The organism is Variovorax paradoxus, assembly GCF_040544635.1.
Classification (GTDB): Bacteria; Pseudomonadota; Gammaproteobacteria; order Burkholderiales; family Burkholderiaceae_C; genus Variovorax; species Variovorax paradoxus_R.
This window is the reverse complement of sequence record NZ_JBEPKJ010000002.1, coordinates 112,579-446,603: the sequence shown is the minus strand read 5'-3', so window position 1 is coordinate 446,603 and position 334,025 is coordinate 112,579. Positions and strand designations below refer to the sequence as shown.

The window sequence follows — 334,025 nt, the reverse complement described above, 5'->3', positions numbered from 1 at the left end:
GGCACCTACTCGGTCATTCCCCGCATGTGGGGCGGCCACACCACGCCGGACGAGCTGCGGCGCATCGCGGATGCGGCGGACAAGTACAAGATCCCGACGGTGAAGGTCACGGGCGGCCAGCGCATCGACCTGCTGGGGGTGAAGAAGGAAGACCTGGAAGGGGTGTGGAAGGACATTGGCATGCCCTCGGGCTTTGCCTATGCCAAGAGCCTGCGCACGGTGAAGACCTGCGTGGGCAGCGAGTGGTGCCGCTTCGGCACGCAGGATTCCACCCAGATGGGCAAGGACCTGGAGCGGGCGCTGTGGGCGATGTATTCGCCGCACAAGGTCAAGCTGGCGGTCTCGGGCTGCCCGCGCAACTGCGCGGAGGCGGGGATCAAGGACGTGGGGGTGATCGGGGTGGATTCGGGCTGGGAGCTGTACGTGGGGGGCAACGGCGGCATCAAGACGGAGGTGGCGCAGTTCCTGGTGAAGGTGAAGACGGCGGCCGAGGTGATGGAGTACTCGGGTGCGTTCCTGCAGCTGTACCGCGAGGAAGGCTGGTACCTGGAGCGCACGGTGCACTACATCGGGCGGGTGGGGCTGGACTATGTGAAGAAGAAGATCCTGGAGGACGAGGCCGGCCGCAAGGCGCTGTGGGAGCGGCTGCAGTTCGCGCTGGATGGGGAGCCCGATCCCTGGTTCGAGTCGAGCCAGGCGCAGGTGGATGTGCGGCAGTTCACGCCGGTGGCCGTCGTGGACGATGTGACTCAGGCAGCCTGAAAGGAGCAACAACCATGAACAACAACGAATGGAAAGTGATCTGCCGCGTCGAGGACATCCCGGTGCTGGGTGCACGCCGCGTGGCGCGTCCGGTGGGCGTGGACGTGGCGGTGTTCCGCAATGCCGAGGACCAGGTGTTCGCGCTGCTGGACCGGTGCCCGCACAAGGGCGGGCCGCTCTCCCAGGGCATCGTGTTCGGCACCAGCGTGGCCTGCCCGCTGCACAACTGGGCCATCGGGCTCGATGACGGGTGTGCGAAGTCGCCCGACGAGGGGTGCACGCCGAAGTTCGCGGTCAAGGTGACCGAAGGCGTGGTGCATCTGGATTCGAACGAGCTCGCCACGCATGCGGTCGAGCTCGAGCGCCCCGTTGCAGGACCTGCGAACCGCGCCTGCCTTCAGGCCGAAGACGCATCCGCCTGAGACGACAGACGAAACATGAGCCTCACTCTTACTTCCTCTTCATCCTCGGGTGGCGATCGCGACCCGGGCATGCCGCTCGCGCACGGCCGCTGCACGCTCGTCGGCGCCGGCCCGGGCGACCCGGAACTGCTCACGATCAAGGCGCTCAAGGCCATCCAGTCGGCCACCGTGCTGCTCGTCGACGACCTGGTCAGCGACGAGATCGTCGCCATGGCGCAGCCCGGTGCGCGCGTGATCCATGTGGGCAAGCGCGGCGGCTGCAAGAGCACGCCGCAGAGCTTCATCGAGCGGCTGATGATCATGGCCGTGCGCGAAGGCGAGCATGTGGTGCGGCTCAAGGGCGGCGACCCCTTCATCTTCGGCCGCGGCGGCGAAGAGGTCGAGCACCTGGCGCAGGCCGGCATCCATGTCGAGGTGGTGAACGGCATCACCTCCGGGCTGGCCGGACTGACCTCGCTCGGCGTGCCGCTGACGCACCGCGACCATGCACAGGGCGTCGTCTTCATTACCGGGCATGCCAAGCCCGGTTCGCCGGGCACCGACTGGCACGCGCTGGCCGCCACGGCGCACGCCGCGCGGTTGACGCTGGTCATCTACATGGGCGTGTCGGGCGCGGGGCGCATTCAGAACGAGCTGCTGAGCGGCCTGCCGCCGTCAACCCCGATCGTGGTGGTGCAGAACGCCAGCCTGCCGAACCAGCGGCACGCCGTTGGAACGCTTGCGACGCTGGAGCGCACGATTGCCGACAACGGCCTGTGCAGCCCTTCGATCATCGTGGTCGGCGATGTCCTGCAAGGACTGGCCGCCGCGGCGTCTTCCGCGCATCTTGCGCTGGAGAAGGCAGCCTGAGGCTTCGGCCTCCCCTCGCCTATTTTTCTTTCAGTTTTTTCATCGAACCAAAGTAACGCCATGGCCTATTTGCAGCCTTCCGAATTCGTCACCAAGATGGTGGATGCCGGTGAATCCAAGATCTTCATGTCCACGCGGGACACGCTCATCCGCTCTTTCATGGCGGGCGCGATCCTGGCGCTGGCCGCCGTGTTCGCAGTGACCATCAACGTGCAGACCGGCTACTCGATCATCGGGGCCATCCTGTTCCCGGTCGGCTTCTGCATCCTTTACCTGCTCGGCTTCGACCTGCTGACCGGCGTGTTCGTGCTGACGCCGCTCGCGCTCATCGACAAGCGGCCCGGCGTCACCATCGGCGGCGTGCTGCGCAACTGGGGGCTGGTGTTCGTCGGCAACTTTCTCGGCGCGTTCACCGTGGCCGTGCTGATGGCCATCGTCTTCACCTTCGGCTTCACGAGCCCGCCCGACAAGGTCGGCCAGGTGATCGCCACCATCGGCGAGGCGCGCACGGTGGGCTACTCCGACCACGGCGCCGCGGGCATGCTCACGCTCTTCGTGCGCGGCATGCTGTGCAACTGGATGGTGTCGACCGGTGTGGTGGGCGCGATGATCTCGACGTCGGTGACCGGCAAGGTGCTTGCCATGTGGATGCCGATCATGGTGTTCTTCTTCATGGTGTTCGAACACTCGGTGGTCAACATGTTCCTGTTTCCGTCGGCACTGCTCATGGGCGGCAACTTCTCGATCATGGACTACATCATCTGGAACGAAATCCCGACCGTGCTGGGCAACCTCATCGGCGGCCTCTCGTTCACCGGGCTGACGCTGTACGCCACGCACGTGAAAACGGGCCCCAAGCGCGTGGTCCGCTAAGCAAGGCCCGACCGCTCGCCGCCGGTGACGATGCGCTCCGCACTCGCGGTCTCGATCGGCCAGCACTCCGACAAAGGGCGCAAGGAAACCAACCAGGATTTCCACGGCGCCGCCCTGCCGGAGGGGTCGGTTCGCAATGCCAAGGGCGTAGCAATTGCCATCGCCGACGGCATCAGCAGCAGCGACGTGAGCCATGTGGCCAGCGAGTCGGCGGTCAGGAGCTTTCTGACCGACTACTACTGCACCTCGGACGCATGGAGCGTGAGCCGCTCGGCACAGCGGGTGCTCACGGCCGCCAACGCCTGGCTGCACGCGCAAACCCAGAGCGGCGGCGGCCGATTCGACAAGGACCGCGGCTACGTCTGCACCTTCAGCGCCCTGGTCATCCGGTCGACCACCGCGCATGTCTTTCATGTGGGCGACACGCGCGTCTACCGCTGGCATGCGGAGGCGCTCGAGCAACTGACCGAAGACCACCGGGTTTCGGTGGGCGGCGGACAAAGCTACCTTGGCCGCGCGCTGGGCGTGGGGCCGCATGTGGAAATCGACTACCGCGCCATTCCCGTCGAGCAAGGCGATGTCTTCCTGCTGACTTCGGATGGCGTTCACGAACATGTCGACGCCGCGGTCATCAAGGCCGCGCTGGATGCCCACTCCCGCGATCTGGACGCCGCGGCAAGAAGCATTGCCGAGGAAGCCCATCGCCGCGGCAGCCCCGACAACCTGACGGTCCAGATCGTCAGGGTCGACGCCCTGCCCGATGGCGACGTCAACGAACTGCACGCACAACGCGCCGCGCTGCAGCTACCGCCGATTCTCGAGGCGCGCATGCGCTTCGACGGCTACACCATCGTGCGCGACCTGCACCGCAGCCATCGCAGCCACATCTACCTGGCGACCGACGACGACACCGGGCAACGCGTGGTGCTCAAGACCCCTTCGGTCGATCTGCAGAACGACGAAGCCCACCTGGACCGCTTTCTGCTCGAAGAGTGGGTGGCGCGGCGCATCGACAGCGCGCACGTGCTCAAGCCGCACGCCACCCACCGCAAGCGGAGCCACCTCTACGTTGCGATGGAGTTCGTCGAGGGGCAGACGCTGGCGCAGTGGATGGTCGACAACCCGCGGCCTAGCCTCGAATCGGTGCGCGGCATCGTCGAGCAGCTTGCGAAAGGCCTGCAGGCCTTTCACCGCCTGGAAATGCTGCACCAGGACTTGCGGCCCGAGAACATCATGATCGACCGAACGGGCACGGTGCGCATCATCGACTTCGGCTCCACCTGGGTGGCCGGCCTGGACGACAGCACGCTGGCCGCGCCGAACGAGATACTGGGCACCGTGCAGTACACGGCGCCCGAATACTTTCTGGGCGAAGGCGGATCGGCGAGGTCCGACCTGTTCTCGCTGGCCGTCATCGTCTACCAGATGCTGACCGGGCGGCTGCCCTACGGCGCGGAGGCTGCACGTATCCGCACACGGGCAGACCAGCGCAATCTGCAGTACAGGTCCGCACTGGACGCGCAGCGAGCCATTCCGGCCTGGATAGACGAAGTGCTGCGAAAGGCGCTCAACCCCAACCCGCTCAAGCGCTACGAAGTGCTTTCAGAGTTTGTGCAGGACCTGCGGCAGCCCCACCCGGATTTTTTGAACAGCCGCGGCACACCGCTGGTCGAGAAGAACCCGGTGATCTTCTGGAAATGCACGACCTTGCTGCTGGGCATTGCGGTGGTCGTGCTGCTCGGCGTGCTCAGCCAGCAAGGCTGAGTGTTGATTTTCAAAAACTCGGCTGGCAAGCATCCTACGTAATCCGTCAGTCCAGCCGTACGACCTTCCAATCGCGCGCGGTTAGTTTTGCCCCAGGCGCCAGCGGGCCGCTGACTTTTTTTGTTTAAGCCAATATGTTCAGAACAATCCTGGGAGTTGCGGCAAGCCCTTTGGTGGCAATCGCCCTGTTTTGCGCTGGCATCCTCGCGGCGGCAATGCACTTGCTTGCCTTGCCAGCGCTGTATCTGTGGGAGCGCCATCTGGAGCAAAGGCCTCTCGCGAGCAAGCGAGATCGCGACAAAAGCCCGGATTGACTCGGGGAATCGAACCGGAACATGAGTTCGTATGCCTCTCCCGCCTTTGTCGCGTCCGGCCACGGCGCACCGTCCTTCAGGCGGTTCCTCCGCACGCCTGCAGGCCGCCGCTTCCAAACTGGTGCACGATTTCTGGAACTCCAGGGTCAACAGCCATGACAGACGACAGCACACCCATTTCCGACGGGCACTCCCTTGAATACCGCGGGTTCCGCTTTGAGCTTCGCGCGGAGCCCGTGCCCGGCGGCTATCAGCCCATCGTTGTTGTTGTCCGCACACCTGCGGATGAGGAAGAGACACAACTGCCCAACGACACGGAAGAGATCGTGTATGGGACCGAGGCTGAGGCAACCCGGCATGCAGAGCAGCAGGCAATGCGCTGGGTACATGACCGCACGGGCGACGCGCAAGCGCAGTTCTAAGGCGCAACAGACATCGTCCGCTGCAACCGGTTGCTAGCCGCGCTCGCGCCGGTAATGCATGGCGACCGCGCCGTTGCCAAGCGGCTTCGCCGAGACCAGTTCAAGCCGTCGGGTGTTGGGCAACCCGCTCTGGTACAGGGTCGGGCCGTGGCCGGCGATCCTGGGGTGAACGAGGAATTTGTACTCGTCGATCAGATCCAGCCGGTCCAGCTCGGTCGCGAGCTTGCCGCTACCGAGGAGCACGCCGGCCGGGGTCGCGTCCTTGAGCTTTTGCACGCCCGAGCGCAAGTCGCCGGCGATGCGGTGGCTGTTGGTCCACGGGAAGTCCGTTCGCGTCGACGACACGACGTACTTCGGCTTGGTCTCCAGCTTGGCCGCCCATTCGCGCACGGAGGGCGGCGCCTCCACATCACCGCGTGCGACCGCGGGCCAGTAGCTCTCCATCATCTCGTAGGTGGCGCGGCCCCACAGCATCGCCCCTCCCTCGTCCATGAGGCGGGTGAAGAAGGCGTGCGTCTCGTCGTCGGCGATTCCCTCCTGGTGGTCGACGCAGCCGTCCAGGGTGACGTTGAGGCTGAAGGTCAGAAGTCCCATGCGAGTCTTCTCCGAGTTGGGCGGTCCGCTGGACTGTCGCTTGTCGACGAATACTTCGTCGGTCTGCTGGAACGGACAGCCTCGTCAAGACGACGCGGGCCTCAGCCCGCCCATTTGCCAAGTCAGTTCGCCGCGAAGCAGTACATCAGCCCGGCGCTGCCGCTCATTTTGAGTTGGTCGACGCTGCAGCCGCGCGTACCGTGCGAAGAGTTCCACGAAGCATTGGCTACGGGATCGGGATTGGTGCCCTTGCGGTCATGGTGACCCACGATGGCGGAGCCGCCGTCGCTTTGGGTCCAATTGCCGCATGTGGTGTCCTTGCCCGGATCGGCCACGGCCAGGGTGCCGTCAGGGCGCGAGCCGGTGAGGATGTCGTGGCGGTTCACGGGATCGCCGGCGCCGGAGACAACCTCGCCCTTCTCGGTCAGCGAGGTGTCCTTGCCGACCTTGGCGTTGGCGCTGTGCAGGTCGGCCACGCTGGTGGCGATGACCACTCCCTTGGCATTGGTCCAAGGACCCGTGCCGATCCGGTCGCGCGCATTGACGGCCGGCTGCCCGCTCGCGGCAGCAGTGCTCAAATAAGCACGCCACGTTTTGTTGCCCACCCCCGCACTCGTGGCCAGCGACTGGCAGAAGCGGTCGGCTCCGGCCAAACCTCCGAGGTCGCCGCCCTTGCCGGGGTTGACGCTGGTGATGAAGAAGCTCATGGATTTGCCGCCCGATGAACCCATGGCGCCGCAACCGATGATCAGTGCGGTGGCTGCGACGGCGGCACCAGCGGAAAGAAGTAAGCGACTGGACATGAGAAGACTCCTGGCAGTGTTGGAGCCGGGAGGCTACCGCACCGTCGTGTCAGCGGCAACCCGAGCCGGCCCTCATGCGGCCTGCTTCCACTCCCGCGGCGACAGGCCGCTTTGCGCCTTGAATGCGCGCGACAACGCGGCTTCGCTTCCATAGCCGACCTCTTGCGCAATGAGCTTGAGCGGGCGCCCCTGGCGCAACGCCTGCTGCGCGAGGCCGACGCGCCAGCGCTGCAGATAGACCCCCGGCGTGCACCCCACGGTATCGCGGAACTGGGTGGCAAAGACGCTGCGCGACATGCCCGCCTCGGCGGCGAGCGCGTCGAGCGTCCATTCGAGCGCGGGCTTCTCGTGCATGGCCACCACGGCGTTGCGCAAGCGCGGATGCGACAGCCCCGCGAGCAGGCCCGCTCGGGTTTGCCCCTGCTCCATCAGGTGCCGGAGCACGTGGATGAGCACGACGTCGAACAGACGGTTCAGCAGCACCTGCTTGCCGCAGCGCTGCTCGAAGGCTTCTTCGAACAGCAGTTCCAGAACGCCCTGTGTGCCGTCGATTTCTTCCAGCGGCAGGCAGACGAACGCCGGCAGCGCGGCCAGGATCGGGTTCGCGGCACCGCCTTCGAATTGCAGGTGCGCGCACGCAAAGTCGGCGCCGTGCGCCACGTCGGTGATGAACCGGTGCGCCATCGGCCGCGGGTACAGCAGAAGGCTCGGCCGCTCGATGCGCAGTACCTCGGCGCCGCCGTGGCTCACGCCCACCTCGCCGCGGCGCACCAGATGCAGTTGGCCGGTCGCGCCCTCCCCGTCCAGGTCGTTGATTCCGCACAGCGCGCCGGTATGGAACACCCGCGCGGTGACGGAAAAGTGCGTGAGCAAGGCTTCGAGCCGATCGGCCATGAAATACTCCAAGTCAAGTTATCAGGACTTTTTATCACCAATCGTTTCGCCACACACGTAAAGTTCGTTCTGTCGATTCCGACCTGAAACCTCAACCCGAATCAAAGGAAAGAAACATGAACGCCGTTACCCGCATCTTCGCCGTGGCCGCCCTGGCTGTTGCCGCCAATGCAGTGTTCGCCGCCGACAAGTCGGCCGTTCGCCAGCCGGCCGCCGCAGTGGCAAAGACCGCGAGCTACATCACCACCAAGGACGGCGTGCAGCTCTACTACAAGGACTGGGGCCCGAGGAACGGCCCGGTCGTCACTTTCAGCCACGGCTGGCCGCTGAGCTCGGACAGCTGGGAATCGCAAATGATCTTCCTCGCCTCGAAGGGCTACCGCGTGATTGCGCATGACCGCCGCGGCCATGGCCGCTCGAGCCAGCCTTGGGAAGGCAACGACATGGACCACTACGCCGACGACCTGGCGACGGTGATCAACACGCTCGGCGTGAAGGACGTGACGCTGGTCGGCTTCTCCACCGGCGGCGGCGAGGTGGCGCGCTACATCGGCCGCCACGGCACCAGCCGCGTCAAGAAGGCGGCGCTGGTGAGCGCGGTTCCCCCGCTGATGCTGAAGACCGAGAAGAATCCGGGTGGCCTCCCCATCGAGGTGTTCGACGGCATCCGCAAGGGCGAGCTGGAGAACCGCTCGCAGCTGTATCTCGACATTGCCTCGGGTCCGTTCTTCGGCTTCAACCGGCCGGGCGCCAAGGTGTCGCAGGGCTCCATCCAGTCGTTCTGGGCACAGGGCATGCAAGCCGGCCACAAGAACACCTATGACTCGATTGCGGCCTTCTCGGCCACCGACTTCACCGAAGACCTGAAGCGCTTCGACGTGCCGACCTTGGTGGTGCACGGTGACGACGATCAGATCGTGCCGATCGACGCCTCCGGCCGCGCTTCCGCCAAGCTGATCAAGAACGCGAAGCTGATCGTCTATGCGGGCGCACCGCACGGGCTCGCCGACACGCACAAGGACCGGCTCAACAACGACCTGCTGAATTTCATCAAGGAATAAGCGGGCACGCGGCAAGCCTCGCCGCGGAACCAACGGCCTCCTCGCATGGCGACATGCGCCAGGAGGCCGTACCGCTTGCAAGGGCCGCCGGGGCAAGCCGGCCGCTCAGCGAATGCCCAGCGCGTGGTCCAGCGAAAGACGCCCGGCCCCGCGGCCCACCAAATAAAGCATGAGCGCGGCCCACGAGAGGTGCGTCGGCCATGCGTCCGGGTAGACGAAGACCTGGATCACCAATGTCATACCCAGCAACGCCAGCGCCGAGAAGCGTGTGAAGAGGCCCAGCACCAGCAGCAAGGGGAACAGATGCTCCGCATAGGCCGCAAGGTGCGCCGCAATTTCAGGTGGCACGAACGGCAGTTTGTATTCGGTGCGGAACAGCTCGTAGGCACTGTCGGTCAGCGTGAGAAAACCTTCGACCTTGGTTCGGCCGGAATAAAAGAAGATCGCGGCAACGGCGACGCGCGTGGCCAGTGCGAGCGCGTCGTGCGTCACGATGCGCGTGAGCCGTTCGGCCGCCGCGTTCCACTGCGCGCGAAGGCCGCGAAGGCCGCGAAGGCCGCGAGGGTTGCCATTTGCGATCGGCTCTGCGGAGGACTGAAGATTTGTTCTCATGGTGCTCTTTCGTCTGATGCGAGCTGTGTAGAAGGGTCGGCGAACGCACCGGCGCGCAGCAGGGTCGCAAAGGTGGCGGCAAGGTCCGCCTCCGGGTCGGCAGCCGATGCGCGTTCCGCTGCCTGCGGGAGAGTTGCTCCGCCTGCACAGGCATCGAGAAAGACGCAGCCGGCTTTGGTGATCTCTTGCCAGTCCACGGCGTCTTGAGGCCGGGTCAGCAGTGCGCCCTCGCCCTTCCACGCGAGCTCTTCGGTGGCTTCGCCTGGCCTGCGATTGCGCTCCCAGATGCTGTAGACCGGCTGATCGCCGAACCACAGCCATCGCGCCGTCGGATGAGGGCTGAGCGACAGGGCCGCCATCTGCTCCGGCGTGCGGCGGGCGACCCATGCGGCATCGGCGGCGGGTGAATCCTGTGCGGCATGCGACTCGCGCCAGAGGGTGTCGAGCTGCGCCACGCCGGGCAGGTAGACCAGTTCAGCGGCAGGCTCGAAGCCGCGCAGAAAATCGGCAAAGCCGTCGCCGTAGTGCAGAAGGCGTCCGTCTCGCGGCGCTTCGGCACTCACGTAGAGCGCAGCGGCGGCACGAAACCACTCGCTGCCCACCAGCCGCGCCACCGCCGGAAAGTTGGCTTCCAACGCATCGATGCAAGCCTTCATCACCGTGTTGCGGTACACCGCGAAGGCGGGTTGCATCGCGAGCTCCCGCACCACAGGGTCCACCGTCTCGGGGGGCGCGAACAAGGCTTGCGCGAAGGCTTGCTGAAATCGGCCGTGCGGCGTGTTCATGCCGTGGCCTCTTGCGTCGTGGTGCGCGCGACTTCGGCGGCGGCCTGTTCGCGCTCGGTCATCAGTTCGTCGAAGGCCGGCACATTGCCGTCGCGCTCGATCAGCGTGGGCCGGGCACCGGCGCGTTCGATAAAGCGCCGATACAGTTGCCAGACTTGCGGCGAAATGGGCGCGTCGTGCGAATCGATCAGCAGCGCATCGCCCAGGGTCGGGTCGGCGGCATGGCCCGCAAGATGAATCTCGCTGACCGGCGCCTGCGGAAACCGGTCGATCCAGTCGGCGGCTGAAAAACCCAGGTTGCGGGCGGACACGTACACGTTGTTGATGTCGAGCAGCAGCTTGCAGCCGGTGCGCTGTGTCAGCTCGTGAAGAAAGTCGATCTCGTCCCATTCATGCCCGTCGATGCGCAGGTAGTGAGACGGGTTTTCGATGGCGATTGCGGTGCCCAGCGCGTCCTGGGTGCGCGCCACATTGGCCGTAATGCGGTGCAGCGCGGCGGTGCTGCGCGGAAACGGCAGCAGATCGGGAAAGTACTGGCCGTTCCATGCGGACCACGCCAGATGCTCGGAAACCAGCGCCGGCTGGATGCGCCGGACCAGCGCCGCCAGGCGTTGAAGATGCGCCGCGTCCGGTTCTGCGTCGCCCGCGAGCGAGAGCGAGACACCGTGCAGCGACACCGGACGGCGGGAGCGAATCGCTTCCAGCCATCCGAGCCGCGGGCCGCCGGCCACCATGTAGTTCTCGGGATGCACCTCGAACCACAGGCCCTCGACGCGCGCGCCGAGCGCGCGCTCGTAGTGCTCCGGCTTCAGGCCGACGCCGGCCGTGAGGGTATCGGGCATGGCGACGCAGCGGCCGAGGTCGATCAGGACTTGATCGGCGCCAGCGAACCCATGCCCTTGGGCGTCTTGATCGTGGCGCAGGTGCCGGCCGGCACGTTCTTCCAGGCGTTGCCCTGGTAGTCCACCTTCGAAGTGCCGGCGCAGGTGGTGCCGGGACCGGCGGCGCAGTCGTTCTTGCCTGCCATCGAAACGCCGTAGCACTTCTCCATTACGGCCATTTTGTCGGCCATCGGTTTGTCTTGCGCAATGGCGGAACCGGCGGCAAGGGCGCCCAGTGCAAGGGCGGTAATGGCGAGAGAACGGTTGATCATGGATGAGCTCCGAAGATGGTTGAACATTTGCAACCGCGCCGGAATGCGCGGTTATTTGCTAGTTCGCCACTTCGGAAGCCGGGGTTACAGCGCTCCGCTCGATCGGCAAAAAATTTTTCGCGCGCGAAAACTCAGGCGCCGAACCAATCGCGGGCAGACCTTCCCTGGTCGGGCCCGAGCATCGAGAAGCCGCCGTCGACGGGAATGTCGGCACCGGTCACAAAGCGCGCGGCATCCGAGCACAGAAAGAGCACCACTTGCGCCACGTCGTCCGGGTCTCCCGCCCGTCCCAGCGGATGCAGGGGTGCCGCCATGCGGTCGGCATGCGCCCGGTCGCCGCCGGCCATGCGGCTCAATGCGTCAGACCAGGTCCATCCGGGCGACACCGAGTTCACGCGCACGCCGCGTGGCGCCAGCGTAGCGGCCTGGTTGCGCGTGAGCTGCAGGATGGCGGCCTTGCCCGCGGGATAGAGCGCACGGTTCGCGGTGCCGAACTTGCCACCGACGCTGCCCATGTTGACGATGGCGCCGCGCTGCGCGGCCAGCGCATCCGCGGCCTTTTGCACCAGCACCGCGCCGGACACCAGGTTGACGTCGAGCGCGCGCAGCCACTCGTCGCGTGTCGCCGCCATGCCGTTGTCGCCATAGACCACGGCGTTGTTGATAAGAAAGTCGATGCGGCCTTCGGTGGCGAGCACATCGGCCAAGAGCGCATCCAGCGCCGCATCGGATGCGATGTCGCAAGCCACGAAGCGGCGGCGGCTTCCAAGTTCGGCCTGCAGCGCCTCGCCCCGCACGGCATCGATGTCGACAGCCAGCACCTGTGCGCCGGCTTGCACGAAGGCACGAACGATGGCGCTCCCGAGCATGGCGGCCGCGCCGGTGACGATGGCAACCTTGCCTTGCAGACTCATGGCGTGCCTTTCGGTTCTTTCATCTCCCAGGGACCTTCATTGTTCTTCATGCGTGCAATCGCTTCATCGACGAGCATCACTTCTGCAAGCATCGCCAGCGTCTCCAGGCTGGCCGCGTGCAGGTGCGGTTGCGCGGTGCTGCAGGCATCGGCCACCACCGCCACGTCATAACCCAGGTCGCTGGCGTGCCGCGCACCGTGCTCGACCACATGGTTCGTCGCAATGCCCGCCACGTACAGCCGAGTGGCACCGGTGCTGCGCACCGCCTCTTCGAGGCCACTGGCCCAGAAGGGATTGTTGCGCTTGTGGGTGACGACCGCTTCGCCGGGCAGCGGTGCCAGCTCGGTGTAAAACTCAGCGCCCCACTGCCCGTCGAGCACGGCGCCGGTTTCGGCCACGCGGCGGAACAGCGTGCTGTTGCGCAGGCAATCCGCATACCCAGGCGCGAAGGCAATGCGAACGAAGATGACCGGCACACCGCTCGCGCGTGCGCCGGCAATCAGGCGCGCGGCAGATGCGATCAGGCACGGACGGGCGGGGTCGTCGGCGGCGACGCCCACCCGCACCTTGCCGTCCGCGTGCAGCACGTCGTTCTGATAGTGCATGGCCAGCAGCGCGGCTTGAGTCACATGAACACCTGCAAGGCTTCGTGCGGCGCGTCGCAGTCGACGAGGTCGACGCGCTTCATCTCGATGCGCCAATTGTTTCCGTCGCGGCGCAGGGTGTGCAGCACGCTGCCGCCGAAGGCGCGTTGCTCGGTCTTGCGCCATTCGAGCAGGTGAAAGGTCGAGCGCACCACGCAGCCGGTTTCGCTGCGCGACTCGAGCGAGATGTTGCCCAGCACGTGCACGGTGCGGGTCGGCGGCTGCTGAGAATAGGCGCGGGCCTGTTCGAGCCGCCGCGCCCGCATCGAGCGCAGCAAGGCGTCTTCGCAGAACAGCGAGGCATGGTTGAGGTGATCGGCCTGGCCGTGGACCAGCGGCACCCAGTACAGCCCGTCGGGCGTGAACAGCCGCAGCCATTCGTCCCAGCGGTGCTCGTCGAGCAGGCGTGCCTCGTGGAACAGGAACTGCGTGATGTCCTGCTGCTCTTGCCAGTCATTGAAGTTCATTCGGCGCCTCCGGTCCGCACGCCCATGTACGAAGCCCAGGCGCCGAACATGTTGCGCGCCGGCATTTCGCTGTTGCCGTTGGAGGCGCGGCCGCCGGGCAAAGGCTGGTCGCGCCCTGCCCCCCGGTGCATGCTGACCCAGTCGCCGCCATCGGAAGACAGTCCCTCCTGCACGCGGTTGTAGGCTTCGAGGTCGTCGGGCATCACGTTCGACGACGGCGAGTTGACGACGTTGGTGTACTTGAGCGTGCGCTGAAACGTCGCCTCCGGCGCGCCCTTCAGTCGGAAGCTGAAAATTTCCACCAGCGTGCAATCGACCGAGAGCGGCCGTATCACCCGGATCTGCTGGAACGAGGTATGCGGCGAGCAGCTCGGGTACACGATGGTGTTGTGCCGGTTCACGCGCAGGATCTGGTCGGCACGCGCCGCGCCCTGCCTGGCTTCGAGCGCCGCCACGTAGGCCAGGCTCACCGGATCGGTGGGCGGCACGAAGATGCCTTCCATGAAGCCGTGGCCGTTGTCGTAGCCCTTGAGTTCCAGCTTTTCCCAGAACTCCAGCGGCTCGCCGTTGCCATCGACGATCACCACCTCGAAGGGCTTTGGCGTGCCGGCGGGCATCGATTCGAATTCTTCCTTGGCCGCGCGCCAGGACGATTCATGCGTGGCCACCGCATGGATCGTGTCGTGCAGGTTCTCGAAGAATATCTTCCAGTTGTTGCGCTGGATCACGCGCTGCACGCCGCCGGCCACTTCCACTTCGCCGTCGGGCGCGCGGTCGCAGAAATTGTCGAGCGAGGTCGCCACTCCGCCGAGGAACTCGCTGAGCTCGGGGCCGTCTTCGGACAGGCTCGCGAATACGAAGCCGCGGTGGCTGGCCACGCGGGCCACCTTGCGCACGGAATGCTGCGTGCCCTTCAGGTCGAGCGCCGTGTCTTCATAGCCGCTGCGCAGCGGCACCGAGAGCAGGCTGCCGTCGCACTTGAAGGTCCAGCCGTGATAGAGGCAGCGCAAGAACTTGCCGGCGCTGCCGCTGCCGTCGGGAACGATCTTGGCGCCCTTGTGCGGGCAGCGGTTGTAGAGCACGTTCACCGCACCGTCGGTGTGGCGCACCATCACCACCGGCTCGCGGCCGAGCCGCGTGGTGAAGTAGTCGCCGACGTTGGGCACCTGGCTCTCGTGGCCGACGTAGAGCCAGGCCTGGCCGAAGACGCGGTCCATCTCGAGCTCGAAAATGGCGGGGTCTGTGTACACGCGCTTGTGCACGCGGTCAGGCTGCACGAGCGCCTGCAGGTCGATGGTCATGGGGATGGAACTCCTGAAATGTGGTCACACCATGGCGTCGCCGCCGGTCGTCATCCCAACGGCAAGGCAGGATCGGCGATGGTCAGGCCGGTCGATTTTTCCCAGCGCGGCATCAGCGTGTTGGAAGGCAGGTGCTCGTCCACGAGCTTGCGCGCGGTCTCCACGCCCGCCACGGGCAGCCCCTTCGCATCGAGCAGGCCAATTTGAACCAGCACGCTGGCCTGGTCCCAATAGATGTGCTCGTGATAGAGCTTGTCGCCGCGAAACTTCACGATGGCGACGAGCGGAATTTCCACCGCCTTGCCGGTAGGCGCAATGCCCGGCAGCATCCAGTCGATTTCCACCGTGTGGGTGAAGCAGAACAGCATCTCATCGACGATCTGCGTCGCGCCCACGGTGCGCGAGATGGGTGTGAGCCGCGTGTCCGGCGGTGTGGTCGGAATGAAGTGATGCTTGTAGAAGCGCGAGAGCTCCCTGGCCCCTACCCCGCCGGTCATGGTGGGAATGTGGTTCACATACGGTTCGCTCACCATCGTGCCCATGGTGGCGACCACGTCGCGCGTCGCGAACTCGTATTCGCAATGCTTGTCCCAGAGCGCAGACAGGTCATAGACCGGGCCGATCGCATCCTTGAACAGTGCCATGGAACGCTGGTGCGCCATGAGCGCAGAAGGCTTGTCGAAATGCTCGCCGCCAGTGCGTGCGAATGCGTGGTCGACGCCGGGGTACACATACAACTGCGCGCCGGGCTTGCCGGCAAAGGCGTCGAGCACCTGGTTACGCGCTTCAGCCGGGCAGAACTTGTCGAGCTCCGCGAAGTGCAGCGCAATGGGGCATTCGATTTTCGGCAGCACGTCCAGGTCAGCCTCGATGCCCACGCCGTAGTAGCCCACCGCCGCATCGACGCCTGAATGCGCGGCCGCCAGATAGGCGAGCTTTCCGCCCAGGCAAAAACCGAGAGCGCCAACCTTGCCGGTGCATGCCGGGTGCGCACGCAGCGCCTGCACGCTGGCCGTGATGTCGGCAACGCCGGCGGCCACATCGAATTTCTGGAAGAAGCCGAATGCGCGCTGCCAGTCTTCGGGCGAATAGCCAAGCTCGACATTCGGCTCCATGCGCCAGAACAGGTCGGGCGCGAGCACCACATAGCCTTCCTCGGCGTAAAGGTCGGCAACCTCGCGCACGTAGTCGTTGATGCCGAAGATCTCCTGGCACAGCACGATGCCGGGGCCTTGCCCCGAAGGCGGCAATGCAAGGTAGCCGCGAAAGGTCTGGCCGCCGGCGGCGGCAATGTCGATGTATTGGCTCATGGGGCGAGTCTCCGAAGTGGTGGGGTTCGGCGGACGATTCTGTGGAGCGCTCCGTGCGCTGTCTGTCCACTTCTTGCAGGCGCATGCAGCGCGAAAAGTGGATAGCCCGCCGTTCGCGTGCCGTGGAGACTCGGCCCCCGCGCATACATACCTTTGTTGCAACCCACGCCATCCGAATCACCCCCTGAGGAGATCCTTCATGTCGCAGGCAAGAATCACAACCGGCATTGCTTTACTGGTGCTCGCCGTCACGGCCGCATTCGCATCGCAGGCCCAGGCCCAGGCGCAAACCGTCAAGGTCGGCCTCGCAATGGACCTCTCCGGCCCCTTTGCCGTGGGCGGCGCCGAGGCGAAGGCCGGCTTCGCGGTGGCGACGAAGCAGCTCGGCGGCAAGCTCGGCGGCGTGCCGGTCGAGTTCGTGGAGGCCGACACGGGCGGCAACCCCGACCTGGCCAGGCAGGTGGTGGAGCGCATGCTGCTGCGCGACAAGATCGACCTGTTCACCGGCCCCATCGGCTCGACGGTCGCGCTTGCGGTGGGGGCGCCGCTTTTCGCGGCCAAGGTGCCTTACCTCTCGAGCAACACCGGTCCGAGCGACTACTCGGGGGCCAAGTGCAATCCCTATTTCTTCGGCGCGTCTTACCAGAACGACGCGTATCACGAAGCCGCGGGCAAGTTCGCTTCGGACAAGGGCTTCAAGAAGGTAGCGCTCATCGCGCCAAGCTACCCCGGCGGCAAGGACGCAATCAACGGCTTCAAGCGCAACTTCAAGGGCGCGGTGAGCGACGAGCTCTACACCAAGCTCGGCCAGCTCGATTACTCCGCCGAAATTGCGCAGATTCGCGCGGCCAGGCCCGATGCGCTCTACTTCTTTCTGCCGGGTGCCATGGGCGTGAGCTTCATCAAGCAGTTCGTGGGTGCGGGCCTGTCGAAAGACGTGGCGCTGATCTCGACCGCCTTCTCGGCCGACGAAGACATGATTCCCGCCGTGGGCGAGCCGATGCTCGGGCTCTTCAACACCGCGCATTGGTCATACGACCTCGACAACCCTGCGAACAAGCGCTTCGTGGCTGATTTCCGGGAGCAGAACAACGGCCGCAACCCGTCGTTCTATGCGGGCCAGGCCTACGACGTGCTCATGGCCATGGACGCGGCGGTGCGTGACGTGGGCGGCAAGGTGGCGGACCGGCCGGCTCTGCTGAAGGCGATCAAGGCCGCCAGGTACAAGTCGGTGCGCGGCGACTTCAGCTACGGCACCAACAACTTCCCGATTCAGAACTACTACTTGCGCGTGATCGGCAAGGACGCCAGCGGCCGCATCACCAACAAGGTGATCGGCACGGTGCTGCAGAACTACCAGGACAGCTCGTCCGCCAAGTGCGCGATGAAGTCATCCTGAGGCGCTGGTTCTAGTGCCGCGCCGGCTCGCGCGAAGTTTCGCGCGGGAGTTGGCCGAAGCGCTCGCGATAGCAGGCAGAAAAACGGCTCAGGTGCGAGAAGCCGCAGTTGAACGCAACCTCGGTTACGCTGGCGCCGTCGTGCCGCGCCAGTTGGGCATGCGCGGCGTCGAGCCGCATGTTGCGAAGCACTTCCATCGGCGAAAGATCGCGGTAGCGGCGAAAGAGAAGGCCCAGCGCGCGCCGCGACACTCCGGTGGCTTCCGCCACGTCTTCCAGGGAAAGCGGCGTATCGAGCCGGCCGCGCATGAACTCTTCGGCACGCCGCAGCTGCCGCATGCCGGCCGCCTCCGAACCGAGCCGCATGGCATCGTGCTGCTGCCGCACCGAATTGGGCCGGTGGCACAGCAGGTAGAGCATGAGGTTGTCTTCGTAGTGCGCCAGCCAGCGCGGGTCGTAAGGTTCGTGGCCGTCCGAAGGCAGCAACGATGCCAGACCGGCCACCATGCGGCACCACTGCGTGCCGGCGGCGTCGTCGAGCCGCAGCGGCAACTCGAAATCGATTTCGCCGATGTCTCCCGTCCCTCCTGCATGGCGGGTTGCGAACGTGCGGCGTGCCACTTCCTGCAAACGGCGCAGATCGATCTTCAGCATCAGCTGCTCGCAGTCGGCGTGCCAGCGCAGCCGCACGGGTTTGTGCGCGGACACCACGGCGCCCTGGCCGGGATGGATGAGCACCGACTGGCCACCGGTATGTACTTCGGCATGGCCGCGGAGCGGCATCTGCACCAGCACGAAGTTGCCCAGCGTGTCGGGCTCGATGTCGACATCGCAGCCATAGCGCAGGATGCACAGGGAGAGTGCGCTCAACTCGGCCCGGCAGAAGACCGCATCGACGCTGCCGCGGCCCCAGGTGCTCCGGTGCGCCTTCAGTTCATGGCTCACCAGCGCGTGAGTTTCGTCCGCCTCGCGCGACCGGAATATCTCGCGCCCGTACAGGGTGGAAAGCTGCTGGCTCGACCATGCGTCCACGAACACTCCTCGGGGGCCAAAAGTAGTGATAGCTATCTCTGCCGCTGGGGCAGGAGCGCAATCTACCGCCCCGAGGCCGGGTCCTGCCATGGGGATTGCCCCGGGCGGCGTGCAAGAAGCTTGCCCGGCGGTCCCGGCTTTTTTGTTCGTGGCCCGGTTCCGGCTGCCTACGCCTGCTTGCCGCCGGTCTCTTTCGCTTTTTCCTTGTCCTTGTCCTGCTGCGCCTTCGGCAGCTTGACCTTGGTCACGGTGACCGATACCGGGTCGCTGGCGGGAAAGGACTCCTCGACGCCGCTGTCCAGGGCCTCTTCGCTGGGCGCCTGCTCGACTGGCTTTGCTGGCTCGACCGGAGGCTTGCCGTGGTTCTTGGAGGTGGGAAAGGGGAAAGCTTTTTCCGAAGTCGTCATGGAGGCTCCTCGGCCATGCAAGCCGCTAGGGCTTGCGCGGCTCCTTGTTGGTTTCCGATCGGAGGTCTTCCCGCAACCCGTAGGCCGCGGAACCGTCGTGGCGCGATGCCTCCACGTTCTTGCGCTTGCTCGCCATGCGCTCGGCGGGGGCTGGTGCCGAGTCCTGTTCTCCGGCGGCCGAAGAACTGCTGGTGAACTTTTCTCCCGCGCCGATGTTGTCTGCCCCGCCGCTGGTGGTGGGCCGGGATCCGTCGCCCGAGCCCAGATTTCCGGGTGCTCTGTTCATTTCGTTCGACTCCTGTTCGCTCGGGGAGCAAAGTGGCAATGAATCGATTCTGGGAACTCCGGGGCGCCCGCGCGTAGGACGACGCCAGCGTCCATCAGTCGGAAGCATCCTCGCCTCGGCACCCTTTTCAAAGTGTTGAATGTGTCGGTGCTTCGTATGTGCCGGTACACAACACCTGCTCCGCGGACTCCAAATAGTCCGGCCCATGGGTGCACTATTTAACGTTCGAATGTGATAAATTCACATTTACATACAATCTGACACATCATTACCTTGGCCAGCTGAATGAAAAAGCTCTCGTTTTCGCGCCGGCGCAATGGCTTCACATTGATCGAGGTAATGATCACGGTGGTGATCATCGCGATCCTCGCTTCCATCGCGATACCGAGCTACCAGCGCTACGTGATCCGCGCCAAGCGCTCCGCCGCCCAGGCCCAAATGATGGATATCGCCAACCGGCAGCAGCAATTCCTGCTGGCCAACCGCAGCTACGCCGACAAGACGACGCTGGCGGCCAGTGGCTACTCGCTGCCCGCGGACGTTGCCGCCAACTACGACTACACGATCACCGTAACGACCGATGTTCCGGGCTTTGTCCTGACTTTCACGCCCAGCGGAGCCCAGCAGTCCGACGGCAATATCACCCTCGATAACCAAGGCGCGAAAACGCCGGCCGACAAATGGTGAAGCCGCGTCCGATTGCCACCCAACGCGCCCGCGCGCAACGCGGCGCCACGCTGATCGAAGTGCTGGTCACCCTGCTGATCGTCGCCTTCGGCTTGTTCGGGCTCGTGGGCCTGCAGGCCCGCCTCCAGTCGTCCGAAATGGAGTCTTACCAGCGCTCGCAGGCGCTGATCCTGCTCAACGACATGGCCAGCCGCATTGCAATCAATCGCCGCATGGCCTCCAGCTACGTCACCGCTTCGCCGCTGGGCGCCGGGACCAACTGCCCCACCGGCATGGGCTCGCGCCAGCAGATCGACGCCATGGAATGGTGCAGCGCGCTGCAGGGCGCGGCCGAAACCTCTGGCACCACCAAGCTGGGCGCCATGATCGGCGGGCGGGGTTGCGTGGAGGACTTGGGCAATAACGAGTACCTGATCACCGTCGCCTGGCAGGGCCTCGTGCCCATCGCCGCACCGCCGGAAGGCGTGGCCTGCGGCAAGGACGCGTACGACGTGGCCCCCACGGCGACAACGCCAAGCCCCCAGTGCACGGCCGACAGGTGCCGCCGGGCCGTGACGACGCTCGTGCGCATCGGGACGCTTTCATGATGCGCGCACGCCCGGCAGGAAAAACTCGCCATCTTGTCCGTGCCCCGCAGCACCAGCGCGGCCTGACGCTGATCGAACTGATGGTGTCGGTCACGATCATGCTGATCGTGCTGGCGGCGCTGATTGCGCTGTTCCTCAATGTGAACAACACCCAGCGCGAAATGGTCAAGGTCAACCGCCAGATCGAGGGCGGCCGCCTCAGCGTCTTTGTGCTCGAGAACGAAATCACGCACGCGGGCTTCTGGGAAAACTACATGCCCGAGTTCGACGACCTCACGGTGTCGGGCGTGCCCGCGAAGGTTCCCACCGGCAACGCACCCGATCCGTGCCTGCCCTACTCGGCGGCGAACTGGACGGAAGACTACAAGCGCAGCCTGCTCGACATGCCCGTGCAGGCGTACGACGCCGTGCCCGCCAGCTGCGCCGGCCTGTTGACGAACAAGAAAGCCGACACCGACGTGCTGGTGGTGCGCCATGCCGAGACCTGCATCGCCGGCATGCCGAATTGCGAAGCCGATACACTGGGCAAGCTGTACTTCCAGTCGTCTTTCTGCGGAACGCAGAAGCCGTCCGATTTCGACCTCACCACGGCCGGCTTTGCCACCATGATGAGCAAGAACTGCACGACGCCGTCGCCCAAGCGCAAGTTCATCTCCGACATCTATTACGTGCGCGACTACGCCGAAACGGTCGGCGACGGCATCCCGACCCTGGCGCGTTCGCGCTTCGATCTCTCGGCCACGGGGCTGGCGCAGTTGCCGCCTGTGCCGCTCATCGAAGGTGTCGAGGGCTTTCGCGTGGAACTGGGCCTGGACACGCTGGGCAAGACCGGCGCAGCGGTGAACTACACCCAGGCCATTTCCTGGGCCGACGCGGCCGTCAGGTCCACACCCACCAACCGCGGCGACGGAAGCCCCGACGGCAACTTCGTTCATTGCAGCACGGCTTCGCCCTGCACCGCAGACCAGCTGATCAATGTGGCGGCCGTCAAGCTCTACGTGGTGGCCCGCAGCATCGAGGTGTCTCCGGGCCATACCGATACGCGCACCTACAACCTCGGCAGCGCAACGCTCGGGCCGTTCAACGACCGCTACAAGCGGCATGCCTTCACCACCGCGATCCGCATGACCAACGTGACCGGCCGCAGGGAAACGCCGTGAAGATGCCATCCACGTTCCCCATGCGCCGGCAAGGCGGCGCGGCGTTGATCGTCGGGCTGATCATGCTGGTGCTGATCACCCTTGCCGTCACGGCCGGGTTCACGCTCAGCAACACCAACCTCAAGTCAGTCGGCAACATGCAGAGCCGCAACGAGGCGGTGGCTGCGGCCAACCGCGCCATCGAGGAAGTGGCCTCCTCCCTGCTGCTGCCGGGCGTGGACGGATCGCCTTCGCTGGCCATGCCCCAAGGCACCCAGAGCCAGGTGGACATCAACAACGACGGCACCACCGACTACACCGTGGCCATCGCCGCCCCCACCTGCGTGCGCGCGACCAAGTCGACCGACACGGGTGGCGGCACTGCGGGGCCAGGCGGTATCGGCGGAAATTCATCCACCAGCGGCTCGGGGCTCAATGCCCTGCCCGACCAATACAACACGGTGTGGGACATCAGCACCAGCGTGACCCATGCCGCCAGCGGCACGGTCACGGCGGTACGCCAGGGCGTGCGAGCGCTGCTGACCAAAGAGCAATTCGAAGCCCTGTGCTCGTAGGCCAGACCCCGCACATCTACTGCGAATGATCACGACGATGAACGGATCGACATCATGAAAAAGAACTTCTTCCGGCCGCTCTGGGCCGCCGCGCTGCTGATGTTCGGCCTTACCGCAGCGCAGGCGGAAGACATCGATCTTTTCGTCGGCTACAACCAGACCGTGACGGACGCGCCGAACGTGCTGTTCGTGCTGGACAACACGGCCAACTGGAACCAGCCTTTCACCGCTGAGATCAACGCGCTGGCCAGCGCCTTCGAGAGCCTGCCAACCGGCAAGTTCAAGGTCGGCGTGATGATGTTCAGCGAGACGGGCGGAGGCAACTCCAACATCGACGGTGCATATTTGCGCGCCGGCGTGCGCTTGATGGACGACGCCAACAGGGAAAAATACGGTGCGCTGATCCGCAGCCTGGGCAAGCTCGAGGACAAATCCAACGGCGGCAAGGCCGGCAAGATGATGGCGGAGGTCTACCGCTATCTTGCAAGCGGCGCGCCCATGGGCGGCAACAACAAGGCGAAGGCCGACTACGCAGGCAATGTCTTCGGTACCGCCGCGTCGAAGGCCATCTATGCGCTGCCGGGCAATCCGCTGTCGGCGATCAACAGCAACACCTACATCGGCCCGAACACCACCAACTGCATCGGCACCTACGTCATCTACATCAGCAACGGCGCCGCGCAAGACAACAACAGCGACACCACGACCTCCACCAACGCCCTGCGCGCGGCCGGAGGCACCACCACCATGATTCCGCTGAGCCCGAGCGGCTCGCAAGACAACGTGGCAGACGAATGGGCCAAGTTCCTGCAGACCAGCATGGGCGTGAAGGTCTACACCGTTGAAGCGGCCAAGGCCACCGGCGGCCAGGGGCCGGGCTGGAGCGCGCTGCTCAAGAGCATGGCCGGCCAGAGCAAGGGCGAGTACTACGACCTCAGCGCCAAGGTCGACCTGGGCCTGGCGCTCAAGGAAGCGCTGGACGACATCTTCAGCAAGATCCAGTCGGTCAACAGCGTGTTCTCCTCGGTGAGCCTGCCCGTGAGCGTGAACACGCAGGGCACCTACCTGAACCAGGTGTTCGTGGGCATGTTCCGCCCTGACGATTCCGCCTATCCGCGCTGGAACGGCAATCTCAAGCAGTACAAGCTCGGCCTGGACACCAACAACCAGCTGATCCTGCAGGACGCGGCCGGAACCAATGCCATCAACAACCAGACCGGCTTCATCGCGCCCTGCGCGCGAAGTTTCTGGACACCCGCGCCAAGCACCACCGATGCCTACTGGAGCTTCCGGCCTGCGGGTGACTGCCTCGGCAAGGAGGCCGCCGAGAGCCCCGACGGCAATGTGGTCGAAAAAGGCGCGCAAGGCTACATGCTGCGGCAGGTGCTCACGGCCGACCGCAACGTGAAGACCTGCGCAGCGGACGACTGCTCGATCCTGACGAGCTTTGCCACCGGCAACACGGCGGGCATCACCAAAGAGGCGCTCGGCGTGCCAACCGACGCCGAGCGCACCACGCTGATCGAGTGGCTTCGCGGCCTGGACAACAAGGGTGACGAGCGGCGTGCTGCGGACGGCACGCCCCTCACCTCCGCCACGGCCATGCGCCCTTCGGTGCACGGCGACGTGGTGCACTCGCGCCCGGTGGCCATCAACTACGGCAGCGACGACCAGCCGGAGGTGGTGGTGTTCTACGGTGCCAACGACGGCATGCTGCGTGCCGTCAACGGCAACCAGAGCGCCGCCATCGGCTCCGCGGCGCCCGGCAGCGAGATGTGGTCCTTCGTGCCGCCGGAGTTCTACGGCAGCATCAAGCGGCTGTACGACAACACCAAGCGCATCAACTTTCCCGGCTTGCCGGTCAGCGTGGGCGCCACCGCCCCCAAGCCCTACGGCATGGATGGCGCCATGGCAGCCTACCGCCAAGGCAATGAAGCCTGGCTCTACGCGAGCATGCGCCGCGGCGGCCGCCTGGTCTATGCCTTCGATGTGTCGAACCCCGCCTCGCCCATCCTCAAGTGGCGCAGGGGCTGCCCGAACCAGGACGACGACGTCGGCTGCGACACGGGTGCCAACGACATGACCGGCATCGGCCAGACCTGGTCGGCACCGAAGATCGTCAAGTCGGCCGGCTACGGTTCGGGCAGCTCGCCCATGGTGATGTTCGGCGGCGGCTACGACAAGTGCGAAGACGTCGACACCACCGCTGCGGCCCAGGCCTGCGGCGCGGCCGCCAAGGGCAACAAGGTCTACGTGCTCGACGCCAGCACCGGCAACGTGCTGAAGACCTTCACCACCGACCGCGGCGTCACCGGCGAAGTCACCGTCGTGAACGACAGCGCGGGCCTGGCCAAGATGGCCTATGCGGCCGACCTGGGCGGCAACGTCTATCGCATTGCCATCGGTGCTGCCGCGCCGGGCAGCTGGACGATGACCAAGATCGCCTCGCTCGGCTGCGACGTCGCGAGCACCACCTGCACGCCCAACCGCAAGTTCATGTTCGGGCCCGACGTGGTCGAAGACAACGGCATGAACGTGCTGCTGCTGGGTTCGGGCGACCGCGAAAAGCCGCTGCGCTCCTACTCGGCCGCGGTCAGCGTCTCCAACCGCTTCTACATGATGGTGGACAAACCCGCCGACGCAACCTGGCTCACCAACGAATCGGGCAACTGCGACGGCAGTTCGCTGCTGTGCCACGGCTCGCTGCTGGCCATTACCGGCACTGATGCGCCTTCGCCCACCGCCCTGGCGGCCAAGAAGGGCTGGTACCTGGTGCTCGCGCCGGGCGAACAGGTGGTGACCTCGTCCGTCACCGCTTATGGCAACACCACCTTCAACACCCACACGCCCACCGATCCGACCGTGCGCCAGTCGTGCCGCGCCGACCTGGGCACCGCCAACGTCTACAACCTGGCCTACCTGAACGCCGGTGCGCAGGGCGCACGGTTCCAGAACGTGGTCGGCGGCGGCCTCGCGCCCTCGCCCGTGGTCGGCCGCGTCATGGTGAACGGCAGCTTCCGCGACGTGGTGATCGGCGCCAACCCCGACTCGTTCCTGAGCCCGAAGGGCGCTGCGGTGAAGACCGCCTTCACGCAGCCCAAGGGCCGCGTCTACTGGTTCATCCAGAAGTAACAAGGTGGGCAAGGTGCAGACAACCGCCGGCATGCGCGCACGCGGCTTCACGCTCGTCGAGCTGATGGTCACCGTCGTGGTGCTCGTGGTGCTGGTGTCGGTGGCGGTTCCCTCCTTCGACAACATCCAGCTTTCGAGCCGGCTGACCTCCTACTCGACCGATCTCGTGGCCGGCAGCCAGCTGGCGCGCAGCGAAGCCATCAAGCGCAACGCGCCCGTGACGCTGTGCGCCTCGTCCAACGGCACGGCCTGTGCCACCAACGGCCAATGGGAAGCCGGCTGGATCGTCGTCAGCAACAGCGGGCAGGTCATCCAGAAGCAGCCCGCCACCGCCAGCGGCTACCAGATGCGCGACAGCGGCGGTCTCAGCGCCCTTAGCTTCGAGGCCACCGGCGTCGGCGGCACCGCGGCCAACATCACGATCTGCCGCGCCAGCCCCGTGGGTACCCAGGAGCGCGTGGTCAAGATCAGCGCGACGGGGCGTTCCTCGATCGCGCGGACCACCGCAGGCAGCTGCGGCGCGTGAATGAGGTCTTTTTTGTGCGATCCTCGGCGATGCGGACAATAGTGCACTGATACGGGGCTTGCGGGCCTTGCCATTTCGGTCCACCGTAACGCGATTGCATTACACCAGCAGTAAATACGCTTCATCTCATGGAACACCAGTTGGACTGGGCACTTGCCGCCTGCGCCCGCATCATGCGGCCAGTGGTGAGGCTCGCCCTGGCCATGGGGGTGAAACATCCGCACCTGGAAGTCTTGCTGCGCGACCTGCTTCTGGAGGAAGCCACGCGCTCCTGGCGCAAGCAGGGCGTGGCAAAGCCCAATATCAGCCAGCTGTCGGTCACGACCGGGCTGAACCGCAAGGCCGTGACCGCCAAGGTCCGCGAAACCGTGGACGCCCTGCCCCACACGGAAATATCGGCCGCGGCCAAGACCTTCACGCTGTGGCTGCAGATGGTGTCCGAAAACCAGGCCTACCAGCGGTTGCCGATTACCGCCGACGACGTGGACATGCCCTCCTTCGAAACCGTGGCCAAGCTTGGCAGCCGCGGCAATGTGCACCATCGCACCATCCTCGACGAGCTGGTGCGCCTGAACATGGTGGCCGAACAGAACGGCTGTGCCGAGCTCAAGGTCGACGGCTTCGTGCCGGAGGGCGACCTGCAGGCCATGCTGGCATTTCTGGGAGACAACGGCCGCGACCACCTGCTGGCCGCGGTGTCCAACACCCTTGGCGAGCAGCCGCGCATGCTCGAGCGTGCGGTCTATGCGCGCGGCCTGGGGCTGCAGGATTGCGAGAATATCCATCAACTGGTGCGCGAACGCTGGTCCGCCCTGCACCATGAACTGGCGGGCGAAATGACACGCGCCGTCAACCGGGCCCCGAGCGGCGCCAAAGGGCGCATCCGGGTCGGGATCTACACCTATTATGAAGACGACGCGGCGCCGCTTCCGCCGGTCGTCGCCCCCAAGCGGGAAGAGAGCACTTCATGAAAAACCACAACCGATGGATGCGCGGCATCCTCCTCGCCGGAGCCATGGCCTTGCTGCTCTCGTGCGGCGGCGGCGGTGGCGGCGGAAGTGCCGTGGGGAGCGTGGGCTTTGGCGGCAGTTCGGCCGTGGGCAGCGGAAGCGACAACTCCGGCGGCGCGGGCACGGGCAGCAGCAGCACCGGCACCGGCACCGGCACTGCGGGCGGGGCCGACGGCTCGGGAAGCACAGGCGGCGGCACGAGCGGCGGAACCGATGGCACGAGCACGGCCGGCAACAGCAGTGGCGACGGCGTGGGATCGGGCGGCACCGGCGTGAGCACCGCCGACGCGACCGGCGTCGGTTCCGTGGGCGGACTGGGGAGCATCATCTTGAACGGCGTGCGCTACAACACGGACGCCGCCAACTTCAGCCTCGAAGACACCAGCGAGCTGCAGATCGGCATGAGCGTGCGCATTGCCGGCAAGATCGACAGCGAATTCACCGCGGCCACGGCGCAGCAGGTCGTTTCGGCGGCCGAACTGCGCGGTGCCGTGTCGGCCATCGACCTCGCGGGCGGCAGCTTCGTCGTCATGGGCACCACGGTCACCACCGACAACGCCACCGTGTGGAGCGGTGCCAACAGCCTGAATCAGGTTCCGGCCGGCAGCGTGGTGCAGGTCTGGGGCCTGCCCTCCGCGCCGGGCACCTTGCGTGCCACGCGCGTCGACCTGAATCCCGCTTCGGCCGAACCGCTGGTCACCGGATTCGTGCAAAACCTGGACAGGTTGAGAACGAGCTTCACGCTCGGTCAGCTCACCGTCCAGTACGGCGACGCCGCGTTCTTGAACGGCATCGACGAATCCACGCTGGCCGAGGGCGCGATCGTTCGCGTGCGCGGCAACGCGACGCCGGTTGCGGGCAACTTCAACGCAACCAAGGTGCAGGGCTGGTACGCCATACCGACGCAAAACGCCGCGGCGGTGCAGCTCGCGGGTGTCGTCACCAACTACAACGGGATCGACGACCTCAAGGTGCTGGGTACAGCGATCAACGCGTCGAATGCGCAGATTCCGCCCGGCCAGTTGACTTCGATCGGCAACGGCGTCAAGGTGGAAGTCGACGGCTTCATGAACAACGGCGTTCTGGTCGCGAAAAAGCTGCGCGTCCGCAACGTCCCGGGCGCCGGCGGGCCGGTCGATTTCACGCTGATCGGGGCCATAGGCGGCTACCAACCCCCTGCGGATTTCCGGGTTCAGGGCCGCCAGGTGAACGCCGGCCGCCCCGGAACCGCCTTTGAAGGCGGAACAATCGCTGAGTTGGCCAACGGCCGCCGCGTGACCGTGGTCGGCGACACGGTCGAAAACGGCGTGCTCATCGCGAAGCGCGTCAGCTTCACGCCCTGACGCCCTGCCACGCAGGCGCGCCGTCCAGCCGGCCGGCGCCTGCCCCAAAAACGCCCGAGAAAAGCCAGGGGTTGCATTTGCACCTCCGGCTCGATCGCGGCATCCTGTGAGCTGAGCGCGACGAAAAAGAAGAAGAACGGCCCTGTTCGAACAATCTCTTTTTCGAAAGGTTTGGAATGAACCCCGATCTTGAACTCAGGCACGAGGTCTTCGCCCAGTTGAACTGGGACCCGGCGGTGGTGGGATGCGATGTCGACGTGTGCGTAGAAGGCGGCGTGGTCACCTTGCAGGGCATGCTTGCCAGCGAAGGCCTGAAGACCGCCGTGGAGCGCGCCGTGCGCCGGGCCGAAGGCATCGGCACCATCGTGAACCAGCTGACCACTGTTGACGCGCATCAAGCCGTTGCACCGCCCAAGCCTTGACACTTCGGGTGCCAACCCGAAGAAAGCAGCCCATGCCTCTCACCTCCCCGCCTGCGGCCGAGCAGGACTTTTCACTGCTCGACGCCTGGTGGCGCGCAGCCAACTACCTGTCCGTGGGCCAGATCTACCTGATGGACAACCCCTTGCTTCGCGACAAGCTCGACCTGTCTCACATCAAGCCGCGCCTCCTGGGGCACTGGGGCACGACGCCGGGCCTCAACTTCGTCTATGCGCACATGAACCGCGTCATCAAGGCCCGCGAGCTCGACGCCCTGTTCATTGCGGGACCCGGCCACGGCGGCCCGGGCGTGGTGGCCAATACGTACCTCGAAGGCACCTACAGCGAGGTGTATCCCCATGTCGGCCAAAGCGCGGAAGGGCTGAAGCGGCTCTTCACGCAGTTCTCGTTTCCGGGCGGCATTCCGAGCCACGTGGCGCCTGAAACACCGGGCTCCATCCACGAAGGCGGAGAGCTCGGCTATTCGCTGCTGCACGCGTATGGCGCCGTGTTCGACAACCCCGGCCTGCTCGCCTGCTGCGTGGTCGGCGACGGCGAGGCGGAAACCGGCGCACTCGCGGCAAGCTGGCATTCCAACAAGTTCCTGAACCCGGCAACCGACGGTGCCGTGCTGCCGGTGCTGCATCTCAACGGCTACAAGATCGCCGGGCCCACGGTGCTCGCGCGCATCGGCGACGAAGAGCTGGCGCAGCTGATGCGAGGCTACGGCTACGAGCCCTCTTTCGTGGCCGGGCATGAACCCGCGCAGATGCACCGCCTGATGGCGGCCGCGCTCGACAAGGCGCTCGACGACATCCACGCCATCCAGGCGCGGGCCCGGAAAGACGGGTTCCGCGAGCGGCCGCGCTGGCCGATGATCGTGCTGCGCTCGCCCAAAGGCTGGACCGGGCCGCGGCAGGTGGACGGCGTGCCGGTCGAAGGCACCTTCCGCTCCCACCAGGTGCCGTTGACGGGCTTTGCCGGCAAGCCCGGCCACGTCGGCCTGCTCGAAGACTGGATGCGCAGCTACCGGCCGGAGGAACTGTTCGATGCCGACGGCGCGCTGCGGCCCGAAATTGCCGCGCTCGCACCCGAGGGGCCGAAGCGCATGAGCGCCAATCCGCATGCCAACGGCGGCCTGCTGCTCAGGGACCTGGCGATGCCGCCGTTTCGCGAGCATTCGGTGGCCGTCGATGCGCCCGGTGCGGCGGACGCGGAGGCCACGCGCGTCGCGGGCCGGTTCCTGCGCGATGTGATGCGGCTCAACGCAGCGGCGCGCAATTTCCGTGTGATGGGGCCGGACGAAACCACGTCGAACCGGCTCGGCGACCTGTTCGAGGTCACCGGCCGAACTTCAACCGCCGAGATCCTGCCCGGCGACGACCACGTGTCGCCCGACGGCCGGGTGATGGAGGTGCTCAGCGAACACCTTTGCCAGGGCTGGCTCGAAGGCTACCTGCTCACCGGGCGCCACGGCTTCTTTTCATGCTACGAGGCGTTCATCCACATCATCGATTCGATGTTCAACCAGCATGCCAAGTGGCTCAAGGTGACACGCGGCATCGGCTGGCGGCGGCCGATAGCCTCGCTGAACTACCTGCTCACCAGCCACGTCTGGCGGCAGGACCACAACGGTTTCAGCCACCAGGACCCGGGCTTTCTCGACCATGTGGTGAACAAGAAGGCCGAGGTGGTGCGCGTGTACCTGCCGCCCGATGCGAACACGCTGCTTTCGGTGGTGGACCACTGCCTGCGCAGCCGCAACTACGTGAACGTGATCGTGGCCGGCAAGCAGCCCGGCCCGCAGTGGCTGGACATCGAGGCTGCGGTGCGCCATTGCTCCGTGGGCCTGGGCATCTGGACCTGGGCCAGCAACGACGAAGGCGCCGTGCCCGACGTGGTCATGGCCTGCGCGGGCGACGTGCCCACGCTGGAAGCAATGGCCGCCGTCGACCTGCTGCGCGAGATGCTCCCGGAGCTGAAGGTGCGCGTGGTGAACGTGGTCGACCTGATGGCGCTGCAGTCGCCGGGCGCTCATCCGCACGGGCTTTCGGATGCGGACTTCGATTCGATCTTCACCACCGACCGCCCGGTGATCTTCGCCTTCCATGGCTACCCGTCGCTGATCCACCGGCTCACGTACAAGCGCACGAACCACGACAACTTTCATGTGCACGGCTACTGCGAGGAAGGCACCACCACCACGCCGTTCGACATGACCGTGCTCAACCGGCTGGACCGCTTTCACCTGGCCGCCGATGCCATCGACCGCGTCGAGCGCGTTCGCAACAGCGCGGGCCACGTGCAGCAGCACCTGCGCGACAAGCTGCTGGAGCACCGCGCCTACATCACCGTTCACGGCAAGGACATGCCGGAAATCGAAGACTGGCGCTGGGCGCGCTGAGCCGCAACAGAGAAGAAGCAGCCAGACTCAGGCCACTCAGGCCGCCTGCACCGACACGGCGCCGATGGCGTCGTTCTCGGCGTCGCTGAGCCAGCGCCGCTTGTCGCGCAGCGGCGGCGCGCCGAACATGCGGCCGTACTCGCGGGCAAACTGCGACGGGCTTTCGTAGCCCACGCTGTGCGCCGCGCTCGCCACGTCGGCGCCGGCCATCAGCATCTGGCGGCGTGCCTCCTGCAGGCGAAGCTGCTTCTGGTACTGCAGCGGGCTCATGGCCGTCACGGCCTTGAAGTGATGGTGGAACGACGACACGCTCATGTGCACCGCGCGTGCCATGTCCTCAATCCGCAGCGACTGCGCATAGTTGATGCGCAGCGCGCTGATGGCCTTGGCAATGCGCTGGGTGTGGCTGTCCTGCAGCGCAATCTGCCGCAGCCGCGCGCCCTCGCCGTTCACCAGCAGGCGGTACATGATCTCGCGCTTGATGAGCGGCGCCATGATCGGCACGTCCTCCGGCGTTTCGACCAGCCGCAGCAGCCGCAGCACCGGCTCCAGCACCGGCATGGCGATGCGGTTGACGTACATGCCGCGCGACGCGGGCGCATTGGCCTTCGCGGGCAGCTTCTCGTCGCCGATGAGTTTGCCGATCTCGTCGATGGCCAGCTCCAGCCGCACGCCGAGGTAGGGCTCGTTGTCGCTCGTCAGGCGCACCTGACCGCACACCGGCAGGTCGACCGAGGTCACCAGGTAGTGCATCGGGTCGTACACGTAGATGTCGTCGCCCACGATGATGCGCTTGGAGCCCTGCGCAATCAGCCCGAGCGCGGGGGTGGCGAAGGCGTGCTTGGGACCGTCCGGCTTGCTGATGCAGAACACCTGCAGGCCGGCCACCGGCGTTTCCACAGTGCCGTCCTGCCCGCGCGTGATGCGGTTGATCAGCGCCACCAGTTCCTTCCTGGCTTCGTCGAGTTCGGGATCCAGCGGCATCGGCTGGGCAATGGCGGCAGCGATTTCGGGTGTTTCTTGGGGCATGTTCGGGGCCTTGTCACGGGTTGGGCCGCGGTGGCGGCCGGCGTGGAGGATCGGGTGGTTCAAAGCTTAGCGCCGCTCCCATGAATCTGCACGGGCCGGACAGGAGGTCTGGAGAAATAGGCAAAGACTTTGCAGGAACGCGCTCGCCATGCCTGGTGCCGCGGCCGGATACTTTTGCAGCCGCAGGGGCTTTCGGCCCCTTCGAGTGCAACCGATCCAAAGGACATCTCTCATGCAGTACCGCAAATTCGGCCGCACCGGCCTCTTCGTTTCCGAACTCTGCCTCGGCACCATGACTTTCGGCGGCGCCAGCGGCATCTGGGGCCAGATCGGCAACCTCCAGCAAGCCGAGGCGGAACGCCTGGTCGGCCGGGCGCTGGACGCCGGCATCAACTTCATCGACACCGCCGACGTGTACTCCGAAGGCCTCTCGGAAACCATGACCGGCCAGGCCCTGAAGAACCTCAAGGTGCCGCGCGAGAACGTCGTCGTGGCGACCAAGGTTTTCGGCGAAACCGGCAAAACTCCCAATGCGGCCGGCGCCTCGCGCTATCACATCATGGACGGCGTGAAGGCCAGCCTCAAGCGCCTGCAGCTGGACCACATCGACCTGTACCAGATCCATGGCTTCGACCCGGTCACGCCCATCGAGGAAACCGTGCGCGCGCTGGACAACCTGGTGCAGCAAGGCCATGTGCGCTACGTGGGTGTTTCGAACTGGGCCGCCTGGCAGATCATGAAGGCGCTGGGCATCGCCGAGCGCCAAGGGCTTGCGCGCTTCGAATCGCTGCAGGCCTACTACACCATTGCCGGGCGCGACCTGGAGCGGGAGCTGGCGCCGATGCTGCAGAGCGAAAACCTCGGCCTGATGGTCTGGAGCCCGCTGGCCGGCGGCCTGCTGAGCGGCAAATACGGCCGCCATGTCGAAGCGGGCGAGGCAGAAAAGGGCAGCCGCCGCGCCAGCTTCGACTTTCCGCCCGTGAACGTCGAGCGCGCCTATGACTGCATCGACGCAATGCGCCAGCTGGCCGAAGCGCGCAAGGTGTCGGTCGCGCAGATCGCACTGGCGTGGCTGCTGCACCAGCCGGTGGTGACCAGCGTGATCGCCGGCGCCAAGCGCGTTGCGCAGCTGGACGACAACATTGCCGCCACCGCCATCCGGCTCGATGCCGAAGAGCTGGCCCTGCTCGACAAGGTGAGCGCGCTGCCGTCCGAGTACCCGGGCTGGATGCTCGAACGCCAGGGCGGCGCACGGGCGAAGCGCCTCGCCGAATCAGGCCAGCGCGGCTGAGTGGTCGAATCAGGCCAGCGCGGCTGAGTGGTCGAATCGGGCCAGCGCGGCTGACCGGTGCGCGGCGTGGGCCGCGGTGGCGCGCAATGCGCGCAGGTCGATGTGCTGCGCGGCGCTTTCCGCTGAGGGCTCGGCCAGGTGCGGCACCACGCCGAGCAAGGGCGCGCCGAGCCGGCTGCGCAGCGTCTGCAGGTTGGCCTCGGGTGCCAGCATCCCCGGCTCGGTGACACTCGCGATCCATCCCGCCAGTACGAGGCCACGCGCCCGGATGGCTTCCGCCGTGAGCAACGCGTGGTTCAGGCAGCCGAGCCGCAGCCCGACCACGAGGATCACCGGCAGGCCCAGCGCCACGGCCAGGTCGGCGCTGTCGAGGTCGTCGCCGAACGGCACGCAGAACCCGCCCACGCCTTCGACGACCACCGCGTCGGCGCACTGCGACAGCGCCGCGAAGGCCGACAGCAGCGGCGGCAACTCGATGCGCACGCCCTCCTCCCTCGCCGCCAGGTGCGGCGACATCGGCGCGCGCAGCAGGTACGGGCAGCGCAAGGCTTGCGGCGTATCGACGTTGCCGGCGGCGCGCAACTGCTCGACATCTTCGTTTTGCCAGACGCCATCGACCTGCTCCAGCCCCGCGGCCACCGGCTTCATGCCGACCGCCCGCAGGCCCGATTCGGCCAGCAAGCTCAGCATCGCACTGCTGACCAGCGTCTTGCCCACGCCCGTGTCGGTGCCCGTGACGAACCAGCGGCGGTGCGTCATGCGGCCTCCTTCCACGGCTGCGCCAGTGCCTCGCCCAAGGCATCGATCAGCCGCGCCACGTCGGCCTCGCTGTGGCTGGCCGACAGCGTGATCCGCAGCCGCGCGGTGCCGGCGGGCACGGTCGGCGGGCGGATCGCACCCACGCGCAGGCCGCGGGCATCGAGCTGCGCCATGGTCTGCATGGCGCGCGCGTTGTCGCCGACGATCAGCGGCTGGATGGCGGTGGGCGAATCCGGCAGCCAGGCGCTGCCGTCCGGCGGCAGGATGGCCTCGAGGCCCCGGCGCAGTTGCCCGATGCGCGCCTTCAAACTGGCGCGGCGCACGTTGCCTTCTTCGCCTTCGATCAGCGTCAGGCTCGCGAGCAGCGCGTGCGCAATGGCCGGCGGCGCCGCGGTGGTGAAGATGTACGGCCGCGCCCGCTGCACAAGGTAGTCGATGACGGTGCGATGCGCCGCCACGAACGCGCCCGACACCCCGGCCGCCTTGCCCAGCGTGCCGATGAGCACCAGCCGTTCCGAGCGCAGGCCCATCGCCTGCAGCACGCCCCGGCCGGTGTCGCCGAGCACGCCGAAGCCGTGTGCGTCGTCGAGCACCAGCCAGGCGTCATGGCGCTCGGCCAGCGCGAGCAATCCGGCCACGGGCGCGATGTTGCCGTCCATGCTGAAGACCGCATCGCTCACGATGAGCTTGACCGGCGCATCGCAGGCACCGAGCTGCGCATCGAGCGCGGCCACGTCGCAATGCGGATAGCGCTCGACCCGCGCCTTGGCCAGCCGCGCGCCGTCGATCAGCGAGGCGTGGTTGAGCGACTCGGAAAAGATCACCGCCTCCGCGCCGCCCAGCGCCGACAGCACCGCGAGGTTGGCCATGTAGCCCGTGCAGAAGAACAGGCTGCGCGCCTCCGGGATGAACGGCGCCATCCAGCCGGCCAGCCGCTCCTCGAGCTCGGCGTGCGCGCGCGAATGGCCGAGGATCAGGTGCGAGCCGCCGCTGCCCGTGCCGTAGCGTGCCGCGCCTTCGGCCAGTGCGGCGGCCAGCGCCGGATGCGCGGCGAGGCCGAGGTAGTCGTTGCTGCTGAAGCCGAGCATGGTGCGCTGCGCGCTCGCACCGGCCAGCGTCAGCGATTGCTCGGGTGCGCAGGCCGTTTCGGCGATCTGCCGGCGGCGGCGCAGCGACTGCGCGTCGAGCGCGGTGATCTCGTCCTGCAGGCGTTCAAGCAAGCGCAGCATCGCGGCCCCCTTCTGCATGGTCTGCTCGGGTGGAGGCGGCCACCGCCTGTAGCGTGGCCAGCGTGCCGTCGACCAGCAGGTCGATGTCGCCGTCGCCGATCGCATAGGGCGGCATGAGGTAGACGGTCGCGCCGATCGGCCGCATCAGCAGTCCGTTCGCCCGTGCGGCCAGGTGAAAGCGCTCCGCGAACCGGGCACCGGGCTCACGCACGTCGAAGGCCGTGATCATTCCGCGCTGGCGCAGGTGATCGACGGGCATGCCGCGGAGCCCTTCGCGCAACCGGCCGATCAACCGTTCGGCGCGGCCGCGGTTGCGCCGCAATGCGTCTTCTCGCTCGAACAGGTCGAGTGTCGCGAGCGCGGCGCGGCAGGCCAGCGCGTTGCCGGTGTAGGAATGGGAATGCAGAAAGCTGCGCGCCACGTCGTCGTCCACGAAACCTTCGTAGATCTCATCGCGCGTCATCACCAGCGCAAGCGGCAGGTAGCCGCCGCTGATGCCTTTGGAAAGGCACAGGAAATCGGGCCAGATGCCGGCTTGCTCGCACGCAAAGAAGCTGCCGGTGCGCCCGCACCCCACCGCAATTTCGTCGGCGATGAGGTGCACGCCGTATCGGTCGCACAGCGCGCGCACGAGGCGCAGGTATTCGGGGTCGTGCATTGCCATGCCGGTGGCGCATTGCACCAGCGGCTCGACGATCACGGCTGCAATCGATGCATGCCGTTCGGCGAGCAGCGCTTCGAGTTCGGCGGCGGCGCGCCGCGCGACGGCGGCTGCGTCCTCGCCCGGCAATGCGGCCCGTGCATCGGGCGATGCGACGAGGTGCGCATTGGCAAGAAGCGGCGCGTAGGCGTCGCGGAACACCGGCACGTCGGTCACATGCAGCGCGCCCAGCGTTTCGCCGTGGTAGCCGTGCCGCAGCGCGACGAAGTTCTGCTTGCCGCTGCGACCCGCATTGCGCCACGCATGAAAGCTCATTTTCAACGCGATCTCCACGGCCGAGGCGCCATCGGAGGCATAGAAGCAGTGGCCCAGCGCATGGCCGGTCCGCGCGGCGAGCCGCTCGGCCAGCTCGACGGCCGGCGCGTGCGTGCAGCCCGCGAGCATCACGTGCGAGAACGTGTCGATCTGCTCCTTCAATGCGGCATTGATGGCCGGGTGCGCATGCCCGAAGAGATTGACCCACCACGAACTCGTGGCGTCGAGGTAGCGGCGTCCGTCGTGGTCGAACAGCCAGACGCCCTCGCCCCGCGCAATCGGCAAGGGCGGAACCGCTTCGAGCCGGATGCTCTGCGTGCACGGGTGCCACACATGGCGCCGGCTGCGCTGCTGCCAGTCGGCGTTTTTCGACGCTGCGGAGGTCGAGAGAGAAGCAATCGTTGGCGGCATCCGCGCATCCTTTGTGGGGGCAAGGCGCGGGATCGTATCGGCGCAAATCCAGCGCGGCAAACTGCCGGCGCGGGTGTGAGATGACCCGCACTTGAACGACGTTGGCCGGCGTAGGCCGCTCGTTCAAATCAACCTCGCGCAACAGGGCGGCTTCGCGTGCGGAGGCCACCCCGAAGGGAGAACGCAAGTTGTCTTACCGACGACAAAGATAGCGGTGGAATATCGAGTTCTCACCCCCTGCAAGGCAGCTATTCTTGTTATCGGACGGCTTGATGGCCGATTTCGACTATTGGCAAATCGGGGGCCGGCCAGCGCGCTGCTTTCACCTCCGGGCCTTGCCCGGCATGAGGCTTGGACGACGCCTGCCGTGGGTCTACTCCCACATCATGGGGCGTGCGCTGCGCGGACAAATAAATGTCCATCCATTCTTTTGAAGGAGCAGCCCATGTCCAAGACGAACCCCAACACGCCCGATGAGCGTGGTTCGTTGCCTCCGCAGCACAACAAGGCGGGCAACCAGAGCCCGACGCCGCGCAACGAGCCGCGCCGGACCGTCGAAAGCCGCCACGACCGCGAAAGCCACGTCGGCGGCAGCAACCAGAGCCAGTCCCGGCGGGGCGGCGGGGCGCATTGATGGCGTCTGCGTGAACAGTGCCCGCTGGGAGCGCACGCCACGCCACCCGGTCTTTGAGCCTGCCGCGAAAAAGCCCGCGGCCAGGCCCGCCGCAAGTCACCCGCGCCGCCGCGTGCGCATGGTGATCGAATAGCGCAGGGCCTCGGTCGGCGCAATGCTGTGCTGCCATGCCCAGCGCGCTTCGCCGCGCAGCATGTAGATGGAGCGCGGCTCCATCAGCAACTGAAGGCTGGCGGGGGCGGTGGCACTCGCCGGCGGATACGGCCGCAGTTGTATCACCGCGTCACTCAACAGCGAAACCCCGACGATGTCCTCGAAATCGGGCACGTCGCGGTGCCAGCCGAGCGGCGTGCCGGGCCGGTATTCGGCTACCAGCACGTGCGTGAAATCTTCGGGTGCCATGCCCATCCATGCGGCGACCCTGGCGCGCAACGGATGGAGCACCTCCGGCAGCGCACCACCGGGCCGCAGGCGGTGGTTGGCGAAGTCGTAGCTGCCGCCAAAGCTGATGCCGCGGCGGCGCGCGGTGTATTCCTTGTAGCGCATCTCCCGGAGCTGAAAGCCCCGCACGATGCCCAGCAGCTCTTCTTCCTCGGCACGCGTGAGAAATTCGTGCTGGTACCGCAGGCCCTCGATGGCGGCCGCGGGTACGTCGCCGAACAGATCGGGTTCGTCGGCCAGCTGAATGCGCTTAGCGGACCGCATCGAAGTCTTCCCATTCTTGCGCCGAGCTGCCGCCCAGCCGCAGCTCCCACCAGGGCGGCAACAGTTGCCGGATTTCGGCGCGCGCAAATCGGTCGTCCAGCAGATGCAGCACGCCCCGGTCCTGTTCGGTGCGAATGACCCGGCCGGCCGCCTGCACTACTTTTTGCAGGCCCGGATAGAGATAGGTGTACTCGTAGCCCTTGCCGAAGCGCGCCTGCATGCGTTCGCGGGTGATTTCGTTCAGGGCGTTGTACTGCGGCAGGCCCAGGCTCGCGACAAAAGCGCCGATCAGGCGGCTGCCGGGCAAGTCGATGCCTTCGCCGAATGCGCCGCCGAGCACGGCAAAGCCGATGCCGCGGCCGCCCTCCTCGAAGCGCGCGAGAAAGTCGTGGCGCTCGGCTTCGGCCATGCCGCGCGTCTGCGTCCACACCGGCACGCCGGGGTGCTTCGCCAGGAAAGCCGCGCAGGCTTTTTCCAGGTAGTCGAAGCTGCTGAAGAACGCAAGATAGTTGCCGGGCAGGCGCTCGAACTGGGCGCCGATGATCTCGGCCACGCTGCGCAGAGAGCCGGCGCGGTCGCGGAACCGCGTCGACACGTTCATGGCCACCTCGACGCGCAGCTGCTGGCTCCGGAATGGCGACGCCACATCGAGCAGCACCGTTTCCGGCGGCAGCCCGAGCGCATCGCGGTAGAACCCGAACGGCGACAGGGTGCCCGAAAAGCAGGTGACGGAGGCGGCATCCGCAAAGCGCGCTTCGAGGAACGGCGCCGGCACCAGGTTGCGGATGGCCAGGCTGCGCTGCTGCTGGTCGTGCGCGGGACCCAGGGTGCGCTCGAAAACCGAATGGTCGTCGAACGACTCGGCCAGCCGGGCGAACTGCAGCGCGTCGAAGAAGAAGCGCTGCAGCGGCCCCTGCACGGCGTCGGGCGTGGCCGCGAAGTACTCGCCCATGGCCATGTTGGCGGCCTGCAGCGCGCGTGCAAAGCGCTCGGGAATTTCGTCGGCGGTGTCGTAAGGCTCAGTTTGCGATTGCTGCACCGTGTCCCATTCGCGGTAGAGCCGCCCCAGCGGGCCGCGCACCGCCGCGGGCGCCACGCGGTGGGCTTCTTCCAGCGCAACGCCGTCGAGCTGGGCGGTGTACATGCCGCGCGCACGCTCCAGCAGGTTGTGCGCCTCGTCGACCAGCACGGCTGCGCCCCACTCGGCGTCTTTCATGGTGGCGTAGAGAAAGGCGCTGCCGTCGAAATAGTAGTTGTAGTCGCCCACGATCACGTCGGACCAATGCGCCATTTCCTGCGCCAGGAAATAGGGGCACACGGTGTGCGCCAGCGCAATCTGCCGCAGCGCCTGCCGGTCGAGCCGGGCTGCCCGCGCGGCCTCTTCCCGCGCCGCGGGCAGGCGGTCGTAGAAGCCTTTCGCGAGCGGACATGAATCGCCGTTGCAGGCGCGGTCGGGGTATTCGCAGACCTTCTCGCGCGCCGTGAGTTCGAGCACGCGCACCTGCGCGCGCCCTTTGCCCAGCACGTGCAAGGCGTCCAGCGCCACGGCACGGCCGGAGGTCTTGGCTGTGAGAAAGAAAATCTTGTCGATCTTTTGCGCCGCCCGCGCCTTCAGCAACGGAAAGATGGTGGCCAGCGTCTTGCCGATGCCGGTGGGCGCCTGCGCCATCAGGCAGCGCCCGTTCACGCCCGCGCGGTAGACGGCCTCGGCCAACTCCCGCTGGCCCGGGCGGAATGCGCCGTGGGGAAATTCGAGCCGGCCGAGCGCGTCTTCGAGCGCGGCACGATGCGCCGCTTCGCTTTGCGCCCATGCGCTGTAGCGTGCGCACAAAAGCTCGAAGTGCGCCTGCAGCGCAGCCCGGTCGTGCCGCTCTTCCAGCACGGTTTCCTCGCCGGTGGCGAGGTCGAGGTAGACCAGCGCCACGGCGATGTGTTCGTACCCGTGCATCTCGCACAGCATCCAGGCGTAGGTGCGAGCCTGGGCCCAGTGCAGCGCCCGGTGGTTGCCGCGAATGGCGTCGAAGTCGCCGCGGAAGGTCTTGATTTCTTCGACGCGGGGTTCGCGCGGGTCATGCCCGTCGGCGCGGCCGCGCACCTTGAGTGCACCCCAGTGCGAGACCAGCGGCACCTCGCTCTGGTAGGTGTCGCCGCGCCGCCCCTGCACGAGCGCGTGGCCGGCCATGCCCTCGAGCGCGCTGGGCGCAGGCACGAAACGCAGGTCGAGGTCGCCCGCCTTGGCGCCGAAGGCGCACAGCGCCTTGACGGAGACCGTGCGCGCATCGAGCGAATCGGCCACCCCGTTCTGCGGCTTGATCGAAGGGTTTGCGGTCACTTGGCGTACTGTATGAAACAACAGTATAACGGCGGCCATTTCCTTCGCGTAGAAACGTCGCAGGAAACGTGTCGGGGTCTTCTCCGACACGAAGGACCCTCGGGCTCGGCAAAACTAGAAAGCTTTTTTGCTTACGAAGTTCCTACCTGAATGAAGCCCCCGACCGCGATCGACCCCGACGATTTCGACCGCCTGCTGAGCCGCAACCTGAAGCTGCCGCTGCTCGGAGGCTTGATCGGCGCCCTGGTGTTCGTCGGCCTGATCGTCTTTCTGCTGTCGACCCTCGGTGCGGTCGAACGATCCGACCGCGTGACGCGCAGCGCGAGCGAGTTGCAACGCCGCAGCATCGACATGGAAACGGGCCTGCGCGGCTTCCTCATTACCGGGGACGAAAGCTTTCTCGAGCCCTACCAGAACGCGCTGCCAAGAATCAGGGGCGAGATCGACGCGCTCGGCAAGCAGGTCTCGGACAACAGGCAGCAGGTGGAGCGGGTCGAGCGCATCGCCGCGCTCCAGGAGGCCTGGAACGAATTCGCGCGCGACATGATCGCTTCGCGCAATTCCGGGTCCGACTACCAGCAAGCGATGCGGCAAGGCCGCGGCAAGCAGCTGAACGATGCCATGCGCGCCGAGTTCGCGGCGTTCATGGACACCGAGCAGGGCTTGCGCTTCCAGCGCAACGAAGAGGCCAACCGCACGAGCTGGCTGGTGGTCGGCACCTTCTTGCTGTTCACCCTGTTGTTCACCGGCCTGGTGGCCTATTTCGGCCGGCGGCAGCTCATGCGGCTTTCGAGCAGCTACGACGTGGTGCTGCAGGAGCAAGCCACGCATGCCGAGCGGCTGGCGCAGCAGGCGTGGCTGCGCAGCGCGCAGACCGAACTGGTGGGCGAACTGGTCGGTGAGCTGAGCGCAAACGACCTGGGCCGCAAGGTGCTCGCCTTCTTCTCGCGGCACCTGGGCAGCGCGGTCGGCGCGCTGTACGTGCGCGAGCGGCATGGCGCGCTGCGCCGCGCAGCAAGCTACGGGTTCTCGATGGAAGCCGAGGCTTCGCCGCAGGTGTTCTCGCCCACCCAGAGCCTGGTCGGACAGGCTGCCGCCGAAAGGCGCCGCCTGCTGATCGAGCCGATTCAGGCCGGCTACCTGAAGGTCAACTCGGGCCTGGGCGAAATGGCGCCTTCGGCCGTGCTGCTGGTGCCGGTATCGAGCGACGGCATCGTGAACGGCGTGATCGAACTCGGCCTTCCGGCCGCGCCCGCTTCCCGCGAAAACGAATTGCTCGAGCTGGTGGCCGAGGACATCGGCGCCTCCCTGGCGGCGGCCCGCTACCGCGAACAGCTGCAGGACGCGCTGGCCGAAACGCAGCAGCTCAACGAGGAACTGCAGGTGCAACAGGAAGAGCTGCGCACCGCCAACGAGGAGCTGGAGGAACAGTCGCGCGCGCTGCGGGCTTCACAGGCCATGCTGGAGAACCAGCAGGCCGAGCTGGAGCAGACCAACAGCCAGCTCTCCGAGCGCACCGAGGCGCTGGACCAGCGCAATGCCGCCCTGCGCCGCGTGCAGCGCGACCTCGAAGACCGCGCCGACGAGCTGCAGCGCGCGAGCCGCTACAAGTCGGAGTTCCTCGCGAACATGTCGCATGAACTGCGCACGCCGCTCAACAGCGCGCTCATCCTGGCCAAGCTGCTCGGCGACAACCCGCAAGGAAACCTGAGCCCCGAACAGGTGAAGTTCGCGAAGGCCATCTATTCGTCGGGCAACGACCTGCTGGTGCTCATCAACGACATCCTCGACATCTCGAAGGTCGAGGCGGGCAAGCTCGAAATCGTGGTCGAAGACGTGGCGCTCGAAAAACTCGCGCAAAGCCTGGAGAGCACCTTCAGGCCGCTGGCCGCCGAGAAGCGGCTGGCTTTCCGGCTGGAGATGCAGCCTGGCGCGCCCGCCTCGCTGACAACCGACCGCCACCGGGCCGAGCAGATTCTGAAGAACCTGCTCTCCAACGCAATCAAGTTCACCGACGGCGGCGAGGTGGCACTGGCGGTTTCCGCGGCACCCGATGGTGGCGCCGTTTTCGCGGTTTCGGATTCGGGCATCGGCATTGCACCGGAGCAGCAGAAGCAGATTTTCGAGGCCTTTCACCAGGCCGACGGCACCACCAACCGCCGCTATGGCGGCACCGGCCTGGGTCTTTCGATTTCGCGCGACCTCACGCGGCTGCTCGGCGGCATACTCGCGGTGCAAAGCCAGCCGGGCCGCGGCAGTACCTTCACCCTGCAGTTGCCGGCCATTGCCCCCCAAAGCTCGCACGCGCCGGCCCAGGCACCCGCAAAGCCGCACGCCCCCCTCTCCTTCGCCGGGCACGCCGTTCCCGCGCCGCCGGTGCCGCCGGCCGCCGTGCCCGCACCGCTTTTCTCCGACGACCGCGCACTGCCTCGCGACCAGGTGCGCCGGGTGCTCGTGATCGAGGACGAGCCGCAGTTCGCGCACATCCTCTACGACCTGGCCCACGAGCTCGGCTACCGCTGCCTGGTGGCGCACGGCGCGGCCGACGGCTTCGACCTGGCCCACCAGTTCCTGCCCGACGCCATCCTGCTCGACATGCGCCTGCCCGACAGCACCGGCCTGGACGTGCTGCAGCGCCTGAAGGATTCGCCGCAGACGCGGCACATTCCGGTTCACGCGGTTTCGGCCGCCGACAACGCGCAAGCCGCAGCCCTGCACATGGGCGCCATCGGCTTCGCGCAGAAGCCCGCGACGCGCGACGAACTGATGCAGGTGTTCGCGCGGCTGGAAGAAAAGCTCACGCAGAAGGTCAAGACCGTGCTGCTGGTCGAGGACGACGCGCTGCAGCGCGAAAGCGTGATGCGGCTCATCGGCGACGAAGACATCGAGATCATTGCCGTGGGCTCCGGCGAAGAGGCGCTCGACCTGCTGCGCAAGCGCGTGTTCGACTGCATGATCACCGATCTGCACCTGCCCGACATGCAGGGCAGCGAGCTGCTCAAGCGGGTGGCGGCGGAGGAAATCGTCTCGTTCCCCCCGGTTATCGTCTACACCGGGCGCAACCTCACGCGCGACGAAGAAGCCGAGCTGCAGCGCTATTCGCGCTCCATCATCATCAAGGGCGCACGTTCGCCGGAACGCCTGCTCGACGAGGTCACGCTGTTCCTGCACAAGGTGGAGGCCGAGCTCTCCAGCGAGCGCCAGGGCATGCTCAAGACCGCGCGCGGGCGCGACCGCATCTTCGAGGGCCGCACCATCCTGCTGGTGGACGACGACGTGCGCAACATCTTTGCGCTGACGAGCGCGCTGGAACAACGCGGCGCGGTGGTCGAAATCGGCCGCAACGGCCGGGAGGCGCTCGAAAAGCTCGACCGGGTGCGCGAGATCGACCTGGTGCTGATGGACGTGATGATGCCCGAGATGGACGGCCTGGAAGCCACGCGCCGCCTGCGCGCCGACCCGCGCTTCGAGAAGCTGCCCGTGATTGCCATCACTGCCAAGGCCATGAAGGACGACCGCGAGCAGTGCCTGGCCGCCGGTGCCAGCGACTACCTGGCCAAGCCTGTGGATTTGGAGCGCCTGTTCTCGCTTCTGCGCGTGTGGCTGCCGAAAATGGAGCGGCTGTGACCTCCGCCGCCGCATCTTCGCCCCAGCCCTCCCCGTTGAGCAACACGGAGATCGAGCTGCGGCTGTTGATGGAGGCGATCTACCTCAGGTACAGCTACGACTTTCGCGACTACACAGTGGCTTCGCAGAAGCGCCGCGTGCTGCACGCACTGGCGCAGCTCGGGCTTCCGAGCATTTCGGCGCTGCAGGAGAAAGTGCTGCGCGACCCGGTTCTGTTCGGCCAGTTGCTGCAGTACCTGACGATTCCCGTCAGCGAAATGTTCCGCGACCCGGCCTACTTTCTCGCGCTGCGCCGGCACGTGGTGCCCGTCCTGCGCACCTACCCCTCGGTGAAGGTGTGGGTGGCGGGCTGCAGCACCGGCGAGGAAGTGTTTTCGCTCGCCATCCTGCTGCGGGAAGAAGGCCTGCTTTCCCGCACGCAGATCTACGCGACCGACATCAACCCCGCTTCGCTGGAGAAGGCGCGGCAAGGCATCTTTCCCATTGAATCGATTCGCGGGTACACGGCCAACTACCAGCGTGCCGGCGGCCGGAGTTCTTTCTCCGACTACTACACGGCGGCCTACGAGGCCGCCCGCTTCGACCCTTCGCTGTGTGCCGACGTCATCTTTGCCGACCACAGCCTGGCGACGGACAGCGTGTTTGCCGAGACGCAGCTGGTGTCTTGCCGCAACGTGCTCATCTACTTCAACCGCGAGCTGCAGGACCGGGCGCTGGGCCTGTTCCATGAGTCGCTCTGCCACCGCGGTTTTCTGGGGCTGGGTGCGAAAGAAAGCATCGACTTCTCGAACTATTCGCAACGCTTCGACGCGCATTCGCAGTCCGAGCGCATCTACCGCAAGGCCACATGAAGCTGAACATTCCGCAATCTCCAGGCAGGCGCATCGAGGCCGTTATGCTGGGCGCATCCGCCGGCGGCATCGAAGCGCTGCTGGCGCTACTGCACGAGCTGCCGTCGCCGTGGAGCCTGCCAGTCGTCATCGTGCTGCACCTGCCCGAAGGGCACGAAAGCCACCTGGCGGAGATCTTTGCCGAGCGCCTGCACCTTCCGGTGCACGAGGCCGCGGACAAGATGCCGATCGCCCCCGGCCACGTGTACTTCGCGCCGCCCGGTTATCACCTGTCGGTCGAGCGCGACCGGCAGTTTTCTCTCAGTTGCGAGCCGCCGGTGCACTTTTCGCGGCCTTCGATCGACGTGCTGATGGCCTCCGCCGCCGACGCCTATGGCGCCGCATTGGCCGGCGTGCTGCTGACGGGCGCGAACGACGACGGCGCCGAGGGCCTGCGGCGCATTCACCTGGCCGGCGGCATCACCGCCGTTCAGGACCCCGACGAGGCACGGATTCCCGCCATGCCCCAGGCAGCCCTTGCCCTTCATTCCCCCGATCACGTGCTTCCCTTGCGCAAGCTTCGCGCATTGCTCTTGCAACTGGAGTCTGCCCATGCCCATTGACGTCGAAAGCAAATTGCTGATCGTCGATGACCTGCCCGAGAACCTTCTTGCGCTCGAGGCCCTGATTCGCAGCCCCGGGCGCGCGGTGTACCGTGCAACCTCGGCCGAAGAGGCGCTTGCGCTGCTCCTCGATCACGAATTTGCGCTGGCCATTCTCGATGTGCAGATGCCCGGCATGAACGGCTTCGAGCTGGCCGAGCTGATGCGCGGCACCGAGCGCACGCGGCACATCCCGATCATCTTCGTGACCGCGGCGGGCCGCGAGTCGAACTACGCCTTTCGGGGCTACGAAAGCGGCGCGGTCGACTTTCTGTACAAGCCGCTCGACCCGCATGCCGTGACGGGCAAGGTCAACATATTCGTCGACCTGCATTGCCACCGCAAGGCGCTGCGGCACGAAATGGACGCGCTCGCGGTCGCGAACTGCAAGCAGGAAGAACTGGTGCAACAGCTGCGGCATACGCAACGCGAACTCGAACACGCGGTGCAAATGCGCGACGACTTCATGTCGATGGTTTCGCACGAGTTGCGCACGCCGCTCAACACGCTGTATCTCGAAACGCAGCTGCGGCAGCTTCATGTGTCGAAGGGCAACCTGGAGTCCTTCGCCGCGGAACGCCTGCCCGCGATGATCGAACGCGACCAGCGGCAGATCCGCAACATGGTGCGGCTGATCGACGACATGCTCGACGTCACGCGCATGCGAAGGGACGCGCTGTCGATACAGCCCAAGCCGGTGGATCTTGCCGCCCTCGCCCGGGCCGTGGTGGAAAGCCTGCGGCAGCAGGCCGAGGCCGCGGGCTCGGTGATTGAGCTCGAAGCGCCGCGCGAGCTGCAGGGCGTGTGGGACGAGTTCCGCATCGAGCAGGTGCTGACCAACCTGCTGACCAATGCGCTGCGCTATGGCCGCGGCAAACCGGTTGAAATGGTGCTCAGCGAGGCCGGCGGCACGGCGCGCATCACCGTGCGCGACCAGGGCATCGGGATTGCGCCCGAAGACCAGGAGCGCATCTTCGAGCAGTTCGAGCGCACGGACGACAGCCGCAAGCACGCATCGGGTCTGGGCCTCGGGCTCTACATCACCCGCAAGATCGTGTGCCTGCACAGCGGATGCATCGAGGTGAAGAGCTCGCCGGGCGAAGGGGCCCTGTTCCAGGTCGAATTGCCGCTGCAGGCGGTCGCCAAGACTGCGTCGGAAGCGCGGGCGTAGGTGCCCTCCTACTGCACGCGCGGCAATTGACCGGGATACTGATGGTTGCCTTACCTGATTGAAAGCGTGCCCCCGTGAATGTGCTGATCGTCGATGACAACGAGGCCGCGGCCGACCTGCTGCAAGAGCTCCTGGCGTTGCAGGACCATACCGCCCGCTGCACCTACACCGCGCAGCAGGCAATGGATGCCGCAGCCGAGGAGCGCTTCGATGCGGCGCTCATCGACCTCACGCTGCCCGACTTTCCCGGTGCCGAGGTGGCGCGGCGGCTGCGCTCGAACGCGGCAAGCGGCGGCCCGCGGCTGCTGGTGGCCATTTCTGGTTTCTCGGTGGAAGACGCGGCCGGCGCCGCGGCCCGAGACCTGTTCGATCACCATCTCCAGAAGCCGATCGACATCGGGCAACTCACGGCCATTCTGTCGGCGCCGAACTGAGCGCGGCCACGCCGGCTTCCAGGAGCCGGCGCCGCAAGGCGTTCAGCCCGCAATCCTGCGGGGCGAGAGCAGCATTTCCGTGCCGGCCGTCTTGAAGGCGATGGTGGGCGCAGTGAAATCGCTCAGCGATGCGCCCAAGCCGATCTCGCCGCTGCCGTGCAGCACGCATTCTTGGCGCCGGAGCGCAATTTCATTGCTCGGACCGCCGTTGCCGTGAAACCGGACCCAGGTGCCGTAGGTGCTGAGATCGGTCAGCACGCAGCTGCCGTGCCGCAGTTCGATGCGCGCATGCAGCCGCGAAACGCGGGGGTCATTCACCACGAACTGCGCGTCGTTCACGCGTCCGAGGTGAATCGGCAGCTCTTCGGTGCGAAACATGGAGCGGACGTCGAGCCATGTCAGTTCGATCTGCCCGAAGGAAGAATCGGGCAGCCGCAGCGGCATCAGCGCGGCCGGCACGGTCAGGAACGAGGTCACTTCCTCCTGCCAGTCGATGCGGTGAACGGCCGACATCTCGCTGCGGCCGCGAATGGTGATGAGGCCGAGGTCGCGGTGCCGCACGCCGACCTCGCGCAGTTGCGCAATGACGGCCTCGGTCGCCCAGATCTGGCCGGGCCCCGCCAGGTCGCTCAGGCGCGAGGCAAGGTTGACCGCATCGCCGAAGCAGTCGCCCTCGACCTCGACCACCTCGCCGCTCGCCACGCCGATCTGCAGCGCCATGCGCAACGGCGCCGGCCATGCGATCAGGCGCTTCTGGTGATAGCGCTGCAGTTCAATGACCGCGTGCGTGGCTGCGGAGGCGTGCGAGAAGATGGCAAACACACCGTCGCCCAGCGACTTGACCACCCTGCCCCCGTGCCCCTGGCAGATGCTGCCGATCCATTGGGTGAGCCGCGTCACGGTTTCCGTGGCGCGCGCGTTGCCCATGGCTTCAAAGACCCTGGAGCTGCCGGTCAGGTCAGCGAAAACGACGGTGGAATTGACATCCATGCTGTTGGGAGAACTCGAATGGCAACAGTTGCCGGCGACCATGTATTAGGTGGTCCTGGACAGATCCGGCGCTCAGAAAGAACGTGTTAACCCCATTTCTGATCCGTGGACTTGTCTGATGGAAGGTCAATCGATATTTATTTTTACAACTTTTGTAGTCATTGCCCAACAATTACTTTAAAGGAACCGTAAAGTATGTTGTTTACAAACAAGAAACACTGTTCCAGAACTTGTTAATCGTCGCACTGAGGCTTAAGGTAGCAACCGTCCTTGCTTCCGGCAATACGCTTTTAGTCCTCATGTTGCCTTTTCGTCGCCTTTTTCGCTTCTTCGGAATTCCCGGCATCGGGTCTCCCCGGATGGGGGAAAACCAGTTGGGAAGAATCCGTTCGGCCATGCTGTCGGTGCTGCAGGCGCACGGCGGTCATTCGGTCCAGCGCGTTGCCCAGCGCGTGCGGTTTGCGACCGATGTGGAGGCACTCTGGTATTTGCGTCAGGACGTGATGGTTGCGCTGAGCGCCATCGACGGCGAAGCCGCCGCCCGCCGCCAGATGAAAACCATCAACAGCATGTTCAAGGGCGGCCTGCCCGGCTCGATGGGCCCGCGCGCCCACCAGCGCTTCACTCACTGACGGCACAGCCGCCGTCCTGAAGCCGGCAGCAGCCGGCCGGCTGCTGTTTCTTCCGGTTTCCTTTTTTTGCCCGTTGACGCTGGCCGTGCTCAGTGCGCGTGATCGTGTGCGTGGTGGTCGTGAGTGTCGTCATGCGCGTGGGTATGCCGGTGGCCCCACACCATGAAGACATCGCGGCCTTCGGCGGCCACCTCCACCTTGGCGCCCACGGGGAGCAACACCTTGGTCGGTACATGCCCGAAAGGCAGGCCGGCGAGCACCGGCACCTTGAGCGAGGCGCGCAGCCGGTCGATCACCGTGTCGAACCCGAAGCCGCGGTCGTAGCCCGGAACCTTGCGCATGCCCGTGAACTGGCCGAACACGATGGCGCGCTGCTTTGCGAGCACGCCGGCCATGCGCAGCTGGTCGAGCATGCGCTCGATGCGGTACGGATGTTCGTTGGTGTCCTCGATGAAAAGCACGCCCTTCTCCACGTGCGGGAAATAAGGCGTTCCGAGCAGGCTCGTGAGCACGCAGAGGTTGCCGCCCCACAGGGTGGCGTCGTGCACGGGCTTGACCTTCAGTTGGGCATCGCGCACCGGCATGCGCCAGCCGGTGCCTTCGCCCTGCCCGCACACCAGGTCGTCGAAGCAGGCTTCCATGATGTCGTCGGAACCGCCTTCGGCACCGAAGTCTTCGCCCACGGCCGGACCCGCCCAGGTCACGGCGCCGGTCTTGACGAACAGGGCATTCTGCAAAGCCGTGAAGTCGCTCAGGCCCACGAATTCGGTTCCGCGCTGGATCGCCTTGGCCAAGGCCTTGTACGGAACGGCGTCGAGGATGCGCGTGAGGCCGTAGCCGCCGCGCCCGATCAACGCGATGTCGGCGCCGCTGGCGGCCGCGCGGCTGATCGATGCGAGCCGTGTCGCGTCGTCGCCCGCGAAGCGCTGGTGCACGGCAAGTGCCGCTTCGTCGACTTCGACTTCATAGCCCAGGGCCTTGAGTCTTGCCACGCCGCGGCGGAAGGCGGCCTTGTCGCGAATCGCGCTGGAGGGGGAATAGATGTAGATGTGTTTGGTCACGGCGCCGAGTATCCCATTGCGCTGCGAGCCTCCTGCGCGAGCGACGCAGCCTGCTGCGCATTCGGGCCCGAAGACGACGCCATGGGTCCGAGCGCGCGCAGTGCGGCCTGGTAGCCGCGGTCCGGGAACGGCGCGCGCCATGCATCGCCCACGGGCTCGCCAGCATCAGGGGCGACGAGCATGGCCGCAAAGCGCTCCGGCCTCGCGGCCTGCAGCAACGCCGCGAGCGCGGTGCCTGCGGCGCTGTGCACCAGCACCATCGGCGCCAGAGGCATGCGGTCGAGCCATTCGCTCAACACCTGGCAGTGCCATTGAAGCGTATGCACCGCTTCGCGCTTGGGCTTGTCGCTTTTGCCGAAGCCGACGAGGTCGGGCACCAGCGTGCGCAGCCCTGGCGTACCCACGAGATGGCGAAAGAAGTAACTCCATTCGCCGGGGCCATGGAGGCAAAGGCAACAAGCCGCCTGCCCGTCGTGCGGACCTTCATCGAGGTAATGCATGCGCCAGCCTTGGAGGCTGGGCAGATCGTGAACGTAGCGCGCCTCGAACGCGTAGCCGCCCAGTGCATCGAAGCGCTCGGCCGGCGTGCGCAGCGCATCGTCGCGCAAGGGCTCGGCCTGCTCGCGCGCAGCATCGCGCCGCTGCCTGAAAAACTCCTGCAGCACGGCGCTGCATTCCGCGGCCAGCACACCGCCCTGCACTTGCGTGCGATGGTTCAGCCGGGGCTCGGCAAACAGATCGACCACCGAACCGGCCGCGCCGGTCTTGAGGTCGGCCGCACCGAACACCACGCGCGCGAGCCGCGCATGCAGCATGGCGCCTGCGCACATGGCACACGGTTCGAGGGTGACGAACAGCTCGCAGCCATCGAGCCGGTAGTTGCCAAGCGCCGCGGCGGCAGCACGCAGCGCGTTGATTTCGGCGTGCGCGCTCGGGTCGTGCTGCGCCACGGGCGTGTTGCGGCCGGTTGCGATGACCTGGCCGTTCTTCACCAGCACCGCACCGACGGGCACCTCGCCGGCTTCGGCCGCCCGGCGTGCCTCGGCCAGCGCCAGCGCCATCCGGTGGGCGTCGTTCGTCTGCAAGGGCTGTATGGGCTCAGTTGTCATCCGGCATCTTGCGCGCTTGCGCCGCGGCGTCGAGCGCTTCCTGGACCTGTTTCTGGACCTGTTGGGCTTGCGTGCGCGCATCGGCGGGCACGGGCGAAGCGGCGCCGGGCACCGATGGCAATGCAGGGGCCGCGGCGGTGGTGAGTTGCTTCTTCGCGATCACCCCGACGATCAGGAGCGCCAGCACCAGGCCGAGCAATCCGAACACGCGCATCTCAGCGTCCTTCCGCCACAGGGGCTTCGGCGGTCATGCCGAGCCGGTCCATCCACACGGCCAGCGCCTGCTCGTCCGGCGTGCCGGCGCTGTAGACAGCGCGCATGGCGGCATGCGACTCGCGCCGGTGCTGGTTGAGCTTGAGCTTGCATTGCAGCGCGGTCACGCGCATTTCGAAGCCCACGATGCCGGCCAGCATCTTCAGCTGAAACTCCTCGCCCAGGTCGCGCCATTGCTGCGCATAACCGGGCTCATGGTCGCCGATGAGTTTCTTGAGCAGTGCGTCCTTGGCCGCTGGCTCTTCGATCAGCCGGGCCTCGACGGTGCAGTGCACTGCAAGGTAGTTCCAGGTCGGCACGCGCGCCAGATCGGGGTAGACCGCGGGCGACAGGTAGGAATGCGGGCCGAGGAAAGTAACCACCGCCCGCGGCCGCGCCTGCAGGTAGCGCCAGTGCGGATTCGGCTTGGCGCAATGCCCCCACAACACGAGTTGATCGTCGGCCCCTTGCTCCGCCACCAGCGGCAGGTGCGTGACGAAGGGCAAGCCTTCGTCGTCGTTCGAGATCAGGCTGGCGAACGGGTGTGCACGCATCAGCTCCAGCGCGATGGCCGGATCCTTGGAATTGAACTGCGGGGGCATGTACATGGGCGGGTTCCTCGTGGAGAGACCCGATTGTCCCCGAGCCGCCGCTATCTTGGGCGCGGCGCTTCCAGCAGTTTCACCATCTCCGTGTAGCCGCGGGCCCTGGCCAGCTGCAGCGGCGTGTTGCCCTGGCGGTCGGAAAGCTTCAGGTCGGCGCCGGCCTCGACCAGCGCGGCCAGCGTGCGCTGATGGCGCGGTCCGCCGTCGCCGAGCACGATGGACTCGATCACCGCGGTCCAGTGGAGGTTGTTGACATGGTCCAGCGGCGCGCCGGCGGCGATCAGGCGGCGCACGACTTCGTCGTGGCCCAGGTGAGCCGCAGCGATCAACGCGGTGCCGTCGTAGCGGCTCGTCGTCTGCCCGGCCTTGGCGCCGAGCGACAGCAGCAGCGTGAGCGTCGTGACATCGTCGGCCACCGACGCGATGGTGACCGCGTCGTAGCGGTCGTCCTCGAGCCGGTCGATATTCGCACCCGCCTTGGCCAGCAGCTTCACCGCCTCGCGCTGCCGCGCATGGGTTGCGACATGCAAGGGCGTGCGGCCCCGCGCATCGCGCGCATCGAGGTTCGCGCCGGAGGCGATCAGGCTCTTGAGCTTCGGCAGATCGCCGTGCCAGGCGGCCCGGTGCAGCCCTTCGTAGGCCAGCACTTCGGCCGCGAGCGGAGGCACCTGGGCCGACGCGCCGAACCCGAGCGCAACCGCCAGCACCCCGCACCAGATACCGCGCTTCATCATCAACCCAGCAGGCCCTTGACCTTTTCCAGGGCCGCATTGGCGCATTGTTCGTCCAGGTGGCCGCCCGGCGCACCGCCGACGCCCACGGCACCGATCACTTCGTTGCCCGACTTCACCGGCACGCCGCCGCCCAGCAGCAGCACGCCCGGCAGGTAGACGAGGTTCGCGCCTCCGGGGTTCTTCTGCGAGCCTTCCATCATGGCCTGCGTCGGGCTCTTGGCCGATGCCGAGGTCCATGCCTTGCGCTCGCTCGATGCCAGCGTATGCGGGCCGGCATTGTCGGCCCGTTGCACGGCGCGCACGGTGCCGGCGCGGTCGACCACGGTGGCGGCCACGTTGTAGCCGTTGGCGGCACAGGCGGCCACGGCTTCGGCGGCGATCTGGTTGGCCAGCGCGAGCGAGATGTTCTTTTCGGTGCGCACCGCGGGCGCCGCAGTTTGGGCGTGGGCAGCGGATGCGGCAAGCAGGATGGCGAGGCCGCTGAGGCGAAGGGTGGAACGCATTTTTTTGTTTCTCCGGTGGATGCAGGGTAATGCGCCGGCGTGTTGCCGACGGCTGCGCCACTGTAGAAAGCACCGGCCCCGGCGGCCATTCGTACGGCTACGCGCGGCACTCCGTAGTTGTACGGAGCGCCTCGGGCCGTTCAGCCCTCGGCGTCCACCAGCACCGCATAGCGGCGGATGAGCTGCGCCAGCGAATCGCATTCGAGCTTTGCAAAGAGGTTGGCGCGATGGGTTTCGACCGTGCGCGGAGACAGCGCGAGCTGGCGCGCAATTTCCTTGTTGGTGAGCCCCGCGACGATGAAAGCAAGCACCTCGCGCTCGCGCTCCGACAACTGGGCCACCCGCTCGCGCGCGGCGTTGTCGGCCTGCGAACGCTCGCGCGAACGCACGTGCTGGCGCACCGCCTGCTGCAGCGCCTCCAGCAGTTGCTCGTCGTCCACCGGTTTCTCGAGGAACTCGGCCGCGCCGGCCTTGAAGGCGCGGCGGCACATCTCCACGGTGCCGTGGCCGGTCAGCATGATCACCGGTTGGTCGACGCCCTGAGCCATCAACCGGTCGAGCACCGTGAGCCCGCTGATGCCGGGCATGCGCACGTCGAGCACGATGGCACCCACGCTCGCGCGGTCGAAGCCGTCGATGAAGGCCTGCGGATCGGCCCAGCCCTGCACGCGCAGGCCGACCGTGCCAATCAGCAGCGCCAACCCTTCGCGCACAGCCTGGTCGTCGTCGATGAGATGGATCAACGGCGACTGCGGCGAAAGCACAGTTCCGGCGCTCATGCGGAACGCTCCGTTGCGGTCGGCGCCACCAGCGGCAGCAGCAGCGTGAAGCGCGCCCCGCGCGGCGCCACGTTGGCGGCGCTCAGGCTGCCGCCCATGCCGCTTGCCAGCGTTTCGCTCAGGCTGAGGCCAAGACCCAGGCCGCCTTCGCGCGTGCTGAAGAAAGGTTCGAAGAGGCGCGGCAAGGCTTCCGGCGAAATGCCTCGGCCGTTGTCCGTGACGGTCAACACGCCCTCCTGCCCGTTTCGCCCGACCGAGACCGCCAGCCGCCGCTCGGACGCCGGCACGAGCTCCAGCGACTGCAATGCATTCATCAGCAGGTTGTGCACGATCTGTTCGAGCGCCACCGCGTCGGCCTGCACGCGCACCGGCGCTTGCGCGGTGGCGTCGAACTGCGTGGACACCGCGCGCTTCGCGAACTCTGGCGCCAGCAGATGCATTGCGCTGCGAACCAGTTCCTGCAGCACCAGCGGGCGAACTTCGCCCTCGGCCTCGGGCCGTTCGATGACGCGGCGCAGCCGGCCGACCACGCCAGCCGCCCGGCGCGCCTGCTCGACTGCCTGGCCCATGGCATCGCGTGCCGTGGCCAGGTCGGGCGGGTCGTCGTCGAGCAGCCGGCGCGCGGCCTGCGCATTGGCCAGCACGGCGGTGAGCGGCTGGTTGAGTTCGTGCGCCAGGCCCGCCGAGAGTTCGCCCAGCGCGTTGAGGCGCGCCACCTGGCCGAGCCGGAGCAGTTCTTCGGCCCGGCGCCGCGCAATGCGCTGCCGCTGCGCGGCCAACAGGCCGGCCAGCAGCAACGCCACGGCCGCGGCCCAGCCGGCCATGCTGCGCCAGGGCAGCTCGCCCCAGCCCACATGGCGCTCGGCCACCAGTTCGAAAGGCTGGCTCGGAGACGCCAATGCCTTCGTGAGATCGAAACGCCAGCCGTTCGCGGCCGCCCGGCCGGGCTGCAGCACCATTTGCTGTCCGTCGCGCTGCAGGCTCAGCCGCACCGGGCTGCGCTGCGGGTCCATCGGCCAGTCGCGCCATGGCACGGAGCCGGCCAGATCGATTTCGAGCGCGTAGCTGAACGGCGTGGCACCCATCACGAGCTGGTAGCGGCCATGCGCCAGATCGAGAACGGCCAGGTCGGCGCGGCGCTGGCTGCGCGAACGTGCTTCGGCCGCGGCCAGCGCGCTGGCGTGCTTTTCGTCGGGCCAGGCCTCGTCGCGTTCGCGCCGCTGCACGCGCAGGATCGACGAGTACACAGAAGGCAGGCGCTGCTCGGGCTGGCCTGCCTCGGGGCCGGGCTCCAGCAGCGCGAGCGTTGCCAGCACCGCGTCGTACTGCACCACCTGCTGGCTCATGAGCCGGTGCGCGATGCGCACGTCGGTCTCGAAACCTTGATGCAGCTGCGCGAGTTCCGCGCGCGCCAGCCACACCCCGCCCACGGCGGCAAGGACCAGCCATGCCAGCCACCAACCACCCTGCGTACGCAACCACTGTTTCATGGCGCGGATTGTGCCCGCCGCTGCGGAGGCTGCCCGCTCTTGGCCGAGAATGCGGCCTCAGACATGGCTGAACTGCAGGACTCCCTTTTTCCCGACGATCTTCCGCGCCCCCAGGTGGCGCCTGCGTCTCCGCCGGCGCCCGACGCCGAGCCGCCCGCAGAACCTTCCGCCCGCAAGAAATCGCGAGGCGGCACCGTGGCGCCCGCGCCCGCCGATCCGGCATTGGCCGAGCTGGCGGCCGCGCTCCCGCCGGACCTTCGGCTCGGCACATCGTCGTGGAGCTATCCCGGCTGGGCCAACCTCGTGTGGGACGGTGAATACGCCGAAGCGGTGCTCTCGAAGAACGGGCTCGCCGCCCTGGCGCAGCACCCGCTTTTTCGCACGGTGAGCCTGGACCGCAACTTCTACCGCGCCCTCACGGCCAGCCAGTACGCGCGCTATGCGGCCATGGTGCCCGACGACTTCCGCTTTGTGGTGAAGGCGCCTAGCCTTGTGACCGATGCCACCGTGCGCGATGAAAGCGGCCGCGGCACGCAAGTGAACCCCGTGTTCCTGAACAGCGAAATCGCCACCCAGGAATTCGTGCAGCCCGCCCTCGAAGGCCTGGGCCACCGCATCGGTGCACTGGTGTTCCAGCTGAGCCCGATCCCTTCGCAGCTGCTGGCCGACCAGCCCGCGCTGCTGGCTCGCATCGGAGAAATGCTCGAAGCCTTGCCCGGGTTGCAGCCGGCGGCACCCGATGCGGTCATTGCCGTCGAAGTGCGCGACCCGCAACTGTTGTGCCCCGCCTTCGCCGACATGCTGCGCAGCGTCGGCGCCACCTTCTGCATGGGCCTTCACGCCAAGATGCCGCCCATCGAAGAGCAGTTGCCGATGCTGCGCGCGCTGTGGCCCGGGCCGCTGGTGTGCCGCTGGAACCTGCATCGCCGCCATGGCCGCTTCGGCTACGAAGACGCGGAAAAGCTCTACGGGCCGTTCGACAAGATCGTCGATCCCGATCCCGAAACGCGCGAGGCGCTGGCCAAAGTGATTGCCGGCACGACGCGTGCGGGCCAGCGCGCCTACGTCACGGTCAGCAACAACGCCGAAGGATGCGCGCCGCTGACGATCGCCTCGCTCGCCCGGGACATCGTCGACCTGACGCCGCGTTAGCCCGGATTTGCCAGGGGTAGACCAGGGATTCCTATTCGCGTAGTCAGCCCACCGGTCTTTCAACCCTTGGCAGCCACCGTCATCTCCACCTCGACAGTCGCATTCTTCGGCAGCGCATAGACACCGACCGCGGTGCGCACATGCACACCGGCATCGCCGAACACGCGGTGCAGCAGCTCCGAAGCCGCATCGGCCACCTCGCTCTGCTGCGTGAAATCGGCGGTGCACTGCACGAAGACGCCGACGCGCAGCAGCTTGCCGATTTCGTCCAGAGAGCCGAGCTCGCGCCGGAGCAAGGTGAGGCAGCGCAAGGCGCAGATCTGCGCGGCTTCCCGGGCCTTGTCGAGGGACACCTGGTCTCCCGCACGGCCGGTGACGACAACCGTGGTTCCCACGCGCGGCACCTGGCCGCTGGTGTAGAGCGTGTTTCCATCGCGCACGACAGGGATGTAGTTGCCGCCGGCAACAAGCTCGCCCTCGAAGCTGTGGCCCAGCTCGGCAGCGATTCGGTCGGCAATCTGGTCTCGGGTCTGCGCTGTCATATCGGCTCCATGAAACGGCTTCCATCCAATGAAGCCTCATTGTCGCCATCGGCGTTCCACGGAACAGATACAGATCATGCCGATCCGATGCGCAACAGATCGCCTGGCCGGAGCTCTTGATTGCTGCGGGCGGCCAAGACCCTCACGCGGGCCGAACCGGCGGCCACCGCCCCAGCACTTCGTAGACGCTCTCGCCCACATGGCTGTCGACCAGCGCGAACGAATCGGCGGTCCATCGGACGGGCTCGATCGAATGGGTTTCTATCTTGCGCGGCGTGTACGCAAGCGTCATGTGAGGCGTGAAGCCGCGCTCGGGCTTGAAACCCGCTTCCGCCAGCGCTTCGCCCAGGCGCTGCCTGAACTCCGCCAGCGCGGAAGTGCCGTCGTGGCCGCACAGCACGAAAGCCTTGCTTTTTTCGAAGCGCACGGCCTCGTCGAACACGACCTCGAAAGACGGCGGCGCTACCGCCGCTGCGGCCTCGAGCGCCGCCTGCACCTGCTCGAGGGGCACCGTCTCGAACCTGCCGAGATGATGCAGCGTGACATGCAGGCGGTGCGCGGCGGTCATCTTGCCTTTCAGCGCGTGCTGGTCATCGAGCCGCGCACCCAGCGCAGCGACGCGCTTCGCATCCTCGGGGTGCGGAAAGATCGCGAAGAAGAGCGAGTGCCGCGGTTGCGCCTTTTGCGGCGCTGCGCGCCGGGTTCGGCGCAACGGCAGCGGCGGAGGATCGATACCGGGAAGGAGAAGCTGTTCGGGCATGGGCTAAGTCGGAGTCAGGCATTCGCCTCGGTTCGGTTCGGTACATCCTGGGAATCAAGGACCGATTCTCGACAATATGATTCCCGCCCAGCCGCGTTTCAGTCCATCAGCTTATTCCGCGGAGACGCCCATCGGTCAATTGTTGATTGCTGCTGATGGGCGCAGGAGGTTTGCTGCTGGGCGCGGCCGCCGCCGGCCGCGTGCGCCCGGCAACCGGGTGACGGATTCGCGGAACTTGCGCGTGCGGCGTGGCTCTGACGGGCCATGAACGCCACGCCAGAACCAGCATCTGTTCGGATCGGATTCGCGAGAGGCCAAGCCCAGTCCCGACAGGCGGGCGCCGCGGCCGGCCTTCCCCGGCGCACCGTTGCCGCGGCCATCGTTGCCCTCCCCGCGCTCTGGCTGGGCCCCCGCGCGCAGCCAGCGGCGGCCCGGATCGCCACGCCTTCGCAGACAGAGGGGCCGTTCTATCCCGTCAGCCTGCCGAAGGATTCCGACAACGACCTGCTGCGCAACGGCACGCTGAACTACCGCGGCGGCCAGCCGGCCTGGGTCGACGGCTCGGTGACCGACCTGGACGGCAAGCCGCTGCGCGGCGCACAGGTCGAGATCTGGCAATGCGACGAAAACGGCCACTACCACCACCCGGGCGACGGCGACCGCGCCGACGCGGCCTTTCAGGGCTTCGGCCGCGTCGCGGTGGGCGAAGACGGCCGCTACCGCTTCCGCACCATCCGGCCCGTGCCCTACAGCGGCCGCACGCCGCACATTCACGTCAAGGTGAAGCTCGGCACCCGCGAACTGCTGACCACGCAGCTTTATGTGGCCGGCGACCCGGGCAATGCACGCGACTACCTCTGGCGCAATCTTCCGCAAACTGCGAGGGAGGCCGTTACCGTGCCCTTCGAGCGTGGGGCGGATGGACTGCAGGCGCGCTTTCCGATCGTCGTTGCGGCCTGAGCGAACGTTCAGCCGCGCCGAGCCGCTTCGATTGCGGCGATGTCGATCTTTTTCATATCCATCATGGCCGCGAACGCGCGCTTGGCCGCTGCGCGGTCAGGGTCGGCGATGGCGTCTGTCAGGGCGCGCGGCGTGATCTGCCACGACAGTCCCCACTTGTCCTTGCACCAGCCGCATGCGCTTTCCTGCCCGTCGTTTCCGACAATCGCGTTCCACAAGCGGTCCGTTTCGGCCTGGTCGTCGGTCGCGACCTGAAACGAGAAAGCCTCGTTGTGCTTGAACGCCGGGCCCCCGTTCAGGCCGAGACATGGGATGCCCAACACCGTGAACTCGACCGTCAAGACATCGCCCTGCTCGCCCGCGGGATAGTCGCCCGGCGCGTGATTGACAGCGCCCACCGCGCTGTCCGGGAACGTCTCGGCGTAGAACTTCGCGGCGTCCAGCGCGGTGCCGTCGTACCAGAGGCAAATCGTGTTCTTGCTGACCATCTTGGTTCTCCTGAACTGGAAAAGATAGGGGTTTTCAAGCCGCGCACAGGCGGAATGGAATCGTATTCGCAATGGGGTCGAGCTCATAGTCGACGTGCGTTTTTCAATGTATCGAAGACAGCCCCGCATGGGCCGATCGTGTCACGGCCGGGCGATCCGACCGGATCGGCGCCACCGTGAACGCTGGGTGAATGCACTGTGTCATTCATTCCTCTCATGGCGAGGAGTTGATGGGCATCAAGGATCGCGACGCCGCCGCCTATAGCCTGCGGTGGTCATGCACTCAATCCTGCGCTCCCCGAACAGTCCCGGCCTTTGCCCCGGCGGCGAATTCCTGGCCGGCGATTTCTCGGCCGTCTACGCGCTCGCGCATCGGCTGAAGGCTTCGTCGCTCGCCGGCGCCAGCGGCAACAAGCCGCTGCTCGGCAAGAACATCGCCTTGCTGCGCCTGCGGCCGCCGGAAGCAGAAATGTCGACGCTTCATCGCGCCGCAATGGATCTGGGAGCGCGGGTGGCGCATGTGCGGCTCGGTTCCCCTATCGAGCCGGGCGGTACCCGGTTCCGCAACCTTTCGCAGATGCTGGGCCGGCTGTACGACGCCGTCGATTGCTCTTCGCTCACGCCTGCGGAAGTGCGACAGATCGAACAGCACGCGGGTGTGACGGTGTATGACGATCTCGAAAGCGTCGACCATCCGATGCGGGCGCTGGCGGACCTGATGACGCTGCGCGAGCACGGCTGCGCCCCCGGGACGAATGCGCAGATTGCTTTTCTCGGCGACCCGCTGTCGAAACGGGCAGGCAATTTTTTCCGGCTCGCGCGCGACGCAGGGATCCGCCTGCGCGAAGCCGATCCTTCCGGCACTGCCGGCGATACGGATTTTCTGGTGGATGCGCTCGATGCGGACCACTGGGTGCTCCACGCACCCTCGGGTCCGATCGATGCCGTAGAGTGCTCCGATAACCATCGCTTCGCGTTGCAGGCGATGCTGCTCATCACAAGCGTTGCCGAAGGCCTGAAAACGGGTCCGGCGCCGGGAGATGCAGCATGACCCACAGCAGCCTGATCGTCATCCGCCGCGAACACCGCGCCTTGTCGGCCATGTTGCGTTCGATCACGCTGCTTCTGCGCGAACACCGGCGGCGCAGCACCCTGCCCGACTTCGACGCCCTGCAAGCCATGCTGTTCTACGTCGACGAGTTTCCGGAAAAACTGCATCACCCGAAAGAGAGCCGGCTGTTGTTTCCCAAGCTGCGCGGACGCAGCGTGCGAACCAATGCGGTACTCGACCAGCTCGACCGCGACCATGCGCGCGGCGAGTGCGCCATCCGCGAACTCGAGCATGCGCTGCTGGGGTTCCGCGTCATGAGCGGAACCACGCAATGCGAGACGCGGCGCGACCATTTCGAGCAACTGATGCAGCACTACGCCGACTTCTACCTGAACCACATGCGCGTCGAAGAAACGGAGATCCTGCCGCTCGCCGAGCTGGTGCTCAACGCCGACGAATGGGCCGAACTCGATGCGGCATTCCTGATGAATCGCGATCCGCTGACGGGTCACGAAGCCGACGAACCGTACAAGCCGCTTTTCCGGTCGATCGTGGGGGCACTGCAGAACTCCGGCAATGTCGGCTCGGTGCTCGAGGCGTTCGCGGGCGCCGCACTGCCGACGTTCCCGTCGAACCGCTGACGCGCGGTTCAGCAGAAGGCCATGCCGGGCCTTGATATGAATCAAGCCTTCAGAAAAGCCCGCTTCTAAGCTCCGGTAGCCCTACAGGAGCCCCATCGTGCAGCAGCGCGCAACCGCATCCAATCAAGAACTCTCGTCGCCATCCGCGCATCAGGCCGTGCCCGCGAAAGCTTGGCGCGTGCTGGCGGTAAGCACGCTGGCGTTCACCGTCTGCTTCATGGTCTGGATGATGTTCGGCGTGATCGGCATCCCGATCCGCAAGGCGCTCAACCTCAACGCGACCGAGTTCGGCCTGCTCACGGCAATGCCGGTGCTCACGGGTTCGCTGGTGCGCGTGCCGCTCGGCATCTGGACCGACCGCTTCGGCGGCCGCATCGTGATGACGCTGCTCATGGCCGCCACGGTCCCCGCGATCTGGCTGATGTCGTACGCCACGCAGTACTGGCACTTCATCGTGCTGGGCATGTTCGTCGGACTCGCAGGCGGCTCCTTCTCGGTCGGCACGCCGTATGTCGCGCGCTGGTTTCCGCGCAGCCGGCAAGGCTTCGCGATGGGCATCTACGGTGCCGGCAATTCGGGCGCGGCCGTCAACAAGTTCGTGGCGCCGGCCATCGTCGTGGCCTTCGGCTGGGCCGTGGTGCCGCAGGTCTATGCGGCGATCATGCTCGGTGCCACCGTCCTCTTCTGGATGCTGAGCGCCAGCGATCCCGCGCACCTGACGGGCAAGAGCGCCGGCTTTGCCGAGCAGCTCCGGACGCTGAAGGACCCGCGGGTGCTGCGCTACTGCCAGTACTACAGCATCGTGTTCGGCGGCTACGTCGCCATCTCGCTGTGGATGGTGCAGTACTACGTCGGCGAATACGGCCTGGACATTCGCATTGCCGCGCTGCTGGCCGCCTGCTTCTCGCTGCCGGGCGGCGTGCTGCGCGCCGCGGGCGGCTGGCTGTCCGACAGGTTCGGCGCGCACAGCGTCACCTGGTGGGTGATGTGGGTGTGCTGGATCTGCCTGTTCCTGCTGAGCTATCCGCAGACCGATCTCACGCTCCTCACGGTGAACGGCCCGCGCACCTTCCACATCGGCCTGAACATCTACAGCTTCACCGCGCTGATGTTCGTGCTCGGCATTGCCATGGCCTTCGGCAAGGCCAGTGTCTTCAAGTACATCAGCGACGACTATCCCACCAACATCGGCGCGATCAGCGGCGTCGTCGGCCTGGCCGGCGGGTTGGGCGGCTTCGTGCTGCCCGTGATGTTCGGCGCGCTGATGGACCTCACCGGCATCCGGTCCAGCGCCTTCATGCTGATGTACGGCGTCGTGTGGGTCTCCCTCATCTGGATGTACTGGACCGAGGTGCGGACTACCCAGGTCATGGGCGACGTGCGCGCACGGACCTCGAATCTCAACCTGGAAACAAAATCATGAGCACCAGCACCATCGCGGCTCCCCCGGGCGCGGCCGGCGGCCGCGCCGACATCGCCGACTGGCGCCCCGAGGACGAGCAGTTCTGGGAAAGCACCGGCAGGCACGTCGCATGGCGCAACCTGTGGCTGTCGGTGCCCGCCCTGCTGTGCGCCTTCGCCGTGTGGGGCATGTGGGGAATCATCACCGTGCAGATGAACAACCTGGGCTTCCCCTTCACCCAGGCCGAGCTGTTCACGCTCACCGCCATCGCGGGCCTGGCCGGCGCCACCATGCGCATTCCGGCCGCGTTCCTGATCCGCCTGGCGGGCGGGCGCAACACCATCTTCCTGACCACGGCGATGCTGCTGGCGCCGGCCATCGGTACCGGCATTGCGCTGCAGCACAAGGAGTGGCCGCTGTGGGTGTTCCAGCTCATGGCGCTGTGGTCGGGTGTGGGCGGCGGCAACTTCGCCAGCTCGATGTCCAACATCAGCACCTTCTTTCCCAAGCGCCTGCAAGGCACCGCGCTGGGCCTGAACGCAGGCATCGGCAACTTCGGCGTCACGACCATGCAGATCGTCATCCCGCTGGTGATGACCGTGGGCCTCCTGGGCAGCATCGGCGGCGAGCCCATGACGCTGCTCAAGGACAGCGGCTGGATCATGGGCAAGATCACCGCCGGCACGCCCACCTGGATCCAGAACGCGGGCTTCGCCTGGGTGCTGTCGCTGGTGCCGCTGTCGATCCTGTGCTGGTTCGGCATGAACAACCTCCACACCGTCTCGCCCGATACCGGCGGCGTGGTCCAGGCCTTCCTGAAGATCATCTGGCTCTACACGCTGTCGTTCGCCCCCGCGATCGCGGGCCTGTACCTGTACCTGCCGGCGCCCACGGGGCTGGGCCTGCTCAACATGTGGGTGGCCATGCCGCTGATCATCGTCGTCACGCTGTTCACCATGAAGCTCGCCGCGTTCGGCACCATGAAGGAGAACATCGCCAAGCAGTTCGAGATCTTCCGCGACAAGCACACGTGGTCGATGACTGCCCTGTACATCGTGACCTTCGGCTCATTCATCGGCTTCTCGATGGCGCTGCCGCTGTCGATCGCAGTCATCTTCGGCATCAGCCACGTGCCCGATGCGGCCGGCGTGCTGCAGCACACGCTGAAGAACCCGAACGCGCCTTCGGCCTTCACCTACGCGTGGATCGGCCCCTTCGTCGGCGCGCTGATCCGCCCGGTGGGCGGCTGGATCTCGGACAAGGTGGGCGGCTCCATCGTCACGCAGGTGATCTCCGCGGTGATGGTGGTGGCCTCGGCCGCCGTGGGCTACGTGATGCTGCTGGCCTACAGCTCGCCGCAGCCGGAGCAGTACTTCCTGCCCTTCATGCTGCTGTTCGTGCTGCTGTTCGCGGCCAGCGGCATCGGCAACGGCTCCACCTTCCGAACCATCGGCGTGATCTTCGACCGCGCCAGGGCCGGCCCGGTGCTGGGCTGGACCTCCGCCATCGCCGCCTATGGCGCATTCATTGCGCCCGTGGTCATCGGCGCCCAGATCAAGGCCGGCACACCCCAGTACGCGATGTACGGATTTGCCGTGTTCTATGCGCTGTGCCTCGTTCTCAACTGGTGGTTCTACCTGCGCCGCGGCGCCTACGTGAAGAACCCCTGAGCCAGCCAATCGAACCCATACGAAAGACAAACGATGAGCCACTTTCTGGACCGCCTGACCTACTTCGCCCAGCCGCGCGAATCCTTCGCCGAAGGCCATGGCCAGGTCACCGGCGAAGACCGCACCTGGGAAGACGCCTACCGCACGCGCTGGGCGCACGACAAGATCGTTCGCAGCACGCACGGCGTCAACTGCACCGGCTCCTGCTCGTGGAAGATCTACGTCAAGGGCGGCATCGTCACCTGGGAAACCCAGCAGACCGACTATCCGCGCACCCGCTGGGACATGCCCAACCACGAGCCGCGCGGCTGCGCCCGCGGCGCCAGCTACAGCTGGTACCTGTACAGCGCCAACCGCGTGAAGTACCCGATGATCCGCGGCACGCTGCTCAAGGCGTGGCGTGAAGCGCGCAAGACGCTTGCGCCCGTCGAGGCCTGGGCCGCCATCGTGCAGGACGAGGCCACGCGCCGCAGCTACCAGAGCGTGCGCGGCCTCGGCGGCTTCGCCCGCTCGGGCTGGGACGAGGTCAACGAGATCATCGCGGCCAGCAACATCCACACCATTCGCCGCTACGGGCCCGACCGCATCATCGGCTTCTCGCCGATTCCCGCCATGTCGATGGTGAGCTACGCCGCGGGCAGCCGCTACCTGAGCCTGATCGGCGGCGTGTGCATGAGCTTCTACGACTGGTACTGCGACCTGCCGCCGGCCAGCCCCCAGGTGTGGGGCGAGCAGACCGACGTGCCGGAGTCGGCCGACTGGTACAACTCCAGCTACATCATCGCCTGGGGTTCCAACGTGCCGCAGACGCGCACGCCGGACGCGCACTTCTTCACCGAGGTTCGCTACAAGGGCGCCAAGACGGTTGCCATCACGCCCGACTACTCCGAAGTCGCCAAGCTGTCGGACCTGTGGATGCATCCCAAGCAGGGCACCGATGCGGCGGTCGCCATGGCCATGGGCCACGTGATCCTCAAGGAGTTCTACTTCGACAAGCGCACCGCGTACTTCGACGACTACGCGCGCCGCTACACCGACCTGCCGATGCTGGTGATGCTCAAGGCGCACACCCTGCCCTCGGGCGAACAAGTCATGGTGCCCGACCGCTACGTGCGGGCCTCGGACTTCGACGACCGGCTCGGCCAGCCGAACAACCCCGAATGGAAGACCGTCGCGCTGGCCGAAGACGGCCGCGTGGTGGTGCCGCAGGGCGCCATCGGCTTTCGCTGGGGTGCGGACGGCCGCGCCGACACCGGGCAGTGGAACCTCGAAGCCAAGGAAGCGGAGCACGGCGGTGACGTGAAACTCACACTGTCGCTGCTTGATGGCACAGGCGCGGCAAGCCAGACGGCGCGAATCGGATTCCCCTACTTCGGCGGCATCGAGAGCGAGCACTTTCCCAGCAACACCCAAACGGATGTGCTGGTGCGCACGGTCCCGGTCCAGCTCATCGCGCTCGGCGCCGAAGGCCAGACCGCGCTGGTCGCCACGGTGTTCGACCTGCAGGCCGCCAACTACGGTGTGGCGCGCGGCCTGCCGGGCGAAATGGCGGCCGCCAGCTACGACGACGACGTGCCCTACACGCCGGCCTGGCAGGAAAAGATCACCGGCGTGCCGCGCGACCAGGTCATTACCGTGGCGCGCGAGTTCGCGGCCAACGCCGAGAAGACGCACGGCAAGTCGATGGTGATCATCGGCGCGGCCATGAACCACTGGTACCACAGCGACATGAACTACCGCGGCGTCATCAACATCCTGATGATGTGCGGCTGCATCGGTCAGAGCGGCGGCGGCTGGGCCCATTACGTGGGCCAGGAAAAGCTGCGCCCGCAGACCGGCTGGACCCCGCTGGCCTTTGCGCTCGACTGGATCCGCCCCCCGCGGCAGATGAACTCGACGAGCTTCTTCTACGCCCACACCGACCAGTGGCGCTACGAGAAGCTCGGCATGGAGGAGGTGCTGTCCCCGCTGGCCGACAAGGCCGCGTTCGCCGGCACGATGATCGACTACAACGTGCGCGCCGAACGCATGGGCTGGCTGCCGTCGGCGCCGCAGCTGCAGACCAATCCGCTGCAGGTGGCGCGCGACGCGCAGGCCGCCGGCATCGACGGCGCAGCCTATACGGCGGCGGCGCTGAAGGACGGCACGCTGCGCATGAGCTGCGAAGACCCCGACCACCCGTCGAACTGGCCGCGCAACATGTTCGTGTGGCGCTCCAACATCCTGGGCTCCTCGGGCAAGGGGCACGAGTATTTCCTCAAGCACCTGCTGGGCACCACGCACGGCGTGCAGGGCAAGGACCTCGGGCCCGACGACGCCAAGCCGACCGAAGTGGTCTGGCACGACAAGGCGCCCGAAGGCAAGCTCGACCTGCTGGTGACGCTCGACTTCCGCATGAGCACGACCTGCCTCTACTCGGACATCGTGCTGCCGACCGCCACCTGGTACGAGAAGAACGACCTCAACACCAGCGACATGCACCCTTTCATCCATCCGCTGTCGACGGCCGTCGACCCGGCATGGCAGGCACGCAGCGACTGGGAGATCTACAAGGGCTTCGCGCGCACCTTCAGCGCCATGTGCCCGGGCTATCTCGGCGTCGAAAAGGAAGTGGTGCTCACACCGCTGATGCACGACTCGCCCGCCGAGCTGGCACAGCCCTTCGGCGTGGCCGACTGGAAGCGCGGCGAATGCGAACTCATCCCCGGCAAGACCGCGCCGCAGATCGCGGTCGTGGAACGCGACTATCCGAACCTCTACAAGCGCTTCACCGCCTTGGGCCCGCTGCTCAAGAAGATCGGCAACGGCGGCAAGGGCATCGGCTGGAACACCGAGGTCGAAGTGGACGAGCTCGGGAACCTCAACGGCCGCGTCACCGATGCCGGCGCCACCGAGGGCATGCCGAGCATTGACACCGACATCGATGCCTGCGAGGTCGTGCTGCAGCTGGCGCCCGAAACCAACGGCCACGTGGCCGTGAAGGCGTGGAAGGCCCTCGGCAAGCAGACCGGGCGCGACCACACGCACCTGGCGATCTACCGCGAGGACGAGAAGATCCGCTTTCGCGACATCCAGGCGCAGCCGCGCAAGATCATCTCCTCACCCACCTGGAGCGGCATCGAGAGCGAGAAGGTCTCCTACAACGCCGGCTACACCAATGTCCACGAGCTGATTCCATGGCGCACGCTGACGGGCCGCCAGCAGTTCTACCTGGACCACCCATGGATGCGCGCGTTCGGCGAAAGCCTGGCGGTCTACCGGCCCCCGGTCGACCTGAAGACCACGAAGGACATCCACAACATCCGCAGCAACGGAAACAAGGAGATCCAGCTCAACTTCATCACGCCGCACCAGAAGTGGGGCATTCACTCGACGTACACCGACAACCTGCTGATGCTCACGCTGAACCGCGGCGGGCCGGTGGTGTGGCTGTCGGAGGACGACGCGAAGAGCGCCGGCATCGTCGACAACGACTGGGTCGAGCTGTTCAACATCAACGGCGCCATTGCGGCGCGCGCGGTGGTGAGCCAGCGCGTCAATCCGGGCATGGTGATGATGTACCACGCGCAGGAAAAGATCATCAACACGCCGGGCTCCGAGATCACCGGCACGCGCGGCGGCATCCACAACTCGGTGACGCGCATCGTGCTGAAGCCCACGCACATGATCGGCGGCTACGCGCAGCTGAGCTACGGCTTCAACTACTACGGAACCATCGGCACCAACCGCGACGAGTTCGTGGTGGTGCGCAAGATGAACAGGATCGACTGGCTCGACACGCCCGCGGACGTGGCCGACGCGCCCGCCGCCACGGCGGCCTGAACGAGGTACCCACGATGAAAATACGCGCGCAAATCGGCATGGTCCTGAACCTGGACAAGTGCATCGGCTGCCACACCTGCTCGGTCACCTGCAAGAACGTCTGGACCAGCCGGCCCGGCGTCGAGTACGCCTGGTTCAACAACGTCGAGACCAAGCCCGGCATCGGCTACCCCAAGGAATGGGAGAACCAGGGCAAGTGGCAGGGAGGCTGGGTGCGCAAGCCCGACGGCTCGATCGAGCCGCGCCAGGGCGGCAAGTGGAGCCTGCTCATGCGCATCTTCTCCAACCCCAACCTGCCGCAGATCGACGACTACTACGAACCCTTCACCTTCGACTACGAGCACCTGCAGTCGGCGCCCACGATGAAGGCGCCGCCGACGGCGCGCCCGCGCAGCCTGATTACCGGCAAGCGCATGGAGAAGATCGAGTGGGGCCCGAACTGGGAGGAAATTCTCGGCGGCGAGTTCGCCAAGCGCAGCAAGGACGCCAACCTCGACAGCTTCGACGCGGTGCAAAAGGAGATGGTCGGCCAGTTCGAGAACACCTTCATGATGTACCTGCCGCGGCTGTGCGAGCACTGCCTGAATCCGGCGTGCGTGGCCTCCTGCCCCTCGGGCTCGATCTACAAGCGCGAGGAAGACGGCATCGTGCTGATCGACCAGGACAAGTGCCGCGGCTGGCGCATGTGCGTCTCGGGCTGCCCGTACAAGAAGATCTACTACAACTGGCAGAGCGGCAAAGCCGAGAAGTGCATCTTCTGCTACCCGCGCATCGAGGCCGGACAGCCCACCGTCTGTTCGGAAACCTGCGTCGGGCGCATCCGCTACCTGGGCGTGGTGCTGTACGACGCCGACCGCATCCAGGAAGCGGCCAGCGTGCCGGACGAGAAGGATCTGTACGAAGCCCAGCTCGGCATCTTCCTCGACCCGCACGATCCGGAAGTGATTGCGCAGGCGCGGCGCGACGGCATCCCCGAAGCCTGGCTCGAAGGCGCGAAGAAGAGCCCGGTCTACAAGATGGCGATGGAGTGGAAGGTGGCGCTGCCGCTGCACCCCGAGTACCGCACGCTGCCGATGGTCTGGTACGTGCCGCCGCTGTCGCCGATCACCGCGGCCGCCAACGCCGGGCACGTGGGCGCCAAGGGCGCGATTCCCGACGTCACGCAGATGCGCATCCCGGTGCAATACCTGGCCAACCTGCTGACCGCGGGCGCCACCGAGCCGGTGATCCGGGCGCTCGAGCGCATGCTGGCCATGCGCACCTACCAGCGCGGCAAGCACGTCGACAACTTCGCCGACCCGGCCGTGCTGGCGCAGGTCGGCCTGAGCGCCGCGCAGGTGGAAGAGATGTACCAGGTGATGGCCATTGCCAACTACGAAGACCGCTTCGTCATCCCCTCGACGCACCGCGAGTACGCAGAGAACACCTTCGACATGAAGGGCGGCTGCGGCTTCTCGTTCGGCAACGGCTGCTCCGACGGCAGTTCCGAGGCCAGCCTGTTCGGCGGAGCCAAGCGCCGCACGATTCCCATCCACGCCAAGGTTTGACGCCGGGAGCGCAACAATGAAAACCCAACGCCACACCCTTCGCGCACTCGCCCTGCTGCTCGGCTACCCCGATGCGCAGGCGCGTGCCCTGATGCCCCAGTTGGCCGATGCGATGGACGCCGAGGCGGCACTGTCGCCGGCACGCCGCAAGGAGTTGCGGGCACTGGCCCGCGCGCTGGTCTCGATGGACCCGATCGAGGCCGAGACGCAGTTCGTGGAACTGTTCGATCGCGGCCGCAGCACCTCGCTGCACCTCTTCGAGCATGTGCACGGCGACTCGCGCGAGCGCGGCCCGGCAATGATCGACCTGGCCCAGACCTACGAAAAGTCCGGGCTGCTGCTCGGCCCGCACGAAGTGCCCGACCACCTGTGCGTGGTGCTCGAGTTCGCGTCGACCCAGCCGCCGGCGCTGGCACGTGCGTTCCTGGGCGAGATGGCGCACATTCTTGCGTCCATCTTCAGCGCGCTGCGCAAGCGCGAGAGCGCCTATGCGAGCGTGCTGGCGGCAGTCATCGAACTGGCGGGCCACAAGGCCGAAGCGGTGGCGGTGGCCGACGACCAGCCTATCGACGAGAGCTGGGCCGAGCCCGTCGTCTTCGACGGCTGCAGCACGAAGGGCCAGGCCCGGCCCGGCGATGCGCAGCCCATCCACATCGTCCGCAAGCCGGTGGCGCCCGCCGCCAGTGGAGCCCGCATATGAACGCCCTCGACAATTTCATCTTCGGCATCTATCCGTACATCTGCCTGAGCGTCTTCTTCATCGGCAGCCTGATCCGGTTCGACCGCGACCAGTACACCTGGAAGAGCGACTCCTCGCAGCTGCTGCGCGCCGGCCAGTTGCGCTGGGGCAGCAACCTGTTCCATGTCGGCGTGCTGTTCCTGTTCTTCGGCCACAGCGTCGGCATGCTGACGCCGCACTTCATCTACGAGCCCTTCATCGGTGCCGGCAGCAAGCAGCTCATGGCGATGATCTCGGGCGGCATCGCCGGCCTCCTCGGCTTCGTCGGCGTCACGATCCTGCTGCACCGGCGGCTTTTCGACGAGCGCATCCGCATCAACTCCAGGACCAGCGACATCGTGCTGCTGGTCGTGCTGTGGCTGCAGCTTGCGCTCGGCCTGGCAACCATTGCGCTGTCGGCGCAGCATCTGGACGGCAGCATGATGGTGTTGCTGGCCGAGTGGGCGCAGCGCATCGTCACCTTCCGCGGTGGTGCGGTGCAACTGCTCGACAGCGCGAGCTGGGTGTTCAAGGCGCACATGTTCCTCGGCATGTCGATCTTCCTGATCTTCCCGTTCACGCGGCTGGTGCATGTCTGGAGCGGCTTCGCCACGCTAGGCTATGTCTTCCGGCCCTATCAGGTGGTGCGCAGCCGCCGCGCGCTGGCGCCCCGCAAGCCGGCATCGGCGGCAGCACCGAGTGCCGCACCTCATTCGCCGCCGAAGACAGTGCCGGCCGGTGCCGTCGCCAAGTCGACGGGGGTGGCCTCGTGAGCGCCGGCAGATGCGGCAGCGGCGCCTGCCAGTGCCGCGAAACCGCGGCACCCGTGCCGGCCCTAACCCCGGTGGCCGTCGAGGCGGCCGCGAGCGTGGCCCCGACCGAGACCGTATGCGCGGCGATCAACGGCGTCGCGCTGCACCTGCCGGGCGAACGTCCGGACGAATACAGCCTGCGCGAGCTGGCTTGGGCCGAGCTGCTGCGGCAGGAGGCCGTCGCACGCCGGTTGCTGCCGCATTCGGATGCGCGCCTGGCACCCCGCCTGGGCAGCGGCGAGCAGGCGGTGATCCAGCAGATGCTCGAGGACGAAATCGAGGTGCCCGCGGCCAGCGAGGACGAATGCCGCCGCTACTACACAGCGCGAAGCGCGCACTTCGCCATCGGCCGCCGCGTGCATGCGCGCCACATCCTGTTTGCCGTGACGGAGGGAATCAACGTCGCGGCGCTGGCCGCGCGCGCCGAGCAAGCCCTGCTCGAACTGCGCCACAGGGAGGCCGCGCCCAGCCGCTTCGCCGAACTCGCGCAGACGTTGTCGAACTGCCCGAGCGGCGCCGAGGGCGGCAACCTCGGCTGGATCGGCCCGGACGATTGCGCCGACGAGCTCACGGCCGAGCTGTTCCACAACACCGAACGGCTCGACGCACTGGGCCTGCATCCGCGCCTGGTCCATAGCCGCTACGGCTTCCACATTGTCGAGGTGCTCGCGCGCGATGCGGGGCGCCAGCAATCCTTCGAAGAGGTGGGCCAGCGCATCGCGGTGCAACTCGCCCAGCAGTCGCGCGCCAAGGCCCTGCACCAGTACATGCAGCTGCTGGCCGGCCGCGCCGAGGTTGGCGGCCTCGTCCTCGAAGGAGCGGACTCCCCGCTGGTGCAATGACCGCACAGGAACCGGACGACCTGAAGTCGTGGCAGGGGCTGGCCGACGAGGCACTGCTGCCGGTGCGTCCCAGCCCCGCCGCGCTGCGCCGCAGCGAACAACGCGCGGTGGTGCTGCAACTCGAGCGCCTGATGGACTACCCGATGGTGCGCAGCCGCGTCGAACGCAACGCACTCACGCTGCATGGCTGGCACTACGTGATCGAGGAAGGCGAAGTCCATGTGTTCGATGTGCAGGCGGGCGACTTCGTGCCGGCCTCGCTCGCCTCCAACGCCGGTACCGGCCCCTATCAACCTTATGTGGAACATGATGGATCGATACTCTGAGACAGCAGCCGCCCTGCAAGCGCTTTCGCGCGATTCGGGCCTGCGCAACTGGCGCCTCAAGGGCACCGAACTCCTCCCCGTCATCCAGGGCGGCATGGGCATCGGCGTGTCAGCCGGCGGACTTGCCGGCACGGTCGCGGGGCTGGGCGGCATGGGTACGATCTCGGCCGTCGACCTGCGCCGGCTGCATCCCGACCTGATGGCCCGCACGGCTCACCTGAATGCCGAGCCGGACGCCGGACAGCGCATCGATGCCGCCAACCTCGAGGCGCTGGGCCGCGAGATCGCACGTGCCCGCGAGCTCTCCGGCGGGCGCGGCCTCGTGGCCGTGAACGTGATGAAGGCGCTGACCGCCTATGAAGCCTACCTGCGCCACGCGATGGCCTGCGGCGTCGATGCGTTGGTGGTGGGCGCGGGCCTGCCGCTGGACCTGCCCGAACTTGCGCGCGACCACCCCGAGGTGGCGCTGATTCCCATCCTCTCGGACGCGCGCGGCGTGCAGCTGGTGGTGCGCAAGTGGGAGAAGAAGGGCCGCCTGCCCGATGCCATCGTGATCGAGCATCCCCGGCTGGCTGGCGGCCATCTGGGCGCCTCGAAGATCGGCGACCTGAACGACACGCGCTTCGACTTCGACGTCGCCATTCCGCAGGTGCTCGAGTTCTTCAAGACGGCCGGCATCGAAGGTCGCATCCCGCTTATCGCGGCCGGCGGCATCGGCAGCCTGCAGGACATCCGGCGCCTGCAGGGCCTGGGCGCCTCGGCGGTCCAGCTCGGCACCGCGTTCGCGGTGACCACCGAATGCGATGCGCATCCGGCCTTCAAGCAGGTGCTGGCCGACGCCCAACCCGCCGACATCGTCGAATTCGTCAGCACGGCGGGCCTGCCCGCACGCGCGGTACGCACGCCGTGGCTGGACAAGTACCTGCGGCTGGAGCCGCGCCTGCAGCACAAGGCGCACAAGAAGGAGCAATGCACCATGCGCTTCGACTGCCTGGCGCACTGCGGCCTGCGCGACGGCACCGCGAGCTGGGGCCAGTTCTGCATCGACAAGACGCTGGGGCACGCGCTCGAAGGCCACGTCGACCAGGGTCTTTTCTTTCGCGGCGCGGGCACGCTGCCGTTCGGCAGCGAGATTCGCCCGGTCCGTGACCTGCTGCAATGGCTGCTCGGCGGCATCCGTCCCGCCATCCCGAATGGGGGAGCCGCGGCATGAAGCGCGAAGACGCCAGGATGGAGCCACTTCCCGTGCAACCCATCAGCCGCGATGTGCTGCGTGAAAAATACCTGAAGCCCGGCGAAGACGATGTCGAGGACCTGTTCGCGCGCGTGGCCCATGCGCTGGCTTCGGTCGAAGCCGAAGAAGGGCGTGCGCAATGGGAAGCGCGCTTCCTCGCCAACCTGCGCGCCGGAGCGATAGGCGCCGGCCGCATCATGAGCGCCGCCGGCACCGACCTGCAGGCCACGCTGATCAACTGCTTCGTGCAGCCGGTGGGCGACTGCATCCAGGGCCAGGATGCCGGAGGCTACGCGGGCATCTACGAGGCGCTGCGCGAAGCAGCCGAAACCATGCGCCGCGGCGGCGGTGTCGGCTACGACTTCTCCCGCATCCGGCCGCGCGGTGCCGAGGTGCGCACCACCGCGTCCACTGCGTCCGGCCCCTGCAGCTACATCGACGTGTTCGACCGCTCGTGCGCCACGGTCGAGAGTGCAGGCGCGCGCCGCGGCGCGCAAATGGGCGTGCTGCGCATCGACCATCCCGACGTGCTGGACTTCATCACGGCCAAGCGCACGCCGGGGCGCTGGAACAACTTCAACGTGTCGGTGGCGGTGACCGACAAGTTCATGCACGCCCTGGCGGACGACGAGGATTGGCCGCTGGTGCACAGCGCCAGGCCGGGCACCGAACTGATCGCGCGCGGCGCGGCCCAGGCGAGCGACGGCAACTGGGTCTACCGGAGCCTGCCGGCACGAGACCTGTGGGATGTGGTGATGCGCTCGACCTACGACTTCGCCGAACCCGGCATCCTGTTCACCGACCCCATCAACAACGACAACAACCTGCGCTATTGCGAGCACATCGAGGCGACGAACCCCTGCGGCGAGCAGCCGCTGCCGCCGTACGGATGCTGCGATCTCGGGCCCATCGTGCTGACGCGCTTCGTGGACCATCCGTTCGGCATCGGCGGTGCGGCGCAGTTCGATTTCACACGCTTCGCCGAAGCCGTGGCGCTGCAGGTGCGGGCGCTCGACAACGTGCTGGACCTCACCTTCTGGCCCCTGCCCCAGCAACGCGCCGAAGCCATGGCCAAGCGCCGCATCGGCGTGGGCTTCACGGGCCTGGGCGACACGCTCGTCATGCTGTGCCTGCGCTACGACCAGCCCGAGGGCCGGGCCAAGGCGGTGCGCATCGCGCGCTGCCTGCGGGACGCCGCCTACGCCGCCTCGGTGGCGCTGGCGCGCGAGAAAGGTGCCTTCCCGCTGTTCGACGCGGAGCGCTATCTCGCGCGCGGCACCTTCGCCAGCCGGCTGGACCAGGCGCTGCAGGAACAGATCCGCATGCACGGCATCCGCAACAGCCACCTGGTGTCCATTGCGCCGACGGGCACCGTGAGCCTGGCGTTCGCCGACAACGCATCGAACGGCATCGAGCCGGCGTTCTCCTGGACCTACCGGCGCAAGAAGCGCGAGGCCGACGGCAGCCTCTCCGAGTACGACGTCGAGGACCACGCCTGGCGGCTGTACCGCTTCCTGGGCGGAAATACCGAGCAGCTGCCGGCGTACTTCGTCTCGGCCCAGTCGATGCCCGCGGCGGGCCACCTGGCCATGATGGAAGCGGTGCAGCCCTTCGTCGACACCGCCATCTCGAAGACAGTGAACGTGCCCGCCGACTATCCCTACGAGGACTTCAAGGGGCTCTACCTGCAGGCCTGGACCGCCCGCCTGAAGGGCCTGGCCACCTACCGGCCCAACAGCATCCTGGGATCGGTGCTGGAGGTCACGCCGGCAGCGCAGCCGGAGGCTCGCCCCGCGGCCGATAGCGCCGCGGCCGACCCGATGCGCGCAATGATCGAGAGCCGGCCGAAGGGCGCACTGGATGCGGTCGCCGAAAAGATCGAGTACTGGACGCAGCAGGGGCGGCAGACGCTCTACCTGGTGGTGTCGTTCCTGCCGCTGGCCGACGGCCGCGAGCGGGCCGTGGAATTCTTCATGCCTGTGGGCCAGAGCGGCGAATCGCAGCAATGGATCACCGCGAGCATGCGGCTGCTGTCGCTCGCCGCACGGGGCGGTTTTCTCGAACGCGCGCTCGCCGACATGCGCAAGGTCGCGTGGGATCGAGGCCCGGTACGCCTGGGCCACCACGTGAAGGCCGACGGCACCCAGGTGCCGATGTGGCACGACTCCGAAGTGGGCGCCATCGCCTATGCGATTCAGCAGCTGATCGCGCGCCGCGGCGGCCAGGTGTCTGCGGCACCGGACGCGCCCGTGCCGCTGGTTACTGCCGCGACCCCGATGACGGGTGCCAAGTGCCCCGAATGCGGCGCCCACGCCATGATCCGCAAGGACGGCTGCGACTACTGCACCCAGTGCGGGCACCTGGGGAGCTGCGGATGAGCCCAGAGACTTGCGCGCCATGTCTCCGAGCTGGTCCACACGCGGTGGAGCTAACGCGGATCGAACTCACGCAGCTTGCGATAAAGCGTATTGCGACTGATGCCCAGGGAGCGCGCAGCCTCCGAGAGGTTGCCGCCGCTGGCCTGCACGGCCTGCTTCACCGTTCGTCCTGATTGCGCCCGCAGATCGACGGCATCGTCGATTGCACAGCGCATCGTCGCTGCGCCGTGCAGGTCGTCGACCAGATCGTCTGGCAAGTGGAGCCAATCGACCATCGCGTCGCTGTCGTCGAGCAAGGCGCATGCGGTGCGCAGCGCGTTGTTCAGCTGACGAAGGTTGCCCGGCCAGCGGTAGCGTGACATGGCGGATGCCAGGTCGGGCGCAATCCGGAGCTCGCGATCGGGGAGGATGTCGCGCAGCATTCCGGCCACCATTTGCAGCTTGTCTTGCCGCTCGCGCAGCGGCGGCAATTGCAGCGCCAGGCCGTTGAGCCGGTAGTACAGGTCTTCGCGAAAGCGCCCTTTCTCCATCTCGGCGCGCAGATTGCGGTGAGTGGCGCAAACCAGCCTGAAATCCACGGCGACCGGTTTGCCTCCCCCCAGCGGCATCACCTGGCGATCTTGCAGAACGCGAAGCAGCCGCGTCTGCAGAGCCAGCGGCATGTCGCCGATCTCGTCGAGAAGCAGCGTGCCGCCGTCGGCCTCACGGATGCGGCCTGGCGCACCATCGCGGCCCGCCCCGGTGAAGGCGCCCGGCCGGTAGCCGAAGAGTTCGGCCTCGATCAACGTCTCGGGCAGCGCAGCGCAATTGACCGCAACGAAAGGTCCCGCGCGACGCGTTCCGCTTGCATGAACGGCTTTGGCGAATACTTCCTTGCCGACGCCTGATTCGCCCAGCAGGAGCAGCGAGATCGGCTTGTCCACCACGCGCCGCGCGCGACCGATTGCCGCCTGCATCACCGGATCTCCCGTGTCCAGCTGCGCAAGCGCGTCGGCCGGCGCAGCTGCATGCGGGCGGGCGGCGCTGCCGCCATGGCTTGCAGCCAGCACGCCGCGGCTTGCCTCCACCCGGGCCCAGAGCACGCTTCCGTCATGCCGGCGCACCGCCCGCGGCGCGGCAGCGGGGCGGCGGCACCAGTCGCAAAGCATCTCCATGTCCAGCTGCAGCACCCGCTCGATGGTGCTGGCGCCCACGTCGGCTCGCGAGAGCCCCAGCATCGCCAGCGCTGCCGCGTCGGCGCCAATGAGCCAGCCGTCGTCGGACAGGGCCAGCAGGCCCTCGGTCACGCTGCCGATGCCCTCGGGCTGTGCGTGCAACCGCAGACGCAGGCTTGCGGCGTGGCGCGTGTCGAACAGCTTCTGCTCGATCGTGCGCGCCGCCAAACGCACCAGGCCCAGCGTGTGGCGGTGGTAGCTGCGCCGGTCCCCCGAAATATCGAGCACCCCGAGCACACGGCCGCCGGGGTCGACGATCGGGGCGGCAGTGCAGGTCAGGAAACCGTTGCGTTCGAGGTAGTGCTCTCCGCCGTGCACCTCCACCGGTACGCCGTCGGTCAGCGCGGTGCCGATGGCATTGGTGCCGCGCCACTGTTCGTGCCAGTTGGCGCCCGGCCGCAGCGCCACGCGCTGGGCACGGCTTGCGAAGCTCGCATCGCCCATGGCCCGCAACAGCGTGCCCTGCGCATCTGCAAGTATGACCATGCTGCCGGTGTCGCGCACCTGCTCGAGCAGGAACTCCATCATCGGCTGGGCGTGAGACGCCAGTTCGCGCTGCCGGTCCAGTGCCCGCACCAGTTGCGCTGCGGAGGCATGCGGTGCACCGGGAACGCGGCCCGCGGGGACCAGGCCGAAGCCGCGGCTGCGCTCCCAGCTGCGGCGCAGCGAAGCGTCGATCAGGCCGTCCGCGACCTCGCCGGCACCCAGCAGCTGGAGGCGCGCTTCGCGCAAGCGCGAGTCCCGCGTTCGAGCGACGAGAGAATGAGCATGCATCTTGTCTCCATGCGGGCTTTGCGAGCCTCGGTGTGTACTGTTGCCGGCTTCCGTCCGGCGCAACAAGCGATGTGTCTGCAGGTGGTTGAGCGCGTATGCGGCACCGGACTGTCCCGTTTCGTGACAGGTGTTCACCGCAAGGCGCCTCTTGCACAGTCTGGCGCCTGGAACTGACGCGGCTCTTGCGCCAGATCAGGGGAATTGCCGCCCAACCCGGGTTGGCACGCCACGTGCGATATGCCATCCCGGGTCCGCACAGCATCCGGTTTGCGCGGTCGCCATTCCAGCCTCAACAGACGGAGACACAAGACCATGCAATACGCCAATCCCAACACCCCGGGCGCGAAGATCGACTTCAAGCCTGCCTACGACAACTTCATCAACGGCAAGTTCGTGCCGCCGGTGAAGGGCCAGTATTTCGATGTGATCACGCCGATCACGGGCAAGCCCTACACGCGGGCGGCCCGCTCCGGTGCGGAAGACATCGAGCTCGCCCTCGACGCGGCCCACGCGGCTGCGGACCTATGGGGCCGCACCTCGCCGGCGGAACGCGCCAACGTGCTGCTGAAGATCGCCGACCGCCTGGAGCAGAACCTCGAGCTGCTTGCCTATGCGGAGACGGTGGACAACGGCAAGCCGATCCGCGAGACGCTCAACGCGGATATCCCCCTCACGGTCGATCACTTCCGCTACTTTGCCGGTTGCCTGCGGGCGCAGGAAGGTGCACTGAGCGAGATCGACGAGAACACCATCGCGTACCACTTCCATGAGCCGCTGGGCGTGGTGGGCCTGATCATCCCGTGGAACTTCCCGATCCTGATGGCGGCCTGGAAGCTTGCGCCGGCCATCGCCGCGGGCAACTGCGTGGTGCTCAAGCCGGCCGAATCGACGCCCGTCAGCATCATGGTGATGGCCGAACTGATCGCCGACCTGCTGCCGCCGGGCGTGCTCAACATCGTCAACGGCTACGGCCGCGAAGCGGGCATGGCGCTGGCCGGCAGCAAGCGCATTGCCAAGATCGCGTTCACCGGCTCGACCGCCACCGGACGCGTGATTGCGCAGGCCGCGGCCGGCAACCTCATTCCGGCCACGCTGGAGCTCGGAGGCAAGAGTCCCAACATCTTCTTTGAAGACATCGCCGATGCGGATGACGACTTCTTCGACAAGGCCATCGAAGGCCTCGTCCTGTTCGCCTTCAACCAGGGCGAGGTCTGCACCTGCCCCTCGCGCGCGCTGATCCAGGAGTCGATCTACGACAAGTTCATGGCGCGTGCGCTGGAGCGCATCAAGGCCATCAAGCAGGGCAGCCCGCTGGACACCGAGACGATGATGGGCGCGCAGGCGTCGGCCATGCAGATGGACAAGATCATGACCTACCTCGAGCTCGGCAAGCAGGAAGGCGCGCAATGCCTGATCGGCGGCGGGCGGGCCGAACTGGGCGCAGAACTGGCCGGTGGCTATTACATCCAGCCGACGCTGTTCAAGGGCCACAACAAGATGAGGATCTTCCAGGAGGAGATCTTCGGCCCCGTGCTCGCCGTTGCAACGTTCAAGACCGAGGCAGAGGCGCTGGAGATCGCCAACGACACCCCCTACGGCCTGGGCGCCGGCGTGTGGACACGCGATGGCAGCACCGCCTACCGCATGGGCCGGGCCATCAAGGCGGGCCGGGTGTGGACCAACTGCTATCACGCCTATCCGGCGCACGCCACCTTCGGCGGCTACAAGGAGTCCGGCATCGGCCGCGAGACGCACAAGATGATGCTCGACCACTACCAGCAGACCAAGAACCTGCTGGTGAGCTATTCGCCGAAGAAACTCGGCTTCTTCTGAGGTTCGGAGAAGCACTCGAACAAGGGCGGCGCGGCCGCCTTTGTCTTGGGTGCAATGTGGGGGGCCGTCAGCCGAACAGCACGGGCCGGCCTTTGGTGTCGAGTGCGAGATAGTCGCCGAAAGCACCGCTTCGCACGTTTTCGACCATGGCCTGCAACGCACTGTCGATGCGTTGCGGCGACGGCGGCTGTCCGTTCGCGCCGGACAGGCCTGCTGCGAACATCACCCGCCAGGACAAGCTGGTACGGCGCGATTCGGCCACCAGCGCGGCAAAGCTGGTGAGCTCTGCAACGCCTTTCTCCACGCACGCTACGGGTGTCAGCGCCCCGCCCTGCCCCGCCTCGAAACGGGCGCGCTGCGCCGCATCGGCATCGCCGGGCAACTCGGCTTCGGCAAACACGAACAGCAGGCGCTGGGGTTCGGGCTGGGCCGCGGCAGCCTGCAGCAGTTGGTCGAAGTAAGTTGGAAGTGCCATGCCGCGAGCGTCGCCGCTTTGGCGCTTCAGGGCATTGCGCTGAATCAAGCCAATGCGTTCAGCCGAGGCAACAAGTTTGTCGCTCGGCGCGATGCTTGCCGCAGCTGTTGATGCACATCAACCGCGGCCGCCCACGCTTTCCTAGCATGGGTGCATCTGAAAGACACCTTTCAAGATTCACCGCGCTCAAAGGGAAAAACCCCATGAGATCTGCTCCGCTGCTGATCCTGCTTCGCTGAACTGACGCTCGAAATGAAGTCCTTTATTCCGCTCGAACCTGCACAGCCCCCTGCCGCCCAAGCGCCGGCCTTTGCCCTGTGGCAGCTCGGCTTTCGCCCCTTCTACCTGCTCGCCAGCGCCTTCGCGGCGCTGTCCATCGCGCTGTGGGCGGTGCAGTTCGCCGGCTGGCTGCCCGGCGCCTACCTGCGCGGGCCGATGTGGCATGCGCACGAGATGTTGTTCGGCTTCACGCTGGCGGTGATCGTCGGATTCCTGTTTACTGCGGTGCGCAACTGGTCGGGCCGGCCCACACCCGCCGGCCTGCCGTTGGCAGCGCTGGTGGCGCTGTGGGTGGCGGGCCGCATTCTCGTGCTCACGCCCTTCGCCTGGACGGCCGCCGTGGTCAACGCGGCATTTCCGCTGGCCTGCGCGGTGGCCCTGGCCCGCCCGCTGGTGGCCGCGGGACACCGGCGCAACTACTTTTTCGTCGGACTGCTGCTGCTTCTGGCGGGTGCTGCGCTTGCCTTTCATCTGTCGGCGCTCGGCGTGATCGAGGTGCCGGCATGGCTGGGCATTCAGGTAGCGCTGGATGTGCTGCTGTTCATCATGGCCGTCATGGCCGGGCGGGTGATTCCGATGTTCACCAACAACGGCATTTCCGGCGCCGGTGCCACGCGGCATGCGCTGGTCGAGAAGATCGCGCTGGGGTCGGTGCTCGGTCTGCTGCTGGTCGACGCATCGGGCCTGCCGCCGGCGGTGGGGAGCACCGTCGCAATGCTTGCGGCGTTGGCGCACCTCGCGCGCTGGCTGCTCTGGCGACCCTGGAAGGCGCCGGCCAACACGCTGGTGCTCGTGCTGCACGTGGCCTATGCATGGATTCCGGTTCACCTCGCGCTGCGGGCGCTGGCGCTGCATGGCCTGGCGCCTGCATCGCTCGCCATCCATGCGCTGACGGTGGGAGCGGCCGGCGGGCTCATCATCGGCATGATGGTGCGCACCGCGCGGGGCCACACCGCGCGCGTGCTGCGGGCCGACCAGGTCGACACCGCCTGCTTCGTGCTGGTCCTGCTCGCCGCGCTGATCCGGGTTCTTCTGCCGCTGGTCTCGCCGGCCCACACCGTTGCCGCGGCGCTTTTTTCCGGCGCATTCTGGAGCCTCGGTTTCGGTCTCTATGCCGTGCGCTATTGGCCCGTGCTGACCAGGCAGCGACTGGACGGCAAGCCCGGCTGACCGATTCCCCGTGGTGCCGCGCTCAATCGGCGTCGGTGCGACGGACCGGCAGCGCGTTGAGCGGAATGCGCAGGTAGGAAACGCCGTTGTCGTCGGGCGGCGGCAGCCTGCCGGCGCGCACATTCACCTGGATTGACGGCAGGATGAGCGTCGGTACCTCGAGCGTGGCATCTCGCGCGCGCCGCATGGCCACGAACTCGTCTTCGGTGATGCCGTCGCGCACATGGATGTTGCGTGCGCGCTGCTCGGCCACCGTGGTCTGCCATTGCGCCGGTCGCGATGCCGGCGGGTAGTCGTGGCAGACGTACATCGGCGTCTCGGGCGGCAGGTCCAGCAGCCGGCGCATCGACGCATACAGCTGGCGCGCATCGCCTCCCGGGAAGTCGGCGCGCGCGCTGCCGAGGTCGGGCATGAAGAGCGTGTCGCCGACGAACACCGCGCCGCCTATCAGGTAAGCCATGTCGGCGGGCGTGTGCCCGGGCACGTGGATCGCGGTCGCTTCGATCGCGCCGATGCCGAAGGTCTCGCCGTCCTTGAACAGGTGGTCGAACTGGCTGCCGTCGGGCAGAAAGCCGCGCTCGAGATTGAAGAGCTTCTTGAAGGTGGCCTGCACCGTGCGGATGTTCTCGCCGATGGCGATGCGCCCGCCGACCCGCTCCTGAAGATAGCCGGCACCCGAGAGGTGATCGGCATGGGCATGGGTCTCCAGGATCCATTCGACCTGCAGCCCGCGCTTGGCCACGCATGCCAGCACCCGGTCGGCAGACGCATGGCCGGTGCGGCCCGACTTGAAGTCGTAGTCGAGCACCGGGTCGATCACGGCCGCGTCCAACGTGGCCGGATCCCACACGACGTAGGAAACGGTTTCGGTGCGGGGATCGAAGAAGGCCTCGATGGAGACTGGGGTGTTCATGATGCGCTCTCTCAGGTTCGGATTCGATCAATGATCTATTGATAGATATTTTATAAATTTATATATTATTATCAAGCCTAGCGACAGACCGACACCCCGAACCCATGAAATCACCCCACCCCGTCTTCGATCCCGAGGTCCTGCGCGGCGCCGCCGCCCAGGCGGTGGGCGTGCTGAAGGTACTGGCCAACGAGGATCGCCTGCTGCTGCTGTGCCAGCTCTCGCAGGGCGAGATGTGCGTGAGCGAACTCGAAGCGCAGCTCGACATCCGCCAGCCGACGCTGTCCCAGCAACTCGGCGTGCTGCGCAACGAAGGCGTGGTCACCACGCGGCGCCAGGGCAAGAACATCTTCTACGCTGTGGCAGACCCGGCGCTGCTCGAGATCCTCGCCCTGCTCTACCGGATCTACTGCCCCAGGGAAAAACGATGACGATTGACTGGCAAGCATTCACCCCGTGGTCCGCGCTCGCGGGCGGCGTGCTCATCGGCGCGGCCGCGGCGATGTTCGTGCTGCTCAATGGCCGCATTGCCGGCATCAGCGGCATCGTCGGCGGGCTGCTGCGGCCCGTCAGGGGCGACGTATCCTGGCGCCTCGCGTTTGTGGCGGGCCTCGTCGCAGCGCCGGCGCTTTATGCGCTGTTCGCGGCATTGCCGGCATTGCGCATCGACGCGCACTACGGCGCGTTGATCGTGGCCGGCCTGCTGGTCGGCATCGGCACTCGCTACGGCTCCGGCTGCACCAGCGGCCATGGCGTTTGCGGCTTGTCCCGCCTCTCACCGCGCTCGATGGCGGCGACCCTGGTTTTCATGGGCGCCGGCTTCGCGACCGTGTTCCTGATCCGCCACGTTTTCGGATTCTGAGGCGCCCCTGCCATGGCTGCTTTTACTTCACTGCTTGCCGGCCTGGTATTCGGCCTGGGCCTGCTCGTTTCGGGCATGGCGAATCCGGCCAAGGTACTGGGATTCCTGGACGTCGGCGGCGCGTGGGATCCTTCACTCGCATTCGTCATGGGAGGCGCCATCGGTGTCGGGGCGGTGGCATTCGCCGTTGCCCGGAAGCGCACGCATTCCCTTCTTGGTGCAGCAATGAAGCTGCCCGCCTCGCGCGAGATCGACCGCCGCCTCTTGGCCGGCAGCGCCTTGTTCGGCATCGGATGGGGTGTGGCGGGATTCTGTCCGGGCCCGGGTCTGGTGGCACTTGGCATGGGCGAAGCCAAGGCGCTGGTGTTCGTGCTCGCCATGGTGGCGGGCATGGGTATCTTCGAGTGGATCGAGCGTCGCGCCGCGTGAGCGCACGTCACTGCAGCATGGCGGGCGCCGGCGCAAGGCAGCGCTGCACAAAGGCCGACAACGCGCTCACGTCCGGAATCTGCACATCGCGGCGCCCTTTTTCCACGAACTCGATGACCTTGTCGCGCGCGAGCCTCGACAGGGCCCGGCTCACGCTCTCGAGCGTCATGCCCAGGTAGTTGCCGATCTCCGCGCGCGTCATGCGCAGCGTGATCTGGTCGGTGCGCATGCCGCGATCGGCCAACGACTCGGCCCAGTAGCGCAGGAAGTCCGCCACGCGCGCATCGGCCGGCAGCGTGCAGACCGACATCAGCGAGTCCCGGTCGTGGGCGATTTCGCGGCTCATCGCGGTGTGGAATACCTGCAGCAAGGCGGGCTCGGCGAGGCAGGCGGCCAGCAGCGACTGGTACGAAACCACCCACACCTCGCCGGTATCCATGGCCACGGCGTCGCAGGAATACTGGTTGGCGGCAATGCCGTCGAAGCCGAGCCAGTCGCCGCGGAACTTGAGGCCGACCACCTGTTCGCGGCCGTCCGCCGACATGTTGACGATCTTGAAGAAGCCCGAATTCAGAATGTAGAGATTGCCGAACCGCTCACCGGCCTGGTAGACCACGTCGCCGGCGTGCACCACGCGGCGCTGCGGCGCCAGGCGCTCCTGCAGCAGTTTTTGCGTTTCCGTCAGCTTCTGGCTGGCCCGCTCGTGAGCCGCCATGCCTGCCGGCGGCAATGCACGCGCAGCGAGAAATCCGGTCATGGTCGGTGCGGCGGCTTGGGTCTGGGACGGATTGAACATTTGAAGCGCTCCTGGATGTGGGTCGGTGTCGATGGAGGGATGCTATGAAGCGCCCGGCAACACAGTGACAACGGCCGAAATCGATGGGTAACGCTCGGTGAACGGTTTGTGTCCGGCGTGTATCAACGCGGGAGCGATGGCCTCCTAGATCTGCATCAAACCAGGCACGCTGCCGCGGCTAGCATTGCCTGATGCGCGGCGCGGGAGGCGGCTCGCAGCTCAGGCTGCGCGTCCCGCCCTGCGCTTGCGGCGGGGCCGGACCGGGCCTGCGTTCAACGCAGCGTTCAGTGTGCGCACGGCGTCCTGCACCACTGCATTCCGAGACGGTGAAGTGCCTGCCGCATGTTCCAGGGCGGAAGCCGGCGAGGCCTGCTCCGGCGGCAGGCGCCAGAATGCACGCGCCTGCGCCATCGCCAATGCCTGCCAATCGCCGGCGCGCGCAATGGCATCCGCATCGCCGCGGATTTGCGCACTGCTGTCCTCCAGCATGTGCGCTCCGAGTGCCAGGCACTCCGTAGCGCAAGTCTCGAGCATGGCGAGCCCATGCAGGCCGATGCTCCACTGCGCCTTGCAAAGCGCCAGCGGGAAGGTGAATTCGTTGTCCATGATCGAGCGGATCATCAGTCAGCGCACCAGCAGCACGGGCACCGTGCAACGAGCCAGCACCTTCATCGCCACCGAACCCAACACGAGGTTCGTCAGCGCGCCGTGGCCGCGCGATCCCATGATCACGAGGTCGAACTTTCCGTGCTCCGCAAAGGCGGCGATCTCGTCCGCCGGGTGGCCGACCTTGTGTGCGAAGAATGCGGCCTCGATGCCGCGCGCGGCCAGCGCGGCGCGCACCGGCTCCAGGACGACGCGCGCTTCGTCGTCGTAGTAGGTGTGCACAAGGTCCGGCCCCGCGAATGCCGCGGCGCGATGCGGTACCGGAAGCACGGCATTGAAGACCGTGAACGCATGGCCGGCGTTGGACCATTCCTTGTGTGCGCCCAGGTAGTCGAGCATGCGAGCCGTGTATTCGCTGCCATCGACGGCGAGGAGGATTTTCATGATGTTCCTTTGTTGTCCCGGTGGAGATGGGCAGATGTTCGCCCGCGGCCGGAGATTCGCCTTGCTCCAGATCAACGCAGCGACGCATCGCCCACAGCCTGCCCTTGCCGAGGCCTCCTAGGCAGCCGACCCGAGGCCGATGGGTGCGGGCACGATGTTCACGATGCGGGTGAAAAGCGCCTCGTATTCCCGCTCCGGCGGATAGCCGGTGAGCGGATCGCGGTTCCTGCCGAAGGCCTCGTCGAGCTCGCGCCAGTCTTCGGCGGTCAGCACCTTTTCGGCCAGCGGAAGAATCTCGCGCTCTTCCACAGCCATGTGGTCCAGGTAGAAATCGACGTAATGGGACATGGCTGCCTCGAAGGCAGCCCGGCGCGACTCGCCCAGCATTTCGAACGCCAGCAGCGCGTGCTCGACCTTGCGGACCCTTCGCTCGCCCCAGGCATGGTCGTTGTCGAGCCGGTCCATCAACTCGCGGGATATCGGCGTTCTTGCGCGCAGCTTCGGAAACAGCAGCTCGCTTTCCTTGCGGTGATGGCGCTTCTCGGGAAATTCGTCGACGTAGAACAGCATCGCCCGCAACGCCGCGAAGTCGGGCGTGGTTCCCTTGCGGCGGTGCTGCTCGAGCAGCATGTTGATGGAACGCAGCATGGCGGCAAGTGCCGCGTGCTCCTGGCGAATGATGCGGATGGTGGCGTGTGTCATGAATGGCTCCTGTGCGTACCCGAGGGTCTCAAATCCGGACACACACGGAGTTGCTGCAGATCAAACCAAATGCGCCCGTCCGGTCCCGGTCGCCTTCAAGGACACGCCCGCTTGATCGATATCAAGCGACGTCTCGCCCCGGGGCCGGATACTGGCCTGGCCGATGACCACTTCAGATCCAAGCGAGGACACCATGTACCAGCGAATTCTTGTTCCTGTCGAAGCCTGAGGAACAACATCATGCAAACAATGAAGGCTGCCGTCGTACGGGAATTCGGACACCCGCTTCAGATCGAGGACGTCGCCGTTCCCGATGTCGTGCCCGGCCAGGTGCTCGTGAAGGTGGTCGCATCGGGCGTATGCCACACCGACCTGCACGCCGCCGACGGCGACTGGCCGGTAAAGCCCACCCTGCCCTTCATTCCGGGACACGAGGGCGTCGGCTTCGTCGCGGCCGTTGGCGCCGGCGTCAAGGACGTGAAGGAAGGCGACCGCGTGGGCGTGCCCTGGCTTCACACGGCTTGCGGGCATTGCGAACATTGCATCACCGGCTGGGAAACCCTGTGCGACCACCAGCAGATGACCGGCTACACCGTGAACGGCGGTTACGCCGAATACGTGCTGGCCGACCCCGGCTACATCGGACGGCTGCCCGCGAACGTGGGCTTCACCGAGATCGCGCCCGTACTGTGTGCGGGCGTCACGGTCTACAAGGGCTTGAAGATGCTCGACTGCAAGCCGGGCGACTGGGTGGTGATATCGGGCGTGGGAGGCCTCGGGCATCTCGCCGTGCAGTACGCAAAGGCCATGGGCTTTCACGTGGTGGGCGTCGACATCCACGACGGGCAACTCCAGCTGGCAAAAGCGCTCGGCGCGGACATGGTCATCAATGCCGCCACGCAGGACCCGGTGAAGGAATTGCAGCGCACGTTGCGCGGTGCGCACGGTGTGCTGGTCACGGCGGTGTCGCGCAGCGCCTTCAGCCAGGCGCTCGGCATGCTGCACAAGCGCGGCACCATGGCGCTGGTCGGCCTGCCGCCGGGCGACTTTGCGTTGCCGATCTTCGACATGGTGCTCAACGCCAAGACGGTGCGAGGCTCGATCGTCGGTACGCGCAAGGACCTGCAGGAGGCGCTGGAATTCGCCGGCGAGGGCAAGGTGCGAACCGTCTGCACCGAAGACCGTCTCGACAACATCAATACGGTGCTGGACCGCATGCGGCAGGGCCGGATCGAGGGCCGCGTCGTGATGCGGATAGCAGATGGGGAGTAATGCCCGGTAGTGCCGGGGAAGATTCTCTATTGGGATATGCCTGGACCCGAGGACCGGCGCTCGATGCGCCATGCCATCGCAACGCGCAAAGAACAGGCGCAGCCACGACGTGCGTGCTACGCTAGTACGGCCCCAACAACGCTTGGCATTTGCGCCCCTAATCCAAGTCCTCTCTCCGAATGAAATCCGCATTTCACATCGCGGTCCTCGATGACGAGGTCGACATCACACAGCTGCTGGCCAACTACCTTCAAAGCCACGGCTTCCGCGTGACCCAGCTGCACGACGGCCCCTCCCTCATGACGCTGATGGGCAGCGACCCGGCCGACCTCGTGCTGCTCGACCTGGGTTTGCCCGGCGAAGACGGTTTTTCCATTGCCCGCCGTATGCGCGAAAACTGGCGCTGCGGGCTTGTCATCGTCACCGGCCGGGGCGATGCGGTGGACAAGGTCGTCGGCCTCGAGGTGGGTGCGGACGACTACGTGACGAAACCTTTCGACCTGCGCGAGCTCGTGGCGCGGGTCAAGGCCGTGCTCCGGCGCCTTGCGCCCGACGATGTTTCCGCTGCTCCGGCGGCCGCGCCCGCCTCGGCCGCACCGGGCATTGCCGAACGGCTGCGCTTCGCCGGCTGGCAGCTCGACCTCGCGGCGCGCAACCTGACGAACCCGCAAGGGCAGAACGTGCCGCTCACCGGTGGCGAATTCGATCTGTTGTCCGCATTCGCGCAGCATCCGGGGCGGGTGCTCTCGCGCGACTTCTTGCTCGAAAAGACGCGCGGACGCGAAGCCGCGCCCTTCGATCGCACCATCGACGTGCAGGTCGGCAGGCTGCGCAAGAAAATCGAAGCCGACGCGGACGATCCGCAGATCATCAAGGCGGTGCGGGGCGCGGGCTACATCCTGGTTCCGTCCGTCACGCGCGGTTGACCCATGAAAACGCCCTCTTCCCCGATCACCGCCGCGCAGCCCGCGTTGCCCGGGCTGCCTTCGGGCATTGAAGAGAGCAGCGTCTTCCGTTCGCTCTTCATCGCCTATCCCGACGCGCTGCTGCTCGTCGACCAGGCGGGCGGCATTGCGCTGGCCAACCCCTCGGCAGCCAATTTGCTGGGCTACGCAGTCGGCGAACTGGTGGGCCTGAACGTGGACGTTCTTGTGCCCGACAGCATCCGGCCGCGCCATGCTTCCTATCGCGAAGCCTATGGCCAGGCTCCTCGCCCGAGACCCATGGGCACGCAGATGGAACTCGTCGCCAAGCGCAAGGACGGCAGCGAGGTAATGGTCGAGATCGCGCTCAGCCCGCTGCAGAACCAGGGCCTGCCGTTCGTGGTTGCCGCCATCCGCGACATTGGCGCCTACCCGCGCGTGAAGCAGGCGCTGCAGCGCGCGCGCTACAGCGACTATCTTGCGCAGTTGGGCCGCCTGGCCGTGGACACGCGCGACCTGCAGGTGGTGCTCAACCATGTGCCCACCATCGCCGCGGAAGCGCTGGAGGTCGAGGTGGCCATGGTGCTGCTGCTGGAAAACAGCCGGCTCGAATTCCGCGTTGCGAGCGGCGTGGGCCTGGTGCCCGGCGAAGAAATCGGGGCGCGCATTCCGAGCCACGCCAACACATCGCCCGGCTTCGTGTTCGCCGAGGGACAGGCCGTCGTCGTTTCCGACTACAGAGAAGAGCGCCGCTTTGCCGTGCCGCAGGCCTACCTCGATGCCGGCCTGGTCAGCGCGCTGGCAGTGCCCTTCTACGACAGGGGCCAGTTCATCGGCGTGCTGACGGTACGCTCGCGCGAGGCCAAGCGCTTCGGCGACGAGGAACTGCGGTTCCTCGAATCGCTTTCCAACCTGCTGGCCACCAGCCTGCAGCGGGTGCAGACCGAGGAGGCGCTCAACCACGCACAGCGGCTCGAAAGCGTCGGCCAGCTCACCGGCGGCATCGCGCATGATTTCAACAACCTGCTCACCGTGATCCAGGGCAACCTGCAGGTGCTGGAAGAGCTGCCCGCCATCGCTCAGGACGGGTACGCCCAGCAACTGGTGGGCGCCGCGGCACGGGCATCGCGGCGCGGCGCCGAACTCACGGGCAAGCTGCTGGCCTTCTCCCGCCGGCAGATGCTGCAGCCCGACTCGGTGGACACGCATGCGCTGCTGCAATCCCTGGCCGACATGCTGCGGCGCACGCTCGACCAGCGCATCGGCATCGCGATCGACACCACACCCGGATGCCCGCCCGTACTCGCCGACCCCGGGCAGCTCGAGTCGGCCTTGCTCAACATTGCCATCAATGCACGCGATGCGATGCCGGAGGGCGGCACGCTGCACTTCCGCACTGAGGCCTGCGGCGGGCTGCCGCCGGAAGTGCGCAATGAACTGAGCGATAGCGATACGCACGGCGGCTTCGTCGCCATTTCCATCACCGACAGCGGCATGGGAATGACGGAGGAAGTGAAGGAACGCGCGTTCGAGCCCTTCTTTACGACCAAGGAGGTGGGCCGGGGCACCGGGTTGGGCCTGAGCACGGTGTACGGCTTCGTGAAACAGTCGAAAGGCGCCGTCGCCATCGCGTCGCGTCCGGGCGCGGGCACGACCGTGACGCTCTACCTCCCGCAGCTGTACGACGCGGCGCCTCCCGCTGCGGACGAAGAAGACAGCGAACAGGCAATTCCTGCGGGGCTGCGGGTCATGCTGGTCGAGGACGACCCCGAGGTGCGCAATGTCGTTCATACATTTCTCGCCACGCTCGGCTGCAGCGTGGTGACAGCGGATACGGCCGAACAAGCCCTTTTGAGCATGGAATCGGATGCGGAGGCATTCGACGTGCTGCTGAGCGACATCGCACTCGGCCCGGGCATGCGCGGAACCCGGCTCGCCACCGAGGCGCAGCAACGTTTCCCCGGGCTCGCCGTTCTCCTCATGTCGGGCTTTTCGTCGGAGCTGCTCGATGCCGACCGGGATGTACCGCAAAGCTGGGAGCTGCTTCGCAAGCCCTACTCGCGCGCCGAACTGGCGCGCGCCCTGGCCCGGGTGCTGGCAGCACGGCCTTAGGCCCGCCGGGCGGCGCCGGCCTTGCGCAACATCAAACCGGGCGGATCGCCGCTCAGCGGCACCAGATCTCGATCTGGTGGCTGAGGTCCGACCAGAGCGCCTGCAACGCCACGGCCGCGAGCAAGGTGCCCGCCAGCCGCGCACCCCAGGCCTGGGCGCCGCCAGCCCCGCTCCAGCGCAGCCGCTGCCAAAGCCAGGGCGCCAGCACCAGGGAGAGGCCGCTGCCAATGGCGAACAGCAGCATTGCCAGCCCGCCCTGCAACGGTCCGTTGCCCAGGCTGGCGAGCAACAGCGCCGAATAGAGCAGTCCGCAGGGCATTGCCACCCAGAGCGCACCGGTCGCCAGGACGCCCCAAGGCGTGCTTGCGGCGAGTGGACGGAGACGGGCTTCCAGCGTGCGGCCGATGCGCTGCGCCCACACCGGCTGCCGGCCCGCGACCGCCAGCATTGCGCCCCAGGCGAAGACGAACACGTGCAGCAGCATCCAGAGCGGCTTGAGCGCGGCGACCTGGGTGCCGGCCTCCGCCAGGCTGTTCACGCTCGCCGCCGCAACGGCGCCGGCCACGGCGTAGCTTGCGATGCGGCCGATGTGGAAAGCTGCCTGCGCCGCCAATGCCGTGCTGCCTGCCGGGCGGGCTCCCGCCGGGACAGCAACCGGCACGATGCGGATCACCGCGGCCGAGGCTGCACCGCACATGGCCACGCAGTGCGGCCCGCCGGCCAGGCCCATCAGCAAAGCGGCACCGGCAAGCGCGGTCTGCATGGTCAGACCACGCGCGAAAAGCGGGTGTGGTTCTTGCGGCAATAGCGGTCGAACACCATCGCGATGGCGCGCACCACGAACCAGCCCTGCGGAGTCACTTCGATGTCGTGGTCGCTGACCCGCACCAGGCCCTGTGCGGCGAGTGGTCCGAGCGCCGCGAACTCGGCAGCGAAGTAGTGCCGGAAATCGATGCCGAGTGCTTCGCCCATCGCATCGAAGCCGACGCGCCCCTTGCACATAACCGCCATGATGACCGCGCGCCGCACAACGTCGTCGCGCGAGAGCGCAATGCCGCGAACCACCGGAAGAAGGCCCTGGTCGAGAAGGTCGTAGTACATCTCCAGGGTCTTGGCGTTCTGGCTGTAGGTGGGGCCGATACGTCCGATGGCGGAAACCCCCAGCGCCACGAGGTCGCCCTCGGGCTGCGTGCTGTAGCCCTGGAAGTCGCGCTGCAGCCGCCCTTGCTGCTTGGCCACGGCGAGCGGGTCATCGGGCAACGCGAAGTGGTCCATGCCGATGTACACATAGCCCGCGGCGGTGAGCGTCGCAATGGCGCTGGAGAGCATCCGAACCCGCGCCGCGGCATCGGGAAGTTCCTCCGCGGCGATGCGCCGCTGCGGCTTGAAGCGTTCGGGCAGATGGGCGTAGGCGTAGAGCGCAATGCGGTCGGGCCGGAGCTGGCAAACCTGCGTCATCGTGCGCTCGAACGACGCATCGTTCTGGCGCGGCAGGCCGTAGATCAGGTCGACGTTGATCGACGTGAAGCCCAGCGCCCGCGCATCGGCCATCAATCCGAACACCTGGTGCGCGGGCTGGATGCGGTGCACGGCCTTCTGCACGTCGGGATCGAAGTCCTGCACGCCGAAGCTCAGCCGGTTGAAACCCAGCGCCGCCAGGTGCGCGAGCCGTGCCGCGTCGACCGTGCGAGGATCGACCTCGATGGACTGCTCACCGCCGGGAAGAAAATCGAACGCCTCGCGCAGCATGGCGAGCAGCTCGCCCAGTTCCGCGTCATTGAAGAAAGTGGGCGTGCCGCCGCCCAGGTGCAGCTGGCTCACGGTGGCGCGGCGCCCGAGTTGCGCGGCCTGGAGCCGGGTTTCGCGGGCCAGATAGGCCAGGTACTGGGTGGCCCTCTCGTGGTGCCTGGTCACGACCTTGTTGCACGCGCAGTAGTAGCACAGCGACTCGCAGAACGGAATGTGCACGTAGAGCGAAAGCGGTGTCGCCGAAGCGTTCGCGTCGCGCCGTTCGCGAAGCGCCGACGCATAGTCGTCCGCGCCGAAGGCCTCGACGAAGCGGTCGGCCGTGGGGTACGAGGTATAGCGCGGACCGGCAACATCGAACTGCCGCAGCACGGCGGCCGACAAAGGTGCGGCATCGGAAACGGCGGGGTCGTGGATGAAAGCGGTGGAAGTCGTGGTCATTGCGAATGCCCGGAAAGTTCGCGCGGCGACGGCCTGGCCAGCAGCGCGGTGAACGCGCCCGACGCTGCCGCCATGCCCCAGAAAATAAAAAAGGCTACGGTGTAGACGCCCAGGCGCGACATGCGAAGCGCTTCGCCGCCCCAATGCAGATCGGACGGATCGACCAGCGCGAACACCAGGATCTCAAGGGCGCAGGCCAGCAGGAAAGCGGGCCACAGAATGCTGATCGGCTGGCGAGCCCTGCTCATGGTGCGGCCTCGCGGCGCGGCGGCGGCACGGCTTCGGCCGGCGTTGCCGCGTGGTTCCGCCCGGCGAGCGCGGGCATCAGCTTCTTGTCCGCCAGGGTCTTGTTGATCTCGACGCCCCGGCGGTAATAGTCTTCCGCCACCAGCGAGTCGGGGCTTTGCCATGCGTACCAGAAGGTCACGAAGCTCGCGACCACCACCAGCGCCGGCCCGGCAATCACCATCCAGAGCAGCGGATACCGCCACCACCGATCTTCCGGCGCGGGCAGTTCGTTCTTTGTCGTGTTCATTCCGTTTCCTTCAGCGCGGCACCAGGAAAGCCGCTTTTTCCGACACCTGAGCCCCGCCGGCCTCTTCCCGGATGTCGAAGTGCACCGTGTGCGAACCGGCCGGAACCGCGTCGTAGGGCACCTGCAGCCGCACGGCAACCCAGCGCGACTGGGCCGGCCCGACCGTGACGCGCTCGTCGGGCGAAACGCTCAGCCCCTGGATGCCGTGCGCGGCAATGCGGTAGTGGCGCGGCTCCTCGGTGGCATTCATGATCTGGAGCCGGTAGACGTTCTCGAGCCGGCCGCCCTCGACGATGCGGGCGAGCGATGCACGGTCGCGCACCACGTCGACCTTCAGCGGCGTGCGCACGACCAGGCTCGCGAGCAGCCCCGCCACCAGCAGCGCCAGCACGGCGGTGTAGACCAGCACCCGCGGACGCAGCACGCGGTGCACCAGCTGGCGGCGCGACCAGCCGGCCTCCATGCCGTTCTGCGTGTCGTAGCGGATCAGCCGCGGCGCATAGGACATCTTCTGCATCACCGTGTCGCACGCGTCGACGCAGAGGCCGCAGCCTATGCATTCGTATTGCAGCCCCTGGCGAATGTCGATGCCGGTCGGGCACACCTGCACGCACAGGCCGCAGTCGATGCAGTCGCCCAGCGCCATGCTGCGCGGGTCGACGCCCTTGCGCCTCGGTGCACGCGGCTCGCCGCGTTTCGGGTCGTAGGTGACGATGAGCGTGTCGCGGTCGAACATCGCGCTCTGGAAGCGCGCATACGGGCACATGTACTTGCACACCTGCTCGCGCATGAAGCCCGCGTTGCCGTAGGTCGCAAAGCCGTAGAAGAAAACCCAGAACACCTCCCACGAGCCCATGTGGGTCTGCAGGAACGCCATGCCCAGCTCCCGGATGGGCGTGAAGTAGCCCACGAAGGTGAAGCCGGTCCACAGCGCGATGCCGATCCACACCAGGTGCTTGAACCACTTCTTCACCAGCTTCTCGAGCGACATCGATCCGGCATCGAGCCGCATGCGCGCGATGCGGTTGCCCTCGATCTTGTGCTCCACCCACATGAAGATTTCGGTGTAGACGGTCTGCGGGCAGGCAAAGCCGCACCACAACCGCCCAGCCACGGCCGTGAAGAGAAAGAGTGCCAGCGCGCTAACCACCAGCAGGCCCGAGAGATAGATCAGGTCTTGCGGATACAGCACCAGGCCGAAGATGTAGAAGCGCCGCGCGGCCAGGTCGAACAGCACCAGTTGCCGCTCGCCCCACTCTGCCCAAGGCATGCCGTAGAACACCAGTTGGGTGAGGAAGACCATCGCCCAGCGCCAGCGGGCGAACATGCCGCGAACGCTGCGCGGATAGATCTTCTTCGTGGCCTCGTACAGGCCTACCGAGTCGGCGCCGGCCGGAACAATGGGAATGATCTTGCGGGAGGCCGGCCTCGCAGGTGCGGATGAGTCCATGATGCGACCGGCGTCAGGGGCCCGAGACGGGCGCATTGGAGAACCCCCAGACATAGGCGGCGAGCAGCTTGATCTGCGCCTCGGTCAGCCGGCCTTCCTGCGCAGGCATTGCACTGTGCTTGCCGGTGTTGATGAGCTGCACGATGGCCGTCTCGCCATAGCCGTGGAGCCAGACTTTGTCGCTGAGGTTGGGCGCCCCTACAGCCTGGTTGCCGACACCGCCGATGCCGTGGCAAGCGGCGCAGGTCGTGAACTTCGACTTGCCCAGCCCCGCGCGCACCGAGTCGTGCGGCTCGCCCGAAAGGCTCAACACGTAGTTCGCCAGGTTCTTCACGTCGTCCTGCGTGCCGACTGCCGCCGCCATCGGCGGCATCACACCGATGCGCCCCTTGGTGATGCTCTCGGCGATCTTCTCGGGCGTGCCGCCGTGCAGCCAGTCCTTGTCGGTCAGGTTCGGAAAGCCCTTGCTGCCGCGCGCGTCGGAGCCATGGCATTGCGAGCAGTTGTTCATGAACAAGCGCTCGCCGATGGCCATGGCCTTCGGGTTGCGGGCGATGTCTTCCGCGGGCATGTTGTCGTAGCTGGCGTAAACGGGCGCCAGGGCCTTGGTTGCCTTCGCCACTTCGGCCTCGTACTCGGACTGCGTGCTCCAGTCCGCCTGGCCGCGGAAGCTGCCCAGCCCGGGGAAGATCACCAGGTATCCGGCTGAAAAGACGATGGTCAGCACGAAGAGCCCGATCCACCACATGGGCAACGGGTTGTTGGCCTCGCGCAGGTCCTCGTCCCAGACGTGGCCGGTGGTGTTGTCCGCATCGGACGGCACGCGCTTGCGGGCCGTGAGCCACAGCAGCAGCATGCATCCGAGGATGCTCAGCACCGTGCCGGCCGCAATGTAGTTCGACCAGAAGTTATTGACGAAATCGCTCATCGTGGGCCTCTCTTCTTCAGTCTTGCTCGAACGGCAGGTGGGCGGCTTCCTCGAAGCGGCCCGTGTTGCGGCGGGCATAGGCCCAGGCCACGATGCCCAGGAAGAGCACGAAGCACAGAACGGTGGCGGCAACGCGCAAGGTGGTGATGTCGGTCATGGTTCGGTGCTCCCTACTTGAGCGTGAGGCCCAGCGATTGCAAATACGCCACCGTGGCATCCATCTCGGTCTTGCCGCGGACTTCTTCGGTGGCACGGGCGATTTCTTCGTCCGTGTACGGCACGCCGACACGGCGCAGCGCCCGCATGCGGCGTGGAATGGCTTCGGCATCTACCAGGGTCTTGCCGAGCCAGGAATAGGCCGGCATGTTCGATTCGGGCACCAGGTCGCGCGGGTTGTTCAGGTGAATGCGCTGCCACTCGTCGCTGTACTTGCCGCCTACGCGGTGCAGGTCGGGCCCGGTGCGCTTGCTGCCCCACTGGAAGGGATGGTCGTAGACGAACTCGCCCGCCACCGAGTAGTGGCCGTAGCGCAGCGTCTCCGAGCGGAACGGCCGGATCATCTGCGAGTGGCAGTTGTAGCAACCTTCGCGCAGGTACACGTCGCGGCCGGCGAGCTGCAGCGCCGTGGGCGGCTTCAGGCCCTGGATGGGCTCGGTGGTCGACTTCTGGAAGAACAGCGGCACGATCTCGACCAGCCCGCCGATGGCGACGACCACCAGAATCAGCACGATCATCAGCAGGTTGTTGGTCTCCACCTTCTCGTGAGTGAAGCCGCTCTTGGTTTCTTTTTTCGGGTTCATGGGTGCTTTCTCAGGCGTGGGCGACGGCGATGGCCGGGATCGACGCCCGCACGGAGCGCCCGGAGATGACAGTCATCCACACGTTCCACGCCATCACCAGCATTCCGCCGAGATACAGAAGGCCGCCGACCAGCCGCACCACGTAGAACGGGAACGTGGCCTTGACGCTCTCGACAAAGGTGTAGGTGAGCGTGCCGTCGGGGTTGATGGCGCGCCACATCAGGCCCTGCATCACGCCGGCGATCCACATGGCCGCGATGTAGAGAACGATGCCGATGGTGGCGACCCAGAAGTGCGCCTCGATGGCCTTCACGCTGTACATCTCGGTGCGGCCGTACATGCGCGGGATCAGGTAGTAGAGCGACCCCATGGTGATGAAGCCCACCCAGCCGAGCGCGCCGGCATGCACGTGGCCGACGGTCCAGTCGGTGTAGTGGCTCAGGGCGTTGACGGTCTTGATGGACATCATCGGCCCCTCGAAGGTCGCCATGCCGTAGAACGAAAGTGCCACGATCAGGAAACGCAGGATCGGGTCGGTGCGCAGCTTGTGCCAGGCGCCCGAGAGCGTCATCACGCCGTTGATCATTCCGCCCCAGCTCGGCGCGAGCAGGATGAGCGAGAACACCATGCCCAGAGACTGGGTCCAGTCCGGCAGCGCCGTGTAGTGCAGGTGATGCGGGCCGGCCCACATGTAGGTGAAGATCAGCGCCCAGAAGTGGACGATGGAAAGCCGGTACGAATACACCGGCCGGCCGGCCTGCTTGGGGATGTAGTAGTACATCATTCCGAGGAAGCCCGCGGTGAGGAAGAAGCCCACCGCGTTATGGCCATACCACCACTGCACCATGGCGTCCTGCACGCCCGCATAGGCCGAATAGCTCTTCATCCAGCCCGCCGGAATTTCGGCGCTGTTGACGATGTGCAGCAAGGCCACGGCAATGATGAACGCGCCGAAGAACCAGTTGGCCACGTAGATGTGGCGCACCTTGCGAACGCCGATGGTGCCGAAGAACACCACAGCGTAGGACACCCACACCACCGCAATGAGGATGTCGATGGGCCATTCGAGCTCGGCATATTCCTTGCCCGTGGTGTAGCCCAGCGGCAGGCTGATGGCGGCGGCCACGATCACGGCCTGCCAGCCCCAGAACACGAACGATGCAAGCGCCGGCGCGAACAACCGGACCTGGCAGGTGCGCTGCACCACGTGGAAGCTGGTGGCCATGAGCGCGCAGCCGCCGAATGCGAAGATCACCGCGTTGGTATGCAGCGGCCGCAGGCGGCCGTAGCCGAGCCATGGAATGCCGAGGTTGAGCTCGGGCCATGTCAGCTGCGAGGCGATGATCACGCCGACGAGCATGCCGACCACGCCCCAGACGACGGACATGAGGGCGAACTGCCGTACGACGGTGTCGTCGTAGACCGCTGCGGGAGGATTGGGTTCTTGCATCGTGCTGCCTCTTGATGGACTGCGGGCAGTGTCCCGTGGCACCCGCCCGGAGGGTTTGATGCAGATCAATCGTTGCGCAGGATCCGGTCGCCTTCGACGTCGACGTCTTCGAACTGGCCCCGCTCGATGGCCCACCACAGGCCGCCGAGGATGGCGAGCACCAGCATGACCGACAGCGGTATCAAGAGAAAAAGGATGTCCATCAGCCGGCCGCCCTGCCCTTTGCCTTGCCACTTCCCGAGAGCCGCGCCGCGTTCAGCACCACCACCAGCGAGCTCGCGACCATGCCGAGACCCGCGAGCCATGCAGGCAGCCAGCCCGCAACGGCCAGCGGCACGCACAAGGCGTTGTAGCCGGCCGCCCATGCGAGGTTCTGCCGCACCACGCGCAGCGTTCGGCGCGCCTGCGCGATGGTGCGTGGAATGGCCGTGAGCGCATCGCCCAGCACCACGAAGTCGGCCCGCGCACGCGAGAGCGGCACTGCGTTTCCAAAGGCGAAAGATGCATTCGCGCGCGCCAGCGAAGGGCCGTCGTTGAGGCCGTCTCCCACCATCGCGACTTGCCGGCCCTCCGCCTGCAGCCGCCAGAGCGCCTCGAGCTTGTCTTCGGGCTTGCAGTCGCCCTGGGCGAATTCAATGCCGGCACGCGCGGCGATTTCCCGGGCGGCGCTGTCGCGATCGCCGGAAAGCAGGCGCACCGTGATTCCTTCCGCCTGCAGCGCGGCCACCGCGGCTGCGGCGTCCGGGCGCAAGTCCTCGGCGAGCACGAAGCTCGCAATCCAGCCCTGTTCGTCGCAAAGGTGCACCTGCGGCGCGTCGACCTGCAGCGGCGCCACGCCGCAATAGCTGGCGGACCCGAGCCGCACACGCCGCGCGGTGCCGCCCGCGCTGGCGCGGCGGCGCAGCAGGCCTTCGAGCCCGAGGCCTGCCAGTTCGGCCGGCTGCGTCACATCCCACGCGGGCGGCGAGCGAAACTGCGCATTCCATGCGTTCACGAGCGCGCGTGCACCCGGATGGAGCGAGTGCACGCCGAGCGCTGCGCCTATCTCCAGCGCATCGCCGGGACGCAAACCCTGGCGGCAGTACACGCGTTCGAGCCGCGGCGTGCCGCCGGTCAACGTGCCCGTCTTGTCGAACACCACCGTATCGACCGCGGCCAACGCCTCCAGCGCCTGCAGGTTGGACGTCAGCACGCCTGCGCGCGCCAGCGCACCCGCACTCGTGAGCATGGCGGCCGGCGTGGCGAGCGAGAGCGCGCATGGGCAGGTCACGATCAGCACCGCAACCGCCACCATCAGGGCCTTGCCCGAATCAACGTGCCACCAGAAAGCCGCGGCACCGGCGGCCGATGCGAGCACCACGATGAGAAACGGCCGGGCGATCCGGTCGGCGAGCTGGGCCAGCCGCGGCTTGCTCAGCGCGGCGCTTTCCATCAACCGGACGATCTGCGCGAAGCGCGTGTCCTCGCCCACCGATTCGATGCGCGCCTGAACCGTGGCCGAAAGGTTATGGCTTCCCGCCAGCACGCGCTCGCCGCAGGCTCGCGGCACCGGGCGCGACTCGCCGGTAAGCAATGCTTCGTCGGTGCTGGTGCCGCCGTCGACCAGCACGCCATCGGCCGGAAAAGCCTCACCGGGGTGCACCCGCACCACGTCGCCCGCGGCCAGGCGCCGAACGGCCACGCGCTGCCAGCCGCCCTCTGCATCGAGGCGTTCGATGCTGTCGGGCAGCCGGTTCATCACGGCCTCGAGCGAGCCGGCGGTGCGGTCCCGCAACCGCGCCTCGAGCCAGCGGCCCGTGAGCAGGAAGAACACGAACATGGTCAGCGAATCGAAATACACCTCGCGGCCCAGCGCGCCCGCGCCGCCGAAAGTGGCCGCGGTGCTGACCGCGAAGGTGATGGCAACGCCGAAGGCCACCGGCACATCCATGCCGATGCGCGCATGGCGCAGGTCGCTCCATGCGCTGCGGAAAAACGGGCCGCAGGAAAAGAACAGCACGGGCAGCGTCAGCACCCAGGAGGCCCAGCGAAGCAGCTGCGCGGCGTCCGCCGTCATCTCGCCGGGCTGCGCGATGTAGGCCGGGTAGGCATACATCATCACCTGCATCATGCAGAAGCCTGACACCAGCCAGCGCCAGAGCGCGAGCCGCAGCTCCCGGGAACGGTGTTCGCGCGCGGAGCTGTTCGAAGCAGGCACCAGCGGATACCCGGCGGCGGCGGAAGCCTCGAACCAGGACGAAGGACGCGTGGCCGCGCCCGACCACACCACGCGGGCACGCCGGCTCGCGGCATTGACCTGCGCTTCGAGGACTCCGGACACTTTCAGCAAGGCGGCTTCGACCGTGAAAGCGCAGGCGGCGCAATGCATGCCCTCCACCGCGGCGCAGGATTCCCACCGCCCCGTGGCCGCATCGCCCTCCATGAGACGACCGAACGCCGGCCACTCGACCGGATCGTCCAGCACCCGCCACGCCTCATTGGAAGCAGGCATGGACGACGAGGGCGAAGAAAACGAGGCGAGCGCAGCTTGCATCGGGCAAGGCTAAAGGCGGCCGCTGCGACGCCCTTTGATCTGCATCAACCATCGGGCCCCTCGCCTGCCTAAGCTCGCGGCACAGACTCCCGGAGGCTTTTCATGTTCAAACGCATCCTCGTCGCCACCGACGGCTCGACGCTCTCGAAGAAGGCGGTAACCAGTGCAATCGCACTCGCCGTTCAGCACGACGCCGACCTCGTGGCGCTCACCGTGGTGCCGCACTACCCGAAGAGCTATTTCGACGGCGCCATGTCCTATTCGCCCGAGGACATCGGCCGCATCGAGAAGCAGTGGGCCGAAAAGGCACGGACCATGCTCGACACCGTGAAGGCGCGCGCCGAACAAAGCGGCGTGCGAATCAAGACGGCGACCGCCAATTCGGATCTGGTGGCGGAGTCGATCGTCGCCGCGGCAAAGAAGCACAAGAGCGACCTGATCGTGATGGCCTCGCATGGGCGCAAGGGCATCAAGCGCCTGCTGCTGGGCAGCGAGACGCAGCACGTGCTGACGCACTCGATGCTGCCTGTGCTTGTGCTTCGGTAGAAGCAGCCCGCCGCGGCAAGTCGAGATCGGGAGGCCGGTCGACCCGTCTCCCGGGCTTGCCCGCGGTATCGCGTCGCGGAAGCGGCTGTTGTTCGAGCGACCCGTGCAAGCGGGTAGCATGAATCTCGCCACCTCAACTTCCGTCGCCAAGCACCACCATGGATACCAGCAATAGGCCCCCGGCCTCGGTCACCGCCCTGTTCGTACCGCAGACCCTTTCCCCCACGCAAGAACAGCACGCGATTCAAACCGCGGCCGACCGGACAATCATTGTCGAGGCCAACGCTGGTGCCGCAAAGACGACAACCCTGGCCCTGCGAATGGCCGAAGCGTGGAAGCGCGGAACAAGCCCCGAATTTTTTACCGCGCTCACCTATACCCAGACCGCCTGCGACGCCTTGAGGGCCGCCCTTCGCAAGATTGGAATTCCCCATGCCGTGATAAGTCGTTTTCGCATTCAGACCTTCGAGGGCTTCTGCGAAGAAGTGCTCGACGAGATGCTCGATGCGACTGTCCCCAGACTCCATCACGCGGAAGAGCTGAGGCCGTTCGTTTGGGAGGCGGTCAGGCGCGTTGAAGAAAATGAGTCCGAGAGATGGCGCTCCGACCTTCTCATGCCGTCTTTGGGCGACAACGGACTGGTGGAGGAGTTTCTCGATCTGAATGCCTTGCTCAAAGGCAGCATGCGCGACCTGCTGGAACGAGGAGACAGCGCGGCTTCGCCGGACTATGCGGCGGCCATCGGGGTTGAGTACACGCAGCTGAAGATCTTTCTCGCCTACGAAAAAATCCGCCGAAGAGAAAACGCGGACAAGCCCCGGTTCCGAGGTCCTTCAGACGCCACTTACGACCTGGCGCGGTTGCTCTGCGAAGACGAATCCATCGAAGGCCTCAAGGCGTGGCCCTTCTCCACAAAGGTGCTGATGGTCGACGAGATGCACGACCTGAACCACGCCATGTTCAGGGTGCTGCAAAAGCTGTTGAATACGACACCGAGCCTCTTCTGCGGCGTCGGCGACCTGGATCAGGTGATCCATCAATCCGCGGGCGCGGATGCCCGCTTCATGGGCGACGCCATTGAAACCGTCACCCGCCGCAGGGTGAGGCGCTATCCCCTCACCCACAGCTACCGGTTCAGCCGTGCGCTCGCGCTCAAGGCCGGGCGCATTGCCGAAAAGCCCTACAGCTCCATGGCGGAACACGAGACAAAGATTTCGCTGGCCGGCTACGAATCGCCCGAGGACTGTGCTCGCATGGTTGCCGAAGAGGCCGGGCGGTGGCAGGCCCGGCCGAGAGCGAAGATGAATGAATTCGCGATCCTGCTGCGGCATTCCTACCAGTCTGTGCATGTCGAAAATGCCCTTCTGGCCCGGGACATCTCCTACACCACGAGCGGTCTGGAGAGCTACCTGCTACGCCCCGAAGTCCTGTTCATTCGCGGTGTGCTTGCGGTAGCCACGGACAGCCTGGGCAGCGTCGCGGACGATCTGACGCGAGAAAAAGTAATGCAGGCGCTCTTCTTCTTCAGTGGAAGCCGCATCGAAGTGAAAGGCCGGGAGCACGAAACGCAGGAAGCGCTGCTCGCGGATGCTGTTCGAAGCGTCAAGGATGCCCCCGGGTTCCTGACTCATTTCTTCGACAACCAGATCTTGCGCAATGCGGAGCCGTCGATGAAGAGGCGGCTCGAGCGCGCGGTCAAATTGGCCAGGGAACAAACCGGGCCGCAGTTGCTGACCGAGCTCCTGGGTGTCCTCAAGGTCGAGTCGATCGTCAATGAGGTCTATGTCTCCAGACAAAGGCGCAGGGATGCCCTGGGCAACCTCGAAGGGCTCCAGCTTGCGGCGGCGCAATTCGATACCGCGAGCGAGTACTTCCAGAGCCTCAATGATGCGGAGCAAAAGCAGCGGCAGTTGAAGAAGTCCGACAGCCTGGTGATCGCCAGCATCACCAACGTGAAAGGACTCGAGTTCGACCATGTCGTGCTGCCTTACCTGGCACAGGGCGAGTTCCCTGCGTCATCTGCAGCGGACAGCGACGAGCGGAACATGTTCTATGTTGGCATCACTCGTGCGCGCAGATTCCTCACCATGCTTGCCAGGGCGGATGCGCCGAGCTCCTTGGTACAGAAGATGGGATACAAGCCCGCTACGGCATCACGACTGCCCGAGCCCTCGGCATAAAGCTGCCGTTGCTTGGAATGTGATTGGCTTCCGAGCCGGGCAACTGAATCGGCATCTAGTCTGCGACGACGTGCAGGCTGTGTTTCTGGCGGCGCGCGCGGGCGCATATCCTTGCCAGCTGCATGAGGAATTCGAGCACGGCCGGTTTGCTCGTGCAGTTCTGCGCGGCGGCCATGATCTCCTTGCGGAACCCTGTCAACTGCTGCCCTGAAATCACCATTTCGGCGGACGCGCCGTAATAGTGCATCCAGAACGTCTGCAGCGTTCCGTCGGCCAGTTCGTCGATGACGAGCGAATAACCTTCCTCCCAGACGGACTCCGCCATCGCGAGGCTGGGAAGGCCCGGCGTTTCAGGCCGTGCTCCTTCCGGTACCTGGATGATTCGGCGCATTTCTTCAGCCGTTACCGGCAGTTGCCCGGCGCGCCCGCGAACTCTGGGAATTCGGTGACAACTGTGCCGTTGGTCTCGATGACGAGGCGGCCGCATTTTTCGCCAGCCGTTCCGACGATCTGGTTGAGGTTGGAGTCATAGCGGATACGGTTGTCGGGCTGCACGATGCGGTACTGGTTGGGGGCATTCTGGACCATGCGGCAGAAGGTCTGGGCCGCGGCGGCATTGGTGCAGTACTGCGGCAACAGCTGGCTCGCGCCCGATGCGGCCGTGCAGTGGCGCGCAAAGATGTGTGCGTAGCCGGCCGGCGTGACGACGCATTGCGCGTCCACGCCCACCTGGGCTTCTCCCACCTTCGACCCGACGCTCTGGCAGCCGCTCAGAACGGCCATCGAGATGGCGCAAAGGATGAAAAGTTGGCTCGTATTTTTCATGATCTTCTTTCTCAGCGAAATTTGATGATGTAGTTGATGGAGAGATTCTTCGGCCGCGTCTCCGAGGTCAGACGCGCGGGCTTGGTCGGCACGCTGGTCTCCACGTCGCCCGAGGCCTGAGCAGCCGCATTGCCGCTTTGCGACACTGCCGCCAACACCACCGCCTTGTAGGTGTGGGTGTGCGTCTGCATGGCGTCGCACTGGTAGGAGCCCACGCCGTTTTCCGTGCCGCTGCCGGTCGGGCCGACACGCGATGCGGCATCCGGGTCCATGCCCGAGCCCGCGTCGTTGCCGCGCAGGAAGAGCCCGCGGTAGTCGGGAATGCAGAAGTCGTCGCTGATACCGCCGTACAGGTAGCCCAGTGCCGCGAACAGCTCGGGGTACGCATCGACCCTCAGCTTGCGTCCGTCACACAGCATCCAGCCCTGCGCTTCGAGGTAGCTGGTTGGGATGTCGTCGCGCTTGGGCGGCGTCACCGAGTTCTGGCTTGCGCACCCGGTGTTCTTCCAGATGTTGTTGGCGTCGCCCGAAACAGGGTTCACCTGTCCGGCAAAACCACAAACGCTGCCTACGCATGTATCGAACATGTCGGATTCCTTTGCGATCGGGCCCGTTGCGGACGCGGCGTCGGGACATCGACGCCGCCGTCACGCATCGGGCGGCGGGCTGTGTGGCGGGCCGACGATCAGCGGGAGAGCAGGCGCAGGCGCTGCTCGTTGGACTTGGCCACCGACTGCGGCGCATCCCAGCTGCCATCGGCGTTCAGCGTCGTGGCGAGCGCGAAGATGCCGGTGGGATACGGCAGTTCGAGCGGGTTGTTGATCGAGTTGACGTCAATCACGTCGCCTTCCTCGTAGTCACCGTAGGCGATGAAGTACTTGGGGTGCGGCGAGAAGGTCAGGCTCTGGTTCGGGCGCGCCTGCACCGCGTACACGGTACTGCCCGACATGGTCACGCCGACCGAGGCGCTCGACTTGATGGGGATGTTCGGCGATTCGCTCAGGTAGAACCGCGCCGGATCGGGACCCTTGGTGGGGTTCACGAACTGGTAGGCGTTGTTGTAATCCAGCGTGATCATGTTGTTGCCGCCGGTGGGGTCGTAGGTTTCGGCGGTCGCGTACTCGATGCCGGGCTGCAGCTCGCCCGTATCGGCCCAGGAGAAACCGGTGTCGACGGTCCACGAAAACTTGATGCGCGTGGTCGGCCCCGGATTGGAAAACTTGGAGAACCAGGCGAGCGACAGGGCATTGGGTGCCCAGTTGGTCGGATCGCTTTGGAACACCATGAAATAGGCCGAATGGCTCGCGTGGTTGTTGACGGTGACGGAATAGATCTTGCCCATGACGCTCTCCAGAAGAAGTGGTTGGTGGAACAGTCCGGACCGCTATGGCACCGAACTGGAACCCACTCTAGGGAGCCATCGCACCGAACGGAATTACATGCGATTACACGGAGCGACGTCTCCGCGTAATGAGGTATTCAGCTCCGTGCGCCGCCTTGGATCAGGAAGGGGTAGCTGCCGAAACGCACGTCCCCGCGCCGGCGCTCGACCAACGGCGCGTTGGCCGAGTGCGTGGGCAGCGCATTCAGGATCTGATGCTTCGCGCGGAAGATCTGGATGTTCACGTAGGACGGTTCCACGCCGAGCATGCGCGACAGTTCATCCAGCGCAATCCAGCCCTGGCTCTGCGGTGCAAGGCCTCTTTGGGCATCTTGCGAGCGCACCCGCGCGAGGGTCACGAGGGTGTAATGATGGATGCGCTCGCCCAGGGAAACCGACTTGCCGTCGGTCACCAGGCTCAAGCTCGTGTGCTCCTCGTTCTGGCTCACGTTGAAGTGAAGGGCAACCTCCACGGGCTGCAGCGGCACCGATGCGATCTGGTTCTCCGCCGTCGATTCCAGGTCGTCGCACAGCACGAACTCCCAGGTGTTGGCGGAGGTCCGCACCATGGCGCCATCGCTCAGGTGATCGATACCGTCGATGTGCTCGAGCACCCACTTGCCTTCGTGAAAATAGACGTTCACCTCGGGCTGCTGCGCATCCGGCAGGAGGTTCTCGCGCAGCCCCAGTGCCAGCGCCGATCCGTGTCCCTCGCTTGGGTAAAGACAAGTCACTGGAGGCGCCAGATCGTCGGCGATCCAGACCGACTCCTCGCCGAGGCCCAGGCGGACTTCGGCGCCCGGTGGCACGACGGTCCATCGGCCGCTCGGCAGGCGTTCGCCATTCAGGGTGGTTCCATTGCGGCTTTGATCGACGATTTCCCAGGCCAGCCGATTCCATCGGACCAGCGCATGGATCTGCGACACATCGGGCGCCTGCAGCACGGTCTGGCAGGCCGATGGGCGCCGGCCGAAGGCATGCATGGGGCGCAGCACGGTGCCGCGGTCGTCGAGCTTGTTCCGGAAGATGGCCATCGGTTGTTTTTTCCTTTGTCGTGTTCAGACATACAGCGCTTGGGAATTCAAGTCGCTTTCCTGCAAGGGGGTATCGCGCCATCCCATGGCAACGGGCACGCGGTAGAGTCGCTGATTGCCCAGCTCGGGCCAGATGTGGCACAGGCCGGGCACAACCACCTTCACGGTGCGAAGCGGGATGTCCGGCCGCGTGTAGTCGAGAACCACGGTCTCCATGCCAAGGGACGCGGCGATGCGCACGCACCGCGCGATCTCTTCGGCAATGTCCATACTGGCCGCCATGGCCCCGAGAACAGGCCGGCGCTTCGGTGCTGCATCGCCCTCTTCTCCCTCCTCCCCCTCTTCCACCGGCATGAGAAAGCGTGGCACGCCTCCGAGATCGCCTGCTGAAGGCGGAACGGAAAACTTCTTTCCGGCCGCGATCAACTGGCTCATTTCGGTGAGTGCACGCTCGCAGGCCAGCACGGGGTTCGGACTGCAGCCGAAACCGATGGCCCAGTCGCCCGTCGCACGATGCCGGCCGATGGCCGCCATGACAGGAATGCCGAAGTCATGGGTGATGTCCAGCACCCAGCGCTGCCATGGCGGACCCAGGGCGCGCTCGATGCGCGCAAGGCTTTCTGCGGGCAGGCTGCCCAGGTCGATGGCGGGCCTGCGGATTTCCCCGTACCACCAGATGGCCGCCGCATCGCGCTCCACCAGCTCGAGAAAGCCTTGAAGGATGGCCTCCTCCAGCGTGTTCCCGGCGGCGCAGCCGTTCGATGTCCACACCGAGTGCCGCTGGCTCTCTGCCGGGGCGTTGGCATAGCAGAAGGCCAACGGGAGGTAGCAACGCGCGTTGGATGTCAGCGACCAGGCCGGCGCCCACCACGCCGGATCGTGCACCGGCAGCGCGGGGGCAGCCACCGCATGCGGCGGGCTGTGCGTTGCGAAATGCGCGCGCTGCCTCGCGCTGAAAAGTGCGAGGTCTTGCGGCGGTATGCAGCGCGCATCGAGCGCCGATGCCGCCGTGAACACCGCGGCCTCGTCGCCCTGGTGAAAGGCAGCGTACCGCTCGACCGCCTCGCACATCGCGCTGGCACGTGACTGGTCCGTGGACATTCCCTTGCCAAGGCACACCTGCACCAGCGCGCCCGCGGAAAGGTCGCCGTGCAGGTTCGGCGTCTTGAAGATTTCGCTGCGGTAGACCGTCAACGCGTCTTCTGCTTCAGCGCCCAGTGGCACGACTCGCGTGACGACGCCGCACAGCGGATCGACGTACGGGGCCAGCTGATCGACCGTGGCTGACGCTGGCATCGTGCGCCAGCCGCCATCGGGTCGGTTGCCCGACAGGCAAGGCGCGAGCGCGATCGGCTGGCGCTGCAGATGCGCCATGAGCCCTGCGTCGCCGCACTGCGGGCATTGAGGCCGTGCCACGACGGCATGCGGCTGCAAGGGCTCCAGCGTCCACAACTGCTGGCTGGCCCGTTCGACGACGTTTCGCGCCAGCGGAAGCAGGCTCTTCAATCGCGCCCCTACAAGCTCTGCATCGGCCTGCAGCGGCACGCCGATGGCTTGGCCGCCATGCCTGTCTTGCCACCATGCCCGCACCGGCTTGTTCCGGATCAGGCGATGCGCCAGGCAATGCCAGCACGCCGTTGCAGCGGCTGCGTGCGGCGTGAACAGCGGCCCGACCATGGCCTGCTCGCCCGCAGGCTTGGCCAGCAGCCACGGGCGCTTCGACGTGCGCTGCTGCGCGTCGATCAGGTTGAGCCTGGGATCGAGGTAGTCGTCGCAGAACACGATGGTGAGGTTCGCATCGCCTTCGGCCACGGCCTGCCCCCAGCGCGTGGCCGCATCGCGGTCCATCGCATCCGACAGCACGATGGCGTCTGCGTGTTCGTTCACGTGGATGCGCGCGAACGGAGAAGAAAAATCCGGAACGACATAACGTGCTGCGTCTCCGCCCCCCACCGGCCTCGCCAAGCCTTGCCGAACCAGCGCTTCGAGGGCATGCAGCATCTCCGCCAGCAACACGGGAGCGCCCTCGGTCCTGCAGTGCGAGGCAAGGCTAATGCCCTCGCGCAGCATGCGCTCGACGGCCAGCACGCCCGGCGAGCCGAGCATCGACACCTCGTTCTCGCTCAGCAGCAGCAGGCCGTCTTGTTGCACGAGCGGCGGCAGGTATCTGTCGTGCCACTGGAAAACGTCGCTGAAGAAGTCCATCGGCGGCGAGTTACGGATTACGCGTCATGCGGCAAGCCCAGCGTCAAGCGGGCGACGGTGTAAGGCCACCGGCCGGTCGTTGCCCGGAAGGCGGTCTCGAAGAGCCGGTGCTGTTCGGAGAACCGTGAATAGAGATGGTCTTCGGAGCGCACGCGAATCGATGAATGAATGCCCGCGACCTGGGCCGAGTCTTCGAACCCCGACACGACCGGCAGATGCATGCCGCCCACCTGCACCGGCATGCTCGCGAGGATCGGGTGCACGAAGTCCAGCACCACCATGCATGCGGATTGGCACCGTGTGAAACGTTGGGCCAGCCGGCGCAGCATGGCCTCCAGCGGCGCCTGCGGCAGGTAGGGGCAAACACCCTCCAGCATCACGAGCACCGGCCGGTCGCCCGGCAGGCCCGCGACATCCAGCCATTCGGGGTCGAGGATCGAGCACGCAAGGTTGCGCTCTCCGTCATCGGCCGTCACATGCTGCTCGCGCAGGCGAATGGCATCGGGCAGATCGACGCTGAGCCAGTCGACACCGCCGCTGCGCGCCACGCGTGAACCGAGGCGACTGCGGCGCGTGCACAGCCCCGCTCCCAGCGTGATGCCCATGCCGGACGGATGCGCCGCGAAGAACTCGGCCGCGAAGCCGTCGATCAGCGCGGCCCGCAGGACCACGCCCCTGACGAATGCCGCATCGTGCGCATAGACCGAGAGATCGAACGGCAGCGCCGCAGCGATGCGACGCGCCTCGGGGTCGGAGAACTCCGATGCGGCGACGACGCCTTGCGACCCGGCGCGGGCGGCCAGCGTCAGCAGCAGCGTGGCCGAGGCGCCCTGCAGCGCGATTGGTGTCACCCCTTCGACGGGGGATTCAGCAGGTGAAGGGATAGGCGCTGCCCGTGTTGTTGTACGAGGTGAGCGCAATCGCGCGCATGCCTTCCTCCGCCGGTGCCTGCGGATAGTTGAGCTGGATCGCGTTCTTGATCGGCGAGCCGTCGGCGGTCTTCAGGTTCCATTCGCCGCGCGCGGCATCCCAGGTGAGCTGCGGGTTGGTGACAAACCGGATCTGGAAATTGAACGGGTTGTTGTAGCCCAACCATTGGCTCAGCACCGGGGCCTTGTCGCCGCTCGGGTCGCGCGTCAGGTCGCCGAGGAATTCCGGCGATTGCCACGCCAGGGCAATGGCGCGCAGCACCAGGCCACCGAACGCGAGCAGGGAATCGGCGCCACCACCCGGAATGCCGAGGCCCGTGGGCAGTGCGCCCTGTGGCGGTCCGACGGGCTTCTCGGGCTTGTCGAAGGCGGCGGCGGAACCCATGAAGTTCGGAAACAGCTGGTAGTACGCGGCCAGTGCTTCGGTCGCATGGGAAGACGGCGCCTGCGGCAGCACGATGACGAAGGCATCGTCGGGGCCGATCCAGCCCGCCGTCAGCATCGGCTTCCATTCGGCCCGCAGCGCCGGGTCGCTGTTGAGGTACAGGCCGATGTCCAGCATCGGCCACAGCGTCGGCATGCCGAAATCGCGATGCAGCAGCGGCTGGATGTCTTCCTGGTCGAGCAGTTCTCGCCGGTACGCATCGTCTTGCCACGACCGCGCAATGGCCCGGAGGTAAGCGAGGCGGAATTCGAGCAAGGGCTCGGCACTTTGGCGCTGGGTCATGATGACTTCTTCCTTGTTTAAGAAAAATGCGCAGGCGTTGGCTTGCGCTGGGACAACTCCGGCCGCATCGCGGCCAGATCTTTCAATCGCTCGGCAACCCCGTGGCGGGCCGGCGCCAATGTCCGCAGTGCGGCCAGCGCATCGAACTCGGTCCGATGTTTTCCACCCTCCCGCGCCAACGACGCGGCGCGGGAGAGGCTCTGCATGGCGGCCACGCGCTTGCCACCCGCGCCCAGGAGGTAGTGGGCCTTCTTCAGGTGGAGCTCGGCGCTGTACAGCCCTTCATTGAGCTCCGCCACCAGGTGCAGGCATTCGTCGATCCGGTCGATCGCCTCGGCCCATCGCTGCTGGCCCGCCAGGGTTTCGGCGGCGAACGCGCGGTAGTAGGTCTGGCAGTAGCGGCAGCCCATGTTCCACAGGGCCTGCACGGTGCCATCGGCCTGGGCGATGTCAGCAGCGTCTCCTGTCGACCAGCAACGGATGATGTCCGCATAACCCTGGAACGCCGGCAGGCCGTAGCGCGCCGTGATGTCCAGCAGCTCGGTGGTGCTCGCCAGCGCCGCCGCCTTGTCGCCGCGGGCCTGGTGGCCCAGGCTCTGGTACAGAAGCGCCATGCTCAGCGAAGGGACGTGCGACATCTCCCTGGCCCACTGCACCGCCTGCGTGGCATCGGTGAGCGCGGCCTCGTCGTGGCCGGCGAACCAGCGGACCAGCGAGCGTCCCGTGGTCGCCCACACGCGCGTGTCGAAACCGAAGTCGGCCGCATGGTGCGCGTGTGTCTCGGGGCTGTAGCGCTCGACGGCATCCGTCAACGCCCGCTCCGCCAAGGCAAAGCGGCCATCGGAATAATGCGCAAGGCCCAGGTAGGTTTGCGCGGCGACGAACACGCCCTGGTCCTGCTGATGCCGCGCGTGGTCGAGCAGCCTGTGGCTCAGCCGGCGGACTTCGTCGCGGTTGCTCGCGACGTGGTGAAAGGTGATGAGGGTCCACAGGTGCTGCACCTGCTTCTCCCTGGCCACCGTGTCGCTCAGCAGTTCCTGCGACAGGGCGATGCGGTCTACCACCTGGGGGTGGGCCCAGCCGTGCTTGTTCATCATCGCGTGCGTGACGTAGCTGTTCACGTCCAGCCGGGCTTCGCGCTGCGCGATGCCACTCAGATGCCCGACCCACCCGTCGATGTGCCGCGCATAGGCGATGGTCTCGTCGTTGAGCGAACGGTGCTGCGTGAGGCGCAACTGCCGCACCGCATGGGCGACCGCCTGCGCATGGTCGCCGGCGTCCGCCCAATGCTGCGCAACGCTGCCCGGCTCGTTGGCGACGCGTTGGGGATGGGCACGCACCAAGGTCTGCGCCACCTTCTGGTGCTGCTGGCGACGCTGCGCGACGAGCATGCATTCGTAGGCGGTGTCACGGATCAGCGCATGCCGGAAGAGAAAGGCGCCGGCCCCTGCGCCAGACAACCCGGCCTGCATGACGAGCCCTGCATCGCGCAAGGTCTCCAGCTCCTTGTCCACCGTCTCGCGGCTCTTTCCCGAGCAGGCGCACAACAGCTCCGCATCGAACTGCCGCCCGATGGTGGCGGCCAGTTGCAGCAGGCTCTTGGCGGGCCCCAAGCGATCGAAGCGGCTGACCAAGGAATCGCGCAGCGTCACCGGAATGGCGGCCGGCTGCGCGGTGTCTTTGAACACCCAGGCGCCGTCGACTTCGACCAGGTAGGTGTCGAGCAGCATGCGCGCCAGCTCCTGCACGAAGAGCGGCACGCCGTCGGTACGCGCGACGATATTCCGGATCACCGCGGCGTCGACTGTTCGCGGCGCGAGCACCTGGCGGGCCAGCTGTTCGGCCTGCGCGTCGTCTAGCCTTCGCACCTCGATGCATCCGGCCTCCAGGCCTTGCGGCTTGACCCATTCCGGCCGCGCCGTCAGCACGAGCAGGATGCGCTGGTCCGCCAGTTGCCCGATCAGCCCTTCGAGAAATTCGATGCTCGTCGGATCGGCCCAATGCACGTCCTCGACCACCAGCAGAAGCGGCGCCGGGGCGGCCATGTGCAACAGCCACTGTGCGGTCGACTGCAGCAGCAGCGCCTTCTGCATCGCGGGGGAAACCTGGCTTGCCTGATGGCGACCCAGCGGAAGCGAGAGCCACGAACAGAAGATCGGTACTACCGCCTCTGCATCGCAGCCGGCCGCCTGCAGGGCCTCTTGCACCCACTCGCGCCGGCCGTCTGCCGATGCGCCCGGCACCGCTTCGAGTTGCTGGCGCAGCAGCGTAAGAAAAGGCGTCAGCGCGTTGTTCTGGTGTTCCGGATGGCACTGCGCGCTGACGGACTTTCGGCCTTCCTGCGCCACGTGCTCGCGCAGCACGTCGACGAGGCAGGACTTGCCGATGCCAGGCTCGCCGCGGATCCACACCGCGCGTCCGCGGCCTTCGCTGGCTTGCGTCCATTCGGCGCGCAGCAGGTCGAGCTCGCGATCGCGCCCGACGCACATGCGGCTCAACGCACCCGGAGTCGGCGCGAGAAGCGATGAAGATGGCGCGGCGGCCGCATTCAGTCGGTAGGTCTGGATACCGGCGGACTGCCCCGGCAGGCTCACGCTGCCGGCCTGGTCGAAACGCGCATGGCGGGACAACAGGCGGTAGCTGCTTTCGCTGGCCAGCAGCGTTCCCATGTCGGCCAGGCCTTCGAGACGCATCGCAACGCTCACGGCATGCCCCGACGGAATTTCTCCGCCGGCCACCACGGCCATGCCGGTGTGCATGCCCATGCGAATGCCCAGGTGCGCGCCGTGCGCCTCCCTGATGGCCGCCGACCGGCTGTGCCCAAGGGCAATGAGCTCGAGCGCCGTCATGCTCGCCTGCCTGGCGTCGGTGTCGCTGGCATGCGGATAGCCGAACAAGACGATCATCCGATCGCCCAGCGTGCCCGCCAGCTTGCCGCCACGCCGCGTGGCCGCTTCGAAAAAGCGGCCGAGCTCTTCGCGCTGCAGCAGTTCCAGGTTTTCGATGTCCGAAGGCGGTGCGGCGCCCCCGCTCCCTTCGCCTTCGTCGCCCTCGCCCGCGTCCGGCCAGACCGCGACGCTGCAGCACAGCACCGTCAGTTGCCGCTTCTCGGAAAAGCTTCTGGCAGTCGCTACGGTGCGCGTCAGTGGATCGTCTCCTTGCTGCTGCGCCGACTTGAGGACACCCACGAGGTCATCGAGCCTGAGACCTTCGAGTTCGGCGAGCAACGCAGCGGCCGAACCGCAGCGCTCGTCGACCCTCTTCTTCAGCGTATGCCGCAACAGGGCTGCTACCGGATGCACGGCAATCTCCGCCGGAAGCGGCACTTCCGAAGGACTCAGTTGCTGGTGGAAAATCTCGGCGGCCGAATTTCCGCGGACCGCAGGCACGCCCATCAGGCATTCGAGGAACATCAGCCCCCACGCGTAGAGATCGGACTTGACACTCGGCAGCTCCCCGCGAAGCTGCTCCGGCGCGCTGTACGCCGGTGTGCCGAGGCATTCCTCGGCCATCGTGAGCGTTGAAAACTGGAGATCTCTGTGCAGCGAGACCACGGTGCTGATGCCGAAGTCCAGCACCTTCGCATGCGGTATCGCACCGGTGAACGTGACCATCACGTTCTCGGGCTTCAGATCGCGATGCACGATGCCGGCCCTGTGCGCGCAATCCAGCGCATCGAGCACCTCCGCCATGAGATGGCGGGTCTCGGTTGCAGTCAGCGAACCTCTGCGCCGAATGAGACTGCCGAGCGTTTCTCCAGGCACGTATTCGAAGACGCCATAGACGCACCCGCCCTGCTCGCCCTTGTCGAGCAGTTGAACGATGTGCGGGTGATGCAGCGCTGCGCACAGCTTTGTCTCGCGATGAAAACGGGCCACGCGCTGCTTGCCGTCCTGCAGCTTGACGACCTTGACCGCGACGATGGTTCCCGTATGGCGCTGCAAGGCGCGATAGACAGTCCCATAGCCACCCGCGCCCAACTCCTCCAGCAAGTCGTAGCCGGGGATGGGCGACGGATTCGAGGGAGCAACCTGCTGAATTGCATCAGTGCGGCCAATGACGGCATCCTGCATTTCAGCCCCCTCTGGTTGATCGGCCAACGCTATCCGGCGTGCGGTCCAACAACGATTCGCTATTCAGCCAACCGATCGAACACGATTTGTTACTGTACCGGACAGAGGGATTTTTTCCGTCAAGAAATCTCTGAAAGAAACCGAAGTCACAAGGGCTATGGCGGTCTTTTTGGTACGTGTGCTTGACGTTGTAGGCTGAAAGAACTCGGCGAGCAATCACGCGGCCCCAGCCGCGTGAGCACGTCTTTCAGATAGGCATCGGGATCGTGATCCGAATGTCCGCGAAGCAAATCACTCCCACTCGATCGTCGCAGGCGGCTTGCTCGACACGTCGTAAGTCACGCGGTTGATGCCGCGCACTTCATTGATGATGCGGCCCGAGACCTTCTTGAGCAGCGCATACGGCAGCTCGGCCCAGTCGGCAGTCATGAAGTCGCTGGTCTGCACGGCGCGCAGCGCCACCACGTAGTCGTAGGTGCGGCCGTCGCCCATCACGCCCACGCTCTTCACGGGGAGAAACACGGTGAAGGCCTGGCTCGTGAGGTCGTACCAGGTCTTGCCGCTCTCGTCCTTGAAGTTGCGCAGCTCTTCGATGAAGATCGCGTCGGCGCGGCGCAGCAGGTCGGCGTATTCCTTCTTCACTTCGCCGAGGATGCGCACGCCCAGGCCCGGGCCGGGGAACGGATGGCGATACACCATCTCGGGCGGCAGGCCGAGCGCCACGCCCAGTTCGCGCACTTCGTCCTTGAACAGGTCGCGCAGCGGCTCGAGCAGCTTGAGGCCCAGTTGCTCGGGCAGGCCGCCCACGTTGTGGTGGCTCTTGATGGTGACGGCCTTCTTGCTCTTGGCGCCGCCCGATTCGATGACGTCGGGGTAGATGGTGCCTTGCGCCAGGAAGGTCGCGCCCTTGTGGCCTCCGTCGCCGGCCTTGAGCTTGGCGGCCTCCTGCTTGAAAACCGTGACGAACTCGCCGCCGATGATCTTGCGCTTGGCTTCGGGGTCGCTCACGCCGGCGAGCTTGCCGAGGAACAGGTCGCTGGCGTCGACGCGAATCACCTTCGCGTGCAGCTTGCCTTCGAACATCTCCATGACCATGTCGCCTTCGTTCAGGCGCAAGAGGCCGTGGTCGACGAACACGCAGGTCAGCTGGTCGCCGATGGCACGGTGAATGAGCGCGGCCGCCACGCTCGAATCGACACCGCCCGAAAGGCCGAGGATGACTTCTTCATCGCCCACCTGCTCGCGGATCTTTTCCACGGCTTCGGCGATGTGGTCGCGCATGACCCAGTCGGGCTTCGCCTCGCAAATGCCGAGCACGAAGCGATCGATGATTGCCTTGCCCTGCACGGTGTGCGTCACTTCGGGGTGGAACTGCAGCGCGTAGTAGCGGCGTGCCTCGTCGGCCATGCCGGCGATGGGGCAGCTTTCGGTGCTGGCCATGAGCTTGAAGCCCGGCGGCAATTCGGTGACCTTGTCGCCATGGCTCATCCACACGTTGAGCATGCCGAAGCCTTCGGGCGTGGTGAAGTCGGCAATGTCTTTCAGCAGCGCGGTGTGGCCATGGGCGCGCACGGACGCAAAGCCGAACTCCCGCTTGTGGCCTCCCTCGACCTTGCCGCCAAGCTGGTGCGCCATGGTCTGCATGCCGTAGCAGATGCCGAGCACCGGCACGCCCAGGTCGAACACGGCTTGCGGAGCCTTGTCGGTGGTCTCTTCGTACACGCTGGCGTGGCTGCCCGAAAGAATCACGCCCTTGAGGTGGCCGTCGGCCGCGTATTCGCGTACCCACTCGTCGGTGACGTCGCAGGGGTGCACTTCGCTGAGCACGTGTGCTTCACGCACGCGGCGCGCGATGAGTTGCGTAACTTGCGAGCCGAAATCGAGGATGAGGATCTTGTCGTGTTGCATGGAGAAGACTCGGTCAGAGCGTTGAAATGTCGAACAGCTTCACGCCCGCCTTGGGCGCTGCCTGGATGAGTTGCTCGTCGAAAGTGGCGAGCGGGAGATTGAGCGATCGTGCGAGCCAGAGGTATCCCGCGTCATAGAGCGAGACGCCCACATCGATGGCCACGGCGAGCACGGCCTTGTGTTGCGCCGGCGCGAGTTCGTGCAGTTCGACGCGATGGCGGATGGCGTCGAGCACGCTCCACAGCCCTTCGACCGCCGACGACGGAATGCGGCCGCTGCGCACGCCGTTGGCAAGAATGTTGGCGCACTCCCACTGCCAGGCATTGGGCGCCTGCGGCTCGACCTCGTCACGGCGAATGGCGGCGTAGAGCTTGCGGGTGTGTTCGCTGGCCTGGTCGGGCAGCAGCCAGGCGGCGGTGACGGAGGCGTCCATGACGAAGGCTGTCACGATTGGCGCCCTTCGTCGAGCAGTGCGCGCATGGAGAGGCCGGGCTGGATGGTGGCGTGCAGCGCGTCGATCTGGCCGAGTTCGCGCTCGATCTGCTCGTCGGTGATGACCGGTTTGCGCCGCACCGGCAGCATGCGCACGACTTCCTTGCCGTGGCGGGTGATGCGAACCTCCTCGCCCTTTTCGACCAGGTCGATCAGGGCCGAGAAATTGTTCTTGGCTTCAGCGATGCCGATGGATTGCATTTGGGCCAGAAAAATTGAATCTGGCCCAAATTCTAATGCCAATCTGGCCTGACTTTCAAGATCTGGCCAGAATGGACTTATTCAGACCGGTAGTTCGGTGCTTCCTTGGTGATCTGCACGTCGTGCACGTGGCTCTCGCGAATGCCGGCCGTGGTGATCTCGACGAACTCGGCCTTGTTCTTCATGTCTTCGATGGTCGCGCAGCCGCAGTAGCCCATGCTGGCCCGCAATCCGCCCGACATCTGGTAGACGATGGAAACCATCGAGCCCTTGTAGGGCACGCGGCCTTCGATACCTTCGGGCACCAGCTTGTCGGCGTTGGGGTTGCCGGTGGTGGATTCCTGGAAGTAGCGGTCGGCACTGCCCTGCTGCATGGCGCCGATGGAGCCCATGCCTCGGTAGCTCTTGTAGCTGCGCCCCTGGAACAGCACGATTTCGCCGGGCGCCTCTTCGGTGCCCGCGAACATGCCGCCCATCATCACGGTGCTGGCGCCCGCGGCAATGGCCTTGGCGATGTCGCCCGAATAGCGGATGCCGCCGTCGGCGATCAGCGGAATGCCGGTGCCCTGCAGCGCGGTGGCCACGTTGTCTATCGCCATGATCTGCGGCACGCCGACACCGGCAACGATGCGCGTGGTGCAGATGGATCCGGGGCCGATACCGACCTTGACCGCGTCGGCGCCGGCATCGGCCAGCGCACGGGCCGCGTCGCCGGTGGCGATGTTGCCGCCGATCACGTCGACCTGCGGATAGTTCTTCTTGACCCAGCGCACGCGCTCGATCACGCCGGCGCTGTGGCCGTGCGCGGTGTCGACCACGATGGCGTCGACGCCGGCCTTCACCAGCGCCTCGACGCGCTCCTCGGTGCCTTCACCCACGCCGACCGCGGCGCCAACACGCAGGCGGCCCGAGGGATCGCGCGCGGCGTTGGGGAAACTGGTCTGCTTGGTGATGTCCTTGACGGTGATCAGGCCCTTGAGCTCCCACGCGCCATTGATGACCAAGAGGCGTTCGAGCTTGTGCTTGTTGAGCAGCGCCTTGGCCTCGGCCAGCGTGGTGCCGTCCGGCACGGTGATGAGCTTGTCGCGCGGCGTCATGATCTCGCTCACCAGCACGTCGTAGCGGTTTTCGAAGCGCAGGTCGCGCCCGGTCACGATGCCGACCACCTTGCCGCCGTCGAGTACCGGGAAGCCCGAAATACCCAGTTCGTCGGACAACTGCATCACTTGCAGCACCGTGTGCGTCGGCGTGATCACCACGGGATCGCGCAACACGCCGGATTCGTAGCGCTTCACCTTGGCGACCTGCGCGGCCTGCTCGGCCGCGGTGAAGTTCTTGTGCACGATGCCGATGCCGCCTTCTTGCGCGATGGCAATTGCGAGGCGCGCTTCAGTCACCGTATCCATCGCGGCGGATACCAGCGGCAGATTCAGCGCGATGTTGCGGGAAAAACGGGTGGCGAGGGAGGTGTCCTTGGGCAGGACCTGGGAGAACGCTGGCACCAACAACACATCGTCGAAGGTGAGCGCTTTGCCGAGAAGGCGCATGGGTGAAGCTCCAAAAGACGGATTGTAACGATGCCCGGTACTTACCCGCCCCTCAGGGGGCTTCAGCCGGTATCGACATGCGCCGCGCGAACGCCAAACGTCGCCAATTTCCAACTCGACCGCAGCGAAAGCGAGGGTCGGCCATGTTGCAAAACGTAAGGCGCAGCTAAACTCGCTGTATGAAATTCGCGCATTGGCTCGTACTGGGATGTGTTTGCCTGCTGCCGCTGTCGGCCAGCGCGCAATGGCAATGGATCGACAAGAGCGGCAAGAAGGTCTTCAGCGACCAGGCGCCGCCTTCCGATATTCCCGAAAAGAACATCCTGCGCCGCGCAGGCTCGCCGCCGCCGGCCCGCACGGGCTTCAGCTCGGCTCCCGCCGACGGCGCCGCCTCCTCCGACGAAGCAGCCGCACCCCAGGCCCGCGAAGCCGCGGCGGCGCCCAAGCCGCCGGCCGTCGACAAGGAGCTCGAGGAAAAGACCAAGAAGGCGAAGGCGGAAGAAAAGACCAAGCAGGAGGCCGAGACACAGAAAAACGCCAAGATCAAGGCCGAGAACTGCGAACGTGCGCGCCAGGGCAAGGCCACGTTCGACAGCGGCATCCGCGTGGCCAAGGTCAACACCAAGGGCGAGCGGGAAATCATGGACGACGCGGCCCGCGCCGCCGAGCAGAAGCGCCTTCAGTCGATCATCGAAAGCGACTGCAAGTAAGTTCGCCGGTTCAATAGCCGGCCTTGCCGCCCTTGCGGCGGTTCGCAAACAGGCCGGTACCCTTGGCGCCCTGGCGCTGAAAACGTTCGCGGCGCGCCACCTTGGGGTCGACGGCCAGGGGCCGGCACAGCTCGACGCGGTCGCCGTCCTTGAGCGGCTGGTTCCAGTCGACTTCCCTGCCCCAGATTCCCGGCGTCATGGACTGGCGCCAATCCAATTGCGGGAAGCGCTGCGCGAGGTCACTGGCCTTCACGGCATCGTCCACGGTGGCCTCGGGCGCCAGCCGCAGGATCTGCTCGAACACCTCGCGTGGCGCGGGCGAGCAGCTCAGCGTGACTTCGATCATCCTTCCTTGCCGTAGACCTGCTCGGCGCGCTTCACGAAAGCCTCGACCAGGCTGGAGGCAATGGTGTCGAACACCGGCCCCACCAGTGCCTGCAATGCAAAATTGCTGAAGCCGTAGCTCATGTGCAGCTCGACGCGGCAGGCGCGATCGCCGGGCTCGCCCACGGGTACGAATTTCCAGTGGCCGTCGAGGTTGGAAAATGGTCCGTCGACGAGCTTGAGGTGCACTTCGCGGCCCGGCACATGGCTGTTTCGGGTGGTGAAGCTCTGGTGAAGGCCGGCGAAAGCGAGGCCGACTTCGGCAGTCATTCCGGCCTCGTCCTCCTCGATGACGCGCGCCTTGTCGCACCAGGGCAAAAACTGCGGATATTTCTCCACATCGGTGACGAGCGCGTACATCTCTTCGGCGCTGTACCAGATGAGGACGGACTTGTTGACGGTTTTCATAGAATCGGGACAGCGTGCGCGACGGATTGTATTGAAGCCATGCGCCCCCACCTTTCCGAGCCATGGCCACCAAGAAACAAGATACTTCCACCCGCATTGCCGACAACAAGAAGGCCGCGTACAACTATTTCTTCGAAGAACGCTTCGAAGCGGGCATCGTCCTCGAAGGCTGGGAGGTGAAGTCCCTGCGCGAAGGCAAGGTCCAACTGACCGACGGCTACGTGGTGATCCGCGACGGCGAGCTGTTCGTCGTGGGCCTGCAGATCAACCCGCTCAAGAGCGCCTCGACCCACGTCAACCCTGATTCCATCCGCACCAAGAAGTTACTCCTGCACAAGGAAGAAATTCGCCGGCTGGTCGGCAAGGTCGAACAAAAAGGCTACACGCTGGTGCCGCTCAACCTGCACTGGAAGGCCGGCAAGATCAAGCTCGAAATTGCGCTGGCCAAGGGCAAGGCCGAGCACGACAAGCGAGACACCATCAAGGACCGCGAAGGCAAGCGCGAGGTCGAGCGCGCAATGAAGAGCCGCAGCCGCTAGTTCTTTTTTTGCGCGGCATGGAATAAAACGCCGGTTGCAGGCGTTTGTGCGGTGTCATCGAATCGTCGATGCCACCAACCCAGGAGTCTTCCATGTCGCCTTTTCGTATTTCCTCCGCCGGTATCTCCTCCGCCGGCATTGCCGCCGCGCTCTTGAGCAGCCTGCTCGCGCTTCCCGCACTCGCGCAGCCCAAGGCCGCCGACGGTGCGCTGGTCGGCCCGAACGGCATGACGCTCTACACCTTCGACAAGGACACCGCCGGCAATGGCAAATCGGTGTGCAACGGCACCTGCGCGACCAACTGGCCGCCCTTCATGGCTGCCGACAGCGACAAGCCGGCCGGCGACTTCACCATCGTCACGCGCGACGACGGCAAGAAGCAATGGGCCGCCAAGGGTTGGCCGCTCTACTACTGGGCCAAGGACACGAAGCCGGGCGACAAGACCGGCGACGGTGTCGGTGGCGCCTGGAAAACCGCCAAGCCCTGACCGCACGCACCTGCGCCATTCATGGACGCCCGCCTGCTGGCCGACCAGATCCCGAGCCTGCGCCGCTATGCGCGCGCGCTCACGGGCAATGCATGGGCGGCCGATGACCTGGTGCAGGACACCCTCGAGCGGGCCTGCAGCAAGTGGCGTCTCTGGGTGGTGGGCAGCGACCTGCGCGCATGGCTGTTCACGGTCATGCACAACATCTTCGCGAGCCAGCTGCGGCGCACGCCGCCGCCGCACAGCGTCGTGCCGCTGGACGACGTGGCGCACGAGTTGCAGGACGACGCCGACCCGGGCCGGGACCTCGGCACCGGGCTCGACCTGCAGCGCTGCCTGATGCAGTTGCCGGAGGAACAGCGGGCCGTGCTGCTGCTGGTCACGCTCGAAGACCTCTCCTATGCCGAGGTGGCCAAGGTGCTCGGCATTCCCGCGGGCACCGTGATGTCTCGCCTGTCGCGCGCCCGCGCCCGGTTGCACGAATTGATGGACGGCGGCGCCTCTGTGCCGAATCGCCCCGGCCTGCGCCTGCTCAAGTGAAACCTGCCGAACCATGAACCGCCCTGCCCCGCCCCCCACCGACGACGAGTTGCATGCCCTGGTCGACGGCCAGTTGGCACCGGATCGCCGCTCCGAGGTCGAAGACGCAGCGGCGCGCGACCCCGCCATTGCCGCACGAATCGCGGCCTGGCGCAGCCAGCGCGGCGCTTTGCGCCGACTGCACGGCGATCTGCTCGGCGAGCCCATCCCTGCGCCCTTGATGACCGTGCTCGATCGCAACCATCCCCGGCAGGCCCGGCAAGGCAGCTGGGTGCAATGGGGCGGCATGGCGGCGGGCGTGCTGGTCGCCTTTGCCGCAGGCTGGCTCGGCAACGCCCAGTGGTCGGCCCAGCGCGCCGCGCCGGCCCAGTTGGCCAAGGCGCCTGCGATGCGCGAGTTCGTGCACGATGCGTCGATTGCGCATGCCGTCTATGCGCCCGAGAAAAGACACCCCGTGGAAGTGGCCGCCACAGAGCAGCAGCATCTCGTCCAGTGGCTGTCCAAACGCCTCGACAGGCCGCTCAAGGTCCCAGACCTGACGACGATGGGCTATACGCTCGTCGGCGGACGCCTTCTGCCCGGGGAAAGCGGCGCGCGCGCCCAGTTCATGTTCGAAGACCCCACCGGCGAACGCGTGACGCTCTACATCGGCACCCTCGACAGCCAGGCCGCCGGCACGGCCGCATCGCGCGAAACAGCCTTCCGGTTCGCGTCCGAAGGGCCAGTGCCCAGCTTCTATTGGGTGGACCACGGCTTCGGTTATGCCGTTGCCGGCAAGCTGCCGCGTGATATTTTGCTGAAACTCGCGACGCTGGCCTACCGCGATTTGTCTTGAGCCCGGCATAAACTGCCGGGTCGCACAACAACTGGCTTGTTTTCGCGATTTATCAACTGAAGGAGAAACTGCATGAAATTGCTCAGCGCCTCGATCCTCGCGGCGGCATTGCTCGCCGGCTGCGGTGGCATGTCCAACAAGACCGCCAGCGCACCCGACACCCCCACCCGCACTGCCGACGGCGTGCTCGTCGGACCGAACGGCATGACGCTCTATACCTTCACCAAGGACACGGCCGGCGCCGGCACTTCCGTCTGCAACGCCCAGTGCGCGGCCAACTGGCCGCCGCTCCCCGTCGCCGAAACGGCCAAGCCCATCGGCGGCTACACCATCATCGTTCGCGAAGACGGCAAGCGCCAATGGGCCTACAAGGGCTGGCCGCTCTACTACTGGGCCAAGGATGCCAAGCCGGGCGACAAGACCGGTGACGGCGTGGCCGGCTCCTGGAAGATCGCCCGCCCCTGATCCCGTGATCTCCTGATCGCGAAGGCCCCGCCAGATGACGGGGCTTTTTTTTCGTTTGCCTAGTGCGCGCCGGGGAGCGCGCTGTCGGGCGCCGCAATGCGCCGTCCGCGCAGCGCCAGCATTTCGTTGAACACCAGTGCGCCGATGACCAGCGCTCCTCCGGTGAGCACGCTGGATGCAGGCGTTTCGCCAGCACCGAGCCAGGCCAGCGCAATGCCGAAGATCACCTCGAGCAACGCGAGCAAGGCGACTTCAGGCGCCTTCAGCACCCGTGCGCAAAGCACGGAGAGCACGCAAGGAATCGCCAGCTGGAACACGCCCAGGAAGGCAAGCAGGCCGAGGTCGTGCACGTTCGCCTGAAAAGGCAGCGCAAAGGGCAGCGTGAACAGCGCGCTGAGCGCCGCGCCGATCAGCACCGCGGGAACCAGGTCGATGTCATGCCCCTTGGCATGCGCATGCTGAACCACCGTCCAGTTGGTGGCGCCGGCCAGCGGCACGCAAAGCGCCACCAGCGTTCCGAGCAGCGATCCGCCCGCCGCCCCGCCTTGCATCAGTTGCGTGCCGTACATCCAGGCAATGCCGAGCCCGGCCACCACGATGGCGACCCAGGTCCGCACGGGCAGCCGGTGGCCGATGAAGAGGCGCGCGGCCAGCGCAGTGAGCAGCGGCCCGAGCGCCATCGTGACCAGCACGCTGGCGGTGGAAGCCAGCGTGAGCGCCACCATGAAGGCCGTGAACATCACGGTCCAGCAGACGCCCGAAATCCAGAGCTCGCGTCCGCCGCGCCGTATCTGGGCAAACACGGCCCGGCCGCGCCAAAGCGGCAAGATCACCAGCAGCGCGAGCAGCGTGAAGAAGCTGCGCCAGAAGGTGATCTCGAAACTGTGCGCCTGAGCAAGGTGCCGCGTGACGACGCCCGCCGTGGCCCACATCAGGGTCACGGCAACCATCAGCCACACAGCCCCGCCGTGCGTCAGGCGCAGCATCGGTCGATGACGGCGATCAGCTCGCCGTTTCGCGGCCGGCCCGCTTGCGCTCGTGCTCTTTCAGGTAGCGCTTGCGCAGACGAACGCTCTTGGGCGTGATTTCGACCAGCTCGTCGTCCTCGATGAATTCCACGCCGTATTCGAGCGTGAGTTCGATCGGCGGCGTGATCTTGATCGCGTCCTCCTTGCCCGAGACGCGGAAGTTGGTCAGCTGCTTGGTACGCGTGGCGTTCACCACCAGGTCGTTGTCGCGGCTGTGAATGCCGACGATCATGCCTTCGTACACCGGGTCGTTGGCGCGCACGAACATGCGGCCGCGGTCGTCCAGCTTGCCCAGCGCGTAGGTGAAGATTTCACCGTCGTCCATCGAGATCAGCACGCCGTTCTTGCGGCTGCCGATGTCGCCCTTGTGCGGTTCGTAGCTGTCGAAGATATTGCTGATGAGGCCCGAGCCGCGCGTCAGGTTCAGGAATTCGTTGGTGAAGCCGATCAGGCCACGCGCCGGAATGCGGTACTCCAGGCGCACACGGCCGCGGCCGTCCGGTTCCATGTTGACCAGCTCGCCCTTGCGCTCGCCCAGTGCCTGCATCACGCCGCCCTGGTGCTGCTCTTCGATGTCGGCCGTGACCAGCTCGATGGGTTCGTGCTTCTCGCCGTTGACGGTGCGGAACACCACGCGCGGCTTCGACACGGCCATTTCATAGCCTTCGCGGCGCATGTTTTCCAAGAGGATGGTCAGGTGCAGTTCGCCGCGGCCCATCACCTCGAAAATGCCTTCTTCGTCGGTTTCGTTCACGCGCAGCGCAACGTTGTGCTGCAGTTCCTTCTGCAGGCGGTCCCAGATCTGGCGGCTGGTGACGAACTTGCCTTCGCGGCCGGCCAGCGGGCTGGTGTTGACGCAGAAGTTCATGGTCAGGGTCGGTTCGTCGACCTTGAGCATGGGCAGCGGCGCCGGGTTGGTGGGGTCGGTCACGGTCACGCCGATGCCGATATCCGCAATGCCGTTGATCAGCACGATCTCGCCCGGGCCGGCTTCGGTTGCCTGCACGCGCTCGAGGCCCTGGAAAGTCAGGACCTGGTTGACGCGGCCCTTGACGGCCTTGCCGTCCGGACCTTCCATCACCACCACGTCCATCATGGGCTTGAGCGTGCCCTGGCTGATGCGGCCCACGCCGATGCGGCCGACGAAGGTCGAGAAATCGAGTGCCGAAATCTGCAGCTGCAGCGGCGCTTCGGGGTCGCCCGTTTGCGCCGGCACGTGCTTCAGGATGGTGTTGAACAGGGCCGACATGTCGGGACCCCACTGCTCACCGGCAGCGCCTTCTTCGAGCGACGACCAGCCGTTGATGCCCGAGGCATACACCACGGGGAAGTCGAGCTGTTCATCGGTGGCGCCGAGCTTGTCGAACAGGTCGAAGGCGGCGTTGACCACCTTGTCGGGGTTGGCGCCCGGCTTGTCGACCTTGTTCACGACCAGGATGGGCTTGAGGCCGAGGGCCAGTGCCTTCTTGGTCACGAAGCGGGTCTGGGGCATCGGGCCTTCTTGCGCGTCGATGAGCAGCACCACGCCGTCGACCATGCTGAGCGCACGTTCCACTTCGCCGCCGAAGTCGGCGTGGCCGGGGGTGTCGACGATATTGATGTGCGTGCCTTCCCAGGTCACGGCGCAGTTCTTGGCCAGGATCGTGATGCCACGTTCTTTTTCGATGGCGTTGTTGTCCATCACCGTGTCGACCACTTTCTCGTGCTCGGCAAAGGTGCCCGACTGGCGCAGCAGTTGGTCGACCATCGTGGTCTTGCCATGGTCCACGTGGGCAATGATGGCGATATTGCGGATTTGCTTGGTACTCATGGTGTCGCTTCGGTCTGTTGTGCGTTCAAAAGAATTTGCTGGATTTCGATGGGGTTCAGCAAGCGCCCCGGAATCAATTCGTTGGCCGTGATGTGGGCCGTTCCCAGAAAGGCCGGCGGCTCGATGCCGAACACGGCCACCTCGTCGGCATCGGCCCAGTCGCCCCGGCGGCGCAGGCCCGAGAGAAAACGTGCCGCATCTTCGTTGCCGAGCATGACGCGGCTGTGGCCGTCCACCAGCGATTCGGCAGGCAGGAGTTGTGCCAGGCGCTCTTCTTCGTCCATGGCCTCGAGCGCTTCGAGCGTGACGCACTGGGCCTCGCCGAAGCCGCCCGTCGCCGTGCGGCGCAGCGACGTCAGGTGCGCACCGCAACCCAGAGCTTCGCCGATGTCTTCGCCAAGAGTGCGAATGTAGGTGCCTTTGCTCACGGTGGCGACAATTCGCACGGCGGTGTCGTCCGTTCGCGTCAGGCTCAGTTGGTGAATCACCACGTTCCGGGCTTCGCGCTCGATCTCGATGCCTTCGCGCGCGTATTCGTACAGCGCCTTGCCGTCTTTCTTGAGCGCACTGTGCATCGGCGGAACCTGGCGGATCGGGCCGGTGAACTGCGCCTCGACACGCGCCAGGTCTTCAGGCGCAACGTGCACCGCGCGCTCGGCAATCACCTCGCCCTCGGCGTCGCCGGTGGCGGTCTTCACGCCCAGGCGGGCCGTGGCCACGTAGGTCTTGTCGGCATCGAGATGCAACTGGCTGAACTTGGTGGCCGCGCCGAAGCACAGCGGCAGCACGCCGGTCGCGAGCGGATCGAGCGTGCCGGTGTGGCCCGCTTTTTCGGCGCGCAGCAACCACTTGGCCTTTTGCAAGGCCTGGTTGCTGGAAAGTCCCAGCGGCTTGTCGAGCAACAACACCCCATGCACAGGGCGCCGCTGCACCCTTGTGCGTGGCGCGTTCATGCTAGTCGTCTTTCGAGCGCGAAGCGACGGCCTGCGCGATGAGCGCATTCATGTCGGCCGCACGTTCGGTGGTGCGGTCGAACAGGAAGTGCAGCGTCGGCACGGTGTGGATGTGCAGGCGCTTGAACAGGCCGTTGCGGAGGAACCCCGCGGCCTGGTTCAGCGCTGCGGTGGTCTCGTCCACGTCGCCCGTGAGCATGCTGAAATAGATCTTCGCGTGCGCATAGTCGGGCGTGACCTCGACCGCCTGGATCGTGACCATGCCCACGCGCGGATCCTTCAACTCGCGCGCGATCAGCTCCGTCAGATCCCGCTGGATCTGGTCGGCAACCTTGAACGCGCGGTTGGGGGTGGCGGCTTTTCTTTTCGGCATGGACTCTCTCGCATCGAACGCTTACAGCGTACGGGCGATTTCCTTGATTTCAAAGAACTCGAGCTGATCGCCCTCTTTGATGTCGTTGTAGTTCTTGAGCTTGATACCGCACTCGAAGCCTTCGCGAACTTCGCGGACGTCGTCCTTCATGCGCTTGATCGAGTCGACTTCGCCGGTGTAGATCACCACGTTGTCGCGCAGCAGGCGGAAATGCGCACTGCGGTTGACCGAACCCGAGGTGATGTACGAACCTGCGACCGTGCCGATCTTCGAGGCCACGAACACCGTGCGGATTTCGGCCGAACCGATGATTTCCTCGCGGCGCTCCGGTGCCAGCATGCCCGACATCGCAACCTTGATCTCGTCCACAGCGTCGTAAATGATGCTGTAGTAGTTCAGCTGCACGCCATTGCCTTCGGCCAGCTTGCGCGCACCGGCATCGGCGCGCACATTGAAGCCGATCACGACAGCCTTGGAGGCGATGGCGAGGTTGATGTCGCTTTCGCTGATGCCGCCGACGCCGGCGTACACGATCTGCACCTTGACCTCTTCGTTCGCCAGCTTGAGCAGCGACTGGGCCAGCGCTTCCTGCGAGCCCTGCACGTCGGCCTTGATGATGATGCGGAGCGTCTGCACTTCGCCGGCCGAGAGGTCGGTGAACATGTTCTGCAGGTTCGCGGCTTGCAGCTTCGCCAGCTTGGTATTGCGGAACTTGCCGGCACGGTAGGTGGCGATTTCGCGCGCACGGCGCTCGTCGGCCATCACCATGAACTCGTCGCCCGCTTGCGGCACTTCGGTCAGGCCCTGGATCTCGACCGGAATCGACGGACCCGCGGACTTGATGGCCTTGCCGTCTTCGTCGAGCATGGCGCGCACGCGGCCATAGGTCGAACCCGCCAGCACCACGTCGCCGGTCTTGAGCGTGCCGGACTGAACCAGCACGGTTGCGACCGGGCCGCGGCCCTTGTCGAGTTGGGCTTCGATGACCAGGCCCTTGGCGGCGGCATCCACCGGCGCCTTGAGTTCCAGCACTTCGGCCTGCAGCAGCACCTGTTCGAGCAGGTCGTCGATGCCCTGGCCCGTCTTGGCGGACACCGGCACGAACGGCACGTCGCCGCCGTACTCTTCAGGCACGACCTCTTCGGCCACCAGTTCCTGCTTCACGCGGTCCGGGCTGGCGTCGGGCTTGTCGATCTTGTTGATGGCAACCACGATCGGCACACCAGCGGCTTTCGCGTGCTTGATGGCTTCCTTGGTCTGGGGCATGACGCCGTCGTCGGCCGCCACCACGAGGATGACGATGTCGGTGGCCTGCGCACCGCGGGCACGCATGGCCGTGAAGGCCTCGTGACCCGGGGTGTCGAGGAACGACACCATGCCGCGTTCGGTTTGCACATGGTAGGCACCGATGTGCTGCGTGATGCCGCCGGCTTCGCCCGCGGCCACCTTGGCGCGGCGGATGTAGTCCAGCAGCGAGGTCTTGCCGTGGTCGACGTGACCCATGACGGTCACGACCGGTGCGCGCGGCAAGGCTTCGGCGGTTTGCGCGCCCACGTCCTCGTCGGTGAAGGCTTCCGGGTCGTCCAGCGCGGCAACGACCGCGTTGTGGCCCATTTCCTCCACCAGGATCATTGCGGTGTCCTGGTCGAGCGACTGGTTGATGGTCGCCATCTGGCCCAGCTTCATGAGCTGCTTGATGACTTCCTGCGCCTTGACGGCCATCTTGTGCGCGAGCTCGGCCACCGTGATGGTTTCAGGCACGTGCACTTCGAGAATGCGCGCCTCGACCGGTGCGGCCTGCACATGCTCTTCGTGACCACCGCGGTCGTTGCTGCCACGGCGGCCGCGCGGGCCTCCGCGCCAGTTGCCGCGGCCAACACCACCGCTGGCATCGCCGCGGGTCTTGATTTCTTTCTTCTTGGCCGGATCGCCAGCCCAGCTCGACGAGAGCTTGGCCGACTTGACTTCCTTGCCGGCGCCGGCGGCGCCAGGCGCAGCAGCACCCGGTGCGGCGGGCGCGCCGGGGCGCGCTGCGGGCGCGGCCGGCTTGTGCAGCGTGCCCTTGACCGCGGCCTTTTCGGGCTGCGGCTTCTCGGGCGCCTTGTGCGGCACCAGCACACGGGCCGGTGCATTCATCATGGCGCGAATGGCTTCGGCTTCGGCGAGTGCCTTGCGGCGACGCTCGTCGAGATCCTTGGCGCGGGCGGCCTCCTCGTCGGCACGGGCCTTCGATTCGGCGGCGGCCTTGGCCTTCGCGTCTTCCTTGGCTTGCGTGGCGGCGGTCTGGGCGGCCAGCTTGGTGTCTGCGGCTTGCTGCTCCGCGGCAGCGGCAGCGGCGGCCACGGGTGCTGCCACCGGCTTGGCCGCTTCCTTTGCGGGCGCGGCGGCGGCTTCGGCAGCGGCCTTCTTCTCGGCGGCGATGCGTGCGGCTTCCTGCTCGGCCTGTTCGGCGCGCTCGGCCTTTTCGGCCTGCTCGCGTTCGCGGGCTTCGGCTTCTTCGCGCAGGCGGCGCTTTTCGACCAGTTCTTCTTCCTGGCGGCGGATCAGCTCGGCCTGGCGGCGCGCCTCTTCCTCGCGGCGAGCCAGTTCGGCCTCGTCGATGCGGGGTGCGGCGGGTGCCGCGGCGGGCGCCTCGGCCACCGGTTGCGCTTCGGGCGTGGCCGGATGGCCGTCTTCGCGCTGGATGAAGGTGCGCTTCTTGCGCACCTCGACCTGGATGGTGCGGGCGCGGCCGGTAGCGTCGGCCTGCTTGATCTCGCTGGTCGACTTTTTCGTCAGCGTGATCTTCTTGCGCTCGGGCTCGGCGGTGCCGTGGCTGGCTTTGAGAAAGCCGAGCAGGCGCTGCTTGTCAGCCTCGGTGAGCGCATCGGTGGGTGCCGCTTTGGGCACGCCTGCGCTCTTGAGCTGGTCAAGCAAGGTTTCGGGAGTCTTCTTGAGCTCGTTCGCGAACTCGGCGACAGTGGTACTGGACATATTGATTTCGTGCCTCCATGACCGTCACTCTTGGCCGGCGAACCAATGTTCGCGGGCTTTCAAGATGAGGGCTTTGGCGTCATCGGCGCTGTGGCCGGTGATCTCGGTGAGTTCATCGACCGCGAGGTCGGCGAGGTCGTCGCGGGTGTGCACACCCGCCTCGGCCAGCTTGGGAATCAGCTCGGGGTCGAGGCCTTCGAGGTCGCGCAGATTCTGCGAGACGGTCTCGACGCCCTCTTCCTTGGCAATTTCCATGGTCAACAGCGCATCCTTGGCGCGCGTGCGCAGCTCGTTGATGGTGTCTTCATCGAAAGCTTCGATCTCCAGCATTTCGGAGATCGGCACATAGGCCACTTCCTCGAGGCTGTTGAAGCCCTCGGAGATCAGGATGTCGGCGATTTCCTCGTCGACGTCGAGCTTTTCCATGAAGAGCTTGCGGCTGGCATCGGTCTCGACGGCCTGCTTCTGCGCAGATTCGTTCGCGTCCATGATGTTGATCTTCCAACCGGTGAGGTCGGAAGCCAGGCGCACGTTCTGGCCGCCGCGGCCGATGGCGATGGCGAGGTTTTCCTCGTCGACCACCACGTCCATGGCGTGCTTTTCCTCGTCGACCACGATCGACGACACGTTGGCCGGAGCCAGGGCGCCAATCACGAATTGCGCCGGGTCTTCGCTCCACAGCACGATGTCGACGCGCTCGCCTGCGAGCTCGTTGGTCACGGCGTTGACACGGGTGCCGCGCACACCGACGCAGGTGCCGATCGGGTCGACACGCTTGTCGTGCGAAAGCACGGCGATCTTGGCGCGCGAACCCGGGTCACGGGCGCAGCTCTTGATTTCGAGCAGGCCTTGTTCGATTTCGGGCACTTCCTGGCGGAACAGCTCGATCATGAACTCGGGCGCCGAGCGCGACAGGATGATCGGTGCGCCGCGCAGCGTCAGGTCGACCTCCATGATCATGGCCCGCACGCGGTCGCCGTTGCGCAGGTTTTCCTTGGCGATCATTTCGCTGCGGCGCAGGCGCCCTTCGACGCGGCCGGCCTCGACGATGATGTCGCCCTTGTCCAGGCGCTTGACGGTGCCCACGAAGATCTTGTCGCCGCGCGACATGAAGTCGTTGAGCAGCATTTCGCGCTCCGCGTCGCGGATCTTCTGCAGGATGACCTGCTTGGCCGCCATGGCGCCGATACGGCCGATGGGCACGGATTCAACCGCTTCCTCGATGTACTCGTCGACTTCGATGTCGGGCATTTCTTCCTTGGCTTCGAACAGGAGAATTTCCTGGTCGGGCAGCTGCAGGCCGGCCTCGTCCGGAACGACGTGCCAGCGGCGGAAGGTTTCGTAGTCGCCGCTGTCACGGTCGACCGAGACGCGGATGTCCACGTCGCCCTGGTGGAGCTTCTTGGTGGCTTGCGCCAGCGCGGATTCGACCGCACCGAAAACCACGTCGCGCTCGACGTTCTTCTCGCGCGAGATCGCATCCACCAACATCAACATTTCGCGATTCATGCCACCACTCCTCTAGTCAGTCCGGAACATTCGTTCCGTCGTCAATATCCGAAAAACCCGGTTGGGTTTTGGCCCTGCGGCCCTTGAAATCCACAATTGGCGCGAGCCGCGCATCGCGCAGCTCGTCCAGCACGAAGCCGAGCGCTTGCAACTTGGCAGGCGCGCGCTTCTTGCTCACTTTTTGACCCGGTTTCGGCTCAGGCGCATCGCTCCAGACGATTTGCCAGCCCGGGGCTCCGTCGGCCCCTTCCGCTTTTTCAGCACGCTCCAGCGTGCCGCGAAATTTCTTGCGGGTGGCAGACACCTGCCCCGCCGCCGCAGCACCCATGGGCGCCTTGAGCGTGATGTCGATGATTTCACCGACGAAACGCTCGAAATCCTGCTCATTGCGAAGCGGACGGTCAATACCCGGCGAGGAAACCTCGAGCCGCTTGTAATCGGCACCATCGACCTCGAGCGCAAACTGCAGCTGCCGCGTGACCTTTTCGCAATCTTCAACCGTCACAAAAGGCTCGGGAATACCGGCAGCCACAGCTTCCGATGTGGGGGCCGTCCAAGGCAAATCAATCGTTACGCGCAGCAATCCCCCGGCCGAGCGTTCGATCTCAACCAGGTCGTAGCCAAGTCCGGCTACGGTTTGTTCCACTGTCTGCTGCAATGCCACGTGTTCGAAAATGCCTTGTAAAAATGCTTATGCGTGCCACCCGCCCGCCACGGGTGCCACGCATCGAGAATGCATAGACCAAAAAAAACGGGCGGTTGGTACCCGCCCGTTTGGTCGTGAGCCTCGAATTATATGCTATTCCTGTGATAAATGAAGGGCTGGAGCGCCTCAAAACGCCTATTGGCGCCGGGATTTCGACCAGACCAGTGCAAACAGCAGGGAACCTAGCGCCAATGCGGCTGCGGCTACCAGCAAGGGCAATTGAAAAGAGCCGGTTCTCTGCGCCAGTGGCGCGGCAAACAGCGGCCCGATGATCTGCCCGACACCATAGGACGCAGTCGCATAGCCGATCAGCCCGGCGGCGGCATTGCCTCGCAACCGGCGGGCATCTCGCATCGCAAAAAGAGTGATGGCCGTAAACGGCATCCCGAGCAGCAAGCTCCCGAGGGCAAAACCCGTGATCGTGGGCCACGCCACCGACAGCACCACGCCCAGCGCCTGGAGCGCATAAGCCACCGCCAGCAGCAACCGGTTGTCCCAGTGAACAGGCGCTCGCGCGCCGATCAGCGCGCCTGGAATGATCGCCAGCCCGAACAGCGGCCAGAAGAAATCGGGCCAGGGCGAGCCCGGCAGCGCCTGGCGTGCAATCACCGGGAGGAACGTGGCGGTAATGATGTAGCCGAAGCCCGCCAGGCCGTACAGCGCGACGAGCCAGATTGCGTCGCTGCGCGCGGAGGCCGATGCAGCCGCCCCGGTCGCGGCAACCGGTGCCGCCGCAGCGCTGCCTGACGCGGGCAAATCGCCATCGTCGAAAACCCGCCAGATCAGCGCCACCAGCACCACAGCCAGCAAGCCCAGGCCGATCCACCCGGCTTCCGAGCCCCAGCGCCCCAGGGCGCCCCCGAGCAGGCCGGTCATGGCAATGCCGATGCCGGGGCCGGTGTAGATCACGCCGGCCAGTGCCGGGGAATTGGTTTCGGCCAATCGCCGCAAGCCCCACCCGGATGCAAAAACGAAGACCCAGGCGCTCATCACCCCGGCCGCCGTGCGCAGGATGCCCCAACTCGTGAAGCTGTGGAGCACACCCATGCCGACCAGCAACACCGCCGTCGCGGCCAAGCCGCCGCGCACCATGCTCTTGGCCTTGATGCCGATGGCCGCGCAGCTGACCGCACCGAGAAAGTAGCCCAGGTAGTTGAGCGAAGCCAGCACGCCTCCGGCCTCGAGCTGGAGCTTTCCCTCGTGCAGCATGATCGGCAGCATGGGCGTGAAGGCGAAGCGCCCCAAACCCATGGCCACAGCCAAAGTAACCATGCAGGCCAGCGCCGCGCGCCAGGCGCCGCGCCGGTTTTGTCCGACTCCCGACATTTTTTCCGATTCCGTTTGTTATTCCAGCAGTGCCGCAGCCACCAGTTTCTTGGTGTAGGGGTGCTCGGGCGCATCGAGCACGCGCTCGACCGGGCCGGCTTCGAGGATGGCGCCATCCTTCATCACGATGACCTGGTGCGCCATGGCACGAATCACTTCGACGTCGTGCGTGATCAGCAAATAGCTCAGGCCCCGCTCGCGCTGCAGGCGCTGGAGCAGGCCGAGAACCTGCTTCTGGATCGTTACGTCGAGCGCGCTGGTGGGCTCGTCGAGCACCAGCAGTTGCGGGTCGACGATCAACGCGCGCGCAATCGCGAGCCGCTGGCGCTGCCCGCCCGAGAACTCGTGCGGGTAACGGTCGAGCAGCGACGGAAACTGCGCCTCGCTCAGGCCTACATCGGCCAGCGCCGCCAGCGCCCGCGCCCGGCGCTGCTCGATGCCAAGTTCAGGAGCGTGCACGCGCAGGCCCTCGCCCACGATCTGTTCGACCGTCATGCGCGGCGAAAGCGAAGAAAACGGGTCCTGAAACACCACCTGCATGACCCGGCGCAGGGCCAGGTCGGACGTTCGATCCACCGCCCAGCCCTTGCCGTCCACCTTCAGTGCGCCGCGGAACTTCAGGAGCCCGAGCGCGGCCAGTGCCAACGTCGACTTGCCCGACCCCGATTCGCCGACCACGCCCATCGTTTCGCCGGGCGCGATGCGGAAATCGGCGTTCTCCACCGCGATGAATTCGCCCTTGCGGAACCAGCCTGCAATGCCGGGCCTGGACACCGGATAGCTCACCCGCAGGCCCGTGGCCTCGAGCACCGGCTGCGCACCGGCGCCCGCGGCCACCGCAACGACGTTGCGTTCCGGATGGCTGTCGATCAGCTTGCGCGTATAGGCATGCTGCGGCGCTTCGAACACGGCAGCAACGGCGCCATGCTCGACGATGTGGCCGTTTTCCATCACGGCGACCCGGTCGGCAAACCGGCGCACGAGGTTCAGGTCATGCGTGATCAGCAGCACGGCCATGCCGTGCTTGCGCTGAAGGTCGGCAAGCAAGTCGAGGATTTGCGCCCGCACCGTGACGTCCAGCGCGGTGGTCGGTTCGTCCGCCAGCAGCAGGCGCGGCTTGCAGGCGAGCGCCATCGCAATCATGGCGCGCTGGCGCTGGCCGCCCGAGAGCTGGTGCGGAAACGCCCTCGCCCGCCGCTCCGGTTCAGGAATGCCGGTATCGGCAAGCAACTGGACGGCGGCCGCCTGCGCCGCTCGCGCCGAAAGGCCTTCGTGCAGTTCGAGCACTTCGGCAATCTGATCGCCCACGCTGTAGAGCGCATTGAGGGCCGTCATGGGCTCCTGGAAGATCATCGCGATCTCCTTGCCGCGGATGCCGCGCAGCTCCCGCTCCGGAATCGACAGCAGTTCGCGCGCCTTGGACGCGCTTCCCGCGTCGAACAGCTTCGCGCTGCCGGTCAGGTCGGCGTTCTGCACCAGCCGCAGCAGCGACAGCGCCGTTACGGTCTTGCCCGAGCCCGATTCGCCGACCAGGGCGAGCTTTTCGCCGGCTGCAATGCGGAAGTCGATGCCATGCACTACGTCCTTGCCGCCGAAGCCGACGCGCAGGCCCTTCACGTCCAGCAACGGCCGAGGAGAGGTCATTTCGCTCATTTGTCGGCCTTCCGCGGATCAAGCGCGTCGCGCAGTGCGTCGCCCATGAAGGTCAGCAGCATCAGTGTGACGACCAGCACCCCGAAGGTGGACAACGAAATCCACCAGGCATCGATGTTGGCCTTGCCCTGGCTCAGCAGTTCGCCGAGCGACGGCGTGCCCGGCGGCACGCCCAGCCCCAGAAAATCGAGCGAGGTCAGCGCCAGGATGGCCGCGCTCATGCGAAACGGCAGGAAGGTGACAACCGGCACCATGCTGTTGGGCAGGATGTGCCGCCACATGATCTGCAGGTTGCCGACACCCAGCGCGCGCGCAGCGCGCACGTAGTCCATCTGGCGGTTGCGCAGGAACTCGGCGCGCACGTAGTCGGACAGGCCCATCCATCCGAACAGGCTCAGCAGGATCAGCAGCAATGCCACGCTGGGCGTAAAGATCGCACTGAAGATGATCAGCAGGTATAGCTCCGGCATCGATGCCCATATCTCTATGAAGCGCTGAAATGCCAGATCGGTCTTGCCGCCGAAGAAGCCCTGGATGGCACCCGTCACGATCCCCAGCACCACGCCAATGGCGGTCAGCGCCAAGGCGAACAGCACGCTCACGCGAAAACCGTAGATCAACTGGGCGAGCAGGTCGCGCCCGCGGTCGTCCGTGCCGAACAGGTTGTCGCGCGAGGGCGCCGACGGATTCGGCAGCTTGGCAAAGTAGTTGAGCGTTTGCGGACCATAGGGGTTGGGCGCATAGATCGCCCAGTTCTTGCCGGCCGTGATCCGCTCCCGGATGAAGGGGTCGAGGTAGTCGGCTGGGGTCTCGAAGTCGCCGCCGAAAGTTTTTTCGGCGTAGTCGCGCAGCACGGGGAAATAGGTTTGTCCCTCGTAGCGCACGACAAGCGGCTTGTCCGTAGACAACACTTCGGCAAACAAGCTCAGCACGACGAGCACCGTGAAGATGGCGAGGCTCCAGAATCCGAGCGGATTCCGGCGAAAGCGGCGCCAGGCGCGGCGCCCCGGGCTGAGCGAGACGGGCAATACGTCAGTCAAATTTCACTCTCGGGTCGACCCAGACGTAGCAAAGGTCGGAAATGAGCTTGGTCAACAGGCCAATCAGCGTGAACAGGTACAGCGTGCCCAGCACCACGGGATAGTCGCGCCGGATCACGCTCTCGTAGCTCAGCAATCCGAGCCCGTCGAGGGAAAAAAGCGTTTCGATCAGCAGCGCGCCCGTGAAGAAAGCGCCAATGAAGGCAGCCGGGAATCCGGTAATGATCGGAATCAGCGCGTTGCGGAAGATGTGTTTCCACAGCACCTGCCGCTCGGCCAAGCCCTTGGCACGGGCGGTCAGCACGTACTGTTTGCGGATCTCTTCCAGAAACGAATTTTTTGTGAGCATGGCGGTGACGGCGAAGCTGCCGAGCACCATGGCCGTCACAGGCAGGGTGATGTGCCAGAGATAGTCAACGATCTTCGCCCCCCAGCTCATGGTTTCCCAGCTGGGCGATGTCAGCCCGCGCAAGGGAAACCACTGCAGCTGCCCGCCGAAGATGACGAGCAGCGCAACCCCCAGCACGAAGCCGGGAATCGCATAGCCGACCAGCACGATGAGTGTGGTGACGAAGTCGAAGCGTGAACCGGCCCGCACTGCCTTCGCGACGCCGAGCGGTACCGCGATCAAGTAGCTGATGAAAAAGGTCCAGAGGCCCAGGCTGATCGATACCGGTAGCTTTTCCTTCACGAGGTCCCAAACGGCCTTGCGCTGATAGAAGCTCTGCCCGAGATCGAGTCGTGCAAAAGACTTGAGCATCTGCCAGAAGCGCTCGTGCGCGGGCTTGTCGAAGCCGTAGAGTTTCTTGATCTCCTCGATGCGCTGCGGGTCGAGTCCCTGGCGACCACGGTAGCCGGCGCCTCCCGCCGCGGCCCGCTCGCCGCCGGAGTCGCGGCCCTGCAACTGCGACACCATCTGCTCGACAGGCCCTCCGGGCACGAACTGGATGACCGCGAAGGTGACGACCAGCACGCCCAGGAGCGTCGGGATCATCAGCAGCAGGCGCTTGAAGATGTAGCTGGCCATCAGGGTGCGGTGCTCCAGGACACGTGGGCCTCGTTCACTTGTTTGCGGGCGAGGCCCACCACGTAGAGAGGGCCCAATCGCCGGCATCGTAGTACGGCGGAATGGTCGGCGGCAGGATGACGCCGGCCGGCCGGTAGCCGATCAGGAAGGCGCTGCCGTAATACATGGGAATCGAGTAGTGGCCGTGCGACAGCACGCGGTCGAGCACTCGCATGGCTGTAGCGAGTTCTGGTCGCGTGGTCGCGGCAACCACCTTGCCAAGGATGGCGTCCACCGCCGGGTCTGCGATACCCCAGGAATTGCTCGACCCCGTGGTTTCCGCGGCCTTCGAACCGAACAGTTCGAAGAGTTCGCCTCCCGGCGCAGTGCTGCCGGGAAGCCGCCGGCTCGTCATGTCGAAGTCATGGTTGTCCATGCGCTGCTGCGCCAATGAGAAATCGACCGTGCGAAAAGTCGTTTCGATGCCCAGCTTCTTCAGCGCGGTCTGCAGCGGCGTCACGACGCGGATCATCGTGGGCTGGTCGTTCAAGAATTCGATCGTGAAGGCCTCGTTCTTGTCATTGCGCAGGGCGCCGTCGCGGTAGGTCCAGCCGGCTTCGGCGAGCAGCGCCCTCGCCTCGCGCAGGTTGTCGCGCAGGCTGCCCGGAGGCTCGGTGCTCGAGGGCTTTGGCGCGGGCCCGAACACCTCGGGCTTGAGCTTGTCGCGCAGCGGTTCCATCAGCGCCAGCTCGTCGGGCTTGGGCAGGCCGTCGGCGTGGAACTCGCTGTTCGGAAAGTAGCCCTGCACCCGCTTGTAGAGCCCGTAGAACAGCTGCCGGTTGAGCCACTCGAAGTCCATGGCAAGGCCGATGGCCCTGCGAACGCGCACGTCCTTGAACTTGTCCCTTCGGGTGTTGAAGATGTAGCCCTGGAAATCGCCCGGGTTCTGGTTCTCGAAGGCGCGCTTGACGATCTCGCCGCTGTCGAACTGCTTGCCCTTGTACTGGCGCGCCCAGTTGCGCGAAGTGAATTCGCGCATGAAGTCGAACTCGCCGGCTTTCAGCCCCTCGAAGCGCGCGGTCTCGTCGAGGTACACCTTGTAAGTGATGCGGTCGAAGTTGAAGAGCCCCTTGCGCACCGGCAGGTCGGCGCCCCAATAATCGGCGCGGCGCACATAGCTGATGTCACGGCCGAGGCGGTCGCTGGCGGGCTTGTAGGGGCCTGACGCGATGGGCACCTCGGTGACGATCTGGTCGAAGGGCTTGCCCGCGCCCCACTTGCGGCTGAAGACCGGCATGCCGCCGATCACCAGGGGCAGCTCCCGGTTCGGGCTTGCGAAATCAAAGCGCACCGTGCGTTCGCCGACGGCGGTCGCCTTCTTCACCTCGGCGTAGATGGTGCGGAACTGCGGCGCGGCGAGCTTGCCGGTCAGGGTCTCGAACGAATGCACCACGTCGGCGGCCAGCACCGGCGAGCCGTCATTGAAGCGGGCCTTGGGATGGAGCCGGAAGGTCGCCGAAAGCCGGTCGGCTGGAACATCCACATCTTCGGCCAGCAGGCCGTATACCGTGGTTGGCTCCTCCAAGTTGCCGGTCATGAGGCTCTCGAACATGAGAGGGCCAAGGCCCGAGGGCGCAGTGCCCTTGAGCGTGAACGGATTGAACTTGTCGAAATTTGTCGGCCGGGTCGGCGGCACCAGCCTGAATTCGCCCCCTTTGGGCGCTTGGGGGTTCACGTAGTCGAAGTGCGTGAAACCGGGCGGATACTTGATATCGCCGAATTGCGCATAGGCATGGGCGGCCCACGAAGGAGCCGCCGAGAACGCCAACAATAAAAGCAGCCAACCTCGCATGCGAGAATTCTGCCCAAGATTTTCACGAGGCAACTTCATGGGCTTTCTTTCCGGCAAAAAACTGTTGATCACCGGCGTGCTGAGCAATCGCTCCATCGCCTACGGCATTGCCAAGGCATGCCACGAACAAGGCGCGGAACTCGCCTTCAGCTATGTCGGCGAGCGATTCAAGGACCGTATCACCGAATTCGCCGCCGATTTCGACTCCAAGCTGATTTTTGACTGCGACGTGGGCGACGACGCGCAGATCGACAAGCTCTTTGCCGATCTGGCGCAAACCTGGCCCAAGTTCGACGGCTTCGTGCACAGCATCGGCTTCGCGCCGCGCGAAGCCATCGCTGGCGACTTTCTCGAAGGGCTGTCGCGCGAAGGCTTCAAGATTGCCCACGACATCAGCGCCTACAGCTTTCCGGCCATGGCCAAGGCGGCCCTGCCCTATCTGAACGACAAGTCGGCGCTACTGACGCTGACCTACCTGGGTGCCGAACGCGCGCTGCCCAACTACAACACCATGGGCCTGGCCAAGGCCTCGCTCGAAGCGTCGGTGCGCTATACCGCGGCTTCGCTCGGCCCCAAGGGCATGCGGGTCAACGGCATCAGCGCCGGTCCGATCAAGACGCTGGCGGCCAGCGGCATCAAGGGTTTCGGCAAGATGCTGTCCGCCGTGGCAGACGCCTCTCCGATCCGGCGCAACGTGACCATCGAGGAAGTCGGCAACGTGGCCGCCTTCCTGCTGAGCGACCTGGCCAGCGGTGTGACCGCCGAAATCACCTACGTGGATGGCGGCTTCAGCAACGTGGTGGCGGGAATGGCCGAATAAGGGCGTCGCTCCCGGCTTCGACAGAGCATTTCTTCATCGATTGGCAACGGCTTCTTGCTGACCCGACGCTCGCTCCTGCTCGCCGGGCTTGGTGCGCTGGCAGCCCGTGCGGCTGCGGCGCGCGAAGCCGCGCCAGCGTTGATGCTGGCCGAGGTCTACCGCCCCGGCATGTCGCTGGCCGACTACTGGGTCAGCGAGAAATACGACGGGGTGCGCGGCTACTGGGACGGCAAGCGGCTCTGGACGCGCGGCGGCGAGCCGGTGACAGCGCCCGCCTGGTTCACCGCTTCGCTGCCGAAGCAGCCGCTCGACGGCGAACTGTGGGCCGGCCGGGGCCAGTTTTCGCATGCGGTTTCTACGGTGCGCAGCCAGACGCCCAACGACACGGCCTGGCACAGCATGCGCTTCATGGTGTTCGACCTGCCGGCCCAGGGCGGTGATTTCACGGCGCGGCTCGCGGCCCTGCGCAAACTGCTGCCGATCACCGATGCGCCATGGGTGGTGCCCGTGCCCCAGGAGCGCGCCACCACGCATGCGGAGCTGCAGGCGCTGCTCGACAAGACGGTGAAGATGGGCGGCGAAGGCCTCATGCTGCACCGGGGCGGATCGCTCTACCGCGCAGAACGCAACGCCGACCTGCTCAAGGTGAAGCCGCATGAAGACGCCGAAGCCCGCGTGGTCGGGCACGTTCCTGGCAAAGGCAGGCACAGTGGCCGGCTCGGCGCGCTGCTGGTCGAAACGCCAGAAGGCAGGCGCTTCAAGCTCGGCACGGGCCTGACCGACGCCGAGCGCGAGAACCCGCCCGCGGTCGGAAGCTGGGTGACTTACCGCTTCAACGGCACCAACCCCGGCGGCCTGCCGAGGTTTGCCCGCTTCATGCGGGTGCGGCTCGACCTGTCCTCCTGAAGCGCAGCGCGCGAGCGCGCGCCGCCCTGCTTTCTTATTTCTTCGTCTTCGGCGCGGCCACGCAGTCCGCGTAGTAGCGCTTCTTGCCGGTTTCGTCGACGCGAGCCACCAAGCCGTGGATGTCGGTCTCGAAGCCCGGGCACTGCAGGTTGAATTCGCGCGAGAACTTAAGGTAATCAACGATCTTCTTGTTGAACACTTCGCCTGGAATCAGCAGCGGAATGCCCGGCGGGTACGGCGTGATCAGGCTGGTGGTGATGCGGCCTTCGAGCTCGTCGATTTCCACGCGCTCGGTCTTGCGGTGCGCGATGTGGGCGAAAGCGTCGCTGGGCTTCATGGCCGGCGTGAGATCACTCAGGTACATCTCGGTCGTGAGGCGCGCCACGTCGTAGCGTGCGTAGAGCTGATGAATGTGCTGGCACAGGTCGCGCAGGCCCAGGCGCTCGTAGCCGGGGTGCTGCTGGCAGAACTCGGGCAGGATGCGCCACATCGGCTGGTTGCGCGCGTAGTCGTCCTTGAACTGCTGCAGCGCCGTGAGCAGCGTGTTCCAGCGGCCCTTGGTGATGCCGATGGTGAACATGATGAAGAAGCTGTAGAGCCCGGTCTTCTCCACGATCACGCCGTGCTCGGCGAGAAACTTGGTGACCACGCTCGCGGGAATACCGGTCTCGGCGAAGTTGCCTTCGAGGTCGAGGCCGGGCGTCACGATGGTCGACTTGATCGGGTCGAGCATGTTGAAGCCGTCGGCCAGCTCACCGAAGCCATGCCAGTTGCGCGGCGACTTCTTATTCTTAGGCTTGCCGTTCTTCTCGCCCGTCATGATCCAGTCTTCGGCGCGGCCAATGCCCTCGTCGACGAGCTTTTCGGGACCCCAGACCTTGAACCACCATTCGTCCTTGCCGAACTCGGCCTCGACCTTGCGCATGGCGCGGCGGAAGTCGAGCGCTTCGAGAATGCTCTCCTCCACCAGCGCGGTGCCGCCGGGCGGCTCCATCATGGCGGCGGCCACGTCGCAGCTCGCGATGATGGCGTACTGCGGGCTGGTCGACGAGTGCATCAGGTAGGCCTCGTTGAACAGGTCGCGGTCGAGCGCGCGGTTCTGCGAGTCTTGCACCAGCACGTGGCTGGCCTGGCTGATGCCGGCGAGCAACTTGTGGGTCGACTGCGTGGCGAACACCAGCGATTCCTTCGGCCGCACGCGGCGTTTGCCCATCGCGTGATAGGCGCCGTAGAACGGGTGGAAGGCCGCATGCGGCAGCCATGCTTCGTCGAAGTGCAGCGTGTCGACGTAGCCGTCGAGCATGTTCTTGATGGTCTCGGTGTTGTAGATCACGCCGTCGTAGGTCGACTGGGTGAGCGTCATCACCCGCGGCTTGACCTTGTTGGGATCCACGTCGGCGAGCAGCGGGTTGGCCTTGATCTTGGCCTTGATGGCGCTCTGCTCGAACTCGCTCTTCGGAATCGGCCCGATGATGCCGAAATGGTTGCGCGTGGGCTTCATGAACACCGGAATCGCGCCGGTCATGATGATCGCGTGCAGGATCGACTTGTGGCAGTTGCGGTCGACCACCACCACGTCGTCCGGCGCCACCGTGTGGTGCCACACCATCTTGTTGCTGGTGCTGGTGCCGTTGGTCACGAAGAAGCAATGGTCGGCATTGAAGATGCGCGCCGCATTCCGCTCGCTGGCCGCCACCGGACCGGTGTGGTCGAGCAGTTGGCCGAGTTCTTCCACCGCGTTGCAGACGTCGGCGCGCAGCATGTTCTCGCCGAAGAACTGGTGGAACATCTGGCCCACCGGGCTCTTCAGGAACGCCACGCCGCCCGAGTGGCCCGGGCAGTGCCAGGAGTACGAACCGTCTTCGGCGTAGTCGATCAGCGCCTTGAAGAACGGCGGCTGCACGCCCTCGAGATAGCTCTTGGCCTCGCGGATGATGTGGCGCGCCACGAATTCCGGCGTGTCCTCGAACATGTGGATGAAGCCGTGCAGCTCGCGCAAGATGTCGTTCGGAATATGGCGCGAAGTCTTGGTTTCGCCGTAAATATAGATCGGCACGTCGGCGTTCTTGCGCCGCACCTCGCCGATGAAGCTGCGCAGGCTGAGCACGGCCGGGTCCAGGTCCGGACCCACGGTAAATTCCTCGTCGTCGATCGACAGGATGAACGCGCTGGCGCGGCTTTGCTGCTGAGCGAATTGGCTCAGGTCGCCGTAGCTCGTGACGCCCAGCACCTCGAAGCCCTCGCTTTCGAAGGCCTGCGCAAGCGCGCGAATACCGAGGCCCGAGGTGTTTTCGGAGCGGAAGTCCTCGTCGATGATGACGATGGGGAAGCGAAATTTCATGAGCGGGGCTCCGGACAGGCAATGAGGCGCGAAGTGTACGGAATTCGGATGAAGGATTGCGTGAGCTTTTGACTCAGAATGTCGAGCGTCCAACAAAGAGGAGAAGTCATGGCGAATTCCACCATCTGGTGGCTGATAGCGGGAGCGGCCATCGTGCTCGAGCTGCTCTCGGGTACGGTTTACCTGTTGCTGCTGGCCGCCGGCTTCGCGGCCGCCGCCGTTGCGGCCCACATGGGTGCCGGCACCGTCGCGCAACTGGTCGTGGCGGCCGTGGTGGGCGTGGGCGCGGTCCTGGCCTGGTATGCCGTGCAGCGGCGGCGACCGGCAGCACCGGCCACCGGCGCAAATCGCGATGTCAACCTGGACATCGGTGAGATCATCCACATCGAGGCATGGAACCCCGACGGCACGGCCACCGTACGCTATCGGGGTGCCCAGTGGACCGTCGTTCAGCGTGCGGGCCGTACCCCTTCGACCGGCGAGCATCGCGTGGTCGAGGTCATCGGCAGCCGTCTCGTGGTCGAGAAGACCTAATCAGAATTCAAGAGGAGAAACATCATGGAATTTTCGATTCCCATCATCATCCTGGTCATTGCGATCATCGTCATCAGCCAGTCCGTCAAGTTCGTGCCGCAGCAGAACGCATGGGTGCGCGAGCGCCTGGGCAAATACCACAGCACCATGACGCCGGGGCCCAATTTCCTGATTCCGTTCATCGACAAGGTCGCCTACAAGCACAGCCTGAAGGAAATTCCGCTCGACGTGCCCAGCCAGATCTGCATTACGCGGGACAACACGCAACTGCAAGTCGACGGCATTCTGTATTTCCAGGTGACCGACCCGATGCGCGCGAGCTACGGCTCGTCGAACTACATCGTGGCCGTGACGCAGCTGGCGCAAACGTCGCTGCGCAGCGTGATCGGCAAGCTCGAGCTCGACAAGACCTTCGAGGAGCGCGACGTCATCAATGCGCAGGTGGTTGCCGCCATCGACGAAGCGGCACTCAACTGGGGCGTGAAGGTGCTGCGCTACGAAATCAAGGACCTGACGCCGCCCAAGGAAATTTTGCTGGCCATGCAGGCGCAGATCACCGCGGAGCGCGGCAAGCGCGCGCTCATCGCGGCTTCCGAAGGCCGCCGCCAGGAACAGATCAATATCGCCACCGGCGAGCGCGAAGCCTTCATCGCACGCTCCGAGGGCGAGAAGCAGGCCCAGATCAACAACGCCCAGGGCGAGGCGGCCGCCATCACGGCCGTGGCCACCGCCACGGCGGACGCCATCGAGCGCGTGGCAGCGGCTATCCAGAAGCCCGGCGGCGAACAGGCCGTGCAGCTCAAGGTGGCCGAGCGCGCCGTCGATGCCTATGGCAAGGTTGCGGCCGATTCCAAGACCACGCTGATCGTGCCCAGCAACATGACCGAAACCGCCGCGCTCATCGCTTCGGCCATGCGCATGGTTCAAGCCGGCAAGCCGCAAAATCCGGCCTGAGCGACTGCTACAATCGAAGGCTCAGGAGCGGTGGATGAGCGGTTTAAGTCGCACGCCTGGAAAGCGTGTGAGGGTTAATAGCCCTCCGCGGGTTCGAATCCCGCCTGCTCCGCCAGAGATTGATTGTTCGTAACCGTTCGCGAACATGTAGACAGAGAAAAAAGCCCGAGTTGCCCCCAAAGCATCTTGGGCTTTTTTGTTGCTGCGTTGTACTTCAGCAACGCGGCCTGTCGTGCCGGTCATGGTCGTCTGGCGGTACCATCCAAAGGTCTTACTTTTTTCGCCTGCAAAGGAGCCCGGATGGCCGGACAACAACAAACCTCATCGCGTGGCGACACGTCACTCGAACAGACATTGGAGAAAACCGAAGCGGTTGCCGCCGATGTGCAGCGGGCATCGGACAACCTCGCGGTCGTGAACACGGTTCTCGAGCAGGGGCTGCCTGAAGAGGTACAGGTGGGCGACGTGGCCCAGGCCATCGAGCACACCAGCCAGCTCGAGGAAAAGCTGGCCAAGTCGGCGGAAACGCTGGCCGAGGTGAACGCCGCCTTGAGCGAAGAAATCGAAAAGCGCCTCGAGATCACTGCCGAGCGCGACGAAAGCCAGGCACAAGCCGAGGAACTCAAGGCAAGAATCCGAACCGGCGCTGCGGACTGACCGTTTCCACGGTCTGTCCCGGCGGAATGGATCGCTCCTTATCCCTTCTCCTACGCTGCGGACCGCTCCGGCACGCTACGCTATTGGTTCTCAAAGCGAAACCACGGCATGGCCCTCATCACGTTCCTCGTCGAGGACAACAAGACCATCAGAGACAACCTGGTCCCGGCCCTCGAGGATCTGGTCAATGGCCAAGTCGTCGGGTTTGCTGAAACCGAGTCGGCCGCGCTTGCCTGGCTCGCCGCACACCCCCACGACTGGCAGTTGCTCATCATCGATCTGTTCCTGAAGGAAGGTTCCGGCCTTGGCGTGCTCTCGGGCTGCAAGACCCGCGGCCCGGGCCAGCGCGTGGTGGTGCTGAGCAACTACGTCACAGCCGACATCCGCGCCCGCTGCGAGGCATTGGGCGCCGACGCGGTATTCGACAAATCGCGGGACCTCGACGCCTTCATCGAATACTGCAACACCGACCGGCCCTCGGGGCTTGCCGCCCTGAACTGACACGACCTGATCCGACCTGGCTGGCGCAAGCAGCAGGCGGACATGAAAAAAGGGCCCGAAGGCCCTTTTCTTTTTGGCGCATTGCTGCGCGCACTGTCGTGGAGCCGATCAGCGCACCACGGCGATTTGCGTACGCACGCCACCCTTGTAGGTGAAGAGCGTCAGCGCGCCGTTCTTGATGTCGCCCTTTTCGTCGAAGGCGATCGGGCCGGTCACGCCCTTGTATTGCACCTTGCCGACTTCCGGCAGGTACTTTTCAGGGTCGGAAGAACCGGCCTTGACCATGGCTTCGGCCAGCACGTTGACCGCGTCGTACACGTACGGTGCATAGATCTGAACTTCCACGCCGTTCTTGGCCTTGAACTTGGCCTTGAAGTCTTCCAGCGGCTGCTTGAAGTCGCCGTCGACACCGCCGGCTTCGGCGCAAACCACCATCTCTTCGCCGATGGCATCGCCAGCCAGCTTCGGCAGTTCGCCGGTGCACAGGCCGTCGCCGCCCATGAACTTGACGTTCAGGCCGAGTTGCTTGACTTGCTTGAGCATCGGGCCGCCCACGGCGTCCATGCCGCCGAAGAACAGCACGTCGGGCTTGGCAGCCTTGAGCTTGGTCAGGATGGCGTTGAAGTCGGTCGACTTGTCGGTCGTGAATTCGTGGCCGACGATGGTCGCGCCGGCCGCCTTGGCGGCCTTCTCGAATTCTTCGGCAACGCCTTGGCCGTAAGCCGTGCGGTCGTCGATCACGGCAATGTTCTTGCCCTTGAGCGTTTCGACAGCGTACTTGCCCAGCGTGCCGCCGAGCTGCGTGTCGTCGGCCACCACGCGGAACGTGGTCTTGAAGCCTTGGCGCGTGTACTTGGGGTTGGTTGCCGACGGCGAAACCTGCGGAATGCCGGCGTCGCTGTAGAGCTTCGATGCGGGAATGGTGGTGCCCGAATTCAGGTGGCCCACGATGCCGTTGACCTTGCTGTCGACCAGCTTCTGGGCCACTGCCGTGCCTTGCTTCGGATCGCCGGCGTCGTCTTCTGCCAGCAGTTCGAACTTGGCAACCTTGTCGCCGATCTTGAGGCCCTTGGCATTGAGGTCTTCGATGGCCATCTTGGCGCCGAACTCGTTGTCCTTGCCAAGGTGGGCAATGGCACCGCTGGTGGGGCCAACGTGGCCGATCTTGACGATCAGTGCGTCTGCCGGAGGCGCTGCAGGTGCCGGAGCCGCTGCCGTGGGCGCCGGTGCGGCGGGCGCAGCAGCTTCTTCTTTCTTGCCGCAAGCCACGAGCGTGAGAGCAGCCAGTGCGACCGCAGTCCATTTCAATTGCATGAGAACCTCCAGAACATTGATAAAAAACTAAAAACCGGTCGTGTGATCCGGGCGCGCAGACCTCGCAAGTTTCGCGCCGCAGACCAGCGGCACCCTCACGCCTACCGACCTGGCGCGCAGTTTAGCTGAAGCTTTATCCTCTGGAAGCTGGCGTAGACCCTGTGTTTTCCGAGAGCTCGGCGGCCATCGCCTCTATCACTAAAGCACGCAATACGGCCTCGATTTCTTCGCGCAGCCGAGGCACCATCGCATCGAGTTGCTGTTGAACGGCTGCCGAAACCGTATCGCTCAAACGCTCTTCCAGAGACAGGTCCACGCGCTGCAGCACCCGGTGCAAGAGCTGCTCTTCGAGGCGCACGATTTCGGCGTCGGACCGCTGCTCGGCCGGCGGCAATGCAACGGCTTCGGCGGGGTCGACCGCCGGTGCCGGCGAGATGGAGGGGGGTTTGGCCGCCTCGGCTGCCACGGGCTCGGTCGGCAGGTCGAGCACCGTGGTCAACGTGGGAACGAACTTGGGCGGTGTACGCAGGGTGCTGGCCATCAGGAAGCGCTCCTCGCAAAGTCGTGCGGCTGGATGGTGTAGCCCCGATCGGCATAGTGGCGCCACCGCGATCGGCCGATTTGCCGGTCGCCGGCCTCGTCGCTCACGATGTCGATCAGGCGCTCGAAGCGCTCGAAGCCCGCCGGAACTTCGGGCCCCAGGTTCACGAGCATTTCGCGGTGCGGGAGCGATGCGGCATCTGCACCCTCGGCCGAAAGAATGACCGGCGAGCGGGCCACCATGTGCGCTTGCGCGTCGCCGCGGCAATGCGCAATGAAGTCGGAGGGCGCCAGTTGCCAGAGCGCGGCATCGACCGCCTCCAGCATTTGCGCTTCGCCCACCACGACGACGCGCAGCCCGCGCGCGCTCACGGCCTTTCGAACCAGCCGGCAGGCGTAGTTGACCTTGTCCGGCGTATTGAAATGAAAACCGATTTCCGTCACTGCGCGGACCGGGCTTTCCGGGCGGCAGCCCCGGTGCTCTTGCGCCCAGCCTTCGGCGCGGCAGTGCCGGCTGCCCCGCTGCGTGCGCGCTCCATCAAATAGGAAACCAGCAGGCCCACCGGGCGCCCGGTCGATCCCTTGGCGGCCCCGCTCTTCCAGGCCGTGCCCGCGATGTCCAGGTGGGCCCAGACGAAATCGCCAGCAAAGCGCTGCAGGAACTTGGCCGCTGTAATGGCACCGCCGGCACGGCCCGCCACGTTGGCAACATCGGCAAAATTGCTTTTGAGGCCGTCGGCATATTCGTCGTCGAGCGGCAGGCGCCAGCAGCGGTCTTGCGATTCTTCTCCGGCCGCCTGGAGTGCGGCGGCCAGCGCTTCGTCGGCCGTGAAGAGGCCGCTGCGCACGCCGCCCAGCGCCACCACGCAGGCGCCGGTGAGCGTGGCGATGTCGATCACGGCCGCCGGGTCGAATCGCTTGGCGTAGGTCAGCGCGTCACACAGGATGAGGCGCCCTTCCGCGTCAGTGTTCAGCACCTCGATGGTCTGCCCGCTCATGCTGGTGACCACGTCGCCGGGCTTGATGGCGCGGCCGTCGTTCATGTTCTCGCACGAGGGCACCAGGCCCACCACGTTGATCGCCGGCTGGATTTCGCCCAGCGCACGGAAGGTGCCGAGCACGCTGGCTGCGCCGCACATGTCGAACTTCATTTCGTCCATTTCGGCCGCCGGCTTGAGCGAGACACCGCCGGTGTCGAAGGTAATGCCCTTGCCGACCAGCACCACGGGCGCCTGGTCCTTGGGGCCGCCCTGGTAGCGCAGCACGATGAAGCGCAGCGGCTCGGCCGAGCCTTGCGCCACGGCGGCGAACGAGCCCATGCCGAGTTTCTGCACTTCCTTGGGGCCCAGCACCTCGCATTTGATGCGGGGCAACTTGGCCAGGTCCTTGGCGGCCTCGGCCAGCAAGGTGGGCGTGCAATAGTTACCGGGCCGGTTGCCCCACTCCTTGGCAAGCTCGATGCCTGAGACCGTGGCGCGGGCTTCGTCGAAGGCCTTGCTCACGGCCGCGGCGTCGGCCACGCCGAGCGTGAGGTTGCGGATGGTGCGCCCGCCCTCGCCGTTGGTGGCCTTCGATTTGGTCGTGGTGTAGACGTAGCTGGCATCGGCCGCCGCAGCAACGGCGCACCCCACCGCCGCGCTGCCGGCGTCGTGCGCGAACACGACCACCACTCGCTTCGGCCCGTGGGCCTTGGCCGCGTTGACCGCCGCGATGACGCCGCTGCGCACCGACGCGGGCTTGCCGTCGCCGATGGCGGCGAGCACGACGCGCGACGCCACCACCTCGTCCGGGTGGTACAGCGCAAGCAGCTTTCCGGCCTTGTCGGGCAGGTCGCCGGCCTTGCGGGCGCTGGCAATCAGCGCGGAAAGCGGGTCCTTGGCGGTGATGGGCGCACTGCCGACGAGCACGATGAGTACGTCGGATTTTTCGGCCGCGGCGCGGGCGACGGTGAGGGTCTTGAGCTGAAAGTCCATAATCCTTTTTTTCCTCGAACGATGTTATTCCATTCTTCCCTACGCAAGGAGCTGTCGCGCAGCTTCGGAGCGACCCTCGTGGTCCTGGTCACCATCGTGATGACCATGATGCTCATCCGCACGCTCGGGCTCGCCTCCAAGGGCAGCGTGAACCCGTCCGAAGTGTTCCTCGTGATGGCCTACACGGTGCTCGGCTACATGCCGACCATCCTGAGCCTGAGCCTGTTCATCGCCATTGTCGGCACCTTGTCGCGCATGTACCGCGACAGCGAAATGGTGATCTGGTTTTCCAGCGGGCGCGGTCTCGCCGATTTCGTCCAGCCGCTGTTCCGCTTTGCCTGGCCGGTGCTCGCGCTGATCGCGGTCATGGCGCTGCTGGGCTGGCCCTGGGCCAACTCCCAGACCATCGGCATGCGTGCGCAGTACGAACAGCGCAGCGACATCGAGCGCGTCACGCCGGGTGAATTCCGCGAATCGTCCGGGCGCATCCGCGTCTTTTTCATCGACAAGGACACGCCGGACGGCGCCACGGCAACCAACGTGTTCATCTGGGCCATCGAGCGCGGATTGCAGATCACCACCTCCGCGCGCAGCGGACGCATCGAGAACGTCGGCGAGCACCGCTACCTGATGCTGAACAACGGCCAGCGGCTCGAACGCCCGCTGCTGCCCACCGCGACCTCGGGCCTCAAGATCAGCGAATTCGAGACGTACGGCACCCGGGCAGGCGGCAACAACGCCTTTACCGCAGACACCACGCCGGCACGCGCCAAGCCCACGCTTCAGCTCCTGCGGGAGCCGAGCGATGCGAATCGGGGCGAATTGGCCTGGCGTATCGGCATGCTGCTGGCCGCCATCAACTTCGTGCTGCTCGCACTGACGGTGTCGAGCGTCAACCCGCGCGTGGGCCGCAGCGGCAACCTGCTGTTCGCGCTGTTCGCCTTCGTCGTCTACTACAACATGCTCAACCTCGGCCAGAGCTGGATCAGCTCCGGCCGCTACGGCATGGGCTCCTTCATGCTGGTGCTTCACGGCGGCGTGCTGTTGATCGGCGTCGCATGGCTGGTTTTGCGCAACAACAACTGGGGCCGGCGACGCAAGGTGGAACGCGTCATTGCCGGCGGCTTGCCGTCCCAGCCCACCAAAATCGACCCGACCACGTGAAAACAATCCGACGCCTGATCTACGTCGAGGCACTGAAGGCCGTGGCCTTCGTGACGCTCGGCTTCCTGAGCCTGTTTTTCTTCTTCGACTTCGTCGACGAACTGCAGTCCATCGGCAAACCCGAGAGCCTGGCCTACGGCCCCGCACAGGCACTGGTCTACGTGACATTGCTGATTCCGAGCCACCTGTACGAGCTGCTCCCGATCACGGTGTTGATCGGCTGCATCTTCGTGATGGCGCGGCTGGCGCAAAGCTCCGAATACACCATTCTTCGCACCAGCGGCCTCGGCCCCTGGCGCGCGCTGCGCACCTTGCTGCTGCTGGGCGTCGGGTTCGTCTTTCTGACCTTTGCCATCGGCGACTACATCGCGCCGGCGTCCGAACGCACGGGCCAGTTGCTCAAGTCGCGCTACCAGGGCACCTTTTCGCTGGTGGGCAATACGGGGGCGTGGCTCAAGGAGAAGCGCGACAACGTGTCCTACGCCGTCAATGTGCTGTCCATTTCGCGCGACGGCTCCCTCAGCAATACGCGCATCTTCGAGTTCGATGCCAACGGCTACGTGCGCAAGCAGCTCCTCGCGACTTCCGCGCGCATCCTCGGCGACCGCTGGGTGCTGTCGGACGTCGAGCTGCAGGACTACGACACGCGCAGCGACGCGAACAAGGCGCATATCGTGACGACGAGAGTGCCGCAGCTCGACTGGCCGACCACGCTGACTGCCGAGATGGTGTCGGTCGCCCTTTTGCGGCCCGACCGCATGAGCACCATCGACCTGTTCGACTACATCAGCCACCTCGAAGCCAACGGGCAGACCGCGCAGCGCTACGAGATCCAGTTCTGGCGCAAGGTCTTCTACCCGCTCTCGTGCCTTGTGATGGTGGTGCTCGCCCTGCCCTTCGCGTACTTGCACTTCCGCCAGGCCGGCATCACCACCTATGTGTTCGGCGGCGTGATGATCGGCATCAGCTTCTTCCTCCTGAACAACGTGTTCGGCTACCTTGGGAACCTGAGCAACTGGTCGCCATGGCTGACGGCCGCGGCGCCGGGGCTCATCTACTCGGTCATGTCGCTTGCCGCGTTCAGCTGGCTGGTTCTTCGAAGATAGAAGCCAAGAGAAGAAAGCCGGACATGACGACGGGGAACGCGAGGGGCATCATCCTTCTGGCCCATGGTTCGCGCGACGAGCGCTGGCGCGAACCCATCGAGGCCGTGGCCGCGCGCGTCACTGCGCTCGACCCGCAGGCCCGGGTGGTTTGCGCCTACATGGAACTGGCTGCGCCCGACCTGCGCACCGCCGCGGCGGCCTTGATTGCCAGCGGCGCACGGGTGCTCCGGGTCGTTCCGCTGTTTCTCGGCATGGGCAAGCACGCCCGTGAAGACCTGCCGCTACAGCTCGAAGCACTGCGCGGCACCTGGCCCCATGTCGAATTCCAACTTGCCAATATCGTCGGCGAAGAGCCCGAGCTGATCGATCTGCTGGCCAAAATCGCAACCAAATCTTGAAGTCCCGGGCATTTCCATAGACTCCGAAGGCATAATGAATTCCGCAATAAGACGGAATTTGATATGAATCTGCACCAATTCAAGTTTGTTCAGGAGGCCGTGCGGCGCAACCTGAACCTCACGGAGGCGGCCAAGGCGCTCCACACCTCACAGCCAGGGGTGTCGAAAGCCATCATCGAGCTCGAAGAAGAACTCGGCGTCGAGATCTTCGCCCGCCATGGCAAGCGCCTCAAGCGGGTGACGGAGCCGGGCCAGCATGTCATCGCCAGCATCGAACTGATCATGCGCGAAGTCGGCAACCTCAAGCGCATCGGCGAGCAGTTCAGCGCGCAAGACAGCGGCACCCTCTCCATTGCCACCACGCACACCCAGGCGCGCTATGTGCTGCCGGTGCCCGTGGCCAGGTTGCGCGAGGCCTACCCCAAGGTCAATGTGAGCCTGCACCAGGGTTCGCCCGACCAGGTGGCACGCATGGTGATCGATGAAATCGCCGAGGTGGGCATTGCCACCGAGTCGCTCGCGGACTACACCGAGCTCGTGACCCTGCCCTGCTACGAATGGCAGCACGTGCTGGTGCTCCCCAAGGACCACCCGCTGGCGGCCAAGGAGCGCATTTCGCTCGAAGACCTGGCGCTCGAGCCCATCATTACCTACCACCCGTCGTTCACCGGGCGCACGCGCATCGACCACGCCTTTGCGCAGAAGAAGCTCACGCCGCGCATCGCGCTCGAAGCCATCGACTCCGACGTGATCAAGACCTATGTGCGTCTCGGCCTGGGTGTGGGCATCGTGGCGGAAATGGCGGTACGCGACGAATCGAATGCGGACCTCGTGGTGCGTCCCATGGGCCATGTGTTCGGCCAGAACATCGCGCGCGTGGCGTTCAAGCGCAGCGCCTATCTGCGCAACTTCGTGTTCAAGTTTGCCGAGCTGCTGTCCGACCGGCTCGACCGCAACCTGATTGCCAAGGCCCTGAGCGGGCATCAGCAAGACTACGATCTTTGATATTCAGCAGCCCCAGCTTTCGACCACGACCATGAGCACCGTTCTTTCTACCCCCCGCACGCCGGAGATCACCACCAAGCTGCCCGCCGTCGGCACCACCATCTTCACTGTGATGTCCGCGCTGGCGACGGAGAAAAACGCGGTCAACCTCGGCCAGGGCTTCCCCGACTTCAACTGCGACCCCAAGCTGCTCGAAGACGTGACGGCCGCCATGGCCGCGGGCCACAACCAGTATCCGCCGATGCCCGGCATTCCGGCGCTGCGCGAAGCCATTGCCGGCAAGATCAGCGCGCTCTACGGCCACAGCTACAGCGCGGCCACGGAGATCACGGTGACCGCAGGCGCCACGCAGGCAATCATCACGGCCATTCTTGCCGTGGTGCGGCCGGGCGACGAGGTGATCGTGCTGGAGCCCTGCTACGACAGCTACGTGCCCAACATCGAGCTGGCCGGCGGCAGCGTGGTGCGCGTGCCGCTCACCCCGGGCACCTTCCGCCCAGACTTCGACAAGATCGCCGCTGCGCTCTCGCCGCGCACGCGCGCCATCATCGTCAACACGCCGCACAACCCGAGCGCCACGGTCTGGACCGCGGCCGAAATGCGCAAGCTCGAAGAGCTTCTCGCCCCGACCGACGTGTTCGTGATTGCCGACGAGGTGTACGAGCACATGGTCTACGACGGCGCCCAACACGAAAGCGTGGCGCGCTTCCCCGGCCTGGCGGCGCGCAGCTTCATCGTGAGCAGCTTCGGCAAGACCTATCACGTCACCGGCTGGAAAGTCGGCTACGTCGCGGCACCGGCACCGCTCATGGCGGAATTCCGCAAGGTGCACCAGTTCAACGTGTTCACCGTGAACACGCCCATGCAGCACGCGCTCGCGCAATACATGGCCGAGCCCAAGCCTTATCTCGAGCTTCCAGCCTTCTATCAGCGCAAGCGCGACCTGTTCACGGCCGGCCTGGCCGAGAAGACCCGCTTCAAGCTGCTGCGCAGCGAAGGCAGCTATTTCCAGTGCGTCGACATCTCGGCGGTCAGCGACCTGTCCGAAGCCGACTTCTGCCTCTGGCTTACCAGCGAAATCGGCGTGGCGGCAATTCCGCTGTCGGCGTTCTACGGCAACGGCTTCGACCAGCGCGTGGTCCGTTTCTGCTTTGCCAAGAAGGACGAGACGCTGATTTCCGCGCTCGACCGCCTCGCGCGGCTCTGAACGGACAGGCGCGGCTCCAAGGCCGACGCTGACGGTAGGATAGTCCTGACCGCCGAAGGAGCGGCTTTCCGGCGTGCTTCTCACTCCTGGACACCGAGCATCGATGCTCGTAACAACAACGTCCAGGAGATAAGTATGTCCCTCTCGTTCATTCTGCTGATCGTTCTCATCCTGCTGCTGATCGGCGCACTGCCGAGCTGGGGGTACAGCCGAAGCTGGGGCTACTGGCCAAGCGGCGGCGTGGGCCTGGTCGTGCTGATCGTGGTTATCCTGGTGCTCATGGGACGGATATGACGCTCCGGAGCGTTTGGCACTTATCGCCAGACAGATAGAAAAAAGCCCGCGACAAGCGGGCTTTTTCTTTGGTTGCGCCCCGCGCCGCGTGTCGCTCGCTGCTTCTTCAAGCCTGCAACTGGGTCCAGGCCTTGTCGAGCCGCTTGATGCTCACCGGTTGCGGCGTGCGCAGCTCCTGTGCGAAGAAGCTCACCCGAAGCTCCTCCAGCAGCCAGCGGAATTCGAGCATGCGATCGTCCATCACACCCTTGCGCTCTGCCACCAAGCGCCAATAGCGCTGCTCTTGCGGCCGGAGTTCGGCCAGCTTGGCGGCATCGCGCGCGGGATCGGCGCGCAGCTTGTCGAGCCGCAGCACGATCGCCTTGAGATAGCGCGCGAAGTGCTGCAACTGCGTCCACGGCGCGTCAGCGATGAACCGCTTGCCGACCAGACGCTGCAACTGTTGCGCGGCGTCCTGCACGGCCTCGGGCTGGATCTTGGTGTCCTTGATCTTGCGCGCGGCGGCCGCGTACTCGGTCAGGATGGTCGTCGCCAGCCGCGCCACCTCGTTCGCAATCAGCGTGAGCCGGCCCCTGCCCTCTTCCAGCCGGCGCTTGAATGCAAACTCGTCGGTGGGCAGCGGCTCCTGAAGAAAGGCGCGGTCGATCGCCACATCGATGATCTGCGTGCGCAACTCTTCGGAGGTGCCGAGCGGCATGTAGGCCACGGCCATCTTCTGCAGATCGGGGATGTTCTTCTCGAGGTACTTGAGCGCGTCTTTCAGCTGCAGCGCAAACAACCGGCGCAAACCGGCGCGGTGCTTCGCGGCCGCCACGGCGGGTTCGTCGAACACCTCGATGGTGACGGCATCGCCCTCGTCCCGCAGGGCCGGGAACCCGATGAGCGATTGCGCGCCGCGGCGCACTTCCATCAGCTCGGGCAGTTCGCCGAAGCTCCATGTCGTGTAGCGCTGGCCCGCGGGCAGGCTGGGTGCGGTGGGCGCAGGCGCAGCGGCACTTCCCTTCCCCTGCGCATGTCCCTCGGCGCCGTCCGCCGGCTTTCGCTCCGCGGAAGCCTTGACGTTGAGCCCCGCCAGCGCCTGGAAAGCGCCTCGCGCCTGCGCGCCCAGTTCAGCCTTGAGCGCCCCGAGATTGCGCCCCATGCCGAGCTGGCGCCCATGCTCGTCCACGATGCGCAGGTTCATGAACAGGTGCGGCGGGAGCATGTCGAGCTTGAAGTCGGCGCGCTTCACGTCGATGCTCGTCGCATCGCGCACGCGCTTGAGCAGCACGTCGGTCAACGAGCCGTGGCCGAACATCTCGGGCGCCGAGAGTTCTTCCGCCAGCTTCGCCGCAGACTCGGGCAACGGCACCAGCCGCGATCGCGGACGCTGCGGCAGGCTCTTGAGCAGCGCCTGGATCTTGTCCTTCAGCATGCCGGTGACCAGCCACTCGCAGCGTTCTTCGCTCACCTGGTTGAGCACGAAGAGCGGCACGCTGACTGTCAGGCCGTCTTTCGCGTCGCCCGGTTCGTGCAGATAGCTCGCCGCGCAATCGACGCCGCCGAGCTTCAGCGTGGCGGGAAAGGACTGCGTGGTAATGCCCGCCGCCTGGTGGCGCATCAATTCTTCGCGCGTCAGGAAGAGCAGGCGCGGCTGCTCCTTCGAGGCATGGCGGTACCAGTTCTCGAAAGTGATGCCGCTCGCCACATCGGCGGGTAGTTGCGCGTCATAGAAGGCAAAGATCAGCTCTTCATCGACCAGCACGTCTTGTCGGCGCGCCTTGTGCTCCAGCCCTTCGACCTCGCGCACCAGCTTGCGGTTGGCCGTGAGGAACGGGAACTTGCTTTCCCATTGCCCGCCGACCAGTGCTTCGCGGATGAAGATTTCGCGCGCCGCCACGGGATCGACCTTCGTGAAATCGACGCGGCGCCCGCTGTAGACCACGAGCCCATACAGCGTCGCACGTTCCAGCGCCGAAACCTGCGCGCCCTTCTTCTCCCAATGCGGATCGAGCAGCTGCTTCTTCAACAGATGGCCGGCCACCTGTTCGAGCCACTGCGGCTCGATGTTGGCAATGCCTCGGCCGAAGAGCCGTGTGGTCTCGACCAGCTCGGCCGCGACGATCCAGCGGCCCGGCTTCTTCTTCAGGTGCGCGCCCGGATGACGGTAGAACTTGATGCCGCGCGCACCAAGATAGGCCTCGTCGTCCTCGAGCTTCCAGCCGACGTTGCCGAGCAGGCCAGCCAGCATCGACAGGTGCAGCGGTTCGTAGCCGGCGGGCTCCGCGTTGATGCGCCACTTGTGCTCCGTGACGACCGTGAGCAGCTGCGAGTGGATGTCGCGCCATTCGCGCACGCGGCGGATGTTGATGAAGTTCTGGCGCAGCAACTGCTCGTACTGACGGTTGCTCAGCTTGTGCGTGTCACCGTGACCGCCGCGCGCATCGGCGATCCATTTCCACAGACGCAGGTAGCCGCTGAATTCGCTCTTCTCGTCGTCGAACTTCGAATGCGCCTGGTCGGCCTGCTGCTGCGCATCCATCGGCCGGTCGCGCACATCCTGCACGCTGAGGGCGGATGCGATGACGAGCACCTCTTCCAGCGCGCCGCGTGTGCGCGCTTCCAGGATCATCCGGCCCACGCGCGGATCGAGCGGCAGCTTGGCCAGTTCGGCGCCCGTGGCGGTGAGCTCGTTCGCATCGTCGACCGCGCCCAGCTCGTTCAGCAGCTGGTAGCCGTCGGCAATCGCGCGCGGCGAAGGCGCCTCGAGGAACGGAAAGCGCGCCACGTCGCCCAGGCGCAGCGACTTCATGCGCAAGATGACGCCCGCCAGCGACGAACGCAGGATCTCGGGATCGGTAAAACGCGGCCGGCCTTCGAAATCCTTCTCGTCGTAAAGCCGGATGCAGATGCCGTTGGCCACGCGCCCGCAGCGGCCCGCGCGCTGGTTGGCCGCGGCCTGGCTGATCGGCTCGACCAGCAGCTGCTCGACCTTGCTGCGGAAGCTGTAGCGCTTGACGCGCGCCGTACCGGTGTCGATCACGTAGCGGATGCCCGGCACGGTGAGCGAGGTTTCCGCCACGTTGGTGGCGAGCACGATGCGACGGCCCGAATGGCTGTCGAAGATGCGGTCCTGCTCGGGGCCCGAGAGCCGTGCGAACAGCGGCAGCACCTCGGCATTGCGCAGCAGCGGCTGATGGCTCAGGTGGCGGCGCAGATGGTCGGCCGCCTCGCGGATTTCGCGCTCGCCGGGCAGGAAGACGAGGATGTCGCCCGCGTTGTGCGGATCGCGCCAGAGTTCGTCGACGCCATCGGCGATGGCGTCGTTCAGGTCGTGTTCGCGCGACTCCTCGAACGGCCGGTAGCGTTGCTCGACCGGAAAGGTGCGGCCCGATACATAGATGATCGGTGCCGGCCCCTTGCCCGACGCAAAGTGCTGCGCAAAACGGTCGGCATCGATGGTGGCCGAAGTCACGATCACCTTCAGGTCGGACCGGCGCGGAAGAATCTCGCGCAAGTAGCCCAGCAGGAAGTCGATGTTCAGCGAGCGCTCGTGCGCCTCGTCGATGATGAGCGTGTCGTAGGCCTTCAGCAGCGGATCGGTCTGCGTTTCCGCCAGCAAGATGCCGTCGGTCATGAGCTTGACCGAGGCGTCGCGGCTCAGCCGGTCCTGGAAGCGCACCTTGAAACCGACCACGTCGCCCAGCGGCGTTTTCAGTTCTTCGGCGATGCGCTTGGCCACCGAGCTTGCCGCAATGCGCCGCGGCTGCGTGTGGCCGATGAGGCGGCCCTTGCCCGGCGGTGCATTGAGCTTGCCGCGGCCGAGCGCCAGCGCGATCTTCGGCAGCTGCGTGGTCTTGCCCGAGCCCGTTTCGCCGCAAACGATCACGACCTGGTTCGCCTCGATGGCGGCCATGATTTCATCGCGCCGGCCGGAGACGGGGAGCGATTCGGGAAAGTCGATGCGCAAGGGAGCGGAAGGTGTCGTGGTCGTCAAGGGAAAGCTATTCGGGGAAGGCGCGGCAGGCAAACCGTCGATTATCGGCGCGCGCCGCCAGTGTTGCACGGCTCCCACAATGCGCGGCCATTGCGCAACACGCCGAGTAAATAGTCTTTACTCCGACTCAGCCCGCCGCTACGATTGCGCCCATGACCTCCTTCCTCGTACCCCCCACTCTGCGCAGCCGCCGCGCAAGCCATGCCTCGGTGCATGGCGGGGTCGAGCTGCCGCGTCCGGCCTGAAGAAGAAGCCCGCGCGTCCGTTGCACCGGACGCCCTGCTCGCTTCCAAGGCCGAAGCGCAGCAACCGACCCTCTCACAGCGTCTGCATTGCCGCCTCCTCGTCGCAAGGGAGCGGCGGCTTCTTCCTTTCCGTTTTTATTTTCAAGAATTTCCATGTCCAACGACATTCATTCAGACCTGCATGCAGCGCTGTCCGAGCGGACGCGCCATTTGCAGGCGGTTGCCCAGGCGCTCAAGGCCGAGCTCTTCGGCATCGACGACATCATCGATCGCGTGATCGATTCGCTGCGCGCGTGGTACGTGTTTCCGCAGCTCATCAGCCGCCCGGTCATCGTGTGCCTCTGGGGCCTCACGGGCACCGGCAAGACGCAGCTGGTGCGCAGGCTCGCGCAGCACCTGGGTTTTTACGACCGCTTCATCGAGGTGCAGATGGACGGCTTCAGCCACGGCTCGGGCTACAGCAGCCGGGGCTCGATTTCGGCCATGCTGGCCGAATCGGGCATCGACGAAGGCACGCCGGGCATCCTGGTGCTCGACGAGTTCCAGCGCTTTCGCACGCTCGACGGCAACGGACACGACGCCAAGGTCGAGCGCTACCAGGACGTGTGGGCGCTGCTCTCCGACGGCCGGCTGCCGCCGGCGCTGTCGATGCTCGGCGAAATCGAGGCGTCGCTCGCGCAGGCCGAATACGAGCAGGACCGCGACGGCCCCGCCAACAAGAAGAAGGCAAAGAAGCGAAAGCTTCACCTCGCCCCCTGGGAAGCGCAGGAGATCAAGCGCTGCCTCAAGTTGCCCGAAACGCTGCTGCAGATCATGGCCTGGAAGCCCTCCGAGGTGCATGCGCGGCTGCGCGCCTTCCGCGACACGCAGCAAAGCTGGGAAACCGACTACAGCAAGCTGCTGGTGTTCGTCTCGGGCAACCTCGACGAGATGTATGCCGAAACCGCGCGGCGCGTGGAAGACTGCGACACCGATGCCGACATCTTCCATGCGCTGACCAAGAAGCTCTCGCTGATCGACGTGAAGAAGGCGCTGGCCGAACGCTTCAAGCCCGAACAGGTTGCGCGGCTGGGCAACAACCACGTCATCTATCCGTCGTTCAGCCGGGCCACCTATGTGCAGTTGATTCTGTCCATCTGCGACCGCTATGTGGAAGAGATTCACGAAAGCTCAGGCGTGCGCTTCATGCTCGAGTCCAGTGTGTACGAGCAAATCTACGCCAACGCCGTTTTTCCGGCGCAGGGCACGCGCCCGCTGTTCTCGTCGATCCATGCGATCTTGAGCGCGACGCTGGTCAACGCGGCGCTCTGGGCGCTCGAGCAAGGCGCGCGCGGCGGCGAGCCGGTGTGGCTGTCGCTGGAAACGGCGGCGGACAAGTCCTGCGTCGTGGCGCGATATCGGGAAGGCAAGCGCGAGGCGCGCCGCAGCTTCCCGGTCACGCTCGAACTCAACCGGCTCAAGCAGCGATCGAACGAAGACTTTCGGGCCCTGCTCGCCGTGCACGAGGCGGGCCATGGCGTGGCCTACGGCCTGCTGTTCGGCCGCGCGCCGCAGGAGATCAAGATCAACGTGGCGTCCTTCGAAGGCGGCTACAACAGCTACGAGGAGCGCAAGACGTGGTCGCGGCAGAACCTGCGCGACCGCATTTGCGTGGGCCTGGCGGGCCGGGCGGCCGAGCAGCTGGTGTTCGGCGAGCAGGCCTGCACCTCGGGAGCCTCGCAGGATTTCCGCCAGGCCACGGCCAATGCCGCGCAGTACGTGCGCCACTACGCCTTCGGCACGCGGCTGAGCCGCACCGACGTGGCCAACGACGCCGAGGACAACCTCAACACCGACCTGAAGGCCACCAACCCGGAAATCGAGGCGCTGCTGGCGCAGGAACATGCGCGCGCGCTGGCGCTGCTCGAGGCGCACACGCCCGCCTTCATGGCCGTGGTCGATGCGCTGATGCGCGAAGGCTCGGTGGCGCCGTTGCAACTGGCCGAAATGCTCGACCTGCCCGCCGACGCGGGCGAATCGACCGACGCCTATGCTGCCCTGCTGGCCACCTTCAGGGCCCGCAAACTGCCCGGCTCGGAGCCCGCGGGGGCCGAGACAGGCGCCGACGCGGCGGCCGGCGCCGCCCGGCTGCTACGCGCGTTGGCCTGAGCTGCGCGAACCTTCGTTCAAGAATGCACAATCACACTCCATGTCCACCGTTTTCAACTTCACTTTCGTGCCCTGGTTCCGCTCGGTCGCGCCCTACATCCACACGCACCGCGGTAAGACTTTCGTGGTCGCCCTGGCGGGTGAGGCGATCGCGGCGGGCAAGCTGCAGAACATCGCACAAGACCTGGCGCTGATCCAGAGCATGGGCGTCAAGATCGTGCTGGTGCACGGCTTCCGCCCGCAGGTCAACGAGCAGCTCGCGGCCAAGGGGCACGAAGCGCGCTATTCGCACGGCATCCGCATCACCGACGAGGTGGCGCTCGATTCGGCCCAGGAAGCCGCGGGCCAGCTGCGCTACGAAATCGAAGCCGCATTCAGCCAGGGCCTGCCGAACACGCCGATGGCCGGGTCGACAGTGCGCGTGATCTCGGGCAACTTCATTACGGCGCGGCCCATCGGCGTGGTCGACGGCGTGGACTTCAAGCATTCAGGCCTGGTGCGCAAGGTCGATGCGGTGGGCATCCGCCGCACGCTCGACTTCGGCGCCATGGTGCTGATGTCGCCCTTCGGCTTCTCGCCCACGGGTGAGGCCTTCAACCTGACGATGGAAGAAGTCGCCACCAGCGTGGCCATTTCTATCCAGGCCGACAAGCTGATCTTCCTGACCGAAATTCCGGGCATCCGCATCGACAGCGAGCTGCCCGAGAGCGAAGACAACCCGATCGACACCGAACTGCCGCTTGCCGCGGCCGAGAAGCTGCTGGCATCGCTGCCGCCGCCGCAGCGGCCGACCGACACCGCCTTTTATCTGCAGCACTGCGTGAAGGCCTGCAAGGCCGGCGTGGAGCGCAACCACATCCTGCCCTTTGCGCTCGACGGCTCGCTGCTGCTCGAGGTGTATGTGCACGACGGCGTCGGCACCATGGTCATCGACGAGAAGCTCGAGAGCCTGCGCGAAGCCACGGTGGACGACATCGGCGGCATCCTGCAGCTGATCGAACCCTTCGAGCGCGACGGCACCCTGGTGAAGCGCGACCGCACCGAAATCGAGCGCGACGTAGGCCACTACACGGTCATCGAGCACGACGGCGTGATCTTCGGCTGCGCGGCGCTCTACCCCTACCCCGAGGCGCGTACGGCCGAAATGGCGGCGCTGACGGTGTCGCCCCAGTCGCAATCGCAAGGCGACGGCGAGCGCATCCTCAAGCGCATCGAGCACCGTGCCAAGGCCATGGGCCTGGAAAGCATCTTCGTGCTCACCACCCGCACCATGCACTGGTTCCTGAAGCGCGGCTTCCAGCAGGTCAACCCCGACTGGCTGCCCGAAGCCCGCAAGCGCAAGTACAACTGGGACCGCAAGAGCCAGGTGCTGGTCAAGAAAATCTGAACCTGAAAAAAGGACGCCTGCCGCCATGACGCTCGCCACCGCCCTGCTGTTCTCCATTGTGGCGCTGGCCGCCATTGCCACGCCCGGCCCCACCGTGCTGCTGGCGCTGAGCAACGGCTCCAGGCGCGGCGTGCGCGGTGCGCTGCCGGGCATCCTGGGTGCCGTGCTGTCCGATTTCGTTCTGGTCGGCGCGGTGGCGCTGGGCCTGGGCGCGCTGCTGGCCGCCTCGGAGTTCTGGTTCTCCATGCTCAAGTGGGTGGGCGCCGTGTACCTCGCCTGGCTCGGCGTTCGCATGCTGCGCTCCAAAGGCGGCAGTTTCGACGCACCGCAGCAGGCCAATGCAGGCGAGCCGGCTGCGGGAATGCCCAAGGAAAGCCGCAAGGTTTTCCTCAAGTCCTTCCTGGTGGCGGTCACCAACCCCAAGGGCTACCTGTTCTGCTCGGCGCTGATGCCGCAGTTCATCGACCCGGCAGCCGCGCAGGGCATGCAGTACGCCATCATCGCCGTGCTGTTCGCCTCGCTCGATGCAGCCGTCATGCTGGTCTATGCCTTCGTCGGTGCGCGGGCGATGCGCCTGCTGACAGCCGCCGCGGCTCGCTGGATCGACCGCACCTGCGGCGCGATGCTGCTGGCGCTGGCCGGGTCGCTCGCGTTCTACCGGCGCAGCGGCACCTGAGGAGGCCGGGGCGGACGGCGACCCGTCGCCGATAATCGCTCTCCATGAATCCCCTGCTTTCCAAGCTCCAGCCCTACCCCTTCGAGCGGCTGCGGCTCCTTTTCGAGGGCGTCAAGCCCAATGCCGATTTCGCCCCCGTCAGCCTGGGCATCGGCGAACCCAAGCACGCCACGCCCGAGTTCATCAAGGAAGCGCTGGCCGCCAGCATGTCGACATTGGCGGCCTACCCCGCCACGGCCGGCAACCTGAAGCTGCGCACCGCGTTTACCGACTGGCTGCAGCGCCGCTACGCCCTGCAACTGGATCCGGCCGCGCAGGTGCTGCCGGTCAACGGCTCACGCGAGGCGCTGTTTTCGCTGGCGCAAACGGTGGTCGACGCCACCAAATCCCCCACGCCGGTGGTGGTTTCGCCCAACCCGTTCTATCAAATCTACGAAGGCGCGGCCCTGCTCTCGGGTGCCGAGCCGTATTACGTTCCCAGCGTGCCGTCGCGCAATTTCGCCGTCGACTGGGACAGCGTGCCCGAGGCGATCTGGGAGCGCACGCAACTGGTGTTCGTCTGCTCGCCGGGCAACCCGACCGGCGCCGTGATGGCGCTGGACGAATGGAAGAGGCTCTTTGCGCTGTCCGACCGCTTCGGCTTCGTGATTGCGGCCGACGAGTGCTACAGCGAAATCTACTTCCGCGACGAGCCGCCGCTCAGCGGGCTGGAAGCCGCCGCCAGACTCGGCCGGAGCGACTTCAAGAACCTGATTGCGCTCACCTCGCTGTCCAAGCGCAGCAATGTTCCGGGCCTGCGCAGCGGCTTCGTGGCGGGCGATGCCGCCATCATCAAGAGCTTTCTGCTCTACCGCACCTACCACGGCAGCGCCATGAGCGGCACCGTGGCCGCGGCCAGCATCGCGGCCTGGGGCGACGAAACCCACGTGATCGAGAACCGCGCCAAGTACTGCGCCAAGTTCGCCGCCGTGACGCCCCTGCTGGAACCGGTGCTCGACGTGCGCCTGCCCGACGCCAGTTTCTACCTCTGGGCGGGGGTGCCCGAAGTGTGGGCTGGCGACGACGAATCCTTCGCCCGCGCGCTCTACGCTCAATACAATGTTACGGTTCTGCCGGGGAGCTATCTGGCGCGCGACACGGCACACAGCGCCAACCCCGGCCGTGGCCGCATCCGCATGGCCTTGGTGGCCGAAACGGCCGAATGCGTGGAAGCTGCCGAGCGCATCGTTCGCTTCGTGCAATCCGGCCCGCCAGGCCGGGGCTGAACCGCTGCTTTCCCGGCTCCCATTTTTTACCCGAGACTTTCTCCATGACCCAGCAACTGCAACAGATCATCGACGCCGCGTGGGAAGACCGCGCCAACATCTCGCCCAGCGCAGCCTCGGCCGAAGTGCGTGACGCCGTCGAGCACGTGATTTCCGAGCTCAACAACGGCAAGCTGCGCGTTGCCACGCGCGAAAGCGTGGGCAAGTGGACGGTGCACCAGTGGATCAAGAAGGCCGTGCTGCTGTCGTTCCGCCTGAAGGACAACGAGCAGATGCAGGCCGGCTCGCTCGGCTTTTATGACAAGGTGCCGACCAAGTTCTCGCACCTGTCGGCCGGCGAGCTGAAGGAATCGGGCGTTCGCATCGTGCCGCCGGCCGTGGCCCGTCGCGGCAGCTACATCGCCAAGGGCGCGATCCTCATGCCCTCTTACGTGAACATCGGCGCCTACGTGGGCGAAGGCACCATGGTCGACACCTGGGCCACCGTGGGCTCGTGCGCGCAGATCGGCGCCAACGTGCACCTGTCGGGCGGCGTCGGCATCGGCGGCGTGCTCGAGCCGTTGCAGGCCGGCCCGACCATCATCGAAGACAACTGCTTCATCGGCGCCCGCTCGGAAGTGGTCGAAGGCGTGGTCATCGAAGAAAACTCGGTGCTCGGCATGGGTGTGTACATCGGCCAGAGCACCCCCATCTTCAACCGCGACACCGGCGAGACCTTCTTCGGCCGTGTGCCCTCCGGCAGCGTCGTCATCAGCGGCAATCTGCCCAAGAAGACCAAGTCGGGCCAGGACTACAGCACCTACGCGGCAATCATCGTCAAGACGGTCGATGCGCAAACGCGCTCCAAGACCAGCCTGAACGACCTGCTGCGCGACTGATCGACAGGCTCCCGCCTTTGTCCCGATAGAAAACAACAGCACCCGAGGAGAAGAGACCGATGAACATGATGGAGCGAATTCTTCGTTTGATGGCCGAGCGCAAGGCCTCCGACATCTACCTCTCGGCGCACTCCCCGGTGCTGATTCGCATGAACGGCACCTGCGTGCCGATCAATGCGCAGGTGCTGCCCGCCACCGCGCCGCTCGCGCTGCTGGCCGAAGTGGTGCCCGAAGCCCGCATCCAGGAGTTGGAAAGAACGGGCGAACTCAACATGGCCGTAATGCTCGAGGGCGCCGGCAACTACCGCATCAGCGCCATGCGCCAGCGCGGCAGCTATGCGGTGGTGGTGCGGCACATTGCCTCGACCATTCCCAGCTTTGCCGACCTGAACCTGCCCGACATTCTCAAGACGCTGATCATGGAGAAGCGCGGGCTGATCCTGATGGTCGGCGCCACCGGCGCGGGCAAGACCACCACCCTGGCCTCGATGCTCGACTACCGCAACGAGCACGCCACCGGCCACATCCTCACGGTGGAAGAGCCCATCGAGTTCACCTACACCAACAAGAAGTCGCTGGTGAACCAGCGCGACGTGGGCAGCGACACCGAGTCGTTGCAAATCGCGCTCAAGAACGCGTTGCGCCAGGCGCCCGACGTGATCCAGATCGGCGAAATCCGCGACCGCGAAACCATGACGGCCGCCATCGCCTATGCGCAATCGGGCCACCTGTGCGTGGCCACGCTGCATGCCAACAACAGCTACCGGGCGCTCAACCGCATCCTGAGCTTCTTCCCGGTCGAGGTGCGCCCCACGCTCTTGGGCGACCTGGGCTCGGCCCTGCGCGCCATCGTGTCGCAGCGGCTGCTGCGCACGCCCACCGGCGGCCGCGTGCCGGCGCTCGAAGTCATGCTCAACACGGCCCTGGTGGCCGAGCTGATCGAAAAGGGTGACTTCTCCGCCGTCAAGGAGGCCATGGAACAGTCGATGGCCGAAGGCTCGCAGACCTTCGAGGAAGACATTGCCCGCCTCATCACCGAAGAGCGCGTGACGCGCGAAGAAGGCCTGGCCCAGGCCGACTCGCCGACCAACCTGATGTGGCGCCTGCAAAACCGCGCCGCGCCCAAGCCGAAGACCGAAGACCGCCACCTGACGGACCAGGTCGACGAACCGACGTTTACCGACATCACGCTCGACGTCAAATTCTGACTCTCCCCAGGCCTGGCGGCTGCGTGTCGCCTCGCCTTATTTTTTGTGCCATGTCCCGTACCCTCCAGCTCGCCGAACAACTCATCTCGCGCCCCTCCGTCACCCCCGAGGATGCGGGCTGCCAGCAGATCATCGGCGAACGGCTGGCGCAACTGGGCTTCACGCTCGAAACCATCGAAAGCGGCCCGGCCGACTTTCGCGTGACCAACCTGTGGGCGGTGCGCCGCCCCGCCAACGCCACGGCAGCCACGGCAACAAAGACGCTGGTGTTCGCCGGCCATACCGACGTGGTGCCCACCGGCCCGGTCGAGCAATGGACCAGCCATCCCTTCACGCCCACCCACCGCGACGGCAAGCTCTACGGCCGCGGCGCGTGCGACATGAAGACCTCGGTCGCCGCCTTCGTGGTGTCGATCGAAGAATTCCTGAAAGCCACGCCCGAGCCGAAGCTCACACTCGCGCTGCTGCTCACCAGCGATGAAGAAGGCCCCGGCATCGACGGCACCGTCGTCGTCTGCAACGCCCTCGCCGCGCGCGGCGAAACCATCGACTACTGCATCGTCGGCGAGCCCACAGCCGTCCAGCGCTGCGGCGACATGATCAAGAACGGCCGCCGCGGCACCATGAGCGGCAAGCTCACGGTGAACGGCGTGCAGGGGCACATCGCCTATCCGCACCTGGCGAAAAACCCGGTGCACGCGCTGGCGCCCGCGCTGGCCGAACTGGTGGCCATCAATGCGGCCGGCTGGTGGGACGCGGGCAATGCTTACTTCCAGCCCACCAGCTGGCAGATCAGCAATTTCCATTCGGGCACCGGCGCGAGCAACGTGATTCCGGGCAGCGCGGTCGTCGACTTCAACTTTCGCTTTTCGACCGAATCGACACCCGAATCGCTGCAGAAGCGCGTGCACGCGGTGCTCGATGCCCACGGCGTCGACTACACGCTCGCCTGGACCGTGGGCGGCCTGCCCTTTCTCACGACGCCCGGCGAACTGGTGGCGTCGGTGCAGGCGGCCATTGCGGACGAAACCGGCATCCAGACCGAGCTCTCGACCAGCGGCGGCACCAGCGATGCGCGCTTCATCGCCAAGATCTGCAAGCAGGTGGTCGAGCTCGGCCCGGTGAACGCCAGCATCCACAAGATCGACGAGCACATCGACGTGGCGGAAATCGAGACGCTGAAGAACATTTACAAGCGCACGCTGGAGCGGCTCGAAGCGTCGCTCGCCCGATGAGCACCGTCATCGAACTCATCGAAGCCGGCGCCAGGCAGCTGGAAGAAGCCGGCGTCGCCTTCGGCCACGGCACCGCCAACGCCTTCGACGAAGCCGCCTGGCTGGTGCTGTGGCGCCTGAAGCTGCCGCTCGACGACATCGATGCAGTGGCCGACACGCCCGTCTCGCCGGCCGACGCAGGCAAGGTTGCCGCGCTGCTGGAGGAACGCATCGCCACGCGCAAGCCTGCCGCCTACCTCACGAAAGAAGCCTGGCTGCAGGGCGTGCCCTTCTATGTGGATGAGCGCGCCATCGTGCCGCGCAGCTTCATCGCCGAGCTGATTGCCGACGGCAGCATCGATTACTGGCTGGGAGAACACACGCAGCGCGTGCTCGACCTGTGCACGGGCAACGGCAGCCTGGCCGTGCTCGCGGCCCTGACCTACCCCGACGTGACGGTGGACGCCGCCGACCTGTCCGTCCCGGCGCTCGAGGTGGCCGCCATCAACGTCACCCGGCACCAGCTCGATGCGCGCGTCAAGCTGGTCGAATCCGACGGCTTGGCCAACTTGCCCGGCCCGTACGACCTGGTGCTGTGCAACCCGCCCTATGTGAACAGCGCGAGCATGGCCGCGCTGCCCGCCGAATACCGCGCCGAGCCCGAACTGGCGCTGGCCGGCGGTGCCGACGGCATGGACTTCGTGCGCCGGCTGTTTGCCGACGCCCCCTCACGCATGAGCGAAGAGGCGGTGCTGGTGCTGGAAATCGGTAACGAGCGCGACTACTTCGAGACAGCCTTTCCGCAGCTCGAAGTCGTCTGGCTGGAAACCTCCGCAGGCGAGGACCAGGTCTTGCTCGTGACCCGAACCGCGCTGCTGGCCGGCGTCGGCGCGCGTTAGCTGCGCCCGCCCGAGCCTCTTCCGCCGCTTTTTTCGCAGCCACGGCTGCGGCCCTCCTTTCACCGGCCGGTGTCCCCATTTGCCCCTTCGCGCCAAGCTGCCGGGGATGGACGGGATAATCCCCCCTACGGTTCCTATTTCATGATTACTCTCAAAAACGTCATTCTTCGCCGCAGCGCCAAGAAACTTCTCGACGGCGCCACCGTCACCATCAATCCCGGTGAAAAGGTCGGCCTCGTCGGGCGCAACGGTGCCGGCAAGTCGACGCTGTTCGCGCTCTTCAACGGCTCGCTGCACGAGGACGGCGGCGATTTCTACGTGCCCAAGCAGTGGCGCATGGCCCAGGTGGCGCAGGACATGCCCGAAACCGAGGAATCGGCCACCGACTTCGTGGTTGGCGGCGACACCCGGCTCGCCGAGCTGCGCGCAACGCTGGCGGCCATCGAGGCCGCCTACGAAGCCAACCCCGAAGACGCCGACATCGGCATGGAGCTGGCCCACGCCTACACCGACCTCGCCGATGCCGGCGAGCACGACGCCGTGCCGCGGGCCCAGGCGCTGATCCTCGGGCTGGGTTTCAAGTCGCACGAGCTCGACGGTCCGGTCAACAGCTTCTCGGGCGGCTGGCGCATGCGCCTGCAGCTGGCGCGCGCGCTGATGTGTCCGAGCGACCTGCTGCTGCTCGACGAACCCACCAATCACCTGGACTTGGACGCGTTGGTGTGGCTGGAAGCCTGGCTGCAGAAATACGCCGGCACCATGATCGTCATCAGCCACGACCGCGAGTTTCTCGATGCCGTGACCGATGTCACCCTGCACATTGCCAACGCCCAGCTCACGCGCTACGGCGGCAACTACAGCGCTTTCGAAACCCTGCGCGCGGAGCAGATGGCGCTGCAGCAAACCGCCTTCTCCAAGCAGCAGGACAAGATCGCCCACCTGCAGAAGTTCATCGACCGCTTCAAGGCCAAGGCCAGCAAGGCCAAGCAGGCGCAAAGCCGGGTCAAGGCACTGGAGCGCATGGAAAAGGTCGCGCCGCTCCTGGCCGAGGCCGACTTCACCTTCGAGTTCAAGGAGCCGGGCAACATCCCGAACCCGATGCTCTCGATCAGCAACGCGAGCTTCGGCTACGAGATAGAGGACGCCGAGCCCAAGACCATCCTGCGCGGCGTGAGCCGCTCGGTGCTGGCGGGCCAGCGCATCGGCATCCTGGGCGCCAACGGCCAGGGCAAGTCGACGCTCGTGAAGACCATCGCGCGCGAAATGGGCGCGCTGGCCGGCGAAGTCACCGAAGGCAAGGGCCTCAACATCGGGTACTTCGCGCAGCAGGAACTCGACGTGCTGCGCCCGCAGGACAACCCGCTCGAACACATGGTGCGCATGGCCCGCGAGCTGGGCAGCGCCGTCAAGGAAAGCACCGGCGAGCAGGCCTTGCGCGGCTTCCTCGGCAGCTTCAACTTCAGCGGCGACATGGTCAAGCAGCCCGTGGGCACCATGAGCGGCGGCGAAAAGGCGCGCCTGGTGCTCGCAATGATGGTCTGGCAGCGCCCCAACCTGCTGCTGCTCGACGAGCCCACCAACCACCTGGACCTCGCTACCCGCGAAGCCCTGGCCGTGGCTTTGAACGAGTTCGAAGGCACGCTGATGCTCGTGAGCCACGACCGTGCGCTGCTGCGTTCGGTGTGCGACGAATTCTGGCTGGTGGGCCGCGGCGTGGTCACCGATTTCGACGGCGACCTCGACGACTACCAGCGCTACCTGCTCGACGAAGCCAAGCGGCTGCGTGAAGAGGCCAAGATCGCCGTGCGCGAAGCGGCCAGCGTCGTCGCTCCCGTGGCAACCGCACCTGCTGCGCCCGCGCCTGCCCCCGCCGCCGGCGAAAACGCGGCCGCCAACAAGAACCCGCAGCAGCGCAAGCAGGACGCCCAGGGCCGCCAGCAGCGCAGCGACCAGGCCAAGCCCATCAAGCGCGAAATTGCGCAGATCGACGAACGCCTGGCCGCGGCCGGCATCGAACGCACCGCCCTTGAAGCGCGCCTGGCGCAGCCTCTGCCGTCCGCTGAAATTGCCGAAGCGGGCAAGCGGCTGAAAGCCCTCAACGACGAAATCGGCCGACTCGAAGAGCGCTGGCTGGCCCTGTCGGACCAGCTCGAGGCGCTGGCGGCCTGAACCTGCACAGGAGACATGCCGCATGCCGTCCGCCATCGAACTGGCCCGGGGTGACGAAAAACTCATTGCCGCGGTCCACCGCAGCCGCCGCCTGATCGGGCGCAAGGCCTTGATGGCCGCTGCCGCCAGCGCCATTCCGGTGCCCGGCATCGACTGGGCGGCCGATGCCGCCCTGCTCTCGCGGCTCGTGCCGCAGATCAGCGCCGAGTTCGGCCTTTCCGCGACCCAGGTCGAAACGCTCGCGCCGCACCAGCGCGAGCGCATCCAGAAGGCGGCCACCACCGTCGGCGCCTTGCTGGTGGGCCGGCTGGTCACGCGCGACCTGTTGATCAAGCTGGCCCGGCACGCCGGCGTGAAGCTCACGGCCAAGCAGGCGGCCAAGTACGTGCCGATTGCCGGGCAGATCGTTTCCGCCGCCCTCGGCTACGCGGCCCTGCGCGCCTTGGGCGAGCAGCACATCAAGGACTGCGTGCGCGTCAGCGCGACGCTCGCCTTATCGCCTCCCGAACCGCACGCGCCCGCTTGAAGGCACAGTCGTCGAACAGCGCAACACCGACGCAACCCGCGGCCACCAGGCCCGAAACGGCCAGCCCGCCCAAGCCGTAGTCGCGCAGGCGAAATCCATAGAACAGCGCCCCGGCAGACAGCAGCGCCAGGAGCGCACAAAGCGCACGGTCGAGCCACAAGCCTGACGGCGATGGCCTTTGCACCAACTTGCGTGGTTTCATGGCAAATACTCCCTTTCAACTATTCTAAAGTCCAAGTTGAATATTCGCCTGCGCTTAAATCTGCGCCCATGGAGACTATTGCAGCGCGTGCACTGGCAGCACGCAAATACGCCAAGATGACCCAGAAGCAGGCCGAAGCCGCTTCAGGCGTCAAGCAGTCGAACATCTCGAAGATCGAACGCGGCGACACCGGCCGCTCGATGGGGCTGCTCGCCTTGGCACGCGCTTATCGCGTCGACCCCAACTGGCTCGACACCGGCGATGGCCCGGCTCCGTGGGACAAGGTGCAGGTGCGCCCGGCACGCGACAACGCCAATGAACCTCCTGGCCCCTACCGGGTCACGCGCACGCCGCCTTCGAGCCCCTCGTTCAATCCGGGCACGCCCGGCACGGTGCCGCTCATTGCATGGGCACAGGCCGCCTCGTGGAACAGAGCCGCGCGGGAGACGATTCAGGCCGAGCGGTGGATTCCGTGCGTCGCGCATCACAGCGCCGGCAACACCTACGCGCTGCGTGTGCGCGGCGACAGCATGACCGCGCCGAGCGGCCACATGAAGAGCTATCCCGCGGAGTCGATCGTCTTCGTCGACACGCTGCAAACAACGCCCGCGGACGGCGAACGCGTCATCGCCAGGCTCGAGCCGAGCAACGAGGTCACCTTCAAGGTTTTCAAGGAAGAAGACGGCCGCCGCTGGCTGCTGCCGCTCAACCCCAAGCACGAGCCCATACGCACGGCGTTTACCGTGCTCGGCACCGTCATCGGCAAGTGGGAAGACGAGGACTGAGGATCGCGCTGCGCCCATCTCCTGCCATGCCGAAACACGCTAGCAGCTAGCGCGTTTTCGCACTCGCCGCGCGCCGAAATTTTGCGCAAGATGCAGCGCTATGCAAACAGGATGCACCGTGGCAGCCAGCACGATGGACAAAGACTGGCTATGTTTTCACCCCGCGCCGTCGAAGCCGCGCTTCACTCCGCCGCCCGGCGCGGTGGACGCGCACTGCCACATCTTCGGCCCGGGCGCCGTGTTCCCCTATGCGCCGCAACGCAAATACACGCCGTGCGATGCCTCGAAGGAGCAGCTCTTCGCGCTGCGCGATCTTCTGGGCTTCGAGCGCAACGTGATCGTGCAGGCCACTTGCCACGGCAACGACAACCGCGCCCTGCTCGACGCCATTGCGCATTCGAACGGGCGTGCGCGCGGCGTGGCCTCGGTCGCCCCGGGTGTGAGCGACGCCGAACTTCGCCGCTTGCATGAAGCCGGCGTGCGCGGTGTGCGCTTCAACTTCCTCAAGCGGCTTGCCGACTTCACACCGCGCGAAGTGCTGATGAACATCGCCGAGCGCATTGCGCCGCTGGGTTGGCACGTGGTGGTGTATTTCGAAGCGCAGGATCTGCCCGAACTCTGGGATTTCTTCACCAGCCTGCCGACGACCGTGGTGGTCGACCACATGGGCCGGCCCGATGTGAGCCAGCCGGTCGACGGGCCGCAGTTCGAGCGCTTCGTGCGGCTGCTGCGCGAGCACCCGAATGTCTGGTCGAAGGTGAGTTGCCCCGAGCGCCTGTCGCTCTCCGGCCCGCCCGCCTACGACGACGTCGTTCCTTTTGCGCGGCGCCTGGTCGAGGAGTTTCCGGACCGCGTGCTGTGGGGCACCGATTGGCCGCACCCCAACCTGAAGACGCACATGCCCGACGACGGCACGCTGGTCGACATGATTCCCCGCATTGCGCCGACGCAGGAACTTCAGCGCAAGCTGCTGGTGGACAACCCGATGCGGCTGTATTGGGCGTAGGTTCCCGAGGTGCCGAAGGCGCGGGCAGCCCCTAGACTCCGCTCCATGGACCTCAAGCAGCTGGAGTATTTTGTTCACGTTGCGGAGCTGGGGAGTTTCACCCGGGCTTCGATCGTGATCGACGTCGCGCAGCCCGCGCTCAGCCGGCAGGTGCGCCAGCTCGAAGTGGAGCTGAGACAAAATCTTCTGACGCGCAACGGCCGCGGCGTCGCCCTCACCGATGCGGGCAAATTGCTGCTGGAACACGCCAGAGGCATCCTGCATCAGATCGAACGCGCCAAGGAAGATCTCGGCCTGCTGCGCGGCGCGCTGGCCGGCCGCGTCGCCGTCGGGTTGCCGCCCAGCATCTCGAAACGAATCGCCGTGCCCTTGACCCGCGCCTTTCGCCAGCAGCTTCCCGATGCCAGCCTGTCCATTACCGAAGCGCTTTCAAGCGCCCTGCAAGAGTCGGTGACGGCGGGCCGCATCGACCTGGCGCTGCTCTACAACCCGGCACCTTCGGCCGACATCGACAGCGTCGTCATCCTGGAAGAAGACCTGTACCTGGTCGGCCCGGCGCAGGCCGGTGGCAAGGCCGATGAAACTGTTTCGTTGCGCGAGGTGGCTTCTGCGCCGCTGGTGATCCCGACAAAGCCCAACTCCATTCGCATGCTGGTCGAGGCGGAAATGGCGAACATCGGATGCCGCCCCGCCATCTCGATGGAGATCGACGGGGTTGCCGCCATTCTCGACCTGGTCATCGAAGGGGTGGGGCTGGCCGTGCTGTCTTCGAATGCGATTCTTACCGCGCCGCGTCCGGAGGCCTTTGCAATCCGCCGGATCGAGAACCCTCCGCTGCGCAGCCGGCTGGCCCTTGCGCTCAGCTCTCAAAGGCCGACCACCCTCACCCAGCAGGCCGTGCTCAAGCTGATCCGCGAGGTGGTGAGCCAGACGATGGGCATCTCTCCCTCGTCCGCAAAATCTTGAGCCCCGACGGACCCGCGAACATTCACTGCTTCGGAATGCCGGCCAGGCGAATGACCTCCGACCAGCGCTGAATTTCGTCCCTCAGCAGATCCGCCTGTTGTTGCGCAGTGCTCCCCTGCGCTTCAACACCGAGCTGGCGCAGCCGCTCCTTGACCTCCGGCGAGGCCAGCGCTGCATTCACTTCCTTGTTGAGCCTGGCGATAACGGCGGGCGGTGTCTTGGCAGGCACTGCAAGCGCGTTCCATGAAGCGACCCTGAAATTGGGCGCACCGCTCTCCGCCACGGTCGGCGTTTCCGGCAGCGCGAATGACCGCTTCGCTCCCATTACCGCGAGCGGCCGCAGCGACTTTCCGCTGATCTGCCCCAGGATGGGCGCGAGAATTTCCACGCCGGCATCGATCTGCCCGCCGCGCAGCGCAGTGATCATTGCGGGCGATCCGTTGAAGGGAACCACCTGCGCATCGATGCCCGTGCTGCGCTTGAACAGCTCGGCCGCCAGGTGCTGCGTGCTGCCCATGTTGATCGTTCCGATGTTCACCGTGCCGGGGTGCGCCTTCGCATGCGCCAAAAGCTCCTGCACCGTCTTGAATTTCGAATCCGCGGCGGTCACCACGGCCATGTCGAAATAGCCGAGTGTCGAGACCGGCGCGAAGTCTTTGACCGTATCGAACGGCAGTTTCTTGAACAGCCCTGCGCTCACGGCATTGCCGTTGGACATCAGCAGAACGGTCAATCCGTCTGGCGGCGCCTTGGCCACCGTGTCGGACGCGACCACGCCCCCTGCGCCCGGCTTGTTGTCCACGATGATGCTTTGCCCCATGGACTCCGACATCTTCTGCGCAACGGTTCGCGCCGTGAGGTCGGCAACGCCGCCGGGGCCGAAGGGCACCACGAGGCGAATCGGCTTCGTCGACGACGGCTGCGCATTCGCGCTTGCGCAAATGCAGAGTGCGGCAAGCGCGAGCGCCGAACGCCGGGTAATTTTCGGAATGAGGGTGTTCATGGAATTCGATTCACTGTAAGACAAGCGTTCGGAAATCTCAGAAGCGGTGCCGCACGCCGAGCGCTACGTTGCCTCGCCTGTCGAAGGCGGTGAGCTTGTCCGAGAGGTAGACCGCATAAAGGTCCGTGCGCTTGGAAAGATAGTGGTCGTAGCCAACGGCCGATGTGGTCCGGCGCGTATCCGTGAGCGGCATGTCTCTTCGCGTGCTGGCGACGGACGCCATCAACCGCCCCGCACCAATGGGCACCGCGAAGCCAAGCTGCGTCGTCCGCGTCTTGGTGCGGATGTCGGGCGTGTCGGTATGAAAGTACTGGCCGTAGACCTTCACCACATTGAAGTCGTAAGAGAGCCCGGCCATCTGGGCTTTCTGGCTCGTGATCGGGGCCGCGAGCCCTGGCCCCACATCGACCTCCTGCGCCGAAATTGCCGCTGCAAACGGACCGTTCGCGTAGTTGAGCGTCAGGTTCAGGTTGTGCCGACCGGGCCGGTTCGTGACCTCGCCAAAGCCGTACGCCGCGGAAGCACGAAAGCCCGCAACATCAGGCGACGTGTACTGCACGGTGTTGTCCCAGACGCTGTCCCCCAGCACCGCGCGGTTGTAGCCCGTGTTCCAGACCTGCAGCATGACCGGGCTCAGATTGGCGGATGCAAGAAACGGATTGAAATTGCCCGTTGCCGCATAGAGCGCATTGGTCTGCCGCCCCACGCTCACCTGGCCGAAGGCTCCGCCGAGCCCCACATAGGAATTTCGCGAGAAGTAAGGGTCGGCGGATGTCCGGCCGAACGTGCCGGTGTCGGCTTGAATGAAGCTTTCCAGCGCGAAGAACGTTTGCAGGCCCCCACCCAGGTCTTCGGTGCCCCGAACACCCCAGTAGGAAGTCGTCATGCCGCCGCTGTTCAGCACCTTGGTGCGGCCTGCTTGATCGCTTCGGCGCAGCGACCCCACATACGCGTCGAGCACGCCATAAATGCTCACGCTGTCCGCCGAGGCGCTTTGCGCGAATGCCGGGCAAGAGCCAAGCGAAGCCGTTGCAATGCCCGCAGCCAAGCAGGCGCGAGTGCGCATATCCATTTTTGTCTCCTGATCGATTTGTTCAAACCACCGGTGCTCGTCATGGCCCCGGTGTCGTGAACTATCTCAACTCCCCCCTCGGCCCGCTATCTGGGCCGGACACTTTTAGATATGTCGCAGCGGCATAGCTGGCGCGCCGTTCGGAGAAGTCGGGAGACGAAAATGGATGTATCGGCGGCAAGCCCTATAAGCCCAATAAGCCCTATATATCGCTGAGCACGCCGAAGTCGCTGTCGCCCTGCTGCACCGCGTTCACCAATTGCACGCGGTTGCGTGCGGCAAAGCGGCGGCGCAGTTGGCGCATGTGGTAGTCCACCGTGTGGGCCGAGAGATCGAGGCGGTTGGCAATCTCCTTGTCGCTGCGCCCCTGCAGCAGGTGCTGGAGGATGTACTGCTGCGTGGTCGAGATCTCGATGCGTGCGGCCGCCCCCGCTTCGCTCGGCATGCGCGAATGGCGCAGCAGGTACTCGTGCACGCTCAGGCCCAGCGTCAAAGCCTGGCCGACGATGTCATCGGTGATCCAGCGGCGGCCCGGCTCGCTCGACTGCAGGCTGATGACGGTGTATTGGTTCACCTGCGTCGGCGACGCCAGGCGAAACATCAGCCCGCTTCGAATGGCGCTGGCACGCAGGTCGTCCAGAAAGCGCTGCCTGCGCCCTTCAGGGTTCTCGGCCGCGGACGCGGCTGCGGACGTTGCAGCGGAAAAAGGCAAGGCCTCGATCTGCTCGATGTCCCACACCAGCGGAAGGCTCGACGCCGGCACGCCCGGCTGCCGCAGGTCCACCTCGTAGAGGCGATGCGAAAAGTAGCGCTGCGTCCACTCGGGGTTTGCATGCGCGGTGAAAAAGCTCAGGGGCCACCAGCGGCCGCGCAGGAAGGTAATGGTGCCGTAGCCAAACCAGTCGAAGCCAAGCGCATTCAGCAAGGCCTGGATGAGATCGCGGCGCTCCTTGTTGCCCGAAGCATTCAGCAGGTCGCCCACGATGCCGGGTACGCCTTCGGCATGCCGGTGCGCCGATTCCGGCAAATAGAGTTGCTCCTCCGAATACAGTTGCGGAAACGGTCCGTCGAGCGGCGGCTCAGCGCCATTGGCCTGTGCACTTGATGGTGCGCACGCAGGCGCGGTCGAATCGAAATCGCTAGCTTCCGGCAGCGTTACCGCCCCGGCTTGTTGCAACAAACTGGCAAGAATCATGAGAGGCCTGATGGAAGTGCCGCATGCATCGACAGACACTGCGGAGTTGAGCCAAACTACCAAACGACGGTTATGCCGCCTTGTAAATTCTTAGCTTCGGGCACATTCGGGGGCTGAAGGCGGGCCGTGGCATCCCACGCCGGCATGCAACTGAATACCTTTGCATGAATGCCCATGCAGGCAAAGCACGAACGGGCACGCCAATTGCTGTTGGTCCATAAAACCAAGACTTCCGGGGAGCGCAGCTTTTCGATGGAACTCCTTGCCTCCCGCTACTGGCGAGATGCTGATCTCACAGGTCTTCAACTGACCGCCAACACGCTGCTGCATCGCGAGATCCGGCCGCACAGGCACGTGGGGTTCACGCTCTCGGTGTCCAACACCGAACTGCACGTGCGCACCGGCACCCGCGTGACAGTCGTGCCACCGGGCGCACTGCTGCGCGTGGCGCCGCAGGTCTGGCACGCCGTGCAGGCGCGCAGTGCGCCGTGGCGCGAGGAAGCGATGTACTGCAGCGCCCCCGTCGCCCGCTGCATCAGCGCAGCGCACGAAAGCACTCCGCTTGCCCGCGTGGAAGACGACGCCGGCGTTTCGGTTTTTCTCGATCCCTCGGAGTCTTCCGACTTTCTCGAATGCCACCGGCTGCTGCACGAGCCTGCGCGCAGCAGCGATGAAGAGAACGGCGCAGCAGGCCGCGCCTTGCTGCGCCAGCGCCTCGCCCGCTGGATTCCGTTGCAGGCACAGCCCACGCGCGTTGTCGACAGTGGCGACGGGCGCATGAACCGGCTGTATGAATTGATCGCCTCCGGCTTTCAGCAGCGCATGACGCTCGATAGCCTGGCCGATGCGGCGGGCCTGCACCCGGTGCACGTGCAGCGGCGCTTCAAGGGCGCCATGGGATTCACCCCGCATGAAATGCTGGTGGGCCACCGCATCGAGTACGCACGCGATCTCATCGCCGGCGGTGCGCGCGTTACCTATGCAGCGCACGCCGCCGGCTTTACCGATCAAAGCCATTTGCACAAGACCTTTCTAGGCACCTATGCCGTGTTGCCGGGCGACTACCGCAGGCTTTCGGCGCTCGACGCCTTGCAGCCGGCATCCGCACGCAACGGCATTGCCGGCTAGGAGCGCGGGGCCGCAGCCGCTAAGGCTGCCAGTCTGCCGCCGCGCTCACCAGCTGAACCCTGTTGCGCACGCCGAAGCGGCGCCGAAGCTGGCGCATGTGGTAGTCCACCGCATGGCTCGACAACCCCAGCGTGTAGGCAATTTCCTTGTCGCCGAGCCCTCGCAGCAAAGACTCGAGAATCGATTGCTGCGTCGGCGAGATCGACGACTTGGCATGCATCGGCTCTTCCTGCCCTCGCATAGCCGCCACGGGCTTGCGTACATGGCGCGACACATGCTCATGCACGCTCAAGCCCAGCATGAGCGCACGGCCCACGGTGGCACCAAGAATCCACCCGCGACCGGGCGTACCCGACATCAGGTCGATGAAGGTGTGTTCATGCATGTGCCCTGGCGTGGCCAGCCGAAAAGAGATGCCGCTGCGAATACCGCTCGCCTCCATTTCGTCCAGCAGCATCCGTCGACGCGCCGCGGTGTCCAGGGCGCCGGTCTCGGCCTGCAGCGGTTGCCTGCATTGCGATTGCGCGAGCGACTCCAGGTCCCACACCAATGGAAGGCCGGACACCGGCGCATCGTTGGCACGCGTATCTACCTCGTGATGGTGCTGTGAGAAATAGCTCCGGATCCATGCCTCGTGGGCGTAGCTCACAAGAACGCTCAGCGGCCGCAGAACACCCTGCCGGTCTTCGAAGGTTCCGTAGCCCATCCATTCGAAACCGATCGATCGCAGCTGCTCCTTCATGAGCGCCTTGCGCGCCGAATGGTCGGGTGCGCCGCGCAGCCCGGCAACCAGCCCGGTCGCATCGCCCTGGCTAGCGGGCGGAGGCAAGGGCTTGTCGTCCAAATAGAAAAGCGCAGCCGTGCCCACCGCATCGCTGCCCCGCGACAGGGGCAAGGCAGGCCCGCTGGACGCCGTGGCCGGCGGTGCGGCAGCGCGGCGCTGCACAAACAATGAAGGGCGGATCGTTACCGCCGGCAAAGGGCTGATCAGTGTCGCGAATGCATTCATTGCCCCCAGTCTAGGAGTGCACGCGCGGCGACACCAATGCCATTGCGGCATGCGTCATAACGCAAATGCATGCCCGCGCCCCGCAATGGAGCGGGGGCACGGGGCAGTGCTACGTCTTTCGGCTCACATGCTTTCGGCTCGCGTACTTTCCGCTCACATGCTGTCCGCTCAAGCAGGCCGGCCGAGGTGCATCACAACCGCAGGTTCCAGGTCTCGCGCGCGTAGTTCCCCAGGCCCTCGATGCTCTGCGGCAGTACCGTCGATTTCAAAGTCACGGGGCCCTCGCTCGTGTGAATCTCCTGCACCACGATCTGCCCGGCCTGTGCCGAGTCGGGATCGTTCACCGGAAAGCTGCCGTCGTTGTCGTTCATCTTGCGGTCGGTAAGCCCGTGCATGACCCGGGTCCACTCGGCGACGGGAATGCCCTGCGGGACGTCCTTCGCCAGCCGGTCGCGCAGCAGCTGCATGCCTTCGTCCACCGTCTTGCCCTCCGACTTCATCAGGGCGTTCCAGGCCACCATCGGAGATACGCCTTCGTGCGTGCAGTCGAGCATGGCACGGGTCTGCGCGTCGGAGAAGCCCCGATCCTTGAGCACGTCGCGCAGCGCCGGGTCGCGCTGCATCTCGCGCGCGTCGACCTGATCGTAGTGGTGGGCAATGTTGTAGAACTGCTTGATGCCGGTGAACACGGCCACCGCTATCCCGGCGATGGTCGCAACCTCGGCCGGAATGGCCAGCAGCGCACCCAGCTCGACCGCACCCACGCGCGTGAGCGCCGCGCCCGTGACGTTCACCAGCCCGACACCGCCGTCCACCAGGCCGCCAACGCCCATGCCCACGTTGGTGTACGTCACCCACGCCGGCACCGTGTCCTTCTGGCCGAAGGCCAGCGACAGATCAGCCGCACCCACGCCGGCCGTGCCCAGGCCGAAGACATACTTCCAGGCCATCTTGCCCTCGATGTCCGCTGCCCCGCCGTCGATCACGCGATTGCCCGCGAGCGAGCGCTCGGCCATCAGCGTGGTGTAGGGCTTGGCCATGAAGAAGGCCTGCGTCGGCGCATAGATGCGGTGGTACCACTGCGTGTAGTCCTGCACCCCGTCGGCCATCGGGCGGAGGTTCGTTATCTCGGTGCTGATGTTGTGCGTGACGAAGCCCGCGTTGGCCACCCAGCGCAGCGCCTGCCCGAAGGCCGTGTTGGCGTTGGTGACGTTGTTGATGGTCTTCGCCCCCACACCCAGCAGCTTCTGCAGTTCGCCGTCGAGCTCGCCGCCCAGGCGCGCATACGCGTTGATGCGCGCCGCATCGGGCAAGCCCGGGTCTACCTTCTGGACCTTCTCCATGTACTTGTCGACCAGTGCGGTGCCCTGGCGCACCTCGTTCGCGTTCAGGCCCAGCACGTTGGCCATGCGCTCCGTCTTCAGCTTGAAGGCATCCCAGCGCGCGGTAAAGCGCGCGGGCTCGTTCACCATGCCGTTGAACTGTGCGTCGGCCAGCATCGACCACACCATGCGGGTGGTGCCCGAAACGTGGCGCGTCACGAACATCACCGGATTGATCAGGTACTCGGTCATGGTGCGCGGGTCGGGCACGCCCTGCGTCGCGCGGCTCAGCAACTCCTGGCGCACCTGCGGGCTCTGGCTGATGGCCAGCTTCACGTCCTCGCTGTCGTACACCTTGCCCACCGTGCCCTCCAGGCCCTGCTCGGCTTCGCTGCCCTTGGCACTGACGCGCAGGCCGTTCAGGCTTTCCTGGGTCTGGTGCAGCGTGCTGCCCCAGTCGCCGATCACCCGTGTCGCACCGTCGATCTTGCCCGCCAGCTCCGGGTTCACGCGCCGGTACTGTGCGATGGCATTGGCGACGCCCTGCGGCGTACCGTCGGAGAAGTTCGCAACGTAGAAGGCCATCGAGGCGCCGACGGCGTTGTAGCCGGCGGTGCCGCGCAGGTTACCGATGGCCTCGCCCAGATGCTTGTCCTGCGCCTGCAAGCCCTTGTCGATGCCGGCGAGTACGCTGTCGCGCATGTCGCCGCGACCCTGCTTTTCCAGCGCGTTCGCCAGCTCGACCGGCAGCTTCGCGCTGCCCTGCACCACCGCGCGCTCCACGCCGCGCTGCAGTGTGACAACGAACTCCGGCCGGTCGACGAAACGGTCCTTCATCAGCTCGGCCGCGAATTTTTCGGAGAACGCCGAGGTGGGCGTGCGCGCGTCAGCCGCCTCGGCCAGGATCGACAGGCCTTCGACCAGACGGTCGAACTGCGACACGCTCGACAGGTCGTCGCTCGGGCGCGGCAGGTTCTTCTGCAGCAGTTCGAGAGCGCCCTGCGCCATGGGCTGCGCAATCTCGGGTGGCGCGTCGCGGTACTGCGCAAGGTAGTCGCCCACGTCCTGCATCTGCATGCCGGCGAGCATGTCGAGCGCTCGCGCGCGCTCCGGCTCGAACAGCGGCAGCAGCGCCGCGGCGGCCTTGTCGCGCTCGGCCGGCGTGGCGCTCACATCGAGCCGCAGGCGGGCCTCCTTCGCAGCGCCGGCCAGGTCGCCGTCGGCCAGCCGCTCCTTCACCACAGCCTCGGAGTGCAGGCGGCCGAGCATGGCGGCGTTGTTTTTCACCGCGGCGTTGAATGCCGCACCGTCGGGCCCGATGGCGATCAGCGAGGCCGCGGCAAAGGCGGCTGGATCGGTGCGCGCGAGCTCGCGGCTCTTGTCGTTGACGAACGCGGGGTGATCGGCCACAAGCTTGGCGTAGTCCATCTGCTCCTGGACGTCGGCGGTGGTGCCCTTGAGCAGCCCGGAGTCGCGCAGGGCGCCGCGCACCGCGTTGTCGCTGTGCACGTCGAGCCGGCCCACGGAAAGCAGTTGCGCGCGTTGCCGGTTGGCCGCGGCCACCGGGTTGGCGCCCTGCTGCACGTCGTTGCGGATGGTCTTCAGCATCTCCGCCGAGAACGCGCCCCAGCGGCTGTCGGCCGTGCTCTGTAGCGCCTTCGCCGAGGCCGGGTCGGCGCCGGGCTGCCGGGCCAGCTGGTCGGCCTGCCCCTGCTGATGCCAGGCCATGCCGAGCGTGACCTCGGCCGGCACCGAGAAGGCCTCCGGCGTGGCACGGAAGCCGGGCGCATCGTTCGTATGCTGCGTGGCCGACGCAATCGGATTGCGCGGCAACCCGACCACGCCGCTCGGCACGTCGTGGCCGGTATCGATCGGGCTCACCATGTTCAGCCCGCTGATACCCACCGCTGCCACCAGCCCCAGCGTGATCTGCCGCTTGATCACCTTGCCGGTGCTCCAGCCTGTGGCCGGGCCGGGCGTCTTCTCCACCACGCCGAGCTTGAAATCGTCGTTGCCGCGCGTCACGTTGCGCAGCCCGTTGGCGGCGTTGGCGCGCGCGGGCGACTGGTTCGAGACGATGAACCAGTCATCCACCGGCTGCGGCGTGGCCTCGCGCGGCGGGCGCACCTTGCGCGAGCGGATCAGCAGGTTGGGATCCGCGCGCTGCTCGGCCGTGGGCTTCTCGGTCTGGAAGGTGATGTCGGTCGTCTCGCGGTTCTTGATGCGGTAGACCCTCTCCTTGTCGCCCTTGGGCTCCAGGCCGAACTTGGCCCCCATCTCGCGCCGGGGCATCAGGCCGCCCACGCCCTGGCCCGGCGTGCTGTTGCCGTACCACCGCACCGTGCTCGTGCCCTGCGCCACGCGGCCCGCACCGCTGATCTGCTGCGCCGTGAGGTCGACCGCCTTGGCCGGGTCGGCGTACAGGTCGGGCTGACGCTTCACACGGTAGACGTAGATGTTCTCGTTGCCGAAGCCGCCGCTGGTGAGCCTGGCGTGCACGGCGGGCCATTCGTCGCCGCGGAAGGCGGCGCTCAGCGGCTCGGCCGGCCGCGGGCCGCCGGGCTTCGGCGCGCCGCCCTTGGGTGGCGCCACCCCGCCGGCGTCCGGGCCATCGTTGTTCGGACCGCCGTCGGCCTTGACCTCGAGCGCCGCCTGGCGATACAGCTCGGCCACGCCCACATGCACTGTCGAGTCGTAGCCGGCGGCATGGTCGATGCCGGTGCGCGACTGGCTGTCCACGCCGCCTTCGCGCGTGATGGCACGCATCACGCGCCGCACCTCGTCGGCCGAGGGCAGCAGGTCGCTGCGGTTGTGGTGCACCTCGAGCGCGGCCAGGGTCGCATCGGCGCCCCAGCTGCCGACGCCCGCCGTCACGAGCTGGTCGACCGTGACTTCGGAAGCAATGCGCTGGCCGTCCGGTGCGCGGCGCACGCGCTTGTCGACGTTGCCGCCGCCGACCTCGTTGCCCACGTCGAGGATCGCAAGCTGCTTGATCTTCGCCGCGCCGCTGCGACCCTCGTTGATCGTTCGCGCCGCATAGAAGAATTCATCGAGCGCAGCCACGTGGCCGGTCACGCGCTCGCCGGTGGAGCTCCAGTACTCGCCCTTGGCATCGCGCCCGGGCGCCTCCACGCTGATGATCGCGTCGGGATTGAGGCGCTTCAGCATCCGCAGGGCTTCGCCTTCAGCGTGCGGACCGATTTTCAGTCCGAAGGACCGCACGTCGATGTCGCCCCGCCCCAGCACCGCGAGCGCGGCCTTCAGCGGCTTGACGTTGGCGGGAATGGTGATGCAAACCGTGTCCTTGCCGAGCTTGGCCAGCCCGGCGGCCAGCACCACCGCACCCTTGGTACTGTCCGACTCGGGCGCCACGCGGCCGGCGGCGGTGCGGATCGGAAAACCCGCCACCACCGCGACCTTGCCGGCGTCGCCGAGCATCTTGGCCGCGGCATACGCACCGCCCGGCACGTGGATCGGAAAGCCCCGGCCCGAGGGATCGAAGGCTTGGAGCGCATCGATGGGATCGCCGGCCTCGTCCTGGTCGAGCAGGCGCTGGGCCTGGGCGACATCGACGTCTTTGCCCAGTTCCTTCAGCGGCACCAGCGTGACGTCGTCGCGCTGGAGCGCGATGCGCAGCGTCTGCAGCACCTCGCTCTGCTGCACCGTGGCCTGGCCTGGATCGGTGCCGGTGCGGATGGCCTCGGCCTTGTCGGCCACCGCCGTGGTGATGCCGATGGCCCGGCTCGGGCCCGTGCCGGTACCCGGCGGCAGATTCTCGGCCACTTCGATGGCCCGCATGGCCTGGTAGGCCATCGGGTTGATCATCTTCACATCCGAACGGCCGCGGTCCTGCAGCGATTTGGTGAAGAACGGCTCGAGCTCGGGATAGTGCGTGCAGCACCACGAGACGGTCGTGACGTCGGGCTTCGCGGCCAGGATCTTGTCGGCATAGTGGTCGGCCGCGCCTTGCATGCGCGCCCGCATGTCGACGTTCATCGGATCGGCCATGTACTGGTTCACGATCGATGCCACGTCGAAGCCGTCGTCGGTGCCGCCGACCGGCAGCACATCCTTGTCGCGGTAGACGCCAATCAGGTCCGTGCCGGGCAGCGGCAGCGTCGCGCTCGCCTCGGTGGAGAACGCGACCACGCGTTCCCCCTGGTCCACGAGGCCCTCGTGGAAGGAGCGCGTGCTGTGGATCAGGTCGATGACCGGCGCGTTGATGCCGCGTGCGTACTCGCCCTTGCCCGAGGTGCACGCGGTGTTGCAGGCCATCACGATCAGGTCCACGCCGAGCTTGTCGAGCGTCTCGAGGCCGGCGCGCGTGTGGTCGGCAATCTCGGTCTTGGACTTGGGGCCGTAGGTGCCCGCCCCGTGGTCGCCCACCATCACCAGGTCGACGCGCGCGCCCGTGGTCTCTTCGACCACGCGCTTGATCTCGGCCGCGGCAATGATGCCGCCCGAGCCAGAATCGAACACGCCCAGCCGCAGCCGCACGCCGCGCAGGTCGATGGCCGGCGCCATCTGGATCTTCTCGGCGCGTATGCGCAACATCGCGGCCACCGCGGCCTCGACGTCGGGCGACATGCCGCCCACGCCCGAGGTTCGCCCGCGCGAATCGGTCGAAAAGGGCACGCGGCTGCGCGTCTCGCTGTCCACGCCGCCCGCCTTCATCATGTCCATGACCATGCTGCGGATGGCACGCTCGTCCGGCACGGCGCTCAAGGCGCCGGCGCGCCGCAGCACCTCGGTGCCGAAGGCATAGCCGACCCAGTTGGTGCGCCCGCCCGTCATCGCCACGTCGGCCGTGACGATCGAGGCGATGGGGGTGCCGTTCGGCGCGGGCTGCACGCGCGTGTGCACGTCGGGATGGCCGCCGCCCACCTCGTTGCCAAGGTCGAAGCCGGCCACGGTGGTGATGCGGTCGTTGCGCGTGGCATCGATGAAGAGCTGGTCGCGCGCTGCGGTGTGGTAACCGACCGCCTGGCCATGGCTGTTGTGGTATTCGCCCTTTTCGGTGCGGCCGGGCACGTCGAAGCCCATCAGCAGGTCGGGCTGGTGGCGCCTGAGCAGGACGGCGGAGCGCCACTCGGCAAGCTTGCCGCGCGCATTGAAGCTCACGATCTCGTAGTGCTCGCCCTTGCGCTCGCCAAGCGCCTCGAGCGCAGCCTCGAGCACCTTGCGCTGCCGGCGTCCCGCGGCCACGTAGGTAACCTGTGCATCCACGCCATGCATCTGGCCCGAGTACAGGCGCGCCGCCTTGCCGGCCACTGCCGCGCCGCCGGGGCCGCTGGTCTCGGCGCGGCCGTTCTCGATCGTGTAGCCGGCGGCAATCATCACGCGCGGCGCTCGGCCCTCGGCCACCGCGCGGTCGATGGCCGCCGTCGCTGCATCGGCGCCCTCCTCGATGCCGCCCTGGCGGAAGATGCCTTCGGCCGGACGGCCGACAGGCATCGTGAGCGCGGCGTTGTAGACGTGCGGGTGGCCGGCCGGGGCTGCGGCCGTGAGGTCCCAGCGGTCGAACTGCGGGTTGGCAATGCCGACGGGGAAGACGCTCCTGTCTTTGCCGACGTAGAAAGCCCCGACGATGTTGTGCGAGCGCGCCTTGCCCGCGCGGGTCATCTCGCCGATGCCGCCTTCGGGCGCAACGCGGTAGACCCATGCGCCGCCGTCGCGCTTGGAGACCGCTTGCTGCACCTTCTCGATGGTGTCGAAGACCTCCTTGCGCTTGGCGCGCACGTCGTCCCCGCTGAAGATGCCCTTGCTGGGGGGGCGGGTCGACACCACGAAGCACTCGTGCGAGCCGGGGGCCGGGTTCTTCATGAGCGCCTGCGTCACGGCCTTGTCGGCGTCGGACAGGATCATGCCGGCCGGCAGCTTGCCGGGCTGGCCGGCCTCGTGCTGCTGCGCAATGGTGTCCTCCAGATGCAGCGCGGCAGCCATCCAGTCGCCATCGGTGCCGAAGGCCGAAGGCTTGAGCGGAAGGCCGTCGTCGCCGGCGCTGGCGGCGCGCTGCACGGGGCGGCTGTTCAGCACCACCGGGCCGCCGGGCGCCGGGCCCTCGCCCCTGGGCACCGGCTGGTTGTGCTGCACGGCGTTGTAGAGCTGCTCGGCCCAGTCCTGATGCGAGCCGGTCGAAAGGTCTTCTGCGCCATGGGCATAGAAGGCATCGAGCTTTTCGCCGAGCACCGAGATGAGCTGCTCGCGCGCCGAATCCGAAAAGCGTGCCCGCTCCATCAGGGCGCCGATCTCGGGATTCATCCGCAGTATCGCGTCGACCGTGACAGCGGTGTAGGCGCCGTGATCGAAGCTCTTGCCGTCCGCGAGCCTGTAGCGGCCCAGCTGGCCATCGAAGCTCGCATCGCCGGTTTTGGGGCCGAAGCGCGCTTCATCGAATTGCTGGGCCTTGCGCTCGGCATAGGCCTCTTCGAGCGCCAGCCCGGTCGTGCGCTTCTGCGCGGGATCGAAGCGCAAAAAGCCCGTCATCGGCTCGATGACGTAGGTGGGCTGCAGCGTGTCGGGGTCCTGGTGGTCCTTGAGGACGAATACGTTGCGCTGGTTCTCGTTGCCGTGCGCGAGTTCGTGCGCTGCGGTGCGCAGCGTGGGCGCAGTGCCATGCCGGCTCTCGCTGGCGGGATCGCGCACGACCAACGCCACGCCGTCCCGGCGATGGTAGATGCCTTGGCCCTTTTGCAATTGCTCGGGGCCGACCACGCGAAGGTCTACCGGCTTCATGCCGGATTGCTCGCGCCACGCCTGCAGGCTGTCGAGATCGAGGCCCTGCTCATGGCTAGGCAACGCGAGCAGCCTGGACCGCGCCTGCTGGGCACGTTCGAGCGCCTGCGCCACACGCGGGTCGTTGGCCGAAATCTGCGTGACGCGCTTCGACTTGTCCATGTAGTAGACGGTGGCGTCGTCCGGCACGTGCAAGAAGTTGTCCCGCGCGGCGCTGCCCGGCAGGATGAGGCCCGAGGCCGCCCGCGTGGCGGCTTGCACCACCGGATAGCTCGCCCGCAGCGCCACTGTCTCGGCGATGTTGCTGTGCGGATTCGGGCTCACGTCGCGAAGCGTCGCCGGCGCGTTGCCAGGCTTGTCGATGTGGACCGTGGCCAGCACCGCCTCGGGCGGCACCCCGCCATCCGCACCGAGCTTGGGCTCGTAGACGAGGGCGATGTTGTCGTGCCCGCGGTCGCCGGTGCCCGCCTGCGCGGCATCCAACGCGTCCTTGAGCGTGATGTAGCGCGCGGGCGGCAGCGCGGCCAGGGCCTCGGGGCCGTCAGCGCCGGCATACGCGGCGCGGCGCCCTGCAGGCGTCTCGCCGTCCACCGCGCGCGGCAGCCCGCGCTCGCCGGCATTGAGTGCCAGGCCGGTGTTCTCGTCGTAGGGCGTGGCGTGCAGGTAGAACGCGGTGTTGCGCAGCGTGCCACCCGATTGCAGGATGGACTTGAGCGTGCCGGCCCAGCTCACCGTGTGCAGGCTGCTGCCGGGCGGGGGCAGCGCATAGTCGGAACCGTTGTTGTTGTTGTTCGGCCCGTCCACGCCGTTGCTGCCATCCAGGGCATCGGCCATGTTGGACTGGTCCTGCCCCTCGGGTTCGGCCGGCACCGTGCGCGAGAGCAGCGGTACCACGCCGTCGGTCGAGATCTCGCCGCCTTCCTTGACGGCATGCACGATGAAGCCAGGGGCGCCCGCCTCGGCATCGGGGTTGTGCTCGATACGGATCTGATCGAAGCCGGCGCTGCGCAGCCGCTCGTGGATTGCAGTTGCCTGCTCGGGATCGATGTCCGCAGCTTCACCGTTGCGCGGCATCGGGCCATCCGGGCGATCGGCGGCAACATGCAGCTCGACGCGCCCACCCGGCGCCATTGCTTCCGACACCTGTGCGGGCACGAGGCTGTCTTCATTCGCCAGGTGCGGCATCGCGAGACCGTTCACTACCAGCTCGTCGTGCAGGGCGGGGGTGGGTGCCGCATTCTGCGCGGCCTGGGCCTGGCTGCGCGCGCGCGCAGCCATGGCCGGGTGCAACGCCACGTTGTTGAACGTGCCCGGAATCACCTGCAGCGAGGCCGCGATGAACTCGCCGCGGTTCATGCGCCGGCCCTCGTTGACCAGCGAGATCAGGTCGCCGGTGCCCAGCCCCGCCGCGCCGTCGTTCCCAAACTGCGCACTGAGCCCGACGTAGGTCAGCCGCTGCTTGGCCGCCACGCCGCTGGCCTGCGCCTGTGCCTGCACGGCGGGCGATACCGCCTTCCACAGCGGGATTGCGCCCGACACGCCGCCCGTGATCGGCGCTGTGCCCAGGCCCACCGCCGAACTGACGAAGGTCGCGCCAATGCGCTTGTCGCCCTCTTCCGTGCCAAGTTTGCCGTCGAGCCCCACTCGGCCTATTTCCACCGCCACGCGGCCTGTGCCGTCGACGGCCTGCGAGGTGATGCCCGCGCGCGTGCCGACCACCGCGCGCCCGCCGAGATGGAGCGCGCCCTTGCCGCCGACCATCGTTCCATTGGCCAGCATCTTGGCGCTTAAGGCGGTGCTGGTCCTGATGCCCGCGCCCACGCCGGTTGCGGTAACGGCGTTGGTGGCGACATCGACGACTTCGTCCTTCAGCGTGAACTTGACGTCGTCCCAGCTTGCATTGCCGGTCAGCACCTTGGCCTCAAGCGTCCACAACGAGGTGTGGCCGTCGGCGTAAATGTCGCGCCCCTGCGCGGCGGCGACCACGTCGCCCGTGGTGTCCCACAGTGCGCTGACGGCCATCGCCGCACCAAACCCCACGGCCACGTTGCCGCCCGAGGCGATGGTGGCGGCAATGCCCGCGGCCGCCGTGACCGTCATGCGCACTGCGTCGTCGACCACGCTCCAGGTGCCGTCGCTGTCGCGCACCCGGTCGGCCATCTTGTCGGACTCGACGTCGTAGGCGTCCATGAACTCGTTCTCGCGGCGCGCGTATTCAGAGGCCGAAATCCTTCCCCCGCGGAGGTCGTCGCGCAGGTCGCGCAGCCCGTCACGCTGTTTCTCTGTGTAGTTCTTGGCGTCTTCGGCCGAGTCGCCGGCCATGTTGCCCCAGACGTCACGCACCCAGGTGTGCCCTTCGATGCCCTTCTCGATGCCCTCGAGGTCTTTCTCGAGGCGGTCGTCGTCCTTGTCGCCGATCTTCAGCCACTGGTCTGTGAGTGAATAGCGCAGGTTGATCGCCGCCTGGAGCTCCTTGCCTTCGTCGGACGCGGACAGGAGCTTGTGGATTTGCCCGCTGCGATATTCGGCCGCGCGCAGGCTGCGCTGGTCCTGGTCTTTGCCCAGCGCGTCCAGCTCCTTCTGGGTCTCGGGATTGCGCTTGCCCCACTGGGCGATGTAGTCGTCCACCGAGCGCGTCTTTTCGCGCAGGGGCCGCTCCGAAATGTCCTTGATCTGGCCGTTGAGCTTGGTGGTGGCTTCCTGGTTGTCCTCGGTGTATTTGTCCTCGGCCTTCTTGAGGGCCTCGGGATCTGCGCGGTCGGGCGCGGACACCGTCTTCAGGTACTCGGAATGCTTCTTGTGCTCGCCGACCTCGAGGTTGCCGATCTCGCCGTCGGCCACGTTCTTGGCCAGCTTGTCGAGCGCCTCCTGGTCCTTGAACTTCTCCGGCATGACCGTCGGATTGGCGTCGGTCCACGCGTCTTTCTTCTGCTGCAGCCGGTCGAACTCGCCCTTGGCCAGATGGGTATTGGCCGCACCGCTCGCAATGGACGCATGGTCGTAGCGAATGACGGAATCCAGCGCCGCGTCGCTGGCCTGGTTGCGATTGAGCCAGGCATTGCGCGCGGGCCGTCCCGCATCGGTGAGGTATTTGTCGCCATGCTCGTCCATCATCTCCTGCTGCTGGACGAAGGCCTTCCATGCAGCCTTGTTTTCTTCCTCGGAGTTGCGGTACATCGGCCCCGCGGGAGTGGCGCCCTGGGCCTCGCGCTTCTGGATCTCTTTTTCGTCGAGACCGTTCCAGAGCCAGGTGCGCTTCCAGGCCTGGAACTCGGTCTGCAGGTCTGCATCGGCCTGGTCCTTGGCATCCTGCTTCTTCACCTGGTCGACGCCGGCCTTGGCCAGGTCCACGTCCTTGTCGGCCACGTCGACAAGCCGGTCGACATGGTCGAGCAGTTCGAGCCGGTCGTCGAGCGCCTTGGCAGCCGTGGCCTGGTCCTTGCTGCCGGGCCGCGCATAGGCGAGATTCTCGTAGGCCACGCGCGCCTGCTCGTCGATCGTCACTTGCTGCTGCTTGGTGAGCGCCGCGGTGGCCTTGGTGTTGGCGATCGTGGCCTCGCCGCGTGCATCGGTCTGCTGAGACACCAGCAGCTTGCGCTGCTCGACCAGATCGGTCACCGGTTCGCCCATGCGCTTGTAGAGGCGAATCGTCTTGTCGAGGTCGCTGATCTGCTGGCCGTAGCCGTCGGCGTACTTGGCCTTGTCCTCGGCCTGGTGTTGCAGGTAGCCGAGGCCGCCGCTGACCTCGACGCGCTCGGACTTGCCGGTCTTCGGGTCCTTCTGCGTGACCGTGTACTTGGTCTTGTCGTCGATGTCCTCGCGGCTGCCGCCGCCGTGGTTCCAGTCGTTCCTCTCGACCACCAGCCGGTTGGTGGCGGGATCGTAGATCGTGCGGGTCTCGACGTGGCCGTTGTCGGCGCTGGGCTTGTTCACATCGACCGTGCCTTCGGGCAGCGCCGCGAGCACCTCGTCTTCCGTCATGCCCATCGCCTTGGCGGTTTCGGCCACGGACTTCTTGTCGTCGAAGATCGACTTTCGCGCTTCCTCGCCCGGGCCGTTCTTTCCGTCGGGCTCGCCCATCAGCACCGTGCGCCGGCCGCTCGCGCTCGTGGCCACCACTTGCAGGGTGCCGTCGCTCGCGGTGGTCTTCTCGAGCGTCGAGCCGTCCTTGTTGAAGGTCTTGACCGTGGTGGGTACGCCGGCCACGACCAACTCCTGGCCGGGCTTGAGCGCCTTGCCGTAGTCCACGTCGGGGTTCAGCGCCAGCAACTGCTCGGGGGTCAGGTTCGCGGCCTTGGCCACCTCGAGGTAGCCTTCGTAGTCGCCCACAGGGCGCGTGACCTGCGCGCCGGTCAGCGAGGTGGTGGTGTCGGTGCGCTTGCCGTGCTTGTCCTCCACGCTCACCGTGCGCGTGCCGGCGCTGCTGTCGATGGTGGTGGTGGTCGTGGCGCCGGTCTTGGCGTCCTTGGTGACCTGGCTGTATCGCCCCTTGCCGTCTTCCGTCGCGTCGATGGCCTTCTGGCCGCCGGGCGCCTTCGAATCGGCAATGTTGCCCTTGACCGAAAGGGTGTCCTGCTTGTCGTTGCGGCTGTAGGTCAGCGAGGCATCGCCGCGCTGGATGGTTGTGGCCTGCACGCCGTCTTTCGGCGCGGCGGTGGTGATCTTGACGCCCGCCGCGTTGGCCTCCGACAGCACCTGGTCAACGCGCATCTTGCGATCGCTCGCAATCTGCTCCACGCTCTTTCCGTCGGCAATGTCCGTGAGCGTTTTTTTCACCTGCGGCGTGACAGCCGGCTCGGGCGCCTTGAGATAGGTGGTGAACGGCGAGGTTGCGTTGGTGCCGGTGCCGGACGACAAGGTGGACGGGGGCACGAGCAGGCTATTGCTGGTTGTGCCGGTGGTGCCGCTGTTCCCGGTAAGACCGGTGTAGCCGGAAGTCAGCGTCGGGGTGAACAGCAGGCCGTTGTTGGCAACCGGGTTGGCGGTGGGCTTGGGTGAAACCTGCAGCAGCTGCGTGAGCGGCGTCTGCAACGGATCGTCGGTGGCCTTGGTGGACGGTCCCGCCGTGGTGGCCGGCGCCGGCGGGCCCCAGAACTCGGCGTTGGCCTCTTCGCCAATCTCACTGGCGAACTTCTTCGTTGCGGCATCGGCCTCCCCGCGCAGCGTCTTGGCCTCTTTCTCGGCATCGCTGAGCGCGGTGCTCTCTTTCTCGGTGATGGTGGACGAGGGGCGGCCCGGCGTAGGTGTCAGCCGGTCGACCTTGGCCTCCGCGTCCTGCGCCTTGCTTTCCTTTTCCTGCGAGTCGAGATAGAGCTTCGAGAGGTTGCTGGTCTCTTGCGCGTCATTGCGCTCGGTCTGCGCGTCCTGCACCTTCTTGTCGGTCGCGGCGGAGGCCTTGGCTTCGGGGCTCTTCTTCTCCTCGCGCTTCTGCTCGACCTTGGCGTTGAGCAGCGTGACATCCTTGTCCTTGAGGTTGGCCTGCGCGCTCGCCTCCTTGGCGCGCGCATCTTCCAGCTTGGCTTCCTGCTGCGCCTTCTTGGCCTTGTTGGCGTCGGCCAGCTGCTTGGTTTTTTCTGCCTGGGCCTCCATCGCCTCAGCATGCTTCCTGGCTTCGGCCGCCTTGCGCTGCGCCTCGATGGCGCGCTTGCGGGCTTCCTCGGCCTGGCGCTGCATCTCGCGCAGCTTCTCGAGCAGCGCCTCGAGCTGGCGTTGCAGTTCCCGCGCGCGCGCCGCGGCGTCCGACTCGGCCGAACTCGCAGGCTGCTGCGCCGTGTTCACGGGGTTGGGTACGTTCACCGGCACGCGTGCGCTGCCGCCACCATCCGCAATCAACATGGCTTGTTCCTTTCGATCGGTTTCACAAGATTCATTCGCTGCCTTGCGCCCAGCGCAGCAGCTTCGCCACGGGCGCATACAGTGCGCGTGGAATCGGCTGGTCTTCGGGCGCTTCCTCGTAGATGCGCTCGGCCAGCGCGGGCTCGAATTCGGTCGGGATCAATCCTTCGCTCGCAAAGCGCCGGATCTGTGCGGCCACCTCGCCCTCGCCGCGCGCGATCACGCGCGGCAGGTCGGTTTCGCCGAGGTATTGCAGGGCGACGGCGACGCGCGGCGAATGGATCACGGCCGACGACGCGCGCACCCTGTCGTTGAGGCTTGCGTACACCGCCTCGAAATGGGCCGAGCGCCGGCGCGAGCGGTTGATGGGGTCGCCCTCCATCTCCTTGTATTCCTGGCGCACCTCCTCGATGGACATGCGCTGCTGCTTCATGAACTCGTGGTGTTCGTGCACATAGTCCACGGCGGCCATCACCGCGTAGATCACCACCGCCCAGCCGAAGGCGACCAGCACCATGTGGGCAGAGGCCGTCATGATTCCCTCCGGCCGCGCGTAGCCCAGCTTGAGGGCTGTATCGAGAAAGCCGCGCACCACCACGAACATCAGCGCAGCCAGCAATGCGGTCTTGGTGCACATCTTCAGCAGGTTGATGACGCTGCGCGTCGAGAAGATGCGCGCAAGGCCCTCGGCCGGGTTCATGCGGTTCATGTCGGGCTTGATGCGTTCCCAGGCCGCCACGCCGCCGACCTGGAACAGCGAGCCCACGATGCCGGCCACGGCGGCGATGGCCATGACCGGCAGCGTTCCCCACACCAGGGTTTCGCCGGTATGCAGCAGCAGCTCGGCAAAACGATCTTCGGGCGCCGTCAGCAAGGTGGTGCTGGTCGCATGGAGCCAGAGCTCGCGCAGCAGGTTGTAGATGAGCTGCCCGCCGAGCCACAGCGACACCACGACCACCACGAACACCACGGTCGAGGCCACGTCGGTGCTGAACACCACTTCGCCGCGCTTGCGCGCGTCGCGCAGGCGCTTGGGCGTCGGGTCCTGGTCTTTCTCTGCCATGCTTCGTCCGCTACAGCGTGGAGCGCAGGAAATCGAGAACCCCGTTCTCGGGTCGCAGAAACTCCTGCAGCGACTCGTACACGAAGAACAGGAACAGCAGCATCATCAAGTGCGCCAGCAGGCTCTTGAGCGGCTGCGCAAAGACGAACACGTTGAGCTGCGGCGCCACCCGGCCTACCAGGCCCACGCCAAGTTCCACCAGCAACAGCACCACGATGACGGGCGATGCCAGCTTCACGATCCAGAGAAACAACGTGTCGCCCTGGCGGATGGCGAACTGTTCGAGCACCAGGCCCAGGTTGGGAAAGAAGGAGCCCACCGGCCAGATGCGATAGGAGTCGACGATCACGCCCAGCATCGCGAGCAGGCCGCCCGCCGAAACGAAAAGCGTGATGACCATCCAGCCCAGGAACTCGCTGGTCACGCCGTTCTCGTGCCCGGCCACGGGATCGAAGAAGGAAGCGTTGCTGGAGCCGGTCTGGAAGTCGATCAAGTCGCCCACGCTCTGGATGGCCCAGATGAAGATGCCGAAGCCCAGGCCCAGCATCAGCCCGATCAGCGCCTCCTTGCCGGCGATGAGCACCCAGGTGGCCATCGACGCGGCCGGCACCTCGCCCGCCACCGGCGACATGAAGATCGCGAGCATCAGCAGGATGCCGTTGCGCACGGTGCCGGTGATCATGCCGCCAGACAGGAAAGGCACGACCGCGAAGATCGCGAACAACCTCGGCAGCGTGAGCACCACCGCCGAGAAAAACTGCTCCATGTTGCCGAGTTCGAAGCTTTCCATGGCTGCTGCGTACCTAGGCGGGCCGGCGCATGGCCCATGCCTGCGCGGTGCTCTCTTCGTTGACATCTTCGAGCCGCAGCTCCTGCAGGTGCAGGCGCTCGGTGTGAGCGCGCTGCTGCATCTGCTGGGCTTTTTCGAGTTCGCCGTGGGCGGCGCGCAACTGGCGGCGGCTTTGCTCCAGCACCTGCTCGCGCTCGGAGTGCGCTCGCGCAGCCAGCGCCGTGACCTGGCCGGCCTGCGCGATCTGCGCATCGAGCGTGCCGCTCCAGGCGCCCGCTTGGCGGAACTCCGCCACGCTGTACTGGCCGCCCGATAGCGCGCCGCGCGTGGCTTCCCAGTGCTGCAGCTTGTTCTGCACCTGTTGCTGCTGCGCGGCCTCGGCCTGCCGCAGTTGCGCCTGGCTCTGCTCGGCGGCCGCACGGTCGCGCGCAACCACGCCCATGGCGGCGGTTTTCTGCCGCTCGCGCACGTCGGCCAGGAGCTTCCAGTCGATGCTCATGCGGCGTGCTCCGTTCGGGCGGGCCGGCGCAGCAATGCCGCCAGCGACTGCTCGAAAGGCAGGCTGGTCTTCGGCGGCTGCGACAGAAAGTCGAGCATCGCGGGCCGCGCCTGAATTGCCTCGTCGGCCAGCGCATCGCTGCCCGGCCGGTATTCGCCGATCTGCACGAGCAGCTCCATCTCCTGGTACTTGGCCAGCAGGCTGCGAAAGTGCGCGGCTGCCGCGCCGTGCTCGCGCGAGGTCACCAGCGGCATCACGCGGCTGATGCTGGCCAGTACGTCGATGGCCGGGTAGCGATTGGCCGCCGCAATCTTGCGCGAGAGCACGATATGCCCGTCGAGAATGGAGCGCACCTCTTCGGCGATCGGGTCGTTCTCTTCGTCGCCCTCGGTCAGTACCGAGTAAACGGCGGTGATGGAGCCGGTCTTGCCCTGCCCCGCGCGCTCCAGCAGCTGCGGCAGCATCGAAAAGATCGACGGCGGATAGCTGCGCCGCGTTGGCGGCTCGCCGCTCGCGAGGCCGATTTCGCGCTGCGCGCGCGCAAAGCGCGTGAGCGAATCGACCAGCAGCAGCACCTTCTTGCCCTGGTCGCGAAAATGCTCGGCGATGGTGGTCGCCGCATAGGCGGACTTGATGCGCTCCATCGGCGGCCGGTCGGAGGTGGACACCACCATCACCGTCTTGGCCAGCCCTTCCGGGCCGAGGTTGTGTTCGATGAACTCCTTCACCTCGCGTCCGCGCTCGCCGATCAGCGCAATCACGTTGACATCCGCCGTCGATCCGCGCGCCAGCATGCCGAGCAAGGTGCTCTTGCCCACGCCGGGCGGAGCGAACACGCCCACGCGCTGGCCTTCGCCCAGGGTCAGCAGCGTGTCGACGGCGCGGATGCCGGTCGCCAGGGGCGCGTCGATCATGCGCCGCGCGAGCGGGCTCACCGGTTCGCGGTGCACGGGCAGCCGCGCGTGCACCGCGAGCGGGCCGAGTTCGTCGATGGGCTGGCCCAGCGCGTCGAGCACCCGGCCCAGCAGGCCGGCACCCACCGGGCACACATGGCCGCGCCCCGTCGGCACCACCTCGGTCAGCGCCGAGATGCCGGTGATCGGGCCCATCGGCGTGAGGATGGCCGTGTTGCCGCGAAAGCCCACCACTTCGGCCAGCAGCGGCGGCTCGCCGGGCGTGACCAGTTCGCACAGTTCGCCCACATGGGCCTGGATGCCGGTGGCGTCGATCAGCATGCCGACCGCCTTGCTGACCCGGCCGCGCATCGCCACCGGCGTGACATGCGCGAACGCTGCTTCCAGCTCGGCCACGATGTCCAGTGCCGCACCGGACATGCCGACGGTGCGCGGTGCCGTGGCCGCTTTCGCGCTCATCGAACCCTCCCCGACGGCGGGATCATGCCGCCCTGCTCGACCGCGCGGCGAAAGGCCTCCAGCTGCGCTTCGACACCGATCTCGAGCACACCGGTCGAGGTTTGCACCATGCAGGCACCGGCCGGCAGATCCGCATCCGGCGCAATGGTCATGGCCATGCTCCAGCTGGCGTCGCTGCGCAGCCGGTGCAGTGTCTCGCGCATGTTGGCTTCCTGCTCGGGCGCCACGCGCACCGTGATGAACGGCTCCGCGCGCAGCAGCGCCTCCACGCGCACCAGGGCCGAGCGGAACAACACCGTCGGATCGGCCTCGGCCAGGAACTGCCCCACCGCCTTGACGACGATCTGCGCCATCGACGTTCGCAGCGCGTGCAGCTGCCGCTCGACGGCCATGCTTTCGGCCACGAGCTGCGTGGCGTATTCGGCGCGGGCCTGTGCGAGCCCTTCCTCGTAGCCCTTTCGCCGACTGGCTTCGGCACCGTCTTCGGCTTGCTGCCCGATTCGCGCCGCTTCCTTGCGCGCGGTATCGACCACCGCGGCCGCATCGAGCAGCGCCGCGTATTCGTTTTCCTTCAACACCTTGCGCTCGCTCAAGAGCTGCAGGTTGTCTGTGGTGATCAGAAAAGCCAGTCCCATTGCGGCAGTCTTTCGGGAACGATGCAGGAGAGCATCAGTTCATTGAGTTGCGAGGCCTGGCGAGGCTCGAAGGCCGGTACGCTCAAGGCGGAGATGCGGCGCGGCAGCTTGTGCTTCAGGCGCTCCCGCACCAGCGCCCCTTCGGGTGCGGCGGCGCCCAGCAGCAGCCGGTAGCCGCGATCGAGCACCACGCGGCCGGTGGCCATGGGGCGCTGCTGCAGCACGGTGCGGTCCATCCGCAGTTCGGTAAGTTGGGGCACGCGGTCGAGCACGAAGTCGACGGCGTCTCGGTCGAAGCGGCGCGCCTGGCGGCGGATCTGCAGGCCCGCACCGCCGCGCAACTTGAAAAGCGGCAGGTGCGCACAGAAACCGACATAGGCCGCGAGACGCCGCAGCGACGCGGCATCGAGCAAAGCCAGCCGCTTGAGCCGCGAGTCGAAGTTGTAGTCGGCCGCTGCATGAGCCTGTGCAGGAGGTTGCGCATGGCCGGGCTCCTGCCCGCGCCGCAGCAGATCGGCCAGCACGGTACGGCCGGCGGGCCCCAGGCGCGCTAACGAGCGATGCCGCACCGGCCAGTCCGGCGGCAGCCAGCTCGGGTGCAAATCGGCTTCGGGGTGCAGGTTGAAGCGCATCACCAGGCGCACCAGGTCCATCGGGCCGGGCATGGCCGCGGAGGTGGGTGGAGCGGTGTTCGGCGCCTGCATGGGTGGGCGGGTCAGCGCTTGAGCACCTGGCGGCGCATCCAGGTGCGCCAGTCCTGTCCTTGGCGGCGCAGCAACGTCGGCAATGCCATGAGGCATATGGCGGCCAGCAGCAGCAGGCCGAGCAGCACCATGGCGGTCTGCGTCGAGAACATGCCGAGCACCATCGGCGCACCCGCTGCATTGCCCGCGGGCGCCACGCCGGTCGCGCGGCGCGCCTCGAACAGCGACAGCGACACCTGGTCGTGTGCGAGCCCTTCGATGCTGTGGGCCACCATGTCCTTCACGGCCGGGGCCAGAAGGCGCAGGTCGACGTCGGGCCGGTGCTTGATGAACACCGCCGCGGATGAGGGGCGGATCTTCTCGCTCAGCGGATCGTTGGCCGGAATGACCACGTGCACGCGCGCCGACACCACACCGTCGACGTTGCGCAGGGTTTGCGACAGCTCCTGCGAAATGGCGTAGATGTAGCGCATGCGTTCCTCCGAAGGCGTGGACACCAGGCCCTGCTTCTGGAACACCTCGCCCATGCTCACGTAGCGCTCGGCCGGCAGGCCCTGCACCCGCAGCACGTCCAGCGCCTGGCTCAGGCGGTCTTCCTCCACCTCGACCTGCCAGTTGCTGCCTTCGAGCCTGGTCTTGGCCGCGCCGATGCCTTCGTTCGACAGCGCGGCGACGATCTCGTTGGCCTCCTGCTCCTTGAGGTTGGAATAGAGCGCAACCTTGCAGCCGGCCAGCGCCAGCAACAGAACGAGCGCGGCCAGCCAGCGCGGGCGTATCGGTGTCTTCATTGCTGGTTCTTCAGCAGACTGCCGAACAGGCTGGTTGCGGCGCTGGCCAGCCCGGTGGAAATATGCATTCGCGCAAACATCATGTTGGCCTCCATGGCGTGATCGGTCATCACGAACATGGTCTTGATGGGGTCTGCGAAATCGATGGACTCGAGCATGCTCTTGCGCATGTCTTCGATGGAGCGCACGTTGCCCGACAACTGCGCGGCCAGCGACTTGGCCGCGTCGCCGATCGCACTGGGCGCCGTCGTTCCGCCCGGCGGCTGCATGCCCTGCATCATGTTGGCGAACATGCGCGTCTCGCCCGGCTCGAAGCGCGAGGGGCTCACGGTCTGCTGCGCAGCCTGCGATGCAGCGGATGCCGCGGCTTCCGGTGGCGGCGCACCAACGGCTGCCGACGCAATGGGATCGGTCATGTCTACTCTCCTCGGAAAAGAAAAAGGGCCGCGCGAAGCCCTGCGGCTTCGCGCAGGCCTCCCCATCAGTTCTGCTTGGCGGACTGGCGGATGTCGTTGCCGGTGGACTTCGCCACTTCGGTGCCGGCGGCGTTGGCGCCATTCACCGTCTGGGCCGTGGCCGCAGCGCCAGAGATGGTGGCGCCCGCAGCCATGCTGACGCTCATCAGGCGCGCCTGGTCGGCCGCGGCTTGTTGCATTTGCTGGATCGAGGTGTCGACTGCGCTCATAAGGAAACTCCTGTCAAAGGGTTGAGGTTTTTTTCACTTGCGGATGAAAGCGCTCCGTGCCCCCTGCGGGGACGAAGCCATTCCATGCAGCGGGCTTGCGGCGCCGACGCATGAAATCGGGGTGCGCGGGCTGAGAGCGGCGTGGCTTGCACATCTCTCACCTCGCGGGTTTCTTGTTGGGCACGCCGCCGCTCAGAACCAGCCCGTCGGCGTCGATGCGTTTCAGTTCGGCGCCCGAGCGCAGCACAGAGCCTTCGTAGTAGCGGTTGCCGTTCGAAAGCTGGATGTGGCGCAGGCCCTCGCCGTCTTCGGTAATGCTCACCATGCGGGCCGGCAGCACGCTCTGCCAGCTGTCCCACTGGGCGCGCATGTCGTCGTCCTTGTTCTCGGTCTTGGGCTTCTCGCGGTACTGCACCTTGTCGGAAACCAGCACCGAGGGATGCAGGTCTTCGCTGAGGCGGCGGATCTTCTGCCGCACGGCGGCGTCTTCCACCGTGCCGGTGAGTGCCAGCCGGCCCTGCCCCGTATAGGTCACGGCCACGCCGGGGTCGCCGACATAGCGGCGTGCCTGCTCGACCATGTCTTCGGCCGAATGCACGTTGACGCTGACCTTGTTGCCGAAGCGCGCCATGGCGTCTTCCAGCGTCTTGCGGCGCTGCTTCGATTCCACGTAGCCCTTCACGCCGAACTGCCCGCCGGGTGCCGCGATGACCTCCACTTCGGGGAACGGCACCAGCGCCTTTTCCACTTCCGCCAGGTTCACGCTGCCGCCGTTCATCGCGCCGGGACTGCCTCCGAGCGACATGGCCGCAAGGCCGAGCACGGCCAGCAGCGCCACCACGCCGCCCACCCACAGGCCGAGGCGCTGCACGCCGGAGGCCGGCTGCTGCGCCAGCGCCTCGCCTTCGGGCAGCGGGCCATGCGCTGGCGCAAACATCCGGTCTTCCTGCGCGCTGGCGGGATAGGTGCGGTCGAGCTGAAAATCGATCTGCCCCACGCTCACGATGTCGCCGGCCACCACGCTCTTGCGCGGCTGCTGCATCTCTTCACCGTTGAGCCGCGCCGAGGCCGTGCCCAGGCGCTGCATCGACACCACCAGCTCGCCGACGGTGAATGCGAGGTGGCGCGGCAGCACGTCGCCGCCCGGCAGCATCACCTCGCACTCGCCGCCCGAACCCAGCACGTTGATGCCGGGCTTGAGCACGATGGTGCGGCCCTTCACCGCGCCGCTCAGGAAGCGCAGGCACCAGCCGGCGGCCTGCGCGTGCATGCCTTGCGGCGCCGTGAGCTCGGCACCGGCGTTGTCGTCGAACGGAGCTTCTTCGCGATCCATGCTCAACCTCCGGGCTCGGGCAGAGGCAGCATCGGCACCGAGGCCGTGGAGCCGGGCGTGACGAGGCGCGGGGTCAGCAGATAGAAGCGCTCCATGTTGGCCTGCTTCTTGTCGGTGTACCTGAAGAGGCCGCCCACGCCGGGAAGGTCTTTCAGCAGCGGAACGCCGGTGACCGCGTTGCTCTTTTCTTCCGACGAGTAGCCGGCAATCAATAGGCTTGCGCCCTCGTCGACCAGCGCCTGCGTGTTGACCGTGCGGCGGCGCACGATTGGAATCTTGTCGACCGATTGCGGGCTCAGGTCGCCGTCGACAATGTCGATCGACATCATCACGCCGCGGCCGGCCTTCTCGTCGATGATGAGCGGCGTTACGCGCACGGCGGTACCGGCGGTAATGCTGAAAAGGCCCGCGTCCTGGAAGCCGTCCACACGCACGTAGAACTCGCTCAGGTTCTCCAGCACGGCCTCGGTGTTGTCCAGCGTCATCACCTTGGGGCGGGCCACGAAGTTGGCGTTGCCGTTGGTGGCCAGCGCGGTGACGCGGGCCAGCAGGTAGTTGCGCGCGCTGTTGCCGATGGCGGCGGTGAACATGCCGCCCAGCGGCGTGAGCGGATTGCCGGAGCCATCGAAGCTTCCGATCTGGCCGGCTTCGCTGCCGGTGCCGCCCCAGGTGAGCGGCCCGCGGTCGCCGCGTCCGGTCTGGAAGTCGGCGTGCCGTCCGTGCAGGCGCCAGTCGATGCCCAGGCTGCTGAGCGTGTCGGAGCTGATGTCCATGATGGTCACTTCGATTTCCACCAGCCGCGGGCGCGTGTCCATCGACTCGATCAGCCGTGCGTACTGCGCCATCTTGTCGGGCATGTCGCGCACCAGCACGGCGTTCATGCGCGTGTCGGCCTGGAACTGCGGCAGCTCGTTGCCGGTGATGCCCGACATGCCGCCGAGCGTGGCGGCGTCGCCGCCCTGGCCTGCACCTGCGATATCGATCTTGGGCGCGTTGATGGTCTCGCCGCTGCGCAGCTTGATCTGCCGGTTCGGCCCCACCGAAAGCGGCCCGCTGGTTCCGCGCCCGCCCGCCCCGCCGCCGCCGGAAGACTGGTTGCCCGCGCGGCCGTACAGGCTGCGCAGCACATTGGCCACGCCCGGAATCACCGTTTCCTTGCCGGAACGGTTGATGCGGAAGTCGGAGGCCCATGCGTACTTGAGCGGAAAGAGGCGGATCTCGGCGCCCTCGGCCATGGCGGTTTTCTGGTCTGCGAGCTTCACCGCCTGGCGCACCATTTCCACATAGCGCCGCGGGCCGGTCACGTAGACGCTGGCATCGCGCTCGCTGATGCTGAGCGGATAACGCTCGTCGGAAATGTGCAGCCGCACCAGCGTCTCGGCAATGCGGCCGGCGTTCTCCGCCGCAATCGGCAGCACCTCGCTCTTCGCATCGGCTGCCAGGTCGACGAACAAGAAGGCCCCGTCGTAGTACCAGGTGAGTCCGTTCACCGAACACACGCTGTTCAGAATATTCTTCGCGGGCCCGTCGAATTTGCCGCTGATGACGCCGTTGACCTTGGGATCGATCACCGCCGTGATGCCCTGCGAGGCCGCCAGCTCGCGCAGGAAGTCGCCGAGCGGCTTCTCGTTGGCAACGATCTGGAAAGGCTTGTTCTGCCAGCGGAACTCCGCCGCCATGCCGTGCTGTACGAGCAGCAGCATGAGCACGGCGCCGCAGAGCAGCATGAAGGCTTGCCGCCGGGCGAGAAGAAGGCGCGCAACGACCGTCATCGCGGCCGTCATGACAGTGAAGTGAGCGACAGGAAGGCGCGCTCCGCGAAGCGCATCACGTCGCGGCCCAGCCAGCCGGCCGTGACGATGATCGCCACCATCACCGCGATGAGCCTCACCGACTGGCCGATGCTCTGGTCCTGCACCTGCGTCACCGCCTGCAGCACCGCCACGACGAGCGACGAGAGCGTGGCCACCACCACCACCGGCAGTGAAATCCACAGCACGAGCAGCAGCCCCTCGCGCGTGATGTCCAGAATGTTCTGCGGTGTCATGGCTCGTTTCGGCTCCCTCGGGAAACAGGTCGTTGTTGTCGTTCATCAATGCGCGGTGGGGTTGGTGATCCAGCCCACGGGTTGCAGGGCCACGTCGTCGTCTATTTCCTGGTAGGACAGCACCGCCATGTGCGGCGCCACCGGCTCGATCAGGTTCTTGATGTAGCGGCGCACGTCGGACGACGCGATGGCCACCACGCGGTTGGCCGTGGAGCCCAGAATGCGGCGCAGCTGCTCGCGGATGTCCTGCGTGACCGCCGGGCTCAGCAGCAGCAGGTTGCCGCGCGGCGAACGCTCGATGGCGTTCTGCACGCGATCGAGCAGGCTGGACTCGAACAGGATCGCCTCGAGCTGCCGGTTCGCGCCGACGTAGCGGCTCGTGATGTAGCGCCCGAGGTGAATGCGCACCAGCTCGGTCAACGCAATGCCGTCCTGTTCCTTGGCAGCCCACATGGTCAGGCTCTCGAAAATGGCGTGCAGGTTGCGAATCGGAATGCCCTCCTGTAGCAGCCGGCGCAGCACCTCGGCAATGCGCTGCGCAGAGGCCACACGCAGCACTTCGGCCGCAAGCTCGGGCGCATCGCGCTGCACCGAGTGCAGCAGGCGCTGCACCTCCTGCAGGCCGATCAGGTCCTTCACGTGGCGGCGCACCGTGTGGTCGACATGCAGGCCCACCACTTCCGCACCGGTCCATGTGGTCATGCCGGGCTCCGGATTCGGCATCCATACGACCCGCGCGAAGGGACCGAAGGGCTCGGCAACTTCCGCGCCCGGCGGTGTTGCAACGGCCTGCGCGGGGTCGAGCAGCAGCCACCCGGGCTTGAGCATGCCGCGCGCCACCGCCACGTCGTGCACCAGCACCTGGTACTCGTTGTCGGCCATGCCTTCCACGTAGTTCAGCTGCAGCCTCGGAAAGATCGGGCCGAGATCGGACTCGACCGAGGTCTTGACCCGCGACAGGTGCAGGTCGAGCACGAAGCGGTCGACCGAGCTGCGCAGGCCGGAAGACAGGCGCACCGCCAACGGCGCGGCAATGGCGTGGTCGGTATCGGTTTCCTCGGCGGCCACGCCGCCGCCGTGAGAGATCCAGTCCGGTGTGTTGCGCTGCTGGCGCAGCATGCGCATTGCAAAGCCCAGGCCGAGCAGGATCGCGGCCAACAGGCCGAACACCCATTTCGGAAAACCGGGCACCACGAGGAAGCTGGCCACGGCGAGGCCAGCAATGATGAGCGCACGCGGATGCGCCATCATCTGTTCGCCGATCTGCTGCGCGAGCTGCGATTCGCGGCGGTCGCCGGTGCTCACGCGCGTGATGACGATGCCCGCCGCAATCGACACCAGCAGCGACGGAATCTGCGACACCATGCCGTCGCCCACCGTCAGGATGGCGTAGCGCTGCAGCGCGGCGCCCAGCGTCATGTCGTGCATCAGCGTGCCGATGGCGATGCCCGCGAGGATATTGACGAGCGCGATCACGATGCTGGCAATGGCATCGCCCTTCACGAACTTCATGGCGCCGTCCATCGCTCCGTGCAACTGGCACTCCTGTTCCAGAAGCTGGCGCTTCTTCTGCGCCTTGGCGGAAGACAGCGCGCCGGCACGCACGTCGGCGTCGATGCTCATCTGCTTGCCGGGCATGGCGTCGAGCGCGAAGCGCGCCGCCACCTCGGCCACGCGCTCCGAGCCCTTGGCGATCACGATGAACTGGACGATGGCGATGATGAGGAACACCACGCCGCCGACCACCACGTTGTTGCCGACGATCAGCTTGCCGAAGGTGTCGATGATGTGGCCCGCGTTGGCCTGCAGCAGGATCAGCTTGGTCGATGCGATGTTGAGCGCAAGGCGGAACAACGTGGTGAACAGAAGCAGCGACGGAAAAGTCGACAACGACAGCGCCGAGGGCACATACATCGCGACGATCAGCAGCACCAGGCTGATGGCCAGGTTGCTCGCAATCAGCAGGTCGAGCAGCGGCGTCGGCAGCGGCAGCACGAACAGCGCCACCACCACCACCAGCAAGCCTGCGAGCAGCAGATCGTTGTAGCGGCCGGCGTTGCCCAGCAGATCGCGAAAGCTGCCGCGGTACTGTTGTTGAAGAGTTCGCGAGGGACTCGCCATGGCGTCCTTGCTCAATTGAAATCTTGGAGTTGTTGTGGGATGCGCATCGCCTCGCAACGCACATCGAACGTGAAGAACCTCACGTCGCGGTGGACTCTAAGCGGCGCCCTCCGTCCACGGCAACCACGAGTTCTCGTAAGTACGAAGAACTTGTGGCGCGCACGGCACTACGCGTTTGCGTACTACCTGCGCCCTGCCCGTTTCGCTAAGCTGCGCCGACTCCGACGCGAAGGTTTTCGCGTTGCTTGAAGGTGTGTAGACAGTGACAAGACGTAGCCACAATTCGAACGAAAGCATGCATGCCGGCCCGAGCTGCTGAAGCAGTGATGGAGCTCGGAGAGGCTCGCACGTTGCCTCGCGCCGATGCGGCGAATGTGCGGGCGCTGAACCGCCTGTATTCGGCGGCACCGTGGCATGGCGTGGCGGCCAAGGGCGTGAGCTATCGCCTCGCATGGCATCACGACGAAGCTTTTGCTCACACATCGCGCGAGAGCTACAGCTTCAGGCTCGGCGCGCACATCGGCCATCTCGCGATGGATGCACCGAGCATGCAGGCCCTGCTCGGCGAGCGCCGCATCGACCTGCTGCCGCGCGACCTGCGCTACATCCTCCTGGCCGATGCGCTTCATCCACTGATCGATGCGCTCGAGAAAGCGCTGCGCCTGCACTTCGAATGGCAGCCCTCGGAGGCCGAGACGCGCGCCTCGTGGGACGGCCGCGATGCAAGAAGGGAACCGCGCGAGCAGCCGCTCCTGCATTGCGACCCCGAGCGCGCCGCCTTCTTCGTTGCCGCGCCATCGGATGGCGGCGCGATGCTGCGCGGCTTCGTGCAGTTCGACGATGCCGCCACGCTCGACGCCCTCGTGCCCGCTGTCGCCGGACCTCGCCATGCCGTGCGAACGAGCGAGGCTTTTCATGCCTTGCGCCTGCCGGTGAGCTTCCGGCTCGGCAGCACGCCGATCCAGCTGCGCGAGATCAGCAGCATCCGCCCCGGCGACATCGTCGGCATCGAGCAATGGAGTTCTTCGGGTGCCGCCATAGTCGTCACCGCCGAGCTGGGAGGCCCCAGCGGGCTGCACCTCTCGGCCGTTGCCGAAGGCTCGCGCATCACCGTTCAGCAATCGAGAGACAGTGCCATGAAGCCAGACACGCCCGCCGACCCCGCACCCGCCGCAGACAACGTCAACCTGCCGCTCGACCGGCTCGACGCGCTGGAGGTGACGCTGCGCTTCGAGGTGGGCGACCTGTCGCTGTCGCTCGGCGAGCTGAAGAGCATTCGCGCCGGCCATGTGTTCGACCTGGCGCAGCCGCTCAACCGCAGCCCGGTGCGCATCCTTGCGCACGGCAACGTGCTGGGCAAGGGCTACCTGGTGGCCGTGGGCGACCGCCTGGGCGTGCGTGTGTCGGAGTTCGCTCCCGGCGAAGTCTGAGCGGGCTTCTCATTCATGCAAGGCGGAATACCGGAGCCTCTCACACTCGTCGCGGTCATGGTCGCATTCGGCTTCGCGACCTTCGCGGCGCTGATGGTGACGAGCTACACCAAACTGGTCATCGTGTTCGGCCTCCTGCGCACCGCGCTGGGCCTGCAGCAGACGCCTCCGAACATGGTGCTGAACGGCATCGCCGTCATCCTGACGGTCTACATCATGGCGCCGGTGGGCATGGACATCGGCGACACGCTGCGCAACCGCAACTTCGGCATCAAGGGCGAAAGCATGGGCGACATCATGGCCGTGATCGACGCGGCCAAGGTACCGGTGAAGGAGTTCCTCCAGAAGCACACGCACGAACGCGAGCGGCAGTTCTTCTTGAAGTCGGCCTCCAACATCTGGCCCAAGGCGCGGGCCGAGCAATTGAAGGACGACGACTTCATGGTGCTGGTGCCCAGCTTCACGCTCAGCGAGCTGACGCGCGCCTTCCAGATCGGCTTCATCATCTACCTGGTGTTCGTGGTGGTGGACCTGATCGTGGCCACCGTGCTGCTGGCGCTCGGCATGTCGATGATCGCGCCGACCACCATCTCGCTGCCGTTCAAGCTTCTGCTGTTCGTGATGCTGGATGGATGGACGCGGCTGGTGCACGGGCTGGTGCTCTCGTACCGCTGAGCTTGGCTGACGAATACGGGCCCGGCCGCAGGAACAACCGGAAGCCGGCCCCGCCAGGGCCGGCCTCGGTTCAGGAGCCGATGACCTGGAAGCCGCCGCCACTCGCGCCCGACAGCTGGCGCACTTGCTGCGCCAGCGAGCCGAATATGCGTCCCGCCAGGCTGGGCTCCTCCCGGCCGAAGACGATGCGATCGCAGCCGAAGTCGCGGGCCGCCGCAACGATGGTCTCGGCGCTGCGCCCGATGGCCACGGTGGTGCTGCAAGAGACACCGGCCATGGCGAGCAGCCTCCGCGCGAACTGCAGTTCCTCGGCGCCCGCGCTTTGCTGCAGCTCGCGCAGCTCTTGCGCGTCGAAGAACATTGCAACGTGGCCGGAAACCACGGGCTGGACCCGCAGCAGCCGAACCGCCGCCGGCTCCCCCTGGCAGATCCGCACGACCTGCTCGATGGCCGAACGCGTGCGGGCCGGCTCGGCCGGGTCGATGGGAACCAGAATGCGCCGTCTCACGACGACACCTTCAGGCGGTCTGGTTGGCGGGTTCCGGCTGCTGCCGGCTGGTCAGCCACTTGCCGATCATCACGACGGAGATGGCGCCGAGCGCGGGAACCACCTTGTGCAGCGCATGCTGGTTGGCGGCCCAGCCGGCAATGGACGGATCCGACATCGCCATTTCGCCGGCCACCCATCCGAGCAAGGCGGCGCCGAGCGTGATGATGATGGGGAAACGGTCCATCAGCTTCAGGATCAGAGTGCTGCCGAAGATGATGAGCGGAATGCTGATCACGAGGCCGAATACCAGCAGCGGAACGTTGCCCTTGGCAGCGGCCGCGACACCAACGACGTTGTCCAGGCTCATGACCAGGTCGGCGACCACGATGGTCTTGATGGCCGCAGCGAGGCTGGAGTGCCCGTCCAGTTTCTCTTCGCCGTCTTCGCCCTTCAGCAGGCCGACGCCGATCCAGAACAGCAGCGCGGCGCCCACCAGCTTGAGGTAGGGCAGCGTGAGCAGGTAGACGGCAAAGAACGTCAGCACCACGCGCAACACGATGGCGCCCATGCTGCCGAACAGGATGGCTTTTTTCTGCTGCGCGGGCGGCAGCGAGCGGGAGGCCATCGCGATGACGACGGCGTTGTCGCCACTCAGGACGATATTGATCAGGATGATCTGCGACAGGGCAATCCAGAAATCCGGACTGGTTAAAAACGACATGGTGTCTCCTCGAAATGGAAGCGGAACCACTGCGGTTCCGTCGTGTTCGAGGCTACGTGCCTGTGCTGTCACCTTTCTGCCGGCGAGCTGTCAGTAACTTGTCTGCCAGCTGTCAGCCAGCTTACAGCCGGCCCGTGCGGCGCCGGCTCAAGCCGTCCGCAACGGGAAGAAGACGCTGAAGGTGTTGCCCACGCCGTCGATGTCTTCCTCCAGCGTGATGCGCGCGCCGTGCAGCGTGGCAATCTCGCTGACGATGGCAAGGCCGAGGCCGCTGCCGTCTTCTTGCGTGCCGAGCAGGCGGTGAAAGCGTTCGAAGATGCGCGCGCGCTCCTCCACCGGGACGCTGGGCCCGTCGTCGCTGATGGCCAGGCGGCACTGGCCGCTCTCGCTTTCGCTCTGGCTCACCCGCACGGTCACCCGGCCGCTCGACTGGCTGTAGCGGATCGCGTTGTCGATCAGGTTGTTGATCAGCTCGCGCAGGCGGTCGCGGTCGGCGTTGATCACCAGCGGATGCTCGACGCCTTCAAAGCCCAGGTCGATGTCGCGCTTGATTGCCTGCGGAACCCATTCCATGCTGACCTCCAGGGCGTAGGCATTCAGGTCGAGCGGTTCCAGCTGCATGGCGTCGAGTGCGCCGGGCTCGTTGCGGGCGAGCGAAAGCAGCTGCTGCACCAGCCTGGACAGCCGGTCGGCGCTGATGTAGAGCTGCGCGAGCGAATGGCGCACACGCTCTGCGTCGTTCTCCCGCAGCGCCAACTCGATCTGGGCCTTCAGGCCGCTGACGGGTGTCTTCAGCTGGTGGGCCGCGTCGGCCACGAAGCGGTTCTGGAAATCGAAGGTTCGCCCGAGCCGCACCATCAGCTCGTTGACTTCATCCACCAGCGGCCGCACCTCGCCCGGAACGTTATGGATGTCGATCGGGCTCAGGTCCAGGTGCGAGCGGTCCGACACCGCGCGCCGCAGCCGCTGCAGCGGCTCGAGCCCGCGCGAAACGCCGAACCAGACCACCGCCGTGGCCATCACGATCAGCAGCAACTGCGGCACCACCACGTTGGCCAGCATCTCCCAGGCAAGCCGCGTGCGCTTGTGGAGGGTTTCAGCGACCTGCACCCGGACCATCGGCGCTCCGGGGTTGGCGCCGACGGGCATCCGGGCCACCAGCATGCGCACCGGCTGGCCGCGCACCGCATCCCGGTAAAAGCGCGGCCCGGCTGCGTCTTCCCTCTGCGGCGGCGGCATTTCCGCATCGCCACCCAGGGCGGTGCCGTCCTCGCTGACGACGCGGTAGAAGAGCAGGTCTTCCTGGTCCAGCAGCAGGATGTTGCCCGCGGCCTCGGAGAGGTCGAGCCGTGGGCGGGCGCCGTCGAGCTTCACGTGCAGCACGATCTCGCGCCCGATCTCGTACAGCGCACGGTCGTAGGCGAGATTGGAAAAACGCAGCGAGTTCCAGTAGGCGGCACCGGTGTCCAGCACCAGCAGAACGGCGAGGGGCCCGAGCAGCCAGGCCAGCAGCTTGCGCTGCAGCCTGGGCTCAGGTTTGCGCATCGCTGCGGTCCATCAGATAGCCCATGCCGCGCACGGTGCGTATCTCGCATCCGAGCGGCTCGAGCTTCTTGCGCAGCCGGTAGACGTTGACCTCGATCGCGTTTTCCCCGACCTCGTCGCCCCACCCGTACAGATGGTTGACCATCTGCTCTTTGCCGACGACTCGCCCTTCGCGCATCATCAGCAGCTCCAGCACGGCCAGCTCGCGCGGCGAGAGATCCAGCGGCCTCTTTTCGTAGAACACGCGTCGGCCCACCGTGTCGAAGCGCAGCAGCCCGTGTTCGAGGTAAGGCGTGGAATTGGTGCCGCGGCGCAGCAGGGCACGCACGCGGGCTTCCAGCTCCGGCAGATCGAATGGCTTGGCCAGGTAGTCGTCGGCGCCAAGATCGAGCCCGCGAACGCGGTCTTGCAGCGTGTCGAAGGCCGTGAGCATCAGCACGGGCATCGTGGACTTGCGCGCACGCAGCCGCTGCAGCACATCCAGCCCGCTCAGTTTCGGCAGGCCGATGTCCAGTATCGCCAGGTCGTAGATGCCGAGCGCGAGCGCATGGTCGGCCTCTTCACCGGTGGAGACGATGTCGACGGCGTGGGCGGACTGCACCAGCGCTCGCGAGAGCGCGTCCGCCAGAACCTTGTCGTCTTCTACAAGCAGTATCCGCATTGATCCATCCGCCTCATGTATGCAGCCGAACATGCTAACCGCAGTGCCCTGAGGGGAGGTGGACAGGCTTGGGTCCAGGCGCCCGAGCGGCGCCGTGAAAGCCTTGCTCAGGCGGCGAGCACCTGCAGGTTGCCGGCGCCCGGCAGCGCGCGCAGCGCGGCGGCCGTTCGTACCGAGTATTCGCGGCTGAACACTGTGCTGATCTCGACATATTCGCAGCGCGCTTCGGCTGGCGTCAGGGTCAGCACGGCATAGCCGCGCTTGCTCGTCTCGGCGTAGCGCAGGTCGTCGACCATGCGCCGGAAGCCATCGGACAGCAGGTCGTTGGCAATCAACGGCAGCGCCCGTTCGAAGCCGGGAGAGGACACCGACGACGTTCCGAACTCCACCCCGACCCGCTGCCCTGAGATATCCGTGAGATTCCCGGCCCAGGAATTGTGCGTGTCGCCGGCCAGCGAGATCAGGTTCTTTCCCTGGCTGCGCGCCATGGCAAGCACGGCGTCGCGCGCGGCGGGATAGCCATCCCACGCGTCCAGGTTGTAGGGCACCTTCTGCTGCGCAATCAGGGCTCGCTGGCTTTCGCTGCGAGCGGAGTCTGGTAGCGCCTGCGCCGCCAGGTAGGCGCTCAGTGTTTCGAGGGAGAAGTCGGTCGCGATGCTCAGCGGAATGGTCATGCGCATCATGAGCACCTGCTGGCCCAGCACCTGCCAGGTGCCTGCCGATGCAGCCATGCGCCCGGACAGCCAGTCCACCTGCGGCTGCCCCAGCAGCTGCCGCGTCGACGCGGCAGCCTCGCCGGCCTGGTACTGGTCGAGCGTGACTTGCCTGTCGCGTCCGATCAGCCGGGTGTCGAGCATGTGAATCGACGCCAGCGTGCCGATGTCGAACGAGCGATAGATCCGCAGCGGGTTGGCCGGGTCAGGCAGCCGCGTGGGCAACCACTCGTGATAGGCCTGCACGGCAGCCGCGCGCCGTGCGGCAAAGCTGCCCTCGGTCGCCTCGTCGTGGTTGGCGGCACCGCCCGCCCAGGCGTTGTCGGCCAGGTCGTGGTCGTCCCACACGGCGATCATCGGCAGCCGCGCATGCAGCGTGCGCAGGTCGTTGTCGGTGCGGTACTGCGCATGGCGCAGGCGGTAGTCCGCAAGCGTCAGAACCTCGTGGTCGGGGTTCGACACGCGGTCGATGGCAATGGCGAGCTGCGACGCAAAGCCCACGCGGCCGTATTCGTAGATGTAGTCGCCCAGGTGAAGCACCACATCGATGTCGGTGCGCTTGGCGATGTCGGCATACACATTGAAGTAGCCACTCGGAAAGTTGGAGCAGGACACCACCGCCAGCCGGGCCTGCGAGACGCCGCCCACCGGCAGCGTCCTGGTGCGGCCGATGGGCGAGTTCTCGCTGCCCACCGAGAAGCGATAGAAGTAGGTGCTGGCGGGCTGGAGGCCTGTGGCATCCACCTTGACCGTGTAGTCGCGCTCGGGGCCGGTGCTCGTGGTGCCACGCGCGACGATGATGCCGAAGCGCTCATCGCTTGCCACTTCCCAACCGACGTTGAGGGTGCCCGGTGCGGGCGCCGTTATGCGGGTCCAGAGCATCACGCGGTCGGACAACGGGTCGCCGCTGGCGATGCCGTGCTTGAACACCGAGCCGGAGCCCTCGGGCGGGCTGCCTCCTCCTCCGCCGCCGCCTATGCCACCACCTCCTCCGCCGCCACCGCCACCGCAGGCGGTCAAGCCGATGCCGCTGCCCGAGAACATCGCGAACAGCACGGCGCTGCGCAGGAGCGAGCGTCGGGTGCTGCCGGTCAGGCCTTGTGGGGGATCGATGCCGCCATCGTGGGCGCCAGGGTTTGCCTCGTCGTTCTTCTTCTCGTTCTGGGTGGGCATGGCTGTCTCCTGATCCGCCGACGGCGAGACGCACGGCACGCCTCAGTCCCCTTTCGACGTCGGCGCCATTGAAGGTGAAGACTTTGGTTTCCAACGTAGGCTTGCGCCGATGCGTGTGTCAGCCGGAAGCGCACTGCGCGTATACGCCGCGAGGCGGGGAAAAATGCGTAACGACCGACCCGTCTCCTCCTCAGCCGCGCCCCTGGATCATCTTCCACCCGTTCCCCGACGGGTCGCGAAAACCGGCGTCCACGGTGCCGAAACGATCCACCGGCTCCTGCGTGAACTCCACGCCCAGGCCGAGCATCCGGTCGTAGGCCGCACGGCAGTCGTCCACCGTCAGCACGAGCGGCGGCATCGCGCCCTTGGCCACGATGGCGCGCACGGCTTGCGCCGTCGCTGCATCGAGCACCGGCGGTCCGGGCGTGAACAGGCCGAGCTGGAACGACGGCTGGTCCGGGTGCTGCACCGTGAGCCAGCGATAGTCGCCGTTCTTCACATCCGTGTGGACGCGGAAACCAAGCTTCTCTACATAGAACGCAAGCGCTTCTTCCTGATCGCGCACATACAAACCGACGACTTCAATGCCCTGCTTCATGGAATCTCCTGTTGTTGTTCGGGCTCGTTTGTACCGTTCGCGGCCTGGCGCCGCTTCTCCGAAACTGCGGTCGTGAGGTCGGGCCGGCGCGCGGCGCTGGCGATGCACACGGGCACGCGGCCAAGCTCGTGGGCTGCCTGCTTCCCGCGCGAGCGGATTGCGCTCGGACTGTTGCCGGTGATGTCGCGGAAGGTACGACCGAAGGTGCCCAGGCTCGCCCAGCCCGTGTCGAAGGCAATGTCGGTAATGGGCAGGTCGGTTTCGCGCAGCAGCGCCATCGCCCGCTCGATGCGCCGCGTGAGCAGATAGCGGTGCGGCGGAATGCCGAAGGCCTGCTTGAACGATCGCGCGAAGTGGGCCTCGGACACACCGCTGACCTGCGCCAGCCGCCCGACGGGCCACTCCTCGTGCGATGCGGCGTCCATCCGGTCCTTGGCGCGCAGCAGCCGGCGCAGCAGATCGGCATCCTGGATTGCAGGGCTTTCGCTCATGCGGCTTCCGGATGCGGGTTGAGGCGCAGCGGGCCTCCTGAAGGTGCAAATTCAGTGTCGTTCATTTCGGAACTCGAGCAAGACCGCGAGGATGGCACGCGGAGCGAACAATGACCGCAGGGTCGCACGGGTCATGGCCGATTCGTCGCTGCAGATGCCTTGCAGAAAATGTATGATGAACGTCATGCGAAATTCAAAGCATAAAGTCAGAACGGCTGCCAAGGAAGCCTCGCACGAGCGCATCGTGTCCGCAGCCGCGCGTGCGATCCGTCGCAGCGGCTACGACGGCACCGGTGTGGCCGACATCATGAAGGAAGCGGGCCTGACCCATGGCGCCTTCTATGCCCACTTTCCATCGCGCGAAGCCATGCTGGCAGAAGCAGCGAGCCGGGCCTGCGCCGAAGCAGCCGCCGCAGCAACGGACGTCGTTGCCAGCGTGCCTGCCGATCAGACCCTGGCATTCATGCTTCGCGCCTATCTCTCGCCGGAACACCTGGAGCAGATCGAACGGGGATGCCCCCTGGCCGCACTGGGCTCGGAAACGCCCCGCCAGACGCCCGAGGTACGCCGCGTGACCACCCGGCACATCAAGGAAACGATCGATCTTGTCGCCCGCCAGTTGCCCGATTGGGGGCAGCCCGGTGCTCACGAACGGGCACTCGTGACCGTTGCCACCATGGTGGGCGCATTGGTGTTGGCTCGTGCCGTCGACGAGCCCGCGCTGTCGGCCAGCCTGTGCGAGGCCGCACTGAAGCACCTGGCCCCCACCTGACCCCATCGGAAAGCGATGCCTTTTCTTTCGCAAGAATATATGATGACCATCATTCGAAATAGGCCATCGTGCTCCCACGCCAGGCTGTTCGCAAAGCTGGGCAAGCCCGAAATAAAGGAAAAACCATGAAAGCATTCGTTCTCGGGCAATATGGAAAGAAGCGCCCATTGCAGCTGGCGGACATGCCGGCTCCGGAGCTGCGCGACGACGAGGTCCTGGTCGAGGTCCATGCCGCCGGCGTGAACCTGCTGGACTCCAAGATCCGGGACGGGGAGTTCAAGCTCATCCTGCCCTATCGCCTGCCCCTCGTGCTGGGGCACGACGTGGCCGGGGTGGTCGTCAAGGTCGGTCCGCGCGTGCGGCAGTTCAAGCTGGGCGATGAGGTCTATGCGCGGGCGGATGATTTCCGGATCGGGACCTTCGCTGAATTCGTTCCCGTCAAGGAAGCCTCCCTGGCGCTCAAGCCCGCGGGCCTCACGATGGAAGAAGCCGCTTCCGTTCCCCTGGTGGCCCTGACAGCGTGGCAGGCACTGGTCGAGAAAGCCGGACTGAAGAAGGGCCAGAAGGTCTTCATCCAGGCCGGCTCCGGCGGCGTGGGCACCTTTGCCATCCAGCTGGCCAAGCAGCTGGGCGCAACAGTCGCCACGACGACGAGCGCCACCAATGCCGCGCTCGTGAAGAGCCTGGGCGCGGACGTCGTCATCGACTACAAGACGCAGGACTTCGAAGATATCTTGCGCGACTATGACGTGGTGCTCAACAGCCAGGACGGCAAGACGCTCGAGAAGTCCCTTCGCGTACTCAAGCACGGCGGCAAGCTCATCACCATCTCCGGCCCGCCCGATCCTGAATTCGGCAAGGAAAGCGGCGCACCCGGCTTCGTGAAACTGGTCATGCGGCTGCTGAGCGCAGGCATCCGGCGCAAGGCAAAGAGCCGCGGCGTCGGTTTCTCGTTTCTCTTCATGAGGGCGAACGGAAGCCAGTTGCGCGAGATCACCCGGCTCTTCGATGCCGGTGCCGTCCGGCCCGTGATCGACCGCGTGTTCCCGTTCGAGTCCACCAATGAAGCCCTGGCCTATGTCGAAGCAGGCCGCGCCAAGGGCAAGGTCGTCATCAAGGTCAAGTGAGCTTCGCCCGTTTTTTCCCTGTTTGGAGATTCCCATGAAGATCGAAAATGCAGTTGCCCTCGTCACGGGCGCCAATCGCGGCATCGGCCTGGCATTCGCGCGCGAGCTGCTCGCCCGCGGCGCCCGGAAGGTCTACGTGGGCGCACGCGACCCTGCAACCGTGACTCAAGCTGGCGTTCAAGCCCTGCGGCTCGACGTCAACAAGCCGGAGGATGTGACTGCCGCCGCAGCGCTGGCGTCGGACGTAACGCTGGTGATCAACAACGCCGGCATTGCCCAGCCCGGCGGCTTTCTCGCGGCCGACAGCGAAGACATTGCGCGGCGCATCTTCGAGACCAACTTCTTCGCCGTGCTGCGCATGAGCAAGGCCTTCGCGCCGATTCTCAAAGCCAACGGCGGCGGCGCGCTGCTCAACGTCTTGTCGGTTGCCTCTTGGGTGAACGGCGGCGAGTTGGCCGCCTATTCGGCAAGCAAGTCCGCCGCATGGTCGCTCACCAATGCCTTGCGCAGCGAACTGTCGGCGCAGCAGACCCAGGTACTGGCGCTGCACATGGCCTATGTCGATACCGATCTCACGCGCGGGTTCGATGTGCCGAAGTCCAGCCCCGAGGACATCGTCGCGCGTGCGCTCGACGGACTCGAGTCGGGTCTCGACGAAGTGCTGGCCGATGAGCTCACCCAGCAGGTGAAGCGCGGGATGACTGCGCCGAGGCCCAGCTACCTGCCGCAGGCGGCCTGACTCGTTAGCCCCCCGGGAACCGGCAGGCAGTAGAAAAGATGACTGTGTGCCCTACCCGTTTTCGGGACGATGAAGATCTAGCCGCAATCCTGCGACCTTGCAGTTCTCTACGTCGAGCACGAAGCGCAGGTGTGCGCCCTCCACGAAAACCTGGAACTTGACCCGCGCCGCGATCTTCTCGCAACCCAGCTGCGCCCCCCTCCACTGCACCACTGCGTCGCGGGCAGACAAGGAGGCCATCTGGAGGGTCAAACCTTGGTGAAGGGCGTCAGAGCGCACGCCGACTGCATTGCGCCCTTCACCGCTTCCCTCCACGTGCGCTTGCGCGCCTGGCACGGCAAAGAGACCGTCGCTGAGTTGCACCTCGCCCGCAAGCGCGGTGCGGCCCAGCAACAGACGCGCCTGCTCCGTCAATCCCTGGCTCTGGCCACCCACACCCACGCTCTGGCGCAGCATCGCCTCGGCGAACGCCTTCAAGTGCAGCTTGCCGCGCTCGGAGACCCACGGGCTCAGCAGAGCCCCGCGGTGCTCGAACTCCACACCTGCGAGCGGTGCCGATGCGAACTGATAAAGATAACTGCGCCCATTCGGCGCATCGACATAAAGGCCCAGCCGGCTCACGCCCATGCGCGAGTCCGGCCCAACATGTTCGACAGTCGCGTCGTTGAAGTCGATGAGCCCCTGCCGTATGGGCACCGTGACATCAGCGTCGAACAGCAAATGCGCATCGGTGATCTGCCCGCGAATCGCGCCTTCGGCCTCGGCAAGCGGACCGAAGCACCATGCGTCGGCGGCTGCCTGGGGCGAGATCACGCCGGCTGACGGGGCCGCGCCGCCCGATGGCTGCAAGGCTTGCAACGCCGCCTGGATTTGCGGTGGCATGACCAGGGGCCCGTGCAGCTTCACTCCCGAGAGTTCGGCCTCGACCGCCTCGATGGCTGACAGACGCGGTACGCCGCCCTCGGTGCGCACCTGCCCAACCACTTCATGCGCGGCGATGCGGCCGATCTCCAGCACCAGCGCATCCGACGCAAGCCGAAGCCCTGTTGCTTCGAACTCCCGCATGCCAAGCTCGAGCAGGCCTTCCTGTTCGGATTTTTTCCAGACGAGGCTCTCGAGCGAGCAGCGGTTGCGAATGGACTCGTCAGCGGGCCCCAGCTCCAAACCGAACAAAAGATCGATGAAGGAAGCCGCGAGCGGGACGGTCATGAGGCTTTGTACCAGACATCGCGCCGGAGCAAACGATCCAGCCCGCGTAGACAAGCCGGCGGCCGGAAAAACAAAAAGCCCACTATCTCTTCGATAGCAGGCTTTCTATATTCCACCAGTGCGGGTGGTAGGACGTACTGGATTCGAACCAGTGACCAACGGATTAAAAGTCCGCTGCTCTACCAACTGAGCTAACGTCCCGGAACCATTTTTCTTTTTTTCAGTTCTGCCGGTGTTGAATCCGGCAAAGCCAAAGATTATAGCGCGGCGTTGCTCGCAATTTTGTCGAGAACCCAACCTGCGGCACATTGACCGAAGGTAGCCGTCACGCTCACCACGGAACCGTAGCCGTGGCAGTTGAGCGAGCCATCGCCGTCAATGGCACAGGACGCATCGGGCGGTGCAACGCTTTCGCGGCTGAAGACGCAGGTCACGCCGATCTTGCGGCCCTCGCGCGGTGCGCCGTGTTCCTTGCGCAGGCGCTGGCGCAACTGGGCCAGCAGCGGGTCGTGCGTGACGAGCGAAAGATCGTCGATGTCGACCTTGTGCGCCTGCCGCTTGCCACCGGCCGCACCCACGGTGACAAAGGCCGCGCGCGATGCGCGTGCCCATGCGGCCATGGTGAGCTTGGCCTTCACCTGGTCGCAGGCATCGATGACGGCCGTTGCCGGCCCGTTCGCGGCCTGCGCCGCATCGAGCAGCGCCGTCCAGTTGCCGGGCTCGACGAACTCGTCGACGGCGAGCACCTTGCAATCGGGATTGATCTGCGCAATGCGGTCGCGCATGGCCTCGACCTTGGCCTGCCCCACGGTCGAGTCGAGCGCGTGGATCTGCCGGTTGATGTTCGACTCCGACACATGGTCGAGGTCGATCAGCGTCAAGCGCCCTACTCCGCTGCGTGCCAATGCCTCGACAGCCCAGGAGCCGACGCCGCCGATGCCGGCAACCAGCACATGGGCGTTGCGGATGCGCGCGGCACCGGCCACGCCGTAAAGGCGCTCGAGGCCGCCGAAGCGGCGCGCAAAGTCAGGTGCCGCGGTGTCGTCGGTAACGACACCCGCGGCAACGGTCGATGCTTCCGGAAGGATTGCTGCGCTCAAGCGGAGGGCTCCGCTGGCACTAGCGCAGGCGCGAGAGACGCTCGCGGCCCGCCTGGGCGGCTTCCGATTGCGGGTAGGCCTTGGTCAGGTCTTCCAGCGTGCGGCGTGCGGCGCGCGTGTCTTTCAGCTCGATCTGGCAGTTCGCAATCGACAGCACGGCCTCGGGAGCCTTGGCGTGGTCGGGCGCGAGCGACAGCATGGAACGGAAGTTCGCAATGGCCTCGTTGTAGTTGCGCGTGGCGTACTGCGCATTGCCGAGCCAGAACAGCGCGGAGGCGTTGTAGCCGCTTTGCGGGTAGCGCTTGACGAACTCGGCGAAGGCGGTTTGCGCCTGCGCGAACTGGCCCGCACGGAAGATGCCGAGCGCTGCATCGAAATCGGCTTTTTCCTTGGGGTCGGCGGTGAACTCGCGTCCGTCCACCGAAACCTTTGTGGGCTCGTTCTGCTTCAGCCGGTCGTCGATGGTGCTCTGGCGCGACTGCATCTCGCCCAGCGTACGCTGCAGCTGCTCGTTCTGGCCGGTCATGCGCGCAAGATCGCCCCGCATCTGCTCGATCTGGTTTTGCAGATCGAGCAGGCTGCGGCGCAGCTGTCCGTTTTCGTCGGTCAGCCGCTGGTCGGTCTGCTGGCGCATGGCCTCGACCCGCTGCCGCAGGTCGAGGATGGCGCGGCGCGCCTCGTCATCCTCGAACAACGCAGCTTGCGAGCCGGCCGAAACGCAAAGCAAGGCGGCAGCCAGTGCCGCGCCTCGCAGTAAAGCGTGTTGCATCACCGGGTGTATCGGATTTCAGCGCGGCGGTTCTGTGCCCAGACTTCTTCGCCCGAACCCTGAGCCGCCGGCTTTTCCTTGCCGAAGCTCACGGCTTCGATCTGGGCGTCGTTCACGCCGAGCAGCGTCAGCGCACGGCGGACGGCTTCGGAACGCTTCTGGCCGAGCGCAAGGTTGTACTCGCGGCCGCCACGTTCGTCGGTGTGGCCTTCGATGGAAACACGGCGCTGCGAATTGGCCTTGAGGAAACGGGCATGGCCGTCGATCAGGGCCTGGAATTCCGGCTTGACGGTGTAGCTGTCGTAGTCGAAATAAACGATGCGCTCGATACCGACCGGGCCCTGCGCGGTACCGGCGGTGGAATCGATGGAGACGGGGGCGACCGAACTCGCGCTACCCTGCTGGCCGCCGGCGGTGCCGGAACGGTCACCCACCGGAGCGTCGTTGAGCTTGGTGCCCGACGAGCAACCAGCAATCAGGGCCACGATAGCCAGCGAATAAATCGTACGTTTCAACATTGGGTACTCCTCAAATAAACCTTGGTCATTGCTTTTGAAACGGACCCCAGTCCGGTTCTCTTATGTCTCCTGCCTGTCCCGCCAGCCGTGCCTTGATTTTTCCATCCAGCGTGGTCGTCATGAGCGCTTCGCGGCCTTGCAGGTTCGTTGCGTAGACGATCAGCTTGCTGTTGGGGGCAAAACTCGGGCTCTCGTCCGCCGAGGTGTCGGTGATGGCCGAGACATTGCCGGTGGCCAACTCCATCACGTGGAGTTTGAACGCACCGCCAACGCGGGAGATGTAGGCCAACCACCGGCCATCGCCGCTGACAGAAGGAGATATGTTGTAGGTGCCGCTGAAGGTGACACGGGTCGGCGAGCCGCCGCTCGCGCCCATTTTGTAGATCTGCGGGGCACCGCCGCGGTCGCTCACGAAGTAGATCGTGCTGCCGTCGGCCGAGTAGACGGGCTCGGTGTCGATGCTGGCGCTCTGGGTCAGGCGGCGCGGCTCGCCGCCGCCGGCCGGAATGGTGTAAAGCTGCGAACCGCCATCGCGGCTGAGCGTGACGGCAAGCGAACCGCCGTCGGGTGCCCAGGCCGGCGCGCTGTTGGAACCGCGAAAGTTCGCAAGCAACCGGCGCTGCCCGCTGGCCACGTTGTGCACGTACACCACGGGCTTGCGCGACTCGAACGATACATACGCCAGCTGCTGGCCGTTGGACGACCACACGGGCGAAATGATGGGTTCCGGGCTCGCGAGCGCGGCTTGCGCGTTCTCGCCGTCGGCATCGGCCACCCACAGCGAATAGCGGCTGCCGCCCTTGGTCACGTAGGCGATGCGGGTCGAGAAAATGCCCTTGTCGCCGGTCAGCTTTTCATAGACGTAGTCTGCAATGCGGTGCGACGCGAGCCGCAGGTCGCCTTGCGGAACGGTGTAGCTCTGGCCGCCGAGGTCTTGTCCGCGCACCACGTCCCACAGACGAAAGCGCACGTCGTAGCGGCCATCGCCCAGGCGCGTGACGCTGCCCACCACGAGCGAATCCGCCGTGCGCTGGCGCCACAGTGCGAGGTCGGGGCGGGAGGCTTCGTCGAGTGCCTGGCCGGAAGCATCGACGCCGCGGAACTGGCCGCTGCGTTCGAGGTCGGCCTGCACGATCTCGGAAATTTTCTGCGGCGAGGCGTCCTGCCCTTTGAAGGGGACCAGCGCGATGGGCCGCTGCGTCAGCCCGACGCCCGACACCTCGACCCGGAACTGGGCGAGCGCGGGCATCATGGGAGTTGCAGCAAGAGCCGCAATCAAGGTGCGGCGTGCAAAAAACGATGAAAAAGGAGTTGGAATAGAAACTGGCAACGTCTTGTTCATGCGGTTCGGAGATGTTTCGGGGCAAAAAGTTCTACCCGGTGCGACGGGCCACATGTTACACACTGGTTCGATCGTGCCGTCACAAAACGTTTATTGGGCGATGCGGTCCTACACGGCCTCTTCCTCTGAGCGCCTGCCGGGCGCCCCGTAGAATCCGCCGCCATGCAAGCATCCCCCGGCAGTGAGACCGCACGCCCTCCCCTGACACGCCGGCTGGCCCGCCTCATGACCTGGTTCGGCGGCTCGCGCCATTGGTGGGCCGTCGGGCTCGTCGGCGCCCTGCTGGCCGCCATTACCGAGCCCCTGATGGCGGCCCTGCTCAAGCCGCTGCTCGACCGCGGATTCAACCGCGGCCAGCTGGCGTTGTGGATCGTGCCGGCTGCCGTGCTGCTGCTGTTCGCGGTGCGCGGCATTGCGCAGTTCATTTCCCAATATGCGCTCTCGCGCATCGCCAACGAAGGCATGCAGCGGCTGCGCCGTGTGCTGTTCCAGCGGCTCCTGGGCGCCGAGCTGGCCTTGTTCTCGCGCCAGTCGGCCAGCGCGCTCTCCAACACCGTGGTGTATGAAGTGCAGACCGGCTCCATGCTGCTGGTGCAGGCGCTGCTCGGGCTTTCGCGCGACGGCTTCACGCTGATTGCGCTGCTCGCCTACCTGGTCTACCTGAACTGGAAGCTCACGCTCATCGTCGCCTTCCTGGTGCCGAGCATCTCGTGGATCATGAAGGTGTTTTCCAAGCGCCTTTACCGCCTGACGCAGCAGGGCCAGCAGGCCACCGACGAGCTGGCCTACGTGGTCGAAGAAAACGTGCTCGCGCACCGCATGGTGCGGCTGCACGGCGCGGAAGAAGCCCAAGGCGAGCGCTTCGAGCAGCTGAGCCAGCGCCTGAACCGGCTGGCCGTGAAATCGACCATCGCCCAGGCGGCCACCACGCCGCTCACGCAGATGATGGCGGCGCTCGCGCTGTCCGTTGTGGTGATGATCGCGCTGTGGCAAAGCGGCGAGCAAGGCCTCACAGTGGGCGGTTTCGTCGCCTACATCACCGCCATGCTGATGCTGATTGCGCCCATCCGCCGCCTGGCGGACATGGCCGCGCCCATCACCCGCGGCCTGGCCGCCCTCGAGCGCGGATTGGTGCTGATCGACGAGGTTGCCCCCGAGCCGCAGGGCAGTTTCAGCATCGAACATGCGCAAGGCCGCATCGAACTTCGCGACGCCAAGGTCAGCTACCGCGGCGAAGACGAAGCCCGCGCCCTCGACGGCGTGAGCCTGACCATCGAGCCGGGCCAGGTGGTGGCTTTCGTCGGTCCTTCGGGGTCCGGCAAGACGACGCTCGTCAACCTGCTGCCCCGCTTCGTGCTGCCGAGCGGCGGGCAGGTGCTGCTCGACGGGCACGACACCAGTGAATGGGAACTGAAAAGCCTGCGCGCGCAGTTCGCCATGGTGAGCCAGGACGTGGTGATGCTCAACGACACACTGGCCGCCAACGTTGCGCTGGGCTCCAGGATCGACCGCGCCCGGGTGGGGCAATGCATAGAGGCCGCAAACCTGGCCAGCCATGTCGAAAGCCTGCCGCAGGGCATCGACACGGTGCTCGGCCACAACGCCACGCAGCTTTCAGGCGGCCAGCGCCAGCGCCTGGCCATTGCGCGCGCCCTCTACAAGAACGCGCCCATCCTGCTGCTCGACGAAGCCACCTCCGCCCTCGACACCGAATCGGAACGGCTGGTGCAAGACGCCCTGCAGCGCCTGATGCAGAACCGCACCACGCTGATCGTCGCCCACCGCCTCTCGACCATCCAGCATGCCGACCGCATCATCGTGATGGAAAAAGGCCGCATCGCCGAACAAGGCAGCCATGGGCAGCTGATGGCGCAGGACGGGCTCTACGCGCGCCTGCAGACGCTGGCCGTGCGCAGCGCAACGCCGGGGCAGGACCCGACGCTCTGAGCCGCTCTCAGAGCAGCACGATGTCGTACTGGCCCTGCCCGATGGCGGGCTCGGACTGCAGCGAAATCGGCTTGCCGATGAAATCGCTCAGCCCCGCGAGGTGCTGGCTCTCCTCGTCGAGAAAAAGCTCGATCACCTGCGGCGACGACACGATGCGGAACTCGCGCGGCGTGAACTGCCGCGCCTCGCGCAATATCTCGCGCATCACGTCGTAAGCCACGCTGCGAGCCGTCTTCACGATGCCCTGCCCGCCGCATGCCGCACAGGGTTCGCACAGCATGTGGGCCAGCGATTCGCGCGTGCGCTTTCGCGTCATCTCGACCAGGCCGAGTTGCGAAAAGCCGCCGGCGGTGGTCTTGACGCGATCGCGCGCGAGCTGCTTGCGGAACTCGGCCAGCACTTGCTCGCGGTGGTCGTCGCGCCCCATGTCGATGAAGTCGACAATGATGATCCCGCCCAGGTTGCGCAGCCGCAATTGCCGTGCAATGGCTTGCGCCGCTTCGAGGTTGGTCTTGAAGATGGTGTCGTCGAAGTTGCGCGCACCGACGAAGCCGCCGGTGTTCACGTCCACCGTGGTGAGCGCCTCGGTCTGGTCCACCACGAGGTAGCCGCCCGACTTGAGTTCGACGCGCCGGCCCAGCGCCTTGGCGATTTCCTCGTCGACCGAATAGAGGTCGAAGATCGGCCGCTCGCCCTTGTAATGCTGCAGCTTGCCGGCCGCCTGCGGCATGTATTCGAGCCCGAACTTGAGCAGCACCTCGAACTGCTCGCGCGAGTCGATGCGGATGGTCTGCGTATCTTCGCTGGTCATGTCGCGCAGCACACGCTGCAGCAGGCTCAGGTCCTGGTGCAGCAGCGACATGGGCGGCATCTTGCTCGATGCATCCCGGATGCGCGACCAGGTCTTGCGCAGATAGGCAATGTCTTCGGCCAGTTCGGCATCGGACGAGTCTTCGCCGTTGGTGCGCAGAATGAAGCCGCCTGTGTTGGCAGGCACCACGCCGCCGCTGTCGGCCGCCGCTGCGGCCTCGATCAGCGCCAGCATACGGGTGCGCAACGATTCGCGCTGGTCCGAAGGAATTTTTTGCGAAACGCCGATGTGGTTGTCCTGCGGCAAGAACACCAGCAGCCGGCCCGCAATGCTGATTTGCGTCGACAACCGCGCGCCCTTGGTACCGATCGGATCCTTGATGACCTGCACCAGCAGCGACTGGCCTTCGAACACCTGTTTTTCGATGGGCACCATCGGCCCGCCGTTGCGATGGTCGCGGTCGGGCGCAGGTGTGCTCGGCCGCGAGCCCGGCGTGAACGGCGCCACGATGTCGGCCACATGCAGGAAGGCCGTGCGCTCCAGGCCGATGTCGATGAAGGCCGACTGCATGCCCGGCAGCACGCGCGAGACCTTGCCCAGGTAGATGTTGCCGACCAGCCCGCGCTCCAGCGTGCGTTCGACGTGCAGCTCTTGCACCGCGCCGTGCTCGACCAGCGCCACACGGGTCTCCTGCGGGGACCAGTTGATCAGGATGTCTTGCATGGAATTCTCAGGTATTGAAACCGGCGCTGCGAAGAAGCTGCGCGGTCTCGAACATCGGGAGTCCCATGATGCCCGAATAGGACCCGCTGATGTGCTCGATGAACGCAGCCGCCGCGCCTTGGATCGCATAGGCGCCGGCTTTGCCGAGCGGCTCGCCGCTCGCGGCATAGCGCGCGATCTGCTTTTTGGTGATGGTTGCGAAGCGCACGCGCGACACGCTGAGCGCCGCATGGCGACGGCGGCCATGCTGCAGCGCCACGGCCGTCAACACGCGGTGCGTGGCGCCGGACAACAGTGCGAGCATGCGCTCGGCATCGCGCGCGTCTTCGGGCTTGCCGAGGATGGTGCGGCCGAGGGCCACGGTGGTGTCGGCGCAGAGCACCGGCGCATCGGCGAGCCCGAGGCGCTTGCGCCGCGCGACGGCCGCATCGAGCTTGAGCACGGTGACGCGCTGCACATAGGCGGTGGGCGATTCGTTGGGCAGCACCGCTTCGAGCGATTCGGCGTCTTCGTCGGGGCCGGCCAGCAGCAGCTCATGGCGAACGCCGAATTGGCCGAGCAGTTGCGCGCGGCGCGGGCTCTGGGACGCCAAGTAGATAAATTCAGGCAAGTTCAAGGCTCCGTGAGGTTCCAGACCAGTCCATGCGGCAACACCTCGGGTCCGAACAGAAAATGAAGAACGCGCCGGCGGGAAGGAACACGGGCGCGCGAAGAGGCGTGCAGCAGCAACGGCCGCATGGCGAAGGCATCGCCCTGCGCGGCGGGACAGGTCACCTCGGCGCGCGCGCTGCGCATCGCCTGTGCTGCCGGGCCGTCCAGCCGGCCGGCGCGATGGCTGCCCGGCACCACCCGCAGCGGGCCGGCATCGACGCCGCAATCGTCCAGGTGCACACGCACGGCGAGCAGCGACTCCAGCACGTCCACCGGCGGCTGTACATACGGCTCGCCTTCCTTGATGGCAATGGGCAACGCGGGGTCAGGCGGACTCGCGGAAGCAGGAATCGACGTGTCCTGATGCAGCGCGACCAGCCAGTTCCTGTCGGCCGTCTTGTCGAACAGAGTGCACTGCACGGCTGTGGCGTTGTCACCGAGCAGGCCGATTGCGACCAACTGCGTCTTGAGCTGCACCGCCATGTCGCGGCAGTCCGGTTGCGTCAGCAGATTGCGGCTGCCAACCGCGCTTTGCAGCCACGGCTGCAGCGACTCCGCGATTTCGTTCATGTGCCCGGCCGGCAGCAGTGCAGGCAGAAGCGCGTAGCCCGCCTCATCGAGCAAGGCGACCGGCCCGTTCATTCCCGGTGGTACGGATGGCCCGCGTTGACCGACCAGGCCCGGTACAGCTGCTCCACGAGCAGCACGCGCGCCATGGCGTGCGGCAGGGTCAGGTCGGACAAGCGGATGCGTTCGTGCGCCGCGGCCTTGAAGGCCGGATCGAGCCCATCAGGGCCGCCGATGACGAGCGCCACGTCGTCGCCCTCGCCTTGCCAGGTTTGCAGGCGTGCGGCCAGTGCCTTGGTGGTGAGTGCGGTGCCGCGCTCGTCGAGCACCACGATGCGCATGCCTCTTGCAATGGCGCCCTCGATGCGCTCGCGTTCGGCGGCGTAAAGCGTTTCGAGCGACTTGGAGCCGCGGGGTTCGGTCTTGACCGCCCGCAGTTCGAGCTTGAGTTCGGGCGGGAAGCGCTTGGCGTAGTCGTCCCAGGCAGTCTGCGCCCAGTCGGGCATGCGCTGCCCGACGGCGACCACCAGGAGCTTCATGCGCGGCGGGCTGGCGCCTTCTTGGCAGGCGCCTTCTTTGCCGCGGGCTTCTTTGCGGCGGGCTTGCCGACGACCTTGACCGGCACGCGCGCGGTCGTGGTCTTCCTGGCGGGCGCCTTCTTGGCGGCGGTTTTCTTCGCCGGGCTCCGGCTGGCCTTTTCGGCCTTGGCTTCCTGCTCGGCCGCGCGAATGGCGGTCTTGGCCGCGCTTGCACGGCGCAGGTTGGGCATCTTGGCCGCAACGGGCTTCTTCTCTTCGCTCACCTTGGCGGCGGTTGCAAGGGCCGGCTTGGTGCCGCCGAGCTTGGCGCGCACCGGCTTGTCGCCCCAGATCTCTTCGAGGTGGTAGTACTGGCGGATGGCGGGCTGCATGATGTGCGCCACGGCCGCGCCGCAGTCCACGATGATCCACTCGCCGTTGTCCTCGCCCTCGATGCGCGGCTTGCCGAAACCGGCTTCGCGCACTGCATCGCGAACGCTGGCGGCCAGCGCCTTGGTCTGGCGGTTCGAGGTGCCCGACGCAACGATCACGCGCTCGAACAGCGGCGAAAGATGCTCTGTGTCGAAAACCTGAATGTCCTGCGCCTTGACGTCTTCGAGTCCATCGATGATGGCTCGCTGGAGTTTCTGGGTGTCTTTCTTGGCGGCGGCTTCAGTGGTCATCAGGCAGAGCGGTAAAGGTGGTGTTGGTCAATATAGCGTGCAACGGCGGACGGAACCAGCGAGGAAATGTCCTCGCCAAGCGCCGCGCGCCGCCGGATATCGGTAGCGCTGGTGTCCATGGCCGGCAATTCGAGCGCTTCGAAACGTGCGCCAGCCGGGAGGCCGGGCAGCATTTTCGGATCAAAACGAGCAGTGTCGCCCGTCGATAATGCGCGATACGCTACAGAAACGATAGCAATGCCGAGTATAGCCTGCCAGCCGTGCCATGTCGGCAACGCGGTGGCCTGGTCGGCGCCCATGATCAAAACGAGCTGTGCTCCGGGTTGCTCCCGCTGCAATTCATGCAGGGTGTCGAGCGTGTAGGTGGGGCCGTCGCGCAACACTTCGCGGCTGTCGACCACCACGGTGCCCGCAAGGCCTGAAAAAGCCAGCCGCGTCATCGCCAGGCGGTCTTGCGCCGGCGTCAACGCGCGGCTCTTGTGCCAGGCCTGCCCGGTCGGGATGACGTGCAGTTCGGAAAGGCCGAGCTGCGAGAGCGCCGCCTCGGCCAGTGCGAGATGGGCGTTGTGCGGCGGATCGAATGCGCCGCCGAAAACGCCGATGCGCGGCGCGCCGGAGGGGCTCACAACCAGTCGCGCCGCACGATGAAGTCGCTGTACAGCGCGGCTTCGGGGCTGCCCGGTTCGGGTTGCTGGCGATAGGCCCAGCTCGCAAGCGGCGGCATCGACAGCAAGATCGATTCGGTGCGCCCGCCCGACTGCAACCCGAAGTGCGTGCCGCGGTCCCACACGAGATTGAACTCCACGTAGCGCCCGCGCCGATAGAGCTGGAACGCCCGCTCGCGCTCGCCCCACGGCATGCCGCGGCGCCGCTCGACGATCGGCAGGTAGGCCGGCAAGAAGCCATTGCCCACGGAACGCAACATGGCAAAGCCGTTTTCGAAACCGCCCTCGGCGAAGTCGTCGAAAAAGATGCCGCCGATGCCGCGCTGCTCGTTGCGGTGCTTCAGAAAGAAATACTCGTCGCACCAAGTCTTGAAGCGCGGGTATTTGTCGTCGCCGAAGCCGGCGAGCGAGTCGCGGCACGCGGTGTGGAAATGCACCGCGTCTTCCTCGAAGCCGTAGCAAGGCGTCAAGTCCATGCCGCCGCCGAACCAGCACACCGGGTCCTTGCCCTCGGGCAAGGCGGCCAGCATGCGCACGTTCATGTGAACGATTGGCACGTAGGGGTTGCGCGGGTGGAACACCAGCGAAACGCCCATGGCCTCGAAAGGCGCGCCCGCGAGTTCGGGCCGGTTCTGCGTGGCCGAAGGCGGCAGCTTGGGCCCGCGCACTTGCGAGAAACCGCAGCCCGCGCGCTCGAACAGTTCTCCTCCTTCCAGAATGCAGGTGAGGCCGTTGCCCTGCAGGCTTTCTCCGGGTTCCTTTTGCCAGGCGTCGCGCGTGCAGGTGCCACCGTCGGCGGCCTCGACCGCCGCGACGATGTCCTGCTGCAGCTTGCGCAGGTAGTCGCCGACTGCTGCCGGATTGGTCTGCTGCATCAAGCCTGCGGGTTGCTGCGCGCGTGGATCGCGCGGTACCCGATGTCGCGGCGGTATTGCGCGCCGTCGAAGTTGATGCGCGCGGCGACTTCGTAGGCCCGCTGCTGAGCGAGCTTCACGCTGTCCGCCAGCACGGTCACGCAGAGCACGCGGCCGCCGCTGGTCTTGAGTTCCCCGTCCTGCTGCGTGGTGCCGGCATGGAACACCACGGCATCAGGAGTCTCCGCCGGAATGCCTGTGATGCGGTCGCCCTTGCGCGGCGAAAGCGGATAGCCGTGCGCCGCCATCACCACGCCAAGCGCCACGCGCCGGTCCCACTGCAGCTCGACCTGGTCGAGCGTGCCGTCGGTGGCGTGCCAGAACACCTCGAACAGATCGGACTTGAGCCGCATCATGATCGGCTGGGTCTCGGGGTCGCCCATGCGGCAGTTGAACTCGAGCGTCTTGGGGTGGCCCGACGGGTCGATCATGAGACCGGCGTAAAGAAAGCCGGTGTACGGAATGCCGTCTTTTTCCATGCCGCGAATCGTCGGCAGGATGATTTCGCGCATGGCACGCGCGTGCACCTCGGCCGTGACCACCGGCGCGGGCGAATACGCACCCATGCCGCCGGTGTTGGGGCCTTCGTCGTTGTCGAGCAGGCGCTTGTGGTCCTGGCTGGTGGCCAGTGCGGTCACGTTCTTGCCGTCGCACAGCACGATGAAGCTGGCTTCTTCGCCCTGCAGGAACTCTTCGATGACGACGCGCGCGCCGCCGTCGTTGTGCGACACGCCGAACTTGTTGTCGACCAGCATGAAGTCGACGGCCTCGTGCGCCTCTTGCGCGGTCATGGCCACCACCACGCCCTTGCCGGCAGCCAGGCCGTCGGCCTTGACGACGATCGGTGCGCCCTTGGCATCGATGTAGGCATGGGCCGCGGCCGCGTCGGTGAAGGCCTCGTATTCGGCGGTCGGAATCTTGTGGCGCTTCATGAACGCCTTGGAAAACGCCTTGGAGCTCTCGAGCTGCGCAGCGGCCTGCGTGGGGCCGAAGATGCGCAAGCCATGGGTGCGGAATTCATCCACCACGCCGGCCGCCAGCGGCGCCTCGGGGCCGACCACCGTGAGCGCGATCTTTTCCTTCATGGCCCACTCGCGCAGCGCGGCGGGCTCGGTGATATCGATGCACTCGTAGCGCCCGTCGCTCACCGTGCCGCCGTTGCCCGGCGCCACGTACACGCGGCTGACCCGATTGGCCTGCGCCAGCCGCCACGCCAAAGCGTGCTCGCGGCCCCCTCCTCCAATTACCAGTACCTTCATTCGCAGGCCTTCATTCGCTGTGTGTCATTCATTCGGAAAGCGCCGCGTTGTGATAGACCTCCTGGACATCGTCCAGGTCTTCGAGCACATCGAGCAGCTTTTGCATCTTGGCCGCGTCTTCGCCGGTAATCTCGACGGTGTTTTCGGGCCGCATGGTGACTTCGGCCACCTCGGGCTTCAGGCCGGCGGCTTCGAGCGCATTCTTCACGGCTTCAAAGTCGCCGACAGCGGTCAGCACTTCGATGGCGCCGTCGTCGTCGGTCACCACGTCTTCGGCACCGGCCTCGAGCGCAAGTTCCATCACCTTGTCTTCGTCGGTGCCCGGCGCGAAGATGATCTGGCCGCAGTGCTTGAACTGGAAAGCAACCGAGCCTTCGGTGCCCATGTTGCCGCCATGCTTGGAAAAGGCGTGGCGCACTTCGGCCACGGTGCGCACGCGGTTGTCGGTCATGGTGTCGACAATGATCGCGGCGCCGCCAATTCCGTACCCCTCGTAACGAATTTCTTCGTAATTCACGCCTTCGAGGTTGCCGGTGGCCTTGTCGATGTTGCGCTTGACGGTGTCGATCGGCAGGTTGACGGCCTTGGCTTTTTCCACCGCCAGCCGCAACCGAGGGTTAGCACTTAGATCGCCGCCGCCAGTGCGGGCGGCCACTGTGATTTCGCGAATGGCGCGCGTCCAGAGCTTGCCGCGCTTCTCGTCCTGGCGGCCCTTCCGGTGCTGAATATTTGCCCATTTGCTATGTCCGGCCATGGCTTTCTATCTCGCAGTCTTGTGTTTTCAAAGCAGGCTCCGAGTTTACTGTCCGGCGCACACAACGACCCGGGCACCGGCGCCAAAGCGGCCAGGTCTTTTGGTGATAATCCTTCGATGACGCCATCGCCTTCTGACTGCTCCGGTAATCCGGCAATCCTCCCGCCGCACACCCCATTGCCGCTGTACTACAAGAACGAGGCAGAGCACCAGGCGTTCCTGCGCCGCATCTTCGACAGCACCGCCGCCGACTACGACCGCATCGAAAGCGTGCTCGCCTTCGGCACCGGCCCGTCGTACCGGCGGGCCGCACTGACGCAGGCGGGGCTCGTTGCGGGCGCGCAGGTGCTCGATGTCGGCATTGGCACCGGGCTGGTCGCACGCGAGGCGCTCAAGATCATCGGCCCGACGGGCCAACTGGTGGGCGTCGACCCCAGCGTAGGGATGATGGAACAAATCAACCTGCCGGGCGTGGAACTGGTTCCGGGCGTGGCGGAATCCCTGCCCCGGCCCGACGCCAGCTGCGACTTCGTGAGCATGGGCTATGCCATGCGCCACATCAGCGACGTAGCGGCCGCATTCAGCGAGTTCCACCGCGTGCTGCGCCCCGGGGGCCGCCTGGTGGTGCTCGAAATCACCAAGCCGAATGGCCGCATCGCCACCGCACTGCTCAAGGGCTACATGCGCGCCGTGGTGCCGCTGATTGCCCGCGTGGTCGGGCGCCGCACCAACACCTCGGAGCTGTGGCGCTATTACTGGGACACCATCGAGGCCTGCATTCCGCCCGAGCGTGTGCTGGAAGCGCTGCGCGCCGCCGGCTTCACCGAAGTGCGCCGGCACGCGAGCCTCGGCGTTTTTTCCGAATACATGGCCCGCAAGCCAGAAAACACCGTCGAGGCCGGTTGACCGTGCGAGTTCAGGGCGAAATTTCTCATCTGCGCGTCGAGCGCCTTTCACTGTCCGACAGCCTTGCGCTGGCCGCAAACGGCATCGCACCTTTTGCGGCGCTCGGCTACGGCACGCCGCACGAACTGGCGTGGATGCCGACCGTCAACGCGCGCGTGCTTTCCGGACAAGGCGCCATGGCCGACGTGTGGCACGTGAACGGTGGGCATGTTCAATCGGGCACCACCGGCATCGCCCGCTGGCGCAGCAACGGCCACTGGCTGCTCGGTGCCATCGACATCGACGAATCCACCGAGAAACACAACCTCGCCGAAATTGCGCACCGCGCCTACGGCGACCTCTTCAAGACGCTCGACCAGGCCGCAACGCCGCACCTGCTGCGCATCTGGAACTACCTGCCTCAGATCAATGCCGACGGCGGCGGGCTGGAGCGCTACCGGCAGTTCAACCTCGGGCGCCAGGAAGCCTTTTTCGAAGCCGGCCGCGCCGCCTTCGAAGGCGCCCCCGCGGCGTGTGCGCTTGGCATTCACCAGGGCGCACTGTCGATCCGCTTCCTGGCCGGGCAAACGGCCCCCGTGCCGGTAGAAAATCCGCGCCAGGTTTCGGCCTATCGGTATCCGGAAACTTATGGCCCGCGCTCGCCCACCTTTTCGCGCGCCGCGCTGGCCGACATCGGCAACGGCGACGTGGCGCTTTTTATTTCGGGCACCGCGAGCATCGTGGGCCACGAAACCGTTCATCGGGGAGATGTGCTGGAGCAGACGCGCGAAACGCTGCGCAACCTCGAAGCGGTGATCGCGGCGGCCAACAGCCAGGTCACGGCAACGTTCTCGCTCGCCATGCTCGACTGCGTGGTCTACGTACGCCATCCGGCCGACACCGATGCAGTGCGCGGCGTGCTCGAGAACGCGCTCGGCGCCGATGCGCCGATGATTCGCCATGCGGTCTACCTGGAGGCGGACATCTGCCGCAGCGACCTGCTGGTCGAGATCGAAGCCCATGCCGTCGCCCCGGGTCGCCTGCGGGCCTGACCCGTTGTTGCGATTCGATCGGACCGGTGAGATGTCGATGATCCGCGTGCTGCGCATTCTCACGGCCATTCCGCTCGCGTTGATGCTCTACGCGCTGCTGCTCTTCCTGGGCCTGATTTCGCTGGCCTGGAATTTCGTCGCCATGCTGCTTTATCCGGTGATGCCGGAGGCGCCCGCCCGCAAGCTGGGCCGCCTGACCATCGCCTTTGCCTACCGCATGTTCTGGGGCTTGGCCTCCGTGACCGGAATGATGCGCATCGACGCCAGCTGCCTCGACCCGATGCGCACCGAGCCCGGCGTGATCTTCATCGCCAACCACCCGACCATGCTCGACGCGCTGCTGCTGGTGGCGCGGCTGCCACGCAGCGCCTGCATCATGAAGGCCGACCTGCTGCACAACATCTTTCTCGGCGCGGGTGCGCGCCTTGCGCGCTACATCAGCAACGAATCGGCACGCACCATGGTGCGCCTGGCCGTGGCCGACCTGCGCAACGGCGGGCAGCTGGTCATTTTTCCGGAAGGCACGCGCACGGTAACGCCGCCGCTCAATCCGTTCGGCCACGGCGTGACGCTGATTGCCAAGCTCGCACAGGCACCGATCCAGACCGTGTTCATCGAAACCGATTCGCCGTATCTCAGCAAGGGTTGGCCGCTGTGGCGCGTGCCGCCGCTGCCCGTCGTCTTCAAGCTGCGGCTGGGCGAGCGGTTTGCGCCCTTGCAGGACAGCCACGTGCTGCAATCGGAGCTGGAACAATACTTTCGCCAAAACATGGAACAGCGCGCCAACGACGCGTCCCCCGCATGCCAGACGCCTCGCGCACACACCTTGTCCTGATTCCCAGCTACAACACGGGCGAACGCCTTTTCTCGACGGTCGAAGCGGCGCGCGCGCAGTGGAATCCGGTTTGGGTGGTGGTGGACGGCAGCACCGACGGCACGGGTGAACGCCTGCAGCAAATGGCCGCCAGCGACCCGGGCCTGCGCGTTTGGCTGCTGCCGCACAACCAGGGCAAGGGCGCGGCCGTGCTGCACGGCCTGCGCGCGGCACGCGAGGCCGGCTTCACGCACGCGCTCACCATGGATTCCGACGGCCAGCACCCGGCCGACCTGATTCCCTCTTTCATGACCGCATCGCAGGCGCGGCCCGAAACCATGGTGCTCGGGCGCCCGGTGTTCGATGCCTCCGCCCCGCTGCTGCGCGTGCGCGGAAGGCGCGTGTCCAACGGCTGGACCCAACTCGAAACCCTGTTCGCCGGCGTGGGCGATTCGCTCTACGGATTTCGCGTGTACCCGGTGGCCGACCTGATCGCCGTGATGGCACGCCAGCCGTGGATGCGGCGCTTCGACTTCGACACCGAGGCCGTCGTGCGGCTGGCCTGGCGCGGCGTCAAGCCCGTGAACATCGACGCGCCGGTGAAGTACCTGACGGCCGAGGAAGGCGGGGTTTCACACTTTCGCTATGGGCGCGACAACGTGCTGCTGACGTGGATGCACGCACGGCTGATGGTCGAATTCGTCTTGCGCCTGCCCGCGCTGCTGTGGCGCAAGGCGCGGCGGCTGCCGCCTTTTCAACCCTGACCCAGACGGGCGGCGGCTAGATCATTCCGCCGTTGATCGAAATCACCTGCCCCGTGATGTAGGCCGCCTCGTCGCTGGCCAGGAACGAGGCCAGCGCCGCCACTTCCTGCGGCGTTCCGGCGCGTTTCATCGGGACCATCTGGTTGACCATGGCCGGGTCGAAGGCCGCATCGGCCATCGGCGAGGCGATGATGCCCGGCGCAATGGCGTTGACCGTGACGCCGCGCGACGCCACTTCGAGCGAAAGCGCCTTGGTCGCGCTGTTGAGCGCGCCCTTCGCGGCGGCATAGTTGACCTGCCCGCGGTTGCCGGTCAGCGCCGAGACGGACGAGATATTGAGCACGCGCCCCCAGCGCGTGCGCATCATCGGCAGCAGCAGCGGCTGCGTCACGCGGAAGAATCCGTTGAGCGAGACATCGATGACCTTGTGCCACTGCTCGGCGCGCATGCCGGGCAGCACCGCGTCGTCGTGCACGCCGGCGTTGTTGACGATGATCTGGACCGGCCCGCCTTCGAGCATGCGTTCGCACGCCACGCGGCAGGCTTCGTCGCTTCGCAGATCGAACACGTGGCACTCGGCCTTGCCGCCCGCGGCCGCAATCGTGGCTGCCAGCTGCTCCACCGCTTCGGGGCGCGAATTGGCGTGCAGCAGCACCGTGGCGCCGTCGCGCGCCAGGCGCTCGGCCATGGCGGCGCCCAATGCGCCGCTGGCGCCGGTGATCAGTGCGCGTTTTCCTTCAAGGCTCATGCGGTGGTCGCTCCGGTTGCAAGCGGTGTGTTCAGCACCACCACGGCGCGGCCTTCGGCCAGCATGAGGCCATCGCTGTCCTTCACCGCGAATTCATAAAGGATCTGGTTCGTATCGCCCGAGAGGCGCCGCGCCTGCACCTGCAGTGCGCCGGCAACGTCGTCGAGCCGCGCGACCGAAAATCGCACATTGCGCGCACTCGCCAGAAAGCCAGCCGACGGCGTGCTTCCCTCGGCGGCCAGCAGGCCGCCGTGCAGCGCCATGGCCTGCGCGGCGTATTCGATGGCGTTGGGCGCGAGCAGACCGCCCGCGGTGCGCAGCGGATTGTCCGGTTGCGCATGGGTGCGGGTGCTGCAATGGATGGACTCGGCGTCCCAGCGCTCGAGGCGGTCGAGCAGGCACATGCTGCCGCTGTGCGGAATGCGCTGCGCAATGCCCGCACGGTCGAGCGTTTGGGGGGCCGTTGTCATGCAGAGGGCTCCAGGTCGGCCACCAGCAGCACGTTGGCAAAGGGCGTGCCTTCGCTCATGGGGATGCTCTGCACGCTGAAACCCAGCCGCTGCAGCACGGCGATCCAATCGGCCAGCGGACGGCCCCAGGTGGGCGACACCTTGTGGCCGCGGATGCGCGTCACGGTGCGGTCGACCCACTGGCTGATGGCGAAGCCGCGCTTGCTCGAAGCATCGCCCACGCGCAGCAGCAGCCGTGCATCCACATTGCCGCCGCGCTGCAATGCATCGCGCACGCGCTGCAGAACGCCGTCTTGCGCCTCGATGTTCACGTAATGCAGCACGTCGAGAATCACGACCAGGTCGCAGTCCGGCAACGGCGCCGAGCACATGTCGGCACAGACCAGCTTCGGTGCCGGTTGCAGATGGCCGATGGAAGCCTCGGCACGCGCCACGTCCTTGGGCATCAGCTCGATGCCCGTGTAATCGGCCGCCGCCGGCGTGGACTTCCACGAAGACGGCCAGCGGCCTTGTGCCTGCATCTGGCTCATCGATGCGAGCAGGCTCGCGAAGAGCCCCTGCCCGCAGCCGATGTCGACCACGCGGCGATGCTCCGGGCCGATCAGCCCGCGCTCGAGCAGCCCGCGAAACACGGGGTCGCGCCCCAGCTTGCCGCGCGCGAAATGCCAGGCGAAGCTGCCGCCCTTCTTGTAGGGAATGGTGGCGGCCTCATGCAGTTCGCGCCATGCGCTGTCGGTGGTGCCGGTCGAAGAAGGCAGCACCGCGCTCATGGCTTCAGGCCCTCGGGCAAAGTGACGGCGCTAAGGCCTTCGGCGCGCAGGCGTTCGAGCAGCAAGGGCAATACCTCCAACAACACGGGATTTCCTTCGGGGGTGCGCGCGGCGTTGCCGTCGTGCAGAAGCAGGATGTCGCGCGCCTGCAGGTTGCGGGCGAGGCGCGCCATGACCTTGGCGGGATCGCCTTCGCGCGTGTCGAAGCCGCGGCGCGTCCAGCTCACGAGCGAAAGGCCGAGCCGGTGCAGCACCGGCTCCAGGAACGGGTTGCGCAAGCCGGCCGGCGCACGGAAACAGGTCGGGCGCTGGCCCGTGGTTTCAGCAAGGATTTCCTGCGCCCGCGCAATCTCGCTCGCAAAGCCCCTGGGGCCGAGAAAAGAAAAATTGTGCCGATGCCGCGCGGTGTGGTTCTGGATGCTGTGGCCTCGCGCCACGATCTCGCGCGCGAGCGCCGGATGCGCAAGCACGCGCTCGGCAATGCAGAAAAAAGTGGCGCGCTGGCCATGCGCGTCCAGCAGGTCGAGCACGCGGGGCGTGACCTCGGGCTCGGGGCCATCGTCGATGGTGATGGCCACTTCGCGCCGCGCACCGGCCGCCTCGGGCAAGCGCGTGACGTTGGGCCCCAGAAGACTGCTGCGCGGCGTGAGCCCCGCACCGGTGATGAGCGCATGGTTCAGCACGACGGCACCGATGGCCCAGGGCATCGCCCCCGGCACCAGCGCGCCCGCGCCGATGGCGGCCACGTGCACGGCCGCGCTCACGCGAATGACCGGCGGCCAGGGCCAGGATTCGGACGGTGCGGCGGATGTGGAGGACATGGCTCGGGATTTTCCCATCAGCCGCGCGCGGGCGGCGGCGCCACCCGGCTGGCGAAGGCCGCCGAGAGCAGCAGCGCCAGCAAGGCTCCGGGCGCAACCACGCGGCCGATGGACGACAGCGCCGGAATATCCGAGATCGCGATCAGCCCGAAGGACACCACGGTGGTCAGGTTGGCCAGCATCAGCGAGGCCAGCGTGTCCTCGTCGGCCCGGCCGGACACGCGGAGCTGGTCGAAGAACAGCGCGTAGTTGGAGCCGACCGCGACGATCAGCAGCAGGCCGACCAGGTGCAGGATGCCCAACGGCACCTGGAGCACGGCCATGCCGCCGAGCGTGAGCACCACCGCGACCACCAGCGGCTGGCAAACCGCGAGCAGGCGTTTGCCCGAACGCAGGTAGATACCAAGCAGCACCACCACGGCCAACGCGCCGAGCAGCACCTGGACGAAGGCCTCGTGCAGGTAGCGTTGATAGAGCCCGGCGAGTTCGCGGCCCACGTCGACCACCTGCACTTCAGGCGCGCCGACGAGCGCCGCTTCGAGCCGCCCCGCATCGAACTTCGGGCCCGGATGCAGAACCACGAGCGTCGACCAGCCGCCGCCCGGGCGTTGGTACATGAGCGTGTTGACGAGCGAACCGAGCGGGCCGTCCTTCAGGTCGGCACGCCGCACGGGCGCCAGCTTGCGCGCGGCTTCGACTTCGGCCAGGAACGGTCCGAGACGCGTGGCGGGCAACGGCGATCCTTGCGTGGCCTCGGCCAGCCGGGTTCGCAGGGTCTCGACATCGGGCAGGCTGGCCAGCCGCGCGGCCTGGGTCGCCACGCTTGGCAGCACGCGCGTCACGGCTTCGAAACCGCCGAGCTCGCCCTTGTCGACCAGCGCCTCGAGCCGCGCGGTGGCCGCCTCGGTGTTGCGCAACGCGGCCTCTTCGTCGGCGCCGTAGACCACCACGAGCGTGCTGCCGTCGCCCGTGCCGATGTCGGCGCGCAGCATTTCATCGAGCTGCTGGGCCGACTTGGGCACCGGGCTCATCGCGCCAAGGTCGGCGCGCCAGAGATGCCCGCCCTGCCAGATGACCAGCGCCAGCGCGGCCACGCCAAGCCCGGCCAGAACCCAGCGCAGTCGCGGCAGGCCGCGAACCAGCAGGCCGGCGCCGCGCGCCATGTACTTGCGCATGCCCATGCCGGTGGCACCGTCGGGCGCGAGCATGGGCAGCGCATAGCGCGTGGCAAGCGCAGCCGCCACGAGCCCCGCAATCGAGAAAACACCCAGTTGCGCCAGGCCCGGAAATCCCGAGAACACCAGCGCGGCAAAACCGCACACCGAAGTCAGCAGCCCGAGCCGCACGGTGGGCCAATGCACGTCGCGCCAGCGCGCCCAGCCGGTGCCGGCCACGGCGGCGCCCCGCGCCTGAATGAGGTAGTAGATGGCGTAGTCGACCGTTTCGCCGATCAGCGTGCTGCCGAAGCCCAGTGTCATGCCATGCACCGAGCCGAACACCACGCTCACCGCGGCGGTACCGATGACCACGCCCGTAGCCACGGGAAGAAAAGCGATGACCAGCGCGCGCGGCGACGCAAAGGCCAGCAGCAGCAGGCCGCCCATCACGATGCCGCCCACGATCGCGAGGTGAATGGCTTCGGTCTTGATCTTGTCGCGGCTCAGCACCGAGAACACGGGCGGGCCGCTGAGCAGCAGCTTCGGCCTGGCCTCGCCCATGCCGCGCGTTGCGGCGTCGAAGGCTGCGTGCACGCTCGCGATGGTCGCGGCCTGAGCATCGAGATCGCTGCCCGCGGCACGCGTGGTGGCAATCATGAGCGCGCGCGGCGCGTTGCGCGACATCCACACGCCGCCCTCGGTACGCGGCGCGCTTGCCGGCGCCAGGTCCACGGCAATGCGTTGCGTCTCTCCGGTGGGGTCGCGGTCGAGCAAGGGCTTGATCACGTTGCCGGCCGGCGTACCCAGCATCGACAGCGTTTCGTTGATTGCGTCGCGCAAACCGTCGACGGTGAACTGCTCGGGTTTGACGCCGGGCGAGAGCTGGTAGCGGTGCTCGAAGACCCAGGTGCCGGCTTCGGTCCAGTCGCCGGTGTCGCCGTTCTGGATCAGGTCGAACAGCCGGCTTTCGCGCATGGCCTTGGCCACCGCGCGGGACACCTCGGCGCGCTGCTCCGCGCTGGCGCCGCCCTCGATGCCGAGCAGCAGCGTGCGCGAGGCGACACCGCTTTGCAGCTGCTCGATGAGCACCTGCTGCCGTACATCGGGGCTCTTGGGCAGGAAAGCCGAGAGGTCCGCGCTGAACTGCGTGCGCGCGATCTGCAACCCGCCGCCGAGCAGGACCAGAGCCCACACCAGCAGCACCAATGCGCGGCGCTGCCAGCTCGGCGGCCCTCCCCCGGTCTCGCGTGCGATCACGGCGTGGTGCGCCCGGCAGCGCCTGCTGGCGCAGTGGGTGCGTTGGACGCAGCGCCCGGCCGCTCGGGCGTGATGTTCATCACCGAGCGGTCGCCACCGACGAATTCCATTTCAAGGCCCAGCACTTCGCTGGCGCGGCCGGTGATGCGGATGCTGCGCATCTGCGCCGCAAGGCGGCTGTCGATGGGCGTAAGGTCGAGCGTCCAGTTGCCGGCCGAACCGCCCACGGTGCTGCGGAAATAGCGCTGCAACGTGGTGCCGTCGCCTGTCAGCGTGCCGCGCATGGCTTCGACCAGGCCGAGCAGCTCGGGCATGCTGTCGAGCGTGAGCGTGCGGTTGCGGCCGCCGCGCGACAGCGTCAGCGTGTTGCCCTCGACCGCCATGGTTTCCACGCGCGGCGACAAGGTGCGCCGCACCAGCTTGTCGGGCGCTTCGAAGCTCAGCGTGCCGCGGGCATCGAGCGGGCCTTCCAGCCCGTGCACGAAGCGCTGCTCGGTGAAACGGGCCTCGCCGCTCTTTTGCTTCGAGAGCAGCCCCATCAGCTCGGGCAGGTCGAAAGCCCACGCCGGCGCGGCGCAGCAGGCCAATGCCAGCAGCAGGCTCCTGCAAAGCCAGTCAAACCGAATCTTCGAGCCAGAAATCATGAAAATTGAACCAGTTGTAGGGGTAGGCGCGGCACAGCGCTTCGAGGTGCGAAACGTAGGCTTCGACTGCCGTGCGGATGCGGCGTTCCCGCTCGGCGGGGTCGGACGGCCGCTCGCTGAAATCGGCCAGCAGGTCGAACTGAACATCGTAGCGCGCGCCGCCGCCGTAGAGGCCGGCCATGAAGAACACCTTGCGCCGCAACAGCGCTGCAAGGCGAAACGGGCCGTCGTTGAAGCTCGCCGGCTGGCCCAGGAATGGCAGCACGATGTTGTTGCCGCGCTGCTGCGCGGGCTGGTCCTCGCTGCCCGGCAAGGTGCGGTCGACGAGCATGCCGCCGAGTCCGCCGTTGTCGAGCCAGTCGCGCAGCGCGAGCATCGAATGCGGCCGGCCCAGCGCGATCACGTGAGGCCGCAGTTCGGGCAGGCTGATGGCATTGAGAATGGCCGTGATGCGCTGTGCGTTGTCGGGGTACATCAGCATCGCCAGGCGCAACTCATGCTTGTGCTGGCTCTTGTGCTTGCAGGCGCCCATCGCCTCGAAGCTGCCGACGTGCGCGCCCAGCAGAAAGGCGCCGCGCCCCTTCAGCGCCTCGGCTTCCAGCGGAAGGTTGCCCTCGACCTTCACGTCGAACAGGTCCATGCGTCCGCGCAGGAAGTACACCCGGTCGAGCACCGTCGAGGCAAAGGCGTGCAGCAGGCGATAGCCGTCTGTCCACCCTGCGCGCGGGCCGATGGCCCTGAACAGATAGCGCTTGATGTGGCGGCGCTGCGCGGGCGCGAACAACAGAAAGTAGAGGCTGATCGGCGGCAGCAGCAGCCGCGTGACGTGGCGCCCGCAGACCAGCGCCATCAGGCAGATGAAGCGCAGCGCCAGCATGTTGCTGCGCTCCGGCGCGTGCGCCCAGTCGCCACGCTGGCCTGTCTGCGCCGCCTCTTTCACGGCGTGCGTCTCGACGTCGGTGTGCTTCATCACGCCGACTCTTGCACCGCGGTCCAGCGGCCGGTGACAGCCACCACGCCGTCGCAGCGCACGTCGAAACGCACGCCGCGCGCAGCGCCGGGCTCGGGTTGCAGTTCGATGGAAAGCATGCTTCCCGGACGCACAGGGGCGAGAAACTTGGCCGCCGCGAGCGTGGGATGGGCGCCCAGGCGGGCAACCAGCGCCGGCACGCGCTGCACGGCCTCCATGACCTCGGCCAGTATCAGCGCCCCCGGCAGCAGCGGCTGACCGGGAAAGTGGCCCGCAAACGCCGGATGATCGATGGGCACCGCATGCGCCATTTGCACCGGGGTGTTGTCGCCCGCGAGCTGCGCGAGCGCGAATTCGCGCAACGCCCGCACCGTGAGCTTGCCGGTCCCTTCGCGCGGAAAAGCCTTCACTTGCACCACGCGGCGCGGAACGAACACCGACTCCAGCCGCTGCCGCAACGCGGCGATGATTTCGCCGGACGAGAGTGTGGGCGCCACCACAAAGGCCACCGGGCGCACCACGCCGTCGGCCACTTCGTCGGGGAGCCAGAACGCGCCGTCTTCAACGCCCGCAATGCTGTTGAGGTGATAGTTCAGGTGCGCGAGCGAACTGCGCCGGCCCGCCACGTGAATCAGGTCGTTGGCGCGGCCGAACAGCCTGAAGCGGCGCGCATCGAGCAGTTCGAGCACGTCGGCCATAGGCGTGGGCTCGGGCAGGAAGTCGCCGCTGAAAACAAAGCGCTCGGGTCCGTCGCCCTCGCCCGCCTCGGCATGCACGCGAATGTTGCCGAAGTTTTCCCAGACCTCGCTCTGCGTGGTGCGGCGGGTGGCGACCTGGCCGGACTCGGTGCTGCCGTAGATTTCGATCAGCACGCCGCCCAACGCCTGTTCGGCCTGTGCCGCCAGTTGCGGCGACAGGGGTGCGGTGGCGGAAAGAATCAGGTCGACCGGCGGCAGCTCGATGCCCGAGAGCAGCAGTGTCTTCAGGTGGAAAGGCGTGGTGACCAGCGCGCGCGGGCGCGGCACCGAGGCCAGCGTTTTCACGACGTCGGCCGGAAAGAACGGCCGCCCGCTTTCGAATGCGGCACCGCCCAGCATGGCCAGCAGCACCGACGATTCCAGGCCGTAGCTGTGCTGCACCGGCACGGTCGCGACCAGCGTCAGGCCGGCAAGCGACGGCCGCCCGAGCAGGCTGGAGAGCCGCTCCACCGCCACCGCGACGTCGCCGACCAGCGTTTCCCATCGCTTGGCGTGCGGTTGGGGCACGCCGGTCGAGCCGGAGGTCAGCAGGCTCACGGCGTGCATGCCGCCATCGACGGCCGGTACCTCGAGGCCGTCGCCGCCTTCGAGGCTGGAGCGGTCTTCGATCAGCACGCGCGGCATGCCCGGGGTGGCAAGGCCGGCGTCGTCCGTCAATGCAAAAAGACCGGCACCTCCGGCGTCGAGCAGGCGCGCGAGCGTGTCGGGCCGGGCGTCGGGCGGCAGCAGGCTCGCGTGGCCGCGCACCAGCGCAGCGGCCAGGCTGACCGCAAAGGCGTAGCGGTCGACGCAAAGATTGACGGCTTTGCCCTCTGCGGGCAGCACCGGCGCGAAGCGGGCCACGTCGGCCAGGAACTGGCGCGTGCTCACCGGCACGCCCGCGCGCCAGACCAGGGGCGCATCGAGGTCCCGGTTCGCAATCAGGGGCAGCAGGCGGGTATCTGCGCTCACGCGGGTGCCACCTGTTTCAACGGTTGCCGGTGCCGGGGTCGATGGTCGATGTGCCCTGGAAGGCGCGCACCGCATCGATGAGCCGCGTACGCTCGAATTCGGGATGCAGCCGGTAACGCACCAGGTGCTCGCCCACGAAAAGCAGGGTCACCGAGAGCGGTGTCAGCACGTTCGCGAGCAGCGACCAGGCCGAGAAAGGCAGGGTCAGGTACACCACGATCGACGACACCACCACCAGCGCGAAATACACGGTCCAGATGCGGGTGAGCTGCGTGGTGTAGGCCAGCATATGGCCCTTGAGCGGATGCACGCGCTGGGCAAACTGGGTGATCAGCGGCAGGCCGGGCCCGCGCAGCGAAGCGCCGAACCAGCCGCACAGCAAGCCGTTGAGGGCCACGTGCTGGAACACATAGAGCCGGTTTGTGTCGCCCGCCTCACCCAGGAAAACCAGGGCAAAGCCCGCGATGCCGAGCAGCATGGCCGCAACGAAACCCCAACGGCCGAGCTTGCTGGCGGCAAAACCCATGGCGGCCAGCCAGAGCGGGCCGAGCAAGACCACCACCGCCCACGGCTCGGTGGGGTGGAACAGCATCATCCAGTGAGAGAGGCCGGCATAGGTCACTCCCACCAGCAGCAGGAGCGCCAGTCGCCATCGAGACATGGATCAGGAGGCGCTGCGGTGCTGGGCGACGTGGGTCGCGAGCGTGCGCAGCGACTGGAAAATCTGTTGGTTGCGCTCGTCGTCCGAGCGCAACTGGAAGCCGTAGCGCCGGGACACTTCGAGTGCAACTTCGAGAATGTCGATCGAATCGAGGCCCAGGCCTTCGCCGTACAGCGGATCGGTCGGCACGATGTCTTCGGGGGCAACTTCCAGATTGAGCGCGTTCACCAGCAAGACGGCCAACTCTTTTTCAATCGGCGACTGTTCAGGTGAATCGCCAACGGCGGGAATGGGGGGCTGAGCAGTCGATGACAAAAAAAACCTCCTGAAACTTTTTCCGTAACTACCTCGGGGGCCGTGGATTATAGGAGCGCCGCTTGATTAGACTGCCCGCTTCGATACGACCCGGAGCCCTTTATGGCCGACCCCCTTCTGATTGCGCGCCATGACACCACCGAGTGCGCCCTGCTGCCGAGCCTGGCCAATCGCCACGGCCTGATCACCGGCGCCACCGGTACCGGCAAGACGGTCACCCTGCAGACCATCGCAGAAAAGCTCTCGAGCATCGGCGTTCCGGTGTTCATGGCCGACGTCAAGGGCGACCTGACCGGCATGAGCCAGAAAGGCACCATCGGCGACAAGATGGCCGCCATACTGAAGGAACGGGGCATCGAGCTGCCCGGATCGGCGGCCTGCCCCGTCACCCTGTGGGACGTGTTCGGCGAACAAGGCCATCCGGTACGGGCTACGGTTTCCGACATGGGCCCGCTGCTGCTGGGCCGCATGCTCGACGTGAACGAAACCCAGGCCGGCGTGCTGAACCTGGTGTTCAAGATTGCCGACGACAACGGCCTGCTGCTGCTCGACCTGAAAGACCTGCGCGCCATGCTGCAGTACGTGGGCGAGAACGGGAGCCAGTTCACTACCGAATACGGCAACATCAGCGCCGCCAGCGTGGGCGCCATCCAGCGCGGGCTGCTGCAGATCGAAACGCAGGGCGGCGACAAGTTCTTCGGCGAGCCGATGCTCAATATTGCCGACTTCATGCAAACCGTGGGCGGCAAGGGCGTGGTCAATATCCTGGCCGCCGACAAGCTCATGAACTCGCCGCGGCTGTACGCCACCTTTCTGCTCTGGATGCTGTCGGAGTTGTTCGAGCAATTGCCCGAAATCGGCGACCCCGACCAGCCCAAGCTGGCCTTTTTCTTCGACGAAGCCCACCTGCTCTTCAACGAGGCGCCCAAGGCGCTGGTCGAACGCATCGAACTCGTGGTGCGGCTGGTGCGCTCCAAGGGCGTGGGCGTTTATTTCGTGACGCAGAACCCGCTCGACATTCCGGATTCGGTGCTGGCCCAGTTGGGCAACCGCGTGCAGCATGCGCTGCGCGCCTTCACCCCGCGCGACCAGAAGGCCGTGAAAGCCACGGCCACCACCATGCGCCAGAAGCCGGGCCTGGACATCGAAACCGCCATCACCGAGCTTGCGGTGGGCGAGGCGCTGGTGAGCTTTCTCGACGCCAAGGGGCGCCCGAGCGTGACCGAGCGCGTGTTCGTGGTGCCGCCCGGCAGCCAGATCGGCCCCGTCACGCCCGCGCAGCGCCAGGCGGTTATTGCCAATTCGCTCGTCGCTGGCGTGTACGAAAAAACCGTCGACCGCGAATCGGCCTACGAAAAACTCAAGGGCCGCGCCGAAAGCGCACCCGATGCGCCGGCGGCCAAGCCGGGCGCCAAGGATGCGGCCGAATCGCCCGGAGGCGGCAGCATGCTGAACGACCTGCTTTTCGGCAGCACGGGCCCGCGCGGCGGCAAACGCGACGGCCTGGTGCAAACCATGGCCAAGTCGGCGGTGCGGACCATGGGCACCTCGGTGGGCAAGGAAATCTTGCGCGGCGTGCTGGGTGGCATCTTCGGCGCCAAGAAGCGCTGAGCCGGTGCGGGCCGGCCCGCCCGCCCGCTCAGTTCACCACCGGAGCAGGCGCGGCCCGAGCAAGGCGCCCAGGACCACCGGCACCGCAATGCCGCTGACGTACCAGACCGCAAGGAACGGTGCCGTCAGTTCCATGCAGTGCAGCGCGTAGACGGCGGCGCCCACCCCGCCCGCCAACCCGCCGGCGGCCGCACCGGCCAGCGCCGGCCGCGTCGGGGCCAGGCTCCTCAACGCCAGCAGTGCCGCCGCGAAGACGGGCAGCGCCATGAGACCGATGCTGACCGCGCAGATGCGCCACGACTCGCCCATGAGCAGCGGCATGCGTTCTTCGGCCGGCGCGTTGAACCACGACATGGCCGCCATCACCCACACCGCCAGCACCGGCACGGCAACGCCGAGCCAAGCGCGCCGCACCTGCACGCCCGGACGCGCGAGGCGCTGCACCATCACGAAGGCCGCCGCCGCAATGCACAGCGGAAACAGCACCTTGACCCAGAACATCGGCCAGAACATGGCCTGCACCAGATCGCGGCGCACCCCGTATTCAGCGAACAGAATGGCAAACGACAGCGGCACGCCCGCCAACAGCGCCAGGGCCAGGCGCCGGCCCGTGGCGCGGCGCGGCGTGGGCGCGGCGCCGGTGGCCAGCATGGCGACGAGATCGTCGGTTTTCATGGTGCCTTGCTCCTGAGTCTGGCCGCGAGGGCCTTCAGGCCGCGGTGAATGCCAACCTTCACGGCCGATTCGGACATGCCGGTCAGGCTCGCCGTCTCGGCCACTGAAAGGCCTTCGAGCTTCACGTGCACGATTGGCAGGCGCTGGCGCTCCGGCAGCGTCTGCAGCAGACCGCCGAGGTCCCGGCGCGCGTCGCTGGCGTCGATGGCCGATTCGGCGAACACGGCCAGGTCGTCGTCCAGCGGGTCATGCAGCGCCTCGCGCACGGACTTGGCGCGCAGCAGGTCGATCATCTTGTAGCGCGCAATCGCATGCACCCATGCCGTCAGCGGCTGGTCGCTCTGGTAGGTATGGCGCTGGTTGTGCATGGCGAGCAGGCATTCCTGAACAAGGTCTTCCACTTCATCGGGCCAGCCGAAAAGGCGCTTGCCCAGAAAGGCGCGCAGATGCGCGCTGAGTTTTTGCAGGAATTCGCGATAAGCCGCTGCGTCGCCAGCGAGGCCGCGCAGGAACAGGCTCCGCAGCGCCGCCTCGGCATCGCTCATTCGCGTCCTGCTGTCCATTGTGTTTCGTGCCATCGGACCGGCTGGTTACAGCCCTTTCAAAAAAAGGTTCCGCCGGATTGTGCCGTTCCCGGCGGCGGCGCTGGGCTCCGTCCTGGGCTAAGCTTGTCCGAACCCACGGAAGGAGCATCCCATGCAACCTGCCACTTCATGCCTTTCGGTCGCTGAACAGCCCGCGGCCCGGATCTGAGACGCCTATGCTGGCCGGGCTGGTTTCTCACCCCTGGGCCTATCCGGCGCTGGAGGCGGTGCATATCGTCGGCATCGCACTGCTGTTCGGCGGGCTGCTGGTGTTCGAATTGCGCGTGCTCGGTGTTGGCCGGGAGTTGCCTCAAAGGCAATTGGCCCGCGTGACGCTGCTGCCGGCGCTCGTCGGCTTCGGGCTGTGCGCCGCCACCGGCCTCACGATGTTTTCCACGCAGGCTGGCGAACTGCTGGCGAATTCCGCCTTTCGGATCAAGCTTGTCCTCATTGTCCTGGCGGGCGCCAATGCCGCCTGGTTCCACGCTCGAGGCGGCCTTGCCGCCACCGGCCCAATGGCCAGGCTGCAATGCCTGCTGTCGCTGGGGTTTTGGCTCGCTGTCATCATCTGCGGGCGTTGGATTGCCTACGTCTGAGCAAGGAGATCGAGATGATTCAAAGACGCTTGTTCGTTGCCGGTTCCATGGGCCTGGCCCTGCCCGCCTGGGCGCACCATGGCTGGAGCAGTTTCGACCAGGACCGACCGCTCTATCTGGAGGGGCGCGCGACCAAGGTCATGTGGCGCAACCCGCATGGCGAGCTGGAGCTGGAGCTTCCCGAGAACCCGACACTGCCGCCCGACCTGAAGCAGCGCCCGCTGCCCAAGCAAAGCACGGCCGTCGACGGCCCCGGGCTGCTGGCCAAGGCGCAGTTGCCGACACGGCGCGACCGCAAGTGGCTGATCGAGCTGGCGCCCCTCACGCGTCTGCAGGCCTGGGGTGTGGACGAGATCAAGCCCGGCACGCCCGTCGCGGTGCTGGGCTTCACCTTCACCGGCGAAAAAGGCGACCCGGTGCTGCGCGCCGAATACCTGTTCGTCGGCGGCAAGACCTACGGCCTGCGCTCCTCGCCCGCCTGAACGGCGCGCCACCGGTCGCGGCGCAATGGCCGCGGCCATCTGCGGCATTGACGACATTCGCGCCCTGCTTGCCAGCCGCGCGAGTGATCGGTACATTGCATTTTTTGAGGGCCTCCAATGTCCGCAGATAGCACAGCGACCTCTTCCAAGATTCCCGAGGTTCCCGAGGTTCCCGAGATTCCCACGATCCCCGCCGTCCCCGCGACTTCAGCGATCCCCGTCTCGCCCTTTCCCCCGCTTCACCCCTCGTCGTCGACCGGCCATATCCGGCTGACCTCCCATGCAGGCGGCTTCGGCGCACTGCCCATCCGATGGGGCGCCGCCACCGCCACCGAGCGCGGGCCCGTGGTCGGCACGACCACCAAGCGGGCGCACCGCAACGTCATCGGCACGCACAGCGGTTCGTACAGCGTCTACCGTGCGCTTGCCGTGGCTGCAGGCGCCCTCAAGCGCGAGCACAAGGCCGACCTGACCAACACCGCGCCGACCGACGTGATCGGCCCCTACCCGCAATGGAGCGAACCGGGGCGCATCGTCTCGCTCGACCCCTGGGGCGCGCTGGTGGCCGATGTGTTTTCCACCGAGCTGGCGGCGGGCTACGACATCCGCCCGACCATTGCCATCACCAAGGCGCATGTGATCCTGCCCGAGGTGATCGAGGCGCTGCAAAGCGGGCGGCTCAAGGCCGACGGCCACTTTCTCACCACCGGCGGCGCCGCGATGGTAACCAAGGCCGCCATCGAACCCGTGTGGTACCTGCCCGAGGTGGCGCGGCGCTTCGGCTGCTCCGAAACCGACCTGCGCCGCACGCTGTTCGAGGAAACCGGCGGCATGTACCCCGAGCTTGTCACGCGTTCCGACCTCGAAGTGTTTTTGCCACCCATCGGCGGACAGACGCTCTACATCTTCGGCAACCCGCGCGACCTCGCCAACCCGGAGGTGGAGCTCACCGCGCGCATCCACGACGAGTGCAACGGCTCCGACGTGTTCGGCTCCGACATCTGCACTTGCCGCCCCTACCTCACGCACGCCATCGAGGAATGCATCCAGGGCGCGCAGCGCGGCGGCGTCGGCCTTATCGCCTATTCGCGCAAGGAAGGCCGCGCGCTCGGCGAAGTGACCAAGTTCCTGGTCTACAACGCGCGCAAGCGGCAGGTGGGCGGCGACACGGCCGACCAGTATTTCGCGCGCACCGAATGCGTGGCCGGCGTGCAGGACATGCGCTTCCAGGAGCTGATGCCCGACGTCTTCCACTGGCTCGGCATCAAGAAAATCCATCGGCTCGTGTCGATGAGCAACATGAAGTTCGACGCCATTACCGGCTCCGGCATCGAGATCGGCGAGCGCGTGAACATTCCGGACGAATTGATTCCGGCCGACGCCCGCGTCGAGATGGACGCCAAGATGGCGGCCGGCTACTTCACGCCCGGCCCGGTGCCGGACGCAGAGGAACTGAAAAAGGCCAAGGGCCGGGGATTGAGCGAATGAGCAGCACGAGCGACAACACGACCAACAGCAGCAAATACCTGCCCGCCGACGGTTCGGGCAACCTCCCGCCGGGCAGCGCGGGCGACATCGATCCGGCGATCGAGTTCGCGCCCGATACCGGCCATGCCGCGGGCGCCGCCACCCTGCTTCGCACCACCGGCGCCATCCGGCAGCGCGCGGCCGCCCTGCTCGCGCGCGCGCGAAGCGGCGAGTCGCAATGGTTCCGCATCGGCGGAGACAACGCGCTGGACGACGCAGCCCGCGCCGTGGCCGAGGTGACGCGCGAACGCTATCCCTGGGACACCATTCCGTATCACAGCCGCTGGCGGCACTTCGAGGCCGGTGGCGTCGACCGGCTGAAGCAGCTCGATGCGCTGCTCGGCAAGGGCGTCGATGCGCGGCAGCGTGCCCGCGCGCACATCGACCTGGTGCTGGTGAGCGTGCTGCTCGATGCCGGGGCCGGCCCCGACTGGCACTACACCGAGCCGGCCACGGGCCAGCGCTTCACGCGCTCCGAAGGCCTGGGCGTGGCGAGTTTCCATGCCTTCACGAGCGGACTGTTCTCCTCCGACCCCGACCATCCGCTGCAAGCCGATGCGGCCGGCCTGCGCGGCCTCGTGACCGACCGGCTCGGCGATGCATTCCAGGTCAGCGACGTCAACCCGCTGGTGGGCCTTGCCGGCCGCACGGTGCTGCTGCGCCGGCTCGGCGAAGCGATGAGCGAACAACCCGAAACTTTCGGCGACGACGGGCGGCCCGCCGGCATGTTCGATGCGCTGGTCGCCCCATTCGGCGCCGCAGCGCCGCCCACGGCCGAGATCACCGCGCACCAGATCCTCTCACTGCTGCTCGAAACGCTCTCCCGCATCTGGCCCTCGGCCAACGCCATCGACAGCATCGCGGCCGATGGCAGCGACACCACGGGCGGCATCGGTTCGAGCGACCCGGCGCTCGCGCTCGGCGACTGCTGGCGCCACAGCGCGGTGCGCGGTCCCGGCCTCACCAACGGCTGGATGCCGTTCCACAAGCTGTCGCAATGGCTCACCTATTCGCTGCTCGAGCCCTTCGAGTGGGCGGGCGTGAAGGTGCGCCAGCTCGATGCGCTCACCGCCCTGCCCGAATACCGCAACGGCGGCCTCCTGATCGACAGCGGCGTGATCGTGCCGAAAGACCCGGCGTCTCTTTCGCGCGTCTGGAAAGCCGGGGACGAGTTCATCGTGGAATGGCGCGCGCTCACCGTGGCGCTGCTCGACGAACTGGCGCCGCGCGTGCGCAAGATGCTCGACCGCACCGAAGAAGAATTGCCGCTGGCCTGCGTGCTCGAGGGCGGCACCTGGGCCGCCGGCCGCGCGCTGGCACAGCGCTTGCGTGACGGAGCACCACCGCTGCAGATCGAGAGCGACGGCACCGTCTTTTAGACTCCCGGATCCAGCAACGCTAGAAAAAATCAAATGAGCAACGTCCATCTCGTCGACCACCCCCTCGTCCAGCACAAGCTCACGCTGATGCGCCGCAAGGACGCCTCCACCAACAGCTTCCGCCGGCTCCTGAACGAAATCAGCATGCTCATGGCCTACGAGGTCACGCGCGACATGCCGATGCAGGACATCGAAGTGGAGACCCCGCTCGAGACCATGCAGGCCAAGGTCATCGACGGCAAGAAGCTGGTGCTGGTGTCCATCCTGCGCGCGGGCACCGGCATTCTGGACGGCATGCTCACCGTGGTGCCCGGCGCACGCGTCGGCCACATCGGCCTGTACCGCGACCCCAAGACGCTGACCGCGGTCGAGTACTACTTCAAGATGCCCGGCGAAATGGAGAACCGCGACGTGATCGTGGTCGACCCGATGCTGGCCACCGGCAACTCGGCGGTGGCTGCGGTCGAGCGCCTGAAAGAGCTGAACCCGAAATCGATCAAGTTCGTCTGCCTGCTCACCTGCCCCGAAGGCATTGCGACCATGCAGAAGGCCCACCCCGACGTGCCGATCTACACCGCCGCGATCGACCGCGAACTGAACAGCCACGGGTACATCCTGCCGGGCCTGGGCGACGCGGGCGACCGCATCTTCGGCACCAAGTAAGGTCCCGACGGCCGCCACGCTGTCTCTCGGGCAGCAACAAGAAGATTTTCATACCTCGAGGAGAAACACCGTGACAGCACGCCGTCAGTTGATCATTCGTTCGGTCGCCATTGCCGCAGCGTTTGCGGCCGGTGCACCCGGCCCTGCGCTGGCGCAGGCCAAGCTCAAGGTGGCGGCGGTGTACACCGTGCCCTTCGAGCAGCAATGGGTGGGCCGCATCCACAAGGCGCTGAAGGCCGCCGAGGCGCGCGGCGAGATCGAATACAAGGCCACCGAGAACGTCAGCAACGCCGACTACGAGCGCGTGATGCGCGAGTACGCCACGGGCGGCAACCAGCTGATCCTGGGCGAAGTGTTCGGCGTGGAAGCGGCGGCGCGCAAGGTCGCGAAAGACTTTCCCAAGGTCGCCTTTCTCATGGGCTCGTCGCTCAAGCCGCAGGCGCCCAACTTCAGCGTGTTCGACAACTACATCCAGGAGCCGGCGTATCTCTCCGGCATGGTGGCCGGCGGCATGACCAAGAGCAACCGCATCGGCATGGTCGGCGGCTTCCCGATTCCCGAAGTGAACCGGCTCATGAACGCCTTCATGGCGGGCGCGAAGGAAACCAACCCCAAGGTCGAATTCAGCGTGAGCTTCATCAACAGCTGGTTCGATCCGCCGAAGGCCAAGGAGGCGGCTTTCGCGATGATCGACAAGGGGGCCGACGTGATGTACGCCGAGCGCTTCGGCGTCTCGGACGCGGCCAAGGAAAAAGGCAAGCTCGCCATCGGCAACGTGATCGACACGCAGGCGCAGTACCCCGACACGGTGGTGGCTTCTGCGCTGTGGAACTTCGAGCCCTCGGCCGATCGCGCGATCAAGCTGGTGAAGGAAGGCAAGTTCACCGCCGAAGACTACGGCGTTTACTCGACCATGAAGCACAAGGGCTCCGAGCTCGCGCCGCTCGGCACGTTCGAGAAGAAGGTGCCGGCCGACATCGTCGCCAAGGTCAAGGCCAAACAGGCCGACATCCTGTCGGGCAAGGTCACCATCAAGGTCGACGACTCGCAGCCCAAATCGACCGCGAAGTGAAGGGAGCGATGACGATGCGCTGGCGTTCTCTTCTTGCGGCCGGCGTGCTCGCCCTCGGTCTGGCGGGTTGTGCCGGTGTCTACAAGCCCGGCGGTGCCAACATCGGCGGCGCCCGCCTGGACGACACGCCGCGCATTGCGGTGATCTCGGCCTTCGAGCCTGAACTCAAGCTGTTGCTCGGGCGCCTGCAAGGGCCCGCCAAGCACAGCGTCAACGGCGTCGAGTTCACCACCGGCACGCTCGAAGGCAAGCCGGTCGTGCTGTTCCTCTCCGGCATCAGCATGACGAATGCGACCATGAACACGCAGGTCGTGCTCGACCGGTTCCGCATCACCAGCATCGTGTTCAGCGGTATCGCGGGCGGCGTGAATCCGCAGCTGCACGTGGGCGACGTCACGGTGCCCGCGCAGTGGGGCCAGTACCTCGAAGTGCTGATGGCGCGCGAAACCGCGCCGGGCAAGTTCGCCGCCCCGGCCTTCATCACCGACGCGAAAATGCCCAACTTCGGGATGATGCATCCGCGCCCTGTCGAGGTGCGATCGGCCGCGAAACCGGGCATCGAACGCAAGTTCTGGTTCGAGGCCGATCCGAAGATGCTCGAGGTGGCACGCAGCATCCGCAATGTCGACCTGGCGAACTGCAGCGCCGGCAAGTGCCTGGCGCGCAAGCCCCAGCTCGTCGTCGGCGGCAATGGTGTCTCAGGCCAGGCCTTCATGGACAACAAGGCGTATCGCGAATACACCTTCAAGACCTTCCAGGCCAACGTGCTCGACATGGAAACCGCGGCCGTGGGCATGGTGGCCTACAGCAACGGCGTGCCCTACATCGCCTTCCGCTCGCTCAGCGATCTCGCGGGCGGCGGCGAAGGCGAGAACGAGATGGGCACCTTCATGGGCATTGCAGCCGACAACTCGGCCAAGGTCATGCTGGCATTCCTGGCTGCGTGGAAGTGATTGGCGCCACTGTTCTGCGCCTCCGGGGCATCACCAAGCGTTTCGGCACCCTCATCGCCAACGACACCATCTCCCTCGACCTGCAGGCCGGCGAGATGCTCGCGCTGCTGGGCGAGAACGGCGCGGGCAAGTCGACGCTGATGTCCATCCTGTTCGGCCACTACGTCGCGGACGAAGGCAGCATCGAGGTGTTCGGCGCGCCATTGCCGCCGGGCAATCCGAAGGCCGCGCTGGCCGCGGGCGTGGGCATGGTGCACCAGCACTTCACGCTGGCCGACAACCTCAGCGTGCTCGACAACGTGATGATGGGCACCGAGCCGCTCTGGCGCATGTTCTCGCGCCGAGCGGCTGCGCGCATCCGCCTGCTCGAGGTGGCACAGCGCTTCGGCCTGCCGGTGCAACCCGACGCGAAGATCGGCAGCCTTTCGGTCGGCGAGCGGCAACGCGTCGAGATATTGAAGGCGCTGTACCGCGGCGCGCGCATCCTCATCCTCGACGAACCGACCGCCGTGCTGACGCCGCAGGAAAGCGAAGCGCTGTTCGCCACGCTCGCGCAGATGGTGGGGCAAGGCCTCTCGGTGATCTTCATCAGCCACAAGCTCGGCGAGGTGCTGCGCGTGTCGCAGCGTATTGCGGTGCTGCGCGGCGGCAAGCTGGTGGCAGAGGCCCGTACCACCGACACCACGCAGGCGCAGCTCGCGCTCTGGATGGTCGGTCATGCAGTCGAGGCGCCGCAGCGGCGGCCCGCCAAATCGGTGGGCGACGCGGTCTGCGTGCTCGACCATGTGAGCACCGCATTGGCCAAGGACGGCGGGCAAGGCCATTCAGGCGCCCTTCGCGAGGTGTCGCTGACGCTGCGCGCCGGAGAAATCACGGCCATCGCGGGCGTCTCGGGCAACGGACAGGTCGCGCTGGCCGAGCTGCTCTGCGGCACGCGCCGCGCCGTCTCGGGCACTGCGCAATTGATGGGGCGGGCGCTGCCGCCCTCGCCCGCCCGGCTGGTGCAGCGCGGCGTCGCACGCATTCCTGAAGACCGGCATGCCGTCGGCGTGATCGGCGACCTGCCGGTGTGGGAAAACGCGGTGTCCGAGCGGCTGCGCAGCCCGGTCTTCTCGCGCTGGTCCGTGTTCGTGCGGCGCGCGGCCGCCCGGCTGCATGCCCGCCGCATCGAAAAAGCATACGACGTACGTGGCGCCGGCCTGATGGCACCGGCCCGCTCGCTCTCCGGCGGGAACATGCAGAAACTGATCCTCGGCCGCGCTCTGCTCGCGCCCGAGCAGGCGGAAGACGCCGACAACAAGAAATACCCGAACCGCGCGCCGCGCCTCATCGTGGCGCACCAGCCGACCTGGGGCCTCGACATCGGCGCAGTCGCCTATGTGCAGCAGCAACTCGTCGCCGCGCGCGATGCCGGCGCTGCGGTGCTGGTGATTTCCGACGACCTCGACGAAGTGCTGGCGCTCGGCGACCGCGTGGCGGTGATGCATGGCGGCCACCTCGGCGAAGCGCGCCCGGCCGCGGCCTGGACGCGCGAAGCCATCGGGCTGGCGATGGCCGGCGCCACGGCGCCGCAGCAGCTGCAACCACGCACGGGAGCCGCCCCATGATGCGGCTCGAACGACGCCATGAGGCATCGCGCGCCGCGCTGGTGCTCGCGCCCATCGGCGCGGTGGTGTTCACCATGGTGGTGAGCGCACTGCTCGTGCTCTGGGCCGGCGCGCCGGTCGGCCGCACCTATGCGCTGTTGCTGCAGGGCGGCTTCGGCTCGGTGTTCGCCTGGAGCGAGACGCTGACCCGCGCCGTGCCGCTGATCCTCACCGGGCTGGCGGCGACGGTCGCCTTCAAGGCACGGCTTTTCAACATCGGCGCCGAGGGCCAGTTATTTGCCGGCGCCCTCGCCGCCGTGGCCGTGGGCGGCATGCACGGCGGCACAGGTTTCGAGTTCTCGCCCTGGCTGCTGTTCCCGCTGATGATGCTGGCCGCCGCCGTGGCGGGCGCCCTGCTGCTGCTCGGCCCGGCGTTGATGAAGAACAAGCTCGGCGTCGACGAGGTGGTGACCACGCTGCTGATCAACTTCATCGTGCTGCTCGGCGTTTCGGCGCTGCTCGACGGGCCGATGAAAGACCCGACCGCCATGGGCTGGCCGCAGAGCGTGTCGCTGCAGCCCGACCTGGAACTCGGCAAGCTCGTTGCCCAGACGCGCGTGCACACCGGTTTGCTCTGGGCCGTGTCGCTCGCGGTGACGGTGTGGGCGATCTTCAAGTACACGGTGCTGGGTTTCGACATTCGCGCGGTCGGAGCCAATGCACGCGCGGCCGAATTCGCCGGCGTGCCGGTGACGCGCACCGTCGTGATGGTGGCGCTGCTCTCGGGCGCACTGGCCGGGCTCGCGGGAGCCATCGAAGTGGCGGGCCGCACCAGCTACGTCACGCTCGACATGTCGCCGGGCTATGGCTACACCGGCATCGTGATCGCAATGCTCGCAGGCCTGCATCCGCTCGGCGTGATCGCCGCGGGCGTGTTCGTGGCGGGCGTGCTGGTCGGTGCCGACACCATGAGCCGTGCAGTGGGCGTGCCGACCTACATCGCCGACGTGATCGTTGCGGCCTCGCTGATTGCGGTGCTGGTGGCGACGCTGCTGACGCAATACCGGGTGCGGATGAAATGACCGACCTGCTCGACATCCTCGCCAACCCCGCCTTCTGGGTCGCGGTGCTGCGCATCGCCACGCCGCTGATCCTCGGCACGCTCGGGGTGCTGCTGTGCGAACGCGCGGGCGTGCTCAACCTGGGCATCGAAGGGATCATGGTCGCGGGCGCCTTCACCGGATGGCTCGCGGTGTATGCCGGTGCGCCGCTGTGGGTCGGCGTCGGCGTGGCCGCGCTCACGGGCATGGTGTTCGGGCTGCTGCACGCCTTTCTTACGGTGGGCCTTGCGCTGTCGCAACACGTCTCGGGGCTGGGCATCACGTTGCTGGCTACTGCGCTCAGCTACTTCGGCTACCGCGTGAGTTTTCCGAAGGTCAACACGCCGCCCACCATCACGCCTTTCGCACCGATGGAGTGGCTGCCGGTGCCCATACTGAACGCGCAGACATCGCTCACCCTGTTCGCGCTACTGCTGGTGCCGGCCCTGGCCTGGGTGCTCTACCGCACCCCGCTGGGCTTGGCGCTACGCATGGTCGGCGAGAACCCGCAGGCGGCCGAGAGCCAGGGCGTGTCGGTCGCGGCCACGCGCACCGGGGCCATCGTCGCCGGTTCGGCGCTGATGGGCGCCGCGGGTTCATTCCTCACGCTCTCTGCCTTCAACGCCTTCTTTTTCAACATGGTGAACGGCCGTGGCTGGATCTGCGTGGCGCTGGTGGTGTTCGCCTCGTGGCGGCCCGGCAAGGCCCTGCTTGGCGCGCTGCTGTTCGCATTCTTCGACGCGCTGCAGCTGCGGCTGCAACAATCGGGCGATGCCGTGCTGCCCTACCAGTTGTACCTGATGCTGCCGTACCTGCTGTCGATCCTCGCGCTGGTGCTGGTGGCGCGCAAGGCCAGCTATCCGCAGGCGCTGATGAAGCCTTATCGCAAGGGGGAGCGCTGATGACCACCTGGAGAACCGCGGTGCGCAAGACGCTGCTCACCGCCCTGATTTCCTTGTGCGGTGCAGGCGCACATGCACTAGGCAGCGACTACAGCTACGACACCTTCAAGACGCCCGACTCCGTCAGTTGGGTGCAGCTGTGCGGCACCTGGGGCAAGAACCACCAGGGCACGTACCGCGTGGTCCACGCCGACCAGTACGCCCAGTCCTTCCTCTATGTGCAGTGGATGGCGCGCGATGCGAACGGCGGCCTGCATGCCGCGCACACGGTAGCGATTGCAGAGCTCGACAACGACCATGCCGAGATCGCGCTCACCGACCTCACCTGCCGCGCCACGCCGCGCGGCATCGTGGTGACGGCGAAAGCGGAGTCCGGGCATGATGACAAGCTGCGCCGCGTAACCATCGAGGTCGGGCCGGCGGCGGGGCAATACCGCTATCGCGCGCAGCGCACGCGCTGAACGCCAGGCAACCGACGTCAAGAAAACTTCCCACGATGCTCGACCTCCTCATCACCAACGCCACCCTCCCCGACGGCCGCACCGGCATGTCGATCGCCGTGCAGGGGGGCCGCATCGCCGAAGTCACTGCGGGCCTCGATGCACCGGCGCACGAGAAGCTCGACACGCAAGGCCTGCTGCTCGCGCCGCATTTCGTCGACCCGCACTTCCATATGGATGCCACGCTGAGCTACGGCCTGCCGCGCGTCAACGAAAGCGGCACGCTGCTCGAAGGCATTGCGCTGTGGGGTGAACTCAAGCCGCTGCTCACGGCCGATGCGCTGATCGAGCGCGCGCTGGCGTATTGCGACTGGGCGGTTGCAAAGGGGCTGCTGGCCATCCGTTCGCATGTGGACACGAGCGACCCGGGCCTGCTCGCCGTGGACGCGCTGCTCGAGGTCAAGCGCCAGGTCGCGCCGTACCTCGACCTGCAACTCGTTGCCTTTCCGCAGGATGGCGTGCTGCGTTCGCCGGGCGGGGTCGACAACCTGAAGCGCGCGCTCGACAAGGGCGTGGACGTGGTCGGCGGCATTCCGCATTTCGAGCGCACCATGGCCGATGGCGCGGCCAGCGTCAAGCTGCTGATGGAGCTTGCGGCGGAGCGCGGCAAGCTGGTCGACATGCATTGCGACGAATCGGACGACCCGCTCTCGCGCCACATCGAAACACTCTCGGCCGAAACCTGGCGCCTGGGCATGCAGGGCCGCGTGACGGGCTCGCACTGCACCTCGATGCATTCGATGGACAACTACTACGTGAGCAAGCTGCTGCCGCTCATCGCACAGAGCGGCGTCAGCGTCGTTTCGAACCCGCTCATCAACATCACGCTGCAAGGCCGCCACGACACCTATCCGAAGCGGCGCGGCATGACGCGCGTGCCCGAGCTGATGGCTGCGGGCGTGAACGTCGCCTTCGGCCACGACTGCGTGATGGATCCGTGGTACGGCATGGGCTCGGGCGACATGCTCGAAGTTGCGCACATGGGCCTGCACGTGGCGCAGATGACCAGCCAGCCCGGCATCCGCCAATGCTTCGACGCGGTGACCACGAATGCCGCGCGCGTGATGCATCTGGAGAACTACGGCCTCGAGGCGGGCTGCGACGCGAGCTTTGTGCTGCTGCAGGCGCGCGACCCGGTCGAGGCGATCCGGCTGCGCGCCACCCGGCTCAAGGTGTTTCGCAAGGGGCGGTTGCTGGCGGAAACACCTGCGGCCACGGCCGCGCTGCACCTTCCGGGCCGTGGCGGCCAGACGAACTGGATGATTCCGAAGGCCTGAGCCTGGGCGCCCCGCGATCCCTGCTCGCCAGGTTCAGCGGCCGATGTCCAGGTCGCACCACATGTGGACCTTGGCCAGCAGTTCGTCGTCGACCGCAATGGCAAGCGGCTCCACGCCGAAGACCTGAAAACCGCAGCGCTCGTACAGCGCCTGCGCGGTGCGGTTGCCTTCAGTCACGGTGAGTTGCACCAACCGCAGCCGTTCGACCGCGCGGGCATGCGCCAGAACCGCAAACACCAGCCGACGGCCGAAACCGGCGCGGCGCGCTGAAGCGGCCACCGTCATTCCGAAAAGCGTGGCCTTGTGGCGTGCGCGCTGCCGCGTTTCGAGGCTCAACCCCGCCGCGCCCACCAGCATGCCTGTGTCGTCGAAAGCCCCATAGACCACGCTGGCTTCGCTTGTGCCAGCGCCCAGCCGTTCGTCCCACCAGCGAAGCGGCAGGCCCGCGCGCTCTTCCACGGTGGTAGTGAATGCGCTCGGATGCGTGGCGTATGCGTCGAGCATCAGGTCGCGGTAGGCCGCGGCATCGGCTGCCGCCAGGCGGCGAACGGCGTTGTGGTCGTTTTCTTCAGAAGCGGACACAGACGGATTGCCTTTCCTGCAGCACGGCCTCCTGGCCGAAACGCTGCCTGTAGGTGCCGATGATGCCGGCGATGGCAGCGTCGTCTTTAGAACTGCGCGGATGCAGCAGCACCACGAGCTTCGAGGGCTCTCGCACCACGCTGCCCGAGGCGCCGCGCCACTGTCCCGCGGCATCGATCACCGTGAGGCCCTTCGGAAAGGCGGGCGTCACGACCGTATCGAGGAACGCGGTCCACTGCGCATCGGACACCTGTCCGCCAGCGGGGATGGCACGGCCGAAATACAGCGTGTCGCGCTCGAAGGCTTCGAAGCCCGCGGCGCAAGCCCTCGAGGGCTCAGGCGCAGATGGCAATGCGCCGCACCCGACGAGGATGATGGCAACCGTTGCCACAGCGACCGCCAGGCGCAAGCGGGTGACGACCTGGGGCATGGCGCAGCTCACTGGGTGCGTGGGTTTCAGGCCTCGGGCGCGATGGCCTCGGCGTACTCGTAAAGCGCGCCCAGGATTTCTTCGCCCCGCTCGTCCGCGGTTTCGGACAGTGCATCGACTTCGCTGAACAGCATTTCAATGGTGCGCACCCCGCCCTCGCCCTTGAAAAGCCGCGCGACGCGCAGCGCCTCCCAGCGTTCGGCCTCCTCGGCGCTGAGCATCTCGGGCCAGTTGCGCGCGCGATAGCGAAAGAGAATTTCCTCGAGGCGCCCGTCATCGAAACCGGTGCGATCCTTGGCGAGCTCCTCGGGCGACAGCGCGCGCAGCTGGTTCAGCCGCCGCCGGTCGGCGTTGCCGACGAAGCCGCCGTAGAGGTCTTCGTCGACATCGGGCGTGGCCTCCTTGGGCCGGGCGTACACCTGCGACCAGATCGCGCTCATATCGGGCAGGTCGCGCGCAATGGCCGCATGGCGCATGGCCGCGTCGAGATCGACGTTCCAGCGCTCGGCCATGGCGGGCGCCAGCGTGCGCAGGTTACCGACCACCATCGGCGACTTGTTGAGATGAATGCCCTTCACCGGCAGGCGGACCACGCCTTCGGGTAGATCCGCGGTGCGCGTGAACAGGCGCAGGCGCAAGGTCTCGACATCGAGGTCGCGCAGCTCGCTGGGGTCATGGGCCAGGTCCCAGGCGATCAGTTCGTTTTTATTGGTCGGATGGCTCGCGAGCGGCCACATCACGCCGAGGCACCCGCGTTCGACCGGGAACATGCCCGACACGTGCAGGAAAGGCCGAGCCGTTTCCCGCATGGCCGGCAAGCCAAGTTCGCTGGCCACGCGGTCTTTCTTGTGCAGGCCGAAGGCGAACTCGAACAGCTTGGGCTGGCGGTCGCGAATCAGCCGCGCCAGCGCGATGGTGGCGCGCACGTCGGACAACGCATCGTGCGCCGATTCATGCAGCAGGCCGTTGGCGCGCGCCAGGTCTTCGAGCTTGAAGCTGGGCTTGCCGTCTTCCTTCTTCGGCCACTCGATGCCGTCAGGGCGCAGCGCATAGGTCAGGCGCACCACGTCGAGCAGGTCCCAGCGGCCGCAATCGTTCTGCCATTCGCGGGCGTACGGATCGATGAGGTTGCGCCAGAACAGGAAGCGCGTGACCTCGTCGTCGAAGCGGATGGTGTTGTAGCCCACGCCGATGGTGCCGGGCTGCGAGAAAGCCTTCTCGACCTGCGCGGCGAAGAGGTGTTCGGGAATGCCGCGCTCCAGGCAGATCTGCGGCGTGATGCCGGTGATCAGGCAGGCCTCAGGGCTGGGCAGATAGTCGGGCGCCGGCTTGCAATAGACCATCAGCGGCTCGCCGATCTCGTTCAGCTCGGCGTCGGTGCGGATGGCGGCGAACTGCGAGGGCCGGTCGCGGCGCGGCACGGCACCGAAGGTTTCGTAGTCGTGCCAGAGAAAGGTGTGGTTCATTCAGAGCAAGGGAGAGAACAATCGTGCAATCGCGTCGCCGAGGCGGCGCCAGAAACTCTGCGGCCGATGGGCTCGCACCGCGCCGGAGCTGTGGAGGTCGGTCTCGAACTGCGCGGCCAGCGGGCGCGCCAGCTCGGGGCCGTAGACCACCGCGCTCACCTCGAAATTGAGCCGGAAGCTGCGGTTGTCGAAATTCGCGGTACCGATCATCGCGCAATGGTCGTCGACCACCAAGGTCTTGGAGTGCAGCATGCGCGCCTTGTACTCCCACACCTTGACGCCGGCCGCAATCAGCTCGTCGAAGTAGGAGCGCGCGGCCGCGCTCACAATGGCCGAATCGCTGCGGCGCGGCACCAGAAGGCGCACGTCGACGCCGCGCAGCGCCGCGCTGGTGAGGGCCATCATGGCAGGCTCGCCGGGCACGAAGTACGGCGTGGTGAGCCAGGCGCGCTCGCTGGCCGAATGAATGGCTTCCACGTGCATGCGGTGGATAGGTTCCAGCATGTTGTCGGGGCCGCTGGTCACGATCTGCACGGGAATGTCGCCGGCTGCTACCTGCGGCAGCATGGCGCCCATCAGGTGGTCGATATTGCGGAGATCTTCGCCCGTGGCGTAGGTCCAGTCTTCGAGGAAGGTGGTCTGGAGCCAGCGCACGGCGCTGCCCTCGATGCGCAGGTGCACGTCGTGGTACGCATCGGGCCGCGTGCGCTTGTCTTCCTCGTCGGTGATGTTCACGCCGCCGGTAAAGCCCACGCGGCCGTCGCACACCACGATCTTGCGGTGGGTGCGGTAGTTGGTCACCGGGCGCAGGCGCCGGCCGATGCGCGTGTCGTGGAAAAGCGCCACCTGCACGCCCGCGGCATGCAGCGGCGCCATGAACTTGCGGCCGATGCGCTTGGAACCCAGCGCGTCGAGCAGAAGGCGCACCGCCACGCCCTGCCGGGCGCGTTCCACCAGCAGATCACGCAGCGCCGTGCCGATCTTGTCGGGCTCGAAGATGTAGTACTCGAGATGAATGTGGTCGCGCGCCGCGCGCACGGCATCGAAGATGGCGTCGAAGGTGCGCGCGCCGCCCGAAAGCAGTTCCACGCCCGTGGCGCTGGAAACCGGCAGCCCGCAGGCCGCGGTGCCCAGCCGCGCCATCTGCTGCAGCGCCGGCGGTGCGTTCTGGGCCGCGTCGCGCAGGCGCGCCAGGTCGGCCTGCGTGTGCGCACTGGCGCGGCTGCGCAAGCGCTTGACGCGCTGCTTGCGCAGGCGCTGCGGCCCCAGGAAGTAATAGATGACAAAGCCCGCAAACGGCAACAGCGCGAGCGACAGGATCCAGCTCATGGTGGACACCGGCGCACGCTTCTGCATCACGATCCAGACCGACAGTACGGCGATATAGCCGCTCCAGGCCAAAGAGAGGCCGGTTTTCCATTCCTGACTGAGCTCGGGGAGGATCAAAGTAAAACTGCGTACGGGGTAAGTTCCGGCCCCAAAAGAAAAAGCCGGCAGCGAATGCTACCGGCCTTTTCAGTGTTGCCAGAAATACGGCGGAACCGGCCTTGCCGGCCCCGCTTTAGCCTGCGGCGGCTTCCTCGGCTTCAGGCTTGGACTTGCCTTCCTTCTTCGGCAGCGGCTGGATGTCCAGCTGCACTTCGCCCTTGTCGTCGATGTCGACCGACAGGCGGCCGCCGTCGATGAGGCGTCCGAACAGCAGCTCGTCGGCCAGCGCACGACGGATCGTGTCCTGGATCAGGCGCTGCATCGGGCGCGCGCCCATCAGAGGGTCGAAGCCCTTCTTCGCCAGGTGCTTGCGCAAGGCGTCGCTGAACGTGACGTCGACCTTCTTCTCTGCCAGCTGCGTTTCGAGCTGGAGCAGGAATTTGTCGACCACGCGCAGGATGATCTGCTCATCGAGCGCCTTGAAGCTCACGGTCGCGTCCAGGCGGTTGCGGAACTCCGGCGTGAACAGGCGCTTGATATCGGCCATTTCGTCGCCCGCCTGACGCGGGTTGGTGAAGCCGATGGTCGCCTTGTTCATGGTCTCGGCACCCGCATTGGTGGTCATCACGATGATCACGTTGCGGAAGTCGGCCTTGCGTCCGTTGTTGTCCGTCAGGGTGCCGTGGTCCATGACCTGCAGCAGCACGTTGAAGATGTCCGGATGCGCCTTCTCGATTTCGTCGAGCAGCAGCACCGCGTGCGGCTTCTTCGTGATGGCTTCGGTCAGCAGGCCGCCCTGGTCGAACCCGACGTAGCCCGGGGGGGCGCCGATCAGGCGGCTCACCGCATGGCGCTCCATGTACTCCGACATGTCGAAGCGGATCAGCTCGATGCCCATGATGTAGGCGAGCTGCTTGGCCGCTTCAGTCTTGCCGACGCCGGTGGGGCCGCTGAACAGGAACGAGCCGATCGGCTTGTCTTCGCGGCCGAGGCCCGAACGCGCCATCTTGACAGCCGAAGCCAGCACCTCGAGCGCCTTGTCCTGGCCGAACACCACGCTCTTCAGGTCGCGTTCGATGGTCTGCAGCTTGCCGCGGTCGTCGTTGCTGACGTTGGCCGGGGGAATGCGCGCGATCTTTGCGACAATGTCCTCGACCTCGGCCTTGCTGATGGTCTTCTTGCGCTTGTTCGCCGGCAGGATGCGCTGCGCAGCGCCGGCCTCGTCAATCACGTCGATGGCTTTGTCAGGCAGATGGCGGTCGTTGATGTACTTGGCGCTCAGCTCCGCCGCGGCCTGCAGGGCAGCCACCGCGTACTTCACGCCATGGTGCTCTTCGAAGCGCGACTTCAGGCCCTTCAGGATATCGACGGTTTCCTGCACCGTCGGCTCGACCACGTCGACCTTCTGGAAGCGGCGCGACAGGGCCGCGTCTTTTTCGAAGATGCCGCGGTACTCGGTGAAGGTGGTGGCGCCGATGCACTTGAGCTGGCCGCTCGAGAGCGCCGGCTTGAGCAGGTTCGACGCGTCGAGCGTGCCGCCCGAGGCCGCGCCCGCACCGATGAGGGTGTGGATCTCGTCGATGAACAGGATGGCGTTCGGCTTGTCCTTGAGCGACTTGAGCACGCCCTTCAGGCGCTGCTCGAAATCGCCGCGGTACTTGGTGCCGGCCAGCAGCGCGCCCATGTCGAGCGAGTAGACCTGCGCCTCGGCCAGGATTTCAGGCACGTCGCTCTGCGTGATACGCCATGCCAGGCCTTCGGCGATGGCCGTCTTGCCCACGCCGGCCTCACCCACCAGGAGCGGGTTGTTCTTGCGCCGGCGGCAGAGAATCTGGATGACGCGCTCGACCTCGTATTCGCGGCCGATCAGCGGATCGATCTTGCCGTCCTTGGCGAGCTGGTTCAGGTTCTGCGTGAACTGCTCGAGAGGCGAGGCCTTCTCGTTCTTTTCGCCGCCGCCCTCTTCGCCTTCGCCCGAAGACGATTCGCTGCTGCCCTTGACGGCCTCGGGCGGATCGCTCTTCTTGATGCCGTGGGCAATGAAGTTCACCACGTCGAGGCGGGTTACGCCCTGCTGGTGGAGGTAGTACACCGCATGCGAGTCTTTCTCGCCGAAGATTGCGACCAGCACGTTGGCGCCGGTGACTTCCTTCTTGCCGTTGCCGGTGGACTGCACATGCATGATGGCGCGCTGGATCACGCGCTGGAAACCCAGTGTGGGCTGGGTGTCTACATCGTCGGTACCCGCCACCTGGGGCGTGTTGTCCTTGATGAAGTTGGTGAGCGACGCCCGCAGGTCGTCGACGTTGGCCGAGCAGGCGCGCAGAACCTCTGCGGCGCTCGGGTTGTCCAGCAAAGCGAGCAACAGATGCTCCACGGTGATGAACTCGTGGCGCTGCTGCCTGGCCTCGACGAAGGCCATGTGCAAGCTGACTTCCAGTTCCTGGGCAATCATGTGATTTCCTTTTGCCTTGCTGTAAATAAGTTCTCAGATGGGTTGGAGCTTGCGCAATTCAACTGGTTCACGCAACAGGCTCGCTCACGCACTGCAGCGGATGCCCGGCCTGGTGCGCCGCCTCCATCACCTGGTTGACCTTGGTGGCCGCCAGATCGCGGGAATAAACCCCACAAACGCCGCGGCCATCGAGATGAATCTTTAGCATGATCTGGGTCGCGGTTTCGCGATCCTTGTTGAAATATTCCTGCAGGACGACGATGACGAACTCCATGGGGGTGTAGTCGTCGTTCAGCATGACCACCTGGTACATCTGGGGCGGCGCTGTTTTTTGCGGCCGCCGCTCCAGAACGACCGAATCTCCGTCATCCCCGGCCGGTTTCTGGGCCGGCGGAGTGCGGGGAGTCTTGGGAATTCTCGTTGCCATAAAAAAGATTCTATAGAGCGTGCAAGCACCGTGCCGGCGCAAGAAGACTTGGTGGCGCGTAATCGACAAATCAAGGGGCTTGCGTCGTGTACGACACCACAGACGATGCAAAAAATTTTGCCGTTTGCGCGCGCCACAGCGTAAATATTACGCGGCACCCGTTTTGGAAAAAATGGGGATCTGGCGCAAGGTGTTCCATTTCTCCAACCTGTGCCCGTTTTGCTTGGCCGGAAGAAGAAAAGCCCTCGAGATCGGGAGGATCTCAAGGGCCTTGCGTTCATGGCGCCTGGGGCGCCAAAAATGCTATTGCTCTCGCAATTACATGTGGTCGATCATGACCTGGCCGAAGCCCGAGCAACTCACTTGCGTGGCGCCGTCCATCAGGCGCGCGAAGTCATAGGTGACCTTCTTGCTGGCAATGGACTTCTCCATCGAGCTGATGATCAGGTCGGCCGCTTCGGTCCAGCCCATGTGGCGCAGCATCATTTCGGCCGAGAGGATTTCGGAACCGGGGTTCACATAGTCCTTGCCGGCGTACTTGGGAGCCGTGCCGTGGGTGGCTTCGAACATGGCGACGGTGTCGCTCAGGTTGGCGCCAGGGGCAATACCGATACCGCCCACTTGCGCAGCCAGCGCGTCGGACACGTAGTCGCCGTTGAGGTTGAGCGTGGCAATCACGCTGTACTCCGCGGGGCGCAGGAGAATCTGCTGCAGGAACGCGTCGGCAATGCTGTCCTTGACGGTGATTTCCTTGCCCGTTCGGGGGTTCTTGAACTTCATCCACGGGCCGCCGTCGATCAGCTGGGCGCCGAACTCCTTGGCGGCCAGTGCGTAGGCCCAGTCGCGGAAGCCACCTTCGGTGAACTTCATGATGTTGCCCTTGTGCACGATGGTGACGCTGGGCTTGTCGTTGTCCACCGCGTATTGCAGCGCCTTGCGCACGAGGCGCTCGGTGCCTTCCTTCGACACAGGCTTGACGCCGATGCCGGAGGTGTTGGGGAAGCGGATCTTCTTGACGCCCAGTTCGTCCTGCAGGAATTTGATGAGCTTCTTGGCCTTGTCGCTTTCGGCTTCGAATTCGATGCCGGCGTAGATGTCTTCCGAGTTCTCGCGGAAGATGACCATGTTGGTCTTGTGCGGCTCGCGCACCGGGCTGGGCACGCCTTCGAAGTACTGGATGGGGCGCAGGCACACGTACAGGTCGAGTTCCTGGCGCAGCGCAACGTTCAGCGAGCGGATGCCGCCGCCGACGGGCGTGGTGAGAGGGCCCTTGATGGAAACCACATAGTCGCGCACGGCGTGCAGCGTTTCTTCGGGCAGCCAGACGTCGGGGCCGTAGACCTTGGTCGACTTTTCGCCGGCATAGACTTCCATCCAGTGGATCTTCTTCTTGCCGCCGTAGGCCTTGGCCACCGCGGCGTCCACCACCTTGAGCATCACCGGCGTGATGTCCAGCCCCGTGCCGTCGCCTTCGATGAAGGGAATGATCGGCTGATCAGGCACATTGAGCGAGTTGTCGGCGTTGACCGTGATCTTCTGGCCTTCGGTCGGGACTTTGATGTGCTGGTAGCTGGACATGAGGGGGGAATGACTCCGGGAGTGACGTAATTCGGACGACTGTCTGCGAATTCAGACAGCAATGGGGAATCGCTGTACAGCCCGCGAACAAATCGCTGTACATTTTAGACGCAACCCATCAGCAAGCGTTTGTCAACCTGCGAGGCAACGGCCTCGTTAGTGGCTGACCTTCTGCTCGCCGGGAGGCGTTTCCAACCAATTCTCGATAGAGGAATCATCAATGAGCAAAATTCTCGCAGTCATGATCGCTGGCTTGTTCGCCGCTGGCGCCTACGCCCAGAACCCGACCGGCACCACACCCGAGCAAGGGAACGCTACCGGCAGCAAGCCGCAAGCCCGCGCTGAAGCCAAGAAGGAAGCCAAGCCCGCTGGTCAAGTGGCTGCTCCCGCTGGCGACATCGCCAAGACGCCCGAAGGCGGCACGTTCGGCGCCGACAAGGCTGGCGTTGCTGGCGAGAAGCGCGCCAAGACCCGCGACGATCGTCGTCGCAACAAGGACGGCAGCGTGAAGCGCAAGTCGACCCAAGGCGGTACGCCCCAGTAATTCGGCCCAGGCCGTGCGAAAAGCGCTCTCCGGAGCGCTTTTTTTTCGCTTGCGCGAACGAAACTGCTGTCAACCGGGCCGAGCGGCTGACGCGTTGAAGGTTCACCTTCCAACGGGAGGTGATCCATATCAACAATCTCAAAGGATGTCTCATGAACAAGTTGCTCGCAGCCCTCGTCGCCGGTCTTTTCGCAGCCGGCGCATTTGCGCAAACCCCACCCGCACCCGCACCCGCACCGGCGCCGGCCGCACCTGCCGTCGTTCACAAGGCGAAGCAACCGGCGAAGCACGCCGTCAAGAAGCACAAGGCTCGCCACCACGTGGCCAAGGCGCACACTGCTGCCGCCAAGAAGGTGTAAGCTGCCAAGCTCACCGGCAATGCCTGCCAATGCCCGCATCAGCGGGCATTTTTATTGGTTTCGCGCCCTTGAACCCGCCCTGAAAGAAGCACCGATGTTTCAGCGTTTCGCCGCCCTGCTCCTGCTCGCCGCCTCTTTGATCGGCCCGGCACAAGCCCAACAGCAACCCCAGACCGATCTGCAACGCACCAAGCTGTCCGTCGGCTTGTACAAGATCGATGCGCAAGTCGCGCAAACGCCCCGGCAGCGGGAAATCGGCTTGATGTTCCGCAAGGAGATGCCGCAGGCCGAGGGCATGATCTTTGTTTTCGAACAGCCGGCCACCCAGTGCTTCTGGATGAGAAACACGCTGCTGCCGCTGACCGCAGCCTTCGTGGCCGACGATGGCCGCATCGTCAACCTCGTCGATATGCAGCCCCAGACCGAGAACTCGCACTGCTCCGAAGAGCCGGTGCGCTATGTGCTCGAAATGAACCAGGGCTGGTTCGCCAAGAAGAACATCAAGAAAGGCGCCAAGCTGAGCGGCGAACTGTTTGCCGCTTCGAAGCGCTGAGCACCCGTATTCCTGCCCGTCGTCCTGCCATTGCCCACGAAAAAGCCGACCCTCGGGTCGGCTTTTTCAATGGGGAACCCGGTTCAGCCGAAGTTCTTGGCCGCGAAGTCCCAGTTCACCAGCTTGGCCAGGAAGGTCTCGACGAACTTCGGGCGCAGGTTGCGGTAGTCGATGTAGTAGGCGTGCTCCCAGACGTCCACCGTCAGCACCGGGGTGTCACCGGTGGTCAGCGGCGTGCCCGCGGCGCCCATGTTCACGATGTCCACCGAGCCGTCGGCCTTCTTCACCAGCCAGGTCCAGCCCGAACCGAAGTTGCCCACGGCCGACTTCACGAACGCTTCCTTGAAGGCGTCGTAGCTGCCCCATTTGGCATCGATGGCCTTGGCCAGCGCGCCGCCGGGAGCGCCGCCGCCCTGGGGCTTCATGCAGTTCCAGAAGAAGGTGTGGTTCCAGATCTGGGCGGCGTTGTTGTAGATGCCGCCGCTGGACTTCTTGACGATGTCTTCGAGGGGCATCGACTCGAACTCGGTGCCCTTTTGCAGGTTGTTGAGGTTCACCACGTAGGCATTGTGGTGCTTGCCGTAGTGGTACTCGAGGGTTTCCTTCGAGTACTCGGGTGCCAGCGCGTCGAGGGCGTACGGCAGGGGTGGGAGCACATGTTCCATGGTTTTTTCTCGTGGGTTGGTTGCGGGGAATTAATGATTCTAGAAAGGAATTACGTACCCGGCGTCGGACGCGTTCCCGTTTTGCCGGGCGTCACGGTCAGGTCGACCGAGCCATCCGCAAGCCGTGCAACCACGGCGTCGCCCGGATTCAGTTTCTTTGCGCTGACGATCGCCCGGCCGTCGGCACCCGTTAGCCACGCGTAGCCTCGTTGCAGCACCAAGGCCGGATCGAGCAGCCGAAGGCGCAGGGCCACGCGTTCCAACCGGTCGCGCCGCTGCGCCAGCGCGCGCTCGAGCTTCTGCGGGAAATCGGCGGAGATCGACCGCGGCACATGGGCGAGACGCTCGGTTCTCGACAGCAGCGCGTAGCGCAGCCGCTGCGAATGATGCGCCAGCCGAAGCTGCTGGCGAGCCACCAGTGTCGAGGGCCGCCCGAGCCGTGCGGCCGCCTGGTCGAGGCGCTGGCCCAGCACGTCGAGGCGCGTGCCCAACGCATCGTCGAGCCGTCCGCCCAACAGGTCGAGCGCATCGAGCCACATTGCCTGGGGAGCGCTGACGAGTTCCGCGGCCGCCGTGGGCGTAGGCGCGCGCAGATCGGCACAAAAGTCGGCAATGGTGAAGTCGGTTTCATGCCCCACCCCGCAAATCAGCGGAACCGGGCTTTGCACGATGGTGCGGGCCAGGGTTTCGTCGTTGAAGGCCCAGAGGTCCTCGATGGAGCCGCCGCCCCGCACCAGCAGGATCACGTCGACGGCCGGCTCCAATGCGTACAGCGATTGCAGCGCACGCACCAGTTCCGCCGGCGCACCGGCGCCCTGCACCGCTGCCGGCGCCAAAACCACCGGAATGTGCGGAACGCGGCGCCGCAACGCCGTGACGACATCGTGCAGAGCCGCTGCGCCGAGCGAGGTCACGAGGCCCACCGCACGCGGCATGGTGGGCAGCGCCCGCTTGCGCGCGGCATCGAAGAGCCCTTCGGCTTCGAGCCGCGCCTTGCGTTGCAGGAACTGCTCGAACAAGGCGCCCTGCCCCGCGCGCTGCAGGCTCTCGACCACCAGTTGCAGATCGCCGCGCGGCTCGTACACCGCTAGGCGCCCGCGCACCTCGACCTGGTCGCCGTCGCGCGGCGAAAAATCGAGCAGGCCGGCCGCCCGCCGGAACATCGCGCAGCGCAATTGGCCGGACTCGTCCTTGAGCGCGAAGTAACAATGTCCACTTGAAGCGCGCGAAAACCCCGAGATTTCGCCGCGCACCGCGACCGGATTGAAGCGCGCATCGAGCGCATCGGCGACCGCGCGGCACAACGCGCCGACCGCCCAGATCCGCGGACCGGGCGTTGTATTCGATTCACGCAAGTTCACAAAATGCGCAAGTGGCCGGCGACCACTCTTCCACAGTGAGCGGCCACCCCCCAATGGCGAGGCCGCGATACGAAACAGGCGCACGGTTTGTCGTGCAAGCTGTTGATTTCATTGGAAAAAGTACTGCTCAAAATTCAATCGATCTAACGGAAAGCCCGTGCCATGCGGGTCCGGGCACGTTGCCCAGCAGGTTAATCACAAAGTTATCCACAGAATCTGTGCGTCCTTGCTTACATGCAAACAAGCCGCGTGGCGATGGTGGGCTCGGTGGATAATCGCCGCGCATTTGCAGTCTACGGGGCCGGAGGATTCCTTGTTTTCCATCATAGTTGCCGCGGGCTGGCCGATTTGGCCATTGCTCGCTTGTTCAGTCATCGCGCTCGCGCTGGTTATAGAACGTTTCACAAGCCTGAAGACCGTGAAGGTCCTACCGCCCAAACTGCTCGACGAAGCGATGACCGTCTCGCACGGTTCGGTTCCGGGGCCCGATGTGGTGACCAAGCTCGAACGCAATTCGTTGCTCGGGCAGGTACTGGCCGCCGGTCTCCGGGCGCTCAACGCCAACCCCCGCTGCACCGAGGACGACCTGCGCGCGGCCATGGAGGCTTCGGGGCGCACCGCAGCGCACAAGCTGGAGCGCTACTTGCCGGCACTGGCGACCATTGCATCGGCAGCGCCGTTGCTCGGCCTGCTGGGTACGGTGATCGGCATGATCGAGATCTTCGGCTCGCAGTCGCCCGGAAGCGGCGCGGTGGGCTCCGGGAATCCGGCACAGCTGGCGCACGGTATTTCGATTGCGCTTTACAACACAGCTTTCGGCTTGATCGTGGCGATTCCGACGCTGATCTTCTGGCGCTATTTCCGCAGCCGGGTCGACGAATATTTGTTGAACCTCGAGCTGTCTGGCGAGCGCTTTGCCCGCCACCTGAACGCGCTGCGGAAATGATGGCCCCCACGCTTGCCACCGCCGCACCGTCCGACGGAGGCCTGGCATGACCCGCGGCCGCATGCATTTCCGCCACGGTGCGCGCGACGAGCCGGAGATCAACCTGATCCCGTTCATCGACGTGCTGCTGGTCGTTCTCATTTTCCTGATGCTGTCGACCACCTACAGCAAGTTCACGGAAATGCAGTTGCGCCTGCCGACGGCGGATGTCGATTCGCAGCGCGACTATCCCAAGGAAGTGATCGTGGCGGTGTCCGCCGACGGCCGCTATTCGATCAACAAGACGGCCCTCGCCGACCGCAACGTGGCGACGGTGGCCGCCGCGCTCGGTGCCGCAGCCACGGGCGGCAAGGACAGCGTGGTCATCATCAGCGCCGACGCCAGCAGCCCGCACCAGGCCGTGATCACGGTGATGGAAGCGGCACGCCGCGCGGGTCTGGTGCAGATCACCTTCGCAGCCCAATCGACGGCGCAAGCAGGACGCTGAGTGCCGTCCGACGGCCGCAGCAGCAGTACCAGCGCACCGGCCTCCGGGCTGCAGCGCGCCTGGCTGCATCGCGGCGTGATGGCCTGCGCGCTGTGGCCGTTGTCGCTTCTCTACGCGGCGCTTTTCGGGCTGCGGCGCTGGCTTTACCGGCAAGGGTGGCTGAAGACCGAGCGCGTACCGGTGCCGGTGATCGTGGTCGGCAACGTGATTGCGGGCGGTGCCGGCAAGACACCGGTCGTGATGGCCGTGGTTCGGCATCTGCAGGCCCGCGGCCTGAGCGTTGGTGTTGTGTCGCGCGGCTATGGCCGCCGCACCGACGACTGCCGTGAAGTGCTCGAGGGGAGCGATCCACAAGACGTCGGCGACGAGCCGGCGCTGATTCGCCATGCCACCGGCGCGCCCGTTTTCGTGGCACGGCGCCGCATCGAAGCCGCGCGCGCCCTGCTGGCGCGGCACCCGGCGACGCAGGTCGTCGTGAGCGACGACGGGCTGCAGCACTTGGCGCTTGCGCGCGATATCGAGATCTGCGTTTTCGACGACCGCGGCATCGGCAACGGCTGGCGGTTGCCCGCCGGCCCCTTGCGCGAGCCTTGGCCGCGGCGGTGCGACCTGGTGCTGCACAGCGGCGCGCACCCGGCATTCGAGGGCGGCTACACCGCAACCCGCGCCCTGGCGCAGGACGCCGTGGCAAGCGACGGAAAACGCGTGCCGCTGGAGGCTCTCGCCGGCAAGCCGGTGATTGCGCTGGCGGCCATTGCACGGCCGGAAGCATTCTTCGACATGCTGCGGGCGCGTGGCCTCGTGCTGGCCGAGACGATCGCACTTCCCGACCACTACGACTTCGACGGCTGGCTGCGCCCCTCCCATACCGAGCGCACGCTGCTCTGCACCGAAAAAGACGCCGTCAAGCTGTGGCGAAAAGCCCCCGACGCATTGGCCGTGCCGCTGCATTTCGCACCCGCGCCGGATTTCTTCGCCGCGCTCGACGCAAAGCTATCATCGCTCGATGGATACCAAGCTGCTTGAACTGCTCGTCTGCCCCGTGACCAAGGGCCCGCTGACCTGGAACGCCGAAAAGCAGGAGCTCTGCTCGCGCAGCGCCCGCCTTGCCTACCCCGTGCGCGACGGGATTCCGGTGTTGCTCGAGAACGAGGCGCGCACGCTGTCCGACGAAGAGTTGGGGCTGTGAGCTTTACTGTCCTGGTGCCGGCTCGCCTGGCTTCGACGCGGCTTCCCGACAAACCGCTGGCGGACATCGCCGGCTTGCCCATGGTGGTGCGCGTGGCGCAGCGGGCGAGCCAATCGGGCGCTTTGCGGGTGGTGGTTGCTGCGGACGACCCTTCCATTGTCTCGGCCTGCAAGGACCATGGCGTGGAGGCCATCCTCACGCGCCAGGACCATCCCAGCGGCACCGACCGTCTCGCCGAAGCCTGCGAGCAGCTCGGCCTCGACGCCGACGATATCGTGGTCAACGTGCAGGGCGACGAGCCGCTGATCGACCCCGCGCTGATCGACGCCGTGGCATCGGCGCTCGCCCTTCATCCGGAAGCCGCCATGAGCACAGCCGCCCATGAAATCGATTCGCTCGACGACTTCCTGAACCCGAATGTGGTGAAGGTGGTGCTCGACGTGCGGGGCAATGCGCTCTATTTCAGCCGTGCGCCCATTCCGTGGTGGCGCGACGGCTCCGTCAACCGTGCGCCGCCGTCGGCGCTGCCCACCCCGGCGCCGCTGCGCCACATCGGCATCTACGGATACCGCGCGGGTTTCGTGCGCAAATTTCCTTCGTTGCCGCCGGCACCCGTCGAGGCGACCGAAGCGCTGGAGCAGCTGCGCGCGCTCTGGCATGGGCATCGCATTGCGGTGCACGTTACGCATGCGGCTCCCGGGCCGGGCATCGACACCCCTGAAGACCTGGCCCGCGTGCGCGCGTTGTTCGCATCCCAGCCGCCTCTCTGAGGCGCCCGCGACAGCGGCGGTAACGGAAATTCTTCACGCTTACGCATGCTATCCTCGACGCAATTCCGCCTTGCACGGCTTCTGGGCCGTCGTTGGGTGCGACACAAGATCTAAGAACCGTCCGAGGACACCATGAGACTAATTTTGCTGGGCGCGCCCGGGGCGGGCAAAGGTACGCAAGCGGCCTTCATCTGCCAGAAATACGGCATTCCCCAAATTTCGACCGGCGACATGCTGCGCGCAGCCGTCAAGGCCGGCACGCCGCTCGGGCAGCAGGCCAAGGCGGTCATGGAATCAGGTGGCCTGGTGAGCGACGACCTCATCATCAACCTCGTGAAGGAACGCATTGCGCAACCCGATTGCGCCGATGGTTTTCTGTTCGACGGCTTCCCCCGCACCATTCCGCAGGCCGACGCCATGAAGGCGGCGGGCGTCAAGCTCGACTACGTGCTCGAAATCGACGTGCCCTTCAGCGACATCATCGAACGCATGAGCGGCCGGCGCTCGCATCCGGCATCGGGCCGCATCTATCACGTGAAGTTCAACCCGCCGAAAGTCGAAGGCAAGGACGACATCACGGGCGAAGACCTGATCCAGCGCAAGGACGACGAGGAAGAAACCGTACGCAAGCGGCTCGAGGTCTACAGCCAGCAGACGCGTCCGCTGGTCGACTACTACTCGGCCTGGGCCAAGGCGGATCCGGCCGCGGCACCGAAGTACCGCGCCATCAAGGGCGTAGGCACGGTCGAAGAGATCACCCAGCGCGCACTGGCTGCCCTGAGCAACTGAATTTCACAGCGACAGGCGCGCTGTTCGCTGCTGTAGCGGCCTGCCGGCCTTGCTGGTTGCCGCCGCCCAGCGCTCAGGCGGGCGTCTCGAACAGTTCCAGCATCAGCGCAATGCGTGCCTTGACCGGCGTCAGCGCACCGGCGTCGCGCAGCCGGTCGTCAGGCCTTGGAAGAATGCGCCCGCTCGCGCAACGCGTGGCGCGCAGCACGGCAACCCCTGCATCCTGTGCACGAAGCGCGGCGGCCTCCAGCGCATGGTGCACCGTGCCGTTTCCCGTCGCAGCCAGAACCAGCCCGCGAATCGGCTCCGCGCCAACTGCTGTCCGCTCCTGCAGCAGCAGGTCGACGACGGCGCCGCTCACGCCAGCGTGGCTCGTGACGATTTCGACTCTGGGCCAGTGCGCCGCCGCACCGTCCTTCGTCTCGAAGAATTTCCGGCTTTTGCCCACTGGCGATTGCGGCCAATCCCGCAGGCGCCGTACGGAGCCCTCCTCCACGTAACCGACCGGTCCGGCATCGCCCGAAGCAAACGCATCCGGGCGATAGGTGTGCACCTTCTGAACATCCAGCGCGCTGTGGATTGCGCCCGCGCAGACCACCGTCACGCCCTGCGCCGCCGGCGTGGCCGCGACCGCGATGGCATCGCGCACGTTCTGCGGGCCGTCGGGCGAAAGCGAACTGGCCGGACGCATGGCGCATGTCAGCACGACGGGCTTGCCGGGAGCAAGCACGGTTTGAAGGAAGAATGCCGTTTCCTCGATGGTGTCGGTGCCATGCGTGATCACCACGCCTGCCACGTCGGCTTCGGCCAGCCAGAAAGCGCACCGCCGGGCGAGTTGCAGCCAGACATCGAATTCCATGTCCTTGCTGTCGAGCTGCGCCACCTGCTCCGCCGAGAGCTCCAGGCCTTCGGGCGCGCCGATGCCGCCGAGCAGGTCTGCCACCTCCACTTGCCCGGCGGTGTAGCCGATGTTGTCTCCGCCATCCGCGGCGCGTCCGGCAATGGTGCCGCCCGTGCCCAGAACCACGATGCGCCGCAGGCTGGGCGAAAGGGAATTAACCATGGCTTGCCAACTTTTAAAAACTGGTTAAAAATACAGGTACTGGATATTCAGCCAGTGCCGCAAGGAACCACATATGCAGTTCGCCGTGAAGCTTACCGCCCGCCAGCAGCAAATCCTGGATTTGATCCAGAGCGCCATCGCACGTACCGGCGCTCCGCCCACGCGGGCCGAAATTGCCAGTGAACTGGGCTTCAAGTCGGCCAATGCCGCCGAGGAGCACCTGCAGGCGCTGGCCCGCAAAGGCGTCATCGAACTCGTCAGCGGCACCTCGCGAGGCATCCGGCTCAAGGGTGACGCGCTGCGTTCGCTCAACGAGTCGCGCAACAATCAGTTTTCGCTTTCGCTGCCCGGCATGGCGCAGCTTGCGCTGCCTCTCATCGGCCGCGTTGCGGCGGGCTCGCCCATCCTGGCGCAAGAGCACGTCGACCAGACCTATTACGTCGAGAACACGCTGTTCCAGCGCCAGCCCGACTACCTGCTGAAGGTGCGCGGCATGTCCATGCGCGACGCCGGCATCATGGACGGCGACCTGCTGGCGGTCCAGGCCACCAAGGAAGCGCGCAACGGCCAGATCGTGGTGGCCCGCCTCGGCGACGAAGTCACCGTCAAGCGCCTCAAGCGCAACAAGCAGGTCATCGAGCTGCATGCCGAGAACCCCGACTACCCGACCATCATCGTTCAGCCCGGCGAGCCTTTCGAAATCGAAGGCCTGGCGGTCGGCCTCATTCGCAACACCATGCTGATGTAGGCCTCGCGGCCTGCCGAAAGCAGCGCCCCATCCGGCCGCAACAGGTGGCGGGCGTATGGCGCGAAGTCGCCATCACCCTGTTGCGTCCGATCAAAGAAATCCTGCCTGTGTTCAACCTCAGACTTTTTTGGAGTTCACATGGGAATCGCCCTCCTCGCCATCGTTGATTTGTGGATGCCGCTGCAATCGCTTGCAAGCCGGTTGCTGCCGGCGCGCCGTTCACGCCACCGCGACAGCGGCAGCGCCTCCGCAGGGTTGCGCTACGTCGCGGTTCGGCCGGCCTGCACGGCCCGAGCCCACGGCGCGGCTGCGCCCAAGGCGGCGCCCGCCCCCGTACGGCCCCTGCGCGTCATTCGCGTGGTCGACGGGCCGCAGGGCGAAAAACGCAGCACCAACCGCATGGTGATTTCGGGCCGCATGGCCGATGTTTGCGCCGAACTCGACCGGCTGGCGGCACTCGAAGCCATGGAAGCAGTCAGCGCCGCCCCGCGCTCCACACGCCTGCACTGAGCCTGTGCAGTCCCCGGTGACCATTGGCCGGGGCGGGTATCCAAACGTTCACACGCGCGTCATGCCAATGCTGCGAGGCACAATGGCACGCCATGAACATTGTGATCCTCGACGATTACCAGGACGCCGTGCGCAAGCTGCGCTGCGCCGCCAAGCTGGACGCGTATGCGGCCAAGGTCTACACCAACACGGTCAAGGGCATTGGTCAACTCTCGATCCGCCTGAAGGATGCCGACGTGATCGTGCTGGTCCGCGAGCGCACCCACATCTCGCGCCAGCTGATCGAAAAGCTGCCCAAGCTCAAGCTCATTTCGCAGACGGGGCGTGTGGGCGGCCATATCGACGTTACGGCCTGTACCGAGCGGGGCGTGGCGGTGGCCGAGGGCACCGGCTCCCCCCAGGCCCCGGCCGAACTCACGTGGGCGCTGATCATGGCAGCCATGCGGCGGTTGCCGCAGTACATCAGCAACCTCAAGCACGGGGCGTGGCAGCAGTCGGGGCTCAAGTCGGCCTCGATGCCGCCCAATTTCGGCCTGGGTTCGGTGCTCAAGGGCAAAACGCTCTGCATCTGGGGCTACGGCCGCATCGGGCAGCTGGTGGCGCGCTACGGGCAGGCCTTTGGCATGCAGGTTGTCATCTGGGGCCGCGAGGCAAGCTGCGCCAAGGCCAGGTCCGACGGTTTCCAGGTGGCGCAGAACCGCCACGAATTCTTCGCCGCGGCCGACGTGCTGTCGGTGCATCTGCGGCTCAACGAAGAAACCGTGGGACTGGTCACGCTCGAAGACCTTTCGCGCATGAAGCCGACGGCGCTCTTCGTCAATACCTCCCGTGCGGAACTGGTCGAGCCCGACGCACTGCTCGCGGCGCTCAACCGCGGCCGTCCGGGGCTGGCAGCCGTCGACGTGTTCGAGAGCGAGCCGCCGCTGCAGGGTCACGCGCTGCTGCGCCTCGAAAACTGCATCTGCACGCCGCACATCGGCTACGTGGAGCAAGACAGCTACGAGAGCTATTTCGGCCAGGCTTTCGACAATGTCGTGAGCTTCATCAAGGGCAACCCCACCAACATCGTGAATCCGGGCGCACTGCAGGTTCGCCGGTGAGTTCATGAGCCGCCGGGCCGCCCCAAGGCGAATACCGCAGCCGAAGGCGAAGGTCCTTCAGTGAGCCGGCCGGCGCCCCAGGGCGCACTCTGGGCGCTGCTGGCCGGCAATTTCGTGATTGGCACGGGCGTGATGGTGGTACCCGGCACGCTCAATGAAATCAGCACATCGCTGGCCGTGACCGTCGCTACCGCGGGCCAGCTGATCACGGTGGCCGCCGTCGTGATGTGCCTTGGCGCTCCGTTGCTGGCGGCCGTGGTCGCGGGCTGGGACCGCCGCCAGTTGCTCGCCCTCACCCTCGTCTGGTACGCCGCCGGGCATGTCGTTGCGGCCCTGATGCCGAGTTTCGGCGCCCTGCTGCCGGTGCGCATGCTCACGGTGGTGGCGCCGGCCATCTTCACGCCGCAGGCCGCGGCCTGCGCCGGCATGCTGGTGCCGCCGGAGCAGCGCGGGCGCGCCGTGACTTTCGTTTTTCTCGGCTGGTCGATGGCCTCTGTGCTGGGCCTGCCGCTCGGCGCACTCATTGGCGGCCACCTGGGCTGGCGCATGGCTTTCATGGCGGTTGCAATGCTCAGCGTCGTGAGCGCGGCGTCGATCTGGCTGACCCTGCCGCGTGGCATTCGTCCCGCGGCGCTCACGGCCGCGGCCTGGTCGCGCGTGCTGCGCAGCCCGGTGCTGATGGGCATCGTGTCGGTCACGGCGTTGCAGGGTGCCGGCCAGTTCGTTCTGTTCAGCTACTTCGGCCCCATCCTCAAGCAGAACTTCGGCGCGGACCCCACCACGCTCAGCCTGATGTGGGCCCTCTTCGGCGTTTTCGGGCTCATGGGCAACATGCTGGTGAGCCGCTTCATCGACCGCGTGGGCGCGGGCCGCATGGTGCTCCTGACGAGTTCGCTGATCGCGCTCAGCCTTTTCCTCTGGCCGTGGGCCGGCACGCTCCCCTGGCTGGCGGCGGTTCTCGTGCCCTGGGGCCTGGGATGCTTCGCGACCAATTCGGCGCAGCAGGCACGGCTGGTGGGCCTCGCGCCCGCCCTTGCGCCGGGTTCCGTGGCGCTCAACAGCTCGGGCATCTACATCGGCCAGGCCGTGGGTGCCGGGCTGGGCGGATGGCTGCTCGCCAATGAGGCGGTGGCATGGATGAACTGGGTCGGCCTGACCTTGCTGCTGCTGGCCATCGGCCTGAGCGTGGCCATCGATCGCAGCCGCCGCACGGCCTGACAACGCAGCCCCGCGTAAGACCCGGGACACCGCTGCTCCCGGTGACTGCAAAATCGAAGGCTGCGCAAGCTCCGCGCCCAACGCCTGCCATCAGGCCCGGATACCCCTCAACCAGCGAAAATCTTCTTCCAATGACAGTGAACTACACCCGGATCGGCGTCGTCGGCGCCGGCGCCATGGGCCGAGGCATCGCCCAGATCGCCGCACAGGCGGGCAGCGAAGTGCTATTGCTCGACAGTTTTGCAGGTGCCGCGGAGCGCGGGCGCGAAGCCCTCGTGGCCCAATGGAACAAGCTGCACGAGAAGGGCAAGATCGACGCCGCGGCGCGTGATGCGCAAATCGCCCGTGTCAAGGCGGTCGATTCGGTCGCGGCCCTGGCCGCATGCGACCTCGTGATCGAAGCGGTGGTCGAGGACATCGAGGTCAAGCGCAAGCTGTTCCGCGAACTCGAATCGGTCGTCGCGCCCACGGCCACGCTCGCGACCAACACCTCGTCGCTGTCGGTCACGGCCATCGCGGCCGGGCTCAAGCACCCGCAGCGCGTGGCGGGCTTTCACTTCTTCAACCCCGTGCCGTTGATGAAGGTGGTCGAGGTGGTGGCGGGCTTCAAAACTTCCGCCGAAGTCTGCAAGCAGCTGGCCGGCTATGCGGTGCAGATGGGCCATAGCGCCGTGCAGGCGCAGGACACGCCGGGCTTCATCGTCAACCATGCCGGCCGCGGCTACGGCACCGAGGCGCTGCGCATCGTGGGCGAAGGCGTAGCCGACTTCGCCACCATCGACCGCATCCTGAAGGACCAGGCCGGTTTCCGCCTCGGCCCGTTCGAGTTGATGGACCTGACGGCGCTCGACGTGTCGCATCCGGTGATGGAGTCGATCTATCACCAGTACTACGAGGAGCCCCGCTTCCGCCCCAGCGTGATCACGGCCCAGCGCCTTGCAGCGGGCGTGCTCGGCCGCAAGACCAACGAAGGCTTCTACAACTACCACGACGGCGTGATGCAGCAGCCTCCCGAAGCCGCGCCGCCAACGGTGGCGGCGCTGCCCTCGGTGTGGGTGTCGCCACGCGCCGCGCGCCGGGCCGAGTTGCTGCGGCTGGTGAATACGCTCGGTGCGCAAATCGACAGCGGCGCCACAGCCGCGCCCACTTCGCTCATCCTGGTGGCACCGCTGGGCTTCGATGTGACCACGGTGGCCGCGGTCGAACGCCTGGACGCCACGCGCACCGTCGGCATCGACATGCTGATCGACGATGCCGCCACCAAGCGACGCGTGCTTGCCACCAACCCGGCCACGCGGCGCGACATTCGCGATGCGGCGCACGCCCTCTTCGCGCGTGACGGCAAGGCCGTGAGCGTGATCCGCGACAGCGGCGGCTTCGTCACGCAGCGCGTGATCGGCACCATCGTGAACATCGCCTCCGACATGTGCCAGCAGTGCATCTGCTCGCCGGCCGATCTCGAAACTGCCGTGCAGCTGGGCCTCGGCTATCCGCGCGGTCCGCTGGCCATGGGCAACCTGTACGGGCCGACCAACATGCTCGAAGTGCTGTTCAACTTGCAGACCGTCTACGGCGATCCGCGCTATCGCCCGAGCCCGTGGCTGCGCCGCCGCGGTGCAATCGGCCTGAGCCTGCTGCACGAAGAAGAATAAACACCAAGGAAAGCCTCACAGCGATGACCGCCGAACTGAAAAGCACCAGCGAAGGACGCACCATGGTGCTGACGATCGCCAACCCGACCCAGCGCAATGCATTGGGCCCCGAGATCTACGCCGCAGGCATCGAGGCGCTCAACGGCGCCGAAAGCAGCGACGAGATTCGCAGCGTCGTCATCGTGGGCGAAGGCGCGTGGTTCTGCGCCGGCGGCTCGCTGCAGCGGCTGTCCGACAACCGCCAGCGCGACCCTTCGGTGCAGGCCGAAAGCATCGAGGGCCTGCACAACTGGATCGACTCCATCCGCACCTTTCCCAAGCCGATCATTGCGGCGGTCGAAGGCGCGGCGGCCGGCGCCGGCTTCTCGCTGGCATTGGCCTGCGATTTCGTCGTGGCCGCGCGCGACGCGATTTTTGCGGCTTCTTACAGCAACGTGGCGCTGTCGCCCGACGGCGGGCTGAGCTGGCACCTGGGCCAGGCGTTGCCGCGCCAACTGGCCAGCGAGTGGCTGATGGCCGGCGAGCGCATCGGCGCGCCGCGGCTGCATGCGCTCGGGCTGGTCAACGAACTGAGCGAGAACGGCCAGGCGCTCGCAAGCGCACTGGCGCTTGCGGCCAAGCTCAATGCACGCGCGCCGAACTCGCTGGCCAGCATCAAGGAACTGCTCAGCGAGGCGCGCGGTGCCACGTTCGCGTCGCAGCTCTCGCAGGAGCGCGACCACTTCGTTCGCAACCTTCACCACCCCAATGCCGGCATCGGCATTGCCTCATTTCTAGAGAAGAAACCGCCGCAGTACGAATAGCGGCACGACGTCACTCCCGTGACACCCTTCAGCTTTTCAGTCGCCGACAGGACAGACCAATGGACGACCCCATTCTTACCATCGAAGAACGTGAAGCGATCAACAGTGGTCGCTGGTTTTCTTCTCTCTCTCCATCGCTACGGCACGACATTCTCCGATGTGCTTTTGTCAAACGCTACAAGGACGGCGACCTGATCGCCGCCCGCGGCGACCCTCCCGATCACTGGATTGCCTGTGCCAAGGGCGCGGTGCGCGTCAGCTCGACGGCCGTGTCGGGCAAGCAGGTGACGCTGACCTACGTGGAGCCGGGCATCTGGTTCGGCGACGTGGCGATGTTCGACGGAGACAGGCGCACGCACGATGCCTATGCGCATGGCGACACGACAGTGCTCTGCGTGGCGCGGGCCGACTTTCAGAAGATCCTGGCCACGCACGTGGAGCTGTACGAAGCATTGATGCGGCTGCAGGCGCGCCGCATCCGCACGCTGTTCGGGCTGGTGGAAGACCTCAACACCCTGCCCTTGCGCGCACGCCTGGCCAAGCAGCTCATCCATCTGGTGCGCAGCTACGGCGTGCCCAACCTGGAAGACGGCAGCCAGACGCGCATCGGCCTGCAATTGGCGCAGGAAGAACTCGCGCAGTTGCTCGGTGCCTCGCGCCAGCGGGTCAACCAGGAGCTCAAGACCATGGAGCGCGAGGGCACTATCCGGATCGAGCCGGGCGGCCTGGTCGTGCTGGATCGCGCAGCCTTGATGCGCGTCTCCGAAGCTGAGACCTGAGAAAACCAAAAAGAGACAGAGACATGAGCCAGGACTTCTCGAACTTCATCGGCACACGCGCCGTTTCGCAACAGCATGCCTTCGACATCGAAGCACTTGCAGCCTGGCTCACGAAGAACCTCGACGGCTTCCAGGGCCCGCTCACGGTCGAAATGTTCAAGGGTGGGCAATCGAACCCCACCTACAAGTTGGTCACGCCGACGCAGAGCTACGTGATGCGCGCCAAGCCCGGGCCGGTCGCCAAGCTGTTGCCCTCGGCCCATGCGGTGGAGCGCGAGTTCAAGGTCATGAGCGGCCTGCAGGGCACCGATGTGCCCGTGCCGCGCATGCACTGCCTGTGCGAGGACGAATCCTTCATCGGCCGCGCCTTCTACGTGATGGAGTTCATGCAGGGCCGGGTCCTCTGGGACCAATCGCTGCCCGGCTTCACCAACACCGAACGCGCGGCTTACTACGATGAGATGAACCGCGTCATTGCGGCGCTGCACACCGTGAAGTTCGCGGAGCGCGGCCTTGCGGACTACGGCAAGCCCGGCAACTACTTCGAGCGCCAGATCGGCCGCTGGAGCAAGCAGTACAAGGCCTCGACCGACGGCGCCGGCGAACTGTCCCAGCCGATCGATGCCATGGAGCGCCTGATCGACTGGTTCCCCGCCCACATGCCGGCGAGCGCGCGCGACGAAAGCAAAGTCTCGATCGTCCATGGCGACTACCGCCTCGACAACGTGATGTTCCACGCCACAGAGCCGCGGATCATCGCGGTGCTCGACTGGGAGCTCTCCACGCTGGGCCATCCCCTCGCGGACTTCAGCTACCACTGCATGTCCTGGCACATGCCTCCCACCACCGGCCGCGGCATCGGCGGCGTGGATGTCGCGGCGCTGGGCATTCCCACCGAGAGCGAATACATCCGCCGGTACTGCGAGCGCACGCGCATCACCACGCCCGAAGCGCTGGCACCCGACTGGAACTTCTACCAGGCCTACAACCTGTTCCGCATGGCCGCGATCCTGCAGGGCATTGCCAAGCGGGTCGAGGCCGGTACCGCGTCGAGCGAGCAAGCCGTGGCCTCCGCCCGCGGCGCGCGACCGATGGCCGAGATGGCCTGGCAGTTTGCCCAAAAGGCGTAACCAGCCCCAAAACCCCACCAGGAGACAGCATGGATTTCGAATATTCGGCCAAGACCAAGGAATTGCAGAAACGCGTCACCGCGTTCATGGACGAGCACATCTACCCGGCCGAAGCCGCGTATGCGGCCGAGCTGGCCGCCAACACGGCCGCCGGCAAGCGCTGGACCGCGCTCAAGACCGTCGAGAAGGTCAAGGAAAAGGCCAAGGCCCAGGGATTGTGGAACCTGTTCCTGCCGGTCGACAGCGCCTCCGCCTCGGGCTACGAGGGCGCCGGCCTCACCAACCAGGAATACGCACCGCTGGCCGAGATCATGGGCCGGGTGCAATGGGCTTCGGAAGCCTTCAACTGCTCGGCGCCCGATACGGGCAACATGGAAACCATTGCCCGCTACGGCTCCGAAGCCATCAAGGCACGCTGGCTCAAGCCGCTGCTCGAAGGCGAGATTCGCTCGGCCTTCGCAATGACCGAACCCGATGTTGCCTCCAGCGATGCCACCAACATCTCGACCCGCATCGAACGCCAGGGCGACGAATACGTGATCAACGGCCACAAGTGGTGGATTTCAGGTGCCGCCGACCCGCGCTGCGCCGTCTTCATCACCATGGGCAAGAGCGACCCCGATGCGCCGAGGCATTCGCAGCAAAGCATGGTGATCGTGCCGGCCGATGCCAAGGGCATCCGCATCGTGCGCCCGCTCAACGTCATGGGCTACGACGATGCCCCGCACGGCCACGTCGAGATGTACTTCGAGAACGTGCGCGTGCCCGTCGACAACATCCTGCTCGGCGAAGGCCGCGGCTTTGAAATCGCCCAAGGCCGCCTTGGCCCCGGACGCATTCACCACTGCATGCGCCTGATCGGCCTGGCCGAGCGTGCGCTCGAACTGATGTGCAAGCGCGCTTCTTCGCGCGTGGCCTTCGGCAAGACGGTCGCTTCGCAGACCGTCACGCAAGAGCGCATTGCCGAAGCACGCTGCAAGATCGACATGGCCCGCCTGCTCACGCTCAAGGCCGCATGGCTGATGGACGTGGCCGGCAACAAGGTCGCGAAGAACGAAATCGCGATGATCAAGGTGGTCGCGCCGAGCATGGCCTGCCAAGTGATCGACTGGGCCATGCAGGTGCATGGCGGCGGCGGCATGTGCGACGACTTTCCGCTTGCCTACGCCTATGCCGGCGCGCGCACGCTGCGCTTTGCGGACGGCCCCGACGAAGTGCACCGCAATGCGATCGCGAAGTGGGAGCTGGGCAAGTACGCGCCCAGCAAGACCGAGGCCGAGCCGCCCGTCACGCGCTTCTGATTCGTCCTGCTCCCTCTCCCTCTGGGAGAGGGTTGGGGTGAGGGCCGACGGCGATCAATTCGCCTCGGCCTTTTCTTTTTCAGAGCTTCTTCTGCAAAAACACCGCGTGCCCGAACGCAGGGTCGAGTTGATAGCCGATGAACCCCTCACGTTCGTAGCTGCGCAACGCCGGCGCATTGCCCGACAGCACTTCCAGCGTGAGCTTGCAGGCACCACGCACGCGGGCTTCTTGCTCCACCCGTTCGAACATGCGTTGCGCAACCCGCCGGCCGCGATGGCTGGCCAGAACGACAACGTCATGCACATTGACCAGCGGCTTGCAGGCAAAGGTCGAAAAACCTTCGATGCAGTTGACGAGCCCGACGGGCTGCGCACCGTCGTAAGCCAGCACGCTGAAAGCTTGCGGCCGCGCAGCGAGTGCCGCGGGCAGGCCGGCACGCACGTCGGCGTCGAGCGCCGTACCGCCGCCGGCGGGATCGCGTGCATAGCTGTCGAGCAGGTCGACCAGTGCCGCCGAGTGCTTTGCGTTGCGGTAGTCCGCCAGAACGACTTCGACCATCGCTATTGCGCGGGCTCGAGAGTTGCGGCAAGGCGCTTCGCGCAAGCCTCGGCCTGCTTCGCGTCGCGTGCCTCGACCATTACGCGCACCAACGGCTCGGTGCCGCTTGCACGGATCAGCACACGGCCGCCGTCGCCGAGTTCAGCCTCGATGCGCTGAGTTTCGCTGGCCAGCGCCCTGTTGCTCTTCCAGTCCTGTCCCGGCGTCAGGCGAACATTGATGAGGGTCTGGGGAAACAGCGTGATGTCGGCCAGCAGCTGCGCCACCGTCTTGCCGCTGCGCACGCAGGCTTGCAGCACCTGCAGTGCGCTCACGATGCCGTCGCCGGTGGTGTGGCGGTCGAGCGCCAGCAGATGGCCGGAGCCTTCGCCGCCCAGAATCCAGCCGCGCTTGTCGAGTTCTTCAAGCACATAGCGGTCGCCCACCTTGGCGCGCACGAACTCGATCCCCTGGCCGCGCAGCGCCACCTCGACAGCCTTGTTGGTCATGAGTGTACCGACCACGCCGACAGGCTTTTCTCCGCGCGAAATACGCTCGGCCACCATGAGGTAGAGCAGTTCGTCGCCATTGAACAGGCGCCCGCTGGCGTCGACGAGTTGCAGGCGGTCGGCGTCGCCGTCGAGCGCAATGCCGTAGTCGGCCTTCTGCGCCGTCACGGCGGCGACCAGCGCCTCGGGATGGGTCGCGCCGAAGCCCTTGTTGATGTTGAGCCCGTCGGGCGCGCAGCCGATGCTGGTGACCTCGGCCCCCAGTTCGTGGAACACGTTCGGCGCCACCTGGTAGGCCGCGCCGTGCGCCGCATCGATCACGAGCTTCATGTCGCGCAACGTCAGGTCGTTGGCGAAGGTGCTCTTGCAGAACTCGATGTAGCGGCCGGGCGCGTCGTTCAGGCGGCGCGCCTTGCCGAGTTCGGCCGAGGTTGCCCATACAGGGGCCTCTTCGAGCGCGGCTTCCACCGCAAGCTCCCATTCGTCGTCGAGCTTGCTGCCCTGCGCGCTGAAAAACTTGATGCCGTTGTCCGGGTAGGCGTTGTGGCTGGCGCTGATCACCACGCCCAGACTCGCGCGCTGTGCGCGCGTGAGGTAGGCCACGCCCGGTGTAGGCAGCGGGCCCAGCAACACCACGTCGACCCCGGCGGAATTGAAGCCCGACTCCAGCGCGGATTCGAGCATGTAGCCCGAAATGCGGGTGTCCTTGCCGATCAGCACTGTCGGGCGCGACTGGCTTTTCTTGAGCACGCGGCCCACGGCATGCGCAAGGCGCAGCACGAAGTCGGGTGTGATGGGCGACTGGCCGACCGTGCCGCGAATGCCGTCGGTGCCAAAGTATTTGCGGGTCATGAAGTTTGTTCTTGTTGTTGATCGTTGGAAGCCCGTCGGCCTGGATGCGGCTCTTCGGTTTTCATGGCACGCCACACGGCGAGTGCCGCCACGGTGTCGCGCACGTCGTGCACCCGCACGATGGCCGCGCCGCGGTCCACCGCGAGCACCGCCGCCATCACGCTGGGCACCAGGCGTTCGGCAGCAGCCGGAATGCCGCTGACCGTACCGATGGAAGACTTTCGAGACCAGCCCAGCAGCAGCGGATAGCCGGCGTCGAGCAGTTCACGCTGGCGTGCCAGCAGGGCAAAATTTTGCGCCACTGTCTTGCCGAATCCGATTCCCGGATCCAAGGTGATTCGCGACGGATCGACCTTCAGCAAACGCAGTTGCGCCACCTGCTGCGCCCAGAACGACAGCACCTCGGGAACCACATCGCCCTGCATGGGCGCGGTCTGCATGGTTTGCGGATCGCGATGCATGTGCATCAGGCAAATGCCGCACGAGGGGTGCGCGGCCACCGCTTCGCGCGCACCGGGCTGCCGCAGCGCCCAGACATCGTTGACGACGTCAGCGCCCAACTCGAGCACCGCGCGCATGACTTCCGGCTTGTAGGTGTCGACGGAAAGCGGCACGTTCAGCTTCACAGCCTCGCGGACCACCGGCAGCACGCGCGCCAGCTCGGCGTCGAGCGGCACGGCCGGGCTGCCGGGCCGGGTCGATTCGCCGCCGATGTCGAGCATATCGGCGCCCTCCTTCAGCAACTGCTCGCAATGCTGCAGGGCGGCCGCGGTAGAAGCATGCGCCCCGCCGTCGGAGAAAGAATCGGGAGTGACGTTGACGATGCCCATCACGCGCGGCTGCGCGAGATCAATCGCAAAACGTGCGGTCTGCCAGATCAACGGAGCCATCGTCATGCGGCACCTTCATCATCGAAAACGGGGCCAAGGGCCCCGTTGTTGTGTGACGCCGGATGCACTTCAGGCGGCAGTCGGCGCCGGATCCGGTTTCACAGCCGGCGTACCGCCGCTGCCACCGCTGCCCGACGGCGGAATGCGCGGCGTCCAATCCTTGGGCGGACGCGGCGCGCGGCCGGCCATGATGTCGTCGAGCTGTTCGCTGTCGAGGGTTTCCCATTCGAGCAGCGCCTTCGCCATGGTGTGCATCTTGTCGCTGTTTTCCTCGATGAGGCGGCGCGCCAGGGCGTATTGCTCGTCGATGATGCGGCGGACTTCCTCATCCACCTTTTGCATGGTCTGCTCGCTCATGGTGGTGGTCTTCGTCACGGAACGGCCCAGGAAGACTTCACCCTCGTTCTCTGCATAGACCATCGGGCCCAGTGCGTCGGTCATGCCGTAACGCGTCACCATGTCGCGGGCCAGTTGGGTTGCCTTGTTGAAGTCGTCCGAGGCACCGGTGGTGCGCTGATTCATGAAGACTTCTTCGGCAATCCGGCCACCGAACAACATCGAGATCTTGTTGAGCGCCCATTCCTTGTCGTAGCCGTAGCGATCCCGCTCAGGCAGCGTGAAGGTGACGCCCAGTGCGCGCCCGCGCGGAACAATCGTGACCTTGTGAACAGGGTCCGACTTTGGCAGGAGCTTGCCGATGAGGGCATGGCCTGCTTCGTGGTACGCGGTGTTCCTCAACTCTTCCGGGTCCATGACTGCCGAGCGGCGTTCCGGGCCCATGAAGATCTTGTCCTTGGCTTTCTCGAAGTCCTGCATCTCGACGACGCGGGCATTGCGGCGTGCAGCCATCAGGGCAGCTTCGTTGCAGAGGTTGGCCAGATCGGCACCGGACATGCCTGGCGTTCCGCGTGCAATCACGTTCGGATTGACGTCCTGGCCCAAGGGCACCTTGCGCATGTGAACGGCGAGGATCTGCTCGCGCCCCTTCACATCGGGCAGCGTGACATACACCTGGCGGTCGAAACGGCCGGGGCGCAGCAGTGCGGCGTCCAGAATGTCCGGACGGTTGGTTGCAGCCACGACGATCACGCCGAGGTTGGTTTCGAAGCCGTCCATCTCGACCAGCATCTGGTTCAGGGTTTGTTCGCGCTCGTCGTTGCCGCCACCCAGGCCGGCACCGCGCTGGCGGCCCACCGCATCGATTTCGTCGATGAAGATGATGCAAGGGGCGTTCTTCTTGGCGTTCTCGAACATGTCGCGCACGCGGGCCGCGCCCACGCCGACGAACATTTCGACGAAGTCGGAGCCCGAGATCGAGAAGAACGGAACCTTGGCTTCGCCGGCGATCGACTTGGCAAGCAAGGTCTTGCCGGTACCCGGAGGGCCGACCAGCAGCAGGCCGCGCGGAATGCGACCGCCGAGCTTCTGGAAGCGCTGCGGGTCTTTCAGGAAGTCGACCACTTCACGGACTTCTTCCTTGGCTTCGTCGCAACCTGCAACGTCGGCGAAAGTGACCGTGTTGTTGTTCTCGTCCATCATGCGGGCTTTGCTCTTGCCGAAGCTGAACGCTCCGCCTTTGCCGCCGCCCTGCATCTGTCGCATGAAGTAGATCCAGACGCCGATCAGCAGCAGCATCGGCCCCCAGCTCACCAGGAGCGTCATGAGGAGCGAGCCCTCTTCGCGCGGCTTGACGTCGAACTTGACGTTGTGATCGATCAGGTCGCCCACGAGGCCGCGGTCGAGCACCGTGGCGGTCGTGCGGATCTTGCGATCGTCGTTGGTGACGGCGATGATTTCTCCGCCGCCTGCGCCTTCAGGAATGACGGCACTTTTAATCTGGTTGTTTCGGACCTGATCCAGGAACTCTGAATAACTCACCGTCCCCGAGCCAACGCCACCGCGGGTGTCGAACTGCTTGAACACAGTGAACAACACCATGGCAATGACGAGCCATACGGCAACTTTGGAAAACCACTGATTGTTCAAACGAAGCTCCAGTCGAAAGCGCGTGACAAGATTGTGAAAAAGAACGCGCTGTGGATACGCAATTGCGCCCCATTTTAGGCTTTTCAAGCTACGAAAAGCGGGCATTTCCCTAATGCAGCCATAGCCTGACAAGGGTTTGCGCCTCATTGACACCCTTTCGGCGCCCTTTGAAGGGCTGCCGCGTCAAGGTATCAAAGCGTTTCATGTGCCTTCAGACCCATGCCGACCAGAAAGGTTTCGGACGATTTGTCGCGCGAGGCCTTGGGTTTGAAGGGTTTTACGGTGCGGAAATTGGCCTTGAACAACTTCACCAGCTCGTCGTAGCCGCTGCCATGGAAGAGCTTGGCGACCAAAGCCCCTTCGGGCTTCAGGTGGTGCTGGGCGAAGTCGATTGCAAGCTCGATCAGATGCGCGACACGGGCAGCGTCGGCCGAATGGATGCCCGACAGGTTGGGCGCCATGTCCGACACCACCAGGTCGGCCTTCCGGCCGGCCAGCACGCCCAGCACCTGCTCCAGCAGCGCCGCTTCGCGGAAATCGCCCTGCAGGAAGGTTACGCCCTCGATCGGCTCCATGGGCAGCATGTCGAGCGCGATGATGGTTCCGTTCAGGGCTCCGGCCGCGGCGCCGTCGGGCGACATGCGCCGCCGCAGGTACTGGCTCCAGGCGCCCGGTGTGGAGCCCAGGTCAACCACCAGCTGGCCCGGTTTGACCAGGCCCAGCGACTCGTCGATTTCCTTGAGCTTGTAGGCGGCGCGTGCGCGATATCCCTCGCGCGTGGCCAGTTTCACGTACGGATCGTTGATGTGGTCGTGCAGCCACGCCTTGTTGACTTTTTTGCTCTTTGCCTTGGTGCTCATGGGTGGCCTCTCGTGCTTCGCGCTGCGGTATTCGCCTTGGAAGCGGCCCGGCGGTTCGAGAGGTTGCTTTCTACCCTCGATAATACGGGGATGCCCGCCATTCAACTTACCCCTGCCGAGCGCAAGGTGCACCGCGCCGAAGCTCACCACCTGGATCCGATCGTCATGGTCGGTGGAGACGGGCTGACCCCTGCCGTTAAAAAAGAGGCCGACGCGGCGCTCAAGGCCCACGGGCTGATCAAGATCCGCGTCTTCTCCGACGACCGCCTGGCGCGCGACGCCATGCTGCAGGAACTGGCCGACGAACTCGATGCCGCGCCCATCCAGCACATCGGCAAGCTGCTGGTGCTGTGGCGCCCCAAGCCCGAGAAAGAACGCGTGGTCGACGAAGACCGCATGCCCGGTCCGCGCGACATCAAGGTGCTGAAATACAGCAAGCGCGGCGGCCAGCGCCCCGAAATCAAGACCCTGCGCGTGCTCGGCAACCAGCGGCTCACCCCCGGCGGCACCATCAAGCGCGCCAAGGCAAAACGGCCGCTCTCGGCCAAGAAGCGTAACCAGGCAGACTGAACTTGGCGCCAGCGCAAGGCGCCCAGCGCCATATCCTCTGCATGAAGTGGGGCACGAAATACGGCCCCGAATACGTCAACCGCCTCTACGCGATGGTGCGCCGCAATCTCAGCGGCGACTTCAAGTTCGTGTGCCTGACGGACGACGGCACCGGCATTCGCCCCGAGGTGACGTGCCTGCCGATTCCGCCGCTCAACCTGCAACTGGCGCCCGGCCAGCGCGACGGCGCGTGGAAGAAGCTCACCACCTTCGAAAAAGACCTGCACGGCCTGCGCGGCACCGCCCTGTTCCTGGATGTGGACGTGGTGATCGTGGGCAGCCTCGATGCGTTCTTCGAGCGCCCCGGCGAGTTCCTGATCATTCACGACTACGCGCGCCCCTGGCGGCGCCAGCGGATCACGGGAAACTCGTCGGTCTACCGCTTCGAGCTGGGTGCCCATGCCGACGTGCTGGCGTATTTCCGCGAGAACATGGACAAGGTCCAGGCCGAGTACCGCAACGAGCAGACCTACCTGTCCGACGTGCTGCACAAGCAAGGCAAGCTGGGCTATTGGCCCACAGCCTGGTGCCCGAGCTTCAAGTACCACGGCATTCCCATGTGGCCGGCCAACTACTGGGAAGAGCCCTTCGTGCCGGAAGGCGCGCGCATCATGGTGTTCCATGGCGAGTGCAATCCGCCCGACGCGCTGGCGGGCCGGCGCAACCGGGCTTTCCGCTTTATCCGGCCTGCGCGCTGGATCTCGAAGTTCTGGAAAGAGTGAAGTGGCCGGGCGGCTGGCTGGAGCAGCAGGGCCCGCCCTCCGCCGCCGTCGTCCGGACTTAGCTTGCGGCCGGCGCTTTGGCGCCCATGCGCCACAGCAGCACGCCCGCGCACAGCCACTGAACCAGGTACATGCCGCTTCCCACGGCGTGCCAAAGCTTCAGGTTGTCGCGCGCAAGAATGCGGGGTGCTACGGCATATTGCTGGAGCAGCGCCAGCAGCAATGCGCCCAATATCAGGAAGATGGCGGTCATCGAGGCGTTGTCGATGCGGTCGTCCATCTTCGTCCTGAAATGAACCAGCAGCAGCAAGCCGCAGCCGATGGCAATCCAGCTCTGCGCCTCGAACAACTGCCCCGCAAAATTGCCCGCCACGGCGGGATTGCCGAGCCTCGCGAAAAGCATCGGCACGACCAGGAAACCGATTGTCGTGAGACTGCCCCACCAGAAGGCGGCCAACAGCAGCGCGAGGCGGTCTTTCATCCGGCGCGGATCAGATGTAGCGAACCGCCACGATCTCGTAGCGTTTGAGGCCGCCCGGGGCCTGCACCTCGGCCACGTCGCCTTCTTCCTTGCCGATGAGCGCACGCGCAATCGGGCTGGAGATATTGATGAGCCCCAGCTTCAGGTCGGCTTCGTCTTCGCCGACGATCTGGTATTTGACGGGTTCGCCCGATTCCTCTTCTTCGAGTTCCACCGTGGAACCGAACACCACCTTGCCGCCGGCGTCGAGCTCGGCCGGATCGATGATCTGTGCGGCCGACAACTTGCCTTCCACTTCCTGGATGCGGCCTTCGATGAAGCCCTGGCGGTCCTTGGCGACTTCGTATTCGGCGTTCTCGCTCAGGTCGCCCTGGGCGCGGGCTTCGGAAATCGCGTTGATGACCCAGGGGCGGTCCACGGTCTTGAGCTGATGCAGTTCAGCGCGCAGCTTCTCGGCACCGCGCTTGGTAATTGGAATGGTGGCCATGTTTGGTTCTCCATAAAGCGAAACCGCCGAACGCTGCCGTTCGGCGGTCGATTGGGGGAAAGGATCAGACGAGTGTGCGTCCGGTCAGCCGGCTCAGGATGGCGAGCGGGCTCGAATTGGGATTGTATTGCTTCGCCGCGGGCAGATGAAGGGTCTGCTCCAGCATGTACTGGCCCGCCATGACGGCGTGCGAGGTCTGGTCGGAGAAGCACACCCACACCGAACCCGGCGGGAACTTGGCGGTTTCCTGCGGCGAATTTTCCTGGTACGCCATGTCCGACTTCATGCCGTCGTGCAGCTGCAGCATCAGGTGGTCGTACTCGCTGCGCAACGACTTGGTCACACGCAGTGCGCGCAGCAGCCTGGCCTGCCAGCGCACATAGGGCTTGGCACGCGGCAGAAAGCGCCGGGCAATGTCTTCGAAGGGCTCGCCCACGCGCCACACGCGCGGCGCGCCCTCGGGGTTGACGTTGGTGAACACGCGCAGGATGCGCTCGCCGTAGTTGGGCCGCGACGGGAATGCGTCGACGTGCAACCGCCGGTCGTCGGCGCGCCAGGATTGCACGCGCGTCTCGACCTGCGCCGGCCTGTAGCTCGTCGGCGCCAGGCGCAGAGCCGGCGTGTAGTGGGGCAACAAGCCATGGATGAGTTGCTGCGCCTGCGCGCGAAAGCGCCCGACCATCGCCGCCACGGCGCGCTGCACCGCCTCGTCGCCGGCCACGCCCTTGAGCTTGCCGTCGGCGTCGAGGCTGATATTGCGTACGTCGGCCGACAGCAGGCCGGGTGTCAGCAGGCTGCGCTCTTCCGGCAGCAGCTCGAAGCCCAGGCGCGGAAAGTACAGCACCTTGCCCGCTTCCAGCTCCGCGATCCACGCCTCGTTGGGCGTGGCCGCGTTCCAGTTCGCCAGGTCCAGTTCGACGAGCTGCGTTTCCATGATGGCGCTCAGGCTCAGGCCACCGCAGCCAGCTGCGCGTGCATCTCCTGCACCGAGATCACGCCGAGCTCGTCCATGAAGCCCATGCCCTCGACCGCGGCTTCGGCGCCGAAGATCGTGGTGAACGTGGTCACGCGCGCCAGCAGCGCCGAGGTACGGATCTGCCGCGAATCGGTGATTGCGTTGCGGCGCTCTTCCACCGTGTTGATGACCAGCGCAATCTCGTTGTTCTTGATCATGTCCACGATGTGCGGGCGGCCTTCGGTCACCTTGTTCACCGTCGCGCATTCGATGCCCGCGGCGCTGATGGCGGCTGCGGTGCCCTTGGTGGCGATGATCTCGAAGCCCAGCTTGACCAGGCCGCGCGCCACTTCCACGGCGCGCGCCTTGTCGTTGTTCTTCACCGAGATGAAGACCTTGCCCGACTTCGGCAGGTGGGTGCCGGCACCGAGCTGCGACTTCACGAAGGCTTCGCCGAAGGTCTTGCCCACGCCCATCACTTCGCCGGTCGACTTCATCTCGGGGCCGAGGATGGTGTCCACGCCCGGGAACTTGACGAACGGGAACACGGCCTCCTTCACGCTGAAGTACGGCGGCGTGACTTCCTTCGTCACACCCTGCGACGCGAGCGACTGGCCGGCCATGCAGCGTGCCGCCACCTTGGCGAGCTGGATGCCCGTGGCCTTGCTCACGTAAGGCACGGTACGGGAAGCCCGCGGGTTCACTTCGAGCACGTAGATGACGTCCTTGCCGTCCTTCTGCTGGATGGCGAACTGCACATTCATCAGACCGACCACGTTGAGCGCCTTCGCCATCGCGGCGCTCTGGCGCTTCAGCTCGGCGATGGTTTCCGCGCTCAGGCTGTAAGGCGGCAGCGAGCAGGCGGAGTCGCCCGAGTGCACACCGGCTTGCTCGATGTGCTCCATCACGCCGCCGATCAGCGTGGCGCCTTCGCCGTCGCGGATGCAGTCGACGTCGCACTCGACGGCGTCGTTGAGGAAGCGGTCGAGCAGCACCGGCGAGTCGTTGCTCACCTTGACGGCTTCGCGCATGTAGCGCTCGAGGTCGCGCTGCTCGTGCACGATTTCCATCGCGCGGCCGCCGAGCACGTAGCTCGGGCGAACCACCAGCGGGTAGCCGAGAGCCGCAGCCTTTTCGAGCGCTTCGGGCTCGGTGCGGGCGGTGGCATTCGGCGGCTGGCGCAGGCCCAGCTCATGCAGCAGCTTCTGGAAACGCTCGCGGTCTTCGGCCGCGTCGATCATGTCGGGCGAGGTGCCGATGATCGGCACGCCGTTGGCCTCGAGGTCGAGCGCGAGCTTGAGCGGCGTCTGACCGCCGTACTGCACGATCACGCCGAGCGGCTTTTCCTTGTCGACGATCTCGAGCACGTCTTCGAGCGTGAGCGGCTCGAAGTACAGGCGGTCGGAGGTGTCGTAGTCGGTCGACACGGTCTCGGGGTTGCAGTTGACCATGATGGTCTCGTAGCCGTCCTCGCGCATGGCGAGCGCGGCATGCACGCAGCAGTAGTCGAACTCGATGCCCTGGCCGATGCGGTTGGGACCGCCGCCGAGCACCATGATCTTCTTCTTGTCGGTCGGGTCGGCTTCGCACTCGTCCTCGTAGGTCGAGTACATGTAGGCCGTGTTGGTCGCGAACTCGGCCGCGCAGGTGTCCACGCGCTTGTAGACCGGGCGCACGCCGAGGGCACGGCGCTTCTCGCGAATCGCGGTATCGGTGGTCTTCAGCTGGCGCGCCAAACGGCGATCGGAGAAGCCCTTCTTCTTCAGAGCAAGCAGCGTGTCCTTGTCGATCTCGTCGAGCGACTTGGTTTCGAGCTCGAGTTCGATCTTCACGATCTCTTCGATCTGCACCAGGAACCACGGGTCGATCTTGGTCAGCGCGAACACTTCGTCCACAGAGAGGCCCATGGCAAAGGCATCGCCCACGTACCAGATGCGCTCGGGACCGGGCTCGCCCAGTTCCTTCTCGAGCACTTCGCGGTCTTGCGTTTTCTCGTTGAGGCCGTCGACGCCCACTTCAAGGCCGCGCAGCGCCTTCTGGAACGATTCCTGGAAGGTGCGGCCCATGGCCATCACCTCGCCCACCGACTTCATCTGCGTCGTGAGGCGCGAGTCGGCCTGCGGGAATTTCTCGAAAGCGAAACGCGGAATCTTGGTGACCACGTAGTCGATCGACGGTTCGAACGACGCAGGCGTGGCGCCGCCGGTGATCTCGTTGCGCAGCTCGTCGAGCGTGTAGCCCACGGCCAGCTTGGCCGCGACCTTGGCGATCGGGAAGCCCGTGGCCTTGGAGGCCAGCGCCGACGAACGCGACACGCGCGGATTCATCTCGATGACGACCATGCGGCCGTCCTTCGGGTTGATGGAGAACTGCACGTTCGAGCCGCCAGTGTCCACGCCGATCTCGCGCAGCACGGCCAGCGAGGCATTGCGCAGGATCTGGTATTCCTTGTCGGAGAGCGTCTGTGCCGGTGCCACGGTGATCGAGTCGCCGGTGTGCACGCCCATCGGGTCGAGGTTTTCGATTGAGCAGACGATGATGCAGTTGTCGGCCTTGTCGCGCACGACTTCCATCTCGTACTCTTTCCAGCCGAGCAGTGATTCTTCGATCAGCAACTCGCTGGTCGGCGAGGCTTCGATGCCGCGCTTGCAGATGGTCTCGAATTCGTCGGGGTTGTAGGCGATGCCGCCGCCGGTGCCGCCGAGCGTGAAGCTGGGGCGGATCACGGTCGGGAAGCCGAGCGTCTTCTGCACGGCCCAGGCCTCGTCCATCGTGTGCGCGATGCCCGAGCGTGCCGAACCGAGACCGATCTTGGTCATCGCGTCCTTGAACTTCAGGCGGTCTTCGGCCTTGTCGATGGCTTCGGGCGTGGCACCGATCAGTTCGACCGGCTTGTTGGTGGCCGCGCCGGTGTACTTGTCGAGCACGCCGTTGCGCCAGAGGTCGAGCGCGCAGTTCAGCGCGGTCTGGCCGCCCATGGTCGGCAGGATGGCGTCGGGGCGCTCCTTGGCGATGATCTTCTCGACCGTTTGCCAGGTGATCGGCTCGATGTAGGTGACGTCGGCCGTGGCCGGGTCGGTCATGATCGTCGCGGGGTTGCTGTTGATCAGGATGACCTTGTAGCCCTCCTCGCGCAAAGCCTTGCAAGCCTGCACGCCGGAGTAGTCGAACTCGCAGGCCTGGCCGATGATGATCGGGCCGGCGCCGATGATGAGAATGGATTTGAGGTCTGAGCGCTTGGGCATCTTATTTATCCTTGGTGAAACCGATGCCGCGGCCGCTGTAGGCGCCCGGCTTCGGCTCATCCATCAGTTGATGGATCGCGTTGAATACATCGCGAAAGTTCTGGTCGTATCGCTGTTCCAGCGCGTTCAGCTTGCGCTTGAGATCGGCGTGCTCCGACAGCATGCTGCGCAGCTTGACGAAGGTACGCATGATCTCGATGTTGACGGCCACGGCGCGTTCGCTGCGCAGCACGCTCGACAACATGGCAACGCCCTGTTCGGTGAAAGCCACGCTTCGGTAGCGCGCGCCGCCGGAACCCGGCTTCTCGGGTTTTGAGATCACAAGTTGTGATCTCAAGTTCTCGAGGTCCTGGTTCTCCAGGGTGAAAGCAAAATCCGCGGGGAAACGATCGAGGTTGCGGCGCATGGCCTGCAACAACACCCGGGTCTCGACGCCGTAGAGCGCGGCAAGATCCTGCGCCAGCATGACCTTGAGGCCGCGCAGCACATAGATCTTGCCCTCGGCATCGCGCAAGGCGGCGATGACCGAGACGTCGAGCACCGCGGGTGCATCAGCCACGTGCCTGCTCCATGAGCGCGGTGAAGCGGTCGAACAGGTAGCCGATGTCGTGCGGGCCGGGCGAGGCTTCCGGGTGGCCCTGGAAGCAGAACGCCGGCTTGTCGGTGCGCGCCAGGCCCTGCAGCGTGTTGTCGAACAGGCTGATGTGCGTGGGGCGCAGGTTGGCCGGCAGCGACTTCTCGTCGACCGCGAAACCGTGGTTCTGGCTGGTGATGCTCACGCGGCCGTTGTCCAGGTCTTTCACCGGATGGTTCGCGCCGTGGTGGCCGAACTTCATCTTGAAGGTCTTCGCGCCGGAGGCCAGCGCCATGATCTGGTGGCCCAGGCAGATGCCGAAGGTGGGAATGCCGGTTTCGATGAGTTCCTTGACCGCGCTGATGGCGTAGTCGCAGGGCTCCGGGTCGCCCGGGCCGTTGGCCAGGAAGATGCCGTCGGGTTTGAGCTTGAGCACATCGGCGGCGGGCGTTTGCGCTGGCACCACGGTAATGCGGGCGCCGCGCTGCGCGATCATGCGCAGGATGTTCTTCTTGACGCCGTAGTCGAACGCCACCACGTGGAACTTGGGCGTGATCTGCACGCCGTAGCCCGCGCCCAGCTTCCACTCGGTCTCGGTCCACTCGTAGGTCTGCTGGACCGACACCACCTTGGCAAGGTCGAGGCCCGCCATGTTCGGCGCGGCCTTGGCCGCCGCAACGGCCTTGTCGATCAGCGCCTGCGTGACCGCTTCGCCTTCGGCCAGGCCCAGGATGCAGCCGTTCTGCGCGCCATGGGTGCGCAGGTGGCGGGTCAGCTTGCGGGTGTCGATGTTCGCGATGGCCACGGTCTTGCCGGCCACGAGGTATTCGTTCAGCGTCGCGGTCTTGCGGAAATTGGACGCGACGAGCGGCAGGTCTTTGATGATCAGGCCAGCGGCATGGATCTTGTCGGCTTCGATGTCTTCCCCGTTGACGCCGTAGTTGCCGATGTGCGGATACGTGAGCGTCACGATCTGCTGGCAATAACTCGGGTCGGTGAGGATTTCCTGGTAACCGGTCATGGCGGTGTTGAACACCACTTCGCCGGTCGTGGAGCCGGTGGCTCCGATCGAATTGCCTTGAAAGACCGTGCCGTCTGCGAGCGCCAGGATGGCGGGCGGGAAACTTCCCTTGAGAGACAAAAGCACTGGGTTCTCCGGATGGTTACGGTCGCCCGGAGCCCCAGGCGCGTTGCCTGCGGACTGCTGCTTAAGGGGATTTTGGCGTTAAAGGCGGCCGGGCGACGCTATTGCGAGTAAGCCCCCGATTGTAGCTCGGCGGCATCACCCTCTTGCCCTGCAAGGCCGGAAACTTCGCTGCCGATGCACCAACGGCATCGAAAATTCAGGAGCCCGCCCCCGCCGGCCCGGCCGCGCCGCTGGCATGCAGGCAGATGGCAGCCGCGGCCGCCACGTTCAGCGACTCCTCGCCGCCTGGCTGCGCAATGCGGATGTGGTGCGTTGCCCGCGCCTCCAGCGCCGGTGAAACGCCCTGCCCCTCGTGGCCCATCAACCAGGCGCAGGGGTGCGGCAGGCGTGCCTGGTGCAGCCACTCGCCCCGGTGCGAACTGGTGGCCACCAGCGGCACTTTCAACTCGTCGAGCGCGTCGGCCTCCACGCCTTCGATCAACCGAAGGCCGAAATGTGCGCCCATGCCGGCCCGCAGCACCTTGGGTGCCCACAGCGCTGCCGTACCCTTGAGCGCGATCACCTGCTTGAAACCGAAGGCCGCCGCACTGCGCAGGATGGAACCGGCGTTGCCGGCGTCTTGCAGGCGGTCGAGCACGACGCTCGGCGCGTCGGGCAGCAGCGCCGGCCGTTCGGGCAGGTCGAGCACGAAACCCATGGGCGCCGGCGACTCCAGGCCGCTGACGGCACGCAGCAGATCGTCGTCAACCACTACCGTTTTAATAGCAGCATTCACCCATTCGGCGGGAGATTGCGGCCAAAAAGATTCGGAAAAAACGGCGATGGCGGGCTTGATGCCCCTGCCAAGTGCCGCGCGGCAAAGGTGGTCGCCCTCCAGCCAGACGCGGCCAAGCCTGCGGTAGGCGCCCGGGTCCTGCGCCAGCTTGCGCAAGTCCTTGAGCAGCGGGTTGTCGCGCGAGCTGATGTGGCTCGGGCCGGTCGGGGTGGTCATGGGTGAGGCGTGCGGCTCACGGCGCGGCGCGCAAATCGAGGCGCACGGTCTCGACCGTCAGGGACGCCGCCGGCACAAGCATCGTGGCTTCGGCCGGCACGGCAGCACCGACGGCGGTGCGCGCCAGCGCTGCGGCCACCGGGCTGAACGACCGGCGGTGATGGACGCAGGCGCCGTGGCGCAGCAGCGCTTCGAGATGCTCCGGCGTGCCGTAGCCCTTGTGGCCGGCAAAACCATAGTGGGGAAATTCGACGTGCAGTTGCTCGCACAGGCGGTCGCGGTGGACCTTGGCGAGGATCGACGCGGCGGAAATTGCCTTGACCCTCGCGTCGCCCTTGATGATCGCCTCGGCCAGCACATCGAGCGTCGGCAGGCGGTTGCCGTCGACCAGCACCTTGGCGGGCTTCAGGCGCAGGCCTTCCACCGCGCGGCGCATCGCGAGCATCGTGGCCTGCAGGATGTTGTGGGTGTCGATTTCTTCGACACTCGCCTGCGCCACCGAGCAGCACAGCGCCTTGGCAAGAATCTGGTCGTGCAGGCGTTCGCGCTGCAGGGCCGTGAGCGTCTTGGAGTCGGCCAAGCCGCGAATCGGGCGCTGGTCGTCCAGGATGACGGCCGCAGCCACCACCGGGCCTGCGAGCGGACCCCGGCCCGCTTCATCGACACCCGCAACGAGGCCCGGCGCGTCCCACACGAGGGCCGCCTGCTCAGCCTTCAAGAACTTTCTGGATCGCATCGGCGCAAAGTGTCGGCGTATCGCGCTGCAGTTGCACGTGCAGCTCTGAAAATCTTTGTTGCAGGGCCTGCGTTTTTTCGGGCGCGTCGAGCCATTCCAGCGTGGCGTGGGCCAGCGCCTCCGGCGTGGCCGCTTCCTGCAACAGCTCGGGCACAACGAACTCGCGAGCCAGGATGTTGGGCAAACCGACCCAAGGCTGGAGTTGCTTGCGCTGCATCAGGCGCCACGACAGCGCGTTCATGTTGTATGCAATGACCATCGGCCGTTTGAACAGCGCCGCTTCGAGCGTGGCGGTGCCGCTGGCGATCAGGGTCACGTCGCAAGCAGCCAGCGCCGCGTGCGACTGGCCGTCGAGCAACATCACCCGCCCGGCTGCACCGCTGGCCTGCAGCAGGGCCTCGACCTCCGCGCGCAACCCCGGCAGGATGGGCGCGACGAACTGCAGCGCCGGCCTTGCCTTCAGCATCTGCGCCGCAGCGGCGAAGAACCGGGCGGCCAGATAACGGACCTCCGAACGGCGGCTGCCGGGCAGCAAGGCGACGACTTCGGCATCCGGCGCCAGGCCCAGCGCGGCGCGGGCCGCAGCGCGGTCGGGCGCCATGGGAATCACGTTGGCCAGCGGATGGCCGACATAGCTGCCCTGCACGCCGTGCTCGGCCAGCAGCGCTGGTTCGAACGGAAAGATGCACAGCACATGGTCGGCCGCCGCCCGGATCTTTTCGACGCGGTCCGCACGCCAGGCCCAGATCGACGGGCAGACGAAGTGCACCGTCTTCATGCCGCGGCTGCGCAGCCCGGCTTCGAGATCGAGGTTGAAATCAGGCGCGTCGACGCCGATGAAGAGTTCAGGCCATTCGCGCAGCAGCCGCGCCTTGAGCTGGCGGCGAATGCCGGCAATTTCGGCGTAATGGCGCAGCACTTCGATGTAGCCGCGTACCGCGAGTTTTTCTTGCGGCCACCAGCTCTGCAGGCCGTGCGCGAGCATCCGGGGGCCGCCGATGCCGACAGTCTGCAGCGATGGCCAGCGCGCCTGCAGGCCGTCGAGAAGAAGGCCTGCCAGCAGGTCGCCGGAAGCTTCTCCCGCGACCAGCGCGAAGCGTCGCTGTTCGTCCTTGCCCATGCGACTGCTACTTCAACGCGCGATGCCGCGCGTCGAGTTGGCGAGGAAGCGCTCCATCATCGCCACGTCTTCGGCCGCCTCGGGCGTCTCGGCAGCCAATGCGGCGATGCCGGCGCGCGCTTCCTCGAGCGTCTTGCCCTGCCGGTACAGCAGGCGATGCATCTGCTTCACCGCCGCAAGGCGGGGTGCCGAAAAGTCGCGCCGGCGCAGACCTACGACGTTGAAACCGCGCACCGCCAGCGGGTTGCCGTCGACCAGCATGAAGGGAGGCACGTCCTGCGACACGGCACTGGCAAAGCCGACCATGGCGTGGGCGCCGACCGAAACGAACTGGTGAATGCCCGTCAGCCCGCCGATCGTGACCCAGTCGGCCAGGTGCACGTGGCCGGCCAGCGTGGTGTTGTTGGCCAGGGTGGTGTGGTTGTCGACATGGCAGTCATGCGCGATGTGCGTGTACGCCATGATCCAGTTGTCGTTGCCCACGCGCGTGACACCGCCCGCTCCAGGCACGCCGAGGTTGAAGGTGCAGAACTCGCGAATGACATTGCGGTCGCCAATGACCAGTTCGGTCGGCTCGCCCGCGTATTTCTTGTCCTGCGGCACCGCGCCGAGCGAGGAAAACTGAAAGATCCGGTTGTCGCGGCCGATGGTGGTGCGGCCCTCGATCACGCAATGCGCGCCGATGGTCGTGCCCGCGCCAACCCGCACGTGCGGACCGATGATGGTGTAGGGCCCGACCGAAACCGAGGCGTCCAGTTCTGCCTTCGGGTCGATGAGCGCTGTCGAATGAACCTGCGTCATGCCTTGTCGTAACCGCCGCAAGATCAGTTGATCTGGCGCATGGCGCACATCAGCGTGGCCTCGCAGGCGAGCTCGGTGCCCACCAGGGCACGGCCCTTGAACTTCGAGATGCCAGCCTTCATGCGCTCGATTTCGACTTCGAGCGTGAGCTGGTCGCCCGGCTCCACGGGGCGCTTGAAGCGCGCGCCGTCGATGGCTGCAAAGTAGTAGACCGTGTTGTCGTCGGGCACGATGTCCAGCGAATGAAACGACAGCAGTGCCGCCGCCTGCGCCATGGCTTCGAGCATCAGCACGCCCGGCATCACCGGGCGGTGAGGAAAGTGGCCGTTGAAGAACGGCTCGTTCATCGTCACGTTCTTGAGTGCCGTGATGCGCTTGCCCTTTTCCATGTCCAGCACGCGATCCACCAGCAGGAACGGGTAGCGGTGGGGCAGCAGCTTGAGGATTTGATGGATATCGAGCGTCGTCGTCATGATTTTCTGTTCCTGCATCGTCTTCACTTTTTCTGGGGGGCTTTCTCCAGCGCCTTCAGTCGTTCGCGCAGGCTGTGCAACTGCTTGAGCGTTGCAGCATTTTTTTCCCAGCTCGCATTGTCGTCGATGGGGAACATGCCGGTGTACTGGCCGGCCTTGTGGATCGAGCGTGTGACCACCGTCGCCGCCGAAACGTGCACGCCATCGGCCACCGTCAGGTGACCCAGCACGATGGCGCCGCCACCGAAGGTGCAGTGCGCGCCGATGGTGGCGCTGCCCGCCACGCCGACGCAGCCCGCCATGGCGGTGTGCTTGCCGACGCGCACGTTGTGGCCGATCTGAATGAGGTTGTCGAGCTTGACGCCGTCTTCGATGACGGTGTCGTCGAGCGCGCCGCGGTCGATGCAGGTGTTGGCACCGATCTCGACGTCGTTGCCGATGTGCACTGCGCCCAGTTGCTCGATCTTGACCCACTCTCCCTTGTGCGGCGCGAGGCCGAAACCGTCGGCGCCGATCACCACGCCGGGGTGCAGCAGGCAGCGCTCGCCGATCGCACAGTCTTCGCTGACGGTCACGCGCGACTTCAGGACCGTGCCGGCCCCGATGCTTGCGCCCCGCTCCACCACGCACAAGGCGCCGATGCGCGCCGTGGCGTCCACATGGGCTTCAGGGTGAATCACCGCGGAGGGATGGATGCGATCGGCCTCGGGGCGCGCATGGTGCGCCTTCCAGAGCTGTGTCAGCCGCGCAAAGTACAAGTACGGATCGGCCGCGACGATGAACGCTCCGCGCGCCGCTGCCGCCTCGCGCATGGCGGGCGAAACGATCACGCAGGCGGCCTTGGATGCCGCCAGTTCCTGCTGGTATTTGGGATGGCTCAGGAAGCTGAGCGCATCGGGCTGTGCATTCTGAAGCGGCGCAAGCCGCTCGATGGACAGCGCAGCGTCGCCGTGGAGCTCGCCCCCAAGGGCGTCAACAATGGCTCCGAGCTGCAATGCCACGCCGTTTTCGCGGCGTTATTTGCCGCCCGCAGGCGCGGAAGAAGTGCTCGAGGCGTTCAGCGCCTTGATCACCTTGTCCGTGATGTCGTGCTTCGGATTGATGTAGATCGCTTCCTGCAGGATGGCGTCGTACTTTTCAGCCTCGGCCACCTGCTTCACCACGCGGTTGGCACGCTCGTAGACCTGCTGGAGCTCTTCGTTCTTGCGCGCGTTGAGGTCCTCCTGGAACTCGCGGCGGCGGCGCTGGAAATCGCGATCCTGGTCGACCAGCGCGCGCTGGCGCGAAGTACGCTGGCTTTCCGACAAGGTAGGCGCTTCGCGCTCGAACCTTTCGGAAGCCGTTTTCAGCGATTCGCCCTGCGTCGTGAGATCTTTCTCGCGCTTGAGGAACTCGGCCTCGAGCTTGGCTTGCGCCGCCTTGGCCGGCTGTGCCTCGCGCAGCACGCGGTCCGGATTCACGAATCCGATGCGAAAAGTCTCCTGCGCCTGGGCCGCAGGCGCGGCAACCAGCGCGAAAACGGGGATCAACAACGCGCCAGCGGCGGCGCGAATCAAATGCGTCATTTAGAAAGAAGTTCCGATCTGGAATTGCAAGCGCTGGATTCTATCCCTCGGGATCGTGACGAGGCCGGTCGCCGGATCCACCACTTCCTTCTGGGACCTGATGGGGAAGGCGTAGGCCAGGCGCAGCGGGCCGAGCGGCGAAATCCAGCTGACGCCAAGTCCGACGGAGGCCCGCAGCTTCTTCTGAGCCTTGTACTGCGCGTCGGTCAGGCCTTCGGCCCGCGAGCCGAACACGTTGCCGACGTCGAAGAAGCCGTACAGGCGCAAGGTGCGGTCGTTGCCGGCGCCGGGGAACGGCGTGCTGAGCTCGGCATTGAAGATTGCCTTCTTGGTGCCGCCCAGGGCGGCGCCTTCGGTCTGGAAAAGCAGCGGCGCGTCGCGTGGACCCAGCGAGTTCTGCTCGAAGCCGCGGATCGAACCCAGCCCACCGGCATAGAAGTTCTTGAAGATCGGGAAGGTCTTGCCGCCGAACGCCTTGCCGTAACCGACTTCGCCGTTGATTGCGAAGGTGTACTGCTTGCTGATGGGGAAGAACTGCTGGTACTGGTAGCTCGTCTTGAGGTACTTCATGTCGCCGCCGACACCCAGCTCGACGTTGGCGCGCTGCAGGCGCCCGCTCGTCGGAACCAGCGCGCTGTCGCGGTTGTCCCGGCCCCAGCCGATGGTCAGCGGCACGCCCCAAACGCTATCCTGCTCGCACCGCGAGATGATCAGACCGGTAGCGTCCGTCTTGCACTGGAAGTAGTCGCGGTACGACTTCGGCGTGAGGAAGGCGAAAGAACTCTGCGCATCGAATGCATAGCGCTCCAGGCCGACTCCGAAGAAGACGGTGTCGACTTCGCTGAACGGCACACCAAAGCGGATAGAGGCACCCTGATTGACCAGCTGGTAGTCGCCGTCGACCGAGTAGTTGTAGGGGCGCGTCGTCGTGTGATAGACGCTCACCGTGCGCGAAATGCCGTCCTGCGTGAAGTACGGGTCGGTGGTGGTCAGCGAAAGCGTGCGGTTGTACTTGCTGGTGTTGACCTGCAAGCCAAGGAAGTTGCCCGAACCGAACACGTTCTCCTGCGAGATACCGAAGGTAAGAGCCACCTTCTCCGCGCTGGAATAACCGGCACCGAGTTGCAGGCTGCCGGTGGGCTTTTCAGCCACGTTCACGACCAGGTCGACCTGGTCGGGCGAGCCCGGGATTTCCTGGGTTTCGACGTTCACTTCGGTGAAGAAGCCCAGGCGGTCCACGCGGTCGCGCGAGATCTTGATCTTGTCGCCGTCGTACCACGAAGCCTCGAACTGGCGGAACTCGCGCCGGATCACTTCGTCGCGCGTCTTGGCGTTGCCGCCCACGGCGACGCGGCGCACGTAAACGCGGCGCGAAGGTTCGGCTTGCAGCGTCAGGGTCACGCGGTTGTTGACGCGATCGATTTCCGGACGCGCCTGCACCCGTGCGAACGCATAGCCGAAGGTGCCGAAATAATCGGTGAAGGCCTTGGTGGTTTCGGTGACCTGCTCGCCGTTGTACGGCTCGCCGGGCTTGATGGTCACGAGAGACTTGAATTCCTCGTCGCGGCCCAGATAGTTGCCGTCGAACTTGACGCCGGCCACCACGAACTTTTCACCTTCGGTGATGTTCACGGTCACCGACAGGTCCTGCCGGTCGGGCGAAATGGCAACCTGGGTCGAATCGATGCGGAACTCGAGGTAGCCGCGCGTGATGTAGTACGAACGAAGCGTTTCCAGGTCGGCGTTCAGCTTGGAACGCGAGTACTGGTTCGACTTGGTGTACCAGCTCATGAAGCCGCCGCTGTCCTGGTCGAACAGGCTCAGCAGCGTCGATTCGCTGAATGCCTTGTTGCCCACCACGCGCACTTCGCGAATGCGGGCGGAGTCGCCTTCGGTCACGGTGAACGTGAGGTTGACGCGGTTGCGCTCGATGGGCGTGACCGTGGTCACGACCTGCGCGTTGTAGAGGCTGCGGCTCACGTACTGGCGCTTGAGCTCCTGCTCGGCACGGTCGGCCAGCGCCTTGTCGTACGGCCGGCCATCGGTCAGGCCGACTTCACGCAGCGCCTTCTGGAGCGCTGCCTTGTCGAATTCCTTGGTGCCGACGAAATCGACGTCGGCAATGGTGGGCCGCTCTTCGACGATCACCACCAGCACATTGCCGTTGACGTCGATGCGCACGTCCTTGAACAAACCCAGGTCGAACAGCGCGCGGATGGCGGCCGATCCACGTTCGTCGCTGTAGGTATCGCCCACACGCAGCGGCAGCGACGCGAAGATCGTGCCGGCCTCGACGCGTTGCAAGCCCTCTACGCGAATATCGCGCACCGTGAAAGGCTCGACGGCCCAAGCTGCCGTGGCTGCCAGCGCGCTGGCCACCACCGCGGCAACGCTACGCAGGCGAAAGCGACTGAAGTTTGTGTTCATCTGTGAATTGGGCCGGCGCGGAAAGGGCCGGCAGAAAGTTAACCAAAGAGCCGCGTGACGTCGTTGAAGAGTGCGACCGACATCATGACCAGCAGCAAAGCGACACCGCCGCGCTGAAGCCGTTCCATCCAGGCGTCAGAGACGCTCTTGCCGGTCAGGCCCTCCCAAAGATAATACATCAGGTGTCCCCCATCGAGGACCGGCAGCGGCATGAGATTGAGCACACCCAGGCTCACGCTGATCAGCGCGAGAAATACCAGGTACTGGGTCAGCCCGAGGCTCGCGGACTTGCCCGCATAGTCGGCGATCGTGAGCGGCCCGCTCAAGTTCTTGAGCGAGGCTTCGCCGATCACCATCTTGCCCATCATGCGAACGGTGAGCGCCGAGACCTCCCAGGTGCGCACGATGCCGTGCCAGACACCGTCGATGGGCCCCTGCCGCACCGTGACCATTTCGGGCGGGGCGCCAACGTAAGCGCCGATCCGGCCGACCTTCACACCCGCCTCTTCGCGCAGTTCGGGCCTCACTTCAAGATCGAGCAACTGCCCGCCGCGCTGCACCTGCCAGGTCTGCGCGCGCGGCTGGTCGCCGTCGATCGATGTGCGGATCACCTCGCGCAATTGCTGCCCGTCGACGATGGGCGCGTTGCCGATGGCACGGACCAGATCGCCATCGCGCAGGCCGGCGCGTTCCGCGGCACTGCCGGCCATGACCTGGCCGATTTCGGGCCGCGTCAGCGGAGCGAGCACGCCGATCTTGCGGAACATCTGCGGATCGGCGTCCTTGGCCTCCATGCGGCTCAGGGGCAGCACGATCTGGCGTTCGGGCCGGCCGCCCTCGCCCGCGATTTCGAGCGTCAGGTCCTGGCCGTCGAGAGCGCCGCGCGTCATGCGCCAGCGCAGGTCCTCGAACGACTGCACGGGCACCAGGTCACCGTCGAAACCGGCGCGCGTGATGTGCTCGCCGCCGCGCAAGCCCGCGGCTTCGGCCAGCGAGGCCGCCACGGGGCGGGCCAGCTTGGCGACGGGCTCATCCACGCCGATCCAGTTAACGACCGTGTAAAGCGCCACGGCAAGCAGCAGGTTGGCAATGGGCCCGGCGGCGACGATGGCGGCGCGCGAGCGCAACGGCTGTGTGTTGAACGCGCGGTGCCGCTCTTCCGGCGCCACCGGACCCTCGCGCTCATCGAGCATCTTGACGTAGCCGCCGAGGGGGAACGCACCGATGACGAATTCGGTCGACTGGCCGGGATGCTGGCGCTTCGGCTGCCAGCGGTACAGCGTCTTGCCGAAGCCGACCGAGAACCGCAGCACCTTGACGCCGCAAGCGACCGCGACGCGGTAGTGGCCGTATTCGTGCACGGCAATCAGCACGCCGATGGCAACCAGAAAAGCTATGACAGTGAGCATCCGGGTCCTCGGTTGTCTGGCGTATCAGGCCGCAAAGCGCAGCGCCGCGGCGTTGGCCGCCGCCCGGGCACTGGCATCGAGCGCCAGCAGGTCGGCCAGCGATGCGGGCTTGGAGGGTGCAACGGCCTCCAAAGTTTCCATGTTGACCGCATGAATGCGATCGAAGCGCAAACGCCGGTCAAGAAAGGCCTCGACCGCGACTTCGTTGGCAGCATTGAGCACTGCCGTGGTCCCCGGCGCCGCTCGCAGCGCATGCCAGGCCAGGCCCAGCCCGGGGAACAGCGCCGCATCGGGAGCGTCGAAGCTCAGTGCCGCCATCTGGCGGAAGTCGAGGCGCCCCGCTCCGCTTTCGATGCGCTCTGGCCAGGCCAAGCCGACGGCGATGGGCACACGCATGTCGGGCGTGCCGAGCTGCGCGATGACGGACGCGTCGGTGAACTGGACCATCGAATGCACCACGCTCTGGGGGTGGATGACCACCTCGATCTGCTCGGGCAGCACGCCGAACAGGTGGCGCGCCTCGATCACCTCGAGCGCCTTGTTCATCATGGTGGCGGAATCGACCGAAATCTTGCGTCCCATGACCCAGTTCGGATGGGCGCAGGCCTGCTCCGGCGTGACCGAGCCCAGGCTGCCGGGAGCACGCGTGCGGAAGGGGCCGCCCGAAGCGGTCAGGATGATCTTGTCGATGCGCCGCGCCCAGGTCGATGGATCTTCCGGCAGCGACTGGAAGATGGCCGAGTGCTCGCTGTCGATCGGCAGCAGCGTGGCGCCGCCTTCGCGCACGGTGCGCATGAACAGCTCGCCGCCGACCACCAGCGCCTCTTTGTTGGCCAGCAGGAGCCGCTTGCCGGCGCGCGCCGCAGCCAGGCACGGCCCGAGGCCCGCAGCGCCCACGATGGCGGCCATGACAGCATCGACCTCCTCGTGAGAGGCTATCTTTTCTATAGCATCGTCGCCGCCCAGGACTTGTGTTCCAAGGTTGTTCTGCTTGAGTTTTTCCGCCAGCAGCGCCGCATGCGGCGCACTGGCCATGACTGCGAACCGGGGCGAAAACCGCGCGCATTGTGCCAGCAGCTCGTCGACCTTGGTCGACGCGGACAGCGCGAAAACCTCGAAGCGCTCGGGGTGCCGCGAAATGACATCCAGCGTGCTGACCCCGACCGAACCGGTCGAGCCCAGCACCGTGATGCGTTGTTTGGGTGTGTTCACAAGGAAGCCAGCATCATTGCAATGGGAAGTGCCGGCAAGAGGGCATCCACGCGGTCGAGTACGCCCCCGTGGCCGGGCAGCAGGCGGCTGCTGTCCTTGGCACCGGCGCTGCGCTTGATCAGCGATTCGACCAGGTCGCCGACGACGCTCATCGCGGCCAGGAACACCACGCCCACGAGGAGCAGCCACCAGCCGCGTTCATGCAGCCGGGTGTAGAGGCTTGCCACCGTTGCGCCCGCAGCCTTGTCGGCCCAGACCCACGCAAAGGCCAGCACCACCACGCCCGCCATGCCGCCCCACACACCTTCCCAGCTTTTGCCGGGGCTGATGGCGGGTGCAAGCTTGCCGCGTGTGAACTTGAGGCCGAAAGCGCGGCCGGCGAAATAGGCAAAAACGTCAGCCACCCAAACCAGCACGAGGATCGAAAGCAGAAAGTTGATACCGACCATGCGCGCCTGCACGGCCGCGAGCCACGCCACCCAGAGCGCCAGCAATCCGCCGACCAACCGCAGGCCACGCGGAATGCGGGGCCACCCAGGCACCGCCACACGCAACAACGCGGCGCCGCCGAGCACCCAGGCGGCGCTGGCCAGCAGCCACATGAGCAGCAGCTGGCGCTCGAGAAGCCCCAGCCACCACGACAACGCACAAAGTGCCACCGTCTCCAGGCCGAGGAACACCGAGAGACGCTGACCGTATCCGTTGAGACGGCCCCACTCCCAGGCCCCGGCGCCAATCAACACCAGCATGACACAGGCAAAAGGAATGTGCGACGGATAGAAGAGCGCCGGCAGCAGGATCGCCAGCAGGACGATGGCCGTGAGGATGCGTTGTTTGAGCATGCGGCGAAAGTTCGGGCCGGGAAGGCCGTCAGGCCAACTGGCGATCGGAGGTGGAATCGCTGCCGGCCGTGACCTGAGCGGAAGTTTTGCCGAAACGGCGCTCGCGAACCTGGAATGCGGCAATTCCCGCGTCCAGTTCCGCCTCATCGAACTCGGGCCACAGCTTGTCGCTGAAGAAAAGCTCCGCGTACGCGCTCTGCCACAGCAGGAAGTTCGACAGGCGCTGCTCTCCGCCGGTGCGAATGAGCAGGTCGGGATCAGGCACGTGCGCCAGGGCCATGGCGCGATCGAGATTGGCTTCGGTGAGCGCTTCGCCCTGCTCGGCCAGCTTGGCGGCCGCACGTGCAATGTCCCACCGGCCGCCGTAGTTGAAGCAGACGTTGAGGATCAGCTTCGTGTTCTGCGCCGTGGCCTCTTCGGCGTCGACCAGGCCCTGCACCATTTTCTTGGAGAGCCCGGCCCGCTCGCCGACGAAATGCAGCCGCACGCCGTCGCGTCCCAGCTTGGGCACTTCGCGCGCAAGCGCACCGACCATGATCTCCATCAGCCCCGAAACCTCTTCGGGCGGCCGGTTCCAGTTCTCAGACGAAAACGCGAAGACGGTGAGAATGCCCACGCCGCGATCGACACATGCCCTGACGCAACGCCGCAGCGATTCGACGCCCTGCTTGTGTCCTGCCACGCGAGGCAGAAATCGCCGCGTGGCCCAGCGTCCATTGCCATCCATGACGATGGCAATGTGATGGGGAATCTGCAGCGGAGAGGAGGCCATGCGCAGCCTCAAACGGCCATGATCTCCGCTTCCTTGGCCGCGACCAGACGGTCGATTTCCGCGATGTGGCGGTCCGTGACCTTCTGGATCTCGGCTTCGGCGCGCTTCTGGTCGTCCTCGGAGGCGAGCTTTTCCTTGACCAGCTTCTTGACCGATTCGTTCGCGTCGCGGCGCAAGTTGCGCGTGGCAATCTTGGCGGTTTCGCCTTCGTTGCGGACCAGCTTGGTCATTTCCTTGCGGCGCTCTTCGCTCATCGCGGGAAGCGGCACGCGAATCAGGTCGCCCATCGATGCCGGGTTCAATCCCAGGTCGCTTTCGCGAATGGCTTTTTCGATCTTCGCGCCCATGCCCTTTTCCCAGGGCTGGACGCTGATCGTGCGCGAGTCGAGCACCGACACGTTGGCCACCTGGCTCAAAGGAACCTGCGAGCCGTAATACTCGACGTGGATCGAGTCGAGCAGCGCGGAGTTAGCGCGGCCGGTGCGGATCTTGGTGAGATTGTTCTGGAATGCGGCGAGCGACTGATTCATCTTCGCGTCGGTCGCACTGCGAATTTCTGCAATGGTTGGGGTCGTCATCTCAATACTCCTCAGGCATGCACCAGCGTGCCTTCGTCCTCGCCCATGACGACGCGCTTGAGTGCGCCGTTCTTGAAAATCGAGAACACCTTGATCGGCAACTTCTGGTCGCGGCACAGCGCAAAAGCCGTCGCGTCCATGATGCCGAGATTCTGCGCGATTGCCTCGTCGAAAGTGAGCGAGGAATAGCGCGTTGCATTCGGATGGGTCTTGGGGTCGGCGGAATAAACGCCGTCGACCTTGGTGGCCTTGAGCACCAGCTCGGCACCGATTTCGGCGCCGCGCAGCGCGGCGGCCGTGTCGGTGGTGAAGAACGGGTTGCCGGTACCGGCGGCAAACACCACGACCTTGCCCTCTTCGAGATACTGCAGTGCCTTGGGCCGAACGTAAGGCTCGACCACCTGCTCGATGGCAATGGCGGACATGACGCGCGCCACGAGCCCCTGCTTGTTCATGGCGTCGGCCAGCGCCAGCGAATTCATCACCGTGGCCAGCATGCCCATGTAGTCGGCCGTGGCGCGGTCCATTCCGACCGAACCTCCGGCGACACCGCGGAAGATATTGCCGCCGCCGATGACGACGGCGACTTCCACGCCCATGTTCACCACTTCCGCCACCTCTTCAACCATGCGGACGATGGTCGCACGGTTAATACCAAAGGCATCGTCTCCCATTAACGCCTCACCCGACAGCTTCAACAAGATTCGCTTGTGGGCTGGGCGGGGATCAGACATGGGCAATTTCCTTACTTGGGTTGGCGGGGGCGAGTGTAGAACGAGGCGGTGAAAAAGCGGCGGCACACACGTGTGCACCGTCGCTTTGGGGCGTAACAGTTTTTACGCAGCGGCCTTGGCTGCAGCCACCTGGGCTGCAACTTCGGCGGCGAAGTCGTCGACCTTCTTTTCGATGCCTTCGCCGACCACGTACAGGGTGAAGCCCTTGATGGTGGTGTTGGAGGCCTTGAGCATCTGCTCGACGGTCTGCTTGCCGTCGGCGCTCTTCACGAAGACCTGGTTGTGCAGCGAGACTTCCTTGAGGTACTTCTGCACGCCGCCTTCGATGCGCTTGGCAACGATGTCGGCAGGCTGCGACTTCTTGCCTTCGGCTTCGGCCGTCTTGCGGTCTTCCTCGGCCTTGCCGGCGGCAACGGCGCGCTCTTTTTCGATCAGGTCGGCGGGCACGTCGGCAGCAGAAATGGCAACCGGCTTCATGGCAGCGACGTGCATCGCAACGTCCTTGGCCGACGTTTCGTCGCCCTCGAACTCGACCATCACGCCGATGCGCGTGCCGTGCAGGTACGAAGCCAGCTTGCCGTTGCCGGCGAAGTGCTTGAAGCGGCGGAAGCTCATGTTCTCGCCGATCTTGCCGATCAGGCCCTTGCGCACGTCTTCGAGCGTGGGGCCGAAGCCGTCTTGCTCATAGGGCAATGCGCCGAGCGCAGCGATGTCGGCCGGGTTGTTCTTGGCAACCAGCATCGCGGCAGCGCTGGCCATGGCCAGGAAGCTGTCGTTCTTGGTGACGAAGTCGGTTTCGCAATTGATTTCGATCATGCCACCGGCCGAGCCTTCGACAAATGCCGTGACCACGCCTTCGGCGGTGATGCGCCCCGAAGCCTTGCCAGCCTTGTTGCCGAGCTTGATGCGCAGCAGCTCTTCGGCCTTTTCCATGTTGCCGTCGGCCTCGGTCAGGGCCTTCTTGCATTCCATCATCGGCGCGTCGGTCTTTGCGCGCAGTTCGCCGACCATGCTTGCGGTGATTGCAGCCATTGTTCTATCTCCGTGTCCAAAAAATCAGATTAAAAAAAAGGGGCACCAAAGCCCCTTCTTCAGGCGCGTGAAAGCACTCGATCAGGCCGAGGCGCCCTCTTCGACTTCGACGAATTCGTCGCTGCCTTCGGCGATGGCCTTGACCACGTCGCCGCCGGCGCTGTTGCGGCCTTCGATGATCGCGTCGGCGATGCCGCGGGCGTAGAGCGTGACGGCCTTCGACGAGTCGTCGTTGCCCGGAATGACGTAGTCGATGCCTTCGGGCGAGTGATTGGAGTCAACCACGCCGATCAGCGGAATACCGAGCTTCTTGGCTTCGGCCACGGCGATCTTGTGGAAGCCCACGTCGATCACGAAGATTGCGTCGGGCAGCGCGGTCATATCCTGGATGCCGCCGATGTCCTTTTCGAGCTTCTCGATCTCACGCGAGAACGTGAGCTGCTCTTTCTTGCTCAGGCTTTCGAGGCCGGCTTCCTGCTGGGCCTTCATGTCCTTCAGACGCTTGATCGAGGTCTTGACGGTCTTGAAGTTGGTCAGCATGCCGCCGAGCCAGCGGGTGTCCACGAAAGGCACGCCGGCGCGGCGGGCTTCGGCAGCCACGATTTCACGGGCCTGACGCTTCGTGCCGACCATGAGGATGGTGCCGCGGTTGGCGGTGAGCTGCTTGGCGTACTTCATCGCGTCCTGGAACATCGGGAGCGATTTTTCCAGGTTGATGATGTGAATCTTGTTGCGATGGCCGAAGATGAACGGGGCCATCTTGGGGTTCCAGAAGCGGGTTTGGTGACCGAAGTGGACACCGGCTTCCAGCATTTCGCGCATAGTGGTCGACATTGAAATTACTCCAAAGGTTGGGTCTAAAATCCAGCCCGTTTTGCGCCTCCTTCGAATGGAGTCACAACACCTTGATTGGGCCGGTTTGCGAATGTGTCTGGCTGGGTGCGACGGGAGCCGTCGCATGATCAGCGAAACCCAACGAGTATAGCACGGCCCTCCTTGTCTTTTCTCCCTGTCCCACCCTGGAACCGAGCCGTCCGCGCCCTCGCAGCCCACCCATGAACGACCTTCACGCCGCCCGTCTGAACCTTCTGGCAGGCGGCACCGATGCACGCACCGAATTGGAGCGCGCCATCGAGATCTCCGAATCCCCTGCCTGCGAACACGTTTTCACCCGCACGCTGTTCGACCAGGCCCGCCAGCAGGTCGCCCGGTCCGCGCCGCAAAGCAGGCTCGCAGGGCTTGCCTTCACCGCCAAGGACCTGTTCGACATCGAGGGGCAGCCGACCCCCGCGGGCTCGGTGGTGCTTTCGCATGCCCCGGCCGCCAAGGTCGACGCAGTGGCCGTGGCGCGGCTGCGCGCGGCGGGCGGCGTGCTGACGGGCCGTACCAACATGACCGAGTTTGCTTTCTCGGGCGTGGGCGTCAACCCGCACCACGGCACGCCGGCCAACGTGAGCGACGCCGCGACCCCGCGCATTCCGGGTGGTTCGTCTTCCGGCGCCGCCATTTCGGTTGCAACCGGGGCGGCTTTCGTCGGCCTGGGCTCCGACACAGGCGGCTCCATCCGCATTCCCGCGGCGCTGAACGGCATCGTGGGCTTCAAGAGCACCGCCCGCCTCGTGCCGGCCGAGGGCGCCCTGCCGCTGTCGACCACGCTCGACACCGTTTGCGCCATGACGCGCTCGGTGCGGGACGCCATCGCTGCGCATGAAATCCTCGCGGCGCGCCGGGTGACCGCCGGCGCGGCCTCCCTGGGAGCGTACCGGCTCGCCGTCGTGAAAAACGTGTTCTTCGACGGCATCGAGCCGGCTGTGGCCCACGCCTTCGAAAACGCACTGCGGGCCTTGCGTGCCGGCGGCGCCCAGGTCGAGGAAATCGCGCTGCCGGAGCTGGCGGAACTGCAGGCCATCAACGCCACCGGCGGCTTTTCGGCGGCCGAGGCTTACGCCTGGCACCGGCTGCTGCTGGAGCGCAGTGGCGCCGGCTACGACCCTCGCGTTGCCCAGCGGATCCTCAAGGGCGCGGGCATGAAGGCGCACGAATACATTGACCTGGTGAATGCCCGGCACGCGTGGATCGCCCGCGTCGAGGCGGCGTTGGCGCCCTACGACGCCGTGCTGTCGCCGACCGTGCCGATCACTGCGCCTCCCATTGCCGGCGTGGCGCCGGGCGCCGAGCGCGACGAGGAGTTCTTTCGCGTCAATGCGCTGCTGCTGCGCAACCCGTCGATCGTCAACATGCTCGACGGCTGCGCCATTTCGCTGCCCTGCCATGCTGCCGGCGAGTTGCCGGTGGGCTTGATGCTGTGGCACGCCGCGCTGCGCGACGACGCCGTTCTCGCGATTGCCTTACAAGCGGAACACGCACTGCGAAGACAATAGCTCCACGCCTGCCGACAGGCGTCAGCCATCTCTTCTTACTCAAAAATTCAATGAAAATCGCGATCGTGGGCGCCGGCATCATCGGCGTCACCACCGCCTGGGAACTGGTTTCGGACGGCCATGAAGTGTCCGTGTTCGAACGCCGCGGCGCGGCTGCCGAAGAAGCCAGTTTTGCAAATGCCGGCGTGGTCGCACCGGGCTATGTCACTCCCTGGGCGGCGCCGGGCATGCGCGCCAAGGTACTGCGCTCGCTGCTCTCCTCGCACGGCGCCGTGAAGCTGCGCTGGCCGCTGAGTTCGCGCGATCTCGGCTGGATGTCGCGTTGGCAGAAAGCCTGCAAGCTCGAAACCTACCTGGCCAACCGCGCCCGCATGCAGCGCCTGGCGTTCTACAGCCGTACCCGCCTGCACGAGGTGACCGAGGCACGCGAGCTGAGCTATGAGCGCAGCGACGGCTACCTGGTGCTGCTGCGCTCCAAGCGCGAGAAAAAGCTGGTGCAGCCCGGCCTCGACGTGCTGCGGGCGGCAGGCAGCGTGTTTCGTGAAGTCGATGCCGACGAGGCCCGGCGCATCGAGCCCGCGCTCAGCACCGACACAGCGCTTGCGGGCGCCATCTACCTGCCCGACGACGAAGTGGCCAACTGCCGCCAGTTCGCGCTGCTGCTCAAGTGGGAGGCAGAGGCACTCGGGGCCCAGTTCCATTTCAACTGCGACATCGCACCGCTCAGCCGGGCCGAGCCCACCTCCGTGTCGCTCGCGAGCGGCTCCCCGCCGCTGCGTTTCGATGCGGTGGTGGTGTGCGCCGGACTCGCCTCGGCGTCGCTGCTGCGGCCGCTCGGCCTCCGGATTCCGCTGGCACCGATCTACGGCCATTCCATCAGCGCGCCGATTCGCGAATCGCTCAATGCGCCGCGCAGCGCAGTGATGGACGAACGCTACAAGGTCGCGATCTCGCGCCTGGGCCAACGCGTACGCGTGGCCGGCAGCGCCGAAATCGGCGGCTCGTTGAGCACCATGAACCCATCCGCGGTTCAAACGCTCTACAAGGTGCTGCACGACTGGTTCCCCGGCGCGGTCACGCTGCAGTCCGGCGTGCAGCAATGGAAAGGCGCACGGCCGATGCTGCCTGACGGGCCCCCTGTGCTCGGCGCCAGTGGCGTGCCGGGTGTCTGGCTCAACCTGGGCCACGGCTCGAGCGGCTGGGCGTTGTCGTGCGGCAGCGCGCGCGTTGTGGCCGACCTGGTCGCCGGCCGCGATGCCGGCGTCGACCTCGAGGGCCTGGGCGTCGAACGGCTCCATCTTTCCTAGAGATTCCGCCGCAGCTCCAGTCAGGGCGCATGGGGCGGCAAAATGGCCCGATGCAGCGCATCACCTCCGCCACCGTCGCCGACCTTTTCGATATAGCGGCCACGCGGCGCATCGAACAAGCAGCAGCCGCCGCCCTGCCCGCCCACACGTTGATGCAGCGCGCCGGGCTTGCCGTGGCGCGGCTGGCCATGGCGGTTGCGCCACATGCGCGCACGGTATGGATCGCCTGCGGACCGGGCAACAACGGCGGCGATGGTTTCGAAGCGGCTGCGCAGTTGCAGCGCCGGGGTTTTCTGCCGATCGTCACTTTCGCGGGCGATGAAAACCGCCTGCCTTCGGATGCGAAGGCCTCGCTGCAACGGGCCCGGGATGCCGGCGTGATCTTCGCGCCGCGGCCGCCGGCCTCCTACGAACTGGCCATCGACGCGTTGCTCGGCATCGGCTCGACCCGGCCGCCGGAGAACACCATGGCCGAATGGCTGCGGCAGATGCACGCCGAGCCTCGACCGGTGCTCAGCGTCGACCTGCCGTCGGGGTTGCATGCCGACACCGGCACTTGGAACATCGCCCATCCGGTGGCCGCCTCGGCCCGTTTTTGCGTGACCTTCCTGACCCTGAAACCAGGCTTGTTCACAGCACAAGGCCGCGACGCCTCGGGCACAGTCTGGTTCGACGACCTGGGTTTCAGCAGCAACAGCATCGCCGAGCCGCCTGCCGCCCGCCTCACGGGCGCCCCCACGGACCTACCGCGCACCCACGCATCGCACAAGGGCAGCTACGGGGATGTTGCGGTCATCGGTGGTGCGTCCGGCATGGCAGGCGCCGCGCTGCTGGCCGGAGCGGCCGCGCTGCATGCGGGCGCCGGGCGCGTGTTCGTCGGGCTGCTCGACCCGAGCGCAGCTCCCGTCGATCCGGCACAACCCGAGCTGATGCTGCGAAACGCCGATGCGCTCGACCTCTCCGGCATGACAACAGTCTGCGGATGCGGCGGCGGCGCAGACGTGCGCGCGGTGCTGCCGCGCGTGCTGGCGACAGCGGCGGCATTGGTGCTCGATGCCGATGCACTCAACGCCATCGCTGCCGACAGCGGTTTGCAAACGCAATTGGCATCGCGTGCCCGGCGCGGAAAGCCGACCGTGATCACCCCCCATCCGCTTGAGGCTGCACGCCTTTTGAATTGCTCGGCGGCCGACATTCAGGCGAACAGGCTGGCAGCAGCCCGCCAACTCGCCTCGCGTTACAGCGTGGTCGCTGTGCTTAAGGGCTCGGGAACAGTGGTTGCCGACGGGGGCAGCACGCCACCGGTGCTCAATTTGACCGGCAATGCCAGGCTAGCAACCGCAGGCACGGGCGACGTGCTGGCCGGAATGATCGGCGCCGCGCTGGCGGCGAAAAAGCCGGCGTTCGGGGCGGCATGCGAAGCCATCTGGCGCCATGGCCATATCGCCGATACGTGGCCGGCCGGCGCGCCCCCGCTCACGGCCGGCGCGTTGGCGCGCCAGGCGCCCGGCTGACGAGGAGTTCTATCCGCGCCCGACGAAAGGCATCTTCGTCGCCATGACGGTGTGGAACAGCACGTTGGCCTCCAGCGGCAGGTTCGCCATGTAGAGCACCGACTGGCCGACGATCTTGACGTCCATCAGCGGCTCGATCGCGAGTTCGCCGTTGGCTTGCGGCACGCCCTTGGCCATGCGCGCGGCCAGCTCGGTCATGGCGTTGCCCACGTCGATCTGACCCACGGCAATGTCGTACTTGCGACCATCGAGCGAAGCGGTCTTGGTGAGGCCTTCGACTGCATGCTTGGTCGCCGTGTAGGCCGGCGAATTCGGCCGCGGCGCAGTGGCCGAGATGGAACCGTTGTTGATGATGCGCCCGCCCCGCGGTGTTTGCGCCTTCATGGTGCGGAACGCCTGCTGGATGCAGAAGAACATGCCGTTCAGGTTGATGTCGACCACACCCCGCCATTGCTCCGGCGTCCAGTCTTCGAACGGACCCGGCGGGTTACCCACGCCGGCATTGTTAAACAGCAGATCGACACGGCCGAAGCGTTCGACCACGGCAGCGAACAGCGCCTGCACCGATTCGGCATTGGCCACGTCGGTGGGCACCGCAAAGGCCCGTGCACCGGCGCCGGACTCTTCCGCCACCTGCTCCAGTGGCTCGGGGCGGCGCCCCGCCAGCGCCACGCTCCAGCCGTCGGCCAGCAACGCAAGCGCCGCGGCGCGTCCGATGCCCGAGCCGGCGCCCGTGACGATTGCGATGCGGCCCTTGTTGTTTTCCACGCTCATGCTCAGTGTCTCCTTCTCAGCTTGTCTGTCTTGCTTGTATGTGGATGCAATGCGTTGTGCGTCATGTGCGGCGCGGTGGCTTGCGCCCCTTCATCTTGTTGGCAGCCTTCTTCACCGCCGACTTGAAGGCCTGCATCGCCGACTGGGGCCCCGCTGCAGCGGTCACGACACGGTCGCTGCGCTGCTCGGGAGCAGCCTCGGCCTTGTGCCGCGAGCTGCGCTTGGCTGACGCCTTGACCGGCACGCCGGCCGAGTTCACGCCCTTGTCCTTCATGGCACGCGCGGTGAGCTCTTCGCCCTCGCGCACCAGGCGGAAATCGATCTTGCGCCCGTCCAGGTCGACGCGGCTCACCTGCACCCGCACGCGGGTGCCGATGGCATAGCGGATGCCGGTGCGCTCGCCGCGCAGTTCCTGGCGCATCTCATCGAACTTGAAATACTCGCCGCCGAGTTCGGTGATGTGCACCAGTCCCTCGACATACATGGCGTCCAGCGTCACGAAGATGCCGAAGGTCGTGGCCGCAGTGACCACGCCGCCGTATTCCTCGCCCAGGTGCTCGCGCATGTACTTGCACTTGAGCCATGCCTCGACGTCGCGGCTGGCTTCGTCGGCACGGCGCTCGTTGGCGCTGCAATGCAGGCCGGCCGCTTCCCAGGCCAGCACTTCCTTGGTGGGTGCGACCGTGGCCTTTTGTGGCTTGGTGGTCGGCGCCTTGACGCGCGAGGCCAGCCGCTTGGCGAGCTTGGCATGCGCCTCGCCCGGCGTCGGCAGCATCGGCAACTGATAGCGGGTCTTGCCGAGAATTGCCTTGATCACACGGTGCACCAGCAGGTCCGGGTAGCGCCGGATCGGGCTCGTGAAGTGCGTGTAGGCCTCGTACGCCAAGCCGAAGTGGCCGCTGTTGATGGGCGTGTAGATCGCCTGCTGCATCGAGCGAAGCAGCATGGTGTGGATCTGCTGCGCGTCTGGCCGCTCCTTGGTGGCTTCGGCAATTGCCTGGAACTCGCCGGGCCGCGGGTCGTCGGTAATGCTCAGCCCCACGCCCATGGCTTTCAGGTAGCCGCGCAGGATTTCCTTCTTCTCGGGCGTCGGGCCTTCGTGCACGCGGAACAGGCCCGGGTGCTTGCCTTCGGCGATGAAGTCAGCGCTGCACACGTTGGCCGCGAGCATGGCTTCTTCAATGAGGCGGTGCGCCTCGTTGCGCGTGCGCGGCACGATCTTCTCGATGCGGCCCGCGTCGTCGCAAATGATCTGCGTCTCGGTGGTTTCAAAGTCGACCGCGCCCCGCTTGCCGCGCTGCTTGAGCAGCGCCTTGTAGACGTCTGCCAGGTTCAGCAGGTCCTTCACGCGGTCCTTGCGCTTGCCCGCCTCGGGGCCGCGCGTGTTGCCAAGAATGGCCGCCACCTCGGTGTAGGTGAAGCGTGCATGGCTGAACATCACCGCCGGATAGAACTGGTAGGCGTAGATTTCGCCGTCGGCGGCCACGAGCATGTCGCACACCATGCACAGGCGCTCGACCTCGGGGTTCAGCGAGCACAACCCGTTCGAAAGCTTTTCCGGCAGCATCGGAATAACGCGGCGCGGAAAGTAGACACTGGTGGCGCGGTCGTAGGCGTCGATGTCGATCGCCGAGCCGGTCTGCACATAGGCGCTGACATCGGCAATGGCCACCAGCAGGCGCCACCCCTTGCCGCGGCCAACCTTCGCGGGCTCGCAGTACACGGCATCGTCGAAGTCGCGTGCGTCTTCGCCGTCGATGGTGACCAGCGGCACGTCGGTCAGATCGATGCGGCCCTTCTTGTCGGCGGGGCGAACCTTCTCCGGCAACGCCTTGGCTTCGGCCAGGCATTCCGCGGAAAACTCGTGCGGCACGCCGTACTTGCGCACGGCGATTTCGATTTCCATGCCCGGGTCGTCGATCTCGCCGAGCACTTCCTTCACGCGTCCGACCGGCTGGCCGAAGAGGGCCGGCGGCTCGGTGAGCTGCACCACCACAACCTGCCCTACCTTCGCGGGACCGGTCGCGCCCTTGGGAATCAGTACGTCCTGTCCGTAGCGCTTGTCTTCGGGCGCGACGAGCCAGATGCCGCCTTCATGCAACAGGCGGCCGATGATCGGCTGCTCGGGGCGCTCGACGATTTCGACCACCCGCCCCTCGGGACGACCGCGCCGGTCTTGCCGCACCACGCGCGCCTTGACGCGGTCTTTGTGCAGCACCGCACGCATCTCGTTCGGGGGCAGATAGATGTCGGCTTCGCCGTCGTCGCGCTGCACAAAACCGTGCCCGTCGCGATGCCCTTGAACAGTTCCTTCAAATTCATCCAGCAGACCGCTGGAGTGGCCATTATTTTTGATATGATTCTCTCTTTCCTGAAATTCAAAACATAACTGCTTCGGCAGTTATGTGGGCCCAGATGGCGGAATTGGTAGACGCACTAGTTTCAGGTACTAGCGAGTAACATCGTGGAGGTTCGAGTCCTCTTCTGGGCACCACCCCTACCAAGCTGAAACCCCTGTGAATCTTCGATTTACAGGGGTTTTTTCTTTTCCCTGGGAACATGATCGAGGGATGTTCTCCCTCGCAAATGCCGGTCGCAGCCAACGCAGGCCAGACCGACGGTAATCCGCCGCACTCGCACACTCCATTGCAGCCCCGAAGCGGGACTTTCTGCGAAACGGTTTTCGACGGCACGGATGCGAACAAATGGAACGGGCTTCGTCTCATGGAGTGATGCAGCGACCCGCTCACTGAGAAGCGGTTTTCCGCCATTCTGACGCAGTACATCGACGAATGATCGCGCACAGTCTCAAGAAGCGGGGCAACCGAGTCAATACACCGCGTTGCCAGTAAAGGTGAACCGCAAACTCAACCTGATGAGCGCGGCGTTCAACTCGCTGCAAGATCACGGACCGATGGATCTGCGGGGTTGCGACAGGCTGCGAAGCCTGTTGTGCACCTTACCACGCCGCGGCAACGACCGATCCGCCGATCTGCACGTCGACTGCTCCGCTCAACCTCCGCGCCATACTTGCGCCGACGCACCGCACTTCCTGTCTTCATGTCCATTTTGAAAAGCATCCGGCAGTGGGCATCGCGAATCAAGCGCGACGCCGTCACGCTGTGGTTTGCCTACCGGCATCCGGGGACGCCCTGGTTCGCAAAAGCGCTCGCCGCGTTCGTTGTTGCCTACGCGCTGAGCCCGATCGACCTGATACCCGATTTCATTCCGGTACTTGGCTATCTCGACGACGCCTTGTTGTTGCCAGGCCTCATCTGGCTGAACCTCCGCCTCATTCCGGCAGACGTTCTGGAGGAATGCCGAGCGCGCGCAGACAACTGGATGAAAGAGCAAGGCGCAAAACCTCGAAGCGTCGCGGGCGCGGTGCTCGTCCTTGCGATCTGGATCGCCCTGGGCACTGCTCTCTGGACTTGGTTCAACACACGCAACTAGCAACGCGCCCACGGGTGAAATTTCTCGACAGGCGGTTATTTTACTGTATATTTATACAGTCTTTTCACAAAGAATAACCGCCATGTCCAAGTCCGAAGAAGCAACCTCCCCTCCTCGCAACCATGCGCTGGTCGAAGCACTGGCATGGATCTCAAAATTCGCACATGCATGGAAGGCTATCGAACCCGCCCCTCATTCGCTGAGCATCGACGGATTCATCATCTGGGGCCCTGTGCTCTACGAAAAGCACAGCGACGAAGACCCCGTGAAGCTTGCGTCACAGCTGTACGGCAAGTCGGGCGACTACTTCAAGTACCTGTATCCCGGCCACGCGAGGGACGCTGACGATGCGCTTCCCTTCTAAAGAATCGCAGCGCGGGATACCCACGGCCCGGCTCCCCGCTTACGCCGCTCCCCAAGTGTGGCAAAAGTCACACTTTTCCATCAATATGCTTCTAAAAGTAACCTCAAAACGCACAGAACGTTACGTTTGGTTTGAAAATATGGGCATCAAACCTAACGGACACCATCGTGATCGCAGCATTTACCTTGTTAATCGGCATGTTCCTCGGAGCGTTGTTCATGAGCCTTCTGGTCATCTCGCGCTCGGATGACTGAAAACTGCCCGGCCCTGGCCGCCCCTTCCAAGCCAATCGAATAGCCCGCTTCACGCGGGCTGTTCTTTTTTTTGAGCCGAGCTACGTCAACAGATTCGACTTGGGTCTGCGGCTCGCTTCGATCGAGTAAATCGCCGGCTTCTCTTGCCCGGCCTTTGCGTCTGCCTCGCTGCCCGGAGCTGGAAGCGGGTAGACCTCACCGGTCAGACGCCTTACGCGCTCTGCATACATCTTTGCCAAGGCGGCGTGATGCTCTGCCGCTGCCTGGAGCCGCGGGGTGAAACGCCTCAGACCGGCAGCGCGATCAGGTCGTGACCCTCGGCACCCACGATGCGGGCCTTGGTGAATTCACCCACCTTGAGCGTCTTGCTGATTTTCTCGGGTGGCAGCAGGCGCACGGTGCCGTCGATCTCGGGCGCGTCGGCGTAGGTACGCCCGATGCCGCCTTTTCGGCCCATGCCGGGCGCCGAATCCACCAGCACCTGCATGGTTGCACCGACGCGCTGGCGCAGCTTGGCGATCGACACCGCTTCCGCCACTTCCATGAAGCGGGCACGGCGCGCCTCGCGCTCTGCCGGCGGCAGCATGCCGGGAATGTCGTTGGCCGTGGCGCCTTCGACGGGGCTGTATGCAAAGCAACCCGCCCGGTCGATCTGGGCTTCGCGGATGAAGTCGAGCAGATGCTCGAACTCCTGCTCGGTTTCACCCGGAAAACCAGCGATGAAGGTGCTGCGGATCACGAGTTCGGGGCACACCTCGCGCCATCGCGCCAGGCGCTCCAGGTTCTTCTCGCCGCTGGCCGGCCGCTTCATGCGCTTGAGCACATCAGGATGGCTGTGCTGCAGGGGTACGTCGAGGTAAGGCAGCACCTGCCCGCTCGCCATCAGCGGAATGATTTCGTCCACGCTTGGGTACGGGTACACATAGTGCAGGCGAACCCAGGCGCCGTAAGGCTCTGCAATTTCGCCCAGCGTGCGCACCAGTTCGAGCATGCGGGTCTTGACCGGCTTGCCGTCCCAGAAACCGGTGCGGTACTTGACGTCCACGCCGTAGGCCGAGGTGTCCTGGCTGATCACCAGCAGCTCTTTCACGCCGCCCTCGAACAAGGCCTTGGCCTCGCCGAGCACGTCGCCGACCGGGCGCGACACCAGGTCGCCCCGCATCGACGGAATGATGCAGAAGGTGCAGCGGTGATTGCAGCCTTCGCTGATCTTCAGGTAGGCATAGTGCCGCGGCGTGAGCTTGAGACCGGCAATGCCGAAGGTATTGGGAACGAGATCGACAAACGGGTTGTGGGGCTTCGGCAGGTTGGCGTGAACCGCATCCATCACCTCCTGCGTGGCATGCGGACCGGTCACCGCCAGCACGCTGGGGTGCATTTGCCGCACCAGATTTCCGCCCTGGTCGCCGGTCTTGGCGCCCAGGCAACCCGTGACGATGACGCGGCCGTTTTCCGCCAGCGCCTCGCCGATGGTGTCGAGGCTTTCTTTCACCGCATCGTCGATGAAGCCGCAGGTGTTCACGATGACCAGGTCGGCGCCTTCGAAGGTCTTGGCCGTCTGGTAGCCCTCAGCGTTGAGCTGGGTCAGTATCAATTCGGAATCGGTAAGGGCCTTTGGGCAGCCAAGGCTCACAAAGCCGACTTTGGGGGCAGCCGGCGTGGCCGTACGTTCGGGGGAGGCAACTTCGCTCATATATGCCCCTATTGTCCCAGCTATCGGCCGGGACCGGGATTTCAGGGGCGTTTGATGCCGAATGCGCCCAGAACCTGCTCGGTGTTCTTCTGCATCTGCTCCTGCATCTGCAGGAAGACATTCTTGGACTGCTCGACGTAGTTGCCCATCAGCCCCTGGAGCATCGGCGACTGCATGGTCATGAAGCGCGACCACATTTCGGGCGTGAGGTCTTCGGCCTTTTCGGCGAGCTGGGCCTGCACTTCGGTCATGGCCTGGATGTTCTTCTCGAGGTACGGACCCATGTAGCCCTGCATGGCCTGTCCGTAGAAACGGATGATGTTGGCCAGCACCTGTTCGGTGAACATGGGCGCGCCGCCTGCTTCTTCTTCGAGAATGATCTGCAGCAGGATGCTGCGCGTGAGGTCGTCCCCGGTCTTGGCATCGCGCACCACGAACTGGGCATTCTGTATGACCAGCTGCTTCACCTCGGTGAGCGTGATGTACGTGGATGTCTCAGTGTCGTAGAGCCTTCTGTTGGGGTACTTCTTGATTACACGTTGCACCGGCTTGACCCCGGACTTCTTGCTCTGCACTGCGGACTCCTTCACATGGATGCCCATGTCATCCGATCAATTCTAGGTAGCGGTTTTGCTGCACCGCGACAAGGTTTACCCTGACCGCGCACCCGCTTCCCTAATCGAGCGTTGTCGCGTACTCGGCGCCGCACGCGCTGCAGGCCGCGCTCTCTGGGCGCTCTTCGGTCGCCTCTCGAAAGCGCAGGGGGCTTTTGTGGCCATAGACGACCCAGCAACGCGGGCAGTGCTCATGGCCGGCGGTCGGCAAATAAGCCCGGGAGCGCTGTTCGGCGCGTTCCTGCGTCACGGATATGCCCTGCTGCAGAGCGCGCGCAATTTCGCGCGCGGCCATGGTGTCGGTACGGCCGCCTGCGTGGTCGTTGATGCCATAGACCGCGCGCGCAAATTCAATGGGGGCTTGCCTGAGCAATGCGGCCAGGCGCATATCGGCATGAGCCCGATCAACCAGCGTTGATCGCGTATTCATCAGATCGCTTATCAAGAAATTTGGAAAAGGTTTGCAGAGCGGCCAAGGTAGCACAACAACATGGCCATGGTCTTTGTCTGCTTCACCGCAAGGACGATTGAGACACCGGGGAACCCGGTGAAAGCTCTGTTCAACAGACCCGGTGGTTGGCCGGAAGTTGAAACAGAAATTGGTAGGCGCGATTGGACTCGAACCAACGACCCCCACCATGTCAAGGTGGTGCTCTAACCAGCTGAGCTACGCGCCTAAGGATGTGTCCGAGAAGCAGCTATTGTAGCAGGAGAAAACACGCTTTTTAGCGCCGACGTGCAGATCGCACACCTGCAACCGCCGTAACCACGCCAAGCACCTGCGCGAGCCGCGCCGCATCGGCGATTTCCACAGTGAAAGTCATCCACGCCGTGCCCTTGACCGATTGCGTCTGCACGCCGATCACGTTCATCTTCTCGCGTGCGAACACATCGGAGATGTCGCGCAGAAGGCCCTGGCGGTCGGCCGCTTCCACGGCCACGTCGACCGCATACATCGGTGTTTCGCCGCCCTTGGCCGTACCCCACTCGACATCGATCACGCGCTCGCCGTCGCGCGACGCCATCATCCGGAAATTGCTGCAGTCGGTGCGGTGAACGCTCACGCCATGGCCGCGCGTCACGAAGCCGCTGATGGCATCGGGCGGTGCGGGCTTGCAGCACTTGGCAAGCTGCGTCATCAATGAAGACACGCCCACCACCAGGACGCCGCCCTTGCCCGATTTCTCGCTTGCGCGCGGCTTCTTGATCTGCACGCCGTCGTCAGGGTTCGGCGCAGGCTCCGGCGGGCGCAGCAGCATCTCGATGTTGCGCAGCGAGAACTCGTCCTTGCCGACCACTTCGAACAGATGGTCCGCCGACTTGAACCCCAGCTGCGAAGCCAGGTCCTCAAGCCGCGTGGAGGTCTTGCCCTCGCGCTGCAGCAGCTTCTCGACGGCCTCGCGCCCGCGCGCCACGGTTTCGTGGGTAATCTGCGCGTTGAACCATGCGCGCACCTTGGCGCGCGCACGGTGGCTTGCAAGGTAGCCCAGTTCGGCATTGAGCCAGTCGCGCGAAGGGCCACCCTCCTTGGCCGCGATGATCTCCACCGTCTGGCCGTTGGACAGCGGCGTGTTCAGCGGCACCATTGCCCCGTCGACACGCGCGCCGCGGCACCGATGGCCGAGCGTGGTGTGCACCGTGTAGGCAAAGTCGACCGGCGTCGCGCCTTGCGGCAGCTCGACGATGGCCGCGTCCGGCGTCAGCACATAGATGCGGTCGTCGAAGAGCCCCTGGCCCTGCGAGCCGCCCGAAAGATCGCGCTCCCACGCCAGCAGCTGCCGCAGCACGGCGATCTTCGCGTCGTACTCCCCGCTCGCCCACACACCCGCATAGCCCTTGTGCCCTGCTTCCTTGTAGGCCCAGTGCGCCGCCACGCCGTGCTCGGCGTGGTCGTGCATCTCTTCCGTGCGGATCTGGATCTCGATCGGCTTGCCATCGACCACCTCGCGCACCACGGTGTGCAGCGACTGATAGCCGTTGGGCTTGGGCCGTGCGATGTAGTCGTCGAACTCTTCGTCGATGGGAAGGAAATGCGAATGCACCCAGGCCAGCGCCGCGTAGCAATCTTTCACGTCGGGCACCACCACGCGCAGCGCGAGGATGTCGAACACCTGCGCAAAGTCGAGCGACTTGCCGCGCATTTTCTTGACGATGCTGTAGATGTTCTTCGGCCGCCCGTGCACCGTGGCGCGCACGCCCTCGGCCTGCAGCTCGCGTTCGAGCTGCGAGCGCAGCTGCTCGACGTGGCCTTCGCGTTCGACCCGCTTCTCGTCGAGGAGGCGCGCAATCAGCTTGTAGGTTTCGGGCTCCAGAAAGCGGAACGAAAGATCTTCGATCTCCCATTTCACCTGCCAGATGCCCAGGCGATTGGCCAGCGGCGCGAACACCTGCAACGACTCGCGCGCCACGCCCTCGGGCGCCGGCTGCTTGCTGGCCGCGGCATGCCGCAGGGTTTGCAGCCGCGAAGCCAGGCGCAGCATCACGACGCGCAAATCGCGTGAAAACGCAAGCAGCATCTTGCGCACGTTCTCGGTCTGCGCTCCCGCGCCTTCCGACAGATGATGGCCTTGCGAAGCCGAGCGGGCCTGTTCCTGCACGCGAACCAGCTTGGTGGTTTCCACCGCCAGCGCCGCGAAGTTGTCGCCGAACACCTTGGCAATCACTTCTTGCGGGCGGTTCAGGTGCTGGCACGCATACACCAGATAGCTGGCGGCCTGCATGGCCTCGGAGCCGCCCATCTTCGCAACGATGGCGGCCACGGCGTCGGCATGCGCCAGCGTGTTTTCGCCGGTGTCGAGCTTTTCGTCGACGATCAGCGGCTCGGCAAACGCGCGCGCACGGGCGAGCATGTTCTCCATCACCGGCGTGCGATCGGCCGTTGCGGCGGACAACGGATAGTCCACCATGGCCGTGTCGGACGTGGTTGCCGTTTGGAGGCTCGAAGACTCGCGCTTCACGTTGGACTCAATCGAACAAAAAGGATGTGACGGCACAGACCTGCGCGGGGTCGACGAAAGTCGGCGCGTGGCCCACGCCCTCGAACTCGATCAGCTTTGCACGCGGGCCGCGCTCGGTCATGGCCAGGGCCGTTTCGCGCGACAGCAGATCCGACTGGGCGCCGCGCGTCACGAGCGTGCGTGCATCGATGGCGTCGTAAAGACTCCACATCACCGCGCCGCCCTGGGCCGCAGCCTCGGGGGTGATGGCCCGAAGCGCCACGGAAATGGCCGGGTCGTAGTGAAGCAACCAGGGCCCGGCGCTGTCGTTGTCAACGGCATCTGCTTTGCCCGAACCATCGGCCGTGCGCTGCGATACAGGCACCACCATGTGCTGCGACAAGGCAAGCCACTGAGCCGGCGTGTGCGGGCCGAAGGTGGTCGAAATCGTCCACATGGCATCGGCTGCTTCCTGCACGCTGGCGTAGCGGCCACCCTGCCCCACGTAGGCGCCAATGCGCTGAAGGGCGCCGGCTTCGATGGTCGGGCCGACGTCGTTCACGACGAAGCGGCGGATCGGCCGGGCCAGCGGCAACTGCTTGTGGCCCGCCAGCACGAAACCGATGAGCCCGCCCATGCTGGTGCCCAGATAGTCGAGCGTGTCGATCGGCTGTTCGCGGTGCAACTGCGCAACCAGCGCCAGCATGTCGGCCGCATAGACCGGCACCTGGTAAAGAGCCGGGTCGCGCAGCCAGTCGCTTCGGCCGCGCCCGGCGACATCGGGGCAGACCACGCGCACGTTGCCGCCGGCACGCGCCACGATGGCTTGGGCGAGCACATCGAAATCGCGCCCTTGCCGGGTCAGTCCGTGCACGCACATGACCACATGCGCACTGCGCGCGTCGCCCCATTGCCAATAGGCCATGCGATGGCCGCCCTGGGCGTCATCGCACGCCACGTAATGAAGCGTCGGGTCGGTCATGAAAACGAAGTCGTCCTGGTGCGGATAATGGTCTCGTCGCATCCTAATTCATCCGGAGATTGATCTTCATGCTCAAAGGCAAAACCGCGCTTGTCACGGGGTCCACCAGCGGCATTGGCTTTGCCATTGCCAAGGCACTTGCACAGCAAGGCGCACATATCGTGCTCAACGGCTTTGGCGATGCCGAGGCTCCCAAGTCCCAGATCGAAGCGCTTGGCGTGCGTGCCGAATATCACGGCGCCGACATGAGCAAACCCGACCAGATCGAAGACATGATGAAGTTCGCCGCGGACCGATTCGGCCGCGTCGACATCCTCGTGAACAACGCCGGCATCCAGCACGTGGCAAAGGTCGAAGACTTTCCGCCAGAACGTTGGGACGCCATCATTGCAATCAACCTGACCAGCGCGTTTCATACGACACGGCTTGCCATTCCGGCCATGCGCGAAGCCAACTGGGGACGCATCGTCAACGTGGCGTCGGCCCATGGGCTGGTCGCCTCCGCGCAGAAGTCGGCCTATGTGGCGGCCAAGCACGGCATTGTCGGCTTCACCAAATCGGTTGCGCTCGAAACCGCAACCACCGGCATCACCAGCAATGCGATCTGCCCGGGCTGGGTATTGACGCAGCTGGTGCAAAAGCAGATCGACGACCGCGCGGTGCGGGAAGGCATCTCGGCCCAGCAGGCGCAGAACGAACTGCTGGGAGAAAAGCAGCCTTCGCTGCAATTCACCACGGTCGAGCAGCTCGGGGGCCTTGCGGTGTTCCTGTGCTCGCCCGCCGCCGACCAGGTGCGCGGCGTGGCCTGGCAAATGGACGGCGGCTGGACTGCTCAGTGAGCTGAGATCCTCGGTCTTCTTACTTGAGCTGCACCGATCCCGACACGTTCACGACCACGGCGGTCTTGCCGGCTTCCACCGGCACCGGCGCGTCGGAAGAATAAGACTTGGCTGCCGCCGCCATGACGCGCGGGCGGATCGGGCCGCTGTCGTTCGCGTTCACCGAGACTTCGCGCAGCGTGTAGCCGCCGAAGCCGAAGCCCTTGGCCAGTTCGGTGGCCTTCTGCTTGAAGTTTTCGATGGCGATCGTCTGGGCCTCGGTCTCGCTCCTGGCGCGCTGCTCGCGGCTCAGGGCAAAGCCCACATTGCCGACATTGAGCGTGGTGATGCGTCCCGCAGTCTGCGTGATGCGCGGGAAGTCGCGACCTTCGAGCACCATTTCAGCGGAGCCCTGCCAGCCGTTGATCTTGCCTTCGCGGGTGTAGCGCGGCGACAGGCTGAAATTGCCGGTGCGCACGTCGAGCTGGCCGGGTTGGGCATTTTTCTTGGCTTCGGCCAGCGCGGCGTCCACCGCGGCCTTGAGCTGCGACTGAACCGTGGCGGCCTCAGGGGCGTCGCGCGTGGTGGTGAGCGTCATGCTCAGCAAGTCCTGCTGCACTTCGACCGTGCCGGAGGCGGTGAGCTGCAGCACGTTCTGCGGCGGTGCGGCCATGTTCTGGGCCATGGCGGTGCCGGCGGCCCCGGTCGCGGCCAATGCGACGCAGGCCGCGATCAATTTGATTTTTTTCAAGACGAGATACTCCCTGGATTGGTACTCAAGAACGCAACAAGAACGCGCGCCGCGCCGCCTCAGCGGCGCTGGCTGCGTGGCAAGGTCAAGGCGCGGGCCGCCGAAATCGGCGCCGGCGCGATTCGCTCGGCCGGTTGCGATTCTGCCGAATTCAGCACATTGGGGGTGCCGGGCGGCGTCCACTGCCTTCGCACCTGCTGCCGCAACTCGAAGAGTTCGGCCGCCGTCAGCCGCCGGCCGGCCGCGGCCTCCTCCCGCCGGATTTCGTCGCGCTGGGCCGCGCGGTGGGCGGCCACGGCCTCGCGCACCTCGCTTCGGCGCACATCGCCGACTTTGAGAAAGTCCCCAGCGACGGCCAAGGCAGGGCCGCAGCTGCAGGCAACGATGATCGGCAAGGCGGGAAGAAGAGTTCTCATTGAACGAAAGTCATAAGAGAGGTGGACTGTGCCACCGCTGGGCGAACGTCGGATGACTAGACAGCTAGCGACCGCAAGTTTTGTAACTTAGTGTCAAACCATAAGTAAAACCGGCTCAACGGGGGCCTAACGCCTTCAGAATCGGCGCTGTTACAAATTCAACGTTGTAGAAATGACTCAAGTTCCCGCTCGCACTGACAAGATCGTGATCGTCGACGACGACGCCCGTATCCGCGACCTGCTTCGTCGCTACCTTACCCAGGAAGGTTTCGAAGTGATCGTGGCCGAGGACGGCAAGGCGCTCAACCGCATCCTGCTGCGCGACACGGTCGACCTGATCGTGCTCGACCTGATGATGCCCGGCGAAGACGGCCTCTCGGTCTGCCGCCGCCTGCGCGCCGCCAACGACCGCACGCCCATCATCATGCTCACCGCCAAGGGCGAAGACGTCGACCGCATCGTCGGCCTCGAAGTCGGCGCCGACGACTACCTGGGCAAGCCGTTCAACCCCCGCGAACTGCTGGCCCGCGTGCACGCGGTGCTGCGCCGCCGGCCGCCGCTCGAAGCGCCGGGCGCTCCTTCCACCGAGAACGAGACCGTGACCTTCGGGCCTTTTGCCTTCGATCTCGGTTCGCGCACGCTCAAGAAGGACGGCGAGGAGCTTTCGCTCACCACCGGCGAATTCGCGATGCTGAAGGCGCTGGTGCGCCATCCCCGCCAGCCGCTGTCGCGCGAAAAGCTGGCCCAGCTGGCCCGCGGCCGCGAGTTCGAGCCTTTCGACCGCAGCCTCGACGTGCAGATTTCGCGCCTGCGCAAGCTGGTCGAGGCCGACGCCGCGGCGCCCCGCTACATCCAGACCGTGTGGGGTGTGGGCTACGTGTTCGTGCCGGACGGCGCGGCCTGACGACGTCCTGAGGTGGCCATCGGCCTGCATTCCGCCAGACCCAGCCCAGCCCAGGAGGACGGTGCCCAGGTCACGATGCCAAGCCCTCTCGAGGGCGCTGGCCAGCGTGACCGGCGACCGGGCCTGAAGCTCGGCTTCAGCCTTTTCTGGCGCACATTCTTCCTGCTCGCACTGCTGCTGATCGGTTGCACGGTCGCGTGGCTGCAGACTTTTCGCTCGCTCGAATACGAGCCCCGCGCCATCCAGACCGCGCACCAGATCGCCTCGCTCGTGAACCTCACGCGCGCAGCGCTGGTGTACTCGGACGCCATCACGCGGGTGTCGCTGATCAAGACGCTGGCCGACCAGGAAGGCGTGCGCATCCTTCCGCGCGAGCCCAACGACCGTTTTCAGCCCTACACCAGCGGCGCGCTCGACCAGCGAGTGACCGAAGAGCTGATCGACCAGCTCGGCGAAGGCACCACGGTGGCCAGCCGAGTCAACGAGGAGCCGGGCCTGTGGATCGGCTTCACCATCGAAAGCGACGCCTACTGGCTGCTGCTCGACCCGACCCGCTTCAGCCGCGTGGGCGGCCGCACCTGGCTGGTGTGGCTCAGCACGGCCATGGCGCTCTCGCTGGCCGGCGCGGCGCTCATCACCCGGCTCATCAACCTGCCGCTCAAGCAGTTGTCGCGCGCCACCATGCAGGTGCGCGAAGGCGAGTACGAGGCGCACCGGCTCGACGAACGCGCCCGCACCAACGAGATCCGGGCGGTGAATATCGGCTTCAACCGCATGGCCGACCAGCTCGCCAAGATCGAGCAGGACCGCGCCATCATGCTGGCCGGCATCTCGCACGACCTGCGCACGCCGCTCGCACGCCTGCGGCTCGAAACCGAGATGAGCGTGGCCGACGAAGATGCGCGCGACCACATGGCGGCCGACATTGCGCAACTCGACGCGATCATCGACAAGTTTCTCGACTACGCGCGCCCCGACCATGTCGACCCCAAGCCCGTGCTGCTGCGCGACGTGGTCGATGCCTGCACATACGCCGTGCAGGACTACGAGGAAATGAACATC

Annotated in this window: 313 protein-coding genes, 4 tRNA genes and 2 pseudogenes (1 of these 319 running past the window's edge); 135 read left to right on the top strand and 184 right to left on the bottom strand. The window is 65.9% G+C overall.

Annotation, left to right across the window (positions count from 1 at the left end; all coding sequences use genetic code 11):
* The 6 genes and pseudogenes from ABIC94_RS05835 to ABIC94_RS05810 form a co-directional block, all read left to right on the top strand.
* Positions 1 to 762, top strand: a pseudogene (locus ABIC94_RS05835) (nitrite reductase large subunit); the annotation flags it as partial.
* A gap of 14 nt (positions 763 to 776) precedes the next feature.
* Positions 777 to 1,184, top strand: coding sequence for a nitrite reductase small subunit NirD (gene nirD, locus ABIC94_RS05830; RefSeq protein WP_354372016.1), 408 nt, complete (start codon positions 777 to 779; stop codon positions 1,182 to 1,184).
* Between the two features lie 15 nt (positions 1,185 to 1,199).
* A complete protein-coding gene (gene cobA, locus ABIC94_RS05825) occupies positions 1,200 to 2,033 on the top strand; it encodes a uroporphyrinogen-III C-methyltransferase (protein ID WP_354372014.1) in 834 nt (277 codons plus the stop codon).
* A 60-nt stretch (positions 2,034 to 2,093) separates the two neighbouring features.
* Positions 2,094 to 2,906 (top strand): formate/nitrite transporter family protein, encoded by an 813-nt coding sequence (locus ABIC94_RS05820; protein WP_258506356.1) that lies wholly within the window; start codon positions 2,094 to 2,096, stop codon positions 2,904 to 2,906.
* Between the two features lie 30 nt (positions 2,907 to 2,936).
* A complete protein-coding gene (locus ABIC94_RS05815) occupies positions 2,937 to 4,670 on the top strand; it encodes a bifunctional protein-serine/threonine kinase/phosphatase (RefSeq protein WP_354372012.1) in 1,734 nt (577 codons plus the stop codon).
* Positions 4,671 to 5,139: 469 nt separating this feature from the next.
* Positions 5,140 to 5,406: a hypothetical protein gene (locus ABIC94_RS05810; protein ID WP_354372011.1), complete on the top strand. Its 267-nt coding sequence runs from the start codon at positions 5,140 to 5,142 to the stop codon at positions 5,404 to 5,406.
* Between the two features lie 33 nt (positions 5,407 to 5,439).
* Here the strand turns inward: ABIC94_RS05810 and ABIC94_RS05805 are convergent, their stop codons facing one another.
* From ABIC94_RS05805 to ABIC94_RS05795, 3 genes are all read right to left on the bottom strand, one after another.
* Complete coding sequence (locus ABIC94_RS05805) at positions 5,440 to 6,000, bottom strand: dihydrofolate reductase family protein (protein ID WP_354372009.1); 561 nt, start codon at positions 5,998 to 6,000, stop codon at positions 5,440 to 5,442.
* Between the two features lie 122 nt (positions 6,001 to 6,122).
* Entirely contained in the window at positions 6,123 to 6,803 is a 681-nt protein-coding gene (locus ABIC94_RS05800) for a hypothetical protein (RefSeq protein ID WP_354372008.1), read from the bottom strand.
* Positions 6,804 to 6,875: 72 nt separating this feature from the next.
* Complete coding sequence (locus ABIC94_RS05795; RefSeq protein WP_354372006.1) at positions 6,876 to 7,697, bottom strand: AraC family transcriptional regulator; 822 nt, start codon at positions 7,695 to 7,697, stop codon at positions 6,876 to 6,878.
* Between the two features lie 116 nt (positions 7,698 to 7,813).
* Here ABIC94_RS05795 and ABIC94_RS05790 point away from each other — a divergent pair, with 116 nt between their 5' ends.
* Complete coding sequence (locus tag ABIC94_RS05790) at positions 7,814 to 8,758, top strand: alpha/beta fold hydrolase (protein ID WP_354372004.1); 945 nt, start codon at positions 7,814 to 7,816, stop codon at positions 8,756 to 8,758.
* 105 nt (positions 8,759 to 8,863) lie between these two features.
* Here ABIC94_RS05790 and ABIC94_RS05785 read toward each other — a convergent pair whose 3' ends face one another.
* From ABIC94_RS05785 to ABIC94_RS05745, 9 genes are all read right to left on the bottom strand, one after another.
* Entirely contained in the window at positions 8,864 to 9,370 is a 507-nt protein-coding gene (locus ABIC94_RS05785; protein WP_354372002.1) for a DoxX family protein, read from the bottom strand.
* On the bottom strand, positions 9,367 to 10,155 hold the full coding sequence (locus ABIC94_RS05780) for a DNA-binding domain-containing protein (RefSeq protein ID WP_354372000.1): 789 nt from the start codon (positions 10,153 to 10,155) through the stop codon (positions 9,367 to 9,369). Before ABIC94_RS05780 ends, ABIC94_RS05785 begins: the two co-directional genes overlap by 4 nt.
* Positions 10,152 to 10,997, bottom strand: a complete 846-nt coding sequence (gene bufB, locus ABIC94_RS05775; RefSeq protein WP_354371998.1) for an MNIO family bufferin maturase — start codon at positions 10,995 to 10,997, stop codon at positions 10,152 to 10,154. Before bufB ends, ABIC94_RS05780 begins: the two co-directional genes overlap by 4 nt.
* A 23-nt stretch (positions 10,998 to 11,020) precedes the next feature.
* The gene (locus tag ABIC94_RS05770) at positions 11,021 to 11,308 is read right to left on the bottom strand and encodes a BufA1 family periplasmic bufferin-type metallophore (RefSeq protein WP_354371996.1); all 288 of its coding nucleotides are present in this window, start codon (positions 11,306 to 11,308) and stop codon (positions 11,021 to 11,023) included.
* 131 nt (positions 11,309 to 11,439) lie between these two features.
* The gene (locus ABIC94_RS05765) at positions 11,440 to 12,222 is read right to left on the bottom strand and encodes an SDR family oxidoreductase (protein WP_354371995.1); all 783 of its coding nucleotides are present in this window, start codon (positions 12,220 to 12,222) and stop codon (positions 11,440 to 11,442) included.
* Positions 12,219 to 12,827, bottom strand: coding sequence for a cysteine hydrolase family protein (locus ABIC94_RS05760; protein WP_354372044.1), 609 nt, complete (start codon positions 12,825 to 12,827; stop codon positions 12,219 to 12,221). The genes ABIC94_RS05765 and ABIC94_RS05760 overlap by 4 nt, the downstream gene beginning before the upstream one ends.
* A gap of 20 nt (positions 12,828 to 12,847) precedes the next feature.
* A complete protein-coding gene (locus ABIC94_RS05755) occupies positions 12,848 to 13,333 on the bottom strand; it encodes an aromatic-ring-hydroxylating dioxygenase subunit beta (protein ID WP_354371993.1) in 486 nt (161 codons plus the stop codon).
* Positions 13,330 to 14,634, bottom strand: coding sequence for an aromatic ring-hydroxylating dioxygenase subunit alpha (locus tag ABIC94_RS05750; RefSeq protein WP_354371992.1), 1,305 nt, complete (start codon positions 14,632 to 14,634; stop codon positions 13,330 to 13,332). The genes ABIC94_RS05755 and ABIC94_RS05750 overlap by 4 nt, the downstream gene beginning before the upstream one ends.
* A 50-nt stretch (positions 14,635 to 14,684) precedes the next feature.
* Positions 14,685 to 15,944 (bottom strand): dienelactone hydrolase family protein, encoded by a 1,260-nt coding sequence (locus ABIC94_RS05745; RefSeq protein WP_354371991.1) that lies wholly within the window; start codon positions 15,942 to 15,944, stop codon positions 14,685 to 14,687.
* Positions 15,945 to 16,143: 199 nt separating this feature from the next.
* On the opposite strand from ABIC94_RS05745, the gene ABIC94_RS05740 reads away from it, so the two are divergent.
* Positions 16,144 to 17,343, top strand: a complete 1,200-nt coding sequence (locus ABIC94_RS05740; protein ID WP_354371989.1) for an ABC transporter substrate-binding protein — start codon at positions 16,144 to 16,146, stop codon at positions 17,341 to 17,343.
* 10 nt (positions 17,344 to 17,353) lie between these two features.
* Here ABIC94_RS05740 and ABIC94_RS05735 read toward each other — a convergent pair whose 3' ends face one another.
* The 3 genes from ABIC94_RS05735 to ABIC94_RS05725 form a co-directional block, all read right to left on the bottom strand.
* Positions 17,354 to 18,373, bottom strand: coding sequence for an AraC family transcriptional regulator (locus ABIC94_RS05735; protein ID WP_354371987.1), 1,020 nt, complete (start codon positions 18,371 to 18,373; stop codon positions 17,354 to 17,356).
* A gap of 167 nt (positions 18,374 to 18,540) precedes the next feature.
* Positions 18,541 to 18,780, bottom strand: a complete 240-nt coding sequence (locus ABIC94_RS05730; RefSeq protein ID WP_354371986.1) for a hypothetical protein — start codon at positions 18,778 to 18,780, stop codon at positions 18,541 to 18,543.
* A gap of 25 nt (positions 18,781 to 18,805) precedes the next feature.
* Positions 18,806 to 19,066, bottom strand: coding sequence for a hypothetical protein (locus ABIC94_RS05725; protein WP_354371984.1), 261 nt, complete (start codon positions 19,064 to 19,066; stop codon positions 18,806 to 18,808).
* 285 nt (positions 19,067 to 19,351) lie between these two features.
* Here ABIC94_RS05725 and ABIC94_RS05720 point away from each other — a divergent pair, with 285 nt between their 5' ends.
* The 10 genes from ABIC94_RS05720 (at position 19,352) to ABIC94_RS05675 (ending at position 30,889) form a co-directional block, all read left to right on the top strand.
* On the top strand, positions 19,352 to 19,753 hold the full coding sequence (locus tag ABIC94_RS05720; protein WP_354371983.1) for a type IV pilin protein: 402 nt from the start codon (positions 19,352 to 19,354) through the stop codon (positions 19,751 to 19,753).
* Complete coding sequence (locus ABIC94_RS05715; RefSeq protein ID WP_354371981.1) at positions 19,747 to 20,340, top strand: prepilin-type N-terminal cleavage/methylation domain-containing protein; 594 nt, start codon at positions 19,747 to 19,749, stop codon at positions 20,338 to 20,340. Before ABIC94_RS05720 ends, ABIC94_RS05715 begins: the two co-directional genes overlap by 7 nt.
* Positions 20,337 to 21,500 carry a PilW family protein gene (locus ABIC94_RS05710; RefSeq protein ID WP_354371979.1) on the top strand — a complete coding sequence of 388 codons (1,164 nt, stop codon included), beginning with the start codon at positions 20,337 to 20,339 and terminating at the stop codon, positions 21,498 to 21,500. The genes ABIC94_RS05715 and ABIC94_RS05710 overlap by 4 nt, the downstream gene beginning before the upstream one ends.
* Positions 21,501 to 21,502: 2 nt before the next feature.
* On the top strand, positions 21,503 to 22,054 hold the full coding sequence (locus ABIC94_RS05705) for a pilus assembly PilX family protein (RefSeq protein WP_354372043.1): 552 nt from the start codon (positions 21,503 to 21,505) through the stop codon (positions 22,052 to 22,054).
* Positions 22,055 to 22,108: 54 nt separating this feature from the next.
* On the top strand, positions 22,109 to 25,186 hold the full coding sequence (locus tag ABIC94_RS05700; RefSeq protein ID WP_354371978.1) for a pilus assembly protein: 3,078 nt from the start codon (positions 22,109 to 22,111) through the stop codon (positions 25,184 to 25,186).
* A gap of 13 nt (positions 25,187 to 25,199) precedes the next feature.
* The gene (locus ABIC94_RS05695) at positions 25,200 to 25,712 is read left to right on the top strand and encodes a GspH/FimT family pseudopilin (RefSeq protein ID WP_354371977.1); all 513 of its coding nucleotides are present in this window, start codon (positions 25,200 to 25,202) and stop codon (positions 25,710 to 25,712) included.
* 128 nt (positions 25,713 to 25,840) lie between these two features.
* Positions 25,841 to 26,683, top strand: a complete 843-nt coding sequence (locus ABIC94_RS05690; protein ID WP_354371975.1) for a DUF6502 family protein — start codon at positions 25,841 to 25,843, stop codon at positions 26,681 to 26,683.
* Positions 26,680 to 28,065 (top strand): DUF5666 domain-containing protein, encoded by a 1,386-nt coding sequence (locus ABIC94_RS05685; protein ID WP_354371974.1) that lies wholly within the window; start codon positions 26,680 to 26,682, stop codon positions 28,063 to 28,065. The genes ABIC94_RS05690 and ABIC94_RS05685 overlap by 4 nt, the downstream gene beginning before the upstream one ends.
* Before the next feature lie 176 nt (positions 28,066 to 28,241).
* Positions 28,242 to 28,487, top strand: a complete 246-nt coding sequence (locus ABIC94_RS05680; RefSeq protein WP_354371973.1) for a BON domain-containing protein — start codon at positions 28,242 to 28,244, stop codon at positions 28,485 to 28,487.
* 32 nt (positions 28,488 to 28,519) lie between these two features.
* Positions 28,520 to 30,889 carry a phosphoketolase family protein gene (locus ABIC94_RS05675; RefSeq protein ID WP_354371972.1) on the top strand — a complete coding sequence of 790 codons (2,370 nt, stop codon included), beginning with the start codon at positions 28,520 to 28,522 and terminating at the stop codon, positions 30,887 to 30,889.
* A 36-nt stretch (positions 30,890 to 30,925) separates the two neighbouring features.
* Here ABIC94_RS05675 and ABIC94_RS05670 read toward each other — a convergent pair whose 3' ends face one another.
* The gene (locus ABIC94_RS05670; RefSeq protein WP_354371971.1) at positions 30,926 to 31,918 is read right to left on the bottom strand and encodes an AraC family transcriptional regulator; all 993 of its coding nucleotides are present in this window, start codon (positions 31,916 to 31,918) and stop codon (positions 30,926 to 30,928) included.
* 232 nt (positions 31,919 to 32,150) lie between these two features.
* On the opposite strand from ABIC94_RS05670, the gene ABIC94_RS05665 reads away from it, so the two are divergent.
* Positions 32,151 to 33,209, top strand: a complete 1,059-nt coding sequence (locus ABIC94_RS05665; protein ID WP_354371969.1) for an aldo/keto reductase — start codon at positions 32,151 to 32,153, stop codon at positions 33,207 to 33,209.
* Between the two features lie 9 nt (positions 33,210 to 33,218).
* Here the strand turns inward: ABIC94_RS05665 and bioD are convergent, their stop codons facing one another.
* The 3 genes from bioD to bioA are packed head-to-tail and all read right to left on the bottom strand — an operon-like array spanning position 33,219 to position 36,584.
* Complete coding sequence (bioD, locus tag ABIC94_RS05660; RefSeq protein WP_354371968.1) at positions 33,219 to 33,968, bottom strand: dethiobiotin synthase; 750 nt, start codon at positions 33,966 to 33,968, stop codon at positions 33,219 to 33,221.
* The gene (bioF, locus tag ABIC94_RS05655; protein WP_354371966.1) at positions 33,965 to 35,197 is read right to left on the bottom strand and encodes an 8-amino-7-oxononanoate synthase; all 1,233 of its coding nucleotides are present in this window, start codon (positions 35,195 to 35,197) and stop codon (positions 33,965 to 33,967) included. Before bioF ends, bioD begins: the two co-directional genes overlap by 4 nt.
* Positions 35,181 to 36,584 (bottom strand): adenosylmethionine--8-amino-7-oxononanoate transaminase, encoded by a 1,404-nt coding sequence (gene bioA, locus ABIC94_RS05650; protein WP_354371965.1) that lies wholly within the window; start codon positions 36,582 to 36,584, stop codon positions 35,181 to 35,183. The genes bioF and bioA overlap by 17 nt, the downstream gene beginning before the upstream one ends.
* A gap of 445 nt (positions 36,585 to 37,029) precedes the next feature.
* On the opposite strand from bioA, the gene ABIC94_RS05645 reads away from it, so the two are divergent.
* Positions 37,030 to 37,218, top strand: coding sequence for a hypothetical protein (locus tag ABIC94_RS05645; RefSeq protein ID WP_354371964.1), 189 nt, complete (start codon positions 37,030 to 37,032; stop codon positions 37,216 to 37,218).
* Between the two features lie 96 nt (positions 37,219 to 37,314).
* Here the strand turns inward: ABIC94_RS05645 and ABIC94_RS05640 are convergent, their stop codons facing one another.
* Positions 37,315 to 37,923 (bottom strand): alpha-ketoglutarate-dependent dioxygenase AlkB, encoded by a 609-nt coding sequence (locus ABIC94_RS05640; protein ID WP_354371963.1) that lies wholly within the window; start codon positions 37,921 to 37,923, stop codon positions 37,315 to 37,317.
* Entirely contained in the window at positions 37,910 to 40,294 is a 2,385-nt protein-coding gene (locus tag ABIC94_RS05635) for a helicase C-terminal domain-containing protein (RefSeq protein ID WP_436317939.1), read from the bottom strand. The genes ABIC94_RS05640 and ABIC94_RS05635 overlap by 14 nt, the downstream gene beginning before the upstream one ends.
* Positions 40,295 to 40,405: 111 nt before the next feature.
* Between ABIC94_RS05635 and ABIC94_RS05630 the strand changes: the two genes are divergently transcribed.
* From ABIC94_RS05630 to ABIC94_RS05610, 5 genes are all read left to right on the top strand, one after another.
* Positions 40,406 to 43,882, top strand: a complete 3,477-nt coding sequence (locus tag ABIC94_RS05630; protein WP_354371961.1) for a response regulator — start codon at positions 40,406 to 40,408, stop codon at positions 43,880 to 43,882.
* Positions 43,879 to 44,733 (top strand): CheR family methyltransferase, encoded by an 855-nt coding sequence (locus tag ABIC94_RS05625; RefSeq protein WP_354371959.1) that lies wholly within the window; start codon positions 43,879 to 43,881, stop codon positions 44,731 to 44,733. Before ABIC94_RS05630 ends, ABIC94_RS05625 begins: the two co-directional genes overlap by 4 nt.
* Positions 44,730 to 45,335: a chemotaxis protein CheB gene (locus tag ABIC94_RS05620; protein WP_354371957.1), complete on the top strand. Its 606-nt coding sequence runs from the start codon at positions 44,730 to 44,732 to the stop codon at positions 45,333 to 45,335. Before ABIC94_RS05625 ends, ABIC94_RS05620 begins: the two co-directional genes overlap by 4 nt.
* Positions 45,325 to 46,545 (top strand): hybrid sensor histidine kinase/response regulator, encoded by a 1,221-nt coding sequence (locus ABIC94_RS05615; protein WP_354371955.1) that lies wholly within the window; start codon positions 45,325 to 45,327, stop codon positions 46,543 to 46,545. The genes ABIC94_RS05620 and ABIC94_RS05615 overlap by 11 nt, the downstream gene beginning before the upstream one ends.
* Positions 46,546 to 46,619: 74 nt before the next feature.
* Complete coding sequence (locus ABIC94_RS05610; RefSeq protein WP_354371954.1) at positions 46,620 to 46,979, top strand: response regulator; 360 nt, start codon at positions 46,620 to 46,622, stop codon at positions 46,977 to 46,979.
* Positions 46,980 to 47,021: 42 nt separating this feature from the next.
* Here the strand turns inward: ABIC94_RS05610 and ABIC94_RS05605 are convergent, their stop codons facing one another.
* Positions 47,022 to 47,969: an adenylate/guanylate cyclase domain-containing protein gene (locus ABIC94_RS05605; RefSeq protein ID WP_354371952.1), complete on the bottom strand. Its 948-nt coding sequence runs from the start codon at positions 47,967 to 47,969 to the stop codon at positions 47,022 to 47,024.
* 161 nt (positions 47,970 to 48,130) lie between these two features.
* Here ABIC94_RS05605 and ABIC94_RS05600 point away from each other — a divergent pair, with 161 nt between their 5' ends.
* Positions 48,131 to 48,601, top strand: a complete 471-nt coding sequence (locus ABIC94_RS05600; protein WP_354371951.1) for a hypothetical protein — start codon at positions 48,131 to 48,133, stop codon at positions 48,599 to 48,601.
* An 89-nt stretch (positions 48,602 to 48,690) separates the two neighbouring features.
* Here the strand turns inward: ABIC94_RS05600 and ABIC94_RS05595 are convergent, their stop codons facing one another.
* The 8 genes from ABIC94_RS05595 to ABIC94_RS05560 all read right to left on the bottom strand — a co-directional run bounded on the left by ABIC94_RS05595 (position 48,691) and on the right by ABIC94_RS05560 (position 55,134).
* A complete protein-coding gene (locus ABIC94_RS05595; RefSeq protein WP_354371949.1) occupies positions 48,691 to 49,662 on the bottom strand; it encodes an LD-carboxypeptidase in 972 nt (323 codons plus the stop codon).
* Positions 49,659 to 50,771: a tRNA adenosine(34) deaminase TadA gene (gene tadA, locus ABIC94_RS05590; RefSeq protein ID WP_354371948.1), complete on the bottom strand. Its 1,113-nt coding sequence runs from the start codon at positions 50,769 to 50,771 to the stop codon at positions 49,659 to 49,661. Before tadA ends, ABIC94_RS05595 begins: the two co-directional genes overlap by 4 nt.
* Positions 50,761 to 50,985, bottom strand: a complete 225-nt coding sequence (locus ABIC94_RS05585) for a hypothetical protein (RefSeq protein ID WP_354371946.1) — start codon at positions 50,983 to 50,985, stop codon at positions 50,761 to 50,763. The genes tadA and ABIC94_RS05585 overlap by 11 nt, the downstream gene beginning before the upstream one ends.
* A gap of 1 nt (position 50,986) precedes the next feature.
* A complete protein-coding gene (locus ABIC94_RS05580; RefSeq protein ID WP_354371945.1) occupies positions 50,987 to 51,631 on the bottom strand; it encodes an FMN-binding negative transcriptional regulator in 645 nt (214 codons plus the stop codon).
* A gap of 44 nt (positions 51,632 to 51,675) precedes the next feature.
* Positions 51,676 to 52,362: an ankyrin repeat domain-containing protein gene (locus ABIC94_RS05575; RefSeq protein WP_354371944.1), complete on the bottom strand. Its 687-nt coding sequence runs from the start codon at positions 52,360 to 52,362 to the stop codon at positions 51,676 to 51,678.
* On the bottom strand, positions 52,362 to 52,865 hold the full coding sequence (locus ABIC94_RS05570; RefSeq protein WP_354371942.1) for a GlcG/HbpS family heme-binding protein: 504 nt from the start codon (positions 52,863 to 52,865) through the stop codon (positions 52,362 to 52,364). Before ABIC94_RS05570 ends, ABIC94_RS05575 begins: the two co-directional genes overlap by 1 nt.
* Positions 52,866 to 53,005: 140 nt before the next feature.
* Positions 53,006 to 53,644 (bottom strand): response regulator transcription factor, encoded by a 639-nt coding sequence (locus ABIC94_RS05565; RefSeq protein ID WP_354371941.1) that lies wholly within the window; start codon positions 53,642 to 53,644, stop codon positions 53,006 to 53,008.
* Entirely contained in the window at positions 53,641 to 55,134 is a 1,494-nt protein-coding gene (locus tag ABIC94_RS05560; protein ID WP_354371940.1) for a sensor histidine kinase, read from the bottom strand. The genes ABIC94_RS05565 and ABIC94_RS05560 overlap by 4 nt, the downstream gene beginning before the upstream one ends.
* Before the next feature lie 63 nt (positions 55,135 to 55,197).
* On the opposite strand from ABIC94_RS05560, the gene ABIC94_RS05555 reads away from it, so the two are divergent.
* A complete protein-coding gene (locus ABIC94_RS05555; protein WP_354371939.1) occupies positions 55,198 to 56,286 on the top strand; it encodes a DUF72 domain-containing protein in 1,089 nt (362 codons plus the stop codon).
* Between the two features lie 59 nt (positions 56,287 to 56,345).
* Here the strand turns inward: ABIC94_RS05555 and ABIC94_RS05550 are convergent, their stop codons facing one another.
* Both ABIC94_RS05550 and thpR read right to left on the bottom strand, forming a co-directional pair.
* Positions 56,346 to 56,828 (bottom strand): RidA family protein, encoded by a 483-nt coding sequence (locus ABIC94_RS05550; protein ID WP_354371938.1) that lies wholly within the window; start codon positions 56,826 to 56,828, stop codon positions 56,346 to 56,348.
* A 142-nt stretch (positions 56,829 to 56,970) separates the two neighbouring features.
* On the bottom strand, positions 56,971 to 57,588 hold the full coding sequence (thpR, locus tag ABIC94_RS05545; RefSeq protein WP_354371936.1) for an RNA 2',3'-cyclic phosphodiesterase: 618 nt from the start codon (positions 57,586 to 57,588) through the stop codon (positions 56,971 to 56,973).
* Positions 57,589 to 57,852: 264 nt separating this feature from the next.
* Between thpR and ABIC94_RS05540 the strand changes: the two genes are divergently transcribed.
* Positions 57,853 to 58,548 (top strand): protocatechuate 3,4-dioxygenase, encoded by a 696-nt coding sequence (locus tag ABIC94_RS05540; protein ID WP_354371935.1) that lies wholly within the window; start codon positions 57,853 to 57,855, stop codon positions 58,546 to 58,548.
* An 8-nt stretch (positions 58,549 to 58,556) separates the two neighbouring features.
* Here the strand turns inward: ABIC94_RS05540 and ABIC94_RS05535 are convergent, their stop codons facing one another.
* Positions 58,557 to 59,036 (bottom strand): VOC family protein, encoded by a 480-nt coding sequence (locus ABIC94_RS05535; protein ID WP_354371934.1) that lies wholly within the window; start codon positions 59,034 to 59,036, stop codon positions 58,557 to 58,559.
* A 277-nt stretch (positions 59,037 to 59,313) separates the two neighbouring features.
* On the opposite strand from ABIC94_RS05535, the gene ABIC94_RS05530 reads away from it, so the two are divergent.
* The 12 genes and pseudogenes from ABIC94_RS05530 (at position 59,314) to ABIC94_RS05475 (ending at position 75,479) form a co-directional block, all read left to right on the top strand.
* Entirely contained in the window at positions 59,314 to 60,087 is a 774-nt protein-coding gene (locus ABIC94_RS05530; protein WP_354371933.1) for a hypothetical protein, read from the top strand.
* Positions 60,084 to 60,728 carry a hemerythrin domain-containing protein gene (locus ABIC94_RS05525; RefSeq protein ID WP_354371932.1) on the top strand — a complete coding sequence of 215 codons (645 nt, stop codon included), beginning with the start codon at positions 60,084 to 60,086 and terminating at the stop codon, positions 60,726 to 60,728. Before ABIC94_RS05530 ends, ABIC94_RS05525 begins: the two co-directional genes overlap by 4 nt.
* Positions 60,729 to 60,885: 157 nt before the next feature.
* A complete protein-coding gene (locus tag ABIC94_RS05520) occupies positions 60,886 to 62,151 on the top strand; it encodes an MFS transporter (RefSeq protein WP_354372039.1) in 1,266 nt (421 codons plus the stop codon).
* Positions 62,148 to 63,800, top strand: a complete 1,653-nt coding sequence (locus tag ABIC94_RS05515; RefSeq protein WP_354371931.1) for an MFS transporter — start codon at positions 62,148 to 62,150, stop codon at positions 63,798 to 63,800. Before ABIC94_RS05520 ends, ABIC94_RS05515 begins: the two co-directional genes overlap by 4 nt.
* Positions 63,801 to 63,833: 33 nt before the next feature.
* On the top strand, positions 63,834 to 67,622 hold the full coding sequence (locus ABIC94_RS05510) for a nitrate reductase subunit alpha (protein WP_354371930.1): 3,789 nt from the start codon (positions 63,834 to 63,836) through the stop codon (positions 67,620 to 67,622).
* Between the two features lie 14 nt (positions 67,623 to 67,636).
* The gene (gene narH, locus ABIC94_RS05505) at positions 67,637 to 69,169 is read left to right on the top strand and encodes a nitrate reductase subunit beta (RefSeq protein WP_354371928.1); all 1,533 of its coding nucleotides are present in this window, start codon (positions 67,637 to 67,639) and stop codon (positions 69,167 to 69,169) included.
* A 16-nt stretch (positions 69,170 to 69,185) separates the two neighbouring features.
* Positions 69,186 to 69,869, top strand: coding sequence for a nitrate reductase molybdenum cofactor assembly chaperone (narJ, locus tag ABIC94_RS05500; RefSeq protein WP_354371927.1), 684 nt, complete (start codon positions 69,186 to 69,188; stop codon positions 69,867 to 69,869).
* Entirely contained in the window at positions 69,866 to 70,660 is a 795-nt protein-coding gene (narI, locus tag ABIC94_RS05495) for a respiratory nitrate reductase subunit gamma (protein ID WP_354371925.1), read from the top strand. Before narJ ends, narI begins: the two co-directional genes overlap by 4 nt.
* A complete protein-coding gene (locus tag ABIC94_RS05490; protein WP_354371923.1) occupies positions 70,657 to 71,541 on the top strand; it encodes a peptidylprolyl isomerase in 885 nt (294 codons plus the stop codon). The genes narI and ABIC94_RS05490 overlap by 4 nt, the downstream gene beginning before the upstream one ends.
* A gap of 38 nt (positions 71,542 to 71,579) precedes the next feature.
* Positions 71,580 to 71,867 (top strand): annotated as a pseudogene (locus ABIC94_RS05485) (carbonic anhydrase); the annotation flags it as partial.
* Entirely contained in the window at positions 71,851 to 73,080 is a 1,230-nt protein-coding gene (locus tag ABIC94_RS05480) for an NAD(P)H-dependent flavin oxidoreductase (RefSeq protein ID WP_354371921.1), read from the top strand. The pseudogene ABIC94_RS05485 and the gene ABIC94_RS05480, both read left to right, overlap by 17 nt.
* Complete coding sequence (locus ABIC94_RS05475; RefSeq protein ID WP_354371920.1) at positions 73,077 to 75,479, top strand: adenosylcobalamin-dependent ribonucleoside-diphosphate reductase; 2,403 nt, start codon at positions 73,077 to 73,079, stop codon at positions 75,477 to 75,479. The genes ABIC94_RS05480 and ABIC94_RS05475 overlap by 4 nt, the downstream gene beginning before the upstream one ends.
* 50 nt (positions 75,480 to 75,529) lie before the next feature.
* On the opposite strand, the gene ABIC94_RS05470 is transcribed toward ABIC94_RS05475, so the two are convergent.
* Positions 75,530 to 77,467, bottom strand: coding sequence for a sigma-54-dependent Fis family transcriptional regulator (locus ABIC94_RS05470; RefSeq protein WP_354371919.1), 1,938 nt, complete (start codon positions 77,465 to 77,467; stop codon positions 75,530 to 75,532).
* A gap of 312 nt (positions 77,468 to 77,779) precedes the next feature.
* Between ABIC94_RS05470 and adh the strand changes: the two genes are divergently transcribed.
* Positions 77,780 to 79,300 carry an aldehyde dehydrogenase gene (adh, locus tag ABIC94_RS05465; protein ID WP_354371917.1) on the top strand — a complete coding sequence of 507 codons (1,521 nt, stop codon included), beginning with the start codon at positions 77,780 to 77,782 and terminating at the stop codon, positions 79,298 to 79,300.
* Between the two features lie 67 nt (positions 79,301 to 79,367).
* Here the strand turns inward: adh and ABIC94_RS05460 are convergent, their stop codons facing one another.
* The gene (locus tag ABIC94_RS05460) at positions 79,368 to 79,775 is read right to left on the bottom strand and encodes a ribonucleotide reductase subunit alpha (protein WP_354371916.1); all 408 of its coding nucleotides are present in this window, start codon (positions 79,773 to 79,775) and stop codon (positions 79,368 to 79,370) included.
* 252 nt (positions 79,776 to 80,027) lie between these two features.
* Here ABIC94_RS05460 and ABIC94_RS05455 point away from each other — a divergent pair, with 252 nt between their 5' ends.
* Complete coding sequence (locus ABIC94_RS05455; RefSeq protein ID WP_354371914.1) at positions 80,028 to 81,224, top strand: NnrS family protein; 1,197 nt, start codon at positions 80,028 to 80,030, stop codon at positions 81,222 to 81,224.
* Positions 81,225 to 81,246: 22 nt separating this feature from the next.
* Here ABIC94_RS05455 and ABIC94_RS05450 read toward each other — a convergent pair whose 3' ends face one another.
* Positions 81,247 to 82,137: an MBL fold metallo-hydrolase gene (locus ABIC94_RS05450; protein ID WP_354371912.1), complete on the bottom strand. Its 891-nt coding sequence runs from the start codon at positions 82,135 to 82,137 to the stop codon at positions 81,247 to 81,249.
* Between the two features lie 104 nt (positions 82,138 to 82,241).
* Here ABIC94_RS05450 and ABIC94_RS05445 point away from each other — a divergent pair, with 104 nt between their 5' ends.
* Genes ABIC94_RS05445 through ABIC94_RS05435 form a run of 3 tightly spaced genes read left to right on the top strand, consistent with a single transcriptional unit; the run spans position 82,242 to position 83,428 of the window.
* Entirely contained in the window at positions 82,242 to 82,568 is a 327-nt protein-coding gene (locus tag ABIC94_RS05445; protein ID WP_354371910.1) for an ArsR/SmtB family transcription factor, read from the top strand.
* On the top strand, positions 82,565 to 82,999 hold the full coding sequence (locus tag ABIC94_RS05440) for a YeeE/YedE family protein (RefSeq protein ID WP_354371909.1): 435 nt from the start codon (positions 82,565 to 82,567) through the stop codon (positions 82,997 to 82,999). Before ABIC94_RS05445 ends, ABIC94_RS05440 begins: the two co-directional genes overlap by 4 nt.
* 12 nt (positions 83,000 to 83,011) lie before the next feature.
* The gene (locus ABIC94_RS05435; protein WP_354371908.1) at positions 83,012 to 83,428 is read left to right on the top strand and encodes a DUF6691 family protein; all 417 of its coding nucleotides are present in this window, start codon (positions 83,012 to 83,014) and stop codon (positions 83,426 to 83,428) included.
* A gap of 7 nt (positions 83,429 to 83,435) precedes the next feature.
* Here ABIC94_RS05435 and ABIC94_RS05430 read toward each other — a convergent pair whose 3' ends face one another.
* The 4 genes from ABIC94_RS05430 to ABIC94_RS05415 all read right to left on the bottom strand — a co-directional run bounded on the left by ABIC94_RS05430 (position 83,436) and on the right by ABIC94_RS05415 (position 85,976).
* The gene (locus ABIC94_RS05430; protein ID WP_354371906.1) at positions 83,436 to 84,224 is read right to left on the bottom strand and encodes a Crp/Fnr family transcriptional regulator; all 789 of its coding nucleotides are present in this window, start codon (positions 84,222 to 84,224) and stop codon (positions 83,436 to 83,438) included.
* Positions 84,225 to 84,443: 219 nt separating this feature from the next.
* Positions 84,444 to 84,845, bottom strand: coding sequence for a hypothetical protein (locus ABIC94_RS05425; protein ID WP_354371905.1), 402 nt, complete (start codon positions 84,843 to 84,845; stop codon positions 84,444 to 84,446).
* Between the two features lie 3 nt (positions 84,846 to 84,848).
* Positions 84,849 to 85,274, bottom strand: coding sequence for a universal stress protein (locus ABIC94_RS05420; protein ID WP_354371904.1), 426 nt, complete (start codon positions 85,272 to 85,274; stop codon positions 84,849 to 84,851).
* A 117-nt stretch (positions 85,275 to 85,391) separates the two neighbouring features.
* Positions 85,392 to 85,976, bottom strand: a complete 585-nt coding sequence (locus tag ABIC94_RS05415) for a hemerythrin domain-containing protein (RefSeq protein ID WP_354371902.1) — start codon at positions 85,974 to 85,976, stop codon at positions 85,392 to 85,394.
* 237 nt (positions 85,977 to 86,213) lie between these two features.
* Between ABIC94_RS05415 and adhP the strand changes: the two genes are divergently transcribed.
* From adhP to ABIC94_RS05400, 3 genes are all read left to right on the top strand, one after another.
* On the top strand, positions 86,214 to 87,248 hold the full coding sequence (gene adhP, locus ABIC94_RS05410) for an alcohol dehydrogenase AdhP (RefSeq protein ID WP_354372038.1): 1,035 nt from the start codon (positions 86,214 to 86,216) through the stop codon (positions 87,246 to 87,248).
* 179 nt (positions 87,249 to 87,427) lie between these two features.
* On the top strand, positions 87,428 to 88,174 hold the full coding sequence (locus ABIC94_RS05405; RefSeq protein ID WP_354371901.1) for a response regulator transcription factor: 747 nt from the start codon (positions 87,428 to 87,430) through the stop codon (positions 88,172 to 88,174).
* Positions 88,175 to 88,177: 3 nt separating this feature from the next.
* On the top strand, positions 88,178 to 90,283 hold the full coding sequence (locus ABIC94_RS05400) for a PAS domain S-box protein (protein ID WP_354371900.1): 2,106 nt from the start codon (positions 88,178 to 88,180) through the stop codon (positions 90,281 to 90,283).
* Between the two features lie 52 nt (positions 90,284 to 90,335).
* Here the strand turns inward: ABIC94_RS05400 and ABIC94_RS05395 are convergent, their stop codons facing one another.
* From ABIC94_RS05395 to ABIC94_RS05345, 11 genes are all read right to left on the bottom strand, one after another.
* Positions 90,336 to 91,046: a sulfite exporter TauE/SafE family protein gene (locus ABIC94_RS05395; protein WP_354371899.1), complete on the bottom strand. Its 711-nt coding sequence runs from the start codon at positions 91,044 to 91,046 to the stop codon at positions 90,336 to 90,338.
* 2 nt (positions 91,047 to 91,048) lie between these two features.
* Positions 91,049 to 92,470, bottom strand: coding sequence for an oxygen-independent coproporphyrinogen III oxidase (gene hemN / locus ABIC94_RS05390; protein ID WP_354371898.1), 1,422 nt, complete (start codon positions 92,468 to 92,470; stop codon positions 91,049 to 91,051).
* Positions 92,467 to 92,718, bottom strand: coding sequence for a hypothetical protein (locus ABIC94_RS05385; protein ID WP_354371897.1), 252 nt, complete (start codon positions 92,716 to 92,718; stop codon positions 92,467 to 92,469). The genes hemN and ABIC94_RS05385 overlap by 4 nt, the downstream gene beginning before the upstream one ends.
* Positions 92,715 to 93,005: a FixH family protein gene (locus tag ABIC94_RS05380; RefSeq protein ID WP_354371896.1), complete on the bottom strand. Its 291-nt coding sequence runs from the start codon at positions 93,003 to 93,005 to the stop codon at positions 92,715 to 92,717. Before ABIC94_RS05380 ends, ABIC94_RS05385 begins: the two co-directional genes overlap by 4 nt.
* A 10-nt stretch (positions 93,006 to 93,015) precedes the next feature.
* On the bottom strand, positions 93,016 to 94,455 hold the full coding sequence (gene ccoG / locus ABIC94_RS05375; RefSeq protein WP_354371895.1) for a cytochrome c oxidase accessory protein CcoG: 1,440 nt from the start codon (positions 94,453 to 94,455) through the stop codon (positions 93,016 to 93,018).
* 13 nt (positions 94,456 to 94,468) lie between these two features.
* A complete protein-coding gene (ccoP, locus tag ABIC94_RS05370) occupies positions 94,469 to 95,383 on the bottom strand; it encodes a cytochrome-c oxidase, cbb3-type subunit III (RefSeq protein WP_354371894.1) in 915 nt (304 codons plus the stop codon).
* 16 nt (positions 95,384 to 95,399) lie between these two features.
* Positions 95,400 to 95,540: a cbb3-type cytochrome oxidase subunit 3 gene (locus ABIC94_RS05365; RefSeq protein WP_354371893.1), complete on the bottom strand. Its 141-nt coding sequence runs from the start codon at positions 95,538 to 95,540 to the stop codon at positions 95,400 to 95,402.
* Positions 95,541 to 95,553: 13 nt separating this feature from the next.
* Complete coding sequence (gene ccoO, locus ABIC94_RS05360; protein WP_354371892.1) at positions 95,554 to 96,183, bottom strand: cytochrome-c oxidase, cbb3-type subunit II; 630 nt, start codon at positions 96,181 to 96,183, stop codon at positions 95,554 to 95,556.
* Between the two features lie 10 nt (positions 96,184 to 96,193).
* Entirely contained in the window at positions 96,194 to 97,633 is a 1,440-nt protein-coding gene (gene ccoN / locus ABIC94_RS05355; RefSeq protein ID WP_354371891.1) for a cytochrome-c oxidase, cbb3-type subunit I, read from the bottom strand.
* 65 nt (positions 97,634 to 97,698) lie between these two features.
* Complete coding sequence (gene ccoS, locus ABIC94_RS05350; protein ID WP_354371890.1) at positions 97,699 to 97,836, bottom strand: cbb3-type cytochrome oxidase assembly protein CcoS; 138 nt, start codon at positions 97,834 to 97,836, stop codon at positions 97,699 to 97,701.
* The gene (locus ABIC94_RS05345; RefSeq protein ID WP_354371889.1) at positions 97,836 to 100,166 is read right to left on the bottom strand and encodes a heavy metal translocating P-type ATPase; all 2,331 of its coding nucleotides are present in this window, start codon (positions 100,164 to 100,166) and stop codon (positions 97,836 to 97,838) included. The genes ccoS and ABIC94_RS05345 overlap by 1 nt, the downstream gene beginning before the upstream one ends.
* A 102-nt stretch (positions 100,167 to 100,268) precedes the next feature.
* Between ABIC94_RS05345 and ABIC94_RS05340 the strand changes: the two genes are divergently transcribed.
* A complete protein-coding gene (locus ABIC94_RS05340) occupies positions 100,269 to 100,712 on the top strand; it encodes a universal stress protein (RefSeq protein WP_354371888.1) in 444 nt (147 codons plus the stop codon).
* 158 nt (positions 100,713 to 100,870) lie between these two features.
* Positions 100,871 to 102,892 (top strand): ATP-dependent helicase, encoded by a 2,022-nt coding sequence (locus ABIC94_RS05335; protein ID WP_354371887.1) that lies wholly within the window; start codon positions 100,871 to 100,873, stop codon positions 102,890 to 102,892.
* Positions 102,893 to 102,947: 55 nt separating this feature from the next.
* Here ABIC94_RS05335 and ABIC94_RS05330 read toward each other — a convergent pair whose 3' ends face one another.
* The 13 genes from ABIC94_RS05330 to guaB form a co-directional block, all read right to left on the bottom strand.
* Positions 102,948 to 103,283, bottom strand: a complete 336-nt coding sequence (locus ABIC94_RS05330; RefSeq protein ID WP_354371886.1) for a hypothetical protein — start codon at positions 103,281 to 103,283, stop codon at positions 102,948 to 102,950.
* Positions 103,284 to 103,294: 11 nt separating this feature from the next.
* Positions 103,295 to 103,717, bottom strand: coding sequence for a hypothetical protein (locus tag ABIC94_RS05325; RefSeq protein ID WP_354371885.1), 423 nt, complete (start codon positions 103,715 to 103,717; stop codon positions 103,295 to 103,297).
* A gap of 11 nt (positions 103,718 to 103,728) precedes the next feature.
* Positions 103,729 to 104,304, bottom strand: a complete 576-nt coding sequence (locus ABIC94_RS05320; RefSeq protein WP_354371884.1) for a phage tail protein — start codon at positions 104,302 to 104,304, stop codon at positions 103,729 to 103,731.
* A 98-nt stretch (positions 104,305 to 104,402) separates the two neighbouring features.
* Positions 104,403 to 105,059: a hypothetical protein gene (locus ABIC94_RS05315; protein WP_354371883.1), complete on the bottom strand. Its 657-nt coding sequence runs from the start codon at positions 105,057 to 105,059 to the stop codon at positions 104,403 to 104,405.
* Between the two features lie 137 nt (positions 105,060 to 105,196).
* Complete coding sequence (locus ABIC94_RS05310) at positions 105,197 to 106,132, bottom strand: FHA domain-containing protein (protein ID WP_354371882.1); 936 nt, start codon at positions 106,130 to 106,132, stop codon at positions 105,197 to 105,199.
* A gap of 24 nt (positions 106,133 to 106,156) precedes the next feature.
* Positions 106,157 to 108,337: a TOMM precursor leader peptide-binding protein gene (locus tag ABIC94_RS05305; protein ID WP_354371881.1), complete on the bottom strand. Its 2,181-nt coding sequence runs from the start codon at positions 108,335 to 108,337 to the stop codon at positions 106,157 to 106,159.
* A gap of 17 nt (positions 108,338 to 108,354) precedes the next feature.
* Entirely contained in the window at positions 108,355 to 109,188 is an 834-nt protein-coding gene (locus tag ABIC94_RS05300; protein WP_354371880.1) for a class I SAM-dependent methyltransferase, read from the bottom strand.
* Between the two features lie 16 nt (positions 109,189 to 109,204).
* On the bottom strand, positions 109,205 to 109,993 hold the full coding sequence (locus ABIC94_RS05295) for a BMA_0021/BMA_0022 family TOMM bacteriocin (protein ID WP_354371879.1): 789 nt from the start codon (positions 109,991 to 109,993) through the stop codon (positions 109,205 to 109,207).
* A gap of 17 nt (positions 109,994 to 110,010) precedes the next feature.
* Positions 110,011 to 114,066, bottom strand: a complete 4,056-nt coding sequence (locus ABIC94_RS05290) for a TOMM system kinase/cyclase fusion protein (protein WP_354371878.1) — start codon at positions 114,064 to 114,066, stop codon at positions 110,011 to 110,013.
* 291 nt (positions 114,067 to 114,357) lie between these two features.
* Positions 114,358 to 115,974: a glutamine-hydrolyzing GMP synthase gene (gene guaA / locus ABIC94_RS05285; protein ID WP_354371877.1), complete on the bottom strand. Its 1,617-nt coding sequence runs from the start codon at positions 115,972 to 115,974 to the stop codon at positions 114,358 to 114,360.
* Positions 115,975 to 115,987: 13 nt separating this feature from the next.
* A complete protein-coding gene (locus ABIC94_RS05280) occupies positions 115,988 to 116,407 on the bottom strand; it encodes a type II toxin-antitoxin system VapC family toxin (protein WP_354372037.1) in 420 nt (139 codons plus the stop codon).
* Between the two features lie 11 nt (positions 116,408 to 116,418).
* Positions 116,419 to 116,667, bottom strand: a complete 249-nt coding sequence (locus ABIC94_RS05275; protein WP_319438085.1) for a type II toxin-antitoxin system Phd/YefM family antitoxin — start codon at positions 116,665 to 116,667, stop codon at positions 116,419 to 116,421.
* A gap of 77 nt (positions 116,668 to 116,744) precedes the next feature.
* Positions 116,745 to 118,214 carry an IMP dehydrogenase gene (guaB, locus tag ABIC94_RS05270; RefSeq protein ID WP_354371876.1) on the bottom strand — a complete coding sequence of 490 codons (1,470 nt, stop codon included), beginning with the start codon at positions 118,212 to 118,214 and terminating at the stop codon, positions 116,745 to 116,747.
* A gap of 179 nt (positions 118,215 to 118,393) precedes the next feature.
* Between guaB and ABIC94_RS05265 the strand changes: the two genes are divergently transcribed.
* Positions 118,394 to 118,924 (top strand): DUF4124 domain-containing protein, encoded by a 531-nt coding sequence (locus tag ABIC94_RS05265; RefSeq protein ID WP_354371875.1) that lies wholly within the window; start codon positions 118,394 to 118,396, stop codon positions 118,922 to 118,924.
* Positions 118,925 to 118,934: 10 nt separating this feature from the next.
* Here ABIC94_RS05265 and ABIC94_RS05260 read toward each other — a convergent pair whose 3' ends face one another.
* Both ABIC94_RS05260 and ABIC94_RS05255 read right to left on the bottom strand, forming a co-directional pair.
* Positions 118,935 to 119,270 carry an RnfH family protein gene (locus ABIC94_RS05260; protein WP_354371874.1) on the bottom strand — a complete coding sequence of 112 codons (336 nt, stop codon included), beginning with the start codon at positions 119,268 to 119,270 and terminating at the stop codon, positions 118,935 to 118,937.
* Complete coding sequence (locus ABIC94_RS05255; RefSeq protein WP_354371873.1) at positions 119,267 to 119,716, bottom strand: type II toxin-antitoxin system RatA family toxin; 450 nt, start codon at positions 119,714 to 119,716, stop codon at positions 119,267 to 119,269. The genes ABIC94_RS05260 and ABIC94_RS05255 overlap by 4 nt, the downstream gene beginning before the upstream one ends.
* Before the next feature lie 62 nt (positions 119,717 to 119,778).
* Between ABIC94_RS05255 and smpB the strand changes: the two genes are divergently transcribed.
* The 5 genes from smpB (at position 119,779) to ABIC94_RS05230 (ending at position 122,583) form a co-directional block, all read left to right on the top strand.
* A complete protein-coding gene (gene smpB / locus ABIC94_RS05250; RefSeq protein ID WP_354371872.1) occupies positions 119,779 to 120,255 on the top strand; it encodes an SsrA-binding protein SmpB in 477 nt (158 codons plus the stop codon).
* A 92-nt stretch (positions 120,256 to 120,347) separates the two neighbouring features.
* On the top strand, positions 120,348 to 120,743 hold the full coding sequence (locus ABIC94_RS05245) for a COG4315 family predicted lipoprotein (RefSeq protein WP_354371871.1): 396 nt from the start codon (positions 120,348 to 120,350) through the stop codon (positions 120,741 to 120,743).
* 21 nt (positions 120,744 to 120,764) lie between these two features.
* On the top strand, positions 120,765 to 121,283 hold the full coding sequence (locus tag ABIC94_RS05240; RefSeq protein WP_354371870.1) for a sigma-70 family RNA polymerase sigma factor: 519 nt from the start codon (positions 120,765 to 120,767) through the stop codon (positions 121,281 to 121,283).
* A 13-nt stretch (positions 121,284 to 121,296) separates the two neighbouring features.
* On the top strand, positions 121,297 to 122,118 hold the full coding sequence (locus tag ABIC94_RS05235; RefSeq protein WP_354371869.1) for an anti-sigma factor: 822 nt from the start codon (positions 121,297 to 121,299) through the stop codon (positions 122,116 to 122,118).
* A gap of 72 nt (positions 122,119 to 122,190) precedes the next feature.
* Positions 122,191 to 122,583: a COG4315 family predicted lipoprotein gene (locus tag ABIC94_RS05230; RefSeq protein ID WP_354371868.1), complete on the top strand. Its 393-nt coding sequence runs from the start codon at positions 122,191 to 122,193 to the stop codon at positions 122,581 to 122,583.
* 59 nt (positions 122,584 to 122,642) lie between these two features.
* On the opposite strand, the gene ABIC94_RS05225 is transcribed toward ABIC94_RS05230, so the two are convergent.
* The 12 genes from ABIC94_RS05225 to ABIC94_RS05170 form a co-directional block, all read right to left on the bottom strand.
* Positions 122,643 to 123,569, bottom strand: coding sequence for a DMT family transporter (locus tag ABIC94_RS05225; protein ID WP_354371867.1), 927 nt, complete (start codon positions 123,567 to 123,569; stop codon positions 122,643 to 122,645).
* A 16-nt stretch (positions 123,570 to 123,585) separates the two neighbouring features.
* Positions 123,586 to 125,421 carry a translational GTPase TypA gene (gene typA, locus ABIC94_RS05220; protein WP_354371866.1) on the bottom strand — a complete coding sequence of 612 codons (1,836 nt, stop codon included), beginning with the start codon at positions 125,419 to 125,421 and terminating at the stop codon, positions 123,586 to 123,588.
* Complete coding sequence (truB, locus tag ABIC94_RS05215) at positions 125,418 to 126,374, bottom strand: tRNA pseudouridine(55) synthase TruB (protein WP_354371865.1); 957 nt, start codon at positions 126,372 to 126,374, stop codon at positions 125,418 to 125,420. The genes typA and truB overlap by 4 nt, the downstream gene beginning before the upstream one ends.
* Before the next feature lies 1 nt (position 126,375).
* Entirely contained in the window at positions 126,376 to 126,747 is a 372-nt protein-coding gene (gene rbfA, locus ABIC94_RS05210; protein ID WP_354371864.1) for a 30S ribosome-binding factor RbfA, read from the bottom strand.
* A gap of 21 nt (positions 126,748 to 126,768) precedes the next feature.
* On the bottom strand, positions 126,769 to 129,720 hold the full coding sequence (gene infB / locus ABIC94_RS05205; protein WP_354371863.1) for a translation initiation factor IF-2: 2,952 nt from the start codon (positions 129,718 to 129,720) through the stop codon (positions 126,769 to 126,771).
* 24 nt (positions 129,721 to 129,744) lie between these two features.
* Complete coding sequence (gene nusA / locus ABIC94_RS05200; protein ID WP_307701216.1) at positions 129,745 to 131,229, bottom strand: transcription termination factor NusA; 1,485 nt, start codon at positions 131,227 to 131,229, stop codon at positions 129,745 to 129,747.
* A 16-nt stretch (positions 131,230 to 131,245) separates the two neighbouring features.
* On the bottom strand, positions 131,246 to 131,893 hold the full coding sequence (gene rimP, locus ABIC94_RS05195) for a ribosome maturation factor RimP (RefSeq protein ID WP_354371861.1): 648 nt from the start codon (positions 131,891 to 131,893) through the stop codon (positions 131,246 to 131,248).
* Positions 131,894 to 132,070: 177 nt separating this feature from the next.
* A complete protein-coding gene (locus ABIC94_RS05190; protein ID WP_354371859.1) occupies positions 132,071 to 133,261 on the bottom strand; it encodes a YbfB/YjiJ family MFS transporter in 1,191 nt (396 codons plus the stop codon).
* An 18-nt stretch (positions 133,262 to 133,279) separates the two neighbouring features.
* Positions 133,280 to 134,914 (bottom strand): ABC transporter ATP-binding protein, encoded by a 1,635-nt coding sequence (locus ABIC94_RS05185; protein ID WP_354371858.1) that lies wholly within the window; start codon positions 134,912 to 134,914, stop codon positions 133,280 to 133,282.
* On the bottom strand, positions 134,911 to 135,954 hold the full coding sequence (locus tag ABIC94_RS05180) for an ABC transporter permease (RefSeq protein WP_354371856.1): 1,044 nt from the start codon (positions 135,952 to 135,954) through the stop codon (positions 134,911 to 134,913). The genes ABIC94_RS05185 and ABIC94_RS05180 overlap by 4 nt, the downstream gene beginning before the upstream one ends.
* A complete protein-coding gene (locus ABIC94_RS05175) occupies positions 135,947 to 136,981 on the bottom strand; it encodes a microcin C ABC transporter permease YejB (RefSeq protein WP_354371855.1) in 1,035 nt (344 codons plus the stop codon). Before ABIC94_RS05175 ends, ABIC94_RS05180 begins: the two co-directional genes overlap by 8 nt.
* A 34-nt stretch (positions 136,982 to 137,015) precedes the next feature.
* On the bottom strand, positions 137,016 to 138,812 hold the full coding sequence (locus ABIC94_RS05170; RefSeq protein ID WP_354371854.1) for an extracellular solute-binding protein: 1,797 nt from the start codon (positions 138,810 to 138,812) through the stop codon (positions 137,016 to 137,018).
* 37 nt (positions 138,813 to 138,849) lie between these two features.
* Between ABIC94_RS05170 and fabI the strand changes: the two genes are divergently transcribed.
* Positions 138,850 to 139,632, top strand: a complete 783-nt coding sequence (gene fabI / locus ABIC94_RS05165; protein ID WP_157613990.1) for an enoyl-ACP reductase FabI — start codon at positions 138,850 to 138,852, stop codon at positions 139,630 to 139,632.
* A gap of 54 nt (positions 139,633 to 139,686) precedes the next feature.
* Positions 139,687 to 140,538, top strand: a complete 852-nt coding sequence (locus tag ABIC94_RS05160; RefSeq protein ID WP_354371853.1) for a DNA ligase — start codon at positions 139,687 to 139,689, stop codon at positions 140,536 to 140,538.
* 34 nt (positions 140,539 to 140,572) lie between these two features.
* Here ABIC94_RS05160 and ABIC94_RS05155 read toward each other — a convergent pair whose 3' ends face one another.
* Positions 140,573 to 142,879, bottom strand: a complete 2,307-nt coding sequence (locus ABIC94_RS05155) for an arginine/lysine/ornithine decarboxylase (RefSeq protein ID WP_354371851.1) — start codon at positions 142,877 to 142,879, stop codon at positions 140,573 to 140,575.
* A gap of 108 nt (positions 142,880 to 142,987) precedes the next feature.
* Between ABIC94_RS05155 and ABIC94_RS05150 the strand changes: the two genes are divergently transcribed.
* The 5 genes from ABIC94_RS05150 to ABIC94_RS05130 all read left to right on the top strand — a co-directional run bounded on the left by ABIC94_RS05150 (position 142,988) and on the right by ABIC94_RS05130 (position 145,525).
* On the top strand, positions 142,988 to 143,413 hold the full coding sequence (locus tag ABIC94_RS05150; RefSeq protein WP_354371849.1) for an NfeD family protein: 426 nt from the start codon (positions 142,988 to 142,990) through the stop codon (positions 143,411 to 143,413).
* A 24-nt stretch (positions 143,414 to 143,437) separates the two neighbouring features.
* Positions 143,438 to 144,367: an SPFH domain-containing protein gene (locus ABIC94_RS05145; RefSeq protein WP_354371847.1), complete on the top strand. Its 930-nt coding sequence runs from the start codon at positions 143,438 to 143,440 to the stop codon at positions 144,365 to 144,367.
* A 24-nt stretch (positions 144,368 to 144,391) separates the two neighbouring features.
* A tRNA-Ser gene (locus tag ABIC94_RS05140) sits at positions 144,392 to 144,482 on the top strand.
* 71 nt (positions 144,483 to 144,553) lie between these two features.
* Entirely contained in the window at positions 144,554 to 145,024 is a 471-nt protein-coding gene (locus ABIC94_RS05135) for a hypothetical protein (protein ID WP_354371845.1), read from the top strand.
* 108 nt (positions 145,025 to 145,132) lie between these two features.
* Positions 145,133 to 145,525 carry a response regulator gene (locus ABIC94_RS05130; protein WP_354371843.1) on the top strand — a complete coding sequence of 131 codons (393 nt, stop codon included), beginning with the start codon at positions 145,133 to 145,135 and terminating at the stop codon, positions 145,523 to 145,525.
* Between the two features lie 108 nt (positions 145,526 to 145,633).
* On the opposite strand, the gene ABIC94_RS05125 is transcribed toward ABIC94_RS05130, so the two are convergent.
* The 4 genes from ABIC94_RS05125 to ABIC94_RS05110 form a co-directional block, all read right to left on the bottom strand.
* On the bottom strand, positions 145,634 to 146,839 hold the full coding sequence (locus ABIC94_RS05125; protein WP_319426085.1) for a branched-chain amino acid ABC transporter substrate-binding protein: 1,206 nt from the start codon (positions 146,837 to 146,839) through the stop codon (positions 145,634 to 145,636).
* Between the two features lie 133 nt (positions 146,840 to 146,972).
* Positions 146,973 to 147,380, bottom strand: coding sequence for a hypothetical protein (locus ABIC94_RS05120; RefSeq protein WP_354371841.1), 408 nt, complete (start codon positions 147,378 to 147,380; stop codon positions 146,973 to 146,975).
* Positions 147,380 to 147,823 carry a DNA polymerase III subunit chi gene (locus tag ABIC94_RS05115; RefSeq protein WP_354371839.1) on the bottom strand — a complete coding sequence of 148 codons (444 nt, stop codon included), beginning with the start codon at positions 147,821 to 147,823 and terminating at the stop codon, positions 147,380 to 147,382. The genes ABIC94_RS05120 and ABIC94_RS05115 overlap by 1 nt, the downstream gene beginning before the upstream one ends.
* Positions 147,820 to 149,352: a leucyl aminopeptidase gene (locus ABIC94_RS05110; protein ID WP_354371837.1), complete on the bottom strand. Its 1,533-nt coding sequence runs from the start codon at positions 149,350 to 149,352 to the stop codon at positions 147,820 to 147,822. Before ABIC94_RS05110 ends, ABIC94_RS05115 begins: the two co-directional genes overlap by 4 nt.
* Before the next feature lie 21 nt (positions 149,353 to 149,373).
* Between ABIC94_RS05110 and lptF the strand changes: the two genes are divergently transcribed.
* From lptF to ABIC94_RS05080, 6 genes are all read left to right on the top strand, one after another.
* Positions 149,374 to 150,516 carry an LPS export ABC transporter permease LptF gene (gene lptF / locus ABIC94_RS05105; RefSeq protein WP_354371835.1) on the top strand — a complete coding sequence of 381 codons (1,143 nt, stop codon included), beginning with the start codon at positions 149,374 to 149,376 and terminating at the stop codon, positions 150,514 to 150,516.
* Positions 150,513 to 151,622 (top strand): LPS export ABC transporter permease LptG, encoded by a 1,110-nt coding sequence (gene lptG, locus ABIC94_RS05100; RefSeq protein ID WP_354371833.1) that lies wholly within the window; start codon positions 150,513 to 150,515, stop codon positions 151,620 to 151,622. The genes lptF and lptG overlap by 4 nt, the downstream gene beginning before the upstream one ends.
* A gap of 23 nt (positions 151,623 to 151,645) precedes the next feature.
* Positions 151,646 to 152,020, top strand: coding sequence for a sirohydrochlorin chelatase (locus ABIC94_RS05095; protein WP_354371832.1), 375 nt, complete (start codon positions 151,646 to 151,648; stop codon positions 152,018 to 152,020).
* Between the two features lie 63 nt (positions 152,021 to 152,083).
* Positions 152,084 to 153,025, top strand: a complete 942-nt coding sequence (locus tag ABIC94_RS05090; RefSeq protein ID WP_307701236.1) for a CysB family HTH-type transcriptional regulator — start codon at positions 152,084 to 152,086, stop codon at positions 153,023 to 153,025.
* 31 nt (positions 153,026 to 153,056) lie between these two features.
* The gene (locus ABIC94_RS05085) at positions 153,057 to 154,232 is read left to right on the top strand and encodes a pyridoxal phosphate-dependent aminotransferase (protein WP_354371829.1); all 1,176 of its coding nucleotides are present in this window, start codon (positions 153,057 to 153,059) and stop codon (positions 154,230 to 154,232) included.
* 135 nt (positions 154,233 to 154,367) lie between these two features.
* Entirely contained in the window at positions 154,368 to 154,526 is a 159-nt protein-coding gene (locus ABIC94_RS05080) for a DUF3309 family protein (RefSeq protein ID WP_354371828.1), read from the top strand.
* 106 nt (positions 154,527 to 154,632) lie between these two features.
* Here ABIC94_RS05080 and hrpA read toward each other — a convergent pair whose 3' ends face one another.
* On the bottom strand, positions 154,633 to 158,502 hold the full coding sequence (hrpA, locus tag ABIC94_RS05075) for an ATP-dependent RNA helicase HrpA (RefSeq protein WP_354371826.1): 3,870 nt from the start codon (positions 158,500 to 158,502) through the stop codon (positions 154,633 to 154,635).
* A gap of 398 nt (positions 158,503 to 158,900) precedes the next feature.
* Here hrpA and ABIC94_RS05070 point away from each other — a divergent pair, with 398 nt between their 5' ends.
* The 10 genes from ABIC94_RS05070 to ABIC94_RS05025 all read left to right on the top strand — a co-directional run bounded on the left by ABIC94_RS05070 (position 158,901) and on the right by ABIC94_RS05025 (position 171,117).
* The gene (locus tag ABIC94_RS05070) at positions 158,901 to 160,895 is read left to right on the top strand and encodes an AAA family ATPase (protein ID WP_354371824.1); all 1,995 of its coding nucleotides are present in this window, start codon (positions 158,901 to 158,903) and stop codon (positions 160,893 to 160,895) included.
* Positions 160,896 to 160,935: 40 nt separating this feature from the next.
* Positions 160,936 to 162,282: an amino-acid N-acetyltransferase gene (argA, locus tag ABIC94_RS05065; protein ID WP_354371823.1), complete on the top strand. Its 1,347-nt coding sequence runs from the start codon at positions 160,936 to 160,938 to the stop codon at positions 162,280 to 162,282.
* A 25-nt stretch (positions 162,283 to 162,307) separates the two neighbouring features.
* Complete coding sequence (locus tag ABIC94_RS05060) at positions 162,308 to 162,958, top strand: LysE family translocator (RefSeq protein WP_354371821.1); 651 nt, start codon at positions 162,308 to 162,310, stop codon at positions 162,956 to 162,958.
* 44 nt (positions 162,959 to 163,002) lie between these two features.
* A complete protein-coding gene (gene dapC / locus ABIC94_RS05055) occupies positions 163,003 to 164,223 on the top strand; it encodes a succinyldiaminopimelate transaminase (protein ID WP_354371819.1) in 1,221 nt (406 codons plus the stop codon).
* A gap of 44 nt (positions 164,224 to 164,267) precedes the next feature.
* Positions 164,268 to 165,101, top strand: a complete 834-nt coding sequence (dapD, locus tag ABIC94_RS05050) for a 2,3,4,5-tetrahydropyridine-2,6-dicarboxylate N-succinyltransferase (RefSeq protein ID WP_093022773.1) — start codon at positions 164,268 to 164,270, stop codon at positions 165,099 to 165,101.
* A 59-nt stretch (positions 165,102 to 165,160) separates the two neighbouring features.
* Entirely contained in the window at positions 165,161 to 166,309 is a 1,149-nt protein-coding gene (locus ABIC94_RS05045) for a PilT/PilU family type 4a pilus ATPase (protein WP_354371817.1), read from the top strand.
* Between the two features lie 50 nt (positions 166,310 to 166,359).
* Positions 166,360 to 167,544, top strand: a complete 1,185-nt coding sequence (dapE, locus tag ABIC94_RS05040; protein WP_354371816.1) for a succinyl-diaminopimelate desuccinylase — start codon at positions 166,360 to 166,362, stop codon at positions 167,542 to 167,544.
* Positions 167,541 to 168,422, top strand: coding sequence for a 50S ribosomal protein L3 N(5)-glutamine methyltransferase (gene prmB / locus ABIC94_RS05035; RefSeq protein WP_354371814.1), 882 nt, complete (start codon positions 167,541 to 167,543; stop codon positions 168,420 to 168,422). The genes dapE and prmB overlap by 4 nt, the downstream gene beginning before the upstream one ends.
* Positions 168,423 to 168,563: 141 nt before the next feature.
* A complete protein-coding gene (locus ABIC94_RS05030; RefSeq protein WP_354371812.1) occupies positions 168,564 to 170,591 on the top strand; it encodes an ABC-F family ATP-binding cassette domain-containing protein in 2,028 nt (675 codons plus the stop codon).
* Between the two features lie 22 nt (positions 170,592 to 170,613).
* Positions 170,614 to 171,117, top strand: a complete 504-nt coding sequence (locus ABIC94_RS05025; RefSeq protein ID WP_354371810.1) for a hypothetical protein — start codon at positions 170,614 to 170,616, stop codon at positions 171,115 to 171,117.
* On the opposite strand, the gene ABIC94_RS05020 is transcribed toward ABIC94_RS05025, so the two are convergent.
* Positions 171,068 to 171,319: a hypothetical protein gene (locus ABIC94_RS05020; RefSeq protein WP_354371809.1), complete on the bottom strand. Its 252-nt coding sequence runs from the start codon at positions 171,317 to 171,319 to the stop codon at positions 171,068 to 171,070. The genes ABIC94_RS05025 and ABIC94_RS05020 overlap by 50 nt on opposite strands.
* 68 nt (positions 171,320 to 171,387) lie before the next feature.
* Between ABIC94_RS05020 and ABIC94_RS05015 the strand changes: the two genes are divergently transcribed.
* The 3 genes from ABIC94_RS05015 (at position 171,388) to ABIC94_RS05005 (ending at position 174,076) form a co-directional block, all read left to right on the top strand.
* Positions 171,388 to 172,104: a helix-turn-helix domain-containing protein gene (locus ABIC94_RS05015; RefSeq protein WP_354371807.1), complete on the top strand. Its 717-nt coding sequence runs from the start codon at positions 171,388 to 171,390 to the stop codon at positions 172,102 to 172,104.
* A gap of 133 nt (positions 172,105 to 172,237) precedes the next feature.
* Entirely contained in the window at positions 172,238 to 173,110 is an 873-nt protein-coding gene (locus tag ABIC94_RS05010; RefSeq protein ID WP_354372036.1) for an amidohydrolase family protein, read from the top strand.
* A 45-nt stretch (positions 173,111 to 173,155) separates the two neighbouring features.
* Positions 173,156 to 174,076, top strand: a complete 921-nt coding sequence (locus tag ABIC94_RS05005; protein ID WP_354371805.1) for a LysR substrate-binding domain-containing protein — start codon at positions 173,156 to 173,158, stop codon at positions 174,074 to 174,076.
* 22 nt (positions 174,077 to 174,098) lie between these two features.
* On the opposite strand, the gene ABIC94_RS05000 is transcribed toward ABIC94_RS05005, so the two are convergent.
* From ABIC94_RS05000 to ABIC94_RS04990, 3 genes are all read right to left on the bottom strand, one after another.
* Positions 174,099 to 175,079 (bottom strand): Bug family tripartite tricarboxylate transporter substrate binding protein, encoded by a 981-nt coding sequence (locus tag ABIC94_RS05000; protein WP_354371803.1) that lies wholly within the window; start codon positions 175,077 to 175,079, stop codon positions 174,099 to 174,101.
* A gap of 37 nt (positions 175,080 to 175,116) precedes the next feature.
* Positions 175,117 to 176,151: a porin gene (locus ABIC94_RS04995; protein WP_354371801.1), complete on the bottom strand. Its 1,035-nt coding sequence runs from the start codon at positions 176,149 to 176,151 to the stop codon at positions 175,117 to 175,119.
* Between the two features lie 202 nt (positions 176,152 to 176,353).
* Positions 176,354 to 177,346, bottom strand: a complete 993-nt coding sequence (locus tag ABIC94_RS04990) for a helix-turn-helix transcriptional regulator (RefSeq protein ID WP_354371799.1) — start codon at positions 177,344 to 177,346, stop codon at positions 176,354 to 176,356.
* Positions 177,347 to 177,598: 252 nt separating this feature from the next.
* Between ABIC94_RS04990 and ABIC94_RS04985 the strand changes: the two genes are divergently transcribed.
* Entirely contained in the window at positions 177,599 to 178,474 is an 876-nt protein-coding gene (locus ABIC94_RS04985) for an AraC family transcriptional regulator (protein ID WP_354371797.1), read from the top strand.
* A gap of 19 nt (positions 178,475 to 178,493) precedes the next feature.
* Here the strand turns inward: ABIC94_RS04985 and ABIC94_RS04980 are convergent, their stop codons facing one another.
* The 15 genes from ABIC94_RS04980 to sctV all read right to left on the bottom strand — a co-directional run bounded on the left by ABIC94_RS04980 (position 178,494) and on the right by sctV (position 205,413).
* Entirely contained in the window at positions 178,494 to 179,483 is a 990-nt protein-coding gene (locus ABIC94_RS04980) for a LuxR C-terminal-related transcriptional regulator (RefSeq protein ID WP_354371795.1), read from the bottom strand.
* A gap of 191 nt (positions 179,484 to 179,674) precedes the next feature.
* Complete coding sequence (locus ABIC94_RS04975; protein ID WP_354371793.1) at positions 179,675 to 193,375, bottom strand: glutamate cyclase domain-containing protein; 13,701 nt, start codon at positions 193,373 to 193,375, stop codon at positions 179,675 to 179,677.
* A gap of 31 nt (positions 193,376 to 193,406) precedes the next feature.
* On the bottom strand, positions 193,407 to 194,438 hold the full coding sequence (locus ABIC94_RS04970; protein ID WP_307640782.1) for an EscU/YscU/HrcU family type III secretion system export apparatus switch protein: 1,032 nt from the start codon (positions 194,436 to 194,438) through the stop codon (positions 193,407 to 193,409).
* A 10-nt stretch (positions 194,439 to 194,448) separates the two neighbouring features.
* On the bottom strand, positions 194,449 to 195,228 hold the full coding sequence (sctT, locus tag ABIC94_RS04965) for a type III secretion system export apparatus subunit SctT (protein WP_354371790.1): 780 nt from the start codon (positions 195,226 to 195,228) through the stop codon (positions 194,449 to 194,451).
* A gap of 13 nt (positions 195,229 to 195,241) precedes the next feature.
* Positions 195,242 to 195,727, bottom strand: coding sequence for a serine kinase (locus ABIC94_RS04960; RefSeq protein ID WP_354371788.1), 486 nt, complete (start codon positions 195,725 to 195,727; stop codon positions 195,242 to 195,244).
* Positions 195,724 to 197,100, bottom strand: coding sequence for a FliI/YscN family ATPase (locus ABIC94_RS04955; RefSeq protein ID WP_354371786.1), 1,377 nt, complete (start codon positions 197,098 to 197,100; stop codon positions 195,724 to 195,726). The genes ABIC94_RS04960 and ABIC94_RS04955 overlap by 4 nt, the downstream gene beginning before the upstream one ends.
* Positions 197,097 to 197,735, bottom strand: a complete 639-nt coding sequence (sctL, locus tag ABIC94_RS04950) for a type III secretion system stator protein SctL (protein WP_354371784.1) — start codon at positions 197,733 to 197,735, stop codon at positions 197,097 to 197,099. The genes ABIC94_RS04955 and sctL overlap by 4 nt, the downstream gene beginning before the upstream one ends.
* Positions 197,717 to 198,439 carry a type III secretion system protein gene (locus tag ABIC94_RS04945; protein WP_354371783.1) on the bottom strand — a complete coding sequence of 241 codons (723 nt, stop codon included), beginning with the start codon at positions 198,437 to 198,439 and terminating at the stop codon, positions 197,717 to 197,719. The genes sctL and ABIC94_RS04945 overlap by 19 nt, the downstream gene beginning before the upstream one ends.
* An 11-nt stretch (positions 198,440 to 198,450) precedes the next feature.
* Positions 198,451 to 199,227, bottom strand: a complete 777-nt coding sequence (gene sctJ, locus ABIC94_RS04940) for a type III secretion system inner membrane ring lipoprotein SctJ (RefSeq protein ID WP_354371781.1) — start codon at positions 199,225 to 199,227, stop codon at positions 198,451 to 198,453.
* Positions 199,224 to 199,643 carry a hypothetical protein gene (locus ABIC94_RS04935; protein WP_354371780.1) on the bottom strand — a complete coding sequence of 140 codons (420 nt, stop codon included), beginning with the start codon at positions 199,641 to 199,643 and terminating at the stop codon, positions 199,224 to 199,226. The genes sctJ and ABIC94_RS04935 overlap by 4 nt, the downstream gene beginning before the upstream one ends.
* A 65-nt stretch (positions 199,644 to 199,708) precedes the next feature.
* Entirely contained in the window at positions 199,709 to 199,912 is a 204-nt protein-coding gene (locus ABIC94_RS04930; RefSeq protein ID WP_007834711.1) for a hypothetical protein, read from the bottom strand.
* A gap of 157 nt (positions 199,913 to 200,069) precedes the next feature.
* A complete protein-coding gene (locus ABIC94_RS04925) occupies positions 200,070 to 201,245 on the bottom strand; it encodes an FHA domain-containing protein (protein WP_354371778.1) in 1,176 nt (391 codons plus the stop codon).
* Between the two features lie 2 nt (positions 201,246 to 201,247).
* Positions 201,248 to 203,029, bottom strand: a complete 1,782-nt coding sequence (gene sctC / locus ABIC94_RS04920) for a type III secretion system outer membrane ring subunit SctC (RefSeq protein ID WP_354371776.1) — start codon at positions 203,027 to 203,029, stop codon at positions 201,248 to 201,250.
* On the bottom strand, positions 203,026 to 203,292 hold the full coding sequence (gene sctS, locus ABIC94_RS04915) for a type III secretion system export apparatus subunit SctS (protein WP_307700928.1): 267 nt from the start codon (positions 203,290 to 203,292) through the stop codon (positions 203,026 to 203,028). The genes sctC and sctS overlap by 4 nt, the downstream gene beginning before the upstream one ends.
* Before the next feature lie 45 nt (positions 203,293 to 203,337).
* Positions 203,338 to 205,413 carry a type III secretion system export apparatus subunit SctV gene (gene sctV / locus ABIC94_RS04910; RefSeq protein WP_354372035.1) on the bottom strand — a complete coding sequence of 692 codons (2,076 nt, stop codon included), beginning with the start codon at positions 205,411 to 205,413 and terminating at the stop codon, positions 203,338 to 203,340.
* A 299-nt stretch (positions 205,414 to 205,712) separates the two neighbouring features.
* Between sctV and sctQ the strand changes: the two genes are divergently transcribed.
* Positions 205,713 to 206,843, top strand: a complete 1,131-nt coding sequence (gene sctQ / locus ABIC94_RS04905) for a type III secretion system cytoplasmic ring protein SctQ (RefSeq protein WP_354371773.1) — start codon at positions 205,713 to 205,715, stop codon at positions 206,841 to 206,843.
* Positions 206,844 to 206,858: 15 nt separating this feature from the next.
* Positions 206,859 to 207,518, top strand: coding sequence for a type III secretion system export apparatus subunit SctR (gene sctR / locus ABIC94_RS04900; RefSeq protein ID WP_354371771.1), 660 nt, complete (start codon positions 206,859 to 206,861; stop codon positions 207,516 to 207,518).
* Positions 207,519 to 207,588: 70 nt separating this feature from the next.
* Here the strand turns inward: sctR and ABIC94_RS04895 are convergent, their stop codons facing one another.
* From ABIC94_RS04895 to ABIC94_RS04865, 7 genes are all read right to left on the bottom strand, one after another.
* On the bottom strand, positions 207,589 to 208,026 hold the full coding sequence (locus ABIC94_RS04895; protein WP_354371769.1) for a universal stress protein: 438 nt from the start codon (positions 208,024 to 208,026) through the stop codon (positions 207,589 to 207,591).
* A 10-nt stretch (positions 208,027 to 208,036) separates the two neighbouring features.
* On the bottom strand, positions 208,037 to 208,729 hold the full coding sequence (locus tag ABIC94_RS04890) for a TerC family protein (RefSeq protein WP_354371767.1): 693 nt from the start codon (positions 208,727 to 208,729) through the stop codon (positions 208,037 to 208,039).
* 147 nt (positions 208,730 to 208,876) lie between these two features.
* Entirely contained in the window at positions 208,877 to 210,274 is a 1,398-nt protein-coding gene (locus ABIC94_RS04885) for a sensor histidine kinase (protein ID WP_354371765.1), read from the bottom strand.
* Positions 210,261 to 210,935 (bottom strand): response regulator transcription factor, encoded by a 675-nt coding sequence (locus tag ABIC94_RS04880; protein ID WP_354371763.1) that lies wholly within the window; start codon positions 210,933 to 210,935, stop codon positions 210,261 to 210,263. The genes ABIC94_RS04885 and ABIC94_RS04880 overlap by 14 nt, the downstream gene beginning before the upstream one ends.
* Before the next feature lie 107 nt (positions 210,936 to 211,042).
* On the bottom strand, positions 211,043 to 212,821 hold the full coding sequence (locus tag ABIC94_RS04875) for an alkaline phosphatase D family protein (RefSeq protein ID WP_354371761.1): 1,779 nt from the start codon (positions 212,819 to 212,821) through the stop codon (positions 211,043 to 211,045).
* A gap of 190 nt (positions 212,822 to 213,011) precedes the next feature.
* Positions 213,012 to 213,419, bottom strand: a complete 408-nt coding sequence (locus tag ABIC94_RS04870) for a VOC family protein (RefSeq protein WP_354371759.1) — start codon at positions 213,417 to 213,419, stop codon at positions 213,012 to 213,014.
* Entirely contained in the window at positions 213,416 to 213,910 is a 495-nt protein-coding gene (locus tag ABIC94_RS04865) for a helix-turn-helix transcriptional regulator (protein WP_354371757.1), read from the bottom strand. Before ABIC94_RS04865 ends, ABIC94_RS04870 begins: the two co-directional genes overlap by 4 nt.
* Before the next feature lie 172 nt (positions 213,911 to 214,082).
* Between ABIC94_RS04865 and ABIC94_RS04860 the strand changes: the two genes are divergently transcribed.
* From ABIC94_RS04860 to ABIC94_RS04850, 3 genes are all read left to right on the top strand, one after another.
* Positions 214,083 to 214,682: a TetR/AcrR family transcriptional regulator gene (locus tag ABIC94_RS04860; RefSeq protein WP_354371755.1), complete on the top strand. Its 600-nt coding sequence runs from the start codon at positions 214,083 to 214,085 to the stop codon at positions 214,680 to 214,682.
* 125 nt (positions 214,683 to 214,807) lie between these two features.
* Entirely contained in the window at positions 214,808 to 215,809 is a 1,002-nt protein-coding gene (locus tag ABIC94_RS04855) for an NADP-dependent oxidoreductase (protein ID WP_354371753.1), read from the top strand.
* 34 nt (positions 215,810 to 215,843) lie between these two features.
* Positions 215,844 to 216,548 (top strand): SDR family oxidoreductase, encoded by a 705-nt coding sequence (locus ABIC94_RS04850; RefSeq protein ID WP_354371751.1) that lies wholly within the window; start codon positions 215,844 to 215,846, stop codon positions 216,546 to 216,548.
* A gap of 51 nt (positions 216,549 to 216,599) precedes the next feature.
* Here the strand turns inward: ABIC94_RS04850 and ABIC94_RS04845 are convergent, their stop codons facing one another.
* The 6 genes from ABIC94_RS04845 to tolB all read right to left on the bottom strand — a co-directional run bounded on the left by ABIC94_RS04845 (position 216,600) and on the right by tolB (position 221,396).
* A complete protein-coding gene (locus ABIC94_RS04845) occupies positions 216,600 to 217,757 on the bottom strand; it encodes a hypothetical protein (RefSeq protein WP_354371749.1) in 1,158 nt (385 codons plus the stop codon).
* Between the two features lie 125 nt (positions 217,758 to 217,882).
* Positions 217,883 to 217,958, bottom strand: a tRNA-Lys gene (locus tag ABIC94_RS04840).
* 56 nt (positions 217,959 to 218,014) lie between these two features.
* Positions 218,015 to 218,845: a tRNA threonylcarbamoyladenosine dehydratase gene (locus tag ABIC94_RS04835; RefSeq protein WP_436317940.1), complete on the bottom strand. Its 831-nt coding sequence runs from the start codon at positions 218,843 to 218,845 to the stop codon at positions 218,015 to 218,017.
* Between the two features lie 31 nt (positions 218,846 to 218,876).
* Complete coding sequence (gene ybgF, locus ABIC94_RS04830; protein ID WP_354371745.1) at positions 218,877 to 219,626, bottom strand: tol-pal system protein YbgF; 750 nt, start codon at positions 219,624 to 219,626, stop codon at positions 218,877 to 218,879.
* Positions 219,626 to 220,144 (bottom strand): peptidoglycan-associated lipoprotein Pal, encoded by a 519-nt coding sequence (gene pal / locus ABIC94_RS04825; protein WP_354371743.1) that lies wholly within the window; start codon positions 220,142 to 220,144, stop codon positions 219,626 to 219,628. The genes ybgF and pal overlap by 1 nt, the downstream gene beginning before the upstream one ends.
* A gap of 25 nt (positions 220,145 to 220,169) precedes the next feature.
* On the bottom strand, positions 220,170 to 221,396 hold the full coding sequence (tolB, locus tag ABIC94_RS04820) for a Tol-Pal system beta propeller repeat protein TolB (RefSeq protein WP_354371741.1): 1,227 nt from the start codon (positions 221,394 to 221,396) through the stop codon (positions 220,170 to 220,172).
* Positions 221,397 to 221,648: 252 nt separating this feature from the next.
* Here tolB and msbA point away from each other — a divergent pair, with 252 nt between their 5' ends.
* Entirely contained in the window at positions 221,649 to 223,433 is a 1,785-nt protein-coding gene (msbA, locus tag ABIC94_RS04815; protein WP_354371739.1) for a lipid A export permease/ATP-binding protein MsbA, read from the top strand.
* A gap of 7 nt (positions 223,434 to 223,440) precedes the next feature.
* On the opposite strand, the gene rng is transcribed toward msbA, so the two are convergent.
* Genes rng through ABIC94_RS04770 form a run of 9 tightly spaced genes read right to left on the bottom strand, consistent with a single transcriptional unit; the run spans position 223,441 to position 230,978 of the window.
* Positions 223,441 to 224,967 (bottom strand): ribonuclease G, encoded by a 1,527-nt coding sequence (gene rng / locus ABIC94_RS04810; protein WP_354371737.1) that lies wholly within the window; start codon positions 224,965 to 224,967, stop codon positions 223,441 to 223,443.
* A 7-nt stretch (positions 224,968 to 224,974) separates the two neighbouring features.
* Entirely contained in the window at positions 224,975 to 225,577 is a 603-nt protein-coding gene (locus tag ABIC94_RS04805) for a Maf family protein (RefSeq protein WP_354371735.1), read from the bottom strand.
* A 2-nt stretch (positions 225,578 to 225,579) separates the two neighbouring features.
* Entirely contained in the window at positions 225,580 to 226,260 is a 681-nt protein-coding gene (locus tag ABIC94_RS04800) for a phytanoyl-CoA dioxygenase family protein (protein ID WP_354371733.1), read from the bottom strand.
* Complete coding sequence (gene rlmH / locus ABIC94_RS04795) at positions 226,257 to 226,724, bottom strand: 23S rRNA (pseudouridine(1915)-N(3))-methyltransferase RlmH (RefSeq protein ID WP_354371731.1); 468 nt, start codon at positions 226,722 to 226,724, stop codon at positions 226,257 to 226,259. Before rlmH ends, ABIC94_RS04800 begins: the two co-directional genes overlap by 4 nt.
* Positions 226,721 to 227,386: a ribosome silencing factor gene (gene rsfS / locus ABIC94_RS04790; protein ID WP_354371729.1), complete on the bottom strand. Its 666-nt coding sequence runs from the start codon at positions 227,384 to 227,386 to the stop codon at positions 226,721 to 226,723. The genes rlmH and rsfS overlap by 4 nt, the downstream gene beginning before the upstream one ends.
* Positions 227,386 to 228,012, bottom strand: coding sequence for a nicotinate-nucleotide adenylyltransferase (gene nadD, locus ABIC94_RS04785; RefSeq protein ID WP_354371727.1), 627 nt, complete (start codon positions 228,010 to 228,012; stop codon positions 227,386 to 227,388). The genes rsfS and nadD overlap by 1 nt, the downstream gene beginning before the upstream one ends.
* On the bottom strand, positions 228,009 to 228,926 hold the full coding sequence (gene hemF / locus ABIC94_RS04780; RefSeq protein ID WP_354371725.1) for an oxygen-dependent coproporphyrinogen oxidase: 918 nt from the start codon (positions 228,924 to 228,926) through the stop codon (positions 228,009 to 228,011). The genes nadD and hemF overlap by 4 nt, the downstream gene beginning before the upstream one ends.
* Positions 228,926 to 230,224, bottom strand: coding sequence for a phosphoribosylamine--glycine ligase (purD, locus tag ABIC94_RS04775; protein WP_354371723.1), 1,299 nt, complete (start codon positions 230,222 to 230,224; stop codon positions 228,926 to 228,928). The genes hemF and purD overlap by 1 nt, the downstream gene beginning before the upstream one ends.
* A 28-nt stretch (positions 230,225 to 230,252) precedes the next feature.
* A complete protein-coding gene (locus ABIC94_RS04770; protein ID WP_126746025.1) occupies positions 230,253 to 230,978 on the bottom strand; it encodes a YebC/PmpR family DNA-binding transcriptional regulator in 726 nt (241 codons plus the stop codon).
* A gap of 117 nt (positions 230,979 to 231,095) precedes the next feature.
* On the opposite strand from ABIC94_RS04770, the gene ABIC94_RS04765 reads away from it, so the two are divergent.
* The 4 genes from ABIC94_RS04765 to ABIC94_RS04750 are packed head-to-tail and all read left to right on the top strand — an operon-like array spanning position 231,096 to position 234,493.
* A complete protein-coding gene (locus ABIC94_RS04765) occupies positions 231,096 to 231,884 on the top strand; it encodes a class I SAM-dependent methyltransferase (RefSeq protein WP_354371721.1) in 789 nt (262 codons plus the stop codon).
* 2 nt (positions 231,885 to 231,886) lie between these two features.
* Positions 231,887 to 232,915 carry a Rid family hydrolase gene (locus tag ABIC94_RS04760; protein WP_354372033.1) on the top strand — a complete coding sequence of 343 codons (1,029 nt, stop codon included), beginning with the start codon at positions 231,887 to 231,889 and terminating at the stop codon, positions 232,913 to 232,915.
* Between the two features lie 31 nt (positions 232,916 to 232,946).
* Positions 232,947 to 233,750, top strand: coding sequence for a lysophospholipid acyltransferase family protein (locus ABIC94_RS04755; RefSeq protein ID WP_354371719.1), 804 nt, complete (start codon positions 232,947 to 232,949; stop codon positions 233,748 to 233,750).
* Positions 233,717 to 234,493 (top strand): glycosyltransferase family 2 protein, encoded by a 777-nt coding sequence (locus ABIC94_RS04750; RefSeq protein WP_354371717.1) that lies wholly within the window; start codon positions 233,717 to 233,719, stop codon positions 234,491 to 234,493. The genes ABIC94_RS04755 and ABIC94_RS04750 overlap by 34 nt, the downstream gene beginning before the upstream one ends.
* Positions 234,494 to 234,509: 16 nt before the next feature.
* Here ABIC94_RS04750 and fabG read toward each other — a convergent pair whose 3' ends face one another.
* Genes fabG through ABIC94_RS04700 form a run of 10 tightly spaced genes read right to left on the bottom strand, consistent with a single transcriptional unit; the run spans position 234,510 to position 244,015 of the window.
* A complete protein-coding gene (gene fabG, locus ABIC94_RS04745; protein ID WP_354371715.1) occupies positions 234,510 to 235,241 on the bottom strand; it encodes a 3-oxoacyl-ACP reductase FabG in 732 nt (243 codons plus the stop codon).
* Positions 235,238 to 235,711: a hydroxymyristoyl-ACP dehydratase gene (locus ABIC94_RS04740; RefSeq protein WP_354371713.1), complete on the bottom strand. Its 474-nt coding sequence runs from the start codon at positions 235,709 to 235,711 to the stop codon at positions 235,238 to 235,240. The genes fabG and ABIC94_RS04740 overlap by 4 nt, the downstream gene beginning before the upstream one ends.
* Entirely contained in the window at positions 235,708 to 236,481 is a 774-nt protein-coding gene (locus ABIC94_RS04735) for a class I SAM-dependent methyltransferase (RefSeq protein ID WP_354371711.1), read from the bottom strand. The genes ABIC94_RS04740 and ABIC94_RS04735 overlap by 4 nt, the downstream gene beginning before the upstream one ends.
* Positions 236,478 to 237,320: a polysaccharide deacetylase family protein gene (locus tag ABIC94_RS04730; protein WP_354371709.1), complete on the bottom strand. Its 843-nt coding sequence runs from the start codon at positions 237,318 to 237,320 to the stop codon at positions 236,478 to 236,480. The genes ABIC94_RS04735 and ABIC94_RS04730 overlap by 4 nt, the downstream gene beginning before the upstream one ends.
* On the bottom strand, positions 237,320 to 239,716 hold the full coding sequence (locus ABIC94_RS04725) for an MMPL family transporter (RefSeq protein ID WP_354371707.1): 2,397 nt from the start codon (positions 239,714 to 239,716) through the stop codon (positions 237,320 to 237,322). The genes ABIC94_RS04730 and ABIC94_RS04725 overlap by 1 nt, the downstream gene beginning before the upstream one ends.
* A complete protein-coding gene (locus ABIC94_RS04720; RefSeq protein ID WP_354371705.1) occupies positions 239,713 to 240,360 on the bottom strand; it encodes a LolA-related protein in 648 nt (215 codons plus the stop codon). Before ABIC94_RS04720 ends, ABIC94_RS04725 begins: the two co-directional genes overlap by 4 nt.
* The gene (locus ABIC94_RS04715; protein WP_354371703.1) at positions 240,332 to 241,330 is read right to left on the bottom strand and encodes an acyl-CoA synthetase; all 999 of its coding nucleotides are present in this window, start codon (positions 241,328 to 241,330) and stop codon (positions 240,332 to 240,334) included. The genes ABIC94_RS04720 and ABIC94_RS04715 overlap by 29 nt, the downstream gene beginning before the upstream one ends.
* Positions 241,330 to 243,039, bottom strand: a complete 1,710-nt coding sequence (locus tag ABIC94_RS04710) for an AMP-binding protein (protein WP_354371701.1) — start codon at positions 243,037 to 243,039, stop codon at positions 241,330 to 241,332. The genes ABIC94_RS04715 and ABIC94_RS04710 overlap by 1 nt, the downstream gene beginning before the upstream one ends.
* A gap of 16 nt (positions 243,040 to 243,055) precedes the next feature.
* Positions 243,056 to 243,700: a hypothetical protein gene (locus ABIC94_RS04705; protein ID WP_354371699.1), complete on the bottom strand. Its 645-nt coding sequence runs from the start codon at positions 243,698 to 243,700 to the stop codon at positions 243,056 to 243,058.
* Positions 243,701 to 243,703: 3 nt separating this feature from the next.
* Complete coding sequence (locus ABIC94_RS04700) at positions 243,704 to 244,015, bottom strand: phosphopantetheine-binding protein (RefSeq protein WP_055796895.1); 312 nt, start codon at positions 244,013 to 244,015, stop codon at positions 243,704 to 243,706.
* Positions 244,016 to 244,117: 102 nt separating this feature from the next.
* Between ABIC94_RS04700 and ABIC94_RS04695 the strand changes: the two genes are divergently transcribed.
* Entirely contained in the window at positions 244,118 to 245,626 is a 1,509-nt protein-coding gene (locus ABIC94_RS04695) for a helicase HerA-like domain-containing protein (protein WP_354371696.1), read from the top strand.
* A 33-nt stretch (positions 245,627 to 245,659) separates the two neighbouring features.
* Here ABIC94_RS04695 and ABIC94_RS04690 read toward each other — a convergent pair whose 3' ends face one another.
* Positions 245,660 to 246,301 (bottom strand): DUF1109 domain-containing protein, encoded by a 642-nt coding sequence (locus ABIC94_RS04690; protein WP_354371694.1) that lies wholly within the window; start codon positions 246,299 to 246,301, stop codon positions 245,660 to 245,662.
* The gene (locus ABIC94_RS04685; RefSeq protein WP_436317934.1) at positions 246,298 to 246,879 is read right to left on the bottom strand and encodes a sigma-70 family RNA polymerase sigma factor; all 582 of its coding nucleotides are present in this window, start codon (positions 246,877 to 246,879) and stop codon (positions 246,298 to 246,300) included. Before ABIC94_RS04685 ends, ABIC94_RS04690 begins: the two co-directional genes overlap by 4 nt.
* 182 nt (positions 246,880 to 247,061) lie before the next feature.
* Here ABIC94_RS04685 and ABIC94_RS04680 point away from each other — a divergent pair, with 182 nt between their 5' ends.
* The 12 genes from ABIC94_RS04680 to ABIC94_RS04625 all read left to right on the top strand — a co-directional run bounded on the left by ABIC94_RS04680 (position 247,062) and on the right by ABIC94_RS04625 (position 258,922).
* A complete protein-coding gene (locus tag ABIC94_RS04680; RefSeq protein ID WP_354371692.1) occupies positions 247,062 to 247,481 on the top strand; it encodes a hypothetical protein in 420 nt (139 codons plus the stop codon).
* A gap of 14 nt (positions 247,482 to 247,495) precedes the next feature.
* A complete protein-coding gene (locus ABIC94_RS04675; protein WP_354371690.1) occupies positions 247,496 to 247,963 on the top strand; it encodes a DUF6152 family protein in 468 nt (155 codons plus the stop codon).
* A gap of 117 nt (positions 247,964 to 248,080) precedes the next feature.
* Positions 248,081 to 249,451 carry a GTP cyclohydrolase II gene (locus tag ABIC94_RS04670; protein ID WP_354371688.1) on the top strand — a complete coding sequence of 457 codons (1,371 nt, stop codon included), beginning with the start codon at positions 248,081 to 248,083 and terminating at the stop codon, positions 249,449 to 249,451.
* Entirely contained in the window at positions 249,448 to 250,869 is a 1,422-nt protein-coding gene (locus tag ABIC94_RS04665) for a URC4/urg3 family protein (protein WP_354371686.1), read from the top strand. Before ABIC94_RS04670 ends, ABIC94_RS04665 begins: the two co-directional genes overlap by 4 nt.
* Before the next feature lie 33 nt (positions 250,870 to 250,902).
* On the top strand, positions 250,903 to 251,532 hold the full coding sequence (upp, locus tag ABIC94_RS04660; protein ID WP_021007470.1) for a uracil phosphoribosyltransferase: 630 nt from the start codon (positions 250,903 to 250,905) through the stop codon (positions 251,530 to 251,532).
* A 70-nt stretch (positions 251,533 to 251,602) separates the two neighbouring features.
* Positions 251,603 to 252,604, top strand: a complete 1,002-nt coding sequence (locus ABIC94_RS04655; protein ID WP_354371684.1) for a BMP family protein — start codon at positions 251,603 to 251,605, stop codon at positions 252,602 to 252,604.
* Between the two features lie 8 nt (positions 252,605 to 252,612).
* Positions 252,613 to 253,557 (top strand): 5'-methylthioadenosine/S-adenosylhomocysteine nucleosidase, encoded by a 945-nt coding sequence (locus ABIC94_RS04650; RefSeq protein ID WP_354371682.1) that lies wholly within the window; start codon positions 252,613 to 252,615, stop codon positions 253,555 to 253,557.
* Positions 253,554 to 255,164, top strand: a complete 1,611-nt coding sequence (locus ABIC94_RS04645; RefSeq protein ID WP_354371680.1) for an ABC transporter ATP-binding protein — start codon at positions 253,554 to 253,556, stop codon at positions 255,162 to 255,164. The genes ABIC94_RS04650 and ABIC94_RS04645 overlap by 4 nt, the downstream gene beginning before the upstream one ends.
* Positions 255,164 to 256,225: an ABC transporter permease gene (locus tag ABIC94_RS04640; RefSeq protein ID WP_354372030.1), complete on the top strand. Its 1,062-nt coding sequence runs from the start codon at positions 255,164 to 255,166 to the stop codon at positions 256,223 to 256,225. Before ABIC94_RS04645 ends, ABIC94_RS04640 begins: the two co-directional genes overlap by 1 nt.
* Positions 256,222 to 257,145 (top strand): ABC transporter permease, encoded by a 924-nt coding sequence (locus ABIC94_RS04635; RefSeq protein ID WP_354371678.1) that lies wholly within the window; start codon positions 256,222 to 256,224, stop codon positions 257,143 to 257,145. Before ABIC94_RS04640 ends, ABIC94_RS04635 begins: the two co-directional genes overlap by 4 nt.
* Positions 257,145 to 257,606: a hypothetical protein gene (locus ABIC94_RS04630; RefSeq protein ID WP_354371676.1), complete on the top strand. Its 462-nt coding sequence runs from the start codon at positions 257,145 to 257,147 to the stop codon at positions 257,604 to 257,606. The genes ABIC94_RS04635 and ABIC94_RS04630 overlap by 1 nt, the downstream gene beginning before the upstream one ends.
* 35 nt (positions 257,607 to 257,641) lie before the next feature.
* Positions 257,642 to 258,922 (top strand): amidohydrolase family protein, encoded by a 1,281-nt coding sequence (locus ABIC94_RS04625; protein ID WP_354371674.1) that lies wholly within the window; start codon positions 257,642 to 257,644, stop codon positions 258,920 to 258,922.
* A 33-nt stretch (positions 258,923 to 258,955) separates the two neighbouring features.
* Here ABIC94_RS04625 and ABIC94_RS04620 read toward each other — a convergent pair whose 3' ends face one another.
* The 7 genes from ABIC94_RS04620 to icd all read right to left on the bottom strand — a co-directional run bounded on the left by ABIC94_RS04620 (position 258,956) and on the right by icd (position 267,288).
* Positions 258,956 to 259,504 carry a GNAT family N-acetyltransferase gene (locus tag ABIC94_RS04620; RefSeq protein ID WP_354371672.1) on the bottom strand — a complete coding sequence of 183 codons (549 nt, stop codon included), beginning with the start codon at positions 259,502 to 259,504 and terminating at the stop codon, positions 258,956 to 258,958.
* Complete coding sequence (locus ABIC94_RS04615; RefSeq protein WP_354371670.1) at positions 259,491 to 259,934, bottom strand: DUF3574 domain-containing protein; 444 nt, start codon at positions 259,932 to 259,934, stop codon at positions 259,491 to 259,493. Before ABIC94_RS04615 ends, ABIC94_RS04620 begins: the two co-directional genes overlap by 14 nt.
* 26 nt (positions 259,935 to 259,960) lie before the next feature.
* Positions 259,961 to 261,400 carry an exodeoxyribonuclease I gene (gene sbcB, locus ABIC94_RS04610; RefSeq protein WP_354371668.1) on the bottom strand — a complete coding sequence of 480 codons (1,440 nt, stop codon included), beginning with the start codon at positions 261,398 to 261,400 and terminating at the stop codon, positions 259,961 to 259,963.
* Entirely contained in the window at positions 261,401 to 262,846 is a 1,446-nt protein-coding gene (gene cls / locus ABIC94_RS04605) for a cardiolipin synthase (protein WP_354371666.1), read from the bottom strand.
* Positions 262,847 to 262,961: 115 nt separating this feature from the next.
* The gene (gene clpA / locus ABIC94_RS04600; protein WP_354371664.1) at positions 262,962 to 265,283 is read right to left on the bottom strand and encodes an ATP-dependent Clp protease ATP-binding subunit ClpA; all 2,322 of its coding nucleotides are present in this window, start codon (positions 265,281 to 265,283) and stop codon (positions 262,962 to 262,964) included.
* Positions 265,284 to 265,350: 67 nt separating this feature from the next.
* Entirely contained in the window at positions 265,351 to 265,710 is a 360-nt protein-coding gene (gene clpS / locus ABIC94_RS04595; protein WP_354371662.1) for an ATP-dependent Clp protease adapter ClpS, read from the bottom strand.
* Between the two features lie 318 nt (positions 265,711 to 266,028).
* Positions 266,029 to 267,288 (bottom strand): NADP-dependent isocitrate dehydrogenase, encoded by a 1,260-nt coding sequence (gene icd / locus ABIC94_RS04590; protein ID WP_354371660.1) that lies wholly within the window; start codon positions 267,286 to 267,288, stop codon positions 266,029 to 266,031.
* A 220-nt stretch (positions 267,289 to 267,508) separates the two neighbouring features.
* On the opposite strand from icd, the gene ABIC94_RS04585 reads away from it, so the two are divergent.
* The 3 genes from ABIC94_RS04585 (at position 267,509) to ABIC94_RS04575 (ending at position 268,744) form a co-directional block, all read left to right on the top strand.
* The gene (locus ABIC94_RS04585; RefSeq protein WP_354371658.1) at positions 267,509 to 267,832 is read left to right on the top strand and encodes a cell envelope biogenesis protein TolA; all 324 of its coding nucleotides are present in this window, start codon (positions 267,509 to 267,511) and stop codon (positions 267,830 to 267,832) included.
* A 152-nt stretch (positions 267,833 to 267,984) separates the two neighbouring features.
* Positions 267,985 to 268,191 (top strand): hypothetical protein, encoded by a 207-nt coding sequence (locus ABIC94_RS04580; RefSeq protein ID WP_354371656.1) that lies wholly within the window; start codon positions 267,985 to 267,987, stop codon positions 268,189 to 268,191.
* 94 nt (positions 268,192 to 268,285) lie between these two features.
* The gene (locus tag ABIC94_RS04575; RefSeq protein WP_354371654.1) at positions 268,286 to 268,744 is read left to right on the top strand and encodes a DUF192 domain-containing protein; all 459 of its coding nucleotides are present in this window, start codon (positions 268,286 to 268,288) and stop codon (positions 268,742 to 268,744) included.
* A gap of 83 nt (positions 268,745 to 268,827) precedes the next feature.
* On the opposite strand, the gene ABIC94_RS04570 is transcribed toward ABIC94_RS04575, so the two are convergent.
* On the bottom strand, positions 268,828 to 269,409 hold the full coding sequence (locus tag ABIC94_RS04570) for a superoxide dismutase (protein ID WP_354371652.1): 582 nt from the start codon (positions 269,407 to 269,409) through the stop codon (positions 268,828 to 268,830).
* 50 nt (positions 269,410 to 269,459) lie between these two features.
* Positions 269,460 to 270,770, bottom strand: coding sequence for an exodeoxyribonuclease VII large subunit (gene xseA, locus ABIC94_RS04565; protein WP_354371650.1), 1,311 nt, complete (start codon positions 270,768 to 270,770; stop codon positions 269,460 to 269,462).
* 313 nt (positions 270,771 to 271,083) lie between these two features.
* Here xseA and ABIC94_RS04560 point away from each other — a divergent pair, with 313 nt between their 5' ends.
* From ABIC94_RS04560 to adk, 6 genes are all read left to right on the top strand, one after another.
* A complete protein-coding gene (locus tag ABIC94_RS04560; protein WP_354372028.1) occupies positions 271,084 to 271,716 on the top strand; it encodes a MotA/TolQ/ExbB proton channel family protein in 633 nt (210 codons plus the stop codon).
* Positions 271,717 to 271,777: 61 nt separating this feature from the next.
* Positions 271,778 to 272,203, top strand: a complete 426-nt coding sequence (locus ABIC94_RS04555; protein ID WP_354372027.1) for an ExbD/TolR family protein — start codon at positions 271,778 to 271,780, stop codon at positions 272,201 to 272,203.
* Entirely contained in the window at positions 272,204 to 273,229 is a 1,026-nt protein-coding gene (gene lpxK, locus ABIC94_RS04550; protein WP_436317931.1) for a tetraacyldisaccharide 4'-kinase, read from the top strand.
* Positions 273,210 to 273,392 carry a Trm112 family protein gene (locus ABIC94_RS04545; RefSeq protein ID WP_013541700.1) on the top strand — a complete coding sequence of 61 codons (183 nt, stop codon included), beginning with the start codon at positions 273,210 to 273,212 and terminating at the stop codon, positions 273,390 to 273,392. The genes lpxK and ABIC94_RS04545 overlap by 20 nt, the downstream gene beginning before the upstream one ends.
* Entirely contained in the window at positions 273,389 to 274,162 is a 774-nt protein-coding gene (gene kdsB, locus ABIC94_RS04540; protein WP_354371648.1) for a 3-deoxy-manno-octulosonate cytidylyltransferase, read from the top strand. Before ABIC94_RS04545 ends, kdsB begins: the two co-directional genes overlap by 4 nt.
* 132 nt (positions 274,163 to 274,294) lie before the next feature.
* Complete coding sequence (gene adk / locus ABIC94_RS04535) at positions 274,295 to 274,951, top strand: adenylate kinase (protein ID WP_354371646.1); 657 nt, start codon at positions 274,295 to 274,297, stop codon at positions 274,949 to 274,951.
* Positions 274,952 to 275,024: 73 nt separating this feature from the next.
* Here adk and ABIC94_RS04530 read toward each other — a convergent pair whose 3' ends face one another.
* Positions 275,025 to 276,014: an asparaginase gene (locus tag ABIC94_RS04530; protein ID WP_354371644.1), complete on the bottom strand. Its 990-nt coding sequence runs from the start codon at positions 276,012 to 276,014 to the stop codon at positions 275,025 to 275,027.
* Between the two features lie 73 nt (positions 276,015 to 276,087).
* Here ABIC94_RS04530 and lexA point away from each other — a divergent pair, with 73 nt between their 5' ends.
* The 9 genes from lexA to ABIC94_RS04485 all read left to right on the top strand — a co-directional run bounded on the left by lexA (position 276,088) and on the right by ABIC94_RS04485 (position 285,255).
* Positions 276,088 to 276,762: a transcriptional repressor LexA gene (lexA, locus tag ABIC94_RS04525; RefSeq protein ID WP_354371642.1), complete on the top strand. Its 675-nt coding sequence runs from the start codon at positions 276,088 to 276,090 to the stop codon at positions 276,760 to 276,762.
* 138 nt (positions 276,763 to 276,900) lie between these two features.
* Entirely contained in the window at positions 276,901 to 277,272 is a 372-nt protein-coding gene (locus tag ABIC94_RS04520) for a hypothetical protein (protein ID WP_354371640.1), read from the top strand.
* 92 nt (positions 277,273 to 277,364) lie between these two features.
* Positions 277,365 to 278,372: a D-2-hydroxyacid dehydrogenase family protein gene (locus ABIC94_RS04515; protein ID WP_354371638.1), complete on the top strand. Its 1,008-nt coding sequence runs from the start codon at positions 277,365 to 277,367 to the stop codon at positions 278,370 to 278,372.
* A 60-nt stretch (positions 278,373 to 278,432) separates the two neighbouring features.
* The gene (locus ABIC94_RS04510; RefSeq protein WP_354371636.1) at positions 278,433 to 279,590 is read left to right on the top strand and encodes an MFS transporter; all 1,158 of its coding nucleotides are present in this window, start codon (positions 278,433 to 278,435) and stop codon (positions 279,588 to 279,590) included.
* A gap of 131 nt (positions 279,591 to 279,721) precedes the next feature.
* A complete protein-coding gene (locus ABIC94_RS04505; protein WP_354371634.1) occupies positions 279,722 to 281,242 on the top strand; it encodes a 3-hydroxyacyl-CoA dehydrogenase in 1,521 nt (506 codons plus the stop codon).
* Between the two features lie 23 nt (positions 281,243 to 281,265).
* Positions 281,266 to 282,045, top strand: a complete 780-nt coding sequence (locus tag ABIC94_RS04500) for an oxepin-CoA hydrolase, alternative type (RefSeq protein ID WP_354371632.1) — start codon at positions 281,266 to 281,268, stop codon at positions 282,043 to 282,045.
* A 59-nt stretch (positions 282,046 to 282,104) separates the two neighbouring features.
* Positions 282,105 to 282,824 (top strand): Crp/Fnr family transcriptional regulator, encoded by a 720-nt coding sequence (locus ABIC94_RS04495; RefSeq protein WP_126749836.1) that lies wholly within the window; start codon positions 282,105 to 282,107, stop codon positions 282,822 to 282,824.
* Between the two features lie 23 nt (positions 282,825 to 282,847).
* Positions 282,848 to 283,954: a phosphotransferase gene (locus ABIC94_RS04490; RefSeq protein WP_354371630.1), complete on the top strand. Its 1,107-nt coding sequence runs from the start codon at positions 282,848 to 282,850 to the stop codon at positions 283,952 to 283,954.
* A gap of 29 nt (positions 283,955 to 283,983) precedes the next feature.
* Positions 283,984 to 285,255: an acyl-CoA dehydrogenase family protein gene (locus ABIC94_RS04485; protein WP_354371628.1), complete on the top strand. Its 1,272-nt coding sequence runs from the start codon at positions 283,984 to 283,986 to the stop codon at positions 285,253 to 285,255.
* Between the two features lie 79 nt (positions 285,256 to 285,334).
* Here ABIC94_RS04485 and ABIC94_RS04480 read toward each other — a convergent pair whose 3' ends face one another.
* The 5 genes from ABIC94_RS04480 to ABIC94_RS04460 all read right to left on the bottom strand — a co-directional run bounded on the left by ABIC94_RS04480 (position 285,335) and on the right by ABIC94_RS04460 (position 290,890).
* Positions 285,335 to 285,814 (bottom strand): GNAT family N-acetyltransferase, encoded by a 480-nt coding sequence (locus ABIC94_RS04480; protein ID WP_354371626.1) that lies wholly within the window; start codon positions 285,812 to 285,814, stop codon positions 285,335 to 285,337.
* Positions 285,815 to 285,816: 2 nt separating this feature from the next.
* Positions 285,817 to 287,154 carry a phosphoglucosamine mutase gene (gene glmM, locus ABIC94_RS04475; RefSeq protein WP_354371624.1) on the bottom strand — a complete coding sequence of 446 codons (1,338 nt, stop codon included), beginning with the start codon at positions 287,152 to 287,154 and terminating at the stop codon, positions 285,817 to 285,819.
* Positions 287,151 to 288,050: a dihydropteroate synthase gene (folP, locus tag ABIC94_RS04470; RefSeq protein WP_354371622.1), complete on the bottom strand. Its 900-nt coding sequence runs from the start codon at positions 288,048 to 288,050 to the stop codon at positions 287,151 to 287,153. Before folP ends, glmM begins: the two co-directional genes overlap by 4 nt.
* Positions 288,051 to 288,113: 63 nt before the next feature.
* Positions 288,114 to 290,030 (bottom strand): ATP-dependent zinc metalloprotease FtsH, encoded by a 1,917-nt coding sequence (gene ftsH, locus ABIC94_RS04465; RefSeq protein WP_354371620.1) that lies wholly within the window; start codon positions 290,028 to 290,030, stop codon positions 288,114 to 288,116.
* Between the two features lie 191 nt (positions 290,031 to 290,221).
* Entirely contained in the window at positions 290,222 to 290,890 is a 669-nt protein-coding gene (locus ABIC94_RS04460; RefSeq protein WP_354371618.1) for an RlmE family RNA methyltransferase, read from the bottom strand.
* A gap of 90 nt (positions 290,891 to 290,980) precedes the next feature.
* Here ABIC94_RS04460 and ABIC94_RS04455 point away from each other — a divergent pair, with 90 nt between their 5' ends.
* On the top strand, positions 290,981 to 291,460 hold the full coding sequence (locus tag ABIC94_RS04455; protein ID WP_258506656.1) for a YhbY family RNA-binding protein: 480 nt from the start codon (positions 290,981 to 290,983) through the stop codon (positions 291,458 to 291,460).
* A 41-nt stretch (positions 291,461 to 291,501) separates the two neighbouring features.
* Complete coding sequence (locus ABIC94_RS04450; protein ID WP_354371616.1) at positions 291,502 to 292,221, top strand: glycosyltransferase; 720 nt, start codon at positions 291,502 to 291,504, stop codon at positions 292,219 to 292,221.
* Between the two features lie 58 nt (positions 292,222 to 292,279).
* On the opposite strand, the gene ABIC94_RS04445 is transcribed toward ABIC94_RS04450, so the two are convergent.
* From ABIC94_RS04445 to rpsB, 22 genes are all read right to left on the bottom strand, one after another.
* Positions 292,280 to 292,702 (bottom strand): DUF4149 domain-containing protein, encoded by a 423-nt coding sequence (locus tag ABIC94_RS04445; protein WP_354371614.1) that lies wholly within the window; start codon positions 292,700 to 292,702, stop codon positions 292,280 to 292,282.
* Between the two features lie 10 nt (positions 292,703 to 292,712).
* Positions 292,713 to 293,189 (bottom strand): transcription elongation factor GreA, encoded by a 477-nt coding sequence (greA, locus tag ABIC94_RS04440; RefSeq protein WP_354371612.1) that lies wholly within the window; start codon positions 293,187 to 293,189, stop codon positions 292,713 to 292,715.
* A gap of 64 nt (positions 293,190 to 293,253) precedes the next feature.
* Entirely contained in the window at positions 293,254 to 294,123 is an 870-nt protein-coding gene (locus ABIC94_RS04435) for a Kdo hydroxylase family protein (RefSeq protein WP_354371610.1), read from the bottom strand.
* 14 nt (positions 294,124 to 294,137) lie between these two features.
* Positions 294,138 to 297,389, bottom strand: coding sequence for a carbamoyl-phosphate synthase large subunit (gene carB / locus ABIC94_RS04430; protein ID WP_354371608.1), 3,252 nt, complete (start codon positions 297,387 to 297,389; stop codon positions 294,138 to 294,140).
* A 1-nt stretch (position 297,390) separates the two neighbouring features.
* Entirely contained in the window at positions 297,391 to 297,948 is a 558-nt protein-coding gene (locus tag ABIC94_RS04425) for an ORF6N domain-containing protein (RefSeq protein WP_354371606.1), read from the bottom strand.
* On the bottom strand, positions 297,941 to 299,110 hold the full coding sequence (gene carA / locus ABIC94_RS04420; RefSeq protein ID WP_354371604.1) for a glutamine-hydrolyzing carbamoyl-phosphate synthase small subunit: 1,170 nt from the start codon (positions 299,108 to 299,110) through the stop codon (positions 297,941 to 297,943). The genes ABIC94_RS04425 and carA overlap by 8 nt, the downstream gene beginning before the upstream one ends.
* Positions 299,111 to 299,306: 196 nt before the next feature.
* On the bottom strand, positions 299,307 to 300,101 hold the full coding sequence (locus ABIC94_RS04415) for a TrmH family RNA methyltransferase (protein WP_354371602.1): 795 nt from the start codon (positions 300,099 to 300,101) through the stop codon (positions 299,307 to 299,309).
* A gap of 16 nt (positions 300,102 to 300,117) precedes the next feature.
* A complete protein-coding gene (gene rnhB, locus ABIC94_RS04410) occupies positions 300,118 to 300,837 on the bottom strand; it encodes a ribonuclease HII (protein WP_354371600.1) in 720 nt (239 codons plus the stop codon).
* Positions 300,809 to 301,957, bottom strand: coding sequence for a lipid-A-disaccharide synthase (gene lpxB, locus ABIC94_RS04405; RefSeq protein ID WP_354371598.1), 1,149 nt, complete (start codon positions 301,955 to 301,957; stop codon positions 300,809 to 300,811). Before lpxB ends, rnhB begins: the two co-directional genes overlap by 29 nt.
* A 12-nt stretch (positions 301,958 to 301,969) precedes the next feature.
* A complete protein-coding gene (lpxA, locus tag ABIC94_RS04400) occupies positions 301,970 to 302,758 on the bottom strand; it encodes an acyl-ACP--UDP-N-acetylglucosamine O-acyltransferase (RefSeq protein ID WP_354371596.1) in 789 nt (262 codons plus the stop codon).
* 23 nt (positions 302,759 to 302,781) lie between these two features.
* Positions 302,782 to 303,231, bottom strand: a complete 450-nt coding sequence (gene fabZ / locus ABIC94_RS04395; protein WP_354371594.1) for a 3-hydroxyacyl-ACP dehydratase FabZ — start codon at positions 303,229 to 303,231, stop codon at positions 302,782 to 302,784.
* Between the two features lie 23 nt (positions 303,232 to 303,254).
* Positions 303,255 to 304,232, bottom strand: a complete 978-nt coding sequence (lpxD, locus tag ABIC94_RS04390; RefSeq protein ID WP_354371592.1) for a UDP-3-O-(3-hydroxymyristoyl)glucosamine N-acyltransferase — start codon at positions 304,230 to 304,232, stop codon at positions 303,255 to 303,257.
* A gap of 15 nt (positions 304,233 to 304,247) precedes the next feature.
* Positions 304,248 to 304,796: an OmpH family outer membrane protein gene (locus ABIC94_RS04385; RefSeq protein ID WP_354371590.1), complete on the bottom strand. Its 549-nt coding sequence runs from the start codon at positions 304,794 to 304,796 to the stop codon at positions 304,248 to 304,250.
* Positions 304,797 to 307,223, bottom strand: a complete 2,427-nt coding sequence (gene bamA, locus ABIC94_RS04380; RefSeq protein WP_354371588.1) for an outer membrane protein assembly factor BamA — start codon at positions 307,221 to 307,223, stop codon at positions 304,797 to 304,799.
* 38 nt (positions 307,224 to 307,261) lie between these two features.
* Positions 307,262 to 308,632, bottom strand: a complete 1,371-nt coding sequence (rseP, locus tag ABIC94_RS04375) for an RIP metalloprotease RseP (RefSeq protein WP_354371586.1) — start codon at positions 308,630 to 308,632, stop codon at positions 307,262 to 307,264.
* Positions 308,633 to 308,656: 24 nt separating this feature from the next.
* Positions 308,657 to 309,844: a 1-deoxy-D-xylulose-5-phosphate reductoisomerase gene (ispC, locus tag ABIC94_RS04370; protein ID WP_354371584.1), complete on the bottom strand. Its 1,188-nt coding sequence runs from the start codon at positions 309,842 to 309,844 to the stop codon at positions 308,657 to 308,659.
* On the bottom strand, positions 309,841 to 310,686 hold the full coding sequence (locus ABIC94_RS04365; protein WP_354371582.1) for a phosphatidate cytidylyltransferase: 846 nt from the start codon (positions 310,684 to 310,686) through the stop codon (positions 309,841 to 309,843). The genes ispC and ABIC94_RS04365 overlap by 4 nt, the downstream gene beginning before the upstream one ends.
* Positions 310,687 to 310,714: 28 nt before the next feature.
* Positions 310,715 to 311,458: a polyprenyl diphosphate synthase gene (gene uppS / locus ABIC94_RS04360; protein WP_354371580.1), complete on the bottom strand. Its 744-nt coding sequence runs from the start codon at positions 311,456 to 311,458 to the stop codon at positions 310,715 to 310,717.
* A gap of 8 nt (positions 311,459 to 311,466) precedes the next feature.
* The gene (gene frr / locus ABIC94_RS04355; RefSeq protein ID WP_021007531.1) at positions 311,467 to 312,036 is read right to left on the bottom strand and encodes a ribosome recycling factor; all 570 of its coding nucleotides are present in this window, start codon (positions 312,034 to 312,036) and stop codon (positions 311,467 to 311,469) included.
* Between the two features lie 11 nt (positions 312,037 to 312,047).
* Positions 312,048 to 312,770 carry a UMP kinase gene (gene pyrH, locus ABIC94_RS04350; RefSeq protein ID WP_354371578.1) on the bottom strand — a complete coding sequence of 241 codons (723 nt, stop codon included), beginning with the start codon at positions 312,768 to 312,770 and terminating at the stop codon, positions 312,048 to 312,050.
* A gap of 102 nt (positions 312,771 to 312,872) precedes the next feature.
* Positions 312,873 to 313,802: a translation elongation factor Ts gene (gene tsf / locus ABIC94_RS04345; RefSeq protein WP_354371576.1), complete on the bottom strand. Its 930-nt coding sequence runs from the start codon at positions 313,800 to 313,802 to the stop codon at positions 312,873 to 312,875.
* 81 nt (positions 313,803 to 313,883) lie between these two features.
* A complete protein-coding gene (gene rpsB, locus ABIC94_RS04340; RefSeq protein WP_354371574.1) occupies positions 313,884 to 314,636 on the bottom strand; it encodes a 30S ribosomal protein S2 in 753 nt (250 codons plus the stop codon).
* A gap of 221 nt (positions 314,637 to 314,857) precedes the next feature.
* Between rpsB and ABIC94_RS04335 the strand changes: the two genes are divergently transcribed.
* The 3 genes from ABIC94_RS04335 to ABIC94_RS04325 are packed head-to-tail and all read left to right on the top strand — an operon-like array spanning position 314,858 to position 319,004.
* Positions 314,858 to 316,183: an amidase gene (locus ABIC94_RS04335; RefSeq protein WP_354371573.1), complete on the top strand. Its 1,326-nt coding sequence runs from the start codon at positions 314,858 to 314,860 to the stop codon at positions 316,181 to 316,183.
* Between the two features lie 50 nt (positions 316,184 to 316,233).
* On the top strand, positions 316,234 to 317,490 hold the full coding sequence (locus ABIC94_RS04330) for a D-amino acid dehydrogenase (RefSeq protein ID WP_354371571.1): 1,257 nt from the start codon (positions 316,234 to 316,236) through the stop codon (positions 317,488 to 317,490).
* Positions 317,491 to 317,540: 50 nt separating this feature from the next.
* Complete coding sequence (locus ABIC94_RS04325; RefSeq protein ID WP_354371569.1) at positions 317,541 to 319,004, top strand: NAD(P)H-hydrate dehydratase; 1,464 nt, start codon at positions 317,541 to 317,543, stop codon at positions 319,002 to 319,004.
* Positions 319,005 to 319,013: 9 nt separating this feature from the next.
* Here ABIC94_RS04325 and ABIC94_RS04320 read toward each other — a convergent pair whose 3' ends face one another.
* Both ABIC94_RS04320 and rnr read right to left on the bottom strand, forming a co-directional pair.
* A complete protein-coding gene (locus ABIC94_RS04320) occupies positions 319,014 to 319,778 on the bottom strand; it encodes an SDR family oxidoreductase (RefSeq protein WP_258506694.1) in 765 nt (254 codons plus the stop codon).
* A gap of 61 nt (positions 319,779 to 319,839) precedes the next feature.
* A complete protein-coding gene (gene rnr, locus ABIC94_RS04315) occupies positions 319,840 to 322,107 on the bottom strand; it encodes a ribonuclease R (protein ID WP_354372024.1) in 2,268 nt (755 codons plus the stop codon).
* A gap of 80 nt (positions 322,108 to 322,187) precedes the next feature.
* Here rnr and ABIC94_RS04310 point away from each other — a divergent pair.
* The 3 genes from ABIC94_RS04310 (at position 322,188) to ABIC94_RS04300 (ending at position 323,595) form a co-directional block, all read left to right on the top strand.
* Positions 322,188 to 322,272, top strand: a tRNA-Leu gene (locus tag ABIC94_RS04310).
* A gap of 566 nt (positions 322,273 to 322,838) precedes the next feature.
* A complete protein-coding gene (locus ABIC94_RS04305) occupies positions 322,839 to 323,231 on the top strand; it encodes a YkvA family protein (protein ID WP_354371567.1) in 393 nt (130 codons plus the stop codon).
* Positions 323,232 to 323,313: 82 nt separating this feature from the next.
* Positions 323,314 to 323,595, top strand: a complete 282-nt coding sequence (locus tag ABIC94_RS04300; protein ID WP_354371565.1) for a hypothetical protein — start codon at positions 323,314 to 323,316, stop codon at positions 323,593 to 323,595.
* 540 nt (positions 323,596 to 324,135) lie between these two features.
* Here ABIC94_RS04300 and rimO read toward each other — a convergent pair.
* From rimO to ABIC94_RS04270, 6 genes are all read right to left on the bottom strand, one after another.
* Positions 324,136 to 325,542, bottom strand: a complete 1,407-nt coding sequence (rimO, locus tag ABIC94_RS04295) for a 30S ribosomal protein S12 methylthiotransferase RimO (RefSeq protein WP_354371563.1) — start codon at positions 325,540 to 325,542, stop codon at positions 324,136 to 324,138.
* Positions 325,543 to 325,583: 41 nt separating this feature from the next.
* Entirely contained in the window at positions 325,584 to 326,144 is a 561-nt protein-coding gene (gene phaR / locus ABIC94_RS04290) for a polyhydroxyalkanoate synthesis repressor PhaR (protein WP_354371561.1), read from the bottom strand.
* 73 nt (positions 326,145 to 326,217) lie between these two features.
* Entirely contained in the window at positions 326,218 to 326,586 is a 369-nt protein-coding gene (locus ABIC94_RS04285; RefSeq protein ID WP_354371559.1) for a hypothetical protein, read from the bottom strand.
* A gap of 170 nt (positions 326,587 to 326,756) precedes the next feature.
* Positions 326,757 to 326,833, bottom strand: a tRNA-Val gene (locus tag ABIC94_RS04280).
* Between the two features lie 48 nt (positions 326,834 to 326,881).
* Positions 326,882 to 329,062, bottom strand: a complete 2,181-nt coding sequence (locus tag ABIC94_RS04275; RefSeq protein ID WP_354372022.1) for a RelA/SpoT family protein — start codon at positions 329,060 to 329,062, stop codon at positions 326,882 to 326,884.
* 58 nt (positions 329,063 to 329,120) lie between these two features.
* On the bottom strand, positions 329,121 to 330,116 hold the full coding sequence (locus tag ABIC94_RS04270) for an alpha/beta fold hydrolase (protein WP_354371557.1): 996 nt from the start codon (positions 330,114 to 330,116) through the stop codon (positions 329,121 to 329,123).
* A gap of 26 nt (positions 330,117 to 330,142) precedes the next feature.
* Here ABIC94_RS04270 and ABIC94_RS04265 point away from each other — a divergent pair, with 26 nt between their 5' ends.
* A complete protein-coding gene (locus ABIC94_RS04265; RefSeq protein ID WP_354371556.1) occupies positions 330,143 to 330,913 on the top strand; it encodes a 3-hydroxybutyrate dehydrogenase in 771 nt (256 codons plus the stop codon).
* 19 nt (positions 330,914 to 330,932) lie between these two features.
* Here ABIC94_RS04265 and ABIC94_RS04260 read toward each other — a convergent pair whose 3' ends face one another.
* Together ABIC94_RS04260 and ABIC94_RS04255 are read right to left on the bottom strand one after the other, a co-directional pair.
* Complete coding sequence (locus tag ABIC94_RS04260; protein WP_354371554.1) at positions 330,933 to 331,643, bottom strand: SIMPL domain-containing protein; 711 nt, start codon at positions 331,641 to 331,643, stop codon at positions 330,933 to 330,935.
* A gap of 59 nt (positions 331,644 to 331,702) precedes the next feature.
* Entirely contained in the window at positions 331,703 to 332,038 is a 336-nt protein-coding gene (locus ABIC94_RS04255; RefSeq protein WP_354371552.1) for a hypothetical protein, read from the bottom strand.
* Between the two features lie 193 nt (positions 332,039 to 332,231).
* Between ABIC94_RS04255 and ompR the strand changes: the two genes are divergently transcribed.
* The gene (gene ompR, locus ABIC94_RS04250; RefSeq protein WP_126749638.1) at positions 332,232 to 332,963 is read left to right on the top strand and encodes an osmolarity response regulator transcription factor OmpR; all 732 of its coding nucleotides are present in this window, start codon (positions 332,232 to 332,234) and stop codon (positions 332,961 to 332,963) included.
* Positions 332,964 to 333,038: 75 nt separating this feature from the next.
* On the top strand, positions 333,039 to 334,025 hold the 5' portion of the coding sequence (locus ABIC94_RS04245) for a sensor histidine kinase (RefSeq protein WP_354371551.1). The gene runs 423 nt beyond the window's last position; the window shows 987 of its 1,410 coding nt (coding positions 1–987); it begins with the start codon at positions 333,039 to 333,041; its stop codon lies off the right edge, out of view.

What these genes read in the sequence shown, in the direction of transcription:
- nirD (WP_354372016.1), top strand. Translation starts at nt 777, where the DNA reads ATGAACAACAACGAATGGAAAGTGATCTGCCGCGTCGAGGACATCCCG.
- cobA (WP_354372014.1), top strand. Translation starts at nt 1,200, where the DNA reads ATGAGCCTCACTCTTACTTCCTCTTCATCCTCGGGTGGCGATCGCGAC.
- ABIC94_RS05820 (WP_258506356.1), top strand. Translation starts at nt 2,094, where the DNA reads ATGGCCTATTTGCAGCCTTCCGAATTCGTCACCAAGATGGTGGATGCC.
- ABIC94_RS05815 (WP_354372012.1), top strand. Translation starts at nt 2,937, where the DNA reads ATGCGCTCCGCACTCGCGGTCTCGATCGGCCAGCACTCCGACAAAGGG.
- ABIC94_RS05810 (WP_354372011.1), top strand. Translation starts at nt 5,140, where the DNA reads ATGACAGACGACAGCACACCCATTTCCGACGGGCACTCCCTTGAATAC.
- ABIC94_RS05805 (WP_354372009.1), bottom strand. Translation starts at nt 6,000, where the DNA reads ATGGGACTTCTGACCTTCAGCCTCAACGTCACCCTGGACGGCTGCGTC.
- ABIC94_RS05800 (WP_354372008.1), bottom strand. Translation starts at nt 6,803, where the DNA reads ATGTCCAGTCGCTTACTTCTTTCCGCTGGTGCCGCCGTCGCAGCCACC.
- ABIC94_RS05795 (WP_354372006.1), bottom strand. Translation starts at nt 7,697, where the DNA reads ATGGCCGATCGGCTCGAAGCCTTGCTCACGCACTTTTCCGTCACCGCG.
- ABIC94_RS05790 (WP_354372004.1), top strand. Translation starts at nt 7,814, where the DNA reads ATGAACGCCGTTACCCGCATCTTCGCCGTGGCCGCCCTGGCTGTTGCC.
- ABIC94_RS05785 (WP_354372002.1), bottom strand. Translation starts at nt 9,370, where the DNA reads ATGAGAACAAATCTTCAGTCCTCCGCAGAGCCGATCGCAAATGGCAAC.
- ABIC94_RS05780 (WP_354372000.1), bottom strand. Translation starts at nt 10,155, where the DNA reads ATGAACACGCCGCACGGCCGATTTCAGCAAGCCTTCGCGCAAGCCTTG.
- bufB (WP_354371998.1), bottom strand. Translation starts at nt 10,997, where the DNA reads ATGCCCGATACCCTCACGGCCGGCGTCGGCCTGAAGCCGGAGCACTAC.
- ABIC94_RS05770 (WP_354371996.1), bottom strand. Translation starts at nt 11,308, where the DNA reads ATGATCAACCGTTCTCTCGCCATTACCGCCCTTGCACTGGGCGCCCTT.
- ABIC94_RS05765 (WP_354371995.1), bottom strand. Translation starts at nt 12,222, where the DNA reads ATGAGTCTGCAAGGCAAGGTTGCCATCGTCACCGGCGCGGCCGCCATG.
- ABIC94_RS05760 (WP_354372044.1), bottom strand. Translation starts at nt 12,827, where the DNA reads ATGCACTATCAGAACGACGTGCTGCACGCGGACGGCAAGGTGCGGGTG.
- ABIC94_RS05755 (WP_354371993.1), bottom strand. Translation starts at nt 13,333, where the DNA reads ATGAACTTCAATGACTGGCAAGAGCAGCAGGACATCACGCAGTTCCTG.
- ABIC94_RS05750 (WP_354371992.1), bottom strand. Translation starts at nt 14,634, where the DNA reads ATGACCATCGACCTGCAGGCGCTCGTGCAGCCTGACCGCGTGCACAAG.
- ABIC94_RS05745 (WP_354371991.1), bottom strand. Translation starts at nt 15,944, where the DNA reads ATGAGCCAATACATCGACATTGCCGCCGCCGGCGGCCAGACCTTTCGC.
- ABIC94_RS05740 (WP_354371989.1), top strand. Translation starts at nt 16,144, where the DNA reads ATGTCGCAGGCAAGAATCACAACCGGCATTGCTTTACTGGTGCTCGCC.
- ABIC94_RS05730 (WP_354371986.1), bottom strand. Translation starts at nt 18,780, where the DNA reads ATGACGACTTCGGAAAAAGCTTTCCCCTTTCCCACCTCCAAGAACCAC.
- ABIC94_RS05725 (WP_354371984.1), bottom strand. Translation starts at nt 19,066, where the DNA reads ATGAACAGAGCACCCGGAAATCTGGGCTCGGGCGACGGATCCCGGCCC.
- ABIC94_RS05720 (WP_354371983.1), top strand. Translation starts at nt 19,352, where the DNA reads ATGAAAAAGCTCTCGTTTTCGCGCCGGCGCAATGGCTTCACATTGATC.
- ABIC94_RS05715 (WP_354371981.1), top strand. Translation starts at nt 19,747, where the DNA reads ATGGTGAAGCCGCGTCCGATTGCCACCCAACGCGCCCGCGCGCAACGC.
- ABIC94_RS05710 (WP_354371979.1), top strand. Translation starts at nt 20,337, where the DNA reads ATGATGCGCGCACGCCCGGCAGGAAAAACTCGCCATCTTGTCCGTGCC.
- ABIC94_RS05705 (WP_354372043.1), top strand. Translation starts at nt 21,503, where the DNA reads ATGCCATCCACGTTCCCCATGCGCCGGCAAGGCGGCGCGGCGTTGATC.
- ABIC94_RS05700 (WP_354371978.1), top strand. Translation starts at nt 22,109, where the DNA reads ATGAAAAAGAACTTCTTCCGGCCGCTCTGGGCCGCCGCGCTGCTGATG.
- ABIC94_RS05690 (WP_354371975.1), top strand. Translation starts at nt 25,841, where the DNA reads ATGGAACACCAGTTGGACTGGGCACTTGCCGCCTGCGCCCGCATCATG.
- ABIC94_RS05685 (WP_354371974.1), top strand. Translation starts at nt 26,680, where the DNA reads ATGAAAAACCACAACCGATGGATGCGCGGCATCCTCCTCGCCGGAGCC.
- ABIC94_RS05680 (WP_354371973.1), top strand. Translation starts at nt 28,242, where the DNA reads ATGAACCCCGATCTTGAACTCAGGCACGAGGTCTTCGCCCAGTTGAAC.
- ABIC94_RS05675 (WP_354371972.1), top strand. Translation starts at nt 28,520, where the DNA reads ATGCCTCTCACCTCCCCGCCTGCGGCCGAGCAGGACTTTTCACTGCTC.
- ABIC94_RS05670 (WP_354371971.1), bottom strand. Translation starts at nt 31,918, where the DNA reads ATGCCCCAAGAAACACCCGAAATCGCTGCCGCCATTGCCCAGCCGATG.
- ABIC94_RS05665 (WP_354371969.1), top strand. Translation starts at nt 32,151, where the DNA reads ATGCAGTACCGCAAATTCGGCCGCACCGGCCTCTTCGTTTCCGAACTC.
- bioD (WP_354371968.1), bottom strand. Translation starts at nt 33,968, where the DNA reads ATGACGCACCGCCGCTGGTTCGTCACGGGCACCGACACGGGCGTGGGC.
- bioF (WP_354371966.1), bottom strand. Translation starts at nt 35,197, where the DNA reads ATGCTGCGCTTGCTTGAACGCCTGCAGGACGAGATCACCGCGCTCGAC.
- bioA (WP_354371965.1), bottom strand. Translation starts at nt 36,584, where the DNA reads ATGCCGCCAACGATTGCTTCTCTCTCGACCTCCGCAGCGTCGAAAAAC.
- ABIC94_RS05645 (WP_354371964.1), top strand. Translation starts at nt 37,030, where the DNA reads ATGTCCAAGACGAACCCCAACACGCCCGATGAGCGTGGTTCGTTGCCT.
- ABIC94_RS05640 (WP_354371963.1), bottom strand. Translation starts at nt 37,923, where the DNA reads ATGCGGTCCGCTAAGCGCATTCAGCTGGCCGACGAACCCGATCTGTTC.
- ABIC94_RS05635 (WP_436317939.1), bottom strand. Translation starts at nt 40,294, where the DNA reads ATGGCCGCCGTTATACTGTTGTTTCATACAGTACGCCAAGTGACCGCA.
- ABIC94_RS05630 (WP_354371961.1), top strand. Translation starts at nt 40,406, where the DNA reads ATGAAGCCCCCGACCGCGATCGACCCCGACGATTTCGACCGCCTGCTG.
- ABIC94_RS05620 (WP_354371957.1), top strand. Translation starts at nt 44,730, where the DNA reads ATGAAGCTGAACATTCCGCAATCTCCAGGCAGGCGCATCGAGGCCGTT.
- ABIC94_RS05615 (WP_354371955.1), top strand. Translation starts at nt 45,325, where the DNA reads ATGCCCATTGACGTCGAAAGCAAATTGCTGATCGTCGATGACCTGCCC.
- ABIC94_RS05605 (WP_354371952.1), bottom strand. Translation starts at nt 47,969, where the DNA reads ATGGATGTCAATTCCACCGTCGTTTTCGCTGACCTGACCGGCAGCTCC.
- tadA (WP_354371948.1), bottom strand. Translation starts at nt 50,771, where the DNA reads ATGACAACTGAGCCCATACAGCCCTTGCAGACGAACGACGCCCACCGG.
- ABIC94_RS05585 (WP_354371946.1), bottom strand. Translation starts at nt 50,985, where the DNA reads ATGCGCGTGTTCGGATTGCTCGGCCTGGTGCTGGCGCTCCTGATCGTC.
- ABIC94_RS05580 (WP_354371945.1), bottom strand. Translation starts at nt 51,631, where the DNA reads ATGTACATGCCCCCGCAGTTCAATTCCAAGGATCCGGCCATCGCGCTG.
- ABIC94_RS05575 (WP_354371944.1), bottom strand. Translation starts at nt 52,362, where the DNA reads ATGATGAAGCGCGGTATCTGGTGCGGGGTGCTGGCGGTTGCGCTCGGG.
- ABIC94_RS05570 (WP_354371942.1), bottom strand. Translation starts at nt 52,865, where the DNA reads ATGCGTTCCACCCTTCGCCTCAGCGGCCTCGCCATCCTGCTTGCCGCA.
- ABIC94_RS05565 (WP_354371941.1), bottom strand. Translation starts at nt 53,644, where the DNA reads ATGAGCGCCGGAACTGTGCTTTCGCCGCAGTCGCCGTTGATCCATCTC.
- ABIC94_RS05560 (WP_354371940.1), bottom strand. Translation starts at nt 55,134, where the DNA reads ATGAAACAGTGGTTGCGTACGCAGGGTGGTTGGTGGCTGGCATGGCTG.
- ABIC94_RS05555 (WP_354371939.1), top strand. Translation starts at nt 55,198, where the DNA reads ATGGCTGAACTGCAGGACTCCCTTTTTCCCGACGATCTTCCGCGCCCC.
- ABIC94_RS05550 (WP_354371938.1), bottom strand. Translation starts at nt 56,828, where the DNA reads ATGACAGCGCAGACCCGAGACCAGATTGCCGACCGAATCGCTGCCGAG.
- thpR (WP_354371936.1), bottom strand. Translation starts at nt 57,588, where the DNA reads ATGCCCGAACAGCTTCTCCTTCCCGGTATCGATCCTCCGCCGCTGCCG.
- ABIC94_RS05540 (WP_354371935.1), top strand. Translation starts at nt 57,853, where the DNA reads ATGAACGCCACGCCAGAACCAGCATCTGTTCGGATCGGATTCGCGAGA.
- ABIC94_RS05535 (WP_354371934.1), bottom strand. Translation starts at nt 59,036, where the DNA reads ATGGTCAGCAAGAACACGATTTGCCTCTGGTACGACGGCACCGCGCTG.
- ABIC94_RS05530 (WP_354371933.1), top strand. Translation starts at nt 59,314, where the DNA reads ATGCACTCAATCCTGCGCTCCCCGAACAGTCCCGGCCTTTGCCCCGGC.
- ABIC94_RS05525 (WP_354371932.1), top strand. Translation starts at nt 60,084, where the DNA reads ATGACCCACAGCAGCCTGATCGTCATCCGCCGCGAACACCGCGCCTTG.
- ABIC94_RS05515 (WP_354371931.1), top strand. Translation starts at nt 62,148, where the DNA reads ATGAGCACCAGCACCATCGCGGCTCCCCCGGGCGCGGCCGGCGGCCGC.
- ABIC94_RS05510 (WP_354371930.1), top strand. Translation starts at nt 63,834, where the DNA reads ATGAGCCACTTTCTGGACCGCCTGACCTACTTCGCCCAGCCGCGCGAA.
- narH (WP_354371928.1), top strand. Translation starts at nt 67,637, where the DNA reads ATGAAAATACGCGCGCAAATCGGCATGGTCCTGAACCTGGACAAGTGC.
- narJ (WP_354371927.1), top strand. Translation starts at nt 69,186, where the DNA reads ATGAAAACCCAACGCCACACCCTTCGCGCACTCGCCCTGCTGCTCGGC.
- narI (WP_354371925.1), top strand. Translation starts at nt 69,866, where the DNA reads ATGAACGCCCTCGACAATTTCATCTTCGGCATCTATCCGTACATCTGC.
- ABIC94_RS05480 (WP_354371921.1), top strand. Translation starts at nt 71,851, where the DNA reads ATGGATCGATACTCTGAGACAGCAGCCGCCCTGCAAGCGCTTTCGCGC.
- ABIC94_RS05475 (WP_354371920.1), top strand. Translation starts at nt 73,077, where the DNA reads ATGAAGCGCGAAGACGCCAGGATGGAGCCACTTCCCGTGCAACCCATC.
- ABIC94_RS05470 (WP_354371919.1), bottom strand. Translation starts at nt 77,467, where the DNA reads ATGCATGCTCATTCTCTCGTCGCTCGAACGCGGGACTCGCGCTTGCGC.
- adh (WP_354371917.1), top strand. Translation starts at nt 77,780, where the DNA reads ATGCAATACGCCAATCCCAACACCCCGGGCGCGAAGATCGACTTCAAG.
- ABIC94_RS05460 (WP_354371916.1), bottom strand. Translation starts at nt 79,775, where the DNA reads ATGGCACTTCCAACTTACTTCGACCAACTGCTGCAGGCTGCCGCGGCC.
- ABIC94_RS05455 (WP_354371914.1), top strand. Translation starts at nt 80,028, where the DNA reads ATGAAGTCCTTTATTCCGCTCGAACCTGCACAGCCCCCTGCCGCCCAA.
- ABIC94_RS05450 (WP_354371912.1), bottom strand. Translation starts at nt 82,137, where the DNA reads ATGAACACCCCAGTCTCCATCGAGGCCTTCTTCGATCCCCGCACCGAA.
- ABIC94_RS05445 (WP_354371910.1), top strand. Translation starts at nt 82,242, where the DNA reads ATGAAATCACCCCACCCCGTCTTCGATCCCGAGGTCCTGCGCGGCGCC.
- ABIC94_RS05440 (WP_354371909.1), top strand. Translation starts at nt 82,565, where the DNA reads ATGACGATTGACTGGCAAGCATTCACCCCGTGGTCCGCGCTCGCGGGC.
- ABIC94_RS05435 (WP_354371908.1), top strand. Translation starts at nt 83,012, where the DNA reads ATGGCTGCTTTTACTTCACTGCTTGCCGGCCTGGTATTCGGCCTGGGC.
- ABIC94_RS05430 (WP_354371906.1), bottom strand. Translation starts at nt 84,224, where the DNA reads ATGTTCAATCCGTCCCAGACCCAAGCCGCCGCACCGACCATGACCGGA.
- ABIC94_RS05425 (WP_354371905.1), bottom strand. Translation starts at nt 84,845, where the DNA reads ATGATCCGCTCGATCATGGACAACGAATTCACCTTCCCGCTGGCGCTT.
- ABIC94_RS05420 (WP_354371904.1), bottom strand. Translation starts at nt 85,274, where the DNA reads ATGAAAATCCTCCTCGCCGTCGATGGCAGCGAATACACGGCTCGCATG.
- ABIC94_RS05415 (WP_354371902.1), bottom strand. Translation starts at nt 85,976, where the DNA reads ATGACACACGCCACCATCCGCATCATTCGCCAGGAGCACGCGGCACTT.
- ABIC94_RS05405 (WP_354371901.1), top strand. Translation starts at nt 87,428, where the DNA reads ATGAAATCCGCATTTCACATCGCGGTCCTCGATGACGAGGTCGACATC.
- ABIC94_RS05400 (WP_354371900.1), top strand. Translation starts at nt 88,178, where the DNA reads ATGAAAACGCCCTCTTCCCCGATCACCGCCGCGCAGCCCGCGTTGCCC.
- ABIC94_RS05395 (WP_354371899.1), bottom strand. Translation starts at nt 91,046, where the DNA reads ATGCAGACCGCGCTTGCCGGTGCCGCTTTGCTGATGGGCCTGGCCGGC.
- hemN (WP_354371898.1), bottom strand. Translation starts at nt 92,470, where the DNA reads ATGACCACGACTTCCACCGCTTTCATCCACGACCCCGCCGTTTCCGAT.
- ABIC94_RS05385 (WP_354371897.1), bottom strand. Translation starts at nt 92,718, where the DNA reads ATGAGCAGGGCTCGCCAGCCGATCAGCATTCTGTGGCCCGCTTTCCTG.
- ABIC94_RS05380 (WP_354371896.1), bottom strand. Translation starts at nt 93,005, where the DNA reads ATGAACACGACAAAGAACGAACTGCCCGCGCCGGAAGATCGGTGGTGG.
- ccoG (WP_354371895.1), bottom strand. Translation starts at nt 94,455, where the DNA reads ATGGACTCATCCGCACCTGCGAGGCCGGCCTCCCGCAAGATCATTCCC.
- ccoP (WP_354371894.1), bottom strand. Translation starts at nt 95,383, where the DNA reads ATGAGCGATTTCGTCAATAACTTCTGGTCGAACTACATTGCGGCCGGC.
- ABIC94_RS05365 (WP_354371893.1), bottom strand. Translation starts at nt 95,540, where the DNA reads ATGACCGACATCACCACCTTGCGCGTTGCCGCCACCGTTCTGTGCTTC.
- ccoO (WP_354371892.1), bottom strand. Translation starts at nt 96,183, where the DNA reads ATGAACCCGAAAAAAGAAACCAAGAGCGGCTTCACTCACGAGAAGGTG.
- ccoN (WP_354371891.1), bottom strand. Translation starts at nt 97,633, where the DNA reads ATGCAAGAACCCAATCCTCCCGCAGCGGTCTACGACGACACCGTCGTA.
- ccoS (WP_354371890.1), bottom strand. Translation starts at nt 97,836, where the DNA reads ATGGACATCCTTTTTCTCTTGATACCGCTGTCGGTCATGCTGGTGCTC.
- ABIC94_RS05345 (WP_354371889.1), bottom strand. Translation starts at nt 100,166, where the DNA reads ATGCAAGCTGCGCTCGCCTCGTTTTCTTCGCCCTCGTCGTCCATGCCT.
- ABIC94_RS05340 (WP_354371888.1), top strand. Translation starts at nt 100,269, where the DNA reads ATGTTCAAACGCATCCTCGTCGCCACCGACGGCTCGACGCTCTCGAAG.
- ABIC94_RS05335 (WP_354371887.1), top strand. Translation starts at nt 100,871, where the DNA reads ATGGATACCAGCAATAGGCCCCCGGCCTCGGTCACCGCCCTGTTCGTA.
- ABIC94_RS05330 (WP_354371886.1), bottom strand. Translation starts at nt 103,283, where the DNA reads ATGCGCCGAATCATCCAGGTACCGGAAGGAGCACGGCCTGAAACGCCG.
- ABIC94_RS05325 (WP_354371885.1), bottom strand. Translation starts at nt 103,717, where the DNA reads ATGAAAAATACGAGCCAACTTTTCATCCTTTGCGCCATCTCGATGGCC.
- ABIC94_RS05320 (WP_354371884.1), bottom strand. Translation starts at nt 104,304, where the DNA reads ATGTTCGATACATGCGTAGGCAGCGTTTGTGGTTTTGCCGGACAGGTG.
- ABIC94_RS05315 (WP_354371883.1), bottom strand. Translation starts at nt 105,059, where the DNA reads ATGGGCAAGATCTATTCCGTCACCGTCAACAACCACGCGAGCCATTCG.
- ABIC94_RS05310 (WP_354371882.1), bottom strand. Translation starts at nt 106,132, where the DNA reads ATGGCCATCTTCCGGAACAAGCTCGACGACCGCGGCACCGTGCTGCGC.
- ABIC94_RS05305 (WP_354371881.1), bottom strand. Translation starts at nt 108,337, where the DNA reads ATGGACTTCTTCAGCGACGTTTTCCAGTGGCACGACAGATACCTGCCG.
- ABIC94_RS05295 (WP_354371879.1), bottom strand. Translation starts at nt 109,993, where the DNA reads ATGACCCAGCGCCAAAGTGCCGAGCCCTTGCTCGAATTCCGCCTCGCT.
- ABIC94_RS05290 (WP_354371878.1), bottom strand. Translation starts at nt 114,066, where the DNA reads ATGCAGGATGCCGTCATTGGCCGCACTGATGCAATTCAGCAGGTTGCT.
- guaA (WP_354371877.1), bottom strand. Translation starts at nt 115,974, where the DNA reads ATGCAACACGACAAGATCCTCATCCTCGATTTCGGCTCGCAAGTTACG.
- ABIC94_RS05280 (WP_354372037.1), bottom strand. Translation starts at nt 116,407, where the DNA reads ATGGACGCCTCCGTCACCGCCGCCTGGCTGCTGCCCGACCAGGCCAGC.
- ABIC94_RS05275 (WP_319438085.1), bottom strand. Translation starts at nt 116,667, where the DNA reads ATGCAATCCATCGGCATCGCTGAAGCCAAGAACAATTTCTCGGCCCTG.
- guaB (WP_354371876.1), bottom strand. Translation starts at nt 118,214, where the DNA reads ATGCGCCTTCTCGGCAAAGCGCTCACCTTCGACGATGTGTTGTTGGTG.
- ABIC94_RS05265 (WP_354371875.1), top strand. Translation starts at nt 118,394, where the DNA reads ATGAAATTCGCGCATTGGCTCGTACTGGGATGTGTTTGCCTGCTGCCG.
- ABIC94_RS05260 (WP_354371874.1), bottom strand. Translation starts at nt 119,270, where the DNA reads ATGATCGAAGTCACGCTGAGCTGCTCGCCCGCGCCACGCGAGGTGTTC.
- ABIC94_RS05255 (WP_354371873.1), bottom strand. Translation starts at nt 119,716, where the DNA reads ATGAAAACCGTCAACAAGTCCGTCCTCATCTGGTACAGCGCCGAAGAG.
- smpB (WP_354371872.1), top strand. Translation starts at nt 119,779, where the DNA reads ATGGCCACCAAGAAACAAGATACTTCCACCCGCATTGCCGACAACAAG.
- ABIC94_RS05245 (WP_354371871.1), top strand. Translation starts at nt 120,348, where the DNA reads ATGTCGCCTTTTCGTATTTCCTCCGCCGGTATCTCCTCCGCCGGCATT.
- ABIC94_RS05240 (WP_354371870.1), top strand. Translation starts at nt 120,765, where the DNA reads ATGGACGCCCGCCTGCTGGCCGACCAGATCCCGAGCCTGCGCCGCTAT.
- ABIC94_RS05235 (WP_354371869.1), top strand. Translation starts at nt 121,297, where the DNA reads ATGAACCGCCCTGCCCCGCCCCCCACCGACGACGAGTTGCATGCCCTG.
- ABIC94_RS05230 (WP_354371868.1), top strand. Translation starts at nt 122,191, where the DNA reads ATGAAATTGCTCAGCGCCTCGATCCTCGCGGCGGCATTGCTCGCCGGC.
- ABIC94_RS05225 (WP_354371867.1), bottom strand. Translation starts at nt 123,569, where the DNA reads ATGCTGCGCCTGACGCACGGCGGGGCTGTGTGGCTGATGGTTGCCGTG.
- typA (WP_354371866.1), bottom strand. Translation starts at nt 125,421, where the DNA reads ATGAGTACCAAGCAAATCCGCAATATCGCCATCATTGCCCACGTGGAC.
- truB (WP_354371865.1), bottom strand. Translation starts at nt 126,374, where the DNA reads ATGAACGCGCCACGCACAAGGGTGCAGCGGCGCCCTGTGCATGGGGTG.
- rbfA (WP_354371864.1), bottom strand. Translation starts at nt 126,747, where the DNA reads ATGCCGAAAAGAAAAGCCGCCACCCCCAACCGCGCGTTCAAGGTTGCC.
- infB (WP_354371863.1), bottom strand. Translation starts at nt 129,720, where the DNA reads ATGTCCAGTACCACTGTCGCCGAGTTCGCGAACGAGCTCAAGAAGACT.
- nusA (WP_307701216.1), bottom strand. Translation starts at nt 131,229, where the DNA reads ATGAATCGCGAAATGTTGATGTTGGTGGATGCGATCTCGCGCGAGAAG.
- ABIC94_RS05190 (WP_354371859.1), bottom strand. Translation starts at nt 133,261, where the DNA reads ATGTCGGGAGTCGGACAAAACCGGCGCGGCGCCTGGCGCGCGGCGCTG.
- ABIC94_RS05185 (WP_354371858.1), bottom strand. Translation starts at nt 134,914, where the DNA reads ATGAGCGAAATGACCTCTCCTCGGCCGTTGCTGGACGTGAAGGGCCTG.
- ABIC94_RS05175 (WP_354371855.1), bottom strand. Translation starts at nt 136,981, where the DNA reads ATGGCCAGCTACATCTTCAAGCGCCTGCTGCTGATGATCCCGACGCTC.
- ABIC94_RS05170 (WP_354371854.1), bottom strand. Translation starts at nt 138,812, where the DNA reads ATGCGAGGTTGGCTGCTTTTATTGTTGGCGTTCTCGGCGGCTCCTTCG.
- fabI (WP_157613990.1), top strand. Translation starts at nt 138,850, where the DNA reads ATGGGCTTTCTTTCCGGCAAAAAACTGTTGATCACCGGCGTGCTGAGC.
- ABIC94_RS05155 (WP_354371851.1), bottom strand. Translation starts at nt 142,879, where the DNA reads ATGAAATTTCGCTTCCCCATCGTCATCATCGACGAGGACTTCCGCTCC.
- ABIC94_RS05150 (WP_354371849.1), top strand. Translation starts at nt 142,988, where the DNA reads ATGGCGAATTCCACCATCTGGTGGCTGATAGCGGGAGCGGCCATCGTG.
- ABIC94_RS05145 (WP_354371847.1), top strand. Translation starts at nt 143,438, where the DNA reads ATGGAATTTTCGATTCCCATCATCATCCTGGTCATTGCGATCATCGTC.
- ABIC94_RS05130 (WP_354371843.1), top strand. Translation starts at nt 145,133, where the DNA reads ATGGCCCTCATCACGTTCCTCGTCGAGGACAACAAGACCATCAGAGAC.
- ABIC94_RS05125 (WP_319426085.1), bottom strand. Translation starts at nt 146,839, where the DNA reads ATGCAATTGAAATGGACTGCGGTCGCACTGGCTGCTCTCACGCTCGTG.
- ABIC94_RS05120 (WP_354371841.1), bottom strand. Translation starts at nt 147,380, where the DNA reads ATGGCCAGCACCCTGCGTACACCGCCCAAGTTCGTTCCCACGTTGACC.
- ABIC94_RS05110 (WP_354371837.1), bottom strand. Translation starts at nt 149,352, where the DNA reads ATGGACTTTCAGCTCAAGACCCTCACCGTCGCCCGCGCCGCGGCCGAA.
- lptF (WP_354371835.1), top strand. Translation starts at nt 149,374, where the DNA reads ATGTTATTCCATTCTTCCCTACGCAAGGAGCTGTCGCGCAGCTTCGGA.
- ABIC94_RS05095 (WP_354371832.1), top strand. Translation starts at nt 151,646, where the DNA reads ATGACGACGGGGAACGCGAGGGGCATCATCCTTCTGGCCCATGGTTCG.
- ABIC94_RS05090 (WP_307701236.1), top strand. Translation starts at nt 152,084, where the DNA reads ATGAATCTGCACCAATTCAAGTTTGTTCAGGAGGCCGTGCGGCGCAAC.
- ABIC94_RS05085 (WP_354371829.1), top strand. Translation starts at nt 153,057, where the DNA reads ATGAGCACCGTTCTTTCTACCCCCCGCACGCCGGAGATCACCACCAAG.
- ABIC94_RS05080 (WP_354371828.1), top strand. Translation starts at nt 154,368, where the DNA reads ATGTCCCTCTCGTTCATTCTGCTGATCGTTCTCATCCTGCTGCTGATC.
- ABIC94_RS05070 (WP_354371824.1), top strand. Translation starts at nt 158,901, where the DNA reads ATGTCCAACGACATTCATTCAGACCTGCATGCAGCGCTGTCCGAGCGG.
- argA (WP_354371823.1), top strand. Translation starts at nt 160,936, where the DNA reads ATGTCCACCGTTTTCAACTTCACTTTCGTGCCCTGGTTCCGCTCGGTC.
- ABIC94_RS05060 (WP_354371821.1), top strand. Translation starts at nt 162,308, where the DNA reads ATGACGCTCGCCACCGCCCTGCTGTTCTCCATTGTGGCGCTGGCCGCC.
- dapC (WP_354371819.1), top strand. Translation starts at nt 163,003, where the DNA reads ATGAATCCCCTGCTTTCCAAGCTCCAGCCCTACCCCTTCGAGCGGCTG.
- dapD (WP_093022773.1), top strand. Translation starts at nt 164,268, where the DNA reads ATGACCCAGCAACTGCAACAGATCATCGACGCCGCGTGGGAAGACCGC.
- ABIC94_RS05045 (WP_354371817.1), top strand. Translation starts at nt 165,161, where the DNA reads ATGAACATGATGGAGCGAATTCTTCGTTTGATGGCCGAGCGCAAGGCC.
- dapE (WP_354371816.1), top strand. Translation starts at nt 166,360, where the DNA reads ATGTCCCGTACCCTCCAGCTCGCCGAACAACTCATCTCGCGCCCCTCC.
- prmB (WP_354371814.1), top strand. Translation starts at nt 167,541, where the DNA reads ATGAGCACCGTCATCGAACTCATCGAAGCCGGCGCCAGGCAGCTGGAA.
- ABIC94_RS05030 (WP_354371812.1), top strand. Translation starts at nt 168,564, where the DNA reads ATGATTACTCTCAAAAACGTCATTCTTCGCCGCAGCGCCAAGAAACTT.
- ABIC94_RS05025 (WP_354371810.1), top strand. Translation starts at nt 170,614, where the DNA reads ATGCCGTCCGCCATCGAACTGGCCCGGGGTGACGAAAAACTCATTGCC.
- ABIC94_RS05020 (WP_354371809.1), bottom strand. Translation starts at nt 171,319, where the DNA reads ATGAAACCACGCAAGTTGGTGCAAAGGCCATCGCCGTCAGGCTTGTGG.
- ABIC94_RS05015 (WP_354371807.1), top strand. Translation starts at nt 171,388, where the DNA reads ATGGAGACTATTGCAGCGCGTGCACTGGCAGCACGCAAATACGCCAAG.
- ABIC94_RS05010 (WP_354372036.1), top strand. Translation starts at nt 172,238, where the DNA reads ATGGACAAAGACTGGCTATGTTTTCACCCCGCGCCGTCGAAGCCGCGC.
- ABIC94_RS05005 (WP_354371805.1), top strand. Translation starts at nt 173,156, where the DNA reads ATGGACCTCAAGCAGCTGGAGTATTTTGTTCACGTTGCGGAGCTGGGG.
- ABIC94_RS05000 (WP_354371803.1), bottom strand. Translation starts at nt 175,079, where the DNA reads ATGAACACCCTCATTCCGAAAATTACCCGGCGTTCGGCGCTCGCGCTT.
- ABIC94_RS04995 (WP_354371801.1), bottom strand. Translation starts at nt 176,151, where the DNA reads ATGGATATGCGCACTCGCGCCTGCTTGGCTGCGGGCATTGCAACGGCT.
- ABIC94_RS04990 (WP_354371799.1), bottom strand. Translation starts at nt 177,346, where the DNA reads ATGATTCTTGCCAGTTTGTTGCAACAAGCCGGGGCGGTAACGCTGCCG.
- ABIC94_RS04985 (WP_354371797.1), top strand. Translation starts at nt 177,599, where the DNA reads ATGGAACTCCTTGCCTCCCGCTACTGGCGAGATGCTGATCTCACAGGT.
- ABIC94_RS04980 (WP_354371795.1), bottom strand. Translation starts at nt 179,483, where the DNA reads ATGAATGCATTCGCGACACTGATCAGCCCTTTGCCGGCGGTAACGATC.
- ABIC94_RS04975 (WP_354371793.1), bottom strand. Translation starts at nt 193,375, where the DNA reads ATGTTGATTGCGGATGGTGGCGGCAGCGCACGCGTGCCGGTGAACGTA.
- ABIC94_RS04970 (WP_307640782.1), bottom strand. Translation starts at nt 194,438, where the DNA reads ATGGCAGAGAAAGACCAGGACCCGACGCCCAAGCGCCTGCGCGACGCG.
- sctT (WP_354371790.1), bottom strand. Translation starts at nt 195,228, where the DNA reads ATGGAAAGCTTCGAACTCGGCAACATGGAGCAGTTTTTCTCGGCGGTG.
- ABIC94_RS04960 (WP_354371788.1), bottom strand. Translation starts at nt 195,727, where the DNA reads ATGAGCATCGACTGGAAGCTCCTGGCCGACGTGCGCGAGCGGCAGAAA.
- ABIC94_RS04955 (WP_354371786.1), bottom strand. Translation starts at nt 197,100, where the DNA reads ATGAGCGCGAAAGCGGCCACGGCACCGCGCACCGTCGGCATGTCCGGT.
- sctL (WP_354371784.1), bottom strand. Translation starts at nt 197,735, where the DNA reads ATGGGACTGGCTTTTCTGATCACCACAGACAACCTGCAGCTCTTGAGC.
- ABIC94_RS04945 (WP_354371783.1), bottom strand. Translation starts at nt 198,439, where the DNA reads ATGCAGGCGCCGAACACCGCTCCACCCACCTCCGCGGCCATGCCCGGC.
- sctJ (WP_354371781.1), bottom strand. Translation starts at nt 199,227, where the DNA reads ATGAAGACACCGATACGCCCGCGCTGGCTGGCCGCGCTCGTTCTGTTG.
- ABIC94_RS04935 (WP_354371780.1), bottom strand. Translation starts at nt 199,643, where the DNA reads ATGACCGATCCCATTGCGTCGGCAGCCGTTGGTGCGCCGCCACCGGAA.
- ABIC94_RS04930 (WP_007834711.1), bottom strand. Translation starts at nt 199,912, where the DNA reads ATGAGCGCAGTCGACACCTCGATCCAGCAAATGCAACAAGCCGCGGCC.
- ABIC94_RS04925 (WP_354371778.1), bottom strand. Translation starts at nt 201,245, where the DNA reads ATGGATCGCGAAGAAGCTCCGTTCGACGACAACGCCGGTGCCGAGCTC.
- sctC (WP_354371776.1), bottom strand. Translation starts at nt 203,029, where the DNA reads ATGACGGCCGCGATGACGGTCGTTGCGCGCCTTCTTCTCGCCCGGCGG.
- sctS (WP_307700928.1), bottom strand. Translation starts at nt 203,292, where the DNA reads ATGACACCGCAGAACATTCTGGACATCACGCGCGAGGGGCTGCTGCTC.
- sctV (WP_354372035.1), bottom strand. Translation starts at nt 205,413, where the DNA reads ATGGCGAGTCCCTCGCGAACTCTTCAACAACAGTACCGCGGCAGCTTT.
- sctQ (WP_354371773.1), top strand. Translation starts at nt 205,713, where the DNA reads ATGCCGGCCCGAGCTGCTGAAGCAGTGATGGAGCTCGGAGAGGCTCGC.
- sctR (WP_354371771.1), top strand. Translation starts at nt 206,859, where the DNA reads ATGCAAGGCGGAATACCGGAGCCTCTCACACTCGTCGCGGTCATGGTC.
- ABIC94_RS04890 (WP_354371767.1), bottom strand. Translation starts at nt 208,729, where the DNA reads ATGTCGTTTTTAACCAGTCCGGATTTCTGGATTGCCCTGTCGCAGATC.
- ABIC94_RS04885 (WP_354371765.1), bottom strand. Translation starts at nt 210,274, where the DNA reads ATGCGCAAACCTGAGCCCAGGCTGCAGCGCAAGCTGCTGGCCTGGCTG.
- ABIC94_RS04880 (WP_354371763.1), bottom strand. Translation starts at nt 210,935, where the DNA reads ATGCGGATACTGCTTGTAGAAGACGACAAGGTTCTGGCGGACGCGCTC.
- ABIC94_RS04875 (WP_354371761.1), bottom strand. Translation starts at nt 212,821, where the DNA reads ATGCCCACCCAGAACGAGAAGAAGAACGACGAGGCAAACCCTGGCGCC.
- ABIC94_RS04870 (WP_354371759.1), bottom strand. Translation starts at nt 213,419, where the DNA reads ATGAAGCAGGGCATTGAAGTCGTCGGTTTGTATGTGCGCGATCAGGAA.
- ABIC94_RS04865 (WP_354371757.1), bottom strand. Translation starts at nt 213,910, where the DNA reads ATGAGCGAAAGCCCTGCAATCCAGGATGCCGATCTGCTGCGCCGGCTG.
- ABIC94_RS04860 (WP_354371755.1), top strand. Translation starts at nt 214,083, where the DNA reads ATGATGAACGTCATGCGAAATTCAAAGCATAAAGTCAGAACGGCTGCC.
- ABIC94_RS04855 (WP_354371753.1), top strand. Translation starts at nt 214,808, where the DNA reads ATGAAAGCATTCGTTCTCGGGCAATATGGAAAGAAGCGCCCATTGCAG.
- ABIC94_RS04850 (WP_354371751.1), top strand. Translation starts at nt 215,844, where the DNA reads ATGAAGATCGAAAATGCAGTTGCCCTCGTCACGGGCGCCAATCGCGGC.
- ABIC94_RS04845 (WP_354371749.1), bottom strand. Translation starts at nt 217,757, where the DNA reads ATGACCGTCCCGCTCGCGGCTTCCTTCATCGATCTTTTGTTCGGTTTG.
- ybgF (WP_354371745.1), bottom strand. Translation starts at nt 219,626, where the DNA reads ATGCAACACGCTTTACTGCGAGGCGCGGCACTGGCTGCCGCCTTGCTT.
- pal (WP_354371743.1), bottom strand. Translation starts at nt 220,144, where the DNA reads ATGTTGAAACGTACGATTTATTCGCTGGCTATCGTGGCCCTGATTGCT.
- tolB (WP_354371741.1), bottom strand. Translation starts at nt 221,396, where the DNA reads ATGATGCCCGCGCTCGCCCAGTTCCGGGTCGAGGTGTCGGGCGTCGGG.
- msbA (WP_354371739.1), top strand. Translation starts at nt 221,649, where the DNA reads ATGCAAGCATCCCCCGGCAGTGAGACCGCACGCCCTCCCCTGACACGC.
- rng (WP_354371737.1), bottom strand. Translation starts at nt 224,967, where the DNA reads ATGCAAGACATCCTGATCAACTGGTCCCCGCAGGAGACCCGTGTGGCG.
- ABIC94_RS04800 (WP_354371733.1), bottom strand. Translation starts at nt 226,260, where the DNA reads ATGAACGGGCCGGTCGCCTTGCTCGATGAGGCGGGCTACGCGCTTCTG.
- rlmH (WP_354371731.1), bottom strand. Translation starts at nt 226,724, where the DNA reads ATGAAGCTCCTGGTGGTCGCCGTCGGGCAGCGCATGCCCGACTGGGCG.
- rsfS (WP_354371729.1), bottom strand. Translation starts at nt 227,386, where the DNA reads ATGACCACTGAAGCCGCCGCCAAGAAAGACACCCAGAAACTCCAGCGA.
- hemF (WP_354371725.1), bottom strand. Translation starts at nt 228,926, where the DNA reads ATGCAGCAGACCAATCCGGCAGCAGTCGGCGACTACCTGCGCAAGCTG.
- purD (WP_354371723.1), bottom strand. Translation starts at nt 230,224, where the DNA reads ATGAAGGTACTGGTAATTGGAGGAGGGGGCCGCGAGCACGCTTTGGCG.
- ABIC94_RS04770 (WP_126746025.1), bottom strand. Translation starts at nt 230,978, where the DNA reads ATGGCCGGACATAGCAAATGGGCAAATATTCAGCACCGGAAGGGCCGC.
- ABIC94_RS04765 (WP_354371721.1), top strand. Translation starts at nt 231,096, where the DNA reads ATGACGCCATCGCCTTCTGACTGCTCCGGTAATCCGGCAATCCTCCCG.
- ABIC94_RS04755 (WP_354371719.1), top strand. Translation starts at nt 232,947, where the DNA reads ATGTCGATGATCCGCGTGCTGCGCATTCTCACGGCCATTCCGCTCGCG.
- ABIC94_RS04750 (WP_354371717.1), top strand. Translation starts at nt 233,717, where the DNA reads ATGCCAGACGCCTCGCGCACACACCTTGTCCTGATTCCCAGCTACAAC.
- fabG (WP_354371715.1), bottom strand. Translation starts at nt 235,241, where the DNA reads ATGAGCCTTGAAGGAAAACGCGCACTGATCACCGGCGCCAGCGGCGCA.
- ABIC94_RS04740 (WP_354371713.1), bottom strand. Translation starts at nt 235,711, where the DNA reads ATGACAACGGCCCCCCAAACGCTCGACCGTGCGGGCATTGCGCAGCGC.
- ABIC94_RS04735 (WP_354371711.1), bottom strand. Translation starts at nt 236,481, where the DNA reads ATGAGCGCGGTGCTGCCTTCTTCGACCGGCACCACCGACAGCGCATGG.
- ABIC94_RS04730 (WP_354371709.1), bottom strand. Translation starts at nt 237,320, where the DNA reads ATGGGAAAATCCCGAGCCATGTCCTCCACATCCGCCGCACCGTCCGAA.
- ABIC94_RS04720 (WP_354371705.1), bottom strand. Translation starts at nt 240,360, where the DNA reads ATGATTTCTGGCTCGAAGATTCGGTTTGACTGGCTTTGCAGGAGCCTG.
- ABIC94_RS04715 (WP_354371703.1), bottom strand. Translation starts at nt 241,330, where the DNA reads ATGAAGCACACCGACGTCGAGACGCACGCCGTGAAAGAGGCGGCGCAG.
- ABIC94_RS04705 (WP_354371699.1), bottom strand. Translation starts at nt 243,700, where the DNA reads ATGTCTCGATGGCGACTGGCGCTCCTGCTGCTGGTGGGAGTGACCTAT.
- ABIC94_RS04695 (WP_354371696.1), top strand. Translation starts at nt 244,118, where the DNA reads ATGGCCGACCCCCTTCTGATTGCGCGCCATGACACCACCGAGTGCGCC.
- ABIC94_RS04690 (WP_354371694.1), bottom strand. Translation starts at nt 246,301, where the DNA reads ATGAAAACCGACGATCTCGTCGCCATGCTGGCCACCGGCGCCGCGCCC.
- ABIC94_RS04685 (WP_436317934.1), bottom strand. Translation starts at nt 246,879, where the DNA reads ATGGCACGAAACACAATGGACAGCAGGACGCGAATGAGCGATGCCGAG.
- ABIC94_RS04680 (WP_354371692.1), top strand. Translation starts at nt 247,062, where the DNA reads ATGCTGGCCGGGCTGGTTTCTCACCCCTGGGCCTATCCGGCGCTGGAG.
- ABIC94_RS04675 (WP_354371690.1), top strand. Translation starts at nt 247,496, where the DNA reads ATGATTCAAAGACGCTTGTTCGTTGCCGGTTCCATGGGCCTGGCCCTG.
- ABIC94_RS04670 (WP_354371688.1), top strand. Translation starts at nt 248,081, where the DNA reads ATGTCCGCAGATAGCACAGCGACCTCTTCCAAGATTCCCGAGGTTCCC.
- ABIC94_RS04665 (WP_354371686.1), top strand. Translation starts at nt 249,448, where the DNA reads ATGAGCAGCACGAGCGACAACACGACCAACAGCAGCAAATACCTGCCC.
- upp (WP_021007470.1), top strand. Translation starts at nt 250,903, where the DNA reads ATGAGCAACGTCCATCTCGTCGACCACCCCCTCGTCCAGCACAAGCTC.
- ABIC94_RS04650 (WP_354371682.1), top strand. Translation starts at nt 252,613, where the DNA reads ATGACGATGCGCTGGCGTTCTCTTCTTGCGGCCGGCGTGCTCGCCCTC.
- ABIC94_RS04640 (WP_354372030.1), top strand. Translation starts at nt 255,164, where the DNA reads ATGCGGCTCGAACGACGCCATGAGGCATCGCGCGCCGCGCTGGTGCTC.
- ABIC94_RS04635 (WP_354371678.1), top strand. Translation starts at nt 256,222, where the DNA reads ATGACCGACCTGCTCGACATCCTCGCCAACCCCGCCTTCTGGGTCGCG.
- ABIC94_RS04630 (WP_354371676.1), top strand. Translation starts at nt 257,145, where the DNA reads ATGACCACCTGGAGAACCGCGGTGCGCAAGACGCTGCTCACCGCCCTG.
- ABIC94_RS04625 (WP_354371674.1), top strand. Translation starts at nt 257,642, where the DNA reads ATGCTCGACCTCCTCATCACCAACGCCACCCTCCCCGACGGCCGCACC.
- ABIC94_RS04615 (WP_354371670.1), bottom strand. Translation starts at nt 259,934, where the DNA reads ATGCCCCAGGTCGTCACCCGCTTGCGCCTGGCGGTCGCTGTGGCAACG.
- sbcB (WP_354371668.1), bottom strand. Translation starts at nt 261,400, where the DNA reads ATGAACCACACCTTTCTCTGGCACGACTACGAAACCTTCGGTGCCGTG.
- clpA (WP_354371664.1), bottom strand. Translation starts at nt 265,283, where the DNA reads ATGATTGCCCAGGAACTGGAAGTCAGCTTGCACATGGCCTTCGTCGAG.
- clpS (WP_354371662.1), bottom strand. Translation starts at nt 265,710, where the DNA reads ATGGCAACGAGAATTCCCAAGACTCCCCGCACTCCGCCGGCCCAGAAA.
- icd (WP_354371660.1), bottom strand. Translation starts at nt 267,288, where the DNA reads ATGTCCAGCTACCAGCACATCAAAGTCCCGACCGAAGGCCAGAAGATC.
- ABIC94_RS04585 (WP_354371658.1), top strand. Translation starts at nt 267,509, where the DNA reads ATGAGCAAAATTCTCGCAGTCATGATCGCTGGCTTGTTCGCCGCTGGC.
- ABIC94_RS04580 (WP_354371656.1), top strand. Translation starts at nt 267,985, where the DNA reads ATGAACAAGTTGCTCGCAGCCCTCGTCGCCGGTCTTTTCGCAGCCGGC.
- ABIC94_RS04575 (WP_354371654.1), top strand. Translation starts at nt 268,286, where the DNA reads ATGTTTCAGCGTTTCGCCGCCCTGCTCCTGCTCGCCGCCTCTTTGATC.
- ABIC94_RS04570 (WP_354371652.1), bottom strand. Translation starts at nt 269,409, where the DNA reads ATGGAACATGTGCTCCCACCCCTGCCGTACGCCCTCGACGCGCTGGCA.
- ABIC94_RS04555 (WP_354372027.1), top strand. Translation starts at nt 271,778, where the DNA reads ATGCATTTCCGCCACGGTGCGCGCGACGAGCCGGAGATCAACCTGATC.
- ABIC94_RS04545 (WP_013541700.1), top strand. Translation starts at nt 273,210, where the DNA reads ATGGATACCAAGCTGCTTGAACTGCTCGTCTGCCCCGTGACCAAGGGC.
- adk (WP_354371646.1), top strand. Translation starts at nt 274,295, where the DNA reads ATGAGACTAATTTTGCTGGGCGCGCCCGGGGCGGGCAAAGGTACGCAA.
- ABIC94_RS04530 (WP_354371644.1), bottom strand. Translation starts at nt 276,014, where the DNA reads ATGGTTAATTCCCTTTCGCCCAGCCTGCGGCGCATCGTGGTTCTGGGC.
- lexA (WP_354371642.1), top strand. Translation starts at nt 276,088, where the DNA reads ATGCAGTTCGCCGTGAAGCTTACCGCCCGCCAGCAGCAAATCCTGGAT.
- ABIC94_RS04520 (WP_354371640.1), top strand. Translation starts at nt 276,901, where the DNA reads ATGGGAATCGCCCTCCTCGCCATCGTTGATTTGTGGATGCCGCTGCAA.
- ABIC94_RS04515 (WP_354371638.1), top strand. Translation starts at nt 277,365, where the DNA reads ATGAACATTGTGATCCTCGACGATTACCAGGACGCCGTGCGCAAGCTG.
- ABIC94_RS04505 (WP_354371634.1), top strand. Translation starts at nt 279,722, where the DNA reads ATGACAGTGAACTACACCCGGATCGGCGTCGTCGGCGCCGGCGCCATG.
- ABIC94_RS04500 (WP_354371632.1), top strand. Translation starts at nt 281,266, where the DNA reads ATGACCGCCGAACTGAAAAGCACCAGCGAAGGACGCACCATGGTGCTG.
- ABIC94_RS04495 (WP_126749836.1), top strand. Translation starts at nt 282,105, where the DNA reads ATGGACGACCCCATTCTTACCATCGAAGAACGTGAAGCGATCAACAGT.
- ABIC94_RS04490 (WP_354371630.1), top strand. Translation starts at nt 282,848, where the DNA reads ATGAGCCAGGACTTCTCGAACTTCATCGGCACACGCGCCGTTTCGCAA.
- ABIC94_RS04485 (WP_354371628.1), top strand. Translation starts at nt 283,984, where the DNA reads ATGGATTTCGAATATTCGGCCAAGACCAAGGAATTGCAGAAACGCGTC.
- ABIC94_RS04480 (WP_354371626.1), bottom strand. Translation starts at nt 285,814, where the DNA reads ATGGTCGAAGTCGTTCTGGCGGACTACCGCAACGCAAAGCACTCGGCG.
- glmM (WP_354371624.1), bottom strand. Translation starts at nt 287,154, where the DNA reads ATGACCCGCAAATACTTTGGCACCGACGGCATTCGCGGCACGGTCGGC.
- folP (WP_354371622.1), bottom strand. Translation starts at nt 288,050, where the DNA reads ATGACGATGGCTCCGTTGATCTGGCAGACCGCACGTTTTGCGATTGAT.
- ABIC94_RS04460 (WP_354371618.1), bottom strand. Translation starts at nt 290,890, where the DNA reads ATGAGCACCAAGGCAAAGAGCAAAAAAGTCAACAAGGCGTGGCTGCAC.
- ABIC94_RS04455 (WP_258506656.1), top strand. Translation starts at nt 290,981, where the DNA reads ATGCCCGCCATTCAACTTACCCCTGCCGAGCGCAAGGTGCACCGCGCC.
- ABIC94_RS04450 (WP_354371616.1), top strand. Translation starts at nt 291,502, where the DNA reads ATGAAGTGGGGCACGAAATACGGCCCCGAATACGTCAACCGCCTCTAC.
- ABIC94_RS04445 (WP_354371614.1), bottom strand. Translation starts at nt 292,702, where the DNA reads ATGAAAGACCGCCTCGCGCTGCTGTTGGCCGCCTTCTGGTGGGGCAGT.
- greA (WP_354371612.1), bottom strand. Translation starts at nt 293,189, where the DNA reads ATGGCCACCATTCCAATTACCAAGCGCGGTGCCGAGAAGCTGCGCGCT.
- ABIC94_RS04435 (WP_354371610.1), bottom strand. Translation starts at nt 294,123, where the DNA reads ATGGAAACGCAGCTCGTCGAACTGGACCTGGCGAACTGGAACGCGGCC.
- carB (WP_354371608.1), bottom strand. Translation starts at nt 297,389, where the DNA reads ATGCCCAAGCGCTCAGACCTCAAATCCATTCTCATCATCGGCGCCGGC.
- ABIC94_RS04415 (WP_354371602.1), bottom strand. Translation starts at nt 300,101, where the DNA reads ATGACCACCCCGACCGGCCCGAGCCACATCAGCTCGCGCGACAACCCG.
- rnhB (WP_354371600.1), bottom strand. Translation starts at nt 300,837, where the DNA reads ATGCGATCCAGAAAGTTCTTGAAGGCTGAGCAGGCGGCCCTCGTGTGG.
- lpxB (WP_354371598.1), bottom strand. Translation starts at nt 301,957, where the DNA reads ATGGGCAAGGACGAACAGCGACGCTTCGCGCTGGTCGCGGGAGAAGCT.
- lpxA (WP_354371596.1), bottom strand. Translation starts at nt 302,758, where the DNA reads ATGACGCAGGTTCATTCGACAGCGCTCATCGACCCGAAGGCAGAACTG.
- fabZ (WP_354371594.1), bottom strand. Translation starts at nt 303,231, where the DNA reads ATGACGACGACGCTCGATATCCATCAAATCCTCAAGCTGCTGCCCCAC.
- ABIC94_RS04385 (WP_354371590.1), bottom strand. Translation starts at nt 304,796, where the DNA reads ATGACGCATTTGATTCGCGCCGCCGCTGGCGCGTTGTTGATCCCCGTT.
- bamA (WP_354371588.1), bottom strand. Translation starts at nt 307,223, where the DNA reads ATGAACACAAACTTCAGTCGCTTTCGCCTGCGTAGCGTTGCCGCGGTG.
- rseP (WP_354371586.1), bottom strand. Translation starts at nt 308,632, where the DNA reads ATGCTCACTGTCATAGCTTTTCTGGTTGCCATCGGCGTGCTGATTGCC.
- ABIC94_RS04365 (WP_354371582.1), bottom strand. Translation starts at nt 310,686, where the DNA reads ATGCTCAAACAACGCATCCTCACGGCCATCGTCCTGCTGGCGATCCTG.
- uppS (WP_354371580.1), bottom strand. Translation starts at nt 311,458, where the DNA reads ATGGCCTCCTCTCCGCTGCAGATTCCCCATCACATTGCCATCGTCATG.
- frr (WP_021007531.1), bottom strand. Translation starts at nt 312,036, where the DNA reads ATGACGACCCCAACCATTGCAGAAATTCGCAGTGCGACCGACGCGAAG.
- pyrH (WP_354371578.1), bottom strand. Translation starts at nt 312,770, where the DNA reads ATGTCTGATCCCCGCCCAGCCCACAAGCGAATCTTGTTGAAGCTGTCG.
- tsf (WP_354371576.1), bottom strand. Translation starts at nt 313,802, where the DNA reads ATGGCTGCAATCACCGCAAGCATGGTCGGCGAACTGCGCGCAAAGACC.
- rpsB (WP_354371574.1), bottom strand. Translation starts at nt 314,636, where the DNA reads ATGTCGACCACTATGCGCGAAATGCTGGAAGCCGGTGTCCACTTCGGT.
- ABIC94_RS04335 (WP_354371573.1), top strand. Translation starts at nt 314,858, where the DNA reads ATGAACGACCTTCACGCCGCCCGTCTGAACCTTCTGGCAGGCGGCACC.
- ABIC94_RS04330 (WP_354371571.1), top strand. Translation starts at nt 316,234, where the DNA reads ATGAAAATCGCGATCGTGGGCGCCGGCATCATCGGCGTCACCACCGCC.
- ABIC94_RS04325 (WP_354371569.1), top strand. Translation starts at nt 317,541, where the DNA reads ATGCAGCGCATCACCTCCGCCACCGTCGCCGACCTTTTCGATATAGCG.
- ABIC94_RS04320 (WP_258506694.1), bottom strand. Translation starts at nt 319,778, where the DNA reads ATGAGCGTGGAAAACAACAAGGGCCGCATCGCAATCGTCACGGGCGCC.
- ABIC94_RS04305 (WP_354371567.1), top strand. Translation starts at nt 322,839, where the DNA reads ATGTCCATTTTGAAAAGCATCCGGCAGTGGGCATCGCGAATCAAGCGC.
- ABIC94_RS04300 (WP_354371565.1), top strand. Translation starts at nt 323,314, where the DNA reads ATGTCCAAGTCCGAAGAAGCAACCTCCCCTCCTCGCAACCATGCGCTG.
- rimO (WP_354371563.1), bottom strand. Translation starts at nt 325,542, where the DNA reads ATGAGCGAAGTTGCCTCCCCCGAACGTACGGCCACGCCGGCTGCCCCC.
- phaR (WP_354371561.1), bottom strand. Translation starts at nt 326,144, where the DNA reads ATGGGCATCCATGTGAAGGAGTCCGCAGTGCAGAGCAAGAAGTCCGGG.
- ABIC94_RS04285 (WP_354371559.1), bottom strand. Translation starts at nt 326,586, where the DNA reads ATGAATACGCGATCAACGCTGGTTGATCGGGCTCATGCCGATATGCGC.
- ABIC94_RS04275 (WP_354372022.1), bottom strand. Translation starts at nt 329,062, where the DNA reads ATGGTGGACTATCCGTTGTCCGCCGCAACGGCCGATCGCACGCCGGTG.
- ABIC94_RS04270 (WP_354371557.1), bottom strand. Translation starts at nt 330,116, where the DNA reads ATGCGACGAGACCATTATCCGCACCAGGACGACTTCGTTTTCATGACC.
- ABIC94_RS04265 (WP_354371556.1), top strand. Translation starts at nt 330,143, where the DNA reads ATGCTCAAAGGCAAAACCGCGCTTGTCACGGGGTCCACCAGCGGCATT.
- ompR (WP_126749638.1), top strand. Translation starts at nt 332,232, where the DNA reads ATGACTCAAGTTCCCGCTCGCACTGACAAGATCGTGATCGTCGACGAC.